Below are 457508 nucleotides of genomic sequence, written 5' to 3'. Positions count from 1 at the left end.
TTGCGCAGCATGTCCGCAGCCTGGTCCATCTCGGCCTCGTCGAGACCGCCGAGGCTCTCGTCGGCGAGCAATAGCTTTGGCGCGGTGGCGAGCGCCTTCGCCAGCTCCAGCTTCTTCAGCCCCGCTGCGCCAAGCCCATCGACACTAGCATGGCGATCGGTCGGCAGGCCGACCATCGCCAGCGACCGCTCGGCCGCCTCCTCCGCCTTGGCGCGGCTGTGGCGGCCCTGGCCGTAGAAGCCGGCAAGCGCGACGTTCTCGAAAATGCTGAGGCGGCGGAACGGCCGCGGGATCTGGAAGGTCCGCCCGATGCCGCTGTTGATGATCCGGTGCGGCGCAAGGCCCGCAATCTCGTGCCCGGCGAACAGGATCGATCCGGAGGTCGGCGCCAGCGTGCCGGACAGCATGTTGAAGATCGTGCTCTTGCCCGAGCCGTTGGGACCGATCAGGCCGAGGATCTCACCCTGATCGACCCGGAACGAGACGTTGTTCACGGCGGTGAAGCCGCCAAACCGCTTCACCAATCCGCTGACTTCCAACACCGCAGAACCCCGCTATTGGTTGCTATAGGTGGTGCCCTTGGGCAGCGGCAGCACGGCCTCGCGCTGCGCTTGGCTCTTGGGCCACACCACATAGGACTTGTCGTCGACGTATTGGATCACGACCGGGAACGAGCGCTCGTTCTGGCCGGCCATTGGCGAACCCTCGCCGTGGAATTTGACGCCGAAGCCGAGCATGGTGCCGCCTTCGGGTATGTCGGTGTCCAGTGCTGCCTTGCGCAGGGAGTCGGGATCTACGCCGCCATACTTCTTGATCGCTCGCGGCAGCACGTCGTTCAGGAACAAATAGGTGTTGGACGCAGCCATGCCGACATGGGCCGAACGGATGGCGACACCCGGCTTGCGCTTGTCGAACTCCTCGCCGACCGCCTTGATGATCGGCGGCAGCTTCGGATCCATGCTCTTCTGGTTGGCGAGCCAGATCGAGATCGGATCGGTGTTGAAGACATAGTTTACGTCGGCGCCCAGGCCTTCCTTCAGCTTCTCATAGACCCCGTAGCCGGCGCCATGTCCTACCAGTGCGCCGAACTTCAGCCCTTGTTCGCGGGCTTGCCGGAGCAACAGGGTGATGTCGGGATTATAGCCGGTATGGAACACCACATCCGGCTTGGCCCGCTTCAGCTTGGTGACCAACGCAGACAGATCCGGGGCCGTCGCCGAATAGCCCTCTCTGAGCACGATGTTGAAACCGGCCTTCTTGGCACCGGCCTCGTTGCCTTTGGCAACGTCGACGCCGTAGGCGCCGTCCTCGTGGATGATGGCGACCCGCAGGTCCTTCGGGTCCTTGCCCAGCTTTTCCTTCGCATTCTGCGCGATGAAGTCCATCGTCATCATGCCGAACTGGTCGCCGGAGGCCTGCGGGCGAAACACGTATTTGTAGTTCTTGTTCTCCAGCACCGCCGACGAAATGCAGGTCGTGATCCACATGAACTTCTTCAGCTGCTCGACCCGCGCTGCCACTGGCACGCATTGCGCCGAGGAGAAGAAGCCGAGCAGCATGTCGACCTTTTCCTGCTCGATCAAACGGATCGCTTCATTGATGGCGATATCCGGTTTGCTCTGAGCATCGGCATAGATCGCCTCGATCTTGTAGCCTTCGACGTCTTTCGCGCTGTACTGATCCAGCATGATCCTTGCGCCGGTATATTGCAGCTCCGAACCGCCGCCGGCGAGCGGGCCGGTCAGATCGTAGATGACGCCGATCTTGAGCTTTTTCTCTTGAGCCTTGTCTTGGGCCGCGGCAGACACCGCCAAGCCCGTCGCTGATATCGCGACCAACAGCCCACGTACCAAGCGGGCAGCCATGCGCAGGCGCATCAAAACCTCCCTGGACGATTTGTGCATTGCATTCTTGGTGCAATTCTTCGGCCCATCACATGGGCTGCGCGCGGCGATGTCAAGCCTCGCGCATCAGCGCGCTGCGAACTGCTGCTCGACGAAGGCCGTGACAAATCGCGGCATGGACGGCCTGAGATCGCTGGTCCCGCGCACGAGATGAATGGCGGACAGCTCCGGCTCGATCTCGCGCGCAAGGTTGGCTTCGATCCTGGCGCGGGCCGCATCGCCCGGCATGTCCAGGTTGATGACCTGCAACATTGCGATCGTGGGGCCGGTAACCACGCAATGCCAGCCGGGCTGGATCCGATAATCGGCCGCGGTCAGGCCGGTCTCCTCGCCGAGCTCGCGGACGACGCTGCCGGGGATGTCGAGCGCGCCGTCCCTGACGTCGTCGAGATCAGGCGTTCCCGAGGGGAAATAGATGCGGCCCGCATTGGCGGTGTGGGGCGCCATCTCGCCCATGATGAAGGTGCCGTCGGAGGCGCGCAACGCGCCCATGCCAAAGCCGTTGAACACGGCCTTGTCGGGAAAGGCCCAGTCGCGCCAGGCGAGAAAGCTTGCGAAATCGGTCTCGAAATAGGTCGCCCTCAGGTAACCGTCGCTGAACACAGCGTCGCGCCCGAGCAGGATGCGGCCGTTCCAGATCTTCGGCCGCTCGCGCTGCTTCTCGGCGAAATGCGCCGCGATCTCGGCGCGGCGCTCCTCGGCGAACGGCCAGACGATCGGCCGCACGGCAAGATCGAGCGTCGCGACGCGATGAATGACCGGAGACTTCATGACGGGTCGGTTACCACGCCTTCGCGTCGGCTATTTGACGCTCCCGGTGGTCTTCTTGGCCTGCTCGACGAATTTGTTGGTGAAGGTCTTGCTGACGTCGATCTTGGCGTTCGCCACCTCGGGCGAGCCGACGCTGAACACTGCAAGCACGGCGTCGGCACCCTTCGGGTCCATCTTGCCGGTCTCGGAATACATCGGGATCGTATTCTTCAGTGCGGCAAGATAGAGATCCTTGTTCTTGCCGACGGTCTGCTCGGGCATCTTCGCCATGATCTCCTCCGGCGTATGCGAATGGATCCAGGCGAGTGTGGCGAGGATCGCATTGGTGAGCGCCTGCGCCTCCTTCTCATGGCCGTTGATCCAGGCCACGGTCGAATACAGCGCGCCGCCCGGATATTCGCCGCCGAACGTCTCCAGCGTATCCTTCTGGGTACGGGTGTCCGAGAGGATACGCAGATCCTTGTGGCTGCCCTGCAGCACGGTCACGGACGGATCGAGCATCACTGCCGCGTCGATCTGGCCCTGCTCCATTGCGGCCACCGCAGTGGCGCCGAGGCCCACCCCGATCACGGCGACGCTGGTGGGATCGAGCCCGTTCTTCTTGAGCATGTATTTCAGGAAGAAGTCGGTGGAGGAGCCGGGCGCACTGACGCCGACCTTCTTGCCGGCGAGATCCTTGACCGACTTGATGTCGTTGGTGCGCGAGGGCGCGACCACCAGGACGAGGCCGGGATAGCGGTCATAGACCACGAAGGATTGCAGCTCCTGCTTCTTGGCGGCGAGATTGACGCAATGGTCGAAATAGCCGGAGACCACGTCGGCGCTGCCGCCGAGCACGGCTTTGAGCGCATCCGAGCCGCCCTTGAGGTCGACGAGCTCGACACTGACGCCGGCCTTCTCGTATTCGCCGAGCTGCTTGGCCAATACCGTCGGCAGATAGCACAGGCAGGAGCCGCCGCCGACCGCGATGGTGACCTTGCTTTGCGCCGCGGCAAGCGAGGTGGTGAGCGTCAGCGCGAGCAGTGCGCCGGCGAGCCTGGCAATCGTGTTCTTCATTGGTTTCCTCCATTCGGCCGCCGGCACCATAGAGCAGCGGGGCTAGCTTGAGAAGCTCCGCCTGAGCGGGCTGGCCATCAGCCCCTCGGCGCAATAGCGGTGCCTAACACACGTCCGCGATCGCATCGACGCGATCAAATAGACCTGCTTCCTACCCCCGCCCGTCCGACGCGGCCGGCCGCCACACCAGGAGGCGCCGCTCCACCAAGGTGACGCCGAAATCGATCAGGATGACGAAGGCCGACAGCACGAACATGCCGGCGAACACGCCGGCGACATCGAAGATGCCCTCGGCCTGCTGGATCAGATAGCCGAGCCCGGCCGCCGATCCCAGATATTCGCCGACCACCGCGCCGACCACGGCGAAGCCGACGGAGGTATGAAGCGACGAGAACATCCACGACAGCGCCGACGGCCAATAGACATGCTGCATCAGCTGCCGCTCGCTCATGCCGAGCATGCGGCCGTTGTCGAGCACGGTCCGGCTGACCTCTTTGACGCCCTGATAGACGTTGAAGAAGACAATGAAGAACACCAGGGTGACGCCGAGCGCGACCTTGGACCAGATGCCGAGCCCGAGCCACAGCGCGAAGATCGGCGCCAGCACGACACGCGGCAGGGCGTTGACCATCTTCACATAGGGGTCGAACACCGCGGCGACCAGCGGCTGGCGCGCGAACCAGAAGCCGACCAGGACGCCGCCAAGCGATCCGATCACGAAGGCGAGGATCGATTCCGCGAGCGTGATGCCGAGGTGCTTCCAGATCACGCCGGAGGCGAACCATTTCACGATCTGGCTGAACACGTCCAACGGGTTGGAAAAGAAGAACGGCGGCAGCAGGATCTTGCCGAACACGGGAACGGTCGACAGCACCTGCCACAGCACCAGGCCGACGACAGCGACCAGGATCTGCAGCGCAAACAGCGTCGTGCGCGACATCAGACCACCTCCGCCGCCTGAGTGGACTGTGCGTACCCCTTCATCACCTCGTCCTTCAGCACGCTCCAGATCTCGCGATGGAGCGCATGGAATTCCTTGTCGAGGCGCACCTCGAAGATGTCGCGCGGGCGGGCCAGGCCGACGCGCCAGTCACCGATGATGCGCGAGGACGGCCCCGCCGACATGATCACGACGCGGTCGGCGAGCGCGATGGCTTCTTCGAGATCGTGGGTGACGAACAGCACGGCCTTGCGGTCGGCACTCCACAGATCGAGCAGCAGATTGCCCATGACCTGGCGCGTCTGCGCATCGAGCGGCCCGAACGGCTCATCCATCAACAGGATCTTCGGATCGCGGATCAGCACCTGCGCCAGCGCCACGCGCTTGCGCTGGCCGCCCGAAAGCATGTGCGGATAGCGGTTCGCGAAGGCGCCGAGGCCGACGGCGGTCAGCCATTTCTGCGCCTGCGACAAGGCCTCCGTGCGCGGCGTGCCCTTGACCTCGAGTCCGATCGCGACATTGTCGAGCGCAGTCTTCCAGGGGAACAGCGCATCAGCCTGGAACAAATAGCCGGCATCCCGATTCAGCCCCGCCAATGGCTGGTCGAAAATCCTGACGCTGCCCGCGGCGGGCTTGAGCAGGCCCGCCGCGACGTTGAGCAGCGTCGATTTTCCGCACCCTGTGGGCCCGACAATGGCGACAAACTCGCCCTGTGCCACCGCGAGATGGGCCTTCTCCACCGCCGTATAGACCCGGCCGTCCCCCAGCCGGAACGCAACCTTGGCATCTTCCAGCGCCACTGCCGTGGGCGTCGTCATGTGCTTCCTCCAACTCAGGCCGATGCCTTAGCCGCTCGTGCGGCCAAGTTCAATCAAGCCGCCAAGCGTGCTACGCATGGGGACTTGCCGTGCTCTCACCCTCCCCTGGAGGGGGAGGGTCGGTGCGCATGAAGCGAAGCGGAATGCGAACCGGGGTGGGGTGACGGTTTCTCCGCGTCGAATACTGCCCGCGTCGACAGATCACCCCACCCCGCTCGCGCTGCGCGCGATCGACCCTCCCCCTCGGGGAGGGTAAGAGAAAAGAGAGCTCTCCCACGATGTCTTCCAAGCTGGCGATCAGCTACCAGCACGTCACCAAGCGCTTCGGCTCCCTTGCAGCCGTCGATAACGTGTCGCTCGACATCGCCGAGGGTGAGTTTGTGGCCGTCGTCGGCGGCTCGGGCTCGGGCAAGACCACGCTGCTGCGGCTCGCCAACCGGCTGATCGAGGCCGATAGCGGCACCATCACCGTCGAAGGCGAGGACGTGCGGAATGTCGATCCGGTCGCGCTTCGGCGCCGGGTCGGCTACGTCTTCCAGAGCGGCGGGCTGTTTCCGCATCTGAGCGTCGCCGACAATATCGGCATCACGCCGAAGCTGCTCGGCGAGCCGGCTGCGGCCGTTGCAGGCCGCGTCGACGAGCTGCTGGAGCTGGTGCAGCTCGACCGCGCAACGCATCGCGACCGGCTGCCCGAGGCGCTCTCCGGCGGCGAGCGCCAGCGCGTCGGCGTGGCGCGGGCGCTCGCGGCAAGGCCCCGCATCGTGCTGATGGACGAGCCGTTCGGCGCGCTCGATCCCCTCACCCGCGATGCGCTCGGTGACGATTATCGCGCGCTGCACCGCAAGCTCGGCCTGACCACCGTGATGATCACCCATGACATGACCGAGGCGATCCTGCTCGCCGACCGCATCGCGGTGATGCGCGGGGGACGATTGCTCGCACAGGGTACGGCTGCGGAGCTCTCGAGCAGCAGCGACGATTACGTGCTCGAGCTGTTGCGTACCCCGCGGCGCCAGGTCGAGCGGCTGAATGCGTTGCTGCCGATGGGCGGTGCGGCATGAGCCTCTTCACCGATCCGCGCTGGGGCGAGGCGCTGTCGCATCTGCCGGACTACCTCGGCAACCATGTGCGGGTGAGCCTCGCCGCCCTCGCGCTTGGCCTCGCCGTGAGCCTGCCGCTGGCGATCCTGACGCGCAACCGTCCGGCGCCACGCGGCATCCTGCTCGCGTTGGCCAGCATCGTGCAGACCGTACCCGGGCTGGCGCTGCTCGCGCTGTTCTATCCGCTGCTGCTGCTGGCTGCTTCCGTCACGCTGGCCTGGTTCGGCGTATCTTTCTCCGCGTTCGGCTTCCTGCCGGCGATGCTGGCACTGGCGCTCTATTCGATGCTGCCGGTGCTGCGCAACGGCATCACCGGCCTCAACGGCATCGATCCCGCGCTGATCGAGGCTGCCGAGGGCGTCGGCATGACCGCGCGGCAATCGCTGCTGATCGTCGAGCTGCCGCTCGCGCTACCGGTGATGATGGCCGGCATCCGCACCGCGGCGGTGTGGGTGATCGGCACCGCGACGCTGTCGACGCCGATCGGGCAGACCAGTCTCGGCAATTACATCTTCGCCGGCCTCCAGACCCAGAACTGGGTCTTCGTGCTGTTCGGCTGCGTGGCTTCCGCTCTCCTCGCGCTCGCAGTCGACCAGTTGCTTGGGCTGATCGAGAGCGGCCTGCGCCGCCGCAGCCGTGTGCGCAGCGGTCTCGGGGCGCTCGGAATCGCGGCCCTGGTTGCAGCAACGCTGGTGCCGACCATGGGGCGCTCGTCGTCAGGCTATGTGGTTGGCGCCAAGACCTTCGCCGAGCAATATGTCCTGTCGGCATTGATGAGGGACCGCCTCGAGGCGGCGGGCCTCTCGGCGGCCGCACGCTCCGGCCTCGGCTCCAGTGTGATCTTCGGGGCGCTGAAGGCCGGCGACATCGATCTCTATGTCGACTATTCCGGCACGCTCTGGGCCAACCAGCTGCATCGCACCGACATCAAGCCGCGCGCAGAACTGGTGGCGGAATTGAAGACGGCGCTCGCCAAGGACGACATCACCCTGCTCGGCGAGCTCGGCTTCGAGAACGCCTATGCGCTGGTGATGCCAAGACGACGTGCCGATGCGCTCGGCATCCGAACCGTCGCCGATCTCGCCGCACATTCGGCCACGCTGTCGATTGCCGGCGACTACGAGTTCTTCTCGCGGCCCGAATGGGCTGCCCTGCAAAAGGCCTATGGGCTGCAGTTCCGCGCCCAGCGCCAGATGCAGCCGGACTTCATGTATGCGGCCGTCGCCAGCGGCGAGGTCGACGTCATCGCTGGCTACACCAGCGACGGCTTGATCGCCAAATACGAGCTCACAGCGCTCGACGATCCCAAACGCGCGATCCCGCCCTACGACGCCATCCTGCTGCTTGCGCCGAACCGCGCCGGTGACGCGCGACTGCAGGCGGCGCTCAAGCCATTGCTCGGCAAGATCGACATCGCCACCATGCGCGAGGCGAACCTGCGCGCCAGCGGCAATGATGCGAATTCATCACCGGATGCGGTGGCGAGGTGGCTGTGGGAGAAGGTGGGCGGGCGATAAGGTGAGACTTCGTAGGGTGGGCAAAGGCGCGTAAGCGCCGCGCCCACGGTCTCTGAGTGTGAGAGGTGGTGGGCACGCTTCCGCCTTCGCTCTCCGAGCTACGGCGGACAAGTCGCTTTGGCCACCCTACGGATTCTCAGGATGACGGTAAGGGCTACAGCCCCCGGATCATCCCCGCGTCGATCAGCAGCCGGTTCAGCCGCCGCGCCTCGGCGCCATCCTTGCAGCCGTAAAAGATGCCTTTGCAGCGGAGCATGATCTCCTTCTGCTCGGCAAAGGACGGGTCGAGCGGGATGCCGGCGGCTTCCTGAACCACCAGCGGCAGATAGGGACCGTCAATCGTGTCCATCACGGCCTGGCTTCCGACCGGTTCGAAATTGATGGCGTCGATGGCATAATAGGTCGCGTAGAGGCGCGCATCGTAGGCGTCGAGCTTCTTGCCGATGGCGCCCTCGTCGAGCCCGGGCTCGAGGATGGCAGCCGCAAACTCCGGCTGATGATCGCCGTAGCGCACGATCAGGAATGGCTCGCCGGGAAAGGTCTTCTTCAAGCCGGCAACGAACGCCTTGTACTGTTCGGCGCTCATAGTCTGGCGGCGCAGATATTCATCGATGGACGGCACATTGCCCGGCGCGCGCCAATTCGGCAGCAGATCGGGACGGAAGCGGGTCTCCCAGGGGAAGTGGTTGGCACCGAGATAGATGAAGGCGAACAGCGGCTTGTTCGGCGGCTGCTGGCCGATCAGCTGAAGCGCCTTGTCGTAGAAGAAGCTGTCGGGCTCGACACCCTTGGCGCCCAGATCCTTGGAATCGAGGAAGCGCTCGATTCCCGTCGTCATCTGGAAGCTGCGCGCGCCCATGAAGCCGCCATGGGCGGGATAGAGCGACAGCGTGTCATAGCCGCAGCGGCGCAGCGCCAGCGGCAGGCCGCGCTCGACCCGGTTCGAGGCGATGCGCGTGACGAAATAGGCGAAGCGGCCGAATGAACGCGAGGAAAGCCCTGCGAGCACGTTATACTCGGTGAACCAGCTCGGCCCGCCATTGCTCTCGGCGAGGAACGTGCGCTGCTTGCCGTCCCACGATTTGAAATAGTCGCCATAGCGCGGCGGCACCTTGATGCCCTGGGCGGCGCGGATGTCGAAGCTCGATTCATCATGGATCATGATGATGTTGGGCCGGCGGCCAGCCGGGTGGCAGGCATCGACCAGCGGCATGTTGAGCCGCTCGCCGGTCGAAGCAGACGCCTCCATGAAGCCGTATTGCGCAAAATCGGAGACGGCCGTGACGCCCGAGCGGAAGAATTTCGAGAGATAGCCGTCGTCGTAATAGCCGCGCCAGGCCTCGTCCGGGTGATAGAGCGAATAGCAGACCAGGGCGGCAAGGCAGGCGAGCTTGCAGGCGAGCGCTGGCAGGCGGCGGATGCGGAACGGATCGAGCCACCACAGCGCATACATCAGCGGCAGCGTGACCAGACCGGCCAGGATCACCGACCAGCGTAAGTTCGGGAAGATCGTGAACAGGAACGCGACGGAGTCGCGGTCGATCATCATCAGGTCGATGAAGTTGACCGTCATCTGCACGACGTCGTGCTTGAGCCGCGACAGCAGCACCAGCACGACCACCATGGTCAGCGACAGCGCACCCGACAGCGCGGGGCGACGCAGCAGCGTGATCCAGAAGAAGTTGAGGATGCCCCAGGCCAGCGCGAAGGACAGGCGCGAGCCGAAATCGGTCTCGGTCTCGTACATCAGGGCGAGTGCCGCCAGATGCGGCGCTGCAACCGCGAGCAGCCGCCAGATGCCGAGCGCGGCGACGCTCGCCAGCACGGCCGTCGTGGCAGAAGGACCTGGATTGGGCGCGGACGCCATCGACGACACGCAACTTCTGGTCCGGCGCGGTGATGCCAAGCCTGGCTGGCCGACCCAAAAACAGCCAGGGCGTCCGGAGCAGCCGGAAGCCTGCACCGTGTCATAAAACTGTAACGGAATGATCAAGGAGAGGCAACGCGCGGCGCGGTCCGACCTTCGCTTAACGTTAGCGGGCTGCGCCGTACGGCATCGACCAGAGCCGCTGGCCCGCTAGGGCTTTGCGATACCTGCGATGAACAGGTCGATCACCCCCTCCGCCATCCGCTCGATCTCGCCCTCCCCGACGCCCCAGCGCGGGAAATGGCCGTCGAGATTCATCCGAGCGAAACCGTAGACGAGGGCGCGCCCGGCGACCTGGATACGCTTGAGGTCGGCCGACCGCAGCAGGCCTTGCTCTGCCGCGTCGACCAGCATCTGCTCCGTTAGCGCGATCAGCTCGGCGTTGTCTCGTGTCAGGTCCGGCGAGCTGCCATGGGCAAAATAGCGCCCGGTCGAGATGATCTCGAAATGCGCGGGATTGCGCATGGCCCAACGCAAATAGGCGAGACCGAAGGCGCGGAAGCGGGCGAGCGGGTCGGCGGCCGGAGCCTCGCGCAGCGCCGCATCGATCTCGGCGCGAAAGCGCCGCTGCGCCTCCTCGGCCGCGGCCGCCATGAGCGCATCGCGGTTGGGAAAGTGTCGGAACGGCGCCCCCGGCGACACCGCGGCCCGGCGCGCGGCCTCCCGCACCGAGACTTCGGCGCCTTCCGCTGCGAGTTGCAGCGCAGCATCGATCAACACGCGGCGGAGGTCGCCGTGATGGTACGGCCGGGCTTCGGTGGCAGGGCGGCGGGCGCGCGGCTTGGACGGCTGATGGACAGGCATGGATCTTTCTAGCCTCACCCGAACGTGAATGTAAGCAATGATTACACCGTTGACGGCGCCTTCAACGCCAAATGTAATCGATGATTACATAGAGAGGAGATCGCCATGTCCGAACGTCGAAGCTGGCTCGAAGGCTGGCGCCTGCTGGCCGTTCTCTGCGTGAGCCTCGTCGCACTCAGCCTATGGATCGCCTCGATGCGGCAGTTCGAGGTCGAGGGCGTTCGGATGGTGATCCGCTTCACGGCGCGAAGCTCGCTCCTGTTGTTCTGCCTCGCGTTCAGCGCCGCGGCGCTGGCGCGGCTGTGGCCCAATGCCTGGACGCGCTGGCAGAAGCGCAACCGCCGCTATCTGGGCCTTAGCTTCGCGGCCTCCCACGCCATCCACGCGGTGGCGATCATGACGTTTGCCGGGATGGATCCGGCCGGATTTGCCGAGGCCACCTCGGCAGCCTCCTACGTCTTCGGCGGCATCGGCTACGGCTTCATCATCGCAATGGGCGCGACATCGTTCGACCGCACCGCCGCACTGATCGGCCCGCGCGCCTGGCGGGCCCTGCACCTTGTGGGCGGCTATTACCTCTGGCTCCAGTTCATGGTCTCGTTCGGCAAGCGCGTGCCGACGATGCCGCTCTATGCCGCCTTCCTGCTTCCGCTGCTCATCGTGCTGGCGCTGCGCATGATTGCGATGGCCTGCGATCCGCGTGGGCAGACCGTCCCGGCGAGCTGATGCGACGCCGTATTTGGCAGCAGCCGAGCCGCTCAACTGCGCTTCAGGCCGCGGAAAGAATGAGCGAGCGATGTCTCGCCGAGACGAAAAGAGCGAGACCGCTGTTTGCGATCTCGCTCGACCATAGCCGCCAAGGTCCAAGATTTGGCTTGGCGAGCGAAGCTTGAATTTCGCTCGTCATTCCGGGGCGCGCGCTGAGCGCGAACCCGGAATGACGGCGCAGACGTCAGTTCTTGCTCTTGTCGACCAGCGCGCCCTTCTTGATCCAGGGCATCATGTCGCGCAGCTTCGCGCCGACTTCCTCGATCGGGTGCTCGGCGAGCTTGGCACGGGTCGCCTTGAACGAGGTCTGGTTGACCTTGTTCTCGAGCATCCAGTCGCGGGCGAACTTACCGCCCTGGATGTCGGCCAGAACCTTGCGCATCTCCTTCTTGGTCTCGTCGGTGATGATGCGCGGGCCGGTGACGTACTCGCCGTACTCGGCGGTGTTGGAGATCGAGTAGTTCATGTTGGCGATGCCGCCTTCATAGATCAGGTCGACGATCAGCTTCACTTCGTGCAGGCACTCGAAGTAGGCCATCTCCGGCGCGTAGCCGGCTTCGACCAGGGTCTCGTAGCCGCCCTTGATCAGCTCGACCAGGCCGCCGCACAGCACGACCTGCTCGCCGAACAGGTCGGTCTCGCACTCTTCCTTGAACGTGGTCTCGATGATGCCGGCGCGGCCGCCGCCGATCGCGGAGGCGTAGGACAGGCCAAGGTCATGGGCATTGCCCGAGACGTCCTTCGCAATTGCGATCAGGCAGGGCACGCCGCCGCCGCGCTGATATTCCGAGCGCACAGTGTGGCCGGGGCCCTTCGGCGCGATCATCAGCACGTCGAGGTCGGCACGCGGATCGAGCAGGTTGAAGTGAACGTTGAGGCCGTGCGCGAACACCAGGGCAGCGCCCTTCTTCATGTTGTCGTGCAAGTGCTCGCGGTAGATGTCGCCCTGGAGCTCGTCCGGGGTCAGCATCATGACGAGGTCGGCCCATTTGGCAGCTTCCGCAACTTCCAGCACCTTGAAGCCGGCGGCTTCCGCCTTCTTCGCCGAAGCCGAACCCTTGCGCAGCGCAATGGCGACTTCCTTTACGCCGGAATCCTTCAGGTTGAGCGCATGGGCGTGACCCTGGCTGCCGTAGCCGACGATGGCGACCTTCTTGCCCTTGATCAGGTTCAGGTCGGCGTCGCGATCGTAATAAACACGCATAGGTCGTTTCCTCGTTCAGGGCCGAAATCGGCCAATGGTCAGTGTCCGAAGGGTGAAATTTGCGGATTTCGGGGGCTGTCTAGAGCATTTTCAGCCCTGAGGGAAACCCGTTTCTGCATGGAAATCCGCGACATCATGCATCCATGAAAACGGGGTAGAGGGAGGCCAGCAGCAGGATCGCCATCAGGATGTTGAAGGCGCGGACCAGCCGCTCGGAAGTCAGAACCGGCCGCAATGCGGTACCGAATAGCGCCCAGACTACCGTCGAGACCGTGCCGACGACGAGGCTGATCACGGTCTGAATGGCGATGTTGAGCGGGAATTGGGCGATCGCCGCATAGGCAGTGATGGTGCCGATCACGATCACCCAACCCTTGGCATTGATCCACTGGAACATGGCCGCGCCCCAGAAGGTCATGGGGCCGCGGCCATTCTCCTCGCCCGGCTTGGCCGGACCGGCCATGGCGATCACAGCGGCGAGATAGATCAGATAGGCGGCACCGGCATATTTCAGGATGGTCTGGAGGATCGGATAGGCCAGGAACACGGAGCCGAGCCCGAGGCCGACCGCGGCGACCATGAAGGCGAAACCGAGCACGATGCCGACGATGTGCGGGATGGTGCGCCGGAAGCCGTAGGTCAGGCCGGAGGACAGCAGCATGATGTTGTTCGGCCCGGGCGTGAAATACATCACGACCATGAAGACGAGGAAGGCGTAGAGCAGCGAGTAGGTCATCATCACCCTCACGCAGTCTTCGGTAGAACTTGCGGGCGCTTCGCCAGCACCATCACGGCGATCCCAAAGATCACGGTCAGCATGCCGGCGAGGCGCAGCGGCCCGAACCGTTCGCCGAACACGATGCTGGAGGCCGCCGAGCCCACGAACGGCACCAGCAGTGCGAACGGCACCACTTGTGCAGCCGGATAGTCGCGCAAGAGGCGGCCCCATAGCCAATAGGCGATGCTGGTGGAAATGCCGCCGAGCATCAGCATGCAGAGCGCCGATGTGAGCGACATGTGCGTCAGCGACGTCCAGGTCGGCGCCGGACCGTTGGCGATCAGCGCCAGCACGAACAGCGGCACGGCCGAGGCGAGGCAGAGCCAGGCGAAGAGATCGAACATCGGCACGCCGCGGGCACCGCGCAGCAACAGATTGCCGATGGCGAAGCTGAGCGGCGAGACCATCAGAACCGCGAAGGCGCCGACGCTGAAATCATAGCCGACGGTGCCGCAGATCATCAAAAGGCCCGCCGCGGCAACGACGATCCCCAGGGTCTGCACCGGCGTCGGCCGCTCACCGAACGCGAGCACGGCAAAGCCGATCGTGAACAGCGCCTGGCTCTGCACCACGACGGAGGTCAAACCCACCGGCACGCCGTGGGCGATACCGTAAGCCTGAGACAGGAACTGGCCGAGGAACAGCGTGAAGCTGATCGCGATCAGCAGTGACCAGGCGACCTTCGGCTTGGAAATGAACAGGCACGGCACCGCGGCGATGGTGAAGCGCAACGCCGTCATCAGCTCCGGCGACAGCTCGTCGAGCGCGATCCGGCTCGCCACGAAGGCAAGCCCCCAGATGATCGCCACCATGACGGCGATGAGGATGTCGGCCGGCTTCATTGTTGTTTCCGGTTCTGCTTTGTCTCGCAGCCCTGTTTGTTGTTCTGGTCTAGCCTTGCTCGCCGGCTTTCGGTTTCCGCAGCAGATACGTGCCGTGCATCGGCGCGTGGTAGTCGGCCGCGACCAGGGTGAAGCCGACGTCGGTCAGCATCCGCTCCATCACCCAGCCGAAGGTGGAATATTCATCGCGCATGTGAGTCACCACGCCCTCGCGGGAGAAATCGTGGTTCTTGATCTGGAAGTCGGCCCATTGCTCGACGTCACGCTCGATCGCGTCGGGCATCGATGAGTAAACGATGTCGCGGAGATAAAATGTCGCCCCGGGCTTGAGGGCGCGAAAAATCCGCGACATCGCCACCGCCTTCCAGAAATCCGGCAGGTGGTGCAGCGTGAACTCGCTGACGATGAGATCGTAGGATTCCGGCCGGTAGGCGAAGCTGAGCAGGCCGGCGGATTGGGTGCGCACGGGCGCCTTGCGGTCGCGGGCGTAGATCTCGGCGAGCGCCAGCATGGCCGGGGAAATGTCGATGGCGTCGACGTCGGCCCCCATCAACGCCGCTTCGGTGGCGAGCACGCCGTTGCCGCAGCCGATATCGGCGATGCGCCAGCCGCGCTGGACCCCGAGCATCTTCAGCGCGGCGCGCGCGCGCAGATCGGCATCGTCATGGTTGTCGTAGATCGAGGCCACAGCGGGCTCGATCCCCATCCGGTTCCGCTCGTTGTAGTACCAGTCGCGCGCCAACATGGCTCACATCCCTTCAGGCCCGCGACCTATCGCGGCAACACCCGTGCGCGACACCTCGACGAGGCCGAGCGGGCGCATCAGATCGATATATTGATTGATCTTGTCCGTATTGCCTGTGATCTCGAACACAAAGCTCTCGGTGGTGGCGTCGATCACACGGGCGCGGAACGCGTCCGCCAGCCTGAGCGCCTCGACCCGATGCTCGCCCTGCCCGCGCACCTTGACCATCGCCAACTCGCGCTCGATCGAGCGCTTGGTCTGGGTCATGTCGACGACCTGGTACACCGGGATCATGCGGTCGAGCTGGTTCTTGATCTGCGCGATCACCATCGGCGTGCCCGTGGTGACGATGGTGATGCGCGACAGGTGCTTCTGGGCCTCGGTCTCCGAGACCGTGAGGCTCTCGATGTTGTAGCCGCGCCCCGAGAACAGGCCGATGACGCGCGCGAGCACGCCTGGCTCGTTCTGCACGAGCACCGCAAGCGTATGCGTCTCGTTGGGATCGTGACGGTCCTCGATGAAATAGGCGGATGCGGGCTGGTTCATTGTCGTCCCCTCTGTCTCTCCGTCACGCCGTCGCCGGCGCATCCGTCCCGACCCAACGGCGGAACAGATCGAAATCGATATTGCCGCCGGACAGCACGAGACCGACGCGCTTGCCCTTCAGCTTGCTCTTTTCCTGCAGCGCCGCCGCCAGCGCGGCAGCACCGGCGCCTTCGGCGAGATTGTGCGTGTCAGTCCAATAGGCGCGGATCGCGAGCGCGATCTCATCGTCCGTAACCTGGACGATGCGCGAGGCGCCCTTGCAAACAAGCGCAACAGCTTCCGCGTCCGGAAAGCGTGTCGCCACGCCATCGGCCAGCGTATCACTGGTCTCGGTCGTTACGACCTTGCCGGCCGCGAACGAAAGTGCATATGACGGCGCCTCGGTCGATTGCACACCGATGATCTCCGTCTTCAGGCCCAGCAAGTCGCGCACCAGGATGCAGGCGCTGATACCGGAGCCCTGCCCGATCGGAACGTAGAGCACGTCGAGATCGGGCACCGCGCGGAACAGTTCCAGTGCGTAGGTCGCCACCCCCAGCACGAGGTCAGGGTGGAACGACGGCACCATGTGCAGGCCTTCGAACTGCGCGCGGCGCCCGGCTTCTTCGCGCGCCAGCTGGAAATCGTCGCCGTGCTCGACCAGATCGGCGCCGAACGCGCGCATGGCATGGTTCTTCTCAACCGAATTGCCTTTTGGCACATAGATCACGGCGGGCACGCCGTGACGCCGCGCCGCGAAAGCAAGACTCTGGCCATGATTGCCGCGGGTGGCCGAGATGATGCCCGGCACGTTCGGCCGCTCTCGCTTCAGCCGATCGAGATAGACCAGGCCGCCACGCACCTTGAAGGCGCCGGTCGGCGTGTGGTTCTCGTGCTTGACCACGACCGCGGTGCCGAGCCGGCGGCTGAGCAACGGCCAAGCATGCGCCGGCGTCGCCGGCACCGCCTGCCCCACGATCGCATGTGCGCGCTCGAGTTCGTTCAGGTCGAACATGGCGTCACACCAACGCCTTGCCGCCGGCGAATGCCTTCGCAGTCGCCTCGTCGTTGGCCTGCTCCGGCAGCAGCATCTCGTTGTGGGCCTTGCCGGAGGGGATCATCGGGAAGCAGTTTTCGAGCGCCGCGACGCGGCAGTCGAACAGCACCGGGCGCTTGACCGAGATCATCTCCTTGATGGCGCCATCGAGATCGGCCGGCTTGTGCACCTGAAGCCCGACGGCGCCGTAGGCCTCCGCGAGCTTGACGAAATCCGGCAGCGCTTCGGAATAGGAATGCGACAACCGGTTGCCGTGCAACAGCTGCTGCCACTGGCGCACCATGCCCATGTACTGGTTGTTCAGGATGAAGATCTTGATCGGCAGCTCGTACTGAACCGCCGTCGACATCTCCTGCATCGTCATCTGCACCGAGGCATCGCCGGCAATGTCGATGACGAGGCTGTCGGGATGGGCCACCTGAACGCCGACCGCGGCCGGCAGGCCGTAGCCCATGGTGCCGAGACCGCCCGAGGTCATCCAGCGATGCGGCTCCTCGAAGCCGTAGAACTGCGCCGCCCACATCTGATGCTGGCCGACCTCGGTCGTGATGTAGGTATCCTTGCCGCGCGTCTGCTCGAACAAGGCCTGGATCGCGTGTTGCGGCAGGATGACGTCGCTGCTCTTCTTGTAATAGAGCGAGTTGCGGGCGCGCCATTGCGCAATCTGCTGCCACCACGACTTGATGTCGGGCTTCTTCGCCTCCGCCTTGAACACCTGGAGGATGTCGCCGAGGACGTTGCCGCAATCGCCGATGATCGGCACGTCGACGCGGATGTTCTTGTTGATCGAGGACGGATCGATGTCGATGTGGATCTTCTTCGAGCCGGGTGAAAACGCATCGACGCGGCCGGTGATGCGGTCGTCGAAGCGCGCGCCGACGCACAGCATGACGTCGCAATCATGCATGGTCATGTTGGCCTCATAGGTTCCGTGCATGCCGAGCATGCCGAGCCAGTTCTTGCCCGACGCCGGATAGGCGCCGAGGCCCATCAGCGTCGAGGTGATCGGGAAGCCGGTGACCTCAACCAGCTCGCGCAACAGGTGGGTCGCCTCGGAGCCGGAATTGATGACGCCGCCGCCGCTGTAGATCACGGGACGCTTGGCGTTCGCGAGCAGCGATACCGCCTTGCGGATCTGCGTCGCATCGCCCTTCACGCGCGGCGCGTAAGAGCGGTGCACGTCGGACTTGCGCGGGGGATGGTAGGTGCCGGTGGCGAACTGCACGTCCTTGGGAACGTCGACCAGCACCGGGCCCGGACGGCCCGAGGTGGCGACGTAGAAGGCCTCATGCAGCACCTTGGCGAGATCGTTGACGTCGCGCACCAGCCAATTGTGCTTGGTGCAGGGACGCGTGATACCGACGGTGTCGCATTCCTGGAACGCGTCGTTGCCGATCAGATGCGTCGGCACCTGGCCGGAGATGCAGACCAGCGGGATCGAGTCCATCAGGGCATCCGTCAGCGGCGTCACCATGTTGGTGGCGCCGGGGCCGGAGGTCACCAGCGCAACGCCCGGCTTGCCGGTGGAACGCGCATAGCCCTCGGCGGCATGGCCGGCGCCCTGTTCGTGGCGGACCAGGATGTGCTGGACCTCGCTCTGCTGGAAGATCTCGTCATAGATCGGAAGCACCGCGCCGCCGGGATAGCCGAAAATGTCGGTCACGCCGTGATCGATGAGTGCGCGGACGATCATCGCGGCGCCGGTCATCTGGTTCGGATCGTGGCTCTTGTCGCTCATTGGCTTGCTCCGGATGCGCTGTTGTCAGCGGCTTCATTCGTGTCGGGTTCGGGAAATAAAAAAGGCCCCGAAGAGGGCCCATGCACACCGCCTGTCATGTGGATGGCAGCTAGCCACCCCCGGCGGTGTGCCTGGGTACGACGGCGATAAGGAGTTTGGTAATAATGTTACGCATGGCGGCGCTCGGCTTCCCAAAGGTTGCGCGAAACATAGCGGCCAAACCTTGGATGTCAAGGCAATGCGGCCGTTCCCGCGCGATTTCGGCAGTGTAGCGGTGTTCCCCGGGTTCGGCGAGAGGTAAATTCGGGAACCCGGCACAAAAGCGCGTCAGTCGGGGCGCCGTTCCGCCGGCACGGCCGCGGCGAGCCATCCGCTCGCTTGCTCCGGCCTCACCCATTCGAAGTCCGGCAGCTGGTGCCGGAACCAGGTGAATTGCCGCTTGGCGTAATGGCGCGTATCGGCGCGGCCAATGCTGGCGGCCTCCTCCAGGCTGAGTTCGCCGCGCAGGTGCCGGATCAAGGATGGCACGCCATGGGCCTTCATGGCCGGCAGCAGCGGATCAAGATGCCTGGCGGCGAGCCGCTCGACCTCCTCGAGCGCGCCGGCGCCCAGCATGGCATCGAAACGGGCATCGATGCGGGCATAGAGCTCGTCACGCTCGGGCGCGAGGAAGACCGCGCGAAATCTGTCCTTGGGCAGCAGCGGTGGCTGTCCCTCCCGCTGCCAATCGAGCAGCGAACGGCCGGTTGCCTCGATCACCTCGAGCGCGCGGGCGATGCGGGTGCGGTCGCGCAGGTTCAATCGCTCGGCCGCGCGCGGATCGCGGACTGCGAGTTCCGCGTGCAACGCTTCGACGCCGTTCCGTTCCAGCCGCGCGCGCACATCCTCGCGCAGCTCGGCGGGGATCGGCGGCACCGCGGAGAGACCTGTGGTCAGCGCCTTGAAATAGAGCCCGGTGCCGCCGATGAAGATCGGCAGCTGTCGCTGCGCCCTCGCCTCGTCGAGCGCCTTCGCCGCATCGCTTACCCAGGCACCGGCCGAGAAATTCACGGCGGCATCGACGTGGCCATAGAGACGATGCGGCACGAGCGCCTCGTCCGCCGCGGTCGGCCGCGCCGTGATGATGCGGAGGTCACGATAGACCTGCATGGAATCGGCATTGATGACGACGCCGCCGGCGGCACGCGCAAGCTCCAGCGCCAGCGCCGACTTGCCGCTGGCGGTCGGGCCTGCGATAAGCACGGCCTTGCTGGAATACCCCTCGCTCACGAAAACCTCAAATGTCCCTCGTCGCCACGCTGATCTGCAACCCTGACAATCCCGCGCTCGACTCGACCATCGTCGATGGCGCCCGCGCCGTGCTGCCGCAGGCGGCGCCCGCGCACTGGCTGTTCGACGGGGTTGCGGTCGACATCCCCTTCGGCGCGGACAGTAACCTCGAAGGCGACCGCAACGCCATCGAGCAGCGGCTCCGCGAGCTCCGCGGCGATTTGCCGATCGACATCGTCGTGCAGCCTGTTGGCTTCAGGCGCAAGAAGCTTTTTCTCGCCGACATGGATTCCACCATGATCGGCCAGGAATGCATCGACGAGCTCGCCGATTTCGTCGGGGTCAAGGCGCATGTCGCTGCCATCACCGAGCGTGCGATGCGCGGCGAGATCGAGTTCGAGCCGGCGCTGCGCGAGCGCGTCGCGCTGCTCAAGGACCTGCCCGCCAGCGCAGTCGACGAAGTCCTGGCCAAGCGCATCACGCTGACGCCGGGCGGCCGCGAGCTGGTCGCCACCATGCGCGCGAACGGCGCCTATACCTGCCTCGTCTCTGGCGGCTTTACGCTATTCACGAGCGCGGTCGCCGCCAAGATAGGTTTCCAGGAGAACCGCGCCAACGAGCTCGTCGTGCGCGACGGCAAGTTCACCGGGGAAGTGAAGGAGCCGATCCTGGGCCGCGCGGCGAAGCTCGCGACCTTGGTGGACCTGATGGAATCGTTCGATCTCGACGACATCGACTCGGTCGTGGTCGGCGACGGCGCCAACGATCTCGCGATGATCCAGGCCGCGGGTCTGGGCGTGGCCTATCACGCCAAGCCGGCGGTGGCTGCCGCCGCGGCCGCGCGGATCGATCACGGCGATCTCACCGCGCTGCTGTATGCGCAGGGGTATCGGCGGGACGAGTTCGTGGAGGGGTAAAGCCTCCCCTCTCTCTGTCATCGCCCGCGAAGGCGGGCGATCCAGTATTCCAGAGACAGCGAAGCTAGAACCGAGAAGCCGCGGCGTACTGGATGCCCCGCCTTCGCGGGGCATGACAGTTGAATGTGGCGCGAACAGCGCCCACTACTGCACGCTCAGCGCGACGAACCGCAGCTCGCCCTCGCCGTTCGAGACCAGCAGCAGCACCGATTTCTTGCCGTCCTTCTTGAGCTGATCGACTCGCTTCTGGATGTCGCCGCCACTCGACACCGCCTCCTGCGCCACCTCGACGATGACGTCGCCGGCGGACAGGCGCTTCTCGGCGGCATCCGAATTGGCGTCGACATTGGTGACGACCACGCCCTTGACGCTGTCCTTGATCTTGTAGCGCGTGCGCAGATCCTTGCTCAGCGTTGCGAGATCGAGGCCGAGCGCCTTCTGCGTCACCGGCTTCTCCGGCGCCGGTTCGTCGGTCTTCACCGCTGCCTGCACCTTGTCGGGATCCTGCAGGCGGCCGAGCGTGACCTTCTTGATCTCTTCCTTGCCCTTGCGGATGATGACGACGTCGACCTCCTTGCCGACCGCGGTGTCGGCGACGACGCGGGACAGGTCCTTCGGGTCCTTGACGTCCTTGCCGTCGAACTTGACGACGACGTCGCCGGGCTCGATGCCGGCGGGCTTGGCCGGGCCCTTGTCGTCGACACCGGCGACCAGCGCGCCCCGCGCGGGCTTGATGTTGAGGCTTTCGGCGATCTCGTCGGTGACGCTCTGGATGCGCACGCCCAGCCAGCCGCGGCGCAGCTCGCCGAACTGGCGGAGCTGGTCGACGACGCCCACCACCGTCTTCGACGGCACGGCAAAGCCGATGCCGATGGAGCCGCCGGACGGCGAGATGATCAGCGTGTTGACGCCGATGACGTCGCCGTCGAGATTGAACAGCGGGCCGCCGGAATTGCCGCGGTTGATGGATGCGTCGGTCTGGATGTAGCTGTCGTACGGCCCGGAGGAGATGTCACGGTTCTTGGCCGAGACGATGCCGGCAGTCACCGTGCCTCCCAGGCTGAAGGGATTGCCGATTGCGACCACCCAGTCGCCGAGGCGCAGCTTGTCGCTATCGCCGAACTTGACCGCGACCAACGGCTTCGTCGGCTTGATCCTGAGCACAGCGAGATCGGTCTTCTTGTCGACGCCGACCAGCTCGGCCTTGATCTTGGTGCCGTCGTTGAGGATGACGTGGATCTCGTCGGCGTCCGCAATGACGTGGTTGTTGGTGACGACGACGCCCGCGGTGTCGATGATGAAACCGCTTCCGAGCGAATTGGTCTTGCGCGGCGCGCTGTTCTCGCCGCCCTTGCTGCCGCCGCCGGGCCCTCGGCGGTTCTTGAAGAAATCGTCGAAGAACTCTTCGAAGGGTGAACCGGGCGGCAGCTGCGGCATCGAGTTGCTGCCCCCGCCCTTGGCTTCGACGTTCTGCGAGGTCGAGATGTTGACGACCGCGTCGATCACCTTCTCGGCGACGTCGGCGATGCCATCCGGTCCACGCGCATGAGCCGGCGCGCCAAACGCGCCGCAAGCACCGATGGCGAGCGCAACCAGCCCAAGTCGAACACCAAATCGCGCGCGGCGGCGCGAGCGGGACGGGGCAATGGTGGCAGCAGTCATTGTGATCTCCAGGCAAAAGGGATTCGGCGCCAGACTGCGCTCGAACGGGGGCACGGCGCAAGCGCGGAGCTTAACGGGCCTCAAGAGCCCGATAATACGGCGAAAACCAGTCTGGCGCCTTCACTTTGGCGTTGGGCCGAAGGCCTAAATCGGGCGCCGCATAACCCAGATCAGGACTAGGCCGGCCACGGCCGAGCCGATCCCGACCGCCCGCAGGATGTTGTCCGGCGTGGCGATGGCGCTTTTCATGGCTTTGCGCATCCAGTTTGGACTGGCCGCGAACATCAAGCCTTCGAGGACGAACAGGATGCCTAGGCCGATGAGGAAGTCGGCGAACGCAATGGACCTCATCGGAATGGAACCTCCCGCTATGCTGTTCTTGTCTGGACGAAGGGCGGCGAAATCCGCCGCCCTTTGTCTGGCTTACGGCTTCGCCTGCGTCTCGGTAGGCGTCCTGCCGGAGGGGCTACCGAAGTACCGGAAGAAATCCGACTCCGGCCGGAGCAGGAAGCGGGTATCGTTCGAACGCAGCCCGTTCTCATAGGCCGTCATCGACCGGTAGAACGCGAAGAAGTCGGCGTCCTTGCCGTAGGCTTCTGCAAACAGGCGGTTGCGTTCGGCATCGCCCGCACCACGGGTCTGCTCAGCCTGCGAATTGGCCTCAGCGATGATGACGGTCGCCTCGCGGTCGGCCCTGGACCTGATCTCCTGGGCCTTCTGCCCACCCTGTGCCCGGAACTCGGCGGCCTCGCGCTCACGCTCGGTCTTCATGCGCAGGTAGACCGCCTGGCTGTTCTGCTCCGGCAGGTCGGCGCGGCGGATCCGGACGTCGACGACCTGAATGCCGTAGCCATCGGCCTCGCGGTCGAGCTGGTCGCGAATGCGCAGCATCAGCTTCTCGCGGTCGTCGCGCACCACGTTGATGAAGGTGACCTCGCCGAGCACGCGGCGCAGCGCCGCGTTCAGGAGCGTGGTGAGCTGGATGTTGGCGGCCTGGATCGAGCCGACGCTCTGATAGAAGCGCAGTGCGTCCTTGATGCGGTAGCGCGCGAAGGCGTCGACCACGAGCCGCTTCTGGTCGGAGGCGATCGCCTCCTGCGACGGGTTCTCCAGATCGAGAATCCGCTTGTCGATGTTGATCACCGAGTTCCAGGGCGCCTTGAAGTGCAGGCCGGGCGCGGTGACGACGTCGACCGGCCTGCCGAACTGGAGCACGATCGTCTGCTCGGTCTGCTGCACGGTAAACAACGACATATAGCCGACGATCACGACGAACAGGAGGGCGAGCAGCGTGACAAAACCTGTGACCGGAGACTTCATCGGGTGCCTCCGCTCGACTGCGGACCAGTCGTAGGTGTCCGCTTTGGCGCCAGTTCGGGAAGCGGCAGATAGGGCACGACGCCCTGGCCCGAGGGGCCACCGTCATAGACGAGCTTGTCAGCCCCGCCGAGCACGCGCTCCATCGTCTCCAGGTAGATCCGTTCACGCGTCACGTCGGGCGCCTTCTTGTATTCCTCGTAAACCTTCAGGAAGCGTGCACTCTGGCCCTTGGCCTCGGCGACAGCCTGTTCCCTGTAACCTTCGGCATCCTGCTGGATCTTGGCCGCGCGTCCACGCGCCTGCGGGACAACCTGGTTGGCATAGGTCTGCGCTTCGTTCTGCAGCTGCTCCTGATTGGCGCGGGCCGCCTGGACGTCGCGGAAGGCGTCGATCACCTGCGCGGGCGGATCGACCTTCTGCATCTGCACCTGGGTGATCTGAATGCCGGCACCATAGCTGTCCAAAGTCCTCTGGATCAGCTCGTGCACGTTCTGCTCTGTGACGTTGCGCGCTCCGGTCAGGATCGGCTGGATCTGAGACCGGCCGATCACCTCGCGCATCGCACTCTCGGCGACCGCCTTCACGGTACCCTCGGGGTTCTGGATGTTGAAGAGGAAATCACCGACACCGTCCGGCTTGATGCGCCAGAGCACGGTGAAATCAACGTCGACGATGTTCTCGTCGCCGGTCAGCATCAGGCTCTCTTCCGGCACGTCCCGAATGGAGCGGCCGCGCCGCGCCGGATCCTCGATCACCGTCATGCCGATCGAGGTGGTGTTGACGCGCAGCGCCTTCGGCAGCAGCACGGTCTCGATCGGATAAGGCAGATGATAGTTCAGACCCGGCTGCACGGTGCGGACGTGCTTGCCGAAACGCATCACCACGCCGAGCTCTTCGGACTGCACGCGGAAGAAGCCCGACAGCAGCCAGAATGCGACGATCAGCAGGATGATCAGCGTGATGCCGATGCCGGAGAAATAACCGCCCGGCATGATCTGCTGGAGGCGGTCCTGGCCGCGCCGCAGAAGGTCTTCCAGATCCGGCGGCCTCGGCCCGACCGGTTGCGGGCCTGAGCCCCACGGTCCCTTTGGACCCGAGCCCCACGGGCCACCGCCCTGATTCTTCCACGGCATTCGACGTTCTCCTCGGCAGGGTGGAATTGCCACCGCCCGCTTTGTCCGGTCCGGCTTTATAGGGGACAGGCAAGTCCCTTACAACGCAGCCCTGACCGTCTTCCGAGCTATGCTCGGGCACGAAAAAGTCAATGTAAACATTGGCAAAAGCGGTTAATGGCCGCGCCGCCGACGATATGTCACATAGGACAGGTCGGCGCTGTCGGCGGGGCCGGCCGGATGGCGGATGCGTTCGCCCTCGTCCCATTCCGCCTTGTCGATTTCAAAATGCGTGTCCCCTTCTGGGCGCGCGTGCACTTCGGTGATCTCGAGACGATCGGCACGACCGAGCCATTGCCGGTAGATCTCGGCGCCGCCGATCACCGCGATCTCAGTGACCGAACGCCGCAGAGCGTCGCCGCGCGCGACTGCCTCCGCATCCGCTGGCGATGTCGTGACGATGGCCCCATTGGCGCGATAGGCCGGATCGCGCGTGACCACGATGTTGGTGCGGCCCGGCAGCGGCCGGCGCAGGGTCTCGAAGGTCTTGCGGCCCATGATCACAGGCTTGCCGATCGTCAGCGCCTTGAAGCGCGCCATATCGGACTTCAATCGCCACGGCATCGCATTGCCCGCGCCGATGACGCCATTCTCTGCGATGGCGACGACGAAGACGATCTCCATCAGGCAGAGCTCCCGGCAAGCTGGGTCAGCGCAGGCCCGGTGACCCGGCACAGCGTCCAGTCGTCCATCATGACCGCGCCGATCGACTTGTAGAACGCGATCGAGGGTGCGTTCCAGTCGAGGACCGCCCATTGCAGGCGCGACCAGCCGCTGTCGACGCATTCCCTGGCGAGATAGGCCAGCAGCGCCTTGCCGAGGCCCTTGCCCCGATGCGACGGCCGCACATAGAGATCTTCGAGATAGATGCCGTGACGGCCGCTGAAGGTGGAGAAATTGAGAAACCACACCGCGAAGCCGACCGGCTCACGGTTCCACTCCGCGATCGCGCAATAGAGCTGCGGCCTCTCGCCGAACAGCGCGTCGGCGATGTCAGCCTCGGTCGCTTCGACCTCGTGCGACAGCTTCTCGTACTCGGCGAGCTCGCGGATGAAGGAGAGAACGAGCCCGGCTTCCTCGGGCCGTGCACGGCGGATGGTGAGCGACATAGGGCGCTAGACCGCCACGTCCGCCTTGATGTGCGGATGCGGATCGTAGCCGACGAGCTCGAAGTCTTCGTAGCGGAAAGAGAAGATGTCCTTTACCTCAGGATTGATCCGCATCACCGGCAGCGCGCGCGGCGCGCGGCTGAGCTGCAGCCTCGCCTGCTCCAGATGGTTGGAATAGAGATGAGTGTCGCCGAGCGAGTGCACGAAGTCGCCGGGCTTCAGGCCTGTGACCTGCGCGACCATCATGGTGAGCAGCGCGTAAGAGGCGATGTTGAAGGGCACGCCGAGAAACACGTCGGCCGACCGCTGATAGAGCTGGCAGGACAGCTTGCCGTTCGCGACATAGAACTGGAACAGCAGGTGGCAGGGCGGCAGCGCCATCTTCTCGACGTCGGCCGGATTCCAGGCGGTGACGATCAGGCGGCGGGAATCAGGCGTGCGCTTGATCATGTCGATGACATTGGCGATCTGGTCGATGCTGCGCCCGTCGGCCGCGGGCCAGGAGCGCCATTGATGGCCGTAGACCGGGCCGAGATCGCCATTGGCGTCCGCCCACTCGTCCCAAATGGTGACGCCGTTGTCGCGCAGATATTTGATGTTGGTGTCGCCCTTCAGGAACCAGAGCAGTTCATGCACGATCGCCTTCAGCGGCAGCCGCTTGGTCGTCAGCATCGGGAAGCCGGCCGACAAATTGAAGCGCATCTGGTGGCCGAACACCGAGAGCGTGCCGGTGCCGGTCCGGTCGGTCTTCTCGGCGCCGTCGGAAAGAATCCGCTCGAGCAGGTCCTGATACTGGTGCATGTTGCGACTGAGCCTTTGGGGAGGCGGCGAACTTAACGACCCCCCCCGCGCTACGACAGCGGCGATTCGCTGTCGCCGTCGATTATACCCGGAAAAGTGAGTGTTCCCGGCACAAACGGCAAGGGGCGGAACTCAGCGTTCCGCCCCTCGCCTAGCGCCTTGATCGCCTTCGCTTAATTCGCCGGCTTGAGCACCGGGCTCCACTTCGCGATCTCGCTCTTGACGAGGGTCGCCAGCGCCTCCTGGGTTCGGTCCTTCGGCGCGGGGATGACGCTGCCGAGCTCGAGCAGGCGCTTCTTCACCGTCTCGTCGTCGAGCGCCTTGACGGCGGCGGCGTTCACGCTTGCCACGATCGCGGGCGAGGTTCCCTTGGGCGCGAACATCGCGTTCCAGGCCTGAGCCTGGAATGCCGGCAGGCCGGCTTCCGCCGTGGTCGGCACGTTCGGCAGCGACGGGTTTCGTTCGGCCGTGGCGATCGCATAGGCCTTGATGGTGCCGGCATTGATCTGCGGGACGGCGTTGACGATCTGGTCGCACATGTAGTCGACCTGACCCGCCACCAGCGCGTTCATCGCAGGTCCCGTGCCGTTGAACGGCACGCCGACGGGCTTGATGTCGAGGATGGAGTGGAGGAGTTCGCACGAGACGTGCGAAACCGAACCGACGCCTGCATGCGCGGCATTCACCTTTTCGGCATTCGCCTTCACATAGGTGACGAACTCCTTGAGATCCTTCGGCGGAAAGTCCTTGCGCGCCAGGATCAGGATCGGCGTGCCGGCCAGCAATGCGATCGGCTCGAAGTCCTTCTCGGGGTGATAGGCCAGCTTCGGATAGAGCGGCACGGAGGCGGCATGCGTGCCCATATGCCCGGTGATCAGCGTATAGCCATCGTTGGCCGCACGCGCGGCACGCGTCGTGGCGGTGGTGCCGCCGGCACCGACCACGTTCTCGATGATGATGCTCTGCCCCAGCGTTTGCGCCATGTGCCCGGTGACGATGCGTGAGATCACGTCAGTCGGCCCGCCGGCTGCGAACGGGACGATCACGGTAATGTTGCGCGTCGGATAGGTCTGCGCCTCAGCCGTTGCGATGAAGGCGCCCAGCGATGCTATCGCTGCTGCACATGCGCCTGTAAGCGCGCGAATGAACGTCATGGCGATCCTCCCTTTGGACACAATAAAATGCCGGCCCAAAGGCCGGCATTTCCATTTCACAAAGCCGTAACACAAGTCGATTCGACTTCCGAATGCGGCGCGCCGACGCAGGACCGAGCCGACTCGGCGCGCACGACCTCAGTTCTCGGACTCGGTGAACACCTCGTCGCGCTTGGCGCGCAAGACAGGTAGCACCGTAAGGACGAGCAGGCTTGCCGCGACCGCAAGCAGCACCGCCGACAACGGGCGCGTCAGGAACACGCTCCAGTCGCCACGCGAGATCAGCAGCGCCCGGCGCAGGTTCTCCTCCATCAGCGGTCCTAGCACCATGCCGAGCAGCAACGGCGCCGGCTCGAAATCGTGCTTGATCAGCCAATAGCCGACGAGACCGAAGACGCCCGCGAGGATGACGTCGACCGGCGCGTTGTTCACCGAATAGATGCCGATCGCGCAGAAGATCACGATCGAGGGGAACATCAGCCGATAGGGCACGCGCAACAGCCGCACCCAGATTCCGACCAGCGGCAGGTTGATGATGATCAGCATTAGATTGCCGATCCACATCGAAGCGATCATGCCCCAGACCAGATCCGGCTGCTTCTGCATCACCTGCGGACCGGGCACGATGCCGTGGATGGTCATCGCGCCCACCATCAGCGCCATCACAGCGTTCGGCGGGATCCCGAGGGTGAGCAGCGGAATGAACGAGGTCTGTGCCGCGGCATTGTTGGCACTCTCCGGCCCCGCCACGCCCTCGATCGCGCCGCGGCCGAACCGGGACGGGGTCTTTGAGAGCTTCTTCTCGAGCGTGTAGGCCGCGAAGGACGCGATCACCGCGCCGCCGCCGGGCAGGATGCCGAGGATCGAGCCGAGCACGGTGCCGCGCAGGATCGGCGGCGTCGCATCGCCGAGGTCCTTCCTGGTGGGCATCAGTCCGGTGATCTTCTGCTGCACCAGATCGCGGTTCATCTCGGCGCCGTGGTCGAGGTTGCGGATGATCTCGGCAAAGCCGAATACGCCCATCGCCACGGTCGCAAAGCCGAGACCGTCGGCGAGCTCGGGAATGTTAAAGGCCATGCGCGAGGCGCCGGTCTCGATGTCCGAACCGACCATTGAGAGCAGCAGTCCAAACACGATCATCGCAATCGCCTTCAACACCGAGCCCTTGGCCAGCACCACCGCGAAGATCAGGCCGAGCACCATCAGCGAGAAATATTCGGCCGGACCGAACGCCAGCGCGAGTTTCGTCAGCGGTGCGCCGAGCAGTGCGATCAGGATGGTCGCAACGCAGCCGGCGAAGAACGAGCCGATCGCGGCGATCGCGAGCGCCGGACCGGCGCGGCCCTGCTTGGCCATCTGGTGACCGTCGATGGCGGTCACGACCGATGTCGCCTCACCGGGTATGTTGACCAGGATCGACGTGGTCGAGCCGCCATATTGCGCGCCGTAATAGATGCCGGCGAGCATGATCAGCGCGCCGACCGGCGGCAGCCCGAAAGTGATCGGCAGCAGCATCGCGACGGTGGCGATGGTGCCGATGCCAGGGAGAACGCCGACCAGCGTTCCGACCAGGGCGCCGATCAGGCACATCAACAGGTTGATCGGGGTGAACGCGACGGCGAAGCCGTGAGCAAGATTGGCAAAGATATCCATCACGCCCTCACTGGATCAGGAAACGCGGATACATCGGCATCGGCAGCCCGAGCACATAAGGAAACAGGATTGCGCAGCCGACCGTCAGGCAGGCGCCGACGATCACCGCTTCCAGCCAGCGCGTCTCGTGCGAGCCCGTCGCCGCGATCATGAAGCTCGAGAAGGCCGTGACAACGAGACCGAGGGACCGGATCGACAGGGCAAAGAACAGGATCGCCGCCACCACGAACAGCGGCCCGCGCCAGGAATAATGCGCAAGCGCCGGTCCCGCCGTGATCAGGCCGGTCAAGGCGATGCCGGCAGACAGGGCAACCAGCAGCCCGCCGAACATACGTGGCGCAGTGCCCGCACCGAAGGAGAAGCCACGCATGCCCTGCAAATCGCTCGATGCCCACAGCGCAAACAGGGCAACGGCCATCAGCACGACGCCGCCGACATAATCTTGCGCCGAGCGGATGGTCATAAACAGCGTGAGGATCGCCACCGCAAACAGCGGATAGGAATAGATCAGCGCCAGCAGCACCTCGGACGACATCTTCTTGGCGCCGCCGCCGAATGATCCGAAGAGGGCGCTCGGCGCGCCGGCCAGCAGCGCCGTCGCATGACCGGTGACGACCGCCGCCGGACCGCGGCCGGTCCCCCAGCCGAAAATCGTCCCGATCGACCAGATCAATTCGAAAATCTGCGGCGCAATCGCCAGCAGACAAAAGCCGAGCGCCACCCGGGTGTTTCGGGTGGCCGTCGCTGAGTGGCCCATCGTGTCGGCCATGCCTGTCTCCTCCGCGACCTGTAAGTCACGAGCACTGTTGTTCTAAATCGGCTGGAACTGGATACCCGCCCGGATCACTGCCTAGCGATTTTCATCAGACAATGCCAGCAAAACCCAACACGCCGCGGCAAGCAAAAGCCAGAGGGGATTGATGCGCGAGATGGACGCGACCACTGCAACCATCGCGGTCAGACGCAGTGCAGCAATTGCTGGATCGGCCCGATTAACGTCACGATAAGCGTTCGGACCTGGCAAGTCCTGCGAGGTCGGACCGGTGTCCTGGTCGGCCTCTGGTGCTTCGCCTCAACCGCGGTGCAGTGGGTCTCGCGCACTGCCGGCGCAGCGGCGACGGCGAAGAGCGAGATCGGGCCGAAGTGGAGATCAGCGCCTAGTCGGCTTGCGGCTCGTCACGCTGCTACTTTCCGCCGCAGGAAATTGAACGTCGCTGAGACTGACATTGTCCGTTCGCTGGAGCAGCAGCGTCATCATGCGCATGGCCGCAACGATCGGGACTGCCGGGCAGGAGATGCGCAAGGATTCGGCACATCGGGCTGGCGACCTCTGGCAAAGGCCAGAGCCGCGATAGGCCCGGCACTCCGAAGCCTATCCAAAGGGAACCGCGGGATCGCGCCTCCAACCCTCTGTTTTTCGAAAGCTTTGCCCCCTATATTGGGGGTGCCGGTTCGCCGGCTATGGAAATAAACGGTCGTCGCAATAAACCATTCGGACCCGGGGGCGGTACCCGGCGCCTCCACCAAAGCCCACCATCGGGCGTGCCCGAAGCTGGGCTTTGGCGGGGGCGAAATAGGATCGACGAGGGCGTAAAGGGCGTACTTTTTCCCGGTATTGTTCCGCCGTTATCGGGCTACTGCAATAGTTGCCAACGACAACTTTGCTCCGGTTGCTCAGGCTGCGTAACGCAGTTTGAAAGACCACTCTAAAGTCCTAGCGGGTTAAGCTCCGCTAGGCGGGGTTCGGAGGCACCTGGCAACAGAAGCCTCCACTTTACTCTTTGATTCTTCCCCGGCGGGGACTCCTGCTCGCCCGTCAGGCGCGGTACTATTGCGGCTTGGCGAGTCGGATCGGCAGGGTCCGGCTGCTTGGATGCAACAGGACCACCATGGCGACCGATCATATCCGATACGATGTGCTGGCCCGCGATGCGCTGCGCGGCGTGCTGCGGAAGGTGCTGACCGATGCCGCAGCGCATGGCCTGCCGGGCGAGCATCATTTCTTCATCACCTTCGTGTCCAAGGCCGAAGGCGTGAAGCTGTCGCCGCGGCTGCTCGCACAATATCCGGAGGAGATGACGATCATCCTCCAGCACCAGTTCTGGGACCTGACCGTGCTCGAGGATCGTTTCGAGGTCGGCCTGTCCTTTGGCGGCATTCCGGAGCGGCTGGTGGTGCCGTTCAGTGCCATCAAGAGCTTCCTCGATCCGTCCGTGAAGTTCGGCCTCCAGTTCGACACCTCCGACGTCGCCGAGGTCGCGCCGGACAATCTGCCGGCAGCACCCGCGCCATCGGCCGTATCGGTCCCGGCACCTGCCGCGGAGAAGCCGGAAGCTGCCGACGAGTCGCCGCCGCCGAGCCACGGCGGCGCCGAGGTCGTGCGGCTCGATCGTTTCCGCAAGAAATGATCTAGGTTGGGCGCAGAGCCATCGCGCCCGGCCAACTGTCTATATAGAAGAGCACATGAACAGGCCGCGCGGCGTTTCGCGCGGCAGAATGGATGTGCTCATGGCCAAAGCGTCCCGCTCGAAGACTGCCCGCCCCGCAACCCGCACCGAGACCGACAGCTTCGGTCCCATCGAGGTCGCCGCCGACCGCTATTGGGGGGCGCAGACCGAGCGCTCGCGCCAGAATTTCCGCATCGGCACCGACCGCATGCCGATCTCACTCGTGCATGCACTCGGCATGGTCAAGCTCGCCGCTGCGCAGTCCAATCTCGAGCTCGGCCTGCTCGATCGGCGCCGTGCTAACGCCATCATCCGCGCTGCGCGCGAGGTGATCGAAGGCAGACTTGACGACCATTTTCCGCTTGTCGTGTGGCAGACCGGCTCGGGCACCCAGAGCAACATGAACCTCAACGAGGTGATTGCCAACCGCGCCAACGAGCTGCTCGGCGGCGAGCTCGGCGCCAAGAAGCCGGTGCATCCCAACGATCACGTCAACATGAGCCAGTCGTCGAACGACTCCTTCCCGACCGCAATGCACATCGCGGCGGCAAGCCGCATCAATGCCGATCTCGTCCCTGCCCTCGGCGAGTTGCTGCGCGCTCTGCGCAAGAAGGAGAGGGAGTTTTCGAAGATCGTGAAGATCGGCCGCACCCATACCCAGGATGCGACGCCGCTGACGCTCGGTCAGGAATTCTCCGGCTATGCCGCGCAGGTCGAAAGCGGCATCGCCCGGCTCAAGATCGCGGTGAAGGACCTCTATCCGCTGGCGCAGGGCGGCACAGCCGTCGGCACCGGCCTCAACTCGAAGCCGCGCTTTGCCAAGCTGTTCGCAAAGCACGTTGCCGGGATTACGAAGCTCCCCTTCACCAGCGCCGCCAACAAATTCGAGGCGCTGGCCTCGAACGATGCCTATGTGCTGGCGCACGGCGCCATCAATTCGGTCGCGACCGGCCTGTTCAAGATCGCCAATGACATCCGCCTGCTCGGCTCCGGCCCGCGCTCGGGCCTCGGCGAATTGATCCTGCCGGAGAACGAGCCCGGCTCCTCGATCATGCCGGGCAAGGTCAACCCGACCCAGTGCGAGGCGATGACCATGGTGTGCTGCCAGGTGTTCGGCAATCACACCGCGATCACGATCGCGGGCAGCCAGGGTCATTTCGAGCTCAACGTCTACAAGCCGGTGCTGGCTTACAACATGCTGCATTCGATCCGCCTGATGGCGGATGCCGCGCGCTCCTTCACCGAGCATTGCGTCAGCGGCATCCGCGCCGACGAGAAGCGCATCAAGGAGCTGATGCAGCGCTCGCTGATGCTGGTGACGGCGCTGGCTCCGAAGATCGGCTACGACAACGCCGCCAAGGTGGCCAAGACGGCGCACGCCAACGGCACCACGCTGAAGGAGGAGGCGCTGCGGCTCGGCTTCGTCTCGGCCGACGAGTTCGACCGCCTGGTGCGCGCTGAGAAGATGATCAGCCCGGGATGATTCCGAATTCCGATAGCCATCCGTAATGATACGGACGCTCGGCGCCCAAAAATATGCGGTTTTGGGGGCGGGATTTGATTACCGTCAATGTTGCGGCGGGGCGGCGTGTTACGCAGCTCCACTGCCCTCGACGGGGCGAAATTCATCGTTTGATGGCCCAAGGGCCGATTGACGAGGACGAGCGAATGGCGATCAAGTCTTCTGCGGCGCAATGTGGCGCCCTGTTTCTGAATGTTTCATCCTGCCTGAAGAGGAGCGGATGATGGAGACGCGGCATGGGGAACGTCATCAACCTGAATCGTTTCAGGAAGCGCGTCGAGCGGGAAGCCTCGGCGAAGCAGGCGGACGCCAACCGGGCGAAGTTCGGGCGCACGAAGGCGGAACGGTCGTCCGAGGCGAAGCGGGCGGACCAGGCCAAGGAGAATCTGGACCAGCACCGGATCGATCGCGAGGAGCAGCCATGAAGTCGCCGGTCGTGAAACGATCGATCGTCGTCGCCGGCCACAAGACCAGCGTCAGCCTGGAAGAGGCGTTCTGGAACGGCATGAAAGAGATTTCCGGCCTGCGCAACATGACGTTGTCCGAGCTGGTCGGCGAGATCGACAACAACCGCCAGCAGGGCAATCTGTCGTCGGCGATCCGTCTGTTCGTCCTGGACTACTTCAAGAGCCGCGCCATGGCCGCCCAGCCGGACAAGGTCCCGGCCCAGTAGCCGTCGGGGGCGCCCGCGACGGCGCCCCGGCCTCTGCACTTTAAAATCGCTCTAAGGTGCATCTTCGGCGCGCGGGCACGCTTGACCTCAATGCCCGGCGTTGAAAATACAGGGCATGACCGATACCACTGATACGCGTTCGCACATGCCGCTGGGTCTGGCCCAGCGCGGCTATACCGGCGTCATCCAACACCTTGCCGCCAAAGAGGCTGGCTCGGCGCTTTCGGACGTCGAGCTCGAGAGCCGCCTGATCGAACTCGGCTTCGTCGAGGGCGCCCGGGTCGAGATCCTGCATGAGGGGTTGGTCGGGCGCGATCCGATCGCGGTGCGGGTCGATAGCACCACGATCGCGGTCCGCCGTCGCGAAGCCATGGCCATCATCGTCGCCTGACGCGCGACCGCAATCTGCCCCGCAGGCCCTTGATCCCATGGAAGCACCGCTGCTGCATCTCGCCCTGGTCGGCACGCCCAACAGCGGCAAGACCTCGCTGTTCAACGCGCTGACCGGCAGCCGGCAGAAGGTCGCGAACTATCCCGGCGTCACGGTCGAGCGCAAGGAAGGCTTCTTCGTCACCCCGCTCGGCCGCCAGGTCTCCGTGGTCGACCTGCCCGGCACCTATTCGCTGCGCGGCCGCAGCCCGGACGAAGAGATCACCCGCGACTTCGTGCTCGGCAAGGCCTCCGGCGAGACCCTGCCCGATCTCGTGCTGTGCGTCGCCGATTCCACCAATCTGCGCCTGACCATCCGCCTGCTGCTGGAGCTGAAGCGCACCGGGCGGCCGATGATCCTCGTGCTCAACATGTTCGACATCGCAAGCCGCCGCGGCATCACGGTCGACGTCAAGCGGCTCGCCAAGGAGCTCGGAGTGCCCGTGGTCACCTCGATCGCGGTGCGCAAGGGCGGCACGGCCGACCTGCTCAAGCTGACCGACGAGATTTCCGCAGCGCTCGCCGCCGAGCCGGTGGAGAACAGCTGGCGCGCGCTCGGCGTCTCCGAGCTGCGCGCCACCCAACGCGAGGCCGATCGCATCATCGCCGACTGCGTCAGCCTGCCTGCTCGCCCCGACACCTGGACCGCACGGATCGACGCGATCGTGCTGCATCCGGTCGGCGGGCTGATCGTGCTCGCGCTGATCCTGTTCGTGATGTTCCAGGCGGTGTTCGCCTGGGCGCAGCCGGCGATGGAGCTGCTAAAGTCCGGGTTCGACTCGCTCGGCGAGCTGGTGCAGGCCACCCTGCCCGACGGCTTGCTGCAAAGCTTCCTGCAGAACGGCGTGATCTCCGGCGTCGGCAGCGTCATCGTGTTCCTGCCGCAGATCATCCTCATCTTCCTGTTCATCCTGCTCCTGGAAGATTTCGGCTACATGGCGCGCGCGGCGTTCCTGATGGACCGCATCATGGGCGGCGCCGGCCTGCACGGCCGCGCCTTCATTCCGCTGTTGTCGAGCTTTGCCTGCGCCATTCCCGGCATCATGGCGACGCGCGTCATCGACAACAAGCGCGACCGGCTGACCACGATCCTGATCGCGCCGCTGATGACCTGCTCGGCGCGCATTCCGGTCTATACGCTGATCATCTCCGCCTTCATCCCGGCCAGAGACGTCTGGGGCTTCATCAACCTGCAGGGCCTCGTGATGTTCGGCCTCTATGCCGCCGGCATCATCAGCGCGCTGTTGGTCTCGTTCGTGATCAAGTTCTTCATGCTGCGCGACTTTGTGCCGGCGCCGTTCATGTTGGAGCTGCCGGACTACAAGATGCCGCGGCTGAAATCCATCGTGATCGGCATCTACACCCGCGCCAAGATGTTCTTGCAGCGCGCCGGCACCACGATCTTCTCGATGATGGTGCTGATCTGGTTCCTGGCCTCCTTCCCGCAGCCGCCCGCGGGCGCGACCGGGCCGGCCATCGAGTTCAGCCTGGCGGCGATGATCGGCAAGGCGCTCGAACCCCTGCTCGCCCCCGTCGGCTTCAACTGGCAGATCGCGGTGGCTCTGATCCCGGGCATGGCGGCGCGCGAGGTCGCGGTCGCGGCGCTCGGCACCGTCTATGCGATCGAGGGCGGCAGTGAAGCGGTCGAGCAGATCGGCCAGGTGCTGGCGACAAAATGGTCGCTCGCCACCGCGCTGTCGATGCTGGCCTGGTACATCTTCGCCCCGCAATGCGCCTCCACGCTCGCCGTGATCCGGCGCGAGACCGGCAGCTGGGCCTGGATGGGCGCCACCTTCGCCTACATGCTGGTGCTGGCCTATGCGGCGAGCCTCGTGACGTACAACGTCGCCGTCGCGCTGGGGGCGGGGTAGCCCTTCCAAAACGAAACTGCGAAAACAACCCCATGCACAGTAGACCGGGGGTCGTGAAATCAATGAGTTACGCGCAAGGCAACGATCCGGCCGTCGCCCGTTGACCCGTCGGGCAAAACAGGGGCATGATGTCACGATCAGCCCGCAGCGATAGCAGCATGAACGACGACACGCCTCGGAAGCGGCGATCTGTTGCCGTGGACCATTTCACCACCGACCGCCTGACTGCCGAGCGATTGCGCGAGGATCACCTCGCCGACCTCGTCGCGCTGCATCGCGACGCCGAGGTCTCCCGCTATCTCGGCGGGGTGCGGACGCCCGAGGTCACGAGGGCCTATCTCGCAACCAACATGGCCCATTGGGACCAGCACGGCTTCGGACTCTGGACGCTGCGAACGAAGGACGGGGCCTTCGCCGGACGGGCGGGCATTCGGCACATTCTCGTGGACGATGTCGACGAGGTCGAGATCGCCTACGCGTTCAAGCGCGAATTCTGGGGCCAAGGATTTGCCAGCGAGATCGCGACCGCGCTGACGGACCTCGGGCTGTCACAGCTCGCACTGCCGTCTCTCATCGGCATTGTGTATGTCGGGAACGGTGCATCGCGGCGCGTGCTGGAGAAGTCGAACTACCAGCTCGAGCGAAGCACGAACCGTCACGGCGAGGACGTCGTGATCTACCGCATCCGGCAGTGAGGGCAGCAACGGGATGGACCGCGAGCGGACCGTTTGTGTTCATTTTTGAACCGACACCATCCACGGGTCGGCACAGTCTGAGCGGCAACGAACCGGTCGCCGGACCGCCAGTCGGGCGGGAACTCATGCCCGGCCTAGGAGTTCCTTAGACGGACCTTTTCAGTCAAATCCGGCTCCCGGCATGCGCTTGGAGCGCATGGAGAGCTTTGGGAAGATACGCGTAAGGGGGGGGGTCATGACCGGTCAATCCGCGCCTGCTCCAGGCAGCGACCTCAAGGATTTGCCGAGAATTTCGACCGGCAGCGACGGTCTGGACGACATCCTCGGCGGTGGCTTGGACCCCAACCGAATGTATCTCTACGAGGGACGCCCCGGCACAGGCAAGACCACGATTGCGCTCCAATTCCTTCTTCGGGGCGTGCGCGACGGCGAACGCGTTCTCTACGTTTCGCTCTCCGAGACCAAGAGCGAGCTCACAGTGGTGGCACAGCGGCATGGCTGGTCGCTGGACGGCGTCGATATCTTCGAGCTCGTTCCGCCGGAAACGACGCTTGATCCCGAGCGGGAGCTGACGGTTTTTCATCCCGCCGAGATGGAGCTGAGCGAGACCACAGGTCTGATCTTCAAGGAGGTCGAACGGATCAACCCTACCCGCGTGGTGCTCGACAGCCTGTCCGAATTGCGCCTGCTGGCGCAGAACCCGCTCCGCTACAGGCGACAGGTTCTGGCCCTCAAGCACTTCTTCACCAATCGCAACTGCACCGTGGTTCTGCTCGACGATCTGTCGTCCTCCCAGGATGATCTGCAACTGCATTCGATCGCGCACGGCGTGGTGATGCTCGAGCAGCTGGCCATCGACTACGGTGCCGAGCGGCGGCGGCTTCGCGTGATCAAGATGCGCGGCATCCGTTTTCGCGGCGGCTTCCACGATTTTACGATCGCGCAAGGCGGCCTGCGCATCTTTCCGCGGCTCGTCGCGGCCGAGCATCACAGATCATTCGATGGCGACATGGTGTCCAGCGGCAACCCCGAGCTCGACCAGCTCCTCGGAGGCGGGCTCGAGCGCGGCACCAACGCGCTTTTCCTCGGCTCGGCCGGCGTCGGCAAATCGTCACTTGCGCTGACCTACGCCATCGCGGCGGCGCAACGCGGCGAGCACGCCGTGTTCTTCGCATTCGATGAAGGACGCGGAACGGTTGAGGCACGCGCCAGGACGCTTGGGCTGCCGCTGGACGAGCACCTCGCCTCCGGAAAGATCCGGTTTCAGCAGATCGATCCCGCCGAATTGTCGCCGGGTGAGTTCGCGGCAACGCTTCGCCGTAGCGTCGAGGTCGACAATGCCCGCATCATCGTCATCGACAGCTTGAACGGCTATCTGAACGCGATGCCGGACGAGCGCTTTCTCGTTCTGCAGATGCATGAACTGCTCAGCTATCTGGCCCAGCAGGGCGTGCTCACCATCCTCATCCTCGCCCAGCACGGGCTTGTCGGTCCCATGGATACGCCGCTCGACCTCAGCTATCTGAGCGATGCGGTCGTGATGCTGCGCTATTTCGAGTTCGCCGGAACGGTTCGCCGCGCCTTGTCGGTCGTCAAGAAGCGCAGCGGCGGCCACGAGCACGGCATCCGCGAATTCCGGCTCGGCGGCACCGGGATCAAGCTCGGCCCGCCACTCGTTGAATTCAGCGGCATCTTTTCCGGCAATCCGCGCTATACCGGCACGGCCCTCCCGGAAGGGCCGCTCGAATGAGCGCGCAGCGCGATCACCGCGTTCTCGTCTTCGCCCCGGTGGGCCGCGACGGGCCGGCATCGGCCGAACTTTTGCGCAACGCGAACCTCGAGGCGATCAGTTGCCGGGACTTGGCCGAACTCGTCACCGAAATGGCGGCAGGCGTTGGCACCGTATTTCTTGCCGAGGAAGGATTGTTCGGCAAGGACACCGCGGCGCTGGCACAATGGATCGCCGGTCAGCCGCCGTGGTCCGATCTGCCTTTCGTCGTTCTCACCAGCCACCGGGAGCAGCCCTCGGTCATCGCCTGGCGACGCAGTATCGTCGAGCTTCTGCGCAACGTTTCGCTGCTCGAACGGCCGGTTCAACCGATCACGCTGACCAGCACCATCCAATCCGCACTGCGGGCTCGGCGGCGTCAATACGAGATCCGGGCTCTGCTCGAGGCGCGCGAGCAGACGGCCCAGGAGCTCGAGAAGCTGGTGATCGAGCGGACGAAGGCGCTGGAGGAAGCCAACACGCAGCTTCGCCTCGAGATCGAAGAGCGAGCACGCGTGGAGGAAACGCTTCGGCAGGCTCAGAAGATCGAGGCCATCGGCCAGCTCACCGGCGGCGTCGCGCATGACTTCAACAATCTCTTGATGGTGATTTCCGGCGGCCTCGACATGCTCGAACGCCAGACCGATCCGACCCGGCGCCGCCGCCTGATGGACGGGATGATCCAGGCGGCGCAGCGCGGAGCGAGCCTGACCAAGCAGCTTCTGGCATTCTCACGGCGGCAGAAACTCCGGCCGGAGCCTGTCGACGTCGCCGCGCAGATCGGCGGCATGCGTGAACTGCTCGATCGCAGTCTCAGGGGCGACGTCCATGTCGAATTCGACTTTCCGGAGCAACTTTGGCCGGTGGAGGTCGATCCCGGCGAGCTCGAGCTGGTCATTCTCAACCTGGCCGTCAACGCCCGCGACGCCATGCCCAATGGCGGCACGATCATCGTGCGCGGCGAAAATCTACCCGACCTGAACGATGGGGAGATCGCCGGCGACTATGTCCGCTTGTCCGTCGTCGACACCGGTGTCGGCATGCCCCCGGAGATCATGTCGCGGGTGTTCGAGCCGTTCTTCACGACCAAAGACGTCGGCAAGGGGTCTGGACTGGGGCTCGCACAGGTCCATGGATTTGCGACGCAGTCGCGGGGCACGGTGCGAATTCAATCGAAGGTCGGCCGAGGCACGAGCATCGAGCTGTACCTGCCGCGATCCTTCGAGACTCCCTCCGACGAGCGACACCTCATCGACCTCACCAGGGTGCGCCCGAAAAAGAGCAATCAGGGGCAGATCCTGCTGGTGGAGGACGATAACGAGGTTGCCGCGCTGGTCAGCGAGATGCTCGGTCAGCTCGGCTACGAGGTCACACGCGCTTCCAGTGCCGCAGCAGCGCTCGGTGCCCTGGCGGACGGCCGTCCCATCGATCTGATCTTCTCCGACATCATGATGCCGGGCGGCATGAACGGGGTCGAGCTTGCGCGCGAGGTCAGGAAGAGACGAAGCGACATACCGATATTGCTGACCAGCGGATATGCCGAAGCCTCGGTCCATGAAGCGGAGAGCGCGGGTATCGAGATCCTGCCCAAGCCCTATCACATCGACGAGCTCGCCGCAGCCCTGGCCGCGGCGAAGTCAGGTCTTCGGCGCGATGCAGGCTCCAAACGCTCGAACTCCTGCTGAGAGCAATCGTGGATTACGCTGCGCGCCAGTCTGCGCGCGATCCCCGGAGCCTTACCGAAAATATCCCAGCACGAGATCGACATCCGCGCTGCGGGCCGCCGTGCCGTTCAGCTCGGCGTCGATGACGCGGCGGCAGGCGTCCACCGCGGCGTGGTCGCCGAGGTCGTTGGCGGCTTCCAGCACGAGCCAGGCGGCGTCCACCGAGGCCTTGTCCGGAGCTGCGCCGCCGAGATCGGTGGCGCCGGCATTGGCGAGATTCTTCTTGCGAACGGCGGTGCCGAATTGAGGTAACATTGCAGGTACTCCCCTCTCCTCAGTGGACCTGTCAGTGGACTTGAAGTTCGGGCTGACGGCCCGCATCGGCACCCGCGCCGGTCTTGCGCGACTGGTAGAACTTCAGAATGCTGCGCGACGTCTCGATCTTGAGCCGGCCGTACTCGCGCTCGTTGTCCTGGAGCTCGCGCGCCGTGATCAGATGATCCTTGGCGCCGAGGAACAACAGCGACATCGTCGTGTCCCAGGAGAAGTCGAGCGCCTTGCACAGCACCAGGATCATCTCGCGGTTGCGGTCCATCAGCGCGCGCTCGATCACGTCGACCGGCAGCGCCGACAGCAGCGACAGGCCGATCTGCACCTCGTCGAAGCGATGCTGGCGGGCATAGTTCGAGATCGAGTCCTGGTTGAGATTGCCCTGGCGATACTGCGTCGTGACCACGCGCTTGGCGACGAAATAGCTGCGCGAGGACGGGCCGAACTTGGACTGGAGATCGCCGGTGACCTCGGTGACCGAGCTCTGGATCTGCGACATCATCTCGGGCCGCTCGGTCTCGAGGCGGCGGCGGACGTCTTCGGAGGCTTTCGCGATCAGCTGCTGGAAGATGTGACGCGGCACGTCCTTGCGCAGGCCGAGCTGCTCGGCAAGGATCGAATCGCCCTCGGCGCGGCGGACCATGTGCAAGAGACCCGAGCCGGAGAAGCGCGCGCCCTCGTTCCTGGCGACCGAAGTCACGACCTCCTGGTTGCCGCGCTTGACCAGCACGTCGGTCACGGCTTCGCCGATCGACTGGCGCTGCGAGATCGCCAGCAGATGCGCCTGGCCCTTGGTCATGGCGCTCTGGACCAGCATCTTCTCGTCGATGCGGTTGGAATCGCGCAGCACGGGACCGGCCACCGCGATCTCGTCGTCGAGGGCGAGCCTTTCGATGACGTTGAGCGGGGCGTGATCGCAGGCCGACATCACTTCGGAGAGCTGCGCGCGCGCAGCCACCTCGATCTCGTCGGCGAGCCGGCCGATCACCTCGCCGAACATGCTGATCTCGTCGTCGCTGTAGCGGCCGGTGATCAGGATGTCGGTCGCATGCCATAATGCGCGTGACCGGCTTTCGTCGGTGCCGCGCGCGATCGCGTCGTCCAGATCCTGCAGAAGCGATTTCGCCCCGTTCATCTCGATCACCCCAGTTCTTGGCAGCCCGTTGGCGAGCCGTCCCGCCGCTCGCGGCGCGACGCCGAATTCCTCTGGGAACCCACGCTAGAGATGAAACGCGAGAATTCAGTAAAGTCGGCAAATCAGTTTTGCCGACGAAAATTCGTTCAAATGCGAGGGAATGGATTTACTGTTGTGCAAGAGCCGAGAAGCTTTGGGCACTGAAACCTCTCCGCGTCATGGCCGGGCTTGTCCCGGCCATCACGCCTTGCCGCATGGCACAAAGAACGTGGATGCCCGGGACAAGCCCGGGCATGACGAGCATCGGCAACGGAGCGCTTTAGATAGCGCCGTCTACGGATGCTGCGGCGTCAGCACCAGCGGCGGCTTCGGCCTGGGCTTGGCGGGCGGCGGGCCCGGGGCGGGCTTCACGTCGATGGCCGGAGGGAGCGGCGCGAGCTGCTGGCTCGCGAGCGGCGGGCTCGTCAGTGAAGGGCTTGTCAGTGAGGGGCTTGGCGCGGCGGGCGCGGCCTGCGGAGCTTTCGGGGTCGGCGCCACCCTGGGCTTTGCCGGCGCGCGGCGCGGGTCCTGGCCCGGCAGCGGCACGTTGGGTGGCGCCTGCTCGGTCGCTATCTCCGGGGACACCAGCGTCGGCAGCGCAGCGGTGGCCGGCGGCGGCTCGCCGCGCTCGATGGCGTCGAGCCGCCGCGTCTCGCGATCGATCGTGCGCACCGCAAGCCATGACGACAGCGGTGCGAGGTCGATGGTACGGCTCAGCCTGTCGGGCGGGCCTGCCGCAAACAGCTGGATCTCGGGCGGGGCGCCGGAAAGCCCCGTCATGATCGGCGTCAGGCTGGCGCGGATGTCGGCCTGGTCCGCCGGAATGTCGTAGCCGCCGGAGACGATAGCGCGGGCGTTCTTCGCTTCCAGCGGCGTTGCGCCGATGCGCAGGCGGCCGTCGCGGATCGTGAACGGAATCTGCGCCGAGGGCACCGCGATGCGCCCCGCCGACAGCGCGGGCTCGACGAGCTGCCGCAGCCGGTTGTCGTCATTGACCTGGCCGCCGTCGCTGGCGCGGATGGCGATCTCGAACGCACGCGGATTGAGGCCGGCGATCTCGGCGGATTCGAGCGTCACCGTGCCGTTGCCGGCGAGCGCACCGGTCAAGGCCGCGACGCTGCGGCCCTGGCTGGTCAGCGCCATCTGCACCGAGGCGCGCCCCTTGGGCAGGGCAAGGTCGCGATAGCGCAGCGCCGCCGCATCGACGTTGCTGAGCTCGATGCGCGCGTTCAGCGCAAGCCCACCCGCGCCATTGCGCGCGTCCAGGCTTGCGGACATGTCGCCGCCGCCGACGCCGCCCTTGAGCGCATCGAATGCGAGCGACTGGCCGTCGCTCCGGATCGTGCCGCCGAAGGGGCGCAGCTCGATGCCGCCGGGCAACGTTCCGCGCAAGGCCTGGAAGGCGATGCGGCCGCGCCAGCCGCTGACCAATCCTGCGCTGAGCGGCTCGCCGGACTCACGACCGGCTGCGCCGACGGCGATTGCGAGCGCCGGCGCCAGATCGAGCGAGTCGAGACCGACCTCGCCGTCGATGCTCTTGTCCTGATCGAGCGTCACCGAAACATGGCCGCGCAGATGCGAGCCCGCGGCATTGCCGTCGAGATCGCCGAAGGTCAGGCGATTGCCGGAGAGCGTGACGCGGGAGGACAGGCTGACGTTCTGCGCCGACGTGCCGGCCGGGCTGGTCCCGAGCAGCGGCGCCAGATTGGCGTTGCGCACGCGCAGGTTCACGCTCGCCTTCGGTTCGAACGATTTGGGCTCGAACGATTTGGGTTCGGACGGTTTGGACTCCGACCATTCGACGCTGCCTTGCGCGTCGGCATCGAGCCCGCCGCCGCTGAGCTTTGCGTTCAATTGCGAGGGACGGCGCCAGGCTCCGCTCAACCGTCCTTCGAATTGCGAGGCGCCCTCGCCCGCGGCCACGATGCGGTCGAGCCCCAGCAGTGCCAACAAGGCGCCGGCCTGCGGCGCCGCCACTTTCGCGTCCAGCGTGAAGTCGCTGTTGCGCAGGCGTTCGAGGTCGATACCGCCGATGGCGGCCGCCGGCGTCTGCGCGGCCAGGGTCGCCGTGGTCTTGAGCTGCGGTGCGTCGAGGTCGAGCACGAAGCGGGCATTGCTGCGATCGGCATGCTCGGCGTTCTTGTCGAGGCTGAGATCGAGCTTGAGACGGGTCGCGCCGGGCAAGGACGGGAGCGCATCGAGGCGCGCGCGCAGCGCGGGCGCGAACGGCTCGACCAGCGCGGTGAGCTCGCGCAGCGAATTGGCCGAGGATTTCAGCGCGAGCTTGCCGGTCGTCTTGGTGCGGTCGAAGCTGCCGCTCGCCTCCGAGGTCACGCCGCCGCCCTGGCCGAAGCGCAGCTGCTCCAGCGACAGCGACGCCGGGCTGTAGGCGAGCCTGGCTGCGAACGGCCGCAGCTCCTGGCCGGCGGAGATCGCGCGGCCAATATCGAGCGAGAGCTTTGCCTCTTCCGGCCATTCGCCTTGCGGCCCCGCCAGCGCGCGCACGAAGCTCGCGGCGGCATCGAGGTCGAGCCGGTCGGCCCTGAGGTCCGCATCGATCCGCGAGCCGTTGCTCGCGCCTGTCTGCACGAAGACGATGCGGCCTTCGATCGCGCCGCCATCGATGTCGGCCTTCAGCCTGTCGATGGCGAGATGATTGGCTGCGATGGTGACGTCGCCCGCGAGACGCAGCGGCCGCGTGCTGCGGCGGGTGATCTCGCTGCGGCCCTGCAGCCAGGCCACCAGCGTGTCGGGATCCGGGGATTCAACGCTGAGCCGGCCGCTGAAACTGTCGGCGCCGGGAGCCGCGCCATTGAGCGAGACCTGCGTCATGCCGGGCGCGCGCAGCTCCAGCCGCCGGAAGGTCCAGGACCGGCCGTCGGTCGCAAGCTCGGTCGCGATGTTCTGGAGCGGACGGCCGCCGAGCATGATCTGATCGGCATTGAACTCGATCTGGGCAGGGATCGGCACCTGCGGGATCGCCGCCAGCCCTGCGCGCAGCGCCGGCAGGACGCGCTGCGGATCGGCATCATGCTTGGCGGTCAGCCTGTCGGCATCGACCTGCCGCGCCGACAGCACCGCGCGCAGCAAGGGCGATGCGCCAAACCTGAGGTCGCCGACGCCGCCGAGCTTCAGCGCGGTGTCCTCCGGGCCGAAGCTCGCGTCGATCTGCTCGAATTTCGCGCCGGCCGGATCGGCCTTGAGCCTGGTCGCAAGCTTCCAGGGCGTCGGTCCCGCCTCGCCCGCCTTCCTGGCCGCGGGCACGGCGAGGGTCAGCGCGCCCTCGAATTTCGGCTGGCGATTATCGAAGGCGAGCACGCCCTCAAGATCGGCGAGGATGGCGCGCTCGCCGGGATCGATGTTGAGGTGGAGACGGGTGGCGCTGCCGTCGGCGCTGGGGCCGGAGGAGACGCGGAACGGGTAGCGCACGCCGCGCGCGGTGAAGCTGCCGTCGCCCCGCACCGAGCCTGCGAGCGAGCGCACATCGCCGGAGAAGGCGATATCGTTCAATTCCAGCGTCGAGCGGCTGGCGGCATCGTGCAAGGCGATGCGGCCGGTGAGGTTCAGCCGCTCGATGGCGAGGGAGGCCAGGTTGAAGGTGCCGCTCGCGGTGGAGGGCAAATCGACCCGTCCGCGCGCGTCCAGACCAAGATCGACCGCCATGCCGCCGACCGAAAGCTCGGTGGCGCGCCATTCGCCGCGCATCAGGGAGCCGAGGCTGAACTCGACATCGAGCTTGTCGGCGCGCAGGCGGCCGAGATCGTTGTTGCCGCCGAAGGTGACGCCGCGCAGCCGCAGCGTCGGCGCCGGCAACAGCCGCGCATCGAGCTCGCCCGCCACCCGCACCGGCACGCCGATGATCTTGCCGGCCTCCGCCTCGAACTGGGGCCTGAACTGGTTCCAGTCGATGTAGTAAGGCCCGATCAGCGCGGCCAGCAGCGCAATGATGAAGGCAATCGCCAATCCGAGCAGCGTCGTCTGCACGGGTCTCCCCTCGGCCAAACCGGCCTGGGCCGAAGCTGAGAGCCTCAGGCGCGCCGGAACAGCCCCTTATATAGGGGGAAGTATGGCGAAGTCACAGCGACTGTTGCGCGCGGAGGTTAACGCGCAAGCCCCCTCACCAGCTCGCCGGCAGCCGCCTCAGCCCGCGCAGCACGAAGGTCGGCCGCCATTCCGGGGTCTCGATGTCGTCGATGCGCAAATCCGGCAGCCGCCGCAGCAGCGTGGCGATGGCGATCTCGGCCTCGATCCGCGCCAATTGGGCCCCAAGGCAGAAATGGATGCCGCCGCCGAACGACAGCGGCTTGACGTTCGCCCGGGTGACGTCCAGCCGGTCGGGCCTGTCGGGGTAGACCGCGCCATCGCGGTTGGCCGAGCCGAGCAGGCACAGCACGGTCTCGCCCTTGGGGATCGTCACGCCGCCGAGGTCCTCGATCTCCTCCAGCGTGACGCGCCCGGTCATCTGCACCGAGGAATCATAGCGCAGGAACTCCTCGATCGCGTTCGTCATCAGCTCCGGTTTCGCTTTCAGGAGCGCAAGCTGATCCGGGTTGCGGTGGAGCGCGAGCAGGCCGTTGCCGATCAGGTTGACCGTGGTCTCGTGGCCTGCGCCGAACAGCAGGATGATGTTGGCGGTCAGCTCCTCGTTGGTGAGCTTGTTGCCGTCCTCCTCGGCCTGCACCAGCTGGGTGATGAGGTCGTCGCCGGGATTCTTGCGGCGCAGCTCGAACAGCTGCTGGAAATACATCTGCGCCATCAGGTTGGCGGCGTTGCCCTGGCGGATCTCCTCCGGCGAGAGCGGCACGGGGTCGAGCAGCCGTCCGCCGTCGCGCGAGCTCTTGTAGAACACTTCGCGATGCTCCTCGGGGATGCCGAGCATGTCGCAGATGATGGTGACGGGCAGGCGGAAGGCGAAATCCTCGATCAGGTCCATGTGGCCGCGCTCGATCACGGCATCGATCGCCTGGTCGACGATCTCCTGGATCCGCGGCCGCATGTCCTCGACCCGGCGGGCGGTGAAGGCCTTCACGACCAGGCCGCGCAGGCGGGTGTGGTCCGGCGGATCGGCTTGCAGCATCCAGTAGCTCATGCTGCGAAACACCGGCTCCTTCATGATCTCCGGGCCGTAGCGGCGCGTGGTGCGCTCGACGAAATCCTTGCCGAAGCGCTTGTCACGCAGCACGAGGCTGACGTCGGCGTGACGGCTGGCGACGTATTGGCCGAACGGCGTCACATGGATCGGATCGACCGTGCGCAGCCGTTCATAGTGCGGATAGGGATCGCGGATGAAATCCGGCGAGAGCGGGTTGAACAGCGGTCCGCCAGCGGGTTGCACTTGCTCGTTCATGGTGACCTCGGATCGATTGCCGCACGACACGCATACGCAAGGCTGCCCACCGCCCGGCGTAACCATCCCTGTAAATTATCAACTCGATACATTGTTGTATCGAGTTGCATTCTGCCCTAAGCTGCGCCGATGTCAAGGGTGAGAACCAGGCCGACCAGGGACGACACACGCGAGGCGCTGTTCGAGGCGGCCGCGCGCGTGTTCGAGGCGGACGGCATCGGCGGCGCCAGCATCGAGGCGATCGCGGCGGCGGCGGGCTTCACCCGGGGCGCGTTCTATTCGAACTTCAAGAGCAAGGACGAATTGATCATCGCCATGCTCGAGGACCATGTCGCACAGTCGATCCGGCGCAACATGGACATCCTGGCGCAGCACGACAATCTCGACGATTTCATCGCGGCGCTGAAGACGATGGATCGCAGCCGCCAGGATCCGCTCGGCCGCTCGCCCCTGCTGCACATGGAGATGATCCTGTTCGTGGCGCGGGCCGAAAAGCGCCGCCCGGAGCTCGCCAAACGCCTGCGCGCGCGGCGCAAGCTGGTCGCCGACATCATCGAGGCGACATCGAAGAGCAACGGGCGCAACGTCAATCTGAACCCGCCCTGGATCGCCTCCGTCGTGCTCGCGCTGGAAGACGGCTTTCGCCTGCACCGGCTGATCGACCCCGAGACGACACCCGCCGACAGCTTTCTGCGCGCGATCACGGATTTGCGGCGGAGGACGGGATTGGCGTCGAACTAGCGGGCTGCACTACTTCTTCTTTGCAGGTCCGAAATCCGGTTGCCAGGCGGCTTCCTTGCGGGACGGAGCCGCGGCGATCACCTTGGCCTTTTCCTTTTTCGGCTTCTTGGCTTCGCGGTTGCCGCGTTGCTGGCCCTTGGCCATGTCGCTCTCCCTTGCTGGTTTGAGTTCGTCGAATTCATTCGGCTGCAGGACACGGCCGCGCGGGGTGCAGACCCTGACGTCCATGTAGCCCTCGCGCAGCAGCTTTTCCGCGAGACGTAGCGCGACCGTCGCAGTTCCACGGCCGAGATTGGAACTGCCGTATTCGTTGGTGCCACTGACCAGATACGGCACGCGTGTTGTCCTAGCCATTGAGCACCGCAGCGGCGCACACGAGAAGCAGAAGAAACAGCGGAACGATCACCGGCGGCACGATCCATTCCGAGATGCGGACACGCGACATCGAACGCTCCTGCGAAGCCTCGGCGGGAGCACACGTGACCCTCAGTCACCGGTCGATGCCGTTGAGAAGCGCGGTGATGACAACGAGCCTACGCTCACGCCGAACCAATAGCGAGCAGTAAATGCATCGCCGGCTAGCCTTGCACCGTGGCAACTAGCGTTCGTTGGTGCGCAGACGATAGTGCTGGCTATTGCCGCGCCAAAGGCGCATGGTCGCAGCAGCCGGCACCGGTGGGGCTTCACTTGCGAAAGGCAGCGTGCATGACCATCCGCTCGCGGCGAGAGACCGTCATCTTCAGACATCCGTTCCAAATCCGCGGCATAGCGCGCACCTTGCCGGCGGGCGCTTACGAGGTCGTCACGGATGAGGAGACGATCGACGGCTTGTCTTTCGCCGCCTATCGCCGGATTGCCACGATGATCACCGTGCCCGCCGAAGGCGCGCGCGGTACCATGGAGGTATTGTCGATCGGCTCTGTCGATTTTGCTGACGCGCAAGCAGCGGACGCGAGCATCGCCAGTGAATGACCGGCCCGTCGATCTCGACAAGCACCGTGGCATGGCCGCGCAAAAGGCCACCGACCTGCGCCGCGCGTTGGGCGAGGTCGAGGCCCATGCCCGGGAGCTGCGCGAGCGCGAGGCCGATCTCGAGCACCGCATGATGACGGTGCCCGCGGCTTCCTGGCAGGAAGCCGCGGTGAAGGCGCGCCATCTGCTCAACCTCTATGCTGCAAGTCTTCCGGCAGAGGACACGCGCCACCGCGCGCTGGTGTCGGCGCTGTTCGATGATTTCGCACGGCTGTCCGGGGACGGCTGAGCCGAGCGACGGCCGCCTGTGTTCTATGCGCATGCCGGCGCGAGCCAGGAAGCCGACGTGCAATGGAGTAGGACATGACACTGACGAGCGGCCGCTTTATCGGCCATGAATACGAGCGGATGATCGTGCGGTTCTCGATGCATGACGGCGCCCGGGAGATTCCTTGCGCGATTTCGACCTCCGCGATGGACGGTCTCGAGCAGGGCCCGCAAGTCAGGCCCGAGCAGCGGGAAGCCCAATTCGCTCGTCTACGGGATCGCATCGAAGCATGCGCTGCGAACAAGTATCGCGCCACAGAATTCGAAGGTACCCCGCCGGGCATCGTGCTGCGAGGCATCGATTTCAGGCGATAGGATCTCAGCCCAAGGAAGACAGGCCGCGAACGGAAAGCGGATCGTTGCTATTCCGGCCTCGCCTTGATCTCCGGCAAGGGCGGCTTGCGCTCGAAAGGTTTCTTTTTCGGCGGTGCGGGCAGCAATCCTTCCCTGATCGCCTGCTTGCGCGCGAGCTTGCGGGCGCGGCGAATGGCCTCGGACTTCTCGCGGGTCTTTCTCTCCGACGGCTTTTCGTAGGACCTTCGCTGCTTCATTTCCCTGAAGACGCCCTCGCGCTGCATCTTCTTCTTGAGAACGCGCAGTGCCTGCTCAACATTGTTGTCTCTGACGAGTACGTGCAAATTGAATCCTCCTGGCTCGGGCTGCGAATGCGACACGTCCTGCAAGGCAGCCAATTGCGCAGGAGCTTCATTGCGATGTGTGAGGATGGATGGCCGCGACATTGGTCACGGCTTCGGACGAGCCGATCTGCTTGTCACAGCGAACAGCTTGGTGGCGCCACGTGACCATTGTGGTGCTGCGCTGTCAATCGATAACGCCTTTCTCGCAGATCGACGAACACGTGCAAAGCGCCGCGATCGGAACAGAAGAACCGCCTTGCAGCAAACAAACTGCGTTCGCTCCTTGCAAATGCGCGAAAGTTGTATATATTGAAGTTGTTCGATTAGCCGCTGTGCCTTGTTGAATGCGCCCGCGGGCTCCTTTTCCAAAGACATCGACGAAGTTGAAGGTAACCGCGCGATTGTCGCGCGGGATGCGCTTGCGCGCTTTGGAGAAGACAATGACGACAGGTACGGTCAAGTGGTTTAACGGCCAAAAGGGCTTCGGTTTCATCCAGCCAAACGACGGTGGCAACGATGTGTTCGTTCACATCAGCGCCGTTGAAAGGGCTGGACTTGCCGGTCTCGGCGAAGGCCAACAGGTTAACTTCGAGATCAAGACCGACAAGATGCGAGGCAAAGCCAGCGCCGAGAATCTCTCGCTGGCCTGAGATCGTTGCGCCGTTTCACGGATGTACTGAAACGGTTGCATTGCCCGCTCAATCCCTGGATTGAGCGGGTTTAGTCTTTGCGGATCCGGTGAACGATGAGCAGCAAGAAGCCGGCAGAGCCGTCACCCGAGAGCATTGCGCGTTCCGATCGCAAGCGCCTGGCCGCTGAAGAGGGAGCGCGGGCATTGGCGGACGTGGAAAGGCAAGCCGTCGAGGTTCGCAAGAACATGGCGCGGCTTCGAGAGGCGCGCCAGGCGCGGGAAGCGGCCAATGAAGCTCTTCGATCGACTTTGCCGGTGCCTAAGCTCAAGAAGCGGACAAGGAAGCTGGCGCGATAGCCGTCTTCAACGCCGCCGGCGAAATCTGAAGTGCCGATCCCATGCCGGAGAGTGCAGATCGTGCCTCGCATAAAGCCAGATCACGGAACCATCACCTTCTTTCTCGCGTCCGGCGCAAATCGGCAAATGTGCCGGCTTGCAACGACGTTCAACACGCAGAAGCAGGCGTTGAGCTATCTGCAGAAGCATCGCACGGAGCTCGAGCGCATGGCGCGGGCGCGCCTGGCTTCAGGAGAGCTCGAGGAAGGCATTGTCGTGCTTTCGATGCTCTAGCGTTACACGTGATGAGCGCGAGCACACATTGCGATTTCATCGGCGATCTCATGGCGATCTCAATTGACCAGCCTGACTTTCTCGTAGACGAATGTCGCTGTCAGAACAGGGCCATCCGCATTCCGAACATTGATGGCGAGGCCGTCGCTGCTGGCGAGCGGGTCGCGCTGCTTGACAATGTCGGCAAGAGACAGCGCCGCCTCGATCTCCGCGGCCCGCCGGCTGGCCAGATCGAGACCTTCCTCGTCGACAACGAGCGCTTCACCATCCCAAATATCAAAGTAGAACTGCGACACTAACCCGTCCTCTCGGACCGGTCTCGCCGTTCAGCCTCCCTTGCCAACCGTTCAGCCTTCAGTCGCTCTCGATTGTCGTGGAAGACCCGTTCTGCCTTCTCATAGTCGGTCGCGGGCTTCGTCGCGGTCTGCTTGAAGAGCTTGTTCGCCTCGGTCGTTGCACGCGATTGGGAATGCCTTCGCATTGCTCGTCCTCCTGTCGCTGGTGATTCGAAGTCCGCCGGTGCCGGCGGCTTTGTTGCTCGTCCTATTCCGGGATCGGCTTGCTGCGTCTGAGACACTACTGCGGTGGCGCTGCTTTCCGGTCTTTTCATTGGGCCCGTGCAGTTTGCAAACAGGACGTGGCGCCTGCCCGCCGGCGGAGCACCAAGCCGCAGGCCGCGAATGCGTTCCTACCGTCCGGCAATATTGCCCAAAGGCGGCTACGCCGACTGCTTCACAGCAGCCCTGTCCGCTACAAGGTCCAGCCGCCCCAGCATCGCCCTCGCCTGCTCGGCGCAATGCTCGATCAGCCAGCGCTCGAAGGCGACCGGCGGCAGCGGCGGTGCGTAGAGGAAGCCCTGGACGATGTCGCAGCCGAGCTCGGCCAGCGTGTTGCGCTGCCCCTCGGTCTCGACCCCCTCGGCGACCACGCTCATGCCGAGGCCCTGGCCGACGCGGACCACGGCGGTGGCAATCGCGAGCGCGCCGGCGTCCTGCTCGATGTCGCGCATGAAGCTGCGGTCGATCTTGAGCTCGCGGATCGGCAGATGCGCGAGCCGGCTGAGGCTGGAATAGCCGGTGCCGAAATCGTCCACCGAGAGGCCGACGCCGAGCTCGCGGATCGCTTTCATCGTCTCCAGCGCCGCGGCGCCGTCCTGCATGAACGCGCCTTCGGTAATCTCCAGCATCAGCGCGTCCGGCGGCAGATCGTGCTCGGCCAGGATCTCCTTGAGCCGCGCGGCCAGCGTGACGTTGCGGAAATTGATCGGCGACAGGTTGACCGAGACGCAGGGGATGTTGAGCCCGGCGCGGCGCCAGCTCGCCATCTGGCGGCAGGCTTCGCGCACGGACCACAGGCCGATCTGCTCGATCAACCCGCATTCCTCGGCGAGCGGGATGAACCTTGCCGGCGAGACGTCGCCGAGCTCAGCATCGCGCCAGCGCGCGAGCGCCTCGACGCCGTGGATCGCGCCGTCGCAGCTGCGGATCTGCGGCTGATAGTTGAGGCTCAGCGCACCTTCTGCGACAGCGCGGCGCAACGCCGCGATCAGCGCCAGCCGCTGCTCGGCGAGCACGTTCATTTCGGCACTGAAGAGGCGATGCGTCGAGCGTCCGGCCTGCTTGGCCATGTACATGGCGGCGTCGGCCTGCTGCATCAACGTGTCGATGTCGGTAGCGTGATCGGGATAGAGGCTGATCCCGATGCTGGCGGACATTGGCATCAGCTTCGACCAGAGCCGCAGCGGTGCGGACAAGGCCTCGGTGATCCCTGCCGCGACGCGCTCAGCGGCCTCGGCATTGCGCCCCGGCAGCAGGATGACGAATTCGTCGCCGCCGAGCCGCCCCAACATATCGTCGGGACCAATCTGCTCGCGCAGGCGCTGCGCGAGCAGGATCAAGAGCTCGTCGCCGGCGGCGTGGCCGAGCGTGTCGTTGACGTCCTTGAAACGATCGACGTCGAGGAAGGCGAGCGCGACATGGCCTCCGGTCGGACAGGCATCGATCGCGGTCGTGATCAGGTGGCGCAGCTGCGCGCGGTTCGGCAGGCCGGTGAGCATGTCGTGATAGGCGAGCCGCGCGATCTCGGCGCGCGCCTCCTTGCGCTCGATCGCGAACGCGCCGAGGTTGACGCAGGCATCGACGATCTGACGGTGCCATCTGCTCGGCGCCCGGGGCTCGCGATAATAGAAGCCGAAGGTGCCGATGACCCGGCCGTCCTTGGCCTTGATCGGCGTCGACCAGCAAGCGCGCAAACCCACTTCGAGCGGCCGCGCCTTGTAGGGCTGCCAGCGCGGATCGGCATCGATATCGGCGACCAGAACCGGAATGCCGTAGAAGGCTCCGGTTCCGCACGTGCCGACCTCGGGACCGATCGCGATGCCGTCGAGCGAACGGGAATAGTCCTCGGGCAAGCTCGGGCCGCCCAGCGGATGGAGCAGGCCGGCGGCATCGACGTGCAGCAGCGAGCAGACGACGCCGGGGGCGATCTGCTCGACGCGGCGGCACAGCCGATCGGCAATCTCGGTGATCGGCGCCTCGTCGGCGAGCGCTGCCATGATCAGCTGCTGCAGCGAGCGCAGCTGCCGGGATTCGGTGATGTCCTCGAGCAGCGCGAAGATGTGCTTGACCCGGCCTTTCTTGTCGCGGAAGGCGTCGATCCGGGCAGAGACCCAGATCTCCTCACCATCCCTGTCGTAGACGAGCACCTCGGTCTCGGCGCCGAGACCGCCACGCATCAGCCGCCTGACGAGCTTCGCAATGGCCCTGCGATCGGTGTGGCGGCCGGCAATGAGCTCGCCGGCGCGGCGGCCTTCGGCCTCCTCGCTGGTATAGCCGAACAGCGCCGTGAACGCGGAATTGACGTAGACAATGTTCTGCTCGACGTCGGTGATGATCACCACGCGGTTGGTCTGGTCGGAGACCGCGTGGAGAAGTCCGATCCTGGCGCGGCGTTCGGCATCGAGGGTGACGTCGCGCGCGAACACGATGTGATGGGTCGCGCCGTCGACCGTCGCCGATGACATCGCGATCTGCGCCTTGATACGGCTGCCGTCGTGCCGCACGAGGCTGATCTCCTCGCGGAAATCCGCGGTCGCGCCGGCGCTTAGGCATTTGAGGGTGAGGACGGCGGCATCGCGGCCGAGCACCTCGGCGGCGGCGAGCTTCCAGATCCATTCCGCGGCGGGGTTGAAGTGGGTGATGCGATGCGCCTCATCAACGATGACGATGCCATCGTCGGCGCGCTCGAGCGCGGCGCGCAGCACGTCAGGAGTTTCTGTCGCAAGGTGATCGGAGGCGGACATCGTCGGGACCAGCGGCATCGGGAAATGCGGCAATCGGCGAGAGGTTAATGCTCCGATGGTGTCCAAGACGTTTTTGCAGTTCCGTCGCGCCGCGCCAAGAGACGGCATGATTAACGCTTCGCGAAAACGCCGAAGGTATCTTGAAGCGCTCTGGACCTATTCGGATGCCGTTTTGAGCTTGTGCAGCCGGCCGGCCACGGCCCGCACCTTGCCCGGCGCCGCGCGCCAGATCGCGAGCGCCGACACCCCGCTCACGGCCATGGCGAGGGCGAAAGCCAGCGTGTAGTCGCCGGCGCGATCATAGAGAACGCCGGTCAGCCACGGTCCGGCCGCACCGCCCGCCAGCGCCGCGAGCATGATCGTGCCGAAGATGCTGCCCTGGTGCCTGCCTTGGAAGATCTCGAACACCACCGCGCCCATGATCGAGGTGAGGCCGTAGCCGAGCGCGCCTTGCGTGAACACCATCAGATAAACCAGCCAGAGCGAAGCCTGATATTTCAGCGTGATCAGCGCGGCGAAGCAGACGACGAAACCCGCACAGCTGATCGCCCACACCCACTCCCTGCCGATGCGGTCGGAGACGTGCCCCAGCACGATCTGGCCGGGAATGCCGAGCAGGCTGACCATTCCGAGCGCCCACACCGCAACGCCGGGGCTGAAGCCGACATCGAGCAGGAATTTGGTCTGGTGCACCTGCACCGCATACCAGATGTACAGGCCGCAGAAATAGCCGAGCCCGATCCACCAGAACCGCGCGGTCGCGACGGCGCGCCGCAGCGTCCAGTCGGTGTTGACCCAGACGTGATCGACGACGTTGGAGACCGGGCTTGCCGCGCCTGCGGCGGGGGCGGCATCGCCGTCCGGCTGGAGCCCGATGTCCTCCGGGCGCTTGTGCAGCAGCAGGTTGATCGGCGCCAGCGCGATCAGGACGAGCAGGCCCATCGCGGTGCAGGCGGTGCGCCAGCCGGTCTGCTCGATCATGTGCTGCACCCATGGCAGCAGCGTCACCGAGCCGATACCGACGCCGGCGAAAGCGATGCCGATGGCGAAGCCGCGCTTGCGGATGAACCAGTTCGGCAGGAACAGCGACTGGCCGGAATAGCCGAGACAGACGCTGCCGGCACCGACCATGACACCGATGGTGACATAGAGGTGCCACGGCGCGCTGGTCAGCGGCGCCAGCAAAAGGCCGCCGCCCATCAGCACGACCCCGAGCTCCATCACCGCCCGCGGACCCGCGCGGTCCATCAGGCGGCCGATCAGCGGGCTGACCACGCCCGACACAACGAAGCCGAAGGAGAAGGCGCCCGCCGTGACGCCGCGCTCCCAGCCGAACTCGGAGATGATGGGTGGAAAGAACAGCGAAAAGGCGGTGCGCGCGTTGACGCCGATCGCCATGGTGACGAAGGTCACGGCGACCACGATCCAGCCGTAGAAGAACGGAAGCCGCATGTTGTATGCTTGTTTCATCCCTAGACGGTTCTTCGGACCATCCGGGGATGTCCAGGTCAAGCGCTTTTCGCGCATGCCTCGGGCGCGCTCAGGCGGCGTCGAGCCGTGAGGATTTGACCGGCGCGTCGAACAGGATCCGCTCGATCGGATGCGGCCGGCCGAACAGATAGCCTTGCGCGAAATTGACGCCGAGCGCCTTCAGCCGGTCGAACTCCTCGCGCGTCTCGACGCCTTCGGCCGTGACCGACATGTCCAGTCCGCGCGCCAGCGTCACGATCGAGGAGATGATGGCGGAAGAGCGCGGCTGCTGCGTCAGATTGCGAATGAACGACTTGTCGATCTTGATCTTGTCGAACGGGAACGCGGTCAGGTAGCTGAGCGAGGAATAGCCGGTGCCGAAATCATCGAGCGCGAGCTCGACCCCGAGCTGCTTCAGCCGCTCCATGAAGGCATGATTCTCGCTGCCGCGCTCCAGCAGCACGGATTCCGTGATCTCGATCTCGAGCCGCTGCGGCGGCAGGCCGGAATCGGCGAGCGCCGCGCAGATCATGTCGAACAGCTCGGCTTCCTTGAACTGGATCGGCGAAAGATTGACGGCGATCATGAGATCGGCAGGCCAGCCGGCTGCGTCCGCGCAGGCGCGCCGCAGCACGAATTCGCCGAGCGGCACGATCAGCCCGGTCTCCTCCGCAAGCGCAATGAACTGGTCCGGAGGGATCAGGCCGCGCGTCGGATGCCGCCAGCGCACCAGCGCCTCGAAGCCGCGTCGTTCGCCGCTGAGGGCGTCGACGAACGGCTGATAGTGCACCTCCAGCTGGCAGCGCGCGATGGCGTCGCGCAGATCTCCTTCCAGCGTATTGCGGGCCTCCAGCTCGGCCGACATCGCCTCATCATAAACAGTGAAGCAGTTGCGGCCGGCCGATTTCGAGCGATAGAGCGCGAGATCCGCTTTCTTCAGGAGCTGCTCCTGATCGCTGCCATGATCCGGCGCAATTGCGATGCCGATGCTGGTGCCGATCTCGACGCGGTGTCCGGGCAGCAGGAACGGCTCGCTCACGAACTTGGCGATCCGCGCCGCCAGATCGGTCGAGCAGGCGCGCTGGTCCTCGCCGGCTTGCTGGATGATGGCAAATTCGTCGCCGCCGAGCCGCGCCAGCACGTCGTTGGCGCGCAGCGCGGATTTCAGCCGCTGCGCCACCTGGCGCAGCAGCGCATCGCCGGCCGCGTGGCCGAGGGAATCGTTGACGTTCTTGAAGCGGTCGAGGTCGAGCATCAGGATCGCGAAGGGCTCGCCCCGCACGCTCAACTTGCCGTTCATCTCGTCGAGCCGGTTGAGGAAGAAGGCGCGGTTCGGCAATCCGGTGAGGATGTCGGTCTGGGCAAGCTCTAGCACCCGCCGGTTCGCCAGCGACAGCCGCCGCGAATTGCGGCTGGCGAGCATCAGATAGGTCGACAGCGACAGCGTCAGCAGCATGCCGACGACGAGGACCGCAACCGCGCGGTCGTAAGTCGTCGCCAGCGGACCGCCGGCGGTCGGAACCGCCCGCACCTGCCAATCGGTGTCGCCGATCTTGAGACTGCCCGACCAGTGCAGGGTCCGCGCGATGTCCCGCATCGACCGCAGCGCCGAGGCGGCCGACGCATAATCCGGCAGCATCTGCTCGAGGCTGACGATCTGCGCCGTGTACGGCGGGAAGACCGTCATGCTGACCGCGGGGCTGGCTCCGGTGGTCACGCGGATAGACTGGATCAGCAGCGGCAGGTCGAAGACGCCGACCACGACGCCGGCGATATTGCGGCGCCGGTCCGCGATCTCCTCGCGCGAGGTTCCCTTGGCGTAGACGGGAACGACGACGAGGACATAGGACGGCCGATCGCTGTCCTTCGGCCCGAACAGGCGCGTGCGCATGGCTGCGACGCGATCGTTGTCGCGCGCGCGCTCCAGCACCGCCCGTCGCTCCGGAACGGTCGTGTAGTCCATGCCGTAAACCGACGAGGTCTTCGGCTGCGTCGAGTAGAACACCGGAAAATATTCGTCGCTCTGCGGCGCGATGACGAAGCTCTCGCCCTGCAGCGCCTTGATGTGATAGCTCGACACACCGTCCCGGATCGCCGCGGCCTCGTAATCCGCGCGCTCCTTGCGGTTGATCCGCGGCAACCAGGAGATGCGCAGCATGCCGGGGTGACGCTCGAACAGGCGGGCGCTGAAGGTCTCGAATTCGCTGCGGGTGACTTCTTCGTTGGTCGATTCGAACAACGTGCGCAGCGCGAGAAGTCTCGATATGTACTCGTTCATGCCGTTCTGCAGGACGATCGCCTGGGTCTCGGCTGCGTTCTCGAACTCGATCCTGTTGACGCGATCTTCCCACCGCGCGACGGCGGCAGCGCCCACGATCGAGAACAGCAGGCCAACGCCAACCGCGACGAGCGCAGGACGATAGAGCCCGAGCAGCGGCGCGGCACGCCACCATCCGCCTCTACGTCTCCGATCCTGATCGTTCTGATCGCGACCGCCCATCTTGAAGCCGCCGTCCCCTGTCCGCGACGAACCGAACCTCTGGTTGAGGTGCCGGTGCCGCTATCGGAACAAGACGGCGGTTAAGAAGTGCACAATTTCGGAAACCAGTCGTACCGCAATGCGGAAATTAGTTAACGAAGTGCACGAGCGATCCCGGCTTTCTCGACATAAGTTGCCGGTTTTCCCCGGTGTAATACGGCCTCTCTGCGCCGTGGCACTTAGCGAGCTATTCAGCGTCGCAAGGCTATGTTGCGCAAGGTTTCTTTCAAGGATCCGGCAAGCCTCCCGATGCATCGAATTCGATCAGCGAGATCCGTCGTTCTGACCATCGCGCTTCTGGCCGCGACCACGCTGGTTGCGAGGGGCAACGAGGCCGGCATCAGCGAGGATGCAATCCTGTTCGGCCAGGCCGCGGCGCTGGAAGGCCCGTCCTCCGCGCTGGGACAGCGCATGCGGCAAGGCATCGTCGCCGCATTCACCGAGGCCAATGCCAAGGGCGGCGTTCATGGCCGCAAGCTCCAGCTCATCAGCCGCGACGACGGCTACGATCCCGACCGTTCGGTGGCGCAGACGCTGCATTTGATCAACGACGACAAGGTGTTCGCGCTGATCGGTGCGGTCGGCACGCCGACCGCGATGGCGACGATACCGATCACCAGCTCCAGGAACGTGCCCTTCATCGGCCCGTTCACCGGCGCCGAGTTCCTGCGCGATCTCGAGCTTCCGAACGTCGTCAACATCCGCGCCAGCTACGGCGCGGAGGCGGAAGCCTGGATCAAGCATCTCACCGAAGATCGCAAGTTCACCCGCATCGGCATCTTCTACCAGGGCGATTCCTTCGGCCGCGACGGGCTTGTCGGCGTGAAGCGGGCGCTCGCCAAGCGCGGGCTCGAGCTCGCCGCCGAGGGCACTTACGAGCGCAACACCCGCGCGGTCGGCCAGGCCTGGCGCATGATCAAGCGCGCCGACCCAGAAGCCATCGTCATGGTCGGGACCTATGGTCCGTGCGCGGAGTTCATCAAGCTCGCCCGCCGCAGCGGCGCTCGTCCAACCTTCGTCAACATCTCCTTCGTCGGCGCCGTCGCGCTCGCCGCGGAACTCGGCCCGGAGGGCGAAGGCGTCATCGTCTCGCAGGTGGTGCCGTTTCCCTGGGACCGCTCGCTCAAGCTCGTCGCCGACTATCAGGCGGCGCAAAAGGCGTACGACCCGGCGCTGACGCCGGACTTCGTGTCGCTGGAAGGCTATCTGTCCGGCCGCCTCGCGGCCGCGGCGCTGAAAAAGGCCGGCCCCAATCCGACGCGCGCCAGCCTGCTGCGCGCCATCAACGATACCGGCCGTTTCGACATCAGCGGCAGCATCGTCACCGTCGGCACACGCATGCTCGACATGCCGCCGAAGGTGTTCCTGACCGTGATTCAGAAGGACGGGACGTTCAAGGCGGTGGACCGGCTTTGAGACCTTTCACGGCCGCCGCGTCCAGCGATCGGCGTTAACGGCGCCTTGCGGGATTTCTCCCCTCGCGATGGCCTCGACCTGTCGCACGGTCTCCAGCGACTGGTATTCGATGGCCTGCGGCGTCAGGCCGCCGACATGGGGCGTCGCGATGACATTCGGCAGCTTGGCAATATCGGGCGTCGGCATCTGGTCCGGTGCGCGGCCGACATCCATGGCGGCGCCGGCGATGCGGCCTTCACGCAGCGCGCGTGCCAGCGCCGACTCGTCGACGAGATTGCCGCGCGAGAGATTGATGAAGACGGCATGCTTCTGCATGCGCGCCAGAGCTGCGGCCCCGATCAGAGTCTCGGTCTGCGCATTGGCGACGGCGAGGCAGACGACATAGTCCGATGCGGCGAGGAGCTCGTCGAGACCGACTTGCCGGATCTCGGCATCGCTGACGGTTACGAAGGGATCGGAGATCAATACCTCCATGCGCAGCACTTTTGCGATCTCGGCGAGGTAGCGCCCGATGCTGCCGTAGCCGATGATGCCGATCCGGCTGCCGGCGAGCTGGCGGCCCATCCGTGCTTCCGGCTTGCGGCCTGCCTGGTAATCTGCGGTGGTCCGCGACACGCCGCGGGAGAGATCGACCATGAAGCCGAGCGCGAGCTCGGCCACGGCCTGCACGAAGCCGGGCCCGGCGCGGGTCACGAGCACGCCGGCTTGCGAGGCCGCATCCACGGCGACATTGCGGATGTCGACGGCGCAGCGGACGAAGGCCCGCAGACGCGGCAATTGCGCAAAGATCTCGCCGCGCCCTTCGGTCATGCGGTCGGCGACGATGATGTCGGCGTCTTTGGCTGCGCGCACCAGGCCGGCTGCGTCCAGCGGCTCATCCTTCTCGTGCAGGATCACCTCGGCGGCCGTCCGCAGGCCGTTCAGGCTGCGATCGCCGTAGTAATTGCGCCGCATCTCCGGGGTGTGCGCGAGCAGAACCTTCACGACAAGCCTCCCTCACTGGCAGAATGCCCGCGGCAGCGCGGTCGAAAGGTCTAGCACAGGGACGGCTGCGGCAGATACCCTGCCCCATTTTGCCGCGGCCCCTGAGTGATCCAGCGCACAGACGCCCTCATGGCGCGGACTTAGAAATAGTGACATCATCGTGCGCATTGCCGTTGGAGGTGACATCATGCGCCGTCCAGTCTTTTCGAATTTGCTTCTTGCGTCCGGTCTTCTCGCACTCACCCAGTTGGTGACGCCCACGGACGCGGCCGCCGAAGCGCGGCTTGCGCTGGTGATCGGCCAATCGGCCTATCGCACCGTGCCGGAGCTGCCGAACGCCGCCAACGACGCCAAGGGCATGACGGAGCTGCTCGGCAGTGCCGGCTTCACCGTCACCACGGCGGCCAATCTGGCGCAGACCGAGATGCGCGCGGCGATCTCGGACTTCGCCGGCAAGGTCAGTGCCAGCGGCCCCGACACCGTCGCGCTGGTGTTCTATGCCGGCCACGGCCTTCAGATAGACGGCGAGAACTATCTGGTGCCTGTCGATCTCGATCCCAAGCGCGAGGCCGACATCCCGCTGCAGGGCGTGCGGCTGAACGACATGCTCAACACGCTCGGCGCGCTGCCGACGCGGGCGCGCATCTTCATGCTCGATGCCTGCCGCAACAACCCGTTCCCCGCGCTCAGCGGCGCCGGCCACGGCCTTGCGATCGTCGATACCAAGGCCGGCGCGCCCGGCACGTTCATCTCCTATTCGACCTCGCCCGGCGCCGAGGCCGAGGACGGCAACGGCCTCGACAGCCCCTACACGACGGCCGTGCTGACGGTCGCCAAGCAGCCGAACCTGCCGATCGAGGAGATGTTCAAGCGCATCCGCGTCGCGGTGGCGCAGTCGACCGACGGCCGGCAGATTCCCTGGGAAAGCTCCTCGCTGACCACCGATTTCAGGTTCTTCGGCGAGAGCGGCGGCAGCACGCCCGCTATTCCCGGCGCATCCGCCATGGCGCTCGCCGGCGGCACGCGCAGCGTCGCGGACTGGCGCAAGACATTGCAGGGCAAGCCGGCCATGGTCGCCTATGAGCTCGTGATCACCGAGGACACCGTGGAGGCGTATCAGGCCTATATCGAGCTGTACGCCCAGGACACCCGCACGCCGCGCCTTCGCACCGTGCTGGAGCGGCGTCGCCAGATGCTGGCGTGGGAGCGTGCCACCGCGATCAACACCCGCGCCTCGTTCGAGGCATACCTCGCGAACTGGGACAACAGCGATCTCGCGGCAACCGCGCGCCGGCTGCTGCTGCGCGTGCAGAACCGCAACTACACCGTGCCCCTGGCCGCCGCGGCGACGCCCGTCGCGGTCGCGATGGCGCCGACCTGCCCGTGCTCGACGCCCGCGACCCCGGCAACGCCGGTCCCGCCCGTGATCAAGAAGCGCGTCGAGGAGACCCCGCCGAAGCGCAAGGTGGTCGAGACGCCGCCCAAGCGACGGCCGCCGTCCGAGCAAGTGGTCTACGAGCGCGCACCGCCGCCGGATCGCGGCCCGCCGCCCGAGGCCGTGATGCAGGGCATCGGCATCGGCGTGGGGATCGGCCTCGGCATGGGAATGGGCGGCCGCGGCGGCGACCATAACAGCGGTGGCTACCGCAGATACTGAGCCGGTCCGGCAGCAGCAGCATTCGGCTCGCGCCAATCGCGCGAGCCGAGCTTATTGCGACAGGGCCGGATGGTCCCGGAGCACGGCTTCTCGAATCCAGCCTGCCTGGATCGCACGCGACAAGATCTGCGCCGTCTTGATGTCCTCAGCCTTCATGCAGAGATCCACGATGCGGCGCACGGCGTCGTCGCGCATCAGATCGTCGGAGATCTTCATCGCGATCTCCATGGCAGCGCGGGCTGCGCGCTCATAGCGCTCGCGCGTGCTGGTCGGCGCCGAAGCGCCGGCGGCTTCGGCGATCGCCCGCGCAGCCTGGCAGATGTTGCGAATCCGGTCGGCTGCGTCGATGTCGCCGAGCGGCCCCCCGATCGGCTCGTCCCAGACGTCTGCCGGCTCTCGCCTCGCGAACCACTTCATTGCCCCACCAATGGTCTTCAATTGCTCACGGCGTTCAGGACATGCGGCGCGGGCCGATCGCCTCGAACTGCGCCTTCTGCTCGTCGTTGAGCGTGGCGTAGAAATCATCGAGCGCCGCCCGCACCGACTTGATTCCGTCCAGCATGACATCGAGGCGCTTGCGGATCGCGGCCATGCGGGCCGGAGGCGTCATCACCTCATTGGGCTCGCAGGACGCCTTGAGCGACGTGCTGACTTTGGCGCTGGTGTCCTGGAGCACCTGGAGTGCCGCGCGCTGAGTGTCGTTCGGACGAAGCCGTTCTTCGATCGTGGCGCCGGGCCAATCGAACGCGGCGGACGGGCTGCAAGTCTGCACCGACGATCCGCCCGCATTGTTCGATGCCGCGGCACGACGTTGATCGTCGGCAAGCGCATTGAAGCGCGCCTTCTGCTCGTCGTTGAGCGAACCATAGAACTGGTCCAGCGCAGGCTGAACCAAATCGACGGCCTTCTGCATCGCCTCGACCCGCTGCTGCATGGCGGCGAGCCGGCCGGGCGCCGTCGCCGCGGCCTGCGTCGGACAGGAGGTGCGGATCAACGCTGCCGCGTCGACCGAGGCGTTGCCGAGCGCATCGAGAGCAGCGCCTTGCGCGTTCGTCGGCTGCACCGCGGCTGCGATCTGATCGATCGGCAGGCCGACGATGGCGCGGCGATCGCTGCCGCAGAGCTGATCGAGCGGCGCGCTGCGCGCCCGCCGCCGTCCCTGCGGCTGCTGTGGCAGATAAGCCGATAGCCGATCATAGCCATAGGGGCCGAAAATGCCGGCATAGATGTCCGGATAGCCGTAGCCCCAGAAGCCGAGCCCGTCGCCCCAGATCGTGTAATCGTAGAGATCGTTATAGGCGAACGGCCAGAACAGCGGCCCGACCCAGCCGTAGCCGCCGCCGGGATGTTGCCACCATCCGCTGCTTGCACCGCTCCAGCCGGCGAGTGCCGCCGCCGCGGCAATCTGCGCGCGGGCCGCCGGATTGCTGATCAGCCGGCCGTTGCGGAAGGCGCTGGCGTTCCAGGCGTTGCGGAAGTTCGCCGGCCGTATCGCGGCATTGCGGATCTGGCCGAAGCTCGGGCCGCCACGCCGGGCGCCGGTTGTGAACCGCATCCCGCGATGATGCCCGCCATGCGCATGCCCGCCGCCGTGGCCGCGGACATGGCCGCCGTGGTGACCGCCGCCGCGCCCGCCGCCATGGCCACCTCCATGGCCGCCGCCGTGTCCGCCCTTCGCGAACGCGGCCCCCGCAAGCATGCAGGCAAAGGCCACCGCGGCAATTCCCATGACCGGTCGCACCATCGCACCCTCCCGCGCAAAGCCCCGCCATTGAGCATCGGAAATTGGCGGGAATTGGAACCGGCAGGATTGCCGAAAGTTCCCGGTCAGAGATGCACTGGCCCTTAGGCCTCCGGCACGATCTTGCCGGGGTTGAAAATGTTGAGCGGATCGAGTGCCTGCTTCAGCGCCCGCATCGCATCGAGCGCTTCGGGGCCGAGCTCGGCCTCGAGATATTTCTGCTTGCCTTGGCCGATGCCGTGTTCGCCGGTGCAGGTGCCGTCCATGGCCTGCGCACGCTCGACCAGACGATGCATGAACTCCTCGCCGCGCGCCATCTCGTCGGCGTCGTTGGTGTCGCACACCAGCGAGCAGTGGAAATTGCCGTCACCGACATGGCCGACGATCGGCGACAGCAAATTGAGGCGCTTGAGATCCTCCTCGGTCTCGCTGACGCAGTCGGCGAGCCGCGAGATCGGCACGCAGACGTCGGTCGCGACCACGCCGATGCTGTCGCCGGGCCGCAGCGCCTTCACCGACCAATAAGCATCGTGCCGCGCCTGCCACAGCTTGGTGCGGTCCTCCGGCTTGGTGGTCCAGGAGAAATCGCCGCCGCCGCAGTCCCTCGCGATCTCGCCGAACGCCTTGGATTGCTCGGCGACCTCGATCTCGCTACCGTGGAATTCCATCAGCAGCAGCGGCGTCTCCGGCAGCGTCAGCTTGGAATAGGCGTTGCAGGCCTTGACCTGCGCGGCATTGAGCAGCTCGATGCGCGCGACGGGAATGCCGGTCTGGATCGCCAGGATCACGGCCTGGCAGGCGCCGTGGACGGTCTCGAACGACACCGCACCGGCCGCGATCGTCTCGGGGATGCCGCGCAGGCGAATGGTCAGCTCGGAGATGATGCCGAGCGTGCCTTCGGCGCCGACGAACAGATGCGTCAGGTCGTAGCCGGCGGACGATTTCTTGGCGCGCGTGCCCGTGGTGATGATCTCGCCGTCGCCGCGCACCACTTTCAGCGCCAGCACGCTGTCGCGCATGGTGCCGTAGCGCACCGCATTGGTGCCGGAGGCGCGGGTCGAGGCCATGCCGCCGAGCGAGGCATCCGCGCCGGGATCGATCGGGAAGAACAGGCCCTGGTCGCGCAGATGCTCGTTGAGCGCCTTGCGGGTGACGCCGGGCTGGATCACGCAGTCGAGGTCCTCGGCATGCACCGCGAGCACCTTGTTCATGTCGCGCAGGTCGATCGAGATGCCGCCCGCGGGCGCGTTGACCTGCCCCTCCAGCGAGGTGCCGGTGCCGAAGGGAATGACGGGCACGCGATGTCTGGCGCAGATCCGCACCACGTCCTGGATGTCGGCGGTCTCCTGCGCCATCACCACGCCATCAGGCGGCTGGTTGGGGATCCAGGTGGTGGTATGACCGTGCTGCTCGCGCACGGCCTGCGAGGTGATGAGGCGGTTGCCGAAGCGCGCGGCAAGCTGCTCCAGCGCGCTCGCGAGGGCTTTCGGCTCCGGCCGCGGCGGATTATTGGTGATGGTCGTACCCACGGAATTCCTCCCGACGAGAAGAGACCGTGGCAAAGGACATATAACCGGTCAAGTCAAGGGACCGGACGCATAGCTTGGGAAGGACACATGCCGGAGACTGCCGCCACAGCGCCGAACGCAGAGCCGTTTCGCTCCTCGATCATGCAGGTCGAGCCGCAATGGATCGACTATAACGGCCATCTCAACATGGCCTATTACAACGTGATGTTCGACCGGGCGATCGACGAGTTCTGGCTCGAGCTCGGGATTGGCCCGGTCTACAAGACAGAGCGCCACGGCTCGACCTTCACCGCCGAATGCCACGTGCGCTATTTGCGCGAGATCCATCTCGGCGATCCCGTGCAAATCCTGGTGTGGCTGCTGAACGCCGACGACAAGCGGCTGCACACATTCGAGGAGATGCGGCACGGCACCGAGGGCTGGCTGTCGGCGACGTCCGAGAACATGTCACTGCACATGGACATGAATGCGCGGCGCGTTGCGCCGTTTCCGACCGACATCCAGCAGCGCATTGCAGGGGTCGCCAAATCCCACAGCGCCTTGACGCGACCCGAGGGCATCGGCCGGAGCGTGGCGATGCCCTCGAAGCGTTAATGGCTCAGGCGCCGTCTGCCGCCTGTGGTTCACCTCTCCCCGTCGGAGAGAGGTGAACATCGCAGCTATATTCTGTTGCGGCCGCGGGCGAGGCCGACGACGGCCGAGACCAGGAACAGAACGACTGCGATGAAGAAGATGATCTTGGCGATCTCGATCGAAGCGCCGGCGACGCCGCCGAAGCCCAGGATGCCGGCGATCAGTGCGATAACCAGAAACGTCACAACCCAGCCTAGCATGGTCAAACCCTCGTCTTGATGTTGTCTGCGATCGACGCGGCTGGCCGCGCCACCTGTCCTGACAATCTCGACGCGAGAACGATAGTTCCGGTCCCGGCGGGAGCGAAATTCACTGGCTCAGCTGGAACCAATCGGCCTGCCGCGCACGTGGAAAACCCCGCCCGGCGCCCCATATAGGCACCAATCCCTGTTAAGAAGGCTCCCTTCCACCACCCCGCGGTGCCATCGTGGGGCCGATGATTCGCATGACCGAGCCGAGCAAGATCACAGCCGTACCCGACCACCAGCCCGCAGCCGGCGGCATCGCCGCGCGTGCGCGCGCCTCGGTGGGCCCGAAATACCTCGCCGGGCTCAATCCGGAGCAGCGCGAGGCAGTGGAGACGCTGGATGGCCCGGTCCTGGTGCTGGCCGGCGCCGGCACCGGCAAGACCCGCGTCCTGACCACGCGCATCGCGCACATCTTGAGCCAGGGCCGCGCCCGCCCGGCCGAGATCCTGTCGGTGACCTTCACCAACAAGGCCGCGCGCGAGATGAAGCACCGGCTCAGCCAGATGCTCGGCCACGCCGTCGAAGGCATGCCATGGCTCGGCACCTTCCACTCCATCGGCGGCCGCATCCTGCGCATCCATGCCGAGCTGGCGCAGCTCAAGTCGAACTTCACCGTGCTCGACGTCGACGACCAGGTCCGGCTGCTCAAGCAGCTGCTGCAGGCCGAGAACATTGACGAGAAGCGCTGGCCGGCGCGGATGCTGGCGGGCCTGATCGACGGCTGGAAGAACCGCGGCCTGATGCCTTCACAGGTACCGTCGGGCGAGGCCGCGATGTTCGCCAACGGCAAGGGCGGCAAGCTCTATGCGAGCTATCAGGAGCGGCTGAAGATTTTGAATGCGGCCGACTTCGGCGATCTCCTGCTGGAGAACATCCGCATCTTCCGCGAGCACCCGGATATCCTCAGGCAGTACCAGCAGCGCTTCAAGTTCATCCTGGTCGACGAGTACCAGGATACGAACGTCGCACAATATCTGTGGCTGCGGCTGCTGTCGCAGGCGCCTTCTTCCACCTCTCCCCGCTTGCGGGGAGAGGTGGCATCGCGAAGCGATGCGGGTGAGGGGGCCTCTCCAAGCACCGAGCTCGTGGAGACTCCCCCTCATCCCGGCCTTCTCCCCGCAAGCGGGGAGAAGGAGAAGACCAAAAACATCTGCTGCGTCGGTGACGACGACCAGTCGATCTATGGCTGGCGCGGCGCCGAGGTCGACAACATCCTGCGTTTCGAGCACGATTTCCCCGGCGCCAAGGTCATTCGCCTGGAGCGCAACTATCGCTCGACGGGTCACATCCTCGCCGCCGCCTCGCACCTGATCGCGCACAATGAAGGCCGGCTCGGCAAGACGCTGCGCACCGAGGACCAGGACGGCGAGAAGGTCACCGTCACGGGCTCATGGGATTCGGAAGAGGAAGCCCGCGGCATCGGCGAGGAGATCGAGCAGCTGCAGCGCCAGGGCGAGAAGCTCAACGAGATCGCCATTCTCGTGCGCGCCTCCTACCAGATGCGCGAGTTCGAAGACCGCTTCGTCACGCTCGGCCTGCCCTACCGCGTCATCGGCGGCCCGCGCTTCTACGAGCGCGCCGAAATCCGCGACGCGCTGGCCTATTTGCGCGTCATCAATTCGCCGGCCGACGATCTCGCCTTCGAGCGTATCGTCAATACGCCCAAGCGCGGGCTCGGCGACGCCACCGTGCAGATGCTGCACGACCACGCCCGCAAGCGCCGCATTCCCCTGTTCGAGGCGGCGCGCGCCGTGGTCGAGACCGACGAGCTGAAGCCGAAGGCGCGCGGCTCGCTTCGCGATCTCATCGTGCAGTTCGACCGCTGGCGTGCCCAGCGCGAGGTCACCGCGCACACCGATCTCGCCCAGATCGTGCTCGACGAGAGCGGCTATACCGAGATGTGGCAGAAGGACCGCTCGGCGGACGCCGCGGGCCGGCTGGAGAATCTGAAAGAGCTGGTGCGCTCGATGGAGGAGTTCGAGAACCTGCAAGGGTTCCTGGAGCACATCTCGCTGGTGATGGACCGCGAGGGTGGCGCCGAGGACGACGCGGTGTCGCTGATGACGCTGCATTCGGCCAAGGGGCTCGAATTCGACAACGTGTTCCTGCCCGGCTGGGAGGAAGGCCTGTTCCCGAGCCAGCGCACCTTGGACGAACAGGGCCGCGCCGGCCTGGAAGAAGAGCGCCGGCTCGGCCATGTCGGTCTGACCCGCGCCCGCCGCCGCGCAAAGATCTATTTCGCGACCAATCGCCGGATCCATGGCACCTGGTCGACCACGATCCCGTCGCGCTTCCTCGACGAATTGCCGGCGGCCAATGTCGAGATCACGGAATCCAAAGGCGGCTCCGGATGGGGCGGCAGCGGCGGCTACGGCGCCTCGCGCTTCGACGACATGGAGGCGTTCGGCTCCAGCTATTCGACGCCGGGCTGGCAGCGCGCCCAGGCCAACCGGAATCGCGGCGGCGGCCGAAGCGGCGGCTTCGAGGAAGAGGCCGCGACGTTCTCGACCTCCTCGTCATCCGGCCCCGATTTCGGCAGCTTCGCCTCGCGCCGGCGCGGGCCCCTGACGATCGAAGGCGAGCTGGTCGCCAAATCGACCGGCACGACGTCCGAATTCTCGCTGGAAGACCGCGTCTTCCACCAGAAATTCGGCTATGGCCGCGTCACCAAGATCGACGGCAACAAGCTCACCATCGCCTTCGACAAGGCCGGCGAGAAGAAGGTCGTGGACAGTTTCGTGCAGCGGGCGTGAGACCCGATATGGCTCAGTACGTTGCCATCATCGAGGACGCCGACCCGGACGAAACCGTGAGCTTGTGGTTTCCGGACCTGCCCGGTTGCATCTCCGGCGGCGACGACGTCGAGGAGGCCCTGGAGAATGCGCCCGAGGCGCTCGCATTCTATGCGCAGGAGCTGACCGCGGACGGGCGCCAGCTGCCCCCGCCGCGGACGCTGGACGAGCTCAAGGCCGATCCCGAGGTTGCCGAGGACCTCAGGAACCATACCGTCGCCCTGGTCGACTGGCCGCCCCTCGCTGAGGCCGAGTGAGGACTGTTCGCCGCACTGCGCAACTCTCGACAGTTCTCGCCCGAACGCCCCTTGACCGCCGCGAACTTCCCCGTATCAGATGCAACCCATGGTCCGGGGCTCCGTCACATTGATCGTGCTTGCATTGGGGATGCCGTCGCTTGCGGCGGCGGAGACCATGAGCTTTGGCGATTCGATCGGCAAGCTGGCGGCGAGCTGCGGGGCGGAAATCGTCGCCAATTGCCGCGGCGTCAACCCGGATTCGAACCGGCTGAAGGAATGCCTGTCGCGCAATCGCGACGTGCTCTCGCCGCAATGCACGAGCGACTATCTCGGCGTGTTCGACGCCATCCAGAAGCGCGTCGCCGCGCGCGTGACGGTAGCGAACGCCTGCCAGCGCGAGATCGTCAAGGTCTGCGGCGGCTCGACCAAGGAGACCAGCAAGTCGATCCCGTGCCTGGTCTCGACGCCCAAGGGCATCAGCAACAACTGCCTGAAGGCCGTTGACGACGCGGGGTATCGCTGATGCGCGCGAACGGGCTCGCTACCGCAGGACTGGGCTTGGCGCTGGGGCTCGCTTTGCTCGCGGGCCCCGCCGGCGCGCAGACGGCGGCGCCGACCCGCGACGACATTGTCACGAAGCTGAACCATTTCGAAGAGGCCGCCGAGGTTGACCTGCCCGCGCTGAAGCAGCAGGTGATGGAGCGCGCCAAGACCAGGATCAAGAACGATCCGGGGCCGGTGAACCGGCCGCTGATCGCGCCGGAGCTCGCCAAGCTGCCCGCCTTCAATGCGCAGATCCAGTTCGACGCCGACACGCCGATCATCCAGCCGGCGTCCTACCAGACCGTTGGCCGCATTGCGGACGCGCTGGTTCATTCCTCGCTGCTGCCCTACACTTTCCTGATCGTCGGCCACGTCGAATCCAATTCGAAGACGCGCGAGGCCAATGCGATCCTGAGTCAGCGCCGGGCCGATGCGATCCGTGACGTCCTGGTGAACACCTTCAAGATCTCGACTAAGCGGCTGCATCCGATCGGCCTCGGCGAGGAGCAGTTTCTCGATCGGGCCAAGCCGACCTCCGCCGTCAACGGCCAGTTGCAGATCCTGACTTATGCCAAGCTGCCGGAAGAGACGCGTCCGGCTGCGACGCCAGCGCCTGCGGCGAAAAAGCCCGCCAAGAAGCGCTGAGCGAAGGCGGCTCCGCGGCTGACGGAACCCCTTGAAGTGCGGATTATTTTGCAGCCTGTCCCGGGCGCGCGCGCACGGTTTCACGCGACAAAAGTGCCGGTTTGTGCACCGCTCGGTCCAGTGCTATAGCCTCTATTCGCCCTTCCCGACCCCGTGCTGCATGAGACCGAAATGGGTGGCTTTTTCCAGCGCCAACTTGCCGTTTATGTCGAGTACCATCGCGATCCCCGCAATACGGCGATGCATGTGGTCGGCATCCTGCTGCTGTTCACCGGCGCCGTGCTGCCGCTGACGCTGGTCAAGCTTCCGCTGTTCGGATTCAACGTCAGCCTGGCGGTGGTCCTGGCTGTTCCGGTCTTGATTTATTGGCTGCTGCTCGACGCGGCGCTCGGGCTCGGCATTCTGGCCGTCTCCGTCGTGCTGTTTTCGGTTGCGACGACCATCGCGGCGCAAGTCGGCACCGCGACGATGTGGGCGATTTTCGCCACGCTGGTGGTGCTCGGCCTCGCCGCACAGGCCATCGGCCACAAGGTTTTTGAGGGGCGCGAGGCCTCGTTGTTCACGTTCCCCTCGCATCTTTTGCTTGGACCGATGTTCGTCATGGCAAAATTATTCATTGCACTGGGTTTCCGTCGCGACCTTGCCGCGATTCTGGCGCCTCTTCCGGCCAATTCCCTTTCAACCCGATAACGCTCGAAGCGAAACAGCAACCTACTGCATGGCTCTCGTCCTGGTTACCGGTGGCAGTGGCTTCATCGGACATCACCTCGTAGAAGCGCTCCGCGCCCGTGGGCAGCGGGTCCGCGTTCTCGATGTCCGTGTGCCGAGCGCGGCGAACGCGGATGTCGAGCACGTCCACGGCTCGGTGCTGGACTGTGCCGCGGTCGATGCGGCGATCGCCGGCTGCGATCAGGTCTATCACCTCGCCGGCCTGCCCGGCATGTGGGTCGACAACAAGCAGGACTTTCACGAGGTCAATTGCCGCGGCACCGAGATCGTGCTGGCGGCGGCGATGAAGCGCGGCGTCTCGCGCTTCCTGCATTGCTCGACCGAATCGATCCTGTTCCCCTATTCCGACCTCAAGGGCGTTCCCGCCGAAGAGGCGCTGCAGCCGGCCGAGGCAATGCCCGGCGCCTACACCCGGTCGAAATCGCTCGCCGAGCATCATGCCGCCAAAGCGGCAGAAGCGGGCTTCCCGCTGGTGATCGGCACGCCGACCATGCCGATCGGCGCCGCCGACCAACATCTGACACCGCCGACCGCGATGCTCTGGTACTTCCTGCAGAAGAAGGTGCAGCCGCACCTCAACTTCCTGGTCAATCTGGTCGACGTCCGCGACGTCGCCATGGGCCTGGTCCTGACCATGGAACGCGGCCGCCTCGGGCAGCGCTACATCCTCGGCGGCGACTGCGTCCCGCTCGGCGACATCCTGCGCATGATGTCGACGATGAGCGGACGCCGGCAATTTCCCGTCGTCGTACCCGGCAAGATCGCCGAGCTCTCCGCGATCATGCTCGAATACATCGCCGACCACATCACGCGCCGGCCGCCCAACGGCACCGCCGAGGGCGTGCGGATCGCGCTCGCCGCGAGCGATCTTTCGATCGGCAAAGCCCGTACCGAACTCGGCTATTCGCCGCGTCCGATCGAGCCCGTCTTGCGCGAAACCATCACCCACCTGCTCGCCCGCAACGGCCAGCAGCCCTCCGGCGCCCTCAAGCATCACGCGCTGTCCTCGCGCGCGAGCTGACGCCGCTTCAAACGCAAAGAACCTTCATGTCTTTCGATTTCAGCAAGCTTCTCTCTGTCGCCTGGGGTGGCTGGACCACGACCTGGCCGACGCAACTGCTCGCCCTGATCTGGCTCGCTTTTCTGGTCAGCTGGGTCGGCGCCTCGTTCTGGCAGGGGCAGACCAAGAAGCAGGTCATGACGCTGGAGTCGCAGCGCTATCGCCTGCCGATCCTGGTCGGCGGCATCCTGTACACGCCGTTCATTGCGGAAGCCATGGGCTGGAAGCCGCTTTGGGTGCTCGGCAACACCGGCATCATCATCGCTGCGGTCCTCTCCGTCGCCGGCATCGCTTTCGCATGGTGGGGGCGGCTGCATCTCGGAAAATTCTGGTCCAACACCATCACCCAGAAGGAAGACCACCGCGTCATTGACACCGGCCCTTACGGTATCGTCCGCCACCCGATCTACACCGGCCTAATCTTCGGCATGCTGGTGACCGGCGTTGCGATCGGCTTGGTGACGACGATCCTCGGCGCGATCCTGATCTCGCTCGGCATGTGGCAGAAGGGCCGGATGGAAGAGGTGTTCCTCTCGAAGGAGCTCGGCGAGGACGCCTATGGAGCCTATTGCCGTCGCGTTCCGATGATCATTCCGTTCACGTCGCCGCGGTGAGGGCGTCACTCTCCTGTCCGGACGCGCTGCGCTGCGTCCGGGGCACGAGTGCACGATCCGACTCGCCAAGGAACCACACCTCTGCTGGTCCGTTAGCCCTCGACATCTGTCAACGGCCGCAGAGCATCGAGCCATGTCGGACGCCTACGATTATTTTCGCGCCCACGCGATCGCCGCCGTCCGCAAGGCGCGGGCGCTGCCCCCCGGGCGTACGAAGCAGAAGCAGCGCACGGTGGCGCGGGTCTATCATCTGCTCTCCAGGGAAGCGGCGCTGGCGCCGAACATCCGTCACTTGGATGATTTTCGCGCGGCACGACGGCTGGAGCGGCAGATCGGCCGTTGATCTCCGGGCCGACGCCGCGACCTGTCCCATGCAAATTCGATCGGCTGCCATTCCACGGGAATAGGCCCGTGCTGAGCTCCGCACAGGTTGACGTCGGCCCCGTCAGCCAGTTGGATGCGCGCGCAACCGGGGGCTTGTCATGACGTTTTCCAGCATCTTCGCGCAGTTCGTCGCCTTCATCGGCGGCATCGCGCTGCAATGGCGCAAGATGACGGGCACCGACCCCGCGCCGGCCTGGGGCGAGAAGCCCGCCATTCCCGAAGCGAAACCGCAAGGCGCGATCCCCACCTTGAAGATGCCGACCGCACGCGGCTGGCGCGACGGACAGAAGCCGATCGCTGCACCCGGGCTCAAGGTCGATGCGTTCGCGACCGGTCTCGACCATCCGCGCTGGATCGAGGTGCTGCCCAATGGCGACGTGCTGATCGCGGAGGCAACGCAGATCGCGGGCGCCCCGCGCAGCGTGTTCCACTATGCGATGCAGGCGACGATGCGGCGCGCCGCCGCGCTCGGCGTCTCCGCCAACCGCATCACGCTGTTGCGCGACAAGGACTGCGACGGCGTTGCGGAGATTCGCGGCGCGTTCATGGAGAACCTCAGCCAGCCGTTCGGCATGGCACTGGTCGGCGACACTTTCTACGTCGGCAACACCGACGGCGTGATGGCTTTTCCTTACGTTGCCGACGCCGACCGCATCACAGCACCGGGCAAGCGGCTGACGACATTCAAGCCCGCCGGCCACTGGACGCGCAGCCTGCTCGCCAGTCCCGACGGCAAGAAGCTCTATGCCGGCGTCGGCTCGCTCAGCAACATCGCCGAGATGGGCATGGAGGTCGAGCAAGGTCGCGCCGCGGTCTACGAGCTCGATCTCGTCGCCGGCACGCATCGCATCTTTGCGGCCGGCCTGCGCAATCCCGTGGGCCTTGCCTGGGAGCCGGCGACCGGCGTGCTTTGGACCGTCGTCAACGAGCGCGACGGCCTCGGCGACGAGACGCCGCCCGACTATCTCACCTCCGTGCGCGACGGCGGCTTCTACGGCTGGCCCTATTGCTACTGGGGCAAGACGGTGGACGACCGCGTGCCGCAGGATCCGGCGATGGTTGCCAAGGCAATTCAACCGGACTATGCGCTCGGTGGCCACACCGCTTCGCTCGGCCTGTGCTGGATGCCCGCAGGCACCCTGCCCGGCTTCGGCGACGGCATGGTGATCGGCCAGCACGGCTCGTGGAATCGCAGCAAGCTGTCCGGCTACAAGCTGGTGTTCATCCCGTTCGCGAACGGCAAGCCGTCCGGCCCCGGTCGCGACATCCTGTCGGGCTTCCTGTCGCCGGACGAGAAGGAATCCTACGGCCGCCCGGTCGGCGTCGCGATCGGTCCCGACAGGAAATCGCTACTGATGGCCGACGACGTCGGCAACGTGATCTGGCGCGTGACGGGGGCGTAATGCGCCACGCCATCGGGTGCGCGTAACCTCTCCCGCTTGCGGGAGAGGTCGGCGCGAAGCGCCGGGTGAGGGCTCTCGCCTCTTGGGGAGTGTCCCGTTGCGGAAACACCCTCTCCCCAACCCTCTCCCGCAAGCGGGCGAGGGAGCGCACTGCCGTCTGGGCTAATTGAGTCTCACCCCACTACGTCCCGACGCAGAGCGTGGCGCGCTGCTTGCGGAGCAGCGCGATCACCGACAACGCGGTGATCAGGCCGGTCTTGGGATTCTCGGACGGGATGTTCTCGATGCCCATCGAGAAGCGCGCTGAGTCCGCCTCGACCTCGATGCGGTGAACGTTGCGCGTCACGGTCGGGTCGGCCCAAACCTGGATCTCGGTGCGATCGGGCCCGATGCCCGCGAGCGACAACGCAACGGCGACATTGACGTTGGCCGGAAAGCCCTTTGCCGCTTCGCGCGCGCTGCCCTCGAACAGCTTCAGCGGTTCGCGCAGATTGTCGATGTCGATGTTGTTCTGAACGATGAACGGCGCGCCCTTCAAGCCGTCGATCGGCTTGCGGGTCACCATCTTCACGGAATGGATGGTGCCGATTGCGGCGGCGTTGACGGCATCGAGGCCGATCAGCGCGCCGGTCGGCACCAGGATACGGCCGCCATTGGCGCGGGCGAGATCGACCAGATCGAAATTGTCGAGCAAGCCGCCGACGCTGACTACGACCGCGGCCTTGCCGCGCTTCACCGCAGGCTGGACGATCGCACGCAGCTGGCTGCTCGGCGCGCATTCGACGACGATGTCGGCGGCCTTGCCGAGCTGGTCGAGCGGCAGGATTGTCGGTGGGCGACGCAAGCCGTCGATGAAGGCTTGATGCTTGGCGGGATCCCGCACGGCCACGGCCGCGAGCGACAGGCCGTCGATGCCCTGATCGAGTGCGGTCGCGATCTTGGTGCCAATCGAGCCCAGCCCTGCAACAGCCACCCGCAATTCGCCTGAAGCCGTCTGATCCGTCATCACCATCCCTCTGTCCTGGCCTCTGTCTTGGCCGATGTCATAGCCGCTCACGCCTCCCGCGCATAGCTGCGCAGGCGGGCTTCCAGAACGGCCAGCATGGCATCGCGGGCCGGATCGCGCGAGCCGCGCAGCCAAGCGGCGGCAAGCGGCAGCCGTCCGACCGGCCCGCTCTGCCTCAGTCGAAGCGGCACGAACCGCACACCGGTCACCGCCATCCGTGCGGTCCAGCGCGGCACGATGGCGACCCCGAGCTTCGTTGCCACGAGGTTGATGATGGTCTGCTTCTCGTCGGCGACCTGAACGATGCGCGGCGTCAGGCCGGCCTGTTCGAACAGCTTTATGGTGAGGTCGTGGCTGTGCGGCCGCGAGCGCCGGTCCGGCACCAGCATGGCCTCGTCGGCGATATCCGCCAGCGTGATCGCTTTGCGCCCGGCCAGCGCGTGCCGCCGCGGGATCGCAACGATCGCGCTCTCCTGGAGCAGGCCGCGGAATTCGAGCCGCTTGTCCGGCCGGTCAGGCGGACGGACGAAGGCGAGATCGAGCGCGCCGGTCAAAATCCTCGGCAGCAGCCGGACAGTCTTGTCTTCGAGGAGCTGCACCGCGATGTCAGGATGCCTGACGCGGAAATCGCGCAGGAGCGGCGGCAACAGTCCGGCCGCCGCGCTGTCGATAGCACCGACCCGCAGCCGCCGCGCGGTCCCCGCGCGCGAGCGATTGCGCAGGTTGCTCTCGACCGCCTCGACCTTGGCGAGGATGGTGCGGGCATCGCGCAGCAGCGCCGTGCCGTCCTCGGTAAGCGACACCGCGCGCGTGGTCCGCGCGAACAGCCGAGTGCCCAGGTCTTCCTCCAGCAGCCGGATCTGCCGGCCGAGCGCGGAGGGCAGCATCTGAAGCTGCTGCGCCGCGCGGCCGAAATGCAGCTGCTCGGCCGTCGCCACGAAGCATCGGAGCTGATGCAATTCCATTCGCCGTCCTCTCGCCTCGCCCGACCGCGCTTGAGACTTGCGCGAGGTCGTCATGCCCGGGCTTGTCCTGGGCATCCACGTTCTTGGGCCGCGGGGAAAGGCGTGGATGGCCGGGTCAAGCCCGGCCATGACGCCGTGGCGACCTCCCGATGATTATATCATTTTTTTGTATAAACCAGCGCCGATTGAGTTTGCCCGGCACTCCCGTCTAGATTCGCCAGCGACGCCGACGGCCGGATATGCCGGCGCGGTCTCTCAAACGGAGCCTTCCCATGCGCACCCATTCGATCGCAGCCATCCCCGCCGACGGCATCGGCCCCGAGGTGATCTCGGCCGGCGTCCGCGTGCTGGAGGCTCTCGCAAAACGCAGTGGCGATCTCGCCTTCAACGTCAAGACGTTCGACTGGGGCTCGGATTATTACAAGAAGCACGGCGTGATGATGCCGGCGGACGGCCTCAGCGAGCTGAAGAAGTTCGACGCGATCTATTTCGGCGCGGTCGGCGCCCCCGACGTGCCCGACCACATCACGCTGTGGGGCCTGCGCCTGCCGATCTGCCAGGGTTTTGACCAATACGCCAATGTGCGGCCGACCAAGATCCTGCCGGGCGTCGCCTCGCCGCTGCGCAATGTCGGCGTCGGCGATCTCGACTGGGTGATCGTGCGCGAGAACTCGGAAGGCGAATATGCCGGCATGGGCGGCCGCGCCCACAAGGGCCTGCCGGAAGAGGTCGGCACCGAAGTCGCCGTCTTCACCCGCGTCGGCGTCACGCGGATCATGCGCTATGCGTTCCAGCTCGCGCGGTCGCGCCCGCGCAAGCTGCTGACCGTCGTGACCAAGTCGAACGCGCAGCGCCACGGCATGGTGATGTGGGACGAGATCGCGGCCGAGGTCGCCGGCGAATTCCCTGACGTGACCTGGGACAAGATGCTGGTCGACGCCATGACGGTGCGCATGACGCTGCATCCGAAGAGCCTCGACACCATCGTCGCAACCAATCTCCACGCCGACATCCTCTCCGATCTCGCCGGCGCGCTGGCTGGAAGCCTCGGCGTCGCCCCGACCGGAAACATCGATCCGCAGCGCCGCTTCCCCTCGATGTTCGAGCCGATCCACGGCTCGGCGTTCGACATCACCGGCAAGGGCATCGCCAACCCGGTCGCGACGTTCTGGACCGGCGCGCAGATGCTCGAGCATCTCGGCGAGAAGGATGCCGCCTTACGGCTGATGGCCGCCGTCGAGCGTGTCTGCGCCGCGGGCGTGCTGACGCCGGATGTCGGAGGCAAGGCGACCACGAAGGAGGTCACGGACGCCGTGATCGATGCGATCCACGGATCGAATGTTTAGTCTTATCGGATCGAGTGTCGCCAAGGACTCGCTGCACCTCTCCCACTTGCGGGGAGGCGACGCGCTCGGCAGCGCAATTGCGCGCCAGAGCGCGGCGGGTGGGGGCTCTCTTCTCTGGGGTCCTCGATCGAGGAGAGACCCCCTCCCCAACCCTCCCCCGCAAGCGGGAGAGGGAGCGCACCGCCTTCTGCGGCAAGATAACGGCCCCTACCTCCGCGCCGCCGGTGACGCCGGCGGCGTGGCCATCGCGGCGGCCGGCTCGGGCGGCGTCAGATGGCGGGGGACGATGATGGTCTGGCCCGGCGTCAGCTGCGCGTTCTCGGGCAGCGAGTTGCTCTGCGCGAGCGTCCACAGCGGCACGCGGTTGGCTGCTGCGATGCTCTCCATGGTGTCGCCGCGGCGCACCGGCACCCGCACGCCGCTGTCCCACAATTCGACCAGCGTGTCCGCCGGCACGAGATAGCGCAGCGGCACGGCATCGGCCTGCGTTTGCGGCGGAATGCGCGGCAGCTGCGTCACCATCTCGACGATCTGACGATGGATATCGTCGGACTTCTCGATGTTGATGTGGGTGACGCGCGCGTTCCGCTTGAGGTCATAGCTGGCGTAATGGCCGCGAAAGCCGGGAACAGCCACGACGTCGCCGCCGCCGAGCACGCTGTCGGACAGGAAGATGTTGATGAAGCGCTCGACGTTGAGGGGGACATCGCCGGTCGCTTGCGCGGGATCGATAGCGATGACGAGGCTGATCGGGATGTTCTCCTTGGCCGCCATCTCGGAGATGACGATCGAGCACAGCCCGCCCATGGAATGGCCCATCAGCACGATCGGCGCCGGCGATTCCTTATAGCTGGAGATGGCGCGATCGCCGATCCACCGGCAGATGGTGAATTCGTAGACGTTGGCCGAGAAGCCGGCCTTCGTTAGCTTCTCTTCGAGCCGATCCATGCCGGTCGAGAAGATCGGGCCCATGGCGCCGCGGAACAGGTAGATTTTTGGCGGCGGCAACGGCTCGAACGGCGGAGGCGGCGGCGGCGCGGCGGGGGCGGTCGCGTTGGTCTTGGACTTGGGGGGAGTAGCAGCGGCCATGCCACTGCTCAAGGCGAGCAGCACCACTGCTGCCAGCGCGAGGAGTCGCCTCGAATGAATCATCAGTCCAGCAGTCCCACCACGGGAGGCAGGGGCCTCCCCTGACCGGCTTAGTGACCATCGATTGGGTGGATTTTGGGGCACGGAACCGACCATCTCTCGTCCGGCGCCCTCTCCGGCTGCCGCGCCGCTGGACGTGGCTGCGACCGTCGGCCTCAGGCGGGCCTCTCCCGGGCTAAAGCGGCAGCAGCCGGTTGAGCAATTCGAGCAGGGTGCGCTGCTCCGCCTCGGTGAGCGGGGCCAGCATCTTCCGGTTATAGAGCCCCGTCAGGCTTGCCCCGTCCTGAATGAGCTTGGCGCCCTTCGGCGTAAGCATCAACTCGACGGCGCGGCGGTCGGATTTCGAGCGGTTACGCTTGATGAAGCCGGACGATTCCAGCTCGTTCAGGATCTTGATCAGGTTCGGCAGGCGCAGGCGGAGCAGGCTGGCAAGGCTGCTGGGGGGAACGCCCGGATTGTCGCGAATGACGACGAAGATCGCGTAGGTCGCCGGCGTCAGGCCCAGTGCGGCGAACTCCTCGTAGAAGCCTTCGAAGAACTTCAGCTGCGCGAGCCGCAGCATGAAGCCGGGCGTGCGCTGCAGCGCGCGCAAGTCCAGTGACGTCTCCGACGGTTGAGCGGGCTTCGCTCCGGGTCTGACTGCTTTCGGGCTCATGATCCTGGATCCGGCGGCCACAAGTCGGCCGAATTGACACCCTCGAAAATAGCTATAAAATATAACTATTATAGAGCGGCACCAAGACCGCCCATGGGAGGGACACAATGAACAGCAAATTCCTGCATAAACTGTGCATGGTGGCCGCGGTGCTGACCGCCGCACCGGCCTTGGCCCAGGACGTCGTGAAGATCGGCATCCTGAACGATCAATCGGGGCCGTTCGCGAGCTATCAGGGCATCGGCTCGGTCGTCGCCGCCAAGATGGCCGTCGAGGACTATGGCGGAAAGGCCGCCGGCAAGCCGGTGGAAGTCGTTGCGGCGGACCATCAGAACAAGACGGACATCGGCATCGGCATCGCCCGGCGCTGGTACGAGAACGAGAGCGTCGATGCGATCTTCGACATTCCGAACTCGTCGATTGCGCTCGCCGTGGCCGGCATGAGCGCCGAGAAGAACAAGGTCTTCGTGGGCTCGGGCGCCGGCACGGTGCTTCTGACCGGGGAGAAGTGCACGCCAAACACCGTGCACTGGACCTACGACACCTATTCCTACGGGCGCGGCCTCGGCAAGGCCATCGTGCAGCAGGGCGGCAAGAAATGGTTCTTCATCACCGCGGATTACGCGTTCGGCCATGATCTGGAAAAGCAGGCCGCGGAAGCCGTGAAAGCGTCCGGCGGTGAGGTGCTCGGCAGCGTGCGGCATCCGTTGGGCACGGCTGATTACGCCTCATTCCTGCTCCAGGCCCAGGCGTCGGGTGCGAGCGTCATCGCATTCGCCAATGCAGGGGACGATACCATCACCTCGATGAAGCAGGCCGCCGAGTTCGGGCTGACAAAGGATCACAAGCTGGTCGGATTGATCCTCGGCATGAACGGCCTTCCCGCGCTTGGGCTCAAGTTTGCGCAGGGCGCGCAGATCATGAATCCGTTCTACTGGGATCTGACCGACGGCACGCGTGCTTTCGCGAAGCGCTTCGCCGAACGCATTCCCTCGAAGGCCTATCCGAACGACATGCAGGCCGGCGTCTATGCCTCGGTCATCCACTACCTCAAGGCGGTCGACAAGGCCGGCGGCGCCAAGGACGGCAAGGCCGTGGTCGCGACGATGAAGCAGATGCCGACCGACGATCAGTTGTTCGGCAAGGGCTACATCCGCAAGGACGGCCGCAAGATCCATCCGCTCTACCTGTTGCAGGTCAAGGCTCCCGAGGAATCGAATTCGTCCTGGGATCTGCTGAAGGTCGTTGCCACGATCAAGGGCGAGGACGCGTTCCGGTCCGAGAGTGACGGTCAGTGCCCGCTCGCAAAGCAATAGCGGTTCGGAGCTGACCATGAGCGGCATTGCATCCAGTCCGGTCGATCCGTTCGCGCCCGGCTTTCTGACGGATCCCTATCCCGCCTATGAGGCGCTGCGCGCAATCGGGCCGGTGTTCGAGGTGGAGCGCTACGGCGTGTGGGCCATGGCGCGCAATGCCGAGGTCGAAGCGGCCCTGAAGGACTGGAAAACGTTCATCAGTGGCGAGGGCGTCGGGCTGAACGGGATGAACCCGGCGCTGCCAAAGCCGCTGACCCTGCAGATCGATCCGCCCGACCACGACAAGGGCCGCCGCGTGCTCGGCCGCACGCTGTCTCCGGGCGTCGCAAGGAAGCTGCGCGAGACGTTCCAGCGCGAAGCAGAGAGGAAGGTCTCGGAGCTGATCGACAAAGGCACGTTCGATGCCGTGACCGATCTTGCGGAAGCCTATCCGATGAAGGTGTTTCCGGACGCGATCGGCATCCGCCCCGATGGGCGCGAGAAGCTGCTCGCCTGGAGCACGTTCGTATTCAACAGCTTCGGCCCGGAGAACGAGATCCTCGCGGCGTCGCGGAAGGACGGTCTCGCGGCGCAGAGCTGGATCATGGAATGTTGTGCGCGCGATGCGCTACGGCCCGACAGCCTCGGCATGATGATCTACCAGGCGGCCGATGAGGGCGAGATCACCGAGCACGAGGCCACGCATCTGGTGCGGCCGTTCCTCACGGCCGGGATCGACACCACCGTCAATGGCATCGGCAATACCCTGCTCGCGCTCGCCACCCATCCGGACGAATATCGCAAGCTGCACGAGAAACCAGAGCTGGCACGCAACGCCTTCGAGGAAGGTCTGCGCTACGATACACCGGTGCAGACGTTCTTTCGTACCACCTCGCGCGATGCCGAGATCGGCGGCGGCATGATCCCGGCGCACCGCAAGGTGCTGCTGTTCATGGCCTCCGCCAATCGCGATCCCGCACGCTGGGACAAGCCGGCCCGTTTCGACGTGGAGCGGGTTGCGACCGGCCATGTCGGCTTCGGCGCAGGCATACACGCCTGCGTCGGCCAGATGATCGCGCGTCTGGAGGGCGAATTGATCTTCGGCGAGCTCGCAAGGCGCGTGAAGACGATCGAGCTCGCGGCGGAGCCGAAGCGCAGGCTCAACAATTCCCTGCGCGGGGTGGAGAGCATGCCGGTTCGCGTGACGCCAGCTTAGGCGGCATCACGCGGCAGGATGCGCGACGGCTCAATTCCTCGCCGGATCCGTTGCCGCCGCCGCGCGTGCGGGCCGCGGCGCAGCGGGTTCGGCGACTCGCGCAGCCGGGGCGCGCGAGCGCATGATGGCGGCGTCGATCTCGGCGATGACGCGGCGCTGGATCGCCTCGTTCTTGTCGATCGAGATGTGGCCGACGCCACTGCCGCGGATGTCGACATTGTCGAGCTTGCCGCGGAACCCGGCCGCGGCCCGCACCGGCTCGCCGGGGCCATCGCCGATATAGATGTTGATGTAGCGTTCCGCGCCGGTCGAGAGCTTGGTCTTGAACACGGAGTCGAGGCCGATCGCGAGCTTCACGGGCACGCCGAGCTGGTTGAGCTTGGCGATCATGTCGGGCAGCGCGGTCGCACCCGAGGAATGGCCGACCAGGATGATGGTCTTGAGCCGACCGGCCTTGTAGGCAGCCGCCGCTTCATCGGCGAGCGAGGACCAGGACACGAAATTGGCGACGGTCACCGGAACGCCCTGCGCCTGGAGCCGGGCGCCGATGGTGTCGAGGCCGAGCGAGAAGATGTTGAGCACGCCGCGGAGCAGATAGACATGCGTGGTCGCCGCCGCGGCCTGGCTCGGCGCGGCCTTGGCGGTGGTCGGGCTGATGGCAACAGCTGACAGCAGGAGCAGGCCCATCGCCCAAACACGGAGGGCGGACAATTGGCTGGCGCCGGCGGTGTGACGGCCGTTCGGTCTCATCGATCTTTTCCCTGGAGACAATACGCTTCGCGATTGGCCGGAATCGTAGCCACGGCGCGCTCGCAGACGCAACAAAGAGGCGCGTGAGCGCCAATCTTAGCAGCAAGCCGTGACCATCGCGCAACACTTGCCCGGAACATGCCACTAAAGCGCCTGTTTTGAGACCATTTTTCTCCGGGGAATTGCGGAGGGACAATGGCGTTCCTATTTCAGGGCTCCGCCGACCTGTCCTCCTGGATGGTCCGGCCCCCTCCCCAGCCTTTGCTCCTCAGCCTCGCGGCCATCATGTCTTCCATCATCTCCGTCGCCAATCTGTCGAAGACCTATGGGTCCGGCTTCAAGGCGCTCAAGAACGTCAATCTCGACATCAAGCGCGGCGAGATTTTTGCGCTGCTCGGCCCCAACGGCGCCGGCAAGACCACGCTGATCTCGATCATTTGCGGCATCGCCAATCCGAGCGAAGGCCGCGTCCTGGTCGGCGGCGAGGACATCCAGACCTCCTACCGCAAGGCGCGCTCGCTGATCGGCCTCGTGCCGCAGGAATTGCACACCGACGCCTTCGAGAGCGTGTGGGCGACCGTGAGCTTCTCCCGCGGCCTGTTCGGCAAGCCGAAGAACCCCGATCACATCGAGAAGGTGCTGAAGGCCCTCTCGCTGTGGGACAAGAAGGACAACAAGATCATCACGCTCTCCGGCGGCATGAAGCGCCGCGTGATGATCGCCAAGGCATTGTCGCACGAGCCGCAGATCCTGTTCCTGGACGAGCCGACCGCCGGCGTCGACGTCGAGCTGCGCAAGGGCATGTGGGAGGTGGTACGCGGGCTTCAGCAATCCGGCGTCACCATCATCCTCACCACGCATTACATCGAGGAAGCCGAGGAGATGGCCGACCGCATCGGCGTCATCAACAAGGGCGAGATCGTGCTGGTCGAGGACAAGACCACCTTGATGCAGAAGCTGGGCAAGAAGCGGCTGACGCTGCATCTGCAGAACAAGGTGACGGCGTTGCCGGAAAGCCTCAGCCAATACGAGCTCGAGCTCTGCGACGGCGGCGCGACGCTGGTCTACGATTACGACACCCAGGGCGAGCGCACCGGCATCACCAGCCTGCTCGGCGATTTGCGCGCCGCCGGCATCCGCTTCAACGACCTCGACACGACGCAATCGTCGCTCGAGGACATCTTCGTCGACCTCGTGAGGACGTCATGAACCACCGCGCCATTCGCGCCATCTACCTGTTCGAAATGGCGCGCACCTGGCGGACACTGCTGCAAAGCATCGTCTCGCCGGTGGTCTCGACCTCGCTCTATTTCGTGGTGTTCGGCGCTGCGATCGGCTCGCGCATCAGCGAGGTCGAGGGCGTCAGCTACGGCACCTTCATCGTGCCGGGCCTGATCATGCTCTCGGTGCTGACGCAGAGCATCGCCAACGCCTCCTTCGGCATCTACTTCCCGAAATTCACCGGCACGATCTACGAGATCCTGTCGGCGCCGATCTCCTATTTCGAGATCGTGCTCGGCTATGTCGGCGCCGCCGCCACCAAGTCGATCATCCTCGGCCTAATCATCCTGGCGACCGCCGGGCTCTTCGTTCCATTGCATATCCAGCATCCGGTCTGGATGCTGGCCTTCCTGGTGCTGACGGCGGTGACGTTCAGCCTGTTCGGCTTCATCATCGGCATCTGGGCCGACGGATTCGAGAAGCTGCAGATGATTCCGATGCTGGTGGTGACGCCGCTCACCTTCCTCGGCGGCAGCTTCTATTCCATCGACATGCTGCCGCCGACATGGCGCACAGTCGCGCTGCTCAACCCGGTCGTCTATCTGATCTCCGGCTTCCGCTGGAGCTTTTACGAGATCGCCGACGTCAGCGTGTCCGTCAGCATCGGCATGACGCTGGCGTTCCTGGTGATCTGCCTGGTCGTGATCTGGTGGATTTTCCGAACCGGATACCGGCTCAAGAACTGACCACGCGGCGCTCGCGAAAATGTCAGCGCCGCCGGCCGGCGCGGCACAAAGCGGCCTTGCTTACGCCTGCCATCACGTTAACGATGGACAGGCTGGCCGCTGGAACCAACGCCGGGCTGCAGGCATAATGCACGCCGGGGGACGGAGAGCCGCGGCGCTAAGCATGAACAGGCCGGAGGCCAGAAGTCAGATGCGTTCGTTTTTTATTGCTCTCACATCCCTGATGCTTTTGAGCGCGGGCACCGCGCAGGCCAAGGTCGAGATCACCGTCGACAAGGACAATCAGCAGATGACCGTCGCCGTCGACGGGGTCGCGCGCTACCGCTGGCCGGTGTCGACCGGCCTCCCCTCGCGCGAGACGCCGAACGGCGCCTTCCGGGCCTTCCGCATGGAAGAGGATCACTACTCCAAGGAATTCGACGACGCGCCGATGCCGCACGCGATCTTCTTCACCAAGGTCGGGCACGCCATCCACGGCACGGACTCGGTCGGCCGGCTCGGCTCGCCGGCATCCCATGGCTGCGTGCGCCTGTCGCGCCAGAATGCCTCGACGCTCTATGCGCTGGTGCAGCAGCAGGGCGTGCTCAACACCACGGTGACGCTGACCGGCTCGGCCCAGGTGGCGCTGGCGCGCAATCCGCGCGGCCGCAACAACACTGCGGTGGCCCGCGCCCCGCAGCCGGCCGAAGACCAATACGCCACCACCGGCGCCCCCGTGGACCTGACCCCGCCGGCGCAGCCCGCGCGGCGCTACATGCCGCAGGACGACAATTACATCTACCCGGCCGACGGCAGCGACACCGGCGCGCGCTATCCGGCGCCGCGCTCGGCCACCCGCCCGCTCTACGACGCGCAGGTCTATCAGCAGCAGCCGCGGCCTTATTACGACCAGGGCTACGGCCAGCAGGGCTATTACTATCAGCCGCAGCCGCGGCAGGTTTATCAGCCGCGCGGCTACTACTATCAGAACTGACCCGGCGACCATCAACCGCCCTTGACCGTCGAGGCACCATGCCATCACGTGCCACGACAATCCCGGTGCTGCTCTCGCTGCTCACTGCCGGACAAGCCATGGGATCTGATTTGGCCTTCGACCTCGAGGCGCATCGCGGCGGGCGGGCGCTGCTGCCGGAAAACACCCTGCCCGCCTTCGCCCATTCGCTGACGATGGGCGTGGACACGCTGGAGCTCGACGTCGGCGTCACCGCCGACGGCGAAGTGATCGTCGCGCATGAGCGCGGGCTCAATCCCGATCTCGCACGGCGGCCCGATGGCGCCTACATCGCTCCGCCCGGCACGCCGTTCGTGAAATTGCGGCTCGACGAGATCAGGACCTATGACGTCGGCCAGATTCGGCCGGACAGTGCCTATGCGAAACAATTTCCGGGCCAGCGTGCCGTCCCGGGGACTCGCATTCCCACCTTGCGCGAGCTGTTCGCGCTGGTGCGCAAATCCGGCAACAGGCAAGTGCGCTTCAACATCGAGACCAAGATCGATCCGAACCGTCCCGATGAAACGCTTGATCCGCAAGAATTCGTCGCGAAGCTGCTCGGGGTGATCGAGACCGAGGGAGTCTCCGATCGCGTCATGATCCAGTCGTTCGACTGGCGAACCTTGCGTCGCGTCCAGCAGCAGGCGCCGAACATCCCGACCGCGTACCTGACGATCCAGCGCAGCCTGGCTCCGACGGTAGCGCTCGACAAGGCGACAAACTGGACGGCGGGGTTCAACCCGGCCGATCACGCCGGCTCGCTGCCGCGCACGATCAAGGCTGCGGGCGGCGCGATCTGGTCGCCCTATTTCGGCGACGTGACCGCGCCTCTGGTCTCCGACGCCCACGCGCTCGGACTGCGCGTCGTGGTGTGGACGGTGAACAAGCGCGAGGACATGACGCGCATGATCGAGCTCGGCGTCGACGGCATCATCTCGGACAGGCCGGATCTATTACGAGAGGTGGCCGGCGCTAAGGGAATTGCGCTGCCGGTGGGGACGCCCGTGGCGCCGTAGTTGCGATGCCTCGTAGCCCGGATGGAGCGCAGCGAAATCCGGGACAGTACCACGCCGGGAGCGCCCCCGGATTGCGCTTCGCTCCATCCGGGCTACGAAGAGAGCCCTACTCGCCGTCCTTCCAACGCCGATATAGCGCGCCCAGGATGTTGGAATAATCGTCGGTCCAGACCCGCGCTCTGTCGTCGGCTTCGGTCTGTTCCCATTGCTTGGAGGACGCGAGCCTGCCGATGTCGGCCTCCTCGCGCGCGGAGATGACGACGTCGGTGGAGAAGATGTAGTCACCATCGCGCCCGGAATCCTCGTTGAAGACCCAGCTCTTGAGATCATTGGCGTCCGCGATACCGACGACGACGGTTTCGAGATCCAGATGCCGGTTCGAGACGTGCATCACCACGGCACCGTGCGGCGCGAGCTTGTCCTTGTAGATCTTCATCGCCTCTTCGGTCGCAAGATGGATCGGGATCGCGTCGGACGAATAGGCGTCGACGATGACGAGATCATAGGCGCCGTCGGGCTCCTTGGCGAAGGTTAGGCGCGCATCCCCGATGACGGGCTTCATGTCGGGCATGCAGCTCGAGATGTAGCGGAAATTCCTGGGATCACGCGCCGCATCGACCATGGACTGGTCGATCTCGAAGAAGGTCCAGTCCTCCCCCTGCTCGGCGGCGCAGGCGAGCGTGCCGGAGCCAACGCCGATCGCGGCAACCTTCAGCGGCGCGCCCTTACGCTCGCGGATCGCGCTGACCGCCTGACCGATGCCGCCGTCCTTGTGGTAATAGGTGATCGGCTCGGGCCGGCCGGCAACAGGCGTGCCGTCATTGTTGCGGAAACGCTCGGCGCCATGAATGGTGGTGCCGTGCATCAGCACGTGGAAATAGCCGCCGGGCGTCACCACGATCTTGTGCACGCCGAAGAAGCTGCGCACGGTCGTGACGCGGCCCTCGTCCGCGGGATAGACGCGGATCAACGCCAGCGCCAGCACGACGGTGGCAAAGATCTTCCAGCGCCCGGCATTGAGGATCAGCGCGAGCAGCGCGGCGAGCACGCCGACGGCGCCGGCGACCCAGACACGATGATCCTCGAACCAGGTCGAGAGGCCACCGGTCGTATATGACGGCGCGATGAGCGCCACCGCAAGCGCGGCGAGCGCCAGCCAGTACCATTTGACGATTGCGGCCAGCCGCTCATTCCCGGACGGACGGCACAGCGCGGCAAGCGCGATCAGGATCGGATATTCGGCGATCCACGAGAAGGTGAAGGGCGCAACGAGCCCCGCGAACAAGCCGCCGACCATGCCACCGAACGACAACGCGACATAGAAGCCGGTGAGATATTTGGCGGCAGGCCGCGTCCGCGCCAGCTCGCCGTGGCAGGCCATGGCGATGACGAAGAAGCAGAGTTGATGTCCGCCGAGGGTCAGCAGCAGGTTCTGCTCGCCGCCGAAAGCCAGCAGGACGACGACGCCCGCAATCGCGACCGGCTGGAGCATCAGCATCCATTTGTGCGGCAGCAGCGGCCGGGACTGGAACACGACGACCCAGGTCAAGAGGTAAAGCGACAGCGGCAGCACCCACAAAAGCGGCGCCGCCGCGACGTCGGTCGAGATGTGCGCGGTGACGGCGATGAGCAGGCCCGATGGCACGGCGGCGAGGAAGATCCAGCGCAGCCGCGTCAAGAGGCCGGGCGCGGGTGCATTCACGTCCTCGGCCCGCGTGTCGGTCAGCGCCAACTTCGGCGAACGCAACAACAGCACGCCGCAGGCGCCGATGAGGAGGATCAGCAGGCCATAGCCACCCGTCCAGAACCGGTTCTGCATCTGCAGCGTGAACATCGGCTCCAGCAGGAACGGATAGGACAACAGCGCGAGGAAGCTGCCGATATTGGAGGAGGCGTAGAGGAAATAGGGATCATGGCCGGCCGGATGGCCGGTGCGGACGAACCAGGCCTGCAGCAGCGGATTGTTGGCGGCGAGCGCGAAGAACGGTAGCCCGATCGAGACCGCGAACAGGGCGAGCAGCCAGATTGCGTAGCCCGAAGCCGGCGGCTCGCCATAGGCGGAGGCGATGCCGAGCGGCAGCGTCGCGAAGGCGGCGAGCAGTAGCACCAGATGCACCGCCACGGGGACGATCCGGTTCCGCGCCTGCATCAGCAGATGCGCATAGGCATAGCCGGCCAGCAGCAGCGACTGGAAGAACACCATCGCCACCGACCACACCGCCGGCGAGCCGCCGAGCCGCGGCAGCACCATCTTGGTAAACAGAGGCTGCACGGAGAACAGCAGCAGCGCGCTGACGAAGATGGCAGCGGTGTAGACCGCCAGCAGCAGCCGGTTGCGCGACGACGACGGCTGCTCCGTGGCGGCGGGTTGCACGATCGAATCCATGGAAGCTCCGGCTCAAACCCCGGCGGGCGCCGGATCGCGCGCAATGGAGCACAAGGCGCCTGGACGGGCAATAAAGTGTGGCGTGATGTTGCAGCAAGGAATGCCTGATATAGAGATGTCGTTCCGATGCGACGCGCGACATCGAACCCGGAACCTCGAGATTCTCCGGTGCGGAGCCCGCATCATAGTTCGGCTCTGCCGAGTAGCCCCGGAATTATGCCAAGGAAGTCATGACAGATACCGACGTCATCATCATCGGCGCGGGACATAACGGCCTCACCTGCGCGACCTATCTGGCGATGGCGGGCCTGCGCGTGCGCGTGGTCGAGCGGCGCAAGGTGGTCGGCGGTGCCGCGGTGACGGAGGAGTTTCACCCCGGCTTTCGCAATTCTGTCGCCGCCTACACCGTGAGCCTGCTCAATCCGCAGGTGATCCGTGACCTCAAGCTTGCCGAGCAGGGCCTGCGCATCGTCGAGCGGCGTGCGCAGAATTTTCTGCCCGCGCCAGACGGCAGCTATCTCCTCACCGGCGAGGGGCGAACGAAAGCTTCGGTGGCGCGGCTCAGCGCGCATGATGCGGAAGCGCTCGACGGCTTCGCGCGCGAGCTGGAAGACATTGCCGACGTGCTCAGGCGGTTCGTGCTCCGCGCGCCGCCGAACCTGCTCGACGGTTTTGGCACCAACGCGGTCCGCGAGGCCGTGAACGCTTTGCAGAGCGCCAACATTCTGCGCGGCCTGACGCTGGAACAAAGCCGCAGCCTGCTCGATCTGTTCACGCGCTCGGCCGGCGAGATGCTGGACGAACGTTTCGAGCACGATCTAGTCAAGGCGCTGTTCGGCTTCGACGCCATCGTCGGCAACTATGCCAGCCCCTACGCCGCCGGCTCGGCCTATGTGATGCTGCATCATGCGTTCGGGGAGGTGAACGGCAAGAAGGGCGTGTGGGGCCACGCCATCGGCGGCATGGGCGCGATCACGCAGGCCATGGCGCGCGCCGCGCGCGACCGCGGCGTCGCGATCGACACGGATGCCAGTGTGCGTGAGATCATCATCGAGCGCGACCGCGCCGTCGGAATCGTGCTGGAGAACGGCTCTGCGATCCGCGCGAAATATGTCGCGGCCAATGTCAATCCAAAGCTGCTCTACACGCGCCTGATCGCGGCCGATGCTCTGCCTGCGGACTTCCTCGCCCGCATGCGGCATTGGAAGAACGGCTCCGGCACCTTCCGGATGAATGTGGCGCTGGACCGCCTGCCCTCCTTCACGGCGCTCTCAGGCGAGGGCGATCACCTCACCTCCGGCATCATCCTGGCGCCGAGTCTGGGCTATATGGATCGCGCCTGGCTCGACGCGCGCGCGCAGGGCTGGAGCCGCGAGCCTGTCGTGGAAATGCTGATCCCCTCGACGCTCGACGACACGCTGGCCCCGGCCGGCAAGCATGTCGCGAGCCTGTTCTGCCAGCATGTCGCACCAGGGCTTCCCGATGGAAAGTCGTGGGATGACCATCGCCACGAGGTCGCCGATCTCATGATCGCGACGGTGGATAAGTACGCGCCGGGATTTGCGGCAAGCGTGCTCGGCCGTCAGATCCTGTCTCCGCTCGATCTCGAGCGGCAGTTCGGGCTGCTTGGCGGCGACATCTTCCACGGCGCGCTGACATTGAACCAGCTGTTCTCGGCGCGGCCGATGCTGGGCCACGCCGACTATCGCGGGCCGCTGAGAGGCCTCTACCATTGCGGATCCGGCGCCCATCCAGGCGGCGGCGTCACCGGCGCGCCCGGCCATAACGCCGCGCAGGCCATCCTGCGGGATCACCGCGCCCTGTTCGGGAGCCGTGGATAGGGCTGTGGATTGGCGGTGGACAGGCTGTCGAAAGGCCTGTGAGCGGCCAGAGGAGGCCTGGGCGATACGGCCAGGAGCGATCCTGGGGAAAGCCGGAGGGAAATCGGCGGGGCGATCAGGGGAAAAGTGGTGGACAAAGTCCGGACAAGCAGGCGGATAAGCTGTGAAGTCGGGCTGCAAAAACGACCTCGCCCGCCAGGGGAAACCCCTAGCGGGCGGTGATCAGGAACAGCCTTTGAAGAAAATAGCCCCCGCTGGGAAATGGCGGCGGAAATTACTTCAAGGAGGTGCTAATCGAAGTGAACTTCTCGTTCATGGTGGTGCCCAGGCCGTTCACCACGGTAATGATCGCCAGGGCGATACCCGCGGCGATCAGGCCGTATTCGATCGCGGTTGCACCGGACTCATCCGACCAGAACTTCTGAATCATGCGCTTCAAGACTCGCCTCCGTTTCAATTCAAAGCTGCGTGGACTTGCTTGTACATCCGAAAATATACGGGCCACACACTGCAGGCGCGTTAATATGGGAACCTCAACTTGTCCGAAAACTGGGCAGCAAAAGTTCCAAAAATTGAACGCGACGGAACCCTGAATGCAGCCTTCCCCGACCTATCGCGCCAGCTTTTCGATCGGCAATGAAGCCGACGCCAAGCGCCTCGTCGACGTGCTCACCGAGGTCTTTTTCGACGGCGATGCGGCGGTCGCCGCGTTCGAGCGGCCTGACGGACGCTGGGACGTCACGTTGCATTTCGCCGCAGCGCCCGATCAGGCATGGCTGCGCGAACTCGTTGCAACTTCAGCAGGAAATGAGATCGCGGCGACGCTCGTCTTCGACACTGTCGAAGCCAAGGACTGGGTCAAAGCCAGCCTTGAAGATCTCGTCCCGGTGCCGGCCGGCCGCTTCGTCGTGCACGGCAGCCACGATCGCGACCGTGTGGCGCCGAACAAGCTTGCCATCGAGATCGAGGCGGCGCTCGCCTTCGGCACCGGTCACCATGGCACGACGCGCGGCTGTTTACTTCTGCTTGACCATGTCCTGAAGAGCTCCCGCCCAAGGAGCCTGCTCGATCTCGGCACCGGCACGGGCGTGCTGGCGATCGCGGCGGCGAAGGCGCTGCATCGCGCGGTGCTGGCTTCCGACATCGATCCGCCATCGGTCCGGGTGGCCGCCGAGAACGCCACGCTGAACGAAGTTGGCAACCATGTGCGGGTGATCCGCGCGACCGGCTTTGCCGCGCCAGATTTTGCGCGTGCAGGCCCGTTCGACCTGGTGCTCGCCAATATCCTTGCCAATCCGTTGCGGCAATTGGCGAGCCCGATGACGCGGCACCTTGCGCCTGGCGCCCGCGTCATCCTCTCCGGCCTCTTGACGCACCAGGCGCCCGCCGTGATCGCCGCCTACCGCGCCCGCGGCCTCGTGCCGGTGAAACATCTGCGCATCGAGGGGTGGAGCAGTCTGCTGCTGAGGAAGGTGGGATGAACTAACCGCGTCGCGACGGCGGTGCGCTCCCTCGCCGCGCTACTCGGCCGGCTTCACGTCGCGGCGTGACGCGCGCTTGCCCCGCAAGGCGCGCTTGGCGCGGCGCTCGGCGAAACGGTCGATCATCTGGCTGATGAGGCCGCGCGGCTTCTTTGTTACTGCCGCTGTCGGAGCGCGGCGCGCCGGCGGCGAAATCTTCTCAAAGGTGAACGCTGGCATTGTGTGTCCCCTCGCCGTTGAGATGAACCACCCGCTCGAATTTCCCTGTTATCCGGACGAAGCGCAACTGCCGCATCCTTTACTCCACTCGATTCGAATGGAACTATTTCAAGCACAGTCCATGCCAGATGCGACGCAAATGCGTCTACATTGCGGACTGATCTCCATGATCCTAAAGTGATCCACCATGTTCGAAGCGCACTTCCAGACATTCGAGGAGCCGGAGGCCGGCGTCGCGTTGGCGGCACGACTGGCCGCACTTCGCGAAGAACTTGCCCGTCGCAAGTTGACCGGCTTCGTCGTGCCACGTGCCGATCAGCAGCAGAACGAATATGTGCCGCCATCGGAAGAGCGGCTCGCCTGGCTGACCGGCTTTACCGGCTCGGCGGGACTAGCAGTGGTTCTGCCGCAGGAGGCTGCGCTGTTCGTCGACGGCCGCTACACGCTGCAGGCGGCCAAGCAGGTCGATGCCAAGGCATGGGTAGTGGAATCGCTGATCGACCCGCCGCCGGAGAGCTGGGTGGCGGTGCATCTGAAAGCCGGCGACCGCCTCGGATTTGATCCGTGGCTGCACACTTTTTCGGCAGCCGAGCGATTGTCCGCCGCCTGCGCCAAGGCCGGGGCCGAGCTGGTCGCGGTCGACAGCAATCCGATCGACGCGATCTGGCAGGACCGGCCGCAGCCGCCGCTCGCCCCCGTCGCGGTGCACAGCCTTCAGCACGCCGGTATCACTGAAGCGGAGAAGCTGACCCAGATCAGGGCCGAGATCGCCAAGCTCGGCACCGATGCCTTGGTGCTGTCGGACAGTCACGCGGTGGCCTGGACCTTCAACATCCGCGGCGCCGACGTCGCCCATACGCCGCTGCCACTGTCCTACGCGCTGGTGCCGAAGGACGGCCGTCCCACCATCTTCATCGACCACCGCAAGCTCTCCAACCTCACACGCGACCATCTCGAGCAGTCCGCTGACGTGCGCGAACCGGACGCCATGGCGCCGACGCTGATGGCGCTGGCCAAGAGCGGTGCGGCCATTGCGCTCGACAATGCCACAGCGGCCGACGCACTCAGCCGCCTGATCAGCGGGGCCGGCGGCAAGCCGGTGCGCGGCAGCGATCCGGTTGCACTGCTCAAGGCGGTCAAGAACGCGACCGAGATCAAGGGCACCAAGACGGCTCATTTGCGCGACGCCGTGGCGCTGGCGCGCTTCCTCGCCTGGATCGATCGCGAGGCGCCAAGCGGCAAGCTCACCGAGATCGACGCGGTCGAGGCGCTGGAAACCTTCCGCCGCGACACCGGCGCGCTCAAGGACGTCTCGTTCCCGACCATCTCCGGCACCGGCCCGAACGGCGCCATCGTGCATTACCGCGTCACCCGCAAGAGCAACCGGCGGATCGCGCACGGCGATCTCCTGCTGATCGATTCCGGCGCGCAATATGAAGACGGCACCACCGACGTCACGCGCACCATGGCGATAGGCGAGCCGACGGATGAGATGCGCGACCGCTTCACCCGCGTGCTGCGCGGCCACATCGCGATCGCGCGCGCCGTCTTTCCGGACGGCACCACGGGCGCGCAACTCGACACGCTGGCGCGGCAATATCTCTGGGCCGTCGGGCTCGATTTCGAGCACGGCACCGGCCACGGCGTCGGCAGCTATCTCTCGGTGCACGAAGGACCGGCACGAATTTCGAAGCTCGGCACCACGCCGTTGAAGCGCGGCATGATCCTGTCGAACGAGCCCGGCTACTACAAGACCAATGGCTTCGGCATCCGCATCGAGAATCTCGAGCTAGTCGTCGCCGCCGACATCAAGGGTGCCGAGAAGCCGATGAACGCGTTCGAGACGCTGACCCTGGCGCCGATCGACCGCCGTCTGATCGATGTCGCGATGCTGAGCCGCGACGAGCTCGATTGGCTGAACGCGTACCATGCGCGCGTCAGGGACGACGTGCGGCCGGCGCTGGACGAGGCGACGAAGACCTGGCTCGATCAGGCCACGGCGGAGCTGAAGCTCTAACTCCGTCATAAGACTGCCTGCGTAGGGTGGGCAAAGCATCCGCTGCCGCTCGAAGAGCGGAGGCGGATGCGTGCCCACCATCCATCTCCGGGTGACGGCAGCAATGGTGGGCACGCCGCGCAAAGAGCGCGTCTTTGCCCACCCTACAGGCCCAGCGCCTTGACGCCTCGCGCATAGCCGTATGCCGAAATGAGCGTATTCGCTCGCAACGCGATGCGGCTAGTGTCCGGCGATGCACGGCATCATCAGCAAGCCGCCCGAAGCGGCCGGCAACCTCGCGACCTCGCGTCTGGTGTTGCTGCTGCTGGTGGTGATGACCGGGGTCGCACCGATCTCGCTCTACATCCTGGTTCCGGCGCTGCCGGTGCTGGCGACGGATTTCGGCAGCGACATCTCGATCGCGCAGATGACGGTGTCGCTCTACATGGTCGGCATCGCGCTGTCGCAGCTGATCATGGGCCCGCTGTCGGACCGGTTCGGGCGGCGTCCGGTGCTGCTCGGAGGACTTGCACTGATGGTGGCGGCCAGCGTCGCCTGCATTTTCGCCGAGACCCTGCCGCAATTGATCGCCGCACGCTTCTTCCAGGCGCTCGGCGGCGCATCCGGCATGGTGATCAGCCGGGCCATCATCCGCGACATCTACGAGCGCGACCGCGTCGCCTCGATGATCAGCCTCGTGGTCGCGGCGCTGATGATCGGGCAGATGGTCTCGCCGCTCACCGGCGGCCTGATCGAGACCGCGTTGGGATGGCGCGCGATCTTTTATGCCATCACCATCGCCGCCATCGTCGTTGCCGTCGGGATCGCCTTGGCGCTGCCTGAGACCCGTCGCAGCCGCGCCGCCGGCAGCGGCTTCCGCGGCGATATCGGCATGCTCATCCGCAACCGCGCCTTCGTCGGCTATGTGATGTGCCAGGTGCTGGCGTCCCAGATCATCTTCACCTTCGCCGGCGGCGGGCCCTACATCGTGGTGACGCAGATGGGCCGCAGCAGCGCCGAATACGGCGCCTGGTTCGCAACGACGGGCTTTGCGTTTCTGGTCGGCAACCTGCTCTGCGTGCGCTTTGCGCCGCGCCACTCACTGGAGAAGCTGATCTGGTTCGGGCTCGCCCTGCAACTCTGCGGCAGCCTTGCGAACCTGCTCTGGAGCTTCGTCGGCTGGAACGAGGCGCCCGCCTGGCTGTTCGGCACCCATATGATCGTGATGGCCGGCAATGCCTTCGTGATGGCGAATTCCGCCGCCGGCGCCATCAGCATCCGTCCCGAAGCGGCCGGCACCGCCTCGGGCGCGATGGGCTTCCTGCAGCAAGGCATTGGCGCGCTGATGTCGCAGTTCGGCGCCTATCTCGGCGGCCACTCCGCAACGACGCTGCCGCTGACCTCCGCGGTGCTCGCGATCTCGATCCTTTGCGCCTGCGTGATGATGTTCGTCGTGCCCCGCCGCGAGGCGGTAGCGAGCGAGGCGCTGATCGGGCAGGCCGAGGAGGATGAGACGGGGATGATGTGAGGGGCGCCGAGCAGAGTCCCTCTGCGGAACGACTCTGGATTGCTTCGTGGAGCCTGTCATCGGGCCGCGCTTTGCGCGGACCCGGTGGCTCGCAATGACGACGCGGAGAGAGCAGTGCCAAAAATGAGAGGCGGGGCTGGGCCCCGCCTCTCTCAATTCAAGTCTGTGTTTCGGCTTACGCCTGGCTCGCGATCGCCTTGCCGAGCGCGGCCTGCGCCGCTGCAAGCCGCGCGATCGGCACGCGGTAGGGCGAGCAGGAGACGTAGTCGAGACCGATATGGTGGCAGAAGGCGACGGAGGCGGGATCGCCGCCGTGCTCGCCGCAGATGCCGACCTTGAGCGAAGTGCGGGTCTTGCGGCCGCGGGCGACGCCGATCTTGACCAGCTCGCCGACGCCTTCCTGATCGAGCGAGATGAAGGGATCGACCGTGAGGATGCCCTTCGCCACATAGGGACCCAGGAAGCTCGCCGCGTCGTCGCGGCTGATGCCGTAGGTCGTCTGCGTCAGGTCGTTGGTGCCGAACGAGAAGAACTCGGCCGACTGCGCGATCTCGCCCGCGAGCAGGCAGGCGCGCGGCAGCTCGATCATGGTGCCGACCTGATAGGCCAGCTTGGTGTTGGTCTCACGCATCACGGCCTGTGCGGTGGCATCGATCCGTGCCTTGACCAGGTCGAGCTCGGCCTTGGTCGCGATCAGCGGCACCATCACCTCGAGGCCGACGGCCTTGCCGGTGCGCTTCTGCGCCTCGACCGCCGCCTCGAAGATCGCGCGGGCCTGCATCTCGGCGATCTCGGGATAGGCGATGGCGATGCGGCAGCCGCGGAAGCCGAGCATCGGGTTGAACTCCGAGAGCTCCCGGGCGCGGTCGGCGAGGCGCCGCGGGTCGGTGTTCATGGCGCGCGCCACTTCCTCGACCTCGGCATGGGTGTGCGGCAGGAATTCATGAAGGGGAGGATCCAGAAGCCGGATCGTGACGGGCAGGCCCTTCATGATCTCGAACAGCTCGACGAAGTCGGCGCGCTGCATCGGCAGCAGTTTTGCCAGCGCGGCGCGGCGCGACTGCTCGTCCTCGGAGAGGATCATCTCGCGCACCGTGCGGATGCGCGTCTCCTCGAAGAACATGTGCTCGGTGCGGCAGAGGCCGATGCCCTCCGCGCCGAACTTGATCGCGGTGCGCGCGTCGTCAGGCGTGTCGCCGTTGACCCGGACGCCGATCTTGCGGACCTGGTCGGCCCAGTTCATCAGCGTGCCGAACTCGCCGGACAGCTCCGGCTCGATCATCGGCATGCGGCCGGCGAGCACCTGGCCGAGCGAGCCGTCGATGGTGATGACATCACCGGTCTTGAAGGTGCGCGAGCCGATGCTCATGGTGCCGCGGCCGTAATCGACGCGGATGGTCCCGCAGCCGGAGACGCAGGGCTTGCCCATGCCGCGCGCGACCACCGCCGCGTGCGAGGTCATGCCGCCGCGCGTGGTCAGGATGCCTTCGGCGGCGTGCATGCCGTGGATGTCTTCCGGGCTTGTCTCGATGCGGACCAAAATCACCTTGCGTCCGTCGCCCTGAAGCTTGGCCGCCTCGTCCGAGGAGAACACGATCTCGCCGGAGGCCGCACCCGGCGAAGCCGGCAGGCCGGTTGCGATCACGTCGCGCTTGGCGTTGGGATCGATGGTTGGATGCAGGAGCTGGTCGAGCGAGGCCGGATCGATCCGCGTCACCGCTTCCTTCTTCGAGATCAGGCCCTCATTGGCGAGCTCGACCGCGATACGCAGCGCGGCCTTGGCGGTGCGCTTGCCGCCGCGGGTTTGGAGCATCCAGAGCTTACCCTGCTCGACGGTGAACTCCATGTCCTGCATGTCGCGGTAGTGCTTCTCGAGCAGCGTGTAGATCCGCGTCAGCTCCTTGAAGGCTTCCGGCATCGCCGCTTCCATCGACGCCTTGTCGGAGCCCGACTCCTTGCGCGCCTCCTCGGTGATGTCCTGCGGCGTGCGGATGCCCGCGACTACGTCCTCGCCTTGTGCGTTGATCAGGAACTCGCCGTAGAGCTTGCTCTCGCCGGTCGAGGGGTTGCGGGTGAAGGCAACGCCCGTGGCCGATGTCTCGCCCATGTTGCCGAACACCATGGCCTGCACGTTGACCGCGGTGCCCCAGGATTCCGGAATGTCGTGCAGCTTGCGGTAGGTCACCGCGCGCGCGTTCATCCAGGATGAGAACACCGCGCCGATCGCGCCCCAGAGCTGGTCGTGCGGATCCTGCGGGAATTCCTTGCCGGTCTCGCGTGCGACCGCGTCCTTGTACTTGCCGACCAGTTCGACCCAGTCCTCGGCGGACAGATCGGTGTCGAGCGTGTAGCCCTGGCTGTCCTTGAAGGTGTCGAGGATCTCCTCGAAGTGATGATGCTCGAAGCCGAGCACCACGTCGGAATACATCGTGATGAAGCGGCGATAGCTGTCATAGGCGAAACGGCGGTCGCCCGACAGCTCGGCCAGCGCTTCCACGGTCTGGTCGTTGAGGCCGAGATTGAGCACGGTGTCCATCATGCCCGGCATCGAGGCGCGCGCGCCGGAGCGCACCGAGACGAGCAGCGGGTTCCTGGTGTCGCCGAACACCTTGCCGGTCAACTTGCCGACATAGTCGAGCGCCTTCTCAACCTGCGGCTTCAGTTCCTTCGGGTAGGTCTTGTCGTGCTCGTAGAAATAGGTGCAGACCGAGGTCGGGATGGTGAAGCCCGGAGGCACCGGCAGGCCGAGATTGGCCATCTCGGCGAGGTTGGCGCCCTTGCCGCCGAGCAGGTCGCGCATTTCCGTCCGGCCCTCGGCCTTGCCGTCACCGAACGTGTAGACCCATTTGCCGGCCTTCGCCGCTGCCGGCGCCGCCTTGGCAGGCACAACCTTCTTCGGCGCAGGCTTCGCGGCAACCTTCGGCGAAGCCGCCTTGGTCATTGCCTTTGCCACCGGCTTTGCAGTGGGTTTGGCGACCGGCTTCGGCGCGCTCTTGGCCAGCGCCTTGCGGGCCGCCGGCGCGGCCTTCGCCTTGGCGGAGGGCTTTGATTTCGCTGCAGTTTTAGAAGGCTTCGAGGCGGCTTTGGCCATAGCTTGCACACAACCTGCGAGAGGAATGGGAAATCGCGGGCCTTACACCACTTTGGGCGGGCCCGCGCAAGACGGACAGTTCCGAAAAGTGAACGCCTAGAAGCGGAGCCACTTCAGGAGCCCGAGCCCGATCGCGCCGTTGACGATGAGGAAGATCGCGACGATGAGGTTGAGAAGCCGCGGCATGATCAGGATGAGCACGCCCGCAATCAACGACAGGATCGGCGAAATGTGGGCGACGGTGATGTGCATGAACTATCTTTCTGTGAGGTGAGGCGAATCGCGCGCGGATCATAACCGGATGGGTTCCGGGAGTAGAGATGCGCAAGGGCTGCTGCGAGTTCCGGCCTCACGAAAACTGCCCGAAATTGCCGCGAATGCGGCATGCCTTTTCCCGGAACATTGGCTTGAGGCACGCATTGGCAACCGGTCGCGCCGCTCGCGCGCCCGCAGAATCACGTCGAAGGAGTTGTCCATGCGGAACAGGATTTTTGCTCTCGCAGCGCTCGCGGCCGCAACCGGCGCGCCCCTTGCGGCGCAGGCGCAAAGCGATGTCACGATTGGACGCGCGCCCGCCATGGTCGACGGCGCGCCGACGATTGCCGTCGAACAACGGCCCGCCTTCCGCGAATATGTCGTTGAACAACGTGTGCCGCCCTTCCGCATTCCGGATCGCGTGGTGGTCGGCACCACCTTACCCGAGGCAGGCGTCACCTATTATGACGTGCCGCAACGTTTCGGCGCCACGACCTATCGCTACACCGTCGTGAACGGCGAAACCGTGCTGGTCGAGCCGCGCTCGCGCCGCATCGTCGAGGTGCTGGACTAAAGACGCAGCCGCTCCATTCGATGTCCGGCGCGTCACAGCAGGCTGGCGCGAGCAGTGTAAATCGGACATCAGGCCCCGCCCGGTCCTCCCCCCGCCGGGCGGGGCTTCTTTGGGCAAGCCACATCAGCAGCCGTCATTCCGGGACACGCCGGAGGCGTGGGCTATGGTGCGCAATTGCGCACCTGAGAATCCATACTCACGATCGTGGTTATGGATTCCGGGCTCGCGCTACGCGCGCCCCGGAATGACAGCGGTGTTTGCCGCAAACCGCGCCTCAATCCTGGATCTTCGAGAAGTCCGCTACCGCGCGCGTGGCGCTGCGGATCTCGTTGAGGAGCTTCAGGCGGTTCTCGCGCACCTTCGGATCATCGTCATTGACGCGCACTTTGTCGAAGAAGGCATCGACCGGCGGACGCAGCTTTGCCATCGCACTCATCGCGGCGGCGAAGTCTTCCTTGGCCACCGCAGCGCTGGCTTCCGCCTTGACCTCACCGATCGCCTTGGCCAGCGCCTTCTCCTCAGCGAGGCTGTAGAGCGCAGCATCCGGCGCGCCGTCGAAGCTGCGCTTGTCCTTCTTCTCCTCGATGCTGAGGATGTTGCTGGCGCGCTTGGTGCCGGCGAGCAGGTTCTTGCCGTCGTCGCTATCGAGGAATTTTCCGAGCGCCTCGATGCGGCGGACGATCATCAGGAGATCGTCCTGGCCGCCGAGCGCGAACACGGCATCGACGAGATCGTGGCGCGCGCCCTGCTCGCGGAGTTGGACCTTGAGGCGATCGGCGAAGAAGGCGAGCAGATCGCTCGGAAGCTTCGAGGCATCGGCCGGCTTCACCGACAAGCCGGCGAGCGCTGATCCCGCCACCTTTATGAGCGACAGACGCAGCGCGTTCTCAGCGATCAGCCTGATCACACCCAGCGCCGCACGACGCAGCGCATAGGGGTCCTTGCTGCCCGTCGGCTTCTCGTCGATCGCCCAGAACCCAACCAGGGTATCGATCTTGTCCGCGAGCGCCACCACGACGCTGACCGGATCGGTCGGAACGCGATCAGCAGGCCCTTGCGGCTTGTAGTGCTCCTCGCAGGCCGCGGCGACGGAGGCGTCTTCGCCCTGAGCCAGCGCATAGTATTTGCCCATCAGGCCCTGCACTTCCGGGAATTCGCCGACGACTTCCGTCAGCAGATCTGCCTTTGCCAGATGCGCCGCGCGCGTCGCCTTGGCGACATCGGCGCCGACCAGCGGCGCGATCTCGGCGGCCAGGCGCTCGATGCGCTTGATGCGTTCCGCCTGCGTCCCGAGCTTCTCGTGAAACACGATCTGATCGAACTTCGGCAGCCGGCCCTCGAGCTTGGTCTTGAGGTCGGTCTCGTAGAAGAACTTCGCATCGCTCAGCCGCGCCCGGATGACGCGCTCGTTGCCGGCGATGATGGTTTTGCCACCGTCGGTCGCCTCGATATTGGCGACCAGGATGAACTTGCTCGCGAGCTTGCCCGTCTTGGGGTCGCGCACCACGAAACACTTCTGGTTGTTGCGGATGGTGGCGCGGATGACTTCGTCGGGAGTCTTCAAGAATTCCGGCTCGAACGAGCCCATCAGCACGACCGGCCACTCGACGAGGCCGGCGACCTCGTCGAGCAGATTCTGGTCCTCGACCAGCTCAAAACCTTGCGCGAAGGCGAGCTGCTTGGCGTCGGTGAGGATGGCGTCCTTGCGGCGCTCGGGGTCGAGCACGACTTTTGCTGCAAGAAGCTTAGCGTCGTAGTCCTCGAAGCGGCGCACGGAGATCGGCGCCGGCGCGAGGAAGCGGTGGCCGTAAGTGGTCTGGCCGCTCTCGATGCCGTCGACCTCGAACTTCACGACATCGGGCTCTTCGGTCTCGAGGCCGAAGGTCGCGGTAATCGCGTGCAGCGGACGCACCCAGTTCAGCGAGCCGGGCTTGCCCGAGCGCGCGCCCCAGCGCATCGATTTGGGCCAGGGGAAGGTGCGGATGATGACAGGCAGGATCTCGGCGAGCACGTCGATCGCGTCGCGGCCGGGCTTCTCGATCAAGCCGATGTAGAAATCACCCTTGGGGTCGCGCTGGATCTTGGCTTCGTCCAACGACTTCAAACCGGTCGCCTTGAGGAAGCCCTGCACGGCCGCGTCGGGCGCGCCGACCTTGGGTCCGCGGCGCTCGGTCTTCAGATCCGGCTGGCGCGCAGGGATGCCGTGCACGGTGAGCGCAAGGCGGCGCGGCGTCGCGAACGACTTTGCGCCCTCATAGACCAGGCCTTCGGCAACCAGCTTGTCGGTGACCATGCGGCGCAGATCGTCCGCCGCCTTCGCCTGCATGCGCGCGGGAATTTCTTCGGAAAACAGTTCAAGCAAAAGATCGGGCATCAGGCCGCTCCGCCCGCTTCAGTGTGGATCCAGGCCTCGCCACACGCTTTTGCCAGCTCGCGCACGCGCAGAATGTAGCTCTGCCGCTCGGTCACGGAGATCACGCCGCGGGCATCGAGCAGGTTGAAGACGTGGCTCGCCTTGATGCACTGGTCATAGGCCGGCAGCGCCATCAGATGCTGTTTCCGGTTGCCGCCGTCGCGCCAGCCCGCGTCGAGATATTTTCTGCAGGCCGCTTCCGCCATCTTGAACTGCTCGAACAGCATCGCGGTGTCGGCATATTCGAAATTGTGCCGCGAATATTCCTGCTCGGCCTGCAGGAACACGTCGCCATAGGTGACCTTCTGGTCACCGTCGCGGCCGTTGAAGTTGAGGTCGTAGACTCGGTCGACGCCCTGCACATACATCGCGAGGCGCTCGAGGCCGTAGGTGAGCTCGCCCGCGACCGGCGCGCATTCGAAGCCAGCGACCTGCTGAAAATAAGTGAACTGGCTGACTTCCATGCCGTCGCACCAGCATTCCCACCCCAAACCCCAGGCGCCCAGGGTCGGGCTCTCCCAATCGTCTTCGACGAAGCGGATGTCGTGCACGGCGGAATCGATGCCGATCGCGGCGAGCGACTTCAGGTACAGCTCCTGAAGGTTCGGCGGCGAGGGCTTCATGATCACCTGGAACTGGTAATAGTGCTGCATCCGGTTCGGGTTCTCGCCGTAACGGCCGTCCTTGGGCCGGCGCGACGGCTGCACATAGGCCGCGTTCCACGGCTTTGGCCCGAGCGCACGCAGCGTGGTCGCCGGATGGAAGGTGCCCGCGCCCATTTCCATGTCGTAGGGCTGCAGGATCACGCAGCCCTGCTCGGCCCAGAACCGCTGGAGCGCGAGGATGAAGCCCTGGAACGAGCGTTCCGGGCGCATATGGGCGGGCAATGAGGCGTCCATCGTCAGATCGGGCTCTCGCGGGGGGTTTTGAATCGCGCGGGACCGTATCGACGGCGGGGATGGGAATCAAGGCGAAGGGGGCGGATTCGGGCGTCATTCCGGGGCGCCCGCAGGGCGAGCCCGGAATCCATTGCGCCGCTCACTCCGTGGTTCGATGGATTCCGGGTTCTCGCTTCGCGAGCCCCGGAATGACGAACGCGTGGAGGTGTGCCCTAACCCGGCCGGTAAGCTCCGGTCACGGGGTCACGCTTCAGCGTCTGGATATCCCCCATGCGGGCGGCCTCGGTGACGCGCGACAGGCGCATCTCCTCCAGCTCCTGGTTGATCCGGATGGCGGTCTTGTAGGCCCAGCGGACCACGGCAAGCCCGCCCAGGACGCCCGCGAAAGCGACGAACGGCGGCATCGGTCGATCCTCGTCTCATGCTCAGCCCCCACACGCATTGTTGCGCAGATGGACCTGCGCCGCAATCGGCGCCGCCCGGGCGAAATGGCGCGGGAGCGCGAGACCTAGAACCCGAATTTCGCCCAAATCGCCCGCGTCTCGACCGCCGAGATCAGCTCGTCCGGCAGCCCGGCCATTGATTCCAGGGCCGAAAGCTGCCCCGCGCCGGGCGATTTCCGGCCCAGAAGGCCGGAGAGCAGCCCGGTCGGCTGCGCGATCACGGGGGTGAGAACCTTCTCACCATAGCGGGCACGAAGAGTTGAGCGGAGATCGCCGATGCTGTCGGCGAGCCCCAGCGCGATCGCGCTGTCCCCCGCCCAGTATTCGCCCGTGAACAGCGTGTCGTCCGCTCCCTTCAGCCGGGCGCCGCGGCTTTCCTTGACCAGCGCGATGAAGATCTGGTGGATCTCGCGCTGGATCGCCTTCAGCCTCATGACGTCGTCAGGGTTTTCCGGAAGAAACGGGTCGAGCATCGCCTTGTGCTCGCCCGAGGTGTAGAGGCGCCGCTCGATGCCGAGCCGCCTGATCGCCTCCTGAAAACCGAAACTGCCGCCGACCACGCCGATCGAGCCGAGGATCGAGGAGGGATCGCAGATGATCTCGTTGCCCGCGCAGGCGATCATGTAACCACCGGAGGCCGCAACGTCCTCGACGAACACGAGCACCGGCAGCTTCTTCTCCGCGGCGAGCTGCTTGATGCGCAAGTAGATCTGGCGCGACTGCACCGGCGAACCGCCGGGCGAGTTGATCACCAGCGCCACGGCCTTGGCGTGCCGATAGGAAAACGCGCGCTCGAGCACCCGCGCGACGCCGGCAAGCGTCAGGCCCGGACGCAGCGGCGTCACCGCACCGATCACACCGGACAGCCGCACCACCGGCACGACCGCCGTGCCGGGACGAAAGCGCGCCGGCAGATATTGCATGAGCTTGTCGGCCAGGCCGGAACTCTCACGATCGTTCAATTGTTCGGCCATGGCCTTACCTCTGATTAACCATTTCTTATCACGCGAGTGTCATTGAAAGTGCCAGGAACGTGTTTTGCAGAATCCGCGTTGGGAAGCTGCAATAGGCAGCGGAAGGAAACGCCATGAAGATCTATCTGCTGTTGCTGTTGATCGGTGCGCTTTTCACGGCGCTTCACTTTACGTCGCCGCAAGAGCAACAGACGGAATCGCTTCCGCAATAAGCCGTCACGGCCTCGCCAGCGGCAACGCCGCCCTCCCCTCCAGAATATCCTTCACCTCTTTCTTCGGCACGTTTGACTCCTCGTTGAGCATGAGGCCCGGCAGCAATTGCGTCGGTGCCCGGCCGCCTTTGACTGCGCGCACCAGCACCCGGATGGCAGGCTTTCCCGCTTCGCCATGAACCGGCAGGATCGCGAGGCTGCCGAAGCCGCGTGACAGCGCTGCCACGACGTCGCCAATTCCGTCCGCGCGCCAGATCAGGGTCAGCACGCCGCTCGATCGGAGAATGCGCCGGGCTGCATGCACCCACGCATGCAGTGTCTCCTCCCTCGCCACATGCGCGGTGTGGCGCGCCTGATCCGGCGAGCCGCGATGGCGTGCGGGATCGTTGAAGGGCGGGTTCATCAACACGGCGTCGGAACCGTCGGGCAGAAGTCCGTTCGCTGCAAACGCCTGCGCGTCGGCGGTGACGTCGAGCACGATGACCTCGGCAGGAATCGCGTTCGCGGCGGCGTTGGCCCGCGCGAGCTGCGCCAGTTCCGGATCGATCTCGACCAGGCTGAGCCTGATCCCCGCGACGCGCCGCGCCAGCGCAAGGCCCGCCGTGCCGACGCCGGCGCCAAGCTCGACCACGCGGTCACCCGCCTTAGCGTCGGTCGCTGCTGCCAGCAGGATGGCGTCGTGCCCGGCGCGGTGGCCTGACCGCTTCTGCATCAAGCGCAACTGCCCGCCGAGAAACGCGTCCTCGGTAATATCCGCGGCCTCAATCATCGCCGCGCAGTTCGTGGCTGAGGCCGGCCTCGGTGAGGAGCGCCCTGGCTTCCTCGGCGTCGTCCTCATGAACAAGGATCCGCCGCGGCAGAATGCCGAGAGACCCCTCGATGATGCTCATGTTCTGGTCCAGCACCAGATGATGGATGTTGGCGCCGTCGAGCAGCGCGCCAATCGCCGACACCAGCACCATATCGTTGGTCCGAACCAGTTCACGCAAAACGGAGGTCTCCTGCCTGAAAGTGGCTAACGCGGCAAATGTCAATGGTTCCGCGGCCCTTGCCGCATCCGCCGCCAGTTTCTATTGTATTTCCATCAGAATAGCCCTTCCGGGGCAAATATTGGAGACCGGCGTGGCCGTCATCGTACCTTTCGAAACCCCCGGCGCGTCGATCGAAGAGCTGGTTGCCCTTGTCGCTCCCGACATGGAGCGCGTCAATGCCACGATCCTGTCGCGGACCGGCTCCGACGTGACCATGATCCCTGAAGTGGCCAACCACTTGATCTCCTCGGGCGGCAAGCGCCTGCGCCCGATGCTGACGCTCGCCATGGCCAATCTCGCCGGCTACACCGGTGACGGCCACATCAAGTTGGCTGCCAGCGTCGAGTTCATGCACACCGCCACCCTGCTCCACGACGACGTGGTCGACGAGAGCGAGATGCGCCGCGGCAAGCTGTCGGCGCGCATGCTCTGGGGCAACGAGGCAAGCGTGCTGGTCGGCGACTTCCTGCTCGGCCAGGCCTTCCGCATGATGGTCGAGGTCGGCTCGCTGCGCGCGCTCGACATCCTCTCCGCGGCGGCCGCCACCATCGCCGAGGGCGAGGTGATGCAGCTCGCCGCCGCCAAGAACACCGCGACCACCGAGGACGAATATCTCGCCGTGATCCGCGGCAAGACCGCCGAATTGTTCGCCGCCGCCTGCGAGGTCGGCCCCGTGATCGCGAACCGCCCGAAGGCGGAGCAGACTGCCTGCCGCTCGGTCGGCATGAATCTCGGCATCGCCTTCCAGCTCGTCGACGACGTGCTCGACTATGGCGGCAAGAGCGCCAAGCTCGGCAAGAACACCGGCGACGATTTCCGCGAAGGCAAGATCACGCTGCCCGTCGTGCTCGCCTTCCGCCGCGGCAACGACACCGAGCGCGCCTTCTGGATCCGGGCGCTCGAGCGCGGCGAGATCGGCGATTCCGATCTCGATCACGCCATCGGCCTGATGAACAAGCACCGCGCGCTCGAGGACACGCTGATCCGCGCCCAGCACTACGGCGCCATGGCCGTGGATGCGCTGGCGCTGTTCCCGCCCTCGCCGATGAAGAACGCGCTGGAGCAGGTCGTGGCGTTCTGCTTGGCAAGGTCGCATTAGGCGACTGACGCTCACGCTTTGCGCGCTCCCCGCACCCGTCATTGCGAGCGTAGCGAAGCAATCCAGAATCCCGCCGCGGAAACAGTCTGGATTGCCTCGCTGCGCTCGCAATGACGGAGTACGCCGCGACGGCACCGCTCGCTCTCGTGTCCCGGACACGCTGCAGCGTGAAACGCTGCTGCGCAGAGCCGGACCCATGCGACATCCGCAATCGTGAGCAATATGGCCCTGGCTCTGCAGCGCACCGCTAGGAGGCGCTGCGCTGCGTCCGGGGCACGAGAGCGCGCTTCATCTCATCAGCAGAACCCAGCCTCACTCGCTCCACATGCCTCCCCGCGCAGTCACTTGCATTTTGCAAGTGACTGACCTACCTTGCCCGCATGCAACCCAAATCCCCTTCGATCCTGGAATGCCCGGTCGGCCGCGCGGTAGAGACGGTCGGCGAATGGTGGAGCATCCTAATTCTGCGCGATGCGTTTCAGGGTGCGACGAGGTTCGACGAGTTCTCGCAAAGCCTCGGCATTGCGCCGAACATCCTGTCGCGGCGGCTCTCGCATCTCACCGAAAGCGGCATGTTCGTGCGTCGCCGCTATCAGAAGCGCCCGCCGCGCTACGAATATGTGCTGACGGACAAGGCGCGGGATTTCTTCCCCGTGATCGCTACGCTGCTCGCCTGGGGCAACAAGCATCTGGCGCCGAAAGGCGAATCCATCCTGCTGGCGAACCGGAGCGACGTCCGCCCGCTCGAGCCGATTGTGGTCGATGCCGCCGACAAGCGCCCGATCACGCTCGCCAATGCGGTCGTCGTCGCAGGTCCCCGCGCCAGCCGCGGCATGCGCGCACGGCTTGCTGCGCTCAAGGCCATGAACCCGGCCGTCGCGCCGGCTGGAGACTGACATGCGTCGTATCGTCGTGACGGGAATGGGCGCGGTGTCGCCGCTTGGCTGCGGCGTCGAATTGACGTGGCGGCGGCTGCTCGCCGGGCAAAGCGGGCTGCGCCTGTTGCCGGAATGGGCAGAGGCGCTGCCCGCGCGCATTGCAGGCCTCGTGCCCGACAAGGCCGATGATGCCGAAGGCGGTTTCGATCCGGCGCAGGCTGCCGCGCCCAAGGATCAGCGCAAGATGGACCGCTTCATCCTGTTCGCGCTGCTCGCGACGGCAGAAGCCGTCGCGCAAGCCAAATGGACACCGCAGGATGCTGGCGCGCTCGAGCGCACCGCGACGATCATCGCCTCTGGCGTCGGCGGCTTTCCCGCCATGGCGGAGGCGGTGCGCATCACCGCGCAACGCGGCGCGCGCCGGCTGTCGCCGTTCACGATCCCCTCGTTCCTCGCCAATCTTGCCGCCGGCCACGTCTCGATCAAGTACGGCTACAAGGGCGCGCTGGGCGCGCCCGTCACGGCCTGCGCCGCCGGCGTGCAGGCGATCGGCGATGCCGCGCGCATGATCCGATCAGGCGAAGCTGACGTTGCGATCTGCGGCGGCGCGGAGGCCTGCATCGATATCGTCAGCCTCGGCGGCTTTGCGGCCGCTCGCGCGCTGTCGAGCGGCTTCAACGACGAGCCCGCGCGCGCCTCGCGTCCGTTCGATCGCAACCGCGACGGTTTCGTGATGGGCGAAGGCGCCGGCATCCTGGTGATCGAGGCGCTGGAGCATGCGCAGGCGCGCGGCGCGACGCCGATCGCCGAGATCGTCGGCTACGGCACGACCGCGGACGCCTATCACATGACCTCGGGGCCGCCGGATGGCGATGGTGCCCGCCGCGCCATGGAGATCGCGCTTCGGCAGGCCAAGCTTGCGCCCGCGGATGTGCAGCACCTGAACGCGCACGCGACCTCGACACCGGCCGGCGACGAAAGCGAGCTAGGCGCCATCGGCGCGCTGTTCGGCCGCAACCGCGGCATTGCCGTGAGCGCGACCAAATCGGCCACGGGTCACCTGCTCGGCGCCGCCGGCGGGCTGGAAGCGGTTTTCACCGTGCTCGCGTTGCGCGACCAGATCGCGCCGCCCACGCTCAATCTCGAAAACCCCGATGCGGGCGCCGAAGGCATCGATATCGTCGCAGGCAGCGCGCGGCCAATGCCGATGCAGCATGCCATCTCCAACGGGTTCGGCTTCGGCGGGGTCAATGCCAGCGTGATCTTGCGCCGGCTGGGCTAAGCAAGAGGTCTTGCAATCGCCGCCGGCTTCGCTACGAAAACGGCATGATCGAAACGAATTTCTGGCTGTTCCTGGCCGCAGCTCTCCTCATTGCCGCCGTTCCCGGCCCTAGCATTTTTTACGTCGCGGCGCGAACCTTGTCGGAGGGGCGTGGCAGCGGCTTCGCCTCGACCGCGGGCACGGCGCTGGGCGGATTGGTTCATGTGGTCGCGGGCAGCCTCGGCATCTCCGCCATCATCCTGGCCAGCGCGGAGCTGTTTGCCGCCGTGAAGTTCGTCGGCGCGCTCTATCTGGTCTGGCTCGGCATCAAGACGTTTCGCAGCGCCGGCAACAACCTGTCGCTCGGGAGCGAGCCGATCGGCGACAAGCGCGCGTTTCACGACGGCGTGCTGGTCGAAGCGCTCAATCCGAAGACCGCGGCATTCTTCCTCGCCTTCATTCCACAGTTTCTCGATCCGTCGGACTCGAACCCGACGCTGCAATTCATCCTGCTCGGTGCGATCTCCGTGGCCTTGAACACGCTCGCCGATGTCGTGGTGGTGCTGATGGCTTCCGCGACGCGCGCGCAGCTGACCGGACGGCCGCTTCTGATGCGTCGCCTCACGCAGGGCTCCGGCGTCTTCATCGCGGGCCTCGGCCTCTCGCTCGCCCTGGCGCGGCGGCCGGCCAATGGCTAGCGCCCCGCAAAGCCGCTTCTATGAATCGCACGGCCTGCGGCTGCACTACGCCGACTGGGGCAACGAGGGCGCACCCACCGCCATCCTGGTGCACGGCGGCCGCGATCATTGCCGCAGCTGGGATCACATCGCGCGCTCGCTGCAACCGCATTTTCACGTCGTCGCGCCCGACCTGCGTGGTCACGGCGATTCTGACTGGACGAGAGGCGGCAGCTACGCGCTGACAGAATACGTGTACGATCTCGCGCAGCTGGTTCGCACCTTAGCCACGCCTCAGGTCACCCTGATCGGCCATTCGATGGGGGGCATGGTGAGCCTGATCTTTTCGGGCGCATTCCCCGAACAGGTCACGAGGCTCGTCGTCCTCGACGGCGTGACCATGTTGCCGGACACACCGAAGCCGCCGGCGCATGAGCGCATCGGCAGATGGGTCGGCCAGCTCGACAAGCTCCACGACCGCACCCCGCGCCGCTATCCGAGCCTCGAGGACGCCGCCGCGCAGATGGTGCTTCACAACAAGCGCCTGTCACGGGACCTCGCGCTGCATCTCGCCAGGCATGGCACGCGGCAGAACGAGGACGGCAGCTACAGCTGGAAATTCGATCCCTATCAGCGCGCCTCCGCGCCACATCGGCTCTGGCCCGACGATCACATCGAGCTGTGGTCGCGGATCACGTGCCCGACGCTGCTGCTCAATGCCGGCGAAAGCTTTCTAGCGGGCGCTCGCTCCGCCGGCCTGGAGCGATACTTCCAGAACGCGCGCGTTAAGACTATTGCCGGGGCGGGACACTGGCTGCAGCACGACAAGCCGCAGGAGGTGTTGGGTGAGATCCGGCGGTTTCTCGAGCTCAACGAGGACGAAGGCTAGCTCAACGTGCCCGCATGCACCCACCAGCCGGGGTGATCGCGCCGGATCGTTTCGGCCGCGGCATGTGCCTCCTCAGATGCGCCGTAGATCGCAAAGCACGTCGCGCCCGAGCCGGACATGCGGGCGAGCTTGACGCCGGCGGAATCGCGCAAGGCGTCCAGCACCTCGCCGATCACAGGCTCGATCCGCAGCGCGGGCGCTTCGAGATCGTTGGCGACGGTCTCGAGAACCTCGACCCAATCGGAAATCGAGGCACCCTCCTCCGGCCAGGCCGGAGCGCGGATGACGTCGGTGACGCCGACCAGGAGCTCGCCGTTGCGCAAGCCCAGCGCCTGGAACACGTCCTTGGTGGCAACAGGCACGCGCGGATTGACCATGACGCAAGGCATGCTCGGCAGCGCGAGCGGCAGCAGCTGCTCGCCGACGCCGGTCATGTCGCAGGCGCGCGAGAGGAGGCACACCGGCACGTCGGCGCCGGTCGCGAGCGCGACCTTCTGAATGCGGGGATCATCGAGCGACAAATCGTTGAGACGCGCCAGGACCCGCAGCGCGGCCGCGGCATCCGCCGAGCCGCCGCCGATCCCGGCTGCAACGGGGAGCACCTTGTCGAGCGCGAAGGCGCCAAGCTGCAGGCCAGGGATCGCCTCGGCAAGGAGCTTGGCGGCCTTGAGCACGAGATTGTCGGCTGTGTCGCCGCAGGCGGCAGCCAGCGGCCCAGTCGTGGTGAGCTTCAGCTCCCCGCCCGGCTCCAAGGTGAGCCGGTCGGCGCAGTCGGCAAACGCGACCACGCTTTCGAGATCATGATAACCATCGGCACGACGGCCGACGACGCGAAGGCTCAAATTGACCTTCGCCCGTCCCTCTTCAATCAACGCCGACATTGGCGATCAGCCCCCAAGACTCACTTGTTTGCGCATGATCTGATCGGAAAACCGCTCCACACTTTTCCGGATCATGCGCCTAGCTTAGCCGCCCTTGCCGTCGTCCTTCTTCTTTTCGGCCTGCGCCGCAGAAGAGTTCGAATTGTCGTCGGGAAGGCCGTTGGCGATCTTGGCCTCGATCTTCGGCAGCTCTTCCGGCTCGGGCTTGAGATCGCGCGCATGCGACCACTGGAATTTTGCCTCCAGCGTGCGGCCGACGCGCCAATAGGCGTCGCCGAGGTGGTCGTTGATGGTCGGATCCTCGGGCTTGAGATCGATCGCGCGCTCGAGGTTCTTCACTGCCTCCTCGAAATTGCCGATGCGGTAATAGGCCCAGCCGAGGGAATCGACGATGTAGCCGTCGTCGGGACGCTGCTCGACGGCCCGCTTGATCATCTTCATGCCTTCGTCGAGATTCACGCCCTGGTCGATCCAGGAATAGCCGAGATAGTTGAGGACGTGCGGCTGATCGGGCTGCAGCTCCAGCGCCTTCTTCATGTCGGCCTCGGCCTTGGCCCATTGCTTGGAGCGCTCCTGGCAGATGCCGCGATAATAGTACCAGACGCTGTTGGCCTTGTCGTTGCCGGGCGGCAGCACCTCGATGCCTCGTGAATAGGTCGCGCCGCAATCGCCGAACCGCTTGCGGCCGCGCTCGATGTTGCCGAGCGCCATGATGGCTTCGAGGTCCTTGGGATCCTCCGAGGTGACGCCCTTGAGGATCTTGATCGCCTCGTCGGTGCGGTCGGCGGAATCGAGATCGATGGCGAGCTGAATTTGCGCGTTGCGCTTGAGCGGCGAGTTGGCGGGCACGCGCTCGTAGACCTTGATCGCCATCTTCGGCCGCTTGACTGATTCGTAGAGATCGGCGAGCGACAGCAGTGCCAGCGGATGCGTCGGCTGCAGGTAGAGCGAGAGCTGGAGATAGACCAGCGCCAGATCCTCGCCACCGCGGCGGGTCAGCGTCGCGCCGATGCCGTAGAGCGCTTCGGCGGCGCCGGCCTGCGCGGAATCGACCAGCGGCGGCATCTTCTTGCCGGCCTTGGTCTCGCGCAGGCCTTCCTGGATCAGCGGATGGCGCGCGAGCTTCTTGTCGAAGGCCTGATAGATGTTGGTAGCCGCGGCGGAATCCTTGTTGCGCGACAGCCAGCGCGCATAGGCCTCGGTCACGCGCAGCATGGAATCGTCGAGCTTGTAGGCGCGCTCGAAGCGCGTGCCGGCGTCCTTCTCCTTGCCGGAGAGCTCCAGGATCATGCCGGTGTGGAGATCCTTGAACAGCGGATACCATTCCGGACCTGTCAGCTTGTCGATGGTGGCGACACCACCCTTGGCATCGCCCGCACCATAGGCGGCCCAGCCCGACAGCAGCGTGGCGACGAGATCGGTGATCGGACCACGGATCGACTGGTTGATGTTGGTCTGCGCCGCGACGTACTTCTTCAGCTTGAGATCGTGCACGCCGACGACGAGACGGGCGACGCGGTTGGTCTTGTCGATGGTGAGGATGCGCTCGGCGAGCTTGACCGCCTCCTCGATGTCGCCGTCGGCGACCGACGAGATGAAGGCACGGTCGAGCAGCTCGTTGTTCTTGGGATCGGTGCGGAGCGCCGAACGGTAGAATGCGGCGGCCGAGGTCGCGTCGCGCTCAACGCTAGCATGGCGGGCGGCGAGATAGCTGCCGGCGCCGGTGAGCGACTTCAGATCGTTTCGCGTCGGAAATTGCGCCGCCGTGTTTTCCGGATGATCCGGCGTCTGCGCCAGGACCGCGCCGGGGACCGTCGCGATCGCGGTGCCCATGAGGGCGATGGCGGCAGCAGTCCAGCGGTTGAAACGATTTGAAAACATCAGGGCTCGCCTTGAGTTGGGTGGTGCCTGGGTTTGCAGCAGAAGACCGTATCGCAAGCGAACGCGGCCGGTGACATCCGGGCCCGGAACCGTCAGGCCGACAATGCCGCTTTTGGCGCTTCGCCGCAAGGATTCGGACCCGGGAAGATCCCCTCCGCACGCCCAAGCCGGCCCATTGAAACCGCGCCAGCGCCCCAAGACGCCGCCACTATGGCCTTATCGTGGCCGCGGCGGGTCGCCGCAGCCTCGTCCTCACGGGAACGTGCGCCTGGTCACCCGTGCGATGTCCTCACATCGCCTCGTAGTTCGGGCCGCCGCCGCCCTCCGGGGGAACCCAGGTGATGTTGCCGTTGGGATCCTTCACGTCGCAGGTCTTGCAGTGGACGCAGTTCTGGGCGTTGATCTGGAAGCGCGGACCGGAGCCCTCCTCGATCCATTCATAGACGCCAGCCGGGCAATAGCGGTTCGAGGGGCCGGCATAGACGTCGTGCTCGGACGTCTTCTGGAGGTTCATGTCCGTGACCTTCAGATGGATCGGCTGGTCCTCCTCGTGATTGGTGTTGGACAAAAACACCGAGGACAGCTTGTCGAACGTGATCTTGCCGTCGGGCTTCGGGTAGTTCCTGGGCGCGTGGCTCTTGGCCGAATCGAGCGTGGCGCGGTCGGGCTTGACGTGCGACTGCGTGCCAAACAGTGAGGCGCCGAACAGCGTATTGCACCACATGTCGAAGCCGCCCAGCGCGACGCCGAGCACGGTGCCGAACTTCGACCACAATGGCTTGACGTTGCGGACCAGGAACAGGTCCTTGCCGACCGATGAGGAACGCCAGGCGTTCTCGTATTCGACGAGCTCGTCATTGGCGCGGTCGGCGGCGAGCGCGGCCGCAACATGTTCGGCAGCCAGCATGCCGGTGCCCATCGCATTGTGCACGCCCTTGATGCGCGGCACGTTGACGAAGCCGGCCGCGCAGCCGATCAGCGCGCCGCCGGGGAAGCTCAGCTTCGGCACCGACTGATAGCCGCCCTCGGTGATCGCGCGCGCGCCGTAGGCGAGCCGCTTGGCGCCGTCGAAGGTGCCGCGGATCGAGGGATGGGTCTTGAAGCGCTGGAATTCGTCGAATGGGGACAGATAGGGATCGTCGTAGTTCAGATGCACGACGAAGCCGACGGCGACGAGATTGTCGTCGTAGTGATAAAGGAACGAGCCGCCACCGGTCTTGAGGTCAAGCGGCCAGCCGAATGAATGCTGGATCAAGCCCTTCTGGTGCTTGGCGGGATCGATCTGCCAGACCTCCTTGAGGCCGATGCCGAACTTCGGCGGCTCGCTCTTGGCGTCGAGCGCGAACTTGTTGATGAGCTGCTTGGTCAGGCTGCCGCGGGCGCCTTCGGCGAACAGCGTGTACTTGCCGAGCAATTCCATGCCGCGGGTGAAGGAATCCTTCGGCTTGCCGTCGCGGCCGATGCCCATGTCGCCGGTGGCGATGCCCTTGACCTTGCCCTCCTCGTCATAGAGCACCTCGGCCGCCGCAAAGCCCGGATAGATCTCGACGCCGAGCGCCTCGGCCTTGCGCGCCAGCCAGCGGCAGACATTGCCGAGCGAGCCGATGTAGCAGTGATGATTGTTCATCAGCGGCGGCATCATGAAATTCGGCAGCTTGATCGCGCCGCCGCCGGTCATCCAGTAGAAGCGGTCGTCCTTGACCTGCGTCTTCAGCGGGCAGTCGGCATCCTCGCGCCAGTCCGGGATCAGCTTGTCGAGGCCCGCGGGATCGATCACGGCGCCCGAGAGGATGTGCGCACCAACCTCGGAGCCCTTCTCCACCACGACGACGTTGAGCTCGGCGTTGAGCTGCTTGAGCCGGATCGCGGCCGACAGACCCGACGGGCCGGCGCCGACGATGACGACGTCGAATTCCATGGATTCGCGCGGGGGAAGTTCTTCGGTGCTCATCTGATCTCAGCCCTTGAGACGGTCCTTGGTCGTTTGCGCCCTCTTGTTTCCGATTTTTCCGGGTAGGACAACCTCGGAATCGCGTTCCGCGGGATGCAAGGCCGCCCAAACGGGACCACCCCCGGTTCTGGTACGCCAGAACCGGGAGGTCCCGATCATTTCTTAACGCGTTTTCTTCACGCGAACCGGTGTCCACCTCGCTTGAAAACGCTATGCTATAAAAGTCATTCTTTCCCATGATCCCCGAACCCGCACCCACCGTCCGAGAGCTGCTCGCCTTCTATCTGGAGGCCGGTGTCGACTGCGCGCTCGCGGAGGAACCGATAGACCGCCTGGCGGAAATCGATGCGCCGCCACCCAGCCCGCGCGCGGCCCCGCCAGCCGAAGCGCCGCGGCCGGTCGCCGCGCCCGCGGTCATGCGCGGCGAAGCCGTGCCTGCACCGGACGTCGCCATCGCCTCGGCACGCGAGGCTGCACGCACCGCGCCGACCCTGGAGGCGCTGCGCGAGCTGATGCAGAATTTCGAGGGCTGCGCGTTGAAGCACACCGCGACGCGGCTGGTGTTTGCCGATGGCAACCCGCAGGCGCGCATCATGTTCGTCGGCGAGGCGCCGGGCCGCGACGAGGACATCGAGGGACTGCCTTTCGTCGGGCGCAGCGGCAAGCTGCTCGATCTGATGATCGGAGCCATCGGCCTCAACCGCACCACCGCCTACATCGCCAACGTCATTCCCTGGCGGCCGCCCGGCAACCGCACGCCGACGCCGCAGGAGACGCAAATCTGCCTGCCTTTCATCCAGCGCCAGATCGAGCTGGTGAACCCCGACGTGCTGGTGACGCTCGGCAATCCCTCGACGCAGACGCTGCTGTCGACGCGCGAAGGCATCATGCGCACGCGCGGGCGCTGGTTCGACTACGACACCGGCCAGCGCGTGATCCGCGCGCTGCCGACGTTTCACCCGGCCTACCTCTTGCGCTCGCCGGCCTACAAGCGGCTGGCCTGGCAGGATCTGCGGGCGATTGCGAAGGCGCTGGCGCAGGGCGCCGTGTAACGACGCCCACGCCGTCATTCCGGGGCTCGCGAAGCGAGAGCCCGGAATCCATCGAGCGGCAGAGTTGGTGGATGAATGGATTCCGGGCTCGCGGCTTCGCCGCGCCCCGGAATGACACCGACCTACGTCCCCTTCGGCCGCACGATGGCCCAGCCGATGCGCAACAGCTGCTGGCGGCCGGTCACCAGCCATTCGAAGGCGCGCGGGACTTCCGGCACGATGCCGGGAAAGCGCTTGAGGATCTCCGGCGGCGGCGTGCCCGCGGTATCGGAGGCGCGCCAGACCACGACGCCGCCGGTCTCGCTGAACTTGGTCTGGCTCATCCACGGCGTCCGCGCGGGGGCGGCGTCGATGAACAAATGCGGCCGGCCGGAATGCAGCGCGATCAGGCTCGCGAGCTGGGTCTCGCCGGCGACGGCGCGCAGGCGATGGTTGGTGCGGCGGGCGAAGCTCTCGTCGAAGAAGTCCGAGATCGCGCGCGCCGGCATCGAGGTCGCAATTTCGCTAGTGCCCGTCCAGGGCAGGAACAGGACGGCAAGCACCACGCCGGCGGCGGGCGCGGCAACGGCGGCGGCCCAGACCATGCGGAGCATGCGCGCGCGGCGCATCGCGATGAGATCGCCGGCCGCGACGACCACGGTAAGCCCCGACATGATCAACACGACGCCGGGGCCGCCGACGACGGAATCGAGCCCCAGCAGGCCGGAGATCAGCACTGCGCCGAGCGGCAGAGCGAACGCGAAGAAATAGACGAAGTTGCGCGCGAGCGGCTCGACCGGCGGGCGGTAGATGATCGGTGGCTCCTCGCCCTTGCCGGCGAACATTCCGGTGTTGAGAAAGGTCAGCGCCGGGATCGCCGCCGCCCCCAGCACGAGGCCACCGAGCAGCCAGGCCGCATGCAGCGCGCGGGCGTTGAGCTCGGCGACTGGCGGCAAGTCCGGCAGCGCCAGCGTCTCGGCCCGCATCAGAAAGACCGCATAGGGCAGCGCCAGCACGGCGACGACGATCAGCGCGAACAGCGGATCGAGCCCGCGCAGCGTCCGGCGGCCGCCGGCGGTCGTAACCGCGAAGACGACGATCAGCAGCAGCAGGAAGATCGCGGCGGGCGTCGTCAGCAGCAGGAGGCCGGCTTCGATCGACCAGGCGAACCAGGCATTGCCGCGGCGCTGGCCGATGATCTGCCAGGAGTGCAGCAGCAAGAGCGCCCAGAGCGGCCGCGCCAGGATCAGCGGGCCGAAGTCCAGCGCCGAGGAGGAGAAGGCCAGCACCGTCATGGTGAGGAGCACGGCAAGCACCGCCTGCTGCGAGCCGACCACGGCACGGGAGAGATGATAGAGCGCGATGAAGGTCGCGATCTCGCAGAGCTGGGCGAGCACATAGACGCCGAGCATGTGGCCGCCGGCGGCGCGATAGGCGATGTCGGCGAGCCAGATGGCAAGCGGCGGGCCGAGATCGGTGCCGACCTGGTATTCCCTGCCGAAGGCCAGAAGGGTCGCGAGAGTGCCGGGCGGGCTGCGGTAGAACACCAGCGCCACGAACAGCCACATCGCGGCCTGCAGCAGCACCGCAATCCAAACGATCAGCCGCGGCCGGGCGCGAATGAGCTCGATGACCAGGGAGGTAAACCGCATGCAACGTCCGAAGGTGCAGCCAACCCGTCCAGCCGGCCCTATTCGCTCACGTCTGTTTTGATAAAGGGCGTCACGGGTTGTGGCAACCGCCGCAGTTCGTCATGCCCGGGCTTGTCCCGGGCATCCACGTTCTTCGTGCCGCTGGTAAGACGTGGGTGGCCGGGTCAAGCCCGGCCATGACGGATGGGAAAGCTGTAGGAGGATCGCTAGAGATTTACGGAAGCGTCGATCTCGACGCTCGCCTCCACCTGCACCTCGACCTCGGTCACCGAGAACAGGTCGTGCACCGGCTCGACGGTCCAGGGCATGTGCTTGGCGCGGGCGGCGGCGACGGGAGCGAAGAAGCTGCGGTGGTGGATGGAAGGGCCGAGGCGATCAAGCGCGTCGAGATGCTCTGGCACGGCGTAGCCCTTGTGCTGCTCGAAGCCGTAGCCCGGGCAGTCCTGCGCCAGCGCGCACATCAGCCGGTCCCGGGTGACCTTGGCGACGATGGAGGCCGCGGCGATCGACAGCACGATACCGTCGCCGCCGATCACGGCCTCGCAGTCGCATGCGGTGTCGAGCCGGTCGCGGCCGTCGACGAAGACGTGCCTGGGCGCCTCGGGCAGGGCCACCACGGCGCGCTTCAGCGCCCACAGCGAGGCGCGCAGGATGTTGTCGCGGTCGATTCGCGCCGGCGAGGCGACGGCGACCGAGACCTGCGCGGTGGCGCAGATCTTGTCGAACAGCTTTTCGCGCTCCTCAGCGGTCAGGCGCTTGGAATCGTCGATGCCGCGCGGAATGCGGTCGGGATCGAGAATCACAGCGGCGGCCACCACGGGACCTGCGAGCGGGCCGCGGCCGGCCTCGTCACAGCCCGCGACCGGCCAGACGCCGCGCTTGATCAGCGCGCGCTCGCGGCGGAAGCTCGGAGGAGCAACGGCAATGATGCCTTTCCTACCGGCAGGAACCTTCGCAGCATCGGCCGCAGATATCTTTGCCGCCTTGGCGGGCACAGCCTTCGGCGCGGCCTTTTTCTTCGGCGCGGCTTTGGCTGGGGTCTTGGCGGAGGGGTCCCGAATCATGGCCGGGATCGTGCGCCAGGGGGCTTCGCCAGCGCAACCGGGAACCCAGGATATTCCCGTTATTCAGGCCGCCCGCCCTACTCCGCCAGATGCACCCGCCGGTCCTCGCCCACCTCGATGCCGGGTGCGACCACGACTTCCCAGACATGTGCATCGGGATCGGCAAAATACCCGCAATAGCCGCCGTAATCGGTCGCGTGCGCCGCCTTCAGCAAGGTGGCCCCCTTCTCGACGGCGAATGCCAGCACCTCGTCGACCTCCTCGCGGGTCACGCAATTCCAGGCAAGCGTCATGCCGCGAAAGGTCGTGGGCCTCGGCTGGTCCTCCAAGGACGCGTCCGCCGCGAGCCGATCCCAGTGATAAAGCGCTAGCACCGGACCGCCGGTGTCGTAGAACGCAACCGCCTCGCCGGTCTCCTTCAGCCGGCGCGAGAAACCGAGCGCGTCGTAGAAGGCGATGCTGGCGCGGATGTCGTTCACACCGAGCGTGATGACGGTCAGCCGCGGCACCGGCACGGTGAGTTCCTTGAGCATGCGACACCTCTTGCACGTGTCCGCTCAAAACAGGCTGAGCTGATCACCGTTCCGCTTCGGCCGCGCAAAGTGATCAATGGTCAGCTTGGAGCGCCGCTTGTTGAGGCCGAGTCGCTCGCAGGCGATCTCGAAGCGGCGGCCGATGGTCCAGGCCATCGGTCCGGTGCCCTTCATCCGCTCGCCCCATTTGGCGTCGTAGTCGCGCCCGCCGCGCATGTCTCGGATCAGGGTGAAGACGTGGCGATAGCGGTCCGGATAGTTCGCCATCAGCCATTCGCGGAAGAGATCGCGCACCTCCAGCGGCAGCCGCAGCAGCACATAGGCGGCTTCCTTGACCCCGGCATGGGCGGCGGCATCGAGGATGCGCTCGATCTCGGAATCGTTCAGTGCGGGGATCACGGGCGCGACCATTACCGTGGTGGGAATGCCGGCGTCCGAGAGCTGCTTCAGCGCCTCCAGCCGTTTCGGCGGCGTCGCGGCCCGCGGCTCCATGGTGCGCGCCAGCTTCGGATCGAGCGAGGTGACCGAGATCGCGACCTTGGTGAGGTTGCGCTTGGCCATCCGCTGGAGAATGTCGATGTCGCGCAGCACCAGCGCCGACTTGGTGACGATGCCGACGGGATGCCCTGCGCGCTCCAGCACTTCCAAAATGCCGCGCATGATTTTGCGCTCGCGCTCGATCGGCTGGTAGGGATCGGTGTTGGTGCCGATCGCGATCATCCGCGGCTCGTAGCCGGGAGCCGCAAGCTCCTTCTCGAGCAGCGAAGGCGCCTCGGGCTTCACGAACAGTTTTGACTCGAAGTCGAGCCCCGGCGACAGGCCGAGATAGGCGTGGGTCGGCCGCGCGAAGCAATAGACGCAGCCGTGCTCGCAGCCGCGATAGGGATTGATCGAGCGGTCGAAACCGATGTCGGGGGAATCGTTGCGGGTGATCACCTTGCGTGAGGTGTCGATGGCGACACTCGTCTTGAACGGCGGCAGCTCGTCGAGGCTCTGCCAGCCGTCGTCGAAAGCGACGCGCGCCTCGGCCTCGTAACGGCCGCTGGCGTTGGACTGCGCGCCCCGCCCTCGCCGTCGCGCGCGGTCGATGGCGACGCCAAGCTCGGGGAAATCTGAAGGCGCACCCGCCGGCTCGGAGGGCGCCGTGACCGGCGGGTGCTTGAGAGCATGAGAGGATGCTGGACTCATGCAGCCAAGATAGCACGACATAGGAACAAATCAAGAACACAAACCAAAAACGTGAAAACAACCCCATGCACAGTAGAGCTGCCTAAACTTCGCGCGCCTGCCTTTGACCTCACGCAACACGGCCGTCACGACCATCCCGTTTCATGCCCGACGGATCGATCGCCCCGGAACCGGGTTGGTGACGATCGCGAAGTGAAGGTCGGCAGGAACATGACAATCCAACAAAAAACGGACGAAGCGAGCAGCGACCTCGATCTGCTCGATCGCTATTGGCGCGCCGCCAACTACCTCTCGGTCGGGCAAATCTACCTGCTCGACAATCCGCTGCTGCGCGAGCCGCTGCGGCCCGAGCACATCAAGCCGCGTCTGCTGGGTCATTGGGGCACGACGCCGGGCCTGAACTTCATCTACGCCCATCTCAACCGCGTCATCCGGGCGCTCGATGTCAGCGTGATCTATGTCTGCGGTCCCGGCCATGGCGGTCCGGGCATGGTCGCCAACACTTATCTCGAAGGCAGCTACAGCGAGATCTATCCCGAGATCGCGCGCGATGCGGATGGATTGCGCAAGCTGTTTCGGCAGTTCTCCTTCCCCGGCGGCATTCCGAGCCATGCGGCACCGGAAACGCCCGGCTCGATTCACGAAGGCGGCGAGCTTGGCTATGCGCTGGTGCACGCCTATGGCGCCGCATTCGACAATCCGGATTTGATCGTCGCCTGCGTGGTCGGCGACGGCGAGGCCGAGACCGGCCCGCTCGCTGCGTCCTGGCACTCCAACAAGTTCCTGAACCCCGCCCATGACGGCGCAGTGCTGCCGATCCTGCATCTCAACGGCTACAAGATCGCCAACCCCACCGTGCTCGGGCGGATGCAGGACGCGGAGATCCGCGACCTTTTCCGCGGGTTCGGCCATGAGCCGCTGTTCGTCAGCGGCGACGATCCCAAATTGATGCACCAGGCCATGGCCGATGCGCTGGACGTCGCATTCGCCAGCATCCGCTCGATCCAGCAGCATGCCCGCGACGGCCGCACAACCGTCGAGCGGCCGCGCTGGCCGATGATCGTGCTGCGCAGCCCGAAGGGCTGGACCGGCCCGAAGGAGGTCGACGGCAAGAAGGTGGAGGGCTTCTGGCGCGCGCATCAGGTGCCAGTCGCAGGCTGCCGCGAGAACCCGGAGCATCTCAAGGTGCTCGAAGACTGGATGCGCAGTTACGAGCCGGAAAAGCTGTTCGATGGCAACGGCGCGCTCGTTGCCGAGCTTCAGGCGCTTGCGCCCGAAGGCGTCAGGCGCATGGGCGCCAATCCGCATGCCAATGGCGGCGTGCTGAAGAAGGAGCTGAAGCTGCCCGACTTCCGCAGCTTCGCGATCGAGGTGACGCAGCCCGGCGAAGTCGTTGCGGAAGCGACGCGCGAGCTCGGCAAATTCCTGCGCGATGTCATCCGCCTCAACGCGAAGGAGCGCAACTTCCGCATCATGGGCCCGGACGAGACGGCATCGAACCGGCTCGACGCCGTGTTCGAAGCCACCGAACGCGTCTGGATGGAGCCCACCGAGCCTTACGACGTGCACCTCGCCCAGGACGGCCGCGTCATGGAGGTGCTGAGCGAGCATCTCTGCCAGGGCTGGCTGGAGGGCTATCTGCTCACGGGACGGCACGGCTTCTTCTCCTGCTACGAGGCCTTCATCCACATCGTGGATTCCATGTTCAACCAACACGCCAAATGGCTGAAGGTGACGCGGGAGCTGCCGTGGCGGCGTCCGATCGCCTCGCTCAATTATCTGCTGACCTCGCATGTCTGGCGCCAGGACCATAACGGCTTCAGCCATCAGGACCCCGGTTTCGTCGATCTCGTCGCCAACAAGAAGGCCGACATCGTCCGCATCTACTTCCCGCCGGACGCCAATACGCTGCTGTGGATCGCCGACCACTGCCTGCGGACCTATAACCGCATCAACGTAATCGTCGCCGGCAAGCAGCCGGCGCCGCAATGGCTGTCGATGCAGGACGCGGCGACGCATTGCGATGCCGGCATCGGCATCTGGACCTGGGCGGGCACGGAGGACGGAAAGGGCGAGCCCGACGTCGTCATGGCCTGCGCCGGCGACGTGCCGACGCTGGAGACGCTCGCTGCCGTCGACCTCCTACGCAAGGCGCTGCCGGACTTGAAGATCCGCGTCGTCAACGTCGTCGACCTCATGACGCTGCAGCCGAGGGAGCAGCATCCGCACGGCCTGTCCGACCGCGACTTCGACAGCCTGTTCACGCGCGACAAGCCTGTGATCTTTGCCTATCACGGCTATCCCTATCTCATTCACCGGCTGACCTATAATCGCACCAACCATGCCGGCATGCATGTGCGCGGCTTTGCCGAGGAGGGCACCACGACGACGCCCTTCGACATGGTCGTGCTCAACGAACTCGACCGCTACCACCTCGCGATCGAGGCGATCGAACGCGTGCCGGGACTGGCGACCAAGGCCGCTCAGGTGAAGCAGCAATTCCGCGACAGACTGATCGAACACTCCCGTTATGTCCGCGAGCACGGTGAAGACATGCCTGAGATTCGTGACTGGGTCTGGCAAAACAGCGCCGGCGGCAACACGCCGGCCGAGGCCGGCGATTAGCGATGTCGGACACGGTCCTCGTCCTCAACGCGGGATCGTCGAGCATCAAGTTCGGCCTGTTCGATGTCGCGGCGGCCGAGCCTGCCCTGCTCTGCAAGGGCCTGCTCGACGAGCACGAGGCCAAACCCCGGCTGGTGGTGAAGGGCCCCACGGGCGAAGACCTGTTCGAGACAAGCAATCAGGCGCCTGACGGAGCCCGCGGCCATCTGTTCGCGGACGTGCTCACCTTCATCGAGGACCGGTTCGGTGGACGCAGCCTGCGGGCCATCGGCCATCGCATCGTCCACGGCGGGCCGGATTATTCAGGCCCGGAGGTCCTGACAGAGGACATCATTGCGAAACTGGAGGCCTTGACGCCGCTGGCGCCGCTGCACCAGCCGCGCTGCCTCGCGCCGGTGCGCACGCTCGCGGCGATCCGGCCCGAGCTGACGCAGATCGCGTGTTTCGACACCGCCTTCCACCACGGCCTCGCGCCGCCGGCGAGCCGCTTCGCCATTCCCCGGCGATTCGAGGCGCGTGGCGTCAGGCGCTACGGCTTTCACGGCCTCTCGTTCGAATATGTCGCGGGACGCCTGGCCGAGATCGCGCCGGAGCTCGTGGCCAAGCGCACTGTCATCGCGCATCTCGGCAATGGCGCCAGCCTCTGCGCCCTGCGCGATGGCCGCAGCATCGACACCACGATGGGGCTGACGCCGCTCGACGGCCTCGTGATGGGCACGCGTTGCGGTGCGATCGATCCGGGCGTGCTGCTCTATCTGCAACAGCACGAGAACATGTCGATCGAGGATGTCCAGCACCTGCTCTATCACGAGTCAGGCCTCTTCGGCGTCTCCGGCTTGTCTGCGGACATGCGCACGCTGCTGGCGAGCCGCGAGGCTGCGGCGCGTGAAGCCGTGGATCTCTTCACCTTCCGTGCGGCGCAGCAGGTCGCGATGATGGCGGCCACGCTCGGCGGCCTGGACTGCCTGATCTTCACCGGCGGCATCGGCGAACATGCCAAGGACATCCGCGGCGCGATCGGCGAGCGTCTCGCCTGGATGGGCGTGCGCATCGACGCCGCAAGCAACGATGCCGCGCGCGAGCGCATCAACGGCAGCGGCAGCATGGTCGAGGTCTTCGTCATTCCCACCAACGAAGAGATGATGATCGCGCGCCATTGCGCGGCTCTGATCTAGGGCGTTATCCCGTTGCGAAAACACCCTCTCCGCAAGCGGGAGAGGGAGTGCACTTACGTTATAGCAATCAAACCTGATCTCATCCTGCTTAGTGACCGCGGCCGGTCAGGAGCTGAAAAGTCCCCATCGCGACCTCGATCAGGATCAGCACCACGACGGCGATCTCCAGGCGGAGCGAGCGCTGGGTATCGATGATATCGGTCAGCGCGTTGGCGGTCTCCGACACCGCGGCAAGCTTGCGCTCGAGCGTGTCGAGGCGCTCCTTCAGTTCGTATTCGTCCTCCAGGCGCGAATAGAGCCGGTCGAGCTCGGGCTTCTCCCAGAGCACGTCGGGCTTCTCGGCGACGGCGACGCGGCCGGCGACCCGCTGCTGCACCAGCAGCGCGTTGCCGATCAATTGCAGGATACCCTTGCGCCGTTGCGGCGTGCGACCGCGCTCGGCGAGCTCCCGTGCAAACGGCTCGATGACGTCGAAGACCGCGGCGACGCGCCGCTCGTCGCGCGCCAGCGACGTGCTCTTGGCGAGTGCGTCCGCAACCAGCAGCAGCCGGTCGTCGGAGAACTTGGCGAGGCAGATCGGCCCGCCCGGCTGGATCGTCTCGCCGGCTTCCTCGTTGCAGAGCTGCGCCTGCGCGATCTCCTCCTCGTAGGGGCTGAACTCTCCGGTAACGCGCGATCTCAGGTTGTCGACGAGGACCTTCTCCTCCGACGGCAACAGCCCGATCAGCACGACGACGCCGTAGCGAAAGATCACGGCAAGGCCGGCATGAACGCGGAAGGCGGCCGGCGTCGAGGACACCAGCGTGCCGATCTCGAGGCCAGACGCGTTGATGCGGTCGCCCAGCATCAGCGCCCGGATCCGCAAGGTCGGCGCGGCCTCCTGCTTCGGCGATGTTGGCGCGGTGCCAACGGCGAGGTGATCGGCGTTCATGCAAAGTCTCTCCCGGGCAGCGAAACGTCGCCACGAAGCATTCGGGGTTAATACCGTCAGGATCGGCTTGTGCCGAAACATTCGGCAATATTACCAGCCGCGCCTGGCACATCTGGTCGTGATGAACTCGCGGCAGTTTACCATCGCACGCCGAAGCCCCTTCCGAAAGTTGCACTCGGCAGCGCGACGGGTTTATGACAACATCATGCAACGCTACGCTTCTCCCGAAGTGCGGAAACTGAAGCCTCAATCATGCTGAGCGTCATCATTCCGACCGAAGGTGTCGAGCAGACGGCGGTCGCAACCCTGGCCGCGCTGGTGCCCGGCGCCGCAGCCGGCGTGATCCGGGAAGTGCTTCTCGTCGACGGCACGCGCAACGGCGTCATCGAGCGCGTTGCCGACGTCGCGGGCTGCCGTTTCATCGGCTTCGAAGGGCCTTCGCAAGGCGCTGCGCTCGCTGCCGGGGCGCGCCAGGCCCGATCGCCCTGGCTGATGTTCCTGCCTGCGGGCGCGGTGCTGGAAACCGGCTGGATCGAGGAAACCACCCAGTTCATCCAGGCCGTCGCCACCAGCGGCCGGGATCGTGCCGCGGTGTTCCGCTATGCCCGTTCGCCCTACGCAAATACCGCAGTGCGCGACGTCCTCTGGGCAGTGGCGCGCAGGCTCGTCGGTCCTCTCGGCGATCAAGGGCTGCTGATCGCGCGCGATCATTACGACCGGATCGGCGGCTACCCGCCACACGCCCGGCATTCCGAGGCACGGCTGCTCCGCCGGCTCGGCCGGTCGTCCCGGACCATGCTGCGCAGCCGGATTGTCATGGTCGGCTGAAGCGCCGAGATACTTGCCAATGTCAAATAATCAATTGACAATGGCAAATATCGAGGTGATCCCATGCTATCGAAAGCTTTGCCGTCAAGCGCCGTGGCCGAACAGGCTGCCGACGACCACGTCGCAGCGGTTCGCGCCTTCAACCGCTTCTACACCCGCAAGCTCGGTGTGCTCGACCAGCACCTCGGCAAGAGTCCATTCTCGCTCAGCGAGGCGCGGGTGCTCTACGAGCTCGCCCATCGCGACGACCTTGCCGCAAAAGAGATCGGACACGAGCTCGGTCTCGATCCCGGCTATCTCAGCCGCATCGTCCAGAGCTTCGACGAGAAGGGGCTGATCACGCGAAAGCCGCTGCCCGTGGACCGCAGGCAGTACCAGCTCAGCCTGACCGCCAAAGGCCGGCAGGCTTTCGCCAAGCTGAACCTGAACTCGCAAAACGAGGTCGCCGCGATGCTGGCTCAGCTTTCGCCTGGCGATGCGACCCGGCTCACGCAGGCGATGGCCACGATCGAGGCCGTGCTGGAGCAACGCCGAAGCCCGCCCGCTTCTTTCATGCTGCGTAGCCATCGCGTCGGCGATATGGGTTGGGTCGTCTCCCGGCAGGCTGCCGCCTACGCCGCGGACTACAATTGGGACATCAGTTACGAGGCGCTGGTCGCCGAGATCTGCGCACAGTTCATCAGGAATTACGACGCCGCGCGCGAGCATTGCTGGATCGCGGAGGTCGGTGGCGAGCCGGTCGGCTCGGTGTTCCTGGTCAAGGCCACGGACGAGATCGCCAAACTCCGCCTGTTGCAGGTTGAGAAGAAAGCACGGGGCCTCGGCGTCGGCCGCGCCCTCGTCGAGCAATGCATCCAGGGCGCCCGCGAGCGCGGCTACAGCAAGATGACGCTGTGGACGCAGAGCATTTTGGTGGCTGCGCGCGGGATTTATCAAAGCGCGGGATTCAAGCTGGTCGCGACGGAGCCGCATCACAGCTTCGGTGCCGACCTGGTCGGCGAGACGTGGGAGCTGGATATCTGATCTCGCAGCGAGCGAGATGCGCGTTGCTGCGCCCTCTCCCCTTGCGGGAGAGGGCATGTCAACTAGCAAACGCAAGCTCGCTTGGGTGAGGGGTATGTCTCCACAAGCATTGGTGCGCGCGGAGAGAACCCCTCATCCGGCGCTTCGCGCCACCTTCTCCCACAAGGGGAGAAGGGAAGAAAAGCAAGAACTCACACCGTCGCGCCTTGCGCCTTTGGCCGGCGCAGATGCTCGTCCAGCCGCGGCATGATCTCGACAAAGTTGCAGGGGCGCGTGCGGTAGTCGAGCTGAGCTGCGAGGATGCCGTCCCAGCCGTCGCGGCAGGCGCCGGGCGAGCCCGGCAGGCAGAAGATGTAGGTTGCGCCCGCGACGCCCGCGGTGGCGCGACTCTGGATCGTCGACGCCCCGATCTTGGCGTGGCTCAGCATGTGGAAGGCGATCGAAAAGCCGTCCATGCGCTTCTCGAACAGCGGCTCGATCGCCTCGGGCGTGACGTCGCGCCCGGTAAAGCCGGTGCCGCCGGTGGTGATGACGACGTCGATGCCGCTATCGGCGATCCAGCGGCGGATCACAGCGCGGATCTCCTCGACATCATCGGTGACGATCTCGCGCGCGGCAAGATGATGACCCGCAGCGGTGAGACGATCGGCGAGGGTCTGACCGGACTTGTCGTCCGCAAGCGCGCGCGTGTCGGACACCGTGAGCACCGCAATGTTGAGCGGGATGAATTGTTTGGATTCGTCGATGGAGGCCATTCTTCACCCTCGCTCGTCGTTCCGGGGCTAACGCGTTACAACGCCCCCGCACCGAACGTGTTGCAGGCCTGGACCGTGCCCTGCTGGTAGCCGATCATGAACCATTGCTTGCGTTGCGCCGCCGAGCCGTGGGTGAAGGAGTCGGGTACCACGCGGCCGGTGGCCTGGCGTTGCAGCGTGTCGTCGCCGATCGCGCTTGCCGTGGTCAGCGCGGCCTCGATGTCGCCGGGCTCGAGGAAGTTCGGACGCTTCTTCGCCTCGCGGTTGACCCAGACGCCGGACAGACAATCGGCCTGCAGCTCCACCTTGACCTGGAGCGCATTGGCCTCGGCCTTCGAGCCGACCTGCTGCTGCAGCCGCGTCACGCGCGGAATGATGCCGAGCAGGTTCTGGATGTGATGGCCGACCTCGTGCGCGATGATGTAGGCGGTGGTGAAATTGCACGCCGACTTGCCGGAGCAGCCGCGAAAGCGGGTCTCGACCTCGCGGAAGAAGGCGGTGTCGAGGAAGATGGTCCGATCGGGCGGACAATAGAACGGCCCCATGGCCGACTGCGCCATGCCGCAGCGGCCGCCATTGGTGGCGTTGCGGAACAGCACGATCTTCGGACCGGTGTACGACTGGCCGTTAGCCTGGAAGATCTCGCTCCAGCGATCGTCGAGCTCGCCGAGGATGCCGGAGATCATGCTGCCCATCTCGTCGGTCGGCGCGCCGCGCTTGCCGGAGGAGGCCTGACGATCGGTCTGATAGGTCGGCGCATGGCCGCCGCCGGAGAGGATCTCGGCGCCGCCGATCAGGATGCGGGGATCGATGCCGAAGGCGTAGCCGACCAGGCCGAGGATGATGATGGTGCCGATGCCAAGCCCGCCACCGCCCATCGGCAGGCCGAACCCGCCGCCTCCGCCTCCGCCAAAGCCACCACCTTCGTCGCGACGATCCTCGATGTCGTCGCTGCGGCGGAAGTCATCGTAGCGCATGGCGGCCTTTCCTCTGGGGTCCCTGATTCAAGTTTCGACGGCGCACAGAAACGCGAAAGCTCAACGCGCCACATACGTAAAATTTCCGTTGCTTTTATCAATATCGTGGCCGGCAAAAATTGCCTAGTGCGACAGCCTGTCGATGCCAGCAAATTTTTCCGAGGGCCGAGCAGTTTTTTCCGAGAGAAATTTACAGCCTTTTTCCCGCCACGATCGCTCCAGCGAACCGCGCAAGTACGAAATGCACTGTAAAACAAGGCGAATGCGCGCAGCAATGTGTGCGCGAACGATGATGCGAGGAGTGCTCACGAAAGCGGCTGGTTAAGTCGATTTTTACTTTGCCCCTTCAATGTAACGGCCAGTCGGTTGTTTGGTCCCGCGTCGCCGACAGCGTCGCCTGAGTCAGAGTACTTGAGTCATGGTAGAGTCGCGTCGCGGGGCGTCTGCAAGGGCGCCCCGCACAAATTTTGAGTCCCCTTCGCATCGCATCATCGTCGGTGATTGCGTCGCCGAGATGTCGAAGCTGCAGGCAGGCAGCGTCGACCTGGTGTTCGCCGATCCGCCCTACAATCTGCAACTCAAGGGCGACCTCAAGCGTCCCGACGAATCCCATGTCGATGCCGTCAACGACGACTGGGACAAGTTCGATTCGTTTGCCGCCTACGACGACTTCACCCGCGCCTGGCTGCTCGCCGCACGCCGCGCCATGAAGCCGTCGGCGACGATCTGGGTGATCGGCTCCTATCACAACATCTTCCGCGTCGGCGCCATCATGCAGGACCTCGGCTTCTGGCTGCTGAACGACATCGTCTGGCGCAAGACCAATCCGATGCCGAATTTCCGCGGCCGCCGCTTCACCAACGCGCACGAAACCATGATCTGGGCCGCGCGTGACGAGAAGGCCAAGGGCTACACGTTCAACTACGAGGCATTGAAGGCCGCCAACGAGGATGTGCAGGCGCGGTCCGACTGGCTGATTCCGCTCTGCACCGGCGAGGAGCGCCTCAAGGGCGCCGACGGCAAGAAAGTGCATCCGACACAGAAGCCGGAAGGCCTGCTGGCGCGCGTGCTGCTGTCCTCGTCCAAGCCCGGCGATCTCGTCATCGACCCGTTCAACGGCACCGGCACCACCGGCGCGGTCGCCAAGCGCCTCGGCCGCTCCTATGTCGGCTTCGAGCGCGACAAGACCTACGCCAAGGCGGCCGAGGCGCGCATCGCCAAGGTCGAACCGTTGCCGGAAGAAAGCCTTGCCCCGTTCATGACCGCGCGCGAGGCGCCGCGCGTTGCGTTCTCCGAGCTGATCGAGCGCGGCATGATCATGCCCGGCACCAAGCTGTTCGACGCCAAGAAGAAGTTAGGGGCGCTGGTGCGCGCCGACGGCGCCATCATGCTTGGCGACAAGGTCGGCTCGATCCACCGGATCGGCGCGGTGGCGCAAGGCGCGCAGGCCTGCAACGGCTGGACCTTCTGGCACGTCGAGACCAGGAAGGGCCTCAAGCTGATCGACGAGCTGCGCGCCGAGATCCGCGCGGGAATGGCGGCGGAGTAGCTTTCCCACCGTCATTCCGGGGCTCGCGAAGCGAGAACCCGGAATCCATCGAGCCACGTCCCATGCCGCCCAATGGATTCCGGGCTCGCGCCAAGAGGCGCGCCCCGGAATGACAGCGGCGTGAGTTGAAAGCCGCGCCAACCAGGACTAGATTCGCCCGACTAGCCCCCTCCTGACCGGTTGGGCTCCCATGCGACGACAGTCCGAGACATTGCTGCTGGTGCCGCTGCTGCCGATCTTCCTGATCGGCATGTTTCCGATGTTCCTGATCGCGCTGCTCGGATTCTTCGGCCTGGCGCTGTTCGGCGTGCTCGTGATCTGCGTCGGGCTCGCCAGCAGCAACGAGGCGCACGACAATTTCAACCACGACGTTATTGTCCACGGCTATGCGCGCGGGTCGGAGCGCGCGGCACGGGCCTCCGACATGCATCTCGCCGCGCGGCTCGGCCTGCGGCTGGAGGCCGTGGGCGCGGCCATGGTCCTCGCGGCGGCAATCGGCCTCTGTTACGCCGCCTGATCTGCGTACCGCGCAGACACCGCCCGGCAAACTCGCCGGTTGCTCTCTCGGGCGAGGTTCAGGCAAGACAGGCTCGCCCAACGAGGCCGCGGCCGCGCGCGGCAATATAGACACCGGGGAGATGCTTGATGCTCAAGTTCTATTTCAATGGATCACCGAACCCGACCAAGGTCGCGCTCTATCTCGAAGAATCCGGCCTGCCCTACGAGCCGGTGAAGGTCGACACCCGCAAGGGCGAGCAGTTCACGCCGGAATTCCTCAAGATCAATCCGAACGGCAAGGTGCCGGCGATCGACGATGGGGGCACCATCGTGTTCGATTCGAACGCCATCCTGCTCTATCTCGCCGAGAAGACCGGCAAATTCCTCCCCTCCAACCGCGCCGAGCTCTTGTCCTGGCTGATGTTCGTCGCGAGCGGCGTCGGGCCGTTTTCGGGTCAGGCCGTGCACTTCAAGCATTTTGCGCCGAAGGACCAGAACCACGACTACGCCAACAACCGCTATCAGTACGAGACCGACCGCCACTACAAGATCCTCGACGCTCACCTGAAGGACCGCCGCTACATGGTCGGCGACAGCTATTCGATCGTCGACATGGCGATGTGGGGCTGGGCGCGGATGGTGCCGTTCAAGCTCGGCGACGACGCCTTTGCGCGATACCCGAACGTGAAGCGGCTGGTCGACGAGATCTCGGCGCGCCCGGCGGCGGCGCGTGCCATCGCCCTGAAGGACAAGTTCACCTTCAAGGCCGAGATGGACGACGAAGCGCGAGCCAACATGTTCAAGCACATGACCACCAAGGTGGCTTGATCGCGCCGCTGTTCGAGGCCACGCGCATCCGCGTGGCCTCTTGCTTTCAAGACGTCAGGCAGCGTGGACCGAGCTCAGGAACTTGGCGACTTCCTGCTTCAATCGGTTGCTGTCGGCCGACAGCGAGCGCGCCGCCGACAAAACCTGCGAGGAGGCCGAGCCGGTCTCGGAGGCGCCGCGCTGCACGTCGCCGATGTTGGACGAGACGAGCTGCGTGCCCTGGGCCGCCTGCTGGACGTTGCGGGAGATCTCCTGCGTCGCCGCGCCCTGCTGCTCCACGGCCGCGGCGACCGTCGAGGCGATCTCCGACAGCCGCTCGATGGTGCCGCTGATCTCCCGGATCGAACCGACCGACTCCTCGGTCGCGGCCTGGATGCCGGAGACCTGCTGGGCGATCTCGCCGGTGGCCCTTGCCGTCTGCTCGGCGAGCGCCTTGACCTCGGTAGCGACCACGGCAAAGCCGCGGCCGGCTTCGCCCGCACGCGCCGCCTCGATCGTGGCGTTCAGCGCCAAGAGGTTGGTCTGGCCGGCAATGGTGCTGATCAGCTCGACCACGTCACCGATCCGCGCGGCGGCCTTGGAGAGCGCACCGACGCGCTCGTTGGTCCGGCTCGCCTGACCGACAGCCTCGGTGGCGATGCGGGCGGATTCCTGCACCTGGCGGGCGATCTCGGAGACCGAGGAGGAGAGCTCCTCGGTCGCAGAGGCGACCGCCTGCACATTGGCCGAGGCCTCCTGCGAAGCGCTGGCGACCTCCGTCGAGAGGTCCTGGGCGCGCGCGGCAGTCGTCGTCAACGTGCCGGCGGAGGCTTCGAGCTCGCCCGATGCCGACGACACCGTGTTGACGATCTCGCCGACGGCCTGCTCGAACTGATCGGCGAGCCTGGCCATGTCTTTCCTGCGGTTCTCGGCCTGCCGCGCCTCGAGTTCGGCCTGCTCGGCGCGCATGCTCTCGGTCTCGATCATGTTGTCCTTGAAGACCTGGATCGCCTTGGCCATGTCGCCGATCTCGTCGGCCCTGCCGCGGCCGGGAATCTCGACCTCGAGATTGCCGCCGGCAAGTCGCCCCATCGCCTGCGTCATCGAGGTCAGCGGACCGACGATGCTGCGGGCGATCAGGAAGGCGACGATGCCTCCGAACAGGATGGCAAGGCCGCCGGCGATCTCCTGCACGGTCGTCGTTCCCGCGATCACGGCCTCGGCGGTGGTGCGCGATGCCTGGTAGTCCTCCTTCAGCGTCGTTTCCGCCACCTTGAGCTTGCCGATGCTGTCGACGATGAGGGGCGCGAGGCTCTTGTGGTAGATCTCGTCCGCTTTAAGCATCGCTGCGGAGGTCGTCTCGAACGCCGTCTTGTAGGTTTCAAGCGAGGTCTTCACCGGCGCCAGCGTGGCGCGCAACGCCGCCGCCTGCGGGCTCTTTTCGAGTGCCCCGAGCCGTTGTAATGCCCTGTCGATGCTCGCCCTGAAGGTCGCAGGGCCCTGCGCATCGCGAAGGGCCAGAAAACGCCAATTTACGATCCTCACGAGCAGGATTCGGGATTCGAGATCGGCGACGAGGGAAGCGGTATCTTCATCGACGGCGGCGCGCGCCACGTCGACGAGCTTGTTCGTCTTGGTGGCCAGGTCCTCGCCACTCGGCAGCAGCGTCGCCTTGCCCGTTCTCGTCTCGTTGACGGCGTCGCCGAGATTGTCACGCAGGCGTCGCATTTTCGCGATCTCGTCGATCAGGCCGTTGTAGAGCGCGCGCCGCTCCTCGGAGAGCGCCCCCTGAGCGCCGACCCGGAGCAGCTCGCTCGCCGCGGTCTCGCGCTCTTGCGCTTCCTTCATTGCGGACTCGTTGCCGTCGTAGACGTAGCGCAAATTGGCCCGCTGAATCGCCTGCAGATGGGCCGATATCTCCAGCACCCGCGCCGTGCTGTCCGAGAGGGCGGATTGTCTTGCGACCTGATCCTGCACGTCCCGCAAATTCCAGACGGCAACCACCGCCATCACGAGACCGACCGCCACCAGGGCCATGAAGCCTGCGTACAGGCGTCCCCTGATCCGCAAACGAAATTTCGGCATTCCCACTGTCCACCCAGATACATGTGAATTCGAGGGGCCGAACGACTCCGGCGATCGTCACGGCCACTCCGACAGCCGCACGCCGCGCCCCTGGCGGCCTACGCTGCACCGCGACACAATGGGGGACACTTCTTAATTGAACCTTCAAATTCCTCGCGCGCCCGATCTCGACCCGCACCAAATCTGCCGATTTTGTCGGCAGCTATGCAAAGCCGCATGCGAATCCGCTGTGCCATGCACGCCGATGCATGCTGTTCGTCAGGGGATGCCTATTGGGCGCCGGCCTGCTGCAATTTGCCGAGTGCATTTTCGACCACTTCCAGCGTGTAGGGCTTCTGGACCACCGGCGCGGAGGCCAATGGCTCGGGGATCGGCGCGCGCTCGCCATAGCCGGTCGCGAAGATGAAGGGCACCCCGATCTCCTTTAGCTTCTGCGCCACCTTGATGCTGCTCTCGCTGCCGAGATTGAGATCGAGCAGAGCAAAGCTCGGCCGCGAACGCTCGATCGAGCGCAGTGCCTGGTCGACGGTTGCGGCGGTGTCGACGTGGCGGGCGCCGAGGTCGAGCAGGATGACCTCCGCGGCCATCGCGATGATCAGGTTGTCCTCCACGATCAGGGCCGTGTCGGAAATCCGTGGACGGGCAGATTGCTGCTCCTCGATACGCATGGCGGCTCCCGCGATGGATGGGACGAGCTGGACGAAGTTGGGCGGAATGACGAACTTCGCCTGGACGCCCAGGAGGTCGAAACGGATCTCGGCATCGCCCTTGAGATCGAACGGCACCGATCGCTCGATGATGGTGGTGCCGAAGCCGCGCCGCGACGGCGGCTGCACGGGCGGACCGCCGCTCTCCTTCCACTCGATGACGAGGCTGGAAGACGGGTCGAGGCGCCAGACCACCTCGACACTGCCGGTGGAATCGGCAAGCGCGCCGTACTTGGCGGAATTGGTCATCATCTCATGAACGACGAGCGCCAGCGTCGCGAACGCCTTTGGATCGAGCGCGACGTCCGGACCGCCCATCTTCACCCGGTCTGCGCGCGCACCGAGATAGGCGCCGGCCTCGGACTCGACCAGGGTGCGGAGCGCGACGGGTGCCCAGTTCAGGTTCGTGATCTGGTCGTGGGCGCGCGCGAGGGCCTGGATGCGGCCGCCGAGCACGCTGGCGAACTCCTCGATGCCGGTCGCGGTCTCCTTGCTCTGCGCCACCAGGGCGCGCACGAGGCTCAGGATGTTGCGGACGCGATGATTGAGCTCAGCGATCATCAGCTCCTGCCGCTCCTGCGCCCCGCGGCGCTCGCGCGCGGCGAGGTCGGACAGTTGCAGGATCACCTCCAGCAGCGTGACGCGCAGGCTCTCGGCGATGCGGATATCGGCCGCCGACCACGGCTTCGACTGCCCCGCCACCGTTTCCTGCCACAACTCGAAGCTCTTGCGCGGGGTGAGGCGCGGCCCGTGCGGACCTTCGTCGTAGACCTTGTTGGGATCTGCGGCCCACTTCACCGATCGCGTGACCTCGCGGCGGAAGAAGATCAGGCAATCGCGCGGCGTGCGCGAGATCGGGATGGCGAGAAAGCCCGCCGCGCGGTCACGGAAGGCCTGGCCGGCGGCGTAGACCTGGGCGATCTCGGCGCTGGCGAAGATCCGGCCAGGCGAAGTCCGGTTGATGAAGGCGACGAGACCCTTCACCTCGTCTTCGGTCGGGGTCTCGCCCTCGAGCGCGATGGTGTTATCGGACCAGACTGCGACGCCGTCGCACTCGATCATCTTGCGATAGTCGCCCAGGAAATCGACGATCGCCCGCCGGCTGTGGTCGTGCGAGGCCGCGATCTCGATCAATCGCTCCTGGACCTGATGCGCGCGGGCCTCATAGGCGACGTCGCCCTCGCGCTCGCGGCCTTCCACGATCCACGAGAACATCTGACCGAACAGCTCGGAGGCCGTGCGCTTGTCGAACGAAATGTAACGCGGCGAATAATGGTGGCAGGCAAACAGACCCCACAGCTTGCCGTCGCGCAGGATCGACACCGACATGGAGGCGGCAACGCCCATGTTGCGCAGATATTCGATGTGGATCGGCGACACCGAGCGCAGCACGCTCATCGACAGGTCGAGCAGTCCCGCATTATGCGTGGCCGTGGACATCAGCGCGGCAGGCCGCGCGTCGACGTCGGCGATGATGCGCAGCCAGTTGCGCTGATAGAGCGCGCGCGCCTGCCTTGGGATGTCGGAGGCGGGGTAACGCAGACCGAAAAAGGATTCGAGCCCAGACTCCGCCGTCTCGGCGATCACCTCGCCAGACCCGTCCGGGTGAAACTGATAGACCATGACGCGGTCGAAGCCGGTCAGCACCTTAAGCTGACGCGCCGCCTCGCGCGCAAGATCGGCCATTCCGCGCGTCTTGCGGATCCGTTCGAGCATCAAGCGCACGAGCTCGCCGGAATTGACGCCGGGCTCGTGGACGCTCGGCTCCGCCTCGACGATCAGATAGACGCCGGAGAGATGGATCGAAAGATCAAAGGGTGGCTTGCCGGGCTGCAGCTCGACGCCGAACAGGCGCTCGGTCGCATCCGGACCGCCGAGATGATCGACCCGGCTGCGGATCGTTTCGACCGCCGCCTCGGAGATCACGCCCGACAGCGGCCGCTGCAGCAGGTCGGCAACATCCGTTCCAAGAAAGCTCCCGACGTTATCCGAGGCCATGCAGATCGTGAAATCCGAGAGCACGGCCAGCAGGAAGCCAAACGGCTGCACACTGCCGGGAATGTGGATCGGCTCGCGGTCGCAATTGGTGAGATTGACGGCCTGGTTCATGCCCGGTCCGCCGCCTGCTCGAATGCGGCGAAGGCGATGCGGGCCGCCTCGATTGCCTCGTCTTCGTCCCAGCACTCGTTGGTTGCAAGCTTCGCCAGGAAACTCTGCCAGAGCCGCCTGCCGGTGCCGTGACTGAGATAGGCGACAGCTTCGCGGAGGCGCGGATCGGCGGAATCCGCGACCATCTTCAGCAGGAATTTTGCCCCGAGACGGGAGCCTTCGAGCACATACATCGTGCCCACAACGCCGCTGCGCGTCAGTGGGGACACGGACACCAGCCGCGGCACCGCGCTGCCGAGGCGCTCGAGATCAGCCAGAATTGCCGCGCTTCGCGACCGCTCCGGCCAGTCCGGGAAAGCGCTGCTGACGCCGGCCTCGACGAGTGCCGTCTCGAGCGGCAGCAGGGCGCCGGCGCTGGCTTGCAGAAAGCGCCGATAGCCGGAGAGCTCGGCCAGCTCGAACGCCGACAGCTGCGCGTCGAGGTCGCGGTGCGCGGCCGACGTTGCGTCTCTTAGTCGTTCGCGGAGTCCGGAGAAGCTGCGGCCTCCCTGCGTTGAAACGTCCGAAGCCCCAGCCAGCATGAAATTCCCGAGAACGCAGGTTGCCGCGGGCGCGGCGCGCCCGGCAACCGAGGGAACGCCGGCGGCACGCAATAGTTCCGCCGGCCTTGGCACCGCGAGAGGCGAGACATGGGGGGTCCACTCCGTTCATTTCCGCCGAACCGTCCTTCTGAGCTCGTGCTCGATCTCGCTCCGGGACATCCCGAAATCCTGAAGCTCGCGTTCGGTCATGGCCGCGAGCTGGCAGCGGATCCGAGACCGCGCGTGCCGGGTCTGCAGGAGTTCCAGCAGCGTCCGACAGGCTCGCACAAACATCGCGGGCCGTGGCGAACAGGAGCGGCCGGTGGACGCGACCTGGTCCAATCCGGTCAGCTCGCTGCCCTCGCGGAGGCTTGCGGAAACGGGCCGAGCGCCTTCTCGGTCAGCATGGAGTCGCAGTACTCGCGAATCTCCTTGATCTTGCCGTCCTCCAGGCGAAACACGAGGCAATAATCGTTGTCGTAACGCACGCCCTCGGGCGTGACGTTATCTCCCTTGGCTTCGACCACCACGGTGTCGCCATCGGCGATGAAGCGATGGGCGACGGTCCGCGTGCGGTCGCGCAGGCGCGTGCGGACATAGCCGTGCAGATCTTTGAGGATCGCGTCCTTGCCGGCAAAGGTGCGCGACCAGGAATATTGCCCGGTGACGACCCATTTGGCGTCGTCGGCGAGACTTGCTGTAAACAGGGCGCGGTCGCGCGCGGCCGGATCGGGATTGGCGGCCGCGGCAAAGATATCCTGCAGCAGTTTCTTGTTGGCGCTCGCGTTCATGGCGGCATCTCCTCGTGGTGACAACGCGGAGATCATCGCCGGGCCAACGTCATTCTTCAAATCGATATGAAATATGATATCTATTCACCTCATGAATTTGAAAACGCTCGACCTCAACCTATTGACCGCGCTCGACGCATTGCTCCGCGAAGCCAATGTCAGCCGCGCGGCCCTGAGGATCGGCCTGTCACAGCCGGCCACGAGCCACGCATTGCAGCGCCTGCGCGACATCTTCGGTGACCCGCTGCTGGTGCGCACGGGCGTACGGATGGAGCTGACGCCGCGGGCGCTGGCCCTGCGTGCGCCGCTGGCGCAGGCGCTCGACCAGGTCCGCGGGCTGTTCGTGCCCGATGACTTCGATGCCGCGCGCAGCGAGCGGCAGTTCCGCCTGATGATGCCAGATCTCGCGGTCGAGCTGTTGATGCCGCCCTTGATGGCGAAAGTGACGCGCCTTGCCCCCAACGTCCGCATCGACGTGGTGCCGTGGCGGGGACCTGCGATCTTCCACGCCGAGTTCGCCCGCACCATCGATCTCGTGATCTCGATCGGCAACGCCTTCAAGGGGTTTCATCGCCAGCTGCTCTACACCGACAGCGACGCGCTGGCGGTGCGGCGCGGCCATCCCGTCGGATCGAGGCTGAAGCGGCGCGAGGCGTTCCTGGCCGCCCGCCATGTCGGCGTGATCATCCGCGGCAATGCCGAGGATCTCATCGACACCTGGCTGCACAGCAAAGGCGTCGAGCGACATATCTCGCTTGTCGTGCCGGGCTATCTCGAAGCCTTGCACGTTGCCGCGCGCACCGATCTCGTCGCCTTCGTGCCGCGCCGGCTGATCGCCGCGCTGTCGCAGCAGCTCGGCCTCGTCACGGTGACGCCGCCGCTCGATCCAGGGATCGACGAGCAGTTCATGTTCCACCCGACGCGCGCGCAGATGGACCCCGGTTCGATCTGGCTGAGAAGGCTGATGCTGGAGACGGGGCGGCAGCTGGAGCAAGCCAGGCGCAAACTCCCGTAGCAACTCTCGTAGGGTGGGTTAGCCGAAGGCGTAACCCACCACTTTGGCTTCCGCAGCGACAGAAGAGGTGGGTTACGCTGCGCTAACCCACCCCACAACAGCTGCGCTCCTACGCCTTCTGCGCCGCCATCACCTTGCTCACCGCGGGGCGATCGGACATGCGCTTGAAGTGATCGGCGATCTTCGGCGTCGCATTGATGTCGACGCTGTCGCCTTCGAGCCAGGTCGAGAGCGTATAGAGATAGGGATCGCAGATCGTGTACTGATCGCCCATCACCCAGGGTCCCCGAAACATCTTCTGCTCGATCAGCTTGAAGCAAGCGCCCATGGTCTTCGGCACCATCGCCTTCATGTCGGCGAACGAGCTCTCCTCCGTCGCCCAGCGCGCGCCGCGCATCTTGTGGGCGTGGTTGATGTGCACGGTCGAGCAGAGATAGGAGTTGAACGACTGCACCTGGGCGAAGTCGAAGGGATCGTCGAGCGGCGCGAGCTTCGCCTTGGGGAAGGTCTGCGCGAGATAGGCCAGCATCGCCGGCGTCTCGGTCAGGACGCCGCGGTCGGTGACCAGCGCCGGCACCCGGCCCTTTGGGTTGATGGCGAGATAGTCCGGGCTGTTCTGCTGGTTGTCCTTGAAGCTCAGCCGCTCAGCGGTGTAGTCGGCGCCGGCCTCTTCCAGGGTGATGTAAGTGGCAAGCGCGCAGGTGCCGGTGGCGTAGTAGAGCTTGAGCATGTCGGACCTCATGGGGAAAACCGGAGGTTAACGGTCCTCCGCCGCGCCGTCCATAGGCGGCCTGTTCGCAGTTGCCCACGGCCGCCCGGCTGTGCCAAGACGCCTCCATCGGAGGGGTTTTCTCATGACGGTACTCATCGCCGGTGGCGGCATCGGCGGGCTGACGCTTGCGCTCAGCCTGCATCAAATCGGCGTTCCCGTGAAAGTGTTCGAGAGCGTCGCGGAACTGAAGCCGCTCGGGGTCGGCATCAACGTGCTGCCGCATGCGGTGCGCGAGCTGATCGAGCTCGGCCTGCTGGACAAGCTGGACGCCAGCGGTGTGCGGACGCGCGAGCTCGCCTATTTCTCCAAGCACGGCAAGCCGATCTGGAGCGAGCCGCGCGGCCTTGAGGCCGGCTACAAATGGCCGCAATTCTCGATCCATCGCGGCACGCTGCAGCAGATCCTGCTCGACACCGCGCTCGAGCGGCTCGGCCGCGACAACATCCTCACCAGCCATCATCTGACCGGCTGGACCGAGACGGCGGGCGGCGTGCGCGCCGACTTCGTCGACAGGGCGACCGGCAAGGCCGCCGGCACCTACGAGGGCACGATCCTGATCGCCGCCGACGGCATCCATTCCGCCGCACGAGAAAAGCTCTATCCGAATGAGGGCCCGCCGATCTGGAACGGCCGCATCCTCTGGCGCGGCGTCACGCCGGCCAAAGCCTTCCTCACCGGCCGCAGCATGATCATGGCCGGTCACGAGATCCTGAAATTCGTCTGCTATCCGATCTCGAAAGAAGCGGACGCCGACGGCAACCACCTCATCAACTGGGTCGCGGAGCGCCACATGCCGCCGACCTATCAGTGGCGTCGCGAGGACTATAACCGCACGGCGCGGCTCGATGAGTTCCTGCCCTGGTTCGAAAGCTGGCAGTTCGACTGGCTCGACGTGCCCGCCCTGATCAGGAACTGCCCGCACGCTTACGAATATCCGCTGGTCGACCGCGATCCGGTGTCGCAATGGACCTTCGGCCGCGTCACGCTGATGGGCGATGCCGCGCATCCGATGTACCCGATCGGCTCGAACGGCGCCTCGCAGGCGATCCTCGACGCGCGCGTCATCACCCGCGAGATCCTGGCGCACGGTCCGACGCAGGCGGCACTGCTCGCCTATGAGGCCGAGCGGCGGCCCGCAACCACCGACCTCGTCCTGCTCAACCGCAAGAACGGTCCCGAGCAGGTGATGCAGCTGGTCGAGGAGCGCGCGCCTGACGGGTACAAGGTCGTCACCGACGTGCTGTCGCAAAAGGAGCTGGAGGACATCGCCGCGAACTACAAGCGCGTTGCGGGATTTCAGGTCGAGGCGCTGAATGCGAAGCCGCCGATCGTGAGCAAGGACGCGCGCGCGGTCGGGTGAGTTCTTTGCTCAAGGCGAGATGTGCGCGAATACGCCCTCTCCCCTTGCGGGAGAGGGCAGCGACGCAGGTAGAAGCGGACTCACTTGGGTGAGGGGTTCTGTCCGCAGGTAAATCTTTTGCAGTAGAATTCGCTGAGGCAACCCCTCATCCGGCGCTTCGCGCCACCTTCTCCCGCAAGGGGAGAAGGAAGAGCAGTGCGCACCGCCGAACTATTTTCCCACCACCCTCGCCGCCTCCAGCAGCCGCTCGCTGGCGCTTGCCGTCGCCAGCACGGTGCCGTCCTCTGCCATCAGCTTGGCTTCGACGAAGGCGATAGTCTTGCCGAGCTGCGTGACCTTGGCTTCGCCGGTGATCGGACCGGGCTTTGCGGGTGCCAAAAAATTCACGGTCATGCTGATCGTGGTGGTGTAGAGCCGGCCCTCGCTCATCACCAGCACCGCCGGACCCATGGTGTCGTCGAGCATCGCCGAGAGCATGCCGCCCTGGATGAAGCCCGCGGGGTTGCAGAACTCCGGCTTGCCGTCGAAGCCGAGCTTGATCCAGCCCTCCTCCGGACGGGCATCGAGCAGGCGCCAGCCGAGCAGCTCGGCGCATGGGGGCCTTGGGAAGTTATCGAGCGCGGTCTTGACCATGCGAGATCTCCTTTGCCCCCTGTTAGCGCAAGCCTGCTGACAGCCTGCTGTCAGCAGGATGGATGCTAGAGATCCAATCCATGCGCGATGACCTTGCGCATGACGTTGGGCAGCGCCTCATCTGCCAGAGTCGCGATCGGCACCCAACGCATGCCCTCGGGCGCGCGGACCCGGGCCTCGGCCTTGGCCGTGTAGACCACTAGCTCGAGCGGAAAATGCGTGAAGACGTGGGTGACGGCGCCCACCTTGCGCTGCCAGCGCGACAGCCCCTTCAGCTGCGGCGCCTGCTGCTTCGCCGTTGCATCGTCCTGGCCGGCGAGCCAGTCCGAGCACGGCACCTCCGTCATGCCGCCGAGCAACCCCTTTTCGGGCCTCGAGCGGACGAGCAGCTCGTCGCCGCGCGTGACCACGAAGGCGGCACCGCGCCTGAGCGTCCCGCTCTTCTTCGGTGCCTTGCGCGGGAACGTCTCCTGGGTGCCCTGCGCGCGTGCCGCGCAGTCCTCGTTCAGCGGACACAGCGAGCAGGCCGGCTTCTTCGGCGTGCAGATCGAGGCGCCGAGATCCATCAGCGCCTGCGCGCTGTCGCCGGCGCGAGACTCCGCCAGCAGCGTCGCGGCCAGTTGCTGGATGAGCGGCTTGGCTTGCGGCAGCTCCTCCTCGACCGCGAACAGCCGCGACACCACGCGCTCGATATTGCCGTCGACCGGCATGGTGCGGCGGTCGAACGCGATCGCCGCAATCGCCGCCGCCGTGTAGGGCCCGATCCCCGGCAGCGCGCGCAGGCCCTCCTCGGTATCCGGAAACACGCCGCCATGTTCGCGCGTCACCGCGACCGCGCAGGCGTGGAGGTTGCGTGCGCGCGAATAGTAGCCGAGCCCCGCCCACATCCGCAGCACGTCGTCCTGCGAGGCTCGCCCCAGCGCCGTGACATCAGGCCAGCGCGCGACGAACTTTTCGAAATAGGGGCCGACCGCCTTCACGGTGGTCTGCTGGAGCATGATCTCGGAGAGCCAGACGCGATAGGGATCGGATGCCTCGCCCGGCGCGGCGCGCCACGGCAAACGGCGGCGGTGGCGGTCGTACCATTGCAGGAGCGCGAGCGGGCGAACCGACGACGCCGTACTCTGTTCCTTCTTGCGCGCAGTCGTGGAGAGCATGCACCTTTACTAGAGGAGGATTCCGCCTGTGGCCAGCGCGACCGGACCGTTGCGCGCTATAACGCCTTGCGTTATACACAGACATGATCCAGAGCTTCGCCAACTCCGAGACAGAGTTGATCTGGTCCGGTCGGAGAAGTCGAAAACTGCCGCCCGACATTCAGAATGTGGCTTTGCGAAAGCTGCGCTTGCTAAACCAGGCGCGGGTGTTGGCGGATCTCAAGGTTCCTCCGGGCAATCGACTGGAGCCCTGAAAGCCAACCGCGAAGGTCAGCACTCGATCCGGATCAACGATCAGTGGCGCATCTGTTTTGTGTGGGATGAAGGAGGACCGAGAGATGTCGAAATCGTCGACTACCACTAGGAACGGGTTCCTCCGCAATCCCCATCCCGGCGAGATCCTGCTGGAGGAGTTTTTGAAGCCGATGGAGCTGAGCCAGAACGCGCTGGCGCGGGCCGTTCACGTCCCGCCGCGGCGGATCAACGAGATCGTCCTCGGCAAGCGCGACATCACCGCCGACACTGACCTGCGGCTCGCCCGCTATTTCGGTCTGTCGGAGGGCTTTTTCCTGGGTCTGCAGATGGACTATGATCTGATGCAACGACGGCGCGAGATCGATCGCGACCTCAAGGCCATCCGGCCTCGCGCCGCGGCATAACGGACGGCTCATGTCCAAATTCGGCCCCATCTTCAAGCCCGGCCCGGTCAGCGCCAAACCGCTCGGGATCCTGCTCGACGACGTCTTTGCCGAGGCCTATGCCAAGCAGGGCTTTGCGGCGCGCGAGCTGGTGACGCGGTGGGCACAGATCGCGGGGCCGGAGATCGCGGCCCATGCCGAGCCGCTCAAGATGCAATGGCCGCGGCCGGTCGAGGGTCAGCCGCAGGAGCCGGCAACCCTGGTGCTACGGGTCGAGGGGCCGATGGCGCTGGAGATTCAGCATTCGGCCGACGTGATCCTGGAGCGGGTCAACCGCTTCTTCGGCTGGAGCGCGGTCGGCAAGCTGGCCTTCCGCCAGGCGCCCCTGTCGCGGCCGCGGGCCCGGAAGCGGCCCAGCCCACCCGACCCCAAGGCCGTCGCCAAGGTGGCGGAGAACCTGACCGAGATCGAAGATGAAGAACTGAAGACCGCGCTGGCGCGCCTCGGGGCCGCCATCAAGCGAAATTGAGCCTCATTCCGCGGCCAAACTGGACCTGTCCGTAGCGCCCGCCATTGCCTCAAACGACGTTTCAAGCTAGCGACAGGCCGTCCGAGCAGGAAACCTTGACCCGTCCTTCGGGCGAACCTTGCCAATCCCGGGAGCCGACCTTGATCATCACCCGCCGCGCCTTCACCACGATGCTGTCGCTGACCGGGCTTGCCGCGTTCGCCGGGCTCTCGCCGCTGCGGTTCATCTCGGACGCCATGATCCCTGAAGCAATGGCGCAGTCGGCCGCCGACGTCGCCAAGCCGGTGTCGCTGCCCGACATGGCGCTCGGCCCGAAGGATGCCGCCGTCACCATCACCGAATACGCCTCGATGACGTGTCCGCACTGCGCCGCCTTCAACGAGCAGGTGTTCCCGAAGATCAAGACGGAATACATCGACACCGGCAAGGTGCGTTACATCTTCCGCGAGTTCCCGCTCGACATCAAAGCCGCCGCCGGCTCGATGCTGTCGCGCTGCATCGCCAAGGACGATGCGCCGAAATACTTCGCGGTCACCGACATGCTGTTCCGCCAGCAGAATGACTGGGTGATGAAGAACACCACCGAGACCCTGACGCGGATCGGCAAGCAGGCCGGCCTCACCCAGCAGCAGGTCGAGGCCTGCCTGAAGGACCAGGCGCTGCTCGACAAGATTGCCGCCGACCAGAAATATGCCAGCGACGTGCTCAAGGTGGATTCGACGCCGACCTTCTTCATCAACGGCGAGAAGATCAAGGGCGACACCTCGTTCGAGGAGTTCGCCAAGAAGATCAACCCGCTGCTGAAGAGCTGATTCGCGCGTCAAGATCCTGATTCGCATCTCGAAAGCCGTATCTTTCCCGGCATAAATCCCTTGGGAAAAGCGGCTTTCGCCGGTTGCCCTCGCGGCGCACCGCGGCCATTGTCCAGCCGCATGAGGCGCCTCGCGCGACTCACCCAGACAGCGACATTGCCTTCCATGGTATTGTCCCGGCAGGGGGATTCGCGCCTGCCAACAGAGATGCGTGCTTATGAAAATCACCCGCCTGCGCCTTCACGGTTTCAAGTCCTTCGTTGAGCCCACGGACTTCGTCATCGAGCCCGGCCTGACCGGCGTTGTCGGCCCCAACGGCTGCGGCAAGTCGAATCTCGTCGAGGCGCTGCGCTGGGCGATGGGCGAGACCTCCTACAAGTCGCTGCGCGCGGCCGACATGGATGCGGTGATCTTCGCCGGCTCCGGCAACCGTCCGGCGCGCAACCATGCCGAAGTGACGATGACGATCGACAATGCCGATCGCACCGCGCCGGCGGCGATGAACGACAGCCAGATCCTGGAAATTTCCCGCCGCATCGAGCGCGAGGCGGGCTCGGTCTACCGCATCAACGGCCGCGACGTGCGGGCCCGCGACGTGCAGATCCTGTTCGCGGACGCCGCCACCGGCGCACGCTCGCCCGCCCTCGTCCACCAGGGCAAGATCGGCGAGATCATCCAGGCCAAGCCCGAGCAGCGCCGCCGCGTGCTGGAAGATGCCGCGGGCGTTGCCGGCCTGCATGCCCGCCGTCACGAGGCCGAGCTGCGGCTGAAGGCGGCCGAAACCAATCTCACCCGCGTCGAGGATGTGATCGGCCAGCTCTCCGGCCAGATGGAAGGCCTGAAGAAGCAGGCCCGCCAGGCCGTGCGCTATCGCGAGGTCGCCGCCAAGGTCCGCAAGGCCGAAGCCACGCTGTTCCACCTGCGCTGGGTCGGTGCCCATGCCGACGTCAACGAATCCGGCCAGACCCACGATCTCGCCGTGCGCGAGATGGCCGAGCGCACCCAGCACCAGGCCGAAGCCGCCCGCATCCAGGCGATCCGCGCCGCCGAGATGCCGGCGCTGCGTGATGCCGAAGCGCGCGCCGCCGCCGGCCTGCAGCGCCTGACCAATGCCCGCGAGCAGCTCGACCGTGAGGAAGAGCGCGCCAAGGAACGCGTCGCCGAGCTCGAGCGCCGCCTTGCCCAGTTCGAGGGCGACATTTCCCGTGCTCAGCAGCAGACCATGGATGCCGACGTCGCGCTGCAGCGGCTCGACGCCGAAGATGCCGAGCTGAAGGAAGAGATCAAGTCGCGCGTCGAGAAGCGCTCCGGCGTCGACGAGCGCGTTGCCGAGGCCGAGGCGGTGCTGACCGAAACCGAGCAGCGCTTCGCCGAGCTCACCACCGCGCTCGCCGACCTCACCGCCAAGCGCAACCAGCTCGAGGCCAACGTCCGCACCCATCGCGACAAGCTCGCCCGGCTCGATCAGGAGATCGCGAACGTCACGGCGGAAGAGCAGAAGCTCACCGAAGCAACCGGCGGCTTCGGCGATCTCGACGAGCTGACCGCGCTGGTCGAGACGGCGGAAGGGACGCTGGCCGCCTCCGAAGCTGCGGCGCAGGCCAGCGAAGCGGCGCATGTCGCGGCACGCCAGACGCTGGAATCCTCACGCTCGCCGCTGGTCGAGGCCGACAAGCGCGTGCAGCGGCTCGAGACCGAGGCGCGCACGATCTCCAAGATCGTCAACGGCGAGACCAAGAATTTGTGGCCGCCGATCATCGACGGCATCACCGTCGACAAGGGCTTTGAAAAGGCGATCGGCGCGGCACTCGGCGACGATCTCGATGCGCCGATCGATCCGTCGGCGCCGATGCGCTGGACCAATGTCGGACACACCGAGGGCGATCCGGAGCTGCCCGAAGGCGCCGTTCCGCTCTCCAACCATGTGCAGGCGCCGGCCGAGCTGGCGCGTCGCCTCGCGCAGATCGGTGTCGTCCCGCGCGAGCGCGGCGCCGAGCTGGTCTCGCAGCTCAAGACCGGCCAGCGGCTGGTCTCGCCCGAAGGCGACGTCTGGCGCTGGGACGGTTTTGTCGCCGCGGCTCACGCGCCGACCGGCGCCGCGCGGCGCCTGGCCGAACGTGCCCGCCTCGTCGACATCGAGAACGAGCTGGAGCAGGCCCGCATCGACGCGCAGATCAAGCGCCAGGCGCTGGAGAATGCCGAGTCCGAGCTGCAGATGGCGGCGAGCACCGAAGGCGCCAGCCGCGAAGCCTGGCGTGCCGCCCAGCGCGAGCTCAACGTCGCGCGCGAGCGCCACGCCAATGCCGAGCGCGAGATCAGCCGCCATGCCGCGCGCAAGGCGACGCTGTCGGAGGCGCACAGCCGGCTCGCCGCCGATCGCGCCGAAGCCGAGGCCGCCTACGAATACGCCCAGGCCGGCATCGGCGAGCTGCCGTCAAGCGAGGACACCGAAACCCAGCTCGCCGCCGTCCGCAGCGACATCGAAGGCCGCCGCCGCATGGCCGCCCAGGTCCGCGCCGAGGCGCAGGCGCTGGCACGCGAAGCCGAGCTCGCCGATCGCCGCGTGCAGGCGATCCTCGCCGAGCGCACCGAGTGGCAGAACCGTAAGGAGAGCGCGGCCTCCCACATCGACACCATCCAGGCCCGCATCGCCGAGCTCACCATCGAGCGCAGCGAGCTCGAAAACGCCCCGGCCGTGTTCGCCGAGAAGCGCAGCGCGCTGATCACCGAGATCGAATACGCCGAGAACGACCGCCGCATGGCCGCCGACGCACTTGCCACCGCGGAAACCGCAATGGCCGAGACCGACCGCGTCGCCAAGCTGACGCTCGAGGCGCTCTCCAGCGCCCGCGAGGCCACCGCCCGCGCCGAGGAGCGCATGGAAGGCGCCCGCCGCCGGCTCGAGGACATCGAGCGCGAGATCCGCGACATGCTCGAGATCGAGCCGCAGGCCGTCGCCGGCCTTGCCGAGCTCGAGCCCGGCGCCGAACTGCCGCCGCTGCACGAGATCGAGGAGGACCTCGAGAAGATGCGCCGGGACCGCGAGCGCCTCGGCGCCGTCAATCTGCGCGCCGAGGAAGAGCTGCGCGAGGTCGAGACCCAGCACACCGGCCTCGTCACCGAGCGCGACGACCTGGTCGAGGCCATCAAGCGGCTGCGCCAGGGCATCCAGAGCCTCAACAAGGAAGCCCGCGAGCGGCTGCTGACCTCGTTCGACGTCGTCAACGAGCACTTCAAGCGCCTGTTCGTCGAGCTGTTCGGCGGCGGCGAAGCCGCGCTGCACCTGATCGAGAGCGACGACCCCCTGGAAGCCGGCCTCGAAATCATCGCCAAGCCGCCGGGCAAGAAACCGCAGACGCTGTCGCTGCTCTCAGGCGGCGAGCAGGCGCTGACCGCGATGGCGCTGATCTTCGCGGTGTTCCTGACCAACCCCTCGCCGATCTGCGTGCTGGACGAAGTCGACGCGCCGCTCGACGACCACAACGTCGAACGGTACTGCAACCTCCTCCACGAGATGACCGGCTCGACCGACACGCGCTTTATCATCATCACGCACAACCCGATCACGATGGCGCGGATGAACCGCCTGTTCGGCGTCACCATGGCCGAGCGCGGCGTGTCGCAGCTGGTGTCGGTGAGCCTCGCCGAGGCCGTGGACATTCTCGACCAGAACGTGGCGTGATAGCTCGATCGCGCCACACCCATTGCATCATCATCCGCCTTGTGCGCAAATTGCGCACTGGTGCGGACTGATCCAGTACGCCGCGGCTTCTCGGTTAACGGCACTGTCTCGGAGTACTGGATGCCCCGCCTTCGCGGGGCATGACTGCGGATGATGATCTCCCCCACCCTTCCCGCCGAACTGAAAGCCGCCCTCGACGGCAAGCTGCAGGGCTTGTCTCGCAGCGACGCGGCCCGGCGCTCTCAGAGGATCTCGACTACGTATCGCGCCGGCGGCACCTCCGGCACGATCAAGTCGGACGCAGATGCGCTCGCTTATGCGCTGGCGCGCATGCCCGCGACCTACGCGGCGGTGGCGGCCAGCCTCAATGCGCTCACCGAGATCGCGCCTGATCTCGCCCCCGAAACATTGCTCGACGTCGGCGCCGGTCCGGGCACCGCCAGCTGGGCCGCCGCGGAAGCCTTTCCGTCGCTACAGGATTTTACCCTGCTCGATGCCAACGTCACGCTGAGCCGGCTCGCGCTCGAACTGGCACACGGCAGCTCGCGATTGGCGGAGTGCCGTTATCTGCCCGGCGATGCCGGCGGCAACCTCGCCGAGGTCTCACAGGCCGATTTCGTCATCGCCAGCTACATCATCGGCGAGCTCAGCGAGGCCGATCAGCGCAAGCTGACCGAGGCGATGTGGGCCAGGGCGCGCCACGCGCTGGTGGTGATCGAGCCCGGCACGCCCGCCGGCTATGCCCGCATCCTCGCCCTGCGCCAGCAGCTGATCGCAGCTGGCGCTTTCGTCACCGCGCCCTGCCCGCACGAAAGGCCGTGCCCGCTCATCGCGCCCGACTGGTGCCATTTCAGCCAGCGCCTGCCCCGGTCGCAGGCGCACCGGCAGATCAAGGGCGCCGAGGTGCCGTTCGAGGACGAGCGCTTCATCTACGTCGCCCTGACCCGCACCCCGCCCGCGAGCCGCGCCGCGCGCGTGCTGGCACCGCCGGACGTCGGCAAGGCCGAGATCGCGGCCAAGCTTTGCACGGAGGCTGGGGTTGCGCCGGCAAAAGTCCCGCGGCGGGACAAGGCGGCCTATGCCGAGGCCCGGCGCTGGCGCTGGGGCGATGCCGTCATGTCCGAAAGTTAATTTCGCTGGCCGTGCCTGCCTTGAACTCGGGCCGTTCCTGATCCGACCAAGTCTTACCTTCCCTCCGCGCCGGGCTCTCATCCTGCGTTAATTTCGTCTACCCTAGCGCCCGCCTTCTTCCCTCTTCAGGAGTTCTCCATGTCGACCGGCTGGATCGTTCTCGGCGTCATCGTCGTCCTCGCGCTGATCGCTTTCAGCGCCTACAACCGCCTGGTGGCGCTGAGCCAGCGTGTCGGCCAGGCCTTTGCCGACATCGACGTGCAGCTCAAGCAGCGTCACGACCTGATCCCGAACCTGGTCGAGACGGTGAAGGGCTACGCCTCGCACGAGCGCGGCACGCTCGACGACGTCATCAAGGCGCGCAATTCGGCGATGTCGGCACAGGGCCCGGCGCAGGTGTCCGCGGCCGAGAACCAGCTCTCCGGCGCGCTCGGCCGGCTGATCGCGCTGTCGGAGGCCTATCCCGACCTCAAGGCCAACGCCAATTTCCAGCAGCTCGCGTCCGAGCTCTCCGACCTCGAAAACAAGATCGCGGCGAGCCGCCGCTTCTTCAACAACGCGGTGCAGGAATACAATACCGGCATCCAGCAGCTGCCCGCCGCCTTGTTCGCGGGCATGTTCGGCTTCACCAAAAAGGACTTCTTCGATCTCGGCGCCAGCCGCACCGAGGTCGAGACCGTGCCGCAGGTGAAGTTCTGATTTGAGCCGATAGGCCGGCAGGGCATCGCGTCATGGCCGCGTATGGTCTCTACACGCACATCGCCTCGAACAAGCTTCGTTCGATGCTGCTGCTCGCCGGCCTGTTCGCGCTGGTCTATGTGCTGGTCTATGCCGGCGCGCTGGTGGCCGAGGTGTTCATCGACGACAGTGAGACCGCCGCGTACTATCTGAGACACGCCTTCTCGGACCTGCTCAAGGCCGCGCCGATTGCAACGGTCGTGGCGGCGGTCTGGATCGTGATCGCCTATTTCTTTCACCAGTCGATGATCGATGCCGTGACCGGCGGCCACAGCGTCACCCGGCAGGAACAGCCGCGGCTCTACAATCTGCTCGAGAACCTCTGCATCTCGCGCGGCCTCACCATGCCGAAGCTGAAGATCATGGAGAGCCCGGCGCTAAACGCGTTCGCGACCGGCCTCAATCCGCGGCAATATTCCATCACGGTCACCACGGGTCTCCTCGATGCGCTCAACGACAAGGAGATCGAGGCGGTGCTCGGCCACGAGCTGACCCACATCAAGAACGGCGATGTGCAACTCATGGTGGTCGCCGTCATCATCGCCGGCGTGGTCGGCTTCTTCGGCGAATTGTTCTTCCGCCTGTTCACGAATCTGAACTGGAGCTCGGGCGGCTCCTCGTCCTCGGGCTCCTCCTCGTCGTCGCGGTCGTCCTCGAGCGACAGCAAGAGCTCCGGGGGCGGCGCGATCATCGTCATCATCATCGCCATCGTGCTGATCGTGCTGGCCTGGCTGCTGTCGCAGGTGGTCAAGCTCGCGCTGTCGCGGTCGCGCGAATATCTCGCCGATGCCGGTTCGGTCGAGCTGACGAAAGACCCCGACGCGATGATCTCGGCGCTGCGCAAGATCGAGGGCCGCGGCGAGCTGCCGGGCGCGACCTCGGCGGTGATGGAGCTCTGCGTCGACAATCCGCGCGAGGGCTTTGCCGACCTGTTCGCGACCCACCCTTCCGTGCAGTCCCGGGTCGACGCGCTGGTCAAGTTCGCCGGCGGGCGCGATCCGGGACCGCTGCCGGACCCCGCCGAAGAGACGGAACAACTCGAGACCGAACATGCCGAGGCGCAGGACGGGCCGCCGCCGCTCTCGCAGGGGCCGTGGAGCGATGCGGCCGGTCTCGCCAGCCCGCCGCCCGTTCCCGCGCCCAGTCCCTCTGGAGCCCCGGCAGCCAATCCGATGGGACCGTGGGGCCGTCACTGACGGCGTGATTTGCCGCTTCATGCGCCGGGTTTCCCGGCAATCGGGAAAATCCTCGGGAATTGCCGTAAGTGGAGCGCGAGGAATTGAATTCTCCCTTGTTTCTGCCATGTTCGCGCCCAACAGCAGACTCGGGACGTCTTTCGGGACATCGATTTGGGGCCCGGCCGATTGCGACCTCGCGATCGGGGGCGCGCGTTAGGGGACAGCAATGGCAAAGCCGGCAGTGGTTGTGGTGGGCGCGGACAAGGGCGGGGTCGGCAAGACCACGGTATCGCGCACCCTGCTCGATTATTTCTCGGCCAACAACGTGCCGACGCGGGCGTTCGACACGGAGTCGCCGCGCGGAACCCTGAAGCGCTTCCACCCCGACATCACCGAGATCGTCGACATGACGACGACGGCCGATCAGATGAAGATCTTCGACACGCTCAACGCTGTCAGCCCTTCGGTCACCGTGATCGACGTCCGCGCCGGCCTGCTTTCGCCGGCGCTGGCCTCGCTGCGCGACATCGGCTTCCTCGACGCCGCCAAGGCCGGCCAGATCACCTTCGCCGTGTTCCACATCCTCGGACCCTCGATCGCCTCGCTGGAGGAGATCGCGGAGACCGCAGGCTTCATGGGGGGCGCGAAATATTTCCTGGTGAAGAACTTCATCAACGACACCCAGTTCTTCCAGTGGGACCAGGCGACCTACAATTCCTACTTCCACCGCATCAAGGACGCGACCGAGCTGACCATCCCCAAGCTCAACGAAATGGCCTATGAGCAGGTCGAGGTCTCCTCCGTCCCGTTCCTGAAATTCGTGGCCAACAAGGGCATCAGCGACGAGGCCGCGAACTATTCCTTCGTGCTGCGCGGTTATGTCCGGCACTGGCTGGCCAATGTCTGGAGCGAATACGACCGCATCCGCCTGACCGACATCGTCGGCTCGAAATCCGCCACCCGCAACAGCGAAAAATAGTTGCGCAAGCCGGGCTGATACGGCTGGATTGGGCGGTGAGTTGGCCTGATATAGCTGGCGATGCCCGCGACACCCGTCTACATCATCTGCTCGCCCCGCCCGCAGGTCGGCAAGACCTTGCTGGCGCGGCTTTTGAGCGAATTCCTGCTGCTCAAGAACGGCAACGTCGCGGCCTTCGACGTCAACCTGAAGGAGCCGTCGCTGCTCGATTACCTGCCGAAGGTGACCGAGACCGCCGACGTGATCGACACCTTCGGCAAGATGCAGCTGATGGACCGCGTCATCGTCGATGACGGACTTGCCAAGGTGATCGACCTCGGCTTCCACGCCTTCGACGAGTTCTTCAAGATGACCGACGAGATCGGCCTGCTGAAGGAGGCGGCGCGGCGCCACGTTGCGCCGATGATCCTGTTCGTCGCCGACACCGACCGCGTCTCGGCCCGCGCCCACGAGATGCTCCGTGGGCGGATCCCGCGGATGAACCTGGTCACGGTGGACAACGAATATGTCGTCCGCGGCGAGCTGCCGCCGGCAATGGGAGGCGGCCGGCTGTTCCGCCTTCCCGCGCTGCCCGGTTTCCTCAAGACTTATATCGACCGGCTGAATTTCTCCTTCACGGGCTATCTGCGCCAGGAGAAGGACTCTTCGACCGAGCTGCACCAATGGACCCGGCGCAACTACATCGCCTTCCGGGAGCTCGAGCTCAGCCTGATATTGCAGCGGTCGTGAAGCATTCGATCGGGAAGCCCGATGTTCACCTCTCCCCAGCGGGGAGAGGTGAACCGCGTCCTTGGCCCACACACCGCCCCCGAAGCTTGTTCTGCCTCGTTGACGCTCAGTGCCCCTCGAACGACATCAGCGTGCGCACGGGCACGTCCATGGCGCGCAGCTTGGCGGCGCCGCCGAGCTCGGGCAGGTCGACGATGAAGCAGGCGGCAACCACGTTGGCGCCGATCTGGCGCAGCAGCTTGACCGCGCCTTCCGCGGTGCCGCCGGTGGCGATGAGATCGTCGACCAGGATCACGCGCTCGCCGGGTGCGACCGCGTCGACATGCATCTCCATCTCGTCGATGCCGTATTCGAGCGAATAGGCGATGCGCACCGTGGTATGCGGCAGCTTGCCCTTCTTGCGGATCGGCACGAAGCCCGCCGAGAGCTGATGCGCCACCGCGCCGCCGATGATGAAGCCGCGCGCCTCCATGCCGGCGACCTTGTCGATCTTGTTGCCGGCCCAGGGGTTGACGAGCTCGTCCACGGCTCGGCGGAACGCGCGCGCATCCGCGAGCAGGGTGGTGATGTCGCGGAACATGATCCCGGGCTTGGGATAATCCGGGATGGTGCGGACGCTGGCCTTGATGTCGTGGTCAAAAGTCATTCGTGCCTCTCAATTGACGGGCGCATCCAGCCGGAACGCGTTTTCGACAATACGTAGCCCCACCTCGCCGCCGAGCGACATCAGCGATTCCGGATGGAATTGCACGCCGGCGACCGGCAGGGTCTTGTGCTCCAGCGCCATGGCGACGCCGTCCTCGGTGCTGGCGGTGACGCTGAGCACCTCCGGCATGCTGTCGCGCTCGACATAGAGCGAGTGATAGCGGCCGATGACGATCTCGTTCGGCAAATTGCGCATCAGCCGTCCGCCGCGCACCTGCACCCGCGAGGGCCGGCCGTGGGCGGGATGGGTGAGCTGGCCGAGCTCGCCGCCGAAATATTCGCCGATCGCCTGCACGCCGAGGCAGACGCCGAACATCGGCAGCTTCTTCTCCAGCGCCGCATCGATCGTCGCCTTGATCCCGAAATCCTCAGGGCGCCCGGGGCCGGGCGACAGCACCAGCAAGTCCCACCTCTTCTGCTTGAGCATGTCGAGCGCATGCACATAACGGACCACGGTGACGCTGGCGCCGACTTGGCGGAAATAATCGGCGAGCATGTGCACGAAGCTGTCGTCATGGTCGATCAGCAGCACCTGCTTGCCCGAGCCGGTGGCATCAGGCGCAAAGGTCGAGAGCGGCTTCGGCGGATCGCCGCGCAGCGCCTGGAACAGCGCGGCCGCCTTGACCTGGCACTCGCGGTCTTCTGCGGCGGGGTCTGAATCGAACAGGCAGGTGGCGCCGACGCGCACTTCGGCGAGGCCATCCTTCATGCGGATGGTGCGGATGGTGAGGCCGGTGTTAATGCTGCCGTCGAAATTCACCGCGCCGATCGCGCCGGCATACCAGCGCCGCGGCGAGCGCTCGTGGTCCTCGACGAACTGCATCGCCCACAGCTTTGGCGCGCCGGTGACGGTGACAGCCCAGGCGTGGGTGAGGAAGGCATCGAGCGCATCGAAGCCGGGGCGCAACATGCCCTCGACGTGGTCAACGGTGTGGAACAGCTTTGAGTAAGTCTCGATCTGGCGGCGCGCCAGGACCTTGATGGTGCCGGGTACGCAGACGCGCGCCTTGTCGTTGCGGTCGACGTCGGTGCACATGTTGAGCTCGAACTCGTCCTTCTCCGAGTTCAGCAGCTGGCGGATCTGCTCGGCATCGCCGATCGCATCAAGGCCGCGCGCGATCGTGCCCGAGATCGGGCAGGTCTCGACGCGGCGGCCGTCCGAGCGCACGAACATTTCGGGCGAAGCCGAGACGAGAAACTCGCCCTCGCCGAGATTCATCAGCGCACCATAGGGCGACGGGTTGATGACGCAGAGGCGCTGGAACACTTCGGCCGGCGAGCGGTCGCAGGGCTCGGCGAACAGCTGGCCCGGCACGGCCTCGAACAGATCGCCACGGGCAAAGGCGGCGCGCGCTGTCTCGACCGTGGCCTGATATTCGCCCGGCGCGTGATCGGCAAAGCCCTGGCGCGGCGTCTTCAGATAGGGGCTGTCGGCGGTCTCGCGCGGCAGGCCTTCGGTCGACTTGCCCTTCCAGGCGAAATCGTAAGAGAGCACCACGCCGCGGCCGGTGGCACGGTCGTAGGCGAGCAGGCGATCGGGAATATAGAGCACGATATCGCGCTGGTCGGCCTCGCGCGGGCGCTTCTGCACGAGGTCCTCGATCTGGAACACGAGGTCGTAGGCGAAAGCGCCGAACAGGCCGAGCAGGCCGTCGTCACTGGCGGAGAAGGCAGCGACGAGATCGCGCACCAGCGACATCACGCTGGCACGCCGCGTGCGCTGGTCCTCCTCGACCGGCGCATCACCGCGGATGATGTGGCCGGCAAGGCGGCTCGCCGTTCTCTCGGAGATGATGACACAGGGTTCGCGCAGGACATCGCCGAGGAAGGCGATCAGCACCTCTCCGCGCGCGTTCAGCGCTTCCAGCTTGAAATTGACGCCAACTGTCTCGAGCTTGAGCGGCGGGTCGGAGAAGCCGAGATCGAAGCTCTCGTAGCGGCCGGGCACGGTCGTGCCCGAGGACAGCACCACGCCGCGGCGGCGGTCGAGCAGGTTGATCAGGTCGTCGAGCCGGTTGGCGCCGCCGGTGAACTGCTCGGCCACGCGCGTGATCGCAAGACCCGCGCGGGTCACGTAGTCGCTTCGAGCCGGGAGGGCAAAGACTGTCCTGTTCATGTCGTCCTCTTACGAAACTTGTCGAGGAAACGCCACACAGGACAAACGATCAGGCCGCCGCACTGCGTGGCGACCTCAGACGATTTTGAGAAATGAAATCGCACCGGTCACCTCTTTAGGAGGTGCGCCACCAAAGACGGGCTGGGCGGACGGCGGTGCTCATGGGCGGATAATCACCATGGCGCGGGGGCGCCGTCAAGGGTGCGGCAAGGCGGTAGCCCGGATGGAGCGCAGCGCAATCCGGGGTTCGTCCACAATCGGAAAGTCCCCGGATTCCGCTTCGCTCCATCCGGGCTACGGACTAGAGGCCGCACCGCTTCCAAAGCGCGGCCATGTCTGCATCGGTCGCGTACTCGGCTCGATCGGCCTCGCGGAGCCCCTCAAGAACGGCAGCGCGATGGTCCTCCGGGACCTTGAAGGCCTCACGCTTCGACTGCGCATCGGCTTCAGATTTGTCCTTCACGCTCCTACCCCAGATGCTTCCTGAAAAACTCCGTCGCTCGGCCCCAGGCGAGCTCGGCGGCTTCGCGGTCGTGCACGGCCTGGCGCTGCTCGTTGACGAAGGCGTGCTCGGCGTCATAGCGGAACAGCTCCAGCGACTTGCCGGCGGCCTTCATGGCCTTCTCGAAGCCGCCCACCAGCTCTGGTGTGCACCAATCGTCCTTGTTGGCGAAATGGGCCTGGAGCGGGATCTTGACGTCGGCGGGCTTGGCCGCCTGCTCGGGCGGGATGCCGTAGAACACGACGCCCGCCGCGAGCTCCGGGATCTTGGTCGCGCCGATGATGGTCACGGCGCCGCCGAGGCAGAAGCCGGTTAGCCCGACCTTGGCACCGTTGCGCGACAGATATTGCGTGGCGCCGCGCACGGTCTGCGTGGTGGCGTCCATGAAGTCGAGCGAGTTCATCTCCTTGTTGGCGCTGTCCGTGTCGTGATACGGCACCACCTTGCCCTTGTAGAGATCGGGCGCCAGCGCGTCGAAGCCGGCCAGCGCGAAGCGGTCGCACAGGCCCTTGATCTGATCGGACAGGCCCCACCATTCCTGGATCACGACGACGCCCGGCGCATTGCCGCGCCCGGCATTGGCGAGATAGCCCGAGGCGTCCTTACCGTCCGGGCGCTTGAAGGTGATGCTGGTTCCCATGGTGTCCTCCGGTGAGTTTCTGGGGGATCGGTTGGCGGTATTTTGGCGGGTGGGAGGGCGATAGGCAATCGTGCCGAGCAACACACTCTCGTGCCCGGATGAAATGCAGCGCGCCCCTGGCGATGCGCAAATCGTTTGCGGCGATGCATTGCTGATCCGGGGCCCAGCCCCACGCATCCAGTGTCCCGGCTCGCGCGCTTCGCGCGTCCGGGACACGGGACCAACAAAAAAGCCCCCGTACGGGGGCTTTTGCATTCTCGTCTTTCGCCGCTCAGTGCGAGTCGGCCCAGACCTTCTTCTTGGTGAAGTACATCAGGCCCGCGAAGACGATCAGGAACACGAAGACCTGGAAGCCGAGGCGCTTGCGCGCTTCCATGTGCGGCTCGGCGGTCCACATCAGGAAGGTGGTGACGTCCTTGGAGTACTGCGCGACGGTAGTCGGCGAGCCGTCGTCATAGGTCACCTGGCCGTCGCTGATCGGCTTCGGCATCTTGATGGCGTGGCCCGGGAAGTACTTGTTGTAGTACGAGCCCTCCGGGAGGGTGACGCCCTCCGGCACCTTGTCCTCATAGCCTTGGAGCAATGCGGCGACGTAGTCAGGCCCCTGCTCCTGGTACTGGGTGAAGACGTCGAAGATGAACCAGGGGAAGCCGCGCTTGTAGGAGCGCGCCTTGGTGATCAGGGACAGGTCCGGCGGCGCCGCACCGCCGTTCGCGGCACGCGCGGCCTGCTCGTTCGCGAACGGCGACGGGAAATAGTCCGCCGGCCGGCCCGGACGCTCGAACATATCCCCCGCATCGTTCGGGCCGTCCTTGACCTTGTACTCGGATGCAAACGCCGCGGCTTGCGCCACCGAATAGCCGGGCCCGCCGGGCTCGGCGAGGTTACGGAAGGCGACGAAGGACAGGCCGTGGCAACTGGCGCAGACCTCCTTGTAGACCTTGAGGCCGCGCTGCAGCGCGCCGCGATCGAACTTACCGAAAGGGCCCGAGAACGACCATGTGTTGCCTGGCGGCTTATCGCTGCCTTCGGCTGCTTTCGCGCTGTCGATCGAGCCCGCGAACAGCGAGCCGGCGAGCGCCAGCACGATCGCGGTCGAGACCATCGGCGTCGACCGGCTGCCGGTCTTGGCCAGCACGGCATCCGAGATCGAGTTCGGCACCGGCCGCGGCTTCTCGATGCGCGCGAGCAGCGGCAGCACGATCAGGAAGTAGGCGAAATAGCAGAACGTCAGGATACGGCCGGCGATGACGTAGATGCCTTCCGGCGGCTGTGCGCCGAGATAGCCGAGCAGGATGCAGACCGCGACGAAGATCCAGAAGAACTGCTTGGCGAGCGGTCGGTACTTCGAGGACCTGGTCTTGGCGGTGTCGAGCCAGGGCAGGAAGCACAGGATGATGATCGCCCCGAACATCGCGATGACGCCCGCGAGCTTGTCGGGAATCGAGCGCAGGATCGCGTAGAACGGCAGGTAATACCATTCCGGCACGATGTGCGGCGGCGTCACGCCCGGGTTCGCGGGAATGTAGTTGTCGGCGTCGCCGAGATAGTTCGGCATGTAGAAGATGAACCAAGCGTACAGCAGCAGGAAGCAGGCGACGCCGAACATGTCCTTGATGGTCGCATGCGGCGTGAACGGCACCGTGTCCTTTTCCGTCTTCGGCTCGACGCCATCAGGGTTGTTCTGGCCAGCGACGTGCAGCGCCCAGACGTGGAGCACGACGACGCCTGCGATCACGAACGGCAAGAGATAGTGCAGCGAGAAGAAGCGGTTCAGCGTCGGGTTGCCGACCGCATAGCCGCCCCAGAGCAGCGTCACGATGCTCTCGCCGACATAGGGAACGGCCGAGAACAAATTGGTGATGACGGTGGCGCCCCAGAAGCTCATCTGGCCCCAGGGCAGCACGTAGCCCATGAAGCCGGTCGCCATCATCAGGAGGTAGATGATGACGCCGAGGATCCACAGCACCTCACGTGGCTCCTTGTACGACCCGTAGTACAGACCGCGGAACATGTGGACGTAGACGGCGACGAAGAACATCGAGGCGCCGACCGCGTGCATGTTGCGCAGCAGCCAGCCGTAGTTCACGTCACGGACGATCAGCTCGACCGACTTGAAGGCGAGATCGGCGTTCGGCGTGTAGTGCATCGCCAGGATCACGCCGGTCAGGATCTGCATTCCGAGCATGAAGGAAAGAATGGCGCCGAAGGTCCACCAATAGTTCAGGTTGCGCGGGGTGGGATAGGCGACGAAGGAGGAATGGATGAGACCAAAAATCGGCAGGCGCCGCTCGATCCATTGCAGGGCCGGATTGCTCGGCTGGTAGTCGGATGGTCCGCTCATGATGCGATCCTGAGGAAATAGTACGACGAGACGGCGCGAAGCTTCGGACTTGAGTCCGAAGCTCAGCCGATCTGGATTTTGGTGTCGGAAACGAACTGGTACGGCGGCACGGCCAGGTTCGTGGGCGCTGGGCCCTGGCGGATGCGGCCGGACGTATCGTAGACCGAACCATGGCAGGGGCAGAAGAACCCGTCGTAGCTGCCTTCATGAGCGATCGGGATACAGCCGAGATGGGTGCAGATGCCGATCACGACCAGCCACTGCTCGTGGCCCGACTTGACCCGGGCCTCGTCGGTCTGCGGATCCGGCAGGCTCGCCACGTTGACGGAGCGCGCCTCGTCGATCTGCTTCTTGGTGCGGTGACTGATGTAGATCGGCTTGCCGCGCCAGAACACCTTGATGTCCTGGCCTTCCGCGATCGGGCTGAGATCGACCTCGATCGGCGCACCGGCGGCGATGGTCGAGGCATCCGGATTCATTTGGGAGATGAAGGGCCAGAGCGCAGCCGCGCCCCCTACTGCTGCAAATGCCCCTGTTGCAACGAATAAGAAATCACGGCGTGTCGGATGGTCCGCCGAAGACGCTGTCGTCACGATTCCAACCCTTTCTTCTTGCGCTACCGGTGGAACCGCTCCGAGGGGCGCCCAAGAGGTCCCCGGAAAGGCTGCCGGCACCCGCGGCCCCCCGCGGCGGCAGAACTTGGCTTGTTCACCTCTAAACGGGTGAAACAGCAGTCCAGAATCGTTCTATTGGCACCCTTGCCGGGCGAGCGCAAGCCCGCTAACGGCGTGAGAGCGTGCAATGCACGAATTCCCGGGCGGGCGATGTTTTATTGAGACATTTTGCGCCCGCAAGCCAACTCGCCGCCGCCCATGCAGATCGCACTTTTCCAGCCCGACATCCCCCAGAACACCGGCACGATTCTTCGCCTCTGCGCCTGCCTGGGGCTCGATGCCCATATCATCGAACCGGCGGGCTTCCCCATCTCGGACCGCCTGTTCCGCCGGGCGGGAATGGACTACCTCGACCATGTCAGGCTGGCCCGCCACGTCTCCTGGGCGACATTCGAGGACTGGCGTGCAGGCCAGGGCCACCGGCTGCTGCTGTTCACCACCAAGGCCGCCACCGACTACCTCGATTTTCATTACCAGAGCTCGGACATCCTGCTATTCGGGCGCGAGAGCGCCGGCGTCACCGATGCAGTGGTCGAGGCGGCCGATGCGCGGCTGGTGATCCCGATCAAGGCGGGGCTGCGGTCGCTCAATGTGGCCATGAGCGTAGCCATGGCCGCCGGCGAGGCGCTGCGGCAGACCCGGAACCCGCAAGGTTTGACAGGTTGAGGAGAGAGGCTTGAGTTACGCGGTCAAGGAGATCTTCCTGACCCTGCAAGGCGAAGGCGCCCATGCCGGGCGCGCGTCGGTGTTCTGCCGCTTTGCCGGCTGCAACCTCTGGAGCGGGCGGCAGGCCGACCGCGCGGATGCGACCTGCAAGTTCTGCGACACGGATTTCGTCGGCACCGACGGCACGCTCGGCGGGCGCTATGGCTCGGCTGCGGAACTCGCCGATACCATCGCCGCGCAATGGACGGCGGCTGCCGCCAACCGCTACGTCGTGCTGACCGGCGGGGAGCCGCTGCTCCAGGTCGACGCCGCGCTGATCGAGGCGCTGCACGAAAGAGGCTTCGAGATCGGCGTCGAGACCAACGGCACGATCGCAGCTCCTGATGGGCTCGACTGGATCTGCGTCAGCCCCAAGGGCGGCAGCGAGCTGGTCCTGCGCCAGGGCCACGAGCTGAAGCTGGTCTATCCCCAGGCCTTGGCGATGCCCGAAGCATTTGAGGATCTCGCCTTCGAGCGCTTCTCGCTGCAGCCGATGGACGGGCCTGAAATCATCGAGAACACCGCGCGCGCGATCGATTATTGCCTGCACCATCCGCAATGGCGGCTCAGCGTGCAGACCCACAAATCGCTCGGCATCAGATAGGACGCGACCCGCGAATGCAGATGGACGTCACGACGATCGAACACCGCAAGGCCCGCGCCCGCGCCTGGTTCGAGCGCTTGCGCGACGACATCTGCGCGAGCTTCGAGCGGCTCGAGGACGACGCGCCGCAAAGCCTCTATCCGGGCGAGGTCGGCCGCTTCAAGCGCACGCTTTGGCAGCGCACCGACCATTCCGGCGCGGCCGGCGGCGGCGGCGTGATGTCGATGATGCATGGCCGGCTGTTCGAGAAGGTCGGCGTGCACTGTTCGACGGTGCACGGCGAGTTCGCACCCGAATTCCGGGCCCAGATCCCCGGCGCGGCGGAGGATCCAAAATTCTGGGCCTCCGGCATCTCGCTGATCGCGCATATGCGCAATCCGAACGTCCCCGCCGTGCACATGAACACGCGCTTCGTCGTCACCACGAAGGCCTGGTTCGGCGGCGGCGCCGACCTGACGCCGGTGCTGGAGCGAAGGCGGACGCAGGACGATCCCGACAGCATCGCCTTCCATGCCGCGATGAAACAGGCCTGCGTGCAGCCGAGCGGTGTTGCCGACTACGACAAGTACAAGAAATGGTGCGACGAGTATTTCTACTTGCCGCACCGGAAAGAGGCGCGCGGCATCGGCGGCATCTTCTACGACTGGCACGACAGCGGCGACTGGGACGCCGACCTCGCCTTCACCCAGGACGTTGGCCGCGCCTTCCTGAAGATCTATCCCGAGATCGTGCGGCGCAACTTCGCGAGCGCCTGGACGCCTGCTGACCGCGAGGAGCAATTGATCCGCCGCGGCCGCTACGTCGAGTTCAACCTGCTCTACGACCGCGGCACCATCTTCGGGCTGAAGACGGGCGGCAACGTGGACTCCATCCTGTCGTCGCTGCCGCCGGAGGTGAAGTGGCCATGAACGCCGTGCTGCCGCCGCTGCCCCGCGCCATGCTGATCGACATGGACGACACCATCCTGTCGGCCTATGGCCGGCCCGAGATCGCCTGGAACACGATCACGGCCGAATTCGCCGAGGAGCTCGCCCCGCTGCCACCGCCGATGGTCGCGACCGCAGTGCTGGCCTTCGCGCGAAACTTCTGGGCCAATGCCGAACCGGCGTGGCGGATGAAGCTCGCCGAGGCGCGGCACCTGACCGTGAAGGGCGGCTTCGCCGCGCTCGCGGCCGCAGGCCACCGCGCCCTGCCCGATGACCTCGCCATTCGCCTCGCCGACCGCTTCACCGCCTATCGCGAGGAGGAGATGTTCGTCTTTCCCGGCGCGCACGAAGCGATCGACCAGTTCAAGGCGCTCGGCATCAAGCTCGCGCTGGTCACCAACGGCGCCGCCGACATGCAGCGCGCCAAGGTCGAACGCTTCGAGCTGGCGCACCGCTTCGACCACATCCAGATCGAGGGCGAGCACGGCTTCGGCAAGCCCGAGGAGCGCGCCTATCTGCACGCGATGCAGGCGCTCGGCGTCACCGCTGAGGACACCTGGATGATCGGCGACAATCTGGAATGGGAAGTGGTGACGCCGCAGCGCCTCGGCATCTATGCGATCTGGATGGACGTGCATGGCGAGGGCCTGCCCGAGGGCTCGACGGTCAGGCCCGACCGCATCATCCGCTCGCTCGGCGAACTGCTGCCGGACCGGCCGTAATCAGCCGGTCAAAACAAGACTCGAAAAACAACCCCATGCACAGTAGCGCGCTGCTGTAAAATCAAGGACTTGCGGATTTTACGAAAAATTTCTGATCCGTCGGGCAAAACAGGGGTATTGTGGCATCGTCGCGAGGGTTGCCATCGACCCTAGAGCGCGATGCGATGAGGATGAATCGTCATCGCGCTCTAGCTTATTGTTTGAGCATGATCTTTTCGGAAAACCGCTACGCACTTTTCCGGATCATGCTCTTGTCCCTCCCGCGAGAGGCTCGAGCACGCCCAAGGCAACCTATTCCACGGTGATATTGCCGGTCTCAATGACCCGCTTCCAGCGGGCCAACTCAGAGACCAGAAACTCCTGGAATTGCTCCGGGGTGTTAGCCACGATTTCGAGGCCGATATCCTCCATTCGTTTGCGTACGTCCGGTGCCTTCAGCGCCGCGACGATCTCGCCATGCAATTTTGCTTTCACATCGGCAGGAAGCCCCTTCGGAGCAGCCACCGCCTGCCACGAAAAGACGTCGACACCATCGATCCCAAGTTCCTTCAAGGTGGGCACTTCGGGCAAAAGACGGGATCTGGCATCACCGGTGATGGCGAGAACCTTGAGCTGCTTGGATTGAATTTGCCCGATGACGGCGTTGATGTTTTGAAACGATACGTTGACATGCCCCGCGAGGAGATCACTCACAGCGGGCGCCCCGCCGCGATACGGCACATGGAGACCGGTCGTCCCAGTGCGCTGCCAGAACAGCGCCGCCGTGAGATGATCGGACGAACCCGCACCCGAGCTTGCAAAAGTGATCTTGCCGGGGGCCTTCTTCAGTTGCTCCACCAACTCGGCGACGGTGTTTGCCGGAAAGTTCAAGTTGGCGACCAGGACGTTCGGTGCGCGCACAGCGACCGTCAAAAGGTCGAAGTCCTTCAGAGGATCATACTTCAGATTAGGCTGAAGAAATGGATTCGTCGCATAGACACCGATCGAGCCGACGAGAATGGTGTATCCGTCCGCTGGCGCCCGGGCAACCGCCGTTGCTCCAAGAGCGCCCGTTGCGCCGGACCGGTTTTCGACGACCACCGGCTGCCCCAACGTATCGGAGACCTTCTGTCCGATTGCTCGCGCGACCATGTCGGACGAGCCTCCCGCCGGGAATGGGACGATGAAGGTGATATTCCTTTCCGGCCAGGCCGCGTATGCCATCGAGGTTGCGGCAAGAAGCAGGATGCCAGCTGCACCAAATCGAATCTTCGATAAAAAAGTAGCATTGCCCATTGTCGATCCTCCGTTGCGACATTTTTCTGAGGGCCTATTTTACGTGCTCATGCCATCCCGATTGATGCTCAGATTGTATTGATTGATCCACTATTTATCACGGGCGCTTTGTCGCGGTGAAATCGCCGATGTGCAAACCTGCCGAGGGGTGGCGCTTCGCTCTTCCAAGCGCTGTCGAGTTTTGCCTACGCGTTCTCAACTCCCACGCTTCACCTTGAGCGTCAGCAGCGGCTTGCCTTTCTCGGCGATGTAGGTCGCGAGCTCCGCCGCGTTGCGGGCGCAAACGCGGTCTTTCACGCCCCAATCATTGCGCAGCGTATCTCGCGGTCAACGAATGACCGTGCAAGCTACCGGAGAAGACCACGATCGCCTTTGGCGACAGCTCGGCCTGCAGCTTTCCCGTCATCATGTTGGGATTGGCCGGCGCAAGCGGAACGGTGACCGTCTTGCCGCCATCCTGAACCGTTGCGCGTCCCCGCATATCCTTCGTCGACAGCGGCGATCCATCGTCGTCGCCAACGTAAAAGACGATGTCGGTCCCCTTGCTGACGAATTCGATCGGATGCCCCTGCGACTTGACGACGGGACCGCCGTTGCTGCCCTTCGTCTGCGCCGCGGCAACATCCAGCGTCGCGATCATCACAGCCGTCACGGCGAGGCCGATATAAGTTCTCATTGCAGGCTCCTCGGTGGTTGTCCGCGCGCATCAATAGGCTTCCGCGGGGGTGAACGTTGCGGCGTGTCCGGCCACCAGCCGCTGCAGCGGCTGCTGGCCGAACATCAGAAACAGAATCGGGGTCACGATTGTGTCGAGCACCGTGGCGCTGAGCAGGCCGCCGAAGATCGTCACGGCCACCGGGTGCAGGATTTCCCGGCCCGGCTCGTCCGCGCCGATCAAGAGCGGCGTGAGCGCTAATCCTGCGCAAAGCGCCGTCATCAGCACCGGACTGAGGCGCTCCATGCTGCCGCGAATGACCAGCCCGGCCCCGAAACGCTCGCCTTCGTGGATGGCGAGATTGATGTAGTGCGAGATCTTCAAGATCCCGTTGCGCGCCGAGATGCCGGCCAGCGTGATGAAGCCGATCATCGATGCCACCGACAAGGGCTGCCCGGAGATCTTCAGCGCGGCGACGCTGCCGATCAGGGCGAGCGGAATACCTCCCATGATGATCAGCGCCAGTGCGATCGACCGGTAGCGGCTGTAGAGGACCACGAAGATCATCGCCATCGAGGCCAGCGACAGAATGCCGATGCGCCAGATCGCCTCCTGCTGGGCCTGGAACGCGCCTTCGAGGCTGGTCGTGTAGCCTTGCGGGAAATCGAGCTCGCGAACCGACCTCTGAATGTCGGCCGCGATATCGGCGATGTCGCGGCGTCCGTCCCCGTTGCCGTACACGACGATCCTGCGCTGGGTCCCCTCCCGCTGAATCTGGTTCGGCCCGTCTGTCTCGACGATGTCGGCCAAAGCGCTCAGCGGGACGAACTCCGAGCCGGTCGGGATGAGCAAATTGTGCAGTCCCGTCGTCGAACGGTCTTGCTCCGACAGGCGCATCACGACGTCGAAACGGCGATTGCCGTCGACGATCTGGGAGACCTTCCGGCCATTGGACAGCGCGTCGAGTGCCTGGGTGACCGCAGCCGGCGTCAGGCCGTGAAGCGCGGCGCGAGCATGGTCGATTTGAACCCGCACTTGCGGAATCAGCACCTGCTTCTCGACCTGGAGATCGACCAGACCCGGGATCGTCGATAGACGCTGGCGCACCGTTTCGGACAGCCGCCGCAACATCTCGATGTCCTGGCCGAAGATCTTGAGCACGATCTGGGCACGAATACCGGACTGGAGATGATCGAGGCGGTGGCTGATCGGCTGTCCGATGGCCACCGACGCCGGCAGCGCGGACAGGGCTTCCCGGATGCTCGCATAGATGTCCGCCTTCTGGCGCTTGGACGGTGTGAGATCGACATCGACCTCGCTGTAGTGCACGCCTTCGGCGTGTTCATCCAGTTCGGCGCGGCCGGTGCGCCGTCCGACCGATTTCACCTCGGGCACCTTTGCGAGCAACTGCTCCGCCAATAGGCCAAGACGGTTGGATTCCGCGAGCGAAATGCCTGGATTGTACTGCAGCGACAGGACCAGCGTCCCCTCGTTGAAAGGAGGAAGAAAGCTGCGGGGCATCTGGCTCGCGGCATAGCCTGCCACCGCGACCGCAGCGGCGACGAAGACCAGCACCAAACCCTGCCGCTGGAAGGCCCAGCCGAGCACCCGCCGATTGGCCTGCTTCAGCTTCGTGACGACAAAGCTCTCGCGGTCACCTGAATGAGCTCGTCCCGAAAGCAGATAATAGGACAGCACCGGCGTCACCGTGATCGAGGTCAGCAGCGAAGCCAGGATTGAGACCACATAGGCCACGCCAAGCGGCGTGAACAGCCGCCCTTCGATTCCCGGAAGGGCGAACAGCGGCACAAAGACGAGGACGATGATCATCGTTGCATAGACGATGCTGGAACGAACCTCCTGGCTCGCGCCGGAGATCACGTCGAGAACAGGGCGCGGCGTGCTCGACGCGGCGTTCTCCCGCAGGCGCCGCAGGATGTTTTCGACGTCCACGACGGCATCGTCGACCAGCTCGCCGATCGCGATGGCGAGGCCGCCCAGCGTCATGGTGTTGATCGTGAGGCCGAAGGCGCGAAACACCAGGACCGTCACCAGGATCGATATTGGAATGGCCGTCAGCGAGACGAACGCGGCGCGACCGTTCATCAGGAAGACGAACAGGACTATTGCGACGACGATCGCGGCCTCGATCAGGACGCGCTCGACATTGCCGATCGAGGTCTCGATGAAGGTCGCCTGCCGGAACTGCACGTTGGTGACGCTGATGCCCCCGCGCATGGTGCGTTGCAGCTCCCGCAGCGTTGATTCGACATTGCGCGTCAGTGCTACAGTATCCGCAGCCGGTTGCTTCATGACGCTGACGATGACAGCGGGCTTGCCGTTATATCCTGCGTCACCGCGCTTGGTCCGCGCGGCAAAATCCACAGAGGCAATCTGCTTCAGCAGGATCGGCTGCTCTCCGCGGTTGACGACGACGGTGTTGCGGAGGTCCTCGATACGCCTGGTGAGACCGACATTGCGGATCAGATATTCGCGGCCATGCTGGTCGACGAAGCCGCCGCCGCTGTTGGTGCCGAACCTTGCGACCGCCTGCTCGATCTGATCGTGGGTGACGCCGAGTGCCTGCATGGTGGCGACGTTCGGCGTCACGCGATATTGGCGGACCTCGCCGCCGATGGGTATCACCTGGGCGACGCCGGGAATGGCGAGGAGTTGCGGTCGGACGACGAAGTCGGCGATCTCGCGCACGTCCATGGGTGAAGCCGTGCCATCGCTCGTCAGCGCGATCAGCATGATCTCGCCCATGATCGAGGTCACCGGGCCCATCTGGGGATTGACCGCGGACGGCAATTGCTCGCGGATCAGCGCCAGCCGCTCGGAGACGAATTGCCGGGCGCGGTAGATTTCGACGCCCCAGTCGAACTCGACATAGACGACCGACAGACCAACGCCCGAGACCGAGCGCACGCGAATGACGCCGGGCATGCCGTTCATCGACGTCTCGATCGGGAACGTCACCAGCTGTTCGACCTCCTGGGGCGCCAGTCCCTCTGCCTCGGTCAGGATGTTGACGGTCGGGCGGTTGATGTCAGGCAGGACGTCGACCGAAACGCTCGGCAGCACGAACAGGCCGTAGCCGACCAGGACGGCGGCGACCGCCAGCACGAATAGGCGATTGCGCAAGCTTGTCTGGACGATGAGCTTGAACATGGTCGGCTACCGGATCTGGTTGATGAGGTCGGTGCCGCGCACGACGATATGTTCGCCTTCGTTGACACCGGCGGCCACAATCACGCGGGCTGCGTCTACCTGCACCACGCGAACCGGCCTCGGCTCGAAGCGCTCGGGCTCTGTGTGCAGCCAAACGATATTCTCACCGTTGCCGCTTCGAACGACGGCATTGCGCGGCACGACCAGGCCAGACACGGGCGCTCCGGCCTGGACCATCACATTCAACGGCTGACCGATGTTGAGACCTGCTGGTGGCTCCGGAATGGCGAACTGAACCACGGACGCATGCTGGCGCAGCGCCCGGCTCGTCCCGACGAAGCTCAGCGCAATCTGCTGCCCGTTCGGAGCCATTGCCGTTGCGGCTTCAGGCTGCTTCAAGCCGATTTCGTCATAGGCGAGCGCCTCGACCCAAAGACTGCTTGGGTCCGCGATCTGAAACAGGACGTCTTGGGGCTGTATGACCTGGCCCGGCGCGACCTTGGCTGAGGTGATGATGCCATCGGTCGATGCCCGCAGTTCCTCGAAGCCGGTGCGGGAATTGCGAACGGTCTCGCGGCGCGCCCGCAGACCCTCCAATTCGCTTTCGAGGTCGTTGACCTGCCCTTGCGGCACCGCGCCGCGTTCGGCCAGCGGCCGGAGACGCCGCAGCTTGTTGTCCGTGATCGCCATCAGCTGTTCGATCTCGCCGACCTTCTCGAGGATTGTCGTGCGGTCGGCGATTGGCAGATGCGGCTCGATCCGGATGAGCAGATCGCCCTTGCGGACGGTTTGCCCGATGCGGGGGATGCCGTCATCGCCGGGAACCACGCGGCCGCCGTAGATGCTCTGCACGATGCTGCTGCGGTTGGGGTCGGCCATGACACGGCCGATCAGGGTGACGGCGGGATGAATCGTCTGCGGCTCGGCTGCAGCGGTGCGTACCTCGAGCAGACGCTGCGTCGGCTTGGCCGCGAAGACGGTGCCGTCTTGCAGACGGCGCGGGGCATCGCTCAGCGCGGGAACATCCGGCGGACTTGGTTGCGTTGCATTAGTCCGGCCCTCGCCGAACATGATGGCGGCGAGAATGACCAAAGCCCCCGCCATCACGGCGGACGTCGAGGCCGCCATGAAGCGGCCACGACGCCTCCAATAGGCGAAGAGACCGCCGAAGCCCAAGGCGGCGAGCGCGGACGCGGCGATGGCGGCTCGGTTCGATAGAAGCCAGCCGGGCTCGTGCTTGTGCTCCGCGGGCCGGGCCTCTGCACGCGGTACGAACGAGTCGACCAGCAGATCATTTCCCCTGCTAGCGCTGATCGAGAAGATCACCTCGACCGATCCGGACGGCGTGCCGTTCGGAATCGGGGCGGTGTAGACGCCGTCCTCCTGGCTCGATGCCTCGATCGGGGCAGAATCGCCGATCGTGACCTGCAAGGCGGCGTCCGAGACCGGCTCGTTCGTCGCGACATCATCGATGAAGACGGACAGCCTGCCCTCTTTCAGGATGCCGACGACTTCGTAGAGCTCGGAGCGCGCGGCAATCCTCGGATAGGCTGAGGACACGACCGCCGTCTTCTCGGCGTCGCCGTGATCGTGCCCCTCATGGCCAAAGGCGCCCGACAAGCCAAAGACCAGGCTCGCCAACCAAAAAGCGCCGGCCAGCCCACGAGCTGCGAGCCGCCCTTTCGGGCAGCGCTGATTCATCAACATCGAAAGATCCTTCAGACATGCGAAAAGGCGGCGGCCGAAGCGCCGCCGGGACTACGCGATGCTGAAGGTACTTGGTGGCCGGACGAGTCCGTCGGGGCGCACCCCGACAATGGCCCGCGCGAGCGGCAGGTCCATGGCGCCGAGCACGTCGAAGACGCTGAGCAGTTGACCGACCTGCGCTGAAGCGATCGAGGTGCCAAACATGTCCCAGGCCACGCCGGAAGCGCCGTCCTCGTCGTGATCCGGCCCGTCATGGACGTGGCCTTCCGCGTCGTCGCCGGCGTGGGAATGCACGTGGCCGGCCAACTGATCGTGGAAATGCAGGGAACCGCTGAGCGTGACGGACGGCATCGGCATGGCGCCAACAGCCGCCTTCACCTGCGAGACCGAAATCAGGGCCGCCTGAAGCACAAACGCAAAAATCGCCACGAACATGGCCGTTCTGGCGAGTTGACGAAGATGGTGGCGGACACCGTGCGGCACGCCGAAAAACTAGGCGATGCCGACCGCGAATTCAAGGCGACGTTCGCATCGCGTGGGAGGTGGTCCAGACACCCTCCCCGTTCGATCGAGGAGCTGCCGCCGTCCGACATCCGGCAGCCCGCCTGCCTTACTTGAAGTGAAATGCTTCACAAGCCGCAATCCGGGATTGCGGTAGCCTCGTGCCATGGGGCGTGGTGAGTTGGAGGCGACAATGGAGCAGGACCTTCCGAAGCAGACAGCGCGCACGCGATCCCCGGTGAAGGCGGCGGGCATCTGGCAGAGAATTCAATCCTGGGACAGCCGCCTCTCGGTCACCAAGGGACTGACGGCCGTGACCCTGCTGACCGGCTTCCTGGGCGGATATTTCCAGTACCTGAATTCCTATGAACAGAAGGTCGGCGAGCAGGCCAAGGCGGACATGCAGAAGGCGACCGACACCTTCCTCGAGATCTCGGACGCCTTCGCCGACGTGCAGATCCAGCAGGAGACCATGCTGCGCGAGCAGTTCGGCTCGCTGAAGGCGCAGGCAAGCCCCGCTTTCATTCCGGTGGACTCCAAGACATTCGGCTCGTTCTCGGACTATTGGAAGGCGCGCACGTCGCTGCGGCGGAACGGCGCCATCTTTGCGCGCAAGGCGGAGATCTACATCGACTGGCCCAGCGACCTCGGGCGCGATCCGGCCGCAGAGCACACGCTCGACCAGGATCCCCTGACGGCAACGCTGCTCACCAAGTACAATTTCGATTGCGATTCCGACGCCAACCTTCCGCAGTTCAAGGGTGCGATCTTCAATGGCGCCGACCCCGGACGCCCCAGCGACGAATTGTGCAACGACCCGACGGCCAATGGGCTCAAATCCTACGTCAACCTCTGTGCCAGGCGGGCGGACGGCGAGATCGATGCGTTGCAGAAGGTCGTGACCATCAACTGGTGGAGCGCCAAGCACCACGTCCTGGTGATGCACCATTGCTTCGAGGTGCTCCGCGGCGGACCGAATGCGTTGCAAGCTCCGGCCTCCGGCAACGACGTGCCGAACGATCGCAAGCTCGACAAACCACGCGACAGCAATGAGCACAGGCTACAGCTTCAGGCCCGCCGGCTGGACGCGTTCATGACGCTGACCATGGCGCAGCTGGATCGCATCAGGGTGCGATACCGCCCCACCGGCTTCTTCTGCCATGTTCCGCTCGCGCGCGATGCCATCGGCTATTTCAGCAACCAGTGCCTGCCGAACCAGCCGGTCACGAGCGAGCGCAGCTGAGCCGTACCGCGGAGACACCTTCCGGCACCGGTAGCCGGCGTGATCGGCCTGTCATGACGGCCTGTTAGCGTCGGCCGTGTCGATCAACCGAAAGGACAATCCATGGATCTGAAGGCCGGCGATGTCGTGATGCTGAAATCCGGCGGTCAGCCGCTGACCGTCGCGGAGGTGAAGGAGAACGAGGCGCTGTGCCTGTGGATGGGCATGGAAGGCGACCTGTTCCGCGAGACGCTGCCGCTCGCCGTGCTCGTCCAGGTGGAAGAAGACGACGAGGACGACGAAGACGAAGATGATGACGAGGAGTAGGCACTTCTCGGACTGCATTCTCGTGCGAGCCGAGCGCTTCCCTTGATGACGGGCGCGGGGTTGATCAGACGAGGATACGAGGCGCCGCCGTGGCCTTGTCTCCGGAATTCGGCGTCCCCGTCGGTTCGATCAAGAGGATGTGCACTTCCCCACGCGCCACCGGCCGGTGTTCGACGCCCTTCGGCACGACAAAAACCTCGCCGGGGTTGAGGGTGACCGTGCGGTCCCGCAGCTCGATGTCCAGCGTCCCGCTGAGCACGAGAAAGAAGTCGTCCGTGTCCTCGTGCTTGTGCCAATGAAATGGCCCCTCGAGCTTGGCCACCATGATGTCGTTGTCGTTATAGGTCGCCACCGTGCGCGGGGAGAAGCGATCGGTGAACGTTGCGAGCTTCTCGGCGAGATTTGCGGGTGCTTTCATGGCGTCTCCCTGGACAAGCAGCAGTCTGGTCCGCGTTTGCAAGACGAGCTGCGCCGGTTAGCACGAGCTGAATCACAATACGAGACTGCTGCGACGCCGGGAGTGGCACAAGGATGGGTTTCGCAACGGCGAAACCCATCCCTACGAGCTGATGCCGATCGGATCAGAACCGATAGTTGATGCCGCCCTTGGCTGTATGAAGCTGAACCTCGGTGTCCGTGAAGGACGCTCCGGGGAATGCAAGAGCATTGCCGTTCGACTTTCCGAGATTGATGTAGATGTACTCGGCCTTGAACGTCCAGCGCGGGTCGAAAGCCCATTCAATGCCGCCACCCGCGGAGAAGCCGACCTGGACGTCGGACGATGACGCGCTTCGCGTCAGGGCCGGGAAGAAGCCGTTGAAATTGGCGATATTCGGCGTGGCGAGATTGGAGGTGAAGATGCTGTTCTTGACGTGGCCCCAGGCGAAGCCACCGGTACCGTAGATCAGCAGGTTGTTCGCGGCGTATCCGATGCGTCCGCGGATCGTGCCGAAGACATCGATTTCCTGCTTGAGATTGAACACGCCGGTGAAGGCGCCATTGTCGCCGCCGATCGTTCCGGTGACGCTGAAGGGGCGGCTCGCCGTTTCCCTGATGGCAGCGCCGCTGACATCCGCTTCCAGACCATACACGAACGTGCCGGACTGCCAGTTATAGCCGATTTGGCCGCCGCCGAATCCGCCCTTGGGGCTCACATCCAGGGTGAACGGCCCAGTGCCACCCGTGACGACATAGCCGGGCACCGTCCCGGTTGCGAGCGCGCCGGGATCGAAGGTCGCCGTCGGATCGCTCCAGCCATAACCGCCATGCACGCCGGCGTAAAAACCGGTCCAGCTGAATGCGACCGGCGCGGGCGGCGCCTTGGTGTAGGCCCTGGCAAGATCGGCCGCGGAGGCGGCGTGGGAGAGACACACAGCCGAGGCCAGAAGGGCAGCAGAGACGATGGATTTGGAGACAATGGATTTCATGACTTCCCTCGAACGCTGTGCGCGTGACAAGGCGGCACCGCTTAAGCCAAGGTATAGAGGTGGTCTCGCAATATTGCTGTAGCGTCGGCGACACAGCGTGGAACTGCGGAACACGGTTTGTGCGCGCGAAGTTCGCCTGACGCGACGCCGCCAGATTTTCGCGACATCAGATGCTCCTCAGACGCCAAGAACGCCATTTCAGCCGGCGTCGTTAGACCACGAGCTGCCTCGCGGCTGCCGAGATCATCACCAGCCCGCCGGTGATCACGGCGGCATCGAGGATCGCGGTGCGGATGTGCACCGGCATCGACGAAGGCCTTGGCGAAGAACGCCGGGCACGGCCATACCGAAGCAGAAGCTGCAGAAGCGAGATATCGGCGAAGCCCGAGACGATGGTCAATCTTTCTGGTCGCCTCTGATGCGGGCCACGGCTTGATCGGCGAGCGTAGCGAGCGCGGCTTCTTCCAGCGGGAAATCCGCTGCGAGCCAAGCGTCTTCAGCGAGCGCCAACACATGGCCGAGCGCAGGTCCTTCGGCGAGACCGCGGGCGATGAAATCGGCGGCCTTCAGCGGAAATTTCGGCGCGGTCCAGCGCTGCGGCAGCTCGGCAAGCGCGCGCCAGCGTATCGAGGTGACGTCGCCGCCGTTGCGTGCCCAGCCAAGCAATACGCGATCGTGATAGCTCTCGGGCCCGAGCCGGTACAGCAAGCGCCGTGCATTGGCTTCGTCCTTGGTGGCGAGGCGCCACCAGCGGTGCCCCATCGAATCCAGCGCCTTGGCCTCGGCATTGGAGAGCCGCAGGCGCACGGCGAGGCGCTTGGCGTCTTCGGTGACGGCGACCGAGAGCGCGGCCAGGCGCCGCGTGCTGCTGGGGCTGAGGCCGAGCTCGCGCTCGATCGCGATCATCGTGTCCAGGGGACCCGTATAGACGACGCCGCCAGTCAACGCCTGCAGCAATCCGCCCTCGGCCATGGCTCGCACGGCCGCAGCCGCACCACCGGCGACCAGCAGCTTGAGCATCTCCATGCGCACCCGCTCGGCCGACAGGCTGGCCAGGCCCGCGCGTCCGCGGATGCAGGCGAGATAGCCGTCGCGGTCGGGCTCGCCGGCGCCGAAGGCGGCGTGGATGCGGAAGAAGCGCAGGATGCGTAAGTAATCCTCGGCGATGCGCTGGTCGGGATCGCCGATGAAGCGCACGCGCCGCGCCTTGGCGTCGTTGATGCCGCCGACATAATCGTAAACCACGCCGCGCGCATCGACCGACAGGCCGTTCATGGTGAAGTCGCGCCGCTCGGCATCCTTCACCCAGTCGCGGCCGAACGCGACCTTGGCCTTGCGGCCGAAGGTCTCGGTGTCCTCGCGCAGCGTCGTGACTTCATAGGGGTGGGCATCGATCACCAGCGTGACCGTGCCGTGGTCGATGCCGGTCGGCACGCTCTTGATGCCGGCAGCCTTGGCCCGCCGTATCACCTCGTCGGGCAGCGCCGTGGTCGCGATGTCGATGTCACCCGGCGCAAGGCCGAGCAGCGCGTTGCGCACGGCACCGCCGACCACCCGCGCCTCCTCGCCATCGGTGCCGAGCAGCGCCAGGACGCGCGCGGTGCCGCCTGCGGTCAGCCAGGGCGCATCGGCGAGTAAAGGCTCCGCGCTCATGGACCCGCCCCTACTTTTCCGTGCCCGGCACGAGCTTGCCGTCCTCGATATGGGCGGGGACGTAGGTCGAATCCGGCGGCGCGCCGGAGAACTCCGCCAAGCCGATGAGGCCGGCGATGACCAGCACGATCGCCACCAGCGCAAGACGCGCGACGATCGCGACCGGCCATGAGGAGCGTGCGAACACACCCGACCGCGTCGCCGCCAGGAACAGCGCATAGACGGCAAAGGGGATGAGGAAGATTCCGATCTCGGTCAGAACCGTCCGGATCATGACGAATAGATCCGCTCATACAGCACACGCAGCATGCCCGCCGTCGCCCCCCAGATGTAGCGTTCCGCGAATGGCATCGCGTAATAGGATCGCGGCGTGCCGCGGAATTCCTTGCTGTGCACCTGATGGTTCACCGGATTCATCAGGAAGGATAGCGGCACCTCGAACGCATCATCAACCTCGGAATGGTTGATGCTGAGCGAAAAGCCGGGCCTGACCTTCGCCACCGTCGGCAGGATGCGGAAGCCGAAGGCGGTGCCGTAGAGATCGAGATAGCCGAGCGGCTCGACGAAGTCGCGTGCCAGCCCGACCTCCTCCTCGGCCTCGCGCAGCGCCGCATCGAGCGGCGAGGCATCGATCGCGTCGATCTTGCCGCCGGGAAAGGCGATCTGGCCGGCATGGTCGTTGAGATGCGCCGAGCGCTGCGTCAGCAGGATGGTGGGCTCGGGATGGTCGACCACCGCGATCAGGACCGCTGCCGGGCGCACCGGCTGCTCGCGCGCGATGATCTCGAGCATCTTGTCGGTGCCGGGATCGCCCGAGGCGGGGATGATGTTGGGATCATAGAGGCCGGGCGGCACGTCGAAGCCGAGCCTCGCCTTGGAGCGGGCGAAGAAATCCGCAGCGCCAAGCGCGACCGGCTCGTTCGTCAGGATAGGGTTGTTCAAATTCAAAGCGCCGCCCTCACCTGCTCCGCATCGGCCATGGCGAAGAACTCGCCGGCCGACTCGACACCGAACATCGGCTGGCCATCGACCATCCGCTCCTCGCCCATGTCAACCAGATCGTAATAGAGCGCGCGCGTCACCTTGGCCCAGAGGTCCGCGCGGACGTGCAGATAGGGCGTCAGCCCGCCATCCTCCGCCTGCTCGAAGCGCAGCCGGTGCGCCGCGTCGCAGGTGACCCAGTCGTCGACGTTGGTGCGGAAGTGCAGCACGCGATGGCTGCCCTCGCCGTCCTTCTGCATCTCGACCGCCATGAACGGCGCATCGTCGACGCGGATACCGACCTTCTCCACCGGCGTGACCAGGAAATGCTTGTCGCCCTCGCGCTTGAGAATGGTCGAAAACAGCCGCACCAGGGCGGGACGCCCGATTGGCGTCCCCATGTAGAACCAAGTACCATCGGAGGCGATTCGGATGTCGAGATCGCCGCAAAACGGCGGATTCCACAGATGCACCGGAGGCAGGCCCTTCTTGGCGCCTTCGGCATCGGCAGCGCTTTTGGCGGCGGCAGTCAGTCCCTCGAGACCCCGATCGGCGCTCTGCCCTTGGTTCGCCATGGTTTGCCCTGACTTTGTGATTGGCACGATTGGTGCAGGTCTACGTTGTACTTAGGTGCGCGGTTCCATCCGGAATAGCCCGGTGTGGAGGTCGCCACTTCGTGATGCCGTACATACCCCGAAGCCGATAAGGTGGGGATAGGTTAATTCAACGAATACATGGCCTTCCTGCAAGTCTAGCATGGGGCCCATGATCTGGCGTGATGACCTGACGTGACAGGCTGACGATGCAAGCAAGCCGCGTTGCACAGGCTGAAGGAGCAAGCGAATGGCGGAGAGTGTCGAGAAACTCGAGGACGGGATCGTCCGTTCGGCCGAGCAGGTGTCGAGCCAGGTTCGCGCGGCCAAGGACGCGATCGCCTCGGTCATCTTCGGCCAGGATCGCGTGATCGAGAACACGCTGGTCACCATCCTCTCCGGCGGCCATGCGCTCCTGATCGGCGTGCCGGGCCTTGCCAAGACCAAGCTGGTCGAGACGCTCGGCGTCACGCTCGGTCTCGACGCCAAGCGCATCCAGTTCACGCCCGATTTGATGCCTTCCGACATTCTCGGCGCCGAAGTGCTGGACGAGAGCACCGCGGGAAGGCGCGCCTTCCGCTTCATTGCCGGTCCCGTGTTCGCGCAGCTCCTGATGGCCGACGAGATCAACCGCGCCAGCCCGCGCACGCAATCGGCGTTGTTGCAAGCGATGCAGGAGCAGCACATCACCGTCGCCGGCGCGCGTCACGATCTGCCGAAACCGTTCCACGTGCTCGCGACGCAGAACCCGCTGGAGCAGGAAGGCACCTATCCGCTGCCCGAAGCCCAGCTCGACCGCTTCCTGATGGAGATCGACGTCGACTATCCCGACCGCGATGCCGAGCGCCGCATCCTGTTCGAGACCACGGGCGCGGAGGAGACTCTGGCCAAGGGCGCGATGACGCCGGATGCGCTGATCACCGCGCAGCGCCTGATCCGGCGCCTGCCGGTCGGCGATTCCGTGGTGGAGGCGATTCTCTCGCTGGTGCGCTCGGCCCGCCCGGGTCCGGACGCCGGCGAAGCCGGCAAGTTCATTGCCTGGGGCCCCGGCCCGCGCGCCAGCCAATCCCTGATGCTGGCGGTGCGCGCGCGTGCGCTGATCGACGGCCGCCTCGCACCCTCGATCGACGACGTGCTCGACCTTGCCGAGCCCGTGCTGAAGCACCGCATGGCGTTGACGTTCCAGGCGCGCGCCGAAGGCCGCACGATTCCGGACGTGATCCGGCAATTGAAGACACGGATCGGTTGATGGCAGCGGAGAACGGGCGGGCAGCGAAGGAGATATTGGCGATCCGACGTGCAGATGGCGAAAGCCGCACGCTCGCCGCTTCGTTGCCGCGCTTGGTGCTCGAGGCCCGCCGCATCGCCGCCAACGTCATCCACGGCCTGCATGGACGGCGCCGCGCCGGCTCGGGCGAAAACTTCTGGCAGTACCGCCGCTTCGTCTCGGGCGAACCGTCGCAGAACGTCGACTGGCGCCGCTCGGCGCGCGACGACCATCTGTACGTGCGCGAGCTGGAATGGGAAGCCTCGCACACGGTCTGGATCTGGCCGGACCGCTCGCCCTCGATGGCGTTCGCCTCGAAGACCGCGCGCGTGTCCAAGCTCGAGCGGACACTGATCGTCGCCTTCGCACTGGCCGAGCTGCTTGTCGCCGGCGGCGAGCGCGTCGGCATTCCCGGGCTGATGGCGCCGACCGCAAGCCGCAGCGTCATCGACAGGATGGCGCAGGCGATGCTGCATGACGATGCAGACCGACTGAGCCTGCCGCCATCCTTCGTTCCGGCCGCGCTGGCCGAGATCATCGTGCTGTCGGATTTCTGGTCGCCGATCGCCGAGATCAGGACGACGCTCGCCGGGCTGTCCAGCTCCGGCGCGCACGGCACGATGGTGCAGGTGGTCGATCCCGCCGAGGAATCGTTCCCCTATTCCGGCCGCGTCGAGTTCGTCGAGCCCGAAGGTTTTGGCGTGATCACCGCCGGCCGCGCCGAGAGCTGGGCGCAGGATTACACCGCGCGGCTTGCGCTGCACCGCGACCAGATCCGCGCCGAGACCAACAAGCTCGACTGGCTGTTCACGACGCACGCGACCGACCGCTCCGCCGCCGAACTCTTGCTGTTCCTGCATGCCGGCATGCAGGTGAGCAAGTCCGGCGCACGCACCACGACGATCAAGGCGGGGCCCGCCGCATGATGGGATTGCCGCTCGCCTTCACGCAACCGCTGCTCCTGATCGGCCTCGTCAGCCTGCCCGTGCTGTGGTGGCTCCTGCGCGTGATGCCGCCGCGGCCGCGCCGCATCGAGTTTCCGCCGACGCGGCTGTTGTTCGACATCACGCCGCGCGAAGAGACGCCCTCACGGACGCCGTGGTGGCTGACCGCGCTTCGCCTGCTCGCCGCCGCGCTGGTGATCTTCGCCGCCGCCGGCCCGATCTGGAATCCGCAAACGGGCATCTCCGGCAGCAAGGCGCCGCTGATGATCATGTTCGACGACGGCTGGAGCGCCGCATCGCACTGGGACGTCAGGATCACGACCGCCGACGAGCTTATCGCCAATGCCGACAATGACGGCCGCGGCATCGCGCTGGTGCCGCTGTCCGAGCCGAACCGCGACATCACCCTGATGCCGGCGGGTGCGGCGCGCGTCGCGCTGCGGCAGCTGGCGCCAAAGCCCTATTCGATCGATCGCGTCGAGACGCTGGCCGCGGTCGACCGTTTCCTCAAGGTCACCGGCGACTGCGAGATCGCCTGGCTCTCGGACGGCGTCGACACCGGCCGCGGCGAGGACTTCGTGGCCGGCCTCGGCAAGACCATCGGCGATCGCAGCCTGACCGTGTTCCAAGGCGGCACCTCCTCGCCGTTGGCCCTGGTCGCCGCCGAGAATGCCGCAGCGAAGATGACGGTGAAGGTGCTGCGCACCGACGGCGGGATTGCGGTCGGCACGGTACGCGCGCTGGACCAGAAGGCGTCGCCGATCGGCGAAGCGCGCTATTCGTTCGGCCCGCAGGACAAGGAAACCGAGGCGGCGTTCGACCTGCCGGTCGAGCTGCGCAACGACATCACGCGGCTGGAAATCTCCGGCGAGCGCTCGGCCGGCGCGGTGCAGCTGCTCGACAAGCGCTGGCGCCGCCGCGCCATCGGCATCATCTCGGGCGCGACCAGCGAGACCGCGCAGCCACTGCTGGCGCCGACCTTCTATCTCACCCGCGCGCTGGCGCCGTTCGCCGACGTCCGGCTCGCCGACAAGGGCTCGCCGCAGCAGGGCATCACGCAGTTTCTGGACCAGAAGCTGCCGATGATCATCCTCGCCGATGTCGGCACCATCGCGCCCGAGCTGCGGGAACGCCTCAATGCCTGGGTCGACCAGGGCGGCGTGCTGGTGCGGTTCGCTGGGCCCCGGCTGGCACAGGCGGAGGACGACCTCGTGCCGGTCAAGCTGCGCAAGGGCGGCCGCACGCTCGGCGGCAGCCTGACCTGGGAGAAGCCGCAGCGTCTCGCCTCCTTCGCCGTCGACGGCCCGTTCGCCGGCGTCGCGGTCCCCAAGGACGTCACCGTGAGCCGCCAGGTGCTGGCCGAGCCCGACGCCGTGCTCGCCACCAAGAGCTGGGCCTCGCTGGAAGACGGCACGCCACTCGTCACCGGCGAACATCGCGGCAAGGGCCTCGTCAGCCTGTTCCACGTCAGCGCCGACATGCGCTGGTCTGACTTACCGATGTCGGGCACCTTCGTCGAAATGCTGCGGCGGGTGGTCGACATGTCCGGCTACACCGCGAAGCCAGGCGCTGGCGTTGCCGGCGAAGCGACCGCTGAGACCGTGGCGCCGCTGCACATCCTCGACGGATTTGGCGCGTTCGGTCCGCCGCCCGCGACGGCCAAGCCGCTTCCTGCCGATTATCGCGACCGCGCCACATCAGATCATCCGCCCGGCTTCTACGGTCCGGCAGAAGGACCGCTCGCCGTGAACACGCTTGCCAGCGCCGACCGCATCGCCGCCCTGAACACCGCGAGCCTGCGTGCCCGGCACGCCACCTACACCAATGCCGAGCCGCGCGATTTGCGCGGCTGGCTGCTGTCGACGGCGCTCGCGCTGTTCCTGATCGACGCCATCATCATCGCGGTGCTCGGCGGCGGCATTGCCGCGCTGCTGCGCCGCCGCGCCGCGCCCGCGATGATCGTGCTCGCCCTGCTCGCGGGATTCGCGGCGCTCTCGCCGGCGCCGTCGCGCGCCGACGGCGTCACGGACGAGTTCGCGATGAAGTCGGTGTCGCAGACCCGCCTCGCCTATGTCGTCACGGGCAATGCGGACGTCGATTCCATCGTCAAGGCGGGAATGAACGGGCTGACGCTGTTCCTGGCCCAACGCACGGCGCTCGAGGCCGGTGATCCCGTCGGCGTCGATCCCGCGCGCGACGAGCTCGCGTTCTTCCCGCTGATCTACTGGCCGATCGTGCCGGGCGCGCCGAAGCCGCCGCAGGACGCCATCAACAAGATCGACGTCTACATGAAGCAGGGCGGCACCGTGCTGTTCGACACCCGCGACGCGATCGAGGCGCCGCCCGGCGCCAACGGCGCGGCGCAGACGCCGGCGATGCAGACGCTGCGCGAGATCCTGTCCTCGCTCGACGTGCCCGAGCTCGAGCCCGTGCCGCGCGAGCACGTGCTGACCAAGACCTTTTATCTGCTGCGCGACTTCCCCGGCCGCTTCACCGCCGGCCAGACCTGGGTCGAGACCTTGCCGCGCGAAGACGACGATGAGAGTGCGCAGCGGCCGGCGCGCGGCGGCGACGGCGTCTCGCCGATCATCATCACCTCGAACGACCTGGCCGGCGCCTGGGCGGTGCGGCCCGACGGACAGGCCATGCTGCCGGTGGCCGGCGGCGACCCCCGCCAGCGCGAATTCGCCTACCGCGCCGGCGCCAACATCGTGATGTACACGCTGACCGGCAACTACAAGGCCGACCAGGTCCACGCTCCGGCGCTGATCGAACGGCTGGGGCAATAGGATCGACATGAACTACGGCATCGCGTTCACACCGCTTGTTCCTACCATCGTGCTGTGGCTCGCGCTCGCCGCGATCGTCATTGTCGCGCTCGTGCTGCTGCTGGCGCGCGCGCGCGGCGCCGCGGTGCGGGTGGCCGCGCTGGCGCTGTTCCTGCTGGCGCTTTCCAATCCCTCCTTCACCCGCGAGGACCGCGATCCCCTCACCTCGGTCGCCGCTGTTGTCGTCGACAAGAGCCCGAGCCAGAACTTCGGCAACCGCAATCGCGAAGCTGCGCAAGCGCAGGAGGCGCTGGTCGACAGCCTGAAGAAGATCAAGGGCCTCGAGGTCCGCGTCGTCGAGGCCGGACAGGCCGACGGCGAGACCGACGGCACCAAGCTGTTCGGCGCGCTGGCCTCGGCCTTGGCGGACGTCCCGGTCGACCGCGTCGCCGGCGCGTTCCTGATCACCGACGGCCGCGTCCACGACATTCCCGCGAACGCCGCCGCGCTCGGCTTCCAGGCGCCGGTGCACGCGCTGGTCACGGGCCAGAAGGACGAGCGCGACCGCCGCATCGCGATCACCGCCGCGCCGCGCTTCGGGATCGTCGGGCAGAGCCAGACCATCTCCTATCGCCTCGACGACCAGGGTGTCTCCGGCGAGCGCGCCAGGGTCACGGTCCGCCGCGACGGCGAGGTCATCAACGAGCGCACGCTCTCCAGCGGCCAGGCCGCGAGCGTCGACGTCGACATCAAGCATGCCGGGCCGAACATCGTCGAGATCGAGGCCTCGCCGCTCGAACGCGAATTGACGCCGGTGAACAATCGCGCCGTCGTCGCCATCGACGGCGTGCGCGACAAGCTGCGCGTGCTGCTGGTCTCGGGCGAGCCGCATTCGGGCGAGCGCACCTGGCGCAACCTGCTCAAGTCCGACGCCAGCGTCGACCTCGTGCATTTCACCATTCTGCGCCCGCCGGAGAAGCAGGACGGCACGCCGATCAACGAATTGTCGCTGATCGCGTTTCCGACCCGCGAGCTGTTCCAGCAGAAGATCAACGAATTCCAGTTGATCATCTTCGACCGCTATGCCCGCCAGGGCGTGCTGCCGATCCCCTATTTCGAGAACATGGCGCGTTACGTGCGTGCAGGCGGCGCCGTGCTGGTCTCGGCCGGCCCCGACTATGCCTCTAACAGCAGCATCTGGCGCACGCCGCTCGATTCGGTGCTGCCGGCCGAACCGGTCGGCGTCACCGAGAAGCCGTTCTATGCGCATCTGTCGGACCTCGGCAAACGCCATCCCGTCACGCGCGGGCTGGAAGGCTCCGCCAGCGAGCCGCCGCGCTGGAGCCGGTTCTTCCGCACCGTCGATACCCGCAATGCGGTCAACCCGCCCGTGATGACCGGCGTCGACGGCAAGCCGCTGCTGTTCCTGTCGCGCTTCGGCGAGGGCCGCGTCGCGCTTCTGCTGTCCGACCACATCTGGCTGTGGGCGCGCGGCTATGAGGGCGGCGGTCCGCATCTCGACCTGCTCAGGCGGATGTCGCACTGGCTGATGAAGCAGCCTGATCTCGACGAGGAGGCGCTGCGCCTCCAGGTCCAGGGCAAGGACCTCGTCGTGGTGCGTCAGACCATGGCGGACAGCGTCCAGCCCGTCAGCGTGACCTCGCCGTCGGGCGTGTCGCAGGATCTGACGCTGAGCGCCGGCGATCCCGGCGAGTGGCGCGCCAGCCTGCCGGCGAGCGAACTCGGCCTGTGGCAGGCCACCGACGGCACGCTGAAGGCGTTGATCAATGTCGGCCCGACCAATCCGAAGGAATTTTCGGAAGTCACCTCGACGGTCGATACGTTGAAGCCGCTGACACAGGCGACGGGCGGCGATGCCGTGCGCGTGGCCTCTGGCTCGAGCGTCGAGCTGCCGCGCATCCTGCCGGTGCGCTCGGTCGGCATGTTCCACGGCGACGGGTGGATGGGTGTGCGGATGCGCGATGCCAGCGTGGTCAAGGGCGTCGGCGTGCTGCCGATCTTCTCCGGCCTGATCGGCCTGCTGCTGCTGCTCGGCGCATTCGCGGCGACCTGGGTGCGCGAGGGGCGGTAGTTGCCTGAACGACACATCGGCTGGGCGGCGAGTGCGCGCCCAACCGGCCTGCCGTTGACATCGGTGAACTGATCAGGCGATGTTATACTATAACATCGCGGCGTCCTGGGATTGACGCCCCGGTGTGGGGGTGGCGTTTTCCAGATGAAGTGGTTCCGGTCGAATAGCAGGCACGGCGCCCGGCTCGCGTTGTTCGCGATGCTGGTGCAGCTCGCGCTGACGTTCGGCCACAGCCATTGGTTCGCGCAGGCCGCGCCTTTTGCTCAATCATCGGTCCAGCACATCGAAGGCGGCGCCAAGGACGTTGCAGCGACCGACGGCGCCGCCGTCGAGAAGCAATCGCCCTCAAGTCCCGACCGCGAGCATTCGCGCGACGAGAGTTGCGCCATCTGCGCCATCATTGCGATGGCGGGTGCGATCGTGTCGGCGACGCCGCCCGTGCTGCTGCTACCGCAGGCGATCGAGCTGCTCAGGCGCAGCCTCGACGCCGAGTTCGCTCATCTGACATCGGCCGGCACGGCGTTCCAGCCGCGCGCCCCTCCTGCGTCCTGACTCCAACGCTTGATCACGCCCAGCCTCGCCGCACATCGGCAAGTGCCTGGGAGAAGTTGAAGTCGAATTCCGTCGCGTCGCGACGGCAGGCCGCCTCCGATCAGCAGAGCATCATCCGGACGGCGCCTGAGTGGAATCAGGACCATGTCATTTCAATTGCGACGCGCGCAGCGCCTTGGCGGAGCAAGCCTGCTCCTGCTCGGCGCCGCCGCTACATCCGCGTTCGCCCAAGACTCGGCACAACGACCGGCACAAGACAAATCATCGACCGAGCTCCCCGCCATCACCGTAACGGCGCCGAGCCCGATCGTACGCAGAGCAGTGGTGCCGACCCGCAACGCAGGCCGCGGCACGCGGACCGCGCGGGTGCGCAGCCGCGAGCAGACGGCTGAAGCGGCACCGGCAGCTCCCGTGCCCGCCGCGCCTCAGCAAGGCGTGCTGCCTGTTGTGACCGATCAATTCGCGACCGTCACCGTGGTGCCGAACGAGGAGATTCGGCGCAACGGCGGCGGCACGCTCGGCGATCTCCTGTTCTCCAAGCCCGGCATCACCGGCTCTGAATACGCACCCGGCGCATCCAGCCGCCCGATCATTCGCGGGCTCGACGCCAACCGGGTTGGCATTATCGAGAACGGAACAGGCAGCAACGGCGCGTCCGATCTCGGCGAGGATCACTTCGTGCCGATTGATCCGCTGGCAGCCACCCAGGTCGAGGTCATCCGCGGACCGGCGACGCTGCGCTACGGCTCCACCGCGATCGGTGGCGTGGTCAGCGCAACCAACAATCGAATTCCGGATGCCTTGCCGTCCTGCACGGCGCCCTTTCCGACTTACGGACTCCCGACCAAGGCGCCGCTGGCAAACGTGGGATCGCCGGGCTGCATCACCGCGGAAACGCGGACGGCCGTCACTTCGGTCGATCGCGGGACCGAAGGTGCCGTGCTGCTCGATGCCGGCGGCGGCAACTTTGCCTTCCACGCCGATGCCTTTGGCCGCAAGGCCGGCGACTACAACATCCCGAGCTATCCGTTCTTGACCGACCCGACGCTGCCGTTCAACGGACGCCAGCCGAATTCGGCATCGCAGGCCTACGGCGGATCTGTCGGCGGCTCCTACATCTTCGACGGCGGCTACGTGGGCGCGGCGATCACGCAGCACAACGCGCTCTATCACATACCCGGTATCGAGGGCAGCGAGTTCCTGACGCGGATCGACGGACGACAAACGAAGTTCACGACAAAAGGCGAGTATCGGCCGGACGCGGCGGCGATCGATGCGATCCGGTTCTGGGCCAGCGCCACCGACTATAAGCACGATGAGGTCGGGCTCGCCGACTCTGCCGACCTCGGCTCCCTCGGCGTGAGACAAACCTTCACCAACAAGGAACAGGAAGGCCGCGTCGAGGTGCAGCTTGCGCCGTTCGACGTCCGCTTTGCTGCGCTGACCACCGCTGTGGGCGTTCAGGCGTCGCACCAGAAGTTGACCGCGCCGAGTCCGGACGATCCAGGCAGCCCGATCAACGGACTGTTCGATCCGAACAAGAACACAAAGGTCGCCGGGTACATCTTCAATGAGTTCAAGTTCAGCGAAGCCACCAAGGCTCAGATCGCCGGACGCGTCGAGAGCGCAAGGTTGAGCGGCACGGCGCCGGCCTTCGTCCCCGATGTGTTCGACCTCGCCGTCGATCCGGCCGCGATCGGCCCCGCAACGGCGGTCAACCGCAACTTCACGCCGGTGAGCGGGAGCATCGGCCTGATCCACAGCCTTCCTTGGGATCTGGTCGCCAGCATCACCGGCCAATATGTCGAACGCGCGCCGAAACCGGCGGAATTGTTTTCGCGCGGCGGCCACGATGCCACCACCACTTTCGACATAGGCAATCCCAATCTCGGCATCGAGACCGCCAAGTCGGTCGAGGCGGGACTGCGACGGGCGGTCGGGCCGCTTCGCTTCGAAATCACCGGCTACTACACCAAGTTCAACGGCTTTATCTACCGGCGCCTGACCGGCAACACGTGTGAGGACGGCGTTTGCCAGCTTGGCGCTGGCCTCGAACTGAATCAGGCGGTCTATTCGCAGCGCGACGCGACATTCCGGGGCGGCGAATTCCAGTTCCAGTACGACGTGATGCCGGTCTGGAACGGGATCTGGGGCATCGAGGGTCAATACGACATCGTGCGCGCGACCTTCAACGACGGCACTAACGTGCCACGCATTCCGCCCCAGCGGCTGGGCGGTGGTGTGTACTATCGCGACGCCGAATGGTTTGCCCGGATCAACCTGCTGCACGCGTTCGCGCAAAACGACATCGCACCGATCGCGGAGACGCCGACGCCCGGCTACAATCTGCTAAGGGCCGAGGTCAGCTACAAAACGCAGCTCGATCAACGTTGGTTCGGCGCGCGCGAGATGCATGTCGGGCTCGTCGGCAACAACCTGTTGAACGAGAATATCCGCAATGCCGTCTCCTTCAACAAGGACCAGGTGCTGTTGCCCGGCATCGGCGTCAGGGCGTTCGCGAACTTCAAGTTCTAGGTAACGACACGCGCCGTCATTGCGAGGAGCCCTTGCGACGAAGCAATCCAGACCGCCTCCGCGGAAAGACTCTGGATTGCTTCGCTGCGCTCGCAATGACGGAGTATGACGCGCGCAGCCGCGCGTCTTCTCGACGGTCTCTTAGCCGGATGAGATACGAGCAGTGTCGTAGCCCGGATGGAGCGTAGCGTAATCCGGGGTTCTCTCGTTGCGGAAGACCTTCCCGGATTGCGCTGCGCTCCATCCGGGCTACGGCGTTTCCAACGACGCGCGCCGCTCCTATGTCCGCGCTTTGCTCCAGTCGGGGCCGACCGCGCCCGACACGCCCTCGAAGGCGCCGTCGACGAGCTCGAACACCAGGATGCGCGCGGCATCGACCGGGCCGGGCATGGTGACGCGGCCCTTCGGCACCTGTTTGAAGCCGACGCGGCCGTAATAGGGCTCGTCGCCGACCAGCAGCACGAGGCGGTGGCCTTTTTCCCTGGCGTCCTTCAGCGCGCGCTCCATCAACTGACGGCCGATGCCGCGATCGCGGAACGGCGGCTCGACGGTGAGCGGCCCGAGCAGCAGTGCCGGCGTTTGGCCGATCAGAATCGGCAATTGCCTGACGGAGCCGACCAGGAGCGTGCCGATACGGGCCGTGAAGGACAGTTCGAGCAGATGGTCGACGTGCTCGCGGATCCGGTAGGCGCTCAGCACGAAGCGGCCGGGGCCGAAGGTGCGTTCGTGCAGCCGCTCGATCGCCTGAGCGTCGCCGGCGGCTTCGGGAAGAATGGTCAGTGAGAGATCGTTCATGTCAATTCGCGGAGTAGCACTTGCGCCTGCGAAGGTCCATGGCGGCGGCGGTGCCCCGTTTACCTCCCGGCGGGCGAAGTGCAAGCCTGGCTCAACCTGCGTTCCGTTTCGACGCCGGCTGGGACAGATAGGCCAGCATCTTCATCTCCCGCCGCCCTCGCGTCACCGTATCGAGCACGAGCCCTGACGACACCGACAGCAAGGCCATGATCATCAGGCCCATCGACAGCACGGCAGTGGGCAGGCGCGGCACGAGGCCGGTTTCGATGAAGGTGATCACGATCGGAATCGCGAAGATGATCGACGCCAGCGCCAGCAGGATTCCGATCACCGTGAAGAAGCGCAACGGCCGCTCGCTGCGATAGAGCTTCAGCATGGTGCCGAGGATGCGAAAGCCGTCGCGCCAGGTGTTGAGCTTGGAGAACGAGCCTTCGGGGCGCGCATAATAGGGCGTCTCGACCTCGGCAACCGGCAGCGACAATTCCAGCGCATAGACCGCAAGCTCGGTCTCGATCTCGAAGCCGTCGGAGAGGACGGGAAAGGACTTGACGAAGCGGCGCGAGAACACCCGGTAGCCGGACAGGATGTCCTTGAAAGCGTGGCCGAAGGTGTCGGACAGGAAGCCGGTCAGCATGCGGTTGCCGGTGCGGTGGCCGAGCCGGTAGGCAGCCTGGACCTGATCGACGCGAAGCCCGACCACCATGTCGAGATGCTCGTCGAGCAGCTTGTCGATCATGATGGGTGCGCTCGGCGCATCGTAGGTGGCATCGCCATCGACCAGCACATAGACGTCGGCCTCGACGTCCGCGAACATGCGGCGCACGACGTGGCCCTTGCCCTGTCGGCGCTCGCTGCGCACGATCGCACCGGCTTCGCGCGCGACCGCGGCGGTCCGGTCGCGCGAATTGTTGTCGTAGACGTAGATCTCCGCCGCGGGCAGCGCCTTGCGGAAATCGGCAACGACGGTCGCGACCGCGGCCTCCTCGTTGTAGCAGGGCACCAGCACCGCGATACGAAGTTGCGTTGTGGTCATCAGGGCAGCACTCCGAGGCTTGTCGGCTCGCGCCCGAGCGGCGTGGCCTGCCGTGCGCGTCGAGCGGGTTACTAGCACAAGCTGCCCTCAGCGCCACGTCGCAATCACGGGCCTGCCATCGAGCACTTCGGCGATCCGCAGCCGCGTGCCGGGCGTGGTGCCCTCGGGCAATGCGGCATTGTCGAAGAACCCGCATTCGACGATCTCGCGGTTGGGCTCAGGGACGCGGTCCTGCCTGAACTGCCTGACCACGTAGACCGCGACGTGGTCGCGGCGGGAGACGTGGCTGTTGAGGAAGACGCCGTGCAGGATCGCCTCGCCGGTCAGATCGATGTCGCCCTCCTCCTTGAGCTCGCGCCGCAATGCCTCTTCCATGGTCTCGCCGAAATCGACGCCGCCGCCAGGCAAATACCAGCCGCTGACGTAGCTATGCCTGACCAGGAAGACGCGATTGTCGGCATCCAGCACCACGGCACGGACGCCGAGCGTCATGCCGCGGACGAGGAGGAAATAGCCGTGCAAGAACCGCCGCAGCAGCGGCTCGGCTTTCCGTCGGGCTCGGTTCAGACGTTCTCCCATCAGGCTCCTCGACGCCCCGTTTCAGGCCCTGCTTGCGCGGGGCGCGCGACCTTGCCATTACAGCGGAGCAATAGCGAGGCATTCGCGCGCCATGACTCCCTCCACGCTGGCTCCCTTCACGCTCGCCCACCTGTCCGATCCGCATCTGGCGCCTTTGCCGAAGCCGCGGCTGATCGAGCTCGCGGGCAAGCGCGCGTTCGGCTATGTCAACTGGACGCGCAACCGCCACAAGTACCAGCGCCGCGAGGTTCTCGACGCGCTCGTCGCCGACATGAAGGCGCAGGCGCCCGACCACATCGCAGTGACGGGCGATCTCGTCAACCTGGCGCTGGAGGCGGAGTTCGCACCGGCGCTGGCCTGGCTCGAAAGCGTCGGCCCGCCCGACCGCGTGACCGCGATCCCCGGCAATCACGACGCCTATGTCAGCGCGACGCGTCATCGCTTCGGCGAGACGTTCCTGCACTACATCGCCGCGGACACACCCGGCGGCGCAGCCTTCCCAGCGGTGCGCCGGCGCGGGCCGCTTGCCCTGATCAGCCTGTCCACGGCGGTGCCGACCCTGCCGCTGATGGCGACCGGCACGCTCGGGCGCGATCAGCTCGCCGCGCTTGCGGAGGTGCTCGAGCGGCTCGCCGCGGAAGACGTCTTCCGCGTGCTGCTGGTGCATCATCCGCTGAAGTCCAGCGCGCGGGCGAAGCGGATGACGGACGCGCCGGAATTGCTGGGACTGTTGAAGCGCCACGGCGTCGAGCTGGTCCTGCACGGGCACGACCACATTCATTCGACGATGTGGTTCGAGGGTCCAAACGGCAACATTCCCGCGCTCGGCGTGCCGTCGGCCTCCGCGCTGGCGCACGGACGTTATCCGGCGGCGGCGTACAATCTGTTCACCATCGAGAAGGACAATGCCGGCTGGCGCTGCGAGCAGACGGTGCGAAGCCTCGGGGCGGGGTTTCAGGTTGGGCAGATCAAGCATGTGCGGTTGATTTAGCCCCGGTCGTCATTGCGAGCGCAGCGAAGCAATCCAGGAATCTCCGCGGAGGCAATCTGGATTGCTTCGTCGCAAGGGCTCCTCGCAATGACGAAGGAGAGAGCCTCACCAGCTCCGCAAGACCGCAAGCACTGCCACCCCGAACAACGCCGCAGCGCCGAGCACGAAGCCGAACACGAATGGCCACAGGCGCGAGCGGCGCGGCGGCGCGGCGGCCGGGGCCTGCGGTTCGGGCGCGACCACCATCGCCCGCTCGCGCTCGACCATGCGGCGCGCGACATAGTCGGTGACGGCCTCGACGATCACGGCGGTGTCGTGCGATTCGGCGAGCACGATGCGGCCGAAGCGGGTGTCCTGGACGAAGCGGTACATCCGCTTGTCGCGCCCCATCACGATGTGGGCGACGACGTCGATCCACAGCCGCGGCGTATCGCCCTGGCTGATGCCGCGGTCGAACAGGTCGATCTGATCAGGCACCTGCGCGAACAGGGGATCGAGCGCGTCGTTGAGGATCTCGAGCCGTGCCACCTCGGCGTCGCGCAAATCGACGACGACGCCGGTGCGGTCGGCCGCCTCGATCCGCGCGCGCAGCAGCGCATCGCGCAGCCGCACCGGGCGCGGCTGGCCGGGATCGGTCCCGCTGGTCTCGGGCTCTGACATTGTCGGCCTCGTCCTCGACTTATCCCCATTAACCTATCAGCAACCAAACCCTCCGCAAAGGCCTACAATTCCAGAGACTTACGGCGCCCACAGCTGGTTCACCTGTGCCAAAAACAGACGATCCCACCCAGGCAGGGCCTGGATGGGACCATCCGTCCTTGGACGTCTTCTTAAGTCGGGGCGATCAGGCCGAGACCCGCGAGGGCTCTTCCACGATCGAGAAGCGGACGCCGGCCTTGTGACGGCTTTCTTCCGAGACTTCCTTCCAGCACTCTTCGGCTTCCTTGCGGGTCTTGAACGGACCTTTGACCTGGGCCGAGCCTTCCACGAGCTTGTGGAAGTTCATCGAACCGAACTCGCCGCCGATCACCCAGAAATTGCTGCCTTTGGTCATTGTCAGTCTCCTGTTGAGGTGCGTGACCGGCCTGGACTCCAACCTGGCTTCCAGACCGGTCCGATCCGCCGTTAGCCGAACTGGTTCATCGTGTTGTGGACGCCGCCCGCCTTCAGCGCAGCTTCGCCCGCGAAGTACTCCTTGTGGTCGTCGCCGATGTCGGAGCCGGCCATGTTCTGGTGCTTCACGCAGGCGATGCCCTGACGGATCTCGGCGCGCTGGACGTTCTTGACGTAGCCCAGCATGCCCTGCTCGCCGAAATACTCGCGGGCGAGATTGTCGGTCGAGAGCGCGGCCGTGTGATAGGTCGGCAGCGTGATCAGGTGGTGGAAGATGCCGGCGCGCTTGGCCGAATCCGCCTGGAAGGTACGGATGCGCTCGTCGGCTTCCTTCGCCAGCGGCGTGTCGTCGTACTCCGCCTTCATCAGCTCGGCACGGTTGTACTTGCTGACGTCCTGGCCCGCTTCCTTCATCGCGTCGTAGACCTGCCAACGGAAGTTGAGGGTCCAGTTGAACGACGGCGAGTTGTTGTAGGCGAGCTTGGCGTTCGGCACCACCTTGCGGATGCGGTCGACCATGCTGGCGATCTGCTCGATATGCGGCTTCTCGGTCTCGATCCAGAGCAGGTCGGCGCCGTTCTGCAGCGAGGTGATGCAATCGAGCACGCAGCGGTCTGCACCGGTGCCGGGGCGGAACTGGTAGAGGTTGGAGGGCAGCCGCTTCGGACGCATCAGCTTGCCGTTGCGGTTGATGATGACGTCGCCGTTCTTGGCGTTCTCCGCGGTGATTTCCTCGCAATCGAGGAAGCTGTTGTACTGGTCGCCGATGTCGCCGGGCTTGTGGCTGACCGCGATCTGCTGCGTCAGGCCGGCGCCGAGCGAGTCGGTGCGGGTCACGACGATGCCGTCTTCGACGCCGAGCTCGAGGAAGGCGTGGCGGCAGGCGCGGATCTTCGCCAGGAAGACGTCATGCGGCACCGTGACCTTGCCGTCCTGGTGGCCGCACTGCTTCTCGTCGGAGACCTGGTTCTCGATCTGCAGCGCGCAGGCGCCCGCCTCGATCATCTTCTTGGCGAGCAGATAGGTCGCCTCCGCGTTGCCGAAGCCGGCATCGATGTCGGCGATGACGGGGACGACATGGGTCTGGAAGTTGTCGATCTTCTCGATCAGCTCGTTCTCGCGGGTCTTGTCGCCTTCCTTGCGCGCCTTGTCGAGCAGACGGAAGATGTCGTTGAGCTCGCGCGAATCGGCCTGACGCAGGAAGGTGTAGAGCTCCTCGATCAGCGCCGGCACCGCGGTCTTCTCGTGCATGGACTGATCGGGCAGCGGACCGAATTCGGAGCGCAGCGCCGCGATCATCCAGCCGGAGAGATAGAGATAGGTGCGGTCGGTCTTGCCGCCGAAGTGCTTCTTGACCGAGATCAGCTTCTGCTGGGCGATGAAGCCGTGCCAGCAGCCCAGCGACTGGGTGTACTTGGTGGGATCCTTGTCATAGGCGGCCATGTCGGCGCGCATCACGGCCGCGGTGTAGCGGGCGATGTCGAGGCCGGTCTTGAAACGGTTCTGCAGGCGCATGCGCGCGACGGCCTCGGCCGACACGCCGTTCCAGGTCGGCTGGGTCTCGAGGAGCGCCTGAGCCGCCTTGACCTCGTCCTGATACGAGGACGGACCCTGGAGGGTGCTGATACCGCGGGGCTGGTAATTCATGTGCCTGATCCTTTCGCTGACGATGGCGAGGCAGCCATCGACATTCTTGACAATGCATTGCGAGATGCGTGTCAGAAGCTAAACGCGAAAAGGAAAAGTTCGTACAGATGGCTTGTTTTTATTGGTGATGTCATGTAACATCTGAACGTGTAATACATGTCACTTTGTAAAACTTGTAAAAATAATAGGTCAACTGTTCTGACCTTGATTGAGTCTGGAGATCTGAGACATGCCCGCCGATTCCGGCAAGAAACTCTTCGTCGGCCCGCGCTTCCGGCGAATCCGGCAGCAATTGGGGCTGTCGCAGACCCAGATCGCCGAGGGGCTCGGGATCTCGCCCAGCTATGTCAACCTGATCGAGCGCAACCAGCGCCCGGTCACGGCGCAGATCCTGCTGCGGCTGGCCGAGACCTATGACCTTGACCTGCGCGATCTCGCCACCGCGGACGAGGACCGCTTCTTCGCCGAGCTGAACGAGATCTTCTCCGATCCCCTGTTCCGGCAGATCGACGTGCCCAAGCAGGAGCTGCGCGACCTCGCCGAGCTCTGCCCCGGCGTCACCCATGCGCTGCAGCGGCTCTACGCGGCCTATACCGAGGCGCGTCAGGGCGAGACCCTGGCCGCGGCGCAGATGGCCGACCGCGACGTCGGCACGCGCTTTGAAGCCAATCCGGTCGAGCGCGTGCGCGAGCTGATCGAGGCCAACCGCAACTATTTTCCGGAGCTGGAGCAGGCGGCGGAAAATCTGCGCGACGAGTTGAACGAGCCCGCCGAAGGGCTGTATGCCGCGCTGATAACGCGCTTGCGCGAGAAGCACTCGATCCAGACCCGCATCATGCCGGTCGACGTGATGCGCGAGACGCTCCGCCGATTCGACCGCCACCGCCGGCAGCTGCTGATCTCGGAGCTGGTCGATCCGCCCGGCCGCGCATTCCAGCTCGCCTTCCAGCTGGGCCTGGCGGAATGCGCGCAGGCGCTGGAGACCATCATCGGCCGGGCCGGCCCGCTGGACGATGCGCCGCGGCGGCTGTTCCGGATCACGCTCGGCAATTACTTCGCGGCCGCCGTGATGATGCCCTACCCGGCGTTCCTCGCGGCCGCCGAAGCGCTGAACTACGACATCCACGTGCTGGCACAGCGCTTCAATTCCGGCTTCGAGCAGGTCTGCCACCGCCTCACCACGCTGCAGCGACCGAATGCGCGCGGCATTCCGTTCTTCCTCTTGCGCGTCGACAATGCCGGCAACGTCTCCAAGCGTTTCTCCTCCGGCACCTTCCCGTTCTCGAAATTCGGCGGCACGTGTCCGCTCTGGAATGTGCATTCGACCTTCGACACGCCGGATCGCCTGCTCAAGCAGGTGATCGAGCTGCCCGACGGCACGCGCTATTTCTCGATCGCGCAGATGGTGCGCCGCCCCGTGGCGCCGCATCCGCTGCCGCAGCCGCGCTTTGCCATCGGCCTCGGCTGCGAGATCCGCCACGCCGCCCGCCTGACCTACGCCACCGGCATGGACCTGGAGAAGGCCGAGGGCACCCCGATCGGCGTCAACTGTCGCCTCTGCGAGCGCGAGAACTGCGCCCAGCGCGCCGAGCCACCGATCACACGCACGTTGATCCTGGACGAGACGACGCGGCGGGTGTCGAGCTTTGCGTTCTCGAATGCAAGGGAGTTGTGAGGCACACACTCTCTCTTCCGTCATGGCCGGGCTTGACCCGGCCATCCACGCGCTTCCGCGTACGCAGAAAGACGTGGATGCCAGGGTCAAGCCCGGGCATGCCGACCAAGTGTGTGGTCGCCGCTCCGGTCATCAATAGCGCGCGCCCTCACGCCAGCGTATGCACGATCACCGGTCCCGCCATGGCGCGGGCGTCGCCGGCGAGCAGCGGGCCGAGATCCTTCTCGATCCAGGCGATGGCGCGCTTGTTCGCTTCCTCGGCCTGCTCGAACTTGTCGAAGATCGAGATCGCGGTGACCGTGTCGTCGCCGCCATAGACGACGTAATAGGCGCGGAAACCGTCGACGTCGCTGATGATGGGAACGGCGCCGTCCTTGATGCGGCGCGTCAGCTCTTCCGCGCTCCCGCTTTTCGCCTTGGCCTGACGGATGGCGGCATACATGGCATCCTCCCCTTCCGGCTATGATGTGAGGGCCTCGAGCCCGGGCGGATGTTACGCCGAAGCGCGCAGCCGATCCACGCTTGGTTAACCCGACCCTAATCCGCCCGCGCGATCTGCAACCAACGGTTAAGCACGCCTCAACATCGGTGCCTTAGTCTCGCCGCACTCACTTTTCGCAAACAAGGGCGGCTTAATCTGCCGGGCGAAGTGACATCAGGGGGTTCACCATGCGCATTGCGTTGCTGCTGACCGCGACCATTGTCGGCGCGCTATTCGCCAGTCCAACCATCGCCGGGTCGCTCGATGCCGGCGCGGCGCAGCCGCTGCCGCCGGGCTTCCAGAGCTACCGCGGCTACATGTTCGACATCTCCGAGAACCGCGACCGCAAGGATGTCGACAAGCTCACCGAGAACCTGAAGAGCCAGATCGACGTCGTCGAAGGCGTCGGCCTCTCCCCGCGCGTGCTGCGCTTCTTCCACACCGTTCCGATCGTCGCGAGCGAACTCGCCTGCCTCGACGAAGGCGCCGCCACCGCCTGCTACGGCCGGGTCACGCCGGACATGCAGCGCACCGCGCCCCGGACCCTGACGGTCTGGGACCCCGCCAAGCAGCGCTGGACCAATCCTAATGCCGTCGACCTCGCGGTCGATTCGGGCCTCGGCGTGATCATGCTGCGGCCGGACATGATGCGCTACGAGAAGGAGGCCGTGCTGCTGCACGAGATGCTGCACGCCTTCCACGCGCGGCTGCTGCCGGACGGCTACGCCAACAAGGGCGTGATCACCTACTACGCCCTCGCCAAGTCCAAGGACCTCTTGCCCAAGGAATCCTATGCGATGAAGAATCCCATGGAATTCTTTGCGGTGACCGCCAGCATCTTCCTGGCCGGCAAGAGCGAATTCCACGATCCGAAGTCGCGCGAGGCGCTCAAGGAGAAGATGCCGGACTATTACAAATATCTCGTCGGCGTGTTCGGCTTCGACCCCGAGCCGGCGGCCTCGAACGGCCCGGTCGCCTCGCTGAAATGAACGGACGGCGCCAAGCCAAGCCAAAGAGCCGCGCGAACAGCGCGGCTTTTTTGTTTCGCAGACCGGAAGCTGCGGATGACGCACAGCCGGGAATTGCCAAGCCGGGGTCCGATCTGCATAGTCCCGCCCGCATCGATACCGTTTTTCGAAGGGGATGAGAGACCATGGCGGAAGCCGACCTGGATGTCGTGATCCGGCAACTGGCCAGACAGCTGCATACGGGCCTGATGACCCGTGCCAAGGAGCGGCGGGATCGCTTCAACAGCCTTGCGGCCAAGGCCAAGGGCAAGGAGACCGGCGAGCGCTTCAAGATGATGGCCAAGGCCACCATGGAGCAGGCGACCGCGGCCGCCAAGCGCCTGCAGATGTCCGCCGATAACGTCGCCGACAGCTACGCGCGGTCGATGCGCCTCGCCGCCAGCACGCCTGTTACGGTGAAAGCGGAGAAGAAGGCAAAGGACGAGAAGCCGGCGAAGAAGGCCGCAAAGAAAGCCAAAGCGAAAAAGAAGACGTAGTCGTTGCACCCAGGGCTATCGCATATGACTTGCGGCGGCGGCCTGCGCACGCGCCTCGTCCTTCGAGACGGCGCTGACGCGCCTCCTCAGGATGAGGCTAATCAGCATCGGTGCTCGTTGAAACTGCTGCCGCGCATTCCGCCCTCATCCTGAGGAGCCCGCCAAAGCGGGCGTCTCGAAGGATGGCCGCAAGGAAAAACTCCCAAATGCGATAGCCCTGCCGTTGAACCGATCGCCGCTACGGGATTGGCGATCTGGAGGCTCGCCGGCCTGTCTCCCAATTATCTCCGGCTTGATCGGATCGCCGCGTTGCGCGTTTGCGACGCGCTCCCTCGCGGCCGCCGCAATCGGGCCGGCCGCGACCTCAACGATTCCTCCGCCCCAGGCATGGGCTGGTCGAACAGTCGAGCGACATCCCTCACATGTATTGCCTCACACTTTGGAGAAAGCGCTCTTTCTCGCCAGGCGCGTAACCTTGGGATGCCCCATAATAGGGTTCATTGAAGTGATTATAGGGTACCGCCCGGTACTGGACCGGCGGCCTCGGTGGCGCGTAGGTCTGGCGATGATGCCGCCGAGCGTTTCCTCTCGCTGGAGGACCGGCGTAGTAGGGATTGAGGACGCACATCTGGCCGTTTGCCGACGCCCTGCATTGGTCCATCGTCGTGAAGCTGCACCGGTAGTATGGCGTCATTCCGCGAGAAATGACGTTCAAGCAAACGGGATAAGCGGGGTCATATCTTTGGGCCCGGGCATCTCCCGCTGTCAGGGCGATACTCACGGTCAGAATCGTCAAAGCCCATTTGTACATTGGAAGCTCCTCCAGGGGCGCACGACATGGATGCACTCTGGACCCTGCCAGTATTGATCCAACTCAATACTTGTTGAACTGGTTTATACGCGCAGCAGGCAGCCGCGACAGTCTCGCTTTCCGCATCTCTCACCGATCTCGCCGCTATGCGGCAAGCGACCTGTCCTACAGAAGCATCGTAGGGTGGGCAAAGCGAAGCGTGCCCACGCGTCTGTTGTCGTATTGAGAAGATCGTGGGCACGGCGCGAAGTGCGCCTTTGCCCACCCTACGCTTTCCGGGCTTCGCGGAGAGACTTCCCTCATCTTCGCGGCGCGGCCACCAGTGTCGGCTCGGCGCTGGCGAGTTCCGCGAGCTTGGCGCGCGCGGCCTCTCGCGCGCGACCGTCCTTGCCGGCGGGCAGCGCCAGCGCGGCCTCGAAATCGGCGCGGGCGTCGTCCGTTTGGCCGCGGGCGAGGAACGCAAGGCCGCGGTCGAGACGGGCCTGCGCATCGGTGGGGTCGAGGCGGACCGCCGTGCTGTAGCTCAGGATGGCGCGGTCGAGATCGCCCATTGCGGCGAGCGCGAGACCGCGCTGGTGATAAGGTGCCGCGCGCTTGGGATCGTGCGCGATCGCCTCGTCGTAATCCGCAATGGCAAGCTCGAAGTCGCCGTTCTGCCGGCGCGCCAGCGCCCGGTCGCGATAGAGCGAAGCGCGGTTGGGATTGAGGTGGATGGCCTCGTCGAAATCGGCGATCGCCCGCTTGAAGTCGCCGTGACGCAGCGCGATCCGTCCACGTCCCGCATAGGCGAAGGCGATCAGCGAGCCGCGCAGCGGCGAGAAGCCGATCACGGCCGAGCAGATGTCGGGATCATCCTCGTCGCCGCAATTGACGACCATGTGCGTGGACAAGCCGACGAGCACGCAAAGGACGATCAGCAATGGTACGGCAATTCTGGTCATCTTCGACGGTGGCCGGCAGCGCGCCAGCCACCCATCCCCTTTCGAAGGAATGGTCACGCCGAGGAGTTAACACTGGTTGGGGACCCCCCTGTGTGCGCCAGATCACAAAGCCAGACGCAATCCTTGCCGGCTCCGTCAGCCCCAGGGACTACGACGTGAGGAGGAGCGGCCCCACGGCCCGCGCGGTGGATAGTTCTCGTTGGCGCCGACCGACGGCGCCGCGCGCGCGCCGAGCTCGGCCGCCAGTTGCTGGAGCGCGGCGACGCGGTTCTGCGTCGAGGGGTGGGTGGCGAACAGGTTGTCCACCCCGTGGCCCGACAGCGGATTGATGATGAACATGTGCGCGGTCGCTGGGTTTCGCTCGGCCTCGTAGTTCGGGACCTGGTGCGCAGCGCCCTCGATCTTCACCAGCGCAGAGGCCAGCCACATAGGTTGCCCCACGATGCGCGCACCGAGATTGTCGGCGGCATATTCGCGGGTCCGGCTGATCGCCATCTGCACCAGCATGGCACCGAGCGGAGCGAGGATCATCAAGAGGATCGAGCCGACGATGCCCGGACCGCTGTTGTTGTCGCGATTGCCACCGAAGAACATGCCGAACTGCGCCAGCATCGAGATCGCACCGGCGATGGTCGCGGTGATCGTCATCAGCAGCGTGTCGTGATGCTTGATATGCGCGAGCTCGTGCGCAATCACGCCGGCGAGCTCCTCGCGGCTGAGCTGGTTCATCAGACCGGTGGTGACGGCGACCGCGGCGTTTTCCGGATTGCGGCCGGTGGCGAACGCGTTGGGCTGGATCTCATCCATCACGAACACGCGCGGCATCGGCAGGCCGGCACGGCCCGCAAGCTCGGCGACGAGGCCGACCAGCTCCGGCGCGGTCGAACGATCGACCTCATGGGCGCCGTACATCGACAGCACCATGCGGTCGGAGTTCCAGTAGGTGAAGAGGTTGGTTGCGGCGGCAATGACGAGCGCGATCATGGCGCCCGAGGCGCCTCCGATCAGATAGCCGACGCCCATGAACAGGGCGGTCAGGCCAGCGAGCAGCATTGCGGTACGAAAATAGTTCATGGCCGTCTCCTAGGGCGGCCGCGGGCGAACCTCTGGCCGGCACCTTCGAAGTATGAATGCGGCCGCCGGCTGCAAGGTTCGTGCGTCGTGGAGCCGCAGACGCCAGCGGCACCAGCCAGCCTTTCCGCCGCCACTAAAGCTTGACCGGGATTTGCGCAAAAACACACGCGGAGGCTTAGCAACCTGGAAAGCGCAATTTCCGCATAACTCGCGGTAACCGGGCACGCGGCATTGGCCTTGTGCATTGACCGGGTTCCCGTTGGCCTCCCGTCAGCAAGGTGACCGCCATGGTAGACCGCTCGAGCGCCGCCTCCGTCGCCCCCTCATCCGCCCCCCCTCCTCACGACGCCAGAACTGATGCGAAGGGTTTGCAAGACTCCCTGCACGAGCACCTCTTCACCAATGACGAGTCCGACCATGCTTCCACGACGCAGAGCGGGCAAGAATCGGGGCGCCGCTGGCCGTATCTGCGGCGCGGCGCCAAGGTCGCGATCGGGCTCGCCATCGTCGCCGTGTTCGGCTGGCTGCCGCTGCGGGCGATCTGGGAAAATTCGAGCGTCGAAGCCGTGCTGAATTCCCGCCTCGTCACCTTGCGGACTCCGATCGGTGGCCGCGTCGCAGCCGCCCAGCGCGTCACTGACCAGGCCAAGCTCGAAGCCGGGACCGTCGTCCTGCGCGTCTTCAACTCGCGCGGCGATCGCACCCGGCTCGACGATCTCCGGCGGCAGAAATCGCGCCTGGAGAATGAACGGCCGAGCCTTGCGGCGAAGCTCGCTTCGGCGCAGGCGGCACAAAAGGATCTGGCGCGGCAGGCCGCGCTATTTCGCGACGGACGCGTGCTCCAGCTCGAGGCCCGCATCGCGGAGATCCAGACCTCGATCGAGGCTGCGGCGGCGCGGCGGGACGAGGCCAGTGCCGCCGTCGAGCGCGCCTCCTCGCTGGCAAAATCGGGCAATGTCTCGACCGTCGAACTGGCACGTCTGACGCGCGAGCTCTCGGTGTCGCAACAGACCGAGCTCGGTGCGCGCAAGCGGCTGGACGCGGCCAAGGTCGAGCTCGCCGCGGCACGGAACGGATCCTTCCTCGGCGACAGCTACAACGACCGGCCAAGCTCGGTTCAGCGCGAGGAAGAGATGCGCCAGCGTGCCGGCGACCTCGAGGCCGATCTCGCGCGCACCGACACGGAGATCGCCTGGCTCGCCAACGAGATCATCGTCGAGGAGGTCCGGTTCGCGGATCTCACCGAAGCCAACATTACGACACCCGTCGCAGGCCGCGTCTGGGAAATGATGACATCGCCGGGCGAGGACGTGCAGGCAGGCCAGCCGTTGCTCAAAGTGCTCGATTGCAGCGGCGCCGTGATCACCGCCAATGTCACCGAGAACGTCTACAACCGCCTGCAGCTCGGCGACCACGCGACGTTCGAGCCCAATGACGGCGGCGAGCCGATCTCCGGCACCGTGGTCAACCTGACCGGCGCTGCCGGCGCGCCGGCCAATCTCGCCATCAATCCGGATGCGCTGAGCAAGGAGCCCTATCGTGTGACCGTGGCCTCGCGCGATGCCGCAGCTCGCGCCTGCACGGTCGGCCGCACCGGCCGCGTGGTGTTTGCACGGCACGAGACCGCACCGTGACGGCGGCGCTGACGCCCGGCCTGATCGCGCTCGGCGCCTTCATGGCTATCGTACCGCTGCTGAGGCGCGACAGCACGATGGCACGCTCGTTCCTGGCCATTGTCTCGGTGACCTTGCTGCTGCGCTATCTCTATTGGCGGATCATGTCGACGCTTCCGCCGCCGCGCCTGACCGTCGATGCCGTGATCGGCTACCCCTTCATGCTGCTGGAGGCGGCCTCGCTCGTCGCGGTCGCGTTGTCGCTGCTGTTCCTGAGCCGGACGCGCGACCGCACCGGCGCAGCGAAGGTCGACGGCCGCACCACCGATCCGGGCGCACCGCTGATCGACGTCTTCATCTGCACCTACAACGAGGAACGAGGGATCCTCGAGCGTACGATCATCGGCGCGACGGGCATGGACTACGGCAATTACCGCGTCTGGGTGCTCGACGACGGAAGACGGCCCTGGCTGCGGCGGCTGTCCGGCGAGCTCGGCTGCCACTATCTGACGCGGCCCGACAACCAGCACGCCAAAGCAGGCAACATCAATCACGCACTGAGGCATGTCGGGGCGCTGCCGGAGCGGCCGCAGTTCGTCGCCATTCTCGATGCGGACTTCGTGCCGCGGCCCGATTTCCTTGCGCGCACCGTCTCGCTCATGGACGATGCGTCGGTCGGCGTGGTCCAGACCCCGCAGCACTTCATCAATCCCGACCCGATCCAGACCAACCTCGCCGCGACCGACGTCTGGCCCGACGAGCAGCGCTTCTTCTTCGACATCCTGCTGCCGGCCAAGGACGCCTGGGGCGTCGCGTTCTGCTGCGGCACCTCCTCCCTCATCCGCTATTCCGGACTGATGCGGATCGGCGGCTTTCCGACCGATTCGGTGACGGAAGACTATCTCGTCACGCTGCGCCTCAAGGAACGCGGACTCAATACGATCTATCTCAACGAGCGCCTGACGATCGGGCTCGCGCCGGAAGGGCTGAAGGAATACATCACCCAACGCGCCCGCTGGTGCCTCGGCTTGATGCAGATCGTGCGCGGCCGCAGCGGACCGCTCTCGCGGGACTCGAAGCTGCCCTTCATCGACCGCCTCTCGCTGGCCGACGCCTTCATGAGCTGGTCCGCGGTCTACACCTCGAAAGTGGCGGGCCTTGTGGTGCCCTGGCTGTTCCTGCTGTTCGGCATCCAGGCGGTGCGGGCCGATCTGAGCGAGCTGTTGCGGGTCTTTCTGCCCTTCTATGTCTGGAACGGCCTCAGCATGGCCTGGCTTTCGCGTGGCCGCTCGCTCGCAATGATGACGGATGTCTCCCAACTGATTGCCGCGCCTGCCGTGCTCAAGGCGGTGGCGACCGGCCTGCTGAAGCCGAAGGGACACAAGTTCAAGGTCACCGCGAAAGGCGGCGACCGCGACCGACGCTTCGTCGAATGGCCGCTGCTGCGCATCTACGGCTGTGCACTTTTCATCACGCTCGCATCCATCGCTTATGCCTTCATCCTGCAGCAGCGCGGCGAGAACATCGCCTATGGCGGACTGGCGCTGGCCTGGAGCTTCTACAACGCGTTCATCCTCACCGTGGTCTGCTTCGTCTGCATCGAGCAGCCGCGCAAGCGCAAGGCGGAGCGCTTCAATCGCAACGAGCCGGTGCTGCTGCGCCAGGACGGCAGGTCGCATCTGGCGCGGCTCGCCGATATCTCCATCACCGGTGCGCGGCTAATCGATCCCGATCCGCCGGCGCCTGGGAGCACGATCGAGTGCCAGATCTACGGCCGCTCGATTGCGGCCATCGTGGTGCGGCGGACCATTGATGGATTTGCCGTGCGGTTCGCGGAAGGCATGGACACGCGCGTGCATGCAATCAGGGCGTTCTATGCCGGCGAATATGTTCGGGCCTATCGGGGCGTCAGGGCGCTCCCGGTCGGTAAGGCGCTGCTGATGCGGCTGTTCGGCTAGCGCCACGCACTGTCAGCGGCAAGGTCGGCTTCCTCTCCGCTAGGGGGCGGGATGCACCTCTCTCGAGCCATCCGACTCGACGCCTGTGGCCACTCGAGCGCTCTGGATATCGATCATCAATTGCTTCGCCATCTCCTGCAGGCGGTCACGATCCCGGTCGGTGAACTCCCGCGGCTGAGTATCGATCACACAAAGGCAGCCTACAACATGACCGGATGAAGTCCGGAGCGGGACCCCCGCGTAGAAGCGAATGCCTCGCTCCAGCACATGCGGATCGTCGGCGAAGCGCGGGTCTTCGGTCACATCCTCCGAAACCAGCATATCGCCTGCAGCGATCACATGCGCGTCGAGGGAGCCCTCGTGATTGCTCGGCAGACCTGCTTGAACTTCTTGGGCGCGGGCTTCAGCGGCGGTTAGCTGAATATGATCGACCAATGTCACCAGCGCGATCGGAACGTTGAACGCTTGCGCGACCTTTCTGGAGGCCTCATCCAGGTCCTGGCGTTTCGAGGCGTCCAAGCCAAGTCCGCGCAGCGCGGCGAGCTGCGCACGTTCGGCGTCGGCCGTGAGCTGGGGCGTATCGCCGAGAGCTGCCGCGCGACCGACCCATGCTTCAACCTGCTCGACGCATGCTTGGAGAGAGGCGAATGCCGCGTCGGCCGCCATCTGGGTCTTGAGCTCTCCCGTCTGTTCCGTTCCGGCGATCAAATTCCAGCAGCAGGCGGCAAGCTTCACCTGTGGAGCCCGACGGCGCAGGCGACGAAAGACATAGCGGGCGTAGACCTGCGGCTGCGGGTGAAAGTAGGACAGACACACCACGTCGACCCCCTGGAGATCGAGTTGCTCCAATGCTCCCCGACTGACCGCGATCGGCGGCAAGACCTTGGCGCCGATGGTGCGCTCCTCGAGCACCTGCGCGAGCATCTCCGCCGCTGCATGATCGAGCTCCGTGCGTCCAGCGAGACAGAGGACGCATGGTCGCTGCGCGGTGTGATTTCCCTCGTCCACTGCATTCGCTTTTTCGCGGATATGGTCATCAACCTCCCGGACAACCGAGATAGCCGTATCCGCAACGAGACGCCGGTAATTGGTGTCGATGCTGCTGCGCTGACGATCATTCTCCGCCAGGCGCAGCGCCGGAATTCCGACGTTGTCGTACAGCTCGCGTGAGGAACACTCGTCGACATAGTTCTCGGCGAACTCAACCGCCTCCTCCAGGTTGCCGGCCAATAACCGCTGGTAGAGTTGCTCCTCCGGCGCGAGCACAGGGTCGCTGCCGAGCAGAACGCCCAAGAACTCCAACTGCGGGACGTAGCGCCCCATGACGACGAGGCAGACGGTCAAAGGTGTCGCCAGAAACAGCCCGACGGGCCCCCACAGCATCGTCCAGAAGATCGCGGCGATGATAATTGCGAGGGACGACAGCCCGGTGCTGGATCCGTAAAGCCAAGGCTCGACAACATTGTTGCTGACGAGTTCAGCCGTAACGAACAAACCGACGACCCAGAACAGCATCGTCCAGCCGGGATCGACGGCGATGGCCAGGGCAACGGGAAATATAGCAGCCAGGAAAGGACCGAGGTAGGGAATGAATCGAAGTACCGCTGCGAGCAAGCCCCAAAGAATCGCGTTCGGCACGCCAACAAAGTAGAGTGCAACACCGATCGGCACGCCGTAAGTCAGATTGACAACGAGCTGCATCAGCAGATAGCGGCTGACCCGCGAGGCAGCATCGTTGATGGCCTGAGTACTCTTCTGAAGATCACCGGCTCCGGCCAACTTGATGAATCGATCACGCAGGTCTTCGCGCTCGAGCAGCACGAAGATCACGAAAATGACGACCAGCCCGGAAGTCGCAAGCGGCGCCAGCAGAGGACCTATGACCGATCGAATGAGCTCCAGCGGTCTCGGCTGTGGCGGCTCCACCCGCACGGTGACAGGCTCCCGACTCTCACTGCCGGTGCCAAGCCGGGAGGATGCAGCCGCCGACTTTTTCTCATCTCCCGAGATCTCTCTGCCGAGATCCTGCATCGTCGTGGTAACGGCGTCGACGACCCCGCCGCCCGGCGCGGAGCTTTGCAACGAGCGTATCTTCTCGGTGATGGTGGTCTGATAATTGGGAAGGTTGCTGGCGAGCTGGACCAGTTGGCGCCCAACGACCAAGGCGATCCCTGCGACGACGATAAAGGCAATGGAAACGGCAATTAGCACCGCTGCAATGCGGGGCACTTTCCAACGTCTCAGCCAATTGACCAAGGGCGTGAGAACGAAGCTCAGCAGGATCGCAAGGGCAAAAGGAACGAAGATTTCCCGGCCGAGATAGAGGGCTCCGATGGCTAGGACGATGCCGCCGGCCGTGAGCATGGGCGAGGTTGCGGCTCGCACGGCCGGTGTTCGTTGCGTCGACGCCGGAGGCAACTCGGCCACAGAACGAGCCTTTCCGTAACGGTTTCGACAGGTCAACCCCGATTCGGCGGGATTGATCCAACCGAGCCGATGGCTTGATTTCTGAATACATGCCCCTGCGCACCAAGGCGGGCGACCTATCGTCCTCCAGATCAGGTGCAGGGTGGGGATGGCCTGGGGCGGCCGCTTCCCCTAAACTTCGGCCGAATCCACGCCTGCCTTCCCCGCCGGAACTCCCATGGTCCAGACCCGATTTTTGATCGCGGCCGTCGCGCTTCTCGCATACTCCGCCACCGTCTCCGCCCAAATGCTTCCGCCTCCTGCCAAGCCCGCAGTGCCGAAGGCCCCCTCGCCGCGCGCCGCCTCGTGCCACAATGGCGCGAGCTTCGATCGCTTCCTGACCGAGGTGAAGCAACAGGCGGTGGCCGCCGGCGTGTCGCAGCGCACGATCGCGGAGGCATCGCCCTATCTCGTCTACGACCAGGGCATCGTCAACCGCGACCGCGGCCAGCGCGTGTTCGGACAGCTCTTCACCGAATTCGCCGGCCGCATGGCCGCGGCCTATCGCATGCAGAACGGGCAGCAGCACATCAAGCAATACGCCGCAGCGTTTGCGCGCGCGGAAAAGGAATACGGCGTGCCGCCCGCGGTGATCGCCGCGTTCTGGGGCCTCGAGAGCGATTTCGGTGCCAACATGGGCAATTTGCCGACGCTGAAATCGCTGGTGTCGCTCGCCTATGATTGCCGCCGTTCGGAGATGTTCGTGAACGAGACCATCGCGGCGCTGAAGATCATCGACCGGGGCGATCTGCATCCCGACGAGATGATCGGCTCCTGGGCCGGCGAGCTCGGCCAGACCCAATTCCTGCCCGTGCACTACGTCAACTACGCGGTCGACTTTGACGGCGACGGACGGCGCGACCTGTTGCGCTCGCCGGCCGACGTGATCGGCTCGACCGCGAACTACATCGCAAACGGATTGAAGTGGCGGCGCGGCGAGCCGTGGCTCGAGGAGATCAAGGTGCCGCCGAACCTGCCGTGGGAGAAGACCGATCTCACGGTACGCGAGCCGCGCTCGACATGGGCGCAACTCGGCGTCACCTATCCCGACGGCCGGCCCTTGCCGAACGACAATCTCGCAGCCTCCGTGCTGCTGCCGATGGGACGCTTCGGGCCGGCCTTCATGGCCTATCCGAATTTCGCGGCTTACACCGAGTGGAACAACTCGCTGATCTACGCGACCACCGCGGGCTATCTCGCCTCGCGCATCGCCGGGGCCGCGCCGATGCGCAAGCCGGCTGCGCCGGTCGCGCAGCTGCCGTTCAACGAGCTCAAGGAATTGCAGCAGCTGCTGGTGCGCGCCGGCTTCAACGTCGGCAAGGTCGACGGTGTGCTGGGGCAGCAGAGCCGCGCCGCGGTGAAGGCGACGCAGATCAAGTACGGCCTGCCGGCGGATTCTTGGCCGACCGCCGAGCTGCTTGCGCGCATGCGCGGCGGCACGGCGCAGGTCCTGCCCCAGACGACGGTGCGGTAGAATTTTCGCATCGCACAAGCGGCTTTCCGCGATTGCAATTTTCCATGAGGCTCCCATGTGAGTGGCTCAGGTTTTCTCCTGAGATTTCCCACCCTTTGAAGCGAGCATCACATGTCCTTCTACGACGCCGTCGTCCCCGCCTATTTGCAGATGCTGAACAGCGTGACCGGGCTGCTCACCAAAGCTGAGGCGCATTGCGCGGCCAGGAAGATCGATCCCAGCGTCCTGCTCGGCTCGCGCCTCTTCCCGGACATGCTGCCGCTGTCGCGGCAGATCCAGCTGGTCAGCGACTATCCGACCAGAGGCTGTGCGCGGCTGACGCATAGCGAGGTCCCCTCGACGCCGGACACCGAAACGAGCTTTGCGGAGTTGAAGCAGCGGCTGGCGAAAACGATCGACTATGTCAAATCCTTCAAGCCCGAGCAGTTTGAGGGCGCCGACGCCAAGGACGTCACCTTTCCGATCGGCCCCGGCAAGACCATCACCATGACGGGACAGCAATTCCTGAGCTCGTTCTCGCTGCCGAACCTCTATTTCCACGCGGCGATCGCCCACGGCATCTTGCGTCACAACGGCGTCGAGATCGGCAAGCGCGATTTCCTCGGCGCGAACTGATTTCTGAAATCGCACGGCCGCGACAGTGGGATTTCACTGTCGCAGCCGACATTGCACACGAATTATGCTACGCGCGCCCTGCCGCGCAGCTCGTCTGCACTTTGCGTATGGCTCATCCCTTGCGCCCGATGCCGCGATGCACAATTGTTCGAGACCTCTCATCGCCTGGTAGCATTCCCATGAGCCGTTCGACCAAATTGTTTGAGACCTACAAGCTCGGCCCCATCACGCTGGCCAACCGTCTGGTCATGGCGCCGCTGACGCGCAACCGCGCCGTACCCGGCACCTTCGTGCCCGGTCCGCTCGCCGCCGATTATTACGCCCAGCGTGCATCCGCGGGCCTGCTGATCACCGAGGCGAGCCAGGTCTCGCAACAAGGTCAGGGCTACCAGGACACGCCCGGCATCTATAGCAAGGAGCAGGTCGCCGGCTGGCGCAAGGTCACCGACAAGGTGCATGAACGCGGCGGCAAGATCTTCATCCAGCTCTGGCATGTCGGCCGCATCTCGCATGTCGATCTGCAGGCGAATGGCGCAGCCCCGGTGGCGCCGAGCGCGATCCGAGCCAAGGGCAAGACCTTCGTCAACGGCGGCTTCGCCGACGTCTCCGAGCCGCGCGCGCTCGAGCTCTCCGAGATTCCCGGGATCATCGACGACTTCAAGCGCGCCACGAAGAACGCGCTGGACGCCGGCTTCGACGGCGTCGAAATCCACGGCGCCAACGGCTATCTGCTCGAGCAGTTCGCCAAGGACGGCGCCAACAAGCGCACTGATGCCTATGGCGGCTCGATCGAGAACCGCGCGAAGCTGATGCTGGAGGTCTCCAAGGCCGTCGTCGCCGAGGCCGGCGCCGGGCGCACCGGCATCCGCATCTCGCCGGTGACGCCGGCCAACGACGTCTCGGATTCCAACCCGCAGGCCCTGTACGATCACATCGTCGACGGCCTCAGCGCGTTGAAGCTGGTCTATCTCCACGTGGTCGAAGGCGCCACCGGCGGGCCGCGCGACATCGCGCCGTTCGACTATGCATCGTTGCGCAACCGCTTCTCGGGCGCCTACGTCGCCAACAACGGCTACGATTTCGAGTTGGCCAGCAAGGTGCTGGAGGCGAACGCCGCCGACCTCATCGCCTTCGGCAAGCCGTTCATCTCCAATCCCGACCTCGTCGAGCGGCTGAAGCAGGGAGCGGCGCTGAACGATTGGGACAAGAACACGTTCTACGGCGGTGGTGCGAAGGGCTACACGGATTACCTGACGCTGGCGGCCGAGCCGGCGGAGTAGGTTCTTCTCCACACATGACGCTGTCATGCCCCGCGAAGGCGGGGCATCCAGTACGCCGCGGCTTCTCGGTTCAACCACGACCGTCTCTGGAATACTGGATTGCCCGCCCCTGTGCGCAATTGCGCACTAGGCGGGCAATGACACCGAGGGTGTGAAAAACCCTCGCACCACAACGACAAAACAAAAAGGCCGGGATCGCTCCCGGCCTTTCGTGTTTGATATCGCTCTAAGCGCCGCTTACTTCACTTCCGCGCGCTTGGGCGGAGTGGCGGGCCACGACTTGATCAGGGTGTCGTAGTCCACCGTCTCGCCCTTCGGCTTCTCGTTGGCGAGCTTGCGCTGCGGCGCGATGGTGCCGTCCTTCTGGGCCTTGGCGAACCAGTACTCGGCCGACTCCTTCTTGTGCAGCTTCGGACCGCAGGCGCCCTGCACGCCGGACTTCTCCAGACGCTCCAGCACGGAGTCCTGGGCCGCCGCGAGAGCATCCATCGCCTGCTGCGGCGTCTTCGCACCGGACGACGCATCGCCGATGTTCTGCCACCACAGCTGCGCGAGCTTCGGATAGTCGGGCACGTTGTTGCCGGTCGGGGTCCACTGCACGCGCGCGGGCGAGCGGTAGAACTCGATCAGGCCGCCGAGCTTCGGCGCACGCTCGGTGAACGACTTGTCCCAGATGTCGGATTCACGGATGAAGGTGAGACCGACATGGCTCTTCTTCAAGCTCACCGACTTGGAGACGATGAACTGGAGATAGAGCCAGGCTGCCTTGCGGCGATCCGGCGGAGTCGACTTCAGCAGCGTGGCGGAGCCAGCGTCCTGGTAGCCGAGCTTCATGCCTTCCTTCCAATAGGAGCCGTGCGGCGACGGAGCCATACGCCACTTCGGCGTACCGTCCGCATTCACCACCGGCAGACCCGGCTTCACCATGTCGGCAGTGAAGGCGGTGTACCAGAACATCTGCTGGGCGATGTTGCCCTGCGACGGCACGGGGCCGGACTCGGAGAAGGTCATGCCCTGCGCCTGCGGCGGGGCGTACTTCTTCATCCAGTCGAGATACTTCGTGATCGAGTAGACTGCGGCCGGACCATTGGTGTCGCCGCCACGCTCCACCGAAGAGCCGACCGGGCGGCAGCCCTCCATGCGGATGCCCCATTCGTCGACCGGCAGACCGTTCGGAATGCCCTTGTCACCATTGCCGGCCATCGACAGCCAGGCGTCGGTGAAGCGCCATCCGAGCGAGGGGTCCTTCTTGCCATAGTCCATATGGCCGTAGACCTTGACGCCGTTGATCTCCTTGATGTCATTGGTGAAGAACTCGGCGATGTCCTCATAGGCGGACCAGTTCACGGGCACGCCGAGCTCGTAGCCATACTTGGCCTTGAACTTGGCCTTGTAGTCGGCATTGGTGAACCAGTCGTAGCGGAACCAGTAGAGGTTCGCGAACTGCTGGTCGGGCAGCTGGTAGAGCTTGCCGTCCGGCCCGGTGCCGAACGACTTGCCGATGAAGTCGTTGACGTCGAGCATGGGGTTGGTGACGTCCTTGCCTTCACCGGTCATGTAGTCCGACAGCGCAATGGTCTGGCCGTAGCGGAAATGCGTGCCGATCAGGTCGGAGTCGTTGATCCAGCCGTCATAGACGTTCTTGCCCGACTGCATCTGGGTCTGCAACTTCTCGACGACGTCACCTTCCTGGATGAGATCGTGCTTGAGCTTGATGCCGGTGAGCTCGGAGAATGCCTTGGCGAGCGTCTGCGCCTCGTATTCATGAGTCGTGATCGTCTCGGAGACGACGTTGATCTCCATGCCCTTGAAGGGCTCGGCGGCCTTGGCGAACCACTCCAGCTCCTTCTTCTGGTCCTCCTTCGACAACGTCGAAGGCGTGAATTCCGCGATCCATTTCTGGATCACGGCCTCGTCGGCGGCGCGAACCGGCGCCGAGACGGCGAACGACACCGCGATGATCGCAGCGGCGCTGGACATGGTCAGAAAACTATTCTTGGTCAATGGACCTTTCCTTCTCCTAAACTGTCGCATGTTGTTCCTCCGTTGCAGCGACAAACTTTTATACAGGCCCGGGTTGGTCCCGGATCTGGCCGTCCCTTCGCAAGCTTCAGACCGTGCGGAAAATGAGCGCGGCCGTGACCAGCGAAATTCCTGATGCGAGCCACAGGCTCGAGATTTCAAACCCCTCCTCGCCGATAGGCAGCGTAGCGATCGCGTCGGTGCCGACGAGGCCGATCCAGGCGAGGTGGATGACGGCGGCCGCGATCAGCGAGATGAACAGACGGTCGCCGCGCGTGGTCGGGATGCGCAGCACGCCGACGCGCTCGGCCTCGGGATAGACCGCGGCGAGCCAGGTCATCACGAGAAGCGTGCAGGCGAGCGCGGCGAAGAAGATCGCGGTCGGCAGCGTCCAGGCCATCCATGCGATGGATTCCATTGATGCCTCCTCAGACGCGGCCGAGCGCGAAACCGCGCGCGATGTAGTTGCGGACGAACCAGATCACCAGCGCGCCCGGAATAATGGTGAGCACCCCGGCGGCGGCGAGCAGGCCCCAATCCATGCCGGCCGCCGACACCGTACGCGTCATGATCGCTGCGATCGGCTTGGCATGCACCGACGTCAGCGTGCGCGCGAGCAAGAGCTCGACCCAGGAGAACATGAAGCAGAAGAAGGCGGCGACGCCGATGCCGCTCGCGATCAGCGGCACCAGGATCTTGATGAAGAAGCGCGGGAAGGAATAGCCGTCGAGGAACGCGGTCTCGTCGATCTCGCGCGGCACGCCGGAGACGAAGCCTTCGAGGATCCACACCGCGAGCGGCACGTTGAAGATGCAGTGCGCGAGCGCGACGGCCCAGGGGGTGTCGAACAGGCCGATCGCCGAATAGAGATTGAAGAACGGCAGCGCATAGACCGCCGCCGGCGCCATGCGGTTCGACAACAGCCAGAAGAATAAATGCTTGTCACCGAGGAAACGGTAGCGCGAGAAGGCGTAAGCCGCCGGCAGCGCCACGGCGATCGAGATGATGGTGTTGAGGACGACGTATTCGAGCGAATTGATGTAGCCCGAATACCAGCTCTCGTCGGTGAAGATGCGCTTGTAGTGCTGCAGCGTCGGAGTGTGCGGCCACAGCGTCATCGTCGAGACGATCTCGCTGTTGGTCTTGAAGCTCATGTTGACGAGCCAGTAGATCGGCAGCAGCAGGAAGATCAGGAACAGCCCCATGATGAGGCGACGGCCGGGGATCGAATGCATCAGGCCACTCCTTCCCTTGGCTCGAGTGCGGGCACGGGCTTGAGCGCGGCCGCGGGCTTGGGCTCCGCCGCCGGCTCGCTCGAAGCCTGGACTTTGCGTTCGACACCGGCATTGGTCATGACGGTGTAGAAGATCCAGCAGACGATCAGGATGATGAGGTTGTAGACCAGCGACAGCGCTGCGGCCTTGCCGAGGTCGAACTGGCCGAGCGCGATCTTGACCAGCTCGATCGACACGAAGGTGGTGGAATTGCCGGGCCCGCCACCGGTGACGACGAACGGCTCGGTGTAGATCATGAAGCTGTCCATGAAGCGCAGCAGCACCGCGATCAAGAGCACGCGGTTCATCTTCGGCAGCTGGATCGCCTTGAACACGGCCCAGCGCGAGGCGCCGTCGATCTGCGCGGCCTGGTAATAGGCTTCGGGAATCGACTTCAGGCCGGCATAGCACAGCAGCGCGACGAGGCTGGTCCAGTGCCAGACGTCCATCACGATGACCGTGAACCAGGCATCGACGTCGTTGGAGACGTAATTGTAATCGAAGCCCATGGCATTGAGGACGTAGCCGAGCAGGCCGATGTCGGGACGCCCGAAGATCTGCCAGATGGTGCCGACCACGTTCCAGGGGATCAGCAGCGGCAGCGCGAGAATGACGAGGCAGGCTGCGACGGTCCAGCCCTCGCGCGGCATCGACAACGCGACGACGATGCCGAGCGGCACCTCGATGGCCAGGATGACGAGCGAGAAGAACAGGTTGCGGCCGAGCGAGGCGAGGAAGCGGCCGCCGAGGTCGGTGGAGGGATCGAGCAGCTCCTTGAACCAGCCCACGCCGTTCCAGAAGAACTGGTTGTTGCCGAAGGTGTCCTGCATCGAATAGTTCACCACCGTCATCAGCGGCAGCACCGCCGAGAAGGCGACGACCAGGAACACCGGCAGCACCAGGAACCAGGCTTTTTGGTTGACGGTCTTGTCCATCAGGCGGCTCCCTCCACCAGAAGGCTGTCGGCATAGACGTGGACGTGCGACGGATCGAATTTCAGCCCGGCGGTACCGTCCGCGCTGGTGAAGCCGCCAGGAGCGCGCGCCGCGAGCTTGGCGTCGACGACGCGCACGCGCGCGAAGCGGATGCGGCCGAGATCGTCGATGCGCTCGATCCTGGCGGTGAGCAGGCCAGGTGCGGGCGCGACCACCTCGACGAATTCGGGACGGACGCCGATCTCGATCTTCGCGCCGGCGGGCAGATTGTCGTAGCTGCGGTTCAGCGCGATGACGTGGCCGTCGATCCTGGCCTCGCGCCCCCTCACCTCGGCCGGCAGGATGTTCATGCCGGGCGAACCGATGAAATAGCCGACGAACGTATGCGCCGGCTTGTCGAACAGCTCGGCCGGCGTGCCGCTCTGCACGACGCGACCGTCATGCATGACCACGACGGTGTCGGCGAAGGTCAGCGCCTCGGTCTGGTCATGGGTGACGTAGATCATCGTGAGGTCGAGCTCGCGATGCAGCGCCTTCAGCTTGGAGCGGAGCTGCCATTTCAGCTCGGGGTCGATCACCGTCAGCGGCTCGTCGAACAGCACGGCGGCAACGTCGTTGCGCACGAGACCGCGGCCGAGCGAGATCTTCTGCTTGGCGTCGGCGGTCAGGCGCGTGGCCTTGCGGTTCAGATAGGGCTCGAGATCGAGCAGGCGACCGATCTCGGCGACGCGCCTGTCAATGTCGGCCTTCGGCACGCCGCGGTTCTTCAGCGGAAACGCCAGGTTCTGTCCGACCGTCATGGTGTCGTAGATCACCGGAAACTGGAACACCTGCGCGATGTTGCGCTTCTGGGTTGACAGCGGCGTGATGTCCTTGCCGTCGAACAGGATCTTCCCCCGTGACGGCGTGATGATGCCGGAGATGACGTTCAGCAGTGTGGTCTTGCCGCAGCCGGACGGGCCAAGCAACGCATAGGCGCCGCCCTGCCGCCAGGTCATGGTGACAGGCTTGAGCGCAAAGCTCTCCTGCGGCGCATCGTTGCCGCCGTAGGAATGGGCGAGATCGACGAGGTCAATGCGGGCCATGGCGCATCTCCCTCAAGCTTTTTTCTTTGACGCGTTTTCTTCACGCGAACCGCTAGGCACTTCGCTTGAAAACGCTATGGAGCCCGGTGCCGCGACCAGACGGTCGGCAGCATCGAAGACGAAGACATCATTGGGATCGAGCACGGCATCGAGCATCTGGCCCGGCTCGAACTCGTGCACGCCGTGCAGCACCGCCACCCAATTCGATCCGTCGCGGGTCAGATGCACGAAGCTCTCCGAACCCGTGATCTCGGTCACCGTGACAGTGGCGTGGAAGGCGTGACGGTCGGCCTCGCCATTGGCAAGCCCGAGCTGATGGGCACGAAAGCCGACGCGATAGAAGCCGTCGGGCAGACCGGCATAAAGCCCGGACGCGGGCGCTGCACTCCCGCCCGCATATTGGACCATGCCGTTCCCCTTCTCGAGGCCCACGAGATTCAGCGGCGGATCCGAAAACACCTGCGCAACGCGCAAGGTCTGCGGCCGGCGATAGACATTGGTGGTCTCACCCATCTGCAGCGCCTGGCCCTCCCACATGCACACCGTGTTGCCGCCGAGCAGCAGCGCCTCGGTCGGCTCGGTTGTGGCATAGACGAAGATCGCGCCGGAGGCCTCGAAGATGCGCGGCAGCTCCGCCCGCAGCTCCTCGCGCAGCTTGTAGTCGAGATTGGCGAGCGGCTCGTCGAGCAGCACGAGGTCGGCGCCCTTGACCAGCGCGCGTGCGATCGCGGTGCGCTGCTGCTGGCCGCCGGAGAGCTGGAGCGGCGTGCGCTTCAGGAACGGCTCGAGCCGCAGCAGCTTTGCGGCCTCGGCGACGCGCGCCTCGATCTCGTCGCGCGGCTTGCCCTGCACGCGCAGGGGCGAGGCGATGTTCTCGTAGACCGTGAGCGAGGGGTAGTTGATGAACTGCTGGTACACCATCGCGACCGAGCGCTGGCGCACGTCGGCGCCGGTGACGTCCTTGCCGTTGACGAACACCTTGCCCGTGGTCGGCTTGTCGAGGCCGGCGAGCAACCGCATGATCGAGGTCTTGCCTGACAGCGTCGGCCCGAGCAGCACGTTGAGCGTACCGCTCTCGAGCGTCAGCGAGACGTCACGGATGTGCGGCACGCCTTCCACGGTCCGGGTCACGTGATCGAGTGTCACGGTCATGAGCCTCCTCCCGTTTCCAGCAGGGGACTTTGCGCCACGGCATGGCTCCTGATCCAGTCGTCGAGGGTCGCGATCTCGTCGGCAGATAGTCGCAGGCCGAGCTTGGAACGGCGCCAGACCACGTCGTCGGCGGTGACGGCCCATTCGTTGGCCATGAGATAGCGGACCTCGCGCTCGGTTAGCGTGTCGCCAAAGGCCTGGCCGAGATCCGCAGCCGATTTTGCGTCGCCGAGCAGCTTGATGGCACGGGTGCCATAGGCGCGCGCCAGGCGCCGCGCATGCTCATGGCTGAGGAAGGGATAGCCGCGCTGCAGCTCGGCGATCAGGCCGTCGATGTCGGATACGTTCATGTCACCGCCCGGCAGCGGCCATTTGCCGGTCCAGCCTTCGCGCGCTTTCGCACTGCGCAAGTAAGGCGCAAGGCGCTCCAGGGCCTCTTCGGCGAGCCTGCGATAGGTCGTGATCTTGCCGCCATAGATCGACAGCAGCGGCACGCCGCCGGGCGTGTCGAGCTCGAACACGTAGTCGCGCGTCGCGGCCTTGGCCTCGCTGGCGCCGTCGTCATAGAGCGGACGCACGCCGGAATAGGTCCAGACCACGTCGGCGGGCGCGACGGGCTTGGCCAGATATTCGCTGGCCGCCTTGCAAAGATACTCGATCTCTTCAGTCGTCGCCTTCACCTTGGCAGGATCGCCGTCATAGTCGCGATCGGTGGTGCCGATCAGCGTGAAGTCGTCCTGGTACGGGATCACGAAGATGATGCGGCCATCGGCATTCTGGAACATGTAGGCGCGGTCGTGGTCGTAGAGCTTCTTCACGACGATGTGCGAGCCCTGCACCAGGCGCACCTTGGCTTTCGCATTCACGCCGGCGCCGCGGCCGAGCACGTCCTCGACCCAGGGCCCGCCGGCATTGATCAGCGCCTTGGCCTGGATCTGCGAGCGCGCGCCGGTCAGCGTATCGACCATGCTGACGGTCCAGACGCCGTCCGACTGGCGAATCTCGGTGGCGCGGGTTCGGGTGCGGATCTCGGCGCCCTTGTCGGCGGCATCGCGCGCATTGAGCACGACGAGGCGGGCGTCGTCGACGAAGCAGTCCGAGTATTCGAAGGCGCGGCTGTAGCGATTCGGGATCAGCGGCTTGCCGACCTCATCGCGCTTGAGATCGACCGAGCGGGTCGCCGGCAACAGGTGGCGGCCGCCGATGTGATCATAGAGGAAGAGGCCGAGGCGCAGCAGCCAGGCCGGGCGCAGGCCGGCGTGATGCGGCAGAACGAAACGCAGGGGCCGGATGATGTGGGGCGCGATGCCCCAGAGGATCTCGCGCTCGATCAGCGCCTCGCGGACCAGCCGAAACTCGTAATATTCGAGATAGCGCAGGCCGCCATGCACGAGCTTGGTCGACCACGACGATGTCCCGCTCGCCAGATCGTTCATTTCGCACAGGAAAACGGTATTGCCGCGGCCCACCGCGTCACGCGCAATGCCGCAGCCGTTAACACCGCCTCCGATGATGGCGAGATCGAAAATACGCTCCAACAGACGCATCCCCCGGCGACCGCCCGTTCCATCAAGCGGCTACTTTCGCTTTTGATTAGATCACACCGAAAAACGAAAGCAAGATGAAAGAGAGGCGAAAGGAAGCGAAAGCGGAAGTTTCTTGGTGAGCAAGAGGAGTTCATGTTGGGCAGCGCCACGGCGATTTGGGAGGCACCAGCACCTTGATTGGTCAGCGTCGAGCGATTATAGTCCTACTAGTCAAAATGGTTTATCCCTATGGTCAATCGTAACGTTGAACCCGACGCGCTTCCAACGAATGACAGCTGGACGTTGGCCAATGCCAAGGCGCGACTGTCCGAGGTGCTCGACCGCGCCCAGACCGGCCCGCAGGTCATCACCCGTCACGGCAAGCCGAATGCCGTCATCGTTTCCGTCGAGGAATGGGCGCGCAAGACAGCGCGCAAGGGCACCCTGGCCGAATTCCTGCTGGCCTCGCCATTACGCGGCGTTGACCTTGAACTCGACCGGCTGCACGACACGCCACGCGACGAAGTGCCATGAACCTTTTGCTGGACACCAACGTGCTTTCGGAAGTTCAGCGGCCCGCGCCTTCGCCAAAAGTTGTGGCATGGCTGGATAGGATCGATGAGGACCGTGCGTTCATCAGCGTCGCCTCGATCGCCGAGCTTCGCCGTGGCATCGCATTGCTTGAGGATGGTCGCCGACGCACCGCGCTGGCCGTCTGGCTTGCCCACGATTTGCCTGCGCGGTTTGCCGAGCGCGTCCTGCCGATCGACCAAACAGTGGCCGAGCGTTGGGGTGACCTCATGGCGCAGAGCCGCAAGAGCGGCGTCGCATTGTCCGTCATGGACGGCTTCTTTGCGGCGACTGCGCTGGTCAACGATCTCACACTCGTCACACGCAACGTGAAGGATTTTGCGGCCTTCGGCGTTCCGCTGCTCAACCCCTGGGACGACGCTTAGCCTCTATCTCAGCCGCACCACTGGTGCGGCTTCCGGTGCGGCATCCTGCACCTCGGCCGACGCATCGTCGACCTCCGCGCCCTTCGGCATCGCCTCGACCACCTCGATGCCCTTGCTGTGGCAGATGGTGGCGAGGCGCTCGGGCAGCTCCTGGTCGGTGACGAAGGTCTGGATCTGGGTGATGTGGGCGATGCGCACCGGCGCGCTGCGGCGAAGTTTTGTGGAATCGGCGACCAGCATGACGCTGCGGGCATTGGCGATGATGGCCTGCGCCACCTGCACCTCGCGGTAGTCGAAGTCGAGCAGCGCGCCCTCCTCGTCGATCGCCGAGGCGCCGATGATGGCATAGTCGACCTTGAACTGTCCGATCAGCTGCGTCGCGGTCGAGCCGACCACGGCGCCATCGGCGCGCCGCACCGTGCCGCCGGCGACCACCACCTCGATGCGCGGATGGCGGTAGAGCAGCATGGCGACATTGAGGTTGTTGGTGATGACGAGCAGATCCTCATGCGAGGTCAGCGCGCTCGCCACCTCCTCCGTCGTGGTGCCGATGTTGATGAAGAGCGAGCAGCCGTTCGGGATCAGCGAGGCGGCGGCAGCGCCAATCGCCTTCTTCTCGTCGGCGGCGACGAAGCGGCGCGCCTCATAGGCGAGGTTTTCCACGCCCGAGGCGATGATGGCGCCGCCATGGATGCGGGTCAGCGAACGCCGCTCACAGAGATCGTTGAGATCCTTGCGGATGGTCTGCGCCGACACCTCGAAGCGGCGCGCCAGCTCCTCGACCATGACGCGGCCGGAGGCGCGCGCGATGTTGAGGATTTCGGCTTGGCGATGGGTCAATCCGGTCACGGCAAAGGCCTCAAATCAGAATGATGCATGGTGCGGCGGTTCGCGCCTGCGGTCAATGCGGACGCCGATCACGGTTGACGGATGAAGGTCCTCACCCCGCCATTTCTCACCATGCCATGGCACTTGCAAGACGTGCGAGCAGCGTCGGGTCGTCGAACGCGCTGGCGGAGGCGACCGCGCCTGCTCCAACCAGGTCAGCATGGCTGAGGCTGGTGCGGATGCCGACGGTCGGAATGCCGGCGGCCGTTGCGGACTGCACGCCGGTGCGGGAGTCCTCGAATGCGATCGAGGCTCGCGGGCTCGCGCCGACGAAACGCAGCCCCTCCTGATAGGGCAGCGGATGCGGCTTGCCGTGCGGCAGCTCGGCGCCGATCACCAGCGCCTTGAAACGATGCGTGATGCCGAGTCCTGAGAGCAGCAGCTCGGCGTTGAGACGCGGCGCGTTGGTCACGGCGACCATGGGGATGCCGGCGCCATCGGCGCGGTCGAGCAGCGCCATCAGGCCCGGCAGCGGCGCGATCTGCCCGGCCACCAGCGTGCGGAAGACCTCCTCCTTCTCTTCGAGGATGAGGGCGCGCCGCTCCGGCGCCTCGTGGGGCAGAAAGCGCTCGCCGATCGCGACATTGGCGAAGCCCTGCAGCTCGAGGGAGAAACGTGCGTGATCGAAGACGTGTCCGTGCGGGCCGAGCACCTGGTTGAAAGCCTTCAAGTGCAACGGATCGGTGTCGGCGAGCGTGCCGTCGATGTCGAACAACAGCGCCCGGCCCATTCCATCGTGTTTGGTCTCGATCATTTCCGTACTTTCCCAAATGCGCGGCGCATCGATGCGGAAGGCGTATCAATACGGCCTCGATCGCGCAATGACGCATCCACATGAGGCAGGTGACACTCGACAAAGTCGCGTGCGACTGCAACACTGATTGCAAGATCAAAAAGGAGGAAACGATGACGATCAACCGACGGGATCTGGCTCTCTCGACGCTCGCCGTGTCCGCGCTTGCGTTCGCCACGCCGGCGCTCGCCGCTTCGGCAGACGAGGACGCCGTGGCGAAGAGGGTCGAGGCCTTCCGCCTCGCCCAGATCGCGGCCGATCCCAAGGCGCTCGGCGCGCTCTGCGCGGAGGAACTGAGCTACAGCCATTCCAGCGGCAAGGTCGAAGACAAGGCGGCGTTCATCGCCAACGCCACCGACGGCAAATCGAAGTTTCTGTCCATCGAATACAAGGATCCCACCATCAAGGTCGTCGGCCCCGCAGCGATCGTGCGTTTCCACTGGCTGGGCGAGCAGGAGATGGCGGCCGATGGGAAAAAAGTATCGACCAACCTTCACATCCTGATGAACTGGCAGAAGCAAGGCGACGAGTGGAAGCTGTTGTCGCGGGCGGCGACGAAGTTGTGATCACGTCTTTCCCCTCTCCCCTTGCGGGAGAGGGTGGCTTCGCAAAGCGAAGTCGGGTGAGGGGTATCTATCCGCGGATCTAACTCTCTATTGAATTCGCGGAGCCAACCCCTTATCCGGCGCTTCGCGCCACCTTCTCCCGCATCCGCCTTCGCCAAGGCTTCGGCGGACATGAGGGGAGAAGGAAGAAGGCAGCAACATCAAGGGCGGCAAAAAATTCCGACCACGCCTCGCGCGCCGGAATGACAGTTACGCCGCCTCCTTCACCTCGCCATTCATCAGCCTGCGCGCGGCGCGCTCGGCTTCGCGGGCGTTGCGGAAGAGCTGGCCTTCGAGACGGTTGAAGCGGTGCGATGAGGCGAAGAAGCAGTAGCCTCCAGAAGAACGAACGACGATACCTGCGGTCTGCGAATCGACTTCGATGATGTAGCTGTCCGGCATAGTCCGTGGCTTCCTCAGTGCGGGCAAACAACGGCGCTCCCGCCCAAAGGTTCCCAAGGGCATTGCGGCGTTTCCACCCCGAATCGACACGCAATTGAGTACGCCGGGACCTCATCCGTTTTATGACTGGTTCTTGACTGGTTCTTGGCGAAGCCGCGACGATGTGACTTGCTCGTGCCGCGTTCTGCGGCGCTGCAAGGCCTCGCAATATGGGACAGTGCGTCGCGCGCGATTACGTCGCGATCGGCGGATCGTTTCGCTGGATCGCCTGGGGACGGCCGTGGTCGTCGATCGAGACGTAGGTGAAATGACCGTCGGTGACGAGGAACGGATGCAACTCCTTGCGCCGCAATGCCCAGGCCTCGAGATGCACGGTCAGCGAGGTGCGCCCGACGCGCACGAGATTGGCGTAGACCGAGACGAGATCGCCGACATAGACCGCTTTGCGAAAATTCATCGCCTCGATCGCGACCGTCACGGTGCGCGACCGCGCGACCTTCGAGGCGAACACGCCGCCGCCGACGTCCATCTGGCTGAGCAGCCAGCCGCCGAAGATGTCGCCATTGGCATTGGTGTCGGCCGGCATCGCCAGCGTGCGGATGCAGAGATCCCCGCTCGGTCCGGCCGCTTGTTCGCTCATATGGCTCTCACTTGAAATTGTCCCAGCCCGGATCGGGCGCGAAGCGCGCGCCGAATCGTTCCGCCAGCGCGCGCAGAGTGGATACGATGTTCTCCACGCCGCGCGTGCGCGCGTAATTCAGCGGGCCACCGCGGAAGGGTGCATAACCGGTGCCGAAGATCATGGCGCCATCGACCGCGTCGGCATCGTCGACAATGCCCTCGCGAAGCGCCGCGACGCAGACATTGGACATCGGCAACACCAGGCGGTCGATCATCTGGTCGGTGACCCGCGGTCCGGTCTCCGGCAACGCTACTTTCTCCGCCTTGCCGTCCTTCCAAGTGTAAAAGCCCTTGCCGGTCTTGCGGCCGAGCTCGCCCTTGGCGACCTTCTCGCGCAGCCAGGCCGGCGTCGGCGGCAGGAGATCGCCGAACTTGGTGCGCAGCATATCGCCGACGTCGAGGCAGATATCGAGCCCGACCTGATCGGCCAGCTCGATCGGGCCCATCGGCATGCCGAACTGCTCGGCCGCTTCATCGATCAGGCGCTGGTCGATCTTCTCGTCCAGCATCACCATCGCTTCCAGCATGTAGGGCGTCAGCGCGCGGTTGACGAGGAAGCCGGGCGAGCTCTTCACAGGCAATGGCAGGCGGTCGATCGCGCCGACGAAGGCGAGCGCCTCTTTCAGCACCTGTGCATCGTTGCCGTCATGGCTGACAACCTCGACCAATTGCAGCCGCGACACCGGGTTGAAGAAATGCAGGCCGACCAGCCGCTCCGGCCGCGCCAGCGTGGTGCGCAGATCCTGCAGCGGGATGCTGGACGTGTTCGTCGCAAGGATGGCTCCGGGCTTCATCCGCGGCTCGAGTCCGGCATAGACCTTCTGTTTCAGCTCCAGCTTTTCCGGCACCGCCTCGATGATGAGATCGGCGTTGCGGACGCCCTCGCCGTCCATGTCGGGAATGAGGCGGTCGAGCGCGTCGCGCTCGTCGGTGGGCTTGCGGATGATCTTGCCGTAGAGGTCGGCCGCGCGTTTGACCGCGCCTGCGATCGGCTCCGGCTTCATGTCGGCTAGCGACACGCGAACGCCCTGCCCCGCACACCAGGCCGCGATGTCGCCGCCCATCGCGCCGGCGCCGATGACGTGGACATGCTTCACCGTGTTGCCGGCGCCTGCCGCCTTCTTCATCTGCTCGCGCAGGAAGAAGACCCGGATCAGATTCTGCGCGGTCGGCGTCACCATCAGCTTGGCGAACGAGGCCTGTTCCGCCTTCAGCATCGCGGATTTGCTGCCGCCATGCGCTTCCCAGAGATCGATCAGCGCATAGGGCGCCGGATAATGCTCGCGCGATGCGGCCTTCGCGGCCTCCGCTCGCATGCGCTTGGCCAACAGGCCGCGCACCGGCCCGAGATTGGCGGCACGCATCAGCAGACCAGGCTTGGCCCGCTTCAGACGGCCGAACAGCGCATCCTTCACCGCGCCCTGGACATGCCGCTCCTGCGTCACGGTGTCGACGAGGCCGAGCGATCTGGCTCGGCGCGCATCGATGGTGCGCCCGGTCAGCATCAGCGCCATCGACTGCGTCGGATTGACGAGCGCAGTGAAACGCGCGGTGCCGCCAAGGCCGGGATGCAGGCCGAGCATCACCTCCGGGAAGCCGAAACGCGCCCCATCGATGGCGATGCGCGCCTGGCAGGCCAGCGCCACCTCGAGCCCGCCGCCGAGGCAGAAACCGTGGATGACCGCGACCGTCGGCAGCCTCAAGGCTTCCAGATGGTCGACCACCGCATGCGCGGCGCGGATGCGCGTCTCCACCATGCCGGGATCGTTGGCACCGCGGAATTCATTGACGTCGGCGCCGGCAATGAAGCCGGACGGCTTTGCCGAGCGGATGACGAGACCGGCGGGGCGCTCGGTCTCGATCGCCGCGAGCACGGCGTCGAACTCCTCCATCACCTCGGAGGACAGCGTGTTGGCGCTGGCATCAGCGCGGTCGAACAGCAGCCAGGCGACGCCGTCTTCATCTCGCGTCAGCTTGAAGTGCTTGTAGGGACCATCCGGCGCAGGGCGCGGCCCGAGCTCCAGCACGCGGTCGGCGAGCACGGTCATGATCTTGGAATCCATGGTCATACCGCCTCGATCAGCATGGCGCCGCCGAGCCCGCCGCCGATGCATTCGGTGGCAATTCCGCGCCGCGTGCCGAGCCGCTTCATCGCGTTGACGAGATGCAGCACGATGCGGTTGCCGGAGGTGCCGACGGGGTGGCCGAGCGAGATCGCGCCGCCGTCGACGTTCAGCCGCTCGCGGTCGATCTCGCCGGCCGCGCCGTCGAGCCGCAATATTTCGCGGCAGAACTTGTCGTCATTCCAGGCGGCGAGACAGCCGAGCACCTGCGTTGCGAAGGCCTCGTTCAGCTCCCAGGTCTCGACGTCCTTGAGGGTGAGGTCGTTGCGCTTCAGCAGCGGCGTCACCGACATCACCGGACCGAGCCCCATGATGCTGGGGTCGAGCGCGGCCCAATGGCTGTCGACGATCGCAGCTTTCGGCGTCAGCTTGTGCTTTGCAACGGCAGCGTCAGAGGCGAGGATCACCCAGGAGGCACCGTCGGTGATCTGGGAGGAATTGCCGGCGGTAACCTGGCCCCACGGGCGCTCGAACACCGGCCGGAGCTTGGCGAGCGTCTCCGCCGTGGAGTCCGGACGCACGCCATCGTCGTGGTCGAAGAACTTGCCGTCGCGGGAAAACGCGGTTTCGACCTCGCCCTTCAGATAACCCGCGCTTTGCGCATGCGCGAGCCGGCGATGGCTGTCGGCCGCGTAGGCATCCGACTGCGCGCGCGTGATGCCGAAGAGATGGCCGACGACCTCGGCTGTCTGGCCCATGTTCAGCTCGGTGACGGGATCGGTCAGGCCGCGCTCGAGGCCGATGATCGGCTTGAGATCGCGCGGCCTCAGCTTGAACGCCGAGGCGAGCTTCGCGGCCATGCCCTTTGCGGTGGCAAGGCCGGCGAACCAGCGCACGCCGGAATTCGGCCAGACCAGCGGCGCGTGGCTGAGCGCCTCGGTGCCGCCGGCCAAAACCATGTCGGCATGGCCTTCGCGGATATAGCGGTAGGCGGTGTCGATCGACTGCATGCCCGAGCCGCAATTGATCTGCACGGTGAAGGCGACCATGTCCTCGCCCATGCCGAGCCGGAGCGCGGCGACGCGGGCCGGGTTCATCTCGTCCGCGATCACGTTGACGCAGCCGAGGATGACCTGGTCGAAGCTATCGGGCGAGAACGGCTGGCGCGCCAGCAGCGGTCGGCCGCATTGCACGGCGAGATCGACCGGCGTGAACGGCCCTGGCCCCGAACGCGCCTTCAGGAACGGCGTCCGGCTGCCGTCGACGATGAATACCGGTCGTGCCATCAGCTCGCCGCCCTCTGCTCACCGAGTTCCTGGAAGAACTGATGCACATTGACGGTTTTCCTGTAAATCGGCGACAGCGCCTCCGGCGCAAAATCGTCGACCTCTATCACTTTTGTGACGGCTTCGCGGGCAGCGGCGAGTTGCTCGCCCTCGGCTTGCGTGATTACGCCCTTGGTCACCGCCTCCTTCCAGTCGCGGATATGCGCAGCACGCATGCGCCTGGCGATCGCATCCGTCGCCGCGACCAGCTTGAACGCGCGCTCCAGCCGGGCAAAGCCGCCGTCGTCGTCGACATGGGCCAGATCCGGCGTGAGGCGCGCGCGTGCCGCCGACGGCTCCAGCACGATGGCAGCGCATTGGTGCACGATGCGGTCGGACGGGCCGAGCACGCGGGCGCCGAACGGCTGCACCACGAGCCTGAGGAAGCCGGCGACGAAGCGGTTCGGCAGATTGGCCAGGATTTCGGCGAGCCGGTTCTCGATGGTTTTGAACCCGGTCGCCATGCACCATTCCAGCGCGGCAAAATCCTCCTTCTGCCGCCCCTCGTCCTGCCAGCGCTTCAGCGCGGCCGAGAGCAGATAGAGCTCGGACAGGATGTCGCCGAAGCGGGCCGACAGCATTTCCTTGCGCTTGAGCGCGCCGCCGAGCGTCAGCAGCGCCATGTCGGCGCAGAGCGCAAAGGCCGCCGAGTAGCGCGAGAGCTGGCGATAGAAGGGCGTGGCATCGCCCGCATCGGGCACTGGGGCGAATGCGCCAAAGGTCCAGCTGCGACCCATGGCGCGGAAGAGTGTCCTGAAGCTGTGGCCGACATGCTTCCAGAACGCCTTGTCGAACGCGCCGAGGCCGCGCTCGCGATCGCTATCGGCGAGCGCGTTCATCTCGTCGAGCAGGTAAGGATGGGCGCGGATGGCGCCTTGCCCAAACACGATGAGATTGCGGGTCAGGATGTTGGCGCCTTCGACGGTGATGCCGACCGGCACGGCGCGGTGGAGATTGCCGAGATAGTTTTGCGGACCGTCGATCACGGCCTTGCCGCCATGGATGTCCATGGCGTCGTCGACCGCGGTGCGCATCCGCTCGGTCGCGTGCAGCTTCATGATGCCGGAGATGACGGCGGGATGGATGCCGGCGTTCAGTGCCGCGCAGGTGAGCCGGCGCGCGGCGTCGAGCTGGTAGGCGGTCGCGACGATGCGGGCGAGCGGCTCCTCGACGCCTTCGAACTTGGAGATCGAGATGCCGAACTGCTCGCGGATGCGCGCATAGGCGCCGGTGGTGCGCGCGGCATAGGCGGCCCCGGCCGCCGACAGCGACGGCAGCGAGATGCCGCGGCCGGCGGCGAGCGCCGTCATCAGCATCTTCCAGCCCTGCCCCAGCCGCTCCTTGCCGCCGATGACGTAGTCGAGCGGGATGAAGACGTCGCGGCCCCAATTCGGGCCGTTCTGAAAGACCTGCATCGAGGGCAGATGACGCTGCCCGATCTCGACGCCGGGCAGGTTCGTCGGGATCAGCGCCACGGTGATGCCGAGCTCTTCCCGGCTGCCCACGAGATGATCGGGATCATAGGCCTTGAAGGCAAGACCGAGCAGCGTCGCGACGGGACCGAGCGTGATGTAGCGCTTGTGCCAGTTGAGGCGGAGGCCAACGACCTCGCGACCCTCGAATTCGCCCTTGCAGATGATGCCGGTGTCGACCATCGAGGCGGCGTCGGAGCCGGCTTCCGGGCTGGTGAGGCCGAAGCAGGGAATCTCGCGGCCGTCGGCGAGACGCGGCAGCCAGCGCTGCTGCTGCTCTGTGGTGCCGAAGCGCATCAGGAGCTCGCCCGGGCCGAGCGAGTTCGGCACCATCACGGTGACCGCGGCCGCGATCGAGCGGGTCGAGATCTTGCGCACCACTTCCGAATGCGCGTAGGGCGAGAAGCCGAGGCCGCCGTACTCCTTCGGAATGATCATGCCGAAGAATTTCTCGCGCTTGACGAAGTGCCAGACGTCCGGCGGCAGGTCGCGCGATTCCCAAAAGATCTTCCACTCATCGAGCATGGCGCAGAGCTCGTCGACTGGGCCATTGAGGAAGGCCCGCTCCTCGTCCGTCAGCGTCGCCTGCGGGACCTTCAGCAGCTTCGACCAGTCGGGGTTGCCGGTGAAGAGATCGGCATCCCACCAGACGTCCCCCGCCTCCAGCGCCTCGCGCTCGGTGTCGGACATCGCCGGCAGCACGCCGCGCGCCCATGAGAAGATCGGCTTTGTGATGGTGTCGCGGCGGAAGCTCATGGCGGACCTCATGCATCGGCGCGGTTTTCGGGCATTTTAGCGGAAATCGGCTGGCGGAGGCGAGCATCTCGCCTGCAACATTGACGCGGCCGGGCAGCCGCCCGAGCCATAACGGCGGGGGCGGGGGTGCAGTTCCGGGAGGGGGTGGGGGCTGAATGTCTCTCCACTGTCATTCCGGGGCACGCGAAGCGTGAGCCCGGAATCCATCGTGCCGCAGCGTTGGTCGATGAATGGATTCCGGGCTCGACGCTGCGCGTCGCCCCGGAATGACGGAAGTGGCCTAGTCCGGCCGGACCATCTCGAACATGTTCTCCGGCTTGATCTCGAAATAATCGCCGCGCCGGCCGGCGCGGACGATGGGGCGGGCGGCGGCGGTCTGGTAGACGCCGTCCTTGATCAAGGCCTTGTCGATGTGGACGGCGACGACTTCGCCGAGCGTCAGCCAGGCGTCGGCCTCCTTGCCATTGGCGCCCTTGAGGCGGACGATGTCGGACACCTTGCACTCGAAGGCGACGGGGCTCTCGCCGACGCGCGGGACATTGACGAGCTTGCCGGGCACGGCGGTGAGGCCCGCGACCTCGAACTCGTCGACCTCGGGGGCGACATGCGCCGCGGTCGCGTTCATGTGCTTGGCGAGATCCATCGTCGTCAGATTCCAGACGAACTCGCCGGTCTGCTGCATGTTCTCGACCGTGTCCTTCCAGTTGGTCGAGGAGAAGCCGATGATCGGCGGCACGTAGCAGAACGCGTTGAAGAAGCTGTAGGGCGCGAGGTTGACGTGGCCCCTGGCGTCGCGCGAGGAGATCCAGCCGATCGGCCGCGGCGCGATGATGGCGTTGAAGGGGTCGTGCTTGAGTCCGTGGCCCTTGGAGGGTTCGTAGAAGTACAGGTCTTTGTCGGTCACGCGCTGCTTCCTTTCGTCATTGCGAGCGCAGCGAAGCAATCCAGAATCCCTCCGCGGAGACGGTCTGGATTGCTTCGCTGCGCTCGCAATGACGGAGTTTGTGGGTCCGTCCCGGTCCGCCTCCGGCGGTCGTGCCGGGGCGATCAGTCTGCTTATAGGAGAAAACGCCCCGCCCGTCAGTGGCGCGGCGACAGACCCGCGATGACGAAATCGATCATCTGGTCGATGGTCGGGCCCGGCTTGGTGGCGCACTGGGCGATCATCTGGGGGTGGAAGAAGCGGATCATCGCGCTGCAGGAGCAGAGCGCAGCCAGCTGCAGGTCCGGCGCCTCGAACTCGCCGGAAGCGACGCCTTGCGCGATCATCTGGCCGATCATTCCGGCGACGCACTCCATATGGGCAACGCAGACGTCCCAGTCCTCCTCCATCGCGATCGCGACCATCTCGTGCAGCTTGTTGTCGCCGACATAGCGCTCGGTGTTCATGCGATTGATGGTGGTGAGCAGCTCGCGGAAGCGCTCCTTGACCGGACCGGGCTTTGCCACGATCCGCTGTGCCTCCAGCTCGACCTCGCCCATCAGCGAGCGGGCCACCGCCTGGTGAATCGCCTTCTTCGATTCGAAGAAGCGATACACGTTGGCGGGGCTCATCCTGAGCTCCTTGGCGATGTCGCCGACGGTCGTCTTCTGGTAGCCGATCTGGCGGAACAGCCGCTCGGCCACCTCGAGGATGCGATCCCGGGTGTCGACTTCGATATGTTCCGAAACAAGGGCCATCAGTCAGGACTCGCTGGTCAACAGTCTTCTCATCTATTCAGCCGCTTCGGCAAGCGGAATTGCGTGCGGGTCATCGCTCCCATGCTGCGGCGCGGCCGGCTGCTCGGGCGTTCCGGCCTCGTCCAGGCTCTTGCGGAACCACAGGGCGTAGAGGCCCGGCAGGTACAGCAGCGTCAGGAAGGTCGCGACGAACAGGCCGCCCATGATGGTGATCGCCATCGGGCCCCAGAAGGCCGAGCGCGTCAGCGGGATCATGGCGAGAATGGCGGCGAGCGCCGTCAGCACCACCGGCCGGGCACGGCGGACGGTCGCCTCGACGATCGCCTCGCGCCGGCTCAGGCCGTGGCTGACGTCGGTCTCGATCTGGTCGACCAGGATGACCGTGTTGCGCATGATCATGCCGGCGAGCGCGATCAGGCCGAGCAGCGCCACGAAGCCGAACGGGGCATTGGCGACGTTGAGGCCAAGCGAGGCACCGACGATGCCGAGCGGCGCGGTCAGGAACACCAGGATCAGGCGTGAGAAGCTCTGCAGCTGGATCATCAGCAGCGTCAGCATCACCATGACCATCACCGGGAAGAGGATGAAGATCGAGGCGTTGCCCTTGGCGGATTCCTCGAACGCGCCGCCCGGCTCGATCCGGTAGGCCGGCTCGAGGTGATCCTTGATCGCCTTCAGCTTCGGCGTGATCTGGTTGGTGACATCAGGGGCCTGCACGCCGTCGACAACGTCGGAGCGCACGGTGATCGCCATGTCGCGGTTGCGCCGCCACATGATCGGCTCCTCATGGGCATATTCAATTCGAGCGATCTGCTGCAGCGGCACGGCGACGCCGTTGCGCGAGGTGATGGTGAGATCGCCGACGCCGCCGAGGTCGAGGCGCTCGGACGGGATCGCGCGGGCGACCACGCCGACCTTCTCGATGCCGTCGCGCACGGTTGTGACCTGCGAGCCCGAGATCAGCATCGCCAGCGCCTGCGAGACGTCCTGCGGGGTCAGGCCCATGGCGCGGGCGCGGTCCTGGTCGACGACGAGCTTGAGGTAGGGCGACTGCTCGTTCCAGTCGAGCTGGACGTCCTTGACGCTCTTGTTCTCCCGCATGACGTCGCGGACCTGGTAGGCGATCTCGCGGACCTTGTTGGCGTCCGGGCCGATCACGCGGAACTGCACGGGGAAGCCGACCGGCGGACCGAAATTGAAGCGGTCGACGCGCACGCGTGCCTCGGTCAGGAAGCCCTCGGCGGCCGCGGTCTCGATCTTGGCCTTGATGCGCTCGCGCGCCTCGACCCCCTTGGCAACGATGACGATCTCGGCAAAGGCCTCGTTCGGAAGCTGCGGGTTGAGGCCGAGCCAGAAGCGCGGCGAGCCCTGGCCGACATAGGCGGTATAGGTCTCGATGTCCTTGTCGTCCTTGAGCAGCGTCTCAGCCTTCTTCACCGCCTTCTCGGTAACGTTGAAGGCGGTGCCTTCCGGAAGGCGCAGCTGCAGGAACAGCTCGGGGCGCTCCGAGAGTGGGAAGAACTGCTGCTGGACCTGGCCGAAGCCGACGATCGAGGCGGCGAAGACGCCGACGGTCGCGACCACCACGGTGATGCGGTGGTTGACGCACCATTTCACGATGGCGCGCAGGCCGCGGTACATGCGGGTCTCGTAGACCGCATGCGGATCATGGTTGTGGTGCGCCTTCATCTCGGGCAGCAGCTTGACGCCGATATAGGGCGTGAAGATCACCGCCACGAACCAGGAGGCGACCAGCGCGATTGCCACGATCCAGAATATGCTGCCGGCATATTCGCCGACCGCGGAATTGGCAAAGCCGATGGGGAGGAAGCCAGCGGCCGTGACCAGCGTCCCCGTGAGCATCGGAAACGCAGTAGATTCCCAGGCAAAGGACGCCGCACGCATGCGGTCCCAGCCCTGCTCCATCTTCACCACCATCATCTCAACCGCGATGATGGCGTCGTCGACGAGCAGGCCGAGCGCGATGATCAGCGCGCCGAGCGTGATGCGATGCAGGTCGAGCGACATCGTGTTCATGACGATGAAGACGATGCCGAGCACCAGGGGCACTGACAGCGCGACCACGATGCCGGTGCGCCAGCCGAGCGCCAGGAACGAGACGAACAGCACGATGACGAGCGCTTCCATGAAGGAGTGCACGAACTCGCCGACGGCGTGCTCGACCACCTTGGGCTGGTCGGCGATCAGCTTGACGTCGATGCCCTGCGGCACCGCCTTCATGAAGTCGGCGGTGGCCTTCTGGACCTCCTTGCCGAGATCGAGGATGTTGGCGCCCTTGGCGGTGACGACGCCGATGCCGATGGCGGGCTTGCCTTCCTGGCGCACGACGAAGCTCGGCGGATCGACATAGCCGTGGGTGACGGTGGCGATATCGCCGAGACGGAACACGCGGCCGTTGCTCTCGACCGGCGTTTCGGCGACGGCCTTGGCACCGTCGAGCGCGCCGGTGACGCGCAGCGGCACGCGCTGCGAGGAGGTCTCGACCGTGCCGGCCGGCGTCACGTTGTTCTGCTTGGCGAGCGAATCGAACAGCGCCTGCGGCGTGATGCCCAGCGTGGCGAGCTTGGCGTGGCTGAACTCGACGAAAATGCGCTCATCCTGGTTGCCGTAGACGTCGACCTTGGTCACGCCGGGCACCTTGAGCAGGCGCTGGCGAAAACCTTCGGAGACCTTCTTGAGCTGGGCATAATCGGCGCCGTCGCCGGTCATCATGTAGAGGATGGAATCGACGTCGGAGAACTCGTCGTTGACGACGGGCCCGAGAATGCCGGACGGCAGCTGGCCCTGCACGTCGACCAGCTTCTTGCGCAGAAGATAGAAGAGGTAGGGCACGTCCTTCGGCGGCGTGTTGTCGCGGAAGGTGACCTGGAGCGCGGTGAAGGCGGGCTTGGAATAGGTCTGCACCTTTTCGAAATAGGGCAGCTCCTGGATCTTCTTCTCGATGGGATCGGCAACCTGGGTCTGCATTTCCTGCGCGGTCGCGCCGGGCCAGATCACGGAGACGTTGACCACCTTCACCGTGAAGAACGGATCCTCGGCACGGCCGAGCTTCTCATAGGAGAAGAAGCCGGCGACGCCGAGGATGATCATCAGGAAGAGCACCAGCGTCGGATGGCTGACGGCCCAGGCCGAAAGGTTGAAGCGCTTCATCGCACTCTCCGAAAGACGATCCAGTTGCAAACAACGACAGCCGCTCTGCTCAAACCGTCGTCGCGAGGCAGCGAAGCAATCCAGGGGGCTGGGCAGGTTCTGGATCGCTTCGCCGCTTCAGCCTTTGCTTAGGGACAAAGGCCGAAACTCACCTCACACGACGTGACTCACTTCTCTTGTCATTCCGGGATGGTCCGAAGGACCAGACTTTCAAACGACGGATCAGAACGACAAGGACGACACGATCCGCACCCGCTGGCCGGGATCGAGCTTCTGCACGCCGAGGGCGACGATCTTGGCACCCTCCTCCACGCCGCCGGTGATGACGACGTCCTTGCTCTCGTAGGACTTCACCGTGACCGGCTTGAGCGTGACGCCACCGTTGTCGTCGACGACGTAGAAGGAGGGCTTGCCGCCTTCGTTGAAGAGCGCCGACAGCGGCAACCGCGCAACGCGCTCGGTCGCGGCATCCGACAGCGTCAGCGTCGCCGTCATGCCGAGCGCGACCTTGTCGTCGGCCTCGGGCAGCGAGAACTTTGCCAGATAGGTGCGCGTGGCGGGATCGGCTGCCGGCGCGATCTCGCGCAGCTTGGCCGTGTATTTCTTGTTCGGCTCGGACCAGAGAGTGACGCTGGCGACGCCCGACTTGGCGCGTCCGACCAGCGTCTCAGGGATCGCGACGACCGCTTCCTTCTCGGCAAAGCGGGCGACACGGATCGAAGCCTGGCCCGCGGCAACCACCTGGCCGGGCTCGATCAGCGTTGCGGTGACGACGCCGCGGGCGTCGGCGTTGAGCGTCGCGTAGGAAAGGGAATTCTTGGTCAACTCGACCGAGCGCTCGGCGCGGTTCAAGCGCGCACGGGCTTCATCGGCGGCGGCGCGGCTCTGGTCGAGCTGGGCGTCCGTGGTCCAGCCCTTGGCCTTGAGGTCCTTGGCGCGCTGCTCGGCGGCGGCGGCCTGGGCCAGCACGCCGGTTGCGGCGGTCTGCTCGGCAACGGCCTGCTCGGCCTGGAGCTTCAGGTCGACCTCGTCGAGGGTGGCGAGCGGCTGGCCGACTTCGACTGTCTGGCCCACTTCGACGAGGCGTTTGGCAACCTTGCCGGCGACGCGGAAGCCGAGATCGCTCTCGATCCTGGGACGGATAGTGCCGACGAAGCTGCGCTCCGGGGTCTCGGCAGCGTAATGGGCGGTTGCCACCAGAACCGGCCGCGGCGGCTCGGCCTTCTCGGCGACGGTATCATTGCACCCTGCCAGCGAAACGGCCATCAGGGCGAGCGCGGCTCCTGCGAAAAGCTTGGAATAGCTCGACAAAATCGACCGGACGAACATCGAAGGACACTCCTGCATCTCGACCGAGAGGAATGTCGACTGTTCACTGATAAAAGTCAATAATCGTCAGTCATCAGGAATGCGTGATCGTGAAGGGGCGGTAAGGAGGGATAGGCCTGGCCGCGAGGTGTTATTGTAGGGTGGGCAAAGCGGGCGTGCCCACCAGACCACTCTGCGGAGAAGATGGTGGGTACAGCGCGCGAAGTGCGCGCCTTTTGCCCACCTACAAAAATCCCCTCACCGCCCCCGGTCGGCGAATTCGTGCTTGCTGTCGTGGCCGCCGACGAACACCAGGATGCCGGCGATCAACGGCAGCACGGCGAGCACCAAGAGGCCCGTCGAGGTCTGCCCCGTCGCTTCCTTGACCCAGCCGATCAGGTACGGCCCGCCGAAGCCGGCGAGGTTGCCGATCGAGTTGATCAGGGCGATGGCGCCCGCGGCGGCCGTGCCGGAGAGCCAGGCGGTCGGCAGCGTCCAGAACACGCCGAAGCAGCAGAACACGCCGATCGCGGCCACCGTCAGCGCCACCATCGTCAGCGTGGGATCGGTGAGATAGGAGGAGATGCCGAGCGCGACTGCGGTGAGCAGCAGCGGCGCGCCGACATGCATGACGCGCTCGCGGCTCGCATCCGAATGCCGCGCCCACAGGATCATAGCGATGGTGCCGAACAGATACGGGACCGCCGTGACGAATCCAGTCTGGGCGTTGGTGAGACCGAACGCCTTGACGATCTGCGGCAGCCAGAACTGCATGCCGTAGAGCGCGCCGACGAAGCCGAAATAGACCAGGCTGAGCGCGATCACCTTCAGTGAAGACAGCGCCTCGCCGAGCGAGAAATGCTTCACCGCTTGCTTGGCCGCGATCTCCGCATCCAGCTTGGCCTTCAGCCAAGCCTTCTGCTCGGCCGAGAGCCAGTCCGCCTTCTCCGGCTTGTCGGTGAGATAGAACCAGGTGACGATGCCGAGCAGCACCGATGGGATGCCCTCGATGATGAACAGCCACTGCCAGCCTTTCAGGCCCATCATGCCGTCGAGCCCGAGCAACAGGCCCGAGATCGGCGCGCCGATCACGGTCGAGACCGGCACCGCGATCGCGAAGGCCGCAAGAAAGCGGGCGCGATATTCGGCCGGATACCAATAGGTGAGATAGAGGATGATGCCGGGGAAGAAGCCGGCCTCGGCGACGCCGAGCAGGAAGCGCAGGACGTAGAAGCTGGTGACGCCGCTGACCACCGCCATCAGCGCCGAGATGATGCCCCAGGTCACCATGATGCGGGCGATCCAGCGGCTCGCGCCGAATTTCTCCAGCGCGAGGTTGCTCGGCACTTCGAAGATGAAATAGCCGATGAAGAAGATGCCGGCGCCCCAGGAGTAGATCAGCGGCGTGAATTTCAGATCGGCGTTCATGGTCAGCGCGGCGAAGCCGAGATTGACGCGATCGAGATAGGAGAAGAAGTAGGCCAGCACCAGGAACGGAATCAGGCGCCAGGAGATGGCGCGGATGGTCGAGGTTTCGATCTCCGACTTGGTGGCACCGGTGGAACCGGCATAGGTCGTGGTCTGGCTCATGGCTTCCCCCGGGGTTGTTGCTTTTTTTCGGGTCTGCGGCCGTTTTCAGCATCGCGAGCAAAGAGTCAATGGAGCAAGCAATGCACGAGACGCAGCCGGGCACGCCCTTTGCGTCGGGCGTCTCGATCAACCGATTGGTTGAACTGCGTAGGGTGGGTTAGCGCAGCGTAACCCACCTCTTCTGTTTCTGCGGAAATGAACAGTGGTGGATTACGCCTTCGGCTAATCCACCCTACGCCTGTCACTCCGCCAGTTGAAACCGCTCGAAACGGTCGAGCTCCTCCTCGATCACGCGCTTCAGCTCCTTGCGGCCCGCCGTCTTCCTGCCCTGCCCGACCCAGGTCCATTTCTGCATCAACAGCTTCTTGTTCTGCCGATCGGTCTTGAGATCGAGCGCGGCGACGATCTCGTCTCCGACCAGCACGGGCAGCGCGAAATAGCCGAGCTTGCGCTTGGCTTTCGGCACATAAGCTTCGAACAGGTTGTTGTAGCCGAAGATGAGGTTGGTGCGCTTGCGCTGGATGATCAGGGGATCGAACGGCGAGAGGATGTGGACGAGATCGGGCGACACCTCATGCGGCTCAAGCGCTGCGGGCGAAGCCCAGTGCTCCTGCTTACCGGCGCCCTCGATCGCGACGGGCACGAGCTCGCCGCGGCGGACGCGCGAGGCGATCAGGCGCGCGACCGGCTTCTTGCTGGGCGCATCGAGATGGCAGACCGAATCGAGGCTGACCACGCCCTGCGAGCGCAACGCGCGGTCGAGCAGATAGGCCGTGATCTCGCTTGCCGGCGCCGGCTTCGGCAGCCTGTCCCAGCCGAAATGACGCGTCGTCAGCTCGTAGGTCTTGAGCATGCCTTGGCGCGCGCTGATGGTGACCGCCCCGGTATAGAAGGCGAGCTGCAGCGCCCGCTTCGAGGGCTTGCGGCTCTGCCACAGATGCTCCTTCTCGACGAGCACGTCGTCGTCGATGTCACGGATCGTCAGCGGCCCGCCGCGCAGCAGCCGCATCACCTTGCGCGTGTCGGCCGGCTTCACCGCGGCGAACCATTTGTGCCCCTCGCGGCGGTGCTCGCGCATCGCCGGCAGGAAGAAGCGGAAGTCGTTCGCCGGCACGTAGGAGAGCGCGTGCGTCCAGTACTCGAACACGGTCTTGTCGACACTCTGGGCGTGGCGCAGATCGGCGCGGCGATAGGACGGGATCCGGCTGAACAGGATGTGGTGATGGCAACGCTCGATGACGTTGATGGTGTCGATCTGCACATAGCCGAGATGGGCGACGGCGGCCGAGACGGCCTCTGCGCCTTCGCCAAACGGAGCGCGGTCGGTCAGCCGCTGGGCATGCAGCCAGATCTGCCGGGCCTGTGTCGTCGAGAGCGGAAGCGGTTTGGACGTGCGGGACATTGCAGCATGCAATGTAACGGGATTCGCCGCGAGGAAAGAAGCGGGACACGAAAAGGCCGCGCTGCCATCTGCTGCCAGCGCGGCCATGACGTGTGGGGATCAGGCGGAAGCCTACTTCTTCATCGCCATCGACTTCTCGGCGTTCATATAGTGCTTGCATGCTCCACGCATGTTGCCCTTGCTCATGTCGGAATTGGCCGCGGCCATCGACTTCCTCGCTGCGATCTTGGCGGGCGTGTCTTCGCCGCCCATGCCGGCAACGAGCTTCGCCATGTTTGCACTGGTGCACGCCATCTTGGCGGCAGAGGCGGGGGACAGAGCAAGTGCGGCGAATGCCGTCGCGAGCAACAGGGTCTTCATCAAGTTCTCTCCTCGAGTAGGCAGCCGGCCTGATGCCGGCCAACGCAACCGCCATTCTTCAGCCACAAGTTTGCAGGGAAAAGACAATTTCGTTGCTGCGCTGCAGTGATACGCGCTTTTCAGCGTGCGGCTTTTGGGCGCTCCCCGACGCTGCCGGTGGCGACCTCCGGGTCGCAGATGGCCTTGCCACGTCCTTCTGCCTGGCAGCGATAGACACTGCCGGTGAGGCGATCGACCAGCCAGACGTTCTCGTCGGTCGGCCCTTCGAGCCCGACGTAGCGGGAGGTCATCCCGGTGATCAGTGTCGAGAGCAGGATGGCCACCGCGATCATCGCCGCACCGATATAGATGGGCATTGCGTTCAGGGTCACTGTCCGATCCGGCGGGCCGCTGCGATGGAATTGATAGTCGCGCTGATAGTCACTTGGCCTCGGCACAGGACGGAACTCGGCTCCCCTCGCGTCAAATTATCGAATGATTGAAGTGTGTTAGGCGGACATCTGGACGAATTCTTGTTCGCGGGCGGGCGGTGAGGCGACGCCTTTGCGACGTTCGGGTTTCCCGGAACCCAGTACGGCCGGCTCGAAAGCAAAGTGCGAATGATTCGAACCGGAGCAAAGTGACCTCGGCTCGCCGTTTCGAATGTGACCAAGATCACATCAGAGCCGTTGAACCTGCCCTACGCTCGCAGCATCAAATCGCCATCAGGCGTAACAGCGAGGATACCACCATGACCCATTTCAATAAGTCTTTTGGACTGACGGCGATCACCCTGACAGCCGTCCTGTCGATGACGGCCGGCCTTGCGCTGGCTGGCGACAACAACATCTCCGCCGGCCAGATCGTCGATGCGCTGAAGCCGAAGCCGGCGACCCGCGGCCTGTCCGTTGGCCCCCAGACCGACACGACCGTGCAGGCCAAGGAGGCGACCTTCCTGAACACCGTGCGCAACCGCTCGACCCGGTCGCTCTCGACAGGCGAGCGCGAGCAGATCGCCGAGCTCGCTGCCACCAAGCCGAAGATCGATCTGGAGATCCAGTTCGACTACAACTCGGCCGACATCGCCAAGACCTCGATGGCCTCGGTGCAGGCGCTCGGCAAGGCGCTGTCCGATCCGGCGCTGAAGGGCTCGACCTTCGTGGTCGCCGGCCACACCGACGCGACCGGTGGCGAAGCATACAATCAAGGTCTCTCCGAACGGCGCGCCGACACCATCAAGAAGTACCTGATGCAGAATTACGGCCTCAACGGCAACGATCTCGTCACCGTCGGCTACGGCGAGACGAAGCTGAAGGATGCCGCCAACGGCACTGACGCCATGAACCGCCGGGTCCAGGTCGTGAACATGGACACCAAGACCGCAGCGAAATGATTCTCGGCTCCTGGAGTAAAACACGCCGCCTGCCGCAGCCCGGCGGGCGGCGAACTCATATCCAGCTTTGGAACAGCATCAGCCGGTTGAAGCCTCCCATCGAGGTGCCGACGAAGGCCGCGGAAATCGGCAGCATCACCGCAAAGCCGGCCGCCGCGACGCCGACATAAGCCCACAACTGCCAGCGCGGCAGACCCTCGCGGCGCAGCACATAGACCAGTGCCAGGGACGCCGCGGTCGCGGCCGGCAGATAGTAATAGATGAAGCCCAGCGTGCGCGGCAGCAACGCCCAGGCGAGCCAGGGACCGAAATAGAATGTGGCGATCAGGAATGCATCCCAGCGCCGCGCCACGATGAAATCGCGCAGCACCATGGCGAGTGCAGGCAGAGCCGGCCACAGCACGAGCGGATTGCCGAGGAAGACGATCGCGGCGATGTGGTCCTCCGCGGTCTTGTCGAACAGGAACCAGACCGGGCGCGCGAGCAGCGGCCAGGACGGCCATGCGCTCATATAGGTGTGGCCGGCGATGGCCGTCGTGGTGTTGTCGGCAAAGATCCGCCGCTGCGCCTCGATCAAGTCCGGGAGCGACAATCCGTAGAGCGGAACGAAGGCGGCAAGATAAGCCAATGCCGGCAGGACGACGAAGCAGAGCGCGACATGATGCAGCTTCAGGCCGGGCCAAAGCTCCGGCCGATACCAGTCGTCCGGCTTCGCGTCGGCGAACAGCGTGTGCCAGCCCTGCATCAGGCGGATCACCGCAACAATGACGATGCAGACGCCGAGCGGGAACAGGCCGCTCCATTTACACGCGGCCGCAAGGCCGAACAGGCTGCCCGCCACCGCGAACAGCGCTTGCGGCCGCTCTCTGCGAAACGCATGCATGAAAGCGGCGGTGGCGAGCAGGCCGAAGCCGAGCGCAAAGACATCGAGCATCGCGATGCGCGCCTGCACGTACAGCATCTGGTTGAAGGCCGCGATCAGCGCGGCGGCGATCGCCGGCCCCTGCGCGGCGAACAACGCGAGTCCGCACAGATAGATCGCGACGATCGCGAGCGCGCCGAACAAGGTCGCGGGATAACGCCATCCAAGCGCGTTGTCGCCGAACGTTGCGATCGATGCCGCGATCATCTCCTTGGCCAGCGGCGGATGCATCGGATTGAGCATCGGCTGCGACATCGCGGGCGTCAGCATCTGGCGCGCCGCCGGCACGTAATGCACCTCATCGAACACGAATTTTTCCGGCGTGACGACGCCGATCAACAGCGCCAGATGCGCGATCAGGAAGATCGCGACAGCAATCACTGCACTCCGCGACACCTCAGGAACCGCAGGCAATTCGCGCATCTTTTGTGGGGCTGTCTTGCGTGGCAAATTGGCTTCACCGCGGAGAAAAATAAACTGCTTCCCGTCATTGAACGCATTCTGCCGCAACTGTCACTAAGCATGACGCAGGTCCTGCGCCGCTTGTGATAATTCCGCCACATCAGAAGCGCGCGCGATCCGGTACGATCAGGGACACATCGATCGGTTGCGAAATGAATTTGCGTTTTTGCCTTTTCTCCACACTGCTCACGGCCGCAATCTGTGCGGCATCCGGCGCCGAAGCGCAGACGCGCGTCGGCCAGGCTGTCGTCATTCAGAACGAAGTGGTGCGCGTCGCCGCGACCACGACGCCGATCAATGTCGGCGACAGCATGCTGCGCGACGAGACCGTGCGAACCGGCGCCGACAGCGCGGCGCGTTTCGTGATGGCCGACAGCACCAATCTATCACTGGGGCCGAGCGCCACGCTGAAGCTCGACCGCACCGTCTTCAACGACGAGCACAGCTATCGTGACGTCGCGATCCGCATGACCACCGGCGCCTTCCGCTTCGTCACCGGACGCTCCGACAAGGCCGCCTACAAGATCACGACACCGCTCGCCACCATCGGCGTGCGCGGCACCACGCTCGACATTCTCTCGCAGCGCGGGCGCTCCGTCGTTGTGCTTCAGGACGGCGCGGCCAGCGTGTGCACGAGGAACGCCCAGTGCGTGCAACTCACCCAGCCCGGCGACACCGCCATCATCACCTCGACTGGCGGCAAGGTGAGCATCACCAAGAGCAACACGCCGCCCTGGACCTTCGCCGCCAATTGCGCCGCGAGCGCCGGGTTGTGCGCAGTCAACCAGTATGCCGGCGCCTCGCCGACCATCACGCCTGCCGTCGAGGACGACGCCATGCTGTGCGGGCGCTGACGATGGCGAAATTCACCGTTCGGCGCCTCATCCTTGCCGCTGCGCTGGCCGCATCTGCGGCGTTTGCGCTCGTCACGTTCGATGCCCGCCCGGCGGCTGCACAGGCCTCGGAGTGCGGGTCCGAGTGCGGTGAACCAGAGCCCACTCCGTCCCCAACCTATTCGCCGTCGCCATATCCGTCCCCGACCTATTCCCCGTCGCCGAATCCCTCGCCCACGCCGACCCCCTCCCCATCGCCCAGCCCCTATCCGTCGCCTTCACCGAGCCCGGCTCCGTCGCCGTCGGGACCGACGGGCGCGGATTCCAGCGGCAATTCGATCGGCGGACTCGCCAATCAGCGCTTCAACCAGATGATCACCAACCGGGTGCTCGGTACGGTGCTGCTCGGCGTCAACGAGCAGATCAATTGCGGCGACTGCATCAGCGCGTTCGGCTCGGCCGGCTCGTTCTCGGCCGGCATCCATGGTCGCAAGGCGCTGACCAACAATCTCTCGCTGCTCGCCGGCATCGCCTATACGCACTACGAAGGGCGCGGCTACGAGATCACGAGCGCACCGATCGGCGCTTTCGCGCTTCGCTACGACTTCACCGATTGGGGCTCGTCGCGCCCGTTCTTCGACGTCGGCGCGATCCTGACCCCATGGGAGAAGGCGCGCTACACGCGCAGCTACGACACCAGCCTCGGGCCGGTGACCGTGACGAGCTCGACCAACGCGTCCAACTACGCCGTTTACGGCCGCGCCGGCTGGATGAGCCGCCTCTCGCCGCGCGACGAGATCGCGGCCTCGATCGAGGTCTGGCAGCTCTGGCAACGCGTCTCCGGCTATCGCGACAGCGCGGTGGCGTTCAATCCGTTCGACGCCAGCATCGCTGATGGCACCGACCGCACCAGCCTCGTCAAGATCGGCGGCCAGTGGACGCATCTGTTCGGCAGCAGCATCGAGACCAACATCAATGGCGGCTGGGTGCAGTCCTTCGCCAGCCACAGCGGCATCGTCGCCACAGTGACCGGCCAGGGCACGGTGGTGCCGACCATGGGCAACCAGGGCTGGTTCGAATATGGCGGCCGCCTCGGCTTCCGCGTGCAGAAGGGCTGGATCGTGGACCTCTTCGCCAACGGCACGCTGGGCCCGCAGCCGGTCGGCAACACCATCCATGGCGGCGTGGGGCTGCGGATTAATTATTAGCCGGCGAGAATCCCGCCTCACATTCCGCTGTCATGCCCGGCTTGACCGGGGCATTCAGTACGCCGCGGCCCATCGGTTTAATCACTGCCGTCTCGGAGTACTGGATCGCCCGGTCAAGCCGGGCGATGACAGTGAGTATGTGGCGAGAGCGACCCGCCCTCACGCCGCCGACTTGCCCTCGAACGCGCGCCGCAGCACCTCGACGTCCAGCTTGACCATCTTCATCATCGCCTGCATCGCGCGCGCGGCTGCGGCCTTGTCCGGGCTCGACAGGAACTCGAACATCGCCTTTGGCACGATCTGCCAGGCCACGCCCCAGCGATCCCTCAACCAGCCGCACTGCTCCGCCTTGCCGCCATGGGCGAGGAACGCGTTCCAGACGCTGTCGACCTCTGCCTGGTCGTCGCAATGGATCATCAGCGAGATGGCGTGGGTGTATTCCATCTTCATGCCGCCATTGAGCGCGACCAGCTTCTGTCCGGCGACGGTGAACTCGACGACGAGCACGGAGCCTTCCTTGCCGGACGGGCCGTCCGCAACGTTGCGCTGAACGTGCGTGATCGCCGAATTCGGGACCAGCGAGACGTAGAATTTTGCAGCGTCCTCGGCATCGCCGTTAAACCACATGCAGGGCACGAGCTTGGACATGGTGAATGCTCCTCTTGAGGTCTACCGGTTTCTGCTCAGGCGTTCGCCAGGTCGGGCTGCAGAGGGGCGGCGGAAAGATCCATCCAGTTCACGCCCCACATGTGGCCGTCCGGATCCTCGAAGCTGCGGCCGTACATGAAGCCGTATTCGTCCTTCGGGCTGGGATCGGCAACGCCTCCTGCAGCCTCCGCCCTGCCAACGATGTCATCGACCTCGCTGCGGCTGTCCGCGGACAGGCAGAACAACGCTTGGTTCGAGGTCCTGGCGTCCGCGATCGGCTTGGGCGTGAACTGGCGGAATTTGTCGTGGGTCAGCAGCATGGCGAAAATGGTCTCGGAAAAGACCATGCAGCTCGCGGTCTCGTCGCTGAATTGCGGGTTCTTGACCGCGCCGACCGCCTCATAGAAGGCGGCCGCGCGCTTGAGGTCGGTCACCGGCAGGTTGACGAAGATCATCTTGGGCATCGGACGCTCCTTGGCGGGGTTCTGGCCAAGGACGGATGGCCAGGCCGCCATCCGACATGACTTCCGACAAATTTTTCGGACCCCGGCTGCGGGGCCCTGTCGCGCCGCTCTCCGCGCCCTGAAGGGACTTACTTCTTCTCGTTGGGATCCCGGTGCACCGGGTCGATCCACAGCACCGTCTCGGGCTTCTCGACCGGCTCAATGTCGAGGTTGATGGCGACCGCCTCGCCGTCGCTGCGCACCAGCACGCATTCCAGCACCTCGTCGGGGCTGGCGTTGATCTCCTGGTGCGGCACGTAGGGCGGGACGAAAATGAAGTCGCCGGGGCCGGCTTCCGCGGTGAATTGCAGGCTCTCGCCCCAGCGCATGCGCGCCTTGCCCTTCACGACATAGATGACGCTTTCGAGATGGCCGTGGTGATGCGCGCCGGTCTTGGCATCCGGCTTGATGCTGACGGTGCCCGCCCACAATTTCTGGGCGCCGACGCGGGCGAAATTGATCGCGGCCGCACGGTCCATGCCCGCTGTCGACGGCACGTTGGTATCGAGCTGATTGCCGGGAATGACCCGCACGCCGTCATGTTTCCAGCGGTCATCATGATGATGACCATGGTCATGGTGGGAATGCGAATGGTCAGGGCCGGTCATGGGACTTGCTTTCTGTTGGTTCCGTGCGCGGCAAACTAACCCAAAGCCGCAGCCGCAAGCCATGCCAAAATCGGAACCCTCATAGCCGCCCAGCGTTGTCATCCCAAGCAAATCGAAAGGAGATTTCCATGGGCAGCACGACCGACAAGATCAAGGGCACCGCCAACGAGGCGATCGGCAAGGCCAAGCAGGGCGTCGGTGAAGCCACCGGATCCGATCGGATGAAAGGCGAAGGCGTGGTGCAGGAAGTGAAGGGCAAGGGCCAGCAGGCCATGGGCGATGCCAAGGACGCCGCGAAGGATGCGATGGATCGCGCCGCCGCTGCGGCTCGCCGCGCGGCGGAGTGACGCGCGTAAGATTGAAAGTGAAAAGACCGGCCCTAAGGCCGGTCTTTTGCTTGTATCGATTTCATCCGTCATGGCCGGGCTTGACCCGGCCATCCACGTCTTGACCGCGCGGCACGAAGATCGTGGATGCCCGGGACGAGCCCGGGCGTGACGACGTCAGTTATTTCACCGCGAGCAATTCCACGTCGAACATCAGCGTCGCATTCGGCGGTATCACGCCGCCGGCACCGCGGGCGCCGTAGCCGAGCTGCGGCGGGATGATCAGCGTGCGCTTGCCGCCGACCTTCATCGAGGCAACGCCCTCGTCCCAGCCGGCGATGACGCGGCCCTTGCCGATCGGAAACTCGAACGGCTCCTTGCGATCGACGGAGCTGTCGAATTTCTTGCCCTTCTGGCCGTTCTCATAGAGCCAGCCGGTGTAGTGCATCACGCAGATCTGGCCGGGCTGCGGCGAGGCGCCGGTGCCGACGGTGGAGTCGATGATCTGCAAGCCTGAAGCTGTGGTCATGGTCTTTCCTGCGGTCTGGGCCGAGGCCGTTGTGGAAACGAAATGCGACACGTTGGCGATCACGGTGATCGCGAGTGCCGACATCAGGGCGAGGAGCGCGCGCTGGAAACGCTGCATAAAACACCTTCCGTTTGAGGCGGGAGGTGTCTAACCCAAGGCGGTCGCCGTTTCCACCCCCTTTAGAGCTCGATATCTTCGAGCCGGACCGGCAGCTTGCGGATACGCTGTCCCGTTGCATGGTAGATCGCATTGCAGATCGCAGCATTGGTGCCGACATTGCCAAGCTCGCCGAGGCCTTTCACGCCGACGGGGTTGATGCGATCATCCTCCTCGGAGAGCAGAATGACCTCGACACCGGGCACATCGGCATTCACGGGCACGAGGTAATCGGCAAGATTGTCGTTGACGTAGCGCGCATTGCGCTCGTCGATCTCGGTGGCCTCGAGCAACGCCGAGGACATGCCCCAGATCAGGCCACCCATGAGCTGACTGCGCGCGGTGCGCGGATTCATGATCCTGCCTCCCGCGAACGCGCCGACCAGACGGGGGCAGCGAATCTCGTGCGTGAAGCGGTTGATGCGGACCTCGACAAACTCGGCGCCGAACGCATAGGCGATCTGGTCCTTCATTTGATGGCCGCCGACCAGCCGGACCTGCCCGCTGTGCATGGCCCTGAAGGAATCCAGCGGCGCGCCCTCCGGCTTCCACTCGCCATATTCTTCGACCACGCCGACGCCGAGCGCATCGAACGCCTTCTCGATATCGAGCGAGCGATCGCTCTTGGCGGCCTGGGTCGAGGGTGCCGGGCTGATGCCGACGGTCTCCTTGGCCTTGTCGGCAAGGCTGTCGCTGGGCATCAGCGCCTTGAACAGGCGCTGTCGGATCTGGTCGCACACCATCATCACGGCCGAGCAGGTGCTGGCAGTGGAATTGGAGCCGCCGGCAACCGGCGCGGGCGGCAGGTCGCTATCGCCCATGAAGACCGCCACCTTCTCAAGGGGCACGCCGAGCCGCTCGGCCGCAGTCTGGGCGATGACGGTGTAGGCGCCGGTGCCGATCTCATGGCCGGCGATCTCGACCCGCGTGCGGCCGTCGCGCTGCAGACGTACGCGCGCGGCGGACGGTCCCGCCAGCGTCGGATAGCACGTGGCGGCGCAGCCGTAGCCGATCAACCAGTCGCCGTCGGATATCGATTTCGGCTGTGGCGAGCGCTGCGACCAGCCGAACGCCTTGGCGGCTTCGTCGAAGCACGCCATGAGCGATCGCGACGTGTAGGGCTTGCCATCGATGGGATCCCTGGTGGCGTCGTTGATGCGGCGAAGCTCGACTGGATCCATGTTCAGTTTCACCGCGAGCTCGTCCAGCGCGCTCTCCAGCGCGAACAGATACGGCACCTCGGGGGGCGAGCGCATGAAGCCGGGCGTGTTGCGATCGGCACGCACAATCGAGACCAGGCTGTCCACGTTCGGGCAGGCATAGAGCCGCGTGGTGGTCTTGGTGCCGCCGACGCAATAGGCGTCGGGGCGCGAGGAGACTTCGGCCCCCTCATGCCTCAAGGCGACCAGCCTGCCGTCGCGGCTCGCACCAAGCTTGATCTCGTGACGGGTCTCGGCTCGATGAGTGGTAATGGTGAAGCCCTGGTCGCGGGTCGGGACCAGCTTGATCGGACGGTTCAGGCGCCTGGCCATGGCGGCGATGATGGCGGTGCGCGGTGTCATCGAACCTCGCGAGCCGAATCCGCCGCCGACATAGGGATTGACCACGCGCACCTTGTCGGCGTCGATGCCGAGCTGCTCGGCCACGCCGTGCTTCAGGCCATGGACATACTGGCTGCCCTCGTAGATGACGAGATTGTCGCCCATCCAGGTGCAGCTGGTCGTGAACAGCTCCAGCGGATTGTGATGCTGCGTCGGCGTCTCGTAGGAGGCGGTCAGCTTGACCTCGGCCGCGTCGAACGCCTTGGCGAAATCCCCGACCTTCGGGTCTTCCTTGAACTGCGAGTTTTGTCCTTTCGCGGCGGCCGTCGTCGTCCCCGGCGAATCGAAAGTCGCGGTGGGCGCAGCAGCGCTATAGCTGACCTTGACGCGGTTGGCCGCTTCGCGCGCGGCCTCGTAACTCTCCGCCACCACCACGGCGATGATCTGGCCGTCATGGGCGATCTCGGCCGATTTCAACGGCTGGATCGTGGTGCCGGCATAGCCGCCATTGCTGTACAGTTTCGACTCCTTCAGCTTCGGGGCGTTCTCGTGCGTGACGATGTCGATCACGCCGCGGACGCGCTTGGCATCGTCGAGGTCGAAGCGGTCGATGCGGCCCTTGGCGATGGCGCTGGTGACCAGGAACGCGTAGGCTGGATTGTCCAGCGGCATGTCCGAGGCATAGGTCGCCCGCCCCGTCACCTTGGCGGCCGCATCATAGCGCGGCACGGGCTGCCCCATATTCGTCCTTGGCCCGGGAGCTGCAGCGGTCATGGTCAGATCTCCATCGTTACGGCCTGCTGGAGCGCGCGTGCCACGATACGCTTGCCGAGCGCAATCTTGAAGCTGTTGTGCCGGCGCCCGCGGGCGTCTGCGAAAGCTGCATCGGCGACGCGCTGTGCCAGAGCTTCGTCGAACCTCTGTCCCTTCAACAGCGCCTCGGCCTCACGCGCCCGCCACGGCACAGTGGCGACGCCGCCAAGCGCGACGCGGGCGTCCCGGATCGCGCCGTCCTGGACGTCGAGCGCGATCGCGGCTGACGACAGCGCGAATTCGTAGGATTGCCGGTCGCGGGCCTTCAAATACACGGAGCGTGGCCAGCGGCCGGAGATCGAGAACGCCGAGATCAGCTCGCCGGGCTGAAGCGCAGTCTCGATGTCGGGGGTGCTGCCTGGTGCCCTGTGAAGCTGCGCGAACGGCATGCTGCGCGTACCGGCCTTGCCGGTGATCTCGACCATGGCATCGAGCGCGATCAGCGCCTGCGCGAAATCGCCAGGATACGTCGCGATGCACTGATCGGAGGTCCCGAGCACCGCATGCATGCGGTTAACGCCGTCCATTGCGGCACAGCCGGAGCCTGGATTGCGCTTGTTGCAGTTCTCATAGGAGACATCGCGGAAGTAGTTGCAGCGCGTCCGCTGCATCACGTTGCCGCCGAGCGTTGCCATGTTGCGCAGCTGGGCGCTCGCGGCGAGCTTCAGCGAATCCGCGATCACGGGATAGCTGCGCTGGATCTCGGCGTGCGCGGCGACGTCGGACATCTTGGCGAGCGCGCCGAGGCGCAAGCCGTCGCCGCCTGGCGCGATCGCCGACCAGGCGGGGGCCAGCGGATTGATGTCGACGATCGCGGTGGGTCGCATCACGTCGAGCTTCATCAGATCGATCAGGGTGGTGCCGCCGGCAAGCGGCTGCGCCGCCGCCTTCGTCAGCGGATTGTTTGCAGCTGCGGCGACGCCGAGCGCCTGCACGGCCATGTCGGGGTCTGATGCTCTCTGATACGAAAACGGTCGCATGCGCCTAACCTTTCATGATCTCGGGCGCGGCCTGCTTCACGGCGGCGACAATGTTGGGATAGGCTGCGCAGCGGCAGATGTTGCCGCTCATATGTTCGCGGATGTCGGCCTCGCTGCCGGCATGGCCCTCCTTCACGCACGCGATCGCCGACATGATCTGGCCGGGCGTGCAATAGCCGCACTGGAACGCATCGTTGTCGATGAAGGCCTGCTGCATCGGATGCAGGCGGTCGTCAGTGGCGAGGCCTTCGATGGTCGTGATCTCCTGTCCCTCGGCGGCGAGTGCCAGCGTCAGGCACGACAGCACACGGCGATCGTCGATCAGCACCGTGCAGGCGCCGCACTGGCCGTGATCGCAGCCCTTCTTGCTGCCGGTGAGCTTGAGATGTTCGCGCAAGGCATCGAGCACCGTGGTGCGCGCATCGATGCTCAGGCGCTTGTCCTTGCCGTTGACGTTCAGCGTGACCTCGACGGGAAGCGCCGGATCCTGCGCGGCCGGCGCCCGGGCATCCTCCGACGCCGCGCGCGCCGTCAGCGGGATCAGCGCGCCGCCCGCCGCGCCGGCCAGGAAGGCGCGTCGGTCGAATCCGGATGATCTGGAACCTGGTTTGTCGGGCATGGCAGGCCTCCGCCGCTGATCTGCAAAGCAGCGCACGCCTGCACCGCTCATCGCCCCTTAACCTGGAGCAATGGGCGCAGTTCCGGATGAGAGAAGGGCGGCGCAGCAAATGCCGCGCCGCCCTTCGTAAACTTTTCCTGATCTCGCGTGGGGAACTGCGCCGGCGATCAATAACCCAGCGCGCAGCCGTCCTTGCGCGGATCGGAGCCGCCGGTGAGCGTACCCTTGTCCCAATCGATCCAGATCGCCTGGGCGCCGCCGAGCGGGCCGACCACGCTGGTGGTCTTGTGGCCGAGCTTCTTCAGGCCCTCGACGACGGCCGCCGGCACGCTGTCCTCGAGCTGATACTGGCCCTCGTAGTGCAGGCCCCGCGGCATATCGATCGCCTCCTGCACGTCGCAGCCGTAGTCGAGAATGTTGGTCAGGAGATGAGTCTGGCCCGTCGGCTGGTACTGGCCGCCCATGACCGCGAACGACATCGTGGAACGGCCGCCCTTGGTGAGCAGGCCCGGCATGATCGTGTGCAGCGGGCGCTTGCCGCCTTCGATGCAATTGGGATGGCCCGGCTGGATTCGGAAGCCGCCGGCGCGGTTCTGGAACAGGACACCGGTCTTGTTCGAGACGATCGCCGAGCCGAAGGAATGCGCAACCGAATTGATGAACGAGCAGACGTTGCGGTCCTTGTCCACGACCGTGATGTAGATGGTCGAGGGATTCATCGGCGGCGCGACGTTCGGCAGGTCGAGCATGCCGTCCAGGCGGATCTTGCTGATGTACTCGTCGGCAAAGCCCTTCTCGAGCATCTCGGCGACGTTGATCTTCATGTGCTCGGGAGAGGCGACATGCATCTCGCGGTTCATGTAGGCGATGCGCGCCGCTTCCGCTTCGAGATGGAAGCGCTCGACGCTCACGGGCGCGTACTTGGTCAGATCGAACCGCGACAGGATGTTGAGCATCAACAGCGCGGTGACGCCCGGGCCGTTCGGCGGGCACTGCCAGACGTCATAGCCCTTGTACATGGTGCCGATCGGCGTGGTCACTTCGGTCGTGTGCGCGGCGAAATCGTCGAGCGTGTGCAGGCCCCCGATGCCCCTGAGGGTCTCGACCATGTCCTCCGCGATCTCGCCCTTGTAGAACGCGTCGCGGCCGTCCCTGGCGATCGCGCGCAGCGTCTTGCCGAGCTCGGCCTGGCGAATGACGTCCCCGGCGACCGGCGGCTGGCCGCCCGGCAACAAATAGCGCACGGTGTTGGTACCGTTCTTCAGCTTCTCGAACTGGTTCTTCCAATCGAAGGCAATGCGGGGCGCGACGACGTAGCCCTCCTCGGCCGCCTTGATCGCGGGCTGGAGCAGCCGGTCGAAACCGAACTTGCCGTGATCGCGCAAGACGGTCGCGAAGGCATCGATCACGCCAGGGATCGAGACCGCATGCGCCGAGGTGAGCGGCACGGAATTGATCTTGCGTTCGAGATACCAGTCGGCATTCGCCGCCTTTGGCGCGCGGCCGGAGCCGTTATAGGCGACGATCTTGCCCTCGCCCCGCGGCTGGATCAGCGCAAAGCAATCACCGCCGATGCCGGTCGATTGCGGCTCGATCACGCCGAGCAGGGCCGAGCCGGCAACCGCCGCGTCCACCGCGGTGCCGCCCTCGCGCAGCACCTCGATCGCGGCGAGCGAGGCCTGCGGATGCGAGGTCGCCACCATCGCGTTGGTGGCGTGGACCGTGGACCTGCCGGGGAAATGGAAGTTTCTCATCGAATGTCTTGCTCTCTTGGCCGTCGGCGCGGTTGGCGCGCCATCTCGAAAACCGCGTCTACATGACACATTCCCGCCCCGCGGGGCAATGCTGGCATACCAGGAAAATGGCTGCCATCCGCTGGGCGTATGGACCTTTTGCAGGCTTTTGCGATGCGGGTTTTCCGGGCGCGGGCCGCCTGCTAAAGGAGCGGCCATGACGTCCAGCAATACGTCTTACAAGGTCTGCGCCTTCTATCAATTCGTCGCCCTCCCGGATTACCGCGAGCTGCGCGAGCCGCTGCGCGCCTGCTGCGCCGGTCTTGGGCTGAAGGGCAGCGTGTTGCTGGCGCAGGAGGGCATCAACGGCACGGTCGCCGGCGCACCGGAGGCGATCGAGGCTTTCGCTCACGAGCTCGCACGCGGCGACATGTTCGGCGGCAGGCTCGACAATCTCGAATTGAAATTCTCCGCCGCGGAGGCGATGCCGTTCGGACGGCTGAAGGTGCGGCTGAAGAAGGAGATCGTCACCCTGGGCGATGCGGCCGCCGATCCGACGCGTCAGGTCGGCACCTATGTCGATCCGCACGAATGGAACGCGCTGATCGCAGCACCCGATACCCTCGTGCTCGACACCCGCAACGCCTTCGAGGTCGCGATGGGCACGTTCGAGGGCGCGCTCGATCCCGGCATCAAGAGCTTCGGCCAGTTCAAGGACTTTGCCGCCGAGCAGCTCGATCCGGCACGGCACCGCAGGATCGCGATGTTCTGCACCGGCGGCATCCGCTGCGAGAAGGCGAGCGCGCATCTGCTCGCGCGCGGCTTTGGCGAGGTCTATCACCTCAAGGGCGGCATCCTGAGATATCTGGAAGACGTGCCGGAGGCGGAGAGCCGCTGGCGCGGCGAATGCTTCGTGTTCGACGAGCGCGTGGCGCTCGGCCACGGCTTGCGCGAGCGAAACAAGGACGTAACGCGTGACGAATGAGATCAAGACGCTGAGCGAGCGCATCGACACGCTGGAGACGCGCCTCGCCTATCAGGACGATACGATCGAGACGTTGAACCAGACCATCACCGCGCAATGGAAGCAGATCGACAGGCTGACGCGGCAGATCACCGAGCTCAATGCTCGGCTGCAGGACGCCGAGGCAAATGCGCCAGGGCCTGCCAACGAGCCTCCCCCGCATTATTGAACGGTGTTACTGGCCGGACGCCTTGGGCAGCAGATCCATGACCTCGCCGGACATCACCAGGCGGTTGCGGCCTGCGGCCTTGGCGGCATAGAGCGCCCGGTCGGCAGCTTCGACCAGCGCAGCGACCCCCGCGGTTCGTTCGAACGCCGGCCGGCAGGCTGCGCCGCCAAGCGAAGCGGTGACGCATCCAGCCGCCTCATTGCTGCCATGCGCGAGGCCGGCCTCGTGAATGGCGTTGCGGATCCGTTCGCCGATCCGGGCGCAGCCGGCGGCATCGATGTTCGGCAGCAGCATGGCGAATTCCTCACCGCCGTAACGCGCCGCCAGATCGCCGGCGCGCTGCGCTTCGGCCGCGATGATCTTGGCGATCAGGCGCAGGCAGGCATCGCCCGCGGGATGGCCATATTCGTCGTTGTAGGCCTTGAAGTGGTCGACATCAATCATCAGCAAAGCAAGGCTGGAGCGGTCGCGATAGGCACGCGCCCATTCCTCCTTCAGGCGCTCGTCGAAGCGGCGGCGATTGGCAAGGCCGGTGAGGCTGTCCTCGATTGCCAGCGTCTCGAGCCTGGTTTCCAGCCTCTTGTGCTCGGTGATGTCGCGGGAGATCGCGACCACGCCATCGACCTGGCCATTGTCCTTGCGCGTCACCCGCATGGTCGATTCGAGCCAGATCTCGCCGTTCTGCCGATGCGAGTTGCGGTAGGTGAGACGCGCCTCCTCCTTCTCACCGCGCTTCATCGCGTCGACGATCGCCTGGACTTCCGGCAGGTCCTCCGGATTGATACCCGCGAGGGCCGGCGAACCGACCAGTTGATTGGGACGCCAGCCGACGATGCGGACCGACGAGGGCGAGACATAACGCAGTCGCTCATCGAGGCCGATCCGCGTCACCATGTCGCTGGAGCCTTCGGCGAGCAGGCGGAAATGCGCCTCCGTCTCGGTCAGCGCGACAGCCATGCGCTGGCCGCGCTGCAACTGCCGCACCAGCACGCCGCCGATGACTGCGATCAGCATCACCAGCGCGAACACGTAGAGCATGCGGGAGATCGCCGCCGCGCGCCACGGCGCGAGCAGCTCGTCCTTGTCGACGGTGGCGAGCAGGAGGAGCGGGAACCGACCGCTGCGATTGAAGAAGCTGACGCGTTCGACACCGTCCAGCGACGAGGTGAAATGATGGGCGCCGCTCGGCCGTTGCAGGCTCGGCTCGCGGAACAACGGCTTGTCGGCGACGCTGCGCCCGACGAATGTCTCGTTGCTGGGATTGCGCGCGACGATCAGTCCGTCGCCATGCGCCAGTGACACGGAGCTGTTGCGGCCGATCTCGAACTGCTTGTAGAAGTGCGACAGATAGTTCGAGCTGATGGTCGCGAGCACCACGCCGCCGAAGCTGCCGTCCTGCTTGCTGAAGCGGCGTGACAGGGTGACGACCCATTCGCCGTCCAGCAGGCTCTTCACGGGACGGCCGACATGGGCCTCGCGCTTCGGCGAGAGCTGGTGATGTCGGAAGAAGGCATCGTCGCTGAAGGTCGTGCCGATCGTACCGGGTGAGGTCAGCCAGTTGCCCTGATCGTCGATGATGGCGAGGCTGTGAATGCGCTCGATCGCCTTCTTGCGCACATCCAGCAAGGTGCGCAGCTTCGCGATCGTGACCGGTGCGGTGCCGTCCATCTCCAACCGGCTGACCACGCCGACGACACCGGAATCCAGGAGATCGAGGCTGTCTTCGGCATGCTGGGTCAGCGAACGGGCCACGTTCGCCATCTCCATCTCGGCGGCCTTGAGCACCGCATCGCGTGCCGTCCATTCACGCCAACCGCTGACGCCGAGGATCGTCGCGCAGGTCAGCGCCACGAAGGCCGCCGCGCGCAGCGGCAGGCGGCTCCATCCGGCTCGTTGGGTAGCGCTCATGTGGCAGGGTTCTCCGATCGTTCGGAAAACCTCTGCCGCTTCTGTTATTTAATTCTGAAATCGCTACCGGACTACGCGGCGGTTTCCGCCCTTTCCAGTAGTCTTACGGACGCGGCGATCGGTGCATCGCTAACAAGACATTAGCGGGCCGATCGGAATCCGGCGCCCGCCGCCGCTAGCTGAAGATGGCCTTGACCTTGGCCCAGAGCGAAGGATGCTCGGCATCGGCGTCGGCCTTCGAGGGCGTCGGCTGCGCCACGCTCACGGGGTCGGACGCTGGGAACGTGTCCCTCAGCCCGTCGTCGAGCTTGGACTGCCGATCGGCAGCGAGCGCCTCGCGCAGGTCCTCGGCGTGCTTGTCGTGCGGCGCGGGATTGAATGTCTCAGCCATGATCTCCTCCATTGCCTGGTCAACGCGGCCCGATCATCCAGGTTCCCCTGTTCCGCTGCGGGCCGCGGCGGTGTATCAGGAGGCACAACCTGCTTCAGGACCATTCGTGCCCCAGTCTTCGACGAAACCCTTCATCGACGTCCTCTCCGGCCAGCACCAAGCTGTCCCGCCCATGTGGATGATGCGCCAGGCCGGGCGCTACCTGCCGGAATATCGCGAGGTGCGCGCCAAGGCGGGCGGCTTCCTCGATCTCTGCTTCAACCCGGAGCTTGCCGCCGAGGTGACGCTGCAGCCGATCCGAAGGTTCGGTTTCGATGCGGCGATCATCTTCTCCGACATCCTGGTGATTCCCTATGCGCTCGGACGTTCGGTGCGGTTCGAGGTCGGCGAGGGCCCGCGGCTCGAGCCGCTGGACGATCCGGCCAAGGTGGCGACGCTGGCGCCGCACGCAGATTTCGGCAAGCTCGAGCCGGTGTTCGACGCGTTGAAGATCGTGCGCGGCGCGCTCGATCCCAGGACCGCGCTGATCGGCTTCTGCGGCGCACCGTGGACGGTGGCGACCTACATGGTCGCAGGCCACGGCACGCCGGACCAGGCGCCGGCCCGGATGATGGCCTACCGGCATCCGGAAGCCTTCTCGCAGATCATCGACGTCCTGGTCGACAACTCGATTCAGTATCTGCTGGCACAGCTCGACGCCGGGGCCGACGCGTTGCAGATCTTCGACACCTGGGCCGGCGTGCTGCCGCCGACCGAGTTCGCGCGCTGGTCGGTCGAGCCGACGCGGCGCATCGTCGAGGGCGTAAGGGCCAAAGTGCCGGACGCGAAGATCATCGGCTTCCCGCGCGGTGCGGGCGCGCAACTGCCCGGCTATGTCGAAGCGACCGGCGTCAATGCCGTCAGCATCGACTGGACCGCGGAGCCCGCCTTCATCCGCGAGCGGGTGCAGAGCAAGGTCGCGGTGCAGGGCAACCTCGATCCACTGGTGCTGATCACGGGCGGCGCCGCGCTCGATGGCGCGGTCGACAACGTGCTGGCCAATTTTGCTGCCGGGCGGCTGATCTTCAACCTCGGCCACGGCATCCAGCCGGAGACGCCGATCGCCCATGTCGAGCAGATGATCCGGCGCGTGCGGGGGTGAGGGCCGTCTATCCACGTCGTCATGGCCGGGCTTGTCCCGGCCATGCACGCCTTGCCATGCGACGCGAAGAACGTGGATGCCCGGGACAAGCCCGGGCATGACGAGCCGTTGTGATCGGGTCTTGCAAAAAGTGCGAAAAACAACCCCATGCACAGTAGGCAAGTCGTTGAAAATATTAGGCGGGCATGACTCGCCCGTGCGTTTTGACTTGTCGGGCAAAACAGGTGCAAAATGACATCATCAGAGATCGTGATTTCGGCATGCTTACCGCGGCCGGCTGCGCTCGATGATCTCCGCCGCACCCTTCGTCAGCAGGTCCAATCCCACCGCGCGGCCGAGCTCGCGCGGACGGTTGGCCGGCCCCGTATGCGAGGCTTCGATGATGGTGTTGCCGGAGAGATCGAGCACCGAGGCGGTGAGCGACATCCGATCGCCCGTGATGGTCGAGAAGCCCGCTACCGGTGAATTGCAGTGGCCGTTGAGCACCCACAGCACCTCGCGCTCGGCGTCGGCGGAGGCGTGCGCAGCGGAGTCGTCGATCGACGACAGGATCTGCCGCGTCTGCCAATCCTGCGCGGCGCATTCGACCGCGACGATGCCCTGCCCTGCCGCCGGCAACATCTCCACTGCTGTGAATTCGTAGGCGATGCGGTGGGACAGGCCGACGCGATCGAGGCCCGAGCGCGCCATGATCAGCGCATCGGCGGGCCCCACAGCGCCGCCATCCGGCAGGCGCTGTTTCTCGCCATTGTCGAGCTTGCGCACGCGCGTGTCGGCGGCGCCACGGAAGTGGATCACCTCGACATCAGGGAACAGCCGCCGCGCATAGGCTGCACGGCGCACCGCGTTGGTGCCGATCTTGAAACCCTTGCCGCGGGACTGCCGCAGCGCCTCCAGCGTCACATCCTCGCGCAGCACCAGCGCATCACCAGGCGGATCGCGCGACAGCGTGGCACCGATGACGAGACCCGGCGTGTCCTCGTTACCAGGCATGTCCTTTAACGAATGCATCGCCGCCTGGAGCTCACCCGACAGCACGGCGGCGCGGATCTGCGCCACGAAGGCGCCGCCTTTGCCGCCATGCGGCAGCAGCTTGCTGGTCTGGTCGAGATCGCCCGTGGTATCGAATTTCACGATCTCGACGTCGAGACCGGGCACCGCGGCGGTCAGGCGGCGCGCAATCTCTTCCGTCTGTGCCAGCGCCATGGCGCTCTTGCGTGTGCCGATCTTCAGTCGCGTAGCCAAGTCCGGATCCTTTCAAAGCGCGAAACTAACGCGCATCCTCCAATATCATGTCGGAGGCCTTTTCGGCGATCATGATGATTGGCGCATTGGTGTTCCCTGACACCAGATCGGGCATGACCGAGCCGTCGACGACACGCAAGGCTTCGAGTCCCCTCACCTTCAGCCGCTGATCGACCACCGCGAGCGCGTCATTGCCCATACGACAGGTCGAGGTCGGATGATAGATGGTGCTGCCGCGTTCGCGGCAGTAATCCAGGATCTCGGCATCCGAAGATACCTCCGCGCCGGGGTCGTACTCGCTGACCACGAACGGTTTCAGCGCCGGAGCGTTCAGGATCTTGCGCAAGATCTTGATGCCCTCGACGTTGGTGGTGCGATCGGTCTCGGTCGACATGTAGTTGATGCGGATTTCCGGCGGCACGGCCGGGTCGGCACTCTTGATGCGGAGGGAACCGCGACTTTCAGGACGGAGCTGGCAAACCGAAGCGGTGAAGCCGGAGAAATCGTGCAGCTTCTCGCCCATCTTGTCGGTCGAGAACGGCAGGAAATGAACCTGGATGTCGGGCGAGGCGAGGCGCGGACTGGTCTTGAAGAAGGCGCCCGCCGTGCCGGCTGCGATCGTCAGCCATCCCTTGCGAAACAGCGCATAGCGTGCGCCGGCCATGGTGCGGCGAAGCGGATGATTGATGGTGTCGTTGAGCGTGATCTTCTGCGAGCAGCGCATGACGATGCGGACCTGCATGTGATCCTGCAGATCATGCCCCACGCCGGCAGCATCGAGCACCACCTCGATGCCATGCTTGCGCAGGAGATCGCCGGGCCCGACGCCGGAGAGCTGAAGCAGCTGCGGCGAGTTGTAGGCGCCGCTCGACACGACGACTTCCCGCCGCGCGCGGGCGCGGCGCAAGGTGGCGCCTTGCCGGTATTCGACGCCTGCGGCTCGGCGCCCTTCGAACAGGATGCGCTGAGCGTGGGCGGAGGTCTCGATCTTCAGATTGCTGCGCGCCTTCGCGGGACCGAGATAGGCCACCGACGTCGAGGCGCGCCGGCCGTTGCGCGTCGTGGTCTGAAACAGACCGACGCCTTCTTGGGTCGCGCCGTTGAAATCAGGATTGTAGGGCAGACCGCTCTCGACGGCAGCGTCGATGAAGGCCTTCGACAGCGGATCGGTCACGATCATGTTGGACACCGGCAGCGGCCCGCCCGTGCCGTGATACTGGTCGGCGCCGCGCGACTGGTTCTCGGCCTTCTTGAAATAGGGCAGCACGTCGTCATAGCCCCAGCCGGTGTTGCCGAGCTGGCGCCAGCGGTCGTAGTCCTCGTGCTGGCCGCGGACATAGAGCAGGCCGTTGATCGAGCTCGATCCGCCCAGCGTCTTGCCGCGCGGCTGGAACACCTGGCGACCCTTCAGCTCCGGCTCCGGCTCGGTCTGGTACATCCAGTTGACGCTCTTCTCCTTGAACAGCTTGCCGTAGCCGAGCGGGACGTGGATCCAGATGTTGGAATCCTTCGGGCCGGCCTCGAGCAGCAGCACGCTGTACTTGCCGTTCGCCGAGAGCCTGTTGGCGAGCACGCAGCCGGCGGAGCCGGCGCCGACGATGATGTAGTCGAATTCGGGATCGGTGGGTGTGAGGGCGGAATTTGCGTTCATGCGCTACTGTTCTTCTTGTGAGAGCGGGCGTTTCGAGTTTGTGAGTAGCACACTCAGGCCTTGACGCGCAGCGCCTCGACCAGCGACTTGAACGCACGGGCATATTCCGCGCCGGCCTTGGCGATATCGGCGCGGCCGGCGCAGGCGACCGCGGCCTCCGTCACCGCGCCGAGCAGCAGCCGCGCCAGCGGCTCGACCGGCTGCCGCGCGATCAGGCCGGCCTCCATCGCGGCGGAGAGCGCACGCGGCATCTTGCCGCCAAAGTGCTGCGCGTCGATCTCGCGCCAGCGCTCCCAGCCGAGCACGGCCGGCCCGTCACGCAGAATGATCTGGCCGGTCGGCCCCTTCGCGGTCGCGGCAAAGTAATGCTGGGTGCCGGCGACCATGGCGGCGAGCACGTCCTTCTCGGCGCGTGCCGTGCGGTCGATCTCGGCAACGAGGTCGCGCGCCACCTGGTCGAACACAGCCTCAAACACCGCCTCCTTGGTCTTGAAGTGATGATAGACCGCGCCTTTGGCCACCGAAGCGCCTTCGGCAATGTCGTCCATAGTGGTCGCGGCAAAGCCTTGCGTCCCGAACAGGCGCCGCGCCGCCGTCAGGATCGCCTCCGATGTCGCCGCCCGCCGCTCCGCCTGTTTGGCCATAAGCTCTCGTCTAGTCGAATTCGCGAGAGCCGGCCAGTTGACTTTTCGACTATCGGTCGGTAATTACCGACTATCAGTCGGTTTTAAATTGTGAGGTCGCCATGCCGAGCCGTGAGATCGTCGAAGCCTTTACGAAGCGACTGGAGGATGGCGACTTCGTCGGCGCGATCCTCGACTACTACACCGCTGATACCGCGACCTATGAGAACCTCGCCGCGCCGGTGGTCGGGCGCGACAAGCTCGCGGATAAGGAGCGCGGCGTGCTGGCGGCGTTCAAGGAGGTCACGGCCGTGCGCCTCGGCCCGAGCCTGATCGATGGCGACGTCGTCGCCAGCCGCTGGAAGTTCTCCTTCACCGACGCCGAGGGCGCGACGCGGACGCTGGAGGAGATCGCATGGCAGACCTGGCGAGGCAATGAGATCATCGAGGAGCGCTTCTTCTACGATCCGAAGCAACTCGGACGCTGAGCGGGATTACCCTATCGGTACAGCATGACCACGGCCAGACCGACGAGAGGCGCAAGAAACTGAACGGCCTGCCACCGAGAGCCATCGATCGACCACCGTCCGTAGAAGACGGTGCCGCCGCGTTGGGATGGCGATGCCGGTTGATCCCGAAATGTCTTCCACCGCGCCTCGGCAGGCTCGAGAAAATCTTCCGCTTTGACCGCCATGTCGGCGCTGCTCAGCACCACCTGGATCGCCTCGCCTTTCGGCTGGAACATGGCCTCGGCCCCGGGTGGCGAGAAGAAGCTGCGCTTCGGGGCGATATGCTGCTCATAGAAGTTTTGACCGACCGTGACGGCCGCAGCGTATGGACTGACATACGGCACCCCCGAGATGCCGGGAACGACCAGATGGCCCACCCCGCGCACCTCCTGCCAGGGAATGAAGAGACCCTTGAGCCATGGCCTGTGAAAGTGGATGCCCGCGGAAGACATGGAGACGACCGCCCGATCCGCGTAGAAGTGCCGGTAAGCTGAAAACGCGATCCATCCGAAACCCAGATAGAGCAACATCCAGCCGAAAACGTTCAGCGATGGGTTCACGAGATGAGTCCAATAGAGACTGGGCATGGTGCCGACATAGCTGGAGCGGCCGCTTGGCCCGCCGACCAACACGCTGATCACACCGATCACGCCGGAGACGATGATCAGGACAAGGACACCGATCAACAACTCAAGCAGCAAGGGCAGGCCGGCCCGCCCGATCAGGCTCGTCAGGGCATAGCCTGCGAATGCCAGCCCCAGCAGAGCCACATAGACGACTGCCAAAACCGCTCCATTCTGGCCACGGCTCTCGGCGTGAACCGCGATCGCAAGGCCGGCGACGCAAGCCCACAGGGCCCAGGGGACCCGGTCCATCCGCCATTTGTCCATCGTGTATTCGACCGTTGCCGACACATCGGCTGAAGGCTCGCTCATGGACAGGCCCTCGGAATTTCGAACGCATCCGGTGCCGACGCGGCGCACGGTGGCCTGCCGGTCCACGAAACGTATCACGCGATCGAGGGGGCGTCTCGATCCGCTGACGAGAAGAAAACATCAGCGCAGATTCCGGTGTTGAGGTCCGGATAGGAGGCTGATGATCCCCGGAGCTTGGGCTTGTCATTTAATGACTGATCGGTCTATATATCGGCATGAGGCAAAATACTGCAACGCCGATGCCCCGTGGCCGGCCGCGAAGTTTCGACGTGGACGCTGCCGTCGAACGCGCGATGGATGTGTTCTGGTCGCGCGGCTATCACGCCACGGCGCTGCCCGATCTCCTGCGCGCGACCAGGCTGTCGCGGGGCAGCCTCTACGCCGCTTTCGGTGACAAGCATTCGCTGTTCTTGCGGGCGCTCGATCGTTACATCGCGGATGCCTTGGCGCGGATGGATGGCGAATTCGACCCCCGAAACGATCCGGTCGACGGCCTGCGGGCCTGCCTGGCCGGCTACGTCGAGCGCACCAGCGGAAGCAACGGCCGGCGCGGATGTCTCCTGGTGGCCACGGCCATGGAATTGGCTGGCGGAGATGCCGACGTCGGTCGACGCGTTGCGGGCTTCTTCAAGGCGATGGAGGCCAAAGTGACCGATGCACTGTCCCGCGCGAAAGCGGCGGGCAGGTTGGCCGATGGTGTTGAGCCCGCAACGGCCGCCCGGGTTCTCGTCTGTTTCGTTGAAGGGCTGCGCGTGGTCGGCAAGACGGCACCGGCACGGACCACATCGCAAGCGGCCGTCGACGCTCTCATCGGTCGTTTCGTCAGGTAAGCAACCCCGTGACGCCTGCGCTGATGGTGCGCCCATATTTGGACTGATCGGTCTTTAAAAAGGACATCCGCCATGTCTGCCATCCAGATCGTCTGCGCGATCGCCGTTCCCCTGATCTGGGGTTATCAGTTCGTGGCCATCAAAGTGGGCGTTGCGGAGTTTCCACCGCTCTTCTTCCTCGCACTGCGCTTTCTGGCCATTGCGCTGCTGCTTGTTCCGTTCGTGGACAGGCCCACGCGTCAACAGCTCGGCCCTGTCGCAGCTATTTCGCTCTTCCTTGGTGGACTGAATTTCGGGCTGTTCTACGTTGGCCTTGGGCTCGGCTCGGGAAGCATGTCGGCCGTCGCATACCAACTCGCCACGCCCTTCACCGTCCTGCTCGCATGGCTGCTGCTCGCGGAGAGACCGTCACTCGCCACCTGCGCCGGAGTGATGCTTGCTTTCGTCGGCGTGACGGTGTTGGCAGCGGAGCCTGACCAGTCCGCCAACCCGCTTCCGCTGCTGCTTGTAGTCGGAGCGGCTTTCGCCTTCGCGGTGTCCAACGTCTTGACGAAGCGTTATGGCCCCTTCGATCCCTTGATGTTGATGGGGTGGTCCTCGCTGCTCACGGTACCGCAGGTCATGTTGATGTCGCTGCTCCTTGAACATGGACAAGCGGCGAGCCTTGTGACGGCGGGCGAACTTGGCTGGCTGGCGCTCGCCTACACGATCTTCGCCGGGGGAATTGTCGGGTTTGGCCTCTGGTTCTGGCTGATCGCCCGTTGCTCGATGGTGCGCGTCGCGCCCTTCGGTCTGCTACTTCCGGTGTTTGCCTTGCTTTCGAGCGTACTGTTTCTCGGCGACCGGCTTACGCCCAAGCTGATCGTCGGCGGACTGCTCGCGATCTCCGGGGTCGCCATCGCCCAGCTGAGACCGCGCCCCCGCCCCCTTTGATGTCCGGCCTGTCGGGCATTTGTATCGATTTGTTATCGATACTGCGTGAAGAGCACGCAGAAGTGGTCGCGGCCGGCGCGGCAAGCGGGGATAATTCATAGTTCGTCAAAGGTTTACGGCGAATTCTCCGGATCGAGCCGAAAAGAACGGCCCGTGCTGCTAGGCTATTGAATGCGGACTCAAACGACCAGCTATGTCGCACGGCTGTTCGCCGGCGATCTGTCGGCCTTTGGCGGTCCCGCAACGGACGAGGCCGTGGCCGGGCATATCCGCGCCGAGCAGATGTCGCTGGTGCTCGGCTATTCGGTCGGCATCATGCTGGCCAATGCCTGCAACGCCATCGTGCTCGCCATCGCGCTGTGGCAGTCGCCGGACAGGATGCCCGCCCTGATCTGGGCGGCGGCTGTCGCCGCCGCCGCGATCGGATTTGGCCTGCAATCCCACGTCGCGCGCCGCATCACCAAGCCGCAATTCGTCTCGCGTCGCGCGATGTACCGGCTGGTGCGCAACGCCTTCATCCTCGGCGCCGCCTGGGGCATCGTCCCGGTCGCCTTCTTCGCCGACGCTTCCAGCGGCGGCCAGCTCGTCATTACCTGCCTGTGCGCGGGCATGCTGGCCGGCGGCGCGCTCGCCTTCGCCACCATTCCGATCGCGGCGATCGCCTTCACGGCGCCGATCTTCCTCGGCATCGCCATCTGCCTCGGCCAGAACGGCGATCTCGCCTTTCTCCTCATCGCCTTTCTCGTCGTGGTCTACGGCAGCGTCCTTTTGCGCGGCGTGTTCGTCAATTCGTTCTCGTTCGCCCGGCGCATGATGCGGCAGATCGAGGCCGAGCGCACGGTGCGGCTCGATCCCCTGACCCACCTGCCCAACCGCGTCGCCTTCAACGAAACGCTCGATGCCGCGCTCAAGCGGCTGGCGCTATCGGGCGAGGAATTCGCGGTGCTCCTGCTCGATCTCGACCGCTTCAAGGAGGTCAACGACCAGTTCGGCCATCCCGCCGGCGACGAATTCCTGGTCCAGGTCGCCAGCCGCCTGCAACGCTGCACGCGCGCCGCCGAGCACGTCGCGCGGATCGGCGGCGACGAGTTCGCGCTGGTGATGGCCAATCTGACACGGCCCGAGGATGCGCTCGAGATCGCCGAACGCTTCGTCGCGGCCTTCAGCGAGCCGTTCCAGATCGAGGGTCGCCAGATCGTCGGCGCGACGAGCGTCGGCATCGTGCTGGCGCCACGCGACGGCAACACACCGCTCGACCTCATGAAGAATGCCGACGCCGCGCTCTACCGCGCCAAGAAGGCGGGGCCGGGCACGGTCTGCTTCTTCGAACAGGCCGACGACAAATCGTCCCGCGAGCGCAAGGCGCTGCAAGCGGACCTCGCAGGCGCGATTGCGCGCAACGAGCTGTTCCTGGTGTTCCAGCCGTTCCTCGATCTCGGCACCAACCGGATCACCGGCTTCGAGGCGCTATTGCGCTGGCAGCATCCTTCGCGCGGGCTGGTGCCGCCGAGTGAATTCATACCAATCGCCGAGGAGACCGGGCTGATCCACGAGATCGGCGAATGGGTCATCCGCCGCGCCTGCGCGACGCTGGCGGATTGGCCCGAAGACATCAGGGTTGCCGTGAATTTCTCGGCCGCGCAATTTCACAACACGGCCATCCTCCAGACCATCGTGCAGGCGCTCGCCGAGGCCAGGATCGCCCCGCATCGGCTCGAGATCGAGATCACGGAATCGATGCTGCTGGCGAAATACGGTTCGGCCGCGACGGTCCTGAACGCGCTGCTGGAGCTCGGCGTCACCCTCGCGCTCGACGATTTCGGCACCGGCTTCTCCTCGCTGACTTACCTGCGCAAGCTGCCGTTCAGCCGCATCAAGATCGACCAGTCCTTCATCCGCGATATGCTGGTGCAGCCGGACTGCGCGGCCATCGTGAAATCGGTGATCTCGCTTGCGCGCGATTTGCGGATCGGCGTCGTGGCGGAGGGGGTCGAGACCGCCGACCAGCTCGAATATCTCAGGCAGATCAGTTGCGACGAGGTGCAGGGCTATCTCATCAGCCGGCCGGTGGCCGCGGACGGGGTGATGGCGCTGCTGGAGACGAAGAAGTACCGGGCGATTTACGCGGCGTAAGCACCAGTTTGGGATGCTCACGCTTCGACAGCGTCATGGCCGGGCATAGCCGTCCGAAGGACGGCGTCGCTTCCGCTCGCCTATGTCCCGGCCATCCACGCCTAACCTCACGCGGAAGAACGTGGATGCCCGGGACAAACCCGGGCACGATGACCTTTCCCAGTGTTAAACCGCATCCGCCCGCAGCAGCGTGTCCACCGTGATGGTGCCCCGCGCGCGGGAGACGCAGGCGCAGATCTTCTGGTTGCTCTGTTTCTGATGGTCGCTGAAGAAGACGTCGCGATGGTCGATCTCGCCGTCGACATCGACCACGTCGATGGCACAGAGGCCGCATTCGCCGCGCTTGCAATCGGATATCACCTCAAAGCCGCTGGCATTGAGCACGTCGAGCATCGAGCGCTCGCGCGGGATCTCGAGCTCGACACCGGAGTCTTTCAGGCGCACCCTGAACGTTTCGGTGGGCAGCGTGCCGCTGGAGCCGAACGTCTCGTAGCGGAGATCGGGGAGCGGATGGCCGGCGCCGATCCAGGCATGGCGTGCGGCGTCGAGCATGCGCATCGGGCCGCAGAACAGCGTCAGCGTGCCTTGCGGCAATGAGGCGAACAGCGCGTCGAGATCGAGCCGGCTGCCTTCCTCGCTGGCATGAACGACGAGGCGATCGCCAAGCATCGCGGCGAGATCGTCGAGATAGGCGGCCTCGCGGCGCGAGCGTACGGCATAATGCAGCGTGACATCCGCCCCGCGCCGCGCCAGCGCCTGCGCGGCGCCGAGGATCGGGGTGATGCCGATGCCGCCGGCAATCAGGCAATAATTCTCGCGAGTCCAATCCACCGCGAGCAGCGAGGCGGGCTGGGTGATGTCGAGCCGCGCGCCCGGCTGCAAGGACCACATGTAGCGGGAGCCGCCACGGGAATCCTTCGCGCGGCGCACAGCAATTCGGAGGCCGTGCGACGAGGCCTCGCCAACCAGCGAATAGGACCGCGTCTCCGGCAGGCCGTCGATGGTGACGCTGACATTGATGTGGCTGCCGACCGGATAGGCCGCGGCCTCGAACTGATCCGGCTTGATCAGGAATTCGCGGACGTTCGGGGTGAGATCGCGGGTGGCGACGAGCGTTGCTGGGGTCCAGGTCTCGATGAAGCGCATGGTGACTGCCCTCAATCGGTTGCGGTCTTGATCAGCGCGAGCGCCGGCAAGAGGTCGAGATGGGTGCGGTTGCGCAGCGCGAGCCGCAGGTTTCGCACCGCCAGCCGGGCATGCTCGCGCATGACGGCCTCGGCGCGCGCGCCTTCGCGGTTCTCGATGGCGTCGATCACGACGCGATGGTGCTCCTGGGCGATGATCAGGATCTGCTGTGCCTCCGGCAACGCCGATTGCGCCATCACGAAGCCGCTCGGCGAGGCAAACGGCAGCGCCGAGGCGCGGTCGATCTGCCGGATCAGCGGGGGGCTGCGCGACAGCTCCGTGAGCTGGGCGTGGAAGCGCGCATTCAGCGCGACGTAGGACGAGAAAGCATCGACCGAGATCGGGACCTGCCGCAGCAGCTCGTCGATCGCAGCGAGGCACTCCTTCAGCGGCTCGAGCTCGCGCGCAGAGACGCCGCGCTCGGCGGCAAAGCGCGCCGCCAGGCCTTCCAGCGTGCCGCGCAGCTCGATGGAATCGGAGATGTCGCGCTCCGAAAACGCCTTCACCATGAAGCCGCCGGAGGGGATCGCCTCCAACAGCCCCTCCTCCTCCAGCCGCACCAGCGCCATGCGCACCGGCGTGCGCGAGGCGCCTGTGGTCTCCACCGCCTGCAGCTCGGAGATGCGCTCGCCGGGGCGCAAGGCGCCCGACAGGATCTGGTCGCGCAGCGCGAGCTGCGCCTTCACGGTCTGCGAGATGGAGCGGTCGACCTCACGCTCGGCCATGTTCTACTCCGCGGCCTGAAGGTGCTTTGGGGCGTTTTCCTTCGCCACCATCCGATCGATCAGCTTGCGCGACCACATCGCGCCGGCGTCGATGTTGAGGTTGTAGAAGATGCGATCGGGGTTTTCGTCCATCGCGCGCTGCTGCGCTTCGAGGATCAGCTCGTCCTCGCGGAAGATGCCGGAGACGCCCTCGCGGATCTCGGTGGTGAGGCGCTGCTCACTGATCCGATAATTGCGGACGAAGGACCAGAAGTAATGACAGGTCTTCTCGGTCTCCGGCGTGATGGTGTTGAGCACGAAGCCGTTGACGCCCTGCGAGCGGTCGCCTTCCGGCGCACCGGTGCCAGTCGGCGCGACGCCGACGTCGATCGCGATGGTGCACGGCGCCTCGAAGCGGATGATCTGCCAGCGGTCGACGAGGCCGGGCTTGCCGAGCTGCTTGGCCCAGAACGGCGGCGGCTCGATGCCCCGCATCCAGCGCGTCACCGTCACCGTCTTCTCGCCATGGGTGACGTCGAACGGCGCCTCGGCGACGGCATCATTGCCGATGGAGGAGCCGTGCACGAAGGTCTCGTGGGTGAGATCCATGAGATTGTCGAGCACGAGGCGGTAGTCGCAATTGACGTGGATGGTCTTGCCGTCGCCGGCCCAGGCCGGGTCGTGATTCCAGTGCATGTCGGGGACGAGCGCGGGATCGGCGAGTGCGGGATCGCCCATCCAGAGCCAGACGTAGCGGTGACGCTCGACCACGGGATAGGCGCGCACGCAGGCCGAGGGGTTGATGGTCTCCTGCGAGGGCATGAAGGTGCAGCGGCCCTGCGCGTTGTATTTCAGGCCATGATAGCCGCAGACGACGGTGTCGCCTTCGAGCCGGCCCTTGGACAGCGGCACCAGGCGATGCCAGCAGGCGTCCTCCAGCGCGGTCACCGTGCCGTCGGCCTTGCGATACATCACGACATGCTTGCCGCAGATGGTCCGCGGCAGCAGCGCAGCCTTGACGTCGGCGTCCCACGCCGCGGCGTACCAGGCGTTCATGGGGAAGGGTTTTGTCATGTCTCACTCCCACGGCTTATGAATACGTTATGTATACAATAGCTGAGGGATAGAATTGTTCAAGATGGAATAAGCTCTACCTTAATACCTTTATCGTCGTGATTGTATACATAACGGGGGAATGACCGCGTCCGGCTCCGGCTCCGCTTACCCTCCCCTGGGGAGGGTAAGACAGCGGCGACCTCTCGGAACAACTTACGCCGCGAACACCTTGGCTAGGCCCGCCTGGGCTTCCTCCTGGATCCGTTTCAGGTGCTCGGGGCTGCGGAAGCTTTCGGCGTAGATCTTGTAGACGTCCTCGGTGCCGGACGGCCGCGCGGCGAACCAGCCGAAATCGGTTTCGACCTTGATGCCGCCGAAGGGCTGGCCGTTGCCGGGCGCCTTGCTCAGCGTCGCACGAACCGGATCGCCAGCGAGGTCCTTGAGGCCGAGCTGCTCTGGCGTGAGGGACTTCAGGATGTTCTTCTGCGGCCCGGTGGCGGCAACGTCGATGCGCGCGTAATGCGGCATGCCGAATTCGGCGGTGAGATCATTGAAGATCTGGCTGGGATCGCGGCCGGTCTTGGCCATGATCTCGGCAGCGAGCAGGCCGAGGATGACGCCGTCCTTGTCGGTGGTCCACACCGCGCCGTCTCGGCGCAGGAACGAGGCCCCTGCACTCTCCTCGCCGCCGAAGCCGAAGCCGCCGGTGACGAGGCCGTCGACGAACCATTTGAAGCCGACCGGCGTCTCCACCAGCTTGCGGCCGAGCTTTTTGGCGACGCGGTCGATGATCGAGCTCGACACCACGGTCTTGCCGATCGCCGCATCCTTGCCCCAGTCCGGACGGTGCGCGAACAGGTAGGAGATCGCGGTCGCCAGGTAATGGTTCGGATTCATCAACCCGCCGGTGCGCGTGACGATGCCGTGGCGGTCGGCGTCGGTGTCGTTGGCAAAGGCGACGTCGAAGCGGTCGCGCATGCCGATCAGGCTCGCCATCGCGTAGGGCGAGGAGCAGTCCATGCGGATCTTGCCGTCCCAGTCCACCGTCATGAAACGGAAGGTCGGGTCGATCGCCTCGTTCACGACATTGGCGTTGAGGCCATAGCGCTCGATGATCGGATGCCAGTAATGCACGGCGGCGCCGCCGAGCGGATCGATGCCGATTTTGACGCCGGCGGATCTGACGAGGTCGAGATCGACGACATTGCCGAGATCGGCGACGTAAGGCGTGACGAAGTCGTAGGCGTGGACATTCGCGGCCTTGCGCGCCTTGGCATAGTCGATGCGCTTCACGTCCTCGAGCTCGCCGGCGAGATAGGCGTTGGCGCACTTCTCGACGGCAGCGGTCACGTCCGTATCGGCCGGGCCGCCATGAGGCGGATTGTATTTGTAGCCGCCGTCCTCGGGGGGATTGTGTGACGGCGTGATGACGACGCCGTCAGCAAGACCAGAGGTGCGGCCCTTGTTATAGGTGAGGATCGCATGCGAGATGACGGGCGTCGGCGTGTAGCCGCCATCCTTGTCGATCATGACCTCGACGCCGTTGGCTGCGAACACCTCGATGGCGCTGACCAACGCCGGCTCGGCCAGCGCATGGGTATCGATGCCGATGAAGAGCGGGCCGGTCAGGCCCTTCTCTTTCCGGTAATCACAAATCGCCTGCGTGGTCGCGAGGATGTGGCCTTCGTTGAAGGTGTTCTTGAACGAGGTGCCGCGATGGCCCGACGTGCCGAACGCCACGCGCTGTGCCGGATCGGACGCATCCGGCTTGCCGGCGAAATAGGCCGTCACCAGCCGCGGAATATTGGTGAGCGCGTCCGGCGAGGCCTGCTTGCCCGCCGCGGGATGAACATCAGCCACTGGAATACCCTCGTCCTGTCGTGAGTGCGGGACACCATAGCATCGGCCAAGCCCCCGCCAAGGGCACAACACGCGCGACGGGGAAGGCGTTCCTTGGAGGCGCTGCAGTCCCCATGAGCGGCCTTCGTGCTATGCTCGGCAGCACCGCCCTTTCGAATCGTCTGATGATCCCATCGCGCAAGCTGCTCGTACTGATCGCCAGCCTCATCCTGGCCGGTGCACCGGCGCGCGCCGCGGAGTTCTACACCGAGGACCTGCGCATCCCGATGGCGGAGGCCGGACCGCAGGGGCTGGAGGCCTTTCTGGTCCGACCGGTCGGGACCAAGCGCTATCCGCTGGCGCTGCTCAGCCATGGCTCGCCGCGCAAGTTCGAGGACCGCGCGACCATGTCGGCGCACAAATATTATGGCATCGCGCTGGAATACGCCCGGCGCGGCTTTGCGGCGCTGGTGGTGATGCGGCGCGGCTACGGCACCTCGCCGGGCGGGCGCGTCGACAGCGTCGGCGGTTGCGCAAAGGCCGCGTACCTGCCGGCGGCCGCCGTCGCGGTTGCCGATCTGCGCGCCGCGATCGATGCAATGGCGCACCGGGGCGACGTGACGACATCGGGCATGATCGCGGCCGGCCATTCCGCAGGCGGCCTTGCAACGGTGGCGCTGAGCGCACAGGCGCCGGCGGGCCTCGTCGCCGCAATCAATTTTGCCGGCGGCCGCGGCTCGCGCAACGACGACGATGTCTGCAATCCGGATGGGCTGGTGCAGGCCTTCGCCACCTTCGGCAAGACCTCGCACGTGCCCATGCTGTGGGTCTATGCCAGCAACGATTCCTATTTCGGTCCCGACCTCGCGCGCCGGCTCCATGACGGATTTCGCGCGGGCGGCGGCAATGCGAGGTTCGTCGCGGCGCCGGCTTACGGCGAAGACGGGCATTATCTCTATTCGGTCGCGGGCCGGCCGCAATGGACACCGTATCTCGACGCCTTCCTGCGCGAGCGCGGGCTCGGCCATGACCTCCTGAGCCTGCCCGATCCGCTGCCGCCGCCACGCCAGCTCAACGAGGCCGCGCGGGCCGAGTTCGCGCGCTATCTCGCCAGCCTGCTGCCGCACAAGGCCTTTGCGGTGTCGCCGAACGGCGGCTACGGCTGGCGCGCCGGACGGGCGACGACTGAGGAGGCCCGGCGCGACTCGCTGGCAGCCTGCATGAAATGGTCGCCCAGCTGCACGCTCTATGCGGTCGATGACCAGCTGGAGGAGCCGTCGCAGGCCAGATCCACCGACCAGAGCGCCCGCGCGCGACCGTGACGCACACACGCCTGAGGCCGGTTTGTTAACTCCGGCGCTCTATGACAAGCCCATGCTGCGGGATTGGGCACGCTTCATTCTCGGCGCGACGTGGAGGCACGTCGCGGTCGTCCTGCTCGTGTCGGCTCCGATCGGCGCACATGCGGCTGACGGCAGCAGCGAGCTCGGCGCCGGGGAAACGCCGTCGTCGCGGACCACGATCCGGAAGATCATCGAGAGGGAAACCAAGAGCACCAATCTGCCGGCCGATATCGCCGAGGCGGTCGTCTTCGTCGAAAGCGGCTACAACCCGGCGGTCATCGGCAGCGCGGGCGAAATCGGCCTGATGCAGGTGCGCCCCGAGACCGCGGCGATGCTGGGCTTCCGCGGCAGCAGCGCGGAGCTGGCCGAACCCGACGTCAACATCCATTACGGGGTGCTCTATCTCAGCCAAGCCTGGCGGCTTTCGGGCGGGGACCTCTGCCGCGCGCTGATGAAATACCGGGCGGGTCATGGCGAAGTGGAGATGAGCGCGCGGTCGCAGGTCTATTGCAACCGGGCCCGCAACCGGCTTGTCGCGATGAGCGCGATGCCGGGAGAGCGCGAAGCTGCGGCTGCTCCGGATCCGGCGTCCACGGTTGCAGCTGCCGTTGCGGTTGCGGCTGCGGCGCCCGTGAAACCGGCGAGCCGCCCGAAGATGCCGGTGCAGCCGAAGGCGGTCTATGCCCGCTATCGTCAAGGCACCGCGGCCGCCAGCCGCGCCTATTGGGCGGCCCATGAGGCCAGGGTCAGCCGGATCAAGGCGCGCATCGAAGCACGTTGGAAGCGCGTCGCATCGCGCTGACGGCGATGTTGCTATTGTCTGAGCATGATCTTGCCGGAAAACCGCTGCACGCTTTTCCGGATCTTGCGCTACAGCCGCTCGCTGAGCGCGAGCTTGTAGCCGACGCCGGTGACGGTCGCGATCACGGGCGTGCCGCTGCCGACGAGCTTGCGGCGCAGCCGCGCCACCAGCGCATCGACGGTGCGGATGTCGACTTCGGCCTGGCGGTTGCTGACCACCTCGATCAGATAGTCGCGGCTGAGCGGCCTGCCGTCGGCGCCGACGAGCGCCGCCAGCAGGTCGAATTCGGCGCGCGTCAGCGCCACCGGCTTGCCGTCGTTGCCGAGCAATTCGCGCCGGGTCAGGTCGATGATCCAGTCGCCGAACGCGATCGAATTGTGGTTGCGCGCCGCCTTGCGGTCAATCGAGCGACGCCGCAGCACGCTGCGCGCACGCGCGAGCAGATCGCGCAGGTTGATCGGCTTGGTGACGTAATGGTCGCCGGCGACCTCGAGGCCGAGGATGCGGTCGACGTCGGTGTCGCGCCGCGTCACGAAGATGATGCCCGCGTTGCTGGTGGCCTGGATCTCCTTGGCGAGCTCGAAGCCGTCCCCGTCAGGCAGTTGCACGTCGAGGAAGACGAGATCGGTGCGCGCGCGCAGCGCCTGACGGCACTCCGTGCAGGTGCCGGCGCCGACCACGTCGAAATTGTTGTCGCTGAAATAGTCGACCAGCATGGTCCGCGTCACCGGATCGTCCTCGACGACGATCAGCCGCTCGCGGCCGGGCGGACGAGCGGAAGCTACCGCCGTCCTGGCGGTCCCATGTGCCTGCGTCCCGACCTGCAGATTCAAGTCGCCGCGCAACGCGCCGTCATGTGAACGGGCATTCACAGCCTGTTCGAGCCCCCGAAATTGCCTGCCGCGATACTAGGCGCGTTGTGATGCGCAAACAATATTGGTCATGCTCTTGGCACATTAAGTATGAATTGGCCCACAATTCTCATTCCGCGCACCGTCGCGCCGGCAGTCTCCCGATTTTCGGAAAAGCAGATCGTACTTCGGGCGGCGCTCTGCGGCTTGCTCCCCTGTGAGCTTCGCATCTACTGTGCCTCCAAAAGCCTGCACTCGGAGGTGGCGCATGGAGGTCATACTGCTCGGCACCGGCGGCCCGCGCCCGGACCCGCGCCGCATGGCGACGACCACGCTGATCAGGCTTGGCGAGGAGAACATCCTGTTCGACGCCGGCCGTGGCGTCATGGTGCAGCTTCACAAGGCCGGCGTGCCGCTCGGCGCCATCAACACGGTCTTCCTCACCCATCACCATTTCGACCACATCGGCGATCTCTACGATGTGATGTTGAATTCGTGGATGCACGGGCGCAAGGACGAGCTCCGCATCTATGGGCCGCCGGACACTGAGCGGCTCGTCAACACGCTCATCACGCAGGTCTACGACAAGGACATCATCTGGCGGGACCAGGGCGAGCCGAGCTTCGGCGGCTGGAAGCCGGTCGCCGCAACGGACATCATTCCAGGCCCCGTGCTCGACACCGGTCGCTGGAAGATCAGTGCCGAACTGGTCTCGCATGGCGACGGCCTCGACATGCCGGCGGCCTTTCTGGCGCGCTGGATCTGTCTCGGCTATCGCTTCGAAGCGGAAGGCAAGGTCATTGCTATTTCCGGCGACACCGTCCGCTGCCACGGGCTCGAGCGGCTGGCCGAGGGAGCCGACCTGCTGGTGCAGTGCTGCTTCCTCGCCACGCCGGAGATCAACAACGAGCATTTGCGCCGGCTTGCGAAATACACGATCGCCTGCGGCGACACCGTCGGGAAGATCGCGGCCAGAGCCGGCGTCAAGAAGCTCGCGCTGACCCATCACCGTCCGCGTACCGACGATGCCATGCTGAACGCATTGCTTGATGACGTCAGGCGGGACTATGCAGGACCGGTCGTGCTCGGCGAGGATCTCACGCGCATCGAGGTCTGATCATCATCGATCAACTCGCCGCCTCAGGACGATCCGACCTCGATGCGGAACGACAATTGCTCTTCCGCGCCGGCTGCGATGTGCATCAGCCCCGGCTTGTCGGTAAACTCGCCTTGAAAGCCGGCGGGACTTGCGTAGCCGCGCCAGGGCTCGATGCAGAGGAACGGCGCGCCTGACGGTTTCGACCAGACGCCGAGCTCGCGAAATCCGCGCCAGGACATTTTCAGCCATGGCCCGGTCGATGCACCTCCCGCCGCGGCATAGCGGACCGAAGTGCTCTCGATGCGGTCGAAGATGATGGCGTCGTCGACGAACAGGGAGTCCGACAAGGGAAGCGAGGTGCCTTTGACCGGGCTCGGCTCCGCTGCCAGCCGCAGCAATCCACCTTCGAGACGGCGGACCGGAGACGGTTCGGCGCTCGCGAAAGTCAGGGCATGGCTCTCCTTCGCCGCGCCGAGCTGCAGCGGCCAATTGAAGGCGGGATGACCGCCGAGCGAGGCCGGCAACGTCTCCTTGCCGGTGTTGGCGATCGTGAGCGTCAGATCGAGGCCGGACTCATCGATCGCATAGGCCGCCGTCAGCCGGAACGGGAACGGATAGAGCGCGCGCGTCGTCTCATTATCATCGAGCACCAGGGTGCAGCGGCTCTCGCCGCGTTCTGCCCACACGAAGCGGCTGTCGCGGGCGAAGCCGTGCTGCGTCATCCGATACGTCCTGCCCTGATGCCGCAATTCGTCGTTGGCAAGGCGCCCGACGATCGGAAACAGCAGCGGCGCGTGACGCGGCCATTCCGGCCCCGCCTGCCAAAGGAATTCGGTGCCGCCGCCCTTCAGCGAGCAGAGCTCGGCGCCGTGCGCCTTGACGGTCGCGGTGAGCGAGCCGCAGCGGAAGGAGTGGGTGTCATCGGTCATGGCCGACCTCTACACCCCGGCCTGGCACGCAGCAAGGCGACGCCGGGCCATGCAGGCGGCGCCTCCGAGCCATGCCCGGCTGCGTCATATTTCTGTACCTAACGATTGCTCACGTGCGGCTCCTCCACCGCGAGCTCCCCGCGAACCCGGCCGGAACTCCATGAACCATCGTGGTCCCCAATTGAAATTCTTCATCAACGGCCGCTTTCTGTCGCAAAAGCTCACGGGCGTGCAGCGTTATGCCGCTGAAATGGTCAAGGCGATCGACGTGCTGCTCGCGTCGGAGCAGATTCCGGCCTCGCTGCGCAACGCAGACTGGCAATTGTTGAAGCCCGCGGATGCAAGCGAGGAACTTGATCTCGACCGGATCAAGATTCGCGCTGTCGGCCGGCTGCATGGGCACGCGTGGGATCAAATCGATCTCGCCCGCGCTGCCGCCGGGAGCCGCTTGATCAGCCTGGCCAATTCCGGACCCGTCCTCCATCGCGACCACATTGTGGTGATTCACGACGCCCAGGTCTTTCGCAGGCCCGACTTCTTCAACTGGCGCTATCTGACCGTCCATCGCACGATGGGGCGGATGCTCGCCCGGCACGCAAGCATCGCAACGGTGTCGGGATTTTCCCGCAAGGAGCTTGCGGACGTGCTGAATCTCTCGGCATCGCGCATTCCCGTCTTCCCCAACAGCGCCGAGCACTTTGCAGCCACGCAGCCCGATCCCGGCATCCTGGCCCGACTCGGCGTTCAGCCGCAGAAGTTCTTCCTCTTCGTGGGCTCGAAAACCAAGAACAAGAACCTGTCCGTCGCGATCCGCGCCATCCAGCTGCTCGACCGGGCCGACGTTCCCCTGGTCATCGTCGGCGGCGACAACAGCAAGGTCTTTCAGGATAATTCGGGCGAAGGGGCTTCCGGCCTGGTGCTGGCCGGCCGTCTGACCGACAGCGAGATTGCCGCGCTCTATGCGCACGCATCGGCCTTCGTGTTTCCCTCGCTCTACGAGGGGTTCGGCGTGCCGCCGCTCGAAGCCATGATCTTCGGCTGCCCAGTCATCGCCTCGAGGGCCGACGCCGTCGTGGAGACGTGCAGCGACGCGGCTGCGTATTTTGACGCCACGGATGCCGAGGCGCTGAAGCAGCTCATGCTCGAAAGATTGGCAATCGGCGCGATCTCGGACCAGGAACGCCGACGGCAACAGGATCGCCTTGCACTCTATTCGTGGAAGAAATCGGCGAAGACGTTGCTCGATCACCTCGCAGTGCCGGCGAACGTCGCCAGCGCTGCGTGAAACACGGCGCGGTTCGCCTATCGCGCGCAACGGTTTTTGCATAAACGGTTTGCAACTCGCGGCTCTTTGCCTGGTTCCATGAAATTTCTTCTTCGTTCTTGCGATGATCGCAAGCACGAGCGCCTTGGCGCAACATCACCACATCGCTGCCCCAATATCGCTACGTATTCGAGGAACTGTGTTTCGCACTAGCGAACACAGAACAGGGATACAGATGTCCGGCTCTCCAACGCGGCCCTACGCAAGGCAAACGATGAAAGTGCTGCACATCGCCGAAACGATCCGTGGCGGGATCGCGAGCTATCTGAACGAGTTGCATCCTCAACAACAGGCCAGCTTCGGTGCCGAGAACGTACATTATGTCGTGCCGTCGGATCATCGGGGCGACCTTGGCGCGATCGATGACAACCAGATTACAACATTCGAACGATCCGGCCGCAGCGTCGCCGGCCTATTCCAGATGCTGCGTGCCAGCATGCAAGCGCTGGATGCCTTCAGACCGGACGTGGTGCACCTGCATTCTTCCTTTGCAGGGCTCGTGCTCCGGCCCGCGCTGGCAGCCCGCTCGGGCGGACCGCGCGTCGTCTATTGTCCGCACGGCTGGGCATTTTCGCGCGAGACCGGCCGCTTCAGTCATAAGCTGACGAAGGCGGCGGAGAACCTGCTTGCGCGCACCTCGGACCGAATCATCTGCATCTCCGGCGACGAGTACAACGAAGCCGTGCGCGCGGGAATTCCTGCCGACCGCCTCACCGTGGTCCACAACGGCATCTCGAAGAGCCGCACGCCGCAGCCCATCTCCGCGGACTGGACCTCTAAGAAGGTCAAGGTGCTGTTCATCGGACGCCTGGACCGGCAGAAGGGGTTCGATCTGCTGATCGAAGCGGCACGCGCGCTCGAGGATGTGCTGGACGTCCGCATGATCGGCGCCTCCGTCGTCAACAAGTACGAAGGTCCGACCGTCCCGTCCAACGTGTCCCTGTTGGGCTGGCTCGACCGCCCGACCATCGAGACCCAGCTCGAGGCCGCCGACCTCGTCGTGATTCCGTCACGATGGGAAGCCTTCGGCCTCGTTGCGCTCGAAGCGATGCGGGCGGCCAAACCCATCCTTGCGTTCCGCAGCGGCGCTTTGCCCGAGATCGTCGTCGATGGCGTCACCGGCGTGCTCTGCGAGCCCGTCGCGGTTCAGCCGCTCGTGAATGGTTTCCGGCGCGCACTCGATCTCGATCTCAAGGTGCTGGGACAGCGCGGCTACGACCGCTTCAAGCAGCTCTATGACGTCGAAAAGACGCATGCGCAATTGCAGCAGGTCTATGTCGAGCTGCTTCAGGACGACCAGACGCCCGTCGAAGCGAAGGCGGGGCTGCAGTCGGATCTCTCCAAGAATTTCTGATGGCTGCACCGCTCCCACGCACCTTGGTTCGCGACAGTCTCCGCCTCGCGAGCCTCTTCGCATCCATTCTCCTTCCGGTCTCGGTCTGCGCACAGCAGGCGCAACCGCTCGATGCCCGATTCCTGCTCGGGGTCGGCACGCATCAGGGGCTGGGCGGCCCGGTGAGCGCGCGCGGATACGTGCCTTCGGAAAACGTCGCCCAGATCAAGCAACTCGGTCTCAATTCCTTTCGCGATGATTTTCCCTGGTCCGAGTTCGAGGTTGGGGGACGCCGGATGGGTTTCACACCCCGACTTGGCAGGCTCGAAGCGCAGGTCAAGTCCGGCGTCGCGCGCCCTCTCCTGATCCTCGCCTTCGGCCATCATCTCGTTCCGAATTCCTCGCCACCGACGACGGACGAGGCGCGGCAGCGGTTCGCCGATTATGCGGCGGCGGCGGCGCAATCGGTGGTGGCGCAGCATCCGCTGTTCGAGCTCTGGAACGAATGGAACCTGGCGGCGAAGAAAGATCCTGCGTTCTCGCCGGAAAACTATCGGGCGCTTGCCGAGGTCACGCGGCCGGTAGTCAAGCGGGTGGCGCCAAATGCGCCGTTTTTGGTCGGCGCGCTCGGCGACGATCTGGGCTGGACATGGACCGAGAAGATGCTGCGGACCGGCATTCTTCAATATGCGGACGGCGCATCGATCCATCTCTACAATTTCTGTATGGGCCCGAGCAAACGCACCTCGGCCGAAATCATCGACAGGCTGACGGCGTTTCACCGCCTGGTCGGCCAGGCGAGCGGAAACCCCGATTTTCCGATCTATGTCACCGAGACGGGGTGGACCACGGCTGCCACCAGTAAATGCGGCGTCAGCGAACAAGCCCAGTCCGACAATACGGCACAGCTCATCTTGTGGGCATCGACCGCGGCGCGCTGGCTCAAAGGAATGTGGTTCTACGAACTCAAGGACAGTGGAAAGGACGCATCGGACCTGGAGCACAATTTCGGACTCTATCGTTTCGATAACTCCCCAAAGCCGGTCGCCTGCGCGGCTCAGGGCGCCTGGGCTTTCATCCGCTCCAGCCTGAGCGCCGAGAAACGCGAGCTCGCCAGCGGCGTCGTGTCGATCAATGCAACGACGACGTCCGGCGCCAGAGTTGCGGTGTGGTCCGAGACTCCCGAGCGGCGTTACGAGGTCAGGATCAAGGGCGATCAGGACGGCGCAACCTTTGCGATGCCGTGCGACTCGGCCGCAAGACCTGCGTCCGGTGCCTGGATTCCGGTTTCGACCACGCCGGTTCTCATTGCAGCGAGCAACGGTGCCATGCCCGCTTTGGAGATAAGGCCGGCGCGGTAAGCGCGATTTTGCAAAACATGAGGTTCAGTGATGAAAGTTCTTTTGACGTCCACGCTTTATCCGACGCCTCAGGCCCCCAAGATCGTCGGCGGTGCAGAGATCTTCGCGCGGCGCTTCGCCGAAGGCCTGGTGCAGCGCGGAGACGAGGTCGAGGTGATCCGGGCCGCATCGTCCCCTGGGCAGGAGCGCGAAAGCTGCAACGGCATCAACGTCCATTCCGCGCCGGTCCAGAACATCTATCGGCCCTTCACGGAGCAGAAGAACGCCGTCTTGCGCAGCATCTGGCATGCGGTCGACGACTGGCAGATGCAGGCGCCGCTGATCGCGGAACGCATCCGGGCCTTCAAGCCGGACGTGCTGCACTCCAACAATCTGTCCGGTCTCACCACCGCGATCTGGCGCGTTGCCGCCCAGCTCGGCGTCCCGGTGCTGCATACGCTTCACGACTATTATCTGACCTGCCCGCGCTGCTCGCGCTTCGACAAGGGACGCTCATGCGAGCACACCTGCACGAGCTGCGGGATCCTGACCTTCCATCGCAAGCGGGCGACGCACTGGCTGAGCGCCGTGGTCGGCGTGAGCGAGCGCGTGCTGTCCATTCATACCGACATGGGCCTGTTCGCGGAGACGCCGATCCGCACCGTGATCCGCAACGCCTCGACCGAACCGCCGCGCGAGCCCTACCCTCGCCCGGTCTGCACCACGGAAGTGACGTTCGGGTTCATCGGCCGGCTCACTGAGGAGAAGGGCATCGACAATTTGATGCATGCCCTTGCCATGCTGCCTCGGGATCGCATCCGGATGCTGATCGCCGGTCGCGTCAGCGACGAGGAACAACGGCGCCTCAGGGCGCTCGCGCCGGATGCGCGTATCGAGTTCATGGGATTCGTGGTGCCGGACGATTTCTACAAGCAGGTCGACGTGGTGATTGCCCCCTCGATCTGGCACGACCCCGGTCCGCTCGTCGTCGCCGACGCCAAGGCGGCCGGCAGGCCGCTGCTCGGAACGCGCTTTGGCGGCATGCCCGAGGTCATCGAGCACGGCGTGACGGGCTGGCTGACCGAAGCCGATCCGCAATCCCTGGCCGACAGCATGCTCGCAGTCGCCTCCGATCCGCACAAGATCGACGAGATCAGCCGGCGCCTGATCGCGGATACCAACAAATGGGTATTTGCCGACGTGCTGTCATCCTACAAGAATCTGTACGAGCAACTGCGCGAGCAACGGATGTCGCGCGTGCGCGCAGCAACGACTGAAGCGCCGCGGGCCGTCGGCAAGGAGCGCCTCATTCCGAGATGACACGCCTCTTCGCGATGGCGGGCTACCTCTATCAGAGCGCCGCGGCGATCATCCTGATCTTCGCGATCAGTCATCTGTTGCCCGCCTCCGACTACACCAATTTCTCGCTGGCACTGGCCTCGAGCCAGTTGCTCTGCGTCCTGATGTTCGAGTGGCTGCAGCTCGCCGGATTGCGCTTCCTGGCAGCAGCCGAGGAGAACGAGGCGGCGCGGCTGAGGTGGTCGCTCTTTGCCGCGGGCCTGTCGAGCGCAGGCGCGCTCGTCGTGGTCGGCGGCTGCGCATCTCTGGCCAGCGTACTCCCGGCCGGGATCATCGCGCTGGGCCTCGGCATATCCGTGCTTCAGGGCCTGACCGACCTCTATTTGCTGTCGGTCCGCCTGTCCGACCGGCTGGGTGTCGCCTCCTCTCTCCTGGCGTTTCGCGCTACCGCCCTTCTGACCGGAGCCGCCGCGGGTGCGGCGATTTGGGGAACGGCGGAAGCGGCGCTGCTCGGCGTCAGTGCGGGCCACGCCCTGGGCCTGCTCGCGGGGCTGGTGGCCTATCGCACCCCCCTGGAGCGCGTTCCGCTGCGGACGATGCTGGCCGACTGGAAGGATTTCTCCCGCTACGGCATGCTGGCGGCGGGTGCGTCCGTCATCCATCTCTCGGTGCCGGTGCTGCTCCGCTTCATCATCATCGGCCGGCTGGGCGCGACGGGCGCCGGCGCCGGATTCTCGATTGCGCTCGACCTGCTGCAACGCCCGTTCTGGGTTCTCAATGCAGCGATCCACACCGTGAGCTATCCCGATGTCGTGAAGGATTTCGAGCACGGAACCGTCATGAAGTCGGTGCAATCGACGCGGCGGATGTTCGAGTTCATGGTCTGCACGACCCTCGTGCTGCTCGGCGGTCTCGTCGGCTTCATTCCGGATGCAGCCCGTATCCTGGTGCCGCGGGAGAGCCTTGATGGCTTCCTGACGACGGCACCTGTTGTGGCCGTCTTCTATTTCCTGCACACGCATCTCCAGGCGACCGTCGCGGTCGTTCCGCACCTGGAGAAGCTCGCAACGAGGCTCGTGATCGTTGCGGCCGGCCAGCTCGCGATCGTCGCTGCCGTCGCGCTGGCCGCGGCATGGGCCGGCCTGTCGCCGCAACAGGCGGTCGGCTGCGCTTGCCCCGCCACGCTGGCAGCGATTCTGTTTGCGCTCGGTCCGACACTGCGGTTCGAGGCATTCCCGCGCTGGTCACTGGTCGCGCAGGCGCTAGTGGCCGCCGTCCTGATCGGATCACTCGGCGCGATGCCGACCGAGCCCGCGACATGGCTTGCCGGCAAGATCGTGATCGCCGCGCTCGCAACGGCGATCGTCGGATGGCGCGGTGACTTTCTGATGCTGGCCCGTCGCGGCTAGCCCAATTCGCCGCATCCGGCACGGATCGGAACACAGCGGGCGAGCAACTGAGCCGTTGGGCCACGGCTCAAATTCAGGTCCTGGACGGAACCATTGCGCCTCCCCGATCAAACCAAGCGGTCATATCCGGGAAAGTACGGATACAACCAGTGCGATAAAATCTTTCAGATTGATCGCCCATGAAAATGGCATCTGCCGACTCCCTGTGCCATCCGATGACGCAGACGAAAGAGTCGCACCCCACCGCCGCGTTCGTATGACACGCTCTCAAGCCGAAGCGTTGGATCGAACTCGCACGGCTTGCGCATATATTTAGCAGCGTGAATCGTGGAAATCTTGAAAGCGCCATTCTCACGCCATCCTGCACGGGCATCGCATCAGCATTCTGCTGCAACACGAGTCGAGCTGTTCCTGCACAAGGAACCGCATTTCACTCGCGATTTGTAGCTTCGATTTTTATCTGAAATTCACACTCGACAGAGAAGCTTCGACGCAAATCCCTGCGAGCAATTTCGTTCGCGCTGAAACCCGAGTTTGCAATGCCTGATCAAACCATCCTGTCCGCCAGCGGCTTCATCAACTCCATCGGCGTCAACACGCACGCCGGTTTCGGATGGACCGGCTACAACAACCTCGCGCTGATGGCCGACAGCCTCGAATATATCGGCGTCACCCATCTCCGCGACGCGATGGGCACGAACCCCGCTGCGCAGCCGGTCGTCGAGGGCCTGGCCGCCGCCGGCTACAAATTCGACTTTCTGGTATCGTCTGCGCTGCCCCAGTCCGGTACGGTCGGGTTGCAGAACTACATCGCCTCGCTCCAAAAATTCGCGACGAGCTATTCGGGCAGCATCACCGCCATCGAGGGGCTCAACGAGGCCAATCACCAGCCCTTCAGCTACAATGGCAGCTCCAGCCTTTCGGCCGCGGCCCAGTTCCAGAGTGCGCTCTATCAGGCCGTCAATGCCAACGCGACGCTCGCCAGCATCCCCGTCTACAATCTGTCACTGGCCTACAACGATCCGCAAGGCTACAGCCAGCTCGGCAACATGTCGGGCTCGGTCGACTATGCCAACGCCCACGCTTATGTCAGCACCGGCCTCAATCCGAGCAGCTCCATTGCGGCGACGCTGAGCGCCGTCATGGCCGCGGCTCCGGGAAAGCCTGTCGTCATCACGGAAACCGGCTACACCACGCAAAGCAATACCCAGTATCTCGGCGCCAACGAGACGGTGCAGGCCAAATCGATCCTGAACACGCTTGTCGTCGCCTACAAGGCCGGCGTGAGTGCAACTTACCTCTACGAGCTGTTCGACCGCGACTCGTCTGCAGCCAACACCAATCCCGAAGCCAATTTTGGCCTGTTCAACTCCGACGGCACGCCCAAGCTCGCCGCGACGGCGATTCACAACCTGACGACCATTCTGGCCGACGACGGCAAGGGCGGCCTGCAGCCGACTGACCCATTGAACTACACGTTGAGCAACATGCCGGCCACCGGCAACAGCATGGTGCTCGGCAAGAGCAATGGCGCCTACGAACTCGTCGTCTGGGCCGAGCCGAAGCTCTGGAACGATGCCACCGATACCGAGCTGTCCAATGCGGCCCAGACGGTGACGGTGAACCTCGGCGCCGTCCATCATACCGTGAAGGTGTACGACACGCTGACCGGCACCACAGCGATCGCCAGCTACACCGACGTCAGCACCATCACCATTCCGGTCAGCGATCACCCGGTGATCATCGAGATCGACGCGCCCCCGACGACGCCGCCCGCCCCGGACACAAGGACCAGCGTCACCGGAACGGCTGCGGAGATCGTGCCGCAACTTTCCGATCTGAGCGACTCGACGGCGCTGCAGACAATCACCCTGACCGACTCCCACGTCCTGCAGGTCGCGTCGAAGGCGACCATGGACTACATGATCGCCCATTACGGCAACGCGCTCTCGAAGATCCAGGGCGGATATTCGTTCTCGGTGACGAACTCGGCGGCGACCTGGACCAGCACGAGGACTTACGATTCGAGCGGCAAGCTGCTCTCGAAATCCGACACCGGCCTCAATTCAAGCGGGCAGCCGACCTCGACCACCATCGTCCACAGCGACGGCTCCAAGGACGTGATCAGCTACACCGGCGGCGTGCAGACTAAATTCGTTCATGTCGGAACCGACGCAACCCGGACAACCGACACCTACAACACGGCCGGCACCCTGCTGAGCGAAGTCGTCCAGAAGCCCGACGGCTATTACTCCACCACGCTCTACACGAACGGCGTGAAGACAGCCGCCTACGTCAAGAACGCGGACGGCTCGCAGGACAACTATACCTACAACATCACGGGCAAGAGCTTCACCACCCAGGTGCAGCATCTCGACGCGTCGGGGAAGGTCACTTCGGTGATCCGCAGCCATGCCGACGGCTCGCTGGACTCGACCCAGGTCTACAATAGTGACGGCAGCAGCGTGATCACGTTGTACAGCGCCACGGGAGTGAAACAGGTCGAGACCGCCTACCATGCCGATCGCAGCAAGGATGTCTGGACGTACAACATTAAGGGCCAGAACTATACGACCCAGCACGACGTCTACGATTCGACCGGATTCCTCACGACCCTGACGCGCCTGCATGCCGACGGCAGCCTGGCCTTCGAGCTGATGCAGACCGCCGACGGCACCAAGACGACCAACTGGTACAATGCCGCCGGCAGCCTCACCAGCGAGGTGGTCCAAAAGGCCGACGGCTTCGCCTCGACAACCCTCTACAGCAACGGCGTCAAGACGAAAGTTTACATCAAGAACGCCGACGGTAGTCTGGACAATTATGCCTATGGCATCACCGGCCAGAGCTACACCACGCTGATCCAGCACATCGATCCGTCCGGCAAGGTCACGTCCGTCACCCGCAAGCACGCGGATGGCACGCTCGACTATACCCAGGTCGTCAACAACGACGGGAGCAGCGTCGTCACCATCTATGACGCGACGGGAGTACGGACGAAACAATCCGAGTACCACGCTGATGGCAGCAAGGATGTCTTCCTCTTCAACATCACCGGCCAGAACTACACGACCGAACACAATGTCTACGATGCAACCGGCTTCCTCACGACGCTGATCCGGAAGCACGCGGACGGCAGCATGGCGTTCAAGCTGGTGCAGAGCAAGGACGGAACCAAGACAACGGACTGGTACGATGCCAAGGGGGTCCTCACCAGCGAGGTGATCACGAAGGCCGACGGTTACAGCTCGACAACGGTCTATACCAACGGCCTGAAAACTGCGGCCTACATCACCAATGCCGACCTGAGCCAAGACAATTACACCTACAACATCACCGGGCAGAGCTATGCCACGCAGCACCAGCATCTCGATCCGACCGGCAAGACGACGGAGGTGACCCGCTGGCACGCCGACGGCACGCTCGACTATACCCAGGTCGTCGGCAGCGACGGTGGCAGCGTCGTGACCAATTACGACGCTTCAGGCCTCAAGAAGATACAAACCGACTATCACTCCGACGGCTCGAGGGATGTCTATCTCTTCAACGTCGTCGGTCAGAACTACACGAAAGAGCACGATACCTACGATACCACCGGTTTCCTGACGCACATCGTGCGGACCCACGCCGACGACAGCCTGGCATTCACCCTTGTGCAGAGCGCCGACGGCACCAAGACCTCGGGCTGGTATGACGCCAAAGGAATTATCACCAGCGAGGTGACGACCAAGAGCGACGGCTACAGTTCCACCACGGTCTACACCGGCGGTATCAAGACCGCTGCCTATATCAAGAACGCCGACGGCACGTCGGACAACTGGAACTACAACATCACAGGCCAGTCCTACACGACGCAGCACCAGCACCTCGATGCCTCGGGCAAGATCGTCGAGATCACAAGGACCCACGCCGACGGCACTCTGGACTATACCCAGGTCATCAACAATGACGGCAGCAAGCTGACCGACATCTATAACAGCGCCGGCATCAAGACCCAGGAGATCGCCAGCCACGCCGACGGCTCGAGGGACGTCTTCCTGTTCAACTTCAACGGACAGGCCGGCGTCACGCAGCACGAGAGCTACAACACCGCCAAGGCGCTCGAGTTCATCGATCAGACCAAGTCCGATGGCACCCATAACGTCACGGCCGTCGCCAGCGGCGTGACGATCCAGGGCGGGGCCGGCAATGACGTGTTCTCGGCGGCGCCGAACTCGACGACCATCGCGTACGACCACGGCCAGGACCAGATCCTCAACTTCCAGGCCGGCAGCGGGACGACGCACGACACGATCGCGATCTCGAAACTGCTGGCGGAGGACTACAGCCAGCTCCAGATCACGCAGTCCGGCACGAACGCGCTCATCACGTTCTCGGCGACCGACTCGATTCTGCTGAAGAACGTCTACGTCTCCAGCCTGACGAGCCACGACTTCGTGTTCGTTTGAGCCAGTGAGACCTGCCCAAACGGGCGCCAACGTCGCTGGGGGCCGGGACCATGTCCCGGCCCCTGATCGCTCGTTGGTCGGGCGCCTGCCTCATCGATGAGCAAAGGGCTCTCTGCCATCCGCAATTGGATGAGCCCCATGAATTCGGAGGGATCGTCGGGTTGTGCCGCCATCGGCCGCCGCGCTTGCGAACTTGCGTCACAATTCGTCTCTAGAAGAGCGACGAAACGTGCAAGGAAACCGAGCCCCGATGGAAGCCAGTGAAGCAAGACGTTTTGTCGTTCTCGACTTCTACCGCTTCGTCGCCGCGCTCGGGGTCTTCATCTTCCACCTGAAGCTGATCGACAAGGGCATCTCACCGGCCTGGAACGGGTCCTATGGCCTGTTCGTGGACATGTTCTTCATCCTGTCCGGGTTCGTGATTTCCTACTCCTATCCTTCAACCTCGACAGGCCCGCGCTCCTATGCGCGCTTCCTCATTAGGCGGATCGCGCGAATCTACCCCTTGCATCTGCTCACATTGTTGATATTCGCGGTCCTTGCTCTCATGGGCATATCCGGTCCGACCTCGCACGCGAGCTGGACGGATTTCATTCAAAACCTCTTCCTCGTGCAGGCGTGGGGTATCACAGATCATCTCAGCTTCAACTCGCCGGCTTGGTCCATCAGCGCCGAGCTGTTCTGTTACCTATTATTCCCATTGTTCATGCTGCTGGCCGGGAGGATCTCGCCGCTGATGCTGGCGATCATCGTCGCGCTCTCTTACGGCATCCTTGCCCATGCTCACCTGCCGATCTGGCAGGAACGCTCTCAGATGTACGGGGCAACTTTCGATTTCGGGATGTTACGGGCGCTTCCGAGCTTCCTGAACGGGATTCTGCTAACCGTCCTGTTCAGGCTCTCGAGCGACTATCGCAAGAAGCCGGTCGCATTCGCCGGAATAGCGCTGTTTGCCGTCTCGGTTCTGGTTCTCAACTTCTTTGCCAAGCCCGACCTTGCAATCATACTGTTCTCTCTCGCGATCCTCGTCACAGCCACGGGAGAAAGCGCCTTCGCGCGGTTTCCCGGCTCCGACTGGCTTGGCCGCCTCGGCAACACGTCATATGCCATCTACATGGTGCACGAAGTGCTGTTGATCCTGCTCTTCAAGCCGGCTTGGCACTATTTCGGACTTCAGCCAAGCATGTTTCCGGTGTTTGCATTGGTCTGCTGCATCGTTCTGACAGTCGTTGCCGACGTGACATATCGCTACGTCGAAGATCCCGCTAGAAGATTGATCAACCGGCTTGCGCCTGGCGGGGCAAGATCAGCCCGCGTCCCGAAGCCCGAGCCGCTCGGTCTTGCCGAGGCCAGACAGGCGGCCAACGCAAGCTAGCTGGTGCGTGCAGGCCGAATTCTGGCTAGGTCTTAGACGATCGCCGCACACGACCCAAGACTTCCTGCCATATCCGCACCACGGCCGGCCGGGCGACCGCCATGACAACGGCAAGATAGACCGAAGAACCAAGCAGCACGAGCGCCGCGAGACGCAGCCATGGCGACGTGGCCGGCATGGTAACGGAGGCAGCAACGACCGCGCATGCCATCACCGCGGAGCCCGCAAGTGCCGGCATCAGCGCCGCAGCATAGGGCCTGATGCCGAGCGCCAAGATCCGCATCGAGGCTCCGGCGGACAGTGGATACAGCAACAAGGCGCGAACGACGTAGCCGACAGCGATCGCGATAAGGCCAAATGGCGCAGCGACGATGAAGATCGCTATGTTCGAAACCGCGTATATCAGCGTCAGCCAAGTCTGCCAGTGCGGTTTGCCGAATGCCAGGATCACCGAGTGATTGTAGAGGCCGATTGTGGTCAAGAACCCGGTGATCGACATGATCGCGAGTAGAGGGGCGGCCTCGCCCCACTTGGATCCGAAGAAACCGACGATGAGATCCGGCGCCAGAGCCGCTATCCCCGCGAAAAGCGGGGCTGTCAGCAGTGACGTGTATTTGACGAAGTCGACCAGCGTCGAACGCGATGCTTCCCGGTCATGCTGGAGGCCAGCGATGGTCGAAAAGAACACGCGGTTCAACGCATTCCCGATCACGGTACTCACGGCGTTGACCAGGCGCTTGGCAAGGCTGTAGAAGCCCGCGCCGGCGGCGCCGGTATACCAAGTGACGAAAATCAGATCGGAATTGGCATTGGCAAAGTTCGTGATTCCCGTCAGCGCCACGTAGCGCGCATAGCTCAGCAGATCGATAACAGCCTGCCGGCTGACCCGGAGCCGAGGGCGCCAGGGCGTCAGGATCCAAAGGCTGACCAGCGAGATCAACGAAGTCGAGACGAGCTGTCCGACCAGCGCAACGACCCCGTATCCCTGTATCGCCAGCGCGATCCCTACCGCCCCGCCGATAGAGATTGAAGAAAGCGAACGGATGGCGAGGGATCGAAAGAGTTGATTGCGCGTCAGCCAGGCTTCGTGCGTCCGTGACAGGCCTTGCACGGCCACCACGATGCAAAATCCCTTGAGAACGATGGCAAGATCCGAAAGACCGGAGAATCGTTCGATGGCGCCGCTCGAGGCGAACAGTGCGAGTGCTGCAAACAAGGAGAGGCCCGCGATGAGCCAAAACGAGGCAGTGTAATCCTCATCCTTCGGATCGGGACGCGCCTGGACGGCAATCGCGATGCTCTCGATCAGGACTGCCCGGCAGAACTCGAGCGCCAGCGCTCCCGTTGCCACGATGCCGAGAATCTGCGGCGACAGCAGCCGCGCCATGATCATGTAGATTGCGAGCGTGAGCGCCTGCCCGACCGCGGAATCGAGCGCCGACCAAATGACGCCCGAAACGATCGAGCGCGGCTTGATAATCTCGTGGCGCAATTGGAAGCCTGTCACAATTCGGGGTTAGGTCGACATTCGTCGAGAGCCATTGGCTGCTATGGTCCAATAGTCGCCTTGTTTACGAGGACACTACGGCAAGAAAGCAGCTACATCCGAGGCAGCATGAATTTTCGAGGCAATCTACGACGGCTGATCAACGAGGTCGGCTGCGACTTTATTCATCAACTGCCCTATCCGCACGTGGACTTGTTCTTCTGGCGTCCCGACGACGGAACGATCAATTTCGGTGATCATCTTTCGATCGTTGTCGTTGACCATCTCTTGCGGCAATTCGGCTATACGCTCGCCGATGAGGTGCCGCGGCAAGCGCGCTTGTTCGCGATCGGCTCCGTGCTCCACTACGCGCGAAATGGCGATGTGATCTGGGGAAGCGGCGTAAACGGACGCCCCGGCCAAGGTGACCTCAACCATCGCGTGCAGAATTTGGACGTGCGAGCGGTGCGCGGCCCCCGTACCCGGGAAGTTCTGCAGCGCCGGGGCATCGCGGTTCCCGAAGTGTTCGGAGATCCGGCCTTGCTGCTTCCTCAGCTGTTTCCGAATCGTTTTCGCCCTACTGCCAAGAAGCCGTGGGTGTTTGTTCCGAATTTGCACGATTTGAACATCGTCGACCCTGCCGCCGATACGGTGGTCTCACCGCTGGGATCCTGGAACCGGCGAATTGACGCCATTCTCGAAGCTGAACTGGTTCTGGCCAGCTCGCTCCACGGCATCATCGTCGCCGAGGCATTCGGGATACCGGCTCGATACGTACGGCTGAGCAGCGGAGAGGCTGAGTTCAAGTATCATGACTACTATGAGGGCACCGGCCGGTTCGCCGTCGAGTTTGCGACGAGTATTGATGAAGGTCGCGAGATGGGGGGAGCTGCGCGCCTCAACTTTGATCATCGTGCCTTGATGAGTGCATTCCCGATCGACCTCTGGAGCGGAAAGAACTAGCATGGCCAAGCGCCTCCGCGTGGCCATCTACGCGCCGCATTTTGCGGAATATTCCTACCGCCTCGCATCGGGACTGGCGCATCATTGCGACGTTCGGCTTGTGCTCAACCGCAAAGACGCGAACCAGCAATGGGAGCTTGCCGATATCGCTGTAACGGCGCCGTTCGAGACACGGATTCGCGACCTCAGTCTGCGGCGCGGCGGCGCAATCGGCATCCCTGCCTCGTTCATCGACATAATTTCCTTCCGCCCGGACGTGATCCATTGTCACGAAGTTCCCGAGATCTACACGTCCAAGCTGATTCAGCTCCTGCGTCCGCTCGGCATTCCCCTGGTGCTGACCGTTCACGATGCTATCCCGCACTCGGAGGGCGGCTCCGGCACCTCGCCCCGTGAAGATGCCTGGCGCGGACGCATGCGTGCGGCCGCCTCGATCGTCACGACGCACGGCGAGAGCTGCATTGCAGATTTTCATCGCGCCTCGCCCGACTTCAAGGGCGAGACGGTTTCCAGCATGCACGGCGTGCTGATGGTTCCGCCGGACAAAAGCTCGTTCACCGAGCCCGAATCCGGACGCATCCTGTTTTTTGGACGGATGTGGGCTTACAAGGGCCTCGACGTTTTCATCGACGCGATCGACATGTTGGCCCAGCGCGGCGTCGCGCATGAAGCGATCGTCGCCGGGCGCGGCCCCGAGATGACACGGCTCGGCGCCCGGATGGAGGCAATGCCGACGGTCAAGACCATCAATGCCTACATTTCGCCTGCGGATACCGGACGTCTATTTCAATCTGCTACGGTGGTTGCCTTGCCCTACAAGGATGCATCACAAAGCGGGGTGCTCGCATCCGCCTATGGGAATGCGCGTCCCGTCGTCGCCAGCGCCACCGGTGGCATTCCCGACGTCGTGACGGACGGCGTCAATGGTCTCCTGGTCCCTCCCGGCGATGCCACTGCGCTCGCCGATGCACTCGAGCGCGTGCTGACGTCGAATTCACTCGCCACAACGTTGGCTGACGGCGCGCGGCAGACCGCGGCCGGCCCTCTGAACTGGGACCACATTGCCGAACGGTTGCTTGGATCCTATCACAGGCTCGCCGGTCGTACCGTGTGAGCGCGACACGCGCTTTCTCAAGCCGATTGCCCCACTTTCAGCGGTCGAAAGAACGTGCTGCGGAACGCGCCGTCCAGCAAGCGCCTCAGCCGGACCTCGATCAGTTCATAGCTGATCGCACTTGCAGCCAGTGACATCACCAGCCCGAGTCCGATGAAAGCCGCCCATAGCAACCAGCGGTCGACGCCGGCGGCAACCAGCTTCAGGCCAACCACTTGCAAGGGGAAGAGCACGAAGGGGTGCACGAGATAGAGGCTGTAGCTGATCTTGCCGATATATTGGAGCGCCGGCGTGCTCAGGGCCTTCCCGAGGCCTGATTCCGGGGCGAGCACCATGGCGAACAGCAGAAATCCGGGAATGAGGCCCACGAACGGATGAAACAGCACCAGGCTCGCATACAGCGCGGCCCCGCAGACGAGCCCTGCGACCAGACCAAGCCGTCCGGGAATGGAAATGCGAAATCCCGTCGCGCTGAACAGCATCCCGATGCAGAAGAACGCGGTGATCGGCCAGCGCATCAGGCAGGCCACGCCCAGCAGGATCAGAGGCGCAGCCAGCAGCCTGCCGCCGGCGCGCCACATCGAGAATGTCAGCGCAAACCAGATGTAGAATGCCCACTCATAGGTCAACGTCCACGCATTCTGCTGGGCAATGGGCAGGCCGAGCGCGTCCTGCACGAAGAACAGGTTGGCCGCAAAGATCCCGAGATAGCTGGTGAGATCGATGCCGCGGAAGAACTTGTAGGCCACGATCGGCCCGATCGCGAACAGCGCAAGATGAAGCACGACGAACACCGGCATGATGCGCAGGACGCGGTCGAAGAAGAACCGCGACAGCGAACCGTGGCGTATCAGACTGGCCGGGATCAGGAAGCCGCTGATCATGAAGAACAGCTCGACACCGTGCCCGCCGACATTGATCACAGATTGCAGCCAGGGCCAGATCGGCGGCAAGAATCCGGGGTTCGGGATGTCGTACATGCCTGCCTTCGGCATGTCGTAGAAATGATCCATCAGCACGCTCAGCGCCGCGATGGCACGAAGGCCCTGGACCGAAGGAAGGAACGATCCGTCATAGGCGGTGCCCGGCTGGTGAGGTGCCTTGATCACTCTGCGGCACCCTGGGTGCTGAGCACTGGCTCGAGGACGACAGGCTTTCTTCGCGCGGAGCGGAATCTTTGCCCGAAGGAAATGCTGGGCTTCTCGATGAACGTGTATGTCATCCAACTGACGAGGATCGACAATGCCAGGATGACGACCAGGAAGATCGACCATCCGAGGGGTCCGTCGCCGAACCATACCAGGCGGTGGACGTAGACGATCGCGAACGGCGACATCAGATAGACCGAATAGCTGATCACGCCGACGAATGCCATCGGACGCCAGGCCATCCGTTCGCCGAACACGGCAAAGCCGATGAAGACAAGCGCCGCGGAGATATAGGCCGATCCGATCGAATAACTGTAGAAGAAATTCTCGTGATACACGCCGCCGAACCGGCGGTCGGACAGGGTGGCGGCGAAGACCGCATACAGAAGCGTGCAGACGGTCACATGCGTCCACCGCAGCTTGCCGCCAATGACGGTGTCGCGGATGATCTTGCCCAGGAACATCGCCGAGAGGTTCAAGCCGACCTCCATCACCGAGGAGACTGCCCTGCTCTCAACGAAAAGTGCAGCTGTGGTTCCCACCAGCGCGGCGGCAACGACGATGGTCACCGCCGTGAAGCGCCGGTTGAGCAGCCCCATCGCAAAGAGAATGGTGCATCCGACGTAGAACAAGAGTTCGATCGCCAGCGTCCAATAGAACACCCAGAGATTCGGGACGTTCACGAAAGTCTGCAACATCGTCACGTTAGCGGCGATCTGCCCCAGCGGAAAACTCTTCGAATCCAGCAGCTGCACCGACACGAGCCCGACAACGATCGAAGTCCAATAAGCCGGATAGAGCCGGAAGAAGCGGCTGATCGTAAAATCGCGCACAGGCGTGGCGCTGTCCGGGAAGCTGAACGGAATGACGAAGCCGCTCACGAAGAAGAACAACACGACCCCGAACCGGCCAAAGTTCATGTAGTAGCCGAATATGTCGTGGAGGGGCCCGTAATAGACACCCGTCGGGTGCTTTTCCAGGATGACCTCGAATACGTGCTGGACCAGGACGGCCAGCACGGCAATGCCGCGCAGCGTGTCGATGAATGCGAGCCGTTTATGCATTGTTCGTTCTCACCTGCTTCCGCTCGCCGCCGGTACATCCGGGCGGAAGCCTTCTAATGACGGCATCGGTGGCCGTACGATGATTGGCACGGCGTCGCCCGCCCGCGCGGTGGTCGCGCGCCGCGAGAACACCTCGCTGAAGCTCAACGCGATGATCAGCAGGCCGGACGCCGGGCCGTAATTCAGAACGGTGATCGTGAACAAGTTGACGACGAAGATCAGCGTCAGCTTGTAGACGTCGGTCGTGCCGAACGTCGCCCGGAATACCATCACCATGAATGCGACGAACGGGAGTCCGAACATCAGATACGTGCCGATGTAGAAATTGTCGACGGGAACCCAGAAGGCGGCGAGCGGCGAGAACAGCTTCTGCGGATAGTTGAAGCAGCCCACGCCGCAGCCGGTCACGAGACCAACGGGCATGAGCTGGCTCAGGTAGACGAACGGCAGTTGCCAGCTGTTGTTGATGCGGTCGACGATGCTGAACAGGGTCGTGTGCGGCACCGCGGCGGTACCCGAAGCGAGCACGATCATGAAGAACGGCACCAGGATCGCGGCAAACGACCACAATGCAATGTTCCGTATCGCGGTGAAGCGCGACTTCTCCGGGAGCATCCGCACGAACACCAGCAGAATCAAGTAGAGCACGAGGACGATCATGGTCGTCTTGCTGGTCGTCAGACGGATGATGTAGACCGCAAGGGAGCCGTACAGAAGGCACCAAATCGTGCTCTTACGGATCGACGTAATTGCGAAGGACACGAGTATGAAGAAGGCCGCCATGGTACTTTCGGCAGCAAAGCCCGTGAGACGCTGATCGTCACCGCCATAGGCCCACCATAAGCGACCCGCCTCACGAACGGCGCCGAAGGACTCATATTTGTATCCGACCCAGGGCATGAAGTAGAATTTCGTCAGCAGCACGCCGATCAGCGAGAGGTAGAACGTCGCGGCGATGACCGACAGCAACTTCTTGTAGGAGCCCAGACTGGCGTCGCAGAAACAAAATCCGACGAACACCGGGAGCATCATCTTAAACGACGACATCGCCGCGTTGACCGTCCCCAGCATGAAGTAGCCGAGCACCAGCGACAGCATGATCTGCACGAGGACAACTGCAGCCATGATACTGCGATTGCGCAAGATGCAATGCACGATGAACTGGACCAGGCACAGAAGCGCAATGCCATCCGGCACGAACCAAAGCGCGTCCAAATGCATGATGCTGGTGTAGTACCGCATCATACCGCCGAAGGCATCCCGGACCAGATAGGCTGCGAGCGCGATCGCCTCGATATTGAGGCTGATCAGCATCATCCTGCGGGGTTGCAGCGCGAAGGTGCTCATGCGCGGCTCAGTTGCTCAGTCGCGCCGATCGGGCGGGGGATGGCGCAAAATCCGGGGGGCTTCCGAATGCATTTCGCAGGAGCCTGCCGCCGGGAATTTCGACATAGAGATAGGTGAGGTGCGAAACCGCGAGCACGGCGGCCAGTGAAACGACGAGATTCAGCGTCGCCGGCAGGCCTGCCCAGATCGAATCCAGGGCGGCGATTCGCCCCGCCCCCACGCCCCGCACGAAGTATTCAGCCAGCAGCACCACGAGCGCGTGCACCATATAGATCGAGTACGAACGACGCCCCAACCAGATCAGCGGCTTGGCCACCAGGATCCGCGGCACCAGCAGCGCATCCGGAAAGGCCAGCAGGCTGCCGAGGAAGATCGCGAACATCACTGGCGCGAGGAAGGTCGCGGCAGGATTGGCCTCAGCCAGGGACACCAGGACGATGCTCGCGATCATGGCGACGAATTGCAATGCGCCCTGCGCGGCAGGTCGCGGCTTGGCCGGCAGGCGATCGACGATCCTCACCATCAAGACGCCCAGGAAAAAGCCGACGAAGCAGCGTAGCAAGCCGAAATCCGTCTGAAGCTCGATGCTCTTCTTTTCGAGCACGAAGATGATGAAGACGAGACTTCCGACCGCGAGCAGCCCGGAGAGGACATAGAACCACGCCAGCGAGCGCATGCGCAGGGCAATGAGAACGATCAGACCAAACACCAGGTAGGTGTAGAACTCAACGCTGATGCTCCAGCTCGGCGCATTCCAGCTGAGATAGTCGATGAACCCCATCGAGTGGAGAAGCAGGACGTTGAGGCCGAAGGAATAGGCATTGTTCACTTCGAACGCCGCAGGCGCGGCGACGACCACCCCCGCCATGACCAGGCCGATGCGCAGCAGGCGAAAGACGAGGTTTGCCAGCAGCATGACGATATGCAGCGGGTAGACTCGCGCCAGGCGCCGTACCATAAATTCGCGCAGCGAGAAGCGCGTGAAGTCGTTCTCGACATAGCTGAGCGCCATGACCATTCCGCTGAGAACGAAGAACAGATCGACCAGCAGCCATGCACTCCTGAAGAAGGAGCAGTTGATCCAGGCGTTGTGCGGGAATGCCGCGAGAAAGGTTGGCATCAGCAGCAGATGGTGGATCACCACGGAAGTCGCGGCGATCCCCCGGATGCTGTCGAGCGGCAGGACGTGCGCCTTCTCACGATGAACCAACTCCGTCACATCAACATTCCGTAGCTGTTGCACCGCAGCAGTGTGTATCAGGTCTCAACGCGTGATCAATCTCTGCAATCACGGAGCCGCATTCGATGCATGACGACCGACAATAATTTCAAAGCTTGCAGATCATTCGGACATGCGAGCGCCAAGTTCATGCCACTTTTCATCCGACGTGCGCCTGCTTCGGCGCGCAAGCCAATCGGCATGGGATGATTGCGAGTATTTGCGCGCAAGTGTGCGCGAAATTCGGCACTGTTGCGATCGAGGCCCTTGCAGCACATTGATTGCTGCGTGCCAATGTCGCGCGAAAAAATCTTTCGCCAATGGGGAACAATAAACGCGCGTCGTGACTTGTGTCGGTTTTGCGACGAGCGGCTGCGCGAGTGCCCGATATGTTTTCAGGTTGCAACATTCATGGGCGTGATTTGCCGATCTCGCAGGCATTGTAGAACTTGTTTTTGCAACCGGCGAACAAGCGGGCTCGCGTTTGTTTTGTCGCCCGCTTTGCATCAGCTATTGCGTCGCACAAAAAGATGACACAGTTACCTGTCAAGTTTCGCCTGTTCTCTTACTGCAACAGAAGCAAGGAACACGGATGGGCCGCGGACTAACACGTCGTCATGCGCAGCCGCGATGGCTAGCGATTGTCTTGATTGGTTCTGCGCTGATTGTGTCGAGCGCTGGTGCTTGCCGCGCGCAGTGCGTCGAATTCTCGGACCGCGCCTCGCAACTCGAACTCGACACCTTCGTGAAGTCGCCGTCCTCGCTCCTCGAGCGGCTGCGCAATGACAAGGAGAAGTTGCGGTATTGGCTCGCGCGCTATGTCGCGACGAATCCGTCGGTGCTGCCGTCCGTCCAGACGCTCATCTCGGCGTCGGCTTCGGCCGATCGCTCGTCCATCGGCGCTGCGCTGCGCCTTGCCGAAGCACGTTGCACGTCGACCAAGCCGGACGCCGCGCGCAAGATCAGGGATTTCGTGCAGCGGATCGGCGATCTCAACGTGCAGGCCGGTTATTCCGGCGCCGGAGAGGATGGCTCCGGCGTCCAGGCCCAATCGCAAATCAAGACCTCGCCGCAGCCGGGCCGTGGCGGAGCACTGCTCGAAGGCGAGTGGAGAACCAAGCTGGCCAATCCATTCAAGCCCGTCCCCCTTCCGAATTGATCCATGATTGTCAAAGGCAGCGAATTAGCACATGTACCAGCCTAGGGAACATTTCCAGTCGGGGCACCGATTCGGCATCGAATTCGGCGGGGCGGTCCTCAGCTTCGAGCGCGTGGCCGACGTCCTTCGCCGCCAATGGCCGATCATCGCGGTCTGTACGGGAGCTTCGCTGGCCCTGGTGATCGTCTACCTGGCCATGGCGCAGCCCATGTATACGGCAAATGCCCGCATCATGATGGATACGCGGCAGACGCAAGTTCTGGACAAGGACAGCAACGCCAGCAGCGCCCTGATCGACACGGGCTACGTCGACAGCCAGGTGGAGATCATCAACTCGGACGACCTCATTCTGTCCGTCGTCCGCCGCCTGAAGCTGACAGAAGACCCGGAGTTCAACGGCTCCAAGCCCGGCCTGCTCTCTATCATCATCGGCAAGCTGACATCGCTATTCGGCTCCGGCGAACCAGCAAGCCAGGAGCGAATCGAACATGCAGTCGTCCAGCAGATTCAGAAGAATCTGCGTACGGAGCGCGTGCTGACGACATATGTGCTGTCGCTGAGCTATAAAGCGCGGAGCCCCGACAAAGCCGCCAAGATCGCCAACGCGATCGCCAATGCCTATCTCGTCGGCGCCCTGGAGGCCAAATATCAGTCCACCAAGCGGGCCACCGAATGGCTGCAGCAGCGCAGCCTCGAGCTGAGCGAGCAGGCATCGGCCAGCGATCGCGCCGTCCAGACCTTCAAGGCCGAGAACAACATCGTCGGAACCAGCCGCGGCCTGATGTCCGAGCAGCAATTGTCGGACCTCAACACGCAGCTAGTTCAGGCGCGGGCTGCGACCGCCGAAGCCAAGGCCCGGCTTGACCGGATCGACACGATTTCCGATCAGGATGTTGCGCAATCAACCGTGACGGATGCCCTCAACAACTCGGTGATCACCCGTCTGCGCGCTCAATATCTCGACCTCCAGGCCCAATATTCCGACTGGTCCAGGCGCTACGGCAAGACCCACCTTGCGGCGGTCAATCTGGCCAACAAGATGGACGAGCTGCGCAAGAACATCGCCGACGAGCTGCGTCGGATCGCAGACGCCTATCGCAGCGACTACGAGATCGCGAAGAGCCGGGAGGCCTCGCTCGAGAAGAACGTGAAGGAGCTCGTCGCCCAGGCCGGCAACAAGGGCCAGGCCGAGGTCAAGCTGCGCGATCTCGAAAGTGCCGCCGACACCTACCGCAATCTCTACAACAACTTCCTGGAAAAGCTGCAGAGCGCGACGCAGAACCAGAGCTTTCCCCTCAGCGAGGCCCGCCTCATCAGCACCGCCACCAAGCCGGACCGCAAGAGCTCGCCGCGAACGGTCCTCGCCCTCGTGGGCGGCCTGGTCGGCGGCCTCTGCCTCGGCTTCGGCGCGGCATTTGCGCGTGAACTGCTGAGCGACGTGCTGCGGACCCCCGGCGAGGTCGAGGATGAGCTCGGCGTGAAATGCCTCGGCGTGCTGCCGGACATACGTCCGCCGACGAAGGCCGGCGCGTTGCTCTCGACGCCAGCGAAGACCGGCCCTCCCGATCTCTCCCGCTACGTCGTCGATCATCCGTTCTCACGCTTTGCCGAGACCTTGCGCAACATCAAGGTTTCGATCGACGTCGCGCGTCTGACCCGCGAGATCAAGGTGATCGGCATCGTCTCCTCGCTTCCAAAGGAGGGCAAGACGACGGTGGCCGCCAATTTCGCGCAGCTGATCGCCCTCACCGGGCATCGCACGGTTCTGATCGACGGCGATCTGCACACGCGCTCGCTGACGCGGGAGCTCGCGCCCAACGCCAAGACCGGCCTCGTGGAGGCTCTCAACGATCCCGCGAACCTCGGCTACCACGTGCAGCGAAGCAAGGAGACGGGACTGGATTTCCTGCCCTCCGTAGTGGCTTCGCGCATGGTCAATTCGGCCGACGTCATCGGATCCAAGGCAATGGCCGAGCTGCTCAAGGTGCTGAGGGAGCACTACGAGTACATCGTGATCGATCTCGCCCCGGTGATGCCGGTGGCCGATTCCAAGGCCGTCAGCTTCCTGATCGACGCCATGGTCTACGTGATCGAATGGGGCCAGACCACGCGAACCGCTCTGCAGGAGTCGGTTTCGGGTTCGGAAGTCCTCCAGAAGAAGCTGATCGGCGCCGTGCTCAACCGCGCGAACCCGAAGATGCTCAAGCGCATCGAGGCCTACAAGGGCAAGCACCACAACAGCTATTACGTCGAGCACGCCTAGGCGGAGGCGAGGCGCCGCTCCCTGGAATGAGCTCGGGCCCGTTGCCAATTGGCAGCGGGCCTTATTCGTGCTTGGCGGTCGCTTGAAGGGCATCCCGTGCGCCCCGCACACGGACCGAGATGCGGCAAGGGCTCCGGACCTGCTCGCGGGCTCCGTATTCGTCCGGAATCCACAACTTGCAGTTATTGCTCTAGCCAAAAGCAAGGATTGACGGATACGGTGGTCGCCGGGAAAGTTGTGCCGGTGCCATCAGCTGTCAATAAGACGAGACGATCCGAGCCTTGATGCCTGAAAATGCCGAAACTTTAGGCATCTTTCTTTCTCGGTTCCCCGGGGCTAATCTCGGTTCATTACTCGCAGTTATTTTTCCGGTAGGCTCGGATGCTGATCGTCCTGACGATTTTGACTATTTGGGTCCTGCTCAACATTCTGTTCGTGTTGATCGTGGTCCCTCCACGCAAGCCGCTCCGCCACCCCATGGCGACGACGCTCTCACCCGCGCCCATCGACCCGAGCCGGCGCCAGATCGAGCAGGACGAGCCTTTCTCGATCCGCCATGTCATCGTCTCCGTCGCAATGGGAGCCTTCTTCGTGCTCGTGCCGCCGCTGCTCGCGCTGCGCGATGCGATCATGCGGCTCTTCCGCAGGCCGCCGCGAAATGGAACCTGAGCCCCGGGACGGAGGTTTCCGGCGATTGAGAGATCGAGCGGCTAATAGGCCTCCTGGAACATCACGGCGGACGCGGTGCGGGCCATGATCTTCAGGTCGAGCCAGATGCTCCAATTGCTGACGTACCAGACGTCGTACTCGACCCGCTTTTCCATCAGATCGATCGTTGGCGTTTCGCCCCTGAATCCGTTCACCTGAGCCCAGCCCGTCAGGCCCGGCTTCATGTGATGGCGGTAGACATACTTGCTGATCAGCTCGTCGTAGTAATTGTCATGGGCGAGCGCGTGTGGACGCGGTCCCACCAGCGACATGTCCCCACGCAGCACGTTCCAGAGCTGCGGCAGCTCGTCGATGCTGGTCATGCGCAGGAAGCGCCCGATCTTGGTGACCCGGGCATCCCCCTTGGTCGCCTGGGTCACCGTGTCGCCGTTCTCGGCAACCGTCATGGTGCGGAACTTCCAGATCTCGAACGGCTTGCCGTTGAAGCCGCGGCGCGACTGCCGGAATATGACGCTTCCCGGCGAATCCAGCTTGATCAGCACGGCTACCGTCAGCAGCAGCGGCGTCAGCAGCACGAGCGCGAACAGAGCGACGCCGACGTCGAGACAGCGCTTCTGCAGCCGCTCGAGAATGGTGAGCGGCGGCCGCTGGATCTCGACCGCGACGGTTCCGCTGACCGGCAGGAACGGACGGGTCACGAGGTCGGCAACGGAATCGTCCGGCAGCAGGCGAATGGGCTGCGGAACGGCGCGCAAATATGGCCCGAGCTTGCGCAGCATCGGCAATTCGTTCCAGTCGATCGCGAGCAGATATTCGTCGACATCGGCCGCGCGCGACTGACGGATGACGTCGCGAATCTGCCGCTCCCATTGGCCGTCATCTCGGTCCTCTCCGAGCACGAAATGGCGCATGACGTCGAAGCCGTTCCTGCGCAAATCCTTGAAGCGGCTCGAGGTGAAGTCGAGCGGCTTCAGGCTGAGCAGGATCACCTTGCGGTCGACCAGGCGGCTTCTCGCAAAGCTCGTGCCGAACACGGCCTGCCAAACGAAGCGCAGGCTGATCAGGCCGAGCCCGCCGATCACGGCGAAGACGATGACGGTGCCGCGCGACAGATTGTCCGTCGATTTCAGCAGGAAGGCCGCAACGGCGAGGATCGTGAGCGACGTCAACCAGATAAACGCCGCCATTCGAAGCTGCCAAACCAGATTGAGCAAGCGGTGCGTGGAATAGACGTCCCGGAAATAGGCGATCCCGACGAACACCACACCGACAAACAATCCGGCTCCCACCGATGCACCGTCGGGTGGCGATGCGACCACCACGCCATACAGCGAAGCTCCCGCCGCGTAGCTCAGCAGGATCAACAGAAAGTCAGCAGCGATGACGACGACCTGAAAGGGCCTCTGAAGCGCACTGCCGCGCGCAGATGACAGCGCATGAGCGCTTTCAGAACCGTAAGTTGCAACAGCCATTCGAACCTCTGCGTATCGAGAGAGTGCCTGACGCTCATCGTGATGCTGAAGACTCGTCAATTCCCCGCACGGAAAGTGTTGGTCGATCGCAGCGACATTGTGGCGCTGCACGCGAAACTTTTGCGGCGCACGGACGATGTGTCGCGTTGAGATGCGCGGCGAAATTCGGTGCGCTGAAAATGTCGTCACAGTGCTGACATACGAGCGAACGAACTGCCCTATTTTGAATCAAGTTCCGCATCTCATGCGATGCTATCGTTGCACGAGACGCTGTTCGCTCAAGTTTGAGGCGCTGCCTGCTGCCGACGAACGCAAACTCGGATCACTCGCGAGAGCTTCCTCGAATTTCTATCTGGGGGTGTATGCGAGAATTTGCGGCGGGTCATGCAGACTTGCCGCGCACTTCGGGCAGCGATGCAATTCCCGCGGTCCCATCTCGTTCCTGCCGCCATTAAAAAACAATTCGGCAAAAAAAAGCCGTGCCCTTCTTTTGGCGTGATCGGGACCGACAACGAGCTGCGGCCCCACGGAACTCGCGTTGTTCGCGTTGGATGGACGCTCTCCGGTGCCGGTGACTTGGGGATCTTTTTTCCGACCACCCGATCGATGAGCGCCATGAAATCTTTCGCGCGATCCCACCCGTCGCTTCCCAAACCGCAATTGCCGGACGGCGTCCGCATTTACGCGATCTCGGATATCCACGGCTGCGCGCATCTGCTCGAGCCCATGCTGCGGGTGATCGACGCCGACGTTGCGCGCAGCCGGCCGCGCTATGCCGTCGAAGTCTTCATGGGTGACTACATCGATCGCGGCCCGGATACGCGTTCCACCCTCGACATCCTGGTCGAGCGGAGCCGCCGGGGGAATGCGGTCTTCCTCAAGGGCAACCACGAGGCCTTTCTGGTGAGGGTGTTCGAAGACCCTTCATTGTTCGAGGACTGGATCGCCTTCGGCGGGACCCAGACATTGATGTCCTACGGGCTTGCTCCACCCGATCTCAGGCGCGACGAGCCGGCATCGATCCTGCGCGACTTGATTCGCGCCATGCCGACCGAGCATCTGGAATTCCTGGACAATCTGCGGCTGAGCTTCAGTTGCGGAGACTTCTTCTTCGTCCACGCCGGCGTTCGCCCGGGCGTGCCGCTCGCCGAGCAGACCGAGCGCGATCTGCTCTGGATTCGCGAGGAATTCCTGCAGAGCGAGGAGCAGTTCGGCAAATATATCGTCCACGGCCATACGCCGGTCCGCAGCGCCGAACTACTGGCCAACCGCGCCAATATCGACACCGGCGCCTATGCGACCGGTAACCTCACCCTGATGAGCATCCAGGGAAGCCGCATGCTCGCGGTGTGATGAGCTTCAGCCTCCTGCCACCGATGCGCGAGACCGTCTCAGGGAGGGAATAAACGTCCGCAATTTCTAGTTGAGCAACGTCGGCTGCGCCGGCCGCGCACGCGTCTGGGCCATCCAGTCGCTCCAGGCTCGCTCGTGCTTGACGTAGAGCTCCACCCAACGTTCGCCATGCCTGGCCTCTCGGACGCGCGCCGCCTCCCCGAGCAGCTCGGCGCCGGGACGGGTGTCCGGCTTGTCCAGCGCTTCGAACTCGATCGTTTCCGAGATCGTCAGACCGACAAGCACGCGCTGTCCGGCGCCGTCAACGATGTAGCGTCGCGGCGCATCCTTCTTGGGCTCACTCATGTCGTCATGTCCGATCGGGTTCAGTGTGAAGCTGGATACCGTCATCGAATGGGACGATGCCTAGAAGGCTCGCCGGGCGTGGCCGAACGTCGAGGTCGGAGCGGGCCGCGAGGCCCGGCGCGAGGCGCTGCTGGATGAGCTCACGGTTCTTCGTTGGACGCGCCAGGCGCGTAGCGCGTATCCGAGAATGAGACCAGCGCCGAAAATGGAAGCAGAGACAAACGCAGAAGTCATGAGAGTCGTCCTGAATCGTGCGCGTCCTATCAAGAGTGAGCAGTGTGTCGACATCATGGTTCTCGAGGATTCACGAGCGCCGAAAAAATGTTCAAGGTTCGATCGCTTCCATGCATGCCGCGCGCGCGGCAACGCTGCCGACCTCTATCTGACCTCGTCACGGCCAGTGATGATCTTCGAACACCTTATATATTGGCGACTACACACTAAGAGACGTTCTCGTAGACCATGCGTCTGGGCCGGTCGCGGCCGAGCCGGGACGCGCCTCGGCGAAACCGTGCACTTCCGCAACAGGGAATTTGGCACCCACCGGCCAACCCGTGCCCTTGCAACCATCCGGAACCCGTCGCATTATCGCACATCGCATTTTATGAGGGATTCAATCCAATGAACTTCCGCGCCGTTGCTTCATCCATTGCCCTGTCCGCTCTCGGCCTCACTTTGGCAGCATCCGCGACATCAGCCGCCGAGCTCGCGCTTGCCCCGTCACAGCGGGCGGCCGCCGTCCAGGGCGGACTTGTGTTCTGGGACGACGTCTACCCGCCGGCGGTCTATGGCCCGCAGCTGCGCCCGGTCGAAGAAGTCGCAGCGATGAAGGCGCAGGCACGGCCGGTGTCCCAGCGCTGGTGGGGTTATTGGTACGTGCGCTGACGCGCCGGACCGGCAGTCTAATCGCAGCCCAGACGTCCGCAATCATCAGCCGCCGCGCCGAGCAAACGGTAGCGGCGGTTTTCATTTGGGCGGCTGGAAGATGCCGAATCGGGCGCGACGATTCGAGCCTCGAGCCCGACCTGATGCACCTGATAAAAAGCGGCGTGGTCGCCCTGCCGAGCCGCCATGCGGGAGAAAACGGCGACCTTTGAGTAGCTTGCGAGGCGGCAGCGAAGCGCGGCCGCGGCGCGAACAGGTCTCAGAACAGGAGACGATCAGGGCTCCTACAGGGTCTTAGCAGGGCCCTAGCAGGCTCGACTCAGGCGCGAAAATCCGCACAACGCTGAACGGCGGTGTGTTTGAGAGCGCCGGCGGATTTGCCGGTGACAAGCACAAGCCAATACTAAAAAGAGGAGTGCAATGATGCACTCCTCTCGCAGTCAGCTCAAAAGCGGCTGTTGGCGTCGGATCCCGCTAAATCGGATAATAATGCCGATCTATAGTCTGCTTCAGCAGGCTCAGCGCCCTCTTAAATTCGTCTGTGACGTCCTCGGGGAACTGACGCAAACGGTCTTCGCTTTCGGCAATGAGGCGCAAGTTTTCAAGCTGCCGATTGACGTACTCAACGATGAACCGATCCTTCCGCTTATAATACTGAGCCATGGCACGCGGATCGCCTGACACCGCCTTAAAGATCAGCTGCTTGTCTATCGCGACACGCGCGGGGACCATCTCGCGCCTATTTCCAATAACAATGGGAACCAATGTCTCGTCGGCTTCGAAAAAGTCGCGGCGAACCTGATCATCGCAGATGGGGTGCGGCTGCTTCCGCGGGCGTCCATTCAGATTGCCTGACGTGCCCTTTGCGAACTGTCCCTTTAAATTACGATTCATAACTTTACTCCTCGAAAGTGGTTCAAGGAGGTCGCCCAAAATGAGAATGGCGTGGCCTCCGGGTTAGCCAAATCCCTGCAAGCAGAGATTCAGACCCATCAGGCGTCACGCCATCATTTCCGTACTACATACCAGGTTTGTGCATCACGCAAAGTCCCAAACAGGACCCAACCTAGCTCTCGCACGAGGCAAGAGCTTTGTACCGCAATGTGCGATATCGAGCAAGCAAAGCGGCCGAATTGGTGAGCGCGCCCGCTACGAGATTCAGTCCACGAATTTCTTTACTATCGGATCGCGACCGATATCGATCATGAATGTCACCTCGACAAATTCGAACGACATATAACCCTTGCTCACTAGTGGAGCGATAGCTCAGCCTCGTCGTGCTTGATAGGGCAATGGACGCAGAGGCATCGGTTGTCATCGAGGCAGTCCGCGCTCGTCGTAGAGCGAATCGTCGTTGTCGACAGAGCCGTGGGGCTTCTTCAATCGCTTGGCGCAATCCTGGCCGATCGTTAACAGACGATCCGCGAGACTCTCTCCTTGCTCGCGGCGAACCCGCTCAAGCCACTCGCGAATGGCTGTAGCGACCGCAATGGACCGCGTCTCGCCGGTCCGCCGCGCCAGCTCCGCCGCCAATTTGCGCGCCTGCGCACTTCCGAGGTTTAAGCTCATTTCAAATCTCCTCCCAAGACAGACATACCCTTTTACCAAGCAGATCAAGTCCGTGGAGTAAACGCGCACTTTGCTCGCGCTGGCCGCGGTGGAAGGGCTCTTGAAGATCATCGATCGACGCTGCTTGACCCCCGCGAAGGTCACCGTTGATGCCAGCGTCGCCATTTGCTCTGCAAGGGTCTAAGTTCTGCCGGCGGCATCAGAGAACGGGTTAGCCTCGGAGCGCGCTCGTTGGCTCAGATTGAGCTCTCCGCCCTAGGCAAGCCATTCACACGAACATGCGGGGATGCGCCGCTCATCGAGTCCGAGCAGGAGCGCTTTGGGCGTCAAGCTCCCTTCCGCCATGGATCGATGAGGTTGATCCCACAATCGGCAAAATCGGCAATATTCCTGGTGGCAAGAGACGCTCCGCGCGAGGCAGTAATCGCCGCTATCTGGGCATCTGACTGCGAGATTGGCCGACCGGCGAGTCGGCGGCCGGCAGCGATGCGAGCAAATGCTACTGCCGCGGAGCTGTCGAAGGGCAGAATGCGCCCGGCAAAATCCTCAGCCAGCATCGCTTCGGCTTGAACAATCAAATGCCGTTGTCGCCGGCCCGCGGGCAGAAGCGCTAGCCCATAACGAAGTTCGGCTTCGGTAATTGACGAGATGAAGATGCCTGCGGGTGGGACGGCGCTCATCCAACGTTCAACTGCGGCGGAGGGAGCCGGTCGCATGAACTCCGATACCACGTTAGTATCGAGGACGATCATTCGTCAAAGCCCGGCGGCTCCCGCATCGGTTCACGCGGCAGTTCGGGCAGCTCCACGCCGCCCAACGGAGCAAAGCGTGCGCGGATTGCGGCTGCAAGATTTCCCGGACGTTTGGGCTGCTGGTTCAAGGCAGCACGCAGAATATCACGAGCTTCTTCTTCCATGGAGCGACCATGGATCGCGGCTTGAATGCGAAGACGCGATTTGAGCGGCTCGTCGAGATTGCGAATGGTGATACTGGCCAAGACGTCACCTTGTCATCAATGATATCAGATTAATCAATGATGTCACGGGATGCAAGCCCCGGCGGGATTATTCCCGCCCGCCTCGAGTCCCTCAGCCTATGATTCCTCGGGCGCGTCCCCCTCTGCGTTAGCGCCTCGACCATGACAAAAAGCTGCCATTGGCCCCTCGCATTACCGCGATGAACCGACTGTTGAGGAAGGCCTACTGCAACGGATCGGCACGCCGCTGCTCAACCTCCGCGAAGGTTTCACCCGTCAAAGCCATAGCCGCGGCCTGCCCGGTATAGGCCCGCCAGCGCCGGATCGCGACGTCCACATAGAGCGGATCCAACTCGATAGCGCGCGCCCGCCTCCGGCACTTCTGCGCGGCCATGATGGTCGTCCCCGATCCGGAGAACGGGTCAAGCACGATATCACCGCGGCGCGAACAGTCCTTGATCGCGTCGATCACGAGCGCGGTCGGCTTTACCGTCGGGTGCATTTCAAGCTCGCTTGCGCGGCTCGCGCCAAAACTGTTGATGCCGGCATAGTCCCAGACATTGGTGCGATAGCGGCCGTGCTTCCCGAGCTCGACCGTGTTCACGTGCGGCCCCTGCCCCACCTTGTAGACGAACACCAGCTCATGCTTGGAGCGGTAGAACGAGCCCATGCCGCCGTTGCTCTTGTTCCAGACGCACAAATTCTTCAGCTCGGAATAGACCCCGCCCGCCGCCTTGAGCACCTCGTCCATGTGACGCCAATCCATGCAGACAAAATGGATCGCCCCATCCACACTTACCTGCGCCATATTGCCGAACACCACACTTAAGAAGCCGGCGAACTCCAAAGAGCTCATCTCCCCGGAGGCCATCTTGAATTCGCGGTGCTTGACAGCGCCGAGCCCGCTGACATGTCCGTCGATCGGCACGTTGTAGGGCGGGTCGGTGAACACCAGGCGCGCCTGTTCGCCATCCATCACATCGGCAAAGGAGGCGGCATCGCAAGCGTCGCCGCACAGCAGGCGATGCTCCCCCAGCACCCAGAGATCACCGAGGCGCGAGACCGGGTCCGACCCCACGGACGGAACCAGATCGCTCTTGTCAGGCTTGTCGCGCGCCGCTTCGCCGTCGACCAAGAGATCAATCTCGGCGGTCTCAAAGCCGGTTACCTCCACATCGAAATTGATCTCGACCCCCATCAGCTCGCGCCAGAGCTCGCGCAGCTGGTCCATGTCCCAGTCCGAGTTCAGCGCGATCTTGTTGTCGGCGAGCGAGAATGCGATCTTCTGCGAGGCCGTCAAATGGCCGACCCGCAACACCGGCACCCGCTCGAGCCCGACTATCCGCGCACCCTCGACCCGGCCATGGCCGACCAGAATCATACCCTCCTCATCGATCACCACGATGCTGTTGAAGCCGAACTCGCGGATCGAGGCGGCGATCTGATGCAGCTGCTTGCGTGAATGCCGCCTGGCATTGGCCGGATTCGGCTTCAGCTCGGCAATGGGCAGGTGGTCAACGCGGAAATCACTCATGAGACCTCTCCAGCAGGACAGGCCAAAACTATATCATCATCTATCGATATACTTCAAATATACTGGCTCGATAGACGGCCTGCAATCGCGGCATTGGTTAATCCGATCACCCCTTGATCGTGATCTCGACATCTTCGGGCCGCACGCCAAACGCGGCGGCCAACCCTTTCTTCGCCTCGGCGATGGTCAGCCCTCCCCGCGTCTCATCGGAGACCGTCGGCCGCGGGTCTGGTACCGGTTGAAATTTCAGACGCTTAAGCTGTATCCCGAGCTGCTTCAGGCCAGCATAGGCAACGGGGTTGCGCAGCTCCTTGCGCCAGACCTCCGCAACGGCGATGTCGGCGAAGTCCGAGATTCCAATGTGGAAACGAGCCTGCCCTCGCGAGTTCTTGGTCTCATCGAGCGGCGTCAGCGATGAAATCCGGCCGACCAGGAATGCGGTTCGAGGGGCAATGCCTTCGGCCTTGTTGCCCCAGATCTGCCGCCGACAGCAAACAAGGTAGGGGCAGTGCTCGACACTCTTGGGACTGAGGACCCAGCCGCGCGACCCCGCGTGCCCCAGAATCTCCTGCCGTGTCTCGGAGGTAAAGACCACCACAGCGGCATCATCGGTCGTGCTCATGCTCAACCTCAATCCAGATCGGGGGCGTCGTCGGTCGCGGGCTTGGCAGCAGCTCTGTGGATCGAGATTAGCTCGATTCCAGCCTGCCGCAGTACGCGACTCGGAGCAAAGCGCCCATAAGCACCCCGCTCGTTGCGCGCGCCATGCACCATCAGAAGCAGCATATCTGCGAGCTCGACAGGATCGCGCAGCCTTGCCGCTTTGCACAGTCCAACCACGCGCCGCCTCTCCGCCTGCCAATATTCCTCGATCTCCCGCAGCAGCGGATGCTGCTGCCTGCGAGTCTCGAACAATTCGGCTGCCGTGCGTGAGAGCAACACCCGAGGCTCCGTCATGTAGCCAATCTGGTCTTCTTCGAAGGCCAGCCACCACCGCAGCTGCGCCTCATGATCGTTCGGATGCTCTGCGGCGAGACCGCGCCAATAGTCCTCGCACTCCGCAATCAGCGTCTTGACGAAGCGGCCGATCAGCGGCTCACCATGGCCAAAATACTTGCGGAAGGTGTCCAGGTTTGAATGCGCGTCTTCGGTTATCAAGCCGTCGGCGACCCTGATTCCAAGGAGCCGGAATAATTTGTCGGAGGCCTCGATGATGCGTTCCTTCGCCGGCTTATCGAAGCCGAAGGCGGGCGATTGTATCGTTTCGGGAAGCTTACGCATCAAACTGGCTCCTCAGCAATGTATAAGCCAATTATAGCATAACTTGTGCCAATCCTGTCTCGTCGCGCGGATCGAGCCGAGCTATCCGCTCGCAGCCGCCGGCCACACTTGCACCAGAAGGACCGCCCCCGCCGCTTTAGGCGAGGCACTAAATCCTTGTTTTGATTGGATATTCTTCGGCGGATTCGATGAGCGCGCCGCGCAGACCTGCATTCTGCGCGCGATTTCTGGGATTCCGGACCTGTCGGAGTGCGGGCGAGGTGCAAATCTTCTCCACGGCCTTCCCTGAGCCTTTAAAGGCCTATCGATTTTTTGCTCCTGTTCGCCCCGCGTCACCGCAAGGCCCATCTTCAGCGCAAGGTTCAGGTGTCCAGCGAGAGAACGGCCCTGCCAACCACACTCCGGATGGCTGGCCGCTCTCCGTTCTTGTGCCGAGCTAGCCGAACAGCCTGGTGAGCAGCTGTTCCGCGCTGTCGACCTGTGCGAAGCAGGCCTTGCCGAGGTCGCGGTGCAATGGACGTTCGAGCTTCTGCCCGCTGCTGTCCGCGCGCGTATGCCGGCTAATCTTTGCACCCAGATCCGGCAACGGCGCTCCCGGCTGGCCGCCGAACCAGAAGTAGCGCTCGAAGGCCAGCGTCCGCTGGTCGACCTCCAGCCAAATCACGCAGCCGCTGGGCTTTTCGAGCAGCCGGGTGCTGACCGTCACGTGCCGGACGCTGGAGCCGGAAAAGGTCGACTTCAGCTGGACGTGCCGGAGGATGCCGTTGGCTTCCAGCACGATATCGTAGCCGCCCCGGTCCACCTCGCTCGTCAGAACCTCGATGTCGTGACGGCCCTGCTGCCAGCGCGCCGCCATCAGCTGCCCGAGGAGAAGATGGAGGAGCGCCTGCTCCCGAATATTCGAGGCGCGGGAGTGGGACGTAAGCGGGTCCTGATGCAGTTCAGCGAGCATTGTAAGTCTCCTTTTGGGGTTGGTCATACCCCGCCATTGCGCTCCGCTGGCCGCACAAGTCCAGCACAACCGAGCGCCTCACCAGCCAGCTTCGCACGCGAGGGTTAATTCGATCCTATTTTGGGATAATCCCAATCCGGGATCAGATTGGCTACCGCCGATTCGAAACACGCCCGGCGGCCATGGAAAAGTCCCTCAAATCCGCCGAATATGCCCGCCTCATGGCCCTTCTTGTCGCAACCCGGCAGAAGGCAGGCATTCGCCAGCAGGCACTCGCCAAGAAGCTCCGCAAACCTCAATCCTTCGTTGCCAAGTACGAAGGCGGCGAGCGGCGCCTTGACGTGATCGAGTTCATCGTTATTGCCGAGGCACTCGGGGCTGATCCGCTGAGGCTGCTCCGGCGGTTCGTGCGCGAGGGGAAGCAGTAATCGGTCCGACGACGCGGTCCGCTGGCGCATGCTTGGGTCTTCGGGCGGGGTGGATGGACGCCCAGTGGCGTCAGGCCCAAAGGCTGTGCCAATCACTCGCTCTCAATTCGCCTAAATTCATAATAGAGGTCTTTAGCTGATTTCTATCGCGCTTTCTTACTCTGCGCGAGTGGAGGCCAATCCCATGAGCATTGTAGAAATTTCACCCCTAAATTCGACGCCAAAAACCCGGAAAAGAAAGTCCGGCATTCCCACAGGAAACGCGGGCGAATACTTCGTCATGGGCGAGTTGCTTCGTCGAGGTTATGACGCTCAGCTCGCGGACCGCAACACGGCGGGCTACGATCTGCTTGTGGGTCGCCACCGCGACACAGCCCTCGCTAAGGTGCAGGTGAAGACCGTTCGGAGCCAACCTTGGTACGTGCGGCAATCACAGTTCGAAGGCGACATGCTGTCGCAAATCACGATCTATGTACTGCTTGGCAACGAAGACGCACAGCAGCCGGTCCGGTACTTCATCGCGCGGAACTCGGCGGTGGCTGGCCAAATGTCGACGCCCAAAAACTGGGACACGGCAGCGTTTATGAGCCTGAAGGCACTCATTCCCTTCGAGGGCCGGTGGGACATTCTGGACAACCAGGACACCGTCCAGCTCCGCAGACCGCGCGGCGGCTCGGTCAAAGAGCGCTGCTTCGACATTTATCTCCGCCAGGGCGAGAAGGCTGCAACCAGACTCGCTGTTGCACAGGGTATCAAGTTGGCCAGTGTTCGACGCTGGATCTACGATTGGTCTGCGGACAAAGCGCCCGCCTCGTCGAAGATGAGATGTAGACGCCTTCCTACCGGTGGCGCCGAGTCGCACTCGCCGGCGTAACCTGCGTTGAGCGTCAATCGCCGTGGATCTTCGCGTACTCAACTTGCGGTCAAACATCAGAACGCGATGCGGAACAATGATGCGGATACTAATCTACAAGCGCACGCACTCAGGCGATCCCGACGCCAAAACCGGCGTGTTCGGAAGCCGTGACTGCATGGGGACGGTACGAGGGCGACAGTACGGTGCGGTCATCGGCATAGGTGGCATCGGGCCAGAACCTCACCGCGCGCGTATCGCTGGCAAGCTTACGTGGGTCGGCATCGCTCCGCACAAGACTTTTGATCGGTCGGAGGTGTTGCGCGGTCCTCGGGTGACCTTCGAGCATTTCTGGCACGCCGGAGAATACGGACCGTTACTGAAGGTGGAGTATCCGGAGCTTGCGCGGCGAATGTTTGATAGGAACATCCGAGTTCTGATGTACTCCCTCGCAAACTCAGCAACCAGATTGGACCGAGAGATCACGAGAATACTTCGTCAGGCGAGGAGAGCCCGTTGCTCCGAACACCTACGCAAGCGCAAACCAACCTTAAGCAATTGTCCTTCCTCGGGCACAGCTGTCCGAAAGCCAGTCTGCCTGAGCAAGGTGGAGAAGAGGGCCAAACACCGCTGCGACTCAACGCCCAAATCGTGCGGAACGTCGAACATTACGCCGAAGCACCGTTGCCTAGTAGTCCCGAAAACCAATAAGGCGTATTGACTCTCTGTTTGCGTGAGCTGCGACTGAGATAACGTCAGTGCTTCTCTTGGGGCAGAGGCCAACCCATTGAATGCAACGTCACCGCGCAAGGGACCCATTTCGCCCCTTCTTCAAAGCTTGCTCAGTTTGCTACAGAACTGATACGGGATGGGCGCGTCTCTTCGCGGCTGCGTTGTTGAAAGATGTCGCGACCACCTCGATTTTCTAGCACCAGTCTCATGAGATCGCTTATAGCTACAGGATTGCTCTGAAAGAGCTGGACTTCGGCACCGAATGGAGCGTGCATTCGACCATTCGAGTCTGTCAGCGGAGTCCGACAATTCATGGAAGCGGAAATCATCGAACCAGCCATCAAGGCTTGCCTCGCGGAAATCCATGCCAAGCTGAAGGCGGCCGAGCAGATTACCCGGGCGGCACAGGCATGTGCAGAAGCAGGTGGCGTTGCTGAAGCGATCCGAGTGTCCATGGATATCGAGCAGTTGATATACGAAGCCGGACGGCTTCATGATGCCGCGACCTTGCTAGCTCGAATGACGCACGACGTGAAAGTTTGAGACGGCCACTTCCGCAAACCCAGAACTCCGTAAGCGCAACCTATGTGGCGGGCTCTGGGTCAGCCCTGCTTCAGCCAGCGCTTCAGGAAGCGCCGCTGCGCGGCCCGGGCCGGCCTCTCATAGCGCTCCAGCCCGGCGAGACGTTTGGGCAGCTTCGGGGTCGGGTATTCCAGCAGGGCGACCAGCAATTCGTAGCGGGCTTGCCGAATGCGACCCAACCTTCGATTCGCTTGGACAAGATCATCCACTTCGAGCCAGTTCTGTTGCTGCTTGCATCTCCCCGCGGTCGCGGAGTGGCCATGTGAGCTGGATACGCTCACTTCCTCCATACCGGGACTCGATAACCCGTGTTGACGAGCATTGCGGCTCGACTTGGCCTTTCCGAGTTCGGTTTTTGGCCCAGTGCTTCGCTTGGCGTTCTGACGGTTCGCTTCGATCTTCCGCTCTGAGGCCATACGCGCTTCGCTCATGTTTTTCTGACCGCACGTTTCCTCCATCCGGCACAGGAAGCAACTGCCTCCGCCTGCCCGGCCCGGAGACCATAACGCCAGGCTCAGGTGTTGCTACCTCGTGGTCCTTCTAAAGAGCTTCTTGATAGCGCTAGTCTTCCTAACTAGCGGCTTCATGGCCGCCGACTTACGCGGCGGGACCACGATCACGACAAAGAGCAAGTTGAGCAGCAGCCAGCTGCCAAGGACAATCAAATAGACCGCATTCAAGATCCGGGACAAATAGGAAATTACAAGATCAAATCGAACTTCAAACTTATTCATTGAAGCTCAGGCGGGCCTCCAATTCAAGCCGCGAGACACCGAACCTGGATCGCCCATTGCGGCGGCGCCAGCACTCACGATCACCGTCGCGACCGATTTCAGCCGAGCTCCAAGTCCAAGGGCACAAGTGAACGGACCCACAACTGCTCATCCCGCAGGCTCGTACGATTGGCTTCGATTTGTCACTTTGTGAGAGCGAGGCATGCCGGGCGGCCGAACGCTGAAAGTCCGGCAACAAGAGCAACAAGATTGCTGCAGAAAGGACTGGCATTGCCCTGCAATTGGAGCGTTACTGAGTCTGCCGGGGCGCGATGGCGGCGCCGGTATCTCACCTCGCGGATGCGGGGCTTCAGGCAGTGCGGCGAGGAGAGCCGCTGTCCTTGGAGCAGGAGATATCAGTGCGTAGTGTACAGAGTGACGGCCAGACCGAGCCTCAGCATCCAATCATCAGGTTCAATCCGAACGACCGCCGCCATTTCATCGGCGGCTCGGACGCTCGTATCATTATGGGGGATGACCAGGAGAGCTTGACCAGACTTTGGCGCGAAAAGCGCGGCGAAGCAAAGCCTGAGGATCTCTCTGACAACTTGATCGTTCAGATCGGCACCGTGACAGAGGTCCTGAACCGCGCCTGGTATCAGCGTGCGAGCGGACTCACAGTGAAGGACATTCAGAAGCGTGTTCGCCACCCCGTGCACAAATGGATGGCGGCGACGCTGGATGGGACCGTCGAGCAAACCGGCGCTGTCTTTGAAGCCAAGTTCATGCTGCCCTGGGCCTTCACGGAGGAGGCTGCGGCCGAGAAGCACATGGCTCAGCTGCAGCACAACATGTGGGTGATCGCCGCCCGCAATGCGGTGCTCTCGATCATCACTGGGGGTGGCAAATGGGTCGAGATCAAGATCCACGCCGACCCGCTCTACCAACATCTCCTTCTCACCGCCGAGAAGAAGTTCTGGCGCTGCGTCCAGAGTGGCGAGCCGCCCGCTCTGTTCAACATCGAGACGCCGCGCCCGAGGCTGGAGGCCGTCAAAGTCGTCGACATGTCCCCGTCCAATCAATGGGCGGAACTGGCGGCCACTTACTTACGAACCCGCGACGCGCACGGGCAGCATGAGCTGGCGAAGGCCGATTTGAAGAGACTTATGCCGGAGGACGCCAAGGAAGCCACAGGGCACGGGATCAAGGCCAAGCGGTCCAAGTCTGGCGCGATCAGCTTCGAAGCCCAGGCGACGGAGGGGCCCCATGCATCAGTCCAGTGAGCGCATCGGGACTATCGCGGCCGCCCTCGCCCGAGCTCAGGCCGAGCTGACCAACCCCGAGAAGTCCCTGACGGCGGTGATCCGGTCACCATTCCCGCGGGAGAATGATCGGACCTTCCGCTACGCGTCTCTGGCCTCCGGCCTGGACATCGTCCGCAAGACGTTAAGCCAGCAGGAGATCGCGACCATCCAAACCACCCGGATTGAGCAGGTCACCGGGCAGATCCATCTCACCACCCTCCTCGCCCACGCCTCCGGGGAATGGATATCCTCGGACCTACCGGTCTGCGCCTCCAAGGACGTCGAGGCGCCGCACCGGATGGGTACGGCGCTGACCTATGCCCGCCGGTATGCACTCTTTGCACTGGTCGGGATCGCCGGAGAGGACGATCTGGACGCGCCTGATGTCGTTACCGAGCCCCCCGCTGCCACGGAGCCGCAGGCCGCCCCAGGGCCGAAGGGAAAATCGCCTAAGGGCGTCCTGAACCGGCCACCGGTCCTGCCTCCTGAACGCTCGGCCGAGCTTCTCGATCGACTCTTGCGCGAGCTTGGCCTTCAGGAGGGCAGCGAAGAGCTGCTCGCCTGGGCCAAGATCAGCCTTCCGCTCAAGAACACACTTCTAGAGGCGGACGCCCGTGTTCTTGAGGCCGCCTACCAGAAGAGGCTCGAGGAAGCTGCCCTTCCAGACATCGATCCAGCAGAGCAGCGGGCCGTGTCAGCGGTCGGACGATCTCTACCTGAGGAATCTCCTTCGGAGGTATCCGGCGACATTTTCAAACCTGCCAGACCCTCTCCCGGACAGCAGGTCGGCCTCGCCTTCCCAAAGGAGCGGCCCCGGCGACGGAGCAAGGACCACCTCGCCTTCATCCGCAGCCAAGGTTGTCTCGTTTGTCAGAAGACACCTGCTGATCCGCATCACCTGAAGTTCGCTCAACCCCGCACCTTGGGTCGCAAAGTCAGCGACGAGTTCACGGTCCCGCTCTGCCGATCGCATCATCAATCCCTACACCGACACGGAGACGAAAGAGCCTGGTGGACCAACCTGCAAATTTCGCCGCTGCCGATCGCAAAGCAGCTTTGGGATGCCAGCCCCGTCCATCTGGCGAACGGAGCAACAGTTGCTGCACCGCCTTCACGACTGGAGGCGCAAGGTCAATGAATGGTCCTGTCAACCTATCTAAATCTCAGCAGACGAGCGTCTTGCCGCCTCAATTTGAGGCGCTGTGCCCTCCGCCGCAACTTCTTCCTGGAGAGAACATCGACCACTACCAGGCTCTTCAGGCCGTCATCTTCCGCGACCTCGATCCTCAATCTGCCATCGAATGGCTGCTCGCCATCGACATCGCTGAACTCTCCTGGGAGATACAACGCTACCGGATTCTGCGGCATAGGCTCCTGAGCACCTATCGCCAAAAGGCCGTCGAGATGACCCTTCGCCGCGTCGATCTGGCAGGCATTGCCCCGGACTTCCAGGATGTAGCCGAAATCTACACCATCAATAACGCCCTAGACTGGCAACTGGACGCGTCTGCTGCGCTCGATATCGAAGCCCGCCTTCGATCGTACGGTTTCGATCAACACGCTATCAGCATGGAGGTCTATGTTCAGGCGCGTGAGATCCTCGCGCTGTTCGAATCACTCTTGAACGCAGCGCAGCTTCGACGCTTGATATTATTGAGAGAGATTCACGCCCTTCAACGCTCGAATGGGGCGAACCTTGCTCACGTAGCTAGCCGCAAAGGCCAACCAAGGGCGCCGAAGTTCCTCGAATAGCTCTTGCAGATGAGTCTCCTCATGGAGGCCGCGCGTTGCAGCAGAGCGCCATGTGTCACGAGCATCGGCAGGCCAGAACGCGTGCCCGCCGTAGAGCTCGGATGGATGGTCCAACACCAAGGAGTTATACAGGATCACCTGTACCGATCCCAAAGCAGCGCAGCTCCTCTGATTGCAAGCATGAACGCCGGTCCATGCTCGGTCTTGCCGAACTGATGGCCGAGCATTCGAGCTTTTAAGAAAAATTCGGAGCAGCTGCGATCCTTTCGCGATTTACGGCAACCATCCGATTGTCGATTCATAGACCAAGTCGGCTGCGCAAATTATCACGCTCCTCGCGCAGTTCTCGGAGTCGTTGAGCATTGTCAGATTGTATCTCCTGCCACTCGATGCGATCCTCTGCAGTCCACAAGTAAGATTCGCGATTGAAACGATCTTTTTCGTTTGCATCAAACTCCATGTATAACTTTATGTCGCGTTCAACCTGGTCCAGTTGTTCTTGGAGAGTAGTTGGCATCAGCCGTTCCTTCGGCTCGCCTCCAGCACGATCCGATCTACGACGCAATCGGCATGGCGATCAATGGGCGTTGTCCCTCACGGCTGATATATCCATCCCATTTGAACTCGTTCGCCTCAAGTATCTCTGCGTCGGAGTAATTTTACTAAAGTTTCGCAGCTCAAATCGGCGGAGCTCCCTCCATGTTATTATGGAGACAGGCTAAACTCCCGGAGGAAGCGGCAAAGCATCCTCCAGTGCGTTAGCTGAACTCTCGGAGAAGTTGTGGCGCGATCAACCATTGAGTTTTTTCTTATCGATCACGCATGAAATTTGGGGACAGCTGGTCCGTTGCCGACCGGCACCGTCGGTCTCGTTACCACCAGGGCCGCCGGGTGTGAGACTGCGCTATCGGGAGAGCGTGCCGACCGCTATGAGAACGGCATCGGCCGCTGCGATTGGCTTAATCAGGTCAATGGTCAAATCCAGCCGCCTGCTTTGACAGCGTTCGCCACCAGCTTGTCAGGCCTCGGGTTGGCAGATTGGGATCTTGCCGCGATCCCTCGTCCTTGTTGATGCAGATCACGTGGTGACCGACATCCGTAAACAGTCGCCGGACACCAGACTCACATACTCCGGCCCGATCATCACAATGGGCACTTCGGATGTTGCTTAGGTTCTTTGATAGTCGTCTTCAATCCGGATGATGTCGTCTTCCCCCAGATAGCTTCCAGTCTGGACCTCGACCAGCTCCAGCTGGATCTTGCCCGGATTCTCCATCCGGTGGACGGCGCCCATCGGGATGTAGATCGACTCGTTCTCGTGCACCGTCTTCACCGTCTCGTTGACGGTGACCTGCGCCGTGCCGCGGACCACGATCCAGTGCTCGGCACGATGATGGTGCTTCTGCAGCGACAGCCGCCCGCCCGGCTTCACCACGATGCGCTTGACCTGGTGGCGCTCGCCATTGTCGACGGATTGATAGCTGCCCCAGGGCCGGTGCACCTTGAGATGCTCTTCGGTGACTTTCGGCGCGACCGACTTCAATTTCGTCACGAGGCGCTTCAGCCCGTTGGCATCCTTCTGCCGCGAGACCAGCACCGCGTCCGCGGTCGCGACGACGACGAGATCGTCGACGCCTTCGAGCGCGACCAGCGCGGAATCCGTGGTGACGTTGCAATTGCGGGAATCCTCGAACACGGCGGTGCCGTGCGCGGCATTGCCTTGCGCGTCCTTCTCCGACAGCTCCCACACCGCATGCCATGAGCCGACGTCGGACCAGCCGCACGACACCGGCACGACGGCGGCGCGCGAGGTCTTCTCCATCACCGCATAGTCGATCGAGATCGCCTTGGCCGCGCCGAACGCCTCGGGCTCCAGCGTGACGAAGCCGAGATCGCGGCCGGCATTGTTGACCGCATTGGTAACGGCCTCGACGCTTGCCGCATCGACCCTGCGATATTCGTCGAGCAGCACGCTCACCGGAAACATGAAGTTGCCGCTGTTCCAGAGATAGCCCGAATTGACGTAGTCGGAGGCCTTCACCGCATCCGGCTTCTCGACGAAGCGTGCCACCGCCTGCACTTCGCCCGCGACCACCTCGCCCGGATTGATGTAGCCGTATTCGGTCGCCGGCCGCTCCGGCTTGACGCCGAAGGTGACGATGCGCCCGGCATTCGCAGCGGTGAGGCCTTCGCGGCAGGCGGCGACGAAGGCGGCATTATTCTGCACGACGTGATCGGCGGCGAGCGCGAGCACGATCGCCTCGCTGGCGCGGTTCTGCGCGAACACCGCGCCCGCCGCGATGGCGGGGCCGGAATCGCGCCGCATCGGCTCGAGGATCACGTCGGCCTCGATGCCGATCTCGGCGAGCTGCTCCAGCACCATGAAGCGGTAGGAGGCGTTGGTGATGACGATCGGCCGGTCGAACAAAGAGGGATCGGACACGCGCAGCAGCGTGTCCTGGAACGTCGAGCGCGTGCCGAACAGCGGCAGGAACTGCTTGGGGCGTACCTCGCGCGAGGCGGGCCACAGCCGCGTGCCGGCACCGCCGCACATGATCAGGGGGATTATGCGTTTGTTCAAAATCTGAAGCTCCAGGCCAAATTCAATTCACAAATTGTACAACATTCATAAAGCCAGAGTTTCACCGTTGGGAATACAAATTCGAAATAGCCTTAGCAGGACTCTGTTGCCTATTGCGCAGACCTCAACGCTGTTAATCTAAGCTTGCTTTTTTGACCCAACCCATCTCCCTATTCTCTTCGTTTTCGAGTACGAACGACCTACCGGACCTAGAGATTATTATGACAAAGAAACGAGCACTTATTACCGGCGTCACCGGGCAGGACGGCGCCTATTTGGCCGAACTTCTTCTGCAGAAGGGATACGAGGTCCACGGCATCAAGCGCCGGACCTCCCTCTTCAATACGGACCGCATCGATCATCTCTATCTCGACCCGCACGAGCCCGACCCGCCCTTCCGGCTTCACTACGGCGATCTGACCGATTCTTCGAGCCTGATCCGGATCGTTGGCCAAGTGCAGCCAGACGAAATCTATAATCTTGCGGCGCAAAGCCACGTTGCCGTATCGTTCGAAGAGCCCGAATACACAGCCAATTCCGACGGTCTCGGCACCCTGCGCATCCTCGAGGCCATGCGTATTACCGGCTTGGAGAGGAAGGCGCGCTTCTATCAAGCGTCAACATCCGAGCTTTACGGATTGGTCCAGGACATCCCGCAGAAGGAGACCACGCCGTTCTATCCGCGTTCACCATACGCGGTCGCCAAGCTGTATGCCTACTGGATTACGGTCAATTACCGCGAAGCCTATGGGATGTATGCCTGCAACGGCATCCTCTTCAACCACGAATCTCCGGTCCGCGGCGAGACCTTCGTGACCAGAAAGATCACGCGTGCTTTGGCGCGCATCCATTTGGGACTGCAGGAAAGGCTTTATCTGGGTAATCTGGATGCCTTGCGCGATTGGGGACACGCGCGCGACTACGTCGAAATGCAATGGCTGATGCTGCAGCAGGACAAGCCCGAGGATTTCGTGATTGCTACTGGCGTGCAACATTCGGTCCGAGAGTTTGTCGATGTCGCAGCAAACGAAGTCGGCATGACGGTCCGGTGGGAAGGAAGTGGCGTCGAAGAAAAAGGATATGACGCCAAGACCGGCAAGTGCATCGTTTCCGTCGATCCCCGCTATTTCCGCCCCACTGAGGTCGCGACGCTTCTTGGTGATCCGTCAAAGGCCAAGCAGAAACTCGGCTGGGAGCCCAAGACGTCGTTCGAAAGCCTGGTTCGAGAAATGATGAAGGAAGATCTCGGGTCCGCAAAGCGCGACGAGCTCATCAAGCAGCACGGGTTTAGATATTACCCGCGCCACGAGTAGTTTTCGCGGACCAAAGGCGAGCGATCCAAGCGGAACCTAGCCGGAATGCCTCACGACCGACGAGAACCCAGTCGTGAGCAGCGCCTTTCAGGCCGGTATTCTTTTGCGCTATCGTATTGCCCTGTGCCGTGGCCTCAATTGTGCGTCGATCCCGACGCTCAACGGCGCGCCTTCCTCCTTCTGCGTCGAAATGTTCGCGGAGAGCCGGTGCCACGCTGAGTTGGCAGACGGCAAGCTCAAGAGTGGCCGAATCTCCGGGCGGAAGCACAACACCGCACCCGCGCGTGCTGAGATCATGTCGAGTTCGGCGTGAGCGAACGATCGGGCCGCACCAGGCACGCTGTTATACCATTTGGAAGTTTGTCGTTCTGATACCGTTCTTACCGCAGCCTAGCTTTGGAGCCGCCATCATTACGAACTCTTGAGGACTACTGCCATCGGCCCAGAATGGACGCGCGCTCAAGGCTTTGAAACCGAAGATGATCGCTGGCTCAGCACTAGGCTCGTGATCTGTCACGCTGGTTAAGGCATTCGGCGGCTAAGATACAACCGGCCCCGTCTCCGGCCGAGAGCGGACGAACTGAGACGAACCGTTCGACAGTATCTATCCACCGCGCGCTCATGTAACAAATGAATAATCCAGAGCACCGAGATGCGTGACGCCCGCAACCGTGAACTTATCAATTCCTCCAGCATAATGAATGGCCCATTCATCTCCTTCAACGGTTAGATACGCGCTAGCGTCATACCCCTTGAAGAGTAGTTTGTCGTGCTCGGCTACAGAGCTTGTATATACATGGAAGTCGGCAATCGTATCGTGCCCGTTGCCCTTGATATAGACAAAGGTATCGTTACCTGCGCCTCCGAACAGCCAATCATCGCCACCTGCGCCGTCGAGAATGTCATTGCCACTTGACCCTGCCATTCGATTTGCAAGATCGTTCCCCGTTCCGTTCAAGCCTCCTTGCATCAGGCTTAGATTTTCGACATTTGGCGCGAGCGTCTGCGAAACACCCCACACCTGAACTGTATCGACACCTTCGCCCGGTTTCTCAACAATGATGGCATTTGCAGAACCGACGACATAGGTGTCGTCGCCCGCACCGCCGACAAGAGTGTTGCCCGTCCCACCCGTCTTGAGATTGTCGTTCATGGCGGTGCCATAGACGTACTGATCAGCCCGGGTGCCGCTCCAGTAGCTAGCGGCTGTACCGCTACTTGGCAGAGTTACCGGAAGCTGGAAGTTGTCACTCACGAAATCGGAAATCGCTGCCCCGCGAAAGACCAGTGTCTCATACGGCGTCAACGCGAGGTAGACATCTAATCCGACCTGGGTCATCGATGATTTGATGTCACTGAACGAGGTAAAGCTAAAGCCCGTTAGCGCAACGACATCATACTCACCTGCGCTCCCAACTTCGAAATCAGTGATGATGTCAGATCCATCCCCCAGATTGACCACGAACTTGTCACTACCACCACCTCCCGTAAGAATGTCGTTGCCTTGTCCTCCAGTGGTGACGTTTGCAGCTGAATTCCCGACGATGATGTTAGCTTGGCTGTTGCCGGTCCCATTGATCGTAGCGGCCCCGGTCAGGATGAGATTTTCGACGTAGTTGGAAAGCGTGTAGGAGACCGATACTCGCGCGGTATCAACCCCGCCCCCCGCAACCTCAATGATTTGGGCGCTAGCATCCGTGACAATATACGTATCATCGCCAAGACCACCGGTCATGAGGTCGGCGCCACCATTTTCTCCTATTAGATCGTTGCCGCCGGTCCCCGCGAGAGTGTCGGCGCTGCTTGTACCGGCGATCGTGCTAATTGAAGAGCCGCTCGACAGAAGCGTATAATTTGCCAGTGTGTATTCAGATAGTTGGTAGGCCTCAATCGAATCGATGGTCAGGGTCGCGGTAGATCCGGCGGCAGCGGCTCCGGCCCAGCCACCCATAGCGAGATTAGCGATCATGTACATCGCCGTGTTCATGTCTGCAGGCGTGGGAGCCTTGGCGATCTGAGCGCCATCGACAAAGAACGTCAGATCATACGGCGTCCATTTAACAGCAAAAGTATGCATTCCCGACGTAAGATCAGTCGTATTTGCCCAAGCGCCGGGAGCGGCCGCCGATCCAGTCGACGAGTGGACTTGCCAATGAACCTGATCCGGATCCTGCCCGAATGCCTCAAACACGTCGAGCTCGGCGCTGTACTGCCCATTGATCGGCAGCAGCCAAAAGGCAGGCCAGGCTCCCGTCGTGCTGGGCAACATGGCTGACATCTCGAAATAGCCGTAAGTTTGGACGAAACTGTTTTCGCTCGAGATCATGCCAGTGTAGAATTGCGCTCCGCCGACATATGAGCTGACGGTCGAAGGCACCGGCTGAGCAGTGATCAACAGCTCACCATTCTCGATGGAGAAGGGATTGAGACCAAGCGAGCTTGATGCTTGCGTTCCCGGTAAACCGGAGAAGCTGCTATCGACGTAAACCCCCTGCTCCCCACTCAGCAGGTAGCTCGCTGAGCCGCTCCACGCGTAGCTAGTACGCCAAGTCAAGCTGGGGTCCTGTCCGGCTGACAACGAATCGAAATTGTCGCCAAACGTCTTCACAAGTCCCGAGAGCGGGATCACAATATCGACGTTAGCTGGTACAAAGTTTTGAACATCGGCGTGCTCAAGGGTGATCCTCTCGCCATTCTCGAGCGCAAGGTAGACATCCGTGCCAGCTTGCGTCATCGCAGCCTTTACGTCGGCAAAAGTCTTGAAATTCGCACCGCTAATCTGAAGGATATCGCCGCCGGCTCCCGCGGTAAAATCGGTGATGACATCATTGCCGTTTCCGGCTTTGATCACGAACCTATCTGTGCCGTACGCACCTGTAAGCACGTCGTCGCCAAGGCCTCCATCGATCATGTTGTTGCCGGCGTTACCAATAATGATGTTGTCAAGCGCGTTCCCGGTGGCCGGCGCCGAGTTGCTCCCGGTGAGGGTCAGATTTTCGACGTTCGGCGCGTTAACGAGGCTATAGCCGTCATACTTTGCACCTGAGATCGTATCGATACCTTGGCCAGCTTGTTCGACGACACTCGTGCTGCGGTCGTAGACGATATAGGTATCGTCGGCGGCGCCACCGACGAGAGTCACTGCCGCGCCGCTAGCCTGGAGCTTGTCATTTCCCGAGGTTCCATAAATCGTGCCGGTCACCGCAGCGGCTGGCGCATAGGTGGCGGTCCCACTTAGGGGCAGAGGATTGTCCAGTTGGATATTCGCCGCAACCAGCGACGAGACCGCAACATTCTTTAGCGTCACGGTTTCGGTGCTGGAAAGTGCTATCACCGCATCAGAGCCAACCTGTCTGGCAGCCGCAAACAAATTCGCATATGTTGCGAATCCGTAGTTCTGCACTCGCAGCACATCACCGCCGAAGCCGGCTTGGAAATCGCTGACGACGTCTGAGCCAAACCCTTTAGCGACCACGAAGAGGTCACTGGCTCCGCCTCCAATCAACACGTCGTTGCCGGAGCTTCCAAATAAGATCTCGCTTGTTGGAGCCGACGGTTGTGTCGCGGCGAGGGTCAAACTGGCGGTCGAGGTTGTTGTTAACGACCCATCTGATGCCGTGTAGTTGAAGCTGACGGGTCCATTGTAGTTCGCAGCCGGTGTATACGTCCAAGTACCATTGCCATTGTTGACTATGTCGCCGCTGCCGTTTGCCACGGTGACCGACGTGATCGATAGCGAAGAATTGTCGACATCCGTGACTCCAGCCAACAAGGCCGCAGCATTGATCGTATAGGCGACATCCTCGATACCTGCAGCGAGCGTCACCGACTTCGCCGCCGGGGCATCGTTGACCGCCGCAAGGTTCAAGCTGGCGGTCGAGGTTATTGTCAACGATCCATCCGATGCCGTGTAGTTGAAGCTGACCGGTCCATTGTAGTTCGCCGCCGGCGTATACGTCCAAGTACCATTGCCATTGTTGACTATGTTGCCGCTGCCGTTTGCCACGGTGACCGACGTGATCGACAGCGAAGAATTATCGACATCCGTGACTCCAGCCAACAAGGCCGCAGCATTGATCGTATAGGCGATATCCTCCATACCTGCAGCGAGCGGCACCGACTTCGCCGCCGGGGCATCGTTGACCGCCGCAAGGTTCAAGCTGGCCGTCGAGGTTGTTGTCAACGATCCATCCGATGCCGTGTAGTTGAAGCTGACCGGTCCATTGTAGTTCGCCGCCGGCGTATACGTCCAAGTACCATTGCCATTGTTGACTATGTTGCCACCACCGTTCGCCACGGTGACCGACGTGATCGATAGCGAAGAATTGTCGACATCCGCGACTCCAGCCAACAAGGTCGCAGCATTGATCGTATAGGCGACATCCTCGATACCTGCCGTCAAGGTCACGGAGCTCGCCACTGGCGCATGATTGATGGCGTCATCGCGGAGGAGAACATTCACGGCGGTCAGTGAATTCAGTTTTACATTGCTGAGCCTAAGGGATTCGCTCGTTGACAGAGAGACAACGACGTCAGACCCGACTTGCTTCGCTGCAGCTTTGAAGGCGGCGAAACTTGCAAAGCCATAGTTCTCGACGCGCAGTACGTCACCACCTGCACCACCGGTGAGATCGCTAATGGTGTCGGAACCAAATCCCTTGGAGATCACAAACGTGTCGCTTCCGGCTGCTCCAGTCAACAAGTCGTTGCCGTTGCCACCAAAAAGCACGTCGTTGCCGGAAGTACCGGTTACAATGCTCGCGTAGTCGACCTTCTGAGCCTTCGCCGAGGTGGCCGGTGTTGCCGATTTTGCCATGAGTGTTCCCGCCGTTTGATGCAGGAACGATCCGAACTTTCCTCAAACATTCGATTATCCAGATACAAACAAATTGAACTAGAACTCACCTGCCCTTCGCTGACTTAACGTTGAGCTTATGGGGTTCTCGGACAATCTTGCGCCTCATGCCTTGCTGGAGGCACATAAACCAGTATGCCTTAGGTGACTACACAACGTTCGGCACAATCTGGCCGCAGCTGGCGCGAGCACTAGCCCTCCTTTCTCCCCATGACCGAGGCTTACCTTGGAGTTCGCCTGCTTGTTTCAGAAGAGGAAAGGACAGCCTACTTGAGTCAAGTTAAGTTAGCGTGACATTTCTGGCCCAACTGAAACCGACCACTGTTAATTTAAGATTGAAGTTTTCGGACGGACTTCACTTCCGACTACGAATGGCGGCGAATAGAGACTGTTCATGACAAGAACGTGGATTAGTTACTGGCGTGACGGGCCAAGAGGGCGCCTGTTTCGCTGAATTGCTCCTGCCAAAGAGGTAGAAAGTCCACGGGACCAAGCGCCGTCTCTCTCTTCAACACAGCGCCGTATCGATCACCTCATCTAGATCCTCACGAGCTGAATCCAGCGTTCCGCCAAACGCAACATCTGAACTGTATCGTCTTGTCCAGGAGATCCCGCAAAAGAAGACAACGCCCTTCTATCCGCGCTCGCCGTACCCGGTCACCAAGCTCTGAGCTACTGGATCACGTCAATTGCCGCGAAGCCTATGGGATTTACGCCTTCAACGGCATCCTCTTTGACAATGAATCTCCCGTCCGCGGCGAGACCTTAGTCACTCGGAAAGAATCACGCGTGCCTCGGCGCGCATCCATTTGGGCCTGCAGGAACGGCTCATCAGGACAATTTGGAAGCCCTCCGCGATTGCGGGACACGCGCGTGACCATGTCGAAATGCAATGGCTAATGCGACAGCAGGAGAAGCCGGAGATTTCGTGATTGCTACGGGCGCGCAGCATTTCTGTCCGAGATTTTGTCAATGCCGCCGCCAAACGAAGTCGGGGCATGACAGTTCTGATGAGGGAAGATCGCGATTCCCGCAGAGCGCGACGAACTGATCAAGCAGCACGGATTCAGAGACTATTCCAACTAGTATCCGCGACACGAGTGATAGCGGCGCGAGGCTCGACTGCTCGCTCTAAAGCCGGGACGGCCAGAAGAGCGCTGCGGCCCTTCTGGCAAGGATTGGACAGTCCGGGGCGGCCGATAAGCGGCTTTTACTCAAACCGCCCGACGGGCGACTGCGAGCGCCAGTCGCGCAGAGCAGCCACAAGGTCAAATTGTCGAACAAATCCGTCGCTTTGCAATTTTTTCGGAACGATGTTGGTAGACCTAAAAAGCTTCAGGACACGCGCTCGATTGATCGGGGTCTTCAAGCCGAGCTTGGAAAGCAGTTCAAATGCTAGCCCTCCCAGAAGAATGAGGCTTATCGGAATTGTAAACTTCGGCTCTGGCAAATTGGCCACCCGGCAAAAGGCCGCGCAAATGCCTTCCGTCGTCACCGGTTCGTCGAACGCAAAATTGTAGATTGTGAGCATCTCTTCGCTGCGACGAGCGAACTCCAATGAGGCGACCAAATCTTTAACGTATCCGCAGGCTTTTTTGGTGTCTCTCCTGCCGGGATAGAAGAACGCCCTTCTCTCCAGTGATCGAGCTAACCTGGTGAAATTCCCTCGTTCCTGAAACCCAAATACAACGGCCGGCCGGACAATCACCAGCTTTCGGTCCCTCGGCTCCTCTAGTTGCCAACTCTGATGAATACCTTCGGCTAGAAGCTTCGATTTTCCATACGAACTCTCGGGGTTAGGATCCGAGAATTCTGAGATCTCATCTTCACTCGGTCCATAGACCGAGATCGAGCTTGTAAAAAGTAGCGTCTTCACTCTTGCAAGCCGGGCATATTGCGTCACGTTCAAGGCGCCGGATACGTTGGTCCAGTAGTACTCCCAGTCCTCCGGGCCCGGAGTAACGTGCACAGCCGCAAGGTTGTAAATCTCCGTAACCCCAGGTGCCAGGTCCGCCGGAATTGGCGACCTCACATCGCAAAAGATATATTCGACACCCTTGGACCTGAATCTCGGCTGCGGCGCGATATCCGCGCTTACGACTCGAACATATTTGCCTGAAGCCACAAGCTCACGAGCAAGATGTGAGCCGATGAATCCGTGGCCACCGAATATCACTGCAATTCTGCCACCGATCTCCATTAGATGCCCCTGCTTCCCTGAAATGTCATGCCTTGCCAATTAACGCGAGATATTGGTTCATAATGGTTTGTTTGTTCATGCACTCGGACACGAAAGTGCGGCCGTTCTCACCTTTTCGCTCTAACTCGTCCTTTCTATCGAGAAGGCTAGTCACTGCTTCAAACAAGCCATCCTCGTCTCCCGGCGAAACGCAAATTCCTGCTCCAGAGCGCTGCGTGAGCACGTCAAGCGGACTTCCGGCCTCCGCTATACAGACATACGGTCGTCCAGCCGCCATAATTGAGAAAAGCTTGGATGGCAGTGCGTAGTTTGCGACGTCCAGCGCTTGTGGCACCATGTGGAGAGCAGCCGCCTGCAAGCTCGGAACGAACTTGTCCGCATCCACCAGCGGCGCAAACCTGGTATTAGTCACGCCTGCCTGCTGAAACAGGCGAACGATCCGTTCTTTTTCTGAGCCGTCTCCCTGCATCACGACTTTGATGTCGGCCCTTTCGAGTGAAAGGCGTTTGATCAATGGTAGAAGCTGATCCAGATTCTGCTTCTTTCCAAAGTTTCCGGAATACATCAATGTTAGGGGGTGGACTGGAATGGGCGATTCAGACGCAGGTGAAGCCCAGATAGAAATGACGTCGATCGGGCTCGTACACCCGATCTTCTCAAGCTCGCACTTCATTCCTTCGGTCAGTACGACAACCCGATCCGACCGATTGAGTACGAAGCTCTCCACTCGCTCCATCATTCGCAATATCAGAGGGTTCTTAGCAATACCAAGTGACCGCGCTAACCCACTTTCGATATCGTGAACGATGGTTAGCACCTGTGCGCCACTCATAAGTTTTACCAATATTGCAGCGAAGACGGTCAAAATACTCGGGACGTAGGCGATAACGACGTCCGGTCTGCTGAAACGTCCGAGCAATGCTTTCCGACAAACTGAAATTACAAAGCGAATGTCGTTCTTCACGCGCTCCTTGAAGCCGCCGACGCCTCTCTCACTTACCCCGACTCGAGACACCTTGATGTTTTCAAACGTCTCTTCGTCGCGACTGCCATCGCTCCATGCACGGAAATTCTCTGCCGTGGGATAATGCGGTCGAAAAGCTATTGTGTGCAGCCGATGCCCCGCGCCCTGCAAATACCTTGCAAGGTCGGTACAATACGGCGCGGACCCTATCTCTTCCGGCCAAAAATAAGGAGACAAATAAAGAATAGTCTTCGTCAACTTAAAAACCTCAGCCCAACAGCAATTATAACCTACGACCTGACGATCGCATCCAGCCTGCGACCTCCGCTCTGCAGGAAATCATTGTACGTCGCCGCCAGACCGGACCCCAGAGTGGTGTTCGGCCGCCAACCGATCGCTCTAATCTTAGAGCTATCTAGCAGCTTGCGTGGCGTACCATCGGGTTTAGACGTGTCGAAGACCAGCTTGCCCCTGTAGCCCACAACGTCCGCAACCGTTGTCGCAAAGTCAGCAATCGACAACTCGTCTCCACTACCGACATTGATTGGAAGATCGCTTGAGTAGTGCTTCAGAAGGAAAACGCAGGCATCCGCAAAATCATCGACATTGAGGAATTCGCGGAGCGGCGTTCCGGTGCCCCACACCGAAACGCTGGGTGCATTGGCGAGCTTGGCTTCGTGGAAGCGTCGGATCAACGCGGCCGGGACGTGACTATGATCCGGATGATAATTGTCGCCACGGCCGTAGAGATTGGTCGGCATCACCGAGATGAAATCGTCGCCGAATTGCCGCCGATACGCCTGACACATCTTGAGGCCGGCAATCTTGGCGATTGCGTACCACTCGTTGGTGGGCTCTAGCGGCCCGGTCAGCAATTCGCTTTCGGCCATCGGCTGCTTGGCGTGCTTGGGATAGATGCAGGACGAACCGAGGAACAGCAGGCGCCGCACACCCACCGCGTGACTTGCGCGGATCACGCTCAATTCCAGCGCAAGGTTGTCGCAGAGAAAGTCGACGGGGAAATTGTTATTGGCTGCGATACCGCCAACCTTCGCAGCGGCATGAACCACGACGTCCGGGCGATTGGCCTCGAGCCATCTGAGCGTGGGTTCTTCCTTTGTGAGGTCCAGCTCACGCCGGTCAGCCGTGAGCACGGTGCAATTCTCTGAGGCAAGCCGGCGGACGACAGCTGATCCAACCATGCCGCGGTGACCCGCGACGAAGACACGTTTGCCCGTGAGATCGTAGGTTGAAGCCCCTGTCATCGTATCCTCTATCAGCACCCGGCTGCCTGGATCGCACCACATGGCGAGATCCGGCGACCAGCCGCTTTACGCAATCACGCTGCCGATGCAGCCCCGCCGAACTGCTAACACAATCTTCACCATGCGACAGCCTGTCCCGGCCCGACAAAGATATTCATGGTGAACCTGCGCTGCGCGCACAAATGATCAGCACACAATGAAACAAAAACGAGCAAGGCAGCCGCATCAATTGCGCGACTGCCTTGAGAACGATCGGTGACAGGCGGCAGCCGCCGCTCGGTTCACCTCGATCTTAGTACGCCCGGCGCAGGACCGGACCGACAGGCGCGCAAACGCGATCCATGTACCAGCCATAGGGCGTCTCGACCCGCACCAACGGACAGTGGCGCCGCGGCACATACCGGTAGGGGTAGGGCTGCGCCCAGAATGTAACAGGCGTCACCTGGCTGTCGCCTGTGAGCAGGGCGGCCGGCGCTGGCATCTGCATTGCGGCGCTCGCTCCGCTCGCTGCGCAGAAGGTAACGGTTGCAGCCAAAAGACCTGTTCGCATCAACGTCTTAAACATCCCAAAAAGCTCCTCGCGCTCTGCGGATTTGATTCCCGAATGCGCTCCTCAGATCCGAGCCAACCGACGTTCCCTGTCGTGAGGCCGCTCCGCGACCAGCCCAAATAGTCAACCGAACTTTACCAAGCCCACGCCCGAAAATGCAACCGATCCTGAGGCAGCCGTGGGTGTCTCGGAACGATATGGCGCCCAAGTGTGGCTTCTTGGTTCTATTTGTGCTCGCCCCAGGCGCCCGGGGCCGCGAAGGGGGGCGAACGGCGGTACACATCCCGTAGGAACTGGTAGTTAACCACCTGGCCCAAGGGCACCCCCTCCTCGCCAAGCTTGGCGAAGAGGAGGATATCCCGAAGCGTCCGCCAGCGACTTTCGTCGTAGTCGCCGATGCGGCCGCCTATGGGCACCACCAGCGGGCGCTGCTGCTGCAGGTCGAACTTGAGCCGCTCGGAATTCAGCCAAGCTGGGCCGGCGCCGGCGAGAACGGGCACGCTCCGTGCATAGTCGGCGTAGGTAAATTGCCATCCGCGAATCAGGCCCTGAAGGAAATCAGCGACAAGGGAAGGCTTGTCATGAATCAGATCATTGCTCGCGAAATAGACCTGGCCTGGGACGTGGATGCCGTAGTCCTGAGGTTTGATGACGTTCAGCTTCACGAAAGTCGAGCTGGAGGGATCGGGCTGTTCGTCGATAGCGGCAATGATCGCATCCACCTCCCCGTCCCTCAGCGCCACGAAGCTGTCGCGGTCTGGGATCTTCGCGATCTGGCTTCGAGGAAGCCCGAGCTGCGCCATCATGGCATCAAAAACGACGTCTCCCTCACTCGCCCTGCGATACCCGACCCGTTTTCCGACCAGATCAGTCGGCTTCCGCAAGCCTGAGTTTTCGAGTGTGAAGATCGCCACGGAGGTATCGAGGAAGCTTGCAGCGAAGGCTGTTACGGGAACGCCACGCCAGCTTGCCAGCAGGAAATTCTGGCCGCTCGTCACACCGATGGCGTGTTGGCGTGCAATGTTTTGGACGAAGTCAGGGTCTTCGGGCTGCGCCGACACCTCAATCCGGGAGGAAAAATATCCCTGCGTCGATGCCGCGAGCTCGCCGGCAAACCGCGCGCTATATGGCCCGTCCAGGAGGAGCTTGAGCGTGATGGACTTGGCAGCTGTGGGAGCGCGTATGGCGGCCTCATCGGGACGACAAAGGAGAAGCACAGCTCCCACCAAAGCGGCGACGGAAAGGCCAACCGCGAAGTAAGGCTTTCCTCTCGGCCGATTGCGACTTCGGTACTGAGTTCGAGGCAACGAGAACTTCCTAGCGGGTCACGAAATTTAACATATCAGTCTACGCGAAATGAGCTACAATGCAGCTTATCGGGTAAGGTTAATTTTCCCTTCTCCTTGTTGTAACAGCGGTTTCGACTGATAGCACGAATTGTGCGCGTAGTGAATTTTGCGTCAATGGATTTGGCAGGATGACGATTCTTTCCACTCGGCCGGTACCCGTCCCTGATTCTAGAACGGAAATTAGCGTGGTCGAGCCAGCTGGATTCACAGCTGCAGGCTTTGCACCTAGCTGGCTACGTCCTATAGTTGCTGAACGCTTGATGATGGTAGTCGATGCGACGCTGATCGTGGTCAGCGGGATTGGCTGCGCGGTCGGCTATCTCTTGGCGACCGCGGGTGTCGTCGGGAAGCCCGAAATCTATGCGGCGGCTAGCATTCTGGTTGCCATTAATTTCGTCCTTCTCACTATTGTGCAGCAGGGCTACCAAATCAAAACAATCACCGACCGGCCGCGCACGTTCCGCATGACGCTGACGACCTGGACCGGCCTGTTCGGCGCGCTTTTGGCGATCGCCTTCACGATGAAGGTCAGCGAGGGCTTCTCCCGCGGCGCCACGATCTCGTTCTATCTCGTCGGCCTTTTCCTGCTGCTCGCCTGGAAGACGGTGGCGGCGCGCTGGACCGCGCATGCCTTGCGCAGCGGAGCTTTCGCCAATGGCCGCGCGATCATGATCGCCGAGTTCGGCCTTGCCAGCTCTTCCAACGCGGTCGACGATCTCGGCCAGCACGGCTACCGCCTGATGCGCGTGATAGAGATCCCGGCCAAGGAGATCGCCTCGCCCCTGCTGCTGTCCTCGCTGGCGCCGCGCTTCGAGGAGCTGATCAATTACGCGCGCGAGCACCGGATCGAGCACGTCTTCCTGCTGATCAACTGGAGCCGGCAGCATGCGATCGACAGCATTCTGGACGCGCTGAAGATTCTCCCCGTGCCGGTGCACCTGGTGCCGGATCCCAACACGGCGCGTTTCTTGCGCTATCCGCTTTCCGGCGCCAGCAACACCTTCACCGCCGAGCTGCGCCGCGCCCCGCTCACTTACCGCGAACGCGCGCTCAAGCGCGCGCTGGACCTCGCCGGCGCGAGCTTTGCGCTTTTCGTGTTCGCGCCGGTGATGATGGTGACCGCCCTCCTGATCAAGCTGACTTCGAAGGGGCCGGTGTTCTTCCGCCAGACCCGCCACGGCTTTGGCGGGCGCACGTTCAAGATCTTCAAATTCCGCACCATGCGCGTGCTCGAGGACGGCCCGACGATTCAGCAGGCGCAGAAGAACGACCCGCGTGTCACGCCAATCGGCAAATGGCTGCGCAAGACCTCGATCGACGAGCTACCGCAGCTCCTCAACGTGCTCAAGGGCGACATGTCGCTGGTCGGCCCCCGCCCGCACGCGGCCGCCCACAACACCGAATATGAGCAGATCATCGGCAATTACGCCTTTCGCCACCACGTTAAGCCCGGCATCACGGGCTGGGCTCAAGTTAATGGTTACCGCGGAGAAACCCGCACACTCGAGCTGATGCAGAAGCGAGTGGAGTATGACCTTTGGTACATCAATAATTGGAGTATTTGGCTAGATCTCTCAATCTTGGTGAGAACTGCTTTAATTAGTTTTGGCCAGCCGACCGCATACTGATCGACGTCATCCAGGCAAACAAGACGATGCTCGCGGGAGCGCTAGTTTTTCAGTAAAGTAAGATCACAGGTTAAAGATTTGACTGGCTGCACAATACCGGTCGAACACGTAAGTGGCACGTTATATACAACTTGCGATCCGTTCTCCTGTAAGGCGGCTGCAATCTGCCCTTTTATGACAAAGGTGCCGGGGTGCTTGGGCGCCGGAAGAACAACATCAAATGTCCGCGTCCCATTTGACCCTTTATCTTGAGCTACGTGAAGGGCTGCTGTCACGGTCGATTCACGCGCTCCGGTCAACTGATCCGTAATTGAAACCTGAAGGGTTCGATTCTGAGTCGGGTAGGAAGGCGGAAATTGGATTGGCAGGCGCAGCCGTATCTCTCTATGTCCATTTGGCTCCGTGAGAACCTGGCTATCGCTTGTTGATGCGCCTCGGATCAAGTCCGGAGCAAGAAGCACCGGCTTTTGCATATCTCCGATGTCAGAAGAGTATCCGTAACGAGTTGGGTCCGGCGTCAACTCGCTATCGCCGCATCGACTTTTGCCCTCGTCGGAGCTAGTGAATTGGCACACGCGAACGTAATCAATCTTGAAAGACTGCGGGAACGCCCGATCTTCGATTCCATACCGGCCGGCCCAACCTCCGCCAACAGCGAAATTCAGAACGACTTGAGCCGGCGGTCCTAAATGTCCATCTTTGCGTAACCACCTATAGGGACGGCTATAAATCGGGCGACCGTCCCAAAAGAAAGTAATTTCTGTTGGAGCCCAGACCAACCCCGCCACATGCCACCCTTCATTCAGGGGGGCAGAACTTCGCATTTCCCCGTGCCTAGTCTCAAATGTGTTGTCGACAAAATTGAATGTATCTGAAGCTGGTTTCTGTGGCCCCGAGTGCAGCATCTTTTCCGTGTCATCTTTGCCATTTATCACAAATTCGAAGATGTCAACTTCCGGTGGATGCCACGTCCGCCCATCCCGATCATAATCTCCGACCAACCAGAAGGCCGGCCAGATTCCACGTCCCTTTGGCAGAAATACCCGAGCTTCGAAGTAACCATAGTAGAACGTCTGGCGGCTTCGAATCATTCCGGACTCATACGAGCCGTCGCCGACTTGCCGCGCCACCAGATCCAGCACTCCTGCGGAGAAGATGTGGTTGTTGTTGTCCCGGTACCGTTGCTTCTCGTCGTTGAAATGATCCAATGTCTCGTTCTGATAGATGTATCTGGTGGCCCATTTGGTACGGTCCAAACCGTCACGGTCGAACTCATCCGCAAACACGAGCATCCAGCCGCCGCCGAAAGCTGACGACGCAGAATTTACCAAGAATGCAAGCGAGACAGAAAAGAAGGTAGCTCGTCTAGCCCAATCTAACAAAGATGCCCCCCGATCGATGGCCAACCAGACACAAGCGAAACGCTTCGATAGCTAGCTCTGCCGACTGGTTCTTACTATACTATGCTAACGTGCCCAACTGTCCAAGCGTTTGCATTGACAGCTACGTCGTGAAGCCGCCAATGGTTGGCGCGTGAGTTGCAGGAAGGATGTGCACAACGCAGCCTGCGCAATCATCCGGTTCGACAACGGACGAAAGTAGACCGAGGTCATATTGTCTAGAATTTCAATTAGCATCATAATTACGAACTACAATTATGAGCGCTACGTTGGTCAAGCGATTGAGAGCGCTCTTCACCAGACGCGACCCGCTGATGAGATCATCGTCTTAGACGACGGTTCAACAGACGGATCCCGCCGGGTTATTTGCTCTTATGGAGACCGGATAACGCCCATTTTTCAGGCGAACGAAGGTATCAAATCGATTTCAAACACTGGCTACGGCCACTCGAATGGAATGCTGATCATCTACCTCGACGCAGATGACGTCCTGTACCCAAATGCCCTCGAGCAAGTTGAAAAAATGTATAGCCCCGGGGTCGCAAAAATTCAATTCGATCTCGATCTGATCGATCAAAATGGCTCATTTCTGGGCCGGCGCTACTGCAATTTCCCGAGACCAATAAGCGCGGCTGAGACCGCTGCATACTTTGAACGATTTGGCACCTACACTTGGCCCGTCACGTCCGGAAACGCCTACTCTCGATCGTTTCTGGAAGAAGTGATGCCACTTACTCCACCAGTTTCCCACGATGGCGCACTCAACACGATCGCGCCACTCTATGGACGGGTTGAGACAATCATCGAGCCACTTGGCCAATATCGGCTTCACAATCGCAACATCAGTCGAATCGACGACACTGGGCATATCAACATCATTCCAGATTTTGCGTCGCGCATACGAATCAGGAAGCAGGAGTTTGACTTGCTGCGCGAACACGCACGCCGGATTGGAAAGCCGCTGCCACAGAAGGACTTGCTCGATCATGAACTGGTGTTCGTGAACTACCGAATCATGGCCCGGAAGCTAGACCGCGAAGATGGGACAGACGCAGATCGCCCTCTTATGGAGCTTTGGTGGAATGCAATCTTAGTAATATGGCACGGCCCATATGGATACGGGACCGCTATGAAGCATTTGGTTTGGATCTGCTCACTGATGTCACTCCCAAACCGTTTAGCGCGACTCCTGATCCTGGCGCGCTACAGTCGAGCCCACCCGCTTTCAAATCTTCGCACGCTTCTTAGCTTTGCCCGCATGTCAACCTCGCCCTAAGCTTGGGTCCGACCACAAATGAACATTCTCTGGATCTCCGGCCGCTTACCGGGTCCGCTCTTCAGCGGCGATGCGCTATACTCTGCTGGCCTGATCAAAGCGCTCGCGAAGATGGAAGACGTAACGCTTTGCGTTCTTGGGAATCGAAGAGACAGCACCTCGGATTTTACGAAGGCAATCGGTTCTCAGCGCGTTACGTTCGTGGACTTTCCGCCGCCGCTTGGCTCCGACGCGTGGAGCATATTATCCGGCCTTCCAAAAGATGCGTTCAAACTGGCTACCCCAGATCTGCAAGCGGGACTTATCGAACTGTTGGCCCGCGACTGGGACTGGATAATAGTCGATCACGCTAACTCGGCCGGGCTCCTTCCAACAATTCTGGCCAGGCGAGGAAAAGCACGGCTCTGCTACATTGCTCACAACGCTGAAGGAAAAATTCGCCCCGAGATTGCAGCCAGCGCGACCGGCTTGCTGGTCCGCACAACCATGCGTCTCGATGCCGAGAAATATCGGAGACTCGAGAATGCGGTAGTCTCGGCGGCAGATTCCATCATCTGCATTTCCGATGCTGACGTTGGTTATTTCTCGTTGGCAAAGAACGTTCAAGTCGTCCCTCCGGTCTATTTGGGCCAATCAACTCCTTCTATAACCATTGGCGCCTCTCGTCCGAGGAGATTGCTTCTGCTGGGATCCTTCGAATGGCGTGCCAAGCAACGAAACTTGGAAAGCATAATAAAAACGGTCGGGCCACAACTAAAGAAGAGCGATATTCACCTGGACGTTGTGGGCGCAGTGCCGCGTGAGGTGACGCAGCAAGTTTCTTCCACGGCTTCAATGGTGACGTTCCACGGGCAGGTGGACGACGTTCGAGAATTGTTTCAATGCGCTCGCGGCGGCCTTGTCGCCGAAACGCTCGGGGGCGGCTTCAAACTCAAAGTACTAGACTATGCGTTTCAGGGACTGCCTATATTCGGGCTGCGAGGAGCGCTTGCCGGCACGACTGCAGAGGAACAGTCTTGCATGTTTCTAGCCGACAGCTTGGACGATCTCGGCGCAAGGATCGTTGAAAATATCGATAACACTGATCGATTGAACCGCAGCCAACGTAAACTGCACGAACTGGCTTCCAATCGCTATGGCTTGGAAATGGGCACGCGGCGCTTAAGGGACGCCTTTTTTGCGAAAGCTTGAAAGGACCAATCTTAAGCTACGAAGCATTGCGGACGTTAGTATTCTCCAACCGAGCTCGGCATCTGCCTTTGACAATGATAGAGAACCAATCCGCCTCTCATGGCTCGATTAATCGGGGTTCGATTGAAGCGCGTGAAGTCCAACTAGATATTGTTGGTGGCTTTGCCCTTAACGCCTCAATCGTATCTATTATGTTCTGCTCGCAGATTGCGGTCAACATCGGTGAGTTTCCTGTATCGGTCGATTTTATTGGCTACTTGCTTTTCGCCGCCTATCTGCCCCTCTCAGGATTTGCGACCATAAGCACGAAGACCTTCCTTTTACTCCTTATCGCGGCAATACTTGCTTGCTTCCGAATGCTCTCGCCGAACAGTCTCACATCGTGGTCGTCTTTATCGCTTTTGTTTGTACTCTACGCGCCATTTTGTCTGCGCCTACAATCCAGGAGTGGCATCGAGGAGGTAGGGAAAGTTATTCAAGCTAAGTTCATTCTGGTCGTCTGTATCATTGCAGTGATCGCAGACGTGCAGCTCGTCCTGGTTAATCTGTTTAGAGGGACAACATACTTTTCGAATATTGCTCTTGTTTTGCCGGAAGAAATTCGCGGTGCCGGAAACTATGCTTTCGTTCGAGAGGGCGGCGGCATCATCAAAGCGAACGGATTCTTTCTTCGAGAATCGTCTACTTTATCAGTAATGACCGCCATTGCACTAATGCTGGAGTTCTTCTCTAGAAGGCGACGGCTTGTTCTTTGCATCCTAATAGCAGGCCTGCTCGCTTCGGTTTCAGGCTCCGGATTGCTCATCGTCCTCTTTGGTTTTCTACTTCCCACGAGTGTTCGTCAGCTGCCGTTGTTCGTACTGGGGCTGCTCTTCGTATTCTTAGTTCTCATTTACGGCTCCGAAATCCCGGTATTAAACCTTTGGTTGGACCGAACATCAGAGTTTGAAACTCCTGGATCGAGTGGGTACGCGCGTTTCGTCGCACCTTTCCAAATGTTGGAACGCAACCTCGGTGATGGAGCATCAACCTGGCTTGGAGCTGGCGCAGGCACCTATCTTCGCACCGTAGCTGTGCTACAGCTGAAGTATGAGATCAATGATCCCACTTGGGCCAAGCTGATTTACGAGTACGGGATCAGCGGTTTTTTCTTCTTTTCGATTATCTTCATCCTCCGGCTCTATTCGAGCGCTCTCCGGAGAGAGGTCTGTGCGGCGCTATTTTATGCCTGGATGAGCGCCGGCAGCCTCCTGAAGCCTGACTTTGTTTTCATGACCTGGATATTGACTTTAGTCTCGCTTCCTCAAAATGACAGAAAGACCAGCGTCAAACGACAAATTCCCGTACCCGATCCGAGCCGAGCTCCGTATACCGCCTCCTAAGAAGCAGCCGCGGTCTCACATTTCACAGTCAGCTGAGGCCCGCGATGGAATCGAGGAGTGCACCACCTGCTCATTTTCCCTCCGAAAGCCAACAGTCCGAGACGGCGCACCGTCTTGGCACCTTCAGCAACATGGGCAGCGTCCACGTTAACGTCCTTGATCTAAGAGCCGCGACTTACATTTCGCAAAACAAGATGCAAACCTTTAGTTGATCGGCTATCGTGATATTGAAGAATTGCGAAGATTGCTGCGATAGGAGTTCTAATTGTCTCTTCGACGGGCCGCTATTAGCTCAGTCCTATGGAGCGCGCTTGAGAATGGAAGTATTGCCCTCGTCTCCTTCCTATCACTGATAATTTTCGCGAAGCTGCTCAGTCCGAGCGATTTCGGAGTGTATTCGATCGCTCTCGCCGTTATTGAAGTTGTCGGCATTTTTACAAATATGTTCTTTCACGACGCGCTGGTTCGGCAAGTCAATGCCACGGACGAGCACTTCAATAGTGCCTTCACTTTCTCAATCGTGATAAGCATCTTCTCTTTTGTTCTTCTCTATGCAGCATTCCCATTCTGTACCCTCCTAATCGATGACCACCGCATTGTAGCAGTTGGACGCATGATGGCCGCAGGATTGCTATTTTCGGCACCTGCAGCAATCTTGAGTGCTCGACAGGCTCGTCAGTTCGGTTTTAGGCTCTTAGCGCTGCGTAGCTTGTTGGGCCGCATTGCAGGGGCGACTCTAGGCATCCTCGCGGCTTTTCTCGATTTTGGGATATGGGCCCTAGTTGCCCAATTCTTATCGATGACGATCCTGGGAACTATCACCCTGGTCGCGTTCAGCGACTGGCGACCGCGATTAACCACTAAACTGTCGCCAATTTTTGACCTGCTCGAATACAGCTTTGGCGCAGTAGTTTCGCTAGCGTCGAACTTTTTAACAAAGCGCGCCTTCATATTTTTTGCTGGGACGTTTCTCGGAGTCGAGCAAGCCGGATTCTTGAGCTTGGCTTTCAGGCTTGTGGATACGGTTTGGGCAATTTCAGCCACAGCTGTTTCCCAAGTCCTGCTGCCAACGATGGCACATCTGCAACAAGATGCACGGAGGATGCTGCAAGCATACGAGACGGCTTTGGGGCTAGGATGTTTGGCCCTATTTCCGATCTTTTGCGGAATAGGCCTGATTGCACCTGAACTTGTCCTCGCGCTGTTTGGCACCAAGTGGTTGCCTGCCGCAGAACCAGCGTTCTGGCTGGGCCTGCTGGTTTTCGTCCAGTGCCCTAGAATATTTTGCACATCGCTGTTGAATGTAGGCGGGCAGGTAAAGACTGTAAGTGCAGTAAACCTTGCTACTCTCATCTACATGGCGCTGGCAATTAGCCTGACTCGTTTGCCCTCTATTCCCTGGGCCTTGGCAACGTGGTGCAGCAGCGAGGTGCTGAACTTTCTCCTGCTACAATACTTCGCGAACCGTCGCTTCGGCATATCGCTCACTCGGTTCGTTGCAGACGTTGCGCCATCGTCGATCGCTGCATGCCTCATGATCATCGCGGTCAAAGCTGCACGCGCGCAAATACCGGAAAGCGGTCCGCTACTCGTATTAGCCCTGCTCTGTTGCGCGGGATTCCTTGCCAATCTCCTATCGTTGGCTGTATTCGGAAGGAAGTCGACGCTTCAACTGGCTAGGACGATCCTGATGGTCCGAGCCAAATAGCATCCGGCGTTCTACCCGAAATGGCCCCTATGTTTGAACCAAATTCGAGTTGCCTTCGAGCCCGGAATGAAGCGCAGACTAAGATCGCTATCGGCCATGTCGCTGCCGGGAGCCAAGCTTAAATGAGCGTTGAACCCAAGCTCGTAACGGTCATCATCTGCAACTACAATTACGCGGATTATGTAGGGGAGGCGATCGCTAGCGCCCTTGCGATTGATTGGCCGAATGTAGAAGTTATCGTTATTGACGATGGCTCCACCGATAACTCGCAACGCGTGATCGAAAAGTATGTACCGCTCGGAGTGCGAGCTATCTTTGGCTCAAAGCAGGGCCAAACGGCTTCTGCAGAGCGGGCGTATAACGAAAGCCGCGGCGCTTGGATCTTATTCCTCGATGCGGATGATACAGTACATCCGGCAATCGTCCGAGAAGCCGTAGGAGTGATGAAACCTGGCTGGTCGATGATCCAGTTTCAAATGTCGACAATCGATGAAGCCGGTCGCTCATTAGGCACTATTTTCCCAAAGTACCGGAGTGACGTGACGCCTGACCTTATTCGCTATTGGGTTTCGCATACTGACAGTTATCCCACCCCTCCGAATTCAGGAAATTTCTTAGCGCGAGACTTCTTGGAGAAAATTTTCCCATTAGAGAAAGGCATGGATCGCGCCACAGACAGCTACTTTCTTTCTACTGCACCAATCTTGGGGGACGTGCTTACAGTACGTAAGCCGCTCGCCTCATACAGAATCCACGGCAGAAATTTGGGAGCTCAGTCGACAACTCTCAGCTTGAAGAAGGTTGCGACCGATTTGCAAAGGCACATCACTCGGTGCAACTATGCGACGAGATTGGCTGCAAAGTTTGGGGTAGTGATCGCAGCGGATCGATGGCGTTACGGGTTCTACAATTTGGCCATGAGGCTGACGTCTCTGCGACTAGATCCATCAGATCATCCAATACCGAACGATACAATTGCAAAGTGCCTTAGGGACGCAGTTCTTGCGTTAATTACGCCACAAGGATTAACTCTATTTCGGCATATTGGAATTTTCATATGGCTTGTTGCTGTTGCCTTATTTCCCAAACCTCTTGCACGTCGTATCGTCTCTTGGCGGTTTGTCCCATCATCGAGACCAAACCTATTGCGCCGATTAATGCAGGCCGCTTAGCGCCGGCCTTCGGCGAAACATCGACCAAGAAGAGGCTAGCGCAACGGTCAATTCAGAATTACTGATGCCGGGCAGGATGCTATGTCAAAGGATAGTGCGCAGCTTTCGGTAATCATCTGCAACTACAACTATGCTCAATTTGTAGCGAGCGCAATTCGCAGCGCCCTTGCTATAGATTGGCCTCGCGTAGAAGTCATAGTTGTCGATGATGGCTCGACCGACGACTCTCCCGAAATCATTAAGCAGTTTGCCGAAGACGGGGTGAAGGTTCTCCTGCGCCCCAATAGAGGTCAGGCGCGGGCCGCCGAAGAAGGATTCCTGTGCAGCTCCGGCGATTGGATCATATTTCTTGATTCGGATGATCTGCTGGATCCGTCAATAGCTCAAGAAGCCGCCAAGGTCATGACGCCGGGTTGGTCAATGATCCAATGCCAAATGAGGGTCATCGACAAAGATGGAAATGTTCTCGGAATTGGTTTTCCAAAATACCTAGCAAGCACGACGCCAGATCGGATTCGTCATTGGGCCTCGCAAACAGATTCTTACCCTACGCCGCCCAATTCAGGGAATCTTCTGTCTCGAAAATTTCTAGCAAGGCTGTTCCCACTGGAAGAAGGCGTTGATAGATGGGTGGATAGCTATTTCCTCTCTACAGCTCCGTTTCTGGGCGACGTCATTAGCCTTAGCATGCCGCTGGTCTCGTATCGGGTTCACGGTGCGAATGACGGCGCTCAAACTGATCTTGATCTGTCAAGGATCAGACGTGACCTCAAGAGACATCTCACACGCTGCGAATACGCAACGAGAATTGCTCACAAGTATGGCGTCCCACTGGATTCAAATCGATGGAGGTTTGGCTTCTACAACTTGGCGATGCGAGTGGCGTCACTGCGGCTCGGCCCCGATCAACATCCGATTGCCAAGGATAGCATCGGCAGATGTCTGGCCGATGGGATAAGATCCGGGGTAAGGGCTCAGGGATTGAGCGCAGCCAGGCAGGTCGGGATGGTTCTCTGGCTTTTTTCGGTTGCGCTGCTGCCGAGATCGTTCGCTCGTAATCTCGTCTCTTGGAGGTTTGCTCCGCTTTCCCGCCCACGATGGCTTCAGGAGCTTATTCGATCGGCCTAATGCTCGCCTGACAGGCTATTTCTGCAAAATCGAATATCGAAATATCTTTACTCCCGTCATCGTCCCCAAAATCACGTCGGATCTACCATAGCTGCCGAGAACTGCATCCGTGCACCGCTCTGAGTTGGTGTAACAGACCTTGATCTTGATCGTCCTGGAACAGTTGTTCTTCACGCTGACGACGTGATCGATGAGACTCGAATTGACAATATGCGCTCGCGCTGCAGCTTCGACATTCAAACAGGGCCGACCGAGTGCATCGCGAGCGATCGGTGAGTTGGATGGATCGGCACCGCCCTGCATCGTCAACCTGGGCGTGGTTGAGCCGCTTGTCTGAGCAAGAACCTCACGTTTTTCCGTGGCAATGATAAGCGCAACAGTGAAGATACAAGCTGCAATTCTCAAACTGAGATTGAAAGTCATCGCCGCGAAAATCCGCTGATTTCGACGCCCGGCACACTCACGCTGATCCCGTCGTAGGCAAGCGCTCTGGCAAATGTCTCGCGCGAGTTGATATCGACCTGCGAAAGGCTTGCCAGCAGCCGATCCCTGTGGGCCCAGCCCACGGTTGCTATGTTGGCCGAGGCGCTGTCCGTGAAGCCGCTATTGACCAGCGCCGCAAATTCCGACACTACCTTTTCCTGCAATGATTCATTCAATTGCGCGAGAATAGCTAGAGCCAGCTTGTTGCGCCGTAGTGCAATCCAGCCCTCCGTCGCAGCCAAATCATATGATTGGTGGAGGTAGGCCAGGCTCCTCTCCTCAAAACCGTTCTGAAGGTTGCTACCCCAATAGAGCATGAGCCACAGATAAGCGTCGGAAGGGTTAAGGCAGAGCGAGAGTTTCGTCTTCTGCTCGGCAGCCGTCAGCTCTCTTTCAGATTCTTCCAGGCTTTGTCGTTGTATTGTCTTCTCCGCGATACGAAGCTTGATAAGTGCTTCCGCGCGTTCAAGAGCGGGGTGATTCAGGGTCTGTCTAGCCTCGCGATCAATATTAACCAATACACTGGTTAGAACCCCTGGTTTGAAGTGCTGCCCAGCGATGATCGACTCAATCACACTGCGGGCAGGAACTGCTCGCCAGAAGGACGGGAAAGCGAAGAACGACCAAAGCGAACCGGCAAAGCCGAGCAGCAGCAAGGCCCCGCGGACGCCAACTTGCGTGACGTATCGACCGCTACTCGCCATACCCGTACCGAGCGTAGTACTTCTGGTAGTAGTAGCGTCCTTGATAAGACTCGTAGCGAGCGAGCAGCTTGGTATCAGCCTTGTTCAACACCACGCCGAGAAGCTTATTCTTGACCTCTGGTGCGTTTCGCAGGTTATGGAGCACGACGTTCTTGTTCGTCTTCCCCCACTCGACCACGTAAATATAACCATCGACATAGGGGGAGGTGACGCGCGCGTCGACAACAGGCGCCATTGGGGGCATGTCGAGTACCACATAATCAAACTTCGAGCGCAGAAAGCCCATGAGCTCGCGCATTGGCTTAGAACCTAAGACTTCATTGGTATGGAGCAACTTCGAAGTTGCGCCGGCTGGTAGAATCGCGAGCTTGGTTTCCGGGTCGATTACTAAGACATTTTCGAGTTGCTCCCGCTGCGCTACAACATCGACCAGTCCCGCTTGCGCGTCCGGCACCAACTCACGCGACAGCGACGGATTGCGAAGATCCGCATCGATCAAGATAACTCGGGCACCCCCATGCGCCATAAGCTGCGCGAGATTTGTAGAAAGAGTGCTCTTCCCTTCATTCGGCAGTGTGGAAGTCACCGCCAGTATGCGATTCTCGCGCACGATAGAATTAAAGTCCACTGCCACCTTGAGGGAGCGTATGGCTTCAGAGAAGCGGGACAAGGGATTGTCCACGACGTAGCGCAACAGGTCAGACTGCGGATCATCTGTCTTTCTAGCGAACTTATATGGGACGCTCGAGAGTGGCGCAGCGTTGCGAAGGGCCGGGAGCATTGCAATGCAACTCGTACCAAGCGTTTCCTCCACCTGCCGCGTGGTTCGGAACACATTGTCAGTGATCTCGCGCGCTATCGCAGCGCCGAAGCCGAGCACCAGGCCTGCCACCAGTGCCGCAATAAGAATGATTGAGGACTTTGGAGAGCTCTTCGCCAGTGGCGGCGTCGCCGCGCTGATGATACGTGCTTCCGTTATAGGAAAGGATTGCTGCTGCACTGATTCCATATAGCGCTGTAGGAAGTTGTCGTACATCGCCTGGTACGACTGAGCGTTGCTCTCGAGCTCGCGCAACTGGATCTGCGCCTGGTTCGTGAGCTGGGATTCCGAAACGACGCTGGCGAGACTCGACTTGATTGCATCCTCGCGAGTCTGCGCAATATCGTAGTCACTCTTGTAGGATTCTTGGATACGCTTGAGCTCGTCTTGAATGTTTTTCTTGATTTCTGCCATCTGTCGGCGAAGATTGACTGCAGCCAAGTGATCCGCGCCATATTTCATGGCCCAGATCGATTCCTTGGATGCCATGTCGACGTATTGCCCCCGCAGCTTGACGATGGTGTCGTTCTTTAGCGCGTCGCCGACGTTAGCATCCGGAATTCCTTGCTTAACGATGTCATTCATGCGGTCGAGACGCGCCTTAGCCTCAGCCGTCGCCGCATGCGCCATAACCAACTGACTGTTGACCTCCGCGAGTTGCTGCTCGTTCATCAGTCGCCCGCCGCTATCGACAATGTTGTTGGCGATCTTGAAATCCACCACCGCCTTTTGAGCGACTGAGGCTTGCGTCCGCAATTCCTTAATCCGGTCCTGGAGCCAGACGCTGGCGCGACGAGTGGCCTGATATTTCGCCTCGAGCTGATCAACGATGTAGGCGTCGGCGATAGCGTTCGCGATGCGCTCGGCCTTTTGCGGATCACGCGAAGTAAAGCTGATCTCCATCACATAGGTGAGGCCAAGCCGCCTGATGGTGCGGTTGCTGGCGAACCGCTCCAGCGCCTTGCGCCTCAGCTCGAATTCCGATGGTGCGCTGGCCGAGGAGAACAGGCCCGTGACCGAGCTCATGATGGCCCCGAGCAAGCCAGCGCCGCTGCCGGTGAACTCCGGATCTTCCGTAAGGTGCAGGTCGCGAATTACGGCGAGGCTGATGTTCTCGGATTTAAGAATTTCAACTTGGGTTTCTACCGTCGCGGAATCGATCGCAACATCGCCGAGCATCGATTGCTGCTGAAACAGCTGCACCTTGCGGGTGTCGATGACCATCGAGGCCGTGGAGGTGAACAGCGGCGCGGCGGTGAAGAGATAGAGCAGCGCCAGGATCACGCAGGCCGAAACGATCGCGACGATGGTCGGGAACTGGCGCCTGACAATGTCGAGATAGAAAGTCAGCGTCTGCGACGGAGAGCCGTCAGCCTCGGCGAAATCACGGTTGATCTCCGAGGGCGGCTTGTTCACCTGCAACATCTAGCAATTCCTGAAAATGGATCGATGTGTGTTCTTGGGATCAATGGTGGCCAAAGCCAGAGGGCGTCCGGCGCAAACCCGATGCCAAAAGCCGCGCTGCACAACACTAGCACAGGCGTGCCTGCAATTGAACGCGGTGGATGCACTGCGCAGCACGGGTTGCGCGACTTTTTGCATGAACCTTAACGGCACAAAAGCAAAGCGGCGCCTGCTGGCGCCGCTGCCGAGAAATATCATAGCCGGCCGCGCGGGCTGGTTTCGGTCAGCGCACTGGGCTGACGCTGTTAGCGGCGCTGCCGACGCCGCCGCTGCCGGTGTTGGGCGGGTTGTTGGCGTTGGTGTTGTTACCAAACACGACGACTCCACCACCACCGCCGCCCGTGGGGAAGCCGTTGCCCGTGGGGCCGCCTGCGCCGGTGCCGCCGCCGCCAGCGCCGCCACCGGTCGCGGCGATCGCGACGTCGCCGGTCGCGGCCTGATAGGCGGCGATCACGTCGGGGTTGCCGGTGCTGGCGATCGCAGCCTGGATCTCGTTGGCGTAGGCTTGGTCCTGCTGCGCGGCCATGCGGGCGACCTGGGCGAGGCCGGCGACGATCGCGCGCATCTGGTCGGTGGTGGTCACGGGATCCTTCAGAAGGGCGATCAGGCCGGGCACCGTGGTCGGATCGGACGCTCCGAGGTCGCGCACGCGCGAGATCATCTGCGGGCCACCAGTCGGATATTGCTGCAAGAGGCTGTTCGGGGCAGCTTTGAAGTCGGAAATGACGGTGGCCGGCAGCTGGCGCTGCGGCGGGTAAATGGCAGCGCTCGCGGCCGACGAGATCGTAACGGCGAGGGCCGCGGCTGCAGCCATGCGAAGCGCAATCCTGTTAAAGCTCATGAATCAAACCTCCAAAAAATCGGCTGCCCCGATCTGCTTCCTCGGCCCGGGCAATATGGCTGTGCAGTGCAAGAACCTAGCGAAAGAAAGAAGGGCTGTCCAATTATACTAAAAACTTCGTAAACGGCGCAACTACTTCAAATCTAGACAGTTTTGTGAAGCTCGGGCCCAGCGCGGGAAGCTGGAGGCGCGGTTGCAAGGTGGCCCTCGCCTCGCGGTGCGGTGGCGCCGGCGCCCGCGCTCGCGCGGCCCTCCCGACTCGAAAAGGACTGTGCCAGGCCGGCGCCGAAAAGCGCAAAGAAAGGAATGCTGTAGCCGGGCATCTGGAGCGTGAAGTCGAGGCACGAATGCAGCAGCGACAGCGTCGCGGTCGCCGCGGCCGAAAGCGGAATGATGACGTCGCGCCGGCGGGTGAACACACCCCGCGCCAGCACGAGCAGCATGACGGCCCAGCCGAGCGCCACCAACAGCGCCATCGGGATGCCCACCTCGGAGGCAAGCTCCAGCGGCGTCGAATGCGCCGCATCCCAAACGCCGCGAATCGAGATGTTGGGGCTGCGGTAGGGCGGGAAGGCCCATTGGAAGGTGCCCATGCCAGTGCCGAACCAGGGATTGTCGGCGATGATCCGAAGCGTCGATTTCCAAGCCTCGATGCGGCCCTCGTCGACCAAGCCCTGGCTGTCGAAGCGGCTGGAGACGCGGCCGCCGAGCAGCTGCAACAGGCCGAGCGCGACGGCGGCGCCGGAGCCGAGCGAGATCCAGATGCCGGTGCGCGGCGGCAGGTCCTTCCTCAGGAAAAGCGTGAACGCGACGATCATCGCCAGCAGCGACAGGCCGACGCCGGCGCGCGAGGTCGTCATGAACATCGCCATCAGGCAGATCAGCAGGCATGCGAGTTGCGGAAGGATCTCTCTCGGCGGGATCGCGCGCAGGTCGAGCGATAGACGCCGCCACTCGATGTGCCGCTCCGGCAGGCGGCGGCGGACGTCTTCCAGGATCAGCAGCATCCAGATCACCGCGCAGGAGCCGAAATAGGCCGCGGCCGTGTTGCGGTTGATGAAGGTGCCGGTGACGCTGCCGAGATAGGCCGTCTTGTCCCGCCACAGGATCATGGTGGGCTCGATCAGGAACGAGAGCACGCCGTAGAGCGCGTAGGCCGCGCCCGATATCGCGATCACCCAGAGCAGGCGGCGCGCGCGCATCCGATCGGCGCCGATCGTGATGCCGAGCACGATGGCGAGGATGTTGGCGAGCGGCGCGCCGAGCGCGAAGAACGCCTCGTTCTTGACGATCGACGCCGACGGAGCGATCGGGACGCCGAGCAGATCGGAGGCCTGCTTCCAGATCGGCTGGAACGGCGCGATGAAGGGATGATCGGAAAGCTGCTCGTGCAGCACGAAGGCATAGGCGGCAACGATCACGCCGATGCCGGCGAGCAGCCAGAGATGTGGCCTGCGCAGATCGCGCGTCGGCGCGAAAATCACCGCGATACCGAGACACAGGCACCAGAACGCGATCGACAGATCATTGGTCGAGCCGAACGGAAACGGCGCGCCGGCGGCCACGAAGAACAGGATGAAGACCGCAGGCAGGCTCCATGACCAGAGAATCTTGGGAAGCCGAAGGCGCATCGTTATGTCTTGCGAGCTTTGCTCTTGGGCTTAGAGGAAGCAATCGATCGGATAGATCTTCAGATCCACGTTGAGGCGGCTGCTCCGGCTCTGCGCCCGGAACGCGTAGAATAGTCCAAAGCTATCACTCCCCTGATCGAGTTTTATTCCGGGGGTTAATTCGTCGGGCGGGACCAGGACGCCGATGTGCCGGTTGATGGCGGATATCTCGATCCGCCCCTCCCCTTGCGCAAAATGCCCGCCGAGTTGGGTCACGGTAACCTTCGGCAGGCCACGGCGCTGATGGCAGACATCCTCCTCCCAGAGCTTGGTCTGCTGCACCAGTGGCTTGCCCGGGCCATCGGGCACGACGATGTCGGGGAAGGACGGGCGCAGCATCCCGAAGAACTTGCTCTCCTTGGAGTTTGCCGAGAGGCGGACGGTGAAGGACAGCTCGCCCCTGGCGCCCTTGAGGCGCGACAGGACGGGAGCATCCGGCTCGGCGGAAACCATCACATCGATGCGATGGCGGACGCCCAGCTCCGCGGCAGCGCCGAGCACCGGCCCGACCGGTGCAAGCGCGACGGCGAAAGGGACGAGAGCCAAAAGATGCCAGAATGCTCGAAAGCGCATGAAGCCCTTTGCAACAGGACGGGATGACCGGCGGCGGGCGCGTTTCTACTCGATGACGCCTTGATCCGAACCGGCCCGCCGGCCGGCGACAATACCGATTGGACCGCTAAACGAAAATGGCACCGGGACAAAGCCCCGGTGCCATCGTCATTGGTCGGTCAAGTCGGCGTCTTACGGCGCCAGCTTGATGTTGTTGCGGAAGATCAGCGCATCGTTGCTGACATTGATGGCATCCGAGCCAGTCGCCATGATCACACGCAGGTAGTTCAGGAACTTGGCAACTTCGACGTTGCGCGAGTTCGAGACATAGATGATGTCGCCGTTCTTCATCATGACCTTGGTGGCGAGGAAGAAGCCGCCGGGATCGCGGAAGTTCACGTTGAAGATGACCGGGATCGTCTCCGAGGTGTACTTGCTCACGTCGATGCCAAGCTGGGCCGCAACCTCGCGCGGCTCGCGGCGATAGAGATAAACGGCCGCCGGATCGGCCTGGCCGTCCAGGAGACCGCCAGCCTTGCCGACCGCTTCGCCGAGATTGATGCGCCAAGCGTCGAAGTTGAACTCGCCGCTCTGGCCGCTGGCGCCGAACGCCAGGAACTTCTGCTGCTCGCGATAGACGTAGATGCTGTCGTCGGGCCGCACATAGACGTTGTTCTCGGGCGCCATCACGAGATTCTCGAACGGCACGGTGGCCCGCCGTCCGCCACGCTCCAGCATGACCCAGGTCTCGAAGCCCTGGCCCTTGATGCCGCCGGCGCGGGTGATCGCATCGAGCACGCGATCCTTCGCGCCCGCCGCGCTCGCGGGATAACGCGCGGGCGAATTGACCTCGCCGAGCACGCTGATCAGCTGGGTGCGCTGCGAGGACATCGCCACGACCGCTTGCGGCTCGATGGCGCGGTTGCCGATCCTCTCGACGATCGCGCGCTGGATTTGGACGGCCGTCAGGCCTGCGGCCTTGATCTGACCGGCATAGGGCACGGTGATGAAGCCGTCATTGTCGACCGACTGATCCGGGATCGTCACATAGTTACCCGGGCGGACACCGGCTTCCGCCGGGATGAACAGACCGCCTGCCGCGGCTTCGAAGATGGTGACGCTAACGACGTCGCCGATGCCGAACACGATGCTGGCGGGCGGGCGGCGGTCGGTGAACACGCCGGCGAGGCCCTTGGGCTCGTGGGTGTGCAGGATCTTCACGGTCGCCGGATTGAGCGGCACCAGCTCGTAGGCCGGCGCGTTTTCCGTCTGGATCTTGTTGTTGACGTCGTCGGTGAGCGGTCCCGACCCGGGATTGGTCGAACACGCCCCGAGCGCCAAAGCAGCCGCCAGCAACGCAGGCATCAACACGTAGGTCTTGGCAATAGATGACATGAATCGCGCCCGAGGGTCCCCAATTGACGTAAATTGGTACGGCCTAGGGGGTGGTGCGACAAGTGTTCCCGGTGGTTAACGGAGCGATCCGCTGGCTACTGTTGCGTACAGGCCACTCTTTGGGGCTTGGTTTAACCCTTTGTGACTATTTGTTGTATTTCGTGTGCCCGGTCAGGCAGCAAATCGCCCCGGTTGCGGGCCAAGTGTGTCGACCGCGAGGCTTCTTGGGCGTGCCACCGTTTGCTAAGGCTGGGCCATTAAGAAGAGGAATTTCCGTGTCTGGCCTCCTTCTGATCCTGCTGTTGGCGGGCTCCCTTCTTGGCGCCGCCGATCGCGCATGGGGCCCCGCCGTCGCCTGCCCTGGCAGCGCCCGGGCGTGGTGTCGCGGCGCGGCCGTTGTTGAGGTGGCCGCCCCTGCGTCCACGTCCGCCTGGAAATTCACCCGGACCCAAGGGTCCAAGGATGGCGAAAGCTTCGCGGCCATCATGAAGACCGCCGACACCACCCAATCGGACCCGGACTTCGCCGGCCTGATCGTGCGCTGCGCCCCGAAGGGCAAGGTCGATGTGCTGGTGGCCTTGATCCGGCCCTTCCCGCCCCGGAGCCGCCCCAAGGTGACCATTGCCGCAAGCGGCGGCGGCACCCTGAGCTTCGAAGGCAGCATGGCGGCCGCGGGAGCGGCCGTGCTGTTGCCCGACGAGGTCTCGGCCTTTGCTGCCGGAAAGTGGCAGACGACGGCCTCGCTGTCCGTGGTGGTCAGGGAAGGCGACAGCGAGATCAAGGGGATGGTGGCGCTCAACGGGCTGCGGGAGGCCTATCATTCGCTGCTGGCAAATTGCGGCCAATAGGCTAAATTTAGCCATACAACTTAAGGGTCTTTTTAGGCGGAGAATCTAGGGTCCGGAGCACGGAGAGTGTTTCGGATGACCGCCTTTTTGATTTTCAGCTTTCTCACAGGTGCCGTGCTGGGCCAACGCTTTCGCGTGTTCGTGCTCCTGCCGGTCACATTTGCGCTGGTGCTCACCATGCTGCCGGTCAGCATGATGACCAGCCTGGGCTTCCTTGACGGCATGAAGGCTGCGGCGTTCGCCGCCATCGCCCTCCAAGGCGGTTACCTCTTCGGCTCGGGGGCGCGCTTTGCCCTTGCCGCCGCACGCGCCACCCGCGTCTTCGGTCGGCCGGTCAAGGCCACGCGCTGATCGCAACGCAAGCCTCTGTTTGAAAACGCACCGCCCGCTTGTATGGTGACCTGACCGTTTCAGGATTCGCTTCGAGCGCGCCGTTTGTCCCTCGCTTATTTTGCCCTCATCGTCTCCATCGTTTCCGCTTCCGCTCTCGAAATCGCCGGCGCCTCATTGGGCGCGCAGCTGGGGTCGATCGCCGCAGCGCTAGGCCTGCTGGCCGCGGCCTCGAGCTCGCGCAAGGCCGACTACGAGCACTATCTTCGTGCGACCTCCTGGGGCCGCTGGATTCTGCTCGCCATTCCGCTGTGCATCGCGGCCCAGCTCGCTCCGCTTCCGCTGCGCTTTGCGCATCCGATCTGGGCCAGCGCTCACGAGGTAATCGGTGGCCTGTCGCTCGGGCCGATCACGGCCGATATCGGCTTGACGGTGAATGCGCTGCTGCTGGCGCTGGCCGCGATCTCATTGCTTGGCATCGCGATCCTGGTGGTCCGCAACCGCGGCCGTGCCGAGCTGGTTCTGTTCGTGCTGAGCGGCGTAACCGCGATCTCCGCCTTGATGTTGGACCTGCATCGGCTCTCGCCGGCGCTTGCCGGATCCGTCCCCCATGACCTCACGACGAGCCTGGCCGGGCTCGGCCTCATGCTCAATCTGGCGGTGATGCAGCTCGCCGCTGAACGGGCGGAGACGCATCATTCGATCGTTCGCTCGGTCGCGATCGGACTTTGCGGTCTGGTCGGAGCCTTGGTCAGTGCCGCCGCGATCTTTGGGCTGTCCGGGACCAACAGCGCCATCGCGGCGACCTTTGGCGTCGTGCTGATCCTGCTGATCCTCGTGATCCGCAGGCTGGATCTGTCGCCATTGGCCGCGAGCGCGTTGTCGGTGGCAGCCCTGATCGGCGCGGCGATCGTGCTGACCTTCCTGTTCGAGAAGAGCTCCGGACCGATCCTCCTGCGCCTCGTTCCGGAGATGGGGACCGAAGCGAAGGCCGCGCTTGAGCGGATGCTGGCCGACACCCGCTGGTTCGGCGCCGGCGCCGGGACTTTTGCTGCGGTGGGCAGAATCTATCAGAGCGATGCCGGCGCCGTCCTGACGGCGCCCTCGGCGGCCACGTCGGTGTTCGCGGGGATGGGTTGGGTCGGCTTGGTCGCCATGATCGCGGTGAGCCTGCTCGCTTTGGTCCGCCTGTTCGTCGGCGCCCTGCAGCGCGGACGCGACTCGTTCTTTCCGGCGGCGGCCGCGGCCTGCGTCCTGTTTGCGCTGGTTCAGAGCTTTGCCGGTCCCGGATTGCTGCACCCGGCAGCAATCCTTTGCCTTTCGGTGATCTTGGGACTGGGGCTGTCGCAGAGCGTCAGTCAATCCGGATCACGATAGCGCGCGGGTGATCAGACCGCGCGGTCGCCGAGCGAGGCCCAGTAGTTCGGATTCTTGGGCGACTGAATGCGGACCCAGCGATAGGGCTTCTTCGACCACGGCATGATGTGGCCGGAGAGATTGTCCAGCACGAGATCGCCGGAGAAGGTGCGCACCACGACCACGAGATGATGCTCGCCCCAGCTGGTCACGACCTCGCTCAGCAGCACCGAGCGCGCCGGAAAGCCCTTGGCGATCAGATCGTGGCGTTTTGTCACCGCGTAATCGTTGCAGTCGCCGCTTGCCGGATGCAGCAGCCATTTCTCGCCGCGCAGCCCTTCCAGATTGGCCTCGGGACGGATCGCGGTGTTGACCCGCTGGTTGACCTCTTGCATTTGCGCCATGCGCTCGGCCGTCAGCTTCAGGCGGCCGCCCCGGAAGACGATCCGCTGCGGCCGCGGCTTGCACTCGTCCTTGTACTTCAGGCAGAAGAGCGTGAACGCCATCGGCGGCAGCGTCGGCTGGTCGAACTTGATGTAGTGGATGGCACCACGCAGCCCCAGGGGCGCCCCGACGAAGGCGGCTTCCGCTTTCTGCTGCACCCCCGCAGCAACGACGATGGCGGCGACGGCCGCCAGGAACTTCACAACTTTGCGCATGTCGCGCTCCCCGTTCTTGTTGGGGAGACGCTACGCGAGACCTCTTGAAATACGGCTCAAAGGCCACGCGAGGCTTTAATCAAAATGCGGGCTCATCGGTCGGAAACAATTAAGAATACCGGTGTGTGACTTGTTCTGCTAAGAGCGGTCACGACGTTCCGCTCGTGACGCTGGAAGCGATTCGACCGACCTGATGGGCCTTTCCTCACGCTTTCGCAAGAAGACCAAGCCGCGGCTTCCCGACGGCGTCCGCGTCTATGCGATCGGCGACGTGCATGGCCGTGCCGATTTGCTTCAATCGCTGTTAACCGTGATCGACGTCGATCTCGCCCGCTCGGCTCCCCAACGCGCCATTCAGGTCTTTCTCGGCGACTATGTCGATCGCGGCCCGGACTCACGCGCCGTTCTTGATCTCCTGATCGAACGCTCGAAGTCGCACGAGACGGTATGTCTGAAGGGCAATCACGAGGTCTTCCTGCTCGAGGTGCTCAAGGACCCCGCCCGCCTGCAGGAGTGGCGCCACTATGGCGGCCTGCTGACGCTGGTCTCCTACGGCATCACGCCGACGATGAACCCTTCCGCCGAGCAGCAGGTCGAACTGATCGAGGGACTGAGACGTGCGCTCCCGCCGGAGCACCTCGCCTTCCTCCAGCAATTGCCCTCGTCCTTTACCTGCGGCGACTTCTTCTTCGTCCATGCCGGCGTCAAGCCCGGCGTCCCGCTCGATCGCCAGAAGGATGAGGATCTGCTCTGGATCCGCGAGGAATTCCTCGCCTCCGAGGAGCGCTTCGGCAAATATATCGTGCACGGCCATACGCCGGTCAGCGCGCCCGATATCCGGTCGAACCGCATCAACATCGACACCGGCGCTTATGCGACCGGCAACTTGACGCTCTTGACGATCCAAGGCGATAGTCTTCTCGCAATTTGAAAGCTTAGGCCGCAACTTCGGTGATCACGCTTCGCGCCATTGGCATCTTGACCGCGATCGCGCTGGCGCTCCACGCCGGCATGACGTTCTATGGCGATCTCGTACGACCGAACTTTCGCGCCAGCGACTTGTTCTCGGGCGAGATTCCGCCGGACAAGGCCAAGCTCGCGGCTGCGGGCAGCCTGGCGTCCGTTTCGTGGGATGGCGACCTCCTGGCAAATCATGCGGCGGCGAGGGCCGCCGACGTTCTGCACCGTCCGTCGGCCGAGGCAGGCGGAAGGGCCAGCGAGAACAAGACGGCCCAAGCCGCTGTCGTGGCAGCCTTGAAAGTTTCGCCGATCAGGCCGGCGCTCTGGCTCACGCTCGGCACGCTACAGGCCCAGGCCGGCGAGGCGGTCACGCCTGCGGTGAAGATGTCGTACCTGACCGGGTCGGTGCCGATCGACGTTGCCTTCTCACGCGTCCGCACCGTGACCTCGAGCGCCGCGGCAACCGACGAGGAGATCAAGCTGCTGGCGCAATCCGACATCCGCTCGGCGCTGGCCAACCGCTCGCGTTACGAGCCGCTGCTGATCGCGGCCTATGTGCAGGCAACTCCGCAAGGCAAGTCGCTGCTGCTGGAGACGACGAAGGTGACCGATCCCAGATTCAACGAGATCTTGCGGCGGTATTAACTCAGCGGACCGATTTCGGGTTGACCGGCACGAAGTCCTGATCGCGGCGCGGCTGATCGGATCGCCCCTGGTAGACGAACATGCCCTTCTTGGTGGCGACGATGTCGCCTCGCTGCAGGCTGTCGTCGCGAAGCAGACGTTCGGTCGCGACGAGATCCGGATCTTCCGGAGCCGGCTTGTAGAGCTCCGGATGCTCGCGCCGCTCGCGCGCAACCCCCTTGGCACGGCGCCGCGCATCCTCGATGCGCTGCCGCCATTCGTCGCGCGAGACTTCCGGCTCGCTCGGCGGAAGATAGTCATTGATGGACGGCTCCGGCTCGGTCTGAGCACGGCACGAGAGCGGGCAGGCGTAGAGAGCCAATCCGACAGCGGCCGCCACGGCCGCCTGAATCGGCGCGCGCGCCGGTCTCCGGCGCTCTGACAGGGACTTGCAGCGGACGGGTCGCACTCCGATGACTCCGATGGCGGGCCGAGCGGCAGCCGCAACTTCAGCTGATACGGCTTCCAATTGCAACATTTTCGGAACGCGGCGGCCGTCCATTCAAAAAGCGAGAAAACAACCCCATGCACAGTAGCCGGCACCAACCGAATCAATGGCTTACGCGTTTTCCGAAATCCGGGTTGATCCGTCGGGCAAAACAGGGCTAATATGGCATGATCCGGAGAGAGGCCGAGCGATGATCGACCTATCTGCGATCGGCATCGGATGAGCGCCGCAAGGACAATGCCGTCGTTCACAATGGCGTCGTTCTAAGGCCTCGTTAGACCATCGCTGCTAGACTTCGGCATCCGTCGATGGAGTTGCCGAGAATGCGTGCAAGCCTGGTATCGTTGTTGCGTGTTGCCGTTGCGGCGTATGCCATGTCCGCCCTCACGGCTCACGCCAGCCCGCTCTGCATCAAGGAGCGCACGCCCTTCGCCTTGTCGCACGACACGGTGAAATGGACGATGTCGATCGCGCCTGGAGCCGACTGCATTCAAGGACTGCGTTGGTCTTATATGCAGATCTTCAGCGTGTCGGTCGTGAGCGGACCATCACGGGGACAATTGGCGGTGGTCGGGTCCGGCTTTCGCTATTCTGCAGAAAGGGAAGCGCGAGGCGCCGACAAGTTCACGCTGCTGATTTCGGGCAAGAACCGTCATGATCCCGGGACGTCGACCCTGGAGGTCGAAGTCAACCCGCAATAGGCAGGCCCACGACGCGCGAAGGGGTATCTACTTCGCCCGAAAACGCTTTAGTAACGTCGGCTCGACCCGCTGCCCCGCGTTGTGTTCCCGCGATAGGGCCGGGCTCGTCCGTAAGTCGTCACGGGCGGCTCGATCCGGCTCGGGATATTCGGCGTCGCGTTGGGGCGCGCGGGCTGCGACGGGTTGACGATGATCACGTTGCGATTGGGCGACGAGGGGTCATTGACGCCCTGGGCCCAGGCGCTGGCAGCAGGCACGACAAGCGCGAGTGTGATCAAGACTAATCGTTTCATGCGAGATCTCCCGAGCAAGAACGTCAGGGAGGCGACCACCGTTCCTTCACGGCGGCATCACGGTTCGTTGCGTGACCTCACCGGGGCACGGGTGACCTCAGCGAGGCACCGCGATCAGCTTGCCATCCCTCCAGACGCCTTGGGCCGCCCGTCCGGCAGGAAGGCTCCCCGTCACATTCCGGACAGCGGTGGGCCTGGAGGCTGCCTGGGTGGTCTGCTTCTTTTTATCGGGCGTCGTCACGATGCTGGAGCTGGTGGTGTTGGCCTGATCCTTGGTCCCTTGTGCAGAAGCAGACTGAACCAGAAGGGCCGAAAACATGATTGCTGTCAAAATGCCGCGCATGGTCACACACCGGAAGAAGGAGCCGGTCGAAATGTCACAGGTTTCCGCCCAAAAGCAAGCGCTACGAGACGACCGCGCAGGACCTTTGCGGCCGGAGCATCAGCGTGCTTCACCGCAACCGACGCGATCCGGGGTGAAAAAGCCTAGCGAAACAGCACTATCCGGGCTAGTTGATCGGTCTTGATGACCGAGACCGGCGACACCGCAGCCAACGCGCAAGAGATCAAGGCCGGACTCGTCCGCCTGTTATCGGAGCGGATTCGCGAAGTCTCCGGCGACCCCAGGCAGATGCGGGATGTCGTCTACGAGCTGGCTCGCGTCAAGCTTCTGGAACAATTCACCCACGCCGATGCGCGGGAAGCGCGAGAGCTCCAGCAAGTCCTCGAACGCGCCATTCGGGAGGTCGAACGCGCCTTTGAGCGAAGCGAGAAGTCTTCACCGACCAGGGATGCCTCGGTCCCCGTGGCGAATTCTCCACCGGCGAACGTCCCCGTCCCCCCGCCCATTCCGACGCTCGCTGCCTCGGTGTCATCAGCCATTCCGATGGCTGCCGAGACGCCGCGGCGTCCTGCCGCACCGCCAGGATCGCCCGACCAACCCAAACGGAGCGGCGCTTTCAAGTCTCTCGTTCGATTGACTGCGATCCTCCTGCTCATTGCGGGCGCCGGCACCGCGGTCGTGTATTGGCCGCGGCTGAAGGCACAACTGACGGCATCGTCGCAGATGGCGCAGCCCGAACGTTCGGCCAAGAGCCCGGAGCCTCAGCCGACCGCGATTCCGACTCCCTCGGCCAGCGAGACCGCTGAACGAATCCCGGAGAGCGCAAAGGAGCCGGCGCAAGCTGCGCACGCCTCGATGCCTTTGCCAACGACGTTCGGCGTCTACGCCTTGAGCGAGGGCCAGCTCCACGAGCTGAAGCCGGTGCCCGGAAAAATTCCGGACCGGCGGGTCGCGATCTCGGCCGCCATCAACACGCCGAGCGCGACCACGTTGATGGACGGCGACGTCAAATTCATCGTGTTCAGGCCCGACGGGGGTATCGACGCCAGCGGGACCGAAGTTCGGGTGATCGCAAAAGTCTCGCGAGCGATGGGCGTCGATGCCAGCGGGAAAGCCACCATGGTCAGCGCCGGCGATTCCTGGGTCATCCGCAGCATGTCCTACCCCTACAAGGTAGGTCCGATTGACGACCAGTCGAGAATGCTGTTGCTTCAACCGGAGCAAGACGGCTTCACGCTCGCGCCCGGCCGCTACGTCGTGGTGGTCAAGGGCATGGGCTATGACTTCACCATCGCTGGGACGATCACCGATCCCAACCAATGCGTCGAGCGCATCAATGCGGCGAACGGCGCGTTCTACTCGCCTTGCCCGCCGCCGCGGCGATAACGCAGCCTTTGCTTCCTATTTGGCCGGCTTGCTGTCCTTTGGCGCATCCGCCGGCATGTCGTCGACCTTGCCGTTGTTGGCGACGCATTTCTGGAAGTACGCGCGCTGGTCCTTGCCCGTTCCCTTGGCACTCCCCGCTGCGGGGTTGCCGATCTGCCTGGGCGGAAAGGCCTTGGCGACCGCGGCGTCGCATGCGCGCGCTACTTCGACGGTGATGGCCGACGCCGTCGCCGGCACGGCCAATGTCAAAGCACCTGCCAATCCAACCAACGTCCGCAAATTTTTGACTGGCACCTCTTACGCTCCTTCAAATCCGGGACCTCTTACCGGAAGCATATCAAAAAGGATCGAAGCGCCAAACGGCAAAGCGGTGCTGGATCGTCACGCGGTCTGCGCGCACGCCTCGTCCTTCGAGACGGCGCTTACGCGCCCCCTCAGGATGAGGCTCATCGACAACAGTGCCCGTTGAACCTGCTGCTGCCGCGCACTCGGTCCTCATCCTGAGGAGCCCGCTGACAGCGGGCGTCTCGAAGGATGGCCGCAGACGCGCTCCTAGCTGTTCAGCTGCGGCGGCTTGAAATCAGGAAAGCGCGTGAGCATTGCCGTCTTGACGAACTTCAAGTGGGCGATGCTGCTCGCCAATTCCTTGAGCCGGCGCTGGCCGTTCGAGATGTCGGCCGCGAAGAGATCCTGATGATGATTGTCGAGCGGCTCCCGCTCGAGATATTCGTCGGTGCCGTTTCCGAAGGTGACGGAGGCACGGGCAAGCGCATCGTCGACACGCCGGTTGAGCCCGGCCTGCTCCCTCTCCGCCTCCTGCAAGGCGGTTTCGATCGCGGCCAAAACGGCACCGATCCGCCCGCGGTCAGTCTCCGCATCACGCTCGGCCGAGCGGGCCTTGAAGGTTTTGTCCTCGCGGCGGGAGCCGAGAAGATTGTGTGCGCGCGCTCTCAGGAACAGCTGAAACATCCGGGCCATCCCCCATACGAGATCCAGGCGGGTACCATCGGTCAGACGTAGTTAACAAATCCTGAATCCGGCGCCCGTGCGGATTGGCTTTGTGCAATCCATGCCCGCCAAGCTCCCGCGTGCTTGGAATAGAGCTCGTGCCAGCGGATCTCGCCGTCGGCAGCGGCTCCTTTTCGCGCGCGGACCTCGGATGTAAATTGCCCTGTCTCGTTCGATGCGAGATCCAGCGCTTCGAACTCCGCCGTCTCTTCCGGAGACAGGCCAATCAGCACGCGATGCCCCTGGGCGTCGACGAAATATCTGCGCGGCGCGTTGTGCCTTTGATCAGTCATGCGCAGGGCCCTCGTTCATGATCCAAGGCCCCGGACGATCCTTCAGCCGCCGCTCAAAGCCACGAACAAACGCGATCAAAACGAGGACGCAAGTCGCGCCCAGCAACGCAATCAAATACGCCATTCACGCCCACCTATGCGAGCCGCGACGAATACAGGCGGCTAAACTCTCGCCATGAATTGTTACGTTCTAGGTTGCCTTTCCGAAGCTCTCAAGCGCCGCACCGCGTTAACCTAACTGCGCATGGTTATCCGACCCGGCCGCACGGCAGGATCAGCGTGCACTCTCATCGCGGCCATCGCTGTGCCACTACGATGGATGCTCACTCTGCTTGGCGCCCATCGCCGCCGGCGTGTAGGGCGCATAGAGACGATATCGTGCCGATCGCCTGCGCGAGCGCCATGCCCGCACGCCGTAGCCGCAGCAAAAGCCAGCTGCAAAAATCGAAATCAGAACCAGAATTGCAAACATTTGGAATGTTCCCAATGATCGGAACGCTCCTCCCGGTACATTTCATCGCGATGTTCTGACGACTTCAAGATCATCGGCGCTGAAAGTTTTGTCAGAGGAAGATGAAGTTTGTGCAACGTGATGCTTGAATTTTGGCCGTCGCGAGAACCACGAGCCCAGAGGGATGCCGAAATCTCTCATCGTTCGAGGGGCGATATCCAGCCCGCGATGTTAACCCGAGTTCACTGCGGCAGCAGCCTCGAACGAAGCGGCCGGATGCGCTGCCTTCGGGCACAGCTGCGATATGCACGAGAGGCCGATATGTTTTTCGAACGTTCTGGCGGCCGTCGCAGACAACAATTCTGACGAAGCATCCGTGCTTCTACGGAGCGTCATGCACCAACTTCATCGCGGTAAGGTTGAGAGGTTAGCTTAACCCGCGTTGTTTGTTGCGAACTTTCGGCGATTGCTTATCCATCTCGCACCGGGCTCCCCCAAGCCCGGCCCCACCCAAGCAAAGCCGTCGAGCGAACATGGGTCCGCTTGGCGGCTTTGTCGTTGTGTCGACGAGAGGATCATTTCGGTTATGGCGCGCAGGCCCTGGTCGTTCAAGGAAGATCGCCGGCTCATCGAGCTGGCCAAGTCTTCAACCTCGCTGGAGCAGGCAGCGAAAGCTCTCGGGCGCTCGCCCGATGCAATCAAGCGCATGGCGTTGCGGCTTGGTCTTTCCTTGAAGTCGAAGCCGGCAAAGAAGAGCTGATCTTGGAAGTGCCGGCGCTCGCCTCGGCTTCATGTACGGCCGCTGCAGTCCAACGGGCCCCGCATCGATAGGGCCAGCCGCCCTTATCCCGGGGTCGTTCCGGTCCGCCATCGTCTTGGACGGTGAGGTGGATTGAGCGAGTTGCCGGCGGTGCCCCGCCAGCCGCCACACTTAATTCTGCGTCCTCTTCTGGGACCCCATCCCTGGGCTGGTTCCGTAGCTGGGCGTCCCCGTTCCCTTGAAGGCGCCGCCCATCGTGTCGGATCCGGAATTCGTGCCCGTGCCACTGCGCGTCGCGGAGGTGGGCTGCGTGCCCGATGGCGTGTCTTTGGTCCCCTGCGCCGAGGCCAGAGAGCTCCCGATTGTCAACGCCATCACGAGACTTAACGTCCTGATCATACTGCTCAACTTTCCATGCTTGTTTCTGACCCCGAGCCGCCAGACCATTGGCCGGGCACTGCTCAGGTGGGGCCCTTCGGGCCGGTCTTTCCGTTAAACCCTATCTTAGCCCCCGCTGGCTAGGATCAATCTCCACGCCTTGCTTGAATTTCCGCCCCGCCCTGTTTTCGCCTGAGCCGGATGAGAGTGCTGCGACCAGACCTCCCGTTTGTGGCACTCGTGCTTGCGAGCACGATGGCGTTCGCCTTGGCGGGTCATTTCGCCGCTGGCGCCGTTATTCGCCAGCACCAGGCGCATCAGCTCAATGAGCTCACCGAGGTGGTTCTGCGCCGATCGGAGCTTGCGGTCGATTTCGCTGCGGGCAGCCTGGACGAGCTCGCGCGGCGCAATTTCGCCAGCTGCGAGCCGGCGGCGCTGCAAGCCATCCGCCTGCACGTCTACCAGCGCTCGGCGATCAAGGACGTCCGCCTCGTCAAGCCGGACGGCTCGGTGATCTGCTCGGCCTATTCCGAGACGCTCGAATTCGACAAGGGATGGGTGGATCGCCGCGACATGCTGCCTTCGCGCGACAAGACGCTTTCCCTGTTCCGCGTGGAGCAGTTCGGCGGCGACGCCCTGGGCGTGCTCAGGGACGTCAATGGCAACTCCGCCCTGGTCGCCATTGTCGGTGTCAATGCCAGCCTGTTCGACATCATGCCGGCCGAGCTGCGCGCGCACAGCCAGGTGATCCTCGCCTTGAGCAATGGCGAGAAGCTCGGCGAATTCCAGACCGAGGCCGGCAAGTCTCTGCCGGCGCCGATCGGCTTCGAGCGAGCGTCCGCTCGGCTCCCGCTTCATGCCACGATCCGGCTCGAGGACGCGGTGCTGTCGAGCTGGAACAACGAGGCCTATTGGCCAACGCTTGCAGTGGCGCTCGGACTTGGCGCGATCTTCGGCATCCTGCTGGCACGCAACCGCCGCATGGAGGGGCCAGTGGCCGATCTCGACCGGGCGCTGACAGCCGGCGAATTCATGCCATATTACCAACCGATCTTCGACCTCCGGACAGGTCGGATCAAGGGCTGCGAGATTCTGGCGCGCTGGCTGCGCCGCGACGGCTCGGTGGTCCCGCCGATGAATTTCATTCCGCTCGCCGAATCCAGCGGACGCATCCAGGCGATGACCTGGCAGATCCTGGGATCGGCGCTCACCGAGCTCAGGCCATTGCTCAGGGCCGACAAGAATTTCAAGCTGTCGCTGAACGTCGTGCCCAAGCACCTCCTGAGCGCCGGCTTCGTCGAAACACTGCGGCGCACGGTTCTGACGGCACGCGTCTCCGCGCGCCAGATCGTGGTCGAGATCACCGAGCGCGACGAATTGGATGATTTCGCCCGCGCCGCTTCGGTCGTGGCCGAGCTGCGGGACCGCGGCTTCCGCGTCGCCATCGACGACGTCGGCGTCGGCCATAGCGGTTTGTCGCGGCTGAAGGGCCTCGGCGCCGATACGATCAAGATCGACAAGTTCTTCGTGGACACGATCACGGTGGACGCATCGACGACCACGATCGTGGAAATGCTGGTAGCGCTCGCCAAGGACCTCAATATGAGCGTGGTCGCCGAAGGCATCGAGACCGAGGAGCAGCTCCGCGCATTGCTCGCCTCCGGCGTCGAGGAAGGCCAAGGCTATCTGGTTGCGCCGCCCCTGCCCGCCGCAAAATTCAATGAGCTCATCAGATCGCGTCGGGCTGCGCAGCCGGATGCGGCGACATCCGGTGCTAAGGCTTTGGTGGCCTGACTGGTCGGCCCCCAGAGGCTTTAACGATACTTTCTAACGATGTTTTCGGCTTTCGAACCGGAGCGGCGACCAACCTTGTATGTTGGCGCCATGCGCAGGAACCACCTCATAGCAGCCGCAAGCATCTGTCTGGCGCTGATCGCCTATGCCACGCTGGCGAAGCTGTCGGGCCGGCCTGCGCTCATGGGTCACCACGAGGCCTATTGGATCGTCGTGATCGAGCGCTTCAGCGCCTATGGCCTGCTCGGCTTCCTGCTGTCGTTCCTGCTGCCGGGACGGTTTAGCCTGGCTTGCTCGCTCGTCATCGCAGTCGCCATGGGGCTAGAGCTGATGCAAGCGTTGATACCCGATCGCGATCCAGGCTTTCTCGACGTGCTGCAGAAGGCGGCGGGCGGCACCGTGGGCGTCATGCTCGCCCAGATGATCCTGGCGTTCCTGCCCAGACCACCTGCCTGAAACGGCGAGCACGGCCTCGGCGGAATGACCGGGCGACGCGGTCCTTACTTCATCATCTGACCGCGCAACTCACCGCCTGGGTTGGCGGCCGTGTGAATGTTCGCGTACCATTTTCCGCCCAACAGATCCGCCGCCTGCGCCTCGGTGAGGGTGGCACTGCCTTCGATCGGGCTTTGCGCCGTCTTGAACGGCAATGCGATGCCGGCATTCTTCCCGGCCTCGCCGGGGCCGTGAAAATGCGCGCCTATCGCCGGTCCCGTCAACCCGGTAAAGGTGACGAGGTAGGTCAGGACCTTCGTTTCGGTGTTGTAGCTCGCCTCCGCCTTGCCCGACCCGGTCGAGCTATTCGGCGGCACTTCATTGCTTCCCTTGAGCTCCGCTCGCAGCTTCACGACCTCCGCACCTGCCGTTCCGCTCGTCGCGCTGACGCCTCCGACCAGCGCCAATGCCCCCAACAGTGCCACGGACCGTCGACACACGGCTTTGCTCATGCACTTCCTCCTGCGGATTTCGTTGGTCCCGCGATGAAAACACCGAGGACTGCCGGACACTCCACCGCAGAGCTTATGCTGATTCGGGACAACGCTCGCGGGAATTAGCCATCGCAAGCGCATCACGCGCCGGCTCAGGCCGCCCCGCGCCTCGTGTGACGCTCGGAGGGAACCAGGAGCTCGGCCATCTTCCGGTGGGTGTCGTGCAGCGCTTCAATGGCGCAGTCGAGATCGAAATCCGCCTCGCGGACGGATGCAAAGAACTTGGCCGTCAGCGCCAGATCGAGCTTGACGCGCGTGGCACCGTCGCGACTCCTGCGACGATCGAGCGACAAATGGATCGCGCGGTCCCTCGCCTCCACAGCATCGCAGCCGCAAAGCGCGCCGAGCTCGTCATATGTCATCCAGATTTGAGGCATGTTCTTCCACCACGCTTGATCTATCGCAGACTAGATAGCTCTCGCTTCTGAAGGCGGAGTTTCTGCAGCGCGAATTCGAGCCAACAACGTCAACGCAATGCTAAGCGCGGCGCAGACGTGAGCCGGGTGGACCGGCGCAGCTTGTTGCCGATCCACTGTCACTTGGGCGCGCCCGTCGTGAACGGATGCCGCGGCCGTGAACGGCTGTCGAGCCGCTTGGGCAGCTTGTCGGCCTTGAGCTTCACGACCGCGCCCCGGGGGTCGGGAGCCGGCGCCTCTTCCTGGCTGAAGATCAGAGTCGCTTCGAATCTCACGTCGGGCGCTTGGCGGGCCGTTCCCGAACAGGTCGCCATCGCCCCGCTATAAACGCCGGAGAGCTCGACCTCCACCTCGTCGAGCCCGAACACGGTCGGCGGCCCGTCGGCATGTCGCCGCGTGGTCAGGACGGCCGTGAAATGCCGGTCGTTGTCGAACTGATAGGAGCCGCCATAGTTGAAGAAGCTGTCGCTGCCCGAGATCCGTCCCTGGGCCAGATGCACGATGCCGGTGCCTTGCGCGTGCGCTGTTCTGAACCACGCCGCGTATTTGCCCTCTTTCAGCATGGAAACATCCACCCGTAATTTCCACGTGTATTTGCAACGAAGCTTGAGGCGCGACAATGACCGACACGACGAGCATTCCGCCACGGTTAACGCCCTGCAAAATCAATCCGTTAAATTTCTGCGGCCGCACGCGGCGGCGGCGACGTCAAAACAATTCGATGCCGTCGTCAGCCGTTTCCACGACTTCGACGCGACGCGACGGCCGTACAAGGAGCCAATGCCGCTCGAGGCCGCGCGCGGCTACCTGGTCGAGAACGCCGGGCGACAGTTCGATCCTGGCTGCGTCGAGGCTTTCCTGTTGCGCTGGGACGAGGTGGTCGAGATCGCCGGCGGTCAGCGGACAAGTCCCTTGCCGGTCGCCGCGGCCCCTCCCGCTCCCGATATAGAGCGTGCAGCAGCGAGCTCGTCAGACGCGCGCCATCCCGCGTCCCGACCGCCTGACCCGATCGATCCGCCAACATCTTGCCGCGGCACCATTTTTCTCCGGTCGCCGGTTTGAACCTGTTCCTGCTAAAGTGGCACCAAGACCTGAGAGTGATTCTGGTCACACTTGCCCCGGCGCCCTGCTGCTAGGCATCGAACCAGGACGGGCACCAGAGCATCGTCGAATTGGATGAGAATTCCCATGAAAAGCCTGATCGGCGCCTGTGTCGGCGCATTCTGCCTTGCGGCCCCCGCTTGGGCGGAGACTCCCGCTGCGATCGTCGAGGACGTCCAGGGCAAGGTCGACGGCATCGCGTTCATGGACTACGTGGCGCCAGGCAAGATCATCAAGCTCGGGCCAAAGGCGAGCATCACGCTCAGCTACCTGAAATCCTGCCAGCGCGAGACCATCAGCGAAGGTGTCGTCCTGGTCGGCGCCGAGCAGAGCACCGTTCAGCTGGGCGAGGTCAAGCGGGAAAAGGTGCCCTGCGATACCAATGCGGCAAAACTGTCCGAGCGCGAGGCGAACCAGAGCGCCGCAACGACCTTCCGCACCATGCGCTCGGACGCCAAGGGCGGGCCCGCCAAGCTGCCGACGCTCTACGGCGTCTCGCCACTGGTGCAGGCCAAAGTCGGCAGCACGCTGGTGATCGAACGCACCGACGGCAAGGAGCCCACGATCAGCGTCCCGCTCAAGCGCGATGCTATGGTCGGCGGCAAGTTCTATGATTTTGCCAAGGCCGGAAAGACATTGACCCCGGGCGGCAGCTACCTCGCCATTCTCGGTGCCAAACGCTACACCTTCCAGATCGACGCCAGCGCCACCTCCTCGCCGACCCCGATCATCGGCCGCCTGCTGCGGCTCGAATAGACGGACTCGAATAAGCGGAGTTGGCGACGGGGCGATGCGGCGGATCGGGGGACGGGACATCGTTGCGGCAATCCTGATCGCGCTCCTTGCGGGCGCGATCTTCACGTCCCCGCCGCTGCAGACACTGCAAGGCCTCTCGCTCGACATCCTCACCGCGCTGCGTGGGAAAGTTGTCGGCGAGCGCCGCGATCCCGCGACGTCGCCGGTCGTCGTCGTGGCGATCGACGGCGAAACCTACGAGACCCCGCCCTTCAAGGGATCGCCGACGCAGACCTGGACGCGCGAGATCGGCCGGGTGCTCGGCAGTATCAGCGACGGCGGCGCCAAGGTGATCGGCTTCGACGTCATCTTCAAGAACTCGATCGAGCAATCCGAGATTCCCTTTGGCGACGCGCCGCTCGGCGCCCGGATGCGCGGATTTGACCGGGACTATCTGATCGCGCTGCGGCAGATCTCCGACAACGGCAAGCTCGTGCTCGGCGAGATCCTGAGCAACGACCATCCGGAAATGCCCTACCGTGCGCAGCGGCTGGCGGTGCGAAACAACGTCCGCGCGCTCAATGTCCACACCGACGCCGACGATGTCATCCGGCGGATGCCGCTCAGCTTCTCGATCGAGGGCAAGCCGGTGCCCACAATGGCGGCCGAGCTCGCCGCCCGCGCGCTCGGCGCGAAGGTCGAGATGGCGCCATCCGGCGCGGCTGGGCTGTCCGGCTACGCAATCCCGAGCACTGTACCGAACACGCTGACGCTCAACTTCCGCGACCTCAGCCGCGACGTTCCGACCTTCTCCTTTGCCGATCTGCGCGCCTGCGTCGAAAAAGACGACCGCGATTTCTTCCGGCGCGCCTTCGAGGGCAAGGTCGTGCTGCTCGGGACCGTCCTCAACTTCGAGGACCGCAAGCTCACCTCGATGCGCCTGTCCGGCGGCTATGACGGAACGCCGTCGGCGCGATGTGCCCTGCCCGCGGCTGCCGGCACCGCGCAAAAGGCCCGCAGCGATGTCGCCGGTGTGTTCGTGCACGCCGCTGCGGTCCGAAACCTGATCGAGCGCGATGCCGTGACCGAGCTCGGCTTTCCCTCGCGCACCCTTCTCACGATCGCGTTCGCGGCCGTCATCGCCTGCGCGGCCGGCGTGTTTGCGCCAAGTGGCGCGCTGATCGCCTGGCTCGGCCTCACCGCCGTCTGGGTGGTCGTTGCCGTCTGGGCATTCGTCCATGCCTTGGCGCTGCCGCTGACCGAGCCGGCGCTCGCCAGCCTTGCCGCGCTCGCGATCATGATCGGCTATCGCTTCGTGCTGGCCGACCGCGACGAGCGCTTCCTGCGCAAGAGCTTTGCCTTTTACCTCGCGCCCGAGGTGATCGAGACCATGGTCGCCTCCGGCAAGATGCCGGCGCTCGGCGGCGAGATGCGCAACGTCACCATGTTCTTCTCCGACCTCAGCGGATTCTCGTCGATCGCCGAGACGATGACGCCGGTCGAGCTGGTGACGCTGATGAACGAATATCTGTCCGCCATGACCGACATCATCGAAGGCCATGGCGGTTACGTCGACAAATATATCGGCGATTCCATCGTCGCCATGTTCGGCGCCCCGGCCGACGATCCCGCCCACGCGCGCAATGCGGTGCGTGCTGCGCTGAAGTGCCACGAGACGCTGGCCGAGCTCAATGAAGGCCATCCCGCCTTCGCCGGTCACGGCCTGTCGCACCGTATCGGGCTCAACAGCGGCGAAGCCGTGGTCGGCAATATCGGCTCGCGCCGCCGCTTCAACTACACCGTGATGAGCGACACCGTGAACGTCGCCTCGCGGCTCGAAGGCGCCAACAAATATTACGGCACCGCGATCATGGCCTCGGAAACCACGATGGCGCAGACCGGCGATAGCTTCGCCTGGCGCGAGCTCGATGCGATCAGGGTGCAGGGACGCGGCGAGGCGATCAGGGTGTTCGAGCCGCTGGCGGAAACCGGCGCGGAAAGCGCCGAGCAGGCGAAGGTCGCCGCAGCCTATGCGGAAGGGCTGGCGTGCTGGCGGGCACGGGAGTTTGCCAAGGCGGCCGACGCGTTCGGGGGCGTCGCGAAGATCGATCCTGCGTCAGCCCGGTTCGCCAAACGTGCGAACGTACTGACGCAGACTCCGCCGCCGCCGGACTGGACACCGGTCAATACGCTGGAAGGAAAGTAGTGGCTTCTTACCCTCCCCTGGAGGGCCCTCCAGGGGAGGGTTAGATCGCCTAAAACGGCAGCCCCGTATAATTCTCCGCAAGCAGACGCTGCGCCGTCTCGGACGAGAGCAGGTAGTCGAGCTCCGTCTGCTGCAGACGATCCTCATATTCGATCCGGTCGGGGAAGCGGTGCAGCATCATCGTCATCCACCAGGAGAAGCGTTGTGCCTTCCAGATTCGCGCAAGCGCCTTGGCGGAATAGCCCTTGAGACCGGCATCGTCGCCGCTCTGATAATGCGCGAGCAGCGCGTGATAGAGATAGTAGATGTCGGACGCCGCGCTGTTCAATCCGCGCGCGCCGGTCGGCGGCACGATGTGCGCGGCATCGCCGGCGAGGAACAGGCGACCATAGCTCATCGGCTCGGCGACGAAGCTGCGCAAGGGCGCGATGCTCTTCTCGATCGACGGGCCGGTGATCAGGCGGCCGGCGACCTCGTCCGGCAGGCGGCGCTTCAGCTCGGCCCAGAACGCGTCGTCGCTCCAATCCTCCACCTTGTCGGTCAAAGGCACCTGGATGTAGTAGCGGCTCAGCACCTGCGAGCGCAGCGAGCACAGCGCAAAGCCGCGCTCGTGCTTCACGTAGATCAGCTCGGGCGATACCGGTTTCGTGCGCGACAGCACACCGAGCCAGCCGAACGGATAGACCTTCTCATATTCGCGCAGCACGTCCTTCGGGATCGACTTGCGGCTGACGCCATGGAAGCCGTCGGCGCCGACGATGTAGTCGCAATCGACGCGGAGCGTCTGCCCGTTCGAGCGATACGTCACATAGGGCCGATCCGACGTCAGATCGTGCGGCGTGACGTCCTCGGCATTGTGCACGACCTTGCCGCCGGCCCGGTCGCGTGCCTCGTAGAGGTCGCGCGTCAGCTCGGTCTGGCCGTAGACCAGGACCGAATTGCCGCCGGAATGCTTGTGCAGGTCGATGTGGGAGAGCACGCCGTCATGGGCGATCTCGAACCCGTTGTGGATCTCGCCCTCGCGGTCCATCCGCTCGCCGCATTGCGCCTCGCGCATCAGCTTCGCAAAGCCGTGCTCGAGCACGCCGGCGCGGATCCGGGCCAGCACGTGGTCGCGGCTGTATTTCTCCAGCACGATGGTGTCGATGCCCTTGAGGTGCAGGAGCTGGGACAGCAACAGCCCGGACGGCCCGCCGCCGATGATACAGACCTGAACTTTCATTTTTGCGTCCTCCCGTCGGCATTTTTTTGCATACGTTAAGGCGCAAGCCGATGGAGGGTTTCGCCTTTGTCTTGTACTATTCGAACATGAGAAGCGCGGCCCCCGCCCCGGCCATCCGGGTCTACAATCTGTTCGGCGAGTCCGGCGATCTGCCCGATGTCGTGCATTGCGAGACGATCGCCTCGCGTTCGGTGCTGCACGACTGGACGCTGGCCGTGCACCGCCATGCCCGGCTGCACCAGGTGCTGCTGATCGAGCGCGGCGGCGGCGAGGCGACGCTCGACGGGCGCGTGGTGCCGCTGAGGCCAATGCAGATCGTCAACGTGCCGGTCGGCCACGTCCACGGCTTCCGCTTCGTGCCCGATACGCAAGGGTGGGTTTTGACCATCGCCGCGGAGATCCTCGATGAAGCGCTGCTCGCCGCCGAGGGCCTGCGCGGTGCGCTGTCGCGGTCGGCCGTGGTGCGCGGCACGCCGCAGATCCGCGCCACGATGAAGCAGATCTTCGCCGAGCACGCCGCGCGCGACTTCGGCCGCGCGCATGTGCTCCGCGCCTTGTCGTCGGCCATGATCGGGCTCGTGGCCCGCGCGCTCACGGGCGAGAGCGGCGGCAACGGCACCGCGGAAAGCGGGTTGTTCCGCCGCTTCGAGGCGCTGCTGGAGCAGCATCATCTGGAGCGCTGGAGCGTCGCCGACTATGCCGAGGCGCTGTCGGTGACACCGACGCATCTCAACCGGATCACGCGGGCGGCGACCGGCGACACCGCCTCGCATCTGATCCTCAACCGACTGATCCGGGAGGCGCGGCGCAACCTCGTCTACACCAACCTGCCGGTCTCGACCATCGCCTACGCCCTCGGCTTCGAGGACCCCGCCTATTTCAGCCGGGTCTACGCCGCCGCCACGGGGGTCTCACCGCGCGCCTTTCGCGCCCGGCTCCATGGCGGCGAAGGCTGAACCACCGGACAAAGGATCAGGGCACGTCTGATCGACGCGCCCCGGATCCGCGATGTCTCTCGTTGCCACTTACCTTCGTATATAGCGCCCCATCCTTTGGATAGAGGCGCTTTACCTCCGTACAATTGAGCGGGGCACGCCCTCGCCCTAGCGTAACGGCATTCGGCGCCCTGGCGCTGGTGGCATGGAACCTCCCTAACCTCGGCGCAAGGCGGCCAACCCTGTCCGGTCGTCTGCGCCGCCTTTTCAGCAAAGCCATCGGCGCCTTCAGTTATTCCCGCCGATACGCCGCGCCATTTCGGCTGGACGGTCGGCTTTCGTGCCGAACCCGGGGAGTTGTGCATAATGTCTTCGCTTGGGAAGAGCGCGCTCTTTATCGACGGCTCCAATTTCCATGCCACCGCCAAGGCGCTCGGCTTCGAGATCGACTACAGACGCCTGCTCAGTGAATTTCAAAGCCGAGCTACGCTGTTACGGGCCTTCTACTACACGACCATCATCGAGGATCAGGAATATTCGTCGATCCGCCCCTTGATCGATTGGCTCGACTACAACGGCTTCACCGTCGTCACCAAACTCGCCAAGGAGTTCGTCGACCCCGCTACCGGCCGCCGCAAGGTGAAGGGCAGCATGGATGTGGACCTCGCCGTAAGCGCGATGGAGCTTGCCCAGCACGTCGATCAGATCGTGTTGTGCTCGGGCGATGGGGATTTCCGTTCGCTGGTCGAAGCCTTGCAACGCCGCGGCGTCCGCGTGACCGTCGTCTCCACGCTCTCCACTCAGCCGCCCATGATCGCCGACGACCTGCGCCGGCAGGCGGACATATTCATCGATCTGGTGGAGTTGAAACCAAAAGTGGGGCGCGATCCACCCGATCGACCGATATCGCGCGAAATGCGGCAGCCACCGCAATTCCTCGCGCGCGGAACGATCAGGCGCGACGACCGGGTGGAATGATCGAAGGACGGCGGCCCGACACCTCACACGTCGAAGAACACCGTCTCCTCCGGCCCCTGCAGATTGATCGTGAAGGAATACACGATCTTGCCGGCGCGCTCGCTGCGGGTTGCGATCAATGTCTTGCGGCGCACCGGCTGCTCGATCAGGTTGAGCACGGGATCGGCGGCGTTTGCCGCCTCTTCGTCCGAGAAATAGAGCCGCGTGTTGAGGCCGATGTTGATTCCGCGGGCGACGATCCAGAGGTTGACGTGCGGCGCGCATTTGCGCCCCGTCCTGTCGGTGATCGCGCCCGGCTTGATGGTCTCGAAGGTGACGAGGCCGCTCTCGAAGTCGGAGCCGGCGCGACCCCAGCCGCGAAACTCGTCATCCGGCGCGCCGGCGGAGCGATCGGCGGGGTGGTTGTAGCGGCCGGCCGCATTCGCCTGCCAGATCTCCAGCAGCACGTCGCGCAGCGGCGTGCCGGTGCCGTCGAGCACCTTGCCCTCCAGCGTGATGCGCTCGCCTTTGGTGTTCGGGCTCACCAGCACGTTGGAGAAGTTCTTCTCGAAGATGTCGAAGCCGGCCATGGCCGGGATCAGGCCGATATGGACGTAGGGCCCGGCGGTCTGCGAGGCGGTTTCATTGAGATAATTGAGCGGTTGCGGCATGGGCGTTAGTTCCCCGCGGTGCGATTTTCGAAATAGGTGGAGCGCTGGCCGCGCAGCACGATGTCGAAGCGGTAGGCGAGCGAGTCGAACGGCGTCGAGGCGTTGAGGTCGAGCGGCGCCACGAGGCGGTCGAGCGCGTCCTTGTCCGGGATCGTCGTCAGGATCGGACAGACCGGGATCAGCGGATCGCCTTCGAAATACATCTGCGTGATCAGCCGCTGCGCAAAGCCCGAGCCGAACACCGAGAAGTGGATATGGGCGGGGCGCCAGCTGTTGACGTAATTGCGCCAGGGATAGGGGCCCGGCTTCACGGTGCGGAAGTAATAGTAGCCGGTGTCGTCGGTGAGCGCGCGGCCGCAACCGCCGAAATTCGGATCGATCGGCGCCAGATAGGTGTCCTTCTTGTGCCGGTAGCGGCCGCCGGCATTGGCCTGCCAGAACTCGACCAGCGTGTTCGGAACGCCCCGGCCGGTCTCGTCCAGCACGCGGCCGTGGACGATGATGCGCTCGCCGACGGGATCGCCGTCCTTGGCGTAGTTGCGGATCAAATCATTGTCGAGCGGGCCGAGATCGTTGTGGCCGAACACCGGCCCCGTGATCTCCGAGATCGAGTTCTCCAAGGACAGCAGCGACTGGCGCGGCGAGCGCAGCACCGAGGACTTGTAGCCTGGCGCATGCGCCGGCGGATGGATCGCGCGGTCGCGCTGGAAGAAGCCGCCGTCGCCGAGCGGCGGCGTCAAGGGCTCGGGACGATTGAGGCGGGGATCCCGCAAGGCTGGCGCCTGGGCATTCATCGGCGTTGTCTCTCCCTGGGAGCCCGGGGTCGGGCGGCTTATCGGGAGAGCATGAGCCAGCCTATTCTCAAGATAAATAGATGAATTATAATGAATTGCATGAAGGAAATCGATCATTTGGCCCTCGACGGCCATGCCCTCGAGCTGTTCCTGGCGGTGCTGGAGGAAGGCTCGGTGACGGCGGCAGCGACGCGGCTCGGCCTCACCCAGTCTGCCGTCAGCCACGGGTTGAACAAGCTGCGGCGGATCGCCGGCGATCCGCTGTTCGCCAAGTCCGGCCGTGGCATCGTTGCGACGGCCCATGCGCAGGCACTGGCCGGCAAGGCACGCGCGCTGATCGACGAGATGCGCAGCTTCGCCGGGGGCGTCAGCTTTGAGCCGCCCCGCGCACAGCTGTCGTTGACGATCGCGGCCAACGATTTCCAGCGCGACCTGCTGCTGCCGCGGTTCTTCGATCACGTCGCCGCACAAGTGAAGGGCCTGAATTTGCGCGTGATCCCCTCGCAATCGCCCTCGCCCGCGATGCTGCGCGAAAACCGCTGCGACCTCCTGATCACGCCGCTGCCGCCGTCCGGCGTCGACATCGTGCAGAAGCGGCTGCTGAGGGATCACTACGTCTGCTACTACGATCCCAAAGCGCGCGCAGCGCCGGCCAGCCGCAGCGCTTATCTCGCGGCGCGTCACATCACCGTGGTCTATACCGACAATGAGCGGCTCGACTTCGACCGCCGGCTGGCAGCGAACGGGCTCCACCGCGACATCGCGATCTCCGTGCCGAGCTTCTCCGGCGTGCCGTCGTTCCTGCGCGGCTCACAGATGCTGGCGAGCATGCCGAGCCTGCTCGCGTCCGGCGTAATGCGTGGCTTTACGCAAACACCGATCCCGCTGGCGTCGCGCACGAAGACCCTGGCCGAGCTGCCGATGTTCATGGTCTGGCACCAGCGCTACCAGAAGGACCCGGCCCACCGCTGGGTCAGGAGCCAACTCGAGGCCGTCGCGGCGACGGCCGCCACGTTCTGACCTGCCGTTCTCATGCCCTGATAGCAGGCGCCGCGCTCCGCAAGACTGCCCTTCCCAAACCCACTGGTTGCGCAGGGGGAGCCGCGCTAAAATCCCCCCATGACAGTGACTGACATTGCGAACCGGACCTACAATCACAGCTGGCGGCTGGATCCCATCATCCGCAGCCTGCTCGATACCGACTTCTACAAACTATTGATGTTACAGATGATTCGGGAGGATTACCCGAGTCAGAATGTGACCTTCTCGGTCATCAACCGCTCGCGCCATGTGCGCCTTGCCGAGATCATCGACGAGGGCGAGCTGCGCGCCCAGCTCGACCATGCCCGCACCATCCGCTTCACCAAGAAGGAGCTGATCTGGCTGGCCGGCAACACCTTCTACGGCAAGACCCATATGTTCTCGGCGGATTTCATCCGCTGGCTGGCGGAATTCCGCCTTCCCGAATACGAGCTGCGCAAGGTCGAGGGCCAGTACGAGCTGCATTTTCACGGGCCCTGGACCCACACCACGATGTGGGAGATTCCGGCGCTTGCGATCCTCAACGAGCTGCGTTCGCGTGCGGCCATGAAGGGCCGCGGCCGCTTCGAGCTCGACGTGCTCTACGCCCGCGCCAAGGCCAAGTTGTGGACCAAGGTCGAACGGCTGCGCCAGCTCGAGAACCTGCGGCTCTCCGACTTCGGCACGCGTCGCCGCCACGGCTTCCTCTGGCAGCGCTGGTGCGTCGAGGCGGTGAAGGAAGGCCTCGGCCCCTCCTTCATCGGCACCTCCAACGTGCTTCTCGCGATGGACAACGATCTCGAAGCCATCGGCACCAACGCGCACGAGCTGCCGATGGTGGCCGCCGCGCTCGCCAGAGACGACGAGGAATTGCGCTGGGCGCCCTACCGCATTCTCGACCAGTGGCGTCAGACTTACGGCGGCAACCTCCTGATCGCGCTGCCCGACGCCTTCGGTACCAGGACCTTCCTCCGCGATGCACCGGAATGGGTCGCCGATTGGACCGGCTTCCGCCCCGACAGCGCGCCGCCGATCCAGGCTGGGGAGGAAATCATCGCCTGGTGGCAGAAGCAGGGTCGCAACCCCAAGGACAAGCTGCTCGTCTTCTCCGACGCGATGGACGTCGGCTCGATCGAGGACACCTATCGCCACTTCGCAGGGCGCGTGCGGCTCTCCTTTGGCTGGGGCACCAACCTCACCAACGATTTCGTCGGCTGCACGCCGGACGGCTCGATCAGCCTCGATCCGATCTCGCTGGTCTGCAAGGTCTCATCAGTCGACGGCCGTCCGGCCGTCAAGCTCTCCGACAATCCGGAGAAGGCGACCGGCCTGCCCTCGGAAATCGAGCGTTATCTGCGCGTGTTCGGCGACGCCGGTCGCGTGCGCAAGCCGGTGCTGGTGTAGGACACACGTCCACGGAGAGCGTGTAGCGCCCGTCCGCCGCTACGTCGTCATTGCGAAGAGCTCTTGCGACGAAGCAATCCAGAATGAAGCCGCGGAGGCAAGCTGGATTGCTTCGCTGCGCTCGCAATGACAAGGCATTGGTTCGCGATATCGCATCAGCTCCGATTTCGCGGCATTTGAAACGATCTGCGTGCATCCACGTCACATTACCTTCACCGTCCGTCACAATCCCTCGCACTTTTCAGGTCCAGTTAAGCAACCATCTCGTCTACTTTGCGTTGCAGGCGCAACGCCCCTGCCGGGCGCGTCGATCGACTTGGGGACTGGTGTGTTTCGCAGAACAGCGGCGTCGGCGGAGGGCGGCAACCTCCTTCACGTCATCAAGCTCGTCTCGCCTTTCGTGATGGTCGTCGTGCTGCAGGCGGCGATCGCCGGATTCAGTCTCGAGGTGATGTCGTCGGTCCGCGCCTATGTCGCCGGCGAAGCACTCTGGTCGCGCTCGCAGAAGAACGCGGTCTACTTCCTCAATCTCTATCTGCATTCGGGCGAACCGAGCCAGTTCGCGCAATATCAGGCTTCACTCGCCGTCCCCATCGGCGACGAGTTCGCACGCTGGGCGCTGGAACGCGATCCGGTCGACGTCGAGGCCGCCCGCGTCGGCTTTCTCCAAGGCGGCAACCATCCCGATGACGTCCCGGGACTGATCTGGCTGTTTCGCTATTTCAATCGCGTCAGCTTCCTCCAGGACGCGATCAGGGAATGGGCCGCCACCGATCCCATGCTGCTGGAGCTCAGCGTGTTCGGCGAGGTCATCCGATCCGAGCTGAAGAAAGGTCCCATTCAGGACGACGACCGCCTGCAATTCCTGTCGTCGCGGCTATCGGAGCTCAATGCCCAGTTCACGGTGCACGCCAAGCAATTCTCCACCGTCCTCGGCGAAGGATCCCGGGCGATCAAGCTGACGCTGACGGGCATCAACATCATCACGGCTGCGGCGCTGATCCTGCTCCTGATCTGGCATACGCGGCGCCTGGTGCGGCAACGGCAGACCTTCGAAGACGCCTTGCATGCCGAGAAGGAGCGCCTGGCCTGGCAGGCATCGCATGATTGGTTGACCGGCCTCTCCAACCGCCGCGCCTTCGAGGCGCGCCTGCAAGCCGAGCTGGACAATGCCGCGGCGGGTGCGCTCGCCCTCATCCTGCTCGACCTCGACCAGTTCAAGAGCGTCAACGACAGTTGCGGCCACCTCGCCGGCGACCGCCTGCTCTGCCAGGTCTCGCGCCTGCTGCAGCAGGACCGGCATGCGCATGATCTGGTGGCCCGGCTCGGCGGTGACGAATTCGGCCTGATCCTGCCGCGATGCTCGCCCTTCGATGCCGTCGACATCGCCGAGGGTCTGCGCCGGTCGCTGGAGCTGTTCAATTTCGCCTGGGACGACCGTTGCTTTGCCGTGACCGCCAGCATCGGCGTCGCCTGCATCGCCGACGGCAACATCACGCTCGAGGATGCGATGCGACGCGCGGATGCGGCCTGCTACCGCGCCAAGGAAAAGGGCCGCAACCGCGTTCAGGTCGAGAACGGGCGATCGGACGTTGTCGTCGTTGCGCCACGCCCGCGCGAAGCGGTCGCTGCACGAGGGTAATGGCATCGTCACCGCAGGGGCAGAATTCCAAGTCCTGCGAGATGGGTGTCGACGAATTGTTCGATCTGCTGGCGCAGCATCTGCGACGGCACGGCCACCATGCGCTCCTCGAGGCCGAGCGAGATGATGCCATGCACGGCGGAAAACAGCGTGCGCGACAGCAGCGCAATCTTCACGTCGTCCGCATCCGGCAATAGCCGCACCAGGGGCGGATGCATCAGCGCGAACGCATCCATCACCATCTGGAGGATGTCGTCCGGATAGGGGCGATCGTCCTCCATCCGATGCTCGAACAGGGAACGCAGCAAATTGGCGTGCGCGGCGAAGAAGTCGAGATAAGTCTCGGCGAGCCCATAAAGCTGGCGGACCGGATCCTCGGCGGGAACAGCACGGAGCCGGGCCGTGAGCGCCTGAACCGTTTCCCGGTTCACCGTCAGAATGACCCCGTCGAAGTCGCCAAACTCGTTATAGACGCTGCCGACCGAGCAGCCGGCCGCCTCGGCAACATCCCGAACCTTCAATGATCTCAGCCCCTTAGCTGAGATGATGCCGCGGGCAATTTCGACGATCTGGAGCCGGCGCCGAAATTTTTTCTGGTCGCGCGGCGATTCTTCTTGAACATTGTTCATTTTCAAGCTACTCATGTGAACATTGTTCAATCTAACCCGGAGACCTGGAAAATGCAAACCCTTGCTGTCGATATCGCCACCACCTTCGTCGATGACGCCGCCGCCCTCGTCGCCGGCTTTGGCCGGGCCCTGCTGCGGCTGGCCATGGCCCCGGTCAATCGCATCGCCAACGCCTGCGACGTTGCCGGTGTGCTCGCCGAACGCCGGGCGACTCTTCGGATGTGGCGGGCGAGCCGTGCCCGTGCCCGTCACGAGGGCCGCCGGTTCAGCCTGCTCGGCCGCTTCTCGCCGTTTCGCCACCTCGCCCATCTCACCTGAGGCGCGCACGCGGGTCGGCTCGAATGCAAGCGCCGGCTGCAAGGATGGACTTAACCATGTCCGGACGGGCGTGGCCGATCCGGCGGATTTCGACGATGCGGTTCAGTCTTTCCTTCATCGCCCGGCGCCATATCCGGGCGAGCGAGGCCGCTCCGCCCGGCCTCGACCGGATATTTGCGAACCTAACGATGCCGATTGGAGACCAACAGGATCGGAGGAACCGAGGGGACAGAGCAGGCCAGCAACTTCGTTGCCGCGCAATCGTTCGCCCTATGCTTCCGGTCGTGACGTTTCACAGACAACGTAACAACCTCAGTCTGCCTTGCCAAAACAGGACCAGTCATGATCAGGGAATTGATGTCGTCACGCCGCTTTGCGCCGCTGTTCTGGGCGCAATTCTTCTCGGCGCTCAATGACAACGTGCTCAAGAATGCGCTCGTCATCATCCTGCTCTACAGCGCGGCAACGAGCCACGGCGATGCGCTGGTGACGGTGGCAGGCGCCGTCTTCATCTTCCCCTACTTCATCCTGTCCGGGCTCGGCGGCCAGCTCGCCGACAAATACGTCAAATCCGTCGTCGCAAGGCGGCTCAAATTCGTCGAGATCTTTGCAGCCTGCTTCGCCGCTGCCGGCTTCTTCCTGCATTCGGTGCCGCTCTTGTTCGCAGCGCTCGCGCTGTTCGGCACCATCGCCGCGCTGTTCGGCCCGGTGAAATACGCGATGCTGCCGGACCAGCTCGAGCTCGGCGAACTCGCGACCGGCAACGCGCTGGTCGAAGGCGCGACCTTCATGGCGATCCTGCTCGGCACCGTCGCCGGCGGCCAGTTCGTCGCCGGCTCCGCGCATATGGGCTGGGTCGCATCCGCCGTGGTCGTGCTGGCCGTGTTGTCCTGGGCGTTCGCGTCCCGCATTCCGCAGACGACGCCCTCCGCGCCTGAGCTGCCCGTCGACGCCAATCCCTGGACCTCGACGGTGAGCCTGCTCAGGACGCTTCGTGCCGACCATCGCCTCTGGGACGGCACCGTGATCGTCTCCTGGTTCTGGCTGGTCGGCGCCATCGTGCTGTCGCTGCTGCCGGCGCTGATCAAGGACGTCGTCGGCGGCACCGAGGGCGTCGTGACGCTGTGCCTTGCCATCTTCGCGATCGGCATCGCGATCGGCTCGCTGTTTGCCGCCAGCCTCAGCCACGTTCGCCCGAACCTCGCGCTGGTGCCGATCGGCGCCATCATCATGGGCTTTGCCGGCCTCGATCTCGCCTGGGCCATCGGCGTCACCGCAAAGGGGCACGAGATCACCGCGCTCGGCTTCGCGACTTCGTTCGGTGGCCTGCGCATGCTGGCCGACTTCGTCGCCTTCGCCTTCGGCGGCGGCCTGTTCGTCGTGCCGTCCTTTGCCGCGGTCCAGGCCTGGTCGCAACCTTCCGAACGCGCCCGCATCATCGCCGCCGGCAACGTGCTGCAGGCTGCCTTCATGGTGGTCGGCTCGCTGTTCGTCGCGCTATTGCAGGCGGCAGGTCTGCATATCGGTTGGATCTTCTTCGGCCTCGGCGTCGCCAGCTTCGGCGCGGTGTGGTTCGTGCTGACCAAGTGGGGCAAGGAAGGCGTGCGCGATGCCGGCGGGCTTCTGTTCCGCGCCCTGTTCCGTACCGAGGTGCGCGGCCTCGAAAACCTGCCGCCTCCCGGCACGCGCATGCTGATCGCGCCGAACCATGTCAGCCTGATCGACGGCCCGCTGCTGCACGCCGTGCTGCCGATCGACGCGAGCTTTGCGGTCGACACCGGCATCGCCAAGGCCTGGTGGGCCAAGCCGTTCCTGCGCGCCGTGAAGCACTACACGATGGACCCGAGCAAGCCGCTGGCCGCGCGCGACCTGATCAAGCTCGTCGCCGCTGGCGAGCCAGTCGTGATCTTCCCGGAGGGACGGATCACCGTCTCGGGATCGCTGATGAAGGTGTATGACGGCACCGCGATGATCGCGGACAAGGCCGACGCCGTGGTCGTGCCGGTCCGGATCGAAGGCGCGCAACGCTCCTATCTCAGCTATCTCAACTCCAGCCAGATCAAGCGGTCCTGGTTTCCGCGCGTGACGGTGACGATCCTACCGCCGGTCAAGCTTCCGGTCGACGAAACGCTGAAGGGCAAGGCCCGCCGCAACGCCGCCGGCGCCGCGCTGCAGGACGTCATGATCGACGCCCTCGTCAAGAACGCCATGCTCGATCACACGCTGTTCGAAGCCCTCGGACACGCCTATCGCGACCGCGACACCGGCAAGGTCATCATCGAGGACGCGCTCGGCACCAAGCTGACTTATCGCAAGCTGATCCTCGGCGCGCAGGTCCTGAGCCGCAAGCTCGAGAACGGCACCGCAACCGGCGAGAATGTCGGCGTGCTGCTGCCGAACTCCGCGGGCGTCGCCGTCGTCTTCATGGCGCTGCAGAACAGCGGCCGGGTGCCGGCGATGCTCAATTTCTCGGCCGGTCCGGTCAACGCGCTCGCCGCCATGAAGGCCGCGCAGGTCAAGACCGTGCTGACGTCGAAGGCCTTCATCGAGAAAGGCAAGCTCGACAAGCTGATGACTGCGATCTCCGCGGAGGCACGCGTCGTCTATCTCGAGGACGTCCGCGCCTCGATCAGCCTCGCCGACAAGATCAAGGGCCTGCTCGCGGGCACGACGCCGCGCGTGCCCCGCCAGGCCAACGATCCCGCCGTCGTGCTGTTCACGTCGGGCTCGGAAGGTACGCCCAAGGGCGTGGTGCTGTCCCACCGCAACATCCTCGCCAACGCGGCGCAGGCGCTGGCGCGGGTCGATGCCAATGCCAACGACAAGGTGTTCAACGTGTTGCCGGTGTTCCACTCGTTTGGACTCACGGGCGGAATGATGATGCCGATGCTGGCGGGCATTCCGATCTACATGTATCCCTCGCCGCTGCACTACCGGATCGTGCCCGAGCTGATCTACCAGACCGGCGCTACGATCCTGTTCGGCACGGATACGTTCCTGACCGGCTATGCGCGCTCGGCGCACGCTTACGACTTCCGCACCCTGCGCCTCGTCATCGCCGGCGCCGAGGCGGTCAAGGACCGCACGCGGCAGGTCTTCATGGAGCGCTACGGCATTCGCATCCTCGAAGGCTACGGCGTCACCGAGACGGCGCCGGTGCTGGCGATGAACACGCCGATGGCCAACCGCCCCGGCACCGTCGGCCGTCTCTCGCCGCAGATGGAAAGCCGTCTCGATCCGGTCCCCGGCATCGAGGAAGGCGGACGCCTCTCGGTGCGCGGCCCGAACGTGATGCTCGGCTACCTCAGGGCCGAAAATCCCGGCGTGCTCGAAGTGCTCCCCGACGGCTGGCACGACACCGGCGACATCGTTTCGATCGACCCGGCCGGCTTCATCACCATCAAGGGCCGCGCCAAGCGCTTCGCCAAGATCGCGGGCGAAATGGTCTCGCTGTCGGCGGTCGAAGCCATCGCGACGGCGTTGTGGCCGCAGGCCGCATCGATCGCCGTGTCGATCCCCGACCAGCGCAAGGGCGAGCGCATCGTGCTGCTGACGACGGAGAAGAATGCCGAGCGCAGCGCGATGCAGGCCCAGGCCAAGGCGATCGGCGCCTCCGAGCTGACCGTGCCCGCTGCGATCATGGTGGTCGACAAGGTGCCGCTGCTCGGCACCGGCAAGACCGACTATGTCACGGCCACGACGATGGCCCGCGAGCAGGGATCCCCGCCCGAGCGCGAGGTGGCGTAAGAGGTTGCGAGACGGGCGGCGCGCGGATCACGCCGCCGTCCGCCGCTCCTGCGCATAGCGCACCAGCGCGGTGAAGCGATAAAGGCCGTGCACGAACTTGCCGTAGGGCATGGTGATGAACAACGCGAACACGGCGCCGAGATGCAGCGCGAGCAGCGGTCCCATCGCGGCAGTCTCGCGCAGCACCAGCAGCAGCATTCCGGTGAGGCCGGTCAGGAACAGCATGGCGATGAAACCGACGTCCATGCCGTAGCTGTATTCGTCGAGCAGCGCGGGATCGCGCCGCATCTTGGCCGCGAACAGGCCGATGGGCCCGACGATCAGGCCGATGCCGCCGAGCGTGCCGAGCACCACGGGCAGGTCCCACCACGGATACGGCGCCTCGCGGCCGAGCAGATAGTGATAGAGCGTCGCGACCGACGTCGCTGCGAAGCACAGGATGAAGCCGTAGAAAGTCAGGTGATGATAGAGCTTGCGCCGGTCGGTCGGCTTGTCGTCTTCGTTGTAGCAGCCGACGCCGCCGCCATGGAGATAGCGCAGCTCACCGGCGTCGCGGATCGCCTGAAAGATCGATCCGCCGTCGGCGCGGTTGCCGATCGGTGTGCCGATGTCGCGCCAGAAGGCACGCACGCTCATGACGAGTGCGAGGATCGCGTAGAGGAATGCGGCGCCAAACAGCGCGACCATCGCGTTGTGCGGCATTAGCTTGTAGAAGGCGCCGGGCCCGGTGTGCACGCCGAACAGCACGCCGCGGTCATTCAAGGCGGCAAAGCCGAGAATGAAGATCGCCATGCTGAGCGCGGCGGTGAGGCTGATGACGAGGCCGTTGCGCGCGAAGGCGCCGGATAGCGGCCGCGGCCAGGCATAGGCCGCATAGGACTCCGCGCGCGCAACCGCCAACGTCTTCGGGACGTTGACGTTGAATTCGTGCGGCGGCGAGAACTGGCAGTCGACGTAGCAGGCGCCGCAGGAATGGCAGAGATTGGCGAGATAGTTGAGATCGCCGTCGGAGAAGGCGCGCCGCATCTCCATGGCCGGAAACACCGCGCACAGGCCCTCGCAATAGCGGCAGGAATTGCAGACCGTCATCAGACGGTCGGCTTCGTCGAGAATCCTAGTTCCGTGCATGTTTCGCCGCTTCCCGTCCTGCGATCCGCCCGAACACGCTGCCGATCGTCATGCCCATGCCGGCCGCATAGCCCTTGCCGAGCACATTGCCGGCCATGATCTCGCCGGCCGCGAACATGTTGGCGGACGGCTTGCCGTCCTTCATCAGCATTCGCGCCTCCTTGTTCACGCGCGTGCCGAGGTAGGTGAAGGTGATGCCGGGCCGCACCGGATAAGCGAGAAAAGGCGGCGTCTCGATCCGGCGCGCCCAATGCGTCTTGGGCGGCGTGATGCCCTCCGTCACGCAATCATCCAGAATGGTGTGGTCGAAGGTCCCGGGCCGCACCGCGGCGTTGAACTCGGTGATGGTCTGTTCCAGCGCGGCCGGATCGAGCGCGAGCTTGCCGGCGAGCTCCGCGATCGTCTGCCCGGCGATCGGCGGAAACAACGTCGGCATGAAGCTGGTCACGACGGTGGAATCGAAGATGATGTAGGCGATCTGGTCGGGCTGCGCCGCGACCAGCCGGCCCCAGATCGCGTAGCGCTTCGGCCAGATGTCCTCGCCCTCGTCGTAGAATCGCTGCGCGTGCTTGTTGACGACGATGCCGAACACCACGGAGTCGTGCCGCGTGATGATGCCGCCGTCGAATTTCGGCGCGCGGGCATCGATCGCGACCGCATGACACTGCGTGGGATCGCCGACCTCCTGCACGCCCTTGTCGAGCAGCATCTTCAGGATCGAGCCGCGGTTATAGGGCGTGCCGCGGATCAGGAAGTTGTCGGCGGCCTCGCCCCAATATTGCTTCAGCCATTCGATGTTGGCCTCGAACCCGCCGGCGGCGGCGACCAATGACGTCGCGCGGATCTCGGTCTCACCCCTGACCGGCCGCTGGAGGCGCGCGGCGAGGAACATGCCGTCCTCGATCACGAGATCGACGACTTCGGCGTCGTATTCGACGTCGACACCGAGCCGCTCCGCGGTGAGATAAAGCGCGTTCAGCATCGCCCGCCCGCCGCCCAGGAAGAAGGAGTTGGTGCGGCCGAGGCTCAGCGTGCCGCCGAGCGAGGGCTGCCAGCGCACACCCTGCTCCACGATCCAGTTCAGGATGTCCTTGGATTCGCGGATCATATGTCGGGCGAGCACCTCGTCGGTCTGCCCGCCGGTGACGCGCAGCAGATCCTCCCAGAATTCCTCCTCGGTGTAGGGGCCGGTCAGGATTTCGGTCGCCGCATCATGGGCGCAGCGCATGTTGCGGGTGTGGCGGGTGTTGCCGCCGCGATAGAATTTCGGCGCGCCTTCGAGCACGAGCACCGAGGCGCCGCCGCGCCGCGCGCTGATCGCCGCGCACAGGGCGGCGTTGCCGCCGCCGATCACCAGCACGTCGTATTTGCTGCTCATCCCGTCTGCCCGATGCGGCCAAATTAGAGACATTCTTCCAGCGGGGCCTCGATCGCGCCGATCGGCCATTGCGCACCTTTGTATACAAAGATATACATCAGCTACGCAAGCGGCATCTCTGCATGGGCAGGGTACGCATCGAGGGACAATGGCCAGGCGTCCGGCAGGCTCAAGTGGAACGATCGCGCGCGGCGGCGGCGTTGCGCTCGGCGAAGCCGTGTTCCGCTCGCTGTGCGAAGCGCTCCAGGCCGGCAGCTACCGCGCCGGCGACCGCCTTCGCGAGGAAGAGGTCGCCCAGCGGCTGAAGGTCAGTCGCACGCCGGTGCGGGAAGCGCTGGGCCGGCTCGCCGCGCGCGGCTTCGTCGCGCCTGCCGGCGGCCGCGGGCTGATCGTCCGCAATCTCGACATCTCCGAGGTGCTTGAGCTCTACGCCATGCGTGAGATCATGGAAGGCGCCGCCGCGCGCCTTGCCGCTGAGCACGCCTCACAGCCGGAGATCGACGCGCTCCGCGATATTGAGCAGGCCTTTGTCGAGGCATCCGCGACGGATGCCGCCGAGATGGCAAAAGAAATGGCAAGGCTCAACCGCGCCTTCCACGAGGCCATCTGCCGCGCAGCGCGCAACCGCTATCTCGACAACGCCTCGCGGGAATTGCAGGACTGGATCGCCCTGCTCGGCCCGACCACCTTCACGGTGGCGGGACGCTCGACGACCAGCCACGGCGAGCATCGGAAGATCCTCGATGCGATCGCCACCCGCAACGGCGACAAGGCGGAGCAGCTCGCGCGTGCACACATCCGCGAAGCTCTCCGCTGCCGGCTGAAACTGTTGCAGAAGCAGTAAGTCGTCTGCCCGATCACGCCTCGAACACTCGCGTCAGCAGCCAATAGCCGCCGAGCAGACCGATCATTGCGGAGATGGCATAGACCAGCCTTGCCGCTCGTGCCGGCTTCTCTCGGCCGGCCGCAGTCACGCGGTCCAGCAGGCCAAGTACCGGCAACATCAGCGCGACGATCGCGATCTGCCCGATCTCGACGCCGACATTGAAGGCGGCCAGCGCCGGAACGATCGCATTGGGCGGCAGGCCGATCTCGCGCAGCACACCGGCGAAGCCGAAGCCGTGGATCAAGCCGAACAGAAAAGCCACCCGCCAGCGCCGGTCGACATCGCGCGAAAAGAAGTTCTCGACCGCGACGAAGACGATCGAAGCCGCAATCGCGGGCTCCACGATGCGGCTCGGGATGACCAGGATGTTCAGGGCCGCCAGCGACAGGGTGATCGAGTGAGCGATGGTGAAGGCGGTCACGATCTTGACGACCGGCAAGAGCCGCCGTGCCCACAAGACAATCGCGACCAGGAATGCGACGTGATCGTAACCGAGGAAGATATGCTCGACGCCGGTGACGAGATAACGCTGCATCGTCGAGAACAGCGACGGCGGCGCCGTCGAGAGGGTCACCGTCGTGTTGTCGGCGTCGAGCAAGGCCTGTGTCTCGGACCTGCCCTGCGCGATCAGCACCACCTGCCGCGCCGCCCTGTCTTTCTCCGTCAGCACGGTGGAGCGATAGATGATATCGCCGGCAGCGTCGGCACAAGCAAAGCTGTTGCGGTAGACGATGCCGTCACCATCCGCCAGGATCGCTGCATTTCCGGCGGAGCAGGCCCTGGCACCTCCTGTAACAGCCAGATGCGTGACCATATAGGCGAGGATCGCGGGCTTGGCCGCTTCGACGGCGGCGGGATCGACCGCGTCCCGTTTCGGATCATAGATCTTCGTACCGATCAGGCGATCGACATCGCTGCCCTTCAACCCGAGCTCGACGCTCACCGAGCGATCAGGGCTCAGCCCCACGCGCGCGGTGACGAGATTGACCTCATGTGCCTCTGCCGGAAACGCGAGGCCGAGCAGCACCGCGAGCCACGCCAGAAGCGGCCACCTCATGATCCCGTCCCATCGCCTTCAAGCCAGCACATCCGCCACGATCGCCTTAAGAACATCCCGCACATCGGTGGGCTTGAGCCGGACCTGCAGGCCGCGCTGGCCTCCATTGAGATAGACGAGATCATGCGCAAGCGCGCTCTGCTCGATCACGGTGCGCACAGGCTTGCGCTGCCCGAACGGGCTGATGCCGCCGACCTTGTAGCCGGTGACGCGCTCGGCCTCGGGCGGCTTCATCATCTGCGCCGACTTGCCGCTCGCCGCCGCCGCCAGCTTCTTCATCGAGACTTCCTGGTCGGACGGCACGACCACGCAGACCGGCTTGCCGTCGACTAGCGCCATTAGCGTCTTCAGGACGCGCGCCGGGTCCTCGCCGAGCGCGGCCGCCGCCTGGAGCCCGATGCTCTCGGCGTCGGGGTCATAGTCGTAGGTGTGAACCGTGAAAGCAACACCGGCGGCCGTGAGTGCGCGTGTCGCGGGGGTGACTATGGACATGAACGGTATTTACCACCGTCATTGCGAGGAGCGAAGCAACGAAGCAATCCAGAATCTTGCCGCGGAGGCAGTCTGGATTGCTTCGCGGAGCCTGTCATCGGGGCCGCGCTTCGCGCGGACCCGGTGGCTCGCAATGACGGTGTGGGTGGAAATTTCCCGCCACACTCCAGCCGTCGTTCCCGGCGAAGCCTACTCCGCCGCGTCCTGCATCACGGCGCGCTCGGCCCGCGCCGCGCAGAACTTGAACTCCGGGATCTTGCCGAACGGGTCCAGTGCCGGGTTGGTGAGCAGGTTCGCTGCCGCCTCGGCGTAGCAGAACGGCATGAACACCATGTTCTCCGGCACGTCGCGGTCGGAGCGGACCTTGACCTCGACGGCGCCACGGCGGGTCTCCAGGCGAATGAAATCGCCGGGCACCAGCTTCTTGTTGCGCATGTCCTTTGGCGACATGAACGCGACCGCCTCGGGCTCGATCTGGTCGAGCACCTGGGCGCGGCGCGTCATCGAGCCGGTGTGCCAGTGCTCCAGCACGCGGCCGGTCGAGAGCACCATCGGATATTCGTCGTCGGGAATCTCGTCCGGCGGGATGACCTTGGCCGGCACGATCTTGCCGCGGCCGCTCGCGGTCGGGAAGCCCGTGGTGAAGATGATCTCGTTGCCGGGCTTGTTCGGATCGTCGACCGGATAGGTCACCGCGCCTTCGCGCACCAGCCGTTCCCAGGTGATGTTCTTCAGCGACGGCATCAGCTCTGCCATCTCGGTGAAGACGTCGCCGGGTCCGGCATAGTTCCACGGCAGGCCCATGCGCTTGCCGATCTCCTGGATGATCCAGAGATCCTGGCGCGCATCGCCGGGCGGCTTGATCACCTGACGCGCCAGCTGCACGCGGCGGTCGGTGTTGGTGAAGGAGCCGTCCTTCTCGGCGAAAGCCGAGGCCGGCAGGATCACGTCGGCGTGGAACGCAGTCTCGGTAACAAAGAGATCCTGCACCACGAGATGATCGAGCATCGCCAGCGCATGGCGCGCGTGCTGCAGATCGGGATCGGACATCGCGGGATTCTCTCCCTCGATATACATGCCCGTGATCTCGCCGGCATGGATCGCGTTCATGATCTCGACCACGGTCAGGCCGCGGACGGGGTCGAGATCCTGCTGCCAGAGCTTTTCGAAGCTGCCGCGCAGATCATCGCGCCCCACCGGCTGGTAGTCCGGCAGGAACATCGGGATCAGGCCGGCATCGGAAGCGCCTTGCACGTTGTTCTGGCCGCGCAGCGGATGCAGGCCGGTGCCGGGACGGCCGACTTGGCCGGTGATCAGCGCGAGCGCAATCAGGCAGCGTGCATTGTCGGTGCCATGGACGTGCTGGCTGATGCCCATACCCCAGAAGATGATCGACGATTTCGCGCGCGCATAGGTGCGCGCCACCTCGCGCAAGGTCTGCGCCGGGACGCCGCAGATCGGCTCCATCTTCTCCGGCGTGAACTCCTTGATCTTCTCCTTGAGGTCCTCGAAACCCTCGGTGTAGCCGGCGATGTACTGGTCGTCGGTCAGGCCCTCAGTGATGATCGTGTTGATCATCGCGTTCAGCATGGCGACGTCGGAGCCGGGCTTGAACTGCAGATGCTTGGTCGCATGCCGCGACAGCGACTGCCGGCGCGGATCCATAACGAACAGTTTTGCGCCGTTCTGCTTGACCGCGTTCTTGATGAAGGTCGCCGCAACCGGATGGTTCACAGTCGGATTGGCGCCGATCACGATGATGACCTCGGCGTCCATGGCGGCAGAGAACGGTGCCGACACCGCGCCCGAGCTGAGGCCTTCGAACAGCGCCGCGACCGACGAAGCGTGGCAGAGGCGCGTGCAGTGATCGACGTTGTTGGAGCCGAAGCCGGTGCGCACCAGCTTCTGGAACAGATAGGCCTCTTCGTTCGAGCCCTTGGCCGAGCCGAAGCCGGCCAGCGCCTTCACGCCCTTCTCGTCGCGGATCTTGACGAGGCCCTTGGCGGCGATGTCGAGCGCTTCCTCCCAGCTCGCCTCGCGGAAATGCGTGAACGGATTGGCCGGATCGACCTGATCGTTCGCATCCTTCTTCGCGTTCGGCAACCGCACCAGCGGCTTCGTCAGGCGATGCGGATGGTGGATGTAGTCGAAGCCGAAGCGGCCCTTCACGCAGAGACGATTGTGATTGGCGGGGCCGTCGCGGCCTTCCGCATAGATCACCTTCTCGTCCTTGACCTCATAGGTGACCTGGCAGCCGACGCCGCAGAACGGGCAGAGCGAATCGACCTTCTTGTCGGCATAGGTGACGCGCGTCTGCTTGTCGTCGAGCATCACGGCCGGCATCAAGGCGCCGGTCGGGCAGGCCTGCACGCATTCGCCGCAGGCCACGCAGGTGGACTCGCCCATGGGGTCGTCGAAGTCGAACACGATCTTGGCGCCGGCATTGCGGTAGGCCATGCCGATGACGTCGTTGACCTGGACCTCGCGGCAGGCGCGCACGCACAGGCCGCACTGGATGCAGGCATCGAGATTGACGCGCATCGCCGGATGGCTGGCATCGGTGGCCCAGCGCTCGGCGGCTGGAAAGCGGCTCTCGGTGACGCCAGTGGTCTCGGCCCAATGCCAGAACTTCGACTCCGGATCGTGGCTGGTCTCGCGCGCCGGCTGGTCTGCGACCAGCAGCTCCATCACCATCTTCTGCGCAGCAGTCGCGCGAGCGCTCTCGGTCTTCACCTTCATGCCGACTGACGGCGTGCGCTTGCAGGACGCGGCGAGCACGCGCTCGCCCTCGATCTCGACCATGCAGGCGCGGCAATTGCCGTCGGGGCGATAGTCCGGCGCCGGCGAATAGCAGAGGTGCGGAATGTCGCGGCCCTGGCGCTTTGCGACCTGCCAGATGGTCTCGCCGGGCTTGGCCTCGACCTGCTTGCCGTCGAGTTCGAACGTAATCTTGGTCATTCGGCCGCTTCCTTGAACTCGTCAGGGAAATATTTGATCACGGAAGACAGCGGATTCGATGCCGCCTGTCCGAGCCCGCAGATCGAGGCATCGCGCATCGCCTGGCTCAATTCTTCCAGCAAGGCACGGTTCCAGACCGGCCTTTGCATCAGCAGCGCCGCCTTCTGGGTACCGACGCGGCACGGCGTGCACTGGCCGCAGCTCTCGTCCTCGAAGAACTTCATCAGGTTCAGTGCGGCCGACCGCACGCTGTCCTTGTGCGACAGGATCACGATCGCAGCCGAGCCGATGAAGCAGCCGTATTTCTCCAGCGTGCCGAAATCGAGCGGGATGTCGTCCATCGCTGCAGGCAAAATGCCGCCGGACGCACCGCCCGGCAGATAGGCGTAGAACTGGTGGCCGTCGGCCATGCCGCCGCAATATTCCTCGATCAGCTCGCGCACGGTGATGCCCGCGGGCGCGAGCTTCATGCCGGGATTCTTGACGCGGCCCGAGACCGAGAAGCTGCGCAGGCCGTGACGCTCGTGGCGGCCATGGCCCTTCCACCAATCGGCGCCCTTCTCGACGATGTCGCGCACCCACCACAGCGTCTCGATATTGTTGATCAGCGTCGGCAGGCCGAACAGGCCCACCTGGAACGGGTAAGGCGGCTTGTGCCGGGGCAGGCCGCGCTTGCCCTCGATGCTCTCCAGCAGCGAGGATTCCTCGCCGCAGATGTAGGCGCCGGCGCCGCGCCGCAGATGCAGCGTCGGGCCGCCCGACGGAAGCTTTGCGATCTCGCGCTGGAGGATCTCGCGCGAGGCCGGATATTCGTCGCGCAGATAGATGTAGACGTCGCTCGCCTGCACCACGTGGGCGCCGATCAACATGCCCTCTATGAAGCGATGCGGATCTGTTTCGAGATAATAGCGGTCCTTGAACGTGCCGGGCTCGCCCTCGTCGCCGTTGATCGCCATCAGCCGCGGCCCGGGCTCGCCCAGCACGGCGCGCCATTTACGCCCGGTGGGGAAGCCGGCGCCGCCAAGGCCGCGCAGCGAAGCGTCGTCGAGCGCTTTCAGGAGATCGTCCTTCGACAATTCGCCGGAGCGCAGACGATTGAGCAGCTTGTAGCCGCCACCGGCGAGGTAGGCATCGTACTCGGTATATCTGGGCAGATGCGCGTGCGTGTCGCCGGCCTTCGCCGCCGCCATGACGTTGGCGATTGTTGCGTGGTCGACGAAATTGTGACCGACTTCCGCGGCGGGCGCAGTATCACAACGTCCGACGCACGGCGCGCGCACGACGCGGATGCCGGGACCTGACGCGCTCTGCAGATCTTCGAGCAGCTTCTCGCCGCCAAGCATCGCGCAGGTGAGCGAATCGCAGACGCGGATCGTCAGCGGGGGAATGTCGGGCTCGCCTTCCTTCACCACGTCGAAATGCGCGTAGAAGGTCGCCGTCTCGAACACCTCGGCGAAGGCGAGCTTCATCTCGTCGGCGAGTGCGGCCAGATGCGCCGCCGAGATCTGGTGATACTTGTCCTGGATCAGGTGCAGATATTCGATCAACAGATCGCGCCGCCGCGGCCTGTCGCCGAGCAACAGCTCGATCTCGTGCGCGGCCGTGGGATCGACCTGCCGCCCCTTGGGGGTCGCCTTGGCGCGTCGGCGTCCCTCACCGGGATGCTCGAAGGAGCGGACCTTGTGCACGTCCTCGTGGCTCATCGCTTCGTCTCGATCTCGTCCTTATCAGGACTCCACTTCTATCCTCTGGCATGCCAGATGCCAAGAAAATTATCACGCTCGCGGAAGTGGTTACGCTGCACGGCTCAACGGAGCCCAGCACGGCCCTGCGTTCTTGAGCAAGGCCGAGCCAAGCCCGATTTGACCGGAAGATCAATAAAGGCGTCTCATGCTGCGATTGCGAAGTCCTATCGACGTCGCCTGAGGCGCGGCGGAGCGCAAAGGCCGCCGCCGTGAACATTCGCCTTTCTACGGGGCGTCGCTCTTTTCGACCAGGAACACGATGCGCGCCTCGTTGCGCTCGGTGATCTCGACCTTGTCGCCGGTCTCGCGGATCAGATTGGGAATATCGATCACAGAGAGCGGATCGGTGCAGTGAACTTCGAGCTGGTCCCCTGCCTTGAGCGGCTTGAGCGCCTTCCGCGTCTTGAGGGCCGGCAACGGGCATTTCAACCCGGTGAGATCGAGTGTCGTCCTGGTCATGGCCGCACCATGGCGAGGCGGAGCGGCTGCGTCAACGTTAGGAGGCATCAGATCAGGCTGGCGTAGGGCAGGAAGCCCACGTCCTGCCCCGGCTCGACATTCGTAATGTCCTCGCCGAGCTCGACGAGGCCATCGGTCTCGACCAGCGAGGATAGGAGCCCGGCGCCTTCGCGCGGGAACTTGATCGCCTCGAGCCCGCCGTCCTGCGCGCGCCGCAGCGAGGCGCGCACATATTCACGCCGGCCGGACTTCTTCCTGTAGGTGAACGCCGCGCGCAGCGGGATCGCCAAGAGCGGCTCCGGCAAGGCGCCCGACAGCGCCAACGCCGTCGGTCGCACCACATGGACGAATGTCACGAAGCTCGCGACGGGATTTCCGGGCAGTCCGATCAACGGCGTGCCGTCGATGATGCCCATCGCCACGGGACGGCCGGGCTTGATCGCCATCCGCCACAGCACCAGCGAGCCGATGCTCTCCACCGCCGCCTTGACGTGATCCTCCTCGCCGGTCGAGACGCCGCCGGTGGTGAGGATCAGGTCATGGCCGCCTGCGACCTGCTTCAGGCCGCGCGCCAGCGACGCTCGCTCATCGCGCAGAATGCCGAGATCGCTGACCTCGCAGCCGAGCCGCCGCAGCATCGCCATCAGCATGAAGCGATTGGAATCGAACAATTGCGAGGCGGCGCGCGGCTCGCCGGGCGAGGCGAGCTCGTCGCCGGTCGAGAACACGGCGACACGGATGCGCCTGACGACGTCGAGCCTCGTCAGGCCGAACGCGGCGGCAAGGGCGACGTGCTGCGGCCGCAGGCGCTGGCCGGCGCGCAGCGCGACCTGACCTTGGGGAATGTCCTCGCCTGCAGGCCGCACATTTGCGCCGGGCTTCAGCCCCGGCGGCAGCACGATCCTGCCTGAAGCATCGATGCGGACGTCCTCCTGCATGAAGACCGTCTCCGCATCCGGCGGCATCGGGGCGCCGGTGAAGATGCGCGCGGTGTGGCCGGGCTTGATCGGCGCTTGCGCAAGGCCGCCGGCCTGGATGCGGCCGTCAAGCGGGAAGGCCTGCTCTGCGCTTGCCGGAAGGTCGGCATTGCGCACGGCGTAACCGTCGACGGCGGAGTTGGTGAACGGCGGCAGCGGCAAAGGCGCGGCCAGATCGCGCGCGAGCACGCGCCCGTCGGCATCGACCAGCGCCACCGTCTCGAGATCGACGATGGCGTTGACGCGCGCCGTGATGAGGCCGACGGCTTCGTCGACCGACATCATCGGGCCGCCGAAGGCAAAGCAATCGTCCGACAGTTGCGCCATGGTGCCTCGTCAGCGTGTCGCTGCGCTTCTTGCTACCGCTTCCTCGACCGGCATCGCCGCCCGTATCATCAATGCCGCCGCGCCTTCGATATCGTCGAGATGGACAGTCGGCAGCCTCGTGTCAATCGCGACGTCGGTCGCAATCCCGGCAATTCCGGGATCGTCCGGAAACAGCAGCGGCTTGCCGTTGGCGGCACGATGCACCTCGATCTTGCGGTGCGGCTCGCGCTTGAATCCTTCGACCACGACGAGATCGACCGCGGAGAGCTTGTCGAGCAGCTCCGGCAGTCGCGGCTCCGCCGCCCCGCGCAGCTCATGCATCAGCGCCCAGCGTTTCGACGAGGCCACCAGAACCTCCGCCGCGCCGGCCTCGCGATGGCGCCAGGAATCCTTGCCGGGCACGTCGACGTCGAACTGGTGATGCGCATGCTTGATCACGGAGACGCGCAGGCCCTGCGCGTTGAAGTGCGGGATCAGCCGCGTCAACAGCGTTGTCTTGCCCGCACCGCTCCAGCCTGCAAGGCCGATGACTTTCATTCCAGCTCTCTTTTCCAGCAACCAGCGCTCGCCGATGGAACCACCATCCCCTCCCCTCATTGCGAGCGCAGCGAAGCAATCCAGACTGCCGCTGCGGAAAGATCCTGGATTGCTTCGCTGCGCTCGCAATGACGACAAGGTGGCATTTCGCTCTCTCCCCGCCATGCTTATATCGGCTTGACCCGAATGTCATGCTAACCTCGCCGCCATGATGAAGATCGACAAAGCCCCGGTGCCCCTGATCGTCCCCAATCCGGACGACCCGCGCCTGACCCAGAGCGTGACCGGCACCGACCAGACCGGCGCCAGGGTCGAGATCAAGGTACCCATGGAGCGGCCGCTGACGCTCTATTTGAACGCGCAGGAGATCGTCACCATGATGACGATCGGCGACTACCCGGAATATCTGGCGCTCGGCTATCTGCTGAACCAGAACATGCTGAAATATAACGACGTGGTCACCGAGGTCGAGTACGACGACGACCTCCAGGTGGTCGTCGTGCGCACCTCACACCACACCAATTTCGAAGCCAAGCTGAAGAAGCGCACGCAGACCTCCGGCTGCGCGCAGGGTACCGCCTTCGGCGACCTCTTGGAGGCGGTCGAGAGCGTCGCGCTGCCTAAGGCAGAGCTGCGCACCTCCTGGCTCTACCAGATGACGCAGACCATCAACACCATGCCCTCGCTTTATCTGGAGGCCGGCGCGATCCACGGCTGTGTGCTGTGCAAAGAAGGGACCCCGCTCTGCTACACCGAGGATGTCGGCCGCCACAACGCCGTCGACAAGATCGCGGGCTGGATGTACCGCCACGGCGTCGACGCGTCCGACAAGATCCTCTACACCACGGGGCGCCTCACCTCAGAGATGGTGATCAAGACCGTCCGAATGGGCATTCCGATCCTGGTGTCGCGCTCCGGCTTCACCGCCTGGGGTGTCGATCTGGCAAGGCAGGTCGGCCTGACGCTGGTCGGGCGCACCCGCGGCAAACGCTTCATCGTGCTCGCCGGCGAAGAGCGCATCGTCTACGACCAAAACCTCGCTTATGTCGAAGAGGAATCGGCCAAGCACAAGCGCAAGGGTGAAGGCGGTGACGACTGACATGTCCGCGGCGCGCGTTCCCCCGACTCTCGGCGTGCTGCTCGCCGGCGGGCTCGCGCGGCGCATGGGCGGCGGCGACAAGCCGATGCGCACCATCGGCGGCCGCACCATTCTGGAACGCGTGATCGCGCGCCTTTCGCCCCAGTGCAGCGAACTGATCCTCAACGCCAACGGCGATCCCGCCCGCTTTGCCGCGTACGGCTTGCAGGTCGTCGCCGACGACGTGCCCGGCTTCCCGGGTCCCCTCGCCGGCATCCTCGCGGCGCTCGACTGGACCGCGGCGAACCGGCCGGAGATCGAATGGGTGCTCAGCGCCGCCGGCGATTGCCCGTTCCTGCCGCGCGACCTCGTCGCGCAGCTGCATGAGGCGCGCGCGCGTGAGAATGCGCAGCTTGCGGTCGCCGCATCAGGCGAGCAGTCGCATCCGGTGATCGGCCTGTGGCGCGTCGCCTTGCACGAGGAGCTGCGCCACGCGCTCGTGGACGAAGACCTCCGCAAGATCGACCGCTGGACCGCGCGCTATCCGCTCGCAACGGTGACCTGGCCGAACGAGCCGCTCGATCCGTTCTTCAATGCCAACACGGTCGCGGACATCGCCGAGGCCGAGCGGCTGGCGGCGCTGGATGACGCGTCTTAGCGACTCTATGATTTCGGAAACTCGTTGAGGAGCTGCGCCCAGATGATCGCGAAGGCGATCAGGCCGCAAATGCCGACGGCAGTGGTGAAGCGCGGCAAACGGCCGATCGCAACCAGCAGCCAAGCCGGCAGGAAGAACGCCCCGAAAACCATGCCCAGCGGAAACACCGCGAGCCATTGAAAGCCGCTGCCGTCCCCGGGCGGAACATTCGCGATGTAATGGAAGGTGTAGAGCCAGAACAGCGTGCCGGCCGCCGCGACGAGAGCAGCGATCTTGCGGAAGTTGAGGGGCGTCGATGCAGTCATGACCTGGCTCATGTTCCTTGGTCGCTGCGGCGCCCCGCCAAGTTCATGACGTCTTGAACCGGACCTGGAACGGGAGCGACCACAGGTCTGGACATTCCCCGGACGAAGCCATGGCCGCCCCTCTCTTGAATACTATCTTCGAATTCGTCGACTTCGTCTTCGATCTCTCCGAGACGATCGATCGCACGAGGCAGCTGAGCAAGCCTGACATCGTCGAGGTGCCGCCGGATCCAAAGCCGCTGCCACCCGCCGCGCGGCGCGCGCTTGCCGAGGCCGAGGATCGTGAGCGCAAGCGAGAGCAGGCCGCTCAGGCCGCCAGCCGTACCGACCAGGCATCGTAGCCGTAGACCTCTCATGGCTCGAACGCGTCGTGGTCCCTCGTCTATGCGGGCCGGAAGCCCGCTCGCGCGAGCGACGCGCGTACCTCGTTCGAGCCGAGTGCGTCGAGAAACGCCTGCACTGCCGGCCGTTGCTTTCGCGCACTCACCACCGCGAAGTCATAATGCTCTTCCGCGAGCGGAATGAAACCGAGGCCGACGGCGTGGGCGACCGGCGCAATGGTCATGCCCCAATCGGCCCGGTGCTGCGCGACGGCCGCCGCCACCGCGTTGTGCGAACGCGGCTGGTTCCAGTAGCCTTCCGGCCGCGCGCCGCCGAGCAGCCGGTCGATCAGGATGCGCGTGCCGGCGCCCTGGTTGCGGTTGACCATGATGCAGGCGGGATCAGCGAGCGCCGCCGCAACGGCGTCCTTTCCACCAAGACCTTCGAAACGTTTGTCGTCCTTGCGGAAGACGATGCCCTGCATCCGCCGCCAGCCTGGCACGAGCTCGAGACCTTCGACGAGATAGGGCGTGTTGTAGGTCTCGCTTCTATCGTCGAACAGGTGGATCGGCGCGAGATCGCATTCGCCACGTTTGGCTGCTGCAAGCCCGCCGAGGCTGCCGACCGCGATCGAGCGCACGGTGAGACCAGCATGCGCGAGCTGTGCGGTGACGAGATCGAGGCCGGTGCAATGGCTGCCGACGATGACGAGATCCGGCACGCGCACATGCGGCGTGAACAGCGTCACCTCGGTCTCGGTGCCGGCCGGCATCTGGTCGGCAAGTGCGTCGATGCGCAGAAAGCCGTCCGCCTGAGCAAAGGACGTGATCGCACCAGACCCCTTGCCGGAGGGATAGGCGATGAGGCCCTCCCTGCCCTCAACCAGCGAGACCATGACGAATTCGGTGCGGCCGAGCTCGGAAGCGATGCGTACCGGCACGGTCGCGTTCACCTTGGCATCGGAGCGCCGCGGCAGTCCGGCCATCCTGCGCAGCACCGGCACGATCATGTCGTGGAAGGTGAACATCGCCGAAGTCGGAAAACCCGGCAGGATCACGACAGGCTTGCCGTCGCACACCGCAAGACACAACGGCTTGCCGGGCTTGAGCGCGACGCCATGGGCGATGATGCCGGGTGCGCCGAGCCGGCTGATGATGCGATGAGAGAGGTCGCCCGCGCCTTTCGACGTGCCGCCCGAGAGCACCAGCATGTCGGCTTCCGCAAGCGCGTTGCGCATGGCGGCTTCGAGCCTGGCTTCGTCGTCCGGAACAGCGCCGAGGAAGACGGCCTCGCCACCGTTTTCGTCGACCGCGGCCGCGACGATGGCGCCATTGGTATCGTAGATCTCGGCGGGCCCGAGCACCTCGCCGGGCTGAACCAGCTCATCGCCGGTGGAGATCACGGCAACCCGCGGCCTGCGCGCGACACCCACCTCGGCGATGCCGCAAGCCGCCAGCATGCCGATCTCGCGCGAGCCGATGATGGTGCCGGCGCGCAGCAGCGCCTCGCCCCGCGCGATGTCGGAGCCGGCATACGAGACGAATTGCCCCGGCGAGACGGCGCGACGGACATCGATCGCATCCTGGCCGGCCGGCTGGGTGTGCTCGACCATCACCACGGCATCGGCGCCGCGCGGCAACGGACCGCCGGTGGCGATCGCCGTTGCGGTTCCGGCCGCCACCTGCAGCGTCGGCGCGGTCCCGCAATGAACGGTCTCGCCATTCAGCGCGAGGCGCACGGGCGCGCCCTCGCCGGCCGCCGCAAGGTCGGCGGAGCGCACGGCAAAGCCGTCGACATTGGAGCGGTCGAACGGCGGCACGTCGATCGTTGCCGTGATATCTTCGGCGAGGGCAGCGCCCAGCGCGGCTGCGAGCTTGCGCGTTTCAGTTCGAAGCGCGCGCGGGAACAAGGCCGCCTCGAAGCGCGCCAAGGCCTCTTCGCGCGACAGGATCTTGAGGAACTGCTCCTGCTCGAGCGCGCTGCGGTCCGGTGATTTCGGGATCATCGTCATGCCAGAACCCTTATCACGCCCGCATCAGATACGCATCGATCGGCGTACCTGCCGCAAATCCCTCGTCGCTGGCGGAAATGAGCAGCCATGCGTCCGCACGGGCGATGGCCTGAAGCGGCCATTCGCCCACGGCAAGCGGCATCCAGGCACGATGTTCCTCAGCCAGCAAAGCGATCTCCGTGATGCCGACGCTGGAGGCGATCTTTCGCGCAAGCGGCAGCGACACTTTTCGACGCGGCCGACGCGCCGACAAACGGTCCGCGAGCGGCAGCGCGAGTGCAAGCCAAGCTGCAAGCGCGGAATCGGGCGAGCCGGGCAAGGCGACGACGGGAACCCGTCCCAGCCGTCCGACCGCAGCGGTGCGTCCCGGCTGCAGCGCAAGGCCGTGCGCCATCACCTCGCCGCGCCGGGCGAGGGCGGCGATGGCGGCGTCCTGGCGGCCGACGCCGCTGCCGCCGATGGTCAGCAGGACATCGCAGGAGGACGCATCGAGCGCATCGGCAATCGACGCTGCATCGCGCGCACGCGCTGGACGCGTTTCCACATCCAGTCCCGCTGTGTGCGCGATCCCGGCAATCGTCTGCGCCGCGACCGTCCCACCCGGCACATTGACTATGCGCAGCCGCGGCCGCCTCACGGCGAGTTTGTCCCCGCCCGCCGCACGCGCCAGCAACAGGTCCGCCGCACGGATGGGATGGCCGGCGTCCCCCACGGCCCTACGCGCGGTGATGTCGCTGCCTGCGCGCCTGACACCCTGCCCCGGCGCGCCCTCTGCGAGCACCTGGGCAAGCGGCCCCGACGTCTCCACGGCGTCGGCATCGAGCACGCAGTCGCATCCCGCCGGCATCGCCTCGCCCGCCTCGACCCATGCAGGAGCCATTGCCAGCGGCACGGGCGAGTAAGCGGACGCCCCGACGAGATCGTTGGCAGATAGCGCCCAACCATCTACGGCCGCAACATCCCGGGAAGGATAGGCGGCAAGCAGCGGCGCACCCGCCGCGATGCAGCCGATTGCGTCCGCCAGCGGCACCTCCATCGGCGCGACGGGATCAACGCCCCGTAGCAGCGCGGCGAGCGCGGTGTCGAGCGGCGTGAGCGAAGGCGGCAGGCGCTGGGTCATGCGCCATGAGGACCATGCATCGTCCGGTTTGGCAACCGCCGGCGGTCCCGGCCTCAACCCTCAGCCGCCCGACCTGTCCGAATTGGGGAAGAACAATTGCTGCCCGTCCACCTTGTAGCCGGCAATCGCCGTCTGCCCCTCCGGCGATGTCAGCCAATCGACGAAGGTCTGCGCGAGGTCCTTCTTCACGTTCGGGAACTTCGCAGGGTTCACCAGCATCACACCATATTGGTTGAGCAGCCGCCGGTCGCCTTCGACGACGATGTCGAGATCGCCGCGATCGCTGAACGCGATCCAGCTGCCGCGATCCGCAAGCACATAGGCATTGGCCGCGCGCGCGGCCCCGAGCGATGCGGCCATGCCGGGCCCGGCCTCGCGATACCAGGCGCCCTTGGCGCTCGCGATGTCGATGCCGGCAACGATCCAAAGCGCGAGCTCCGCGGCATGAGTGCCCGACCGATCGCCACGCGTCACGAACGGCGCGCCTTTGGCTTCGATCGCCTTCAGCGCCGTCGCGATGTCCTTGCCCTTTACGCCCGCGGGATCGCTCTTCGGCCCGATCAGCACATAGTCGCTGTACATCACGTCGTATCGCTTCACGCCAAAGCCGTCGGCGACGAACTTCTCCTCCTGAGGCCGCGCGTGCATCAGCACGACGTCGACCTCACCCCGCCGCGCCCCATCGAGCACTTCGTCGGCGCGCCGCGCGATCACGGTGACGTCGATGCCGGTCTTGTCGCGGAAGATCGGCAGCAGATAGTCGAGCAGCCCGGATTCCTGCGTCGCCGTCGTCGAAGCGAGGACAATGCTGCGGTCCTCCGCGGCCGAAGCCGCAACGCCTGCGGCAAGGCCGCAGAGAAGCGCAAGTGCAACGGACAGGCGGCCCATGATCGGATTCCCTCAGGTTTGACGCCGTCATGATGATGATCGATTGCGCCGCACTCGTGACGCGTTTTGCGCTGCCGGCCGGGAAATTTCGGCAAGTTCATCGCGGCGCACCGGGCGCGCGATCTCTTTAGGATCGTTCACCAAAGCAGAGATCGCGCGTGCGGATGTGTTGCAAAGCAGCGAGATGATCGGGCATGGTTCCCTGCGACAAATATCTGAAATGCAGAATTCCACCTGCGTCGGACGTCAAAAAGAAGCAAGAATTTGCATAGGAATGCAGGATGGAATTCCTGACCACCAGCGAAGCCGCCGATTACCTTCGGCTCGGCGAACGCAAGCTTTACGAGCTCGTCACCACCGGTGCGATCCCCTGCAGCAAGGTGACGGGGAAATGGCTGTTCCCACGGCACGAGCTCGACCTCTGGGTCCTGTCGGGCCTCGCGCGCCCGGCCGGCATGTTGATCGCCGAGCCGCCGCCGGTCGTGGGCGGCAGCCACGACGAACTGCTCGATTGGAGCCTGCGCGAGTCCGGCTCCGGGCTCGGATCGATGAGCGAGGGCAGCGCGCGCGGGCTCGAGCGCTTGCAGCGCAATGAGGTGATGGCTGCGGCGGTGCACTTCCACGCGCTCGACGCCGGCGACAATTTCTCTAGCGATGCCAGCATCGAAGCGCTGCGGACCACGCCGGACCTGCATGATGCGGTGCTGATCGCGTTCGTGCGCCGCGAAGAGGGTCTCCTGCTGCCGCACGGCAATCCCAAGCACCTGCACAGCCTGACCGACGTGCTCGCAGCCGGGGCCCGGATGGCGATGCGGCAACAGGGCACGGGCGCGCAGATGCTGCTCGACGTGCTGCTCAAGCGCGCCGGCGCCTCGATGCGGGACTTGCGCCGGATCGAGACGCCGGCGCTGACCGGCCCGGATCTGGCCGAGCTGGTTCGCGCCGGCCAGGCCGATTGCGGCATCGCGACGCGCGCCGCGGCGCGCTCGGCCGGTCTCGATTTCGTGCCGCTGGTCTGGGAGAATTTCGACCTCGCGATGCGGCAGCGCAGCTATTTCCGCCCCGCCATGCAGGCCTTGCTCCGCTTCCTGAACGAGCGGCGGCTGCGCCAGCGCGCGGAGGAGCTGACCGGCTACGATCCCTCCCCCGCAGGACAGATCCGCTTCGCAGCCTGACATTGACGCCAGCCCCCTAATAGTTGCAAAAGAAACCAATTCGACCGGGCCATACCCGGACAAGTAACACCGGCCAATGAGCCGGATCAGGGAGGACAAGCGTGAACCCAATCAGATTTGGAGTGCCCGTCGCGGCCGCCTTGCTGGCGACCCTGCTGTCCGGCGCGGCGTCGGCGCAGGTTTCTGACGACGTCGTCAAGATCGGCGTGCTCACCGACATGAACGGCCCGGCCTCGGCGCCGACCGGCCAGGGCTCGGTGACCGCGGCGCAAATGGCAATCGACGATTTCGGCGGCAAGGTGCTCGGCAAGCCGATCAGCGTCGTGATCGGCGACCACCAACTCAAGGCCGACATCGGCGCTTCGCTGGCGCGGCGCTGGTTCGACGTCGAGCAGGTCGATCTGATCGTGGACGTGCCCGTCTCGGCGGTCGGGCTCGCGGTGCAGACCATCGCCAACGAGAAGAAGCGGCTGTTCATCACCCACTCCACCGGCACCGCCGATTTCCACGGCAAGTTCTGCTCGCCTTACGCCATCCAATGGGTGTTCGACACCCGCGCGCTCGCGGTCGGCACCGCGGACGCCGTGGTCAAGCGCGGCGGCGACAGCTGGTTCTTCATCACCGACGATTACGCCTTCGGCCATTCGCTGGAGCGCGACGCTTCCGCCGTCGTCACCGCCAATGGCGGCAAGGTGCTGGGCTCGGTGCGGCCGCCGCTGGCAACACCCGATCTCTCCTCCTTCGTGTTGCAGGCGCAGGCCTCCAAGGCCAAGATCATCGGCATTGCCGCCGGTCCCCCCAACAACATGAACGAGATCAAGACCGGCGCCGAGTTCGGCGTGTTCAAGGGCGGCCAGCAGATGGCGGCGCTGCTCGCGCTGATCACCGACATCCACGGCATCGGCCTACAGGCGGCGCAAGGCCTGCTGCTGACCACCTCGTTCTACTGGGACATGGACGACAAGACGCGCGAATGGTCGAAGCGCTATTTCGCCAAGATGAACCGGATGCCGTCGATGTGGCAGGCCGGCGTCTATTCCAGCGTGATGCACTATCTCAACGCCATCCAGGAGACCGGCAGCGACGATCCGCTGAAAGTGGCGGCCAAGATGCGCGAGAAGCCGATCGAGGATTTCTTCGCCCGCAACGGCAAGCTGCGCGAAGACAATCTGATGGTGCACGATCTCTGGCTGGTGCAGGTGAAGACGCCGGAGGAGAGCAAATATCCGTGGGACTATTACAAGATCCTCACGACTATTTCCGGCGACAAGGCGTTCGGCCCGCCGGACCCGGCCTGCCCGCTGGTGAAGAAGTGAGATTGGCGAATATGAGGCCGCGATGACGGTGTACCCTCTCCCCTTGTGGGAGAGGGTGGATTCGCGAAGCGAAGCCGGGTGAGGGGTTCTCACCGCGAGCCCAAGTCTCATTTGAATGCGCGGAGACAACCCCTCATCCGGCGCTTCGCGCCACCTTCTCCCACAAGCGGAGAAGGGAAGTAAGAGAGCTACTTCACCACCCCTATCTCGCGAAAATACTTCATCACGCCCGGATGGATCAGCTCCGGCCTCGGCGCGGCCGCGACCGTGTTCGCGGCGGTGGTCTCGCAGGCCTGGGCGAGCTTCTTGCAGAACGTCGCCTCATTGCCGTGCAGCGTCTTGGCGAGGCGGTAGGCGACGTCGTCGGGCAGATCCTCGCGCGTGAGGATGAAGCTCCAGGAACCGAGCGAGGCGATCGGCTCGGTCTGCTTCGGGTAGGAGCCGGCCGGCACGGTCAGCGGCTTGAGGAACGCATGTTTGGCGCGGATGCGGGCGATCTCGTCCGCACTCGGCGCGATGAAGCGCGCGCCTGATGCGCTCGCGGCGACCGCGGCAAAGCCGGGCCAGCCGATGCCGGCGCCCCAGAGCGCAGCGACGCGGCCGTCCTCGACCATCGCGGGGCCGTCGCCGGCGCGGTCGAGATAGACAGCCTTGAAGTCCTCGTCCTGCTTGAGGCCGAGACCATCGAGCACATAGCGCGCCAGGATCGGCAGGCCGGAGCCCCTGGCACCGAATGCGACGGGCTGACCGACGAGATCGCGGATGGTCGTGTAGGGGCTGTCGGCGCGCACCACGAACATGCCGGGGTTGGAATAGATCGCGGTGAGGATCTTCAGCGCTACCTTCGCACGGCCGATGCCGGCGAAAGCCTCGTAGGCCGGCTCGCCCGCAACCAGTGCGAGATCGAGCTCACCCTTCTCTAGAAGCGGAATGTTCTCGTTGCTGCCCTTGGTGTTGCGCGGGGCGATGATGATTTGCGGATCGGCCGCGTTCATTACCTCCGCGAAGGCGTTGCCATAGAGCGGGAAGCCGCCGCCGGGCGTCGCTGTTCCCAAGCTGATCGTCGTGGTCGGAATGACCGTGCCTCCGGTCTGGGCGGCGGCGGGGCTGGCGAGCAGCGCCGCACCGAGAAGGATCATCGCGAATCTCATGGTCGTCCCTGACGGGCCTGCGTCAACACCGACTTGCGGGGATGTAGGCAGCCGCCGGTTTTTATGAAAGCATGCCGCGCAACGACAATAGAACAATGGGAGGTGTCATGTTGCGAATTTTGCGTCACGGTGTTTTCGGGCTCGCAGTCCTGTTGGGTCTTTTCAGCGCCACCCCTCCCGCCGCCGCAGCCTATCCCGATCGTCCCGTACACTGGCTGATCGGCTTTTCCCCCGGCGGCCCGGTCGACATCGTGGCGCGGATCATGGCGCAGTGGCTGTCGGAGCGGCTCGGCCAGCAATTCATCGTCGAGAACCGCACCGGCTCCGGCGGCAACATCGCAGCTGCCGCTGCGATCAACGCCCCGCCGGACGGCTACACGCTGCTGTTCGTCGCGCCCAACAACGCGATCTCGACCTCGCTCTACAAGAAGCTGCCGTTCGACTTTTTGCGCGACACCACCCCGGTTGCGAGCATCATGCAGCTCACCAACATGCTGGTCGTCTCCAACGCGTTTCCGCCGAAATCGGTTCAGGAGTTCATCGATTATTGCAAGGCCAATCCCGGCAAGACCTCCTATGCCTCCTCCGGCAACGGCACCTCGGTGCACATGTCGGCCGAGCTGTTCAAGGTCATGACCAAGTGCGACATGGTGCACGTGCCCTATCGCGGCTCGGCCATCGCCTTCCCCGACATCATCTCCAACAAGGTGCAGCTGATCTTCGACAATCTGCCCTCGGCGATGGAGCAGGTGAAGGGCGGCAACGTCCGCGCGCTGGGCGTGACCTCGCCGCAGCGCTGGCCGAGCGTGCCCGACGTGCCCGCGATCGCCGAGACCGTGCCAGGCTTCGAATCGGTCGGCTTCTACGGCATCTCCGCGCCGAAGGGCACTCCGCCTGAGGTGATCGAGATCCTCAACAAAGCCGTCGGCGAAGCGCTGAAGGACCCGAAGCTGGTGGCAAAGCTCGCCGAGACTGGCGGCATCCCCAAGCCGATGACGCCGGCCGAGTTCGGCAAGCTGGTCGCGGACGAGACCGCGAAGTGGCGCAAGGTGGTCGAGTTCGCCGGGGTCTCGGTGGACTAGGCAGCGGCCGTGCCGCCGAGCTCGCCCGCACCGCATCTGAGGGGGCCAAAAGGCCCTCTCAGACAAAGTTTGCGAAAACAACCCCATGCACAGTAGACGAGACCAGTGTTTTCAATGGGTTACCACCCACGTCGAAAAAACCTGCGAAAACGCGGTTTGCTTCGTCGGGCAAAACAGGGTTATACAGGCATCATCGCCAATTTCGGTTATTCGAAATTTTTCAATGATGCCGTGCCGGCGTTCCCATCCACCAGCGCCAGCATTGCACCCCCGCCTCAGGCCCTGTAAACGAACCGCGCACCGTTGCCGGCCGCGCTACCTGCGGCCGCCTTGCGGCGGGGCCTGTAGCTCAATGGTTAGAGCCGGCCGCTCATAACGGTCTGGTTGCAGGTTCGAGTCCTGCCGGGCCCACCAGTCAAAATCAGCGGGTTACCAGATCTCCGTTGCCGTTCGTCAGTTCACCGCACCAGAAACGTCTCGTTTCTGTCTCCATGGACATACATTGGCAATCGGCAAGCTACAGCTTCACAGGCGGCCTCGTCACAATTTCTCCGCGTGATCGTAGATGTGGCGGCCCTTTCGCACGAAAAAGCTATGCAGCATGCAAATGTCCGCGCAGCAGCGCTTCTACACTGGCTGCGATCTCCACCAGGCGCCGGTCGGCGTTTCTACGACCGATCAGCATCAGGCCGACGGGAAGGCCATCGAGGGGCAACGGTAGGGAAATCGATGGGCAGTCGAGCAGGTTAGCGACGCGCGGATTGCGCAGGACGAGGCCATTGAGCTCATGGAATGCCGCATCCTCCGCAACGGAGGAAATCAACGGCGCTCGGACTGGCGTCGTCGGCAGGACGAACACCTCGTTGTTGCTGAAATACTGGTCGAACGAGCGGATGGCCGCCTGCCGGAGCCGCATCATGCACACATAGTCCGTGCCGAGAATGCCGGCGCCGGCCTCGATGCGGACGCGCGTCCGAGGATCGATCCCGTCCAGTTCCGAGAGACCCAAACCGCGCAGCGTCGCGCCGACCTCGATCGACGGGAAGGTGCCGATCTTGTCGATCTGGGCGACGTCATCGAGCGCAGCCTCGATGGATCCATCCTTGATCTGCAAGCCGCCTGATCGCAGCCGCTCCATGGCGTTCTCGAACGCGGCGAGCACCTCGGGTTCGCATCGATCGAACAAGCGCCCGCGGGCAATGATCAGGCGGAACGTGCCGGGGGATGCGGACTTCAACCGCGACGGCGTGCTTTCGCCTGAAAGCACCTGATCAGCCACGAAGCACTCTTCGACGTTCGCGGCGATTGGACCGATCGTGTCGAGGCTCGAAGATAGTGAGAATGCGCCGGCGGTCGGCACGAAACCGCTGGTCGGCTTGAAGCCGACCGCGCCCGACAGTGCGGCCGGGATTCGCAGGGAGCCGCCGGTGTCGCTGCCGATGGCGATGTCGGCCATGCCGCCAATTACGGACACGACAGCGCCCGCTGACGAGCCTCCCGGAACACGGCTGCGGTCTCGAGGATTGCCCGGCATCCCGTCGTGTGGGTTCGTACCCAACGCGGAGAAGGCGAATTCCGTCATCTGCGTCTTGCCGATGACGATGGCACCCGCAGCCCGCAACCGCTTGACGACCTCGGCGTCTTCAACGGCCGGTGGCAGTCGGCGCAGGACAGCCGAGCCCGAGCTCGTGACGGTGCCGGCGACGTCGAACAACGCCTTCACCGAAATAATACAACCATCGAGCGGACCGCGAGACGCTCCGGCAGCGGCGCGACGCTCCGCAGCTTCGGCCTCCCAGCGGGCGCTATCCGCAAAGACGGCCGTGAAGACGTTCGTCGCTTCCGGCGAATGGATCCGCGCAAGTGCCGCCTCCAACCGTGCGACGGCCGAAGGGTGCGATGGATCCTTTGTTGCTGTCATGACACGCGCCGGGCAGAAAGTTCAGGAGACGACCGGAAGAACGTCGATGTCGTAGCCATGGGTCAGGGACCGGTTCAGGACCGGGTCCTTCAGCTCCATCTCAAAACGCGTCCCCGGCCGAATGCCGCCGATCGCGCCCGGCGTTCCGCAGAACATCAGCGTGCCGGCTGGTAGCATGTCCGTGCCGGTGTAGCGACGAATGAGGTCGCGTGGTGTCCTGAGCGAGGACACCGGGCTGTCCTGATACAGCACCCGATTCCCGTCGATTGTTGCCCACGAACGAAGGACCAGCTCATCCCAATGAGCCTCGACATCGGCATAGGACCAGAGCTGTGCGCCGATCGGCTTGCCGCAGAGTTGCTTCGAAAGAGCAATGCCCGACGCTTCGGCCTTGCGGTCGGTATGATCGGATCCGATGCCGATCCATAGCCCGTCAGCCATTGCGACAATGACAGGCTCGACTTCGCCGGAACTGTCCGGGCCAAGGACGGTCAGGTTGCTGTCCTGGGTCAAGGTCTGCGTGGCGACGCGGTAATAGAGCGGTGTCGTTGAGGGGCGCGCAATGCCGAGCGCAGCGAGCTCCTCGACATGGTGCTCGATCGCCGCCGCATCCCTGCCCGCCCAGCCGGCGATGACAAGAGAATGGATCTCGATCCCGACCCGGTCGGTCCGGTCCTTTGCGAGGCGGTCAAATTGCAGCAACATGGAATTCCCTATCCTTGGTCGATGTATCCAGGATTTCGCCACGCTCGATCTGCAGCGTCCTGTCGGCGATGCGGTCGAGCAGCGCGGGCGAGGATTCGGTGATCAGCATGGCAAGCTCGGGTCGATGCTTGCGCAATTCGCCGAGTGTCCGCGCATAGTCGAGCGCGAGGGCCGGTGCCAGACCCTGAAACGGCTCGTCGAGCAGCAGGACCTTGCGTGCCACCGTCAGTGCGCGCCCCAGCGCGACCATCTTGCCCTGCCCTCCGGAAACGCCGCCGGCCGGCCGGGACCGCATCACGTGCAATTCGGGCAACAGCTGGTAGATCTCGTCAAGCCTGCGTGCGACCTCGGCGCGGTCGAGCTTCAGCGCCAGGGCCGGGAGGCGGATGTTCTCCTCCACGCTCAGCTCCGGAATCAGGCGCCGGTCCTCCGGCGCATAACCAATCCCGGCGCGGGCGCGGGTGTAGGCAGGCCTGCTGCCGAGATCGTCAGCATCGAGGCGGACAGAGCCCTGGTCCATCGCGATGAGGCCCATGATTGCGCGAAGGGTCGTGGTCTTGCCGGCGCCGTTGCGCCCGATCAACACCGTCGTCTTGCGCGCGATGATCTCGCAACTGACGCCGCGCAGCACACGAACGCCCTCGATCGAGACGCTGACCTTGTCGAGCCGGAGCATCAGGCCACCCCTACGACACGTTGGCGCACTTGCGCATTGCTGAACACCTCGTCGGGCCGGCCCTCGGCCATGATGTTCCCGGCGTTCCACACCAGGACGCGGCTGGCGTAGCGCGCGACCACGTCCATGTCGTGCTCCACGAACAGTGCGGTGATGCGGCGCTGGCGCAGCGCCGCCATCAGTGCCTCCATCAACGGGAATCGTTCGAGGGCGCTCACACCACTGGTCGGTTCGTCGAGCAGCAGCAGCCGCGGCTTGAGCGCCAACGCAACCGCGATATCCAGCAGCTTGCGATGCCCTTCCGGAAGGGTGCTGCTGATCCGGTCGGCATCGTCGGCGAGGCCGACGAGATCGAGCAGCGCCCTTGCTTCGTCGCGCCGCCGCGCCGTCTCGAGCGGCTGCACCGCGCTCCACAGACCATCGGTCCCCGCCAGGGCCAGCATCATGTTGTCGATCACGCGCTGTGCGGAGAAGAGCTGTGGGATCTGGAAAGCGCGGGCGACGCCGCGGCGGGCGATGGCACGCGGCGAGAGACGGGTGATGTCGTGGCCGTCGAGCAGCACGTTGCCCGATCTCGGGCGGATGTAGCCCGTGCAGATGTTGAGCAGCGTCGTCTTGCCCGACCCGTTCGGACCGATGATCGCGAGGAACTCGCCGTCATGGATCGCGATGCTGACATCGTCGGCGGCCTTGACGCCGTTGAATGAGACGTGAAGGCTCCTGGCTTCCAGGATGGGATGGGTCATAGGCCCGTCGCCTCCTTGCGCGCGAACAATCCATAGATCCCCTTCGGCATGAACATGATCACGATGATCAGCGCCATGCCCACGATCAAGTTCCAGGAATCCGTGACCGTCACGGCCGCGCTGTGCAGCAATTCCAGGAACAGGGCACCGATGAACGCGCCCGGCACGCCGCCGATGCCGCCGAGCACGGCGATCAGCACGAGGTGACCGGATGCGGTCCAGAACGCGAAATCCGGGACCACACGACCGATCGCAAAGCCCGCGATCGCGCCGCCAAGGCCGGCGAGCGCCGCCGACACGACATAGGCGATCAGCAGGACCGCCCAGACCGGAATGCCCAGATATTCGAGCCGGATCTCGTTGGTATGGACGGCCGAAAGAGCATGGCCGAGCGGGCTGTTGAGGTAGCGCTGCACGGCCAGACCGACCAGCACCATCAGCCCCAGGCTGAGATAGAACAGCACGCTCTTGAAGGCCGGCTCGCCAAGGACAACGCCGAACACGGCCGGGACCGGCACCGGCTTGCCGTCGGTCCCGCCGGTGACGCCGTACAGCTTGGCGCACAGCGCATAGAACACCATGGAGACCGCAAGATTCAACATCGCGAAGAAGATCGCGCGATAGCGGACGAGAAACGATCCGGCCACGGCGCCCACGAGCGCCCCGCCCAGCACCGAGAGGATCAATAGCAGCCCAAGGTCGTTGACGCCGGCGCGCGCCAGGAACGCGACCGCATAGGCACTCGCGGCAAAGAACATCGCATGGCCGATTGAGATCAGGCCCGCGCGGAGCAGCACGGCGACGCCGAGCGCCGCAAACCCCTTGGCGATCGCAAGCGTCAACACGAATTGCAGCCAGGGCGCGGCCACGGGCAGCAGCGCGATGACGAGGACCGCCGCGGCGGCGATGATCGTTGGCATCATATCCTCCGCGCCGTCACCGATCCGAACAGGCCGTAGGGGCGGATCAGGAGAACGATGAGCATCGCCGCATAGGGCGCAACCGCATCCAGCGACGGCACAAGATAGATCGCGAGCACACGCGCCAGCCCGACGATCAGCGAAGCCAAGGCGGCGCCCTCGATCTGTCCGAGTCCCCCGATCGCCGCGACCGCAAAGGCGAGCACCATGGTGTCGGCGCCGAGGCCCGGCGCGATACCCGAGGTCGGCGTTGCCAGCGCGCCGCCCAATGCCGCGAGGAACACGCCGAGCGAAAACGCCACGATGAAGATCCGGTTGGTATCGATCCCGATCGACTGCGCCATTTCGCGATCGGTGACGACGGCCGTGATCAGGCGCCCCAGCCGGGTGTGATTGATCAGGAGCCGCAGGCCGACGACGACGAGGAGCGCCATGGCGATCAGGAGGATCTGGTAGTTGAGATAGACGACACCGCCGACACTCGTGGTGCCGAGCAATCGCATCGGCGCGTCTTCGTAGAAGGACTGGACGCCGAAGACCACGCGCTGAAGGTCCTCCAGAATGAGGAACAGTCCGAACGTGATCAGGATCTGCACGGCTTCCGATTTGCCATAGGTCCAGCGAACCAAGCCGCGTTCGATCAGCGGACCGAATATCGCCGCCACGCACACGGCGCTGAACAGCAGCGCCAGGAACGACAAATACGGGTTGAGCTGCCGGCTCGCGATGAACAGGCAGATCGAGGCCGCCACATAGCCACCAATCGAATACAGGCTGCCATGGGCGACGTTGAGGACGCGCAGCACGCTGAACACCAGCGTCAGGCCGACCGCCGCGAAGAAGATCAACGCGGCGCTCGCCAGACTGTCCAGCAGCAGGGGAATGATTGCATTCGACATCGGCCTTCGCCCTCAGGTGAACATCATCCCGGACTATTTGTAACTGCCGGGCTTCGGCAGGCTCTTTGCGAACTCGGGCTTGAGGGTCGCAATCCAGGCGAGCGGATCCTGGCCGGCCTGCGGCATCAGGCTGTCGCCCTTGTAACGGACCATGTCGCCGATCACGGGAGACTGCTGCGCGGGTGTCTTCACGGTGACGCCGACGATCTGGTCGACGAGGCCGTCATTGTCCGCGCGCGTCTGCGCCGTGCCCGTCAGGGTCTCGACCTTGCTCCCCTTCATCGCCGCGGCGAGTTCGCCACGGGTCGGCCATTTGCCGCCGTTTTTCTGCATCGCGGCATCGTAGGCTGCCTTCACGTAGATCAGCGCGTTAGCCATCTTGATCGACGGGAACACCGGGTACTCGCCGAAGCGCGCTTTGTAGGCTTCGGCAAACTTCACCGTCTCCGGCTTATTCTTGGCGTCCGGCGACATCCACCAGCCATCACCGAGAACACCGACGATCACGCCGTCAGGCAACGGCACGCGTTGCAGCACGGTCTCGCCGAGCGCCAGGATGACCTGACTGGAGGTGAAGATTCCACGCGGTGCTGCCTGGCGGACGAAGTTCTCGAGGTCGGCGCCCCACAGATTTGAGAAGACCACGTCCGGGCGCGTGGTGGTAAGGCGCGAGATTTCGGTCTGATAGTTCGGCGAGCCGAGCTTCGGATAGAGTTCGGCGACGATCTCGACGTCCGGCTTCAGGGCCTTCAACGCCGCGGTGAAGATCTTGGCCGCGTCATGGCCGAAGGCATAGTCCGGATTGATGATCGCCACCGTCTTCAGATCAGGTTTGCGATCCAGCAGGTAGATCGCGTAGGCGATGAATTCGGGCACGGTGTTGCCGTTGGGCCGGAACACATATTTGCTCTTGCCATCCATCAGCAGCTGATGGGTATCGCAATTCCAACCGACAGTGGGGACCTCGAGTTGGTCGGCGAGCGGCGCCAGCGCCAGGCAATTCGCGCTCGAGAGGGCGGCGACCATAACCTGGTTCTTCGCATCACCGGCGAGCCGCCGATACTCCGCGATCACACCTTGCGCGCCCTGCGCCTCGTCGACATAGGTCGCACTGACCGGCACGCCTCCGATGCCGCCCTTTGCATTGATCTCGTCGATCATGAGGTCGGCCGCGTTCTTGCCCGGCATGCCGTAGGCTGCGGCAGGACCTGACGTGAACGTGAAGATGCCCAGCCCCAACGCGCTCGGCTTGTCCTGCGCAGCGGCCGGCGTTGCGGCTACCACACCGAGCGCGAGCGCCCCGGCAAGTCCGTCCACCGCCCATCGGACCTTGCCCTGCGGCACACCGCGATCCAACCTGAAGAGCCGTTCAAGTGACGACAGGTAACGCGAAACTCCGATAGAGATACCTCTGGACGTCATGACTTCTCTTCCCCCTGTGCTGGTCGAATGATGTTGTGCGGCAGCGATCCGGATCACACCGGATCGAAATAGTGCATCTCGAGAAGCAGACAGCCGTTCACGGACTTGAACGGGCCATGCGACGCATGCGGTGGCCGGCAGGCATAAGTGTTCGGCGGGAAGCTCTTGCCGCCCTCGCCCTTCGCATCATTGCCGACGATCAAATCGCCCGAGATCAGATAAACCTCTTCCCAATAGTCGTGGGAGAACGGCGCGGTGGTGTAGACGCCGGGCGCAAACCGCAGCAGCCGAGTCCGCGTCCCGCGCCGGTTCTCCTCGTCCAATCCGCCAGAGATGATCTTCTGCTGGATGCCGGCCGGATATCCCGCCGGCACTTCCCAGCCGGTGGTCATGTCGAGCGTATGGAATTCGTCGTGCTTCTTGTTGACGGGCATGCATTGTCTCCTTCGGATCAGGCAGCTTTGCTGGCGGCCGACACGCCGTTGAGGTCGTAGGAATCGAGCATGGTCTGCACTAGGCGGTCGGCGCCGGCCCAGTCATAGGTGCGATAGGAATGACCCTTGGTGACGAAGGTCGCGCCGGCGTAGAACATCTCGTATTGCTGATGGCGCGAGCCGAATTCCGAGCCGACGGCATCCCAGGCGAGCTTGTAGAATTTCACGCGATCGTGCGAGTTAGCCTTCGGCGACTGCTGGGTCTTGCCGACCAAGGCCGCGATCTCGGGGTTCTCGAAGTCCGCGACCGACGACGGCAGCATGATCATGCCGCCGCCGGCGAGCTCGCGGAGCGTGTTGATGACGTGTCCATAGAGCTGCTGCGTCAGCACCTGCGCGGAGTAGAGCGTGTGCCGGTCCGGGATGAAATAGGGGCCGACCTGCGTGCCCTTGGCCTCCATCGCAGCCACCAGCGCGTCGACCATGCCGGTCTCGGCCGCGAGCTGGCCGAGCATTTCGCGCACTTGCGGGAATTGGGTGACGCCGTTCATGTCGGCGGTCCGATGCGCAAGGCCGGTCAGGAACTTGAGCTTGACACTCAGACGCACCATCGCCTGGTAGTTCTGGTAGACGTGGCACGGCGTGCCGTGAAACTGCTTCTGGCACATCTCGACGTTGCCCTCGATGAAGACGCGGTCCCACGGCACCTTCACGTCGTCGAAATAGAGGACCGAGTCGTTCTCGTCGAAGCGGCTGGACAAGGGATTGTCGAACACGGCGCCGGCGGCATCCTCGTAGGACTTGCGCGACAGCATCTTGAGGCCCTTCGTGTTCATCGGAATCGCGAAGGACATCGCATAGCGCTCTTCGCCGGGACGCATCGGCTGGATGGTGGTGACGAACACCTCATCGGCGACCACGCCGCCGGTGGCGAGCATCTTGGCGCCGCGGATGGTGATGCCTTCGGAGTCGCGATCGACGACGCCCGCGGTGAGGAACGGATCGGCCTGTTCGGCTGCGCCTTTCGAGCGGTCCGCCTGCGGATTGATAATGACGTAGGTGAGGTAGAGGTCCTCGTCTCGGGCGTAGCGATAGTAGCTCTCGAGCGCGCCGGCACGCGCGGGATCATAGGCTTTGAACACGTCGAGCCCCATGTAGAGCCCGGAAATACAGGACGCCACGTGGTCCGGGGCGCGCCCCATGAAGCCGGCATGCAGCGAGGCCCACGCCTCCAGCGCCTTTCGCCGCGTGACGAGTTCGGCGTAGGAGGTCGGAAGCTGCCAGATGCGGTTGGCGCGACCTGCACCCGTGTCAAACGTCATCAGATCCGCGTTCGCCGGCGCGCTCGCGAAGTCGAACAGGCCCGCCATAGAGGTGGCGAGGTTGCGGAAGGCATGGTGTGTCGTGACATCGCTGACCGCGGCGCCGTTGATGTAGATCGTCCGGCCGTCCTTCAGGCCCGACAAATAATCCTTTGCGCTACGCATCGCAGGTCTCCGGTTCAAAGCTAGTAGTGGATGGGAAGCGGCCAGGTCGGCTCGCGCTCGGTTTCATCGACGAGATCGCGGTATCGACCGCGAAAGAAGATCAGGGGAGCAGCGGCCTCGGCGCGGCTCGCGTGCCTGATGACGCGGACAACGAAGATCACGTGATCGCCGCCCTCGTAGATCGCATACGGCGCGCATTCGAAATGCGCCATAGCGCCCGAGATCAGGGGCGCCTCGGCATGACCGACCGACGTCTTCACCTGATCCCATTTGTCGGAGAGAGCGCGCGCGAACTGGTTGGAAATCTGCTCCTGATCGCGCGCGAGAATGTTGACGGCGAAGCCCTTGGCTTCGAGCATTGCGGGCAGGCTGCGGGCCTTCCGGTCGACGCTGAAGAGAACGAGCGGCGGATCGAGCGAGACGGAATTGAACGAGCTCATGGTCATGCCGATGAGCTCTTCGCCCTTCCCGCGCGCGGTTACCACCGCAACGCCGGTGGCGAATTCGCCTAGGGCACGCCTGAATGCACGGTCCTCCATGGACACTGCCTCGTCGCCTGGTCCTGATTTATAATTCCGAGATAGCTTTCTGACAAAGCTACTTCGAGATGTCAAGCCCACTTGCTGGGCGGGCGCATGCGTGCTTCTTAAGCAGCCCGCAGCGTCATGATTTGGTGAGGAGATTGATCGCGTGACCGATGCGCTTTTGACGGCGTCGAAACCCGAGCTGCTCGACAAGGAAGGAGACCGTACGCTTCGCGGCCTCCTCTACGACTACTTCGCGTTCGGGCGCAGTCTGGAAGCCTGCCGGGAAATATTCGCAGGCTTTGTCGACCTGTCGCCTACCCAGTATCTGATCCTGATCGCGATCAAGAATTCCACAGCGGAAGAACCGATGGGAGTGAACCAGGTCGCCGAACGGCTGTACCTGAGCGGCGCTTTCGTCACCAACGAGATCAACAGACTGGTGTCCGATGGCTTTCTCGAGAAAACCCCCCATCCCGAAGACGGACGTCGGGTGCAACTTGCTCTGACCCAGCGTGGAATGAGCTTGTTGATCCGCCTTGCCGCATTGCAGCGACCGGTCAATGACGCACTCTTTGGAATGCTGACGCGCGAGGAATTCAAAATGCTAGGCCAGCTTTTGTCCCGGCTCGCATCAAACGCTGATAGCGCGTTGAAGCTGGCCGTACATATGCAGGCTACGCTCAAGTCGGAGGAGGAGCAGCGGGCCTCCACAGCGAGTCCGCCGGACTCTCGCAAGAAGCGGCGCGCAACGCGCCGCAGCGGTCGATAGCGGCAATCGGGAGGTTGGCGTTTTGTTCAACCCGCGGCTCAATTCGGAGGCGGAAGATACGCAAAACAAGAGCTGAAAGCTCAGACTAGCCGCACCCGTTTCGCACCAGAAACAGCCCGGTCGAAACGGGACGAACGCCATCGAAATCAAACGAAAGCGCAGCAAAATCAACGACGCTCGCCGCGGCCCGTCGCTCATAACGGTCTGGTTGCAGGTTCGAGTCCTGCCGGGCCCACCACGCTTCGCCGTTCGGGCTACGCGCGGCCCAGCCAAGCGGAGAACGAGGGGCGAAGCGCGGTGTCCGGCGTAGCTGGAGCGCAGCGGAAGCGAAGACGAACTGTTGCAGCAAGCTTCGGAGCGGCAAGCCAACGCCACACTTCAAAGTAAGCATGCGAAGGCTGCCGCGCCGGAGTTGGCGGTCGAAGCGTTCGCTGCCGTCAAACCGTGGCGGAGAGAGTGGTATTCGAACCGACGATTTTCGATCGATCCACTTCGAACACTGAGACTGCTCGTATAACATTCTCCCGAGCAGCCGATGGCGCTCCCCGCTCGTTCAAGGTGAAACCAGCCGCTTGCGGACAGCATACCGAACCAGCTCGGCGGTGGAGGACATCCTGAGCTTGCGCATGGCCGAGGCGCGGTGGGTCTCGACCGTCTTGACGCTCAGATTCAGGATCGCGCTTATCGACCTGTTGGTGTGCCCCTCTGCGATCAGCTGGACCACGCTCTCCTCGCGCGAGGTCAGCAGCATGTCGGCCCGGTTCTGCTTGTTCGCCTGGTAGTCGCGGAGCAGCTTCTCCAGCAGAACACTCGTGAAGTAGGGTCTGCCGTCGAGCAGCGCTTCGACCGCGGAAATGAGATGGTTGCGAGCGTCGGACTTGAACAGGAAGCCGCGGATTCCGGCCAGAATGGCCTCTGTCAGCAGCTCCTCGCTTTCATGCATCGTGAGGATAAGCACCTCGGTTTGAATGTGAAGCGCTCTGAGGCGGCGGCTGACCTCCAGGCCGTTGATGATCGGCATGGAATAATCGACGATCACGATGTCTGGCCTGGTTTCCAGCGCAAGCGTGACCGCCTGCTCACCATTGGTCGCCTCGCCGCTCACGATCCAGTTGGACCGCGTTTCAACAATCGCACGAAGTCCGGAGCGCACGATTTCATGGTCGTCCGCAATCAAGATGCGTTTCACGGGTCGTTCCCGTTTGCCTACCCTCGGCCAAGCCAGGTGGACTAGAGCGGTCATCGGCCGTCAGGTCGAACGATCATACGGCGTCCCACAAGAACGGTTATCCAGCAAAACCCTGAGAGATGCAGGCGAAGGTACTGACAGCCACGGATCGCCACGGCTTGCGATCAGGCCTCGACGAGTCCGCTCCGCACCGCGTAACGCACGAGGCCCGCCGTCGAGTTTACCTCCAGCTTGCGCATCGCCGCTGCACGATGTGCCTCCGTCGTCTTAACGCTCAGGTCGAGGATCGCGCTAATCCCTTTGTTGCTGTAGCCCTCGGCTACCAGCTTGACGACGAGCTGCTCGCGCGAGGTCAGCCCATGGTGGTGTCGTTCGCCGTGGGGGCCCGGCCCGCCATCGTATTCGATAATGCTATTCGTACAGAAGAACGGCCTATGCATCAGCAGCGACTCGACAGCCGCCAGCAGCAGCTTGTTCGCATCAGACTTCACCAAGAAAGCGCGGGCGCCGGCCTCGAACGCCTGCTGCGCTATCAGACCCGAATTGTGCACGGTGAAGATCAGGATCTCGGTTTGCAACCGATAGTCCCTCATACGCCGCGCCACCTCCACGCCGGTCATCCTCGGCATCGAGAAGTCCAGGATGGCGACGTGGGGCTGGCTCTGGATCGCCGCGGCGACCGCCTTGCCCCCGTCAGTGGCCTCGGCCACCACTTCCCAGTCCGCCCGCTGTTCGAGGACCGCCCGCAAACCCGATCGCACCGCTTCGTGATCGTCGGCTATGAGGATACGTTTCATGCAGCACACTCCCTATTCTTGACGGCGGTTCGGGTCACACTATCGACCCGCCGCCGCTGGCTAGTGTTCTTTCGCTGATTGTGTGCCGGTATCGGCCCTCGTATTGGTCGTGGTCCTGCGTCGATTGCGCCGATTCACTGCAAGGACGTGCGGGAAGACCGCGGACAGAACGGTACCGGAATGCGGCGCCATCCCGCTGGACTGGATGGCCAACGTACCTCCGATCCCGTGCAGTCTTGCTCGCATCGCGGGAATTCCGACGCCGCTCGATAGCGTCCCGGCACCCGGCCTGCCAGGGTGGGGAAGACCGCGTCCATTGTCGCTGATCATCAATTGGAAACGACTGTCGACAACATCGATGACGATTGCCACCTCCGTCGCTTTTGCGTGACGGAAGACGTTCGTCAGAGCCTCCTGAACAACGCGCAGCAGCGAGCGTTGGGCCTCATAAGGTAACCCATCGACCTCCGGCACGATGTTCACCCTCACATGCAACGAGGTGCGCGCCGCGAACCCTTCCGCGTAGCCTTCGATCGTGGCCTTCAATCCGTCACCCGTCAGATCCCGCGGATGCAGCAGATAGGCAAAAGCCCGGAGCTCCCGGAGCGCTTCATCAATCGACGCGTCGATTTCGTCGCAGATCCGTTCGGCGGCTTGTGTGCCGTCAAGCTGGCCGCGGATCCGCATCAAGCCGAGACTCGCGGCAATCAGATGTTGACAGGTCGAATCGTGGAGATCGGAAGCGATCCGCTGCTGAATGCTCTCCTGAAGCGACAGCAGGCCAGCTTCGACATCCAGCCCGTTCCCCCATGTGGTGGGGTCCTCGAAGCGAACGTCGCGCGCCTCGCGATGGCAGCCGATCAACCGGACGACACCGCGGGTCGCGGGATCCAGGATCGGCGTGACCGTCGTTTCCCTCGTGCGGGATGAACCACCAAACGCCAGCCGCTGCCGGATCCTGATCTCAGCCTTCTCCGCGAGGCTCGCCCGAAGTGCTTCGCAGACAGATCTCGCGTCATCCGCGCTCAGGCAATCGGATACATCCATGTCGAGCACGTCTCGCGACGATACGCCGAGCCGGGACTCGAATGCCGGATTGATGCTCTCGTAGACGAAATGTTCGCAAAAGGAGGGGCGCGCGACGAAGAGGAGATCTGCAGAAGAGTTCCAGTAAAGCTCCTCGGTCGATGGTTGCAAACCTACGCGCAGCCAGCGCTTGGGACTGGTTTGCCTCGACTCTCTGGCGGGGGAGCCATGTGGCTTCACTGTACTACTCACTCTATTCCGGCGACTCCCGATATTGGCCACGACGACAATAGCGGGGTCTCTCCCCACCCTGCCGGCGAGAAATCCTCCACCGAATTCGGAATAGCGCACCTGCGGGGTCAATCAACTATACACCCAGCGAACCGCTCATTCAACATGAGGTAGTATTCGTGGGGGATTGAAATCTTGGCCTTCGTCAAGGGCCGCCGAATCTCAAATCCGATGCAATAGAGAGTAAAAATGGCGATGCGCGGCGAACGAGCCCGAATGGGATCGTCGCGCCGCCATTCCGTGGTCGCCGGGCGTCCTCCACCGTTCCCCCCCTAATGCGCTGACAGGTTCGCCAGGGCTATCGGCTACTGCTCGTGTCCGACTTCTTCTTTCTGGTCGCCTTCGCGGGCGGTGCCGCCGGGGCCGGCGCAATTGCGAGCGGGTGAGATGGTTGCTCCAGACGGCGCGTCGCGGCATCATCCCGAAGTGCATCGGTATCGAGTCGATGGCTACGATCGACCGCATCGCGAGGATCGGCCAGCACGACCGTCGTCATCATGCTTGAGATGATGAGGCAGGTCAGCATTAGAAGGCGTCTTGCCGGCATCTCTCGAGCACCTCTAAAAGGCAAAGTCCAGGCGAGGCCCAATCCGAACGTCCCTGTATCGCCGCAGCGGGACGTTCGAGGTTCGTGCCTCGTAGAGCACGGTCGTCGTGAGCGACACGTTGTTGGCAACGTTGTACTTCAGGCCGAGGTCAACCGAATAGAGCTGATCCTGGCGACCGGTATTGAGTCCATCGGTGAACCAATAGGCTTCGAACAGGGGCGTACTGACGATCGACCATCTGGGATCAAGCTTGACCTCGATTCCGAGCACGGCGTCAAAGCGCCAGCGGCGCGCCTCGGCCAGATCGGAGAAACGGTAGGTCAAAAGCACTAGTGGCGAGAACGTCGCGTTGCCAACGCGGAAATCGCGCGCGACTGAGCCCATCACGTCGTGGGACGTGAAGGCGAGATCGCGGTAGATGCCATCGAAATCATATCGATTTTCGTAAATGCCAGACAAGCGCCAGCCGTCCCAGTTCTCGGTCAGACGCGCGCCCATACGCGCGACGGCGAAATTGCCGTCCTTTTCCCGCGAAAAGGCTTCGTATTGAGCCCGCGCATAGAGCCGGTATGACAGATCGTTGGTGAGGTTCCCGTCAAGCCTGACGCTCACGTCTGGCGCGTAATAGACGTCGGACCTGCGGTTATCGCGGGTGAAGAGCGCGTTGTCGGTGAAAGTCGGCGAGATGGAGCCAACGACGCTCCAGGACGGGGCTTGGTAATAAGGAACCGCGTAGGAGGATGTAGCGGCTCCGCTCGATTTGAAGTCGGTGAGATCGAGGTCCGCCGCCCAAGCCGTACTACTGCCGAGCAGTGCGGCAACCGGCAGAAAAAATCCAGACGGTCGCATAGGTCCCCTCCGATGCTGCAGCCGGACACCGGGATTCGTGTCACACTGCGCGCCGATTGTGGCGTGTTAATGTTCAGATGATAAATCACAGGTTGATCTGGGTCGATTCCTCCGCCGGCTAGTAGTCGACCGGATCCCTGGTAATCGGGCAGGTCATGCAGTGACCACCGCCGCGGCCGCGGCCGAGCTCCGCGCCGACGATGGTGATCACTTCGATTCCCTCCTTGCGCAGCAGCGTATTGGTGTAGGTGTTGCGATCGTAGGCGAAGACGACGCCTGGAGAGGCGCAAACCAGGTTAGCGCCGCTGTCCCACTGGGTTCGTTCGCGCAGATAGGCATTGCCACCGGTCTCCACGACGCGGAGCTTCTTCAGGCCGAGCGCCCCAGCCACGACGTCGACGAAAGGCTTCTCGTCCTTGCGCAGCTCGATTCCGGCAGAGTTGTCCGCCGGCCGGTAGGAGTACGCCGTGATGTTATTGACGATATCGGGGTAAAGCAGCACGCAATCCCGATCGGCGAACGTGAAGACCGTGTCGAGATGCATCGCCGCACGCAGCTTGGGCATGGCCGCCACGATGACGCGCTCAGCGGCCTTTTTCCTGAAAAGAGCGGCGGCAAGCTGGCTGATCGCCTGTCTCGATGTCCGTTCGCTCAATCCGATCAGGACGTTTCCCTTCCCGATCGGCATCACATCGCCACCTTCCAGAGTGGCAAGGCCGTGATCCTGAGTCGGATCGCCCCACCAGACGTGGACCTTGCCGGCGAAATCCGGATGGAACTTGTAAATGGCGGCGGCGAGGATCGGCTCCTCGTGACGCGCCGGCCAGAACAGCGAATTCAACGTTACGCCGCCATAGATCCAGCAGGTGGTATCGCGCGTGTACAGCGTGTTCGGAAGTGGCGGCAGCAGATACTCGGTCATGCCGGCCGCCTCCCGGATCAACCGGAGCATTTCACCGCCATGTGCGTCGGGGAAATCGTGGGTCGACAATCCGCCGATCAGGGTTTCCGCCAGCGCGCGGGGGGCGAGGCTTTCCAGATAGCCGCGGAGCTCGTCAATCAGGCCGAGGCCGACCTGGTTTGGGACCACCTGATTGTCGAGGATCCATCGCCTGGCCTCCGGGATGGCGACGGTGTCCGCGAGCAGATTGTGCATCTCGACGACCTCGATGCCGCGGTCGCGCATCTTCTGCACGAAGTCGAAATGGTCGCGCTTGGCATTGTCGACCCAAAGGACGTCGTCGAACAGCAGCGTGTCACAATTGGTCGGAGTGAGACGCTGGTGAGCGCGGCCCGGCGAGCAGACCATTACTTTGCGCAACTGACCGACTTCCGAATGAACGCCAAAAGGAAGCGCTCCGTTTGATGTCTGTTGTGTCATGAGCGCAACCTCCGCAATCGATCCGCCTAGATCGTGATGTAGCCGGTGGCGAGGCCGTGAATGCCGACGGCCGCGCCGATCGCAGCCACGATGAAGATGCCCCACTCCACCGGTGCAAAAATCCTCGCCTTCTGTTGGACCCGCGCCCAGACATACAGCGCCGTGCCGGGCACGTAGAGCAGCGCGGATAGCAGCAGGTATTTCATTCCGGCCGCGTAGATCAGGAAGAGTGTGTAGATGACGGCGATGCCGGTGAAGATCAGATCTCGTCTGTGCTCGCCCGCGCTCTTCTCGTACGTCTCGCCGCGCTTCACCAGCAGCAATCCGTAGGCGGCGACCAGGAAGAACGGAATGAGGTTCATGACGCTCGTGAGATTGAGCATCAGCGAGAAGGCATCCCGGGACCAATATGTGCTGATGACGAAGAGCTGCACCACGATATTGGTCAGCCAGAGCGCGGCGGCCGGCACCTTGTTGGCGTTCTCGGTACCGAACACGCGCGGCATGTCCCGGGTTCGACCGGCCGCCGAAAGCACCTCGGCGCAGATCAGCGACCAGGCGAGATAGGCGCCGAGCACCGAGACCAGGAGCCCGATGCTGACGAAGACGGCACCCCAATGTCCGACCACTGCCTCCAGCACCGTGGCCATTGACGGTTGCCGCATGTCTGCAATCTCCGCACGCGGCAGCACGGCATAAGGCAGCATGGTGACGAGCACCATCAGGCTCGTGACGACCAGGAAGCCCATGATCGTCGCCGCGCCGACGTCGGACCGCTCCTTGGCGTAGCGGGAATAGACACTGGCCCCCTCGATCCCGAGAAAGACGAACACCGTGACCAGCATGGTCGCGCGGATCTGCTCGAAGAGTCCCGTGTCCGGCATGCCCTCGCCGCCCCAGAAATTGGCACGGAACAGGTCGGCCTTGAAGGCAAGGATCAGGATGACGATGAAGATCAGGATCGGCACGATCTTGGCGATGGTGACGATCGTATTGATCGCGGCGGCCTGCTGCACCCCGCGCAGGATCATGAAGTGGAACAGCCAGATCCCGATCGAGGCTACGACGATCGCGATGACCGTATTGCCGTCGCCGAACACGGGAAAGAACGCGCCCAGGGTCGATTTGATGAGGACCCAGTAGGACACGTTGCCGATGCAACTTCCCATCCAGTAACCGAGCGCCGACAGGAATCCGGGATAGTCGCCAAAGCCCTCTTTCGCATAGGCATAAACACCGGCATCCAGACCAGGCTTTCGCTCGGCCAGAGACTGGAACACGCGCGCCATGGTGTACATGCCACCGCCTGCGATGCACCAGGCGAGGATGGCGCCGAAGGGACCGGTTGCGGTGCCGAAGGTTCTGGGCAGCGAGAAGATGCCGGAGCCGACCATGGAGCCGACGACCATTCCCGTCAGTGCGAACAATGAGAGCTTCTGGGCCGATGTCGTCGCAGTCATTGAATGGCCTCGAAGAGCGAGCGAAGACCGACGCCGTCATCGATGTCTCGAACGATGCGTTGCCGACCTCCTCATTGCGAGATCGAACCATGCGCCGTGGCCTCGGCCCGGCCCATCAGGTGATTACCTAGTCGCTGTCCGGGATTACCCTCGCGCCGGGCTGGAAGCATCGGAAGCTGGCGCCATTTCTTTCCCGCCGAACCAGGCGACATACAAGGTCGGCAGCAGCACCAGAGTTAGAACGGTTGCGACGAGCAGGCCGCCCATGATCGCAAAGGCCATCGGCCCCCAGAAGACGGTCGGCGCTATCGGGATCATGCCGAGTACGGTTGAGACGGCCGTCAGCATGATCGGACGAAAGCGGGAGCTGCTTGCATCCACTGCCGCCTGCCAGGGCCCCTTCCCTTGCAAGCGCTCCGCCTCGATTTGCCCGATCAGGATCACCGCGTTCTTGCTAATCATGCCAAGCAGCGCCAACACGCCGAGGATGGCGACGAAGCCCAGCGGCCGCCCGGACACGAGCAGCGCCGCGACGACGCCGATCAGGCCGAGCGGCGCGACGCTAACGACCATCAATAGTCGCGGGAAGCTCTGCAGCTGCACCATCAGCACCGTAAACATGACGAACAACATCATCGGTACGACTGCCATCACGGACGACCTCGAATTTCGGCTCTCCTCCACCGTGCCGCCGACCACGACATCGTAGGAACGCGGCAGAGTGGCCTTCAGCTTGGCGATAGCGGGAGCCAGCCGATTGACCACCGTCTCCGGCGGCATCTCGTCGGGAACGGCGGCCCGCACCGTCAGGGTCGGCATGCGATCGCGCCGCCAGATCAGCGGAAACTCCTGACCGTATTCGAAGGTGGCAAACTGGCTTAGCGGAACGGTCTGCCCTCCCGGGATCGGCACCTGCAGCGTCCGCAAGCTCGGCAGCGAGACGCGCTGCTCGTCCGTTGCGCGGGCCAGCACATCGACGAGGTAGATATCGTCCCGCACCTGGGTCACGGGCAGGCCGGAGATCACGGTGTTCAGAACGATTGAGATCGCCTGCGAGCTCAGGCCGAGACGGCGCGCCTCATCCTGGTTGACGCGAACGCGGATCTGGCGATCCGGCTCCATCCAGTCGAAATTGAGGCTCTTGGCCCTCGGATCGGAGCCGACGATCCGCGCGACTTCGACCGCGATGTCACGCACGAGCTCGACGTCGGGACCGCTGACGCGATACTGCAGCGGCCATCCCACGGGGGGACCGAGCCCAAGCGGCGAAACCGAGGAGATGGCGTTCGGGAATTCTTCCACAAGGAACCGTTCCAGCTTGGCATGCAGGCGCTCGCGTGCCGCGACGTCTTTGGCCACAACGACCGCCTGGGTGAAGAAGTCATTCGGCAGCTCGACGCTGAGCGGCAGATAGAAGCGGATCGCACCGCGCCCGACATTGGTACTCCAATGACCAACGTCGGGATCACCGGTCAGTACTTGATCGAGGCGCTTGGCCGCCGCCTCGCTGGCGTAAATCGATGCATTCTGCGGCAGGCCGATGTCCACAAGAAGTTCCGGCCGGTCGGACAATGGAAAGAACTGCTGCGGAACCAGCGGAAGCGCGAGCACAGAAGCGAGAAAAAGCGCAACCGTCGCGCCGATCGTCAGCCATTTGGCGCGGATCGCCAGGACCAGGAAGCGCCGGTACAGGCGAAAGGCCATTCCCGGCGCATCGGCTGTGGTCTTGGGCGGCGCGAGGATAGCGACGCCGAGCAGCGGCGTGAAGATGACGGCGACGAACCACGACGCCAGGAGAGCGATCGTAACCACCACAAACAGCGAGAACGTGTATTCGCCGGCCGCGCTGGCTGCAAAGCCCACCGGAATGAACCCGGCGATCGTTACGAGTGTGCCCGTGAGCATGGCGAATGCATGCGTGCGAAAGGCGTAGGCCGCGGCCGCGATCTTGCCGTCGCCCAGCGCCAACCGATTAAGCGTGGCGTCCGTCGTCGTCATGGCGTCGTCGACCAGCAGCGCGAGCGCGATGATGAGAGCGCCGAGGGAAATTCGCTGCATATCGATGCGAAGAAACTCCATCGTCGGGAACACGATCGCAAGCGTGAGCGGAATAGCCAGTGCGATGATGAGGCCCGGCCGAACGCCGAGGCTGATGAAGCTCACGACGAGGATGATCGCGATCGCCTGCACCAGCGAGGTCATGAACTCGCGGATCGCTTTGTCCACCACGACGGCTTGGTCGGCCACGAGGCTCGGTTCGATTCCGATCGGCAGATCGGCCGTGATCTCTGCCATCGCCGCCTTGATGTTCCTGCCGAGAACGAGAATATCGCCGCCCTCGCGCATCGCGATCGCGAGCCCGATCGCTGGACGACCGCCGACCCGGAACAGCGGTTGCGGCGGATCGGCATAGCCTCGCCGTACCGTCGCGAGATCGCTCAGACGTAGCGTGCGACCGCCCGCGCTGAAGTTGATGTCGGCAATGTCCTGCTCCGACTGGAACGCCCCGGACACCCGAAACGAAATTCGCTCGGTCCCGGTCTGGATGGTGCCGGCCGGGCTCACGATATTCTGTGCCTGCAGGGCGGCGATCAGAGCCGTGCGATCGACCCCGAGACTTGCGAGTTGCCGTTTCGAGAACTCGACGAAGATCACTTCGTCCTGCGCACCCAGCAGTTCGATCTTCGCGACATCGGGCACGTCTAGAAGACGCGAGCGGACCGCCTCGACCCAGTCACGCAGCTCGCGCTGGGTAAATCCATCACTGGTGAATCCATAGATGATCCCGAACGTGTCGCCGAAATCGTCATTGAACGCTGGCCCCACGATGCCCGCCGGCAGCGTGTGACGGATGTCCCCGATGGATTTCCTCACCTGGTACCAGGTATCGGAGACGTCCCTTGCGTTGGCGCTCCCCTTCAAGTTCACGAAAATAGTGGTGAGACCGGCCCGAGTGAAGCTGCGCAGGAAGTCCAGATGTGGCGTCTCTTGCAACCGCCGCTCGAGCCGTTCGGTCACCTGCTTCATCGTCTCTTCGGCCGTCGCTCCAGGCCAGGCCGCTTGAACAACCATAGTCCTGATGGTGAATGCAGGATCTTCGTTCCGGCCCAGCCGCAGATAGGACAGCACGCCGGCGATGACGGCGGCAATCATCAGATAAATGACGAGCGAGCGGCGCCCGAGCGCCCATTCCGAGAGGTTGAGCCCGGTCATGGCTCCGACCCAAGGACGCGCACCCGCTGACCCGGATGAAGTGCCTGGACGCCCGCGGTCACCACGACCTCGCCTATGTCCAAACCTTGCGAGATGATCACCTGCGCCTGATCGAACCTCAAGACGTCGACATTGCGGATGGCGACCGTCTTCGTCGCGGGATCCAGGATCCAGACCGCCGGCTGGCGATTCATCCTGGTCAGCGCCGTTGCCGGAATGTCGATCATTGGTCCGGCGCTCATCTCGACGCGCCCCGTGACAGTCGCCCCCAGCCGCATCGCGGCAGGGGGATCGCGAAGTCCTATCTTGATCTCAACGGTTCGCGTGAGCGGATTGGCCTGCGCGGCAACCTGCCGGATACGCCCTTCCGCAGTCACCGCTGGATCGTCCGTTAGACTGACGCTCACCTGCAGATTGGACGGTGCCGCGCGGACGAATCGAGCCGGCATGTCGAAGACCGCGTCTCGGCCATCCTGCCGCGCGATCCGCGCAATCGTCTGTCCGGCCTGGACGACCTCTCCGGCGGCGGGCCCCGTTTCGGTTATCTTGCCCGGTGCATCGGCCCGCAGCTCGGTGAAGCTGACCTGGTCGTGGGCGGAATTCAACTGAGCTTCGGCCATTTCAACATTCGATTGCGCAGTCTGTTGCGCCTGCGTCGCGGCCTCGAAGTTGGCGCGCGTGGTCCATCCCTGCGCCAACAGAGTCTGCTGGCGTTCGAAATGATTGCGTGCCTGAGTGAGCTGGCCCTGAGCTGCGGCAAGGGCGGCCTGCGCCTGCCGCAACGCGCTGAGTTGGTCCTGCGATTCAAGCTGCGCCAACAGCTGGCCGGCCTCGACGCGCTCACCGAGCCGGATGTCGCTCGAGTGCAGCCGACCGGAAATTCGAAATGCCAGATTCACTTCGTCTTCGGCTTCGATGCGGCCGGAAAAGGTGAGGGGCGTGAGTTGATCCCGCTTCTCGACTGTCATGGTGCGGACGGGACGCGCCGGCGTCGGCAGGGAGACCGTCGCCGCCTCCCTCTCACAGGCGACCAGCAGCAACGCAGAAACCCCTGCAACAAGCGTCGTGCTCAGTGACCGCAGCTGCATGAATCGACCCGTCCGTGCCGCTGAGGATTTTGCGGAGAATTCATCCCGCTTGTATCGGTAAATCTACTGAGCATCCGCGGGTGCAATCGTGAACGAACATCCGGCGGAGCCGAAAGATTCCGGCAGCGAAGTCACGCGATCACCCGACAGCCCAAGCGCGCAGACGGTGCATAAGCCTGCAGCTGCCGCCGTTGCGGCGCATGCGACCCCTTCGTCAAAGCCGCGGCGGGTTTGACGAGCCTGCGATCCGCGGCTCGACGTGATTGCTCAACGACAAGGAGAAACCAAGATGACAAAGCTGGCTTTGCTCTCCGCTGCCGTATTCATTGCGCTCGGTGCCATGGGCTCGTGGACGCCAGGACAAGCGCAGAATCTGGCATGGTGCAGAAAGTTCAGGGGAACGCTGACCTGTATGTATGACACTCGTGCCCAATGCCGCGCGTCGGTGAGCGGGCGGTCCGGCACCTGCGTCCCCAATCCGCGCCGCTAGATGCCGCAATTGATCGCCGAGGTAGCATCGATCGGGCGGCGCCAGCAATTTCACTTTGCGCCGCCCCTTCGGGACACAGTCTACAGCGTCCAATCTCATTCGGAACATTCCCCACCGGGACCGAGGGTTTTCTCCGATCCCCTGAGGCAGCTCTCGCGCGGTAGCTTCCTCGGGTCCGCTTGCATGCTCCAACGGGAGGTCTTCATGTCAGATCTGGTCGCCATCGTATATCCGTCCGAGGCGAAGGCCGAGGAAGTGCGTCAGCAATTGCTCAGGCTGCAGAAGGAATATCTGATCACGATCAGTGACGCCGTGATCGCCGTAAAGACGGACCAGGGCAGCATCAAGCTCAACCAACTCGTCAACACGACCGCCATGGGCGCGGTGACGGGAAGCTTCTGGGGCCTTTTAATCGGTGTCCTCTTTCTCAATCCGATCCTCGGAGTTGCCGTAGGCGCAGCGTCGGGTGCACTCGGCGGCGTTCTTTCGGACGTCGGAATCGACGATGCCTTTATGAAGAGTCTCTCCGCCAGCCTTCAGCCCGGCAACGCCGCCCTGTTCGTCCTGATCAAGCACATGACCGCCGACAAGGTGATCAAGGAGATCAAGGACGCGGGCGGCGTCGTACTCAAGACCTCCCTCGACGAGACGAAGGAAAAGGCGTTGCGCGATGCCCTCGCCAGCACGGTGGAGCGGCCGGCGGCCTGAGCCGCCGCCCTTCCCTTCTCAACGGCGGCCGCCCGCAAGACGCAGCAGCATCAGGAACAGGTTGAGGAAATTGAGATAGAGCGACAGCGCGGCAAGGACCGACTTTCGCCCCGAAGCGGTTTGGTCATCCGCGCTGTCGTACATCGTCTTGATCCGCTGCGTGTCATAGGCCGTCAAGCCGGCAAACACGCCGACTCCTACGATCGAGATCAGCCAGTCGAGCGCAGTCGACCACAGGAACAGGTTGACGACGCTCGCGAAGATGATCCCAATCAGCCCCATGAACAGGAAGGTACCCAATCCCGAAAGGTCGCGCCGGGTCGTGTAGCCTAAGACGCTGAGCCCGCCGAACATTGCAGCAGCGATGACGAAGACGCGGGTTATCGATGAACTGGTGTAGATGTGTAGTAGGATCGAGAGCGAGATACCGACCAGGGCAGCATAGAGGAAGAACAGCAGGCGCGCAGTTGGCACCGACAATGTCTCGATGCGCGAGCTGAGAAAGAACACCAACCCAAGCGGCGCCAGGATGAAAACCCACATCAGCGGGCTCTGCAGCAGCGCGGGGCCGGTGACCTGATAGGTCAGGCCGGCGGCGACGGCGGTCAGGGCGACACCAGCGGCCATGTAGCCATAGATCCGCAACATGTACTGGCGCAGTCCGGCATCCACGGTGATCCGGCCGCCGACGACGTCTGTCGCCGCCAAGTTCTGATCGAGATTCGACATCGCATCCTCCTGTGCAGCCCCCTAAAGCGCGACCACGCTAGGCTCTGCTTCGACGGAACAACATCGGACAATCACCCGAAGACATCAGGTGAAAACCACTCTTGCCCGAATGGGGACGGCATGGCGCTGATTGCCGATCCGTAAGACTGGAACCTGCTTCGGGGTCGTAAGACTTTTGACTGAGGCACCTTGCGCTTTTGTCACTGGAGACCGGAGGCGCCATGACCTAACCGGAGACATGCGCTTCTTCTTCCATATCACCGATCGATACGGCGTCTCGCCCGACACGATCGGATGCGATCTTAGCGAGCAGGATGCGGCCGTCCTACATGCCAGGCGCCTGGCCGCCGAACTCGCCAAGTCCGGCGAGTTCTTCCGTGGCAGCGTCGTGCTGGTCGCGCGGGATACGTTGCCGACGTCCTGGCACAAGGGCGAGGACGACACCGCCGCTTCCCGTGGCGATATCTGAATCGGCGGCCACCGATTTCCTGCCTCTCTTCCTACAGACAATCCCTGATGTGCGCACGCGGGAGGTGGCTCTAAGGTTCCGGGAGGGAGGCCGCGAATGCAGCCGCCTCGGATCGGAAGGCATCCATCATGGCTGCTTCGACAAGCGAGGCCGATCAGAAGCTTTCGCGCAATGCGCTGATCGCCCTGGTGATCGGGTCGATGGTCGGCTCCGGCATCTTCGCATTGCCGGCTCAGTTCGGGCGCACCACCGGCGCTTTGGGAGCGATCATTGCCTGGATGATTGCTGGCACCGGCATGTTGACTCTGGCCTTCGTGTTCCAATCGCTATCCCGGCGCAAGCCGGAGCTCGATGCGGGCATCTACGCCTATGCCAAAGCCGGTTTCGGTGACTACATCGGCTTTGCGTCCGCCGCCGGCTACTGGATCGGCTGTTGTCTAGCCGACGTCGCCTGCCTCATCCTGATCAAGGCCACGCTCGGCCAATTCTTCCCCGTGTTCGGCGACGGCACCACGCCGGTAGCCATCGCTTCGGCCTCCGTGCTGCTTTGGAGCGTCCATATTCTGGTGCTGCGCGGCATCAAGGGGGCTGCCGCGCTCAACACGGTCACAACTTTCGCGAAGATCATCCCCATCGTGCTGTTCATCGTGGTGGCTGCGGTCGCCCTGAACCGCGGGCTTTTCTCCGACAATTTCTGGGGAACGACCGAGCCCGACGCCGGGCAGGTGTTGAGCCAGGTCCGCAGCACGATGCTGCTCACGGTGTTCGTCTTCGTCGGCATCGAGGGCGCGAGCGTGTATTCGCGTTACGCACGAAGGCGCGACGACATCGGTATCGCGACGGTCACCGGCTTTCTCACCGTTCTCTGCCTTCTCGTGCTCGTGACACTCCTGTCCTACGGCATCCTGCCGCGGAGCGGGCTCGCGGACCTGCCGACACCATCGATGGCAGGCGTGATGGAGGCCATGGTCGGCCGCTGGGGCGGTGTGTTCATCAGTATCGCATTGCTGATCTCGATCCTCGGCAATTACCTGTCATGGTCCCTCCTTGCGGCCGAGATCCTGCACTCAGCGGCCATTCAGCGCACGATGCCGGCCTTTCTGGCGCGCGAGAACGTTCACAGGGTCCCTGTCGGCGCGCTCTGGCTCACCAACTGCGTGATCCAGGCGTTGCTTCTTGTGAGCTGGTTCGCCGAATATGCCTTCACGCTCGCCCTCAAGATGACGAGCGCAATGACACTGGTCCCGTATTTCCTCGTGGCGGCTTACGGCCTGAAGCTCGCATGGACCGGTGAGGCTTATGCTTCCGGCGAGCGCGCCCGCACCAGCGAGGGGATCTTCGCGGCCGTCGCGACGCTCTACGCGGCGGGAATGATCTACGCCGGCGGGGCGAAATTTCTCCTGCTATCCGCGATCCTCTACGCGCCGGGAACGCTGCTGTTCCTGATCGCCAAGCGCGAACGCAAGGAGCGGCTTTTCAGGCCGGTCGAGTCCGTCCTGTTCGGCGCGGTGGCCATCGCCGCGGGGATCGGAATCTACGGCCTGGCTGTCGGAGCCATCGCGATCTGACCGATGTCGCTGACCGCATGGAGGCGAGGATGAAGATGTGGATCAACTATCGTACCCTGTTCCTCACCGCAGTCGTAGCCGCCACTCTGCCGTCAAGCATTTCCCCGGCTCAGCCGAAGGACGATACCGTGGCCGCGCCGAAGCAAACCGGCACGGCCGCCCCGGGCGATGCGAGGCCCAACATCAACACCAACACGAATCCATTCAAGCATCGCTATTGGCGTCATCGCGGCGGCAAGCATCCGCATTTTGGCAGCCGCCGCGTTCGCTCGTGAGGCGTGACCACATGACGGCGGACCGATCGATGAGCGACGCCAGGGTCGGATCCGAGCGGGTCCGCGGCCTCGTTCGGAATGAGAGCCCGATCGACGAGTCGGTCCAACCCGGACGACCGAGCCTGCTTGCGATCGGCCTCACCGTGCTCGTCGTGGCCGTGGCCCTCTTCCTGGTCTGGCAAACGGTGTCGAGTCTCTTGATCGTGTTCGCAGGCGTGCTTTTCGCAGCCTTTCTCGATGCCGCAGCCCGGGCTCTGGCGCCGGTTCTTCCTCTCAGCCGCGTCTGGCGTCTGACGCTCGTTCTCCTGCTGCTGTCGGCGCTGGCAGGCTTCGGGCTGGCCTGGGGGACCGGTAAGCTGCCGGAGCAGACGCGTGTGCTGCTGAAAGTCATGGATGCCCAGGTCGACATCCTGCAAGAGCATTTGTTGTCTTATGGCGTGGATCTGCTCGGCCCGGAATGGGGGCGTGACTTCGCGCAGTGGCTGTTCGCCGACCAGGGTCGGTTCCTCAGCCATGCGCAATTCCTGCTCGGCGGCGCCTCGAGCCTTTTGACCGCCGTGCTCGTGATCTTGTTCCTCGGCATTCTCTTCGCCTTCGATCCCATCAGCTACCGCGACAGCGTGGTCGTGCTGGTCAGGCAATCTTACCGGGCCCGCGCGCGCGAGGTGATGGACGAGATGGGCACCGTGATGCGACTGTGGTTCGTCGGCCAGTTGATCCGCATCATCCTGATGACGCTCTTCGTCTGGCTTGCCCTTTATCTCATCGGCCTGCCTGGCCCATTCGTTCTCGGATTGCAGGCAGGATTGTCGAACTTCATCCCCTATCTTGGGCCAATCGTCGCCGCGATCCCGATCGCGCTCGTTGCGATGCCGCTCGGAGCCTCGCCGCTGATCTGGGCGGTCGCGGTCTACACCATCATCCAGTCGATCGAAGGTTACGTCATCGGCCCGCTGATTCAGCGGCATGCGGTCGAGACCCCGCCAGCCTGGACCCTGGTCGCCATCGTCCTGCTGGGCGCCTTGTTCGGCGTCATGGGCATTGCGCTCGCGATGCCGCTCGTCGCGGTCGGACGGGTGGCGATCATCAGGTTGTATGTCGAGGATTATCTCGGAGACAGGATCGAACCGGCAACGACCGATCCCCCAATCCTGGGTGAGCAGCCATGAGCGAAACGGATGCACAGCAGCGTGAAGACCACGTGCCTCAACAGGCTCGCTCGGGAATGGGGCGTCTTGTCTGGCAGCAGCTTCCGTACGCCGTCGCGCTGCTGCTCGCCATCGCAGGAGTTGCCTATACCAACGTCTCGCACCAGCCGCTGATCGGCTATTGGGAATTCCTGGCGCTGGCGATCGGGGTGGTCTGCGTCATCACCAAATGGCCGGAGATCGAAGGCAGGGAGGGCCAGATTCGTCTGATCTGGACCCAGGCGCTGCACTGGATCGCCGTCCTGATCACGATGAACATCATCCTGGTCTCCGGCGTTCAGCAACTGCTCCCGACGCCGGCAACCGGTCTCGTCCTGCTGACGCTGCTCGCGCTCGGCACATTCCTCGCAGGCATCAGCCTGTTGTCATTGCAGATCGCTTTTCTCGGCCTTGCAATGGGCGCAGCCGTCCCGGCGATCTCGTGGCTGAAGCAATCCATCTTCTTCTTCCTGCTCGGCGCCGTGCTGCTGATCGGGCTGGCCATTTCGTTCTGGCTGCGCCGGGACGGCGGCCCGCCGCGGGCGCCGACCGAAACAAAGCACCACGCGGAGGCTTGAATGCGACAATTGCTATATCTCGCGGCCGTCGGCGCAGTGGCGGTGCTGTTGACGATTCCCTCGCCCGCAGGAGCCGAGAGATTCAGAATAGGCAGGCTGCTATGCTTCTCGGAGCCACGCGTTGGACTGGTGCTCGGATCGACGCAGTCGCTGCGCTGCGTGTTCGATGGGGTGCGCCCTGCCCGCCGCTACATCTACGAGGGACGGATCAGACGCCTCGGCCTTGATCTCGGCGTGACCAGCGCCGGCACGCTGTCCTGGGCCGTTTTCGCAAGGAGTTCGCGGATTGGTGCCGGCACTTTGCGCGGCAGCTATGTGGGCGCGAGTGGCAATTTCGCTCTAGGCCCCGGCCTCGGCGCCAACGTCCTGATTGGCGGCTCGCGCAGGAGCATCATGCTCCAGCCGATCTCGATCGAACGCTCGATCGGGCTCAATCTCGCGGCCGGCGTGACCCATCTGACACTGGGCCCGCGCGGACCGCGATGAGCCGTGTCCGCTCAGGAAAGGTCGCAACAAGTTGGAATGAGAATATTCCCGCCCCTCAACTCCGGGTTTCGTCCGATGTTGGACCTGCTGGTTCAAGTCTAGGATCGAAGGCGTGTCGATCGGAGCGTAAGCACCCAGGAGGTTCGCATGACCGTCTACGACAGCCGCGACGATCTCAACACGCTGGGTGCCCCACCGCTATGGGCTTGCGCTCTCCTCGGAATTGTCCTGATCGCCGCCGGCCTCCTCGCCCTCGGCGATCTCGCCTTCGCCACGATCATCAGTGTCAAGTTCATTGGGCTCACCGCAATCGCTGCCGGCGCCTTCGAGATCGCGCATGCGTTCTGGACAAAGGGTTGGGGCAGTTTCCTGTGGCGGATCATTCTCGGTGCGCTCTACCTCGCATTCGGCCTGATCCTTCTCACCCAGCCGGTGTCGGGTGCACTGATCCTGACCTATTTCCTCGGCGCGCTGCTATTCGCATCCGGCGTCGTTCGATGCGTGCTGAGTTTCGCCTATTGGCGACAGAACGGCTGGATGATGCTGATCTCTGGCGTCTTCGCCATGGCCGCCGGCGTGCTCATCCTGTTTGGCTTCCCGGATATTAGCGTCTGGGCGCTCGGCTTCCTGCTCGGCGTCGACCTGATCTCACATGGCCTCGCATGGCTGCTCTACGCCCTGCAATCGCTGCGATCGACTGCGTGACAGAGGAGGACGACACATGGTTGGTTCCAGCCGCCGAGCCTTCCTAGGCTTTGCAACGAGCGCCCTTGCCGCTGCCGCGCTCGGCGCCACCGGCGTTCGCTTGATCGACGTTGCCGAAGCGCTGCCGATCGATCCAGATCCGCGACGCGCCACCACGTCATCAGAACTGATCAAGACGCAGTGGGGACCGCCTCCGCGACCCGGCTGGGGCCCTCCACCGCGCCGTCGCCGGCACCGGCGCTGGGTCTGCTGGTGGCATCGCGGCCGGCGCCGCTGCGGATGGCGTTGGGTCTAGGCGGGTCTCCGAAGCCTTGCGAGCTGATGGAGGTAACGATGCGCGACAGGAACCAATGGGCGATCGCCGCCTTGCTGGCCGGTCTGCTGGTCGGGGCGAGCTGGTTTTGCGTGTCGGTCTGGCGATCGACGCCGATGCCCCTCTATGGAAACGTCATCCTGACCGGAGCCGTGATTCTCATCCTGATCTTAGGCTGCGGCCTGATCGCGCTGATGTTCTACAGCCATCGCAAAGGTTACGACGAACCAGCCCGCAGCAACAGGACGCAGCGCGAGTAATGCAGTCCGCCAGACGCCGAACGAAGTGACGTCGGCGTTCGGAGCTCTGGAACACGGAGCGGACCATGAACCTTGCTGACGTCGCGACGAGATTACTGGCGGCAGGATTGGTTACGGTCTCGATCGGCGGGACTGTCCGGACCCAGCCGACGCCTTCCACGCCTGCCGTCGGCGTTGTGGAGGCAACGCGCCGGCTGATCACCGAAAGCAACGAGTTCCTCGGCCGAGTTGAGGCGGTCAACCGGGTCAACGTGACGGCCCGTGTCACCGCCGCTCTGGAGCAGCGGCTGTTCAACGAGGGTGCCGAGGTCAAAAAGGGCGACCAGCTCTATCGGCTGGAGCGCGGCCCATTCGAGGCCGATCTCGCAGCCAAGCAGGCGCAGGTGGCGCAACTCGAGGCGATGCTGGAAAACGCCAGGCTGACGACGGAGCGCGCGCACACCCTTCTCGGCGGGCCGGCCGGGCAGCAATCGACCTATGACGCCGCGCTCGCCACCCAGCGCAGCTTACAGGCCCAGGTCCAGGCTGCCCAGGCGCAGGTCCAGGCCTCGCAAATCAATCTCGACTACACCGTCATCAATGCTCCGATCGACGGCAAGATCGGTCGCACGGCGGTAACCGAAGGCAACATCGTCGGGCCCTCCTCCGGCGTGCTGACCACGATCGTCAGCCAGGACCCGATGCACGTCACTTTCCCGGTGCCGCTGCGAGAGGGGCTCGAGCTGCGCGAGCGGTACCTCCCACAAGGCGGTCTCGAGGCGGTGACGATCAGGCTGCGGCTGCCGGACGGCCGTATGTACGGTCAGTCCGGCAGACTGAACTTCGTCGACAACAGCATCGCCCAGAATACCGACACGATCATGGTCCGCGGCGAGATTGCCAACCCGATCTTGCGCGCCCCGTCTGCCGCAGGCGTGACCGCGCACGAGCTGACCGACGGCGAGTTCGTCACCGTTCTGCTCGAAGGCGTCCAGCCGATCGAAGTACTTGCGATCCCACGCGCGGCGGTGTTGTCCGACCAGCGCGGCGACTATGTTCTCGTCGTCGGCAAGGACAATAAGGCAGAGGAGCGGCGCGTTCAGCTCGGACAATCGACCGCAACAATTGCCGCCGTCATCGGCGGGCTTGCTGCCGGCGACAAGGTGATCGCCGAAGGGTTGCAGCGGGTTCGCGCGGGTCAGACCGTCGCTCCGGATGCAGCAAGCGCACTCCTGCGGTCGAGCATGGACGGCGCAGCGAGCGAGGCGCCACCGCGGAGCGGCCGCGGCACTCCGATCCGGCCCCACGCCGCGGACCGCACTCCATGATATCGGGCGTCTTCGTCGATCGTCCGCGCCTTGCGATAGTGATCGCACTTCTCATCACCATTGCCGGCGCGTTGGCACTCACGCAAATTCCCGTGGCGCAATTTCCGGATATCGTGCCGCCGCAGGTGACCGTCTCCACGACCTTCCCAGGCGCGTCCGCCGAGGTCGTGGAAAGCAGCGTCGCCCAGCCTCTCGAAGCGCAGGTGATCGGCGTCGACCGCGCGCTCTACATGAAATCGACAAGCGGCAATGACGGCAGCTACACGCTCACCATTTCGTTCGCGCATGGCACCAATGCCGACATCAACACGGTCAACGTCAATAATCGCGTGCAGAGCGCCCTGTCGCAGTTGCCGACGGAGGTGCAGCAGCAAGGCGTGAGGGTGCAGAAGCGATCCTCGTCGATCCTGCAGTTCCTCGTGCTCTACAGCGCCGACGGCCAGCAGGATCCCCTCTTCATCACCAACTACGCCATCATCAACGCGCTGGACGCGATCGCGAGCACGCCGGGTGTCGGCCAAGCGAACCTGTTCGCAAAGATGAACTATTCGATGCGAATCTGGTTCGATTCGCAGCGGCTCACCAGCCTCAGCTTGACCCCGTCGGACGTGATTGCCGCGATCCGCGCGCAGAGCGTCCAAGCTGCCGTCGGCCGCATCGGCGCGCGGCCGATCAGCGACGATCAGCAGTTCCAATTCAACGTGCAGACCCTCGGCCGACTCGCCAGCGCCGATCAATTCGCAAACATCGTGCTGCGCGCCAATCCCGACGGATCCTCGCTGCTGGTGAAAGACGTCGCGCGCGTCGAGATCGGTGCGCAAAACGTCGACAGCGAGGCGCGGATCGACGGGCGCGCCGCCGTTCCGATCGCAGTCTACCTTGCGCCGGGAGCGAACGCGGTGACCACGGCGCGAGCGGTGGCCGAGACGATGCAACGGCTGTCAACGCGATTTCCGCCTGGACTGAACTATCTCGTCCAATACGATTCCACGAGCTTCGTTCGGGACACGATCGCGGAGGTCTTGCGGACACTGGCCGAAGCCTTCGTCCTCGTGATGCTGGTCGTCTATATCTTCCTCGGTAGTCTCCGTGCGACGGTGATCCCGGCCATCGCAGTACCGGTGAGCCTGATCGGCACGTTCGCAGTTCTGCTCGCGTTCGGCTATTCGGCCAATACGGTATCGCTGCTCGCGATGGTCCTCGCCATCGGCATCGTCGTCGACGATGCCATCGTCGTCGTGGAGAATGTCGAGCGCGTCATGGCGGCGGAACCAAGCCTGGCTCCAGCCGAGGCCACCAAGAAAGCCATGACCCAGATCACCGCGCCGATCATCGCGATCACGCTGGTGCTGCTCTCGGTCTTCGTGCCGATTGCGTTCATTCCCGGCATTTCGGGCACGTTGTTCCGTCAGTTCGCCGTGACGATCAGCGCCGCAATGTTGATTTCGGCGCTGAACGCCCTGACGCTATCCCCTGCACTGTGCGCGCTGCTGATGCGTCACGGCAGACGGCCCCGCGGCATCATCGGCCGTGTACTCGGCGGTATCGACTGGTTGCGCGAGCGCTACGGCAACGGCGTCCGCTACCTCGTGCGCCGGGCCGCCCTCTCGCTGCTGCTGGTTGCGGTATTCGCCGCCGGCATCTTCGGTGTCTCACTGCTAACCCCGACCGGCTTCCTGCCGGAGGAGGACCAGGGCGCCTTCTTCACCTCCGTACAACTGCCCGACGGCGCGTCGGTCGCGCGCACCAGCCAGGTTACGCGCCAGATCGAAGACGTCCTGAAACAGATGCCGGCCGTCGATCACGTGCTCGCGGTGATCGGCTTTTCACTGCTCGATGGCGTCTCCCAATCGAACAGCGCACTGGTGGTGGCGCGGCTCAAGCCATTTTCCGACCGGACGGCGGCCGCAGACTCGGCGCAGGCGCTAATCTCCAGGACATTCGCAGCCGGTGCCCAGGTACGACAAGCCAATGTGCTGCCGTTCAACCTGCCGCCGATCATCGGCCTCTCCACCGGCGGCGGATTCGAGTACCAGCTTCAAGCTCTGGAAGGACAGGGCCCAGCCGCGATCTCCAGCGTGGCAAACGCCCTGATCGGCGCCGCCAACGCCGATTCGCGGCTCACGCGCGTGTTCTCGACCTTCACCGCGACCAATCCGTCGCTCTATCTCGACGTCGACCGCCGCAAGGCCCAAGCGCTGGGGATCGCGGTCAATGACATCTTCATGGCGCTGCAGGCGACGCTCGGCGGCGTCTACGTCAACAACTTCAACCTGTTCGGACGCACCTGGCAGGTCAACGTTCAGGGCGACGCATCCGATCGCGCCCACGTCTCGGATATCTGGCGGATCTACGTGCGCAACAACAAAGGCGAGATGGTGCCGATGCGGGCGCTGGCCGACGTCAGGGTCGTAACCGGGCCGCAGGTCATCACTCGCTACAACAATCATCGTTCCGTGACGGTGAACGGCAGCCCTGCGCCGGGGACCTCTTCGGGCACCGCGCTATCCGCGATGGCGCAGATCTCCGACACCGTGCTGCCGTCCGGCTACGACTTCGCCTGGACCGGCACCGCCTTTCAGGAGCAGGGAGCGGCAGGTCAGACCGGAATCGTGCTCGCGCTGGCCGTGATGTTCGCCTATCTGTTCCTGGTCGCACTTTACGAGAGCACGGTGATCCCGATCCCGGTGCTGCTGTCGGTGGTCGTCGGTGTGCTCGGATCTTATCTCGGCATCATGACTGCGCGCCTCAATCTCGACCTCTATGGCCAGATCGGCCTCGTTGTGCTGATCGCTCTTGCCGCCAAGAACGGCATCCTGATCGTCGAGTTTGCGAGGGAACAGCGGGAGGCGGGTATCCCGATCTGTGAGGCCGCGGTTCAGGGTGCTCATATGCGTTTTCGTGCGGTCATGATGACGTCACTTGCGTTCATCCTCGGCCTTCTGCCGCTGGTCATTGCGACCGGAGCTGCCGCGCTGAGCCGCAGAGCAGTGGGCACCGCTGTCTTCGCTGGTATGCTCGCAGCAAGCTCGATCGGGATCTTCCTGGTGCCGATGCTCTACGTCACCTTCCAGCGCATACGGGAGCGCGCGAAAGGCACAATCAAAAGCGGCTAAGAATGCCCGATCCTAACAAAAACATAGAACGTAACGAAAGAATGTCGTCTGGCTTAGATGAGCTACTTCGATGATTGAGGAGTACGCTGCCGGATTACGAGAGATTATTAGTAAGCTGCGCAGAAAGTTGAACCAAGTTTACCCGGGTAGAGCTTTGATAGAGCGCTATTTCCACAGTTGGCACCCCGATTCCTGCTCCGCCGGTGTACAGAGAATCCCTAATGTACGGGACAGACGGCGTCTCTAAGCTGGCGGACTGGAAGGCTCGGGGATCCCGCTCAATCCGCGGAACGTACTTCTACGCGGGTCCTTTGGTGCAACGGAGCTCACATCAAGCGGAAGCTGGCGCAAGTCGAATGTAACAGCATAGGGACCCGACCTTGCCACGAATATTCTGATGAATGGCTCTCGCCAAATGGTCACGGTCCGATGGTCGTCGGTCGAGCGACTCGGAACGAACTCGTATGCGGCGTGACAACTCCCGCCGGGCTCCGCGCCGCTGGCGAGAGAATACGACATGCTAGGAAGGAACACTGCAAATGCGGATAGCCGAGTGTGCCACGATCATTGTTGCGACGTGCACCTTTCTCACGCCGGCAGAGCCGCAAGAGCGGATTGCAGTCACCGTCTTCGAGAACGTGCGCATCTTTGACGGGAAGAGCCAGACGCTTTCCGTCCCATCGAATGTCGTCATCCGCGGAAACATCATCGAGCGGATCGTGACCGCTCCCATTCCAACCGATCGTCGCGTGGACGCCCGCGTCATACAAGGCGGTGGACGCGTGCTGATGCCCGGGCTCAGCGACATGCATTGGCACGCGATGATGGTCCGTCCGACACCCGCGCAGATGCTGTCGAGCGACCTCGGATATACGACGCTGCTGGCGAGCGCGGAAGCGACAGCGACACTGATGCGCGGATTCACGACAGTCAGGGACATGGGCGGCCCCACCTTCTCACTCAAACGCGCGATCGATGAAGGTCTCGTCCCGGGTCCTCGCATCTATCCATCGGGAGCCGTCATCACGGTCACCGGCGGCCATGGAGACTTCCGCGAGCTTTGGGAGCTGCCGCAAAGTCAGGGCGGAACAAGCCGCGTCGAACAGCTCGGCGGAAGCATCATCGCGGATGATCCCGACGAGGTCCGCAAGCGCGTGCGCGAACAGCTCATGCAGGGCGCGTCCCAGGTCAAGCTGACGGCAGGGGGAGGCGTCGCCTCGCCTTTCAGCCCACTTGATGTGACCACATTCAGCGAAGCGGACTTGCGCGCGGCCGTCGAAACCGCCACCGATTGGGGGACGTATGTTGCAACACACGCATATACACCGAGCGCAATTCGACGTTCCATCGCCGCGGGCGTCAAAGTGATCGAGCATGGTCATCTCATGGATGAACCGACTGCACGCCTCATCGCCGAGAAGCAAATCTGGCTGAGCACTCAGCCGTTCGTAGACCTCGGCGGCGCAGCCATGCTCCCGCCCGCCCAACAGGCGCAGATGCGCCAGGTTGTTGCGGGAACGGACACCGTGTACGGGCTCGTCAAGAAGTTTGGGATCAAGACCGCCTTTGGAACAGATATCCTCTTCTCGAAGCCACTGGCCGAGCATCAGGGTCAGGGCATCGTAGACCTCACGCGGTGGTTCACGCCGGCGGAAGCGCTGACGATGGCGACCTCAACCAATGGAGAGCTGCTCGCGCTTTCCGGAGCGCGGAATCCTTATCCCGGCAGGATCGGAGTGGTCGAGGAAGGCGCATTGGCCGATCTCCTGCTCGTCGATGGCAATCCGCTGGAAGACATTCGCCTCATCGAGGACCCCGCAAATAAGCTTGTCGTCATCATGAAGGACGGGATCATCTACAAAGACACCAATCCCAAGTGACCTATTCTCACGGCTGCGCCTGTGACCGATAGTGATGGCCTGTCACCCTGCCTGACGGACGTCAAACCGGATATTTCGACAACCAGCGCAGACCTTTCGCTTGGGTAAGCCGAGATGTGATGGACTCCAAGGGCCTGACCGACTTCATGAGCTCCGAGTCCACGAAGTGGGCCGGGATCATCAAGAAGATCGGCATCGAGCCGATGTAGCGATGCTTGGCGAAGACCTTTCGTTCCAATCCGCTTGGCGCCTCCAACCTGACCGCATCATGATCTAGATGCTGCGCGGTTGCGGTCCTCTGCATGCCGGCCTCGCAATATGCAACGGGCACTGTCGTTGCCATCGATGGCGGCTTTCTGGCAGGATAGTCAGCCGTCTCCGATCGGCCGCAGATCGTGCCAGAGTTGAAGATGCGGAAGCTCGACAAGGATGCGGTGCGTGGTCCTCTCGCCGCCCTAGGAGTGAGCAGGCCCGGACGGCGCCACATCCAAGCGGACCGCGATCCCGTCCAGATCCGGGGTCGGCGCTGGATAATGCATCATGACGAGCGGATCGTGACCTGGAACGATGTGGTCCGCATCCGGCGCTGCGGCGCGCAGTTTGTCGAACCCCGCCAGCATGTCGCCGACATGAAACGCCGTCGTAAAAGGACGCTCGCTGGTCAGGTTTTCGTAGAAATGACTGACGTCGGAAGCGAGCACGACCGGACCGCGGCGCGTGTTGACCCGGACGAATTGAAGCCCGGCGGAATGTCCGCCCGCCGCATGGACCGTTAGCCCGGGAGCGATCTCAGCATCGCCATCGTAGAACAGGACTCGGCGCGCATAGTTCAGCCGCACGATGCCGCAGACGTCCTCGACCTCGAAAGAATGCGACAACCTCGGATATTGCATGTAGCGGCCGGTGGCGTAGGCAAGCTCGCGCTCCTGGAGATGAAATCGCGCGTTCGGAAAGCGGTCGAAATTGCCGGCATGGTCGTAGTGCAGATGTGTGAGGATCACGTCCTCGATTTCGGCCGGCTCGATATCGAACGCCACAAGAGTCTCCACCGGGCAGCGCAAGAATGTCCGCCTGCGCTGCTTCGCAATTTCGGCGTTGAATCCGGTATCGATGACGAAGGTGCGCCCACCTCCCCGCGCCAGCCACATGAAATAGTCCATCGGCATCGGCCCGTCATGCGGATCGCCGCCGATGAAGTGGTCGCTCCGCTGCGCATCCCGCGTTGCGTAGCGGATGGCGAAGAGTTCGTAGATCGGGTCAGCCATGGATTTGCTCAGGAGCCGGCCGCGTCGACCTCGTTGAAGGCCTCGCGTGCGTTGCGGAAGGCGTCGATGCCGGCGGGCACGCCGCAATAGACCGCGACCTGGAGCAGGATCTCCTTGATCTCCTCCTTGGTCAGCCCGTTCTTCAACGCACCCTTCACGTGCAGCTTCAGCTCGTGCGGCCGGTTCAGTGCGCCGAGCATCGCCAAATTGACGATCGAGCGCGTGCGACGGTCGACGCCGGGCCGCGTCCACAGCGCGCCCCAGCAGAATTCGGTGGACCATTCCGCCATCGTGCGCGTGAACTCGTCGGCACCGGCGATCGATTTGTTGACGTAGTCCTCGCCGAGCACCTCCTTGCGGACTTTGAGGCCCTTTTCGAACAGTTCGGTCTTGGTCATGATCGTCCCTTTCACGTCTTGCGAGAGTCTAGATGGAAGTTGTTCGGCGCATCGCCGAGGGCGGCCGCAACGATCGCAGCAGTTCGGCGACGTCAGCCACCGCATCGAGACGCCAGACGGCGTCGATAACACCGTCCGCGTCCCAATTGCTCTGGCCCGTTCGCACGCTTTCGCGCAGCTTGGCCTCGAGATCGCGATCTTCAAGCGGCGCTGCCCGGCTGCCGCGCGGCGAGATGACGGTCTCGGTGAAAACCTCGCCGGACGACAGGCGCACGGTCACGCGTGCCGCACCATCCGGCATCCCGTCATCCCACTCCGCCCTCACCTTCTGCCGCAGCTGCACAATATCGGGCCGGACGACCGTCTCGCGTGCAAACTCGGCAACGCCGGCTCTGCCGAGCAGCAATCCGCACGCCACGCAATGATGGATGCTGACGCGCGCATCGCGCTCGTTGTTGACGGGGCGGTCGCCGCGCGCAAGCAGCAGCGTCGAGCCTTGAACGGTCACGGTGTCAATCTGGTCGAATCGCCGACCGATCCGCTCCCGCAACTGAAGGCAGGCATCAATGACCGCATGAAAAACGATGCCGGCGGGATAGGGCTTGTAGGTGTTCTTGGCGATCTCAAAGGTCTTGCCGAGACCATCAAGCAAGCGGGCAATATCCGGCTCGTCACCCATGGTGCGTGCCCAACCGAGCGGGCCTTCAATGGCGTGGGGGGCTGCCTCATAACCCTGCTCTGCAAGCAGCGCCGCAAACAAACCGTTGCGCGCCGCGTTACCGACGCTGACATTCTTCGCGGCACTGGGCAGGTTCTCGACATTGCCTGCCGACTGGCTCGCCGCGAGCCCGATGGCATTCGCAATGCCCTCCGCGGGCAGACCCAATAGTTTCGCGCAAGCCGCCGCGGCGCCAAAGATCCCGCAGGTCGAAGTGATGTGCCAGCCGCGCGCATAATGGCGCGGCGAAACGGCGGCGCCGATGCGGCATTCGACGTCCACACCGAGGATGAACGCCGTCAACAATTCGCGTCCAGACAGTTTATGCGTCTCGGCGAGTGCGAGGACTGGAGCTGCGACCGGGGCTGCCGGATGAATGATCGTCTCGGGATGGGTGTCATCGAAATCGAGCAGATTGGCCGAGATGGCGTTGAGAAACGATGCGCACATCGCGTCCATCGGCTGCGAATGACCGATGACCGTCGCGGTCGCGGCGCCGCTGAACGGCGACAGGGTTCGCGTCGCCGCCATCACCACCGGATCGCGTGCGGAGCCGAGTGCCGTGGCGAAGAAATTCAGTATCGAGCGTCGCGCCTCGCCGCTCTGCGCCTCCACGTCCGCCCACGATGTCGCCGCGACGAAATCGGCGAGCGTCCTGCTCACGCTGGGAATCGGGTCTTGCGGCACGCGGGGCGTCTTCCTCGTTTTTCGGACCTTATGCCGATCCGCGGCAAACTGTCGACCCCAAATGTTATGCTTGACAGCTTGTCTGACAATCATAACAATCCGGCACGCTGGCACGGGAACCCGCCGCCGCAACGACGGCGGTCGTCAGGGCCGGCCGGCGAACTGACAACGACAAGATCAAGACGGCGCGCCCCGCGTGGGATCGCGCGATAGGGAGTGAACGATGGCGGGAGAGACGCTCGGTGTGATCGGAACGGGCCGCATGGGCGGCCCCATGGCGGGGCGGTTGATGGACGCGGGCTATTCGCTCGTCGTCTACGACACGCAGGCCGACGCGACGCAGCCGCTGGTCAAGCGCGGCGCCTTGGTCGGCAAGTCGCCGGCCGACGTCGCCTCGCGCGCCGACATCGTGCTCGCCAGTCTGCCGACGCCCGACATCGTCAAGGCCGTCACTCTCGGCGAGGACGGCATCAGCAGCGGCAACCGCGCCAAGATCGTCGTTGATCTCTCGACCTCTGGTCCCGGCGCGGCGAAGCTCGTTGCGGAAGGGCTGAAAGCCAAAGGCATGACGCTGGTCGATGCGCCCGTCAGCGGCGGCATCAAGGGCGCCGTGAACGGCACGCTCGCCGTTATGGTATCGTGCCCGCAAGCGACTTACGACATCGTGCAGCCGATCCTGAAGAATTTCGGCAAGCTGTTCTACACCGGCGACAAGCCCGGCGTGGCGCAGACCGCCAAGCTAGCCAACAATCTGATGGCGGCGGCGGCGCTGGTGATCACGTCGGAAGCGGTCGCCATGGGCGTCAAGGGCGGCGTCAACGCCAAGGTGCTGATCGATATCATCAACGCCAGCAGCGGCCGCAACAGCGCCTCCGAAGACAAATTTCCCCGTTCGGTGCTGCCGGGCACGTTCGATTTCGGATTCGCCACCGGCCTTTCCTACAAGGACGTCCGTCTCTGCGTGGACGAGGCCGAGGCCATGGGCGTGCCGATGGTCTGCGGCGCAGTGGTACGGCAGATGCTGGCGATCACCAACGCCAAATACGGCCCGTCATCCGATTTCACCTCGATCGCCAAGGTGCTCGAGGAGTGGGCCGGGGTCGAGATGCGCGGCTGAGCGCAAGAGCCTTTGGGAGAAACACTTGCGATGACGAACAGCCCGACCGGATCAGGCAAGGTATCGCTCGCGCGCCAGATGGCGCGGAGCGCACTTGCCGTTGATCTCGGAGATTTCGGGCCTGAAGTGGTCGCCAAGGCCAAGCTCTGCCTGCTCGACTTCCTGTCCTGCGCCTTCGAGGCGGGCCATCATCCCTGGAGTCGTCAGGCAATCGCGATCGCACAAGGTGGCGGCAGCGCAACCATCGTCGGAATGTCGCGACTCTCCTTGCCGGCCGATGCCGCCTTCGCCAATGCCGTGATGGGGCACGGACTCGTGCGGGAAGACATGCATGCCGCCAGCATTGCGCACCACGGCGTGGTGATCTGGCCCACATTGCTCGCGCTGTCTGAACAGTCGCAGCCGCACGGCTCAAGGCTGCTCGCAGCCGCGATCATCGGCTATGAGACCGGCGCGCGGATCGGCCGCGCGTTGCTGACCTCCGATCTCGCCCGGCTCTATCGTCCGACCGGCCTCGTGGCCCCTCTGGGCGCGGCGCTCGCCGGAAGTTTCGCGCTCAACCTGTCCGAAGACGCAGCGACCAGCGCCATCGCGATCGCAGCCAACACGTCCAGCGGTCTCAACGAGTGGCCGCATGCAGGCGGCTCCGACATGTATTTTCATCCGGGCTTCGCCGCCAGCAATGCGATCAAGGCAATCGGCCTCGCCGCAGCCGGCGCTTTCGGCTCCGAAACGATCCTCGAAGGCGAAGCGGGCCTGTTCGCCGCCTATGGTCGCCGGGCCGCGCCCGACAGCATCGCGCTGTTCCCGAATGGCGAATGCGAGATCATGGCGGTCTACAACAAGCCGGTCCCGGCCTGCAATTTCGCGCAGACCGCCGCGCAAGCGGCCCTTCGCGTCTCGCACGAACTCGCCGGCACCGAGGAGATCGACCGCGTCGTCGTTCGCGCTCCCGATGCCGCCGTGCGCTATCCTGGGTGCGCCTCCACCGGCCCGTATCGGAACGCGCTCCAGGCCAAGATGAGCATTCCCTTCAGCGTCGCGGCCACCCTCGTGAGGGGCGAGATCGAGGAAGGCAACTACGCCGAACTCGATGATGTCGATATCATCCGCCTGGTTGCGATCACGAAGCTTGAGCCGGATGTCGGCTTCACCACCGCGTTCCCCGACAAGCAGGGCGCGGATGTGACCGTGCATCTGCAGAGCGGCCGGACGATCCGGCACGCGCTACCCGACGTCATCGCCGCAACGCCTTCAGATATTCGCACGCGCTTTCGCACGGCCGCTCAGGGAGTCCTCGGTGAGGACCGCGCGTGCCGGTTGGAGCAACTCATCGAGAGCTGCGAACGGCTCGGCAACGCCGGCGATATCGCAGCACTATGCCGCCTGGACACGGCGGAACGGGTTTTACGATCGGCATCATAAGAAGTGCCGGAGAGTACGGGGGAAACATGGTCGACTTCGAGACCCGCTTAGGTTCGTCAGCCGCGCGGAGGCGAAGCTGATGGAAGGATTTCTGCAAGCGCTCGCCGCGGGCCTTCTGATCGGCGCCGTCTACGGCCTGATGTGCGTCGGGCTCGGCCTGATCTTCGGCGTCATGCGCGTCATCAACTTCGCCCATGGCGATTTCATGATGCTCGGCATGTACACTGCCTTCTATCTGTTCACCGCCGCCGGCGTTCAGTCGTTCTTCGGCAATGCGGTCGGACCGTTCGTCTCCATCCTGCTGGCCGGCCCCGTGCTTGCCGTATTCGGCTACTTCGTCCACCGGGCACTGATCTCGCACGTCTCCGGGACGCGCACCGCCTCGCTCGAAGGCGAGGGACACTACGCCCAGCTGATCCTCACGCTGGGCATCGCGCTGATCCTGCAGAACGGCGGCCTCATCGTGTTCGGCTCGGTGCTGGCCTCGATCCGCACGCCGCTGTCGAGCTCGGCCTGGGAGCTCGGCCCCTTCTTCGACATGAGCATCTTTCTCAACAAGGCCCGCAGCATCGACATGATCGTTTCGCTGATCATGATGATCCTGCTTTCGCTGCTGATCACGCGCACGCGGATCGGCAAATCGCTTCGCGCCGCCGCGGATAATCCGACCGCCGCGACCTATATGGGCATCGACGTCGATCGCGCGCACCGAACCGCCTTCGCGCTCGGCTGCGGCATCACGGCGATCGCCGGCGGCCTCCTCGCTACGAACTATCCGTTCCACCCGTTCGTCGGCCTCGAATACGTCATCGTCATGTATGCGGGCGTCGTGCTCGGCGGCATGGGCAGCATCATCGGCGCGTTCTGGGGCGGCATGACGATCGGGCTCGTGCAGCAGATGTCGACGCTGATCCTGCCGACGCAGCTGCAGAACGCCGCGATCTTCGCCGTCTTCCTCCTCATCATCTTCTTCCGACCGCAAGGCTTCTTCGGGCGAATGGTGGAGAGGACGTGATCATGCTCCGGATGCGCTCCTTTCTTCCTCCCCTGCTCTTCACCATCGCCTATGCTGCGCTGTCGCTCGGCGTCACCAATTCCTACTACCAGCTGATCCTGACCCTGGTGCCGGTGTGGGCGGTGTTCGGCCTCTCCTGGAACCTGCTCAGCGGCTACACCGGGCTGATCTCGTTCGGCCACGCCGCCTTCTTCGGCATTGGCGCCTATGCCACCGCGCTTGGCCAGATCTATTTCGACATATCGCCCTGGCTGCTGATCCCCATCGCCGCCGTGCTCGGCGGCATCGCCGGGCTGCTGATCGGATTTCCCACCTTCCGCCTCCAGGGCCACTATTTCGCCCTGGCGATGCTCGCCTACCCGCTTGCCATCCTCTACGTGTTCGAGTGGCTCGGCTTCCAGGAGGTGACGCTTCCGATCAAGCGCGACGCGCCGATCGCCTACATGCAATTCGCCGATCCGCGCATCTACACGCTGCTGGGACTCGCAATCATGCTTGCCACCATCGTGCTGACGCAATTCATCGAGCGCTCCCGCTTCGGCATGGCACTGCTGGCAATCAAGCAGAACGAGGCCGCCGCCGAGGCGGCCGGGATCAATACGCTCGCCTGGAAGCTGCGCGCGATCACGCTTAGCGGGGCCATTGCCGCGGCGATCGGCGGCTTTTACGCGCAGGTGTTGTTGGTCGTGACGCCGCAATCGGTGTTCGGCATGCTGGTGTCGGCCCAGGCGCTGACGGTCGCGATGTTCGGCGGGGTCGGCACGGTCTGGGGGCCGGTGATTGGCTCGGTGATCCTGATCCCGCTCGCCGAGATCCTGCATGCCGAAGCCGGCGCGCGCTTCCCCGGCATCCAGGGCGTGATTTTCGGCTTTGCCATCGTCTGCGTCATCCTGCTGGCCCCGGAAGGCCTGTTCTGGAAGCTGCGCGATCTCCTGCGCAAACGGATCGCGCCTAAGGCGCCTGCCTCCGACCTGCCCGAAACATCGGCTGCCAACGTCACCACGCTGAAGCCCGCACCGCGACAGCGGGCTGCCACCGGGGAAGTCATGCTCGAAGTGAGGAACCTGTCGCGGTCCTTCGGCGGCCTCAAGGCCGTGCAGGATGTCAGCTTCAAGCTGCACCAGAACGAGATCCTCGGCATCATCGGGCCCAACGGCGCCGGCAAGACCACGCTGTTCAACCTCCTCAACGGCTTCCTGAAACCGAGCGAGGGCGAGGTCTTGATCGATGGCCGCAACATGTCCGGCCAACGGCCGCACGTGATCTGCGAGGCCGGCATCGGCCGCACCTTCCAGGTGATGCGGCCGTTCCTGCGCATGTCGATCCTCGACAACGTCGTGGTCGGTGCCTATGTGCGCGCGCGGTCCGACGACGAAGCCCGCAAGCTTGCCGCCGATGCAGTTGCCCGTGTCGGGCTCTCTGCCGTCGCCGACCGCGTCGCCGGCGAGCTTTCGACCAAGGAGCTGCGGCTGATGGAGCTTGCCCGCGCTATCGCCGGCCAACCGCGCATCCTGCTGCTCGACGAGACCCTCGCGGGCCTCGGCCACGGCGAGGCGGACGAGGTCGTCGCCGTGATCCAGCAGCTCGCGCGCGACGGCATGACCATCGCGATCATCGAGCACACGATGCAGGCGATGGTTCGGCTGGTCGACAGGTTCGTCGTACTCGACCACGGCGCCGTCATCACCGAAGGCCTGCCGGAAGTGGTGACGCGCGACAACCGGGTGATCGAGGCCTATCTCGGCAAGAAATGGGTGGGCCATGCTGCGAATTGAGGGATTGAGCGCGGGCTATTCCGCCAAACCCGTGCTGAACGACATCTCGATCAATGTCGGCGCCGGCCAGTTCGTCGCCATCGTCGGGCCCAACGGCGCCGGCAAGACCACGCTGTTCAAGACCATCTCCGGCATCGTCAAGCCGAGCGGCGGGGCCATCACCTTCGACGGCGTCGACCTCCTCGCAGTGCCGCCGCCGCAGCGCGCCCATCTCGGCATCGCCCACGTCCCCGAGGGCCGCCAAGTCTTCCCGTCACTGACCGTGATGGAGAATCTGGAGATGGGTGCGATGACGGAGAGCGGTCGACGCGACTGGCAGAGCAACATCGAGCGCATCTTCGAATGGCTTCCGGTGCTGAAGGAGCGTCGCAGCCAGTTCGCGGGCACGATGTCAGGCGGCCAGCAGCAGATGCTCGCGATCGGCCGCGGCCTCGCCTCCTCGCCGAAACTCTTGATGCTGGACGAACCCTCGATGGGGCTGGCGCCCTCAACCGCCGACTTCATCTTCGATCGGCTGATCGAGATTCGCCGCCAGTCCGGGCTGACCATGCTGCTGGTCGAGCAGCGCGTCGCGGAAGCGCTGGAATCCGCGGACCACGGCTACGTCCTCGAAGCCGGCCATGTCGTGCTCGAAGGCAACAACGACACGCTGCGCGCCGACGATCGCGTGCGCAAGGCCTATCTCGGCATGTGACAACCATAAAAAAGGACCAGGGAGCAAACAAAATGAACAAGACATCGGAGGGACTCTCGCGACGGACCGTGCTGTCCGGCGCCGCCGCCGTGGGCCTTGCCGGCGTGGCACGCGCGCAGACACCGGCCGAGATCAAGGTCGGGCTGATCGTGCCGCTGTCGGGCATCTACACCCGCCCCGGCCAGGTGATGAAGATGGGCGCCGAGATGGGTATCGAGCACATCAACGCGCAGGGCGGCATCAAGGCGCTCGGCGGCGCCAAGCTGAAGCTCGTCGTGATCGATTGCGGCGACACCACCGAGAAGGCCAAGAACGCGGCGCAACGCATGGTGGCGCAGGAGCCGGATCTCGTCGCGGCCACCGGCGCCTATCTGTCGTCCTTCACGCTGGCGGTCACCGAGGTGACCGAGCGTGCCGAGCTGCCGGTGCTGACGCTGTCCTATTCGGACCTTCTGACCGACCGCGGTTTCAAATACATCTTCCAGACCGCCGCGACCGCGAGCCGCCAGTCCGAGCTCGGCTTGCCGACTCTGATGAAGCTCGCGGAGAACGCCTCGGGCAAGAAGCCGAAGACGGTCGCGATGCTGATGGACAACACCGCGACTTCGGTTGCCACGGCCAAGGCGCTGAAGGAGAAGCTGTTCGCGCAGGAAGGCCTCCAGCTCGTCGTCGAGGAAGTCTGGACCCCGCCGCTGTCGGATGCGACGCCGCTGATCCAGAAAGTCCGCTCGGCCAAGCCCGATCTGCTGCTGTTCATGCCGAACGCGGTGTCGGACGCCAAGCTGGGGCTCGAGAAGATCAGCGAGTTTGGCCTTGGCCAGGGCAAGATCCCGACCGTGTCCTTCAGCATCACCATCGCCGAACCGGACATGCTGCAGAGCGTGAGCCCGGAGACAGTGCAGGGCATCATGACCATCGTCGCCAATTGGGGCTCGAAAGGTCACGAGGCTCTGATCGCCGAGCTCAAGGCGAAATACAAGGAGCCCTGGATGACGCAGAACGTCATCTCGACCTATGGCGACATGTGGCTGATGAAGGAAGCCTTGGAAAAGGCCGGTAAGGCCGACCGCAATGCGGTCGCGCAGGCCTTCCGCACCATGGATGCCGGACCGTCGAAATACTATCCCGGCGGACAGCTCAAGTTCGACGAGAAGGGCCGCAGGGTCGGCGCCGGCGTCGTCATCGTGCAATGGCAATCGGGCGTGCCAGTCACCGTCTATCCGCCCGAGCTCGCGCAGGCGCAGCCGTTCTGGCCGAAGAAATAGCATCGCACGCTTTTCAGGGAGGAGGATTGTCATGAGAACAACGAGCAAGATCAGGATCACCCGTCGAACACTGCTTGCGGGCGCCTCCGGCACGCTGATCGCGTCCCGCGCCTGGGCCCAGCAGCCTTCGGAGGTGAAGGTCGGCCTCTTGGTGCCGATCTCCGGCATCTACGCCCGTCCCGGCACGGTGATGCGTCAGGGCGCCGAGATGGCCGTCGAGCACATCAACGCGCAAGGCGGAGTCAAGGCGCTCGGCGGCGCCAAGCTGAAGCTCGTGGTGCTCGATTCCGGCGACACCACTGAGAAGGCCAAGAACGCCGCCCAGCGTATGGTGGCGCAGGAGAGCGACCTGGTCGCGGCAAGCGGCGCCTACCTGTCATCCTTCACGCTCGCGGTCACCGAGGTCACGGAACGCGCCAACTTGCCCGTCCTCACCCTCTCCTACTCCGATCTGATCACGGATCGCGGCTTCAAATACGTGTTCCAGACCTCGGCCACGGCAGCCTCACAGGCCCGTCAGGCCTTGCCGCAAATCATCAAGCTGGCCGAGACGGCATCGGGCAAGCGGCCGAAGACGGTCGCGATCCTCACCGACAACACGGCCGCGTCGATCGCCTCGGCGAAGTCGATGCGCGAAGGCCTCTTGGCAGAGAACCAGCTGCAGCTGATCGTGGACGAGACCTTCACCCCGCCGCTGGCGGATGCGACATCGCTGGTGCAGAAGATTCGCTCGGCCAAGCCCGACCTGCTCTTCTTCCTGCCGACTGTGATCTCGGACGCAAAACTGCTGCTCGAGAAGATGAACGAGTTCGGCCTCGGCCAGGGCAAGGTGCCGACGATCTCATTCGGCATCGCCATCGCAGAACCCGACATGCTGCAGACCGTGAGCCCCGAACTGCTGCAGGGCGTCCTGACCTGCGTTGCGAGCTGGGGCGCCAAGGGCCATGAGGCCCTGATCGCCGAATTGAAGACCCGCTACAAGGAGCCGTGGATGACGCAGAACGCGATCTCCACCTATGGCGACATGTGGGTGATCAAGGACGCGCTGGAGAAGGCCGGCAAGGCCGACCGCGTCGCCGTCGGCGAAGCGCTGCGCACCATGGATGCGGGTCCCTCGAAATATTACCCGCTCGGCGAAATCAAGTTCGACCAGAAAGGCCGCCGCGTCGGCGCCGGCATGACCATCGTGCAGTGGCAATCCGGCGTGCCGGTGACGGTGTTCCCGCCCGAGCTCGCGCTGGCGAAGCCGTTCTGGCCCAAGAGCTAAGGTGAGACCTGATACCGCTCGAAAGCGAAACGGAGAACAGAATGGACAAGGCGACCTACGACCGCGGCCTCGAAATCCGCAAGAGCGTGCTCGGCAGCGAGTTCGTCGACAAGGCGATCGCGTCAGCCGACGAGTTCAACCGCCCGATGCAGGATCTGACCACCGAGTATTGCTGGGGTTACGTCTGGGGCCGCGAAGGGCTGACGCGAAAGACGCGCAGCTTCCTCAATCTGGCGATGCTCTGCGCGCTCAACCGTCCGCACGAGCTGAAGACCCACGTCCGCGGCGCCCTCGCCAATGGCGCGACCAAAGAGGAGATCCGCGAGGTTTTCATGCAGGTCGCGATCTATTGCGGCGTGCCGGCCGGCGTGGACGCGTTCCGCAACGCGAAGGAAGTCTTCGCCGAGCTCGACAAGAAATAAGGGCGCGCGGGCTGCGATGAAGGGCAAATGGGCACTCGTGACCGGCGCGACCGCAGGCCTTGGCCTCGCCATCGCGGAAGGCCTGGCCGGCGCGGGCTGCAACATTGTCCTGCACGACCTCGTTGCGCCGAAGCAGCCCGCGGACGACCTCAGCGCCCGCTTCGGCATCGAGGTCATCCCCGCCGCTGCCGATCTGTCCGGGCGCGACGACATCGAGAGCATGATGGTCGGCCTGCTCGACCGCTGCGGAGCCATCGACATCCTTGTCAACAACGCCGTTGTCAGGCATTTCTCGACGATCGAGCAGTTTCCACCCGATCGCTGGGACCAGGCGCTCGCTGTTAACCTGTCGGCGCCGTTCCACCTGATCCGCCTTGCGCTGCCCGCGATGAAGCAGCGCGGCTGGGGCCGGATCATCAATATCGGCTCGATCTATTCGAGCCGCGCGGTCGAAGATCGCATCGACTACGTCACGAGCAAAGCGGCAATTCTGGGCATGACCCGCGCGGTGGCCATCGAGACCGCCCGCAGCGGAATCACCTGCAACGCGCTCTGCCCGGGTACGCTGCCGACGCCGGCGATCCTGAACAAGATCGCGACGATGGCAGCGAATAGCGGACGCCCCGTCGATGACGTGACCCGCGAATATCTTGGCGAGCGCCAGCCGACGCAGCGCTTCGTCGAAATGGATGCGGTCGCCGCCATGGTCGTCTTTCTCTGCGGTACCGCGGCAAATGACATCACCGGCGCCAGCCTGCCCATCGACGGCGGCTGGTCAATCGCATGAGAGCATTGGAATGGGAGTGCTGAGATGACCGAACAACCAGGCCAGACCGTCGTCCTGACCGGCGCTGCCGGCGGCATGGGACGCGCCATCACCAAGGCGCTGCTGGACAGCGGCCGCCGCGTCGTGCTGGTCGATCGTGACGCCAAGGCGCTTCAGCAGCTGGCGGCCACCGTCGGCGACAAGGTGTTTCCGATTCAGCTCGACGTCAGCGATTCTCGGGACGTGGATAGTCTGCCGGAGGCCATTCCTGCTCATTTCAAGCCGGTCGAGATCCTCATCAACAATGCCGGGCATGACATCGGCGGCCGGACACGCTTCGACGCCGGCTCCGCCGACGACTGGTCCAACATCATCCAGACCAACCTGATTGGCCTGATGCGCGTCACCCGCGCGATCCTCCCCGACATGGTCAAGCGCAACGCCGGCCATATCGTCAACATCAGCTCCATCAACGCCGTCCGTATAGTCCCGGATATGGCGGCCTACAGCACCAGCAAGGCCGGCGTGCACATGTTCACAGAGACCCTCCGGGGCGAGCTGGCGGACACCGCGATCCGGGTCACCGAGCTCCAGCCCGGCCTGACCAGGACCAACATCATCCTGACCCGCTACCGCGGCGACAAGCAGAAGGAAAAGGACTATTTCGACCAGTTCAGGATGGCGCTCGAGCCGGCCGACATCGCCCGCTCGATCGTGTTCGCCCTGGATCAGCCCGCCCACGTTCAAATTGCCGAAATGATGATTCTGCCTGTAAACCGGTATTGAATCATTCCAACCAAGGCCCGGACATGGAAAGACGCCGCGAATTGCAGTCGACACTCCGCATCGATGACGTACCGACCGTCCGGGCGATGGTGGCGCAAAAGCTGCGCGAGGCGATCATGTCCGGCACGCTGAAACCGGGCCAGCGCCTGGTCGAGCGCGAGCTCTGCGAGATGATGGGCGTCAGCCGCCCCTCGATCCGGGAAGCGCTACGCGCCCTCGAGGCCGACGGGCTGGTCAATACGGTCCCTCACCGCGGCCCCGTGGTCTCCACGATCAGCCTGGAGGAGGCCCGGCAGCTCTACGCCGCCCGCGCGGTGCTCGAAGGCTTCGCCGGCCGTGAATGCGCCAGGCTTCACGACCCGGAAGTGGCTCGCCGGATCGGGGAAGCCCTGACCCGGCTGAAGGCAGCCGCAGCCAAGCAGGACCTCGTCGGATGCCTGGAAGCCAAGACCGACTTTTACGCCGCTCTGATCGGTGGCTGCCGCAACGCGTTCATCGAGCGCATGCTCAAGCCGCTGCATGACCGAATCCAGCTGTTGCGGATCACCTCGATGTCGCAGCCGAAGCGGATCAACAAGAGTTTGCGCGAGGTTACCGCGATCTGGCGCGCGATCCAGAACGGCGATGCGGACCTCGCCGAGCGCTGCTGCGTCGACCACATCAATGCGGCTGCGGTGGCCGCGCTCGACATGATCGAAAAATCGTCGGCAGCCAAGGAGGCGGCGCCTTCCGACGACTAAAACATTGCCGCCAGGGAGTGTTCGATGACGTATCTCGTACGATCGCTGATCCTGTTTGTCCTGCTCTATCCCTGCCGCGCAGCCATTGCGGAAGACTACCCCACCCGCCCGGTCACGATGATCGTGCCGTTCTCAGCTGGCGGTCCCGGCGACGTGATCGCACGCATCCTCGGCGGCGCGATGAGTGCGACGCTGAAACAGTCGATCGTGATCGAAAACGTCGTCGGCGCCGGCGGCACGCTCGGCACCAACCGTGTGGCCAAGGCGGCCCCCGACGGCTACACGCTGCTGCTGATGCATGTCGGCCAGGCCACAGCACCGGCCCTCTACGCCAAGCTGCCGTTCGATCCGGTCGGCGATTTCGCCCCGATCGGGCTCGTCACCGACGTCCCGATGATCCTCGTGGCGCGGCCGAACTTTCCTGCCAAGGATCTCAACGAGCTCATTGCGCGGATCCGCAATGCCGGCGACAAGATCACCTTCGGCAATGTCGGTCTCGGCTCGGCCTCACAGCTCTGCGGCTTGATGTTCATGAGCACCACCGATACCAAGCTCACCCCGATCTACTACAAGGGCGGCGGCCCAGCGCTGAACGACGTCATCGCCGGCCACATCGACGTTTATTGCGACCCTGCAACCGGGCCGACGCCTTATATTCAGTCCAACACGATCAAGGGCTACGCGATCACGAGCAAGAAGCGGGTTGCAACGCTGCCGAACGTGCCGACCTCGGCCGAGGCCGGCCTTCCCGCGTTCGACGTGACGACCTGGTATGGCCTCTACGCCCCGCGCGGCACGCCGAAGCCCGTAGTCGACCAACTCGTCGGCGCGCTGCAGACCGCGCTGAAGGATCCCGCCCTGATCAATCGGTTTGGTGAGCTCAGCATGTCCCCGGTTGAACCCGAACGCGCGACGCCGGAAGCCCTTGAAGCCTTTCTCAAGGCTGAGATCGGCAAATGGGGAAGGATCATCAAGGCAGCCGGCATCGAGCCGCAATAGGTTAGCTAGAGCGGATCGACCCCGTTGCTAGCTGTAGAAGATGCCTCCGTCGACGTTGAGGGCTTGGCCGGTCACAAACGCAGAATCGTCAGACGCGAAGAACGCAACGGGCCCGACGACGTCCTCCGGCTGCCCGAGCCGGTGCAAGTCCGTGACCTTCTCGAAATAGGCGACACGCTCGGGATCGCGGAGATTGTTCATCCCCATCTCAGTCACGATGATGCCCGGGCATACGGCATTGACCGTGATGCCGTAGCCGCCGAACTCCATGGACGACACCCGGGTGAAGCCGACCACCGCCGACTTCGATGCAGCATAGTGGGACTGTCCCGGACCGCCCGTTCGAGCGGCGAGCGAGGCGATGTTGACGATCCGCCCGTATTTGCGCTCCTTCATGTGTGGCACCACGGCCTGGGTCATCTGGAAGACGCCGCGCGTGTTGACGGCGAAGGTCTGATCCCATGTATCCGTCGTCAGCTCGTCGATGGTGGCCAGCCTGAGGATGCCCGCATTGTTGACGAGGACATCGACGTGCCCGAGGCCCTGGACGGCTTCAGCCACCGCACGCCTGCAATCGCCGATATCGCTGACGTCGCCCAGCACCTGGACGCAGCGGCCGCCAAGCTTGCCGACCTCGGCGACGGTCTCGAGCAGAACCTTCTCCTGGGCCGCGATGTCGGTCAGCGCGAGATCGTAGCCTCGCCTTGCAAGCCCAATGGCTATTGCACGGCCAATGCCGCGGCTTGCTCCCGTCACGATCGCATGTCGGGCCATGTTGCGTTCTCCCCTGTTATTTCCAATGAATGTTGGTTCTTTACCGGCGTTGAAAAGATCAGGCGCGAGCCGGCTTGCGGACTGGCAAGGTGTTCATGGCCTTCACGGTTTCCTCGAAGGATACGAGATTGGCGCCCGAACCCAGCCCCGTCGCGACGATCGCGGCCGTCGCGGTCGCAAGCTTGGCGCAGTCGAGCAGGTCCCAGTCGCGAGCCAGCCCCGCGATGAAGCCGCCCGTATAGGAATCGCCGCATCCCGACGTATCGCGAACGGCAACGTCGAACGCCGGCATCGTGAACTGGCGCCCGTCGCGGGTCATCACGAAGGAACCATCGGCGCCGAGAGAGATGGCGCAGGCCCCTGCTCCCTTGTCGATGAAGAACCGCGCGCATGCG

418 protein-coding genes, 1 tRNA gene, 1 other RNA gene and 3 pseudogenes (2 of these 423 cut by a window edge) are annotated in these 457508 nt (G+C 64.0%); 192 read left to right on the top strand and 231 right to left on the bottom strand.

What is annotated here, in order from left to right; all coding sequences use genetic code 11:
- The 6 genes from GA0061099_RS27220 to GA0061099_RS27195 all read right to left on the bottom strand — a co-directional run.
- A protein-coding gene (locus tag GA0061099_RS27220; protein WP_036037489.1) for an ABC transporter ATP-binding protein crosses the window boundary here: on the bottom strand, nt 1-542 show its 5' portion. Its footprint begins 226 nt before the window's first position; 542 of the gene's 768 nt are visible here — the first part of the coding sequence; it begins with the start codon at nt 540-542; its stop codon lies beyond the left edge, outside the window.
- A gap of 12 nt (nt 543-554) precedes the next feature.
- The gene (locus GA0061099_RS27215; protein WP_036006653.1) at nt 555-1877 is read right to left on the bottom strand and encodes an ABC transporter substrate-binding protein; all 1323 of its coding nucleotides are present in this window, start codon (nt 1875-1877) and stop codon (nt 555-557) included.
- 93 nt (nt 1878-1970) lie between these two features.
- Entirely contained in the window at nt 1971-2675 is a 705-nt protein-coding gene (locus tag GA0061099_RS27210) for a hypothetical protein (protein ID WP_074448136.1), read from the bottom strand.
- 30 nt (nt 2676-2705) lie between these two features.
- On the bottom strand, nt 2706-3731 hold the full coding sequence (locus GA0061099_RS27205) for an ABC transporter substrate-binding protein (RefSeq protein ID WP_036006644.1): 1026 nt from the start codon (nt 3729-3731) through the stop codon (nt 2706-2708).
- 151 nt (nt 3732-3882) lie between these two features.
- Nucleotides 3883-4671, bottom strand: coding sequence for an ABC transporter permease (locus GA0061099_RS27200; RefSeq protein ID WP_036006641.1), 789 nt, complete (start codon nt 4669-4671; stop codon nt 3883-3885).
- Nucleotides 4671-5489, bottom strand: coding sequence for an ABC transporter ATP-binding protein (locus tag GA0061099_RS27195; protein WP_036006639.1), 819 nt, complete (start codon nt 5487-5489; stop codon nt 4671-4673). Before GA0061099_RS27195 ends, GA0061099_RS27200 begins: the two co-directional genes overlap by 1 nt.
- Nucleotides 5490-5767: 278 nt before the next feature.
- Between GA0061099_RS27195 and GA0061099_RS27190 the strand changes: the two genes are divergently transcribed.
- Nucleotides 5768-6550, top strand: coding sequence for an ATP-binding cassette domain-containing protein (locus tag GA0061099_RS27190; protein WP_036025013.1), 783 nt, complete (start codon nt 5768-5770; stop codon nt 6548-6550).
- The gene (locus tag GA0061099_RS27185) at nt 6547-8106 is read left to right on the top strand and encodes an ABC transporter permease/substrate-binding protein (RefSeq protein WP_036025011.1); all 1560 of its coding nucleotides are present in this window, start codon (nt 6547-6549) and stop codon (nt 8104-8106) included. Before GA0061099_RS27190 ends, GA0061099_RS27185 begins: the two co-directional genes overlap by 4 nt.
- Nucleotides 8107-8260: 154 nt before the next feature.
- Here the strand turns inward: GA0061099_RS27185 and GA0061099_RS27180 are convergent, their stop codons facing one another.
- Both GA0061099_RS27180 and GA0061099_RS27175 read right to left on the bottom strand, forming a co-directional pair.
- The gene (locus GA0061099_RS27180; RefSeq protein ID WP_036025009.1) at nt 8261-9973 is read right to left on the bottom strand and encodes a sulfatase-like hydrolase/transferase; all 1713 of its coding nucleotides are present in this window, start codon (nt 9971-9973) and stop codon (nt 8261-8263) included.
- Nucleotides 9974-10183: 210 nt separating this feature from the next.
- Nucleotides 10184-10837: a TetR/AcrR family transcriptional regulator gene (locus tag GA0061099_RS27175; protein ID WP_036025007.1), complete on the bottom strand. Its 654-nt coding sequence runs from the start codon at nt 10835-10837 to the stop codon at nt 10184-10186.
- A 105-nt stretch (nt 10838-10942) separates the two neighbouring features.
- Between GA0061099_RS27175 and GA0061099_RS27170 the strand changes: the two genes are divergently transcribed.
- The gene (locus GA0061099_RS27170) at nt 10943-11563 is read left to right on the top strand and encodes a hypothetical protein (RefSeq protein WP_074448135.1); all 621 of its coding nucleotides are present in this window, start codon (nt 10943-10945) and stop codon (nt 11561-11563) included.
- A 226-nt stretch (nt 11564-11789) separates the two neighbouring features.
- Here GA0061099_RS27170 and ilvC read toward each other — a convergent pair whose 3' ends face one another.
- The 8 genes from ilvC to miaA all read right to left on the bottom strand — a co-directional run bounded on the left by ilvC (nt 11790) and on the right by miaA (nt 19763).
- On the bottom strand, nt 11790-12809 hold the full coding sequence (ilvC, locus tag GA0061099_RS27165; RefSeq protein WP_036006621.1) for a ketol-acid reductoisomerase: 1020 nt from the start codon (nt 12807-12809) through the stop codon (nt 11790-11792).
- 133 nt (nt 12810-12942) lie between these two features.
- Nucleotides 12943-13545 carry a LysE family translocator gene (locus tag GA0061099_RS27160; RefSeq protein ID WP_036006650.1) on the bottom strand — a complete coding sequence of 201 codons (603 nt, stop codon included), beginning with the start codon at nt 13543-13545 and terminating at the stop codon, nt 12943-12945.
- Between the two features lie 8 nt (nt 13546-13553).
- The gene (locus GA0061099_RS27155; protein WP_036025003.1) at nt 13554-14429 is read right to left on the bottom strand and encodes an EamA family transporter; all 876 of its coding nucleotides are present in this window, start codon (nt 14427-14429) and stop codon (nt 13554-13556) included.
- Between the two features lie 49 nt (nt 14430-14478).
- Complete coding sequence (locus tag GA0061099_RS27150; protein WP_036006616.1) at nt 14479-15174, bottom strand: class I SAM-dependent methyltransferase; 696 nt, start codon at nt 15172-15174, stop codon at nt 14479-14481.
- 3 nt (nt 15175-15177) lie between these two features.
- Entirely contained in the window at nt 15178-15720 is a 543-nt protein-coding gene (gene ilvN, locus GA0061099_RS27145; RefSeq protein ID WP_018640841.1) for an acetolactate synthase small subunit, read from the bottom strand.
- 22 nt (nt 15721-15742) lie between these two features.
- Nucleotides 15743-16714, bottom strand: coding sequence for a threonine dehydratase (locus GA0061099_RS27140; RefSeq protein ID WP_036006612.1), 972 nt, complete (start codon nt 16712-16714; stop codon nt 15743-15745).
- 4 nt (nt 16715-16718) lie between these two features.
- Entirely contained in the window at nt 16719-18494 is a 1776-nt protein-coding gene (locus tag GA0061099_RS27135) for an acetolactate synthase 3 large subunit (RefSeq protein ID WP_036025002.1), read from the bottom strand.
- Nucleotides 18495-18821: 327 nt separating this feature from the next.
- Entirely contained in the window at nt 18822-19763 is a 942-nt protein-coding gene (miaA, locus tag GA0061099_RS27130) for a tRNA (adenosine(37)-N6)-dimethylallyltransferase MiaA (RefSeq protein ID WP_036025000.1), read from the bottom strand.
- A gap of 11 nt (nt 19764-19774) precedes the next feature.
- Here miaA and serB point away from each other — a divergent pair, with 11 nt between their 5' ends.
- Nucleotides 19775-20680, top strand: a complete 906-nt coding sequence (serB, locus tag GA0061099_RS27125) for a phosphoserine phosphatase SerB (RefSeq protein WP_074448134.1) — start codon at nt 19775-19777, stop codon at nt 20678-20680.
- A gap of 144 nt (nt 20681-20824) precedes the next feature.
- Here the strand turns inward: serB and GA0061099_RS27120 are convergent, their stop codons facing one another.
- From GA0061099_RS27120 to GA0061099_RS27075, 10 genes are all read right to left on the bottom strand, one after another.
- Nucleotides 20825-22342, bottom strand: a complete 1518-nt coding sequence (locus GA0061099_RS27120) for a Do family serine endopeptidase (protein WP_036024992.1) — start codon at nt 22340-22342, stop codon at nt 20825-20827.
- A 144-nt stretch (nt 22343-22486) separates the two neighbouring features.
- Nucleotides 22487-22693: a DUF2065 domain-containing protein gene (locus tag GA0061099_RS27115; protein ID WP_025038031.1), complete on the bottom strand. Its 207-nt coding sequence runs from the start codon at nt 22691-22693 to the stop codon at nt 22487-22489.
- Between the two features lie 72 nt (nt 22694-22765).
- Nucleotides 22766-23662, bottom strand: a complete 897-nt coding sequence (gene hflC / locus GA0061099_RS27110; protein WP_036024983.1) for a protease modulator HflC — start codon at nt 23660-23662, stop codon at nt 22766-22768.
- Entirely contained in the window at nt 23659-24795 is a 1137-nt protein-coding gene (hflK, locus tag GA0061099_RS27105) for an FtsH protease activity modulator HflK (protein ID WP_036024980.1), read from the bottom strand. The genes hflC and hflK overlap by 4 nt, the downstream gene beginning before the upstream one ends.
- Nucleotides 24796-24948: 153 nt before the next feature.
- Nucleotides 24949-25458 carry a dihydrofolate reductase gene (locus GA0061099_RS27100; protein ID WP_036024979.1) on the bottom strand — a complete coding sequence of 170 codons (510 nt, stop codon included), beginning with the start codon at nt 25456-25458 and terminating at the stop codon, nt 24949-24951.
- Nucleotides 25458-25943 carry a GNAT family N-acetyltransferase gene (locus GA0061099_RS27095; RefSeq protein WP_036006580.1) on the bottom strand — a complete coding sequence of 162 codons (486 nt, stop codon included), beginning with the start codon at nt 25941-25943 and terminating at the stop codon, nt 25458-25460. Before GA0061099_RS27095 ends, GA0061099_RS27100 begins: the two co-directional genes overlap by 1 nt.
- Before the next feature lie 6 nt (nt 25944-25949).
- Nucleotides 25950-26744, bottom strand: coding sequence for a thymidylate synthase (locus GA0061099_RS27090; RefSeq protein WP_036024977.1), 795 nt, complete (start codon nt 26742-26744; stop codon nt 25950-25952).
- 173 nt (nt 26745-26917) lie between these two features.
- A complete protein-coding gene (locus GA0061099_RS27085; RefSeq protein ID WP_036006574.1) occupies nt 26918-27898 on the bottom strand; it encodes a tripartite tricarboxylate transporter substrate binding protein BugD in 981 nt (326 codons plus the stop codon).
- Nucleotides 27899-28036: 138 nt separating this feature from the next.
- Complete coding sequence (locus GA0061099_RS27080) at nt 28037-29551, bottom strand: tripartite tricarboxylate transporter permease (protein WP_036006571.1); 1515 nt, start codon at nt 29549-29551, stop codon at nt 28037-28039.
- A 7-nt stretch (nt 29552-29558) separates the two neighbouring features.
- On the bottom strand, nt 29559-30320 hold the full coding sequence (locus GA0061099_RS27075; RefSeq protein WP_036024976.1) for a tripartite tricarboxylate transporter TctB family protein: 762 nt from the start codon (nt 30318-30320) through the stop codon (nt 29559-29561).
- 638 nt (nt 30321-30958) lie between these two features.
- Here GA0061099_RS27075 and ssrA point away from each other — a divergent pair.
- The 10 genes from ssrA (at nt 30959) to GA0061099_RS27020 (ending at nt 40641) form a co-directional block, all read left to right on the top strand.
- Nucleotides 30959-31325, top strand: a transfer-messenger RNA (tmRNA) gene (ssrA, locus tag GA0061099_RS27065).
- 115 nt (nt 31326-31440) lie between these two features.
- Nucleotides 31441-31959: an SspB family protein gene (locus GA0061099_RS27060; protein WP_036024975.1), complete on the top strand. Its 519-nt coding sequence runs from the start codon at nt 31441-31443 to the stop codon at nt 31957-31959.
- An 88-nt stretch (nt 31960-32047) separates the two neighbouring features.
- Nucleotides 32048-33481, top strand: coding sequence for a class II fumarate hydratase (gene fumC, locus GA0061099_RS27055; RefSeq protein WP_036024989.1), 1434 nt, complete (start codon nt 32048-32050; stop codon nt 33479-33481).
- A 275-nt stretch (nt 33482-33756) separates the two neighbouring features.
- Nucleotides 33757-33945, top strand: coding sequence for a DUF4169 family protein (locus tag GA0061099_RS27050; protein ID WP_036006566.1), 189 nt, complete (start codon nt 33757-33759; stop codon nt 33943-33945).
- Nucleotides 33942-34193: a ribbon-helix-helix domain-containing protein gene (locus GA0061099_RS27045; protein ID WP_025038043.1), complete on the top strand. Its 252-nt coding sequence runs from the start codon at nt 33942-33944 to the stop codon at nt 34191-34193. Before GA0061099_RS27050 ends, GA0061099_RS27045 begins: the two co-directional genes overlap by 4 nt.
- Nucleotides 34194-34308: 115 nt before the next feature.
- Nucleotides 34309-34584, top strand: coding sequence for a FeoA family protein (locus GA0061099_RS27040; protein ID WP_036006563.1), 276 nt, complete (start codon nt 34309-34311; stop codon nt 34582-34584).
- Between the two features lie 37 nt (nt 34585-34621).
- Nucleotides 34622-36493, top strand: a complete 1872-nt coding sequence (feoB, locus tag GA0061099_RS27035; RefSeq protein ID WP_036024973.1) for a ferrous iron transporter B — start codon at nt 34622-34624, stop codon at nt 36491-36493.
- 197 nt (nt 36494-36690) lie between these two features.
- Complete coding sequence (locus tag GA0061099_RS27030; protein ID WP_036024971.1) at nt 36691-37188, top strand: GNAT family N-acetyltransferase; 498 nt, start codon at nt 36691-36693, stop codon at nt 37186-37188.
- Between the two features lie 235 nt (nt 37189-37423).
- The gene (locus GA0061099_RS27025; protein ID WP_036024970.1) at nt 37424-38938 is read left to right on the top strand and encodes an ATPase domain-containing protein; all 1515 of its coding nucleotides are present in this window, start codon (nt 37424-37426) and stop codon (nt 38936-38938) included.
- Nucleotides 38935-40641: an ATP-binding protein gene (locus tag GA0061099_RS27020; RefSeq protein ID WP_036024968.1), complete on the top strand. Its 1707-nt coding sequence runs from the start codon at nt 38935-38937 to the stop codon at nt 40639-40641. The genes GA0061099_RS27025 and GA0061099_RS27020 overlap by 4 nt, the downstream gene beginning before the upstream one ends.
- 51 nt (nt 40642-40692) lie before the next feature.
- On the opposite strand, the gene GA0061099_RS27015 is transcribed toward GA0061099_RS27020, so the two are convergent.
- The 4 genes from GA0061099_RS27015 to GA0061099_RS27000 all read right to left on the bottom strand — a co-directional run bounded on the left by GA0061099_RS27015 (nt 40693) and on the right by GA0061099_RS27000 (nt 47471).
- Nucleotides 40693-40935 (bottom strand): hypothetical protein, encoded by a 243-nt coding sequence (locus GA0061099_RS27015; protein WP_036024966.1) that lies wholly within the window; start codon nt 40933-40935, stop codon nt 40693-40695.
- 31 nt (nt 40936-40966) lie between these two features.
- Nucleotides 40967-42085, bottom strand: a complete 1119-nt coding sequence (locus GA0061099_RS27010; protein WP_036006551.1) for a DUF2336 domain-containing protein — start codon at nt 42083-42085, stop codon at nt 40967-40969.
- 333 nt (nt 42086-42418) lie between these two features.
- Nucleotides 42419-46108, bottom strand: coding sequence for an AsmA family protein (locus GA0061099_RS27005; protein WP_036024963.1), 3690 nt, complete (start codon nt 46106-46108; stop codon nt 42419-42421).
- Nucleotides 46109-46241: 133 nt separating this feature from the next.
- The gene (locus tag GA0061099_RS27000) at nt 46242-47471 is read right to left on the bottom strand and encodes a cytochrome P450 (protein ID WP_036006526.1); all 1230 of its coding nucleotides are present in this window, start codon (nt 47469-47471) and stop codon (nt 46242-46244) included.
- A 129-nt stretch (nt 47472-47600) separates the two neighbouring features.
- On the opposite strand from GA0061099_RS27000, the gene GA0061099_RS26995 reads away from it, so the two are divergent.
- On the top strand, nt 47601-48212 hold the full coding sequence (locus GA0061099_RS26995; protein WP_036006522.1) for a TetR/AcrR family transcriptional regulator: 612 nt from the start codon (nt 47601-47603) through the stop codon (nt 48210-48212).
- Nucleotides 48213-48221: 9 nt separating this feature from the next.
- Here GA0061099_RS26995 and GA0061099_RS41860 read toward each other — a convergent pair whose 3' ends face one another.
- Complete coding sequence (locus GA0061099_RS41860) at nt 48222-48548, bottom strand: hypothetical protein (protein ID WP_063822466.1); 327 nt, start codon at nt 48546-48548, stop codon at nt 48222-48224.
- Between the two features lie 369 nt (nt 48549-48917).
- On the opposite strand from GA0061099_RS41860, the gene GA0061099_RS26985 reads away from it, so the two are divergent.
- The 3 genes from GA0061099_RS26985 to GA0061099_RS26975 all read left to right on the top strand — a co-directional run bounded on the left by GA0061099_RS26985 (nt 48918) and on the right by GA0061099_RS26975 (nt 49826).
- Nucleotides 48918-49184: a hypothetical protein gene (locus tag GA0061099_RS26985; protein WP_036006519.1), complete on the top strand. Its 267-nt coding sequence runs from the start codon at nt 48918-48920 to the stop codon at nt 49182-49184.
- Nucleotides 49177-49473 (top strand): hypothetical protein, encoded by a 297-nt coding sequence (locus tag GA0061099_RS26980; protein WP_036006516.1) that lies wholly within the window; start codon nt 49177-49179, stop codon nt 49471-49473. Before GA0061099_RS26985 ends, GA0061099_RS26980 begins: the two co-directional genes overlap by 8 nt.
- Before the next feature lie 74 nt (nt 49474-49547).
- Nucleotides 49548-49826, top strand: a complete 279-nt coding sequence (locus GA0061099_RS26975; RefSeq protein WP_036024960.1) for a DUF1488 family protein — start codon at nt 49548-49550, stop codon at nt 49824-49826.
- 47 nt (nt 49827-49873) lie between these two features.
- On the opposite strand, the gene rpsU is transcribed toward GA0061099_RS26975, so the two are convergent.
- Complete coding sequence (gene rpsU, locus GA0061099_RS26970) at nt 49874-50149, bottom strand: 30S ribosomal protein S21 (protein ID WP_025038058.1); 276 nt, start codon at nt 50147-50149, stop codon at nt 49874-49876.
- Nucleotides 50150-50589: 440 nt separating this feature from the next.
- Here rpsU and GA0061099_RS26965 point away from each other — a divergent pair, with 440 nt between their 5' ends.
- From GA0061099_RS26965 to GA0061099_RS26955, 3 genes are all read left to right on the top strand, one after another.
- Entirely contained in the window at nt 50590-50799 is a 210-nt protein-coding gene (locus GA0061099_RS26965) for a cold-shock protein (protein ID WP_036006545.1), read from the top strand.
- Nucleotides 50800-50894: 95 nt separating this feature from the next.
- On the top strand, nt 50895-51137 hold the full coding sequence (locus GA0061099_RS26960) for a hypothetical protein (RefSeq protein WP_036024959.1): 243 nt from the start codon (nt 50895-50897) through the stop codon (nt 51135-51137).
- Nucleotides 51138-51188: 51 nt separating this feature from the next.
- A complete protein-coding gene (locus GA0061099_RS26955; RefSeq protein WP_036024957.1) occupies nt 51189-51410 on the top strand; it encodes a hypothetical protein in 222 nt (73 codons plus the stop codon).
- Nucleotides 51411-51469: 59 nt separating this feature from the next.
- Here GA0061099_RS26955 and GA0061099_RS26950 read toward each other — a convergent pair whose 3' ends face one another.
- The 4 genes from GA0061099_RS26950 to GA0061099_RS26930 all read right to left on the bottom strand — a co-directional run bounded on the left by GA0061099_RS26950 (nt 51470) and on the right by GA0061099_RS26930 (nt 58681).
- Nucleotides 51470-51706, bottom strand: a complete 237-nt coding sequence (locus GA0061099_RS26950; protein WP_074448133.1) for a DUF6894 family protein — start codon at nt 51704-51706, stop codon at nt 51470-51472.
- A 422-nt stretch (nt 51707-52128) separates the two neighbouring features.
- On the bottom strand, nt 52129-54711 hold the full coding sequence (locus tag GA0061099_RS26940; RefSeq protein WP_036024987.1) for an EAL domain-containing protein: 2583 nt from the start codon (nt 54709-54711) through the stop codon (nt 52129-52131).
- A gap of 156 nt (nt 54712-54867) precedes the next feature.
- A complete protein-coding gene (locus GA0061099_RS26935) occupies nt 54868-56163 on the bottom strand; it encodes an MFS transporter (protein ID WP_036024985.1) in 1296 nt (431 codons plus the stop codon).
- A gap of 88 nt (nt 56164-56251) precedes the next feature.
- The gene (locus tag GA0061099_RS26930; protein ID WP_074448132.1) at nt 56252-58681 is read right to left on the bottom strand and encodes a bifunctional diguanylate cyclase/phosphodiesterase; all 2430 of its coding nucleotides are present in this window, start codon (nt 58679-58681) and stop codon (nt 56252-56254) included.
- Between the two features lie 288 nt (nt 58682-58969).
- Between GA0061099_RS26930 and GA0061099_RS26925 the strand changes: the two genes are divergently transcribed.
- Nucleotides 58970-60136, top strand: a complete 1167-nt coding sequence (locus GA0061099_RS26925) for an ABC transporter substrate-binding protein (protein WP_036024984.1) — start codon at nt 58970-58972, stop codon at nt 60134-60136.
- A 6-nt stretch (nt 60137-60142) separates the two neighbouring features.
- Here GA0061099_RS26925 and GA0061099_RS26920 read toward each other — a convergent pair whose 3' ends face one another.
- A complete protein-coding gene (locus tag GA0061099_RS26920; RefSeq protein ID WP_036024949.1) occupies nt 60143-61120 on the bottom strand; it encodes a hydroxyacid dehydrogenase in 978 nt (325 codons plus the stop codon).
- Nucleotides 61121-61307: 187 nt separating this feature from the next.
- On the opposite strand from GA0061099_RS26920, the gene GA0061099_RS26915 reads away from it, so the two are divergent.
- Nucleotides 61308-62777, top strand: coding sequence for a caspase family protein (locus tag GA0061099_RS26915; RefSeq protein WP_036024947.1), 1470 nt, complete (start codon nt 61308-61310; stop codon nt 62775-62777).
- A gap of 51 nt (nt 62778-62828) precedes the next feature.
- Here the strand turns inward: GA0061099_RS26915 and GA0061099_RS26910 are convergent, their stop codons facing one another.
- The 3 genes from GA0061099_RS26910 to GA0061099_RS26900 all read right to left on the bottom strand — a co-directional run bounded on the left by GA0061099_RS26910 (nt 62829) and on the right by GA0061099_RS26900 (nt 66047).
- Nucleotides 62829-63194, bottom strand: coding sequence for a hypothetical protein (locus GA0061099_RS26910; protein WP_036006488.1), 366 nt, complete (start codon nt 63192-63194; stop codon nt 62829-62831).
- Between the two features lie 34 nt (nt 63195-63228).
- The gene (locus GA0061099_RS26905) at nt 63229-64521 is read right to left on the bottom strand and encodes a Spy/CpxP family protein refolding chaperone (RefSeq protein WP_074448131.1); all 1293 of its coding nucleotides are present in this window, start codon (nt 64519-64521) and stop codon (nt 63229-63231) included.
- A 101-nt stretch (nt 64522-64622) separates the two neighbouring features.
- The gene (locus GA0061099_RS26900) at nt 64623-66047 is read right to left on the bottom strand and encodes an FAD-binding oxidoreductase (RefSeq protein ID WP_036024936.1); all 1425 of its coding nucleotides are present in this window, start codon (nt 66045-66047) and stop codon (nt 64623-64625) included.
- A gap of 87 nt (nt 66048-66134) precedes the next feature.
- Between GA0061099_RS26900 and GA0061099_RS26895 the strand changes: the two genes are divergently transcribed.
- On the top strand, nt 66135-66641 hold the full coding sequence (locus GA0061099_RS26895) for a thioesterase family protein (protein ID WP_036024934.1): 507 nt from the start codon (nt 66135-66137) through the stop codon (nt 66639-66641).
- Between the two features lie 65 nt (nt 66642-66706).
- Here GA0061099_RS26895 and GA0061099_RS26890 read toward each other — a convergent pair whose 3' ends face one another.
- Complete coding sequence (locus tag GA0061099_RS26890) at nt 66707-66880, bottom strand: DUF1328 domain-containing protein (RefSeq protein WP_036006471.1); 174 nt, start codon at nt 66878-66880, stop codon at nt 66707-66709.
- Between the two features lie 236 nt (nt 66881-67116).
- On the opposite strand from GA0061099_RS26890, the gene GA0061099_RS26885 reads away from it, so the two are divergent.
- From GA0061099_RS26885 to GA0061099_RS26845, 9 genes are all read left to right on the top strand, one after another.
- Nucleotides 67117-69681: an ATP-dependent helicase gene (locus GA0061099_RS26885; protein WP_036024933.1), complete on the top strand. Its 2565-nt coding sequence runs from the start codon at nt 67117-67119 to the stop codon at nt 69679-69681.
- 8 nt (nt 69682-69689) lie between these two features.
- The gene (locus GA0061099_RS26880; protein ID WP_036024931.1) at nt 69690-69977 is read left to right on the top strand and encodes a type II toxin-antitoxin system HicB family antitoxin; all 288 of its coding nucleotides are present in this window, start codon (nt 69690-69692) and stop codon (nt 69975-69977) included.
- 88 nt (nt 69978-70065) lie between these two features.
- Complete coding sequence (locus GA0061099_RS26875) at nt 70066-70482, top strand: hypothetical protein (RefSeq protein WP_036006450.1); 417 nt, start codon at nt 70066-70068, stop codon at nt 70480-70482.
- Nucleotides 70482-71147, top strand: a complete 666-nt coding sequence (locus GA0061099_RS26870) for an OmpA family protein (protein WP_036024930.1) — start codon at nt 70482-70484, stop codon at nt 71145-71147. The genes GA0061099_RS26875 and GA0061099_RS26870 overlap by 1 nt, the downstream gene beginning before the upstream one ends.
- 171 nt (nt 71148-71318) lie before the next feature.
- Nucleotides 71319-71837, top strand: coding sequence for an Mpo1 family 2-hydroxy fatty acid dioxygenase (locus tag GA0061099_RS26865; RefSeq protein ID WP_036006444.1), 519 nt, complete (start codon nt 71319-71321; stop codon nt 71835-71837).
- A gap of 28 nt (nt 71838-71865) precedes the next feature.
- A complete protein-coding gene (locus GA0061099_RS26860) occupies nt 71866-72897 on the top strand; it encodes an NAD-dependent epimerase/dehydratase family protein (RefSeq protein WP_036024929.1) in 1032 nt (343 codons plus the stop codon).
- Nucleotides 72898-72923: 26 nt separating this feature from the next.
- Nucleotides 72924-73550 carry a methyltransferase family protein gene (locus GA0061099_RS26855; protein WP_036006440.1) on the top strand — a complete coding sequence of 209 codons (627 nt, stop codon included), beginning with the start codon at nt 72924-72926 and terminating at the stop codon, nt 73548-73550.
- Nucleotides 73551-73683: 133 nt separating this feature from the next.
- Nucleotides 73684-73893, top strand: a complete 210-nt coding sequence (locus GA0061099_RS26850) for a hypothetical protein (RefSeq protein ID WP_025038081.1) — start codon at nt 73684-73686, stop codon at nt 73891-73893.
- Nucleotides 73894-74032: 139 nt separating this feature from the next.
- Complete coding sequence (locus tag GA0061099_RS26845) at nt 74033-75337, top strand: PQQ-dependent sugar dehydrogenase (protein ID WP_036024928.1); 1305 nt, start codon at nt 74033-74035, stop codon at nt 75335-75337.
- Between the two features lie 181 nt (nt 75338-75518).
- Here the strand turns inward: GA0061099_RS26845 and GA0061099_RS26840 are convergent, their stop codons facing one another.
- Entirely contained in the window at nt 75519-76343 is an 825-nt protein-coding gene (locus GA0061099_RS26840; RefSeq protein ID WP_036024938.1) for an aspartate dehydrogenase, read from the bottom strand.
- Between the two features lie 47 nt (nt 76344-76390).
- The gene (locus GA0061099_RS26835; RefSeq protein ID WP_074448130.1) at nt 76391-77308 is read right to left on the bottom strand and encodes a LysR family transcriptional regulator; all 918 of its coding nucleotides are present in this window, start codon (nt 77306-77308) and stop codon (nt 76391-76393) included.
- Between the two features lie 272 nt (nt 77309-77580).
- Between GA0061099_RS26835 and GA0061099_RS26830 the strand changes: the two genes are divergently transcribed.
- Nucleotides 77581-78654, top strand: coding sequence for a tartrate dehydrogenase (locus tag GA0061099_RS26830; protein ID WP_036006429.1), 1074 nt, complete (start codon nt 77581-77583; stop codon nt 78652-78654).
- Between the two features lie 207 nt (nt 78655-78861).
- On the opposite strand, the gene GA0061099_RS26825 is transcribed toward GA0061099_RS26830, so the two are convergent.
- Both GA0061099_RS26825 and GA0061099_RS26820 read right to left on the bottom strand, forming a co-directional pair.
- Nucleotides 78862-79806, bottom strand: coding sequence for a LysM peptidoglycan-binding domain-containing protein (locus tag GA0061099_RS26825; RefSeq protein WP_036006428.1), 945 nt, complete (start codon nt 79804-79806; stop codon nt 78862-78864).
- Nucleotides 79807-79978: 172 nt separating this feature from the next.
- Nucleotides 79979-80458 (bottom strand): MarR family winged helix-turn-helix transcriptional regulator, encoded by a 480-nt coding sequence (locus GA0061099_RS26820; protein WP_036024920.1) that lies wholly within the window; start codon nt 80456-80458, stop codon nt 79979-79981.
- Nucleotides 80459-80565: 107 nt separating this feature from the next.
- Here GA0061099_RS26820 and GA0061099_RS26815 point away from each other — a divergent pair, with 107 nt between their 5' ends.
- Nucleotides 80566-81774: an ABC transporter substrate-binding protein gene (locus tag GA0061099_RS26815; RefSeq protein WP_050995928.1), complete on the top strand. Its 1209-nt coding sequence runs from the start codon at nt 80566-80568 to the stop codon at nt 81772-81774.
- Nucleotides 81775-81790: 16 nt separating this feature from the next.
- The gene (locus GA0061099_RS26810; protein WP_074448129.1) at nt 81791-82969 is read left to right on the top strand and encodes a cytochrome P450; all 1179 of its coding nucleotides are present in this window, start codon (nt 81791-81793) and stop codon (nt 82967-82969) included.
- Between the two features lie 30 nt (nt 82970-82999).
- On the opposite strand, the gene GA0061099_RS26805 is transcribed toward GA0061099_RS26810, so the two are convergent.
- On the bottom strand, nt 83000-83719 hold the full coding sequence (locus GA0061099_RS26805) for a hypothetical protein (protein WP_036024916.1): 720 nt from the start codon (nt 83717-83719) through the stop codon (nt 83000-83002).
- Nucleotides 83720-84004: 285 nt separating this feature from the next.
- On the opposite strand from GA0061099_RS26805, the gene GA0061099_RS26800 reads away from it, so the two are divergent.
- The 4 genes from GA0061099_RS26800 (at nt 84005) to GA0061099_RS26785 (ending at nt 87693) form a co-directional block, all read left to right on the top strand.
- Nucleotides 84005-84928, top strand: coding sequence for an ABC transporter ATP-binding protein (locus GA0061099_RS26800; protein ID WP_036006409.1), 924 nt, complete (start codon nt 84005-84007; stop codon nt 84926-84928).
- Complete coding sequence (locus tag GA0061099_RS26795; protein WP_036006407.1) at nt 84925-85686, top strand: ABC transporter permease; 762 nt, start codon at nt 84925-84927, stop codon at nt 85684-85686. Before GA0061099_RS26800 ends, GA0061099_RS26795 begins: the two co-directional genes overlap by 4 nt.
- 163 nt (nt 85687-85849) lie before the next feature.
- Nucleotides 85850-86659, top strand: coding sequence for a L,D-transpeptidase (locus GA0061099_RS26790; RefSeq protein ID WP_081492937.1), 810 nt, complete (start codon nt 85850-85852; stop codon nt 86657-86659).
- A 38-nt stretch (nt 86660-86697) separates the two neighbouring features.
- Nucleotides 86698-87693, top strand: coding sequence for a glycerophosphodiester phosphodiesterase (locus tag GA0061099_RS26785; RefSeq protein ID WP_036024914.1), 996 nt, complete (start codon nt 86698-86700; stop codon nt 87691-87693).
- 106 nt (nt 87694-87799) lie between these two features.
- Here the strand turns inward: GA0061099_RS26785 and GA0061099_RS26780 are convergent, their stop codons facing one another.
- Nucleotides 87800-90079, bottom strand: a complete 2280-nt coding sequence (locus GA0061099_RS26780; RefSeq protein WP_036024912.1) for a fused MFS/spermidine synthase — start codon at nt 90077-90079, stop codon at nt 87800-87802.
- A gap of 230 nt (nt 90080-90309) precedes the next feature.
- On the opposite strand from GA0061099_RS26780, the gene GA0061099_RS26775 reads away from it, so the two are divergent.
- Nucleotides 90310-91920, top strand: a complete 1611-nt coding sequence (locus tag GA0061099_RS26775) for a phytoene desaturase family protein (RefSeq protein ID WP_036024911.1) — start codon at nt 90310-90312, stop codon at nt 91918-91920.
- A 274-nt stretch (nt 91921-92194) separates the two neighbouring features.
- Here GA0061099_RS26775 and GA0061099_RS26770 read toward each other — a convergent pair whose 3' ends face one another.
- Nucleotides 92195-92350, bottom strand: a complete 156-nt coding sequence (locus GA0061099_RS26770; protein WP_085968950.1) for a Flp family type IVb pilin — start codon at nt 92348-92350, stop codon at nt 92195-92197.
- A gap of 163 nt (nt 92351-92513) precedes the next feature.
- Between GA0061099_RS26770 and GA0061099_RS26765 the strand changes: the two genes are divergently transcribed.
- Nucleotides 92514-93401: a 50S ribosomal protein L11 methyltransferase gene (locus GA0061099_RS26765; protein ID WP_036024909.1), complete on the top strand. Its 888-nt coding sequence runs from the start codon at nt 92514-92516 to the stop codon at nt 93399-93401.
- 39 nt (nt 93402-93440) lie between these two features.
- On the opposite strand, the gene GA0061099_RS26760 is transcribed toward GA0061099_RS26765, so the two are convergent.
- Nucleotides 93441-93620, bottom strand: a complete 180-nt coding sequence (locus GA0061099_RS26760) for a hypothetical protein (RefSeq protein WP_036024908.1) — start codon at nt 93618-93620, stop codon at nt 93441-93443.
- 187 nt (nt 93621-93807) lie between these two features.
- Here GA0061099_RS26760 and GA0061099_RS26755 point away from each other — a divergent pair, with 187 nt between their 5' ends.
- Both GA0061099_RS26755 and GA0061099_RS26750 read left to right on the top strand, forming a co-directional pair.
- Nucleotides 93808-95637 (top strand): aminopeptidase P family protein, encoded by a 1830-nt coding sequence (locus GA0061099_RS26755; RefSeq protein ID WP_036024907.1) that lies wholly within the window; start codon nt 93808-93810, stop codon nt 95635-95637.
- Between the two features lie 232 nt (nt 95638-95869).
- A complete protein-coding gene (locus GA0061099_RS26750; protein ID WP_036024906.1) occupies nt 95870-97144 on the top strand; it encodes a multidrug effflux MFS transporter in 1275 nt (424 codons plus the stop codon).
- A gap of 175 nt (nt 97145-97319) precedes the next feature.
- Here GA0061099_RS26750 and ppdK read toward each other — a convergent pair whose 3' ends face one another.
- The gene (ppdK, locus tag GA0061099_RS26745) at nt 97320-100235 is read right to left on the bottom strand and encodes a pyruvate, phosphate dikinase (protein ID WP_036024905.1); all 2916 of its coding nucleotides are present in this window, start codon (nt 100233-100235) and stop codon (nt 97320-97322) included.
- A 96-nt stretch (nt 100236-100331) separates the two neighbouring features.
- The gene (locus tag GA0061099_RS26740) at nt 100332-100487 is read right to left on the bottom strand and encodes a DUF3096 domain-containing protein (protein ID WP_008562090.1); all 156 of its coding nucleotides are present in this window, start codon (nt 100485-100487) and stop codon (nt 100332-100334) included.
- Nucleotides 100488-100710: 223 nt separating this feature from the next.
- Between GA0061099_RS26740 and GA0061099_RS26735 the strand changes: the two genes are divergently transcribed.
- Entirely contained in the window at nt 100711-101064 is a 354-nt protein-coding gene (locus tag GA0061099_RS26735; protein WP_036006381.1) for a DUF1236 domain-containing protein, read from the top strand.
- 274 nt (nt 101065-101338) lie between these two features.
- Here the strand turns inward: GA0061099_RS26735 and glyS are convergent, their stop codons facing one another.
- From glyS to GA0061099_RS26705, 6 genes are all read right to left on the bottom strand, one after another.
- Complete coding sequence (gene glyS / locus GA0061099_RS26730; RefSeq protein WP_036024904.1) at nt 101339-103438, bottom strand: glycine--tRNA ligase subunit beta; 2100 nt, start codon at nt 103436-103438, stop codon at nt 101339-101341.
- Nucleotides 103438-104376, bottom strand: coding sequence for a glycine--tRNA ligase subunit alpha (locus GA0061099_RS26725; protein ID WP_036024903.1), 939 nt, complete (start codon nt 104374-104376; stop codon nt 103438-103440). Before GA0061099_RS26725 ends, glyS begins: the two co-directional genes overlap by 1 nt.
- Before the next feature lie 212 nt (nt 104377-104588).
- A complete protein-coding gene (locus GA0061099_RS26720) occupies nt 104589-104780 on the bottom strand; it encodes a hypothetical protein (protein WP_036006375.1) in 192 nt (63 codons plus the stop codon).
- A gap of 104 nt (nt 104781-104884) precedes the next feature.
- Nucleotides 104885-105793 carry a S49 family peptidase gene (locus GA0061099_RS26715; RefSeq protein ID WP_036006373.1) on the bottom strand — a complete coding sequence of 303 codons (909 nt, stop codon included), beginning with the start codon at nt 105791-105793 and terminating at the stop codon, nt 104885-104887.
- 216 nt (nt 105794-106009) lie between these two features.
- Nucleotides 106010-106774 carry a tRNA1(Val) (adenine(37)-N6)-methyltransferase gene (locus tag GA0061099_RS26710; protein WP_036006371.1) on the bottom strand — a complete coding sequence of 255 codons (765 nt, stop codon included), beginning with the start codon at nt 106772-106774 and terminating at the stop codon, nt 106010-106012.
- A complete protein-coding gene (locus GA0061099_RS26705; RefSeq protein ID WP_008562067.1) occupies nt 106767-106994 on the bottom strand; it encodes a putative signal transducing protein in 228 nt (75 codons plus the stop codon). Before GA0061099_RS26705 ends, GA0061099_RS26710 begins: the two co-directional genes overlap by 8 nt.
- 133 nt (nt 106995-107127) lie before the next feature.
- On the opposite strand from GA0061099_RS26705, the gene GA0061099_RS26700 reads away from it, so the two are divergent.
- The 5 genes from GA0061099_RS26700 to GA0061099_RS26680 all read left to right on the top strand — a co-directional run bounded on the left by GA0061099_RS26700 (nt 107128) and on the right by GA0061099_RS26680 (nt 111840).
- Nucleotides 107128-108135, top strand: coding sequence for a polyprenyl synthetase family protein (locus GA0061099_RS26700; protein ID WP_036024923.1), 1008 nt, complete (start codon nt 107128-107130; stop codon nt 108133-108135).
- Between the two features lie 380 nt (nt 108136-108515).
- A complete protein-coding gene (locus GA0061099_RS26695) occupies nt 108516-109031 on the top strand; it encodes a winged helix-turn-helix transcriptional regulator (protein ID WP_036024902.1) in 516 nt (171 codons plus the stop codon).
- 1 nt (nt 109032) lies between these two features.
- Complete coding sequence (gene fabF / locus GA0061099_RS26690) at nt 109033-110295, top strand: beta-ketoacyl-ACP synthase II (RefSeq protein WP_036024901.1); 1263 nt, start codon at nt 109033-109035, stop codon at nt 110293-110295.
- 44 nt (nt 110296-110339) lie between these two features.
- Entirely contained in the window at nt 110340-110972 is a 633-nt protein-coding gene (locus tag GA0061099_RS26685; protein WP_036024900.1) for a LysE family translocator, read from the top strand.
- The gene (locus GA0061099_RS26680) at nt 110965-111840 is read left to right on the top strand and encodes an alpha/beta fold hydrolase (RefSeq protein ID WP_036024898.1); all 876 of its coding nucleotides are present in this window, start codon (nt 110965-110967) and stop codon (nt 111838-111840) included. Before GA0061099_RS26685 ends, GA0061099_RS26680 begins: the two co-directional genes overlap by 8 nt.
- Here GA0061099_RS26680 and GA0061099_RS26675 read toward each other — a convergent pair.
- The 3 genes from GA0061099_RS26675 to GA0061099_RS26665 form a co-directional block, all read right to left on the bottom strand.
- On the bottom strand, nt 111837-112721 hold the full coding sequence (locus GA0061099_RS26675) for a 4-(cytidine 5'-diphospho)-2-C-methyl-D-erythritol kinase (RefSeq protein WP_036024896.1): 885 nt from the start codon (nt 112719-112721) through the stop codon (nt 111837-111839). The two genes, GA0061099_RS26680 and GA0061099_RS26675, sit on opposite strands and share 4 nt — an antisense overlap.
- Nucleotides 112722-112805: 84 nt before the next feature.
- Nucleotides 112806-114602, bottom strand: coding sequence for a tetratricopeptide repeat protein (locus tag GA0061099_RS26670; protein ID WP_036024894.1), 1797 nt, complete (start codon nt 114600-114602; stop codon nt 112806-112808).
- A 289-nt stretch (nt 114603-114891) separates the two neighbouring features.
- Nucleotides 114892-116553, bottom strand: a complete 1662-nt coding sequence (locus GA0061099_RS26665; RefSeq protein ID WP_036024892.1) for an electron transfer flavoprotein-ubiquinone oxidoreductase — start codon at nt 116551-116553, stop codon at nt 114892-114894.
- A gap of 236 nt (nt 116554-116789) precedes the next feature.
- Between GA0061099_RS26665 and GA0061099_RS26660 the strand changes: the two genes are divergently transcribed.
- On the top strand, nt 116790-117605 hold the full coding sequence (locus tag GA0061099_RS26660) for a uracil-DNA glycosylase (RefSeq protein ID WP_036024890.1): 816 nt from the start codon (nt 116790-116792) through the stop codon (nt 117603-117605).
- 122 nt (nt 117606-117727) lie between these two features.
- On the opposite strand, the gene GA0061099_RS26655 is transcribed toward GA0061099_RS26660, so the two are convergent.
- The 4 genes from GA0061099_RS26655 to GA0061099_RS26640 all read right to left on the bottom strand — a co-directional run bounded on the left by GA0061099_RS26655 (nt 117728) and on the right by GA0061099_RS26640 (nt 122021).
- Nucleotides 117728-119236 (bottom strand): glycosyltransferase family 39 protein, encoded by a 1509-nt coding sequence (locus GA0061099_RS26655; RefSeq protein WP_036024888.1) that lies wholly within the window; start codon nt 119234-119236, stop codon nt 117728-117730.
- Between the two features lie 206 nt (nt 119237-119442).
- Complete coding sequence (locus GA0061099_RS26650) at nt 119443-120300, bottom strand: ribonuclease HII (RefSeq protein ID WP_036024886.1); 858 nt, start codon at nt 120298-120300, stop codon at nt 119443-119445.
- Between the two features lie 77 nt (nt 120301-120377).
- Nucleotides 120378-120833 (bottom strand): VOC family protein, encoded by a 456-nt coding sequence (locus tag GA0061099_RS26645; protein WP_036024884.1) that lies wholly within the window; start codon nt 120831-120833, stop codon nt 120378-120380.
- Between the two features lie 24 nt (nt 120834-120857).
- A complete protein-coding gene (locus tag GA0061099_RS26640) occupies nt 120858-122021 on the bottom strand; it encodes a PA0069 family radical SAM protein (protein ID WP_074448128.1) in 1164 nt (387 codons plus the stop codon).
- Between the two features lie 210 nt (nt 122022-122231).
- Between GA0061099_RS26640 and GA0061099_RS26635 the strand changes: the two genes are divergently transcribed.
- Nucleotides 122232-124646 carry a phosphoketolase family protein gene (locus GA0061099_RS26635; protein ID WP_074448146.1) on the top strand — a complete coding sequence of 805 codons (2415 nt, stop codon included), beginning with the start codon at nt 122232-122234 and terminating at the stop codon, nt 124644-124646.
- A 2-nt stretch (nt 124647-124648) separates the two neighbouring features.
- Nucleotides 124649-125821: an acetate/propionate family kinase gene (locus GA0061099_RS26630; protein ID WP_036024881.1), complete on the top strand. Its 1173-nt coding sequence runs from the start codon at nt 124649-124651 to the stop codon at nt 125819-125821.
- Between the two features lie 88 nt (nt 125822-125909).
- On the opposite strand, the gene GA0061099_RS26625 is transcribed toward GA0061099_RS26630, so the two are convergent.
- On the bottom strand, nt 125910-126752 hold the full coding sequence (locus GA0061099_RS26625; RefSeq protein WP_036024879.1) for an RMD1 family protein: 843 nt from the start codon (nt 126750-126752) through the stop codon (nt 125910-125912).
- A 252-nt stretch (nt 126753-127004) separates the two neighbouring features.
- Here GA0061099_RS26625 and GA0061099_RS26620 point away from each other — a divergent pair, with 252 nt between their 5' ends.
- Both GA0061099_RS26620 and GA0061099_RS26615 read left to right on the top strand, forming a co-directional pair.
- On the top strand, nt 127005-127580 hold the full coding sequence (locus GA0061099_RS26620; protein ID WP_057026293.1) for a glycosyltransferase family protein: 576 nt from the start codon (nt 127005-127007) through the stop codon (nt 127578-127580).
- Nucleotides 127581-127643: 63 nt separating this feature from the next.
- Nucleotides 127644-128603: a bifunctional helix-turn-helix transcriptional regulator/GNAT family N-acetyltransferase gene (locus GA0061099_RS26615; protein WP_050995927.1), complete on the top strand. Its 960-nt coding sequence runs from the start codon at nt 127644-127646 to the stop codon at nt 128601-128603.
- A 191-nt stretch (nt 128604-128794) separates the two neighbouring features.
- Here the strand turns inward: GA0061099_RS26615 and moaB are convergent, their stop codons facing one another.
- Together moaB and ypfJ are read right to left on the bottom strand one after the other, a co-directional pair.
- Nucleotides 128795-129358 carry a molybdenum cofactor biosynthesis protein B gene (gene moaB / locus GA0061099_RS26610; RefSeq protein WP_036024863.1) on the bottom strand — a complete coding sequence of 188 codons (564 nt, stop codon included), beginning with the start codon at nt 129356-129358 and terminating at the stop codon, nt 128795-128797.
- Between the two features lie 35 nt (nt 129359-129393).
- Entirely contained in the window at nt 129394-130335 is a 942-nt protein-coding gene (ypfJ, locus tag GA0061099_RS26605; RefSeq protein WP_036006315.1) for a KPN_02809 family neutral zinc metallopeptidase, read from the bottom strand.
- 418 nt (nt 130336-130753) lie between these two features.
- On the opposite strand from ypfJ, the gene GA0061099_RS26600 reads away from it, so the two are divergent.
- The 3 genes from GA0061099_RS26600 to GA0061099_RS26590 all read left to right on the top strand — a co-directional run bounded on the left by GA0061099_RS26600 (nt 130754) and on the right by GA0061099_RS26590 (nt 133210).
- Nucleotides 130754-131884, top strand: a complete 1131-nt coding sequence (locus tag GA0061099_RS26600; RefSeq protein ID WP_036024862.1) for a site-specific DNA-methyltransferase — start codon at nt 130754-130756, stop codon at nt 131882-131884.
- 190 nt (nt 131885-132074) lie between these two features.
- Nucleotides 132075-132401 (top strand): hypothetical protein, encoded by a 327-nt coding sequence (locus tag GA0061099_RS26595; RefSeq protein ID WP_036024861.1) that lies wholly within the window; start codon nt 132075-132077, stop codon nt 132399-132401.
- 128 nt (nt 132402-132529) lie between these two features.
- Nucleotides 132530-133210, top strand: coding sequence for a glutathione S-transferase family protein (locus GA0061099_RS26590; protein ID WP_036024860.1), 681 nt, complete (start codon nt 132530-132532; stop codon nt 133208-133210).
- A 54-nt stretch (nt 133211-133264) separates the two neighbouring features.
- Here the strand turns inward: GA0061099_RS26590 and GA0061099_RS26585 are convergent, their stop codons facing one another.
- The 5 genes from GA0061099_RS26585 to GA0061099_RS26565 all read right to left on the bottom strand — a co-directional run bounded on the left by GA0061099_RS26585 (nt 133265) and on the right by GA0061099_RS26565 (nt 139462).
- Complete coding sequence (locus tag GA0061099_RS26585; protein WP_036024859.1) at nt 133265-135274, bottom strand: HAMP domain-containing methyl-accepting chemotaxis protein; 2010 nt, start codon at nt 135272-135274, stop codon at nt 133265-133267.
- Nucleotides 135275-135543: 269 nt separating this feature from the next.
- Entirely contained in the window at nt 135544-138090 is a 2547-nt protein-coding gene (locus tag GA0061099_RS26580) for an HWE histidine kinase domain-containing protein (protein WP_036024858.1), read from the bottom strand.
- Entirely contained in the window at nt 138087-138743 is a 657-nt protein-coding gene (locus GA0061099_RS26575) for a biliverdin-producing heme oxygenase (protein WP_338060693.1), read from the bottom strand. Before GA0061099_RS26575 ends, GA0061099_RS26580 begins: the two co-directional genes overlap by 4 nt.
- Nucleotides 138744-138797: 54 nt before the next feature.
- Nucleotides 138798-138965, bottom strand: a complete 168-nt coding sequence (locus GA0061099_RS26570) for a DUF1127 domain-containing protein (protein ID WP_074448127.1) — start codon at nt 138963-138965, stop codon at nt 138798-138800.
- 53 nt (nt 138966-139018) lie between these two features.
- Nucleotides 139019-139462: a nuclear transport factor 2 family protein gene (locus GA0061099_RS26565; protein WP_036024857.1), complete on the bottom strand. Its 444-nt coding sequence runs from the start codon at nt 139460-139462 to the stop codon at nt 139019-139021.
- A 91-nt stretch (nt 139463-139553) separates the two neighbouring features.
- Here GA0061099_RS26565 and GA0061099_RS26560 point away from each other — a divergent pair, with 91 nt between their 5' ends.
- Nucleotides 139554-140477, top strand: coding sequence for a LysR family transcriptional regulator (locus GA0061099_RS26560; RefSeq protein WP_036024856.1), 924 nt, complete (start codon nt 139554-139556; stop codon nt 140475-140477).
- A gap of 109 nt (nt 140478-140586) precedes the next feature.
- Here GA0061099_RS26560 and GA0061099_RS26555 read toward each other — a convergent pair whose 3' ends face one another.
- Entirely contained in the window at nt 140587-141207 is a 621-nt protein-coding gene (locus GA0061099_RS26555; RefSeq protein WP_036006329.1) for a glutathione S-transferase family protein, read from the bottom strand.
- Nucleotides 141208-141331: 124 nt separating this feature from the next.
- Here GA0061099_RS26555 and GA0061099_RS26550 point away from each other — a divergent pair, with 124 nt between their 5' ends.
- Nucleotides 141332-142609: a flavin-dependent oxidoreductase gene (locus GA0061099_RS26550; protein ID WP_036024855.1), complete on the top strand. Its 1278-nt coding sequence runs from the start codon at nt 141332-141334 to the stop codon at nt 142607-142609.
- A 210-nt stretch (nt 142610-142819) separates the two neighbouring features.
- Here the strand turns inward: GA0061099_RS26550 and GA0061099_RS26545 are convergent, their stop codons facing one another.
- The gene (locus GA0061099_RS26545) at nt 142820-143242 is read right to left on the bottom strand and encodes a PaaI family thioesterase (RefSeq protein ID WP_036006298.1); all 423 of its coding nucleotides are present in this window, start codon (nt 143240-143242) and stop codon (nt 142820-142822) included.
- A 65-nt stretch (nt 143243-143307) separates the two neighbouring features.
- Nucleotides 143308-144399 (bottom strand): A/G-specific adenine glycosylase, encoded by a 1092-nt coding sequence (mutY, locus tag GA0061099_RS26540; RefSeq protein ID WP_036024854.1) that lies wholly within the window; start codon nt 144397-144399, stop codon nt 143308-143310.
- Between the two features lie 83 nt (nt 144400-144482).
- Between mutY and GA0061099_RS26535 the strand changes: the two are divergent.
- From GA0061099_RS26535 to GA0061099_RS26490, 10 genes and pseudogenes are all read left to right on the top strand, one after another.
- Nucleotides 144483-144763, top strand: a pseudogene (locus GA0061099_RS26535) (type II toxin-antitoxin system RelE/ParE family toxin).
- Nucleotides 144738-145058, top strand: a complete 321-nt coding sequence (locus GA0061099_RS26530; protein ID WP_036024868.1) for a HigA family addiction module antitoxin — start codon at nt 144738-144740, stop codon at nt 145056-145058. Before GA0061099_RS26535 ends, GA0061099_RS26530 begins: the two are co-directional and overlap by 26 nt.
- A gap of 10 nt (nt 145059-145068) precedes the next feature.
- On the top strand, nt 145069-145566 hold the full coding sequence (locus GA0061099_RS26525) for a DUF721 domain-containing protein (RefSeq protein WP_036024853.1): 498 nt from the start codon (nt 145069-145071) through the stop codon (nt 145564-145566).
- Nucleotides 145567-145706: 140 nt separating this feature from the next.
- Nucleotides 145707-146378, top strand: coding sequence for a DsbA family protein (locus tag GA0061099_RS26520; protein WP_036006292.1), 672 nt, complete (start codon nt 145707-145709; stop codon nt 146376-146378).
- A 217-nt stretch (nt 146379-146595) separates the two neighbouring features.
- Nucleotides 146596-150060, top strand: a complete 3465-nt coding sequence (gene smc / locus GA0061099_RS26515; RefSeq protein WP_074448126.1) for a chromosome segregation protein SMC — start codon at nt 146596-146598, stop codon at nt 150058-150060.
- A gap of 150 nt (nt 150061-150210) precedes the next feature.
- The gene (locus GA0061099_RS26510) at nt 150211-151191 is read left to right on the top strand and encodes a small ribosomal subunit Rsm22 family protein (protein ID WP_036024849.1); all 981 of its coding nucleotides are present in this window, start codon (nt 150211-150213) and stop codon (nt 151189-151191) included.
- 138 nt (nt 151192-151329) lie between these two features.
- Nucleotides 151330-151890, top strand: coding sequence for a LemA family protein (locus tag GA0061099_RS26505; protein WP_036006288.1), 561 nt, complete (start codon nt 151330-151332; stop codon nt 151888-151890).
- Nucleotides 151891-151922: 32 nt separating this feature from the next.
- Nucleotides 151923-153125, top strand: coding sequence for a M48 family metallopeptidase (locus GA0061099_RS26500; RefSeq protein ID WP_036024847.1), 1203 nt, complete (start codon nt 151923-151925; stop codon nt 153123-153125).
- A gap of 208 nt (nt 153126-153333) precedes the next feature.
- Entirely contained in the window at nt 153334-154086 is a 753-nt protein-coding gene (locus GA0061099_RS26495) for a P-loop NTPase family protein (RefSeq protein ID WP_036024846.1), read from the top strand.
- A 60-nt stretch (nt 154087-154146) separates the two neighbouring features.
- Nucleotides 154147-154815, top strand: coding sequence for a hypothetical protein (locus GA0061099_RS26490; RefSeq protein WP_036006282.1), 669 nt, complete (start codon nt 154147-154149; stop codon nt 154813-154815).
- Between the two features lie 106 nt (nt 154816-154921).
- Here the strand turns inward: GA0061099_RS26490 and GA0061099_RS26485 are convergent, their stop codons facing one another.
- From GA0061099_RS26485 to petA, 6 genes are all read right to left on the bottom strand, one after another.
- The gene (locus GA0061099_RS26485; RefSeq protein WP_036024845.1) at nt 154922-155461 is read right to left on the bottom strand and encodes an adenine phosphoribosyltransferase; all 540 of its coding nucleotides are present in this window, start codon (nt 155459-155461) and stop codon (nt 154922-154924) included.
- Between the two features lie 9 nt (nt 155462-155470).
- The gene (locus tag GA0061099_RS26480; protein ID WP_036024844.1) at nt 155471-157636 is read right to left on the bottom strand and encodes an anthranilate synthase component I; all 2166 of its coding nucleotides are present in this window, start codon (nt 157634-157636) and stop codon (nt 155471-155473) included.
- A gap of 301 nt (nt 157637-157937) precedes the next feature.
- On the bottom strand, nt 157938-158099 hold the full coding sequence (locus tag GA0061099_RS41390; RefSeq protein ID WP_157784007.1) for a hypothetical protein: 162 nt from the start codon (nt 158097-158099) through the stop codon (nt 157938-157940).
- Nucleotides 158100-158103: 4 nt separating this feature from the next.
- Nucleotides 158104-158778, bottom strand: coding sequence for a dienelactone hydrolase family protein (locus tag GA0061099_RS26475; protein WP_036006275.1), 675 nt, complete (start codon nt 158776-158778; stop codon nt 158104-158106).
- 271 nt (nt 158779-159049) lie between these two features.
- Nucleotides 159050-161122 carry a cytochrome b/c1 gene (fbcH, locus tag GA0061099_RS26470; RefSeq protein WP_036024843.1) on the bottom strand — a complete coding sequence of 691 codons (2073 nt, stop codon included), beginning with the start codon at nt 161120-161122 and terminating at the stop codon, nt 159050-159052.
- Between the two features lie 62 nt (nt 161123-161184).
- Nucleotides 161185-161715 (bottom strand): ubiquinol-cytochrome c reductase iron-sulfur subunit, encoded by a 531-nt coding sequence (petA, locus tag GA0061099_RS26465; protein WP_036024842.1) that lies wholly within the window; start codon nt 161713-161715, stop codon nt 161185-161187.
- A gap of 279 nt (nt 161716-161994) precedes the next feature.
- Between petA and GA0061099_RS26460 the strand changes: the two genes are divergently transcribed.
- Genes GA0061099_RS26460 through GA0061099_RS26445 form a run of 4 tightly spaced genes read left to right on the top strand, consistent with a single transcriptional unit; the run spans nt 161995 to nt 164753 of the window.
- The gene (locus tag GA0061099_RS26460; protein ID WP_036024840.1) at nt 161995-162462 is read left to right on the top strand and encodes a tRNA (cytidine(34)-2'-O)-methyltransferase; all 468 of its coding nucleotides are present in this window, start codon (nt 161995-161997) and stop codon (nt 162460-162462) included.
- A 10-nt stretch (nt 162463-162472) separates the two neighbouring features.
- Complete coding sequence (gene queE / locus GA0061099_RS26455) at nt 162473-163105, top strand: 7-carboxy-7-deazaguanine synthase (protein WP_036024839.1); 633 nt, start codon at nt 162473-162475, stop codon at nt 163103-163105.
- Between the two features lie 20 nt (nt 163106-163125).
- Entirely contained in the window at nt 163126-164013 is an 888-nt protein-coding gene (hemF, locus tag GA0061099_RS26450) for an oxygen-dependent coproporphyrinogen oxidase (RefSeq protein WP_036024866.1), read from the top strand.
- Nucleotides 164010-164753, top strand: a complete 744-nt coding sequence (locus GA0061099_RS26445) for an HAD family hydrolase (protein WP_036024837.1) — start codon at nt 164010-164012, stop codon at nt 164751-164753. Before hemF ends, GA0061099_RS26445 begins: the two co-directional genes overlap by 4 nt.
- 291 nt (nt 164754-165044) lie before the next feature.
- On the opposite strand, the gene GA0061099_RS26440 is transcribed toward GA0061099_RS26445, so the two are convergent.
- From GA0061099_RS26440 to GA0061099_RS26420, 5 genes are all read right to left on the bottom strand, one after another.
- Nucleotides 165045-166028 carry a Bug family tripartite tricarboxylate transporter substrate binding protein gene (locus GA0061099_RS26440; RefSeq protein WP_050995926.1) on the bottom strand — a complete coding sequence of 328 codons (984 nt, stop codon included), beginning with the start codon at nt 166026-166028 and terminating at the stop codon, nt 165045-165047.
- 304 nt (nt 166029-166332) lie between these two features.
- On the bottom strand, nt 166333-166704 hold the full coding sequence (locus GA0061099_RS26435; RefSeq protein WP_036024835.1) for a hypothetical protein: 372 nt from the start codon (nt 166702-166704) through the stop codon (nt 166333-166335).
- Between the two features lie 30 nt (nt 166705-166734).
- Nucleotides 166735-169854: an efflux RND transporter permease subunit gene (locus tag GA0061099_RS26430; protein ID WP_074448125.1), complete on the bottom strand. Its 3120-nt coding sequence runs from the start codon at nt 169852-169854 to the stop codon at nt 166735-166737.
- A 6-nt stretch (nt 169855-169860) separates the two neighbouring features.
- On the bottom strand, nt 169861-171285 hold the full coding sequence (locus GA0061099_RS26425; protein ID WP_244620993.1) for an efflux RND transporter periplasmic adaptor subunit: 1425 nt from the start codon (nt 171283-171285) through the stop codon (nt 169861-169863).
- Nucleotides 171286-171612: 327 nt separating this feature from the next.
- Complete coding sequence (locus GA0061099_RS26420) at nt 171613-171996, bottom strand: hypothetical protein (protein WP_036006232.1); 384 nt, start codon at nt 171994-171996, stop codon at nt 171613-171615.
- Nucleotides 171997-172255: 259 nt separating this feature from the next.
- Between GA0061099_RS26420 and GA0061099_RS26415 the strand changes: the two genes are divergently transcribed.
- Nucleotides 172256-173305 (top strand): hypothetical protein, encoded by a 1050-nt coding sequence (locus GA0061099_RS26415; RefSeq protein WP_141697675.1) that lies wholly within the window; start codon nt 172256-172258, stop codon nt 173303-173305.
- A 102-nt stretch (nt 173306-173407) separates the two neighbouring features.
- Nucleotides 173408-173611: a DUF2158 domain-containing protein gene (locus tag GA0061099_RS26410; protein WP_036024831.1), complete on the top strand. Its 204-nt coding sequence runs from the start codon at nt 173408-173410 to the stop codon at nt 173609-173611.
- A 64-nt stretch (nt 173612-173675) separates the two neighbouring features.
- Here the strand turns inward: GA0061099_RS26410 and GA0061099_RS26405 are convergent, their stop codons facing one another.
- From GA0061099_RS26405 to GA0061099_RS26380, 7 genes and pseudogenes are all read right to left on the bottom strand, one after another.
- The gene (locus GA0061099_RS26405; protein ID WP_036024830.1) at nt 173676-174029 is read right to left on the bottom strand and encodes a cupin domain-containing protein; all 354 of its coding nucleotides are present in this window, start codon (nt 174027-174029) and stop codon (nt 173676-173678) included.
- Nucleotides 174030-174192: 163 nt separating this feature from the next.
- Complete coding sequence (locus GA0061099_RS26400; RefSeq protein ID WP_074448124.1) at nt 174193-175038, bottom strand: outer membrane protein; 846 nt, start codon at nt 175036-175038, stop codon at nt 174193-174195.
- Between the two features lie 211 nt (nt 175039-175249).
- Nucleotides 175250-175345: pseudogene (locus GA0061099_RS42995) on the bottom strand (sulfite exporter TauE/SafE family protein); the annotation flags it as partial.
- An 89-nt stretch (nt 175346-175434) separates the two neighbouring features.
- Complete coding sequence (locus GA0061099_RS26395) at nt 175435-176691, bottom strand: CCA tRNA nucleotidyltransferase (protein ID WP_036024827.1); 1257 nt, start codon at nt 176689-176691, stop codon at nt 175435-175437.
- Between the two features lie 10 nt (nt 176692-176701).
- Nucleotides 176702-176965 carry a DUF6111 family protein gene (locus tag GA0061099_RS26390; protein ID WP_036013774.1) on the bottom strand — a complete coding sequence of 88 codons (264 nt, stop codon included), beginning with the start codon at nt 176963-176965 and terminating at the stop codon, nt 176702-176704.
- The gene (locus GA0061099_RS26385; protein WP_036024826.1) at nt 176962-177633 is read right to left on the bottom strand and encodes a CoA pyrophosphatase; all 672 of its coding nucleotides are present in this window, start codon (nt 177631-177633) and stop codon (nt 176962-176964) included. The genes GA0061099_RS26390 and GA0061099_RS26385 overlap by 4 nt, the downstream gene beginning before the upstream one ends.
- A gap of 2 nt (nt 177634-177635) precedes the next feature.
- Nucleotides 177636-178247, bottom strand: a complete 612-nt coding sequence (locus tag GA0061099_RS26380) for a DUF1285 domain-containing protein (RefSeq protein ID WP_036024825.1) — start codon at nt 178245-178247, stop codon at nt 177636-177638.
- 268 nt (nt 178248-178515) lie between these two features.
- Between GA0061099_RS26380 and GA0061099_RS26375 the strand changes: the two genes are divergently transcribed.
- From GA0061099_RS26375 to GA0061099_RS26350, 6 genes are all read left to right on the top strand, one after another.
- A complete protein-coding gene (locus GA0061099_RS26375) occupies nt 178516-179514 on the top strand; it encodes an AAA family ATPase (RefSeq protein ID WP_025038173.1) in 999 nt (332 codons plus the stop codon).
- Nucleotides 179514-180458: a DUF58 domain-containing protein gene (locus GA0061099_RS26370; RefSeq protein ID WP_036024824.1), complete on the top strand. Its 945-nt coding sequence runs from the start codon at nt 179514-179516 to the stop codon at nt 180456-180458. Before GA0061099_RS26375 ends, GA0061099_RS26370 begins: the two co-directional genes overlap by 1 nt.
- A complete protein-coding gene (locus GA0061099_RS26365; RefSeq protein ID WP_036024822.1) occupies nt 180455-183265 on the top strand; it encodes a DUF4159 domain-containing protein in 2811 nt (936 codons plus the stop codon). The genes GA0061099_RS26370 and GA0061099_RS26365 overlap by 4 nt, the downstream gene beginning before the upstream one ends.
- A gap of 7 nt (nt 183266-183272) precedes the next feature.
- Nucleotides 183273-185336, top strand: a complete 2064-nt coding sequence (locus GA0061099_RS26360; RefSeq protein ID WP_036024821.1) for a membrane protein — start codon at nt 183273-183275, stop codon at nt 185334-185336.
- A 144-nt stretch (nt 185337-185480) separates the two neighbouring features.
- Nucleotides 185481-185888, top strand: coding sequence for a DUF2946 family protein (locus tag GA0061099_RS26355; RefSeq protein ID WP_036024819.1), 408 nt, complete (start codon nt 185481-185483; stop codon nt 185886-185888).
- A 144-nt stretch (nt 185889-186032) separates the two neighbouring features.
- Nucleotides 186033-188423 (top strand): TonB-dependent receptor, encoded by a 2391-nt coding sequence (locus GA0061099_RS26350; protein WP_036024817.1) that lies wholly within the window; start codon nt 186033-186035, stop codon nt 188421-188423.
- Nucleotides 188424-188702: 279 nt separating this feature from the next.
- Here the strand turns inward: GA0061099_RS26350 and GA0061099_RS26345 are convergent, their stop codons facing one another.
- The 3 genes from GA0061099_RS26345 to GA0061099_RS26335 form a co-directional block, all read right to left on the bottom strand.
- Complete coding sequence (locus GA0061099_RS26345) at nt 188703-189218, bottom strand: GNAT family N-acetyltransferase (protein WP_036013792.1); 516 nt, start codon at nt 189216-189218, stop codon at nt 188703-188705.
- Nucleotides 189219-189309: 91 nt separating this feature from the next.
- A complete protein-coding gene (locus GA0061099_RS26340; RefSeq protein WP_036024815.1) occupies nt 189310-190251 on the bottom strand; it encodes a glycosyltransferase family 2 protein in 942 nt (313 codons plus the stop codon).
- An 87-nt stretch (nt 190252-190338) separates the two neighbouring features.
- Nucleotides 190339-190830 carry an NUDIX domain-containing protein gene (locus GA0061099_RS26335; protein ID WP_036013806.1) on the bottom strand — a complete coding sequence of 164 codons (492 nt, stop codon included), beginning with the start codon at nt 190828-190830 and terminating at the stop codon, nt 190339-190341.
- A 106-nt stretch (nt 190831-190936) separates the two neighbouring features.
- Here GA0061099_RS26335 and GA0061099_RS26330 point away from each other — a divergent pair, with 106 nt between their 5' ends.
- On the top strand, nt 190937-191821 hold the full coding sequence (locus tag GA0061099_RS26330) for a metallophosphoesterase family protein (protein WP_036013809.1): 885 nt from the start codon (nt 190937-190939) through the stop codon (nt 191819-191821).
- Nucleotides 191822-191926: 105 nt separating this feature from the next.
- Here GA0061099_RS26330 and GA0061099_RS26325 read toward each other — a convergent pair whose 3' ends face one another.
- From GA0061099_RS26325 to GA0061099_RS26315, 3 genes are all read right to left on the bottom strand, one after another.
- Nucleotides 191927-192481 (bottom strand): hypothetical protein, encoded by a 555-nt coding sequence (locus GA0061099_RS26325; protein WP_036024814.1) that lies wholly within the window; start codon nt 192479-192481, stop codon nt 191927-191929.
- Nucleotides 192482-192665: 184 nt separating this feature from the next.
- Complete coding sequence (locus tag GA0061099_RS26320; protein ID WP_036013800.1) at nt 192666-192875, bottom strand: DUF4170 domain-containing protein; 210 nt, start codon at nt 192873-192875, stop codon at nt 192666-192668.
- 71 nt (nt 192876-192946) lie between these two features.
- On the bottom strand, nt 192947-194581 hold the full coding sequence (locus tag GA0061099_RS26315) for an isocitrate lyase (protein WP_036024812.1): 1635 nt from the start codon (nt 194579-194581) through the stop codon (nt 192947-192949).
- 229 nt (nt 194582-194810) lie between these two features.
- Here GA0061099_RS26315 and GA0061099_RS26310 point away from each other — a divergent pair, with 229 nt between their 5' ends.
- Nucleotides 194811-196256 (top strand): helix-turn-helix domain-containing protein, encoded by a 1446-nt coding sequence (locus tag GA0061099_RS26310; protein ID WP_036013804.1) that lies wholly within the window; start codon nt 194811-194813, stop codon nt 196254-196256.
- 148 nt (nt 196257-196404) lie between these two features.
- Here the strand turns inward: GA0061099_RS26310 and GA0061099_RS41385 are convergent, their stop codons facing one another.
- Nucleotides 196405-196698, bottom strand: a complete 294-nt coding sequence (locus tag GA0061099_RS41385) for a hypothetical protein (RefSeq protein ID WP_036024810.1) — start codon at nt 196696-196698, stop codon at nt 196405-196407.
- A 227-nt stretch (nt 196699-196925) separates the two neighbouring features.
- Between GA0061099_RS41385 and GA0061099_RS26300 the strand changes: the two genes are divergently transcribed.
- Together GA0061099_RS26300 and GA0061099_RS26295 are read left to right on the top strand one after the other, a co-directional pair.
- Nucleotides 196926-197726 (top strand): hypothetical protein, encoded by an 801-nt coding sequence (locus GA0061099_RS26300; RefSeq protein ID WP_036024809.1) that lies wholly within the window; start codon nt 196926-196928, stop codon nt 197724-197726.
- Nucleotides 197727-197890: 164 nt separating this feature from the next.
- Nucleotides 197891-198241: a hypothetical protein gene (locus GA0061099_RS26295; protein ID WP_036013820.1), complete on the top strand. Its 351-nt coding sequence runs from the start codon at nt 197891-197893 to the stop codon at nt 198239-198241.
- A gap of 418 nt (nt 198242-198659) precedes the next feature.
- Here the strand turns inward: GA0061099_RS26295 and GA0061099_RS42990 are convergent, their stop codons facing one another.
- From GA0061099_RS42990 to htpX, 3 genes are all read right to left on the bottom strand, one after another.
- On the bottom strand, nt 198660-199052 hold the full coding sequence (locus GA0061099_RS42990; RefSeq protein ID WP_074448123.1) for a DUF3551 domain-containing protein: 393 nt from the start codon (nt 199050-199052) through the stop codon (nt 198660-198662).
- Nucleotides 199053-199351: 299 nt separating this feature from the next.
- Nucleotides 199352-199993 (bottom strand): tetratricopeptide repeat protein, encoded by a 642-nt coding sequence (locus GA0061099_RS26285; RefSeq protein WP_192893321.1) that lies wholly within the window; start codon nt 199991-199993, stop codon nt 199352-199354.
- Between the two features lie 135 nt (nt 199994-200128).
- Nucleotides 200129-201067 (bottom strand): zinc metalloprotease HtpX, encoded by a 939-nt coding sequence (gene htpX / locus GA0061099_RS26280; RefSeq protein WP_036013824.1) that lies wholly within the window; start codon nt 201065-201067, stop codon nt 200129-200131.
- A 368-nt stretch (nt 201068-201435) separates the two neighbouring features.
- Between htpX and GA0061099_RS26275 the strand changes: the two genes are divergently transcribed.
- Nucleotides 201436-202701, top strand: coding sequence for an HlyD family secretion protein (locus GA0061099_RS26275; protein WP_370129480.1), 1266 nt, complete (start codon nt 201436-201438; stop codon nt 202699-202701).
- Complete coding sequence (locus tag GA0061099_RS26270; RefSeq protein ID WP_074448122.1) at nt 202698-204638, top strand: glycosyltransferase; 1941 nt, start codon at nt 202698-202700, stop codon at nt 204636-204638. The genes GA0061099_RS26275 and GA0061099_RS26270 overlap by 4 nt, the downstream gene beginning before the upstream one ends.
- A 39-nt stretch (nt 204639-204677) precedes the next feature.
- Here the strand turns inward: GA0061099_RS26270 and GA0061099_RS26265 are convergent, their stop codons facing one another.
- Nucleotides 204678-207002, bottom strand: a complete 2325-nt coding sequence (locus GA0061099_RS26265) for an AI-2E family transporter (protein WP_050995924.1) — start codon at nt 207000-207002, stop codon at nt 204678-204680.
- Nucleotides 207003-207282: 280 nt separating this feature from the next.
- Between GA0061099_RS26265 and GA0061099_RS26260 the strand changes: the two genes are divergently transcribed.
- From GA0061099_RS26260 to GA0061099_RS26250, 3 genes are all read left to right on the top strand, one after another.
- On the top strand, nt 207283-208578 hold the full coding sequence (locus GA0061099_RS26260; protein WP_074448121.1) for a lytic murein transglycosylase: 1296 nt from the start codon (nt 207283-207285) through the stop codon (nt 208576-208578).
- Between the two features lie 111 nt (nt 208579-208689).
- On the top strand, nt 208690-209193 hold the full coding sequence (locus tag GA0061099_RS26255) for a DUF1993 domain-containing protein (protein WP_036013837.1): 504 nt from the start codon (nt 208690-208692) through the stop codon (nt 209191-209193).
- A gap of 179 nt (nt 209194-209372) precedes the next feature.
- Nucleotides 209373-210473 carry an alkene reductase gene (locus GA0061099_RS26250; protein ID WP_036024800.1) on the top strand — a complete coding sequence of 367 codons (1101 nt, stop codon included), beginning with the start codon at nt 209373-209375 and terminating at the stop codon, nt 210471-210473.
- 237 nt (nt 210474-210710) lie between these two features.
- Here GA0061099_RS26250 and GA0061099_RS26245 read toward each other — a convergent pair whose 3' ends face one another.
- The 7 genes from GA0061099_RS26245 to glpD all read right to left on the bottom strand — a co-directional run bounded on the left by GA0061099_RS26245 (nt 210711) and on the right by glpD (nt 218488).
- Nucleotides 210711-212453 (bottom strand): ABC transporter substrate-binding protein, encoded by a 1743-nt coding sequence (locus GA0061099_RS26245; RefSeq protein WP_036013842.1) that lies wholly within the window; start codon nt 212451-212453, stop codon nt 210711-210713.
- A 130-nt stretch (nt 212454-212583) separates the two neighbouring features.
- Entirely contained in the window at nt 212584-212913 is a 330-nt protein-coding gene (locus GA0061099_RS26240; protein ID WP_036013844.1) for a DUF2160 domain-containing protein, read from the bottom strand.
- Nucleotides 212914-212923: 10 nt separating this feature from the next.
- Nucleotides 212924-213730 (bottom strand): carbohydrate ABC transporter permease, encoded by an 807-nt coding sequence (locus GA0061099_RS26235; RefSeq protein ID WP_036013847.1) that lies wholly within the window; start codon nt 213728-213730, stop codon nt 212924-212926.
- Entirely contained in the window at nt 213730-214704 is a 975-nt protein-coding gene (locus GA0061099_RS26230; RefSeq protein ID WP_036024799.1) for a carbohydrate ABC transporter permease, read from the bottom strand. The genes GA0061099_RS26235 and GA0061099_RS26230 overlap by 1 nt, the downstream gene beginning before the upstream one ends.
- A complete protein-coding gene (locus GA0061099_RS26225) occupies nt 214704-215789 on the bottom strand; it encodes an ABC transporter ATP-binding protein (protein ID WP_036024798.1) in 1086 nt (361 codons plus the stop codon). Before GA0061099_RS26225 ends, GA0061099_RS26230 begins: the two co-directional genes overlap by 1 nt.
- 12 nt (nt 215790-215801) lie before the next feature.
- On the bottom strand, nt 215802-216941 hold the full coding sequence (locus GA0061099_RS26220; protein ID WP_074448120.1) for an ABC transporter ATP-binding protein: 1140 nt from the start codon (nt 216939-216941) through the stop codon (nt 215802-215804).
- Complete coding sequence (glpD, locus tag GA0061099_RS26215) at nt 216938-218488, bottom strand: glycerol-3-phosphate dehydrogenase (RefSeq protein WP_036024794.1); 1551 nt, start codon at nt 218486-218488, stop codon at nt 216938-216940. The genes GA0061099_RS26220 and glpD overlap by 4 nt, the downstream gene beginning before the upstream one ends.
- Before the next feature lie 228 nt (nt 218489-218716).
- Between glpD and GA0061099_RS26210 the strand changes: the two genes are divergently transcribed.
- Together GA0061099_RS26210 and GA0061099_RS26205 are read left to right on the top strand one after the other, a co-directional pair.
- Entirely contained in the window at nt 218717-219001 is a 285-nt protein-coding gene (locus GA0061099_RS26210; RefSeq protein WP_036024793.1) for a type II toxin-antitoxin system Phd/YefM family antitoxin, read from the top strand.
- Nucleotides 218998-219423, top strand: coding sequence for a type II toxin-antitoxin system VapC family toxin (locus GA0061099_RS26205; RefSeq protein ID WP_036013859.1), 426 nt, complete (start codon nt 218998-219000; stop codon nt 219421-219423). The genes GA0061099_RS26210 and GA0061099_RS26205 overlap by 4 nt, the downstream gene beginning before the upstream one ends.
- Before the next feature lie 3 nt (nt 219424-219426).
- On the opposite strand, the gene GA0061099_RS26200 is transcribed toward GA0061099_RS26205, so the two are convergent.
- Nucleotides 219427-220272, bottom strand: a complete 846-nt coding sequence (locus GA0061099_RS26200; RefSeq protein WP_036013860.1) for a DeoR/GlpR family DNA-binding transcription regulator — start codon at nt 220270-220272, stop codon at nt 219427-219429.
- Nucleotides 220273-220378: 106 nt separating this feature from the next.
- A complete protein-coding gene (locus GA0061099_RS26195) occupies nt 220379-221065 on the bottom strand; it encodes an HAD family hydrolase (protein WP_036013861.1) in 687 nt (228 codons plus the stop codon).
- A gap of 152 nt (nt 221066-221217) precedes the next feature.
- On the opposite strand from GA0061099_RS26195, the gene GA0061099_RS26190 reads away from it, so the two are divergent.
- On the top strand, nt 221218-221670 hold the full coding sequence (locus GA0061099_RS26190; protein ID WP_036013866.1) for a nuclear transport factor 2 family protein: 453 nt from the start codon (nt 221218-221220) through the stop codon (nt 221668-221670).
- 249 nt (nt 221671-221919) lie between these two features.
- Here GA0061099_RS26190 and GA0061099_RS26185 read toward each other — a convergent pair whose 3' ends face one another.
- From GA0061099_RS26185 to GA0061099_RS26125, 13 genes are all read right to left on the bottom strand, one after another.
- Nucleotides 221920-222111: a hypothetical protein gene (locus GA0061099_RS26185; RefSeq protein WP_036024792.1), complete on the bottom strand. Its 192-nt coding sequence runs from the start codon at nt 222109-222111 to the stop codon at nt 221920-221922.
- 232 nt (nt 222112-222343) lie between these two features.
- Entirely contained in the window at nt 222344-222751 is a 408-nt protein-coding gene (locus GA0061099_RS26180; protein WP_036013863.1) for an acyl-CoA thioesterase, read from the bottom strand.
- A gap of 7 nt (nt 222752-222758) precedes the next feature.
- Nucleotides 222759-224855, bottom strand: coding sequence for a 3-hydroxyacyl-CoA dehydrogenase NAD-binding domain-containing protein (locus tag GA0061099_RS26175; protein ID WP_036024791.1), 2097 nt, complete (start codon nt 224853-224855; stop codon nt 222759-222761).
- 2 nt (nt 224856-224857) lie between these two features.
- A complete protein-coding gene (locus GA0061099_RS26170; RefSeq protein ID WP_036024789.1) occupies nt 224858-226141 on the bottom strand; it encodes an acetyl-CoA C-acetyltransferase in 1284 nt (427 codons plus the stop codon).
- Entirely contained in the window at nt 226141-228408 is a 2268-nt protein-coding gene (locus GA0061099_RS26165) for an acyl-CoA dehydrogenase (protein WP_036024796.1), read from the bottom strand. Before GA0061099_RS26165 ends, GA0061099_RS26170 begins: the two co-directional genes overlap by 1 nt.
- 280 nt (nt 228409-228688) lie before the next feature.
- Complete coding sequence (locus GA0061099_RS26160; RefSeq protein WP_036024785.1) at nt 228689-229312, bottom strand: flavin reductase family protein; 624 nt, start codon at nt 229310-229312, stop codon at nt 228689-228691.
- 176 nt (nt 229313-229488) lie between these two features.
- Nucleotides 229489-230088 (bottom strand): TetR/AcrR family transcriptional regulator, encoded by a 600-nt coding sequence (locus GA0061099_RS26155; protein ID WP_036024783.1) that lies wholly within the window; start codon nt 230086-230088, stop codon nt 229489-229491.
- 33 nt (nt 230089-230121) lie between these two features.
- Entirely contained in the window at nt 230122-233259 is a 3138-nt protein-coding gene (locus GA0061099_RS26150; protein WP_036024782.1) for an efflux RND transporter permease subunit, read from the bottom strand.
- Nucleotides 233260-233481: 222 nt separating this feature from the next.
- Nucleotides 233482-234588, bottom strand: a complete 1107-nt coding sequence (locus GA0061099_RS26145; RefSeq protein WP_036024781.1) for an efflux RND transporter periplasmic adaptor subunit — start codon at nt 234586-234588, stop codon at nt 233482-233484.
- A gap of 237 nt (nt 234589-234825) precedes the next feature.
- The gene (locus GA0061099_RS26140; protein ID WP_036024780.1) at nt 234826-236157 is read right to left on the bottom strand and encodes an MFS transporter; all 1332 of its coding nucleotides are present in this window, start codon (nt 236155-236157) and stop codon (nt 234826-234828) included.
- Nucleotides 236158-236398: 241 nt separating this feature from the next.
- Entirely contained in the window at nt 236399-237559 is a 1161-nt protein-coding gene (locus GA0061099_RS26135; protein ID WP_074448119.1) for a winged helix-turn-helix domain-containing protein, read from the bottom strand.
- A 111-nt stretch (nt 237560-237670) separates the two neighbouring features.
- A complete protein-coding gene (locus GA0061099_RS26130; RefSeq protein ID WP_036013887.1) occupies nt 237671-237919 on the bottom strand; it encodes a hypothetical protein in 249 nt (82 codons plus the stop codon).
- A gap of 119 nt (nt 237920-238038) precedes the next feature.
- Nucleotides 238039-238275: a hypothetical protein gene (locus GA0061099_RS26125; RefSeq protein WP_036013890.1), complete on the bottom strand. Its 237-nt coding sequence runs from the start codon at nt 238273-238275 to the stop codon at nt 238039-238041.
- A 374-nt stretch (nt 238276-238649) separates the two neighbouring features.
- On the opposite strand from GA0061099_RS26125, the gene GA0061099_RS26120 reads away from it, so the two are divergent.
- Nucleotides 238650-239291, top strand: a complete 642-nt coding sequence (locus tag GA0061099_RS26120; RefSeq protein ID WP_036013891.1) for an OmpA family protein — start codon at nt 238650-238652, stop codon at nt 239289-239291.
- Nucleotides 239292-239346: 55 nt separating this feature from the next.
- Here the strand turns inward: GA0061099_RS26120 and GA0061099_RS26115 are convergent, their stop codons facing one another.
- Nucleotides 239347-240636 (bottom strand): phospholipid carrier-dependent glycosyltransferase, encoded by a 1290-nt coding sequence (locus GA0061099_RS26115; RefSeq protein WP_193375187.1) that lies wholly within the window; start codon nt 240634-240636, stop codon nt 239347-239349.
- Between the two features lie 191 nt (nt 240637-240827).
- Here GA0061099_RS26115 and GA0061099_RS26110 point away from each other — a divergent pair, with 191 nt between their 5' ends.
- Both GA0061099_RS26110 and GA0061099_RS26105 read left to right on the top strand, forming a co-directional pair.
- Nucleotides 240828-241529: a FecR family protein gene (locus GA0061099_RS26110; protein ID WP_036024772.1), complete on the top strand. Its 702-nt coding sequence runs from the start codon at nt 240828-240830 to the stop codon at nt 241527-241529.
- A gap of 2 nt (nt 241530-241531) precedes the next feature.
- Nucleotides 241532-242716, top strand: a complete 1185-nt coding sequence (locus GA0061099_RS26105) for a hypothetical protein (protein WP_036024776.1) — start codon at nt 241532-241534, stop codon at nt 242714-242716.
- Between the two features lie 159 nt (nt 242717-242875).
- Here GA0061099_RS26105 and GA0061099_RS26100 read toward each other — a convergent pair whose 3' ends face one another.
- The 3 genes from GA0061099_RS26100 to GA0061099_RS26090 form a co-directional block, all read right to left on the bottom strand.
- Nucleotides 242876-243364 (bottom strand): VOC family protein, encoded by a 489-nt coding sequence (locus GA0061099_RS26100; protein WP_036024771.1) that lies wholly within the window; start codon nt 243362-243364, stop codon nt 242876-242878.
- 35 nt (nt 243365-243399) lie between these two features.
- A complete protein-coding gene (locus GA0061099_RS26095; protein WP_036024775.1) occupies nt 243400-243828 on the bottom strand; it encodes a VOC family protein in 429 nt (142 codons plus the stop codon).
- A 128-nt stretch (nt 243829-243956) separates the two neighbouring features.
- Nucleotides 243957-244475 carry a cupin domain-containing protein gene (locus GA0061099_RS26090; RefSeq protein WP_036024770.1) on the bottom strand — a complete coding sequence of 173 codons (519 nt, stop codon included), beginning with the start codon at nt 244473-244475 and terminating at the stop codon, nt 243957-243959.
- A 128-nt stretch (nt 244476-244603) separates the two neighbouring features.
- Between GA0061099_RS26090 and GA0061099_RS26085 the strand changes: the two genes are divergently transcribed.
- A complete protein-coding gene (locus GA0061099_RS26085) occupies nt 244604-244822 on the top strand; it encodes a CsbD family protein (RefSeq protein ID WP_036013900.1) in 219 nt (72 codons plus the stop codon).
- 160 nt (nt 244823-244982) lie between these two features.
- Here GA0061099_RS26085 and GA0061099_RS26080 read toward each other — a convergent pair whose 3' ends face one another.
- The 5 genes from GA0061099_RS26080 to ggt form a co-directional block, all read right to left on the bottom strand.
- Nucleotides 244983-245447 carry an FKBP-type peptidyl-prolyl cis-trans isomerase gene (locus tag GA0061099_RS26080; RefSeq protein ID WP_036024769.1) on the bottom strand — a complete coding sequence of 155 codons (465 nt, stop codon included), beginning with the start codon at nt 245445-245447 and terminating at the stop codon, nt 244983-244985.
- 62 nt (nt 245448-245509) lie between these two features.
- Nucleotides 245510-247801 (bottom strand): xanthine dehydrogenase family protein molybdopterin-binding subunit, encoded by a 2292-nt coding sequence (locus GA0061099_RS26075; protein WP_036024768.1) that lies wholly within the window; start codon nt 247799-247801, stop codon nt 245510-245512.
- Nucleotides 247802-247803: 2 nt separating this feature from the next.
- A complete protein-coding gene (locus GA0061099_RS26070; RefSeq protein ID WP_036024767.1) occupies nt 247804-248820 on the bottom strand; it encodes an FAD binding domain-containing protein in 1017 nt (338 codons plus the stop codon).
- A gap of 4 nt (nt 248821-248824) precedes the next feature.
- The gene (locus GA0061099_RS26065; protein ID WP_074448118.1) at nt 248825-249439 is read right to left on the bottom strand and encodes a (2Fe-2S)-binding protein; all 615 of its coding nucleotides are present in this window, start codon (nt 249437-249439) and stop codon (nt 248825-248827) included.
- Nucleotides 249440-249606: 167 nt separating this feature from the next.
- The gene (gene ggt / locus GA0061099_RS26060) at nt 249607-251193 is read right to left on the bottom strand and encodes a gamma-glutamyltransferase (protein WP_036024766.1); all 1587 of its coding nucleotides are present in this window, start codon (nt 251191-251193) and stop codon (nt 249607-249609) included.
- A 196-nt stretch (nt 251194-251389) separates the two neighbouring features.
- On the opposite strand from ggt, the gene trhO reads away from it, so the two are divergent.
- Both trhO and GA0061099_RS26050 read left to right on the top strand, forming a co-directional pair.
- Nucleotides 251390-252157, top strand: coding sequence for an oxygen-dependent tRNA uridine(34) hydroxylase TrhO (gene trhO, locus GA0061099_RS26055; protein WP_036024765.1), 768 nt, complete (start codon nt 251390-251392; stop codon nt 252155-252157).
- Nucleotides 252147-252365 (top strand): SlyX family protein, encoded by a 219-nt coding sequence (locus GA0061099_RS26050; protein WP_036024763.1) that lies wholly within the window; start codon nt 252147-252149, stop codon nt 252363-252365. The genes trhO and GA0061099_RS26050 overlap by 11 nt, the downstream gene beginning before the upstream one ends.
- Nucleotides 252366-252371: 6 nt before the next feature.
- Here the strand turns inward: GA0061099_RS26050 and GA0061099_RS26045 are convergent, their stop codons facing one another.
- Complete coding sequence (locus tag GA0061099_RS26045) at nt 252372-254273, bottom strand: diguanylate cyclase (RefSeq protein ID WP_036024760.1); 1902 nt, start codon at nt 254271-254273, stop codon at nt 252372-252374.
- A 175-nt stretch (nt 254274-254448) separates the two neighbouring features.
- Nucleotides 254449-254664: a hypothetical protein gene (locus tag GA0061099_RS26040; RefSeq protein WP_036013926.1), complete on the bottom strand. Its 216-nt coding sequence runs from the start codon at nt 254662-254664 to the stop codon at nt 254449-254451.
- A gap of 106 nt (nt 254665-254770) precedes the next feature.
- On the opposite strand from GA0061099_RS26040, the gene hemE reads away from it, so the two are divergent.
- Complete coding sequence (hemE, locus tag GA0061099_RS26035; protein ID WP_074448117.1) at nt 254771-255805, top strand: uroporphyrinogen decarboxylase; 1035 nt, start codon at nt 254771-254773, stop codon at nt 255803-255805.
- Nucleotides 255806-256069: 264 nt separating this feature from the next.
- Here the strand turns inward: hemE and hemC are convergent, their stop codons facing one another.
- The 3 genes from hemC to GA0061099_RS26020 are packed head-to-tail and all read right to left on the bottom strand — an operon-like array spanning nt 256070 to nt 259345.
- On the bottom strand, nt 256070-257050 hold the full coding sequence (gene hemC, locus GA0061099_RS26030; protein WP_036024752.1) for a hydroxymethylbilane synthase: 981 nt from the start codon (nt 257048-257050) through the stop codon (nt 256070-256072).
- Nucleotides 257051-257075: 25 nt separating this feature from the next.
- Nucleotides 257076-258701, bottom strand: a complete 1626-nt coding sequence (locus GA0061099_RS26025; protein WP_036024751.1) for a GMC family oxidoreductase — start codon at nt 258699-258701, stop codon at nt 257076-257078.
- A 53-nt stretch (nt 258702-258754) separates the two neighbouring features.
- Nucleotides 258755-259345 carry a TetR/AcrR family transcriptional regulator gene (locus GA0061099_RS26020; RefSeq protein ID WP_074448116.1) on the bottom strand — a complete coding sequence of 197 codons (591 nt, stop codon included), beginning with the start codon at nt 259343-259345 and terminating at the stop codon, nt 258755-258757.
- Nucleotides 259346-259446: 101 nt separating this feature from the next.
- On the opposite strand from GA0061099_RS26020, the gene GA0061099_RS26015 reads away from it, so the two are divergent.
- A complete protein-coding gene (locus tag GA0061099_RS26015) occupies nt 259447-259812 on the top strand; it encodes a nuclear transport factor 2 family protein (RefSeq protein WP_036024749.1) in 366 nt (121 codons plus the stop codon).
- Nucleotides 259813-259823: 11 nt separating this feature from the next.
- Here GA0061099_RS26015 and GA0061099_RS26010 read toward each other — a convergent pair whose 3' ends face one another.
- Entirely contained in the window at nt 259824-260834 is a 1011-nt protein-coding gene (locus GA0061099_RS26010; RefSeq protein ID WP_225148847.1) for a hypothetical protein, read from the bottom strand.
- A gap of 203 nt (nt 260835-261037) precedes the next feature.
- Here GA0061099_RS26010 and GA0061099_RS26005 point away from each other — a divergent pair, with 203 nt between their 5' ends.
- The 3 genes from GA0061099_RS26005 (at nt 261038) to GA0061099_RS25995 (ending at nt 264664) form a co-directional block, all read left to right on the top strand.
- Nucleotides 261038-261598 (top strand): TetR/AcrR family transcriptional regulator, encoded by a 561-nt coding sequence (locus tag GA0061099_RS26005; RefSeq protein WP_478209841.1) that lies wholly within the window; start codon nt 261038-261040, stop codon nt 261596-261598.
- Between the two features lie 72 nt (nt 261599-261670).
- A complete protein-coding gene (locus GA0061099_RS26000) occupies nt 261671-262531 on the top strand; it encodes a DMT family transporter (RefSeq protein ID WP_036024747.1) in 861 nt (286 codons plus the stop codon).
- A gap of 171 nt (nt 262532-262702) precedes the next feature.
- Nucleotides 262703-264664, top strand: a complete 1962-nt coding sequence (locus GA0061099_RS25995) for a putative bifunctional diguanylate cyclase/phosphodiesterase (RefSeq protein WP_036024745.1) — start codon at nt 262703-262705, stop codon at nt 264662-264664.
- Nucleotides 264665-264829: 165 nt separating this feature from the next.
- Here the strand turns inward: GA0061099_RS25995 and GA0061099_RS25990 are convergent, their stop codons facing one another.
- From GA0061099_RS25990 to pgm, 4 genes are all read right to left on the bottom strand, one after another.
- Nucleotides 264830-265810 carry a PDR/VanB family oxidoreductase gene (locus GA0061099_RS25990; RefSeq protein ID WP_036024744.1) on the bottom strand — a complete coding sequence of 327 codons (981 nt, stop codon included), beginning with the start codon at nt 265808-265810 and terminating at the stop codon, nt 264830-264832.
- Between the two features lie 11 nt (nt 265811-265821).
- On the bottom strand, nt 265822-266574 hold the full coding sequence (locus GA0061099_RS25985) for a GntR family transcriptional regulator (protein WP_036013918.1): 753 nt from the start codon (nt 266572-266574) through the stop codon (nt 265822-265824).
- A 3-nt stretch (nt 266575-266577) separates the two neighbouring features.
- On the bottom strand, nt 266578-267627 hold the full coding sequence (locus GA0061099_RS25980; protein ID WP_036013919.1) for an aromatic ring-hydroxylating dioxygenase subunit alpha: 1050 nt from the start codon (nt 267625-267627) through the stop codon (nt 266578-266580).
- Nucleotides 267628-267822: 195 nt separating this feature from the next.
- Nucleotides 267823-269469, bottom strand: a complete 1647-nt coding sequence (gene pgm / locus GA0061099_RS25975) for a phosphoglucomutase (alpha-D-glucose-1,6-bisphosphate-dependent) (protein ID WP_036024743.1) — start codon at nt 269467-269469, stop codon at nt 267823-267825.
- A gap of 164 nt (nt 269470-269633) precedes the next feature.
- Between pgm and GA0061099_RS25970 the strand changes: the two genes are divergently transcribed.
- Nucleotides 269634-270770, top strand: a complete 1137-nt coding sequence (locus tag GA0061099_RS25970) for an alpha/beta hydrolase family protein (protein ID WP_199751047.1) — start codon at nt 269634-269636, stop codon at nt 270768-270770.
- A 52-nt stretch (nt 270771-270822) separates the two neighbouring features.
- Nucleotides 270823-271593 (top strand): transglycosylase SLT domain-containing protein, encoded by a 771-nt coding sequence (locus tag GA0061099_RS25965; protein WP_074448115.1) that lies wholly within the window; start codon nt 270823-270825, stop codon nt 271591-271593.
- 68 nt (nt 271594-271661) lie between these two features.
- Here the strand turns inward: GA0061099_RS25965 and GA0061099_RS25960 are convergent, their stop codons facing one another.
- The gene (locus tag GA0061099_RS25960; RefSeq protein WP_036024738.1) at nt 271662-272465 is read right to left on the bottom strand and encodes a response regulator transcription factor; all 804 of its coding nucleotides are present in this window, start codon (nt 272463-272465) and stop codon (nt 271662-271664) included.
- 247 nt (nt 272466-272712) lie between these two features.
- On the opposite strand from GA0061099_RS25960, the gene GA0061099_RS25955 reads away from it, so the two are divergent.
- The gene (locus GA0061099_RS25955; protein WP_074448114.1) at nt 272713-273561 is read left to right on the top strand and encodes an MBL fold metallo-hydrolase; all 849 of its coding nucleotides are present in this window, start codon (nt 272713-272715) and stop codon (nt 273559-273561) included.
- A gap of 23 nt (nt 273562-273584) precedes the next feature.
- Here GA0061099_RS25955 and GA0061099_RS25950 read toward each other — a convergent pair whose 3' ends face one another.
- Nucleotides 273585-274472: an aldose 1-epimerase family protein gene (locus tag GA0061099_RS25950; protein ID WP_036024730.1), complete on the bottom strand. Its 888-nt coding sequence runs from the start codon at nt 274470-274472 to the stop codon at nt 273585-273587.
- Nucleotides 274473-274653: 181 nt separating this feature from the next.
- Between GA0061099_RS25950 and GA0061099_RS25945 the strand changes: the two genes are divergently transcribed.
- The 7 genes from GA0061099_RS25945 (at nt 274654) to GA0061099_RS25915 (ending at nt 287000) form a co-directional block, all read left to right on the top strand.
- Nucleotides 274654-275757, top strand: coding sequence for a glycosyltransferase family 4 protein (locus GA0061099_RS25945; RefSeq protein ID WP_050995922.1), 1104 nt, complete (start codon nt 274654-274656; stop codon nt 275755-275757).
- A gap of 253 nt (nt 275758-276010) precedes the next feature.
- A complete protein-coding gene (locus GA0061099_RS25940) occupies nt 276011-277150 on the top strand; it encodes a glycosyltransferase (RefSeq protein WP_036024727.1) in 1140 nt (379 codons plus the stop codon).
- On the top strand, nt 277150-278490 hold the full coding sequence (locus GA0061099_RS25935) for a hypothetical protein (RefSeq protein ID WP_036024725.1): 1341 nt from the start codon (nt 277150-277152) through the stop codon (nt 278488-278490). Before GA0061099_RS25940 ends, GA0061099_RS25935 begins: the two co-directional genes overlap by 1 nt.
- 30 nt (nt 278491-278520) lie before the next feature.
- Nucleotides 278521-279789 (top strand): glycosyltransferase family 4 protein, encoded by a 1269-nt coding sequence (locus GA0061099_RS25930; protein ID WP_036024724.1) that lies wholly within the window; start codon nt 278521-278523, stop codon nt 279787-279789.
- On the top strand, nt 279786-281177 hold the full coding sequence (locus tag GA0061099_RS25925) for a hypothetical protein (protein WP_036024723.1): 1392 nt from the start codon (nt 279786-279788) through the stop codon (nt 281175-281177). Before GA0061099_RS25930 ends, GA0061099_RS25925 begins: the two co-directional genes overlap by 4 nt.
- 539 nt (nt 281178-281716) lie before the next feature.
- Nucleotides 281717-285625 (top strand): RHS repeat domain-containing protein, encoded by a 3909-nt coding sequence (locus GA0061099_RS25920; RefSeq protein WP_036024722.1) that lies wholly within the window; start codon nt 281717-281719, stop codon nt 285623-285625.
- A gap of 250 nt (nt 285626-285875) precedes the next feature.
- The gene (locus tag GA0061099_RS25915) at nt 285876-287000 is read left to right on the top strand and encodes an acyltransferase family protein (protein ID WP_050995921.1); all 1125 of its coding nucleotides are present in this window, start codon (nt 285876-285878) and stop codon (nt 286998-287000) included.
- 25 nt (nt 287001-287025) lie between these two features.
- On the opposite strand, the gene GA0061099_RS25910 is transcribed toward GA0061099_RS25915, so the two are convergent.
- Complete coding sequence (locus tag GA0061099_RS25910) at nt 287026-288492, bottom strand: lipopolysaccharide biosynthesis protein (protein ID WP_050995920.1); 1467 nt, start codon at nt 288490-288492, stop codon at nt 287026-287028.
- A 123-nt stretch (nt 288493-288615) separates the two neighbouring features.
- Between GA0061099_RS25910 and GA0061099_RS25905 the strand changes: the two genes are divergently transcribed.
- Nucleotides 288616-289449, top strand: coding sequence for a polysaccharide pyruvyl transferase family protein (locus GA0061099_RS25905; RefSeq protein ID WP_050991696.1), 834 nt, complete (start codon nt 288616-288618; stop codon nt 289447-289449).
- A 1-nt stretch (nt 289450) separates the two neighbouring features.
- Nucleotides 289451-290563, top strand: coding sequence for a glycosyltransferase family 4 protein (locus GA0061099_RS25900; RefSeq protein WP_050995919.1), 1113 nt, complete (start codon nt 289451-289453; stop codon nt 290561-290563).
- Between the two features lie 17 nt (nt 290564-290580).
- Here GA0061099_RS25900 and GA0061099_RS25895 read toward each other — a convergent pair whose 3' ends face one another.
- From GA0061099_RS25895 to GA0061099_RS25880, 4 genes are read right to left on the bottom strand one after another with little or no spacing between them, the layout of a single operon-like run.
- Entirely contained in the window at nt 290581-291672 is a 1092-nt protein-coding gene (locus tag GA0061099_RS25895) for an acyltransferase family protein (RefSeq protein ID WP_036024720.1), read from the bottom strand.
- Nucleotides 291669-292775: an acyltransferase family protein gene (locus tag GA0061099_RS25890; protein ID WP_036013947.1), complete on the bottom strand. Its 1107-nt coding sequence runs from the start codon at nt 292773-292775 to the stop codon at nt 291669-291671. The genes GA0061099_RS25895 and GA0061099_RS25890 overlap by 4 nt, the downstream gene beginning before the upstream one ends.
- Nucleotides 292776-292784: 9 nt before the next feature.
- A complete protein-coding gene (locus GA0061099_RS25885; RefSeq protein WP_036013949.1) occupies nt 292785-294122 on the bottom strand; it encodes a hypothetical protein in 1338 nt (445 codons plus the stop codon).
- 7 nt (nt 294123-294129) lie between these two features.
- Entirely contained in the window at nt 294130-295341 is a 1212-nt protein-coding gene (locus tag GA0061099_RS25880) for an acyltransferase family protein (protein ID WP_225136233.1), read from the bottom strand.
- A gap of 592 nt (nt 295342-295933) precedes the next feature.
- Between GA0061099_RS25880 and GA0061099_RS25875 the strand changes: the two genes are divergently transcribed.
- The 3 genes from GA0061099_RS25875 (at nt 295934) to GA0061099_RS25865 (ending at nt 299432) form a co-directional block, all read left to right on the top strand.
- Nucleotides 295934-296500 carry a hypothetical protein gene (locus tag GA0061099_RS25875; RefSeq protein ID WP_240538212.1) on the top strand — a complete coding sequence of 189 codons (567 nt, stop codon included), beginning with the start codon at nt 295934-295936 and terminating at the stop codon, nt 296498-296500.
- A gap of 31 nt (nt 296501-296531) precedes the next feature.
- Entirely contained in the window at nt 296532-298763 is a 2232-nt protein-coding gene (locus GA0061099_RS25870) for a Wzz/FepE/Etk N-terminal domain-containing protein (RefSeq protein WP_036013953.1), read from the top strand.
- A gap of 381 nt (nt 298764-299144) precedes the next feature.
- The gene (locus GA0061099_RS25865; protein WP_036013954.1) at nt 299145-299432 is read left to right on the top strand and encodes a hypothetical protein; all 288 of its coding nucleotides are present in this window, start codon (nt 299145-299147) and stop codon (nt 299430-299432) included.
- Nucleotides 299433-299473: 41 nt separating this feature from the next.
- Here GA0061099_RS25865 and GA0061099_RS25860 read toward each other — a convergent pair whose 3' ends face one another.
- Nucleotides 299474-300904, bottom strand: a complete 1431-nt coding sequence (locus GA0061099_RS25860) for an undecaprenyl-phosphate glucose phosphotransferase (RefSeq protein ID WP_036024717.1) — start codon at nt 300902-300904, stop codon at nt 299474-299476.
- A 615-nt stretch (nt 300905-301519) separates the two neighbouring features.
- Between GA0061099_RS25860 and GA0061099_RS25855 the strand changes: the two genes are divergently transcribed.
- Entirely contained in the window at nt 301520-302257 is a 738-nt protein-coding gene (locus tag GA0061099_RS25855) for a metallophosphoesterase (protein WP_081492935.1), read from the top strand.
- Between the two features lie 66 nt (nt 302258-302323).
- Here the strand turns inward: GA0061099_RS25855 and GA0061099_RS25850 are convergent, their stop codons facing one another.
- A complete protein-coding gene (locus GA0061099_RS25850) occupies nt 302324-302602 on the bottom strand; it encodes a hypothetical protein (RefSeq protein ID WP_036013999.1) in 279 nt (92 codons plus the stop codon).
- Between the two features lie 621 nt (nt 302603-303223).
- Between GA0061099_RS25850 and GA0061099_RS25845 the strand changes: the two genes are divergently transcribed.
- Nucleotides 303224-303487 (top strand): hypothetical protein, encoded by a 264-nt coding sequence (locus GA0061099_RS25845; protein WP_036013974.1) that lies wholly within the window; start codon nt 303224-303226, stop codon nt 303485-303487.
- A gap of 474 nt (nt 303488-303961) precedes the next feature.
- Here GA0061099_RS25845 and GA0061099_RS40305 read toward each other — a convergent pair whose 3' ends face one another.
- The 8 genes from GA0061099_RS40305 to GA0061099_RS25805 all read right to left on the bottom strand — a co-directional run bounded on the left by GA0061099_RS40305 (nt 303962) and on the right by GA0061099_RS25805 (nt 309799).
- On the bottom strand, nt 303962-304381 hold the full coding sequence (locus GA0061099_RS40305; protein ID WP_036013975.1) for a DUF5681 domain-containing protein: 420 nt from the start codon (nt 304379-304381) through the stop codon (nt 303962-303964).
- Nucleotides 304382-304801: 420 nt separating this feature from the next.
- Nucleotides 304802-305221 carry a type II toxin-antitoxin system VapB family antitoxin gene (locus GA0061099_RS39425; protein WP_050995918.1) on the bottom strand — a complete coding sequence of 140 codons (420 nt, stop codon included), beginning with the start codon at nt 305219-305221 and terminating at the stop codon, nt 304802-304804.
- A gap of 161 nt (nt 305222-305382) precedes the next feature.
- On the bottom strand, nt 305383-305808 hold the full coding sequence (locus GA0061099_RS25830; RefSeq protein WP_036013976.1) for a type II toxin-antitoxin system VapC family toxin: 426 nt from the start codon (nt 305806-305808) through the stop codon (nt 305383-305385).
- The gene (locus GA0061099_RS25825) at nt 305805-306053 is read right to left on the bottom strand and encodes a FitA-like ribbon-helix-helix domain-containing protein (protein WP_036013977.1); all 249 of its coding nucleotides are present in this window, start codon (nt 306051-306053) and stop codon (nt 305805-305807) included. Before GA0061099_RS25825 ends, GA0061099_RS25830 begins: the two co-directional genes overlap by 4 nt.
- A 202-nt stretch (nt 306054-306255) precedes the next feature.
- Nucleotides 306256-307566 carry a site-specific DNA-methyltransferase gene (locus GA0061099_RS25820; RefSeq protein ID WP_036013979.1) on the bottom strand — a complete coding sequence of 437 codons (1311 nt, stop codon included), beginning with the start codon at nt 307564-307566 and terminating at the stop codon, nt 306256-306258.
- A 106-nt stretch (nt 307567-307672) separates the two neighbouring features.
- Nucleotides 307673-308188 (bottom strand): tautomerase family protein, encoded by a 516-nt coding sequence (locus GA0061099_RS25815; protein WP_141697674.1) that lies wholly within the window; start codon nt 308186-308188, stop codon nt 307673-307675.
- An 8-nt stretch (nt 308189-308196) separates the two neighbouring features.
- Nucleotides 308197-308847, bottom strand: a complete 651-nt coding sequence (locus GA0061099_RS25810) for a hypothetical protein (protein ID WP_036013982.1) — start codon at nt 308845-308847, stop codon at nt 308197-308199.
- Between the two features lie 436 nt (nt 308848-309283).
- On the bottom strand, nt 309284-309799 hold the full coding sequence (locus GA0061099_RS25805) for a hypothetical protein (protein ID WP_036013983.1): 516 nt from the start codon (nt 309797-309799) through the stop codon (nt 309284-309286).
- Nucleotides 309800-309981: 182 nt separating this feature from the next.
- Between GA0061099_RS25805 and GA0061099_RS25800 the strand changes: the two genes are divergently transcribed.
- From GA0061099_RS25800 to GA0061099_RS25790, 3 genes are all read left to right on the top strand, one after another.
- Nucleotides 309982-310227 (top strand): helix-turn-helix domain-containing protein, encoded by a 246-nt coding sequence (locus tag GA0061099_RS25800; protein ID WP_036013984.1) that lies wholly within the window; start codon nt 309982-309984, stop codon nt 310225-310227.
- Nucleotides 310228-310411: 184 nt separating this feature from the next.
- Nucleotides 310412-311101, top strand: a complete 690-nt coding sequence (locus GA0061099_RS25795; RefSeq protein ID WP_141697673.1) for a PDDEXK-like family protein — start codon at nt 310412-310414, stop codon at nt 311099-311101.
- A gap of 1023 nt (nt 311102-312124) precedes the next feature.
- Nucleotides 312125-312355: a hypothetical protein gene (locus GA0061099_RS25790; RefSeq protein ID WP_036013989.1), complete on the top strand. Its 231-nt coding sequence runs from the start codon at nt 312125-312127 to the stop codon at nt 312353-312355.
- A gap of 59 nt (nt 312356-312414) precedes the next feature.
- Here the strand turns inward: GA0061099_RS25790 and GA0061099_RS25785 are convergent, their stop codons facing one another.
- Nucleotides 312415-312825: a hypothetical protein gene (locus GA0061099_RS25785; RefSeq protein WP_240538214.1), complete on the bottom strand. Its 411-nt coding sequence runs from the start codon at nt 312823-312825 to the stop codon at nt 312415-312417.
- Between the two features lie 746 nt (nt 312826-313571).
- Between GA0061099_RS25785 and GA0061099_RS25775 the strand changes: the two genes are divergently transcribed.
- The 3 genes from GA0061099_RS25775 to GA0061099_RS25765 are packed head-to-tail and all read left to right on the top strand — an operon-like array spanning nt 313572 to nt 316163.
- The gene (locus GA0061099_RS25775) at nt 313572-314390 is read left to right on the top strand and encodes a YqaJ viral recombinase family protein (protein WP_420886550.1); all 819 of its coding nucleotides are present in this window, start codon (nt 313572-313574) and stop codon (nt 314388-314390) included.
- Entirely contained in the window at nt 314374-315549 is a 1176-nt protein-coding gene (locus GA0061099_RS25770; RefSeq protein WP_036013993.1) for an ERF family protein, read from the top strand. Before GA0061099_RS25775 ends, GA0061099_RS25770 begins: the two co-directional genes overlap by 17 nt.
- Nucleotides 315546-316163 carry a hypothetical protein gene (locus GA0061099_RS25765; protein WP_050995917.1) on the top strand — a complete coding sequence of 206 codons (618 nt, stop codon included), beginning with the start codon at nt 315546-315548 and terminating at the stop codon, nt 316161-316163. The genes GA0061099_RS25770 and GA0061099_RS25765 overlap by 4 nt, the downstream gene beginning before the upstream one ends.
- Nucleotides 316164-316461: 298 nt before the next feature.
- Here the strand turns inward: GA0061099_RS25765 and GA0061099_RS25760 are convergent, their stop codons facing one another.
- Together GA0061099_RS25760 and GA0061099_RS25755 are read right to left on the bottom strand one after the other, a co-directional pair.
- Nucleotides 316462-316680, bottom strand: coding sequence for a hypothetical protein (locus tag GA0061099_RS25760; protein WP_074448113.1), 219 nt, complete (start codon nt 316678-316680; stop codon nt 316462-316464).
- A 651-nt stretch (nt 316681-317331) separates the two neighbouring features.
- Nucleotides 317332-318744, bottom strand: a complete 1413-nt coding sequence (locus GA0061099_RS25755; protein WP_167361677.1) for a mannose-1-phosphate guanylyltransferase/mannose-6-phosphate isomerase — start codon at nt 318742-318744, stop codon at nt 317332-317334.
- Nucleotides 318745-318965: 221 nt separating this feature from the next.
- Between GA0061099_RS25755 and gmd the strand changes: the two genes are divergently transcribed.
- Both gmd and GA0061099_RS40300 read left to right on the top strand, forming a co-directional pair.
- Nucleotides 318966-320057, top strand: a complete 1092-nt coding sequence (gmd, locus tag GA0061099_RS25750; protein WP_036016276.1) for a GDP-mannose 4,6-dehydratase — start codon at nt 318966-318968, stop codon at nt 320055-320057.
- A 73-nt stretch (nt 320058-320130) separates the two neighbouring features.
- Nucleotides 320131-320370, top strand: a complete 240-nt coding sequence (locus tag GA0061099_RS40300; RefSeq protein WP_036016274.1) for a hypothetical protein — start codon at nt 320131-320133, stop codon at nt 320368-320370.
- Nucleotides 320371-320676: 306 nt separating this feature from the next.
- Here GA0061099_RS40300 and GA0061099_RS25745 read toward each other — a convergent pair whose 3' ends face one another.
- A complete protein-coding gene (locus GA0061099_RS25745) occupies nt 320677-324873 on the bottom strand; it encodes a cadherin-like domain-containing protein (RefSeq protein WP_074448111.1) in 4197 nt (1398 codons plus the stop codon).
- 461 nt (nt 324874-325334) lie between these two features.
- Here GA0061099_RS25745 and GA0061099_RS43155 point away from each other — a divergent pair.
- Nucleotides 325335-325892: pseudogene (locus tag GA0061099_RS43155) on the top strand (GDP-mannose 4,6-dehydratase); the annotation flags it as partial.
- A gap of 230 nt (nt 325893-326122) precedes the next feature.
- On the opposite strand, the gene GA0061099_RS25735 reads toward GA0061099_RS43155, so the two are convergent.
- The 4 genes from GA0061099_RS25735 to GA0061099_RS25715 all read right to left on the bottom strand — a co-directional run bounded on the left by GA0061099_RS25735 (nt 326123) and on the right by GA0061099_RS25715 (nt 331108).
- The gene (locus tag GA0061099_RS25735) at nt 326123-327112 is read right to left on the bottom strand and encodes an NAD-dependent epimerase/dehydratase family protein (RefSeq protein WP_036011210.1); all 990 of its coding nucleotides are present in this window, start codon (nt 327110-327112) and stop codon (nt 326123-326125) included.
- A 25-nt stretch (nt 327113-327137) separates the two neighbouring features.
- Nucleotides 327138-328334, bottom strand: a complete 1197-nt coding sequence (locus GA0061099_RS25730) for a glycosyltransferase family 4 protein (protein ID WP_074448110.1) — start codon at nt 328332-328334, stop codon at nt 327138-327140.
- A 32-nt stretch (nt 328335-328366) separates the two neighbouring features.
- The gene (locus GA0061099_RS25725; RefSeq protein WP_036011309.1) at nt 328367-329341 is read right to left on the bottom strand and encodes a GDP-L-fucose synthase family protein; all 975 of its coding nucleotides are present in this window, start codon (nt 329339-329341) and stop codon (nt 328367-328369) included.
- 774 nt (nt 329342-330115) lie between these two features.
- Nucleotides 330116-331108 carry an ABC transporter substrate-binding protein gene (locus GA0061099_RS25715; RefSeq protein ID WP_240538164.1) on the bottom strand — a complete coding sequence of 331 codons (993 nt, stop codon included), beginning with the start codon at nt 331106-331108 and terminating at the stop codon, nt 330116-330118.
- Nucleotides 331109-331500: 392 nt separating this feature from the next.
- Between GA0061099_RS25715 and GA0061099_RS25710 the strand changes: the two genes are divergently transcribed.
- Entirely contained in the window at nt 331501-332868 is a 1368-nt protein-coding gene (locus GA0061099_RS25710; RefSeq protein WP_036011313.1) for an undecaprenyl-phosphate glucose phosphotransferase, read from the top strand.
- A 41-nt stretch (nt 332869-332909) separates the two neighbouring features.
- On the opposite strand, the gene GA0061099_RS25705 is transcribed toward GA0061099_RS25710, so the two are convergent.
- Nucleotides 332910-334160: a glycoside hydrolase family 16 protein gene (locus GA0061099_RS25705; RefSeq protein ID WP_074448109.1), complete on the bottom strand. Its 1251-nt coding sequence runs from the start codon at nt 334158-334160 to the stop codon at nt 332910-332912.
- 322 nt (nt 334161-334482) lie between these two features.
- On the opposite strand from GA0061099_RS25705, the gene GA0061099_RS25700 reads away from it, so the two are divergent.
- From GA0061099_RS25700 to GA0061099_RS25675, 6 genes are all read left to right on the top strand, one after another.
- On the top strand, nt 334483-335544 hold the full coding sequence (locus GA0061099_RS25700; RefSeq protein ID WP_074448108.1) for a glycosyltransferase: 1062 nt from the start codon (nt 334483-334485) through the stop codon (nt 335542-335544).
- Nucleotides 335545-335562: 18 nt separating this feature from the next.
- The gene (locus GA0061099_RS25695) at nt 335563-336735 is read left to right on the top strand and encodes a glycosyltransferase (protein ID WP_036011225.1); all 1173 of its coding nucleotides are present in this window, start codon (nt 335563-335565) and stop codon (nt 336733-336735) included.
- A gap of 74 nt (nt 336736-336809) precedes the next feature.
- Nucleotides 336810-338117 (top strand): hypothetical protein, encoded by a 1308-nt coding sequence (locus GA0061099_RS25690; RefSeq protein WP_141697672.1) that lies wholly within the window; start codon nt 336810-336812, stop codon nt 338115-338117.
- Between the two features lie 265 nt (nt 338118-338382).
- Entirely contained in the window at nt 338383-339825 is a 1443-nt protein-coding gene (locus GA0061099_RS25685) for an oligosaccharide flippase family protein (protein WP_036011231.1), read from the top strand.
- Between the two features lie 122 nt (nt 339826-339947).
- Nucleotides 339948-340997 (top strand): glycosyltransferase family 2 protein, encoded by a 1050-nt coding sequence (locus GA0061099_RS25680; protein ID WP_074448107.1) that lies wholly within the window; start codon nt 339948-339950, stop codon nt 340995-340997.
- Nucleotides 340998-341078: 81 nt separating this feature from the next.
- Entirely contained in the window at nt 341079-342125 is a 1047-nt protein-coding gene (locus tag GA0061099_RS25675; protein ID WP_074448106.1) for a glycosyltransferase family 2 protein, read from the top strand.
- A 15-nt stretch (nt 342126-342140) separates the two neighbouring features.
- Here GA0061099_RS25675 and GA0061099_RS40295 read toward each other — a convergent pair whose 3' ends face one another.
- From GA0061099_RS40295 to GA0061099_RS25645, 7 genes are all read right to left on the bottom strand, one after another.
- Nucleotides 342141-342548, bottom strand: a complete 408-nt coding sequence (locus GA0061099_RS40295; protein ID WP_141697671.1) for a hypothetical protein — start codon at nt 342546-342548, stop codon at nt 342141-342143.
- A complete protein-coding gene (locus GA0061099_RS25670) occupies nt 342545-343264 on the bottom strand; it encodes a hypothetical protein (protein WP_141697670.1) in 720 nt (239 codons plus the stop codon). Before GA0061099_RS25670 ends, GA0061099_RS40295 begins: the two co-directional genes overlap by 4 nt.
- Before the next feature lie 37 nt (nt 343265-343301).
- Nucleotides 343302-345557, bottom strand: a complete 2256-nt coding sequence (locus GA0061099_RS25665) for a polysaccharide biosynthesis tyrosine autokinase (protein ID WP_036011236.1) — start codon at nt 345555-345557, stop codon at nt 343302-343304.
- Between the two features lie 262 nt (nt 345558-345819).
- Nucleotides 345820-346437: a hypothetical protein gene (locus tag GA0061099_RS25660; protein WP_036011239.1), complete on the bottom strand. Its 618-nt coding sequence runs from the start codon at nt 346435-346437 to the stop codon at nt 345820-345822.
- A gap of 143 nt (nt 346438-346580) precedes the next feature.
- Nucleotides 346581-348068 (bottom strand): O-antigen ligase family protein, encoded by a 1488-nt coding sequence (locus GA0061099_RS25655; RefSeq protein ID WP_036011242.1) that lies wholly within the window; start codon nt 348066-348068, stop codon nt 346581-346583.
- A 30-nt stretch (nt 348069-348098) separates the two neighbouring features.
- Nucleotides 348099-348608 (bottom strand): hypothetical protein, encoded by a 510-nt coding sequence (locus tag GA0061099_RS25650; RefSeq protein WP_240538166.1) that lies wholly within the window; start codon nt 348606-348608, stop codon nt 348099-348101.
- A gap of 243 nt (nt 348609-348851) precedes the next feature.
- Nucleotides 348852-350054 carry a polysaccharide biosynthesis/export family protein gene (locus GA0061099_RS25645; protein ID WP_036011246.1) on the bottom strand — a complete coding sequence of 401 codons (1203 nt, stop codon included), beginning with the start codon at nt 350052-350054 and terminating at the stop codon, nt 348852-348854.
- 275 nt (nt 350055-350329) lie between these two features.
- Here GA0061099_RS25645 and GA0061099_RS25640 point away from each other — a divergent pair, with 275 nt between their 5' ends.
- The 3 genes from GA0061099_RS25640 to GA0061099_RS25630 all read left to right on the top strand — a co-directional run bounded on the left by GA0061099_RS25640 (nt 350330) and on the right by GA0061099_RS25630 (nt 352609).
- Nucleotides 350330-350902 (top strand): hypothetical protein, encoded by a 573-nt coding sequence (locus GA0061099_RS25640; protein ID WP_240538167.1) that lies wholly within the window; start codon nt 350330-350332, stop codon nt 350900-350902.
- Between the two features lie 75 nt (nt 350903-350977).
- Nucleotides 350978-351253 (top strand): hypothetical protein, encoded by a 276-nt coding sequence (locus GA0061099_RS25635; protein WP_036011249.1) that lies wholly within the window; start codon nt 350978-350980, stop codon nt 351251-351253.
- Between the two features lie 84 nt (nt 351254-351337).
- Nucleotides 351338-352609, top strand: coding sequence for a hypothetical protein (locus GA0061099_RS25630; RefSeq protein WP_036011252.1), 1272 nt, complete (start codon nt 351338-351340; stop codon nt 352607-352609).
- Nucleotides 352610-352620: 11 nt separating this feature from the next.
- Here GA0061099_RS25630 and GA0061099_RS25625 read toward each other — a convergent pair whose 3' ends face one another.
- Nucleotides 352621-353247: a transglutaminase-like cysteine peptidase gene (locus tag GA0061099_RS25625; RefSeq protein WP_036011255.1), complete on the bottom strand. Its 627-nt coding sequence runs from the start codon at nt 353245-353247 to the stop codon at nt 352621-352623.
- A 193-nt stretch (nt 353248-353440) separates the two neighbouring features.
- On the opposite strand from GA0061099_RS25625, the gene GA0061099_RS25620 reads away from it, so the two are divergent.
- Both GA0061099_RS25620 and GA0061099_RS25615 read left to right on the top strand, forming a co-directional pair.
- A complete protein-coding gene (locus tag GA0061099_RS25620; protein ID WP_036026567.1) occupies nt 353441-354178 on the top strand; it encodes a metallophosphoesterase family protein in 738 nt (245 codons plus the stop codon).
- A 20-nt stretch (nt 354179-354198) separates the two neighbouring features.
- Nucleotides 354199-354852, top strand: a complete 654-nt coding sequence (locus GA0061099_RS25615; RefSeq protein ID WP_036026568.1) for a hypothetical protein — start codon at nt 354199-354201, stop codon at nt 354850-354852.
- 1 nt (nt 354853) lies between these two features.
- Here GA0061099_RS25615 and GA0061099_RS25610 read toward each other — a convergent pair whose 3' ends face one another.
- Nucleotides 354854-355231 (bottom strand): hypothetical protein, encoded by a 378-nt coding sequence (locus GA0061099_RS25610; protein WP_036011263.1) that lies wholly within the window; start codon nt 355229-355231, stop codon nt 354854-354856.
- Between the two features lie 431 nt (nt 355232-355662).
- Between GA0061099_RS25610 and GA0061099_RS25605 the strand changes: the two genes are divergently transcribed.
- Nucleotides 355663-356040, top strand: a complete 378-nt coding sequence (locus GA0061099_RS25605) for a hypothetical protein (RefSeq protein ID WP_036026592.1) — start codon at nt 355663-355665, stop codon at nt 356038-356040.
- A 47-nt stretch (nt 356041-356087) separates the two neighbouring features.
- On the opposite strand, the gene GA0061099_RS40290 is transcribed toward GA0061099_RS25605, so the two are convergent.
- The gene (locus tag GA0061099_RS40290) at nt 356088-356333 is read right to left on the bottom strand and encodes a hypothetical protein (protein WP_141697669.1); all 246 of its coding nucleotides are present in this window, start codon (nt 356331-356333) and stop codon (nt 356088-356090) included.
- Between the two features lie 97 nt (nt 356334-356430).
- On the bottom strand, nt 356431-356676 hold the full coding sequence (locus GA0061099_RS25600; RefSeq protein WP_036026571.1) for a hypothetical protein: 246 nt from the start codon (nt 356674-356676) through the stop codon (nt 356431-356433).
- A gap of 183 nt (nt 356677-356859) precedes the next feature.
- Here GA0061099_RS25600 and GA0061099_RS25595 point away from each other — a divergent pair, with 183 nt between their 5' ends.
- A complete protein-coding gene (locus GA0061099_RS25595; RefSeq protein ID WP_036026572.1) occupies nt 356860-358062 on the top strand; it encodes a hypothetical protein in 1203 nt (400 codons plus the stop codon).
- Nucleotides 358063-358077: 15 nt separating this feature from the next.
- Here GA0061099_RS25595 and GA0061099_RS25590 read toward each other — a convergent pair whose 3' ends face one another.
- From GA0061099_RS25590 to GA0061099_RS25580, 3 genes are all read right to left on the bottom strand, one after another.
- Nucleotides 358078-358299, bottom strand: coding sequence for a hypothetical protein (locus tag GA0061099_RS25590; RefSeq protein WP_244429351.1), 222 nt, complete (start codon nt 358297-358299; stop codon nt 358078-358080).
- Between the two features lie 315 nt (nt 358300-358614).
- Nucleotides 358615-359031 (bottom strand): hypothetical protein, encoded by a 417-nt coding sequence (locus GA0061099_RS25585; RefSeq protein ID WP_036011274.1) that lies wholly within the window; start codon nt 359029-359031, stop codon nt 358615-358617.
- A gap of 41 nt (nt 359032-359072) precedes the next feature.
- Entirely contained in the window at nt 359073-359303 is a 231-nt protein-coding gene (locus tag GA0061099_RS25580; protein ID WP_244429349.1) for a hypothetical protein, read from the bottom strand.
- 1097 nt (nt 359304-360400) lie between these two features.
- On the opposite strand from GA0061099_RS25580, the gene GA0061099_RS41380 reads away from it, so the two are divergent.
- The 3 genes from GA0061099_RS41380 (at nt 360401) to GA0061099_RS25565 (ending at nt 363202) form a co-directional block, all read left to right on the top strand.
- Nucleotides 360401-360574 (top strand): hypothetical protein, encoded by a 174-nt coding sequence (locus GA0061099_RS41380; protein ID WP_167361675.1) that lies wholly within the window; start codon nt 360401-360403, stop codon nt 360572-360574.
- A gap of 579 nt (nt 360575-361153) precedes the next feature.
- The gene (locus GA0061099_RS25570) at nt 361154-362746 is read left to right on the top strand and encodes an EAL domain-containing protein (RefSeq protein WP_036026577.1); all 1593 of its coding nucleotides are present in this window, start codon (nt 361154-361156) and stop codon (nt 362744-362746) included.
- A 90-nt stretch (nt 362747-362836) separates the two neighbouring features.
- Nucleotides 362837-363202 carry a VanZ family protein gene (locus GA0061099_RS25565; RefSeq protein WP_036011287.1) on the top strand — a complete coding sequence of 122 codons (366 nt, stop codon included), beginning with the start codon at nt 362837-362839 and terminating at the stop codon, nt 363200-363202.
- A 44-nt stretch (nt 363203-363246) separates the two neighbouring features.
- Here GA0061099_RS25565 and GA0061099_RS25560 read toward each other — a convergent pair whose 3' ends face one another.
- The 3 genes from GA0061099_RS25560 to GA0061099_RS25550 all read right to left on the bottom strand — a co-directional run bounded on the left by GA0061099_RS25560 (nt 363247) and on the right by GA0061099_RS25550 (nt 364714).
- Nucleotides 363247-363693: a CHRD domain-containing protein gene (locus tag GA0061099_RS25560; RefSeq protein WP_036026578.1), complete on the bottom strand. Its 447-nt coding sequence runs from the start codon at nt 363691-363693 to the stop codon at nt 363247-363249.
- A gap of 134 nt (nt 363694-363827) precedes the next feature.
- Entirely contained in the window at nt 363828-364112 is a 285-nt protein-coding gene (locus tag GA0061099_RS25555) for a hypothetical protein (protein WP_036011293.1), read from the bottom strand.
- 158 nt (nt 364113-364270) lie between these two features.
- Nucleotides 364271-364714 carry a hypothetical protein gene (locus GA0061099_RS25550; RefSeq protein WP_036026581.1) on the bottom strand — a complete coding sequence of 148 codons (444 nt, stop codon included), beginning with the start codon at nt 364712-364714 and terminating at the stop codon, nt 364271-364273.
- On the opposite strand from GA0061099_RS25550, the gene GA0061099_RS43150 reads away from it, so the two are divergent.
- The 3 genes from GA0061099_RS43150 (at nt 364713) to GA0061099_RS25535 (ending at nt 368193) form a co-directional block, all read left to right on the top strand.
- Nucleotides 364713-365213: a hypothetical protein gene (locus GA0061099_RS43150; protein ID WP_036026583.1), complete on the top strand. Its 501-nt coding sequence runs from the start codon at nt 364713-364715 to the stop codon at nt 365211-365213. The genes GA0061099_RS25550 and GA0061099_RS43150 overlap by 2 nt on opposite strands.
- A gap of 126 nt (nt 365214-365339) precedes the next feature.
- Nucleotides 365340-366008, top strand: a complete 669-nt coding sequence (locus tag GA0061099_RS25540) for a hypothetical protein (RefSeq protein ID WP_036026585.1) — start codon at nt 365340-365342, stop codon at nt 366006-366008.
- A 34-nt stretch (nt 366009-366042) separates the two neighbouring features.
- A complete protein-coding gene (locus GA0061099_RS25535) occupies nt 366043-368193 on the top strand; it encodes an adenylate/guanylate cyclase domain-containing protein (protein ID WP_036026587.1) in 2151 nt (716 codons plus the stop codon).
- 49 nt (nt 368194-368242) lie between these two features.
- Here GA0061099_RS25535 and pobA read toward each other — a convergent pair whose 3' ends face one another.
- Nucleotides 368243-369415 carry a 4-hydroxybenzoate 3-monooxygenase gene (gene pobA, locus GA0061099_RS25530; protein WP_036026588.1) on the bottom strand — a complete coding sequence of 391 codons (1173 nt, stop codon included), beginning with the start codon at nt 369413-369415 and terminating at the stop codon, nt 368243-368245.
- A gap of 50 nt (nt 369416-369465) precedes the next feature.
- On the opposite strand from pobA, the gene GA0061099_RS25525 reads away from it, so the two are divergent.
- Both GA0061099_RS25525 and GA0061099_RS25520 read left to right on the top strand, forming a co-directional pair.
- Nucleotides 369466-370371 (top strand): helix-turn-helix domain-containing protein, encoded by a 906-nt coding sequence (locus GA0061099_RS25525; protein ID WP_036026589.1) that lies wholly within the window; start codon nt 369466-369468, stop codon nt 370369-370371.
- Nucleotides 370372-370716: 345 nt separating this feature from the next.
- Entirely contained in the window at nt 370717-371328 is a 612-nt protein-coding gene (locus tag GA0061099_RS25520; protein WP_085972237.1) for a LabA-like NYN domain-containing protein, read from the top strand.
- 23 nt (nt 371329-371351) lie between these two features.
- On the opposite strand, the gene pcaG is transcribed toward GA0061099_RS25520, so the two are convergent.
- A complete protein-coding gene (pcaG, locus tag GA0061099_RS25515) occupies nt 371352-371978 on the bottom strand; it encodes a protocatechuate 3,4-dioxygenase subunit alpha (protein WP_074448104.1) in 627 nt (208 codons plus the stop codon).
- Nucleotides 371979-371983: 5 nt separating this feature from the next.
- Nucleotides 371984-372772 carry a protocatechuate 3,4-dioxygenase subunit beta gene (pcaH, locus tag GA0061099_RS25510; protein WP_036026596.1) on the bottom strand — a complete coding sequence of 263 codons (789 nt, stop codon included), beginning with the start codon at nt 372770-372772 and terminating at the stop codon, nt 371984-371986.
- A gap of 90 nt (nt 372773-372862) precedes the next feature.
- On the opposite strand from pcaH, the gene GA0061099_RS25505 reads away from it, so the two are divergent.
- The 3 genes from GA0061099_RS25505 to GA0061099_RS25495 all read left to right on the top strand — a co-directional run bounded on the left by GA0061099_RS25505 (nt 372863) and on the right by GA0061099_RS25495 (nt 376838).
- Nucleotides 372863-373792: a LysR family transcriptional regulator gene (locus GA0061099_RS25505; protein WP_036026598.1), complete on the top strand. Its 930-nt coding sequence runs from the start codon at nt 372863-372865 to the stop codon at nt 373790-373792.
- Between the two features lie 99 nt (nt 373793-373891).
- Nucleotides 373892-375196, top strand: coding sequence for a nicotinate phosphoribosyltransferase (pncB, locus tag GA0061099_RS25500; RefSeq protein WP_036011351.1), 1305 nt, complete (start codon nt 373892-373894; stop codon nt 375194-375196).
- A 328-nt stretch (nt 375197-375524) separates the two neighbouring features.
- Nucleotides 375525-376838 (top strand): GGDEF domain-containing protein, encoded by a 1314-nt coding sequence (locus tag GA0061099_RS25495; protein ID WP_036011353.1) that lies wholly within the window; start codon nt 375525-375527, stop codon nt 376836-376838.
- A gap of 8 nt (nt 376839-376846) precedes the next feature.
- On the opposite strand, the gene GA0061099_RS41375 is transcribed toward GA0061099_RS25495, so the two are convergent.
- Nucleotides 376847-377467 (bottom strand): TetR/AcrR family transcriptional regulator, encoded by a 621-nt coding sequence (locus GA0061099_RS41375; protein WP_193375193.1) that lies wholly within the window; start codon nt 377465-377467, stop codon nt 376847-376849.
- A gap of 660 nt (nt 377468-378127) precedes the next feature.
- Here GA0061099_RS41375 and GA0061099_RS25480 point away from each other — a divergent pair.
- On the top strand, nt 378128-381532 hold the full coding sequence (locus GA0061099_RS25480; RefSeq protein WP_036026602.1) for an acyl-[ACP]--phospholipid O-acyltransferase: 3405 nt from the start codon (nt 378128-378130) through the stop codon (nt 381530-381532).
- A gap of 27 nt (nt 381533-381559) precedes the next feature.
- Here GA0061099_RS25480 and tcuB read toward each other — a convergent pair whose 3' ends face one another.
- On the bottom strand, nt 381560-382660 hold the full coding sequence (tcuB, locus tag GA0061099_RS25475; RefSeq protein WP_036026603.1) for a tricarballylate utilization 4Fe-4S protein TcuB: 1101 nt from the start codon (nt 382658-382660) through the stop codon (nt 381560-381562).
- The gene (gene tcuA / locus GA0061099_RS25470) at nt 382647-384038 is read right to left on the bottom strand and encodes an FAD-dependent tricarballylate dehydrogenase TcuA (protein ID WP_036026604.1); all 1392 of its coding nucleotides are present in this window, start codon (nt 384036-384038) and stop codon (nt 382647-382649) included. The genes tcuB and tcuA overlap by 14 nt, the downstream gene beginning before the upstream one ends.
- A 148-nt stretch (nt 384039-384186) precedes the next feature.
- Between tcuA and GA0061099_RS25465 the strand changes: the two genes are divergently transcribed.
- Nucleotides 384187-384882: a GntR family transcriptional regulator gene (locus GA0061099_RS25465; RefSeq protein WP_036026606.1), complete on the top strand. Its 696-nt coding sequence runs from the start codon at nt 384187-384189 to the stop codon at nt 384880-384882.
- Between the two features lie 13 nt (nt 384883-384895).
- Here GA0061099_RS25465 and GA0061099_RS25460 read toward each other — a convergent pair whose 3' ends face one another.
- The 7 genes from GA0061099_RS25460 to mobB all read right to left on the bottom strand — a co-directional run bounded on the left by GA0061099_RS25460 (nt 384896) and on the right by mobB (nt 393476).
- Complete coding sequence (locus tag GA0061099_RS25460) at nt 384896-385981, bottom strand: HupE/UreJ family protein (RefSeq protein WP_036026607.1); 1086 nt, start codon at nt 385979-385981, stop codon at nt 384896-384898.
- An 18-nt stretch (nt 385982-385999) separates the two neighbouring features.
- A complete protein-coding gene (gene ybaK, locus GA0061099_RS25455; RefSeq protein WP_036026609.1) occupies nt 386000-386473 on the bottom strand; it encodes a Cys-tRNA(Pro) deacylase in 474 nt (157 codons plus the stop codon).
- A gap of 189 nt (nt 386474-386662) precedes the next feature.
- Nucleotides 386663-389431: a formate dehydrogenase subunit alpha gene (fdhF, locus tag GA0061099_RS25450; RefSeq protein ID WP_036026611.1), complete on the bottom strand. Its 2769-nt coding sequence runs from the start codon at nt 389429-389431 to the stop codon at nt 386663-386665.
- Nucleotides 389428-391134, bottom strand: coding sequence for an NADH-ubiquinone oxidoreductase-F iron-sulfur binding region domain-containing protein (locus GA0061099_RS25445; protein ID WP_036026612.1), 1707 nt, complete (start codon nt 391132-391134; stop codon nt 389428-389430). The genes fdhF and GA0061099_RS25445 overlap by 4 nt, the downstream gene beginning before the upstream one ends.
- Before the next feature lie 267 nt (nt 391135-391401).
- On the bottom strand, nt 391402-391635 hold the full coding sequence (locus GA0061099_RS25440; RefSeq protein WP_036011410.1) for a sulfurtransferase TusA family protein: 234 nt from the start codon (nt 391633-391635) through the stop codon (nt 391402-391404).
- A 47-nt stretch (nt 391636-391682) separates the two neighbouring features.
- Nucleotides 391683-392939 carry a molybdopterin molybdotransferase MoeA gene (locus GA0061099_RS25435; protein ID WP_036026614.1) on the bottom strand — a complete coding sequence of 419 codons (1257 nt, stop codon included), beginning with the start codon at nt 392937-392939 and terminating at the stop codon, nt 391683-391685.
- 9 nt (nt 392940-392948) lie between these two features.
- Nucleotides 392949-393476 (bottom strand): molybdopterin-guanine dinucleotide biosynthesis protein B, encoded by a 528-nt coding sequence (gene mobB / locus GA0061099_RS25430; protein WP_036026615.1) that lies wholly within the window; start codon nt 393474-393476, stop codon nt 392949-392951.
- A gap of 208 nt (nt 393477-393684) precedes the next feature.
- Here mobB and fdhD point away from each other — a divergent pair, with 208 nt between their 5' ends.
- Together fdhD and mobA are read left to right on the top strand one after the other, a co-directional pair.
- Nucleotides 393685-394575, top strand: a complete 891-nt coding sequence (fdhD, locus tag GA0061099_RS25425; protein WP_036026616.1) for a formate dehydrogenase accessory sulfurtransferase FdhD — start codon at nt 393685-393687, stop codon at nt 394573-394575.
- Between the two features lies 1 nt (nt 394576).
- On the top strand, nt 394577-395212 hold the full coding sequence (mobA, locus tag GA0061099_RS25420) for a molybdenum cofactor guanylyltransferase MobA (protein ID WP_036026651.1): 636 nt from the start codon (nt 394577-394579) through the stop codon (nt 395210-395212).
- 5 nt (nt 395213-395217) lie between these two features.
- Here mobA and GA0061099_RS25415 read toward each other — a convergent pair whose 3' ends face one another.
- On the bottom strand, nt 395218-395517 hold the full coding sequence (locus tag GA0061099_RS25415; protein WP_036011456.1) for a hypothetical protein: 300 nt from the start codon (nt 395515-395517) through the stop codon (nt 395218-395220).
- Between the two features lie 110 nt (nt 395518-395627).
- Here GA0061099_RS25415 and GA0061099_RS25410 point away from each other — a divergent pair, with 110 nt between their 5' ends.
- A complete protein-coding gene (locus GA0061099_RS25410) occupies nt 395628-395858 on the top strand; it encodes a hypothetical protein (RefSeq protein WP_036011421.1) in 231 nt (76 codons plus the stop codon).
- Nucleotides 395859-395899: 41 nt separating this feature from the next.
- On the opposite strand, the gene GA0061099_RS25405 is transcribed toward GA0061099_RS25410, so the two are convergent.
- Genes GA0061099_RS25405 through GA0061099_RS25395 form a run of 3 tightly spaced genes read right to left on the bottom strand, consistent with a single transcriptional unit; the run spans nt 395900 to nt 399857 of the window.
- On the bottom strand, nt 395900-397849 hold the full coding sequence (locus GA0061099_RS25405; RefSeq protein WP_036026617.1) for a molybdopterin biosynthesis protein: 1950 nt from the start codon (nt 397847-397849) through the stop codon (nt 395900-395902).
- 13 nt (nt 397850-397862) lie between these two features.
- Nucleotides 397863-398969, bottom strand: a complete 1107-nt coding sequence (locus GA0061099_RS25400) for a molybdopterin-binding protein (RefSeq protein WP_036026618.1) — start codon at nt 398967-398969, stop codon at nt 397863-397865.
- A gap of 60 nt (nt 398970-399029) precedes the next feature.
- Entirely contained in the window at nt 399030-399857 is an 828-nt protein-coding gene (locus GA0061099_RS25395; protein WP_036026620.1) for an ABC transporter substrate-binding protein, read from the bottom strand.
- Nucleotides 399858-400138: 281 nt separating this feature from the next.
- On the opposite strand from GA0061099_RS25395, the gene GA0061099_RS25390 reads away from it, so the two are divergent.
- Nucleotides 400139-401032, top strand: a complete 894-nt coding sequence (locus tag GA0061099_RS25390) for a helix-turn-helix transcriptional regulator (RefSeq protein ID WP_036011436.1) — start codon at nt 400139-400141, stop codon at nt 401030-401032.
- Between the two features lie 101 nt (nt 401033-401133).
- A complete protein-coding gene (locus GA0061099_RS25385; RefSeq protein ID WP_036026621.1) occupies nt 401134-402348 on the top strand; it encodes an ABC transporter substrate-binding protein in 1215 nt (404 codons plus the stop codon).
- 188 nt (nt 402349-402536) lie between these two features.
- On the opposite strand, the gene GA0061099_RS25380 is transcribed toward GA0061099_RS25385, so the two are convergent.
- The gene (locus GA0061099_RS25380) at nt 402537-403499 is read right to left on the bottom strand and encodes a TAXI family TRAP transporter solute-binding subunit (protein WP_036026623.1); all 963 of its coding nucleotides are present in this window, start codon (nt 403497-403499) and stop codon (nt 402537-402539) included.
- 107 nt (nt 403500-403606) lie between these two features.
- Here GA0061099_RS25380 and GA0061099_RS25375 point away from each other — a divergent pair, with 107 nt between their 5' ends.
- Both GA0061099_RS25375 and GA0061099_RS25370 read left to right on the top strand, forming a co-directional pair.
- The gene (locus tag GA0061099_RS25375) at nt 403607-404581 is read left to right on the top strand and encodes a Bug family tripartite tricarboxylate transporter substrate binding protein (RefSeq protein ID WP_036026625.1); all 975 of its coding nucleotides are present in this window, start codon (nt 403607-403609) and stop codon (nt 404579-404581) included.
- 338 nt (nt 404582-404919) lie between these two features.
- Nucleotides 404920-404995, top strand: a tRNA-Ile gene (locus tag GA0061099_RS25370).
- A gap of 178 nt (nt 404996-405173) precedes the next feature.
- On the opposite strand, the gene GA0061099_RS25365 is transcribed toward GA0061099_RS25370, so the two are convergent.
- Genes GA0061099_RS25365 through GA0061099_RS25320 form a run of 10 tightly spaced genes read right to left on the bottom strand, consistent with a single transcriptional unit; the run spans nt 405174 to nt 414330 of the window.
- The gene (locus GA0061099_RS25365; protein ID WP_036026626.1) at nt 405174-406502 is read right to left on the bottom strand and encodes an amidase family protein; all 1329 of its coding nucleotides are present in this window, start codon (nt 406500-406502) and stop codon (nt 405174-405176) included.
- A gap of 21 nt (nt 406503-406523) precedes the next feature.
- Nucleotides 406524-407207, bottom strand: coding sequence for a DUF2848 domain-containing protein (locus GA0061099_RS25360; protein ID WP_050995984.1), 684 nt, complete (start codon nt 407205-407207; stop codon nt 406524-406526).
- The gene (locus tag GA0061099_RS25355; protein ID WP_036026628.1) at nt 407191-407883 is read right to left on the bottom strand and encodes an ABC transporter ATP-binding protein; all 693 of its coding nucleotides are present in this window, start codon (nt 407881-407883) and stop codon (nt 407191-407193) included. The genes GA0061099_RS25360 and GA0061099_RS25355 overlap by 17 nt, the downstream gene beginning before the upstream one ends.
- Entirely contained in the window at nt 407883-408629 is a 747-nt protein-coding gene (locus tag GA0061099_RS25350) for an ABC transporter ATP-binding protein (protein WP_036026630.1), read from the bottom strand. Before GA0061099_RS25350 ends, GA0061099_RS25355 begins: the two co-directional genes overlap by 1 nt.
- Nucleotides 408626-409549 (bottom strand): branched-chain amino acid ABC transporter permease, encoded by a 924-nt coding sequence (locus tag GA0061099_RS25345; protein WP_036026654.1) that lies wholly within the window; start codon nt 409547-409549, stop codon nt 408626-408628. Before GA0061099_RS25345 ends, GA0061099_RS25350 begins: the two co-directional genes overlap by 4 nt.
- Nucleotides 409549-410448 (bottom strand): branched-chain amino acid ABC transporter permease, encoded by a 900-nt coding sequence (locus GA0061099_RS25340; RefSeq protein ID WP_036026632.1) that lies wholly within the window; start codon nt 410446-410448, stop codon nt 409549-409551. The genes GA0061099_RS25345 and GA0061099_RS25340 overlap by 1 nt, the downstream gene beginning before the upstream one ends.
- A gap of 33 nt (nt 410449-410481) precedes the next feature.
- A complete protein-coding gene (locus GA0061099_RS25335; RefSeq protein WP_225151562.1) occupies nt 410482-411870 on the bottom strand; it encodes an ABC transporter substrate-binding protein in 1389 nt (462 codons plus the stop codon).
- Between the two features lie 53 nt (nt 411871-411923).
- Nucleotides 411924-412304 carry a cupin gene (locus GA0061099_RS25330; RefSeq protein ID WP_036026633.1) on the bottom strand — a complete coding sequence of 127 codons (381 nt, stop codon included), beginning with the start codon at nt 412302-412304 and terminating at the stop codon, nt 411924-411926.
- A 17-nt stretch (nt 412305-412321) separates the two neighbouring features.
- The gene (locus GA0061099_RS25325; protein WP_036026634.1) at nt 412322-413791 is read right to left on the bottom strand and encodes a 4-hydroxyphenylacetate 3-hydroxylase family protein; all 1470 of its coding nucleotides are present in this window, start codon (nt 413789-413791) and stop codon (nt 412322-412324) included.
- Between the two features lie 20 nt (nt 413792-413811).
- Nucleotides 413812-414330, bottom strand: coding sequence for a flavin reductase family protein (locus GA0061099_RS25320; protein ID WP_036026635.1), 519 nt, complete (start codon nt 414328-414330; stop codon nt 413812-413814).
- 151 nt (nt 414331-414481) lie between these two features.
- Here GA0061099_RS25320 and GA0061099_RS25315 point away from each other — a divergent pair, with 151 nt between their 5' ends.
- Nucleotides 414482-415087, top strand: coding sequence for a MarR family winged helix-turn-helix transcriptional regulator (locus tag GA0061099_RS25315; RefSeq protein ID WP_036026637.1), 606 nt, complete (start codon nt 414482-414484; stop codon nt 415085-415087).
- Nucleotides 415088-415640: 553 nt separating this feature from the next.
- Here the strand turns inward: GA0061099_RS25315 and GA0061099_RS25310 are convergent.
- From GA0061099_RS25310 to GA0061099_RS25275, 9 genes are all read right to left on the bottom strand, one after another.
- On the bottom strand, nt 415641-416276 hold the full coding sequence (locus GA0061099_RS25310) for a response regulator (RefSeq protein ID WP_036011470.1): 636 nt from the start codon (nt 416274-416276) through the stop codon (nt 415641-415643).
- 164 nt (nt 416277-416440) lie between these two features.
- Complete coding sequence (locus tag GA0061099_RS25305; protein WP_036011473.1) at nt 416441-417073, bottom strand: response regulator; 633 nt, start codon at nt 417071-417073, stop codon at nt 416441-416443.
- A gap of 60 nt (nt 417074-417133) precedes the next feature.
- The gene (locus GA0061099_RS25300) at nt 417134-418339 is read right to left on the bottom strand and encodes a sensor histidine kinase (protein ID WP_036011612.1); all 1206 of its coding nucleotides are present in this window, start codon (nt 418337-418339) and stop codon (nt 417134-417136) included.
- Between the two features lie 349 nt (nt 418340-418688).
- On the bottom strand, nt 418689-418916 hold the full coding sequence (locus tag GA0061099_RS40275) for a hypothetical protein (RefSeq protein ID WP_141697668.1): 228 nt from the start codon (nt 418914-418916) through the stop codon (nt 418689-418691).
- Between the two features lie 34 nt (nt 418917-418950).
- A complete protein-coding gene (locus GA0061099_RS25295; RefSeq protein WP_036011475.1) occupies nt 418951-419787 on the bottom strand; it encodes an outer membrane beta-barrel protein in 837 nt (278 codons plus the stop codon).
- Between the two features lie 118 nt (nt 419788-419905).
- Nucleotides 419906-421168: an arginine deiminase gene (arcA, locus tag GA0061099_RS25290; protein WP_036011477.1), complete on the bottom strand. Its 1263-nt coding sequence runs from the start codon at nt 421166-421168 to the stop codon at nt 419906-419908.
- A gap of 26 nt (nt 421169-421194) precedes the next feature.
- Nucleotides 421195-422628, bottom strand: coding sequence for a basic amino acid/polyamine antiporter (locus GA0061099_RS25285; protein ID WP_036011479.1), 1434 nt, complete (start codon nt 422626-422628; stop codon nt 421195-421197).
- A gap of 144 nt (nt 422629-422772) precedes the next feature.
- Nucleotides 422773-425841 (bottom strand): efflux RND transporter permease subunit, encoded by a 3069-nt coding sequence (locus GA0061099_RS25280; RefSeq protein WP_074448102.1) that lies wholly within the window; start codon nt 425839-425841, stop codon nt 422773-422775.
- Entirely contained in the window at nt 425838-426929 is a 1092-nt protein-coding gene (locus GA0061099_RS25275) for an efflux RND transporter periplasmic adaptor subunit (RefSeq protein ID WP_036026639.1), read from the bottom strand. The genes GA0061099_RS25280 and GA0061099_RS25275 overlap by 4 nt, the downstream gene beginning before the upstream one ends.
- A 289-nt stretch (nt 426930-427218) precedes the next feature.
- On the opposite strand from GA0061099_RS25275, the gene GA0061099_RS43145 reads away from it, so the two are divergent.
- Both GA0061099_RS43145 and GA0061099_RS25265 read left to right on the top strand, forming a co-directional pair.
- Nucleotides 427219-427419 carry a DUF3551 domain-containing protein gene (locus tag GA0061099_RS43145; RefSeq protein ID WP_074448101.1) on the top strand — a complete coding sequence of 67 codons (201 nt, stop codon included), beginning with the start codon at nt 427219-427221 and terminating at the stop codon, nt 427417-427419.
- 204 nt (nt 427420-427623) lie between these two features.
- Nucleotides 427624-428127, top strand: coding sequence for a DUF1269 domain-containing protein (locus GA0061099_RS25265; protein ID WP_036026658.1), 504 nt, complete (start codon nt 427624-427626; stop codon nt 428125-428127).
- Between the two features lie 18 nt (nt 428128-428145).
- Here GA0061099_RS25265 and GA0061099_RS25260 read toward each other — a convergent pair whose 3' ends face one another.
- The gene (locus GA0061099_RS25260; RefSeq protein ID WP_036026641.1) at nt 428146-428856 is read right to left on the bottom strand and encodes a Bax inhibitor-1/YccA family protein; all 711 of its coding nucleotides are present in this window, start codon (nt 428854-428856) and stop codon (nt 428146-428148) included.
- A gap of 238 nt (nt 428857-429094) precedes the next feature.
- Between GA0061099_RS25260 and GA0061099_RS25255 the strand changes: the two genes are divergently transcribed.
- The 12 genes from GA0061099_RS25255 (at nt 429095) to GA0061099_RS25205 (ending at nt 441000) form a co-directional block, all read left to right on the top strand.
- Entirely contained in the window at nt 429095-429325 is a 231-nt protein-coding gene (locus tag GA0061099_RS25255; RefSeq protein ID WP_036026643.1) for a DUF6894 family protein, read from the top strand.
- A 128-nt stretch (nt 429326-429453) separates the two neighbouring features.
- On the top strand, nt 429454-430893 hold the full coding sequence (locus tag GA0061099_RS25250) for a basic amino acid/polyamine antiporter (protein ID WP_036026644.1): 1440 nt from the start codon (nt 429454-429456) through the stop codon (nt 430891-430893).
- Nucleotides 430894-430922: 29 nt separating this feature from the next.
- Nucleotides 430923-431168 carry a hypothetical protein gene (locus tag GA0061099_RS25245; RefSeq protein ID WP_036026659.1) on the top strand — a complete coding sequence of 82 codons (246 nt, stop codon included), beginning with the start codon at nt 430923-430925 and terminating at the stop codon, nt 431166-431168.
- Between the two features lie 29 nt (nt 431169-431197).
- On the top strand, nt 431198-432337 hold the full coding sequence (locus GA0061099_RS25240) for an AI-2E family transporter (protein WP_036026660.1): 1140 nt from the start codon (nt 431198-431200) through the stop codon (nt 432335-432337).
- The gene (locus GA0061099_RS25235; protein WP_036026646.1) at nt 432334-432933 is read left to right on the top strand and encodes a hypothetical protein; all 600 of its coding nucleotides are present in this window, start codon (nt 432334-432336) and stop codon (nt 432931-432933) included. The genes GA0061099_RS25240 and GA0061099_RS25235 overlap by 4 nt, the downstream gene beginning before the upstream one ends.
- Nucleotides 432934-433419, top strand: coding sequence for a DUF992 domain-containing protein (locus GA0061099_RS25230; protein ID WP_036026648.1), 486 nt, complete (start codon nt 432934-432936; stop codon nt 433417-433419). It begins immediately after the preceding gene.
- A 147-nt stretch (nt 433420-433566) separates the two neighbouring features.
- The gene (locus tag GA0061099_RS25225; RefSeq protein ID WP_036026649.1) at nt 433567-434124 is read left to right on the top strand and encodes an HdeD family acid-resistance protein; all 558 of its coding nucleotides are present in this window, start codon (nt 433567-433569) and stop codon (nt 434122-434124) included.
- Nucleotides 434072-434419 carry a twin-arginine translocation signal domain-containing protein gene (locus GA0061099_RS43140; RefSeq protein WP_141697667.1) on the top strand — a complete coding sequence of 116 codons (348 nt, stop codon included), beginning with the start codon at nt 434072-434074 and terminating at the stop codon, nt 434417-434419. Before GA0061099_RS25225 ends, GA0061099_RS43140 begins: the two co-directional genes overlap by 53 nt.
- A gap of 38 nt (nt 434420-434457) precedes the next feature.
- Nucleotides 434458-434697, top strand: a complete 240-nt coding sequence (locus GA0061099_RS25220) for a hypothetical protein (RefSeq protein WP_063822473.1) — start codon at nt 434458-434460, stop codon at nt 434695-434697.
- Nucleotides 434698-434762: 65 nt separating this feature from the next.
- On the top strand, nt 434763-436004 hold the full coding sequence (locus tag GA0061099_RS25215; protein WP_074448100.1) for an efflux RND transporter periplasmic adaptor subunit: 1242 nt from the start codon (nt 434763-434765) through the stop codon (nt 436002-436004).
- Nucleotides 436001-439120 (top strand): efflux RND transporter permease subunit, encoded by a 3120-nt coding sequence (locus GA0061099_RS25210; protein ID WP_036026666.1) that lies wholly within the window; start codon nt 436001-436003, stop codon nt 439118-439120. The genes GA0061099_RS25215 and GA0061099_RS25210 overlap by 4 nt, the downstream gene beginning before the upstream one ends.
- A 539-nt stretch (nt 439121-439659) precedes the next feature.
- On the top strand, nt 439660-441000 hold the full coding sequence (locus GA0061099_RS25205; RefSeq protein ID WP_036026667.1) for a metal-dependent hydrolase family protein: 1341 nt from the start codon (nt 439660-439662) through the stop codon (nt 440998-441000).
- Between the two features lie 455 nt (nt 441001-441455).
- Here GA0061099_RS25205 and GA0061099_RS25200 read toward each other — a convergent pair whose 3' ends face one another.
- From GA0061099_RS25200 to GA0061099_RS25190, 3 genes are read right to left on the bottom strand one after another with little or no spacing between them, the layout of a single operon-like run.
- Nucleotides 441456-442265, bottom strand: a complete 810-nt coding sequence (locus tag GA0061099_RS25200; RefSeq protein ID WP_036026668.1) for an N-acyl homoserine lactonase family protein — start codon at nt 442263-442265, stop codon at nt 441456-441458.
- 8 nt (nt 442266-442273) lie between these two features.
- Entirely contained in the window at nt 442274-442663 is a 390-nt protein-coding gene (locus tag GA0061099_RS25195) for a carboxymuconolactone decarboxylase family protein (RefSeq protein WP_036011521.1), read from the bottom strand.
- A 28-nt stretch (nt 442664-442691) separates the two neighbouring features.
- On the bottom strand, nt 442692-444044 hold the full coding sequence (locus tag GA0061099_RS25190; protein WP_244429352.1) for an MmgE/PrpD family protein: 1353 nt from the start codon (nt 444042-444044) through the stop codon (nt 442692-442694).
- A gap of 247 nt (nt 444045-444291) precedes the next feature.
- Here GA0061099_RS25190 and GA0061099_RS25185 point away from each other — a divergent pair, with 247 nt between their 5' ends.
- The 12 genes from GA0061099_RS25185 to GA0061099_RS25130 all read left to right on the top strand — a co-directional run bounded on the left by GA0061099_RS25185 (nt 444292) and on the right by GA0061099_RS25130 (nt 456339).
- Nucleotides 444292-445185, top strand: coding sequence for an NAD(P)-dependent oxidoreductase (locus tag GA0061099_RS25185; RefSeq protein ID WP_036026673.1), 894 nt, complete (start codon nt 444292-444294; stop codon nt 445183-445185).
- A gap of 30 nt (nt 445186-445215) precedes the next feature.
- The gene (locus tag GA0061099_RS25180) at nt 445216-446610 is read left to right on the top strand and encodes an MmgE/PrpD family protein (protein ID WP_036026674.1); all 1395 of its coding nucleotides are present in this window, start codon (nt 445216-445218) and stop codon (nt 446608-446610) included.
- Between the two features lie 79 nt (nt 446611-446689).
- Nucleotides 446690-447625, top strand: a complete 936-nt coding sequence (locus GA0061099_RS25175) for a branched-chain amino acid ABC transporter permease (protein ID WP_036011532.1) — start codon at nt 446690-446692, stop codon at nt 447623-447625.
- Nucleotides 447626-447627: 2 nt separating this feature from the next.
- Nucleotides 447628-449400: a branched-chain amino acid ABC transporter ATP-binding protein/permease gene (locus GA0061099_RS25170; RefSeq protein ID WP_193375194.1), complete on the top strand. Its 1773-nt coding sequence runs from the start codon at nt 447628-447630 to the stop codon at nt 449398-449400.
- A complete protein-coding gene (locus GA0061099_RS25165; protein WP_036011537.1) occupies nt 449387-450094 on the top strand; it encodes an ABC transporter ATP-binding protein in 708 nt (235 codons plus the stop codon). The genes GA0061099_RS25170 and GA0061099_RS25165 overlap by 14 nt, the downstream gene beginning before the upstream one ends.
- Nucleotides 450095-450126: 32 nt before the next feature.
- Entirely contained in the window at nt 450127-451359 is a 1233-nt protein-coding gene (locus GA0061099_RS25160) for an ABC transporter substrate-binding protein (RefSeq protein WP_036026676.1), read from the top strand.
- Between the two features lie 31 nt (nt 451360-451390).
- Nucleotides 451391-452626, top strand: a complete 1236-nt coding sequence (locus GA0061099_RS25155) for an ABC transporter substrate-binding protein (protein WP_036026677.1) — start codon at nt 451391-451393, stop codon at nt 452624-452626.
- A gap of 41 nt (nt 452627-452667) precedes the next feature.
- Nucleotides 452668-453048, top strand: coding sequence for a carboxymuconolactone decarboxylase family protein (locus GA0061099_RS25150; RefSeq protein ID WP_036011548.1), 381 nt, complete (start codon nt 452668-452670; stop codon nt 453046-453048).
- A 16-nt stretch (nt 453049-453064) separates the two neighbouring features.
- Nucleotides 453065-453835, top strand: coding sequence for an SDR family oxidoreductase (locus GA0061099_RS25145; RefSeq protein ID WP_036026678.1), 771 nt, complete (start codon nt 453065-453067; stop codon nt 453833-453835).
- A 24-nt stretch (nt 453836-453859) separates the two neighbouring features.
- Complete coding sequence (locus tag GA0061099_RS25140) at nt 453860-454600, top strand: SDR family oxidoreductase (protein WP_036026679.1); 741 nt, start codon at nt 453860-453862, stop codon at nt 454598-454600.
- A 23-nt stretch (nt 454601-454623) separates the two neighbouring features.
- Entirely contained in the window at nt 454624-455340 is a 717-nt protein-coding gene (locus GA0061099_RS25135; protein ID WP_050991723.1) for a GntR family transcriptional regulator, read from the top strand.
- A gap of 24 nt (nt 455341-455364) precedes the next feature.
- The gene (locus GA0061099_RS25130; protein ID WP_036026680.1) at nt 455365-456339 is read left to right on the top strand and encodes a tripartite tricarboxylate transporter substrate-binding protein; all 975 of its coding nucleotides are present in this window, start codon (nt 455365-455367) and stop codon (nt 456337-456339) included.
- A 27-nt stretch (nt 456340-456366) separates the two neighbouring features.
- Here the strand turns inward: GA0061099_RS25130 and GA0061099_RS25125 are convergent, their stop codons facing one another.
- Nucleotides 456367-457113, bottom strand: a complete 747-nt coding sequence (locus GA0061099_RS25125; protein ID WP_036026681.1) for an SDR family NAD(P)-dependent oxidoreductase — start codon at nt 457111-457113, stop codon at nt 456367-456369.
- A 58-nt stretch (nt 457114-457171) separates the two neighbouring features.
- Nucleotides 457172-457508, bottom strand: the 3' portion of a protein-coding gene (locus tag GA0061099_RS25120; protein WP_036026683.1) for a carbohydrate kinase family protein. The gene runs 626 nt beyond the window's last position; 337 of the gene's 963 nt are visible here — the last part of the coding sequence; its start codon lies off the right edge, out of view; it ends in the stop codon at nt 457172-457174.

Origin of the sequence: Bradyrhizobium yuanmingense, assembly GCF_900094575.1 — a bacterium.
Taxonomy (GTDB): Bacteria; Pseudomonadota; Alphaproteobacteria; order Rhizobiales; family Xanthobacteraceae; genus Bradyrhizobium; species Bradyrhizobium yuanmingense.
This window is presented reverse-complemented; position numbering and strand designations above follow the sequence as displayed.

Coding starts and splice junctions, on each gene's coding strand:
- GA0061099_RS25525 (WP_036026589.1), top strand. CDS start 369,466: ATGGAGGGTTTCGCCTTTGTCTTGTACTATTCGAACATGAGAAGCGCG.
- GA0061099_RS25870 (WP_036013953.1), top strand. CDS start 296,532: ATGTACCAGCCTAGGGAACATTTCCAGTCGGGGCACCGATTCGGCATC.
- GA0061099_RS26255 (WP_036013837.1), top strand. CDS start 208,690: ATGTCCTTCTACGACGCCGTCGTCCCCGCCTATTTGCAGATGCTGAAC.
- GA0061099_RS26510 (WP_036024849.1), top strand. CDS start 150,211: ATGATGATCTCCCCCACCCTTCCCGCCGAACTGAAAGCCGCCCTCGAC.
- GA0061099_RS26715 (WP_036006373.1), bottom strand. CDS start 105,793: ATGGCCGAACAATTGAACGATCGTGAGAGTTCCGGCCTGGCCGACAAG.
- GA0061099_RS25850 (WP_036013999.1), bottom strand. CDS start 302,602: ATGAGTGAGCCCAAGAAGGATGCGCCGCGACGCTACATCGTTGACGGC.
- GA0061099_RS26430 (WP_074448125.1), bottom strand. CDS start 169,854: ATGTTCAAGCTCATCGTCCAGACAAGCTTGCGCAATCGCCTATTCGTG.
- GA0061099_RS25435 (WP_036026614.1), bottom strand. CDS start 392,939: ATGGCGCAACTGTCGGACGATTGCTTTGCCTTCGGCGGCCCGATGATG.
- GA0061099_RS25620 (WP_036026567.1), top strand. CDS start 353,441: ATGGGCCTTTCCTCACGCTTTCGCAAGAAGACCAAGCCGCGGCTTCCC.
- GA0061099_RS26935 (WP_036024985.1), bottom strand. CDS start 56,163: ATGCGGCTTCCGTTCTTCTACGGCTGGATCGTGGTCGCCGTGACCTTC.
- GA0061099_RS26795 (WP_036006407.1), top strand. CDS start 84,925: ATGAACCACCGCGCCATTCGCGCCATCTACCTGTTCGAAATGGCGCGC.
- GA0061099_RS26120 (WP_036013891.1), top strand. CDS start 238,650: ATGACCCATTTCAATAAGTCTTTTGGACTGACGGCGATCACCCTGACA.
- GA0061099_RS26985 (WP_036006519.1), top strand. CDS start 48,918: ATGACCATCCGCTCGCGGCGAGAGACCGTCATCTTCAGACATCCGTTC.
- moaB (WP_036024863.1), bottom strand. CDS start 129,358: ATGGCCTCCATCGACGAATCCAAACAATTCATCCCGCTCAACATTGCG.
- GA0061099_RS27135 (WP_036025002.1), bottom strand. CDS start 18,494: ATGAGCGACAAGAGCCACGATCCGAACCAGATGACCGGCGCCGCGATG.
- GA0061099_RS26770 (WP_085968950.1), bottom strand. CDS start 92,350: ATGATTCAGAAGTTCTGGTCGGATGAGTCCGGTGCAACCGCGATCGAA.
- GA0061099_RS27075 (WP_036024976.1), bottom strand. CDS start 30,320: ATGGCCGACACGATGGGCCACTCAGCGACGGCCACCCGAAACACCCGG.
- GA0061099_RS25540 (WP_036026585.1), top strand. CDS start 365,340: ATGAAAAGCCTGATCGGCGCCTGTGTCGGCGCATTCTGCCTTGCGGCC.
- GA0061099_RS25220 (WP_063822473.1), top strand. CDS start 434,458: ATGCGCGACAGGAACCAATGGGCGATCGCCGCCTTGCTGGCCGGTCTG.
- GA0061099_RS26810 (WP_074448129.1), top strand. CDS start 81,791: ATGAGCGGCATTGCATCCAGTCCGGTCGATCCGTTCGCGCCCGGCTTT.
- GA0061099_RS25600 (WP_036026571.1), bottom strand. CDS start 356,676: ATGCGCGGCATTTTGACAGCAATCATGTTTTCGGCCCTTCTGGTTCAG.
- GA0061099_RS26090 (WP_036024770.1), bottom strand. CDS start 244,475: ATGACCGGCCCTGACCATTCGCATTCCCACCATGACCATGGTCATCAT.
- GA0061099_RS26405 (WP_036024830.1), bottom strand. CDS start 174,029: ATGAAAGCACCCGCAAATCTCGCCGAGAAGCTCGCAACGTTCACCGAT.
- GA0061099_RS25675 (WP_074448106.1), top strand. CDS start 341,079: ATGTCAAAGGATAGTGCGCAGCTTTCGGTAATCATCTGCAACTACAAC.
- GA0061099_RS26710 (WP_036006371.1), bottom strand. CDS start 106,774: ATGATTGAGGCCGCGGATATTACCGAGGACGCGTTTCTCGGCGGGCAG.
- GA0061099_RS25360 (WP_050995984.1), bottom strand. CDS start 407,207: ATGTTGCTGCAATTTGACCGCCTCGCAAAGGACCGGACCGACCGGGTC.
- GA0061099_RS26265 (WP_050995924.1), bottom strand. CDS start 207,002: ATGCTCACGGCCGGCGGCATCGTCCTAGCCATCGGAGCCCTCTATCTC.
- GA0061099_RS26840 (WP_036024938.1), bottom strand. CDS start 76,343: ATGACGGATCAGACGGCTTCAGGCGAATTGCGGGTGGCTGTTGCAGGG.
- mobB (WP_036026615.1), bottom strand. CDS start 393,476: ATGAAAGTCATCGGCCTTGCAGGCTGGAGCGGTGCGGGCAAGACAACG.
- GA0061099_RS25570 (WP_036026577.1), top strand. CDS start 361,154: ATGAGAGTGCTGCGACCAGACCTCCCGTTTGTGGCACTCGTGCTTGCG.
- GA0061099_RS25760 (WP_074448113.1), bottom strand. CDS start 316,680: ATGCCAACTACTCTCCAAGAACAACTGGACCAGGTTGAACGCGACATA.
- GA0061099_RS27170 (WP_074448135.1), top strand. CDS start 10,943: ATGTCCGAACGTCGAAGCTGGCTCGAAGGCTGGCGCCTGCTGGCCGTT.
- GA0061099_RS26740 (WP_008562090.1), bottom strand. CDS start 100,487: ATGCACATCACCGTCGCCCACATTTCGCCGATCCTGTCGTTGATTGCG.
- GA0061099_RS27085 (WP_036006574.1), bottom strand. CDS start 27,898: ATGACGTTCATTCGCGCGCTTACAGGCGCATGTGCAGCAGCGATAGCA.
- GA0061099_RS26800 (WP_036006409.1), top strand. CDS start 84,005: ATGTCTTCCATCATCTCCGTCGCCAATCTGTCGAAGACCTATGGGTCC.
- GA0061099_RS26135 (WP_074448119.1), bottom strand. CDS start 237,559: ATGTCCCGCACGTCCAAACCGCTTCCGCTCTCGACGACACAGGCCCGG.
- GA0061099_RS25150 (WP_036011548.1), top strand. CDS start 452,668: ATGGACAAGGCGACCTACGACCGCGGCCTCGAAATCCGCAAGAGCGTG.
- GA0061099_RS25335 (WP_225151562.1), bottom strand. CDS start 411,870: ATGACGTCCAGAGGTATCTCTATCGGAGTTTCGCGTTACCTGTCGTCA.
- arcA (WP_036011477.1), bottom strand. CDS start 421,168: ATGACACAACAGACATCAAACGGAGCGCTTCCTTTTGGCGTTCATTCG.
- GA0061099_RS25505 (WP_036026598.1), top strand. CDS start 372,863: ATGAATTGCATGAAGGAAATCGATCATTTGGCCCTCGACGGCCATGCC.
- GA0061099_RS26375 (WP_025038173.1), top strand. CDS start 178,516: ATGGCGGAGAGTGTCGAGAAACTCGAGGACGGGATCGTCCGTTCGGCC.
- GA0061099_RS26785 (WP_036024914.1), top strand. CDS start 86,698: ATGCCATCACGTGCCACGACAATCCCGGTGCTGCTCTCGCTGCTCACT.
- GA0061099_RS25185 (WP_036026673.1), top strand. CDS start 444,292: ATGGCGGGAGAGACGCTCGGTGTGATCGGAACGGGCCGCATGGGCGGC.
- GA0061099_RS25980 (WP_036013919.1), bottom strand. CDS start 267,627: ATGACAAAACCCTTCCCCATGAACGCCTGGTACGCCGCGGCGTGGGAC.
- GA0061099_RS26300 (WP_036024809.1), top strand. CDS start 196,926: ATGCGCATTGCGTTGCTGCTGACCGCGACCATTGTCGGCGCGCTATTC.
- GA0061099_RS26145 (WP_036024781.1), bottom strand. CDS start 234,588: ATGTTCGTCCGGTCGATTTTGTCGAGCTATTCCAAGCTTTTCGCAGGA.
- GA0061099_RS25440 (WP_036011410.1), bottom strand. CDS start 391,635: ATGACCAGGACGACACTCGATCTCACCGGGTTGAAATGCCCGTTGCCG.
- GA0061099_RS25305 (WP_036011473.1), bottom strand. CDS start 417,073: ATGAAACGTATCCTCATAGCCGACGATCACGAAGCGGTGCGATCGGGT.
- GA0061099_RS26365 (WP_036024822.1), top strand. CDS start 180,455: ATGATGGGATTGCCGCTCGCCTTCACGCAACCGCTGCTCCTGATCGGC.
- GA0061099_RS26380 (WP_036024825.1), bottom strand. CDS start 178,247: ATGGCGAACCAAGGGCAGAGCGCCGATCGGGGTCTCGAGGGACTGACT.
- GA0061099_RS25200 (WP_036026668.1), bottom strand. CDS start 442,265: ATGGCTGACCCGATCTACGAACTCTTCGCCATCCGCTACGCAACGCGG.
- GA0061099_RS25250 (WP_036026644.1), top strand. CDS start 429,454: ATGGCTGCTTCGACAAGCGAGGCCGATCAGAAGCTTTCGCGCAATGCG.
- GA0061099_RS25555 (WP_036011293.1), bottom strand. CDS start 364,112: ATGCCTCAAATCTGGATGACATATGACGAGCTCGGCGCGCTTTGCGGC.
- GA0061099_RS26635 (WP_074448146.1), top strand. CDS start 122,232: ATGACAATCCAACAAAAAACGGACGAAGCGAGCAGCGACCTCGATCTG.
- GA0061099_RS26410 (WP_036024831.1), top strand. CDS start 173,408: ATGGATCTGAAGGCCGGCGATGTCGTGATGCTGAAATCCGGCGGTCAG.
- GA0061099_RS27205 (WP_036006644.1), bottom strand. CDS start 3,731: ATGAAGAACACGATTGCCAGGCTCGCCGGCGCACTGCTCGCGCTGACG.
- GA0061099_RS25790 (WP_036013989.1), top strand. CDS start 312,125: ATGGAAGCGGAAATCATCGAACCAGCCATCAAGGCTTGCCTCGCGGAA.
- GA0061099_RS27150 (WP_036006616.1), bottom strand. CDS start 15,174: ATGTTGGCGCGCGACTGGTACTACAACGAGCGGAACCGGATGGGGATC.
- GA0061099_RS25635 (WP_036011249.1), top strand. CDS start 350,978: ATGACCGCCTTTTTGATTTTCAGCTTTCTCACAGGTGCCGTGCTGGGC.
- GA0061099_RS25745 (WP_074448111.1), bottom strand. CDS start 324,873: ATGGCAAAATCGGCAACACCGGCCACCTCGGCGAAGGCTCAGAAGGTC.
- GA0061099_RS26100 (WP_036024771.1), bottom strand. CDS start 243,364: ATGTCCAAGCTCGTGCCCTGCATGTGGTTTAACGGCGATGCCGAGGAC.
- GA0061099_RS26550 (WP_036024855.1), top strand. CDS start 141,332: ATGACGGTACTCATCGCCGGTGGCGGCATCGGCGGGCTGACGCTTGCG.
- GA0061099_RS26485 (WP_036024845.1), bottom strand. CDS start 155,461: ATGACTTTTGACCACGACATCAAGGCCAGCGTCCGCACCATCCCGGAT.
- GA0061099_RS25705 (WP_074448109.1), bottom strand. CDS start 334,160: ATGCTCGTGTTTGCGGATGAGTTCGACCGTGACGGTTTGGACCGTACC.
- GA0061099_RS25215 (WP_074448100.1), top strand. CDS start 434,763: ATGAACCTTGCTGACGTCGCGACGAGATTACTGGCGGCAGGATTGGTT.
- GA0061099_RS43145 (WP_074448101.1), top strand. CDS start 427,219: ATGACAAAGCTGGCTTTGCTCTCCGCTGCCGTATTCATTGCGCTCGGT.
- GA0061099_RS25550 (WP_036026581.1), bottom strand. CDS start 364,714: ATGCTGAAAGAGGGCAAATACGCGGCGTGGTTCAGAACAGCGCACGCG.
- GA0061099_RS25625 (WP_036011255.1), bottom strand. CDS start 353,247: ATGCGCAAAGTTGTGAAGTTCCTGGCGGCCGTCGCCGCCATCGTCGTT.
- GA0061099_RS25950 (WP_036024730.1), bottom strand. CDS start 274,472: ATGACCGATGACACCCACTCCTTCCGCTGCGGCTCGCTCACCGCGACC.
- GA0061099_RS27015 (WP_036024966.1), bottom strand. CDS start 40,935: ATGTTACCTCAATTCGGCACCGCCGTTCGCAAGAAGAATCTCGCCAAT.
- GA0061099_RS25160 (WP_036026676.1), top strand. CDS start 450,127: ATGAACAAGACATCGGAGGGACTCTCGCGACGGACCGTGCTGTCCGGC.
- GA0061099_RS25710 (WP_036011313.1), top strand. CDS start 331,501: ATGATGGTAGTCGATGCGACGCTGATCGTGGTCAGCGGGATTGGCTGC.
- GA0061099_RS26250 (WP_036024800.1), top strand. CDS start 209,373: ATGAGCCGTTCGACCAAATTGTTTGAGACCTACAAGCTCGGCCCCATC.
- ybaK (WP_036026609.1), bottom strand. CDS start 386,473: ATGTCCATAGTCACCCCCGCGACACGCGCACTCACGGCCGCCGGTGTT.
- GA0061099_RS26000 (WP_036024747.1), top strand. CDS start 261,671: ATGTCTGCCATCCAGATCGTCTGCGCGATCGCCGTTCCCCTGATCTGG.
- GA0061099_RS27080 (WP_036006571.1), bottom strand. CDS start 29,551: ATGGATATCTTTGCCAATCTTGCTCACGGCTTCGCCGTCGCGTTCACC.
- GA0061099_RS27040 (WP_036006563.1), top strand. CDS start 34,309: ATGACCGATACCACTGATACGCGTTCGCACATGCCGCTGGGTCTGGCC.
- GA0061099_RS26205 (WP_036013859.1), top strand. CDS start 218,998: ATGAACCTTTTGCTGGACACCAACGTGCTTTCGGAAGTTCAGCGGCCC.
- GA0061099_RS25865 (WP_036013954.1), top strand. CDS start 299,145: ATGCTGATCGTCCTGACGATTTTGACTATTTGGGTCCTGCTCAACATT.
- GA0061099_RS25885 (WP_036013949.1), bottom strand. CDS start 294,122: ATGAGCACCTTCGCGCTGCAACCCCGCAGGATGATGCTGATCAGCCTC.
- pcaH (WP_036026596.1), bottom strand. CDS start 372,772: ATGAATGCCCAGGCGCCAGCCTTGCGGGATCCCCGCCTCAATCGTCCC.
- GA0061099_RS25415 (WP_036011456.1), bottom strand. CDS start 395,517: ATGACTGCATCGACGCCCCTCAACTTCCGCAAGATCGCTGCTCTCGTC.
- GA0061099_RS25645 (WP_036011246.1), bottom strand. CDS start 350,054: ATGTCATCTATTGCCAAGACCTACGTGTTGATGCCTGCGTTGCTGGCG.
- GA0061099_RS26045 (WP_036024760.1), bottom strand. CDS start 254,273: ATGAGCGCTACCCAACGAGCCGGATGGAGCCGCCTGCCGCTGCGCGCG.
- GA0061099_RS26555 (WP_036006329.1), bottom strand. CDS start 141,207: ATGCTCAAGCTCTACTACGCCACCGGCACCTGCGCGCTTGCCACTTAC.
- GA0061099_RS26340 (WP_036024815.1), bottom strand. CDS start 190,251: ATGACCACAACGCAACTTCGTATCGCGGTGCTGGTGCCCTGCTACAAC.
- GA0061099_RS26565 (WP_036024857.1), bottom strand. CDS start 139,462: ATGAACGCGAGCGCCAACAAGAAACTGCTGCAGGATATCTTTGCCGCG.
- GA0061099_RS25135 (WP_050991723.1), top strand. CDS start 454,624: ATGGAAAGACGCCGCGAATTGCAGTCGACACTCCGCATCGATGACGTA.
- feoB (WP_036024973.1), top strand. CDS start 34,622: ATGGAAGCACCGCTGCTGCATCTCGCCCTGGTCGGCACGCCCAACAGC.
- GA0061099_RS26150 (WP_036024782.1), bottom strand. CDS start 233,259: ATGAAGCGCTTCAACCTTTCGGCCTGGGCCGTCAGCCATCCGACGCTG.
- GA0061099_RS39425 (WP_050995918.1), bottom strand. CDS start 305,221: ATGGCGACGCTGGCATCAACGGTGACCTTCGCGGGGGTCAAGCAGCGT.
- GA0061099_RS25460 (WP_036026607.1), bottom strand. CDS start 385,981: ATGAGGTGGCCGCTTCTGGCGTGGCTCGCGGTGCTGCTCGGCCTCGCG.
- GA0061099_RS26585 (WP_036024859.1), bottom strand. CDS start 135,274: ATGCCGAAATTTCGTTTGCGGATCAGGGGACGCCTGTACGCAGGCTTC.
- GA0061099_RS41385 (WP_036024810.1), bottom strand. CDS start 196,698: ATGTATGCCGCCATCCGTCAGGCCAAGGCGAAAAGCGGGAGCGCGGAA.
- GA0061099_RS26815 (WP_050995928.1), top strand. CDS start 80,566: ATGAACAGCAAATTCCTGCATAAACTGTGCATGGTGGCCGCGGTGCTG.
- GA0061099_RS26065 (WP_074448118.1), bottom strand. CDS start 249,439: ATGCCCGACAAACCAGGTTCCAGATCATCCGGATTCGACCGACGCGCC.
- GA0061099_RS26370 (WP_036024824.1), top strand. CDS start 179,514: ATGGCAGCGGAGAACGGGCGGGCAGCGAAGGAGATATTGGCGATCCGA.
- GA0061099_RS26895 (WP_036024934.1), top strand. CDS start 66,135: ATGCCGGAGACTGCCGCCACAGCGCCGAACGCAGAGCCGTTTCGCTCC.
- GA0061099_RS27045 (WP_025038043.1), top strand. CDS start 33,942: ATGAAGTCGCCGGTCGTGAAACGATCGATCGTCGTCGCCGGCCACAAG.
- GA0061099_RS26685 (WP_036024900.1), top strand. CDS start 110,340: ATGATCGAAACGAATTTCTGGCTGTTCCTGGCCGCAGCTCTCCTCATT.
- GA0061099_RS25845 (WP_036013974.1), top strand. CDS start 303,224: ATGAACTTCCGCGCCGTTGCTTCATCCATTGCCCTGTCCGCTCTCGGC.
- GA0061099_RS25915 (WP_050995921.1), top strand. CDS start 285,876: ATGGAAGCCAGTGAAGCAAGACGTTTTGTCGTTCTCGACTTCTACCGC.
- GA0061099_RS27200 (WP_036006641.1), bottom strand. CDS start 4,671: ATGTCGCGCACGACGCTGTTTGCGCTGCAGATCCTGGTCGCTGTCGTC.
- GA0061099_RS43140 (WP_141697667.1), top strand. CDS start 434,072: ATGGCCTCGCATGGCTGCTCTACGCCCTGCAATCGCTGCGATCGACTG.
- GA0061099_RS26525 (WP_036024853.1), top strand. CDS start 145,069: ATGTCCAAATTCGGCCCCATCTTCAAGCCCGGCCCGGTCAGCGCCAAA.
- GA0061099_RS26570 (WP_074448127.1), bottom strand. CDS start 138,965: ATGTTTGTGCGAGCCTGTCGGACGCTGCTGGAACTCCTGCAGACCCGG.
- GA0061099_RS25935 (WP_036024725.1), top strand. CDS start 277,150: ATGGCTGCACCGCTCCCACGCACCTTGGTTCGCGACAGTCTCCGCCTC.
- GA0061099_RS25890 (WP_036013947.1), bottom strand. CDS start 292,775: ATGCATAAACGGCTCGCATTCATCGACACGCTGCGCGGCATTGCCGTG.
- GA0061099_RS26240 (WP_036013844.1), bottom strand. CDS start 212,913: ATGGAATCCATCGCATGGATGGCCTGGACGCTGCCGACCGCGATCTTC.
- serB (WP_074448134.1), top strand. CDS start 19,775: ATGTCCCTCGTCGCCACGCTGATCTGCAACCCTGACAATCCCGCGCTC.
- GA0061099_RS27185 (WP_036025011.1), top strand. CDS start 6,547: ATGAGCCTCTTCACCGATCCGCGCTGGGGCGAGGCGCTGTCGCATCTG.
- smc (WP_074448126.1), top strand. CDS start 146,596: ATGAAAATCACCCGCCTGCGCCTTCACGGTTTCAAGTCCTTCGTTGAG.
- GA0061099_RS26315 (WP_036024812.1), bottom strand. CDS start 194,581: ATGAATTACCAGCCCCGCGGTATCAGCACCCTCCAGGGTCCGTCCTCG.
- GA0061099_RS25805 (WP_036013983.1), bottom strand. CDS start 309,799: ATGCTCGCTGAACTGCATCAGGACCCGCTTACGTCCCACTCCCGCGCC.
- GA0061099_RS26615 (WP_050995927.1), top strand. CDS start 127,644: ATGCTATCGAAAGCTTTGCCGTCAAGCGCCGTGGCCGAACAGGCTGCC.
- GA0061099_RS26175 (WP_036024791.1), bottom strand. CDS start 224,855: ATGGATTCCAAGATCATGACCGTGCTCGCCGACCGCGTGCTGGAGCTC.
- GA0061099_RS26075 (WP_036024768.1), bottom strand. CDS start 247,801: ATGACCGCTGCAGCTCCCGGGCCAAGGACGAATATGGGGCAGCCCGTG.
- GA0061099_RS26820 (WP_036024920.1), bottom strand. CDS start 80,458: ATGAGCCCGAAAGCAGTCAGACCCGGAGCGAAGCCCGCTCAACCGTCG.
- fbcH (WP_036024843.1), bottom strand. CDS start 161,122: ATGAGCGGACCATCCGACTACCAGCCGAGCAATCCGGCCCTGCAATGG.
- GA0061099_RS26335 (WP_036013806.1), bottom strand. CDS start 190,830: ATGGGAGAACGTCTGAACCGAGCCCGACGGAAAGCCGAGCCGCTGCTG.
- GA0061099_RS25165 (WP_036011537.1), top strand. CDS start 449,387: ATGCTGCGAATTGAGGGATTGAGCGCGGGCTATTCCGCCAAACCCGTG.
- GA0061099_RS26435 (WP_036024835.1), bottom strand. CDS start 166,704: ATGAGAACTTATATCGGCCTCGCCGTGACGGCTGTGATGATCGCGACG.
- hflK (WP_036024980.1), bottom strand. CDS start 24,795: ATGCCGTGGAAGAATCAGGGCGGTGGCCCGTGGGGCTCGGGTCCAAAG.
- GA0061099_RS25170 (WP_193375194.1), top strand. CDS start 447,628: ATGCTCCGGATGCGCTCCTTTCTTCCTCCCCTGCTCTTCACCATCGCC.
- GA0061099_RS25205 (WP_036026667.1), top strand. CDS start 439,660: ATGCGGATAGCCGAGTGTGCCACGATCATTGTTGCGACGTGCACCTTT.
- pobA (WP_036026588.1), bottom strand. CDS start 369,415: ATGAAAGTTCAGGTCTGTATCATCGGCGGCGGGCCGTCCGGGCTGTTG.
- GA0061099_RS25400 (WP_036026618.1), bottom strand. CDS start 398,969: ATGACCCAGCGCCTGCCGCCTTCGCTCACGCCGCTCGACACCGCGCTC.
- GA0061099_RS27155 (WP_036025003.1), bottom strand. CDS start 14,429: ATGAAGCCGGCCGACATCCTCATCGCCGTCATGGTGGCGATCATCTGG.
- GA0061099_RS26115 (WP_193375187.1), bottom strand. CDS start 240,636: ATGCGCGAATTGCCTGCGGTTCCTGAGGTGTCGCGGAGTGCAGTGATT.
- GA0061099_RS25900 (WP_050995919.1), top strand. CDS start 289,451: ATGGCCAAGCGCCTCCGCGTGGCCATCTACGCGCCGCATTTTGCGGAA.
- GA0061099_RS25765 (WP_050995917.1), top strand. CDS start 315,546: ATGAATGGTCCTGTCAACCTATCTAAATCTCAGCAGACGAGCGTCTTG.
- GA0061099_RS26400 (WP_074448124.1), bottom strand. CDS start 175,038: ATGAAATCCATTGTCTCCAAATCCATCGTCTCTGCTGCCCTTCTGGCC.
- GA0061099_RS26780 (WP_036024912.1), bottom strand. CDS start 90,079: ATGGATTCGATCGTGCAACCCGCCGCCACGGAGCAGCCGTCGTCGTCG.
- GA0061099_RS25770 (WP_036013993.1), top strand. CDS start 314,374: ATGCATCAGTCCAGTGAGCGCATCGGGACTATCGCGGCCGCCCTCGCC.
- GA0061099_RS27000 (WP_036006526.1), bottom strand. CDS start 47,471: ATGAACGAGCAAGTGCAACCCGCTGGCGGACCGCTGTTCAACCCGCTC.
- GA0061099_RS26190 (WP_036013866.1), top strand. CDS start 221,218: ATGACGATCAACCGACGGGATCTGGCTCTCTCGACGCTCGCCGTGTCC.
- GA0061099_RS26170 (WP_036024789.1), bottom strand. CDS start 226,141: ATGGCACGACCGGTATTCATCGTCGACGGCAGCCGGACGCCGTTCCTG.
- GA0061099_RS26995 (WP_036006522.1), top strand. CDS start 47,601: ATGTCAAGGGTGAGAACCAGGCCGACCAGGGACGACACACGCGAGGCG.
- GA0061099_RS26890 (WP_036006471.1), bottom strand. CDS start 66,880: ATGCTAGGCTGGGTTGTGACGTTTCTGGTTATCGCACTGATCGCCGGC.
- GA0061099_RS26085 (WP_036013900.1), top strand. CDS start 244,604: ATGGGCAGCACGACCGACAAGATCAAGGGCACCGCCAACGAGGCGATC.
- GA0061099_RS26750 (WP_036024906.1), top strand. CDS start 95,870: ATGCACGGCATCATCAGCAAGCCGCCCGAAGCGGCCGGCAACCTCGCG.
- GA0061099_RS26680 (WP_036024898.1), top strand. CDS start 110,965: ATGGCTAGCGCCCCGCAAAGCCGCTTCTATGAATCGCACGGCCTGCGG.
- GA0061099_RS26325 (WP_036024814.1), bottom strand. CDS start 192,481: ATGTCAGAGCCCGAGACCAGCGGGACCGATCCCGGCCAGCCGCGCCCG.
- GA0061099_RS26185 (WP_036024792.1), bottom strand. CDS start 222,111: ATGCCGGACAGCTACATCATCGAAGTCGATTCGCAGACCGCAGGTATC.
- GA0061099_RS40295 (WP_141697671.1), bottom strand. CDS start 342,548: ATGACTTTCAATCTCAGTTTGAGAATTGCAGCTTGTATCTTCACTGTT.
- GA0061099_RS26595 (WP_036024861.1), top strand. CDS start 132,075: ATGCGACGACAGTCCGAGACATTGCTGCTGGTGCCGCTGCTGCCGATC.
- GA0061099_RS27190 (WP_036025013.1), top strand. CDS start 5,768: ATGTCTTCCAAGCTGGCGATCAGCTACCAGCACGTCACCAAGCGCTTC.
- GA0061099_RS26825 (WP_036006428.1), bottom strand. CDS start 79,806: ATGATTCATTCGAGGCGACTCCTCGCGCTGGCAGCAGTGGTGCTGCTC.
- GA0061099_RS25920 (WP_036024722.1), top strand. CDS start 281,717: ATGCCTGATCAAACCATCCTGTCCGCCAGCGGCTTCATCAACTCCATC.
- fdhD (WP_036026616.1), top strand. CDS start 393,685: ATGATGAAGATCGACAAAGCCCCGGTGCCCCTGATCGTCCCCAATCCG.
- GA0061099_RS26655 (WP_036024888.1), bottom strand. CDS start 119,236: ATGCGGTTTACCTCCCTGGTCATCGAGCTCATTCGCGCCCGGCCGCGG.
- GA0061099_RS25855 (WP_081492935.1), top strand. CDS start 301,520: ATGAAATCTTTCGCGCGATCCCACCCGTCGCTTCCCAAACCGCAATTG.
- GA0061099_RS25560 (WP_036026578.1), bottom strand. CDS start 363,693: ATGAGCAAAGCCGTGTGTCGACGGTCCGTGGCACTGTTGGGGGCATTG.
- GA0061099_RS26480 (WP_036024844.1), bottom strand. CDS start 157,636: ATGAACAGGACAGTCTTTGCCCTCCCGGCTCGAAGCGACTACGTGACC.
- GA0061099_RS26220 (WP_074448120.1), bottom strand. CDS start 216,941: ATGACCGTGACACTCGATCACGTGACCCGGACCGTGGAAGGCGTGCCG.
- GA0061099_RS26975 (WP_036024960.1), top strand. CDS start 49,548: ATGACACTGACGAGCGGCCGCTTTATCGGCCATGAATACGAGCGGATG.
- GA0061099_RS26830 (WP_036006429.1), top strand. CDS start 77,581: ATGCGCACCCATTCGATCGCAGCCATCCCCGCCGACGGCATCGGCCCC.
- GA0061099_RS41380 (WP_167361675.1), top strand. CDS start 360,401: ATGGCGCGCAGGCCCTGGTCGTTCAAGGAAGATCGCCGGCTCATCGAG.
- GA0061099_RS25465 (WP_036026606.1), top strand. CDS start 384,187: ATGGCCAGGCGTCCGGCAGGCTCAAGTGGAACGATCGCGCGCGGCGGC.
- GA0061099_RS26495 (WP_036024846.1), top strand. CDS start 153,334: ATGGCAAAGCCGGCAGTGGTTGTGGTGGGCGCGGACAAGGGCGGGGTC.
- GA0061099_RS25130 (WP_036026680.1), top strand. CDS start 455,365: ATGACGTATCTCGTACGATCGCTGATCCTGTTTGTCCTGCTCTATCCC.
- GA0061099_RS25320 (WP_036026635.1), bottom strand. CDS start 414,330: ATGGAGGACCGTGCATTCAGGCGTGCCCTAGGCGAATTCGCCACCGGC.
- GA0061099_RS40305 (WP_036013975.1), bottom strand. CDS start 304,381: ATGAATCGTAATTTAAAGGGACAGTTCGCAAAGGGCACGTCAGGCAAT.
- GA0061099_RS27115 (WP_025038031.1), bottom strand. CDS start 22,693: ATGAGGTCCATTGCGTTCGCCGACTTCCTCATCGGCCTAGGCATCCTG.
- GA0061099_RS25695 (WP_036011225.1), top strand. CDS start 335,563: ATGAACATTCTCTGGATCTCCGGCCGCTTACCGGGTCCGCTCTTCAGC.
- GA0061099_RS25380 (WP_036026623.1), bottom strand. CDS start 403,499: ATGAGATTCGCGATGATCCTTCTCGGTGCGGCGCTGCTCGCCAGCCCC.
- GA0061099_RS25225 (WP_036026649.1), top strand. CDS start 433,567: ATGACCGTCTACGACAGCCGCGACGATCTCAACACGCTGGGTGCCCCA.
- GA0061099_RS25265 (WP_036026658.1), top strand. CDS start 427,624: ATGTCAGATCTGGTCGCCATCGTATATCCGTCCGAGGCGAAGGCCGAG.
- GA0061099_RS26620 (WP_057026293.1), top strand. CDS start 127,005: ATGCTGAGCGTCATCATTCCGACCGAAGGTGTCGAGCAGACGGCGGTC.
- GA0061099_RS25800 (WP_036013984.1), top strand. CDS start 309,982: ATGGAAAAGTCCCTCAAATCCGCCGAATATGCCCGCCTCATGGCCCTT.
- GA0061099_RS26415 (WP_141697675.1), top strand. CDS start 172,256: ATGGAGCAGGACCTTCCGAAGCAGACAGCGCGCACGCGATCCCCGGTG.
- GA0061099_RS27020 (WP_036024968.1), top strand. CDS start 38,935: ATGAGCGCGCAGCGCGATCACCGCGTTCTCGTCTTCGCCCCGGTGGGC.
- GA0061099_RS25410 (WP_036011421.1), top strand. CDS start 395,628: ATGGCCGCCCCTCTCTTGAATACTATCTTCGAATTCGTCGACTTCGTC.
- GA0061099_RS41375 (WP_193375193.1), bottom strand. CDS start 377,467: ATGAACAATGTTCAAGAAGAATCGCCGCGCGACCAGAAAAAATTTCGG.
- GA0061099_RS25255 (WP_036026643.1), top strand. CDS start 429,095: ATGCGCTTCTTCTTCCATATCACCGATCGATACGGCGTCTCGCCCGAC.
- GA0061099_RS25930 (WP_036024724.1), top strand. CDS start 278,521: ATGAAAGTTCTTTTGACGTCCACGCTTTATCCGACGCCTCAGGCCCCC.
- GA0061099_RS25340 (WP_036026632.1), bottom strand. CDS start 410,448: ATGTCGAATGCAATCATTCCCCTGCTGCTGGACAGTCTGGCGAGCGCC.
- ppdK (WP_036024905.1), bottom strand. CDS start 100,235: ATGGCCAAAGCCGCCTCGAAGCCTTCTAAAACTGCAGCGAAATCAAAG.
- GA0061099_RS26355 (WP_036024819.1), top strand. CDS start 185,481: ATGAAGTGGTTCCGGTCGAATAGCAGGCACGGCGCCCGGCTCGCGTTG.
- GA0061099_RS25355 (WP_036026628.1), bottom strand. CDS start 407,883: ATGCTCCGGCTCGACAAGGTCAGCGTCTCGATCGAGGGCGTTCGTGTG.
- GA0061099_RS26650 (WP_036024886.1), bottom strand. CDS start 120,300: ATGATTCGGGACCCCTCCGCCAAGACCCCAGCCAAAGCCGCGCCGAAG.
- GA0061099_RS42990 (WP_074448123.1), bottom strand. CDS start 199,052: ATGTACAAATGGGCTTTGACGATTCTGACCGTGAGTATCGCCCTGACA.
- ggt (WP_036024766.1), bottom strand. CDS start 251,193: ATGAGAAACTTCCATTTCCCCGGCAGGTCCACGGTCCACGCCACCAAC.
- GA0061099_RS25665 (WP_036011236.1), bottom strand. CDS start 345,557: ATGTTGCAGGTGAACAAGCCGCCCTCGGAGATCAACCGTGATTTCGCC.
- GA0061099_RS25375 (WP_036026625.1), top strand. CDS start 403,607: ATGTTGCGAATTTTGCGTCACGGTGTTTTCGGGCTCGCAGTCCTGTTG.
- GA0061099_RS25365 (WP_036026626.1), bottom strand. CDS start 406,502: ATGACAGCAACAAAGGATCCATCGCACCCTTCGGCCGTCGCACGGTTG.
- GA0061099_RS26870 (WP_036024930.1), top strand. CDS start 70,482: ATGCGCGCGAACGGGCTCGCTACCGCAGGACTGGGCTTGGCGCTGGGG.
- GA0061099_RS25905 (WP_050991696.1), top strand. CDS start 288,616: ATGAATTTTCGAGGCAATCTACGACGGCTGATCAACGAGGTCGGCTGC.
- GA0061099_RS26110 (WP_036024772.1), top strand. CDS start 240,828: ATGAATTTGCGTTTTTGCCTTTTCTCCACACTGCTCACGGCCGCAATC.
- GA0061099_RS25295 (WP_036011475.1), bottom strand. CDS start 419,787: ATGCGACCGTCTGGATTTTTTCTGCCGGTTGCCGCACTGCTCGGCAGT.
- GA0061099_RS26735 (WP_036006381.1), top strand. CDS start 100,711: ATGCGGAACAGGATTTTTGCTCTCGCAGCGCTCGCGGCCGCAACCGGC.
- fdhF (WP_036026611.1), bottom strand. CDS start 389,431: ATGACCAAGATTACGTTCGAACTCGACGGCAAGCAGGTCGAGGCCAAG.
- pcaG (WP_074448104.1), bottom strand. CDS start 371,978: ATGCCGCAACCGCTCAATTATCTCAATGAAACCGCCTCGCAGACCGCC.
- GA0061099_RS25785 (WP_240538214.1), bottom strand. CDS start 312,825: ATGAGCGAAGCGCGTATGGCCTCAGAGCGGAAGATCGAAGCGAACCGT.
- GA0061099_RS26845 (WP_036024928.1), top strand. CDS start 74,033: ATGACGTTTTCCAGCATCTTCGCGCAGTTCGTCGCCTTCATCGGCGGC.
- GA0061099_RS26545 (WP_036006298.1), bottom strand. CDS start 143,242: ATGGTCAAGACCGCGCTCGATAACTTCCCAAGGCCCCCATGCGCCGAG.
- GA0061099_RS25725 (WP_036011309.1), bottom strand. CDS start 329,341: ATGACAGGGGCTTCAACCTACGATCTCACGGGCAAACGTGTCTTCGTC.
- GA0061099_RS26880 (WP_036024931.1), top strand. CDS start 69,690: ATGGCTCAGTACGTTGCCATCATCGAGGACGCCGACCCGGACGAAACC.
- GA0061099_RS25655 (WP_036011242.1), bottom strand. CDS start 348,068: ATGCGCCTTCGGCTTCCCAAGATTCTCTGGTCATGGAGCCTGCCTGCG.
- GA0061099_RS25680 (WP_074448107.1), top strand. CDS start 339,948: ATGAGCGTTGAACCCAAGCTCGTAACGGTCATCATCTGCAACTACAAT.
- GA0061099_RS25395 (WP_036026620.1), bottom strand. CDS start 399,857: ATGGGCCGCCTGTCCGTTGCACTTGCGCTTCTCTGCGGCCTTGCCGCA.
- GA0061099_RS25245 (WP_036026659.1), top strand. CDS start 430,923: ATGAAGATGTGGATCAACTATCGTACCCTGTTCCTCACCGCAGTCGTA.
- GA0061099_RS25965 (WP_074448115.1), top strand. CDS start 270,823: ATGCTGCGGGATTGGGCACGCTTCATTCTCGGCGCGACGTGGAGGCAC.
- GA0061099_RS25405 (WP_036026617.1), bottom strand. CDS start 397,849: ATGACGATGATCCCGAAATCACCGGACCGCAGCGCGCTCGAGCAGGAG.
- ilvN (WP_018640841.1), bottom strand. CDS start 15,720: ATGAACCAGCCCGCATCCGCCTATTTCATCGAGGACCGTCACGATCCC.
- GA0061099_RS26285 (WP_192893321.1), bottom strand. CDS start 199,993: ATGACCAGAATTGCCGTACCATTGCTGATCGTCCTTTGCGTGCTCGTC.
- GA0061099_RS26930 (WP_074448132.1), bottom strand. CDS start 58,681: ATGGGCGGTCGCGATCAGAACGATCAGGATCGGAGACGTAGAGGCGGA.
- GA0061099_RS26695 (WP_036024902.1), top strand. CDS start 108,516: ATGCAACCCAAATCCCCTTCGATCCTGGAATGCCCGGTCGGCCGCGCG.
- GA0061099_RS25330 (WP_036026633.1), bottom strand. CDS start 412,304: ATGCCCGTCAACAAGAAGCACGACGAATTCCATACGCTCGACATGACC.
- GA0061099_RS26095 (WP_036024775.1), bottom strand. CDS start 243,828: ATGCCCAAGATGATCTTCGTCAACCTGCCGGTGACCGACCTCAAGCGC.
- GA0061099_RS25390 (WP_036011436.1), top strand. CDS start 400,139: ATGGAATTCCTGACCACCAGCGAAGCCGCCGATTACCTTCGGCTCGGC.
- GA0061099_RS26760 (WP_036024908.1), bottom strand. CDS start 93,620: ATGCCAGCGTTCACCTTTGAGAAGATTTCGCCGCCGGCGCGCCGCGCT.
- ypfJ (WP_036006315.1), bottom strand. CDS start 130,335: ATGCGCTACGATGACTTCCGCCGCAGCGACGACATCGAGGATCGTCGC.
- GA0061099_RS26910 (WP_036006488.1), bottom strand. CDS start 63,194: ATGAAGTGGTTCGCGAGGCGAGAGCCGGCAGACGTCTGGGACGAGCCG.
- GA0061099_RS25345 (WP_036026654.1), bottom strand. CDS start 409,549: ATGCCAACGATCATCGCCGCCGCGGCGGTCCTCGTCATCGCGCTGCTG.
- GA0061099_RS26440 (WP_050995926.1), bottom strand. CDS start 166,028: ATGGGCAATGCTACTTTTTTATCGAAGATTCGATTTGGTGCAGCTGGC.
- fumC (WP_036024989.1), top strand. CDS start 32,048: ATGGATGTGCTCATGGCCAAAGCGTCCCGCTCGAAGACTGCCCGCCCC.
- GA0061099_RS25230 (WP_036026648.1), top strand. CDS start 432,934: ATGCGACAATTGCTATATCTCGCGGCCGTCGGCGCAGTGGCGGTGCTG.
- GA0061099_RS26805 (WP_036024916.1), bottom strand. CDS start 83,719: ATGAGACCGAACGGCCGTCACACCGCCGGCGCCAGCCAATTGTCCGCC.
- ilvC (WP_036006621.1), bottom strand. CDS start 12,809: ATGCGTGTTTATTACGATCGCGACGCCGACCTGAACCTGATCAAGGGC.
- GA0061099_RS26640 (WP_074448128.1), bottom strand. CDS start 122,021: ATGAGTCCAGCATCCTCTCATGCTCTCAAGCACCCGCCGGTCACGGCG.
- GA0061099_RS26260 (WP_074448121.1), top strand. CDS start 207,283: ATGGTCCAGACCCGATTTTTGATCGCGGCCGTCGCGCTTCTCGCATAC.
- GA0061099_RS27215 (WP_036006653.1), bottom strand. CDS start 1,877: ATGCGCCTGCGCATGGCTGCCCGCTTGGTACGTGGGCTGTTGGTCGCG.
- GA0061099_RS26960 (WP_036024959.1), top strand. CDS start 50,895: ATGAGCAGCAAGAAGCCGGCAGAGCCGTCACCCGAGAGCATTGCGCGT.
- GA0061099_RS26490 (WP_036006282.1), top strand. CDS start 154,147: ATGCCCGCGACACCCGTCTACATCATCTGCTCGCCCCGCCCGCAGGTC.
- GA0061099_RS25990 (WP_036024744.1), bottom strand. CDS start 265,810: ATGCGCTTCATCGAGACCTGGACCCCAGCAACGCTCGTCGCCACCCGC.
- GA0061099_RS26630 (WP_036024881.1), top strand. CDS start 124,649: ATGTCGGACACGGTCCTCGTCCTCAACGCGGGATCGTCGAGCATCAAG.
- mobA (WP_036026651.1), top strand. CDS start 394,577: ATGTCCGCGGCGCGCGTTCCCCCGACTCTCGGCGTGCTGCTCGCCGGC.
- GA0061099_RS40290 (WP_141697669.1), bottom strand. CDS start 356,333: ATGAAACGATTAGTCTTGATCACACTCGCGCTTGTCGTGCCTGCTGCC.
- GA0061099_RS26460 (WP_036024840.1), top strand. CDS start 161,995: ATGCAGATCGCACTTTTCCAGCCCGACATCCCCCAGAACACCGGCACG.
- GA0061099_RS25690 (WP_141697672.1), top strand. CDS start 336,810: ATGATAGAGAACCAATCCGCCTCTCATGGCTCGATTAATCGGGGTTCG.
- GA0061099_RS26130 (WP_036013887.1), bottom strand. CDS start 237,919: ATGAAGACCCTGTTGCTCGCGACGGCATTCGCCGCACTTGCTCTGTCC.
- GA0061099_RS25145 (WP_036026678.1), top strand. CDS start 453,065: ATGAAGGGCAAATGGGCACTCGTGACCGGCGCGACCGCAGGCCTTGGC.
- GA0061099_RS25985 (WP_036013918.1), bottom strand. CDS start 266,574: ATGGCCGAGCGTGAGGTCGACCGCTCCATCTCGCAGACCGTGAAGGCG.
- GA0061099_RS25280 (WP_074448102.1), bottom strand. CDS start 425,841: ATGACCGGGCTCAACCTCTCGGAATGGGCGCTCGGGCGCCGCTCGCTC.
- GA0061099_RS25180 (WP_036026674.1), top strand. CDS start 445,216: ATGACGAACAGCCCGACCGGATCAGGCAAGGTATCGCTCGCGCGCCAG.
- GA0061099_RS26755 (WP_036024907.1), top strand. CDS start 93,808: ATGTTCGAAGCGCACTTCCAGACATTCGAGGAGCCGGAGGCCGGCGTC.
- GA0061099_RS25830 (WP_036013976.1), bottom strand. CDS start 305,808: ATGATCGTCCTCGATACTAACGTGGTATCGGAGTTCATGCGACCGGCT.
- GA0061099_RS25325 (WP_036026634.1), bottom strand. CDS start 413,791: ATGCGTAGCGCAAAGGATTATTTGTCGGGCCTGAAGGACGGCCGGACG.
- GA0061099_RS27050 (WP_036006566.1), top strand. CDS start 33,757: ATGGGGAACGTCATCAACCTGAATCGTTTCAGGAAGCGCGTCGAGCGG.
- GA0061099_RS26040 (WP_036013926.1), bottom strand. CDS start 254,664: ATGGCTGAGACATTCAATCCCGCGCCGCACGACAAGCACGCCGAGGAC.
- GA0061099_RS26390 (WP_036013774.1), bottom strand. CDS start 176,965: ATGATCCGGACGGTTCTGACCGAGATCGGAATCTTCCTCATCCCCTTT.
- GA0061099_RS25155 (WP_036026677.1), top strand. CDS start 451,391: ATGAGAACAACGAGCAAGATCAGGATCACCCGTCGAACACTGCTTGCG.
- GA0061099_RS26860 (WP_036024929.1), top strand. CDS start 71,866: ATGGCTCTCGTCCTGGTTACCGGTGGCAGTGGCTTCATCGGACATCAC.
- htpX (WP_036013824.1), bottom strand. CDS start 201,067: ATGAACTATTTTCGTACCGCAATGCTGCTCGCTGGCCTGACCGCCCTG.
- gmd (WP_036016276.1), top strand. CDS start 318,966: ATGACAAAGAAACGAGCACTTATTACCGGCGTCACCGGGCAGGACGGC.
- GA0061099_RS25285 (WP_036011479.1), bottom strand. CDS start 422,628: ATGACTGCGACGACATCGGCCCAGAAGCTCTCATTGTTCGCACTGACG.
- GA0061099_RS26210 (WP_036024793.1), top strand. CDS start 218,717: ATGGTCAATCGTAACGTTGAACCCGACGCGCTTCCAACGAATGACAGC.
- GA0061099_RS25195 (WP_036011521.1), bottom strand. CDS start 442,663: ATGACCAAGACCGAACTGTTCGAAAAGGGCCTCAAAGTCCGCAAGGAG.
- GA0061099_RS25520 (WP_085972237.1), top strand. CDS start 370,717: ATGTCTTCGCTTGGGAAGAGCGCGCTCTTTATCGACGGCTCCAATTTC.
- GA0061099_RS25235 (WP_036026646.1), top strand. CDS start 432,334: ATGAGCGAAACGGATGCACAGCAGCGTGAAGACCACGTGCCTCAACAG.
- GA0061099_RS26725 (WP_036024903.1), bottom strand. CDS start 104,376: ATGGACGCCTCATTGCCCGCCCATATGCGCCCGGAACGCTCGTTCCAG.
- GA0061099_RS27195 (WP_036006639.1), bottom strand. CDS start 5,489: ATGACGACGCCCACGGCAGTGGCGCTGGAAGATGCCAAGGTTGCGTTC.
- GA0061099_RS26790 (WP_081492937.1), top strand. CDS start 85,850: ATGAACAGGCCGGAGGCCAGAAGTCAGATGCGTTCGTTTTTTATTGCT.
- GA0061099_RS26645 (WP_036024884.1), bottom strand. CDS start 120,833: ATGCTCAAGGAACTCACCGTGCCGGTGCCGCGGCTGACCGTCATCACG.
- GA0061099_RS26560 (WP_036024856.1), top strand. CDS start 139,554: ATGAATTTGAAAACGCTCGACCTCAACCTATTGACCGCGCTCGACGCA.
- GA0061099_RS26350 (WP_036024817.1), top strand. CDS start 186,033: ATGTCATTTCAATTGCGACGCGCGCAGCGCCTTGGCGGAGCAAGCCTG.
- GA0061099_RS26020 (WP_074448116.1), bottom strand. CDS start 259,345: ATGGCCAAACAGGCGGAGCGGCGGGCGGCGACATCGGAGGCGATCCTG.
- GA0061099_RS26590 (WP_036024860.1), top strand. CDS start 132,530: ATGCTCAAGTTCTATTTCAATGGATCACCGAACCCGACCAAGGTCGCG.
- GA0061099_RS25260 (WP_036026641.1), bottom strand. CDS start 428,856: ATGTCGAATCTCGATCAGAACTTGGCGGCGACAGACGTCGTCGGCGGC.
- GA0061099_RS25925 (WP_036024723.1), top strand. CDS start 279,786: ATGACACGCCTCTTCGCGATGGCGGGCTACCTCTATCAGAGCGCCGCG.
- glpD (WP_036024794.1), bottom strand. CDS start 218,488: ATGCGTCTGTTGGAGCGTATTTTCGATCTCGCCATCATCGGAGGCGGT.
- pncB (WP_036011351.1), top strand. CDS start 373,892: ATGACAGTGACTGACATTGCGAACCGGACCTACAATCACAGCTGGCGG.
- GA0061099_RS26865 (WP_036006444.1), top strand. CDS start 71,319: ATGGGTGGCTTTTTCCAGCGCCAACTTGCCGTTTATGTCGAGTACCAT.
- GA0061099_RS26720 (WP_036006375.1), bottom strand. CDS start 104,780: ATGCCGCCGTTCGTCGCTTTCGCGGGCGTCCTGGGCGGGCTTGCCGTG.
- GA0061099_RS25445 (WP_036026612.1), bottom strand. CDS start 391,134: ATGAGCCACGAGGACGTGCACAAGGTCCGCTCCTTCGAGCATCCCGGT.
- GA0061099_RS25350 (WP_036026630.1), bottom strand. CDS start 408,629: ATGACCCATCCCATCCTGGAAGCCAGGAGCCTTCACGTCTCATTCAAC.
- GA0061099_RS26345 (WP_036013792.1), bottom strand. CDS start 189,218: ATGAACGATCTCTCACTGACCATTCTTCCCGAAGCCGCCGGCGACGCT.
- GA0061099_RS26925 (WP_036024984.1), top strand. CDS start 58,970: ATGCATCGAATTCGATCAGCGAGATCCGTCGTTCTGACCATCGCGCTT.
- GA0061099_RS25210 (WP_036026666.1), top strand. CDS start 436,001: ATGATATCGGGCGTCTTCGTCGATCGTCCGCGCCTTGCGATAGTGATC.
- hemF (WP_036024866.1), top strand. CDS start 163,126: ATGGACGTCACGACGATCGAACACCGCAAGGCCCGCGCCCGCGCCTGG.
- fabF (WP_036024901.1), top strand. CDS start 109,033: ATGCGTCGTATCGTCGTGACGGGAATGGGCGCGGTGTCGCCGCTTGGC.
- GA0061099_RS25140 (WP_036026679.1), top strand. CDS start 453,860: ATGACCGAACAACCAGGCCAGACCGTCGTCCTGACCGGCGCTGCCGGC.
- GA0061099_RS26965 (WP_036006545.1), top strand. CDS start 50,590: ATGACGACAGGTACGGTCAAGTGGTTTAACGGCCAAAAGGGCTTCGGT.
- GA0061099_RS25240 (WP_036026660.1), top strand. CDS start 431,198: ATGAGCGACGCCAGGGTCGGATCCGAGCGGGTCCGCGGCCTCGTTCGG.
- GA0061099_RS25815 (WP_141697674.1), bottom strand. CDS start 308,188: ATGAGCACGACCGATGATGCCGCTGTGGTGGTCTTTACCTCCGAGACA.
- GA0061099_RS27120 (WP_036024992.1), bottom strand. CDS start 22,342: ATGACTGCTGCCACCATTGCCCCGTCCCGCTCGCGCCGCCGCGCGCGA.
- GA0061099_RS26295 (WP_036013820.1), top strand. CDS start 197,891: ATGGCGGAAGCCGACCTGGATGTCGTGATCCGGCAACTGGCCAGACAG.
- GA0061099_RS26675 (WP_036024896.1), bottom strand. CDS start 112,721: ATGTCGGCGTTGATTGAAGAGGGACGGGCGAAGGTCAATTTGAGCCTT.
- glyS (WP_036024904.1), bottom strand. CDS start 103,438: ATGCCCGATCTTTTGCTTGAACTGTTTTCCGAAGAAATTCCCGCGCGC.
- GA0061099_RS26420 (WP_036006232.1), bottom strand. CDS start 171,996: ATGTTCGTGGCGATTTTTGCGTTTGTGCTTCAGGCGGCCCTGATTTCG.
- GA0061099_RS26080 (WP_036024769.1), bottom strand. CDS start 245,447: ATGCAGCGTTTCCAGCGCGCGCTCCTCGCCCTGATGTCGGCACTCGCG.
- GA0061099_RS26665 (WP_036024892.1), bottom strand. CDS start 116,553: ATGAGCACCGAAGAACTTCCCCCGCGCGAATCCATGGAATTCGACGTC.
- GA0061099_RS25820 (WP_036013979.1), bottom strand. CDS start 307,566: ATGAGTGATTTCCGCGTTGACCACCTGCCCATTGCCGAGCTGAAGCCG.
- GA0061099_RS26245 (WP_036013842.1), bottom strand. CDS start 212,453: ATGTCCAGCGCCGCTGCGATCATCGCGGTGTCGTTCGCCGTCTCGGCG.
- GA0061099_RS25660 (WP_036011239.1), bottom strand. CDS start 346,437: ATGAGCTTTAACAGGATTGCGCTTCGCATGGCTGCAGCCGCGGCCCTC.
- GA0061099_RS26195 (WP_036013861.1), bottom strand. CDS start 221,065: ATGATCGAGACCAAACACGATGGAATGGGCCGGGCGCTGTTGTTCGAC.
- GA0061099_RS27025 (WP_036024970.1), top strand. CDS start 37,424: ATGACCGGTCAATCCGCGCCTGCTCCAGGCAGCGACCTCAAGGATTTG.
- GA0061099_RS25125 (WP_036026681.1), bottom strand. CDS start 457,113: ATGGCCCGACATGCGATCGTGACGGGAGCAAGCCGCGGCATTGGCCGT.
- GA0061099_RS26670 (WP_036024894.1), bottom strand. CDS start 114,602: ATGTTTTCAAATCGTTTCAACCGCTGGACTGCTGCCGCCATCGCCCTC.
- GA0061099_RS27060 (WP_036024975.1), top strand. CDS start 31,441: ATGGCGACCGATCATATCCGATACGATGTGCTGGCCCGCGATGCGCTG.
- GA0061099_RS25595 (WP_036026572.1), top strand. CDS start 356,860: ATGACCGAGACCGGCGACACCGCAGCCAACGCGCAAGAGATCAAGGCC.
- GA0061099_RS25275 (WP_036026639.1), bottom strand. CDS start 426,929: ATGCAGCTGCGGTCACTGAGCACGACGCTTGTTGCAGGGGTTTCTGCG.
- GA0061099_RS27095 (WP_036006580.1), bottom strand. CDS start 25,943: ATGTCGCTCACCATCCGCCGTGCACGGCCCGAGGAAGCCGGGCTCGTT.
- GA0061099_RS27210 (WP_074448136.1), bottom strand. CDS start 2,675: ATGAAGTCTCCGGTCATTCATCGCGTCGCGACGCTCGATCTTGCCGTG.
- GA0061099_RS26125 (WP_036013890.1), bottom strand. CDS start 238,275: ATGCCCATCTATATCGGTGCGGCGATGATCGCGGTGGCCATCCTGCTC.
- GA0061099_RS26105 (WP_036024776.1), top strand. CDS start 241,532: ATGGCGAAATTCACCGTTCGGCGCCTCATCCTTGCCGCTGCGCTGGCC.
- GA0061099_RS26660 (WP_036024890.1), top strand. CDS start 116,790: ATGATCCCCGAACCCGCACCCACCGTCCGAGAGCTGCTCGCCTTCTAT.
- GA0061099_RS26855 (WP_036006440.1), top strand. CDS start 72,924: ATGTCTTTCGATTTCAGCAAGCTTCTCTCTGTCGCCTGGGGTGGCTGG.
- GA0061099_RS26395 (WP_036024827.1), bottom strand. CDS start 176,691: ATGAGCGCGGAGCCTTTACTCGCCGATGCGCCCTGGCTGACCGCAGGC.
- GA0061099_RS25735 (WP_036011210.1), bottom strand. CDS start 327,112: ATGGAGATCGGTGGCAGAATTGCAGTGATATTCGGTGGCCACGGATTC.
- tcuB (WP_036026603.1), bottom strand. CDS start 382,660: ATGCACGGAACTAGGATTCTCGACGAAGCCGACCGTCTGATGACGGTC.
- GA0061099_RS26225 (WP_036024798.1), bottom strand. CDS start 215,789: ATGGCCCGCATTGACCTCGTCGATCTCGCCCATTCCTACGGCGGCAAC.
- GA0061099_RS26940 (WP_036024987.1), bottom strand. CDS start 54,711: ATGTCCGCCTCCGATCACCTTGCGACAGAAACTCCTGACGTGCTGCGC.
- GA0061099_RS26140 (WP_036024780.1), bottom strand. CDS start 236,157: ATGAGCCAGACCACGACCTATGCCGGTTCCACCGGTGCCACCAAGTCG.
- GA0061099_RS27100 (WP_036024979.1), bottom strand. CDS start 25,458: ATGGAGATCGTCTTCGTCGTCGCCATCGCAGAGAATGGCGTCATCGGC.
- GA0061099_RS26530 (WP_036024868.1), top strand. CDS start 144,738: ATGTCGAAATCGTCGACTACCACTAGGAACGGGTTCCTCCGCAATCCC.
- GA0061099_RS27010 (WP_036006551.1), bottom strand. CDS start 42,085: ATGAACGGGGCGAAATCGCTTCTGCAGGATCTGGACGACGCGATCGCG.
- GA0061099_RS26580 (WP_036024858.1), bottom strand. CDS start 138,090: ATGAACCAGGCCGTCAATCTCACCAATTGCGACCGCGAGCCGATCCAC.
- trhO (WP_036024765.1), top strand. CDS start 251,390: ATGACGTCCAGCAATACGTCTTACAAGGTCTGCGCCTTCTATCAATTC.
- GA0061099_RS26915 (WP_036024947.1), top strand. CDS start 61,308: ATGCGCCGTCCAGTCTTTTCGAATTTGCTTCTTGCGTCCGGTCTTCTC.
- GA0061099_RS27160 (WP_036006650.1), bottom strand. CDS start 13,545: ATGACCTACTCGCTGCTCTACGCCTTCCTCGTCTTCATGGTCGTGATG.
- GA0061099_RS27175 (WP_036025007.1), bottom strand. CDS start 10,837: ATGCCTGTCCATCAGCCGTCCAAGCCGCGCGCCCGCCGCCCTGCCACC.
- GA0061099_RS26505 (WP_036006288.1), top strand. CDS start 151,330: ATGTCGACCGGCTGGATCGTTCTCGGCGTCATCGTCGTCCTCGCGCTG.
- GA0061099_RS40275 (WP_141697668.1), bottom strand. CDS start 418,916: ATGCTGACCTGCCTCATCATCTCAAGCATGATGACGACGGTCGTGCTG.
- GA0061099_RS26500 (WP_036024847.1), top strand. CDS start 151,923: ATGGCCGCGTATGGTCTCTACACGCACATCGCCTCGAACAAGCTTCGT.
- GA0061099_RS25955 (WP_074448114.1), top strand. CDS start 272,713: ATGGAGGTCATACTGCTCGGCACCGGCGGCCCGCGCCCGGACCCGCGC.
- GA0061099_RS26765 (WP_036024909.1), top strand. CDS start 92,514: ATGCAGCCTTCCCCGACCTATCGCGCCAGCTTTTCGATCGGCAATGAA.
- GA0061099_RS26310 (WP_036013804.1), top strand. CDS start 194,811: ATGCCCGCCGATTCCGGCAAGAAACTCTTCGTCGGCCCGCGCTTCCGG.
- GA0061099_RS26360 (WP_036024821.1), top strand. CDS start 183,273: ATGAACTACGGCATCGCGTTCACACCGCTTGTTCCTACCATCGTGCTG.
- GA0061099_RS25480 (WP_036026602.1), top strand. CDS start 378,128: ATGATCAGGGAATTGATGTCGTCACGCCGCTTTGCGCCGCTGTTCTGG.
- GA0061099_RS26230 (WP_036024799.1), bottom strand. CDS start 214,704: ATGGACAAGACCGTCAACCAAAAAGCCTGGTTCCTGGTGCTGCCGGTG.
- tcuA (WP_036026604.1), bottom strand. CDS start 384,038: ATGAGCAGCAAATACGACGTGCTGGTGATCGGCGGCGGCAACGCCGCC.
- GA0061099_RS26775 (WP_036024911.1), top strand. CDS start 90,310: ATGACAGATACCGACGTCATCATCATCGGCGCGGGACATAACGGCCTC.
- GA0061099_RS26320 (WP_036013800.1), bottom strand. CDS start 192,875: ATGACCAAAGGCAGCAATTTCTGGGTGATCGGCGGCGAGTTCGGTTCG.
- GA0061099_RS26600 (WP_036024862.1), top strand. CDS start 130,754: ATGGTAGAGTCGCGTCGCGGGGCGTCTGCAAGGGCGCCCCGCACAAAT.
- GA0061099_RS26875 (WP_036006450.1), top strand. CDS start 70,066: ATGGTCCGGGGCTCCGTCACATTGATCGTGCTTGCATTGGGGATGCCG.
- GA0061099_RS25535 (WP_036026587.1), top strand. CDS start 366,043: ATGCGGCGGATCGGGGGACGGGACATCGTTGCGGCAATCCTGATCGCG.
- GA0061099_RS26180 (WP_036013863.1), bottom strand. CDS start 222,751: ATGAGCGAACAAGCGGCCGGACCGAGCGGGGATCTCTGCATCCGCACG.
- GA0061099_RS25860 (WP_036024717.1), bottom strand. CDS start 300,904: ATGGCTGTTGCAACTTACGGTTCTGAAAGCGCTCATGCGCTGTCATCT.
- GA0061099_RS27090 (WP_036024977.1), bottom strand. CDS start 26,744: ATGCACCAGTATCAGGACCTGCTCGAGCGGATTCTTTCCGACGGCGCC.
- hflC (WP_036024983.1), bottom strand. CDS start 23,662: ATGAAGTCTCCGGTCACAGGTTTTGTCACGCTGCTCGCCCTCCTGTTC.
- GA0061099_RS26070 (WP_036024767.1), bottom strand. CDS start 248,820: ATGCGACCGTTTTCGTATCAGAGAGCATCAGACCCCGACATGGCCGTG.
- GA0061099_RS25605 (WP_036026592.1), top strand. CDS start 355,663: ATGCGTGCAAGCCTGGTATCGTTGTTGCGTGTTGCCGTTGCGGCGTAT.
- GA0061099_RS25795 (WP_141697673.1), top strand. CDS start 310,412: ATGAGCATTGTAGAAATTTCACCCCTAAATTCGACGCCAAAAACCCGG.
- GA0061099_RS25175 (WP_036011532.1), top strand. CDS start 446,690: ATGGAAGGATTTCTGCAAGCGCTCGCCGCGGGCCTTCTGATCGGCGCC.
- GA0061099_RS25565 (WP_036011287.1), top strand. CDS start 362,837: ATGCGCAGGAACCACCTCATAGCAGCCGCAAGCATCTGTCTGGCGCTG.
- GA0061099_RS26475 (WP_036006275.1), bottom strand. CDS start 158,778: ATGGGAACCAGCATCACCTTCAAGCGCCCGGACGGTAAGGACGCCTCG.
- GA0061099_RS26850 (WP_025038081.1), top strand. CDS start 73,684: ATGTCGGACGCCTACGATTATTTTCGCGCCCACGCGATCGCCGCCGTC.
- GA0061099_RS26025 (WP_036024751.1), bottom strand. CDS start 258,701: ATGAACGCAAATTCCGCCCTCACACCCACCGATCCCGAATTCGACTAC.
- GA0061099_RS25875 (WP_240538212.1), top strand. CDS start 295,934: ATGGGCCGCGGACTAACACGTCGTCATGCGCAGCCGCGATGGCTAGCG.
- GA0061099_RS25940 (WP_036024727.1), top strand. CDS start 276,011: ATGAAAGTGCTGCACATCGCCGAAACGATCCGTGGCGGGATCGCGAGC.
- GA0061099_RS25810 (WP_036013982.1), bottom strand. CDS start 308,847: ATGCGTAAGCTTCCCGAAACGATACAATCGCCCGCCTTCGGCTTCGAT.
- GA0061099_RS26445 (WP_036024837.1), top strand. CDS start 164,010: ATGAACGCCGTGCTGCCGCCGCTGCCCCGCGCCATGCTGATCGACATG.
- mutY (WP_036024854.1), bottom strand. CDS start 144,399: ATGCTCTCCACGACTGCGCGCAAGAAGGAACAGAGTACGGCGTCGTCG.
- GA0061099_RS26165 (WP_036024796.1), bottom strand. CDS start 228,408: ATGAGCTTCCGCCGCGACACCATCACAAAGCCGATCTTCTCATGGGCG.
- GA0061099_RS26015 (WP_036024749.1), top strand. CDS start 259,447: ATGCCGAGCCGTGAGATCGTCGAAGCCTTTACGAAGCGACTGGAGGAT.
- GA0061099_RS27180 (WP_036025009.1), bottom strand. CDS start 9,973: ATGGCGTCCGCGCCCAATCCAGGTCCTTCTGCCACGACGGCCGTGCTG.
- GA0061099_RS26885 (WP_036024933.1), top strand. CDS start 67,117: ATGATTCGCATGACCGAGCCGAGCAAGATCACAGCCGTACCCGACCAC.
- GA0061099_RS25585 (WP_036011274.1), bottom strand. CDS start 359,031: ATGTTTCAGCTGTTCCTGAGAGCGCGCGCACACAATCTTCTCGGCTCC.
- GA0061099_RS26235 (WP_036013847.1), bottom strand. CDS start 213,730: ATGCATTCGATCCCCGGCCGTCGCCTCATCATGGGGCTGTTCCTGATC.
- GA0061099_RS25970 (WP_199751047.1), top strand. CDS start 269,634: ATGATCCCATCGCGCAAGCTGCTCGTACTGATCGCCAGCCTCATCCTG.
- GA0061099_RS26905 (WP_074448131.1), bottom strand. CDS start 64,521: ATGGTGCGACCGGTCATGGGAATTGCCGCGGTGGCCTTTGCCTGCATG.
- GA0061099_RS25995 (WP_036024745.1), top strand. CDS start 262,703: ATGCGGACTCAAACGACCAGCTATGTCGCACGGCTGTTCGCCGGCGAT.
- GA0061099_RS26625 (WP_036024879.1), bottom strand. CDS start 126,752: ATGAACGCCGATCACCTCGCCGTTGGCACCGCGCCAACATCGCCGAAG.
- GA0061099_RS26155 (WP_036024783.1), bottom strand. CDS start 230,088: ATGGCCCTTGTTTCGGAACATATCGAAGTCGACACCCGGGATCGCATC.
- GA0061099_RS27140 (WP_036006612.1), bottom strand. CDS start 16,714: ATGTTCGACCTGAACGAACTCGAGCGCGCACATGCGATCGTGGGGCAG.
- GA0061099_RS26835 (WP_074448130.1), bottom strand. CDS start 77,308: ATGGAATTGCATCAGCTCCGATGCTTCGTGGCGACGGCCGAGCAGCTG.
- GA0061099_RS43150 (WP_036026583.1), top strand. CDS start 364,713: ATGGAAACATCCACCCGTAATTTCCACGTGTATTTGCAACGAAGCTTG.